At 45.1% G+C, this 461,373-nt stretch carries 358 protein-coding genes, 3 tRNA genes and 1 riboswitch (2 of these 362 running past the window's edge); of the genes, 175 read left to right on the top strand and 186 right to left on the bottom strand.

The window, feature by feature from the left end:
* Together L0659_RS17805 and L0659_RS17800 are read left to right on the top strand one after the other, a co-directional pair.
* Positions 1 to 2,359, top strand: partial view of a TonB-dependent receptor gene (locus L0659_RS17805; RefSeq protein WP_235127973.1) — the 3' portion only. 116 nt of this gene lie to the left of the window's left edge; only the last 2,359 of its 2,475 coding nucleotides appear in the window; its start codon lies beyond the left edge, outside the window; its stop codon occupies positions 2,357 to 2,359.
* 27 nt (positions 2,360 to 2,386) lie between these two features.
* Entirely contained in the window at positions 2,387 to 3,559 is a 1,173-nt protein-coding gene (locus L0659_RS17800) for a PepSY domain-containing protein (protein WP_235127972.1), read from the top strand.
* Between the two features lie 682 nt (positions 3,560 to 4,241).
* Here the strand turns inward: L0659_RS17800 and L0659_RS17795 are convergent.
* The 3 genes from L0659_RS17795 to L0659_RS17785 all read right to left on the bottom strand — a co-directional run bounded on the left by L0659_RS17795 (position 4,242) and on the right by L0659_RS17785 (position 7,617).
* Positions 4,242 to 5,687 carry a glycoside hydrolase family 125 protein gene (locus tag L0659_RS17795; protein ID WP_235127971.1) on the bottom strand — a complete coding sequence of 482 codons (1,446 nt, stop codon included), beginning with the start codon at positions 5,685 to 5,687 and terminating at the stop codon, positions 4,242 to 4,244.
* Between the two features lie 77 nt (positions 5,688 to 5,764).
* Entirely contained in the window at positions 5,765 to 7,036 is a 1,272-nt protein-coding gene (locus L0659_RS17790) for an acyltransferase family protein (RefSeq protein WP_235127970.1), read from the bottom strand.
* Between the two features lie 23 nt (positions 7,037 to 7,059).
* Positions 7,060 to 7,617, bottom strand: a complete 558-nt coding sequence (locus L0659_RS17785) for a GNAT family N-acetyltransferase (RefSeq protein ID WP_235127969.1) — start codon at positions 7,615 to 7,617, stop codon at positions 7,060 to 7,062.
* 161 nt (positions 7,618 to 7,778) lie between these two features.
* Here L0659_RS17785 and L0659_RS17780 point away from each other — a divergent pair, with 161 nt between their 5' ends.
* The 9 genes from L0659_RS17780 to L0659_RS17740 all read left to right on the top strand — a co-directional run bounded on the left by L0659_RS17780 (position 7,779) and on the right by L0659_RS17740 (position 29,728).
* On the top strand, positions 7,779 to 8,906 hold the full coding sequence (locus tag L0659_RS17780; RefSeq protein WP_235127968.1) for a Gfo/Idh/MocA family protein: 1,128 nt from the start codon (positions 7,779 to 7,781) through the stop codon (positions 8,904 to 8,906).
* A gap of 208 nt (positions 8,907 to 9,114) precedes the next feature.
* Entirely contained in the window at positions 9,115 to 12,879 is a 3,765-nt protein-coding gene (locus L0659_RS17775) for a PVC-type heme-binding CxxCH protein (RefSeq protein WP_235127967.1), read from the top strand.
* 126 nt (positions 12,880 to 13,005) lie between these two features.
* Positions 13,006 to 13,884, top strand: coding sequence for an AraC family transcriptional regulator (locus L0659_RS17770; RefSeq protein ID WP_235127966.1), 879 nt, complete (start codon positions 13,006 to 13,008; stop codon positions 13,882 to 13,884).
* Positions 13,885 to 13,957: 73 nt separating this feature from the next.
* Positions 13,958 to 17,776, top strand: a complete 3,819-nt coding sequence (locus tag L0659_RS17765; RefSeq protein ID WP_235127965.1) for a hydantoinase B/oxoprolinase family protein — start codon at positions 13,958 to 13,960, stop codon at positions 17,774 to 17,776.
* An 11-nt stretch (positions 17,777 to 17,787) separates the two neighbouring features.
* Positions 17,788 to 18,951, top strand: coding sequence for an NRAMP family divalent metal transporter (locus L0659_RS17760; RefSeq protein ID WP_235127964.1), 1,164 nt, complete (start codon positions 17,788 to 17,790; stop codon positions 18,949 to 18,951).
* 201 nt (positions 18,952 to 19,152) lie between these two features.
* On the top strand, positions 19,153 to 21,474 hold the full coding sequence (locus L0659_RS17755) for a S9 family peptidase (protein ID WP_235127963.1): 2,322 nt from the start codon (positions 19,153 to 19,155) through the stop codon (positions 21,472 to 21,474).
* Between the two features lie 84 nt (positions 21,475 to 21,558).
* The gene (locus L0659_RS17750; protein ID WP_235127962.1) at positions 21,559 to 25,089 is read left to right on the top strand and encodes a PVC-type heme-binding CxxCH protein; all 3,531 of its coding nucleotides are present in this window, start codon (positions 21,559 to 21,561) and stop codon (positions 25,087 to 25,089) included.
* Between the two features lie 41 nt (positions 25,090 to 25,130).
* Positions 25,131 to 28,121 (top strand): SusC/RagA family TonB-linked outer membrane protein, encoded by a 2,991-nt coding sequence (locus tag L0659_RS17745; protein WP_235127961.1) that lies wholly within the window; start codon positions 25,131 to 25,133, stop codon positions 28,119 to 28,121.
* A 23-nt stretch (positions 28,122 to 28,144) separates the two neighbouring features.
* Entirely contained in the window at positions 28,145 to 29,728 is a 1,584-nt protein-coding gene (locus tag L0659_RS17740; RefSeq protein WP_235127960.1) for a RagB/SusD family nutrient uptake outer membrane protein, read from the top strand.
* A gap of 170 nt (positions 29,729 to 29,898) precedes the next feature.
* Here L0659_RS17740 and L0659_RS17735 read toward each other — a convergent pair whose 3' ends face one another.
* A complete protein-coding gene (locus L0659_RS17735) occupies positions 29,899 to 30,720 on the bottom strand; it encodes a DUF3800 domain-containing protein (RefSeq protein ID WP_235127959.1) in 822 nt (273 codons plus the stop codon).
* 101 nt (positions 30,721 to 30,821) lie between these two features.
* Between L0659_RS17735 and L0659_RS17730 the strand changes: the two genes are divergently transcribed.
* The 5 genes from L0659_RS17730 to L0659_RS17710 all read left to right on the top strand — a co-directional run bounded on the left by L0659_RS17730 (position 30,822) and on the right by L0659_RS17710 (position 34,273).
* The gene (locus L0659_RS17730; protein WP_235127958.1) at positions 30,822 to 32,207 is read left to right on the top strand and encodes an aminopeptidase P family protein; all 1,386 of its coding nucleotides are present in this window, start codon (positions 30,822 to 30,824) and stop codon (positions 32,205 to 32,207) included.
* Positions 32,208 to 32,248: 41 nt separating this feature from the next.
* Positions 32,249 to 32,476, top strand: coding sequence for a hypothetical protein (locus tag L0659_RS17725; protein ID WP_235127957.1), 228 nt, complete (start codon positions 32,249 to 32,251; stop codon positions 32,474 to 32,476).
* The gene (locus L0659_RS17720) at positions 32,458 to 32,850 is read left to right on the top strand and encodes a type II toxin-antitoxin system VapC family toxin (RefSeq protein ID WP_235127956.1); all 393 of its coding nucleotides are present in this window, start codon (positions 32,458 to 32,460) and stop codon (positions 32,848 to 32,850) included. The genes L0659_RS17725 and L0659_RS17720 overlap by 19 nt, the downstream gene beginning before the upstream one ends.
* A 642-nt stretch (positions 32,851 to 33,492) precedes the next feature.
* The gene (locus L0659_RS17715) at positions 33,493 to 33,801 is read left to right on the top strand and encodes a DUF1778 domain-containing protein (protein WP_235127955.1); all 309 of its coding nucleotides are present in this window, start codon (positions 33,493 to 33,495) and stop codon (positions 33,799 to 33,801) included.
* Entirely contained in the window at positions 33,770 to 34,273 is a 504-nt protein-coding gene (locus L0659_RS17710) for a GNAT family N-acetyltransferase (RefSeq protein WP_235127954.1), read from the top strand. The genes L0659_RS17715 and L0659_RS17710 overlap by 32 nt, the downstream gene beginning before the upstream one ends.
* 141 nt (positions 34,274 to 34,414) lie before the next feature.
* Here the strand turns inward: L0659_RS17710 and L0659_RS17705 are convergent, their stop codons facing one another.
* The 9 genes from L0659_RS17705 to L0659_RS17665 all read right to left on the bottom strand — a co-directional run bounded on the left by L0659_RS17705 (position 34,415) and on the right by L0659_RS17665 (position 48,266).
* Complete coding sequence (locus L0659_RS17705; protein WP_235127953.1) at positions 34,415 to 35,965, bottom strand: M20/M25/M40 family metallo-hydrolase; 1,551 nt, start codon at positions 35,963 to 35,965, stop codon at positions 34,415 to 34,417.
* 106 nt (positions 35,966 to 36,071) lie between these two features.
* Positions 36,072 to 37,499 (bottom strand): APC family permease, encoded by a 1,428-nt coding sequence (locus L0659_RS17700; RefSeq protein WP_235127952.1) that lies wholly within the window; start codon positions 37,497 to 37,499, stop codon positions 36,072 to 36,074.
* A 50-nt stretch (positions 37,500 to 37,549) separates the two neighbouring features.
* Positions 37,550 to 39,334, bottom strand: a complete 1,785-nt coding sequence (locus L0659_RS17695) for a DUF885 family protein (protein WP_235127951.1) — start codon at positions 39,332 to 39,334, stop codon at positions 37,550 to 37,552.
* Positions 39,335 to 39,433: 99 nt separating this feature from the next.
* Positions 39,434 to 40,696 (bottom strand): FAD-binding oxidoreductase, encoded by a 1,263-nt coding sequence (locus L0659_RS17690; RefSeq protein WP_235127950.1) that lies wholly within the window; start codon positions 40,694 to 40,696, stop codon positions 39,434 to 39,436.
* Positions 40,697 to 40,704: 8 nt separating this feature from the next.
* Positions 40,705 to 41,706: a 4-hydroxyproline epimerase gene (locus L0659_RS17685; protein WP_235127949.1), complete on the bottom strand. Its 1,002-nt coding sequence runs from the start codon at positions 41,704 to 41,706 to the stop codon at positions 40,705 to 40,707.
* Positions 41,706 to 43,181 carry an aldehyde dehydrogenase (NADP(+)) gene (locus L0659_RS17680; RefSeq protein ID WP_235127948.1) on the bottom strand — a complete coding sequence of 492 codons (1,476 nt, stop codon included), beginning with the start codon at positions 43,179 to 43,181 and terminating at the stop codon, positions 41,706 to 41,708. The genes L0659_RS17685 and L0659_RS17680 overlap by 1 nt, the downstream gene beginning before the upstream one ends.
* A 90-nt stretch (positions 43,182 to 43,271) precedes the next feature.
* The gene (locus L0659_RS17675) at positions 43,272 to 44,210 is read right to left on the bottom strand and encodes a dihydrodipicolinate synthase family protein (RefSeq protein WP_235127947.1); all 939 of its coding nucleotides are present in this window, start codon (positions 44,208 to 44,210) and stop codon (positions 43,272 to 43,274) included.
* 123 nt (positions 44,211 to 44,333) lie between these two features.
* Entirely contained in the window at positions 44,334 to 46,262 is a 1,929-nt protein-coding gene (locus L0659_RS17670) for a DUF3857 and transglutaminase domain-containing protein (RefSeq protein ID WP_235127946.1), read from the bottom strand.
* Between the two features lie 9 nt (positions 46,263 to 46,271).
* A complete protein-coding gene (locus L0659_RS17665) occupies positions 46,272 to 48,266 on the bottom strand; it encodes a DUF3857 domain-containing protein (RefSeq protein ID WP_235127945.1) in 1,995 nt (664 codons plus the stop codon).
* A 261-nt stretch (positions 48,267 to 48,527) separates the two neighbouring features.
* Here L0659_RS17665 and L0659_RS17660 point away from each other — a divergent pair, with 261 nt between their 5' ends.
* The 4 genes from L0659_RS17660 to L0659_RS17645 all read left to right on the top strand — a co-directional run bounded on the left by L0659_RS17660 (position 48,528) and on the right by L0659_RS17645 (position 57,228).
* Positions 48,528 to 49,619: a Gfo/Idh/MocA family protein gene (locus tag L0659_RS17660; RefSeq protein WP_235127944.1), complete on the top strand. Its 1,092-nt coding sequence runs from the start codon at positions 48,528 to 48,530 to the stop codon at positions 49,617 to 49,619.
* A 584-nt stretch (positions 49,620 to 50,203) separates the two neighbouring features.
* Positions 50,204 to 53,440: a TonB-dependent receptor gene (locus tag L0659_RS17655; RefSeq protein ID WP_235127943.1), complete on the top strand. Its 3,237-nt coding sequence runs from the start codon at positions 50,204 to 50,206 to the stop codon at positions 53,438 to 53,440.
* 36 nt (positions 53,441 to 53,476) lie between these two features.
* Positions 53,477 to 55,045 (top strand): RagB/SusD family nutrient uptake outer membrane protein, encoded by a 1,569-nt coding sequence (locus L0659_RS17650; protein ID WP_235127942.1) that lies wholly within the window; start codon positions 53,477 to 53,479, stop codon positions 55,043 to 55,045.
* 125 nt (positions 55,046 to 55,170) lie between these two features.
* A complete protein-coding gene (locus L0659_RS17645; protein ID WP_235127941.1) occupies positions 55,171 to 57,228 on the top strand; it encodes a sialate O-acetylesterase in 2,058 nt (685 codons plus the stop codon).
* Between the two features lie 544 nt (positions 57,229 to 57,772).
* Here the strand turns inward: L0659_RS17645 and L0659_RS17640 are convergent.
* The 9 genes from L0659_RS17640 to L0659_RS17600 all read right to left on the bottom strand — a co-directional run bounded on the left by L0659_RS17640 (position 57,773) and on the right by L0659_RS17600 (position 66,251).
* A complete protein-coding gene (locus L0659_RS17640; RefSeq protein ID WP_235127940.1) occupies positions 57,773 to 58,552 on the bottom strand; it encodes a TIGR00266 family protein in 780 nt (259 codons plus the stop codon).
* Between the two features lie 51 nt (positions 58,553 to 58,603).
* On the bottom strand, positions 58,604 to 58,858 hold the full coding sequence (locus L0659_RS17635) for a hypothetical protein (protein ID WP_235127939.1): 255 nt from the start codon (positions 58,856 to 58,858) through the stop codon (positions 58,604 to 58,606).
* A 102-nt stretch (positions 58,859 to 58,960) separates the two neighbouring features.
* The gene (gltX, locus tag L0659_RS17630; protein ID WP_235127938.1) at positions 58,961 to 60,511 is read right to left on the bottom strand and encodes a glutamate--tRNA ligase; all 1,551 of its coding nucleotides are present in this window, start codon (positions 60,509 to 60,511) and stop codon (positions 58,961 to 58,963) included.
* A 38-nt stretch (positions 60,512 to 60,549) separates the two neighbouring features.
* Entirely contained in the window at positions 60,550 to 60,918 is a 369-nt protein-coding gene (locus L0659_RS17625; RefSeq protein ID WP_235127937.1) for a Rid family detoxifying hydrolase, read from the bottom strand.
* Between the two features lie 54 nt (positions 60,919 to 60,972).
* Positions 60,973 to 61,491: an acyl-CoA thioesterase gene (locus tag L0659_RS17620; RefSeq protein WP_235127936.1), complete on the bottom strand. Its 519-nt coding sequence runs from the start codon at positions 61,489 to 61,491 to the stop codon at positions 60,973 to 60,975.
* Between the two features lie 18 nt (positions 61,492 to 61,509).
* Positions 61,510 to 62,364, bottom strand: a complete 855-nt coding sequence (locus L0659_RS17615; protein WP_235127935.1) for an outer membrane beta-barrel protein — start codon at positions 62,362 to 62,364, stop codon at positions 61,510 to 61,512.
* Positions 62,365 to 62,522: 158 nt separating this feature from the next.
* Positions 62,523 to 63,218: a head GIN domain-containing protein gene (locus L0659_RS17610; RefSeq protein ID WP_235127934.1), complete on the bottom strand. Its 696-nt coding sequence runs from the start codon at positions 63,216 to 63,218 to the stop codon at positions 62,523 to 62,525.
* 67 nt (positions 63,219 to 63,285) lie between these two features.
* A complete protein-coding gene (locus L0659_RS17605; RefSeq protein ID WP_235127933.1) occupies positions 63,286 to 65,847 on the bottom strand; it encodes a PspC domain-containing protein in 2,562 nt (853 codons plus the stop codon).
* A 29-nt stretch (positions 65,848 to 65,876) separates the two neighbouring features.
* Positions 65,877 to 66,251, bottom strand: a complete 375-nt coding sequence (locus tag L0659_RS17600) for a PadR family transcriptional regulator (RefSeq protein ID WP_026631159.1) — start codon at positions 66,249 to 66,251, stop codon at positions 65,877 to 65,879.
* A 234-nt stretch (positions 66,252 to 66,485) separates the two neighbouring features.
* Between L0659_RS17600 and L0659_RS17595 the strand changes: the two genes are divergently transcribed.
* The 4 genes from L0659_RS17595 to murA all read left to right on the top strand — a co-directional run bounded on the left by L0659_RS17595 (position 66,486) and on the right by murA (position 71,636).
* Positions 66,486 to 66,995: a dihydrofolate reductase gene (locus tag L0659_RS17595; protein WP_235127932.1), complete on the top strand. Its 510-nt coding sequence runs from the start codon at positions 66,486 to 66,488 to the stop codon at positions 66,993 to 66,995.
* 33 nt (positions 66,996 to 67,028) lie between these two features.
* Entirely contained in the window at positions 67,029 to 69,467 is a 2,439-nt protein-coding gene (locus L0659_RS17590) for a C25 family cysteine peptidase (RefSeq protein WP_235127931.1), read from the top strand.
* 118 nt (positions 69,468 to 69,585) lie between these two features.
* Complete coding sequence (locus tag L0659_RS17585) at positions 69,586 to 70,284, top strand: DUF4290 domain-containing protein (protein WP_235127930.1); 699 nt, start codon at positions 69,586 to 69,588, stop codon at positions 70,282 to 70,284.
* Between the two features lie 44 nt (positions 70,285 to 70,328).
* Complete coding sequence (gene murA / locus L0659_RS17580) at positions 70,329 to 71,636, top strand: UDP-N-acetylglucosamine 1-carboxyvinyltransferase (protein WP_235127929.1); 1,308 nt, start codon at positions 70,329 to 70,331, stop codon at positions 71,634 to 71,636.
* Between the two features lie 175 nt (positions 71,637 to 71,811).
* Here murA and L0659_RS17575 read toward each other — a convergent pair whose 3' ends face one another.
* A complete protein-coding gene (locus L0659_RS17575) occupies positions 71,812 to 72,666 on the bottom strand; it encodes a DUF1080 domain-containing protein (RefSeq protein ID WP_235127928.1) in 855 nt (284 codons plus the stop codon).
* 131 nt (positions 72,667 to 72,797) lie between these two features.
* On the opposite strand from L0659_RS17575, the gene L0659_RS17570 reads away from it, so the two are divergent.
* Positions 72,798 to 74,120, top strand: coding sequence for a deoxyribodipyrimidine photo-lyase (locus tag L0659_RS17570; protein ID WP_235127927.1), 1,323 nt, complete (start codon positions 72,798 to 72,800; stop codon positions 74,118 to 74,120).
* Here L0659_RS17570 and L0659_RS17565 read toward each other — a convergent pair whose 3' ends face one another.
* The 13 genes from L0659_RS17565 to hisH all read right to left on the bottom strand — a co-directional run bounded on the left by L0659_RS17565 (position 74,121) and on the right by hisH (position 85,984).
* A complete protein-coding gene (locus L0659_RS17565; protein WP_235127926.1) occupies positions 74,121 to 75,401 on the bottom strand; it encodes a pitrilysin family protein in 1,281 nt (426 codons plus the stop codon).
* Between the two features lie 80 nt (positions 75,402 to 75,481).
* The gene (gene porV / locus L0659_RS17560; protein ID WP_235127925.1) at positions 75,482 to 76,642 is read right to left on the bottom strand and encodes a type IX secretion system outer membrane channel protein PorV; all 1,161 of its coding nucleotides are present in this window, start codon (positions 76,640 to 76,642) and stop codon (positions 75,482 to 75,484) included.
* 104 nt (positions 76,643 to 76,746) lie between these two features.
* On the bottom strand, positions 76,747 to 80,079 hold the full coding sequence (porU, locus tag L0659_RS17555) for a type IX secretion system sortase PorU (RefSeq protein ID WP_235127924.1): 3,333 nt from the start codon (positions 80,077 to 80,079) through the stop codon (positions 76,747 to 76,749).
* A gap of 37 nt (positions 80,080 to 80,116) precedes the next feature.
* Complete coding sequence (locus tag L0659_RS17550; RefSeq protein WP_235127923.1) at positions 80,117 to 80,731, bottom strand: hypothetical protein; 615 nt, start codon at positions 80,729 to 80,731, stop codon at positions 80,117 to 80,119.
* A gap of 68 nt (positions 80,732 to 80,799) precedes the next feature.
* A complete protein-coding gene (locus tag L0659_RS17545; protein ID WP_235127922.1) occupies positions 80,800 to 80,979 on the bottom strand; it encodes a hypothetical protein in 180 nt (59 codons plus the stop codon).
* 151 nt (positions 80,980 to 81,130) lie between these two features.
* Positions 81,131 to 81,904, bottom strand: coding sequence for a geranylgeranylglyceryl/heptaprenylglyceryl phosphate synthase (locus L0659_RS17540; protein ID WP_235127921.1), 774 nt, complete (start codon positions 81,902 to 81,904; stop codon positions 81,131 to 81,133).
* Positions 81,901 to 82,323: a hypothetical protein gene (locus L0659_RS17535; protein WP_235127920.1), complete on the bottom strand. Its 423-nt coding sequence runs from the start codon at positions 82,321 to 82,323 to the stop codon at positions 81,901 to 81,903. Before L0659_RS17535 ends, L0659_RS17540 begins: the two co-directional genes overlap by 4 nt.
* Before the next feature lie 99 nt (positions 82,324 to 82,422).
* Positions 82,423 to 82,761, bottom strand: coding sequence for a phage holin family protein (locus L0659_RS17530; RefSeq protein WP_235127919.1), 339 nt, complete (start codon positions 82,759 to 82,761; stop codon positions 82,423 to 82,425).
* A gap of 59 nt (positions 82,762 to 82,820) precedes the next feature.
* Positions 82,821 to 83,156: a phage holin family protein gene (locus tag L0659_RS17525; RefSeq protein WP_235127918.1), complete on the bottom strand. Its 336-nt coding sequence runs from the start codon at positions 83,154 to 83,156 to the stop codon at positions 82,821 to 82,823.
* A gap of 13 nt (positions 83,157 to 83,169) precedes the next feature.
* A complete protein-coding gene (gene hisIE, locus L0659_RS17520) occupies positions 83,170 to 83,799 on the bottom strand; it encodes a bifunctional phosphoribosyl-AMP cyclohydrolase/phosphoribosyl-ATP diphosphatase HisIE (RefSeq protein WP_235127917.1) in 630 nt (209 codons plus the stop codon).
* 84 nt (positions 83,800 to 83,883) lie between these two features.
* Positions 83,884 to 84,657, bottom strand: coding sequence for an imidazole glycerol phosphate synthase subunit HisF (hisF, locus tag L0659_RS17515; RefSeq protein ID WP_235127916.1), 774 nt, complete (start codon positions 84,655 to 84,657; stop codon positions 83,884 to 83,886).
* 3 nt (positions 84,658 to 84,660) lie between these two features.
* Entirely contained in the window at positions 84,661 to 85,383 is a 723-nt protein-coding gene (gene hisA, locus L0659_RS17510; RefSeq protein WP_235127915.1) for a 1-(5-phosphoribosyl)-5-[(5-phosphoribosylamino)methylideneamino]imidazole-4-carboxamide isomerase, read from the bottom strand.
* Positions 85,384 to 85,393: 10 nt separating this feature from the next.
* Positions 85,394 to 85,984: an imidazole glycerol phosphate synthase subunit HisH gene (gene hisH, locus L0659_RS17505; RefSeq protein WP_235127914.1), complete on the bottom strand. Its 591-nt coding sequence runs from the start codon at positions 85,982 to 85,984 to the stop codon at positions 85,394 to 85,396.
* Between the two features lie 281 nt (positions 85,985 to 86,265).
* On the opposite strand from hisH, the gene L0659_RS17500 reads away from it, so the two are divergent.
* From L0659_RS17500 to L0659_RS17475, 6 genes are all read left to right on the top strand, one after another.
* Positions 86,266 to 87,756, top strand: coding sequence for a M14 family zinc carboxypeptidase (locus tag L0659_RS17500; RefSeq protein WP_255727428.1), 1,491 nt, complete (start codon positions 86,266 to 86,268; stop codon positions 87,754 to 87,756).
* 117 nt (positions 87,757 to 87,873) lie between these two features.
* On the top strand, positions 87,874 to 90,690 hold the full coding sequence (locus tag L0659_RS17495) for a TonB-dependent receptor (RefSeq protein WP_235127912.1): 2,817 nt from the start codon (positions 87,874 to 87,876) through the stop codon (positions 90,688 to 90,690).
* 62 nt (positions 90,691 to 90,752) lie between these two features.
* A complete protein-coding gene (locus L0659_RS17490; RefSeq protein WP_235127911.1) occupies positions 90,753 to 92,102 on the top strand; it encodes a T9SS C-terminal target domain-containing protein in 1,350 nt (449 codons plus the stop codon).
* A 120-nt stretch (positions 92,103 to 92,222) separates the two neighbouring features.
* Positions 92,223 to 92,834, top strand: coding sequence for a HupE/UreJ family protein (locus L0659_RS17485; protein WP_235127910.1), 612 nt, complete (start codon positions 92,223 to 92,225; stop codon positions 92,832 to 92,834).
* Positions 92,835 to 92,869: 35 nt separating this feature from the next.
* The gene (locus tag L0659_RS17480) at positions 92,870 to 95,251 is read left to right on the top strand and encodes a M1 family metallopeptidase (protein WP_235127909.1); all 2,382 of its coding nucleotides are present in this window, start codon (positions 92,870 to 92,872) and stop codon (positions 95,249 to 95,251) included.
* Between the two features lie 126 nt (positions 95,252 to 95,377).
* Complete coding sequence (locus tag L0659_RS17475; protein ID WP_235127908.1) at positions 95,378 to 96,325, top strand: D-2-hydroxyacid dehydrogenase; 948 nt, start codon at positions 95,378 to 95,380, stop codon at positions 96,323 to 96,325.
* A 2-nt stretch (positions 96,326 to 96,327) separates the two neighbouring features.
* On the opposite strand, the gene L0659_RS17470 is transcribed toward L0659_RS17475, so the two are convergent.
* Both L0659_RS17470 and L0659_RS17465 read right to left on the bottom strand, forming a co-directional pair.
* Entirely contained in the window at positions 96,328 to 96,540 is a 213-nt protein-coding gene (locus L0659_RS17470; RefSeq protein WP_235127907.1) for a hypothetical protein, read from the bottom strand.
* Between the two features lie 129 nt (positions 96,541 to 96,669).
* Positions 96,670 to 97,059: a LytTR family DNA-binding domain-containing protein gene (locus tag L0659_RS17465; protein WP_235127906.1), complete on the bottom strand. Its 390-nt coding sequence runs from the start codon at positions 97,057 to 97,059 to the stop codon at positions 96,670 to 96,672.
* Between the two features lie 327 nt (positions 97,060 to 97,386).
* Here L0659_RS17465 and L0659_RS17460 point away from each other — a divergent pair, with 327 nt between their 5' ends.
* Positions 97,387 to 98,514 (top strand): DUF4249 domain-containing protein, encoded by a 1,128-nt coding sequence (locus L0659_RS17460; RefSeq protein ID WP_235127905.1) that lies wholly within the window; start codon positions 97,387 to 97,389, stop codon positions 98,512 to 98,514.
* Positions 98,515 to 98,544: 30 nt separating this feature from the next.
* On the opposite strand, the gene L0659_RS17455 is transcribed toward L0659_RS17460, so the two are convergent.
* Positions 98,545 to 100,797: an excinuclease ABC subunit UvrA gene (locus L0659_RS17455; protein WP_235127904.1), complete on the bottom strand. Its 2,253-nt coding sequence runs from the start codon at positions 100,795 to 100,797 to the stop codon at positions 98,545 to 98,547.
* 146 nt (positions 100,798 to 100,943) lie between these two features.
* Here L0659_RS17455 and L0659_RS17450 point away from each other — a divergent pair, with 146 nt between their 5' ends.
* Together L0659_RS17450 and L0659_RS17445 are read left to right on the top strand one after the other, a co-directional pair.
* A complete protein-coding gene (locus L0659_RS17450) occupies positions 100,944 to 101,768 on the top strand; it encodes an SDR family NAD(P)-dependent oxidoreductase (protein WP_235127903.1) in 825 nt (274 codons plus the stop codon).
* A 64-nt stretch (positions 101,769 to 101,832) separates the two neighbouring features.
* Positions 101,833 to 102,723 carry an AraC family transcriptional regulator gene (locus tag L0659_RS17445; RefSeq protein ID WP_235127902.1) on the top strand — a complete coding sequence of 297 codons (891 nt, stop codon included), beginning with the start codon at positions 101,833 to 101,835 and terminating at the stop codon, positions 102,721 to 102,723.
* A 122-nt stretch (positions 102,724 to 102,845) separates the two neighbouring features.
* On the opposite strand, the gene L0659_RS17440 is transcribed toward L0659_RS17445, so the two are convergent.
* From L0659_RS17440 to L0659_RS17420, 5 genes are all read right to left on the bottom strand, one after another.
* Complete coding sequence (locus L0659_RS17440) at positions 102,846 to 103,001, bottom strand: hypothetical protein (RefSeq protein ID WP_235127901.1); 156 nt, start codon at positions 102,999 to 103,001, stop codon at positions 102,846 to 102,848.
* Between the two features lie 138 nt (positions 103,002 to 103,139).
* A complete protein-coding gene (locus tag L0659_RS17435; RefSeq protein ID WP_235127900.1) occupies positions 103,140 to 103,514 on the bottom strand; it encodes a DUF4180 domain-containing protein in 375 nt (124 codons plus the stop codon).
* Between the two features lie 102 nt (positions 103,515 to 103,616).
* Complete coding sequence (locus L0659_RS17430; RefSeq protein ID WP_235127899.1) at positions 103,617 to 104,573, bottom strand: DUF4249 domain-containing protein; 957 nt, start codon at positions 104,571 to 104,573, stop codon at positions 103,617 to 103,619.
* Positions 104,574 to 104,576: 3 nt separating this feature from the next.
* Positions 104,577 to 106,982, bottom strand: a complete 2,406-nt coding sequence (locus L0659_RS17425) for a TonB-dependent receptor (protein ID WP_235127898.1) — start codon at positions 106,980 to 106,982, stop codon at positions 104,577 to 104,579.
* Positions 106,983 to 107,156: 174 nt separating this feature from the next.
* Positions 107,157 to 107,564: a hypothetical protein gene (locus L0659_RS17420; protein WP_235127897.1), complete on the bottom strand. Its 408-nt coding sequence runs from the start codon at positions 107,562 to 107,564 to the stop codon at positions 107,157 to 107,159.
* A gap of 291 nt (positions 107,565 to 107,855) precedes the next feature.
* Here L0659_RS17420 and L0659_RS17415 point away from each other — a divergent pair, with 291 nt between their 5' ends.
* The gene (locus L0659_RS17415) at positions 107,856 to 109,661 is read left to right on the top strand and encodes a glycoside hydrolase family 15 protein (protein WP_235127896.1); all 1,806 of its coding nucleotides are present in this window, start codon (positions 107,856 to 107,858) and stop codon (positions 109,659 to 109,661) included.
* 39 nt (positions 109,662 to 109,700) lie between these two features.
* Here L0659_RS17415 and L0659_RS17410 read toward each other — a convergent pair whose 3' ends face one another.
* From L0659_RS17410 to L0659_RS17390, 5 genes are all read right to left on the bottom strand, one after another.
* Entirely contained in the window at positions 109,701 to 111,947 is a 2,247-nt protein-coding gene (locus L0659_RS17410) for a xanthine dehydrogenase family protein molybdopterin-binding subunit (protein ID WP_235127895.1), read from the bottom strand.
* Between the two features lie 24 nt (positions 111,948 to 111,971).
* Positions 111,972 to 112,955: a xanthine dehydrogenase family protein subunit M gene (locus L0659_RS17405; RefSeq protein WP_235127894.1), complete on the bottom strand. Its 984-nt coding sequence runs from the start codon at positions 112,953 to 112,955 to the stop codon at positions 111,972 to 111,974.
* A complete protein-coding gene (locus L0659_RS17400) occupies positions 112,952 to 113,590 on the bottom strand; it encodes a (2Fe-2S)-binding protein (protein ID WP_235127893.1) in 639 nt (212 codons plus the stop codon). Before L0659_RS17400 ends, L0659_RS17405 begins: the two co-directional genes overlap by 4 nt.
* Before the next feature lie 24 nt (positions 113,591 to 113,614).
* Positions 113,615 to 114,676, bottom strand: coding sequence for an NAD(P)-dependent alcohol dehydrogenase (locus tag L0659_RS17395; protein ID WP_235127892.1), 1,062 nt, complete (start codon positions 114,674 to 114,676; stop codon positions 113,615 to 113,617).
* Between the two features lie 154 nt (positions 114,677 to 114,830).
* Complete coding sequence (locus L0659_RS17390; RefSeq protein WP_235127891.1) at positions 114,831 to 115,277, bottom strand: putative quinol monooxygenase; 447 nt, start codon at positions 115,275 to 115,277, stop codon at positions 114,831 to 114,833.
* A gap of 176 nt (positions 115,278 to 115,453) precedes the next feature.
* Here L0659_RS17390 and L0659_RS17385 point away from each other — a divergent pair, with 176 nt between their 5' ends.
* Entirely contained in the window at positions 115,454 to 116,350 is an 897-nt protein-coding gene (locus L0659_RS17385) for an AraC family transcriptional regulator (RefSeq protein WP_235127890.1), read from the top strand.
* Between the two features lie 291 nt (positions 116,351 to 116,641).
* Positions 116,642 to 117,547 carry an alpha/beta fold hydrolase gene (locus L0659_RS17380; RefSeq protein ID WP_235127889.1) on the top strand — a complete coding sequence of 302 codons (906 nt, stop codon included), beginning with the start codon at positions 116,642 to 116,644 and terminating at the stop codon, positions 117,545 to 117,547.
* 97 nt (positions 117,548 to 117,644) lie between these two features.
* Here the strand turns inward: L0659_RS17380 and L0659_RS17375 are convergent, their stop codons facing one another.
* Both L0659_RS17375 and L0659_RS17370 read right to left on the bottom strand, forming a co-directional pair.
* Positions 117,645 to 119,360, bottom strand: a complete 1,716-nt coding sequence (locus tag L0659_RS17375; protein ID WP_235127888.1) for a GMC family oxidoreductase — start codon at positions 119,358 to 119,360, stop codon at positions 117,645 to 117,647.
* A 14-nt stretch (positions 119,361 to 119,374) separates the two neighbouring features.
* On the bottom strand, positions 119,375 to 119,983 hold the full coding sequence (locus tag L0659_RS17370) for a gluconate 2-dehydrogenase subunit 3 family protein (protein ID WP_235127887.1): 609 nt from the start codon (positions 119,981 to 119,983) through the stop codon (positions 119,375 to 119,377).
* 156 nt (positions 119,984 to 120,139) lie between these two features.
* On the opposite strand from L0659_RS17370, the gene L0659_RS17365 reads away from it, so the two are divergent.
* Positions 120,140 to 120,595, top strand: coding sequence for a hypothetical protein (locus L0659_RS17365; protein WP_235127886.1), 456 nt, complete (start codon positions 120,140 to 120,142; stop codon positions 120,593 to 120,595).
* 176 nt (positions 120,596 to 120,771) lie between these two features.
* On the opposite strand, the gene L0659_RS17360 is transcribed toward L0659_RS17365, so the two are convergent.
* On the bottom strand, positions 120,772 to 121,014 hold the full coding sequence (locus L0659_RS17360; protein WP_235127885.1) for a hypothetical protein: 243 nt from the start codon (positions 121,012 to 121,014) through the stop codon (positions 120,772 to 120,774).
* A 480-nt stretch (positions 121,015 to 121,494) separates the two neighbouring features.
* Here L0659_RS17360 and L0659_RS17355 point away from each other — a divergent pair, with 480 nt between their 5' ends.
* Together L0659_RS17355 and L0659_RS17350 are read left to right on the top strand one after the other, a co-directional pair.
* Positions 121,495 to 122,598, top strand: a complete 1,104-nt coding sequence (locus L0659_RS17355) for an ImmA/IrrE family metallo-endopeptidase (RefSeq protein ID WP_235127884.1) — start codon at positions 121,495 to 121,497, stop codon at positions 122,596 to 122,598.
* Entirely contained in the window at positions 122,595 to 123,170 is a 576-nt protein-coding gene (locus L0659_RS17350; protein WP_235127883.1) for a DUF4411 family protein, read from the top strand. Before L0659_RS17355 ends, L0659_RS17350 begins: the two co-directional genes overlap by 4 nt.
* Positions 123,171 to 123,218: 48 nt before the next feature.
* On the opposite strand, the gene L0659_RS17345 is transcribed toward L0659_RS17350, so the two are convergent.
* On the bottom strand, positions 123,219 to 123,800 hold the full coding sequence (locus L0659_RS17345; protein WP_235127882.1) for a Crp/Fnr family transcriptional regulator: 582 nt from the start codon (positions 123,798 to 123,800) through the stop codon (positions 123,219 to 123,221).
* A 138-nt stretch (positions 123,801 to 123,938) separates the two neighbouring features.
* On the opposite strand from L0659_RS17345, the gene L0659_RS17340 reads away from it, so the two are divergent.
* A complete protein-coding gene (locus L0659_RS17340; RefSeq protein WP_235127881.1) occupies positions 123,939 to 125,006 on the top strand; it encodes an SDR family oxidoreductase in 1,068 nt (355 codons plus the stop codon).
* 189 nt (positions 125,007 to 125,195) lie between these two features.
* Positions 125,196 to 126,443 carry a hypothetical protein gene (locus L0659_RS17335; RefSeq protein WP_235127880.1) on the top strand — a complete coding sequence of 416 codons (1,248 nt, stop codon included), beginning with the start codon at positions 125,196 to 125,198 and terminating at the stop codon, positions 126,441 to 126,443.
* Between the two features lie 83 nt (positions 126,444 to 126,526).
* Here the strand turns inward: L0659_RS17335 and L0659_RS17330 are convergent, their stop codons facing one another.
* The 4 genes from L0659_RS17330 to L0659_RS17315 all read right to left on the bottom strand — a co-directional run bounded on the left by L0659_RS17330 (position 126,527) and on the right by L0659_RS17315 (position 131,038).
* Positions 126,527 to 127,348, bottom strand: a complete 822-nt coding sequence (locus L0659_RS17330) for an alpha/beta fold hydrolase (RefSeq protein WP_235127879.1) — start codon at positions 127,346 to 127,348, stop codon at positions 126,527 to 126,529.
* Between the two features lie 97 nt (positions 127,349 to 127,445).
* Positions 127,446 to 129,098: an NAD(P)/FAD-dependent oxidoreductase gene (locus L0659_RS17325; RefSeq protein ID WP_235127878.1), complete on the bottom strand. Its 1,653-nt coding sequence runs from the start codon at positions 129,096 to 129,098 to the stop codon at positions 127,446 to 127,448.
* A gap of 164 nt (positions 129,099 to 129,262) precedes the next feature.
* Entirely contained in the window at positions 129,263 to 130,048 is a 786-nt protein-coding gene (locus L0659_RS26420; protein ID WP_235127877.1) for an AraC family transcriptional regulator, read from the bottom strand.
* Positions 130,049 to 130,081: 33 nt separating this feature from the next.
* Complete coding sequence (locus L0659_RS17315) at positions 130,082 to 131,038, bottom strand: aldehyde reductase (protein ID WP_235127876.1); 957 nt, start codon at positions 131,036 to 131,038, stop codon at positions 130,082 to 130,084.
* Positions 131,039 to 131,376: 338 nt separating this feature from the next.
* Here L0659_RS17315 and L0659_RS17310 point away from each other — a divergent pair, with 338 nt between their 5' ends.
* The gene (locus L0659_RS17310; protein WP_235127875.1) at positions 131,377 to 132,042 is read left to right on the top strand and encodes a hypothetical protein; all 666 of its coding nucleotides are present in this window, start codon (positions 131,377 to 131,379) and stop codon (positions 132,040 to 132,042) included.
* Positions 132,043 to 132,224: 182 nt separating this feature from the next.
* Positions 132,225 to 133,094, top strand: a complete 870-nt coding sequence (locus L0659_RS17305; protein WP_235127874.1) for an alpha/beta hydrolase — start codon at positions 132,225 to 132,227, stop codon at positions 133,092 to 133,094.
* Between the two features lie 368 nt (positions 133,095 to 133,462).
* On the opposite strand, the gene L0659_RS17300 is transcribed toward L0659_RS17305, so the two are convergent.
* From L0659_RS17300 to L0659_RS17285, 4 genes are all read right to left on the bottom strand, one after another.
* Positions 133,463 to 134,908, bottom strand: a complete 1,446-nt coding sequence (locus L0659_RS17300) for an ATP-binding protein (RefSeq protein WP_235127873.1) — start codon at positions 134,906 to 134,908, stop codon at positions 133,463 to 133,465.
* Positions 134,909 to 135,107: 199 nt separating this feature from the next.
* Positions 135,108 to 135,181, bottom strand: a tRNA-Arg gene (locus L0659_RS17295).
* Positions 135,182 to 135,271: 90 nt separating this feature from the next.
* A complete protein-coding gene (locus tag L0659_RS17290; protein WP_235127872.1) occupies positions 135,272 to 136,051 on the bottom strand; it encodes an enoyl-CoA hydratase/isomerase family protein in 780 nt (259 codons plus the stop codon).
* 19 nt (positions 136,052 to 136,070) lie between these two features.
* Positions 136,071 to 136,709, bottom strand: a complete 639-nt coding sequence (locus tag L0659_RS17285) for a hypothetical protein (RefSeq protein ID WP_235127871.1) — start codon at positions 136,707 to 136,709, stop codon at positions 136,071 to 136,073.
* Positions 136,710 to 136,900: 191 nt separating this feature from the next.
* Between L0659_RS17285 and asnS the strand changes: the two genes are divergently transcribed.
* From asnS to L0659_RS17260, 5 genes are all read left to right on the top strand, one after another.
* Positions 136,901 to 138,337 (top strand): asparagine--tRNA ligase, encoded by a 1,437-nt coding sequence (gene asnS / locus L0659_RS17280; protein WP_235127870.1) that lies wholly within the window; start codon positions 136,901 to 136,903, stop codon positions 138,335 to 138,337.
* An 83-nt stretch (positions 138,338 to 138,420) separates the two neighbouring features.
* Positions 138,421 to 139,554: a hypothetical protein gene (locus L0659_RS17275; protein ID WP_235127869.1), complete on the top strand. Its 1,134-nt coding sequence runs from the start codon at positions 138,421 to 138,423 to the stop codon at positions 139,552 to 139,554.
* A gap of 75 nt (positions 139,555 to 139,629) precedes the next feature.
* Positions 139,630 to 140,865, top strand: coding sequence for a serine hydrolase (locus tag L0659_RS17270; protein WP_235127868.1), 1,236 nt, complete (start codon positions 139,630 to 139,632; stop codon positions 140,863 to 140,865).
* A 61-nt stretch (positions 140,866 to 140,926) separates the two neighbouring features.
* A complete protein-coding gene (nuoL, locus tag L0659_RS17265) occupies positions 140,927 to 142,885 on the top strand; it encodes an NADH-quinone oxidoreductase subunit L (RefSeq protein ID WP_235127867.1) in 1,959 nt (652 codons plus the stop codon).
* A 41-nt stretch (positions 142,886 to 142,926) separates the two neighbouring features.
* Positions 142,927 to 144,594: a NuoM family protein gene (locus L0659_RS17260; RefSeq protein ID WP_235127866.1), complete on the top strand. Its 1,668-nt coding sequence runs from the start codon at positions 142,927 to 142,929 to the stop codon at positions 144,592 to 144,594.
* Between the two features lies 1 nt (position 144,595).
* Here L0659_RS17260 and L0659_RS17255 read toward each other — a convergent pair whose 3' ends face one another.
* Positions 144,596 to 145,006 (bottom strand): hypothetical protein, encoded by a 411-nt coding sequence (locus L0659_RS17255; protein WP_235127865.1) that lies wholly within the window; start codon positions 145,004 to 145,006, stop codon positions 144,596 to 144,598.
* Between the two features lie 220 nt (positions 145,007 to 145,226).
* On the opposite strand from L0659_RS17255, the gene L0659_RS17250 reads away from it, so the two are divergent.
* The 10 genes from L0659_RS17250 (at position 145,227) to L0659_RS17205 (ending at position 159,320) form a co-directional block, all read left to right on the top strand.
* On the top strand, positions 145,227 to 146,342 hold the full coding sequence (locus L0659_RS17250) for an acyltransferase family protein (RefSeq protein WP_235127864.1): 1,116 nt from the start codon (positions 145,227 to 145,229) through the stop codon (positions 146,340 to 146,342).
* A gap of 11 nt (positions 146,343 to 146,353) precedes the next feature.
* Entirely contained in the window at positions 146,354 to 147,061 is a 708-nt protein-coding gene (locus L0659_RS17245) for an ATP-binding cassette domain-containing protein (protein ID WP_235127863.1), read from the top strand.
* 187 nt (positions 147,062 to 147,248) lie between these two features.
* Positions 147,249 to 150,305, top strand: coding sequence for a glycoside hydrolase family 3 N-terminal domain-containing protein (locus L0659_RS17240; protein WP_235127862.1), 3,057 nt, complete (start codon positions 147,249 to 147,251; stop codon positions 150,303 to 150,305).
* A gap of 79 nt (positions 150,306 to 150,384) precedes the next feature.
* Positions 150,385 to 154,290: a T9SS type A sorting domain-containing protein gene (locus L0659_RS17235; protein WP_235127861.1), complete on the top strand. Its 3,906-nt coding sequence runs from the start codon at positions 150,385 to 150,387 to the stop codon at positions 154,288 to 154,290.
* Between the two features lie 117 nt (positions 154,291 to 154,407).
* Positions 154,408 to 154,824, top strand: coding sequence for a nucleoside deaminase (locus tag L0659_RS17230; protein ID WP_235128052.1), 417 nt, complete (start codon positions 154,408 to 154,410; stop codon positions 154,822 to 154,824).
* A 63-nt stretch (positions 154,825 to 154,887) separates the two neighbouring features.
* On the top strand, positions 154,888 to 155,490 hold the full coding sequence (locus L0659_RS17225) for a superoxide dismutase (protein WP_235127860.1): 603 nt from the start codon (positions 154,888 to 154,890) through the stop codon (positions 155,488 to 155,490).
* A 119-nt stretch (positions 155,491 to 155,609) separates the two neighbouring features.
* Positions 155,610 to 155,685: transfer RNA gene (locus L0659_RS17220), tRNA-His, on the top strand.
* Positions 155,686 to 155,933: 248 nt separating this feature from the next.
* Positions 155,934 to 157,154 carry a site-specific integrase gene (locus L0659_RS17215; RefSeq protein ID WP_235127859.1) on the top strand — a complete coding sequence of 407 codons (1,221 nt, stop codon included), beginning with the start codon at positions 155,934 to 155,936 and terminating at the stop codon, positions 157,152 to 157,154.
* A gap of 389 nt (positions 157,155 to 157,543) precedes the next feature.
* Positions 157,544 to 158,350: a triacylglycerol lipase gene (locus L0659_RS17210; protein WP_235127858.1), complete on the top strand. Its 807-nt coding sequence runs from the start codon at positions 157,544 to 157,546 to the stop codon at positions 158,348 to 158,350.
* Entirely contained in the window at positions 158,343 to 159,320 is a 978-nt protein-coding gene (locus L0659_RS17205) for a hypothetical protein (protein ID WP_235127857.1), read from the top strand. Before L0659_RS17210 ends, L0659_RS17205 begins: the two co-directional genes overlap by 8 nt.
* Positions 159,321 to 160,110: 790 nt before the next feature.
* Here the strand turns inward: L0659_RS17205 and L0659_RS17200 are convergent.
* Entirely contained in the window at positions 160,111 to 164,682 is a 4,572-nt protein-coding gene (locus tag L0659_RS17200; protein WP_235127856.1) for a hypothetical protein, read from the bottom strand.
* A 378-nt stretch (positions 164,683 to 165,060) separates the two neighbouring features.
* On the opposite strand from L0659_RS17200, the gene L0659_RS17195 reads away from it, so the two are divergent.
* Together L0659_RS17195 and L0659_RS17190 are read left to right on the top strand one after the other, a co-directional pair.
* On the top strand, positions 165,061 to 165,477 hold the full coding sequence (locus tag L0659_RS17195; RefSeq protein ID WP_235127855.1) for a plasmid mobilization protein: 417 nt from the start codon (positions 165,061 to 165,063) through the stop codon (positions 165,475 to 165,477).
* On the top strand, positions 165,465 to 166,739 hold the full coding sequence (locus L0659_RS17190) for a relaxase/mobilization nuclease domain-containing protein (RefSeq protein ID WP_235127854.1): 1,275 nt from the start codon (positions 165,465 to 165,467) through the stop codon (positions 166,737 to 166,739). The genes L0659_RS17195 and L0659_RS17190 overlap by 13 nt, the downstream gene beginning before the upstream one ends.
* A gap of 494 nt (positions 166,740 to 167,233) precedes the next feature.
* Here L0659_RS17190 and L0659_RS17185 read toward each other — a convergent pair whose 3' ends face one another.
* The 6 genes from L0659_RS17185 to L0659_RS17160 form a co-directional block, all read right to left on the bottom strand.
* Positions 167,234 to 168,097 (bottom strand): hypothetical protein, encoded by an 864-nt coding sequence (locus L0659_RS17185; protein WP_235127853.1) that lies wholly within the window; start codon positions 168,095 to 168,097, stop codon positions 167,234 to 167,236.
* An 87-nt stretch (positions 168,098 to 168,184) separates the two neighbouring features.
* Positions 168,185 to 169,123, bottom strand: coding sequence for a hypothetical protein (locus tag L0659_RS17180; RefSeq protein WP_235127852.1), 939 nt, complete (start codon positions 169,121 to 169,123; stop codon positions 168,185 to 168,187).
* A gap of 20 nt (positions 169,124 to 169,143) precedes the next feature.
* Positions 169,144 to 169,950 (bottom strand): abortive infection family protein, encoded by an 807-nt coding sequence (locus tag L0659_RS17175; protein WP_235127851.1) that lies wholly within the window; start codon positions 169,948 to 169,950, stop codon positions 169,144 to 169,146.
* Between the two features lie 292 nt (positions 169,951 to 170,242).
* Positions 170,243 to 170,854: a hypothetical protein gene (locus tag L0659_RS17170; RefSeq protein WP_235127850.1), complete on the bottom strand. Its 612-nt coding sequence runs from the start codon at positions 170,852 to 170,854 to the stop codon at positions 170,243 to 170,245.
* 157 nt (positions 170,855 to 171,011) lie between these two features.
* Positions 171,012 to 171,842 (bottom strand): DUF3427 domain-containing protein, encoded by an 831-nt coding sequence (locus L0659_RS17165; RefSeq protein ID WP_235127849.1) that lies wholly within the window; start codon positions 171,840 to 171,842, stop codon positions 171,012 to 171,014.
* 4 nt (positions 171,843 to 171,846) lie between these two features.
* The gene (locus tag L0659_RS17160) at positions 171,847 to 172,215 is read right to left on the bottom strand and encodes a hypothetical protein (RefSeq protein WP_235127848.1); all 369 of its coding nucleotides are present in this window, start codon (positions 172,213 to 172,215) and stop codon (positions 171,847 to 171,849) included.
* A 217-nt stretch (positions 172,216 to 172,432) separates the two neighbouring features.
* Here L0659_RS17160 and L0659_RS17155 point away from each other — a divergent pair, with 217 nt between their 5' ends.
* Both L0659_RS17155 and L0659_RS17150 read left to right on the top strand, forming a co-directional pair.
* Complete coding sequence (locus tag L0659_RS17155) at positions 172,433 to 172,657, top strand: helix-turn-helix transcriptional regulator (protein WP_235127847.1); 225 nt, start codon at positions 172,433 to 172,435, stop codon at positions 172,655 to 172,657.
* 526 nt (positions 172,658 to 173,183) lie between these two features.
* Positions 173,184 to 173,720 (top strand): antibiotic biosynthesis monooxygenase, encoded by a 537-nt coding sequence (locus tag L0659_RS17150; protein WP_235127846.1) that lies wholly within the window; start codon positions 173,184 to 173,186, stop codon positions 173,718 to 173,720.
* Positions 173,721 to 173,759: 39 nt separating this feature from the next.
* On the opposite strand, the gene L0659_RS17145 is transcribed toward L0659_RS17150, so the two are convergent.
* The 6 genes from L0659_RS17145 to L0659_RS17120 form a co-directional block, all read right to left on the bottom strand.
* Positions 173,760 to 174,521: a LytTR family DNA-binding domain-containing protein gene (locus L0659_RS17145; protein ID WP_235127845.1), complete on the bottom strand. Its 762-nt coding sequence runs from the start codon at positions 174,519 to 174,521 to the stop codon at positions 173,760 to 173,762.
* Complete coding sequence (locus L0659_RS17140; RefSeq protein WP_235127844.1) at positions 174,502 to 175,524, bottom strand: sensor histidine kinase; 1,023 nt, start codon at positions 175,522 to 175,524, stop codon at positions 174,502 to 174,504. Before L0659_RS17140 ends, L0659_RS17145 begins: the two co-directional genes overlap by 20 nt.
* Before the next feature lie 36 nt (positions 175,525 to 175,560).
* Positions 175,561 to 176,022: a hypothetical protein gene (locus L0659_RS17135; protein WP_235127843.1), complete on the bottom strand. Its 462-nt coding sequence runs from the start codon at positions 176,020 to 176,022 to the stop codon at positions 175,561 to 175,563.
* An 11-nt stretch (positions 176,023 to 176,033) separates the two neighbouring features.
* The gene (locus tag L0659_RS17130) at positions 176,034 to 176,966 is read right to left on the bottom strand and encodes a heme-binding domain-containing protein (protein WP_235127842.1); all 933 of its coding nucleotides are present in this window, start codon (positions 176,964 to 176,966) and stop codon (positions 176,034 to 176,036) included.
* Between the two features lie 145 nt (positions 176,967 to 177,111).
* On the bottom strand, positions 177,112 to 177,495 hold the full coding sequence (locus L0659_RS17125; protein WP_235127841.1) for a helix-turn-helix domain-containing protein: 384 nt from the start codon (positions 177,493 to 177,495) through the stop codon (positions 177,112 to 177,114).
* Positions 177,496 to 177,601: 106 nt separating this feature from the next.
* A complete protein-coding gene (locus L0659_RS17120; protein WP_235127840.1) occupies positions 177,602 to 178,342 on the bottom strand; it encodes an SDR family oxidoreductase in 741 nt (246 codons plus the stop codon).
* A 258-nt stretch (positions 178,343 to 178,600) separates the two neighbouring features.
* Between L0659_RS17120 and L0659_RS17115 the strand changes: the two genes are divergently transcribed.
* Positions 178,601 to 180,196 carry an ABC-F family ATP-binding cassette domain-containing protein gene (locus L0659_RS17115; protein WP_235127839.1) on the top strand — a complete coding sequence of 532 codons (1,596 nt, stop codon included), beginning with the start codon at positions 178,601 to 178,603 and terminating at the stop codon, positions 180,194 to 180,196.
* A 32-nt stretch (positions 180,197 to 180,228) separates the two neighbouring features.
* Here L0659_RS17115 and L0659_RS17110 read toward each other — a convergent pair whose 3' ends face one another.
* Entirely contained in the window at positions 180,229 to 181,389 is a 1,161-nt protein-coding gene (locus L0659_RS17110; RefSeq protein WP_235127838.1) for a hypothetical protein, read from the bottom strand.
* 185 nt (positions 181,390 to 181,574) lie between these two features.
* Positions 181,575 to 181,865 carry a hypothetical protein gene (locus L0659_RS17105; protein WP_235127837.1) on the bottom strand — a complete coding sequence of 97 codons (291 nt, stop codon included), beginning with the start codon at positions 181,863 to 181,865 and terminating at the stop codon, positions 181,575 to 181,577.
* Positions 181,866 to 182,082: 217 nt separating this feature from the next.
* Between L0659_RS17105 and L0659_RS17100 the strand changes: the two genes are divergently transcribed.
* Together L0659_RS17100 and L0659_RS17095 are read left to right on the top strand one after the other, a co-directional pair.
* Positions 182,083 to 182,598, top strand: coding sequence for a DUF6934 family protein (locus tag L0659_RS17100; protein ID WP_235127836.1), 516 nt, complete (start codon positions 182,083 to 182,085; stop codon positions 182,596 to 182,598).
* A 30-nt stretch (positions 182,599 to 182,628) separates the two neighbouring features.
* Positions 182,629 to 182,895, top strand: coding sequence for a hypothetical protein (locus tag L0659_RS17095; protein ID WP_235127835.1), 267 nt, complete (start codon positions 182,629 to 182,631; stop codon positions 182,893 to 182,895).
* 130 nt (positions 182,896 to 183,025) lie between these two features.
* Here the strand turns inward: L0659_RS17095 and L0659_RS17090 are convergent, their stop codons facing one another.
* The 3 genes from L0659_RS17090 to L0659_RS17080 form a co-directional block, all read right to left on the bottom strand.
* Positions 183,026 to 184,015, bottom strand: coding sequence for a nucleotidyl transferase AbiEii/AbiGii toxin family protein (locus L0659_RS17090; RefSeq protein ID WP_235127834.1), 990 nt, complete (start codon positions 184,013 to 184,015; stop codon positions 183,026 to 183,028).
* A gap of 13 nt (positions 184,016 to 184,028) precedes the next feature.
* Positions 184,029 to 184,619, bottom strand: a complete 591-nt coding sequence (locus tag L0659_RS17085) for a DUF6088 family protein (RefSeq protein ID WP_235127833.1) — start codon at positions 184,617 to 184,619, stop codon at positions 184,029 to 184,031.
* Positions 184,620 to 184,731: 112 nt separating this feature from the next.
* Positions 184,732 to 186,369 (bottom strand): ABC-F family ATP-binding cassette domain-containing protein, encoded by a 1,638-nt coding sequence (locus L0659_RS17080; RefSeq protein WP_235127832.1) that lies wholly within the window; start codon positions 186,367 to 186,369, stop codon positions 184,732 to 184,734.
* 143 nt (positions 186,370 to 186,512) lie between these two features.
* Between L0659_RS17080 and L0659_RS17075 the strand changes: the two genes are divergently transcribed.
* The 3 genes from L0659_RS17075 (at position 186,513) to L0659_RS17065 (ending at position 187,385) form a co-directional block, all read left to right on the top strand.
* Positions 186,513 to 186,761 (top strand): hypothetical protein, encoded by a 249-nt coding sequence (locus tag L0659_RS17075; RefSeq protein ID WP_235127831.1) that lies wholly within the window; start codon positions 186,513 to 186,515, stop codon positions 186,759 to 186,761.
* A gap of 92 nt (positions 186,762 to 186,853) precedes the next feature.
* A complete protein-coding gene (locus L0659_RS17070) occupies positions 186,854 to 187,150 on the top strand; it encodes a hypothetical protein (RefSeq protein WP_235127830.1) in 297 nt (98 codons plus the stop codon).
* Entirely contained in the window at positions 187,086 to 187,385 is a 300-nt protein-coding gene (locus tag L0659_RS17065; protein ID WP_235127829.1) for a hypothetical protein, read from the top strand. The genes L0659_RS17070 and L0659_RS17065 overlap by 65 nt, the downstream gene beginning before the upstream one ends.
* Positions 187,386 to 187,440: 55 nt before the next feature.
* On the opposite strand, the gene L0659_RS17060 is transcribed toward L0659_RS17065, so the two are convergent.
* Positions 187,441 to 187,920 (bottom strand): tol-pal system YbgF family protein, encoded by a 480-nt coding sequence (locus L0659_RS17060; RefSeq protein WP_235127828.1) that lies wholly within the window; start codon positions 187,918 to 187,920, stop codon positions 187,441 to 187,443.
* A 238-nt stretch (positions 187,921 to 188,158) separates the two neighbouring features.
* On the opposite strand from L0659_RS17060, the gene L0659_RS17055 reads away from it, so the two are divergent.
* The 3 genes from L0659_RS17055 (at position 188,159) to L0659_RS17045 (ending at position 192,620) form a co-directional block, all read left to right on the top strand.
* The gene (locus L0659_RS17055; protein ID WP_235127827.1) at positions 188,159 to 188,917 is read left to right on the top strand and encodes a LytTR family DNA-binding domain-containing protein; all 759 of its coding nucleotides are present in this window, start codon (positions 188,159 to 188,161) and stop codon (positions 188,915 to 188,917) included.
* Between the two features lie 9 nt (positions 188,918 to 188,926).
* Complete coding sequence (locus tag L0659_RS17050; RefSeq protein ID WP_235127826.1) at positions 188,927 to 190,075, top strand: sensor histidine kinase; 1,149 nt, start codon at positions 188,927 to 188,929, stop codon at positions 190,073 to 190,075.
* Between the two features lie 151 nt (positions 190,076 to 190,226).
* Positions 190,227 to 192,620, top strand: coding sequence for an outer membrane beta-barrel family protein (locus L0659_RS17045; RefSeq protein ID WP_235127825.1), 2,394 nt, complete (start codon positions 190,227 to 190,229; stop codon positions 192,618 to 192,620).
* Between the two features lie 22 nt (positions 192,621 to 192,642).
* Here the strand turns inward: L0659_RS17045 and L0659_RS17040 are convergent, their stop codons facing one another.
* The 4 genes from L0659_RS17040 to L0659_RS17025 form a co-directional block, all read right to left on the bottom strand.
* Entirely contained in the window at positions 192,643 to 193,161 is a 519-nt protein-coding gene (locus L0659_RS17040) for a GNAT family N-acetyltransferase (protein ID WP_235127824.1), read from the bottom strand.
* Positions 193,162 to 193,181: 20 nt separating this feature from the next.
* A complete protein-coding gene (locus L0659_RS17035; protein WP_235127823.1) occupies positions 193,182 to 193,493 on the bottom strand; it encodes a multidrug efflux SMR transporter in 312 nt (103 codons plus the stop codon).
* Between the two features lie 135 nt (positions 193,494 to 193,628).
* On the bottom strand, positions 193,629 to 194,969 hold the full coding sequence (locus L0659_RS17030) for a PQQ-binding-like beta-propeller repeat protein (protein WP_235127822.1): 1,341 nt from the start codon (positions 194,967 to 194,969) through the stop codon (positions 193,629 to 193,631).
* A 124-nt stretch (positions 194,970 to 195,093) separates the two neighbouring features.
* The gene (locus L0659_RS17025) at positions 195,094 to 196,743 is read right to left on the bottom strand and encodes a hypothetical protein (protein ID WP_235127821.1); all 1,650 of its coding nucleotides are present in this window, start codon (positions 196,741 to 196,743) and stop codon (positions 195,094 to 195,096) included.
* A gap of 159 nt (positions 196,744 to 196,902) precedes the next feature.
* Here L0659_RS17025 and L0659_RS17020 point away from each other — a divergent pair, with 159 nt between their 5' ends.
* The 6 genes from L0659_RS17020 to L0659_RS16995 all read left to right on the top strand — a co-directional run bounded on the left by L0659_RS17020 (position 196,903) and on the right by L0659_RS16995 (position 215,321).
* Positions 196,903 to 201,147: a T9SS type A sorting domain-containing protein gene (locus L0659_RS17020; protein WP_235127820.1), complete on the top strand. Its 4,245-nt coding sequence runs from the start codon at positions 196,903 to 196,905 to the stop codon at positions 201,145 to 201,147.
* A 142-nt stretch (positions 201,148 to 201,289) separates the two neighbouring features.
* The gene (locus L0659_RS17015; protein ID WP_235127819.1) at positions 201,290 to 202,981 is read left to right on the top strand and encodes a hypothetical protein; all 1,692 of its coding nucleotides are present in this window, start codon (positions 201,290 to 201,292) and stop codon (positions 202,979 to 202,981) included.
* A complete protein-coding gene (locus L0659_RS17010; protein WP_235127818.1) occupies positions 202,965 to 210,554 on the top strand; it encodes a hypothetical protein in 7,590 nt (2,529 codons plus the stop codon). The genes L0659_RS17015 and L0659_RS17010 overlap by 17 nt, the downstream gene beginning before the upstream one ends.
* 12 nt (positions 210,555 to 210,566) lie before the next feature.
* Positions 210,567 to 212,564 (top strand): hypothetical protein, encoded by a 1,998-nt coding sequence (locus L0659_RS17005; protein WP_235127817.1) that lies wholly within the window; start codon positions 210,567 to 210,569, stop codon positions 212,562 to 212,564.
* 28 nt (positions 212,565 to 212,592) lie between these two features.
* Positions 212,593 to 214,887 (top strand): fibronectin type III domain-containing protein, encoded by a 2,295-nt coding sequence (locus L0659_RS17000; protein WP_235127816.1) that lies wholly within the window; start codon positions 212,593 to 212,595, stop codon positions 214,885 to 214,887.
* A 2-nt stretch (positions 214,888 to 214,889) separates the two neighbouring features.
* Positions 214,890 to 215,321, top strand: coding sequence for a hypothetical protein (locus L0659_RS16995; protein ID WP_235127815.1), 432 nt, complete (start codon positions 214,890 to 214,892; stop codon positions 215,319 to 215,321).
* 24 nt (positions 215,322 to 215,345) lie between these two features.
* Here the strand turns inward: L0659_RS16995 and L0659_RS16990 are convergent, their stop codons facing one another.
* The 4 genes from L0659_RS16990 to L0659_RS16975 form a co-directional block, all read right to left on the bottom strand.
* A complete protein-coding gene (locus L0659_RS16990; protein ID WP_235127814.1) occupies positions 215,346 to 216,500 on the bottom strand; it encodes a hypothetical protein in 1,155 nt (384 codons plus the stop codon).
* Between the two features lie 74 nt (positions 216,501 to 216,574).
* On the bottom strand, positions 216,575 to 217,090 hold the full coding sequence (locus tag L0659_RS16985; RefSeq protein WP_235127813.1) for a hypothetical protein: 516 nt from the start codon (positions 217,088 to 217,090) through the stop codon (positions 216,575 to 216,577).
* A complete protein-coding gene (locus tag L0659_RS16980) occupies positions 217,048 to 220,314 on the bottom strand; it encodes a DUF6443 domain-containing protein (protein WP_235127812.1) in 3,267 nt (1,088 codons plus the stop codon). Before L0659_RS16980 ends, L0659_RS16985 begins: the two co-directional genes overlap by 43 nt.
* A 27-nt stretch (positions 220,315 to 220,341) precedes the next feature.
* Positions 220,342 to 224,034, bottom strand: a complete 3,693-nt coding sequence (locus L0659_RS16975) for a T9SS type A sorting domain-containing protein (RefSeq protein WP_235127811.1) — start codon at positions 224,032 to 224,034, stop codon at positions 220,342 to 220,344.
* A 309-nt stretch (positions 224,035 to 224,343) separates the two neighbouring features.
* On the opposite strand from L0659_RS16975, the gene L0659_RS16970 reads away from it, so the two are divergent.
* Positions 224,344 to 226,767 (top strand): TonB-dependent receptor, encoded by a 2,424-nt coding sequence (locus L0659_RS16970; RefSeq protein WP_235127810.1) that lies wholly within the window; start codon positions 224,344 to 224,346, stop codon positions 226,765 to 226,767.
* An 88-nt stretch (positions 226,768 to 226,855) separates the two neighbouring features.
* Here the strand turns inward: L0659_RS16970 and L0659_RS16965 are convergent, their stop codons facing one another.
* The 3 genes from L0659_RS16965 to L0659_RS16955 form a co-directional block, all read right to left on the bottom strand.
* Entirely contained in the window at positions 226,856 to 227,227 is a 372-nt protein-coding gene (locus L0659_RS16965; RefSeq protein WP_235127809.1) for a hypothetical protein, read from the bottom strand.
* 75 nt (positions 227,228 to 227,302) lie between these two features.
* On the bottom strand, positions 227,303 to 229,930 hold the full coding sequence (ppsA, locus tag L0659_RS16960; protein WP_235127808.1) for a phosphoenolpyruvate synthase: 2,628 nt from the start codon (positions 229,928 to 229,930) through the stop codon (positions 227,303 to 227,305).
* A 15-nt stretch (positions 229,931 to 229,945) separates the two neighbouring features.
* Complete coding sequence (locus tag L0659_RS16955) at positions 229,946 to 230,401, bottom strand: MarR family winged helix-turn-helix transcriptional regulator (protein ID WP_235127807.1); 456 nt, start codon at positions 230,399 to 230,401, stop codon at positions 229,946 to 229,948.
* Between the two features lie 226 nt (positions 230,402 to 230,627).
* Between L0659_RS16955 and L0659_RS16950 the strand changes: the two genes are divergently transcribed.
* Positions 230,628 to 233,018 (top strand): TonB-dependent receptor, encoded by a 2,391-nt coding sequence (locus tag L0659_RS16950; protein ID WP_235127806.1) that lies wholly within the window; start codon positions 230,628 to 230,630, stop codon positions 233,016 to 233,018.
* 6 nt (positions 233,019 to 233,024) lie between these two features.
* Positions 233,025 to 233,990, top strand: a complete 966-nt coding sequence (locus L0659_RS16945; protein ID WP_235127805.1) for a DUF4249 domain-containing protein — start codon at positions 233,025 to 233,027, stop codon at positions 233,988 to 233,990.
* Between the two features lie 74 nt (positions 233,991 to 234,064).
* On the opposite strand, the gene L0659_RS16940 is transcribed toward L0659_RS16945, so the two are convergent.
* From L0659_RS16940 to L0659_RS16920, 5 genes are all read right to left on the bottom strand, one after another.
* A complete protein-coding gene (locus tag L0659_RS16940; protein ID WP_235127804.1) occupies positions 234,065 to 235,105 on the bottom strand; it encodes an SGNH/GDSL hydrolase family protein in 1,041 nt (346 codons plus the stop codon).
* A 302-nt stretch (positions 235,106 to 235,407) separates the two neighbouring features.
* The gene (locus L0659_RS16935; RefSeq protein ID WP_235127803.1) at positions 235,408 to 236,910 is read right to left on the bottom strand and encodes a hypothetical protein; all 1,503 of its coding nucleotides are present in this window, start codon (positions 236,908 to 236,910) and stop codon (positions 235,408 to 235,410) included.
* Entirely contained in the window at positions 236,894 to 237,427 is a 534-nt protein-coding gene (locus L0659_RS16930) for an RNA polymerase sigma factor (RefSeq protein WP_235127802.1), read from the bottom strand. Before L0659_RS16930 ends, L0659_RS16935 begins: the two co-directional genes overlap by 17 nt.
* Before the next feature lie 69 nt (positions 237,428 to 237,496).
* On the bottom strand, positions 237,497 to 238,105 hold the full coding sequence (locus L0659_RS16925; protein WP_235127801.1) for a hypothetical protein: 609 nt from the start codon (positions 238,103 to 238,105) through the stop codon (positions 237,497 to 237,499).
* Between the two features lie 90 nt (positions 238,106 to 238,195).
* The gene (locus L0659_RS16920) at positions 238,196 to 238,768 is read right to left on the bottom strand and encodes a hypothetical protein (RefSeq protein ID WP_235127800.1); all 573 of its coding nucleotides are present in this window, start codon (positions 238,766 to 238,768) and stop codon (positions 238,196 to 238,198) included.
* Positions 238,769 to 238,899: 131 nt separating this feature from the next.
* Between L0659_RS16920 and L0659_RS16915 the strand changes: the two genes are divergently transcribed.
* Positions 238,900 to 239,502, top strand: coding sequence for a Crp/Fnr family transcriptional regulator (locus L0659_RS16915; protein ID WP_235127799.1), 603 nt, complete (start codon positions 238,900 to 238,902; stop codon positions 239,500 to 239,502).
* 116 nt (positions 239,503 to 239,618) lie between these two features.
* On the opposite strand, the gene L0659_RS16910 is transcribed toward L0659_RS16915, so the two are convergent.
* The 3 genes from L0659_RS16910 to L0659_RS16900 form a co-directional block, all read right to left on the bottom strand.
* Positions 239,619 to 240,089, bottom strand: coding sequence for a hypothetical protein (locus tag L0659_RS16910; RefSeq protein ID WP_235127798.1), 471 nt, complete (start codon positions 240,087 to 240,089; stop codon positions 239,619 to 239,621).
* A 179-nt stretch (positions 240,090 to 240,268) separates the two neighbouring features.
* Positions 240,269 to 241,192, bottom strand: coding sequence for a DUF6268 family outer membrane beta-barrel protein (locus L0659_RS16905; RefSeq protein ID WP_235127797.1), 924 nt, complete (start codon positions 241,190 to 241,192; stop codon positions 240,269 to 240,271).
* Positions 241,193 to 241,265: 73 nt separating this feature from the next.
* Complete coding sequence (locus L0659_RS16900; protein ID WP_235127796.1) at positions 241,266 to 242,114, bottom strand: neutral zinc metallopeptidase; 849 nt, start codon at positions 242,112 to 242,114, stop codon at positions 241,266 to 241,268.
* Positions 242,115 to 242,216: 102 nt separating this feature from the next.
* Between L0659_RS16900 and L0659_RS16895 the strand changes: the two genes are divergently transcribed.
* Positions 242,217 to 242,795 (top strand): O-methyltransferase, encoded by a 579-nt coding sequence (locus tag L0659_RS16895; RefSeq protein ID WP_235127795.1) that lies wholly within the window; start codon positions 242,217 to 242,219, stop codon positions 242,793 to 242,795.
* A gap of 62 nt (positions 242,796 to 242,857) precedes the next feature.
* Here the strand turns inward: L0659_RS16895 and L0659_RS16890 are convergent, their stop codons facing one another.
* The 4 genes from L0659_RS16890 to tnpA all read right to left on the bottom strand — a co-directional run bounded on the left by L0659_RS16890 (position 242,858) and on the right by tnpA (position 250,951).
* On the bottom strand, positions 242,858 to 247,177 hold the full coding sequence (locus L0659_RS16890) for an FG-GAP-like repeat-containing protein (protein ID WP_235127794.1): 4,320 nt from the start codon (positions 247,175 to 247,177) through the stop codon (positions 242,858 to 242,860).
* A 151-nt stretch (positions 247,178 to 247,328) separates the two neighbouring features.
* Positions 247,329 to 249,038 (bottom strand): PQQ-dependent sugar dehydrogenase, encoded by a 1,710-nt coding sequence (locus L0659_RS16885; protein WP_235127793.1) that lies wholly within the window; start codon positions 249,036 to 249,038, stop codon positions 247,329 to 247,331.
* A gap of 150 nt (positions 249,039 to 249,188) precedes the next feature.
* The gene (locus L0659_RS16880; RefSeq protein ID WP_235127792.1) at positions 249,189 to 250,361 is read right to left on the bottom strand and encodes an AIR synthase related protein; all 1,173 of its coding nucleotides are present in this window, start codon (positions 250,359 to 250,361) and stop codon (positions 249,189 to 249,191) included.
* 119 nt (positions 250,362 to 250,480) lie between these two features.
* Positions 250,481 to 250,951, bottom strand: a complete 471-nt coding sequence (gene tnpA, locus L0659_RS16875; RefSeq protein WP_235127791.1) for an IS200/IS605 family transposase — start codon at positions 250,949 to 250,951, stop codon at positions 250,481 to 250,483.
* A gap of 159 nt (positions 250,952 to 251,110) precedes the next feature.
* Between tnpA and argH the strand changes: the two genes are divergently transcribed.
* Both argH and L0659_RS16865 read left to right on the top strand, forming a co-directional pair.
* Complete coding sequence (gene argH, locus L0659_RS16870) at positions 251,111 to 252,451, top strand: argininosuccinate lyase (RefSeq protein WP_235127790.1); 1,341 nt, start codon at positions 251,111 to 251,113, stop codon at positions 252,449 to 252,451.
* A 12-nt stretch (positions 252,452 to 252,463) separates the two neighbouring features.
* A complete protein-coding gene (locus tag L0659_RS16865; RefSeq protein ID WP_235127789.1) occupies positions 252,464 to 253,003 on the top strand; it encodes a redoxin domain-containing protein in 540 nt (179 codons plus the stop codon).
* 88 nt (positions 253,004 to 253,091) lie between these two features.
* Here the strand turns inward: L0659_RS16865 and L0659_RS16860 are convergent, their stop codons facing one another.
* The 7 genes from L0659_RS16860 to argB form a co-directional block, all read right to left on the bottom strand.
* The gene (locus L0659_RS16860; protein WP_235127788.1) at positions 253,092 to 254,786 is read right to left on the bottom strand and encodes a SusD/RagB family nutrient-binding outer membrane lipoprotein; all 1,695 of its coding nucleotides are present in this window, start codon (positions 254,784 to 254,786) and stop codon (positions 253,092 to 253,094) included.
* A 38-nt stretch (positions 254,787 to 254,824) separates the two neighbouring features.
* The gene (locus L0659_RS16855) at positions 254,825 to 258,169 is read right to left on the bottom strand and encodes a SusC/RagA family TonB-linked outer membrane protein (protein ID WP_235127787.1); all 3,345 of its coding nucleotides are present in this window, start codon (positions 258,167 to 258,169) and stop codon (positions 254,825 to 254,827) included.
* 204 nt (positions 258,170 to 258,373) lie between these two features.
* Positions 258,374 to 259,684, bottom strand: coding sequence for a vanadium-dependent haloperoxidase (locus L0659_RS16850; RefSeq protein ID WP_235127786.1), 1,311 nt, complete (start codon positions 259,682 to 259,684; stop codon positions 258,374 to 258,376).
* Complete coding sequence (locus tag L0659_RS16845; RefSeq protein WP_235127785.1) at positions 259,681 to 263,046, bottom strand: VCBS repeat-containing protein; 3,366 nt, start codon at positions 263,044 to 263,046, stop codon at positions 259,681 to 259,683. Before L0659_RS16845 ends, L0659_RS16850 begins: the two co-directional genes overlap by 4 nt.
* Before the next feature lie 24 nt (positions 263,047 to 263,070).
* Complete coding sequence (locus L0659_RS16840; RefSeq protein WP_235127784.1) at positions 263,071 to 264,399, bottom strand: cytochrome c; 1,329 nt, start codon at positions 264,397 to 264,399, stop codon at positions 263,071 to 263,073.
* A gap of 78 nt (positions 264,400 to 264,477) precedes the next feature.
* Entirely contained in the window at positions 264,478 to 265,629 is a 1,152-nt protein-coding gene (locus L0659_RS16835) for an ATP-binding protein (RefSeq protein ID WP_235127783.1), read from the bottom strand.
* Between the two features lie 67 nt (positions 265,630 to 265,696).
* Positions 265,697 to 266,482 carry an acetylglutamate kinase gene (gene argB, locus L0659_RS16830; protein ID WP_235127782.1) on the bottom strand — a complete coding sequence of 262 codons (786 nt, stop codon included), beginning with the start codon at positions 266,480 to 266,482 and terminating at the stop codon, positions 265,697 to 265,699.
* Positions 266,483 to 266,611: 129 nt separating this feature from the next.
* Here argB and L0659_RS16825 point away from each other — a divergent pair, with 129 nt between their 5' ends.
* Positions 266,612 to 268,717 carry a cytochrome c biogenesis protein CcdA gene (locus L0659_RS16825; protein ID WP_235127781.1) on the top strand — a complete coding sequence of 702 codons (2,106 nt, stop codon included), beginning with the start codon at positions 266,612 to 266,614 and terminating at the stop codon, positions 268,715 to 268,717.
* A 69-nt stretch (positions 268,718 to 268,786) separates the two neighbouring features.
* Positions 268,787 to 271,273, top strand: coding sequence for a glutaminase family protein (locus L0659_RS16820; RefSeq protein WP_235127780.1), 2,487 nt, complete (start codon positions 268,787 to 268,789; stop codon positions 271,271 to 271,273).
* A 66-nt stretch (positions 271,274 to 271,339) separates the two neighbouring features.
* Here L0659_RS16820 and L0659_RS16815 read toward each other — a convergent pair whose 3' ends face one another.
* Positions 271,340 to 272,113 carry a hypothetical protein gene (locus tag L0659_RS16815; protein ID WP_235127779.1) on the bottom strand — a complete coding sequence of 258 codons (774 nt, stop codon included), beginning with the start codon at positions 272,111 to 272,113 and terminating at the stop codon, positions 271,340 to 271,342.
* Positions 272,114 to 272,600: 487 nt separating this feature from the next.
* Between L0659_RS16815 and L0659_RS16810 the strand changes: the two genes are divergently transcribed.
* Both L0659_RS16810 and L0659_RS16805 read left to right on the top strand, forming a co-directional pair.
* Complete coding sequence (locus tag L0659_RS16810) at positions 272,601 to 272,846, top strand: hypothetical protein (RefSeq protein ID WP_235127778.1); 246 nt, start codon at positions 272,601 to 272,603, stop codon at positions 272,844 to 272,846.
* A 121-nt stretch (positions 272,847 to 272,967) separates the two neighbouring features.
* A complete protein-coding gene (locus tag L0659_RS16805; RefSeq protein WP_235127777.1) occupies positions 272,968 to 273,309 on the top strand; it encodes a GIY-YIG nuclease family protein in 342 nt (113 codons plus the stop codon).
* A 288-nt stretch (positions 273,310 to 273,597) separates the two neighbouring features.
* On the opposite strand, the gene L0659_RS16800 is transcribed toward L0659_RS16805, so the two are convergent.
* From L0659_RS16800 to L0659_RS16780, 5 genes are all read right to left on the bottom strand, one after another.
* Entirely contained in the window at positions 273,598 to 276,726 is a 3,129-nt protein-coding gene (locus L0659_RS16800; RefSeq protein WP_235127776.1) for an efflux RND transporter permease subunit, read from the bottom strand.
* A gap of 25 nt (positions 276,727 to 276,751) precedes the next feature.
* Entirely contained in the window at positions 276,752 to 277,804 is a 1,053-nt protein-coding gene (locus L0659_RS16795) for an efflux RND transporter periplasmic adaptor subunit (RefSeq protein WP_235127775.1), read from the bottom strand.
* Between the two features lie 101 nt (positions 277,805 to 277,905).
* Positions 277,906 to 279,234 carry a TolC family protein gene (locus L0659_RS16790; protein ID WP_235127774.1) on the bottom strand — a complete coding sequence of 443 codons (1,329 nt, stop codon included), beginning with the start codon at positions 279,232 to 279,234 and terminating at the stop codon, positions 277,906 to 277,908.
* Positions 279,235 to 279,318: 84 nt separating this feature from the next.
* The gene (locus tag L0659_RS16785; protein WP_235127773.1) at positions 279,319 to 279,789 is read right to left on the bottom strand and encodes a MarR family winged helix-turn-helix transcriptional regulator; all 471 of its coding nucleotides are present in this window, start codon (positions 279,787 to 279,789) and stop codon (positions 279,319 to 279,321) included.
* 513 nt (positions 279,790 to 280,302) lie between these two features.
* Positions 280,303 to 281,772: a M48 family metalloprotease gene (locus L0659_RS16780; protein WP_235127772.1), complete on the bottom strand. Its 1,470-nt coding sequence runs from the start codon at positions 281,770 to 281,772 to the stop codon at positions 280,303 to 280,305.
* 228 nt (positions 281,773 to 282,000) lie between these two features.
* Between L0659_RS16780 and L0659_RS16775 the strand changes: the two genes are divergently transcribed.
* A complete protein-coding gene (locus L0659_RS16775; RefSeq protein WP_235127771.1) occupies positions 282,001 to 282,819 on the top strand; it encodes a 1-acyl-sn-glycerol-3-phosphate acyltransferase in 819 nt (272 codons plus the stop codon).
* Positions 282,820 to 282,874: 55 nt separating this feature from the next.
* The gene (locus L0659_RS16770) at positions 282,875 to 283,789 is read left to right on the top strand and encodes a TIGR01777 family oxidoreductase (RefSeq protein WP_235127770.1); all 915 of its coding nucleotides are present in this window, start codon (positions 282,875 to 282,877) and stop codon (positions 283,787 to 283,789) included.
* A 15-nt stretch (positions 283,790 to 283,804) separates the two neighbouring features.
* On the opposite strand, the gene L0659_RS16765 is transcribed toward L0659_RS16770, so the two are convergent.
* Positions 283,805 to 285,286, bottom strand: coding sequence for a M61 family metallopeptidase (locus L0659_RS16765; protein WP_235127769.1), 1,482 nt, complete (start codon positions 285,284 to 285,286; stop codon positions 283,805 to 283,807).
* A 108-nt stretch (positions 285,287 to 285,394) separates the two neighbouring features.
* On the opposite strand from L0659_RS16765, the gene L0659_RS16760 reads away from it, so the two are divergent.
* From L0659_RS16760 to L0659_RS16715, 10 genes are all read left to right on the top strand, one after another.
* Complete coding sequence (locus L0659_RS16760; RefSeq protein ID WP_235127768.1) at positions 285,395 to 286,042, top strand: hypothetical protein; 648 nt, start codon at positions 285,395 to 285,397, stop codon at positions 286,040 to 286,042.
* Positions 286,043 to 286,157: 115 nt separating this feature from the next.
* Positions 286,158 to 286,790, top strand: coding sequence for an acetyltransferase (locus L0659_RS16755; protein WP_235127767.1), 633 nt, complete (start codon positions 286,158 to 286,160; stop codon positions 286,788 to 286,790).
* Between the two features lie 74 nt (positions 286,791 to 286,864).
* Complete coding sequence (locus tag L0659_RS16750) at positions 286,865 to 287,416, top strand: DUF177 domain-containing protein (protein WP_235127766.1); 552 nt, start codon at positions 286,865 to 286,867, stop codon at positions 287,414 to 287,416.
* A gap of 106 nt (positions 287,417 to 287,522) precedes the next feature.
* On the top strand, positions 287,523 to 287,717 hold the full coding sequence (gene rpmF / locus L0659_RS16745) for a 50S ribosomal protein L32 (RefSeq protein WP_084439466.1): 195 nt from the start codon (positions 287,523 to 287,525) through the stop codon (positions 287,715 to 287,717).
* A 132-nt stretch (positions 287,718 to 287,849) separates the two neighbouring features.
* A complete protein-coding gene (gene plsX / locus L0659_RS16740) occupies positions 287,850 to 288,788 on the top strand; it encodes a phosphate acyltransferase PlsX (RefSeq protein ID WP_235127765.1) in 939 nt (312 codons plus the stop codon).
* Positions 288,789 to 288,876: 88 nt separating this feature from the next.
* Entirely contained in the window at positions 288,877 to 289,872 is a 996-nt protein-coding gene (locus L0659_RS16735) for a beta-ketoacyl-ACP synthase III (protein ID WP_235127764.1), read from the top strand.
* A 27-nt stretch (positions 289,873 to 289,899) separates the two neighbouring features.
* Entirely contained in the window at positions 289,900 to 290,466 is a 567-nt protein-coding gene (efp, locus tag L0659_RS16730; RefSeq protein WP_234603011.1) for an elongation factor P, read from the top strand.
* A 37-nt stretch (positions 290,467 to 290,503) separates the two neighbouring features.
* Positions 290,504 to 290,989, top strand: a complete 486-nt coding sequence (accB, locus tag L0659_RS16725; protein ID WP_235127763.1) for an acetyl-CoA carboxylase biotin carboxyl carrier protein — start codon at positions 290,504 to 290,506, stop codon at positions 290,987 to 290,989.
* Between the two features lie 35 nt (positions 290,990 to 291,024).
* Positions 291,025 to 292,368 carry an acetyl-CoA carboxylase biotin carboxylase subunit gene (gene accC / locus L0659_RS16720; protein WP_235127762.1) on the top strand — a complete coding sequence of 448 codons (1,344 nt, stop codon included), beginning with the start codon at positions 291,025 to 291,027 and terminating at the stop codon, positions 292,366 to 292,368.
* 127 nt (positions 292,369 to 292,495) lie between these two features.
* Positions 292,496 to 293,095, top strand: a complete 600-nt coding sequence (locus L0659_RS16715; protein ID WP_235127761.1) for a Uma2 family endonuclease — start codon at positions 292,496 to 292,498, stop codon at positions 293,093 to 293,095.
* A gap of 16 nt (positions 293,096 to 293,111) precedes the next feature.
* Here L0659_RS16715 and L0659_RS16710 read toward each other — a convergent pair whose 3' ends face one another.
* From L0659_RS16710 to L0659_RS16695, 4 genes are all read right to left on the bottom strand, one after another.
* Positions 293,112 to 293,561: a type II toxin-antitoxin system HigA family antitoxin gene (locus tag L0659_RS16710; RefSeq protein ID WP_235127760.1), complete on the bottom strand. Its 450-nt coding sequence runs from the start codon at positions 293,559 to 293,561 to the stop codon at positions 293,112 to 293,114.
* Position 293,562: 1 nt separating this feature from the next.
* Positions 293,563 to 293,850: a type II toxin-antitoxin system HigB family toxin gene (locus L0659_RS16705; protein ID WP_235128051.1), complete on the bottom strand. Its 288-nt coding sequence runs from the start codon at positions 293,848 to 293,850 to the stop codon at positions 293,563 to 293,565.
* A gap of 176 nt (positions 293,851 to 294,026) precedes the next feature.
* Positions 294,027 to 295,349 (bottom strand): Nramp family divalent metal transporter, encoded by a 1,323-nt coding sequence (locus L0659_RS16700; RefSeq protein WP_235127759.1) that lies wholly within the window; start codon positions 295,347 to 295,349, stop codon positions 294,027 to 294,029.
* A gap of 67 nt (positions 295,350 to 295,416) precedes the next feature.
* Positions 295,417 to 296,877 (bottom strand): TonB-dependent receptor, encoded by a 1,461-nt coding sequence (locus L0659_RS16695; protein WP_235127758.1) that lies wholly within the window; start codon positions 296,875 to 296,877, stop codon positions 295,417 to 295,419.
* 148 nt (positions 296,878 to 297,025) lie between these two features.
* Here L0659_RS16695 and L0659_RS16690 point away from each other — a divergent pair, with 148 nt between their 5' ends.
* Complete coding sequence (locus L0659_RS16690; RefSeq protein ID WP_235127757.1) at positions 297,026 to 297,430, top strand: gamma-glutamylcyclotransferase; 405 nt, start codon at positions 297,026 to 297,028, stop codon at positions 297,428 to 297,430.
* Here the strand turns inward: L0659_RS16690 and L0659_RS16685 are convergent.
* On the bottom strand, positions 297,414 to 298,187 hold the full coding sequence (locus tag L0659_RS16685) for a type III pantothenate kinase (protein WP_235127756.1): 774 nt from the start codon (positions 298,185 to 298,187) through the stop codon (positions 297,414 to 297,416). The two genes, L0659_RS16690 and L0659_RS16685, sit on opposite strands and share 17 nt — an antisense overlap.
* A 123-nt stretch (positions 298,188 to 298,310) precedes the next feature.
* Here L0659_RS16685 and L0659_RS16680 point away from each other — a divergent pair, with 123 nt between their 5' ends.
* A complete protein-coding gene (locus tag L0659_RS16680) occupies positions 298,311 to 301,484 on the top strand; it encodes a glycoside hydrolase family 2 TIM barrel-domain containing protein (RefSeq protein ID WP_235127755.1) in 3,174 nt (1,057 codons plus the stop codon).
* 4 nt (positions 301,485 to 301,488) lie between these two features.
* Here L0659_RS16680 and L0659_RS16675 read toward each other — a convergent pair whose 3' ends face one another.
* Genes L0659_RS16675 through L0659_RS16655 form a run of 5 tightly spaced genes read right to left on the bottom strand, consistent with a single transcriptional unit; the run spans position 301,489 to position 305,361 of the window.
* Positions 301,489 to 302,049, bottom strand: coding sequence for a YceI family protein (locus L0659_RS16675; protein WP_235127754.1), 561 nt, complete (start codon positions 302,047 to 302,049; stop codon positions 301,489 to 301,491).
* Between the two features lie 14 nt (positions 302,050 to 302,063).
* The gene (locus L0659_RS16670) at positions 302,064 to 302,951 is read right to left on the bottom strand and encodes a DUF5777 family beta-barrel protein (protein WP_235127753.1); all 888 of its coding nucleotides are present in this window, start codon (positions 302,949 to 302,951) and stop codon (positions 302,064 to 302,066) included.
* A gap of 14 nt (positions 302,952 to 302,965) precedes the next feature.
* Complete coding sequence (locus tag L0659_RS16665) at positions 302,966 to 303,469, bottom strand: ubiquinol-cytochrome c reductase iron-sulfur subunit (RefSeq protein ID WP_235127752.1); 504 nt, start codon at positions 303,467 to 303,469, stop codon at positions 302,966 to 302,968.
* Positions 303,470 to 303,512: 43 nt separating this feature from the next.
* Entirely contained in the window at positions 303,513 to 304,811 is a 1,299-nt protein-coding gene (locus L0659_RS16660) for a porin family protein (protein WP_235127751.1), read from the bottom strand.
* Positions 304,792 to 305,361 carry an RNA polymerase sigma factor gene (locus L0659_RS16655; RefSeq protein ID WP_235127750.1) on the bottom strand — a complete coding sequence of 190 codons (570 nt, stop codon included), beginning with the start codon at positions 305,359 to 305,361 and terminating at the stop codon, positions 304,792 to 304,794. Before L0659_RS16655 ends, L0659_RS16660 begins: the two co-directional genes overlap by 20 nt.
* A gap of 227 nt (positions 305,362 to 305,588) precedes the next feature.
* On the opposite strand from L0659_RS16655, the gene L0659_RS16650 reads away from it, so the two are divergent.
* From L0659_RS16650 to L0659_RS16615, 8 genes are all read left to right on the top strand, one after another.
* Positions 305,589 to 306,671, top strand: a complete 1,083-nt coding sequence (locus L0659_RS16650; RefSeq protein WP_235127749.1) for an acyltransferase — start codon at positions 305,589 to 305,591, stop codon at positions 306,669 to 306,671.
* A 93-nt stretch (positions 306,672 to 306,764) separates the two neighbouring features.
* Complete coding sequence (locus tag L0659_RS16645; protein WP_235127748.1) at positions 306,765 to 308,576, top strand: ABC transporter ATP-binding protein; 1,812 nt, start codon at positions 306,765 to 306,767, stop codon at positions 308,574 to 308,576.
* Positions 308,576 to 310,384, top strand: coding sequence for a MutS-related protein (locus L0659_RS16640; protein WP_235127747.1), 1,809 nt, complete (start codon positions 308,576 to 308,578; stop codon positions 310,382 to 310,384). The genes L0659_RS16645 and L0659_RS16640 overlap by 1 nt, the downstream gene beginning before the upstream one ends.
* 128 nt (positions 310,385 to 310,512) lie before the next feature.
* Positions 310,513 to 311,829, top strand: a complete 1,317-nt coding sequence (rseP, locus tag L0659_RS16635) for an RIP metalloprotease RseP (RefSeq protein WP_235127746.1) — start codon at positions 310,513 to 310,515, stop codon at positions 311,827 to 311,829.
* Positions 311,804 to 312,364: a DUF6702 family protein gene (locus L0659_RS16630; RefSeq protein WP_310590708.1), complete on the top strand. Its 561-nt coding sequence runs from the start codon at positions 311,804 to 311,806 to the stop codon at positions 312,362 to 312,364. The genes rseP and L0659_RS16630 overlap by 26 nt, the downstream gene beginning before the upstream one ends.
* Before the next feature lie 132 nt (positions 312,365 to 312,496).
* A complete protein-coding gene (gene lon / locus L0659_RS16625; RefSeq protein WP_235127744.1) occupies positions 312,497 to 315,013 on the top strand; it encodes an endopeptidase La in 2,517 nt (838 codons plus the stop codon).
* 119 nt (positions 315,014 to 315,132) lie between these two features.
* The gene (locus tag L0659_RS16620; RefSeq protein WP_235127743.1) at positions 315,133 to 316,659 is read left to right on the top strand and encodes a tagaturonate reductase; all 1,527 of its coding nucleotides are present in this window, start codon (positions 315,133 to 315,135) and stop codon (positions 316,657 to 316,659) included.
* 206 nt (positions 316,660 to 316,865) lie between these two features.
* Entirely contained in the window at positions 316,866 to 318,017 is a 1,152-nt protein-coding gene (locus tag L0659_RS16615; RefSeq protein WP_235127742.1) for a DUF748 domain-containing protein, read from the top strand.
* A 34-nt stretch (positions 318,018 to 318,051) separates the two neighbouring features.
* Here L0659_RS16615 and L0659_RS16610 read toward each other — a convergent pair whose 3' ends face one another.
* The 5 genes from L0659_RS16610 to L0659_RS16590 are packed head-to-tail and all read right to left on the bottom strand — an operon-like array spanning position 318,052 to position 322,992.
* On the bottom strand, positions 318,052 to 318,717 hold the full coding sequence (locus L0659_RS16610; RefSeq protein ID WP_235127741.1) for a bifunctional 4-hydroxy-2-oxoglutarate aldolase/2-dehydro-3-deoxy-phosphogluconate aldolase: 666 nt from the start codon (positions 318,715 to 318,717) through the stop codon (positions 318,052 to 318,054).
* Positions 318,718 to 318,741: 24 nt separating this feature from the next.
* A complete protein-coding gene (locus tag L0659_RS16605; RefSeq protein WP_235127740.1) occupies positions 318,742 to 319,737 on the bottom strand; it encodes a sugar kinase in 996 nt (331 codons plus the stop codon).
* Between the two features lie 14 nt (positions 319,738 to 319,751).
* On the bottom strand, positions 319,752 to 321,176 hold the full coding sequence (gene uxaC / locus L0659_RS16600; RefSeq protein WP_235127739.1) for a glucuronate isomerase: 1,425 nt from the start codon (positions 321,174 to 321,176) through the stop codon (positions 319,752 to 319,754).
* Position 321,177: 1 nt separating this feature from the next.
* A complete protein-coding gene (gene uxuA / locus L0659_RS16595; protein ID WP_235127738.1) occupies positions 321,178 to 322,371 on the bottom strand; it encodes a mannonate dehydratase in 1,194 nt (397 codons plus the stop codon).
* 9 nt (positions 322,372 to 322,380) lie between these two features.
* Positions 322,381 to 322,992, bottom strand: coding sequence for an RNA polymerase sigma-70 factor (locus L0659_RS16590; RefSeq protein ID WP_235127737.1), 612 nt, complete (start codon positions 322,990 to 322,992; stop codon positions 322,381 to 322,383).
* Positions 322,993 to 323,269: 277 nt separating this feature from the next.
* Between L0659_RS16590 and L0659_RS16585 the strand changes: the two genes are divergently transcribed.
* The gene (locus L0659_RS16585) at positions 323,270 to 324,298 is read left to right on the top strand and encodes a LacI family DNA-binding transcriptional regulator (protein WP_235127736.1); all 1,029 of its coding nucleotides are present in this window, start codon (positions 323,270 to 323,272) and stop codon (positions 324,296 to 324,298) included.
* Positions 324,299 to 324,315: 17 nt separating this feature from the next.
* Here L0659_RS16585 and L0659_RS16580 read toward each other — a convergent pair whose 3' ends face one another.
* Entirely contained in the window at positions 324,316 to 325,596 is a 1,281-nt protein-coding gene (locus tag L0659_RS16580; protein ID WP_235127735.1) for a DUF349 domain-containing protein, read from the bottom strand.
* 70 nt (positions 325,597 to 325,666) lie between these two features.
* Here L0659_RS16580 and ettA point away from each other — a divergent pair, with 70 nt between their 5' ends.
* Genes ettA through L0659_RS16560 form a run of 4 tightly spaced genes read left to right on the top strand, consistent with a single transcriptional unit; the run spans position 325,667 to position 330,967 of the window.
* Complete coding sequence (gene ettA, locus L0659_RS16575) at positions 325,667 to 327,334, top strand: energy-dependent translational throttle protein EttA (protein WP_235127734.1); 1,668 nt, start codon at positions 325,667 to 325,669, stop codon at positions 327,332 to 327,334.
* A 25-nt stretch (positions 327,335 to 327,359) separates the two neighbouring features.
* Positions 327,360 to 328,742 (top strand): UDP-N-acetylmuramate--L-alanine ligase, encoded by a 1,383-nt coding sequence (gene murC / locus L0659_RS16570; protein ID WP_235127733.1) that lies wholly within the window; start codon positions 327,360 to 327,362, stop codon positions 328,740 to 328,742.
* 38 nt (positions 328,743 to 328,780) lie between these two features.
* Positions 328,781 to 329,377: a TIGR00730 family Rossman fold protein gene (locus L0659_RS16565; protein WP_235128050.1), complete on the top strand. Its 597-nt coding sequence runs from the start codon at positions 328,781 to 328,783 to the stop codon at positions 329,375 to 329,377.
* Positions 329,378 to 329,395: 18 nt separating this feature from the next.
* On the top strand, positions 329,396 to 330,967 hold the full coding sequence (locus L0659_RS16560) for an OmpA family protein (RefSeq protein ID WP_235128049.1): 1,572 nt from the start codon (positions 329,396 to 329,398) through the stop codon (positions 330,965 to 330,967).
* Here the strand turns inward: L0659_RS16560 and L0659_RS16555 are convergent.
* Together L0659_RS16555 and L0659_RS16550 are read right to left on the bottom strand one after the other, a co-directional pair.
* Positions 330,948 to 332,144 (bottom strand): acyltransferase, encoded by a 1,197-nt coding sequence (locus L0659_RS16555; RefSeq protein ID WP_235127732.1) that lies wholly within the window; start codon positions 332,142 to 332,144, stop codon positions 330,948 to 330,950. The genes L0659_RS16560 and L0659_RS16555 overlap by 20 nt on opposite strands.
* 108 nt (positions 332,145 to 332,252) lie before the next feature.
* Positions 332,253 to 333,419: an AraC family transcriptional regulator gene (locus L0659_RS16550; protein WP_235127731.1), complete on the bottom strand. Its 1,167-nt coding sequence runs from the start codon at positions 333,417 to 333,419 to the stop codon at positions 332,253 to 332,255.
* Positions 333,420 to 333,522: 103 nt separating this feature from the next.
* On the opposite strand from L0659_RS16550, the gene L0659_RS16545 reads away from it, so the two are divergent.
* On the top strand, positions 333,523 to 334,734 hold the full coding sequence (locus L0659_RS16545) for a TCR/Tet family MFS transporter (protein ID WP_235127730.1): 1,212 nt from the start codon (positions 333,523 to 333,525) through the stop codon (positions 334,732 to 334,734).
* A 27-nt stretch (positions 334,735 to 334,761) separates the two neighbouring features.
* Here L0659_RS16545 and L0659_RS16540 read toward each other — a convergent pair whose 3' ends face one another.
* The 3 genes from L0659_RS16540 to L0659_RS16530 all read right to left on the bottom strand — a co-directional run bounded on the left by L0659_RS16540 (position 334,762) and on the right by L0659_RS16530 (position 337,739).
* On the bottom strand, positions 334,762 to 335,373 hold the full coding sequence (locus tag L0659_RS16540) for a heme-copper oxidase subunit III (protein WP_235127729.1): 612 nt from the start codon (positions 335,371 to 335,373) through the stop codon (positions 334,762 to 334,764).
* 83 nt (positions 335,374 to 335,456) lie between these two features.
* Positions 335,457 to 336,266 (bottom strand): 4-(cytidine 5'-diphospho)-2-C-methyl-D-erythritol kinase, encoded by an 810-nt coding sequence (ispE, locus tag L0659_RS16535; protein WP_235127728.1) that lies wholly within the window; start codon positions 336,264 to 336,266, stop codon positions 335,457 to 335,459.
* A gap of 9 nt (positions 336,267 to 336,275) precedes the next feature.
* Positions 336,276 to 337,739, bottom strand: a complete 1,464-nt coding sequence (locus L0659_RS16530; RefSeq protein WP_235127727.1) for a M28 family peptidase — start codon at positions 337,737 to 337,739, stop codon at positions 336,276 to 336,278.
* 318 nt (positions 337,740 to 338,057) lie between these two features.
* Here L0659_RS16530 and L0659_RS16525 point away from each other — a divergent pair, with 318 nt between their 5' ends.
* Positions 338,058 to 339,542 (top strand): xylulokinase, encoded by a 1,485-nt coding sequence (locus tag L0659_RS16525; protein ID WP_235127726.1) that lies wholly within the window; start codon positions 338,058 to 338,060, stop codon positions 339,540 to 339,542.
* A 74-nt stretch (positions 339,543 to 339,616) separates the two neighbouring features.
* On the opposite strand, the gene L0659_RS16520 is transcribed toward L0659_RS16525, so the two are convergent.
* Entirely contained in the window at positions 339,617 to 339,958 is a 342-nt protein-coding gene (locus L0659_RS16520; RefSeq protein ID WP_235127725.1) for a single-stranded DNA-binding protein, read from the bottom strand.
* Positions 339,959 to 340,215: 257 nt separating this feature from the next.
* Here L0659_RS16520 and L0659_RS16515 point away from each other — a divergent pair, with 257 nt between their 5' ends.
* Both L0659_RS16515 and L0659_RS16510 read left to right on the top strand, forming a co-directional pair.
* The gene (locus L0659_RS16515) at positions 340,216 to 340,572 is read left to right on the top strand and encodes a hypothetical protein (RefSeq protein WP_235127724.1); all 357 of its coding nucleotides are present in this window, start codon (positions 340,216 to 340,218) and stop codon (positions 340,570 to 340,572) included.
* A gap of 33 nt (positions 340,573 to 340,605) precedes the next feature.
* A complete protein-coding gene (locus L0659_RS16510; protein ID WP_235127723.1) occupies positions 340,606 to 341,481 on the top strand; it encodes an aldo/keto reductase family oxidoreductase in 876 nt (291 codons plus the stop codon).
* 19 nt (positions 341,482 to 341,500) lie between these two features.
* Here L0659_RS16510 and L0659_RS16505 read toward each other — a convergent pair whose 3' ends face one another.
* The gene (locus tag L0659_RS16505) at positions 341,501 to 342,481 is read right to left on the bottom strand and encodes an S-adenosyl-l-methionine hydroxide adenosyltransferase family protein (RefSeq protein ID WP_235127722.1); all 981 of its coding nucleotides are present in this window, start codon (positions 342,479 to 342,481) and stop codon (positions 341,501 to 341,503) included.
* Positions 342,482 to 342,540: 59 nt separating this feature from the next.
* On the opposite strand from L0659_RS16505, the gene L0659_RS16500 reads away from it, so the two are divergent.
* Positions 342,541 to 344,061 carry a GH3 auxin-responsive promoter family protein gene (locus tag L0659_RS16500; RefSeq protein WP_235127721.1) on the top strand — a complete coding sequence of 507 codons (1,521 nt, stop codon included), beginning with the start codon at positions 342,541 to 342,543 and terminating at the stop codon, positions 344,059 to 344,061.
* Here L0659_RS16500 and L0659_RS16495 read toward each other — a convergent pair.
* Both L0659_RS16495 and L0659_RS16490 read right to left on the bottom strand, forming a co-directional pair.
* Positions 344,058 to 344,636 carry a hypothetical protein gene (locus tag L0659_RS16495; RefSeq protein ID WP_235127720.1) on the bottom strand — a complete coding sequence of 193 codons (579 nt, stop codon included), beginning with the start codon at positions 344,634 to 344,636 and terminating at the stop codon, positions 344,058 to 344,060. The two genes, L0659_RS16500 and L0659_RS16495, sit on opposite strands and share 4 nt — an antisense overlap.
* Positions 344,637 to 344,701: 65 nt before the next feature.
* Positions 344,702 to 345,283 carry a hypothetical protein gene (locus L0659_RS16490; protein WP_235127719.1) on the bottom strand — a complete coding sequence of 194 codons (582 nt, stop codon included), beginning with the start codon at positions 345,281 to 345,283 and terminating at the stop codon, positions 344,702 to 344,704.
* A 139-nt stretch (positions 345,284 to 345,422) separates the two neighbouring features.
* On the opposite strand from L0659_RS16490, the gene prfA reads away from it, so the two are divergent.
* Positions 345,423 to 346,496 carry a peptide chain release factor 1 gene (gene prfA / locus L0659_RS16485; RefSeq protein ID WP_235127718.1) on the top strand — a complete coding sequence of 358 codons (1,074 nt, stop codon included), beginning with the start codon at positions 345,423 to 345,425 and terminating at the stop codon, positions 346,494 to 346,496.
* Positions 346,497 to 346,510: 14 nt separating this feature from the next.
* On the opposite strand, the gene L0659_RS16480 is transcribed toward prfA, so the two are convergent.
* Together L0659_RS16480 and L0659_RS16475 are read right to left on the bottom strand one after the other, a co-directional pair.
* Positions 346,511 to 347,068 carry a DUF255 domain-containing protein gene (locus tag L0659_RS16480; protein WP_235127717.1) on the bottom strand — a complete coding sequence of 186 codons (558 nt, stop codon included), beginning with the start codon at positions 347,066 to 347,068 and terminating at the stop codon, positions 346,511 to 346,513.
* Positions 347,069 to 347,133: 65 nt separating this feature from the next.
* Complete coding sequence (locus L0659_RS16475; protein WP_235127716.1) at positions 347,134 to 348,072, bottom strand: DMT family transporter; 939 nt, start codon at positions 348,070 to 348,072, stop codon at positions 347,134 to 347,136.
* Between the two features lie 62 nt (positions 348,073 to 348,134).
* A riboswitch (cobalamin riboswitch) is annotated at positions 348,135 to 348,333 on the top strand.
* A 77-nt stretch (positions 348,334 to 348,410) separates the two neighbouring features.
* On the opposite strand from L0659_RS16475, the gene L0659_RS16470 reads away from it, so the two are divergent.
* Positions 348,411 to 350,303: a TonB-dependent siderophore receptor gene (locus tag L0659_RS16470; RefSeq protein ID WP_235127715.1), complete on the top strand. Its 1,893-nt coding sequence runs from the start codon at positions 348,411 to 348,413 to the stop codon at positions 350,301 to 350,303.
* Between the two features lie 50 nt (positions 350,304 to 350,353).
* Positions 350,354 to 351,436 carry a YncE family protein gene (locus L0659_RS16465; RefSeq protein ID WP_235127714.1) on the top strand — a complete coding sequence of 361 codons (1,083 nt, stop codon included), beginning with the start codon at positions 350,354 to 350,356 and terminating at the stop codon, positions 351,434 to 351,436.
* 69 nt (positions 351,437 to 351,505) lie between these two features.
* On the opposite strand, the gene L0659_RS16460 is transcribed toward L0659_RS16465, so the two are convergent.
* The 4 genes from L0659_RS16460 to L0659_RS16445 all read right to left on the bottom strand — a co-directional run bounded on the left by L0659_RS16460 (position 351,506) and on the right by L0659_RS16445 (position 358,224).
* The gene (locus L0659_RS16460; RefSeq protein ID WP_235127713.1) at positions 351,506 to 352,246 is read right to left on the bottom strand and encodes a M48 family metallopeptidase; all 741 of its coding nucleotides are present in this window, start codon (positions 352,244 to 352,246) and stop codon (positions 351,506 to 351,508) included.
* A gap of 70 nt (positions 352,247 to 352,316) precedes the next feature.
* Entirely contained in the window at positions 352,317 to 353,654 is a 1,338-nt protein-coding gene (locus L0659_RS16455) for a DEAD/DEAH box helicase (RefSeq protein ID WP_235127712.1), read from the bottom strand.
* A 24-nt stretch (positions 353,655 to 353,678) separates the two neighbouring features.
* The gene (locus L0659_RS16450; protein ID WP_235127711.1) at positions 353,679 to 356,321 is read right to left on the bottom strand and encodes a valine--tRNA ligase; all 2,643 of its coding nucleotides are present in this window, start codon (positions 356,319 to 356,321) and stop codon (positions 353,679 to 353,681) included.
* Between the two features lie 76 nt (positions 356,322 to 356,397).
* The gene (locus tag L0659_RS16445; RefSeq protein ID WP_235127710.1) at positions 356,398 to 358,224 is read right to left on the bottom strand and encodes a sensor histidine kinase KdpD; all 1,827 of its coding nucleotides are present in this window, start codon (positions 358,222 to 358,224) and stop codon (positions 356,398 to 356,400) included.
* 484 nt (positions 358,225 to 358,708) lie between these two features.
* Here L0659_RS16445 and L0659_RS16440 point away from each other — a divergent pair, with 484 nt between their 5' ends.
* The 15 genes from L0659_RS16440 to L0659_RS16370 all read left to right on the top strand — a co-directional run bounded on the left by L0659_RS16440 (position 358,709) and on the right by L0659_RS16370 (position 375,571).
* Positions 358,709 to 359,290 (top strand): adenylate kinase, encoded by a 582-nt coding sequence (locus L0659_RS16440; RefSeq protein WP_235127709.1) that lies wholly within the window; start codon positions 358,709 to 358,711, stop codon positions 359,288 to 359,290.
* Positions 359,291 to 359,311: 21 nt separating this feature from the next.
* Positions 359,312 to 360,319, top strand: coding sequence for a GTPase ObgE (gene obgE, locus L0659_RS16435; protein WP_235127708.1), 1,008 nt, complete (start codon positions 359,312 to 359,314; stop codon positions 360,317 to 360,319).
* A gap of 74 nt (positions 360,320 to 360,393) precedes the next feature.
* Complete coding sequence (locus L0659_RS16430; RefSeq protein ID WP_235127707.1) at positions 360,394 to 363,555, top strand: sialate O-acetylesterase; 3,162 nt, start codon at positions 360,394 to 360,396, stop codon at positions 363,553 to 363,555.
* 159 nt (positions 363,556 to 363,714) lie between these two features.
* Positions 363,715 to 365,865, top strand: coding sequence for a sialate O-acetylesterase (locus tag L0659_RS16425; protein ID WP_235127706.1), 2,151 nt, complete (start codon positions 363,715 to 363,717; stop codon positions 365,863 to 365,865).
* 197 nt (positions 365,866 to 366,062) lie between these two features.
* Positions 366,063 to 366,437 carry an NADH-quinone oxidoreductase subunit A gene (locus tag L0659_RS16420; RefSeq protein WP_235127705.1) on the top strand — a complete coding sequence of 125 codons (375 nt, stop codon included), beginning with the start codon at positions 366,063 to 366,065 and terminating at the stop codon, positions 366,435 to 366,437.
* A 27-nt stretch (positions 366,438 to 366,464) separates the two neighbouring features.
* Positions 366,465 to 367,007, top strand: a complete 543-nt coding sequence (locus tag L0659_RS16415; protein ID WP_233794856.1) for an NADH-quinone oxidoreductase subunit B — start codon at positions 366,465 to 366,467, stop codon at positions 367,005 to 367,007.
* Positions 367,008 to 367,013: 6 nt separating this feature from the next.
* Complete coding sequence (locus L0659_RS16410) at positions 367,014 to 367,514, top strand: NADH-quinone oxidoreductase subunit C (protein ID WP_235127704.1); 501 nt, start codon at positions 367,014 to 367,016, stop codon at positions 367,512 to 367,514.
* Between the two features lie 18 nt (positions 367,515 to 367,532).
* The gene (nuoD, locus tag L0659_RS16405; protein ID WP_235127703.1) at positions 367,533 to 368,759 is read left to right on the top strand and encodes an NADH dehydrogenase (quinone) subunit D; all 1,227 of its coding nucleotides are present in this window, start codon (positions 367,533 to 367,535) and stop codon (positions 368,757 to 368,759) included.
* 13 nt (positions 368,760 to 368,772) lie between these two features.
* The gene (nuoE, locus tag L0659_RS16400; protein ID WP_235127702.1) at positions 368,773 to 369,270 is read left to right on the top strand and encodes an NADH-quinone oxidoreductase subunit NuoE; all 498 of its coding nucleotides are present in this window, start codon (positions 368,773 to 368,775) and stop codon (positions 369,268 to 369,270) included.
* A gap of 23 nt (positions 369,271 to 369,293) precedes the next feature.
* Positions 369,294 to 370,634, top strand: a complete 1,341-nt coding sequence (nuoF, locus tag L0659_RS16395; protein WP_235127701.1) for an NADH-quinone oxidoreductase subunit NuoF — start codon at positions 369,294 to 369,296, stop codon at positions 370,632 to 370,634.
* A complete protein-coding gene (locus L0659_RS16390; protein WP_235127700.1) occupies positions 370,634 to 372,151 on the top strand; it encodes a hypothetical protein in 1,518 nt (505 codons plus the stop codon). The genes nuoF and L0659_RS16390 overlap by 1 nt, the downstream gene beginning before the upstream one ends.
* 21 nt (positions 372,152 to 372,172) lie before the next feature.
* The gene (locus L0659_RS16385; RefSeq protein ID WP_235127699.1) at positions 372,173 to 373,288 is read left to right on the top strand and encodes a 2Fe-2S iron-sulfur cluster-binding protein; all 1,116 of its coding nucleotides are present in this window, start codon (positions 372,173 to 372,175) and stop codon (positions 373,286 to 373,288) included.
* Positions 373,289 to 373,330: 42 nt separating this feature from the next.
* Positions 373,331 to 374,410: an NADH-quinone oxidoreductase subunit NuoH gene (gene nuoH / locus L0659_RS16380; protein WP_235127698.1), complete on the top strand. Its 1,080-nt coding sequence runs from the start codon at positions 373,331 to 373,333 to the stop codon at positions 374,408 to 374,410.
* A gap of 14 nt (positions 374,411 to 374,424) precedes the next feature.
* Positions 374,425 to 375,018 carry an NADH-quinone oxidoreductase subunit I gene (locus L0659_RS16375; protein ID WP_235127697.1) on the top strand — a complete coding sequence of 198 codons (594 nt, stop codon included), beginning with the start codon at positions 374,425 to 374,427 and terminating at the stop codon, positions 375,016 to 375,018.
* A gap of 34 nt (positions 375,019 to 375,052) precedes the next feature.
* Positions 375,053 to 375,571: an NADH-quinone oxidoreductase subunit J gene (locus L0659_RS16370; RefSeq protein ID WP_235127696.1), complete on the top strand. Its 519-nt coding sequence runs from the start codon at positions 375,053 to 375,055 to the stop codon at positions 375,569 to 375,571.
* A gap of 210 nt (positions 375,572 to 375,781) precedes the next feature.
* On the opposite strand, the gene gcvP is transcribed toward L0659_RS16370, so the two are convergent.
* The 3 genes from gcvP to L0659_RS16355 all read right to left on the bottom strand — a co-directional run bounded on the left by gcvP (position 375,782) and on the right by L0659_RS16355 (position 380,366).
* Complete coding sequence (gene gcvP, locus L0659_RS16365; protein ID WP_235127695.1) at positions 375,782 to 378,676, bottom strand: aminomethyl-transferring glycine dehydrogenase; 2,895 nt, start codon at positions 378,674 to 378,676, stop codon at positions 375,782 to 375,784.
* 132 nt (positions 378,677 to 378,808) lie between these two features.
* On the bottom strand, positions 378,809 to 379,015 hold the full coding sequence (locus L0659_RS16360) for a hypothetical protein (RefSeq protein ID WP_235127694.1): 207 nt from the start codon (positions 379,013 to 379,015) through the stop codon (positions 378,809 to 378,811).
* 94 nt (positions 379,016 to 379,109) lie between these two features.
* Positions 379,110 to 380,366, bottom strand: a complete 1,257-nt coding sequence (locus L0659_RS16355; protein WP_235127693.1) for a metallophosphoesterase — start codon at positions 380,364 to 380,366, stop codon at positions 379,110 to 379,112.
* Between the two features lie 83 nt (positions 380,367 to 380,449).
* Here L0659_RS16355 and L0659_RS16350 point away from each other — a divergent pair, with 83 nt between their 5' ends.
* A complete protein-coding gene (locus tag L0659_RS16350; protein ID WP_235127692.1) occupies positions 380,450 to 380,683 on the top strand; it encodes a hypothetical protein in 234 nt (77 codons plus the stop codon).
* Between the two features lie 12 nt (positions 380,684 to 380,695).
* On the opposite strand, the gene L0659_RS16345 is transcribed toward L0659_RS16350, so the two are convergent.
* On the bottom strand, positions 380,696 to 381,256 hold the full coding sequence (locus L0659_RS16345) for a YqgE/AlgH family protein (protein ID WP_235127691.1): 561 nt from the start codon (positions 381,254 to 381,256) through the stop codon (positions 380,696 to 380,698).
* 122 nt (positions 381,257 to 381,378) lie between these two features.
* On the opposite strand from L0659_RS16345, the gene L0659_RS16340 reads away from it, so the two are divergent.
* The gene (locus L0659_RS16340; RefSeq protein WP_235127690.1) at positions 381,379 to 381,903 is read left to right on the top strand and encodes a gamma carbonic anhydrase family protein; all 525 of its coding nucleotides are present in this window, start codon (positions 381,379 to 381,381) and stop codon (positions 381,901 to 381,903) included.
* Between the two features lie 3 nt (positions 381,904 to 381,906).
* Here L0659_RS16340 and L0659_RS16335 read toward each other — a convergent pair whose 3' ends face one another.
* Together L0659_RS16335 and L0659_RS16330 are read right to left on the bottom strand one after the other, a co-directional pair.
* On the bottom strand, positions 381,907 to 382,536 hold the full coding sequence (locus tag L0659_RS16335; protein ID WP_235127689.1) for a DedA family protein: 630 nt from the start codon (positions 382,534 to 382,536) through the stop codon (positions 381,907 to 381,909).
* A gap of 52 nt (positions 382,537 to 382,588) precedes the next feature.
* The gene (locus L0659_RS16330; protein WP_235127688.1) at positions 382,589 to 384,505 is read right to left on the bottom strand and encodes an ABC-F family ATP-binding cassette domain-containing protein; all 1,917 of its coding nucleotides are present in this window, start codon (positions 384,503 to 384,505) and stop codon (positions 382,589 to 382,591) included.
* A 138-nt stretch (positions 384,506 to 384,643) separates the two neighbouring features.
* Here L0659_RS16330 and L0659_RS16325 point away from each other — a divergent pair, with 138 nt between their 5' ends.
* From L0659_RS16325 to L0659_RS16315, 3 genes are all read left to right on the top strand, one after another.
* On the top strand, positions 384,644 to 385,630 hold the full coding sequence (locus tag L0659_RS16325) for a formylglycine-generating enzyme family protein (RefSeq protein ID WP_235127687.1): 987 nt from the start codon (positions 384,644 to 384,646) through the stop codon (positions 385,628 to 385,630).
* A gap of 30 nt (positions 385,631 to 385,660) precedes the next feature.
* The gene (locus L0659_RS16320; protein WP_235127686.1) at positions 385,661 to 387,007 is read left to right on the top strand and encodes a Gfo/Idh/MocA family protein; all 1,347 of its coding nucleotides are present in this window, start codon (positions 385,661 to 385,663) and stop codon (positions 387,005 to 387,007) included.
* A gap of 126 nt (positions 387,008 to 387,133) precedes the next feature.
* Entirely contained in the window at positions 387,134 to 387,328 is a 195-nt protein-coding gene (locus tag L0659_RS16315) for a hypothetical protein (RefSeq protein WP_235127685.1), read from the top strand.
* Here the strand turns inward: L0659_RS16315 and aroC are convergent.
* Both aroC and L0659_RS16305 read right to left on the bottom strand, forming a co-directional pair.
* On the bottom strand, positions 387,325 to 388,404 hold the full coding sequence (gene aroC, locus L0659_RS16310) for a chorismate synthase (protein WP_235127684.1): 1,080 nt from the start codon (positions 388,402 to 388,404) through the stop codon (positions 387,325 to 387,327). The two genes, L0659_RS16315 and aroC, sit on opposite strands and share 4 nt — an antisense overlap.
* Positions 388,405 to 388,410: 6 nt before the next feature.
* The gene (locus L0659_RS16305; RefSeq protein ID WP_235127683.1) at positions 388,411 to 389,706 is read right to left on the bottom strand and encodes a BatD family protein; all 1,296 of its coding nucleotides are present in this window, start codon (positions 389,704 to 389,706) and stop codon (positions 388,411 to 388,413) included.
* 213 nt (positions 389,707 to 389,919) lie between these two features.
* On the opposite strand from L0659_RS16305, the gene L0659_RS16300 reads away from it, so the two are divergent.
* On the top strand, positions 389,920 to 390,126 hold the full coding sequence (locus L0659_RS16300; RefSeq protein WP_082217338.1) for a hypothetical protein: 207 nt from the start codon (positions 389,920 to 389,922) through the stop codon (positions 390,124 to 390,126).
* Positions 390,127 to 390,202: 76 nt separating this feature from the next.
* Here the strand turns inward: L0659_RS16300 and L0659_RS16295 are convergent, their stop codons facing one another.
* The 6 genes from L0659_RS16295 to L0659_RS16270 form a co-directional block, all read right to left on the bottom strand.
* A complete protein-coding gene (locus L0659_RS16295) occupies positions 390,203 to 391,960 on the bottom strand; it encodes a tetratricopeptide repeat protein (protein ID WP_235127682.1) in 1,758 nt (585 codons plus the stop codon).
* A gap of 96 nt (positions 391,961 to 392,056) precedes the next feature.
* Positions 392,057 to 393,013: a substrate-binding domain-containing protein gene (locus L0659_RS16290; RefSeq protein WP_235127681.1), complete on the bottom strand. Its 957-nt coding sequence runs from the start codon at positions 393,011 to 393,013 to the stop codon at positions 392,057 to 392,059.
* A 221-nt stretch (positions 393,014 to 393,234) separates the two neighbouring features.
* Positions 393,235 to 394,059, bottom strand: coding sequence for an energy transducer TonB (locus tag L0659_RS16285; RefSeq protein ID WP_235127680.1), 825 nt, complete (start codon positions 394,057 to 394,059; stop codon positions 393,235 to 393,237).
* A gap of 29 nt (positions 394,060 to 394,088) precedes the next feature.
* Positions 394,089 to 394,670, bottom strand: coding sequence for a biopolymer transporter ExbD (locus L0659_RS16280; RefSeq protein WP_235127679.1), 582 nt, complete (start codon positions 394,668 to 394,670; stop codon positions 394,089 to 394,091).
* A 36-nt stretch (positions 394,671 to 394,706) separates the two neighbouring features.
* The gene (locus L0659_RS16275) at positions 394,707 to 395,321 is read right to left on the bottom strand and encodes a biopolymer transporter ExbD (protein ID WP_082217344.1); all 615 of its coding nucleotides are present in this window, start codon (positions 395,319 to 395,321) and stop codon (positions 394,707 to 394,709) included.
* 61 nt (positions 395,322 to 395,382) lie between these two features.
* Positions 395,383 to 396,222, bottom strand: a complete 840-nt coding sequence (locus L0659_RS16270; protein ID WP_234611055.1) for a MotA/TolQ/ExbB proton channel family protein — start codon at positions 396,220 to 396,222, stop codon at positions 395,383 to 395,385.
* A 618-nt stretch (positions 396,223 to 396,840) separates the two neighbouring features.
* Here L0659_RS16270 and gatC point away from each other — a divergent pair.
* Positions 396,841 to 397,128 carry an Asp-tRNA(Asn)/Glu-tRNA(Gln) amidotransferase subunit GatC gene (gene gatC, locus L0659_RS16265; RefSeq protein ID WP_235127678.1) on the top strand — a complete coding sequence of 96 codons (288 nt, stop codon included), beginning with the start codon at positions 396,841 to 396,843 and terminating at the stop codon, positions 397,126 to 397,128.
* A gap of 25 nt (positions 397,129 to 397,153) precedes the next feature.
* Here the strand turns inward: gatC and L0659_RS16260 are convergent, their stop codons facing one another.
* The 3 genes from L0659_RS16260 to ruvX form a co-directional block, all read right to left on the bottom strand.
* Positions 397,154 to 397,951: an amidohydrolase gene (locus L0659_RS16260; RefSeq protein WP_235127677.1), complete on the bottom strand. Its 798-nt coding sequence runs from the start codon at positions 397,949 to 397,951 to the stop codon at positions 397,154 to 397,156.
* A gap of 102 nt (positions 397,952 to 398,053) precedes the next feature.
* Complete coding sequence (def, locus tag L0659_RS16255) at positions 398,054 to 398,638, bottom strand: peptide deformylase (protein WP_235127676.1); 585 nt, start codon at positions 398,636 to 398,638, stop codon at positions 398,054 to 398,056.
* Positions 398,639 to 398,689: 51 nt separating this feature from the next.
* Entirely contained in the window at positions 398,690 to 399,103 is a 414-nt protein-coding gene (gene ruvX, locus L0659_RS16250; RefSeq protein WP_235127675.1) for a Holliday junction resolvase RuvX, read from the bottom strand.
* Between the two features lie 119 nt (positions 399,104 to 399,222).
* Here ruvX and recJ point away from each other — a divergent pair, with 119 nt between their 5' ends.
* Together recJ and lptB are read left to right on the top strand one after the other, a co-directional pair.
* Positions 399,223 to 400,935, top strand: a complete 1,713-nt coding sequence (gene recJ, locus L0659_RS16245; RefSeq protein WP_235127674.1) for a single-stranded-DNA-specific exonuclease RecJ — start codon at positions 399,223 to 399,225, stop codon at positions 400,933 to 400,935.
* 39 nt (positions 400,936 to 400,974) lie between these two features.
* Entirely contained in the window at positions 400,975 to 401,706 is a 732-nt protein-coding gene (gene lptB / locus L0659_RS16240) for an LPS export ABC transporter ATP-binding protein (protein ID WP_235127673.1), read from the top strand.
* 366 nt (positions 401,707 to 402,072) lie between these two features.
* Here lptB and L0659_RS16235 read toward each other — a convergent pair whose 3' ends face one another.
* Entirely contained in the window at positions 402,073 to 402,774 is a 702-nt protein-coding gene (locus tag L0659_RS16235) for a hypothetical protein (RefSeq protein ID WP_235127672.1), read from the bottom strand.
* Between the two features lie 68 nt (positions 402,775 to 402,842).
* Positions 402,843 to 403,538, bottom strand: a complete 696-nt coding sequence (recO, locus tag L0659_RS16230) for a DNA repair protein RecO (protein ID WP_235127671.1) — start codon at positions 403,536 to 403,538, stop codon at positions 402,843 to 402,845.
* Between the two features lie 227 nt (positions 403,539 to 403,765).
* Between recO and L0659_RS16225 the strand changes: the two genes are divergently transcribed.
* Positions 403,766 to 405,658, top strand: coding sequence for an amidophosphoribosyltransferase (locus L0659_RS16225; protein WP_235127670.1), 1,893 nt, complete (start codon positions 403,766 to 403,768; stop codon positions 405,656 to 405,658).
* A gap of 131 nt (positions 405,659 to 405,789) precedes the next feature.
* A complete protein-coding gene (locus L0659_RS16220; RefSeq protein WP_235127669.1) occupies positions 405,790 to 406,308 on the top strand; it encodes a DUF6265 family protein in 519 nt (172 codons plus the stop codon).
* Positions 406,309 to 406,358: 50 nt separating this feature from the next.
* On the opposite strand, the gene L0659_RS16215 is transcribed toward L0659_RS16220, so the two are convergent.
* The 8 genes from L0659_RS16215 to L0659_RS16180 form a co-directional block, all read right to left on the bottom strand.
* Positions 406,359 to 406,805, bottom strand: a complete 447-nt coding sequence (locus L0659_RS16215) for a DMT family transporter (protein ID WP_235127668.1) — start codon at positions 406,803 to 406,805, stop codon at positions 406,359 to 406,361.
* Positions 406,806 to 406,829: 24 nt separating this feature from the next.
* Complete coding sequence (gene nuoK, locus L0659_RS16210) at positions 406,830 to 407,141, bottom strand: NADH-quinone oxidoreductase subunit NuoK (protein ID WP_235127667.1); 312 nt, start codon at positions 407,139 to 407,141, stop codon at positions 406,830 to 406,832.
* Positions 407,138 to 407,668, bottom strand: a complete 531-nt coding sequence (locus L0659_RS16205) for an NADH-quinone oxidoreductase subunit J (RefSeq protein ID WP_235127666.1) — start codon at positions 407,666 to 407,668, stop codon at positions 407,138 to 407,140. The genes nuoK and L0659_RS16205 overlap by 4 nt, the downstream gene beginning before the upstream one ends.
* A gap of 29 nt (positions 407,669 to 407,697) precedes the next feature.
* Entirely contained in the window at positions 407,698 to 408,783 is a 1,086-nt protein-coding gene (locus L0659_RS16200; RefSeq protein WP_235127665.1) for a 4Fe-4S binding protein, read from the bottom strand.
* 123 nt (positions 408,784 to 408,906) lie between these two features.
* Positions 408,907 to 409,527 carry a thioredoxin family protein gene (locus tag L0659_RS16195; RefSeq protein WP_235127664.1) on the bottom strand — a complete coding sequence of 207 codons (621 nt, stop codon included), beginning with the start codon at positions 409,525 to 409,527 and terminating at the stop codon, positions 408,907 to 408,909.
* A 46-nt stretch (positions 409,528 to 409,573) separates the two neighbouring features.
* Positions 409,574 to 410,839 (bottom strand): glycosyltransferase family 4 protein, encoded by a 1,266-nt coding sequence (locus L0659_RS16190; RefSeq protein ID WP_235127663.1) that lies wholly within the window; start codon positions 410,837 to 410,839, stop codon positions 409,574 to 409,576.
* A complete protein-coding gene (locus L0659_RS16185; protein WP_235127662.1) occupies positions 410,836 to 412,713 on the bottom strand; it encodes an alginate lyase family protein in 1,878 nt (625 codons plus the stop codon). The genes L0659_RS16190 and L0659_RS16185 overlap by 4 nt, the downstream gene beginning before the upstream one ends.
* On the bottom strand, positions 412,710 to 414,833 hold the full coding sequence (locus tag L0659_RS16180) for a bi-domain-containing oxidoreductase (protein ID WP_235127661.1): 2,124 nt from the start codon (positions 414,831 to 414,833) through the stop codon (positions 412,710 to 412,712). The genes L0659_RS16185 and L0659_RS16180 overlap by 4 nt, the downstream gene beginning before the upstream one ends.
* 116 nt (positions 414,834 to 414,949) lie before the next feature.
* Here L0659_RS16180 and L0659_RS16175 point away from each other — a divergent pair, with 116 nt between their 5' ends.
* The 3 genes from L0659_RS16175 to L0659_RS16165 all read left to right on the top strand — a co-directional run bounded on the left by L0659_RS16175 (position 414,950) and on the right by L0659_RS16165 (position 419,891).
* Complete coding sequence (locus L0659_RS16175) at positions 414,950 to 416,107, top strand: Gfo/Idh/MocA family protein (protein WP_235127660.1); 1,158 nt, start codon at positions 414,950 to 414,952, stop codon at positions 416,105 to 416,107.
* 201 nt (positions 416,108 to 416,308) lie between these two features.
* Positions 416,309 to 416,764, top strand: a complete 456-nt coding sequence (locus tag L0659_RS16170) for a hypothetical protein (RefSeq protein ID WP_235127659.1) — start codon at positions 416,309 to 416,311, stop codon at positions 416,762 to 416,764.
* Between the two features lie 28 nt (positions 416,765 to 416,792).
* Positions 416,793 to 419,891, top strand: coding sequence for a T9SS type A sorting domain-containing protein (locus L0659_RS16165; RefSeq protein ID WP_235127658.1), 3,099 nt, complete (start codon positions 416,793 to 416,795; stop codon positions 419,889 to 419,891).
* A 158-nt stretch (positions 419,892 to 420,049) separates the two neighbouring features.
* Here the strand turns inward: L0659_RS16165 and L0659_RS16160 are convergent.
* From L0659_RS16160 to ubiE, 3 genes are all read right to left on the bottom strand, one after another.
* Positions 420,050 to 420,124 (bottom strand) — tRNA-Val (locus L0659_RS16160).
* Positions 420,125 to 420,235: 111 nt separating this feature from the next.
* Positions 420,236 to 420,889, bottom strand: a complete 654-nt coding sequence (locus tag L0659_RS16155; RefSeq protein WP_235128048.1) for a porin family protein — start codon at positions 420,887 to 420,889, stop codon at positions 420,236 to 420,238.
* A gap of 23 nt (positions 420,890 to 420,912) precedes the next feature.
* The gene (gene ubiE / locus L0659_RS16150; RefSeq protein WP_235127657.1) at positions 420,913 to 421,635 is read right to left on the bottom strand and encodes a bifunctional demethylmenaquinone methyltransferase/2-methoxy-6-polyprenyl-1,4-benzoquinol methylase UbiE; all 723 of its coding nucleotides are present in this window, start codon (positions 421,633 to 421,635) and stop codon (positions 420,913 to 420,915) included.
* Positions 421,636 to 421,796: 161 nt separating this feature from the next.
* Here ubiE and L0659_RS16145 point away from each other — a divergent pair, with 161 nt between their 5' ends.
* From L0659_RS16145 to L0659_RS16110, 8 genes are all read left to right on the top strand, one after another.
* A complete protein-coding gene (locus L0659_RS16145) occupies positions 421,797 to 422,579 on the top strand; it encodes an outer membrane beta-barrel protein (protein ID WP_235127656.1) in 783 nt (260 codons plus the stop codon).
* Between the two features lie 14 nt (positions 422,580 to 422,593).
* Positions 422,594 to 423,175 carry a hypothetical protein gene (locus L0659_RS16140; protein ID WP_235127655.1) on the top strand — a complete coding sequence of 194 codons (582 nt, stop codon included), beginning with the start codon at positions 422,594 to 422,596 and terminating at the stop codon, positions 423,173 to 423,175.
* A gap of 122 nt (positions 423,176 to 423,297) precedes the next feature.
* Positions 423,298 to 423,930, top strand: coding sequence for an RNA polymerase sigma factor (locus L0659_RS16135; RefSeq protein WP_235127654.1), 633 nt, complete (start codon positions 423,298 to 423,300; stop codon positions 423,928 to 423,930).
* Positions 423,931 to 423,990: 60 nt separating this feature from the next.
* On the top strand, positions 423,991 to 425,127 hold the full coding sequence (locus L0659_RS16130; protein ID WP_235127651.1) for a FecR family protein: 1,137 nt from the start codon (positions 423,991 to 423,993) through the stop codon (positions 425,125 to 425,127).
* Between the two features lie 210 nt (positions 425,128 to 425,337).
* The gene (locus tag L0659_RS16125; RefSeq protein ID WP_235127650.1) at positions 425,338 to 428,724 is read left to right on the top strand and encodes a TonB-dependent receptor; all 3,387 of its coding nucleotides are present in this window, start codon (positions 425,338 to 425,340) and stop codon (positions 428,722 to 428,724) included.
* Positions 428,725 to 428,743: 19 nt separating this feature from the next.
* The gene (locus L0659_RS16120) at positions 428,744 to 430,357 is read left to right on the top strand and encodes a RagB/SusD family nutrient uptake outer membrane protein (RefSeq protein WP_235127649.1); all 1,614 of its coding nucleotides are present in this window, start codon (positions 428,744 to 428,746) and stop codon (positions 430,355 to 430,357) included.
* A 33-nt stretch (positions 430,358 to 430,390) separates the two neighbouring features.
* Entirely contained in the window at positions 430,391 to 434,305 is a 3,915-nt protein-coding gene (locus tag L0659_RS16115; RefSeq protein WP_235127648.1) for a PVC-type heme-binding CxxCH protein, read from the top strand.
* 1 nt (position 434,306) lies between these two features.
* Positions 434,307 to 435,218, top strand: coding sequence for an alpha/beta hydrolase (locus tag L0659_RS16110; RefSeq protein WP_235127647.1), 912 nt, complete (start codon positions 434,307 to 434,309; stop codon positions 435,216 to 435,218).
* Positions 435,219 to 435,284: 66 nt separating this feature from the next.
* Here the strand turns inward: L0659_RS16110 and L0659_RS16105 are convergent, their stop codons facing one another.
* The 3 genes from L0659_RS16105 to L0659_RS16095 form a co-directional block, all read right to left on the bottom strand.
* Positions 435,285 to 436,967, bottom strand: a complete 1,683-nt coding sequence (locus L0659_RS16105; RefSeq protein WP_235127646.1) for a RagB/SusD family nutrient uptake outer membrane protein — start codon at positions 436,965 to 436,967, stop codon at positions 435,285 to 435,287.
* 19 nt (positions 436,968 to 436,986) lie between these two features.
* Positions 436,987 to 440,028 carry a TonB-dependent receptor gene (locus L0659_RS16100; RefSeq protein ID WP_235127645.1) on the bottom strand — a complete coding sequence of 1,014 codons (3,042 nt, stop codon included), beginning with the start codon at positions 440,026 to 440,028 and terminating at the stop codon, positions 436,987 to 436,989.
* A 370-nt stretch (positions 440,029 to 440,398) separates the two neighbouring features.
* Entirely contained in the window at positions 440,399 to 440,668 is a 270-nt protein-coding gene (locus L0659_RS16095) for a hypothetical protein (protein ID WP_235127644.1), read from the bottom strand.
* A gap of 117 nt (positions 440,669 to 440,785) precedes the next feature.
* On the opposite strand from L0659_RS16095, the gene L0659_RS16090 reads away from it, so the two are divergent.
* From L0659_RS16090 to rhuM, 9 genes are all read left to right on the top strand, one after another.
* The gene (locus L0659_RS16090; protein WP_235127643.1) at positions 440,786 to 441,004 is read left to right on the top strand and encodes a helix-turn-helix transcriptional regulator; all 219 of its coding nucleotides are present in this window, start codon (positions 440,786 to 440,788) and stop codon (positions 441,002 to 441,004) included.
* A gap of 222 nt (positions 441,005 to 441,226) precedes the next feature.
* Positions 441,227 to 442,768 carry a DUF6973 domain-containing protein gene (locus L0659_RS16085; protein WP_235127642.1) on the top strand — a complete coding sequence of 514 codons (1,542 nt, stop codon included), beginning with the start codon at positions 441,227 to 441,229 and terminating at the stop codon, positions 442,766 to 442,768.
* Positions 442,769 to 442,997: 229 nt separating this feature from the next.
* A complete protein-coding gene (locus L0659_RS16080; protein WP_235127641.1) occupies positions 442,998 to 443,363 on the top strand; it encodes a hypothetical protein in 366 nt (121 codons plus the stop codon).
* A 61-nt stretch (positions 443,364 to 443,424) separates the two neighbouring features.
* On the top strand, positions 443,425 to 444,012 hold the full coding sequence (locus tag L0659_RS16075; RefSeq protein WP_235127640.1) for a hypothetical protein: 588 nt from the start codon (positions 443,425 to 443,427) through the stop codon (positions 444,010 to 444,012).
* A 270-nt stretch (positions 444,013 to 444,282) separates the two neighbouring features.
* Positions 444,283 to 444,738, top strand: coding sequence for a hypothetical protein (locus L0659_RS16070; protein ID WP_235127639.1), 456 nt, complete (start codon positions 444,283 to 444,285; stop codon positions 444,736 to 444,738).
* 194 nt (positions 444,739 to 444,932) lie between these two features.
* Entirely contained in the window at positions 444,933 to 445,277 is a 345-nt protein-coding gene (locus tag L0659_RS16065) for a hypothetical protein (protein WP_235127638.1), read from the top strand.
* A gap of 318 nt (positions 445,278 to 445,595) precedes the next feature.
* The gene (locus L0659_RS16060) at positions 445,596 to 446,864 is read left to right on the top strand and encodes a site-specific integrase (RefSeq protein ID WP_235127637.1); all 1,269 of its coding nucleotides are present in this window, start codon (positions 445,596 to 445,598) and stop codon (positions 446,862 to 446,864) included.
* 2 nt (positions 446,865 to 446,866) lie between these two features.
* Positions 446,867 to 447,559, top strand: coding sequence for a hypothetical protein (locus L0659_RS16055; protein WP_235127636.1), 693 nt, complete (start codon positions 446,867 to 446,869; stop codon positions 447,557 to 447,559).
* Between the two features lie 10 nt (positions 447,560 to 447,569).
* Entirely contained in the window at positions 447,570 to 448,541 is a 972-nt protein-coding gene (gene rhuM, locus L0659_RS16050) for a RhuM family protein (protein WP_235127634.1), read from the top strand.
* A 222-nt stretch (positions 448,542 to 448,763) separates the two neighbouring features.
* Here rhuM and L0659_RS16045 read toward each other — a convergent pair whose 3' ends face one another.
* The gene (locus tag L0659_RS16045) at positions 448,764 to 449,780 is read right to left on the bottom strand and encodes a hypothetical protein (protein WP_235127632.1); all 1,017 of its coding nucleotides are present in this window, start codon (positions 449,778 to 449,780) and stop codon (positions 448,764 to 448,766) included.
* A 145-nt stretch (positions 449,781 to 449,925) separates the two neighbouring features.
* Here L0659_RS16045 and L0659_RS16040 point away from each other — a divergent pair, with 145 nt between their 5' ends.
* The 5 genes from L0659_RS16040 to hsdR all read left to right on the top strand — a co-directional run bounded on the left by L0659_RS16040 (position 449,926) and on the right by hsdR (position 457,469).
* Positions 449,926 to 450,582 (top strand): hypothetical protein, encoded by a 657-nt coding sequence (locus L0659_RS16040; protein WP_235127630.1) that lies wholly within the window; start codon positions 449,926 to 449,928, stop codon positions 450,580 to 450,582.
* 193 nt (positions 450,583 to 450,775) lie between these two features.
* Positions 450,776 to 452,227, top strand: a complete 1,452-nt coding sequence (locus L0659_RS16035) for a class I SAM-dependent DNA methyltransferase (protein WP_235127628.1) — start codon at positions 450,776 to 450,778, stop codon at positions 452,225 to 452,227.
* Positions 452,224 to 453,381, top strand: coding sequence for a restriction endonuclease subunit S (locus L0659_RS16030; protein WP_235127626.1), 1,158 nt, complete (start codon positions 452,224 to 452,226; stop codon positions 453,379 to 453,381). The genes L0659_RS16035 and L0659_RS16030 overlap by 4 nt, the downstream gene beginning before the upstream one ends.
* A 21-nt stretch (positions 453,382 to 453,402) precedes the next feature.
* Positions 453,403 to 455,061 (top strand): ATP-binding protein, encoded by a 1,659-nt coding sequence (locus L0659_RS16025; protein WP_235127615.1) that lies wholly within the window; start codon positions 453,403 to 453,405, stop codon positions 455,059 to 455,061.
* 74 nt (positions 455,062 to 455,135) lie between these two features.
* A complete protein-coding gene (gene hsdR / locus L0659_RS16020) occupies positions 455,136 to 457,469 on the top strand; it encodes an EcoAI/FtnUII family type I restriction enzme subunit R (protein ID WP_235127613.1) in 2,334 nt (777 codons plus the stop codon).
* Between the two features lie 95 nt (positions 457,470 to 457,564).
* On the opposite strand, the gene L0659_RS16015 is transcribed toward hsdR, so the two are convergent.
* The 3 genes from L0659_RS16015 to L0659_RS16005 form a co-directional block, all read right to left on the bottom strand.
* Positions 457,565 to 460,045, bottom strand: a complete 2,481-nt coding sequence (locus tag L0659_RS16015) for a UvrD-helicase domain-containing protein (RefSeq protein WP_235127611.1) — start codon at positions 460,043 to 460,045, stop codon at positions 457,565 to 457,567.
* Between the two features lie 6 nt (positions 460,046 to 460,051).
* Positions 460,052 to 460,915, bottom strand: a complete 864-nt coding sequence (locus L0659_RS16010; protein WP_235127609.1) for a radical SAM protein — start codon at positions 460,913 to 460,915, stop codon at positions 460,052 to 460,054.
* A gap of 406 nt (positions 460,916 to 461,321) precedes the next feature.
* Positions 461,322 to 461,373, bottom strand: partial view of a relaxase/mobilization nuclease domain-containing protein gene (locus L0659_RS16005; protein ID WP_235127600.1) — the final stretch only. Its footprint extends 734 nt past the window's final position; the window shows 52 of its 786 coding nt (coding positions 735-786); its start codon lies beyond the right edge, outside the window; its stop codon occupies positions 461,322 to 461,324.

The raw sequence follows: 461,373 nt of genomic DNA, 5'->3' as shown, positions 1-461,373 counted from the left end.
CATTATTTTAAAAGGAACAGGCAAAGGAACCGTCACAGCTGCTGACGGTTCCTTTGAATTTTCAGGGCTTAACGAAGGCAATTACCAGCTGATCGGCACAGGCGTTGGTTTCAAGCGCATTGACAAAAATGTTTCTGTTAAATCCGGCGAAACGGCGACATTGGAATTGACCGCAACCGAAGACGCGCAGGAATTGCAAACCGTGGAAATCACGGGTCGCAAGGAAACGACTTACAAAAACGATCTCTCCTTCATCGCCAGCAAAACTGCCACACCAATCAAAGAAGTGCCGCAGGCGATCAGCTACATTACCAAGGAAGTGATGCGTGATCAGGGCACATTCCTGATGGGCGATGCTGTCAAAAACATGAGCGGCGTGAATCAGTTTACATTTTACGATGACCTTACCATTCGTGGTTTCCGTATGAATGGAGGCTCTACAACGCAACTGGTAAACGGATTAAGAACATTTTCAGGATTCTGGAAACAGCCTCCGGTGAATTATCTGGAAAGAGTAGAAGTGATCAAAGGCGCTGCCTCAGCATTATACGGAAATACTTCACCAGGGGGAACGATCAATCGCGTGACCAAAAAACCATTGACCACGCCACAAAAATCGCTGACGTTTACAACCGGAAGTTTCAACACATTACGCACATTAGCCGACTTTACAGGCCCGATGAACGAGAGCAAAACATTGCTTTACCGTCTGAACCTGGGTTATGTTAATGCGCAGGGCTTCCGGAATTTGCAATTTGACAAAAACATTATCGTTGCCCCGTCCGTATCATTCCTGCCGACCGACAAAACCCGCATCAACTTTGACCTCGTATACAACCGCTCGAACAGCCGCCTCGATCGTGGGCAGTCTGTAAAAGGCAATGATCTTTATTCAAGCTCAATCAAAACTTCGCTGAATGCGGTCAATGATTATTTGAATGAGGAAACTTATCTTATAACTACTTCATTGAACCATCAATTTACCCAAAACACCTCTTTTAACGTCGCTTACTTGCGCACGGGTTATTCCGAGGATCTTTTGGAACACAGAAGCAGCAACACCAATGGCGTGGATTCGGCTGGGAAAGTAATTGATAACCTCGTGGCCAGACAAGTTTTTGTTAGGAAAACGAAGTCATTTATGGACAATGTTTCGCTGTTCCTAAACCATAATTTCAACACCGGAATCGCTGAGCATAAGCTGGTTGTGGGTTATGATTACATTCAATCCGTTACACCAAAAGGTTCAGGGCAGCAAACGGCGAGCGGCTATTTGCTGAAATCGGGCGGCGCAGGGGCCTATAACGCCAAAACACCTGAGAAATACGTTTTCTACGATTACACAGAAAACGGTGTAACCCGCAGCATTCCGAAACCAAACATTTCGCACTATGACCTGGCAGTGCAGAACAACAACATGGAAGATCCTTCCAAATACATTTATAATGTTGTTGCCAACGCTTCCACAACGCCTGTTTTCTACAAACTGCATGGCCTTTATTTGCAAGAACAATTGAAGATCAATCGCCTGCAAATCCTGCTTGGCCTGCGTTACGACTCTTATATTGATAAAAAAGGTTACACAACCAGCAATGAAACCGATATAACGCAACACGCCTTACTACCCCGTATCGGAGCTGTATATACGCTGACCAACAACATTAATGTGTACGGAACTTACACGAAAGGCTATAACCCCCAAGATGCCACCGTGCAAAGCGATCCGCTATCCGGCGGCCCGTTCGACCCAATCCGTAGCAGCCTTTATGAAGCTGGTTTCAAAACCGAATGGCTTGACGGACGCCTTACAGCCAATGCGTCGGTTTACCAGATCGAGCAAAACAACACATTATATTCAGCCAACGCGGCTGAAAATCCAAACTTAATGCAGCAGATCGGCGGAGAAATTGCAAAAGGCGTTGAGTTTGACGTTACCGGAAACATTCTGCCAAACTGGAACCTGATCGTCGCTTACAGTTATAACGATGCAAAAATCACCGATGCCGGCTCGCGTGCCGCAGATCAGATCCTGGTAAACAGGCAAAAACCGAATGCGCCTAAGAATCAGGGAAGCATCTGGACCAAATACACATTTGTTAATGAGGCACTAAGCGGGTTCGGGATCGGTTTAGGCGGAAATTTCGTGACTGAGCGGAATGTGTCCATCAACAACACCCAGACATTGCCGGGTTACGAGTTGCTGAATGCGGCCATTTATTACAAGATCGACAAGTTCCAGTTCCAGGTGAACCTGAACAATTTGGCTAACAAAACATATTGGGTTGGCGGCTACGACTATCTGCGTCTGTTCCCCGGAGCACCGAGAAATTTCATGGCAACCATTTCCTACACCTTTTAAAATGTACTATTCCTAAATCAAAAACTTGTGAAAGGAACATTGAAGAAGATTGCGTCACAACTGCATTTATGGCTGGGGGTTTCCTCCGGCCTTGTGGTTTTTATAGTCGCCCTAACCGGCTCGCTGCTTGTTTTCGAAGATGAGCTCGAACCGGTTATTGATAAGCAGTTTCACATCGCTGCCACCCACCAAGGAAAACAGCGACTGCCGCTCGACGTGCTGCAATCGAATGTTTCCAATGCTTTCCCCGGCAAAAAACCCGTTAGAATAACCATCGAAAAGGAAGCCAATCGCAATGTTATTTTTGGTTTGAAAAATGGTATAAAAGAGAAAGACATCTTGTCCGTGGCTGTCGATCCTTACACAGGAATCATCGCAGCGTCCAGAATCGAGCAGGATGCGTTTTTCAGCGTTGTGCTGAGGTTACACCGCTATTTATGCCTGGAAGAAACGGGAAAAATCATCACTGGAATTTCCTGCGTGATGTTTCTTGTGATCATGATCACCGGACTTGTCCTATGGTGGCCAAACAGAAAAAACCGCAAACAACGCTTCACCATCAAGTGGAATGCCAAATTCAAGCGCCTCAACTGGGATCTCCACGCCGTTTTCGGCTTTTATGTACTGCCTTTCGTCTTCGTAATAGCCCTCACTGGCTTGGTATGGAGCTACAAATGGGTCAATAACATCATTTTTATGACCTTCGACGGCAAGCCCCAGCAAAAGCGCGAAGCTCCGGCCAACCTGTCAACATTCAAAACACCAATTTCCGGCACCCTCGAAAAAATATACAAAGCCACCAACCAGACATTACCCGCTCCCGGCAAAATCCTCGTAACCCTCCCCGAGTCCGACAGCCTATCCATCACCATCTCCAAAGCCGACGACAACGCCCCCATCGCCAACATCGTCAATTTCCTATATTTCGACAAAAACAACGGAAACCTGGTAAAAACCCGCCTCTACGCAGACGAAACCAAAGGCATGCAGGTCAGAAGACTCATCTACCCGATTCACACTGGAAGCCTACTCGGCTGGCCGACTAAGATTATCGCATTTATTGTCGCGCTTATTGCTGCGAGTTTGCCGGTTACTGGTGTTGTGATTTGGCTTGGGAGGAAGTTTAAGAAGCCAAAAGAGAATGTCCGGAATGCTGCTGGTAAGAGAAATAAGCGGGTAAAACCGGTAGTTGTCAATTAATGTTGGTGGGTAGTTTCATGGGAAATAGGTGTCTGTTATTACGGGTTGAACTTTGATTTGGTGATATTGTCCTCGAATGGTTGCACCATTTGGGGTGATGGCGTTATCCCGGGTTTCAACCCGCTGTCACCTCATCATCCCGGGTTGAAACCCGGTCTGCGAAATCCGTCGAGCCTAAGGCTCTTTTTTGGCGATCATGCGCTTTCCTCGAGAGAGCCAGAGGCTCGTACCATTTTCTACCAGCGGGTTTCAACCCGCTGTCACCTCATCATCCCGGGTTGAAACCCGGTCTTCGAAATCCGTCGAGCCTAAGGCTCTTTTTTGGCGATCATGCGCTTTCCTCGAGAGAGCCGTAGGCTTGTACCATTTTTTACCAGCGGGTTTCAACCCGCTGTCACCTCATCATCCCGGGTTGAAACCCGGTCTGCGAAATCGGTCGAGCCTACAGCTCTTTATGGGCGATCATGCGCTTACCTCGTGAGAGCCATAGGCTCGGACCATTTTTTACCAGCGGGTTTCAACCCGCTGTCACCTCATCATCCCGGGTTGAAACCCGGTCTGCGAAATCCGTCGAGCCTACGGCTCTTTTTCGGCTATCATGCGCTTTCCTCGAGAGAGCCAGAGGCTCGGACCATTTTTTACCAGCGGGTTTCAACCCGCTGTTCACCCAACAAAGCCCGCCTCAATAAACCTTCGCCAGCAAATGCGGCTTCTCCTTTTCCAACTTCAAAATCAACTCCCCAAACAACGTATTCACCCAAGCAAACCACTTCCTCGTAAACTTCGACTGGTCGTCTTTGTCGAAGGACTCGTGCATGAAGCCAGTGTTATTATGCGTAGTTTTCAATAGTTTCAGCTGCGCTTCAATTTCCTTGTCATCGGTGGAAGTTATAGCTCTCGCAATGATGCCCATAGGCCAGATTTGATTGACCAATGTGTGCGGGCTGCCTAGACCTTCGCCTGCTTTTCCTTTGAAGAAATAAGGATTAGAATCGCTTAGGACGAACTTTCTGGTGTTAATGTAGATCGGATCTTTCACCGACATGGCGCCCAGATAGGGCATGCTGATCAATCCTGGAATCCCGGCGTCGTCCATGAGCAGATAATTTCCAAAACCATCCACTTCAAATGCATAGATCTTGCCGAATTCCGGGTGATTATAAACAGCGTATTTTTTCAATGCAGTTTCGACTTCGGTGGCCAATGCTTTGAAATCGCCTGCCAGCTTCGCGCCTTCGCCGCCTACTTTCTCTAACATTTCAGCAACCTCGCGGAAAGAAACCACGGCAAAGAAATTGGAAGGAACAAAAAACGGATACATAGCCGCATCATCCGAAGGACGGAATGTGCTTGCTATCAAGCCATTTGGCTTGATTGGATTGCCATAACCATTGCCGGGAACCGTGTCCGTAGACCATGAAGTGACGCGACCGAATTTGTATGGGCCGGGGCCGTCTTTGCGTTGTTGTTCTTTGCAGGTTTTCAGGATTAATCCCATTGCCTTCGTCCAATCGGCGTCGAATGGGGTTGTGTCCCCAGTTATTTTCCAATAATTATAAGCAAGGCGAATGGTGTAGCAGAGCGAATCCAACTCCCATTTGCGTTCGTGGAGCATGGGTTTCATGTCCGTCACGTCCTTGGTCCATTCGCTTTCTTTGGGCCGGTCGTAAAATGCGTTGGCGTATGGATCGATGATGATGCATTTCGTCTGACGGTTGATGAGGCCGGCGACCATATCCTTTAATTTGGTGTCTTCTTTGAGTAATGGCAAATACGGCCACACCTGCGCTGTGCTATCGCGGAGCCACATGGCGTCGATGTCGCCGGTAATGACGAATGTGTCGGGCTTGCCGTCGATGGGTTTGTAATGAACGGTTGTATCAATGGTGTTAGGAAAGCAATTTTCGAAAAGCCACGCTAATTCCGGGTCCTTAATCACCTTTTTCATGCGGATGATTGTCGCTTCCACGGCCGGACTGGTAAAACTGCGCTTGTCAGCAGGGATACGAACAACTGGAAATTCAGCAGCGTTTTTGGCAAATGACCAATTTGAAACAGCCATTCCGGCAACAGCCATTGCGCTGACTTTTATAAATGTTCTCCGTTGAGAACTGCTCGGTTGAGACATGGATTCAGGTAAATAGGATTTATTAAAATATTTTAAAGAAGCAATTTAGGCAAAAATCCGTCACTTCTTTATCCATTTTAAACCTTAAACACCAGCCTGTTCCTGTAAAGCAGCCACAAAATCACAAACCACAACGCCAGATAAAGGAGTGCATAGGCCAGTGAAGCATTCATAGGATTGGCGAAAACGGGCACGATCTGATATTTGTACAAATAAGGAACAAGATCCATTTGCCCCGAGGCCGGATCAGCAGGGTTATCTATCTTAACAGCATTCAAAACCCTGAAAATCATTCCCGAAAAGAAAAACACGACCATTGGATTAACCCCAAAAATGACAAGGAATGTGGTCCAGCCGGCGTAACCTTTTACATCAATTACAAAATATAAAATTGCAAGACATACAAGCGCCCAGCCTGCCGCGTACAAAACAAAGGAGCTGGTCCAAAGCGCCTTATTAAGCGGAAACACGAAACTCCAACCCCAGCCTACAACAATGGCGGCGATGCCTCCGATGAGCAGATAAGTCGCTTTTTGGTTTCTGTCAAAATTAGTTCTTAACAATGTTCCGGTTAATAATCCTGCAATGCCAGTCCCTATGGCTGGTAATGTGCTCAAAATGCCTTCCGGGTCCCAGGTTTTGGAAGTGGCCCACAAATGGCCTGGCAAAAGCAAATTGTCCAGCCAAGCCGCCAGGTTAGTGCCTTTTTCCAAATTAGCTTCACCAACCTCCGGAACAGGAATCAGCGTCATAAAAGCCCAGTAAACTAATAAAATGACACCGCCTACAACTGCCTGCGTAACCCAGCCGGTTCTCAGATAAAGCAAAGACGCGATTAAATAAACAACTGCAATCCGCTGCAAAACGCCGGGAATGCGAACGGTGTTGAATGGCTCAAAACCACCAAAAGCCAGGATCATCATCACCAGAAAGATGAAAAACGCGACCAGAAACTGCCAGTTTTTATCATAATCTGCAAAAAGCGCCATGACAATAATCGCTGTAATGACCAACCTGACGACTAACAAAGGCAGCCCATCCAAACCGAACATTTGAATGCGAATGAAGAATCCTGAAAACAAACCCAGACAGAATATGCGCAAAGCTCGCGTCACGATTCTTTGCAACACGGTCACATTCCAGGTTTTCTGAGGTGTTGCCAGCACAATAGAGACGCCTACAATGAACAAGAATGTTGGAAAAACGAGATCCGTGGGTGTGCAGCCGTGCCATTCTGCATGCAGGAGCGGCGCATATACATTGCCCCAGTCACCCGGATTATTCACGATCGTCATCAGGATTATGGTAAGCCCGCGCAGGACGTCCAGCGAAACCAGCCGTTGTTTCATCGATTTTTTAAAATTTGATTTAATTAAAATGAAATCTCCCGCACCATATGATCATACGTGTGCCCTAGAAAATCCTTTTCGCCTGCCACCTGAAAACCTACTTTTTCATAGACCTTCCTAGCATCCGGATTCACATGATCCACGATCAATCCGACGCGATTGAAGTGCTTTGCAGCCGCCAGTTCGCAGAATGCTTGAAGCAACTTCTTACCAATTCCCTTACCCTGATGCGCCGGATCGACATTCACACAATCGACATAATATTCGCCGGCTTCCGTTTCGTCCCCGGGTGAAAAATCAGGATCAGATTCCCGAATGACCTTTAAAACAGGTGCGCGAAGTTCATGCAAACGCGCGCCGTCATAGCCAACAATGGAGCCGATTACGCCGTCTTGATCTTCATAAACCAATGTATTTTCGTAACTATATTGATTGCCTTTGCTCCCAATAAATCTTTCCATGAGCGGAATGGCGTCTTCTGGATCGTCGGATTTGGCGAATATGCAGGCAATGTGCCCTAGGGCTAAAATAATGAGGGGAGCGAGGTCAGGAGCGTCCTCAGCGGTGGCTGGTCTGATCATAAATTTCACAATTTCTATCTATATTTTGCAAGAAATTAACGCTGCGCCAAAAAGCAGGTCAAAATCGAGTCAGTACTAATCAAAAGACGTAAAGTTTTTAGCACTATTTTGTTTTAAAATTGTATTGCCTAAAACCAGATCATTAACCTACCAAAATAAATATGTCTCAAAAAATTAATGTTGCAATCGTGGGTCTTGGCTTCGGAGCCGAATTTATCCCCATTTACCAGCAACATCCCAATGCAAATATGTACGCAATTTGCCAGCGTACAGAGTCGAAACTGAATAAAGTTGGCGACCAATATGGCATCGAAGTGCGCTACACAAGTTACGACGACCTTTTGAATGATCCGAATGTAGATGCAGTGCACATTAACTCCCCGATCCCTAATCACGCCGAGCAAACGTTGAAGGCATTGCGCGCTGGCAAGCATGTGGCCTGCACGGTGCCGATGGCGACGAGCGTGGAGGATTGCATTGAAATCGTAAAAGCGACCAAAGAATCGGGCAAAAAATACATGATGATGGAAACCGTGGTTTATGCGCGGGAATTCCTTTTTGTAAAAGAATTATATGAAAAAGGCGAGCTGGGAAAAGTTCAGTTCCTGAAGGCAAGCCATCAGCAGGACATGGAAGGCTGGCCTGATTACTGGCCCGGATTGCCTCCTATGCATTATGCGACACATTGCGTCGGCCCGGTTGCTGGACTTTTGAAGCTTGAAGCGGAGTATGTTTCCTGCTTTGGCTCAGGAACGATCAGCGAAGATCTGGCAAAAATCCACAACTCTCCTTTTGCCGTTGAATCTGCGCATATTAAATTTAAGGACAGCGATTTATCAGCTTATGTATATCGCTCGTTATTTGACGTGGCGCGTCAGTACAGAGAAAGTTTTGAGGTTTACGGAAGCAAAAAATCTTTCGAATGGCCATTGATCGAAGGCGAAGATCCTGTGATTCACACGGCCAAAAAGCCGGAACACGAAATCGCTGAGAAAGTGGCAACACCAGATTACGCACATTATCTGCCAGAAGAAATCCGTCATTTCACTGGAAAAGGCGTTTATAACCTGGATGAAAACGCGCATTTGTCATTTGTACAAGGCGGCGGTCACGGCGGCTCACACCCGCATTTGGCCCACGAGTTCATCAGCGCATTAATCGAAGACCGCGAGCCATTCCCGAATGCATGGCAATCGGCAAACTGGACAAGCGTTGGGATCCTGGCGCACGAGTCGGCATTGCAAGGCGGGGCGTTGATTCAGCTGCCCGATTTTAAGGAGCTGGCGTAACTCTTCGGCTCCGCTCAGAGTGACAGGCTAGGTTCGCTTGCGAGTCTGAGCGACTGCCCTGTCAGCCTGAGCGGACCGGGCCGCCGGGCGGTCGAAGGCACGTGCAGGACGCCGTTGACAAGCGCGTTACCAAGCCAGTAGCGAGCCTTCGACTCCGCTCAGGCTGACAAAGAAAAAGCATAAAACAAATAAGAGAACATAGAACTCAATGAAAACCAAAGCGTTATCCTTTATCCTTGGTATTGTCCTGCTGGGCTGTGCCTCTCAGCCTTCATCGCAGAACGCGTCGGTGAAGAGCTCCTCGGCCAAGAGTGAGGCCGGAAAGGCGCGGCGTCTGGAAATCCTGTTTTTGGGAGACAACGGACACCATAAGCCTGCTGAACGCGTGCCGCAGATCATGGCTGCATTAGGCCCGAAAGGTTTCAACTTTACCTACACGGATAACCTGAACGACCTTAATCCTGAGACACTTAACAAATACGATGCCCTGATGCTTTATGCAAATTGGGATTCCATCGCGCCGCAGCAAGCGAAAGCATTGCTGGATTACGTGGCGAGCGGAAAGGGCTTTATTCCCATTCACTGCGCTTCTTATTGTTTCCGCAACAACCCGGAAGTGGTGAAGCTGATCGGTGGCCAATTCTGGAGACATACCTGGGACACGATTCAGCCTGTCTGGACCAAACCTGATCACCCTGCGATTGCTGGTGTGAAGGAGTTTAAAACGGTAGATGAAACCTATTTGCACGAAAAACTACAACCTGATAACATCGTCCTGACGGAACGTTTGATCCAAAAAGATCAGGAAAAAGACAGACCGGGTCAGCAAAAAGAACCTTACACCTGGGTGAGAACGCACGGAAAAGGCCGCATTTTTTACACGGCTTATGGCCACGACGAACGCACCTGGTCGGTTCCTGGATTTCAGGATATGATTGAAAAAGGGATTCTTTGGGCGGTGAATGATGACGCGAGAAAATCATTGGCAGCTTTGGCACCAAAACCATTTGAATATCGCGCAGCAAAACTTCCTAACTACGAGCAGCGCCCTGGCCCGCAAATGCAGCAATTGCCTTTGTCGCCGGAGGAATCTGTTAAGCACATTCAGATCCCGGTTGACTTCACACTGGACGTTTTCGCGCATGAGCCAGACGTAATGCACCCGATCGCAATGACCTGGGATGAGCGTGGAAGATTGTTTGTTCTGATCACAAAAGATTATCCAAACGAGCGGAAGGACACAGGTGGAAGCGATTACATTTTGATTTGCGAAGACACTAATAAGGATGGCAAGGCCGATAAATTCACGAAATTCTCTGACGATCTGAGCATTCCAACAGGTCTTGTTTTTGCTAACGGCGGGATCATCGTTTCGCAAGCACCGCACATGTTGTTTTTGCAGGATACAAATGGCGATGACAAAGCTGATGTAAAAAAGATCCTTTTCTCAGGGTTTGGAACGGGTGATACGCACGCCGGACCGTCTAACCTGCATTACGGATTTGACAACTGGATTTACGGATCAGTTGGTTATTCAGGTTTCAAAGGCAAATTCGGAAGCGCCGATTCATTGAACTTCGGCCAAGCGCTTTTCCGCTTCAAGCCGGATGGAACGGATATGGAAATTGTTGCTAAAACTTCTAACAACACCTGGGGACTTGGTTTCAACGAAGCGGGCGATCTTTTTGGCTCAACGGCCAACAACTCGCACGGCTGGTATAGCGCCATTCCAAACCGTTATTTTGGTAAAAGCAAAGTGGATAACGGAAGCCGCAGCACGGATACGCATAAGGATATGCAGCCTATCACACCAAAAGTGCGTCAGGTGGATGTTTTTGGCGGATTTACTGCCGCAGCCGGACATAACTTTTATACAGCAAGAGCATTTCCGAAGAAATATTGGAACAATGTTGCCTTCGTTTCTGAGCCTACTGGCCATATTTTGCACCAAAATATCATGAAGCCGAAAGGAACCGATTTTGAAGATGCATTAGGTTTCAACTTGCTGGCTGGTGCGGACGAATGGGTTGCGCCTGTGTTTGCGGAAGTTGGACCGGATGGCGCGGTTTGGGTGGCTGACTGGTATAGCTACATTATTCAGCATAACCCGACGCCAAAAGGATCTGAAAACGGAAAAGGAAATGCATATGAGACTGATTTGCGTGATTTTACACACGGTCGTTTGTACCGCATTGGCTGGAAAGATGCTCCGAAATACACGCCGATCGTTTTGAGCAAAGACCGCCCGGACGAGCTGGTTGCCACATTGAAAAACACCAACATGCTATGGCGCCGTCACGCGCAACGCCTTTTGGTGGAACGCGGAAACAAGGATGTTGTAGGTAAATTGGTTGAGCTGGTTAAAGACAAAAGCGTTGACGAAGTTGGCCTGAACACTGCTGCGATTCATGCATTATGGACATTGCACGGTCTGAACGCCATCGAAGATCCGCAAGTTTTGGCTGCTGTAACCGAAGCATTGAAACACCCATCAGCTGACGTTCGCAAAACGGCCGTTCAGGTGTTGCCACGCAATCCTGCAACCGCCCAGACATTATTGACCGCCGATGCATTGCACGACAAAGCGCCGCTTGTGGTTTTGAACTCACTGCTTGCATTCTCTGAAATCCCTTACACGCCGGAAGTTGAAACTGCGGTTTTGGGATTAATGGACACTTATGCAATGCCAGAAGATCGCTGGATGCCGGATGCTTTTGCAGCCGTATTGAATGCACAAGATGGCAAATTGCGTGAAAAATATCTGGCACAACGCGTAAGCAAATCTTCTGCAACTGCCGCTTCTACGCAAAAAGCGAATGCAGATAAAGCGATGGATCACAGCAACATGGATCACAGCGCACACACTGCTGCTGCGAAGCCAACCGTAGAAGGCAGCGCTGAACTCGCGATAACGAACATTAGCATTGAGCCAAAAACTCCTTACGTTCGTGAATATGCGCGTGTGGTGATTGAAATTACGAACCAAGGTTCAGTTGCGGTTCCGAAAGAGCTTGTTCCGGTTGTAAATGTAGGCATCAGAAGCCGTTCGTTGAACACCAATTACATCAGCCGCCAGCTTAACAGCGGCATCGCGCCGGGTGAAACGGTGAAACTGACTGAAGGAAATAACGGTCCCTGGAAATCAGGTTTCGGCTTTACTTCTGACGAGTCTGGAAAAGTGAACATTACGGCGACCGTAGACGTGGACAATGTTGTTCCTGAAAAAGACGAGAACAAAAACAACACCATGAGCAAAACCTTCGAAGTGAAGCGCATGGATAAGCTTTCTGACTTTGCTTTGGAACGTGCGACACGCGGTTACACATCCTCCGCGAGCGGTGACGATGTTTTGAAATTGATGAAAACAGCGCAAACGCTTGATCCGCAAGGACGCAATGCGATCTTCAAAGGGATCGTTGGCGCATGGAACCCAAAACGCAAAGAAACCGCAAACGACGAAGGCAAAACATTGCTTGCTTCGATCAAAGGCGACATTCCGGACGATTTGAGCACACGTTTTACCACATTGATGGAATCGTACGGAATGAAGGAAGATGTTGCAGTTGACCCAAATGTGCAGGTGGTTCAGATCAAAGCGATCCGCGAGGAGATGAAGTTTAGCTTAACCGAATTCACTGCCGTTGCAGGAAAAACGATTGAGCTGGTTTTCGAAAATCCGGATGCGATGCAGCACAATGTGGTGGTTGGAAAACCAAAATCGACCGAGATTATCGGTGCAGCCGCTGACAAAATGATCACGGCCAAAGATGGCGCTGAGAAAAACTACGTTCCGAACATTCCACAAGTTTTGGCTGCAACGCCACTTGTAAACCCGGGACAAACTTTCCGCCTGAAATTCGTCGTGCCTGATGTAGTTGGCGATTATCCATACGTCTGCACATTCCCAGGTCACTGGAGATTGATGAAAGGCAACATGAAGGTCATCAAAGAGCAGGCCGTTTTAAGTAAATAATTCAAGAATTCGAGGCATAATGCCTTTAAATACGATCCTGGGTGCAACTTTTTCTGCACCCAGGATTCTTTGTTTTAATCAAAACCGCTATCATTACATTGCAGGCATCGCCCGCACCTTACTTCAATGAAAGTCGTTCAATTCACCATTCCCGTTTCCAAGGAGCACACCATTGTGGTGCAGGAAGACGTGTTGCCACATTATTACAATCATTTACATCGGCACCGGGAAGTTCAGATTGAGTGGGTCGTGGAAGGTTCCGGCATCCTCATCGCCGGCAATTATATGCAAAGGTTTGAATCCGGCGAAGTTTACATTATCGGCGCCAATCAATCGCACATTTTCAAAAACGACGAAAGCTATTTCAACCCTGAAGAAAAAAAACAAGTCCATTCCGTCTCCATTTTCTTCAACCCAACCCAACTCCACCAGAACATCCTAAGCCTGCCCGAAATGGCAAGTATTAAAAAATTTGTAGACGGCCTGCACAACGGTTACCAAATCCCGGAATCAGCATTGCCCCTTGTCCAGAAAACGATTTCAGAATTAAAACAAAACAGGGATAGCCTGCGCGTAGCATCATTCATTTCGCTCCTGCATTTGTTTTCCACCATCCGCGACATCAAGCCGCTGGCCACCAACAACAGCGAGCAAATCATTTCCGAAGTCGAAGGAATCCGCATGGACCAGATTTTCCAATATTTGGTTACCAACTACAAAAGGCACATTTCCCTCGCCGAAATCTCCGAAATCTCCAACCTCACGCCACAAGCATTCTGCCGTTATTTCAAAAAGCACACCGACAAAACCTTCATCAGCTTCCTAAACGAAGTCCGCGTAAACGAAGCCTGCAAAATCATTATCTCAGGGAAATTTGATAGCTTTTCAGACGTCAGTTATCAGACTGGCTTTGACAATGTGACCAATTTCAATCGGGTTTTCAAGAAGATCATGGGGAAAAGTCCTAGAGAGTTTCATAAGGATTTCCGCGAGCGGGTTGGGTAACCATAGGTTTTATTCCCAATAGCAACTATTTTGGAGCTTCACATCACTTTTTGGTTTGTCTGTTTTGGAAAAAATGAAGGCTTCTCTTTGGAAGATTTGGGTTGATACGGGTGGGACTTTTACCGATTGCCTGGCTGTTGATCTTGAAGGAAATAAAACTAGGTTGAAAGTGTTGAGCTCGGGCTGCGTGCGGGGGCGGATTATTGGGAAAATTGCTAAAAACACTTTTCAATATGCCGCTTCCTGGTCATTTGATGCAGACTTGCTCGAAGGTTATACATTGCGCTTGCTGGAAAATGGCTTGACTAGCAAAGTCATTTCAATTGATGCTTCCAATAAAACATTCAAGCTGAAAAACGACCTTCCATTTTCTCAAAACACCGATTTTGAAATTTTCAGTGGTGAAGAAGCGCCTGTTTTAGCGGCAAGATTACTAACCAAAACAAAGTTAAATGAAACATTGCCGCCACTGGAAATGCGTCTTGGAACAACAAAAGGAACTAATGCATTACTCGAACGAAAGGGTGCAAAAACGCTTTTAGTCGTAACAAAAGGTTTTAAAGACTTGCTTTACATTGGCAACCAGCAACGCCCTTCCCTTTTTCAGCTCGACATTCCGGAACCGAGATTACTTTATTCCGAAGTTTTAGAAATTGATGAGCGATTGGATGCTTCGGGAAATGTGATTCATGATTTGAATGTCACAGATTTAACAACATTTGCTTCTGCAAAAAACGCAGATTCCATTGCCGTTTCGCTGCTTCACTCCTATCAAAATAACGCACATGAGTTTTCGGTAGAAAAAGCATTCAGAGAAAATGGAGCCAAATACATTTCGGTTTCCTCCAAGCTTTTCCCCTTCTCACATTATCTGCGCCGAACGCAAACTGCGGTCGTAAATGCTTATCTCGATCCGGTTTTAGATCAATATTTGACTAACATTAAAAACTCGTTGGGCGGCAATCCGCTGGGCGGCACCCCGCTTGGTAACGGCAGCCTGAAAGTCATGACCAGCACGGGCAGCCTTTCGGAAGTAAACGGCTTCCGAGCCAAAGACAGCTTACTCAGCGGCCCAGCCGGTGGAATGGTGGCGGCGGCTAATGCTGGAAAGCGCCTCGGATTTCCCAAAGCCATCACATTCGATATGGGCGGGACGAGCACGGATACGGCACTGATTGATGGGCGGCCGGAGCTGAAATACATTACCGAAATTGACGGCATTGAATTCCATAACCCAACATTGGCGATCGAAACGGTTGCTGCGGGGGGCGGTTCCATTTGCTGGTTTGATGGATTTTCACTGCAAGTGGGGCCGGAAAGTGCTGGGGCTTCGCCGGGGCCGGCATGTTATGGAGCGGGCGGGCCGCTTACGATTACGGATGTAAATTTGCTGTTGGGGAAATTGGATGCTTCTAAATTTGGCATTCCTTTTCGGGCGGATGCTGCTATGGCTGCGCTTACCGCTTTGCAAAAAAGCATTGAAACGCGAACTGGGAATTTGCTGGCATTTCAACAGTTACTAACCGGCCTTGAAAGGATTGCCAATGAGAAAATGGCCGATGCAATTAGAAAAATCTCCGTTGAAAAAGGTATTAATCCAGCCGATTTTGCGCTGATCACTTTTGGCGGCGCGGGTGGTTTGCATAGTTGCCAGCTGGCCGATTTGCTGGATATTCAAACTGTAATCATTCCCTACGACGCCGGACTTTTCAGTGCATTAGGAATGGGCGAGGCGCTGGTCAGCACCATTGTTTCGAAACAGATCCTGCTTCCCTGGCGGGAATCGGAAGTAAAAATTGAGCTTTGGAAAAACGAGCTTTTGCAAGAAGGTGCTGAAAAGCTGCAAAATCAAGGCGTTAATGCATTTGAAACCGCGTTTTGCTATGTATATCTACGTTTTGCCGGACAGGAAAATACAATTGAGGTGAGTTATGAAGGCGCAGAAACATTAAATGTTTTTGAACAACTTTACACAGCGCAGTTTGGCTACTGTCCTGCGAATCTGACGGTTGAATTGGAGAGTTTGAAATTAATGGTTCAAGAAAAAGCTGCTGCGATTAAGCCAGAAACGATCATTAATGAAGGAGTTTTAGCAAATGCATTGAGAACCGTTAATCCTTTATTTGAGATTAATGAAATCGACTCAAAACAAACTGATTTTACAAAAACTGACTCCTATAATGCTGCCCACCTCTACGAATGGGATCAGCTTAATGCAGGCGACCAACTTATCGGTCCGGCGATCCTTTTGAATAACACTTCCACGGCTTACATCCCAAATGGCTGGAAACTGATTATTCAAAACAGCAAAGACGCTATCGCTTTCAAAACTTCGGAAACGCAAGTTATTGCCAAAAAACAAAGCGAGGAAGTGGCATTGCAGCTTTTTACGAATCGTTTCAAATCCATTGCGGATGAAATGGGCGTTCAACTTCAACGAACGGCATTCTCGGTGAATGTGAAAGAGCGGCTGGATTTTTCGTGTGCGTTGCTGGATCAGGATGGCGAGTTGCTGGTGAATGCGCAGCACATTCCGGTGCATTTGGGCAGCATGGGCATTTGCGGGCGGTTGGTTAAGGAGGCGATTGAGATTGGGCCGGGGGATGTGATTATTACCAATCATCCGAAATATGGCGGCTCTCATTTGCCTGATATTACGCTGATTTCAGGCATTTTCACGGAAGACAACATTTGCATTGGTTATGTGATCAACCGTGCGCACCATGCCGAAGTTGGTGGCAAAACGCCAGGCTCTATGCCGCCGGATGCGACTTGTCTGGTTGAGGAAGGCGTCGTTATTTTGCCTCAATATCTGATCAAAAACAATGTATTTCAATGGGACACCATCCGCAGCCTGTTTACGGAAGGCCCCTATCCTACCCGGCACTTCCTTTCCAATGAAGCTGATATCATTGCGGCTTTGTCTGCATTAAGAAAAGGCAGCGAGCAAATGTTGCGTTTGGTCGATTTGCACGGCTTGGAAACGGTGCAGAAATATATGCGGTTACTGAAAGAAAATGCTGTTGCCCAGCTGGAAACTGCATTAACACCGCTTCACGGCCAAACTTTTGAGGCAACAGAACTTCTGGATGATGGTCACCGCATTCAGGTTTCGGTTTCGATATCTGCTGAGAAACAAGTTTTTGATTTCACAGGAACATCAAATGTCCATCCCAACAACCTAAATGCTAACATTTCGATCCTGTACAGCGCCATTTTATATGTACTTAGGCTGTTGGTCAACAAGGAAATTCCTCTGAACGATGGCTTGATGAAAAACGTGGACATTATCCTGCCCGACAACAGCTTTCTACATCCTGACTTCTCTGACGATCCATTTGAATGTCCTGCCGTGGTCGGTGGCAACACGGAAGTGAGCCAGCGGTTGGTAGATACATTGCTTAAGGCGTTCGGATTGGCGGCGTGCAGTCAGGGGACGATGAACAATTTTCTTTTTGGTGACGAGCAATTTGGCTATTATGAAACCATTGGCGGCGGAACGGGCGCTGGGCCGGGATTTCATGGTCGCTCTGCCGTGCACCAGCACATGACCAACACGCGCATTACCGATCCCGAACAACTGGAACGCAAATATCCGGTGCGCTTACTGGAATTCTGCATCAGGAAAAATTCGGGTGGAAAAGGAGCATTCAACGGCGGCGATGGCATTGTGCGGAAAATTGAATTTCTGAAACCATTGCAAGTGACTTTGATGGGACAACACAGAAAATACGCACCTTACGGATTGAACGGCGGCGAGAATGGAAAATGCGGCGTTCACACATTGATTAGCGAAGATAAAACGTCGGTTCTAACCGGCATATGCAGTCTGGAAGTTCAACAGGGCGATATACTGATTATCGAAACGCCTGGCGGCGGTGGATTTGGTTAAAATTTAAAATAATGGCAAAAACGAAATCCTCCAAAGCATTACTCGGCGCAGCATTCCTGATGGCCACCTCCGCGGTTGGCCCGGGTTTTCTGACGCAGACGACCGTTTTTACGCAGCAACTGGCTACGAGTTTCGGCTTCATTATCCTGCTCACTGTCCTCATTGACCTTTGTGCGCAATTTAACATCTGGCAAATCATCACTGTTTCCGGCAAGCGTGCGCAAGAATTGGCCAATGCATTGTTTCCCGGACTGGGTCATATGCTGGCTTTCTTGATTGTGATAGGCGGTTTTGCATTCAACATTGGCAATGTGGCTGGGGCTGGTTTGGGATTGGAAGCTATGACGGGCATGAATGTGAAAGTTGGAGCCGTGCTGAGTGCAGGCATCGCAATTGGGATTTTCTTGTTCAAAGAAGCTGGAAAAGCGATGGACATTTTCAGCCGCGTTTTAGGGATGCTAATGATTATTTTAATCCTATACATTGCCTTCACGTCACATCCACCGCTGGTTTCAGCTTTGCAACATACGATTCTGCCTCAAAAATTTGATGCGATGTCGGCGGTAACATTGGTGGGCGGGACGGTCGGCGGATACATTTCATTTGCGGGTGCGCATCGGTTGCTGGATAGCGGCATTAGTGGTGAGGCTTCGCTGCCGCAAGTCAACCGCAGCGCGGCAACGGGCATTTTGATTACAACCGTCATTCGGTATTTACTATTCCTTGCATCTTTGGGCGTAATCATGGCTGGCGCGACCATTAACCCTGAAAATCCAACGGCCTCCATTTTCGAGCAAGCCGCGGGATCGGCTGGGAGGCAGATTTTCGGGTTGGTCATTTGGAGCGCGGCCATCACTTCTGTGGTTGGGGCGGCTTACACTTCTATTTCGTTTGTTCGCTCGTTTCATCCTTTGCTGGAAAAATATCACGCGGCGCTAACCATTATTTTTATTACGATTTCCACTGCTGTCTTTGCGATTATTGGCAAACCGGTGAAAGTGTTGGTCTTCGTAGGCACTTTAAATGGCTTTGTGCTGCCTGTTGCGCTGGCTATTTTGCTGATTGCGAGCGGGAAATCGCGGTTGATGGGGACTTATAAACATTCGCGCATTTTGCTTGCGATGGGCTGGCTAGTGGTTTTTGTCATGGCAGCATTGGCATTTGGGATCTATTAACCTAATCTATGAGTCGCGTCGCCGTCGTTTATTCTACGCTTCTGTGCTTATCCCGAATTAAATCTTCTCTTTTAACCCAATTGCAAAATCAAAGACTGAAATAAGTTAATATCGGTAAAAAAGCCGCTAATTACAACGAAGTTTATTGCAACCCAGAAAGGTAATTTTACCCATACGAAATTGAAGTTAATCTCTCTTAGTATGGTGCGTTTTACCAGTCAAAAGCTTCGTATACTGACCTTTTTTGTCGGCGCCACGGTGACAATGTTTTCTCAAAAAAGCATTGCACAGCAATCAACATTGGCTCCTTATCATCCCGATGCGGCTGAAATTACTGCCTCCTACAAGCATATGGAGCTGATGGATTCACTGACCAAAGGAACAATTCTAAAAGCAACCATTCAGCCGACCTGGCAACCCGACGGCCATTCTTTTTATTATAGAAATGTATTAAAAGACAGCTTGACCGAATATGTTTTTGTCAATCCAACGACCGGAAAAAAGACCAGTCCATTAGACAAAAAAGAACTCGCGATTGCCATTTCCAAAACGCTCGATTCAACATTAACGGCTGATAAATTACTGCTCAGCGAAATTTATTCAGACCCGAAAAATCAAACGCTTTTTGTACAAACAACAGGCAAATGGTTTGCATTTAATACAAAAACCAAAACTGCTAAAAAGCTTGACAAACTGCCCATTGACCGTCCCAAAGAAATAGGCTGGACGCGGGCAAGAAGTCGGTGGAGACCATTCCGGGCGGATAGCACTTCGCCGGACAAGAAGTTGACCGCTATCATTAGAAATGGCAATATTTATTTAACCAAAAAAGAAGAAAAAGACGCTCAGCAGCTCACATTCGAGGGAAATCCGCTGAAACCCTTTGGCGAGCTCAGCTGGTCGCCGGATGGAAAATATCTGGTTGCCTACCGCATTACGCCGCATGAAGAGCGGCAGATCAGCATCATTATGTCTTCCCTGCCGAACACAACGCGCGGTGAGGTGAAAACGCGCGGTTATGCGCAGCCGGGCGATGAATTTACGTCTTATGAAATGTTTGTAGTGAATGTCGAGACAAAGGCTTTGATCAAAGTAAAATCGGACATTATAGACTTTTTCGAAGCGCCGATCATTCGATGGAGACATGGGGATAACACGCATTTTACTTACGAAAAAGTGGATCGCGGGCACCAGCGTTTTCGAGTGATCGATGTGGATGCGGCAACAGGTGAAACGCGGAATGTGATTGATGAAAAAACGGAGACATTTATTTACCAAAATTTGATTTACACGCATTACCAACCTGAAAAACACGAGATCATCTGGTCATCCGAAAAAGACGGCTGGCGGCATTTGTATCTGGTGGATGAGCTTTCGGGAAAAATCAAAAATCCGATCACAAAAGGCAATTGGGTGGTTCGTGACATTGACAGCATTGACACGCAAAAACGCGAAGTCTGGTTTCGGGCGAGCGGCATGAATGCGGATGAAGATCCTTATCACATTCATTATTATAGAATCAAATTTGATGGCAGCGGACTCGTAAAGTTGACGGATCACGCGAAAGCCACGCACCAGCTCACTTTTTCGCCCGACCGCACTTATTACATTGACACTTACTCAACGATGATGAGCCCGCCGGTTTCTGAGCTTCGGAAAACGGCAGACGGCTCATTAGTGACCAAGCTGGAAGAGGCGGACATTTCGCAATATCTGTCGCTGGGCTTCCAGTTGCCCGAGATTTTCAAAGCCAAAGGACGCGATGGCGAAACGGACATTTGGGGCATCGTGTATCGTCCGAGCAAGTTTGACGCGACCAAAAAATATCCGATCATCGAGAACATTTACGCCGGCCCGCATGATTCATTTGTACCCAAAGCATTCCGTTCTTATGGTGAAATGCAGAGCATGGCGGAGCTTGGATTTATCGTCGTGCAAATGGACGGCATGGGAACAGCCAATCGCTCGAAAGCTTTTCACGATATGTGCTGGAAAAACCTGGCCGACGCTGGTTTTCCTGATCGCATTGCCTGGATGAAGGCATTGGCTTCGAAATATGCCTATGTGGATTCGAGTCGGGTGGGCGTTTATGGGACTTCTGCTGGTGGTCAAAATTCATTGGGCGCATTGCTTTTTCACTCTAGTTTTTACGATGCCGCGGTTTCGGCTTGCGGATGCCATGACAATCGTGTGGACAAGCAATGGTGGAATGAGCAATGGATGGGTTACCCAATCGGCAAGCATTACGACGAGCAATCCAACATTACCAATGCCGCCAAATTGCAGGGCGACTTGCTGCTGATCGTAGGCGAAGCGGACACGAATGTGCCGCCGGAATCGACTTACCGCGTTGCGGATGCATTGATCAAATCGAACAAGGATTTTGAATTGCTGGTGGTGCCGGGCATGGGCCACAGCGACGGCGGAACTTACGGAAGAAGGAAAAAGCGGGATTTTTTTGTAAACAAACTATTGGGGGTTACGCCTCCGAATAGGAATAAAACAGACCTAACACCACAGTAAAAATAGACCAGAAGTCGCCCGGAAACGGTGTAATGGATTGCAAAAATTGCAAACATCCAAACAGGAAAACTTTGCCCTTTGAAAATGAAAAATTTACTACTCATACTGACCTGCTTACTCTTCATCAACAGCTGCACACGCAAATCTGGAACGGCCGTTCAAGTAAAGTCCAGCGAAGGGCGGCGCATTGAAATCTTGTTCCTGGGCCACGACAGCAAGCATCATTATTCGGAAAAATTCTTCCCGATGCTCGCGCATCCGTTGTTTCAAAAGGGCATTAACCTCACTTACACTTCGGACCTGAATGCATTGAATGCCGAAAATCTGGCGAAATACGATGGTTTGATGATCTATGCCAACCATAATGTGATCTCACCGGCGCAGGAAACGGCGGTGAAGGATTTTGTGGAAGGTGGCAAAGCATTGATCCCTTTACACGCAGCTTCATTCTGTTTTCAAAATTCTGATTGGTATATCAAAGCCGTCGGCGCGCAATTCAGCACGCATAAATATGGCACATTCACGGCGCCGATCACGAAGCCAAATCATCCGGTGATGGCCGGTTTGAAGGAGTTTGAAACCTGGGATGAAACTTACGTGCATGCGAAGATCAATCCGGACATTAATATCTTGCAGGAACGTGTCGAAGGCACGCATCACGAGCCTTGGACCTGGGTGCGGACGCAGGGAAAAGGCCGCGTGTTTTACACCGCATACGGCCACGACGAGCGCACCTGGAAGCAAAAAGGATTTCACGATCTGGTGCTGAATGGTGTTTTATGGGCTATAAACGATGATGCAAAAGCAGCCTATGCAAGCCTGAAATTGCCCACACCAGAATTCAAAGACGCCGACGTTCCTAATTACGAAAAACGCGATCCGGCTCCCAAATTCCAGCTTCCGCTTTCGCCTGCTGAATCAGCAAGACTGATCCAGGTTCCGGTTGATTTTGATTTACAATTATTTGCCTCCGAACCCGACATTGTGAAACCTATCGCCATGGCCTGGGACGAAAAAGGCCGTTTGTGGATCATTGAAACGGAAGATTATCCAAACGAGATCAGAACGGAAGACGGAACCGGAAAAGACCGCATCAAGATTTGCGAGGACACGAACAACGACGGCAAAGCCGATAAGTTTACCGTTTTTGCAGACGGCCTCAACATTCCTACCAGCCTTACATTTGCCAACGGCGGCATCATTGTAGCGCAAGCCCCGCATTTCATTTTCCTCAAAGACACCAACGGCGACGACAAAGCAGACATTCGCGAAAACATCATCAGCGGCTGGGGCAAAAGCGATACGCACGCCGGACCGTCGAATCTGAAATATGGACTGGATAACAAGATCTGGGGCGTGTTGGGTTATGCGGGTTACCGCGGCATGGTGAATGATAAGCCGGTGAATTTCAGTCAGGGCATTTATACATTTGATGTGGATGGCAAAAATCTGGAATACATTGGCCGGACGTCGAATAACACCTGGGGATTGGGTTTTTCGGAGGATTTTGAAGTGTTTATTTCAACAGCCAATGGCAATTACAGCGGACATTTCGCGATGCCATTGGAATATGTAAAACGTTCTGTTGCCGACGGTTCGGGCAACACGGTTTACAAGTTGGATTCGCATTATGATATGAACTACATGACGCCTGCATTACGCCAGGTGGATTTTCATGGAGGCTTCACAGCTGCGGCGGGGCATAACCTTTACACGGCGAGGAATTTCCCAAAACATTATTGGAACGCAACTGCATTTGTCTGCGAACCGACGGGGCGATTGCTTTACCAGGCGATGCTGAAACCCAAAGGCGCGGGTTATAAGGAGAAAAACGGTTTCAATTTGCTGGCCAGTTCGGACGAATGGTTTTCGCCCGTGCATGCGGAAGTTGGGCCGGATGGAGCCGTTTGGGTGGCGGATTGGTATAGTTTCATCATTCAGCATAACCCCACGCCGCGTGGTTTCGAGAATGGAAAAGGCAATGCATATATCAATCCGCTGCGGGATAACAAGCATGGACGTATATACAGGGTCGTTTATAAAAATGCCAAACCTTATCAACCGGTAAAACTGGATAAAAATGACCCCGCCGGACTTTTAGCAGCATTAAAAAATGACAACATGTTCTGGCGCACAACAGCGCAAAGATTGATCGTAGAAGCGCAGCACAACACATTGGTTCCTGAGCTGATTAAAATGCTTAATGATCAGTCTGTGGATGAAATCGGCTTGAACAGTCCTGCCGTGCATGCGCTTTGGACATTGCAGGGATTGGGTGCGCTGGATGGCTCGAATGAGGAGGCTTACCACGCGTTAGTTCGTGCAGTGCGCCATCCGGCTGCGGGCGTTCGCAAGAATGCGGTGAAACTTCTGCCCAGAAACGACAAAACGCTTTCTGCATTGAAATGGACGAATTCTTTGAATGATCCTGATTTGAAAGTGCGACTCGCTGCGATTCAAGCGCTTACAGATTTGCCGGCTTCTGATGAAATTGGAAAAATGCTTTATCTGGCCGGTCAGGATTCGGAGAATGCCTCGGATGAATATTTGCAGCAGGCCATTTTTTCAGGCGTGATCAAGCATGAAGCAGGGTTTAAGAATGCAGCCGCAAAGCTGAAAGATTCCACTTTAACTGCCCGCATTGAGCGCGGATTGGTGCAGGAAACTTATGTGCTGAACCTTTGGTCGCCACCGATTTTCCCGCCGGACATTACCAACAAAGAAATCACTATTAAGGCCATTATTACCAAAGCCGACGAAGCATTATCGGGCGTTGTGGCCTCCCAAGGCAACAAAGAGAATGGTTACAGCCTTTATATGAACGAGGGAAAATTGCATTGGTTGATCAAACAGGATGGCAAAACTTATGACATTTATTCCAACCAAACATTGCCTGCTGAGCGCTTCAATGCCGTTGCAACATTATCCGAAGGCGGTGAAATGACATTGGCGATTGAAGATGAAACACCCATTAAGGGCAAAGCAGCATCGCTTTTTACCAAACCATTTAACCCCGACGATATCCGCCTCGGCCGCGACTTACGTGATGAAAACCGGGTGGGCGATTATCCTGAAAATTTCAGGTTAAAAGGCTGGCTGGATGTGAAAAGCACAATGCAATTGAACCAGGTTTCAAAAGATAAATCAGAGAAAAAAGTGGCCGCAGCAGCGCCGGTTAGCAAGCCGGAAGCAATTGGAAAAGGCAAAGGAACGCCGGTGACGATCAACCTGAAAGTGATTGAGCATGAAATGAAATTTGATAAAAAGACATTTACCGTAAAACCTGGTCAAAAAGTCTCGATCCGCTTTACCAACCCGGATTTTATGCAGCATAACCTGCTCATTGCGTCACCGGGAAGTCTGGAAAAAGTGGGTGCAGCTGCGGATCTGCTGGCGCGTGAAAGCAATGCTATCGAACTGAATTACATTCCAAAAATGCCCGAAATCATTCATTCCACCGAGTTGATCAGTCCTGAGGGAAGCACAACGCTTGTTTTCATTGCCCCCGAAAAACCCGGCGATTATCCTTTCCTGTGCACCGTCCCGGGCCATTGGCGGATTATGAATGGAATTATGAAAGTTGAGTCGAACCCGTCTAATAAAGAAGCCAAGTAACCCAGCTAACTAAAATTTTATCACCATCTAACTTTTGACACATGAATAAACAATTATCCAGACTTATTCAGGAAGTGGCCTGTTACCTGCTTTGCAGTGTCGCCGTGCTGCTTGTCCTGCCAGGAAATGCACAGGCAGCCGATCGCCAGATTACCGGAACCGTGGTTTCAGCGGAAGACAAAAATCCGCTGCCGGGCGTGACCATTATTGTGAAAGGAAATAATGCGATAGGAACTGCAACGGACACTGAAGGAAAGTTTAAAATGACCGTTCCCGAGGATGCAACATTGATTTTGAGCTACATTGGTTACACCAGTCAGGAGTTGGTTGTCGGAACCCAAAGCGAATTCAACATTGAAATGGCTTCGGATCAGAAGCAGCTTTCTGAGGTGGTCGTGATCGGTTATGGAACGCAGAAAAAGGGTGACATTACGAGTTCGGTTGCGAGCATTAAGCGCGAGGATTTTATCAAAGGAACCGTTCGTGATGCTGCGCAATTGATCCAGGGAAAAGTGGCTGGTTTGCGCATTACAACGCCCAGCGGCTCCCCTACTGCCAACACGCAGATTAACCTCCGCGGGATCAACTCCATCAACGGAACATCCGACCCGCTGATCCTCATCGATGGGATTCCGGGTGGGTTGAATACGGTTGCTCCGGAAGACATTGAGTCTGTGGACGTTTTGAAAGATGGCTCTGCCGCTGCAATCTACGGAACACGCGCAACTGGCGGTGTAATCCTGATCACCACGCGTAAAAACCGCAACACGTCATCGCGTTCTTCGGTGGAATATTCCAATTATGTGAATATTCAGACCATTGCACGCAGACCGAAGTTGCTCACGGGTGACGATTATCGTCAGAAAATCGGTGAAGGCATTGATTACACCGATTACGGCGGCAACACCGACTGGCTCAAAGAAATCACGCAAAACCCTGTAAGTCATAACCATAACCTAACGTTTTTTGGTGGAAACAGCACAACCAACTTTACAGGTTCTGTGAATTACCGCAACTGGGAAGGGATCTTTTTGAGATCAGGTCAAAACCGCTTTACCGGCCGCGCCGACCTAAACCACGCAATGTTTGATAATAAATTGAAAACAAACATTCAGATCTTCAACCGCATTACTTCATCCAACGGAGCGGTTTCGCCTGCCAATAATGATGCAGCTTATGGCTACGCTTATCGCCAGGCCATGATCCGCAACCCGACGGACAATGTGAGAACTGAAACCGGCGCTTGGCAGGAAAGGGACGGTTATTTTTACGAAAACCCGGTTTCGTTACTGAATGAATCCAATTACGAAGCGAAGTTTAAAGAAATGCGGATGAGCGGAAGTTTGGACTACGCACCGATTGCTGATTTGAACTTCAAATTATTGGTTTCCAATGTGCAAAACAGCAATTTGGAAGGTGGTTCGACAACATTCAACCACACGGCAACGCGCCTTAGCAACCAAAACGCAACGGCATTCAGAAGCACTTACGCGAACAACGAAAACCTGTTGGAATTCACCGGAAATTATGCCAAAACATTTGGCAAACACCGTTTCACATTGCTGGGCGGATATAGCTGGCAGGATGCAACGTATGAAGCATTCAGCGCAAACAACTGGGATTTCCCAACGGACGCTTACGATTGGAACAACCTCGGCGCGGGTGGCGCTTTGCAAAAAGGCCAGGCTGGAATGTCAAGCACGAAGAACAAATGGCAGCTTGCCGGTTTCTTCGGTCGTTTGACTTATAGCGTGGACGAGAAATATCTGTTCATGGCCAGCGTGCGTCGTGAAGGCTCTTCCCGTTTTGGGATTAACAATCAATGGGGAACGTTTCCTGCGGCGTCCGTGGGATGGAGAATTAGCAAAGAGCGCTTTATGGAGGGCCTTTCGGGCGTTTCAGAGATTAAGCTTAGAGCCGGGATTGGCATAACAGGAACCATTGCTAGTGACCCTTATCTGTCACAGATCAGCTATAATTTCAGTCGTGAAGACGGGGCGTTTATTGGTGGAAAATGGGTTCCGGGCTTCATTCCGGCCCGAAACTTCAACCCCGATTTGCGCTGGGAGAAAAAAGAAGAAGTTAATGCGGGTGTCGATTTCGGTTTCCTGAAAAACAGGGTAAACGGCTCGATTGACTTTTATAGCCGCAAGGTGAAAGATCTGCTTTATGATTTCCCTGTTCCAGTGCCTCCTTACCTGATCGGTTCGATGTTAATTAACGCTGGAACGATGAAGAACGAGGGAATGGAAGTGCTTTTGAATATTGTGCCGGTTCAAACTGCTAATTTTCAGTGGAACACCGGATTTACTTATTCAACCAACCGGAATAAATTGGTAAGTCTTTCCAACGACCAGTTTGAAGCTGCTAACGACTTCTTCGACGCTGGCTACACAGGTGAGCCGATCCAGGTTTCTACGCACCGCGTAAAAGTGGGCGAGCCAATCGGACGGTTTTTTGTTTGGAAAAGTGTAGGCGTTGATGAAAAAGGCTCGTGGCTGGTTGAAAACAAAGACGGCGAGGTGATTCCTATTGCTAATGCGACGCCGGAAGATCGCCAGTATTATGGAAATGGTATTCCAAAGCACAATGTAGGCTGGAACAACTCGGTTCGTTACAAAAACTTTGACCTGGCTGTAAACATGCGCGGCGCTTTCGGATTCGACATTCTGAACTTCCAGAGCATGTTCTATAACAACCCAAGAAACAAGGCTTACAACATGCTGAAAACGGCTTACGACCCGATTGATGGCAAGGTGTTGAACAATGAGCTTGTTTATGTTTCCAATTACATTGAGAAAGGTGATTACTGGAAAATCGACAATGTTACGTTTGGCTACACGCTGCCTAACCTGAAAGGCTTGAAAAACGCTCGCATCTTCGTTTCCGGCTTGAACTTAGCGACCATTACAGGCTACACCGGCATTGACCCGGAAGGCGTAGACATGACCGGCTTCTTCCCGGGAAGCGACCAGCGCGACAAATATCCGACAACCCGGACCTTCACAGCAGGTCTTAGTGTAACATTCTGATCCACAGCAAACTTTTTGAAACAATGATTAATAAAAGTAAAATACATATCGTCCTCGCATCCATGATGGGTGCGGCCACGCTCTACTCCTGCACTGACCTGGAAGAACAGGTTTATTCGGAAGTTTTGGCGAGCACTTACCAGCCAACAGCCAAGGACCTTCCTGCGATCGTAGCGCCCGTTTATTCATCTCTTCGCGCATTAATGTTAGGCTGGCAGGGCTATTTTGACTTACAAGAAGAAGCAGCCGACGCAATCGTTACGCCCGTTCGCCCGAATGGCTGGGACGATGGCGGAACCTATCGCCGGATGCACCAGCACACCTGGACTTCCCTGCAATGGCAACCCGAAAATGCATGGCAAAGCTCATTCCGCAGCATTACCACGGCAAACAGGGTTTTATCTCAGATTGCAGAAGGTGAAATTCCTTTGACAACGGGCAAAGTGGAAGTGGAAGCCGAGTTGAGAGCAGTGCGTGCATTGGCTTACTATCTTTTGCTGGATAATCACGGCAATGTGCCTATTGTGACGGATTTCAAGGACATTAATTTACCAAAACAGAACACGCGCAAAGAAGTGTATGATTTTGTGGTAAAAGAATTGCTGGAAGTCATGCCGAACCTCAGCGAAAACGCGTCCACAACTTACGGACAGCTGAACAAGTGGGGTGCGAAAGCGCTTTTGGCAAAAATATATTTGAACGCGCAAGTTTACACGGGCACGCCGGAATGGGAAAAAGCCATTCAGCAAGCAGATGATGTGATCAAAAGCGGCAAATATGTGCTGGATGCCAATTATTCCGATGTTTTCACTTGGACCAATTTCAATTCCAAAGAGATCATTTTCGCGATCCCTTACGATGAAATTTACGGAACCGGCAACCAGATCCATATGAAAACACTCGATCCATTGAGCCGCACCGTTTATCCGATGAACGCCGGTCCATGGGGCGGGAACTGCGCCGTGCCACAATTTATCGACACCTACGACGCCGAAGACAGCCGCCTGGCCGACACCTGGATCATGGGCCCACAGAAAAACGCCACAACCGGCGCAGTGGTCATCACTTATTCCAAAACCGTCCCGGGCATCGATAAAACAGCGTCAACCGACGGTTACCGCATTGGAAAATACAAAATCAAACCTAACGCAACCGGCAGTTTGGACAACGACTTCCCATTGCTCCGATACGCTGACGTCATGATGATCAAAGCAGAAGCACTTCTCCGCACCGGCAAAGCCGCCGACGCAGCGACCATCGTCACGGAAGTCCGCAAACGCGCATTCAAAACCAATCCTGCAAAAGCAACTGTAACGGCAGCAGACCTCGCAAAAGGCAGTCGATATAACTACGGTTACCAGGCAACCAACGGCACAATCACTGAGCGCCAAGGCGGGGAAGACATTAAATTCGGACGCTTCCTGGACGAACTGGGCTGGGAATTCGCAGCGGAAGCACACCGCCGCCAGGATTTGATACGGTTTGGTGTATACGAAACCAAAAAATGGTTCAACCACCGCCCGCAAGCCCAGCAACGTGCCTTGTTCCCGATCCCGCAAACGGAACTGGACAAAAACACAAACCTGAAACAAAACCCAGGTTATTAAGAACGTCTTTCATAAGGTTAGGTAATAAGCTCCTGCTCCCGGCAATGTTGGTGAGCAGGATTTTTTTGTATTCTGTAATTATATTTCCATCTTTGTATCAGCCTGTTATGCATGAAGGTCGGCTCCACGCCGTTGAAGGGTATCCTTCTTAGTGCACTTACGGGCTTTTTTTATGGGATGAAATTCAGTTTCGTGAGTTTATTTTTCCGACCATAGTAATTTCCTGCCTTGCCGTCATCAAGCCGGTACTTTTCAAAATCATACAAGTCTATTACTAAGCCAATTTGGTCGCTAATGTAGTCGTAATAGCGTGTCTCGCCTTTTTCGAAAACACGCTGAACAGCCCAGCAGAAGTAATCTGCAATGTTGAGTAGCGGTTCCGTTGTAGGATGCTGCACATTGAAAACAACCCGGCAATCACTTGATTTGTCAGGAGATTTTGTTTTTGATCGTTCAATTGATTTATCTAGTCCTTTCTGCAAATTGACATGCGTGGTGCATTGTGATCGGTGTGCAATGTTAAGGACAAGATTTTCGTACTTGTTCAGTTTGTTTTTAAGTAAATGAGACAATAAGTCGGCATAGAATTCTGCTTCCTTACCATTGTGTTTGTTTTGATAAACACTATATATCTTCCTGGCCACAATTGCTTCAAAACTGCAATCTACGCTCTTTATAAAATCAAATGCTAGTTTTCTGACTTCTGGTATGTCGTCTTTCGCGTGAAAATAAAAATTCTTCGTGTTGATTCTTTTCTGAATGCTAGGAATGCATGTAAAGTAAGAGTCATTGCCCACTTGAATCTGTAAATCAATTATTTTTTTCCTAATTATATTGAGCGGTTCGTTGATCTTTAACATTCCGAGGATGAAGCATTTTGAAACGCCATCGTTCCCGACAATTGGAGTGTTACCTTTACCGTAAAAAGCGGCATCACCAGCCTCGTCAAGAAAACGATGTTGATTAAGCAGAGTCACTTGTACTGTTTTCATGATGCAAAAATTATAGTGTGTTAAATTGAAGCCAAACTAAGCGATTTTATTCTAATCTGACAACCCGACATTTACATTGAATTTTTAGCACTCAAAAAATTATGTTCTCAAAAGAAACTTACAAACAACGCCGCCGGACATTAAAACAGAAAGTTGGAAGCGGGCTTATTCTCTTTCTCGGCAATGAGGAGTCGGGGATGAATTATCGGGATAATGTTTATCCATTTCGTCAAGACAGCACTTTTCTGTACTATTTCGGTTTGGATATGGCTTCAATTCATGCCGTTATAGACATTGATAACGATCAGGAAATCATCTTTGCCGATGAACTGACGATTGACGACATTGTCTGGACGGGTTACCAGGAGCCGCTTGTTGAAAAAGCTGCCAAAGTGGGCGTTACGCAAGTAAAATCGCTTTCGGCGCTCGCTGGATATTTGCGGGACATACAAAGCAAGAAACAAGAAGTGCATTTTTTGCCTCCTTACCGCGCTGAGCATACATTGCAGTTGCAGGAATGGCTGCAAGTTTCACCATCTGAAGCGTCGCAACGTGCTTCGGTGAAGCTGATCAAGGCCGTCGTTTCTATGCGTTCCTATAAAACCGAAGAAGAAATCACAGAGATTGAAAAGGCCGTCAACACGTCCATTGACATGCATCTGGATTTCATACGCACAACCCGGCCAGGCATGACGGAAAAGGCAATAGCAGGGAAATTACAAAGCATAGCCATCGCCCAAGGCGGCGACATTTCCTACCCTATCATCCTGACCGTCAACGGAGAAACATTGCACACCCACGCCCGAGACCGCGTCATCCGGGACGGCCAAATGGCATTATGCGACGCAGGAGCAGAAACCGCCATGCATTACTGCGGCGACCTCACCCGCACGATCCCAGCCGGCAAGCAATTCAGCAGCATTCAAAAAGAAATGTATGAAATCGTGCTCAATGCGCAAGTCTCGGCGATTGAAGCCTGCAAGCCAGGCGTTTTGTTCAAAGACATCCACGCATTAGCATCCACGAAGTTACTCGAAGGCCTAAGATCCGTAGGCATCATCAAAGGCGATCCACACGAAGCACTCGCAAACGACGTCCACACCCTCTTCTTCCAATGCGGCCTCGGCCACATGATGGGCCTGGACGTCCACGACATGGAAAACCTCGGCGAACAATACGTAGGCTACACCGAAGACCTCATCAAAAGCACCACCTTCGGCTGGAAATCCCTCCGCCTAGGCCGCGCTCTCGAACCCGGCTTCGTGCTAACCGTCGAGCCTGGACTTTACTTTATTCCAACTTTAATTGATCGCTGGAAGGCTGAAAACAAGCTTTCGCAGTTTATTGATTATGGGAAATTGGAGCAGTTCAGGGATTTTACGGGGATAAGGGTAGAGGATAATTTGGTGATTACGGAGGACGGGAATCGGGTGTTGGGGAAGGAATTGGTGAAGGATGTTGGGGGGATTGAGGCGTTGCGCGGGTGATGGGGAATTTCATTTTAGCAGAAATTCATTAAATTTGATTTATGCAAGTACAAGTGGATATATCGTTCGACCAGCTATTAAGAGCAGTGAAAACATTGCCTGCGAGGCAGCTGAAGCAGCTCAAAGCTGAAATTGAGAAAGAAGGAAAAGAAAAGTCTCAAAACAACTTGGAGTCGCTTCTTTTGAACGGCCCTACCGCAACCGAAGAAGAAATCAAAACCATTGAAAATAACAGAAAAGCAATCAACCAATGGCGGAAAAAATTGTGATGGTTGATACTTCTATTCTCATAGATTTTTATCGCAAAACAGATAAGAGCAATTCAATTTGGATCAAATTAGTTAGGGAAGGTTACGCTTTTACAATCTCGGCGATAACAAAGTATGAGATTTATTCAGGAGCGAATGCGAGTCAAACGGCATTTTGGGATAATGTTTTCAGACAAATTGAAATCATTTCACTTGATGAGGATTGTATCGACACGGCTGTTCACATTAATATTGAATTGAAGAAAAAAAGCAAGCAAATTGCCTTAGCCGACTTACTGATTGCAGCAAGTGCCGTTGCCAACGAAATGCCTCTCGCTACATTAAATAGGAAGCATTTCGAACGCATCGATCCCTTGACATTGATTGCCGTGTAATTAAAAATTTGAAAAATTGTAAAGAAGCCGTTGCCAGATAAGTTGACGACGGCTTTTTTAATTCAACTTCGCTTACCATAATCCCCAATCTCCTTCAACAATCGCGTAATCACCTCACTCGTATCCAACGCAAGCAGCGCATACTTACGACTAAGGTTCCATTCATCGGTAGGTCGGAGATAATGACGGAGCATTTCGTTGTGCATCCGTTCAATTTCAATCAGGTCGACATCTTGGTTTAGATAGTTACTTAGCAGCTCCTAGGCTGCGCTTTGGCGGGATTCTTGACCTTTTGATGTGTGCATTTTTGGATAATTTGGACATTTTGTGAAGCAAAACACGGTGCCGCACTTGCCGTTGTCCAAACCTTCCCAGGTTAATGGTGTTCAAACCATTACGGTAGTTACGACACCGTACTTTATGTATGGTGCAATACGGTATCGAAGCAAAATAATGCCGACAAACTGATTTGCCAACAACATTGCCTGGGAAAACTTGGACGCCGTAAACTTACTGGGTTTGATGGAAAAAGCAAAAAAGTATCTTTTCGCTAATCCAGAGATTTAGATTATGGCAATAACACTTGCATGTGTACGTACAATTCCCGTACATTTACAGCACTATACTCAATGACCTCACGAAATGAAAACTCCCATTAAAGATCGAATTGATGTGCGAATTAGTAAAGAACATAAGGAATTGATCAAATACGCTTCTGAATTAAGCGGGTTTAAAAGCTTGTCTGAGTTTATCGTATTTTGTGTAAAGACAGAAGCGAACAAAATCATTATGGAAAACAACCAAATTCTTCGAACTATTGAGGATAAGAAGATTTTTGTCAATGCCATACTGAATCCTCCGGCGCCCAATGCAAACCTGATAAAAGCGATGCAGAATTATCAAAAATTCATAAATGATAATGAGATATCTGATCACCAGGTTGCTGAATGAGCATATAAAGAAAGATTTTAACAGTGGAAATCCGCTTCTCGATAATTATCTAAAAACGCAAGCAAAGCAAGATGTAAATAGGGATTTGTCTGCGTGTTTTGTTCTGATTGATGATAACAATGTGGTTAAAGGCTTTTATACACTATCAGCAAGCTCAGTAAACAAAGAAATGCTCCCCGTAGAGTTAGCAAAAAAGCTGCCTCCATCTTACCAAACGCTGCCGACGATTTTATTAGGAAGATTAGCTTGCGACAATAGTATCAAGGGTCAGGGCTATGGTGAAGCTTTGTTGATGAATGCACTTAGAAGAAGTATTGAAACCTGTGAATCAGTTGGTTCACTGGCCTTGGTTGTAGATCCGATTGACGATCAATCAAAAAGTTTTTATAAGCGATACGGATTTATCCTGCTTTCCGGCACTGGCAAAATGCTGCTACCAATGAAGACGATCAAATCCTCCTATATGAATTAGATTTCCTATCTATTCTAAAGTCCTGCCCTGCTCCACCCTTCAAACACCTTTTTTTGCAACTTGATAGGATTTTCCATCTGCGTGATGTTGAATGTCGAACAATAGCAAATTAGAATTTTCATCAGTAAAATCTTGAAAGGGTTATTTTCTTACTTCGGCTGCGTTTTTTGGCTTAGGAAGTTCTTTTCTTGGGATTTTTTGATCCAGTTGCGCTGTGTTGTAAACGAAACTGGCAACCACCACGGCCATTTGTTTTAAATCATCCATAACCAAGCGCTCATATGTGTCCGCATTGGTATGATGCGTGCGGGAGCCGTATTCAATTCCGTCCTGGATGAACTGGAAACCAGGAAGTCCTAGCGCATCGAAACTTTGATGATCAGTGCCGCCGGTGTTTCTGGATGTGATGGTTGGATGATCGATAATGTCGCTAAAAGGCGCAAGCCATTTCTCGAAAATCGCGCGTGGGCCTTCGTCGCCTTGCAGATAAATTCCACGGATGCGGCCTGTGCCGTTATCAATGTTATAATATGCAGATAATTTTTCGTGCGCTGGCAACAGCTTCATTGTCTGCGGATCGCCAAATGTGTTTTTCACATAATTGCGTGATCCATGCAGCCCTTGCTCCTCGCCAGACCAAAGCGCGATGCGTATGGTTCTTCTAGGTTTCAAGCCGGATGCCTGCAAAATTCTTACTGCTTCTAACATGACCGTGCAACCGGCAGCATTATCAGTCGCACCTGTTGCGCTGTGCCAGGAATCTAGGTGGCCACCTAGCATCACTATTTCATCTTTCAGCTTGGGATCGGTGCCGGGAATTTCGGCGATTACGTTGCCTGTGGTGAGTTTTTTGTCGAAAAATGAGGTTTGTGATTCGGCTTCTAGTGTTACGGGAATGCCGCTTTCGATTAGGCGGGCGACTAGTCCGGCGTGCTCGGGGGCCATTTCAAATGCCGGGCCGGCTAATGGTGCATCGCCTTTGTAGGATGCCCCGTTGCTGGTGAAGAATGTGCCGTGTTTACCTGCCCTACCTGCGAGTTCCAGACTGATTTTCTGCGCTTTCATGGTGCTGTCGACGCGGCTGCGGAAGCTGCGCATGGTGCGCATGCGTTCAGCTTGTTCGGGGGTGAAGTTGCTTTGGCCGAATGGCTGGGAATTTGTCATTTTGTCCAAATCCTCCGTTGTGTAACGCACGGCGTCGGGCTTGAATGTCGGATCGGTGTCGGCGGGGCCGTTTACCAAAACGATTTTCCCTGTCAGCTTTCCGTCTGCATATTTTTTAAGGTCTTCCTCATTCTGAATATTCACGACCACCACTTCGCCTTTGATCGGCCCCGAAGTTCCGGAAGTCCAGGCTTTTGGAATGGCGATAAATGGCATATAATAAGGCTTGGTCATTGCCAGATAGCTTTTTTCAACCTGCCAGCCTTTTCCAAATTCACCCCAATCTTCAATGCGCGAATTTTGCAAACCCCACTTTTTCAGCTCGCTTACCGACCATTCCGCTGCTCTTTGGAAGCCCGGCGAATTGGTAAGGCGGGGGCCAGAAACGTCCGTCAGTTGATGGGCGATTTCTTTCACTTTGGAATTTTCCATTCCTTCTTTCCGGATTTTGGCAAGGGCAGCTTGGTCGATCTCCTGAGCCAGCAACAGCCCTGGACAAAACAGCATTAAACAGAATATCTTTTTCATAAATCAAATAAATTCCTTTGCCGTCGGCTTAAGCCGACGGCAATTGAGATGATTGAGAGAGCTGATATTTTTTTATTTTATTTTTATCAATGATGCAAGATGAATTTTATGCTTTGATCTCTTTTTTAGCAATGATATAATAGACTGGGATGCCCAATAGCACAATGATCAATCCTGGCCAGGTGTATTCTGGCTTGTAAATAATAAGCAGTATGCAGAATGCCAGCCCCATAACAATGTAAATGATTGGCAGAAATGGATAGCCGAATGCTTTGTAAGGTCTATCCGCATTGGGTCTCTTTTTTCTTAGAATAAAAATCCCGACAATGGTAAGCATGTAAAACACAACCACCACAAACGAAATCATATCCAGCAGGTTACCGTATTTTCCGCTCAGTGCCCAGAGTGACGCAATGACACATTGAATCCAAAGACCAAATTCAGGAACCGAGTTCTTGTTCAGCTGTCCTACTTTGCTGAAAAACAGACCGTCTTTCGCCATCGAATAATAAACCCGCGCGCCTGACATGATCAGACCGTTGTTACAGCCGAATGTTGAAATCATGATCATCACCGCAATAATGATCGTTCCCGAAGTGCCGAAAATGACGTGGGAAGCGGTTACGGCCACGCGATCTTTGTCGGAAGCTGCAATTTCTTGCAAAGACAAAACGCCAGTGTACATAACATTGGTTAGCAAATAAATAACCGTTACAATGATAGTCCCTAATGCAAGGCTAAGTCCAATGTTACGCTGTGGATTCTTGATTTCTCCTGCGATGAAAGTTACATTATTCCAGGAATCGCTGCTGAAAATTGAACCGACCATCGACGCTGCGATAGCGCCAAAAGCAGCGATCGTTGTATAGGAGGCAATGCTTCCATCTACATTTAATTTATGCATATCCCACATGGTTGCAGAATCCCAGTTGGCTGCCCAGATCTCCGGTTTCATAAAAAGCAGACCGAAAACGATCAAACCCAGCAAGCTCAAAAGCTTTGTTAATGTGAATGTAGTCTGGATAATTTTGCCACTGTTGACGCCGCGTGTATTGATGAACGTTAACAGCACAATGACGACAATAGAAAGTAACTGGGCGGGCGTTATTTGTAAAAATCCGAGATCGAGCGCGACGATGTCTTCGCTAAATTGGGGTAACAAATAAGCTGTAAACTTGGCAAAAGCTACGGCCACGGCTGCAATGGTGGCGGTTTGGATTACGGTGAAAAAGCTCCAACCATATAGGAAGCTGATCAGCGGATTATAGGCTTCTTTGAGATAAATATACTGGCCTCCGGCTTTGGGAAACATGGCACTTAACTCGCCGTAACTCAATGCTGCCGTAAGCGTCATAAAACCGGTGATCAACCACACAAACATGAGCCAGCCAACGCTCCCGGTGTTACGCGTTATGTCCGCGCTTACAATGAAAATTCCCGATCCGATCATACTGCCGGCAACGAGCATCGTTGCGTCTACAAGACCTAATGAGGGTTTAAATGCGGTTTTCTCCGGGACGGTTTCTACTGACATAAAAGATTTTTGGGTTAGAAAAGGCAGGTTTCAACTCTTAAAGTACGCTTTTATTTGAAACTATAAAATTTCCACTTTGTTTTAAAATCGCGCGTCACCGGCTGATTGATCAATGTGGCCCTTACCATTTCAATGGGCATATTATTTTCCTTCATAATGGCATCGTGGAATTCTTTGTATGTCATTTTTCCGCTGTCGACCAATTCATTTTTCAGGCTCAGGATCTGCAAGCCGCCGATGAGGTAAGCCACCTGGTAAAGCGGGCTATAACTGCCTTCGAACGACCGGCGCACTTCGCCTTCTGCATTGGCACGCTCATGACCCACCCTATCCACCAGAAAATCAATGCATTGCTGCGGGCCCCATTTGCCTAAATGATAATTGAGCGAGAAAATAATCCGTGCGCAACGGTGCATCCGCCAGAATAACATTCCGATCCGTTCCTCAGGCGTTTTGGCAAAACCTTTGTCATACAGCAGCAATTCCCAGTAAAGCGACCAACCCTCGGTCCAGAACGGCGTCCGGAATTCGCTGCGGTAAGCTTTATAGCGGCTGTTCATATAATATTGCAAATGATGCCCCGGCACAAGCTCGTGATGCACGGTCGCCCTTGAAAAATAAGGATTGTTGCCGCGCATGCTCATGAGCTTGTCTTCGTGCTGCATGGTGTTGGTTGGGTAGGAAATGATAATGTCGCGGCCACCCAGGAAGAAAGGGTTAATGAGCTGGCGCTCAGGCGTCATCATTTGCATACCCCAGGTTTCGTCGGCGATTTCCGGGTAATCAATCAGATTGTTGGCGGTAATGAAAGTTTTAGCATCGTCGTAGAGTTTCAGGATCAATTCGGGCTGTGTTCCTGCTTTTACATAGCTGTTTTTGACCTTTTCCTGCGCCTTTTTCCAGTCATTCCCGAAACCCATTTCCTGCGAGGCTTTCAGCAATTCCTTATCACACCATGCAAATTCTTTGTTGGCAAGCTCAATCAATTCGTCCGGCGTGTAACTGATCATTTCTGCATCCAGCTGGCGGATCAGCTCATCGCGACCGATGGGGACACCCTTAATGCCGCTTTTGTCGTCTTTTTGGGTTGTGGTCAGCTTGCCTTTGCTTTTAATTGTTTTGGCATAAGCGGTTAAGGCGCTGTCCAATGCTTCGTAAGGCTCAGGAACCCACCAGGAAAACATAGGATCGTAACCTTTATAAAACTCGTAAGTGCTTTTCAATCTGGACTTTAATCCGCTTACTGCATCTTCGCCGCGTTCAGCGAGGGGCATTTCAATGCTTTCTGTTTTCTTGAACGCATCTGAGGCCGTTTTTACTTCTTTTAAAATATCATTTAACTGACCTGCAATAGCCTGTCCGTCAACCGTTGCACCGCGTCTGCGGCCTTTTTCCAATGCGTAAATTTTATCTGCAAAAGGGAAATAGGTTTTCACAGCATTGTATTCCTTTTCCTCTTTGCCCAATGTCAGCAAATCGTCCTCAATGCTTCTTTTGAGCAAAATGTAATCCACTTTTCCATAAATGCTCATCGCTTCAAAATCGAGCTTAGCGAGCTTATCCAGATAGTTTTGATCCACTGCACGAAGGCGCTTACGCTGCTCAGGTGCATTTAAAACACTGCTAGGCGCTCCAAAACCGCCTCTTCCGCGCTCCATCGGTGAGTAAAAAGAACGGATCGCACGCGTATCCTGGCCATATTGAATGATGAGCCCGGCGGTTTCGCTGGTTTGTTCGTAGAGGTTAAATTTGCTTTGGGCAAAAGTTTTAGGAAGAAATGTGGCGCTTATCAGGAAAATAAGGCACAAGAAAGTTCTGTGGTTGAAAAGTTTCATCCAGGTCTGGTTTAGGTTTATACTTCGGCCGCCCGGCGGCCCGGTCCGCTCAGTATGACAAGTCTCTTATTGCAACAAAAAAACCCGGACAGTTCCGGGTTAATTATATCGTTCAGGATTGTAAAGTTTGATGTCCGCCGACAATGCAGACTCGTTGGCAAGCTCCGCCACCATTTTGCCTGTTGCCGGTCCGAGACTGATGCCCATCATGCCATGGCCGCCGGCGACAATCAGGTTTTTCAATTTTTTGCTGTAACCCAGGTAAGGCAACCCATCCGGTGAACATGGCCGGAATCCATACCAGATCCGCTCTTTGGCCGGAACGCTCACATTCAGTTCAGGATAAAATTGCGGAATGGAGTTTACAATGCCTTCCACGCGGTTCATATTAATGTTGTCATTCACCGCCGCAAGTTCCATCGTGCCGCCAAATCGAACTTTACCGTTCATTGGTGTAACTGCAACACGTGCTTCAATCAGCAATGCTGGATGTTCAATTTTATGCTCGGAATTAGGCTCCATGAAGGAGTAACCCTTTCCTGGCATCACAGGAATTGATAAGCCGGCCAGTTTCGAAAGCTCAGGAAGCCAAGTGCCGCCAGTCATGATGACGAGGTCGCCTTCCACCGTTTTGGTTTCGGTTTGAACGCCTTTTATTTCTCCATTTTTTATATCAAAACCTTTGACCTTAGCATTCAAAATCACTTCCGCGCCTTGTGATTTGATGTATTTCAAAAGTTGCGAAAACAAAGCGGTTGGATAAAGATGTGCGTCGCAGTGATAATGCACTGCGCCCATTACATCCAGCTTAATGTTGGGTTCAATGGCCTGAACTTGCTCCTTAGTAAGCATTTCAATATCCAAACCAAGTTTTTGACCGTCCTTAGCCACGTGGATTTCTTCTTCTCCGGCCTTCTCCGTTTTGTAAAGCATGAGAATGCCTTTCTCTTCCAGACCAAAATCAAAACCCTCTTCTTTGGCCAAATCTTCGTAAAGTTGCTTGCTTAGCAAATGATAATCGCGCAAATACGGCGCGGCGCGCTCTACATTCGCAGGCGTGGCGCTTTTCATGAATTTCAAACCCCATGAAACCAGCGACCAGTCCAGCGAAGGTTTTACATAAAATGGGCTTCTGCTGTCGAACATCCATTTGATGCCTTTGGAAATCATGCCGGGAGCGGCCAGCGGAATAAAATGACTTGGAACGATCATTCCAGCATTGCCCTGCGAGCAATTATCCGCCAGATCGCCCTTATCGATCAACGTCACTTTCCAGCCACTTTTTAACAAATAGTAAGCCGAAGTCAACCCCATAATCCCGCCGCCAATGATGGTGGCTTTTCCCTTATTCGTCACGTTCATATTTGCTGTTACAAAACCTGGAATCCAAATGCGTATGGATCTTCCTCGTCGTCGATGATGATTGTATTATAACCCGTTACAACCGCCCAGCCTTCGATGCCGGGGATGATCGCGGGCTTGTCTCCTATGGTCACTTCGTCCTCTACGGTTCCGGTGAATTTGGAACCGATAATGCTTTCATGAATGAATTTGTCGCCTTTTTTGAGTTTTCCTTTGGCATGCCATTGTGCCATCCGCGCCGAAGTTCCGGTTCCGCAGGGTGATCTGTCAATGGCTTTGTCGCCGTAGAAAACTGCATTGCGCGCAGTGGAAGTCTCATCTAAAACGGCACCAGCCCATAGGAAATGGCTTAATCCGTTGATATGCTCGTTTTCGGGATGGACGAACTTGTATTTTTCATTCATCCGCTTGCGGCAAACACGGCTCCAACTGATCAGCTGATCGGCGGTGTAATGTTCGATGCCCTTGAAATTTTCCTGCGGGTCCACAATGGCGTAAAAATTGCCGCCGTAGGATACATCCACTTTCAATGTGCCCAGTTCAGGACATTCCACTTCCAGGTTTTCGGATGCTAAAAATGATTTTATATTGATCAATTTAACCGATTTTACTCTTTTGCCTTCCTGCACATATTCCACGAGAACCAAACCGGCAGGCGTTTCGAGGCGCAGCTTACCGGGCACTTTTGGGATTACTAACCCTTCCTGAATCGCAATGGTAACGGTTCCAATGGTTCCGTGCCCGCACATCGGCAGGCAGCCGCTGGTTTCAATGTAAAGCACGCCAATGTCATTTTCGGGATCGATGGGCGGATATAAAATGCTTCCGCTCATCATGTCGTGGCCGCGTGGCTCAAACATTAATCCTTTTCTGATCCAGTCAAATTCTTTCAAAAAGTGAAGCCTGCGCTCCATCATGCTATTGCCCTGCAAAAGCGGGCCGCCACCGGCCACCACACGAACGGGATTCCCGCAAGTATGCGCGTCGATGCAGAAAAACGTTTTTCTCATTACAAAGCCTCCTTCGTTAGCTCATTATTAACCGTCCGCCAGATTCCTAACGGGTTGGCATTTTTCAATTCTTCTGGTAGAAATTCATCCGGCCAGTTCTGAAAGCTCATCGGGCGCACAAAACGCTTGATCGCGTCCGAACCTACAGAAGTAAACTGGCTGTTGCTCGACGACGGAAATGGCCCGCCGTGATGCATGGATTTGCAAACTTCAACACCTGTCGGAAAGTTGTTGAATAAAATCCGGCCGCATTTGTCGGTTACCAGGCCGATCAGCTCTTCATTTTCTGCCAGATCTTCGTTGGTTGCCAGCAATGTGGCTGTCAATTGTCCGTGCAGTTTTCCGCCCACAGAAATTACCTCGTCAATGCTCTCACATTTGATAATCAATGCAAATGGCCCGAAAACTTCTTCCTGCAATGCATCATTGTTCAGGAATGTCTGCGCGCTTACCGTGGCAACCGTCGCGCCGCCTTGTCCTTCCAAAACTTCCGTTTCGGTTACAGCAAGGATTTCAACACCTGGTTGTGTGGTTAGTTTTTTGCAACCTTTTTCATAGCTTTCTGCAATGCCTGCGTGCAGCATATGTGAAGGGGCAATCTTTGTAATTTCTTCTTCCAATGCATTTTCGAAAGCTTCCAATGCAGGACTTTCAATCGCAATCACAATGCCAGGATTTGTACAAAATTGACCTACGCCCAATGTTAATGAGCCTGCATATTGTTTTGCCAATTCAGCAGCGGAAGCTTCTAATTTATTTGGCAACAAAAAAACAGGGTTAACACTGCCCATTTCAGCAAAAACCGGAATAGGATTGGGTCGTTTTGCTGAAATCTCGGCCAATGCAGTTCCAGCACGGTAAGAACCTGTAAAACCAACCGCCTTAATGATCGGGTGGCTTACCAGAAACTGCGATTCCTCATTCGTTTCGAAATAAACGTGTGAGAAAGTGCCTTCCGGGAAATTACTTTTGGCAACCGCGCGGCTAATGGCATCGGCAATGATCTGCGAAGTTTCGGGATGGCCGGGATGCGCTTTCACTACAACCGGACAACCGGCTGCAATGGCGCTGGCCGTGTCGCCGCCCGCTGTCGAGAATGCAAATGGAAAATTGCTCGCACCGAAAACGGCAACAGGTCCCAGCGGAATGCTCGTTTTACGAATATCCGGCTTGGGAGGCGTTCTTTCGGCATTTGCTGTGTCAATGCTGGCGTCCAATGGAGCGCCTTTTTCCAATGCATCGGCATAACTTCTCCATTGAAAAATCGTCCGGCCTTTTTCGCCTGTTAAGCGTGCTTCGGGCAGGTTAGATTCTGCTTTGGCAGTTGCAATGAGTTCAGGACCAATGGCTTCAATCTCGTCTGCAACCGTGCGCATGAGCGCAACACGCTTTGCAATTGAATATTTTTTCATGATCACAAAAGCCTCGAGAGACTTTTGCAAAATGGCTTCTAATGCTTCTTTTGAAGTTGTCATGGGTTGGTCAGGATAATTTCTGTTTATAAAAAGTCGCGATATGTTGCGAATCCAGCTTCAAATAAAGCCGGATTACGCCATGCGACAATGTTATGCAACAGAAACTTCCGAAGACAAATTCAAATAATCCGGCAATGCAGGCTGCGTCGAAATCGCTTGATCAATGATCGCCAGCACATTTTCGCGCTCTGCGCCTTCCAGAACCAATCTCGGTGCACGAACATATTCCGAGCCTATGCCTGCTTTTGTAGCTGCAAGTTTGATGTTTTGAACCAGTTTCGGATGAATGTCCAGTTCGAGCAAAGGAAGATACCAACGGTAAACGGCCAAGGCTTCTTTGTATAATCCGGCTTTTACGAGGTTGAAAATCGCAACGGTTTCTTTCGGGAAAGCATCTACCAAACCGCCAACAACGCCGTCGCAACCCAGCATCACTTCTTCCATGATCAATGTATCCACACCGCAGAAAACTTTGAAACGGTCGCCGAAACGGTTGTAAAGGCGGGTAACATTGCTTACGTCTCTTGTTGATTCTTTGATGGCATGCACATTAGGAACCTTTGCAAGTTCTTCGAACATTGCCAGTGTTACTTCGATCTTATAATCCACCGGATTGTTGTAGATCATTAATGGCAATGCGGTGCTTTGCGCAATGGTTTTGAAATAAACAACCGTTTCGTGGTCATCTGCTTTGTAACGCATCGGCGGCAACACCATTAGTCCGTCTGCACCCGCAGCTTCGGCTTCTTTGGCAAGGCTTACCGCTTCGGCAGTCGATTGCTCGGCGATGCAGACCACGATCGGGAAATCCTGGGCAACAATGCTTTTTGCATATTTTACCAATTCCACTTTTTCCGCTTGTGTCAATGTGCTTGCTTCGCCCAATGAGCCTGAAACGATCGCGCCAGTCACGCCTGCTTCGATCTGCACTTCAAGATTTTTACGGAAAAGATCAAAATCAATGCTGTCGTCTGATTTGAAAGGCGTTAGCAACGCCGGAAATACACCTTGCCAGGATTCCTTGTTCATATATTGGTTATGATTAGATATGAAAGTTCTGAATTTTTGTCAAAGTTAATTGTTCGGTAACCGACAAACATTTCAGGTATTAATCAATAATATACGAATTTTAACATAAAATAAAATCCTGCTTCAAGGTTTGTTTTCTACAAATACGACTTGCGCGCGGTCGGCTTTTCTGACCTTTTTCAGGAAGTCGATCCAGGCAGGGAAATCCTTGGCATTATAGCGCCCGCCGTTCATAACGACCTTCCGGGAGCACAGAAGCTTATTGTTTTCCAAAGTTGTTTTGGATTCATACGTCCCAAAAACCGAGTTTATCTGAAAAGAAGGCAATGTTGTTTCCAGTTTATAATTCGCTGGAATCGCGTAGGAGACCGTGTCAGAATCGGTAAAGTCGTAGACAGAGCCGGGTAAATAAAAGTCCGTTGTGCGCTCCGTAGTTGCGGGCAATTCAAAGCCGCGGCTTAATAATGTTGGTTTGATAAAAAGTCGTGAGCCTGTTTTGGTGGCGCAGTTACGGACATTCAGGGAGAGTTTTTCTGTGATCGTCGGCTCGGTTTCCCGGCCTTCCAGGAGTTCAAAACGCTGCAAATCCAGGCTTGGCAGGTTAATGTGGTTCATCAGCCACTTCTTTTGTTCTTCTTTATTCCCATTATGAAAAACGCTGTTCCTTGACTCCTGCTGCAAGCCTGCATATAATGTATGCACTTCCACTTGTCCGTTTCCGCCTTCATCCAGGTTCACATTCGCGCGACTTTTCCGCGTGTTTTGATGTGATTTATAAACAGGCGTCTGCACCAGTTTCCCGCCTTCGGGCGTGACAAGCAATGCATAGCGGCTTCCTGTGAATGTGCCCATGAAGTTGGGCGTCGTGGTCTGGCTGGTGCATTCGAGCCACATCGTATCTTTTGCAATTACGGCACAGGCAATTACGTGGTTGAATTGGCTGCTCGGAAAGTCAGGTTTCATCATGGCTTCACTGCCCGCTTTAATCAAGGCAACATAAGCAGGAATTCCGGCCTGGCGCAATGCGGCTACGGTAAAATTGCTCAGCGCCTTGCAATCGCCATAACCTTTGTTGGCAACAGTCATGGCATCAATCGTCTGCCAGCCACCGATTCCCAGCTGAATGCTTACATAACGCGAGCGTGTCTGCATCCATTTGTATATTTTTTCAACTTTCTCCCGATCCGTTTTTGCATCCTTGATAACGGATTTTATTTCAGTAATCGTAGCAGGCGGAAGCACGTCACGCCCTGCGTTCAATGTGTGATAAAATGTACCAAAATCTTCCCAGGTGTTGAAATTTCCCTGATAATCCTGCACTTCAAAATCGGAAGGCGCAGCCATTACCAGCGGCATATAGTCGATTGTGGGAAGCGGGTAAAAATCGGTTGTTTTGGAAACGGCGTGATTTGTTACAATCCAGGTGTAAAGGTCCGATCCGCCTTCACCTTTGGTTTTCATCACCGGTTTTACACCATTGTATTCTTTATAGCGGAACTTGAAATCGGCTGGCGTCTTAATGGTGAATTGTGCGCGCTCAACGGCCGTTTTTTCATCAGCAAACGGCATCCAGCGCGGATAAAACATCATGTTCTTTTCTTTGGTCTCGTAATTGAACTCAATCGTGTACGGATAAGTATAGCTCTTTTTACCAAAATCTGCCAGTTTGACCCTTGCGTCAGTAATATTGTCTCCGCCGCCGCCATAACCATAATCCGTAATGTCTGCGTTTTTAAGCTTTTTCTGGATTTTTCCGCCAGCGTCATAAAGGATGCCGCTGATATCAATGATCCTGGTGAATTTGTCATAGCCAACAAAGAGCTGACCATATTCATTTTCACCCTTTTCATTCAGAATCGTTACAACCGTTCGCTTCTTGTGCCGCGCTTCGGCTTTTGAGATAATTTCAAAAAAATCTTCATCCAACCGCACAACAGCATTGGCCCCGGCATTGAGTTCCTGGGTTATTTTGCTGATGTCAAATTCACTTTGCGCTTGAACCCGACAAAGCATTGTGCAGGCAAAAAATATAAATGATAGTAAAAATCGCATTGTGAAATGTCAGTTAGACTTTTTCTTGATTACCAGTGGTTGCCCATGTTTTTGAACCACACGTTCGAAAAACTCTTTCAGGTCGTGATATTCGTCGGCTACAAAATTTGTTTTTGAAAGCACGATGATGCTGCTCACCTGAATCATATCACCTGACTGTCGCACCTGATAAACAAATTTCCCGGCTTTTTCAGGCAGGCTTACGATCTCTGCCTTTGGCATTTCTTCCAAAACATACCCTGCCGGAAGCTTATAATTGCCAATAAATGACTCCGACATTCCGCTGGTAAAGTCAAGCGGATAGATCCTTTCTTTCGATTTCAGCGGATTGCTTTCCCAGCGACCGGCCAGGATGGGATTGAAATAAAACAAATCGGGTGAAGCATTCTCATCTTCCAGCTCAAAATCACAGGCGACATTGACCGCCGCTTTCAAATCCTCGTTTTTATTCTTCACTGCAATGTTACTGATCTTCCACTCCGGCGACCGCTTTTTAAGCGCTTCGTGATAAATGTCATCCGATTCTTTTACATACTTATCGCGCCAGCGCAAAGCTTCATAACCTGCATATGAAATGCTGTAAGTGCCTTTAATGCTGCCGTCTTCGGGTAAAATGTTTGCATTTACCATTTCCAGCTTAGTCTGCAAGTCCAGCGGTTTTATATCCAAAAAACGCCCCGACCCTTTTTTGGGAATGAGCCTGCCATAACCGTTCAATGTATGCTCAGGAAGTAAGCCGAGCTTGGCATAAGGCTGTGTGGCGTCCAAAAAGTATTCTTTTCCGGCAACCTCAACATGGCTGATCACATAATTGCAGCTTTCCAGAAGCGGGATTTCTTTCAGGAACCGGCCATTGGAGCGCGTGCTCAGGATTACCGGATCCGCATTAAGATCCAGTTCGCGAAGCAGTGAGGTCAGAATCAGATTCACCTCAGTCGCATTGCCAGCCTTATTTTCGTACGCTTTTTTAACCCCCTCTCTGGAACCCAGATAAGACGAACCGTCCCACTTCATGTGGCTTTGCAAATGCCGGTAAGCCAGCTCCATTTTTTCCTCCGGCGTCTTGGCGGTTTGCATAATTTCGTCGCGCTTGGCTTTAAGGAATGACGATTTGCGCAACTCTACGCCAAACCAGCTTGCCTCGTTCAATGTCTTTTCCACATCACCCCAAGTGTTGGAAAAATGCTTCGATATTTCACCGGGGACTTGAATGACAGAAAGCTCAAAATTCACCTTTGATAGATAGTCGCCCTCCGTCGTTATATAAGGTTCGTTGACAAAAGCAGGCGCATCCTTCACGACAAAACGATACGCGACACCGCGTCCGTTCAGCTTGGACGAGCCTACATGCACATCCGTAGGCTCCTGTTCGCTGATATACAGGGGCAAGTAACCGCTCATGGTTGTTTTATATTCCAGAAAAAACGGGATCGTAATGCGGAATTCACTCCAGTTACTCGGCACTGATGCCTGAAAAGACCAGGGACTGGGTTTATCGCGGACAGTCAATGGTGTTGTGCGCCTGTAAGAGTATTCAATCACGGATCCCTTCCGGGCGTTGGCGAGATTGAATTTGTAAGTATAATATTTGCCCGTCGCTTTTTCCCGCTTGATCGACTTTCGGTCCATCGCCGTTCGCACAACCTGTCCGTTTTCCATATTATAGGTGAAGCCCTGAATATCGTCCATCAATTCCTGGTTCTCGGGCCCGCTGCCTTCGTAAGTATTGATCGCAACGGAAGCCCTGTCAAGGGCTGACTCTTTGAGGATTTTGATCCTTATCCAGGATTCCATGACCATTACCAGCCCACGGATGTCATCGTAGCGATAGGTAACTTCGCCAAAATCATAGAGGTAAACGGCAGCGGCAGAACTGTCACCGGGGAAAGCCGTCATCTCCACAGCTGCACGATCCACAACCCCGAACTTGGGCTTGAAATCATCCTGGGCGACGGCATTAAAAGAGAAAAAGGTAAGAAAGGAAAAGGCATAAACCTTCCACAAGACAACGCAGGACAGTCTGCACTGAAGTAAAAAATGAGTCATGCAACGAACAAATGAAGAGGTAGAAATTATTATGCATAATTGCAGCATTAATTTGATTTTCGCAAAGATTTTGTAACTCTTCGTAGATTTTTTTTCACTCAAATTCTGCCAACTGCAAAAACGGATTTTAATGCCTAATTTTGAGACAAAACAGAGCACGGCTTTGTTGCTATTTTTACCTATTCCTGCTAACCCGGAACATTAACTTTTAACATGATTATGTCATCTTTCGAAAATGGAAGTCCACTTCGCGTACTCGTAGTAGGTTGTGGCAATATGGGCGCCTCCCATGCATTTGCGTATCATTCGCTGGACGGTTTTGAAATTTGCGGAATCGTTTCGACCGGCAAAAGCAAAGAGGTTTTGAATGAAAAACTGGGCGGCGGTTATGCCCTTTTCAGCGATTATGAAACTGCGTTAAAGGAAACAAAACCGGATGCAGTCTGCATTTCTACTTACCCGGACACGCATGAGGACTTTGCTGTAAAAGCATTGGAAGCCGGCGCGCATGTTTTCATCGAAAAACCGCTTGCTGACACGGTTGAAGGCGCGAAGCGCGTTGTGGAAGCTGCAAAAACGGCTGGTAAGAAAGTAGTTGTAGGCTACATTCTCCGCGTGCACCCGTCGTGGGAACGCTTTGTAACAGAAGCGCAAAACCTGGGCAAGCCGCTTGTCATGCGCATGAACCTGAACCAGCAGAGCCACGGCTATATGTGGGGTGTTCATAGAAATTTGATGAAAAGCCTGAGCCCCATAGTGGATTGTGGTGTACATTATATAGATGTAATGTGTCAGATGACGCGCTCGAAACCTTTGCGTGTGAATGCGATCGGCGCGCGGTTGACGGAAGATATTCCTGCTGGAAATTACAATTATGGACAATTGCAGATCTGGTTTGAGGATGGTTCTGTGGGCTGGTATGAAGCGGGCTGGGGACCAATGATCAGTGAAACTGCGTTTTTTGTGAAAGATGTGATCGGACCGAAAGGCAGCGTTTCCATCGTTGCGAAAGACGCAGGTGGCAGCGGGAAATCCTCGTCCGTAGAAGCACATACGAAAACAGAATCCATCCGCGTGCACCATGCGGATCTGAATGATCAGGATGAATTTGTGAAGGAAGATTCCTGGATCAACCTGGAAGACGAGCCGGACCACCAGGAGCTTTGTAACCGCGAGCAACGTTATTTCCTAAAAGCGGTGCAGGAAAATCTGGATCTTACTGACCACTTGCAGGATGCTGTTACGAGCCTGCAAATTGCATTTGCCTGCGACGAGTCGGTGAAGACCGGACGCACAGTAGACCTGGTTTAACGCCCAATCCTAAATGAAAGCCTTGCTACTGATCGGTTACATATCGAAATAGTAGCAAGGCTTTTTTTGATGTATACAAGTGGTTAACTAATTGATTCCGAGTGAAAATTGATCAAAATCGAGTGGATTTATGCAAACGTTTGCACAGAAAATTCTATTTTTTCTATTACAGCCATTCGAAATTTATTGTTATTTATTATAATATTGCAACGTCTTTTTAAGACTTTTAAAAATCCCCGGTCTAAGCATGATGGTGCGACATCTTTTCATTGACTTAGAAAATGACTCGAAAATTGAAAGAATCGCGTTTCTGACACCTGCTATTAAAGATTATTACATTTTAATTTTCAAAATCAAAAAATCATTTAACTGTAATGTTTAAGGCATATGAAACTGTCAAAGCCATCATTATGTATTTTTCACAAATTGAATTAATTAAATAATAAGCATAAGATTACAAATACAAGTTTTCCTCACCTTTTAAACAATTTTTCACAATGAACAACAGGCTGCTATGCTAAAAATGAAAGTTGATAATAGTTATCCAATACCTAGCTCTATGACAAACGTTTAACAAAAAACAAATGAAAAATACCGATACTAACCAATGGATGTTTCGGATGAGGAATCTCCGAAATGCCCTTGTCCTAATCCCGGCTCTCTCGAGCCCCATGCTGGCGGTCGCCAATACGAATGTGGCGCTCGGGACCGTAGCGAACATTAAACTTGACAAGACTTTAAAAGGAAAAGTTACTGATAAAGACAACAACGAAGGCCTTCCTGGCGTGAACGTTGTTTTGAAAGGGACCAGCACGGGAACGACTACGGACGGATCAGGAAATTACACACTTTCTATTCCTGATGCAGGCGGCACCCTGGTTTTCAGCTTTGTTGGGTATGTCGGACAAGAAGTGGAAGTGGGTAACCGCACCACCATTGACCTGGCTATGCAATCCGATTCAAAAGCACTTAGCGAAGTAGTCGTTATCGGTTACGGTACAGCTAAGAAATCCGATTTGACGGGTTCTGTGGGTTCTGTTAAAGAAGAGCAGTTGAGAGAAAGACCTGCTCCTTCATTGAACCAGGCATTGCAAGGAAAAATTTCGGGTGTGCAGGTGAACGTAAACTCGGGTCGTCCGGGCGGTCGTTCCAATGTTCGTATCCGTGGTTTCAGTTCTATTAACTCTTCCAACAACCCATTGTATGTTGTGGACGGAGTAATGTTGCCACAAGGTAACCAGAACCAGCAAAGCCAGGCGATCGACTTTATTAACCCTAACGATATCGTATCTGTTGAGGTTTTGAAAGATGCATCGTCTACTGCGATTTATGGAGCGAGAGGTGCCAATGGTGTAATTATGATCACTACCAGAAGAGGTAAGTCTGGCGAAGGTGTTATCACTTACGGATTGGACCTGAGCGTACCAACAGCAGGACCAAAAAGAGCTAAGGTTTTGAACGCCAAAGAATACATGGCGGTAGAAGACCTGGCTTACAGAAATATGGAGAAATTTGACCCTGCTGGCTGGGCATCGGGAAAATACAAAACACATGATCCGCTTGTGCGCCGCGGGCAATTGGCTGCTGCTCACCCGGACGTTTTCACAAAGAATGCAGACGGAACATTCTCTCCTAACTATGATACCGACTGGTTCAAAGAATCTACGCAAAGCCGTGTTTCTCAAAATCACCAGCTTGGTTTCAGCGGCGGTAACAACAAAACGACTTATTCTTTGTCGCTTAACTACCGTGATGACCAGGGTTTGATCAAAACATCTTACCTGAAACGTTATTCAACACGTTTCAGCATTGATGACCAGGTTAAAAAATGGCTTCGCATTGGTGGAACATTGAGCTACAACAACCAGGCTGAAAACCTTGTTGATATCAACGACGCTGTTCCCCGCCAGATGGTGGAAGATTTCCCTTTCATGCCTGTAAAATATCCTGACGGAACTTACGCCAACAACCGTGATTACCCGGGTGCAGAAGGCGCATTCAGTTCAGTTCACCGCCTTTACGGACGTAAATACAACCTTAAAACCCAAACTACACTGGGTAGCCTTTACGGAAACGTAACGCTTGCAAAAGGACTGGATTTCCGCTCTGTATTGGGTATCAACATTATCGATCAGGAAGTGAACCAGTCTCAGACGCGTTCATTGACGCCTAACGAGCTTGGAACTGCAAGAAAAGAAACAAGAAAAGAGCTTTTCTGGTCATGGGAGAACTTGCTGACTTACAACAAAACGTTTGGTATCCATTCGCTTAACTTCCTGGCTGGTATTTCTTGGCAGGAAACGAATATCAGCACAACCGGTGTAGGTTCACAAAACTTCTCAACTGATTATTTCGGTTTTGATAACATTGGTGCTGGTTCGGTATTGCCATCTTCTAACCCTTATGTTTCGGGTGCACAGCGTTTTGCATTTAACTCTTACTTCGGTCGTGTAAACTATACATTACTGGATAAGTATCTTTTCACAGTAACGGGTCGTGCGGATGGTTCTTCCAAATTCGGGGATAACCACAAATTTGCATTCTTCCCATCTGCTGCATTTGCGTGGAAAGTATCTGACGAAGAGTTCCTGAAAGGCAACACATTGATTTCCAACTTGAAACTGCGTACGAGCTATGGTTTGACAGGTAACTCTGAAATTCCTCCATACTCGTCACTTCCTTTGCTGAGATCAAACTATGCAGCTGTTTACAGCGATACGCGTATCAGCGGAACTGGTATCAACAGATTGGCTAACAAGGATTTGAGATGGGAAAAAACAGCGCAAACGGATGCTGGTCTGGAAATCTCTTTCCTAAAAGGAAGAATCTCGTTCGAGGCTGACTACTACTATCGTAAAACCACCGACATGCTTTTGGATGCACCGGTTCCACGTACAAGTGGCTACGCGACCATCAGAAAAAACATCGGTTCTATGGAAAACAAAGGTTTTGAATTTGCTTTGAACACAGTGAACGTTGAGACTGCGAATTTCTCATGGAACACCAACTTCAATATCTCATTCAACAGAAATAAAGTATTGTCGCTGGCAACACCTTCGGATATCTTCGGAGTGGGTGGTCCTTCTATCACCAACCAAACGAGCATTATCCGTATCGGAGAGCCTGTGGGCGCATTCTGGGGACTTACACGCCTTGGAACATGGAGCGAAGCTGAAAGAGACGAAGCTGCGAAATTCACCAGCTACCGTGGTAACCTGAAAATGCTTCCTGGTGACGTGAAATATCTTGATGTAAACAAGGACAATGCAATCACTGATGCGGACCGTATGATCATCGGTAATGGTAGCCCAAAAGGCTGGGGAACACTTTCAAACTCCCTGCGTTTAGGAAACTTCGACATGACGCTTGATCTGCAATTCTCGTACGGAAACGACCTGATGGACATGAACCTGCACGCCAGCGAAGACCGTCAGGCACTTGCTAACAGCTACGCAACCGTTCTCGATGCATGGACACCGGAAAATCAGAATACAATGATTGCCCAGATCCGTGATACAAAAGCTGGTTATGTAACAAACGTGGATACCCGCTGGATCTTTGATGGTTCTTTCCTACGTGGCCGTAACTTGCTACTGGGTTATAACTTCCCATCTGAAATTGCTAGCAAACTAAAAATGAGCCGTTTGAGACTATATGTATCAGCTCAAAACTTCTTCTTGCTTAGCAAATACCCACATGGCGACCCAGAGCAGACACCTATCCGCGGTGGTGATTCGGACAACGTTTTCTCACAAGGTATGATCTGGCACAGCTATCCTCGGCCAACCACTTACATGGGCGGTATCCAGGTATCATTCTAACAACCAGATTGGGTAATATTAAAAATGACATTCAGTATGAAACTACATAAAATAACGATTTCCAAGCTCTTGCTCCTCGGGGCAGTACTTTTGGGCCCGACAAGCTGCTCCGACTTTCTGGACGAGCAGGACCCATCAAACCTTCAACCGGATGTATTTTACACGCTTCCGGATCACGCCGAAGCTGCGGTGGCTGCTACTTATGCAGAAACACGTTTCTATGGTGAAGGTGCTGGTATTTTCTCTGCCAACTGGCAAATGCTGGAAGCAGTTACCGGAACCGCTACAACAGAAACCGGCCAGAATTCAGATTTGAACAACCTGTATGCACTTATTTATGATGGTAATACAGGCCATATTGCCAACTTCTGGAACGGACTTTACCGTGTGATCGCGAATGCCAACCTGGCTATCGAAAAAATCCCTGGTATCACTTTCCCTGCTGCTAACGAAGCTCAGAAAACAAGGCTGATCGGAGAAGCGAAATTCCTTCGTGCATGGGCTTACTTCTATGTGGTTAGACTTTGGGGTGATGCGCCATTGATCACTTTGCCGCAGGTTGTTGAATCGGAAGATTTCTTCCCATCGAGGTCATCTCAGGAAGATATTTACAATCTGATTGTTGCGGATCTTGCAGATGCAGAAGCTGCTGGTCTGGCAGATTTCAATACGAGTGGCCGCGTTTCGAAAATTGCCGTTAAGTCGCTTTTGTCAAAAGTCTATTTGACAATGGCTGGCTTCCCATTGGGCAAAGGAGCATCGCACTATAAGCTGGCTGCGGACAAAGCTTTGGAAGTGATCAACTTCTCAAAAGCGAATCCTGCAACCCTGAACCTGTTCCCTACTTACAGGGAATTGCACCAGGAAAACCTGAAAAATAGGGTTGAGCACATTTTCCAGATCCAGTACAACACCGTTGTTGCAGGTTTCCCGTTGAACGACTATTTCCCGAACTTCAAGGCGGTGACTTACGCAGGCCCAAGTGGAACAGGAAGTACGGTGCCTACGCTTTCATTCTATAATTCTTACGAAGAAGGTGACCTTCGTACGAAAGATCAGGAAGGCTGGTTCTATACTTCGTACTATGAAAATGGTACGGGTGCTAAATTTGAACTTGGTGCTCCGTATGTGTTTAAGTTTTTCAACATTAATGCTTTGGGTGGCCCTGGTATCACACCAACCAGGCTTAACAACCTGAATGTTAATCAGATCCGTTACGCAGAAGTACTTTTGACTTACGCAGAAGCACAGAACGAAGTAGGCGGTGTTAACAAAGAAGCTTATGACGCATACAAACGCATCCGCGACCGTGCACAATTGAAAACACCTGCTCAGGCCTCATTTACCGCTGCTACTTTCAAAGAAGCAGTTTGGAAAGAACGTTGGTATGAATTCGCTTACGAAGGAATTACCTGGTTTGATATGGTTCGTCTTCGCAAAGTGTTCAACGAAACCACAAAAGGCTTCGATAACTTCGTTGGCCACCGTAACCTGAATGTTTCCGGCGGTGCTCCTTTGTTGGAAAAACACTTGCTATTCCCAATTCCAATTCAGGAAATGAGAAACAGCCCTAACCTGAAACCACAGAACCCAGGTTATAATTAATATTCAGATTTTTGTTTACGAGAGCCGGTCCATTTTTGGACCGGCTCTTTTTTTATGCAATAAGGAAGGCACAGCAGCGTAATTTAAGTAAATTGAAAATCTGCAACAGATCTCGAAAAAGGCATATGAAGAGGATTTTACTGACAGCTTGTATGCATACCAAATGTTCCCGATCCGTTACAGGTCTATTTTTTGCCTTCTTACAAATACTTTCTTTCTCCTCCAATGCACAAATAACCTTAACCGCTCCAACCAACAACCAGATCGTCCAGCGCGATCTTGCCGGAGTCGCTTCGATCGCGATTACGGCGTATGCTTTTCAGCCTTACGCCCGCATTGAAGGCCGCCTAACCCCTATTTCAGGGAATTTGAATAAAGAAAAAATCTGGACTTTTGATGAAGAGCAGGCCCGTCAGGGGTTCCTTACAGCTTCGGTGAATGCGGAGACCGGTTGGTATAGGCTTAAAATTTCAGCTACAACGGAGAATGGAGCGGTTGATTCAGTTTCATTGCCGAGAGTTGGCGTGGGTGAAGTGTTTCTGGTAGCAGGAAATTCCAATGCGATGGGGTTGCCGGGACTTGGCGCTAAAAATGCGTCTGATCAGGTCGTCTCCTATAATGCAGTCAATAAAGCGCTCAATGCTGAAAACATCACCGTCGCTCCAAACGAGCCAATGCGTAGGCCTGTGTTTGATGTTTTGGGAAAAGATCATTACATTTTCCCTTCCGGAGAAACGGCCTGGTACTGGGGAGAATTGGGTGATTTGATCTCGAAAAGGTTAAAAACGCCGGTGCTATTCCTGAATGCGGCCTGGGCTGCTGCGAATTCCGACAGTTATTACGACGCTGCAACTGGGAAAGATGCTTTTAATCCTTATGTTGGAAAAAATTGGCCAAACCGGCAGCCCTACTCGAACATTGTAAACACAATCAGGCACTTGAACTCATGGCTCGGCCTCCGCGCAGTGCTTTGGTCACACGGCGAGAATGACGCGCAGTTGAAATTCACCGAACAAAATTATTTCAACAACATTCAAACATTGATCACGAATGCACGAGCGGATGCAGGTTACAATGTGCCTTGGATTATCGCCAGAAATTCGGCCAGCAACATTATCAAAGATCCTTATTTGCCGGTTATCAATGCGCAAAACAGACTTTCTGCCCTAAAAAACTTTAACACATTTCCCGGTCCAAACCTCGACACCATCCAAATTCCCCGACCCGCTTCCGAGCATTTCGAAAATGTCCCCGGCGGCATTCAGGGCTTAACATTAGCTGCCGCTGCCTGGAACCGCGCGTTAACAGACTCTTTGTTTAAAAAGATAGTCCCTATACAACCAACCAACTCCATACACACAGGCATTGTGCCCTCCGCGGCTTTCCCGGGTGCATCTTTTTACATTAATTACAGGATTTATGGAAAAAATGAAGATGGGCTTTCCTTACGTGCAGAATTATTTGATCAAAACGGTGCATTTGTTGATACAGTCGGCACAGGAAACGGAAACCCAATGCTAGTCAAGCTCCCGAATAATCTTACCAATGGTCAATACAATATCAGGCTGGCCGCGACATCGCCCGATCTTGCCGGCAGCACTTCTTCATTGTTCTACGTCAACAATGCTTACAGATCAGTGCAAGTTGTGAACATGATCAGCGCGGTTAAGACCAATCAGGTCGTCGATTTAAAATGGCTTGTCGCAGCCAACCCCGGCATGCAAAGGATGGTTTTGGAAAAGACTACAAACGGCGAAATTTACACCGACTTGCAGCAATTTAACGTGCCCGACCATGGCAAAAGCTCAGGCCTATACACCCATACAGACACCGATACAGACCAGAAGATCATTTTCTACCGCGTAAGAATGGAATACGCAGACGGCAGCACCACCTACTCCCCCGCCGTCACCATTCTGGAACCCGGCGCACTGCCAAGGCTTATAGCATTTCCGAATCCGGTTACAAGGCAGGTTTTTTATCTGGAAACAGACGATACAAGTCCCATACCACAGCTTTCTCTGTTCGACGTCGCCGGACGCGAGCATCCTGTATTTGTGTCAGATCGAGAAATCATCGGTTTGCTCGCTGTGAGGCCGGCTAATGACTTGCCTGCGGGTGTTTATATTTTAAGGATTGTGTCGGACGGCGGGAGTAGCACGCAGCGGATGTTGTTTCGGTAGAAGTGGGTTGTAGGTTGGGTTGTGCTAGCACTTCGAGCGCCCGGCGACCCGGTCTGCTCAGTGTGACAGTTCTGGTAAATGACGTTGTGCTAGCACTTCTAACATTATACAGATATGCTGGCAAGTGACATTGTGCTTGCACTTCGACTCCGCTCAGTGTGACAGAGCAGTGCTTGACGCAACGAACTAACCGAGTTGCCAAGCGGCCTTGCTATTCGGAAGCTACTTACCAGAACTGTTAAACAGATATGATAGTATATGACGCTGTACTAGCACTTCGACTCCGCTCAGTGTGACAGTGCATTGCTCTTGGAGAATGTATCAAGCGAGGCGGTCGCAGTGCTAGCCAATGCTACTCACTAGAACTGTCACCCTGAGCGGAGTCGAAGGGCTACCCCAATGCTACTCACTAGAACTCTCATACTTAGCGTACCGGGCCGCCGGGCGGTCGAAGGGCTACCCCAAAGCTACTCACAAGAACTCTCACACTGAGCGTACCGGGCCGCCGGCCTGCCGAAGTGCTACCACAATGCCTCCAGAAGTATCAACCTTCAAACATTCTTCCTAATCCCCCGATAACCGAACCGCTTTCCTTATTGGCATTGGGGCCGCCGACAGCCAGGCGCTGAATTAGTTTAGAGATTGGCATGGATTGGATCCAGCAGCGGCCTGTTCCGCGTAATGTGGCCAGAAACATGCCTTCGCCGCCGAAAACCATGGATTTTAATCCGCCTGAACGCTGAATGTCGAAGCTTAATGATTGTTCAAATGCAACCACACAACCTGTATCCACGCGAATCGTTTCATTATTAAGCTGACGCTCCATTACCACGCCGCCCGCGTGCACGAACGCCATTCCGTCGCCTTTGATTTTTTGTAAAATAAAACCTTCGCCACCGAATAAGCCTGATCCGAAACGCTGGTTGAAATGGATCTTCATGCTCGTGCCCATGGCAGCGCACAAGAAGCCATCTTTCTGAACAATGAGCTCGTTTCCATAGATTTTGGAAAGATCAATCGGCATCACGGTTCCCGGATACGGCGCCGCAAATGCCACTTTTTTCTTACCGTAACCCCTGTTTGTAAAATGGGTCATGAAAAGCGATTCTCCTGTGATCAGACGCGTTCCAGCCTGGAAGATCTTGCCCATAATGCTCTGGTTGGCTTCCGAGCCATCGCCCATTTTGGTTTCAAACTGGATGCCGTCTTCCATGAAAAGCATAGCACCGGCTTCTGCGATCACCGTTTCGTTCGGATCCAGCTCAATTTCCACGACCTGGATATCGTCGCCAATAATTTTGTAATCGATTTCGTGTGAGATCATCTTTGCGTAAAAGGTTTATTTGTTAGTAAGTTGAACTGCAATGACCACTTGCTACTCTTCTTCTTCCTCCTCTTCCTCGCTTGTCTTCTTCTTTTTGCGGGTTTTCCGGCCGGGAATGTCCTCCCGGTCGCGGAGCTTTTTGTCGTCCACATTTTTGTTCAAAAATTCATTGATACGGTCCATATCAAAGCTCGTGGTGATCTCACCAAATGAATTGATCTGAATATCAAAACCATCCAGGTCCTTATGAACCCTTGGCTTTTCCGCAGCTGGTTTGGTCGTATCGTTTTGTTTTTTCTTAGCCATGTGTTTGAAAATTCGCCGCAAAGCGGTCATTTCGATTGATTACTAAATTATGGAACCTGCTTCTGGACGCCAACTCAATTTGATCCAACGGTCATATCACAATTATGCCAGGCGAATTTGGGCCGGTAAGCGGGTTAATGCATTATCCAGTCGTTTTACAACTTCGTTTTTTCCCAGTATTTCCATGGTTACCATCAAGTCAGGGCCGTGTCCTTCGCCGGTAAGCGCGAGACGGAGCGCCTGCATGATCTTACCCATTTTTATCCCAAGCGTTTCCATCGTTGCCGCCAGGTTTTCCTTAATGTTGTGTGCTGTAAAATCACCTTCAAAAGCCACCAGAGCATCTTTAAAGCCGGAAATAGCAGTAACAGCCTGCTCATCCCATTTTTTCAAAACCAATTCCTGATCGTATATCTCCGGTGTGTTGAATAAAAAGCTGGATTCGCTCACAATCTCCTTCACGAAATGCACGCGGTCTTTGAGCAAGAATACAATTTGTGCGATCTGATGATCGTCAACATTGATATTTTGTGCCTCAAAAAGCGGTTTTGCCCGCTCGATGAGCGTTGCGTCGTCCAGGTTTTTAAGATATTGCTGGTTGAACCAATTCGCCTTCTGAATGTCAAATCTCGCCCCAGCTTTGTGCACACGTTCAAAACTGAATGCGGCAATCAGCTCTTCCATATTGAAAAGCTCTTGCTCGGTTCCTGCATTCCAGCCTAGTAAGGCAAGGAAATTAGCCGTTGCGTCTGCAAAATAACCTTCTTCACGGAAACCTTTGGCTTTATCACCTGTGTTCGGATCAGTCCATTCTAGTGGGAAAATGGGGAAGCCTCCCAGATCTGCGTCGCGCTTGGATAATTTGCCATTTCCATCAGGTTTTAGCAAAAGCGGAAGGTGCGCGAATTGCGGCATGGTGCTTTCCCAGCCCAGATACCTGTATAGTAAAACGTGCAAGGGGGCCGATGGAAGCCATTCTTCGCCACGGATCACATGCGTAATGCCCATCAAATGATCATCCACAATGTTGGCCAAATGGTAAGTCGGCATGCCGTCTGATTTTAAAAGAACTTTATCATCGATCTGCGATGAATGCACAACTACCCAGCCGCGGATCAGGTCATTGAAACGAATGTCTTCCTTCGGTGAAATCTTCATCCGGATTACGTAAGCTTCGCCGCTTTCGAGCCTTGCTTTGGTTTCGTCTGCGGATAATGTCAATGAGTTTGTCATTTCCATCCGCGTGATCGCATTGTATTGCGCAGCCGCAACTTTGGCTGCCTCCAGCCGTTTCCGCATCTCGTCCAACTCCTCAGATGTATCGAAAGCATAATAAGCTTTTCCCTCAGCAACAAGCCTTTCTGCATATTCGCGATACATTTCTTTCCTTTCCGACTGGCGGTAAGGGGCGTGTGGGCCGCCTTGCTGCGGGCCTTCGTCAATGGTTATTCCAAGCCATTGCAATGCTTCCAAAATATATTCTTCCGCTCCCGGAACGTAGCGGTTCTGGTCTGTATCTTCAATGCGAAGCAACATTTGGCCACCCTGCTGGCGTGCAAACAAATAGTTATACAAAGCAGTGCGAACGCCGCCTGCATGCAGCGGGCCGGTCGGGCTGGGGGCAAATCTTACCCGGACAGGTGTATTATTCATTATATTAATCTAAAATTTACTGGATGATTTTGTGCGTCCTACTCGACCGCAACGACAGATATTTCAACATTAACGTCCTTAGGAAGACGTGCGACCTGAACCGTTTCCCTTGCAGGCGGTTCTTTGGTAAAAAAGCTGCCATAAACCTCATTCACAGCCGCAAAGTCGTTCATATCTTTCAGGAAAATCGTCGATTTCACTACATGCTGGAAGCCTAGCTTTGCAGCGCCGAGAATGTGCCCGATGTTCTGCATTACAATACCAGCCTCCGCTTTAATATCGCCGGATTGGGCGAGCTCAGCGGCGATCTGGCCGGAGACATAAAGGGTCCCGTTTATTTTGACAGCCTGGCTGTAAGGTCCGATCGGAGCAGGCGCTTTATCTGAAAATATGATCTCTTTTGGCATAAGTTGAATGTATTTATGCCGTAAAAATACCAAAAATATAGCAGTAAGCCCGACTTATGTTACCTGAAAAAGTGCTTTCAGTTCGGTTGCATCCGAGGCGCTCATGCGACCCGCCAGGACAAGGCGCAGCTGACGGCGACGTAGGGCGCTTAAATACAATTCGTTTTCCTCGGGCGTCTCTGGTTCTAGCGGCGGAACTTCAATAGGGCGGCCGTTTTGGTCCACGGCTACGAAAGTATAAAATGCGCGGTTTGTGCTCACACGGTGCCCGGCAGGGATATCCTCAGCCCACACTTCCAGAAACACCTCCATAGAAGAGTTGAATGCCCGGGTTACTTTGGCCTGCATCGTCACAATGTTACCCAACTTAATAGGCTCAGTAAAAGACACATTATCCACGGAAGCGGTTACCACAATACGGTTTGAATGCTTTTGTGCGGCAATCGCAGCGCAAATGTCCATCCAATGTAAAAGCCTGCCTCCCATCAGATTATTCAACGTATTCGTATCATTGGGAAGCACCATTTCGGTCATGGTAACTTCTGACTGATGCGGGTGTTTTGGCTTTAACATATATAAAAATTGATTTTATTAAAATTTAGGACAACGGGTTTTCCTGCGCTCCAATGCCTGCATTCTGTTGCCAATGGAATAAGTTGCACGGACTTGTAAAAACAGATAACTGTCCTTACTCTTGGCACTTCCGCGGTTCCAGCCGGGCTGTCGCGGCTCCAAGCCAATCTCCGGCGAGCGGTCGGATAATCTTCTGGCTAAGTCGCTCGGTAACTGGTCGGGATTGGGGTAAACGGTGCTGACGTCGTCCAGATAATCGGAGTTCATGAAGTTGTTGCAGAGTTCAACGCCTAAGCTCAGTTTCTCTGTTGTCTTCATTGAAACACCAATTCCGCCAGTGAAAACCAATGGTAACCGGCTGTATTTCACGCCTTCTGTCTGCAATGGCGCCAGACTATGCCATTCTCCATCCAGTTTTGCTTTTGGATTTAATAATGTAAAACCCATGCCTCCAAAAAGATATGGATTAACAGTCGCCTGCCGATTGAAAGAGAACAGATCCGCTTGTATTCCCAGGTTAATGTCAGGATTGAATGTCTTGAAAGAAAGATTATTCTGCGCGTTTTTAGAATATTTCTGATCGGCTGAAACCTGATAAAACCTCAGTTCACCGCGTGCGCTGACATGTTCTGTAAGCCTGTAAAGTCCACCTAGTGAAATGGATGGCCCCAATCCCAAATGCTTCATATTCACCCCGTCCGACAGATCGCCCATATAATAGGCTACGCCTACACCGGCAGTTACGCTCATGACGCCAAAGGGATTGACATATTTGCCGGATCGGTTCTGCGCAGCTGCATCCTCTGCAACCATAAAAAGGATCAGGATAAATGCATATAAAACAGCATATTTCAGGTAATGCTCACTTCTCATTTTCCTCAGGTAAAAGTTTTTGATCGTAGATTGTAGAGAAGGTAAAGTCCGTAAATATATTACTCTTAACCTAATTTGTTGCTTTTTTCGCTGATCTTGCAAAAACAAAAAGCCGGACAAAGCCGGCTTTCTGGTCAAAATATATTGAGGTATTTGTACTAATCTCTTTTTACCGAACTCGCACCGGAAGAGCTGGAATGAATGTCTTTCGCCGTTCCTGAATAACGGATGCTGCTGGCGCCGCTTGCATCTGCATGCACTGCGCTGCTGGCCATAACCGCCGCGCTGCTGGCTCCCGACGCATCAATGTTCACAGTTTTTGACGCAAAATCACGGCCTCTAAATGATGAGGCACCTGAAACTTCGCCGTTCACAACATCGCCCTTGCCAACCAGGACCAGCGAAGAAGCTCCGGACAAGTCAAATGTTACTCTGGGTGCAGACAATTCCATATTCACCTGCGAGGCGCCGGAAATATCTATTTCCATACTTCTTACGCCGGAAAATGAAGCCACATGAGCCTTACACGCGCCCGAAAAATCAACGGCTTCCAAAGAAGGCATCGTAATGTTAACGCTAACCGTCTTCCTGTTCTTATTCCATTTTTTGTCCTTGTAGCCCAAATGAAGCGCATCACCTTTCACCGTCGCTTCCAGATCATCGAGATCTTCAGCGCGTCCACTTGTGGAAATGCTGTATTTGCTTCCTTGCTTCACTTCAATCCGGAAAGCACTGCCCATGGAAAGTTTATCAAAACCGGATAAGTTGAAGTTACGGGTTTCCTGCGCGCTCGCAGTCAGGGTTAAAAAGAGCATTAGCAAAGCTGCTACTGAAAATAAAGGGGTCTTTTTCATAATATTAATTAATTAGATGGCTTTTTGAAAAGATGTGCGGTGCTAGTAAAAAGTTGCATCACACAAACTATTCCTGAACATTAATCTTGCTCGCACCACTCGTGTGGCGTTTGATACTTGGAATTCTTCCCAACTCAATTTTAGACGCCCCGGAAGCGTCAACATCGGCATTTTGAATGTTTATTCCAACAGCATCCAGCTTGCAAGCGCCGGAAGCATCCAGATTTACCGACCTGGCTGATCCTTTCAACGTTGCCTTGGACGCGCCTGAGATGCTTACATCCAACTGATCCGTTTCAACATTGATTTCCGATTTCGAAGCGCCGGATATGTCTACCGATAATTTATCAAGACCTGTAAAGCCGGTTACCAATGTTTTGTTGGCGCCTGAAAGTGACAGATTTTCGATCTTCGGCATTGTGATCACCAATCCAATCCGTTTCCATTTTTCAGAATCAAAAAGACTGAATTCCTTATTTCTTGTCACACGCAAGGTGCCGTTTTCCACATACACTTTAATATCATCCACATCTGCCGGCTCTTCGCTGTCGGCGGTTACATTGTACTCGCTTCCCTGGCGGATGATGATCGAATAAGCGCCGCCTATATCGATTTTGTTAAAATCCCCTACTGGAAATTGCTTGCTGTAATTACCACGATCGCCTAGTTCGAGATCGCTGGTATCCTCATAATCAAATGAATAGCCTTCGTTTTCACTATTCTCTTCTGTTTCACTTTTCAGAAATTTCGCGGGCAGATTTACGCAAACCAACCCTGAATCCTGGCGCATTTCCCATGTTAGTGTTTTGAAATCAACGTCATTGTTATCAAGATCATAGCGCTCCGTATTTTTCTGGTCCCAGCGATTCATAGAAAAATAAAAATCGCGCTTCATCACAAATGGTTTGTTAAAAGGGATGTGTAAAGCAAGATCGATCCTCTGATCGCGAAATGGGCCATGGGCGGCGAGTATGGGGCCTTCTTTAAAAATAAAGACTGAATCTTTCACGTCTATATCATAAACCAAACCACTCGCATTCTTCTCCGCATCCTGACGGCTGCGACCTCTCGCATATAATGTTTTATCCAATCTGATGCTGTCCGTAGTCGATGTGTATCCAATCAGTCGGATATCTATATCCACATTCTCCTCGTCATTGATATAGTCGTAATCCAGGGTCAACATCCCGGAAGGGACGGCATATGAAACGGATTGCACCACTTCGCCTCTTTTTGCAAAATTTCTTTGGTATGAAATCCCACCAATTGTAGCGCCGATAATTCCAACGATCCAAAGCCCAAGCAATGTCAGCCAAACCGAACCTCCAACGATTCTTTTATTCGAAATAAGGGTCAGACCCAGCAAAAGGAATGTAATCAAGGGAATTGCAGACACAAGAATCCCCGACAAAATCAAAACGCTTGGCAACTCTTGAAAAATCAGGAATGGAAGCGGCAAATTGTCAAAAGCTGCAGAGCTCGTCACACCCAAGGCCACGCCGCCGGCAATAACCAAACCTAATAAACCAAGCACCGCAGTGGCGATCAAAAATGCGCCGATTAATATGCGGATAATAGGACCCAATCCTTTCAACATTTTCCCTAATGCTCCGATAACCAATGCAATTGCACGAAAAGGGAAAAGTAAAATTTTGGTTAAAATATGCTCTTCGCCGGTTTTTTCTTCTAAGTTCAGGCCGTGTTTAATGTTTGATTCAATGTTGGATAAAGTGATGGGTTCACCTTGCATTTCCATTTTTTCTGTAAGCGTGTTTGCAACGGGTGCTATTACCCAAAGGATAATGTAAACGACCACGCCGGTTCCGAAAAGCAGGATCGATATAACCCAAAGAAACCGCACAACACCCAAATCAACCCCAAAGTAAGAAGCCACACCGGCTGCAACGCCACCCACGACTTTGCGGTCTGGATCGCGATAGAATTTTTTGATTTTTGTATCTTCTTCCAATGTCGTAGAACCCGGAAACGCCACCCACATTGCAATGTAAACCAGCACCATAAAGCCCGAAAGCGGCCCGAATTCATCCTCCATATTTAGGTTCATCATGCCCGAACTAGCCGGTAAACCAATCACCATGAACAGAAATGCAAGTCTAACCCAAAGCGGGTCAATGGTAAAGTAATGCGCAAGTCCTGCGGCAACGCCTCCCAAAAGCTTTCTTTTCATATCGCGGACCAGCTTTTTCGGCCCGGTAAATGGTGGTATAGGTTCAGTTTTTGGCGCGCTGTAAGAGGATGATGAGGAAGAAGAGGCTGACGAAGCATTAGTGGGCTCCTTGGGTGCATAACCTTTCGAAGCAGCGGATTCCAGCGGATCGGCAAGAATGTCTTCTGCCTGTTCAATGGCCTCAAAGTCAGCAACCGTTCCCATGGCGGCGATCAGCTCGTCTACGTCGGAAAGGGAAATAACCTGCTTTGCTTCTGCTTTTTGTTTGTTCAAAAACCGCTCTGCGATCCTGCCTTCAATGTCAGATAAAATCTCTTTGCTATCTGCAAAAGAAGAGAAGTATTTCTGGATGGAAGAAAGGTAGCCTTTCAGTTTTTCATAACCGTCTTCCTCAATATGGAAGATGATGCCGCCTATATTTATGCTGATTGTCTTTTTCATGATTGTAAAAATCGAATGTCTCTATATGATCAGTTAGGTTCGGGAAGATTGGAAGAGGCTGTTTTGCTCAATTCCTCTGTGCGGTGAATAACAGTCTGCACAGACTCCGCCAGTTCAAACCAGGTGGCTTGCATTGCATCCAAGAATATTTTCCCCTCATCAGTCAAAACATAATATTTTCTTGGCGGGCCCGAGGAGGACTCCACCCATTTATAATCCAGCCATCCAGAATTTTTTAACCTGGTAAGAAGCGGATAAAGCGTGCCTTCCACAACCATTATGCGTGCAGAAGTCAGCTCATCCAACATATCCGAGGCGTATACTTCGCCCCTGGATATGATGTGCAGGATGCAGAATTCCAAAATTCCCTTCCGCATCTGCACTTGGGCATTTTCAATATTCATGTGGTTTCATGTGTTAATTATATGTAACAGTTCATGGCTAACAGATAGGATTTGCCTTCTGGTATTACAAAGGTATACACAGGTACTTTGTGATGCAAGGTACCATGTTAAAAAGATTTGTCGGTTAGGATGAATGGTTGATTTAGAATGCTGACCGGCTCAAATTATATTTGGTGGATCTGGCGTTATTATTTTAAGATATATTTCCTAAAACCGATTTCAAAATATACTGCGTTGGCAACACAAACTCAGCTTTATATCATCGCCGCCATGAGCGAAAACCGGGTCATTGGCAAGAACAATAGCTTACCATGGCATTTGCCGGATGAGTGGAAACATTTTCGGAAGGTCACGGATGGGAAAGCATTCATAACGGGCCGTAAGAGCTTTGAAGCGCCAGATGCGCTGCATTCCACTTACAAAAACGTGATCTTATCTTCCAGTCAGCCGGAGGAAAGCAAGGCGGGCAACATCTATGTCAAAGATATTTCTTCTGCATTGGCGTTACTTTCTGGCGAAGACGCCGTATTTGTATTGGGCGGGGCTTCTGTTTTTTTAGAAATGCTGCCGCTCGCGCAAAGATTATATCTAACCATTGTACACGCACAGGTTGAGGGCGACGCATATTTTCCGGTTGTGAACCAGGATGATTGGAATTTGATCAGTTCTGAATTTCATGAAAAAGACGAGCAGCACGCCTACTCGTTTTCCATGAATGTTTATGAAAGGAAAAACACCGGTTAAGGTCGTACACAGCCTGTTCATCTGAATTTTCTTATGAACAAATTTTCTATACACACGCTGATTTTCTTGTTTTCGACAGTGCTGCCCGCGTCACTTTTAGCTCAAAAGCCATTTGGCAACGAATGGATTGTCGTTTCACAAACCTATTTACGCATTCCGGTTGTTGAAAATGGTTTTTATAAAATCACGAACGCTGACTTTCAACAATCGGGCTTTCCTGTTGATAGCGGCCAGTTTGCTTCGTTTCAAATGTTCTGGCATGGGAAAGAAGTTCCGATCCAGATAAGCGCGGACGATAGCAACAGAACTGAGATCATTTTCCATGGGAAAGGGAACGATGGCGCCTTGGATAGCGCGCTTTATATCAGCCCTAATGCATTCCCACATTCACATTACAGCCTTTATTCCGACACCAGCGCCTATTTCCTGACGCACAATGCGGACGGAGTTCTTGGTAAGCGGGTGAATTTCAATGTTCCCGCCGCACAGGACTCGCTTGATTATTATTTCACAGAAGTTGAAAAGCGATTCACATCCCACTATGCGCCTGGAAAGTTTTACCCGCCGGAAACCGGTTTCAACGACGGCTCGGCGCTTTCTGCGTATGACGTAGGCGAAGGCTGGACTGGTCCTGAGATCAGGGATAACGCTTCTTATTCCTTTTCATTCAACATTAGCAATGCAGTTATCGACAAATTTTCGAATGCAGAAATTGAGCTCGTTCTGATTGGAAGATCGGCCGGAAACCATGCTTATGCCCTTTGGTCGGCTGGTCCATCAGGTTTGAATAGGAAAATAAGATCATTTAGTCTTACCGATTTTGAATCAATAATATTAAAAGCACTTTTAGATTCAGCGGATGTAATCTGTGAAAGTGAGCTCGGCTTTTTCCTGGTTCCGGCTGAAAATGAAGGTTCTATTTCGTTGTCTTATGCCAAAGTCCGCTATCCGCAAAGGATTTTAAGTGAGAATATCAATCCGGTGAAGCCGATGAACATTCTCAAACCGCGGCTGGTCAGGTTCAGTGATTTTGATCCACAAGCATTTAATTATCTGATCATTACGCATCCGGCTGTTCGGACTCCCGTTGCAAATATTGATCCCGTTGCGGCCTATGCTGCCTATCGCGCTAGTAAGGAAGGAGGCGGTTATAAGCCATTGATTTTGCATAGCGAGGACATTTATGATCAGTTTTATTATGGCGAACCAGGACCGGCTGGCATAAGAAATATCATTTCATGGATGGCGGAAGCGGAAAATTTGAAATTTGTATTCCTGATCGGACGATCTGTCGATCCGCAAACTGCGCGAAAATCGGTTAATGCAAGAACATTGGATATGGTCCCTAATGCTGGCTGGCCGGGGTCAGACATCGCGCTCGTGATGGGGACGGATCCCACATCGGGGTTGAACCCTATCGTGCCCATTGGACGGCTGAATGCATTAAACTCGCAACAGGTTTATGATTATTTACTGAAAGTTAAGGCCGTAGAATCGGAGCCGCCATCGGCAAAATGGCATAAAAATATTCTTCATTTAAGCGGAGGACGGACCGCCGATGAGATCGCTGTTTTTTCTGATTATGTCAGATCATTTGAGGAAAAACTGAACCATTCAACACTAGGAGCCCATTTTGAAACAATATCAAAGACGACAACCGAACCGGTCGAAAAAATTGCAACTCACATTCCTGTTAACAAGGGTGTTGGACTAATCACCATATTCGGACATTCCAGCCTGGATGTGACGGACATTGACATTGGATTAGCGAGCGATTCAGAAGCGCAAATCAACAATCATCCCCGTTATCCGGCGATTATTGTGAATGGCTGTGCCGCGGGAAGTATTTTTTATTCTACCAAAACCCTGAGCAGCGACTGGATCCTGACGCCTAACAAAGGTGCTGTTCTGTTCCTGGCACATACATTCAATGGACTATCGACTGATTTAAAGCAATATACTAACAGCTTTTATGAAGTCCTGGCCGATTCGAATTTCACCAACGAGGCTTTCGGCATTATCCAAAATGAAGCCATCCGGAGAAATTTGATCAAACACAAAAACATAACCGCCATGATCACTGCCCAGCAAATGGTGCTTCACGGTGATCCAGCGATCCGTATCTTTCCAAGAGATTCAACATTGCTGCCCGACAAAACGCAGAACGCATTACCGGATATCATGGCCATCAATGTTTCGCCAAACCCATCCAATCACTGGTTTCGGTTTTTTATTGAATTTGAATGGCTGAATTCTTCCGAAAAAGTGAGTTTGTTCGTTTATGATTTGTGGGGAAGAAAAGTGAAGGAAACCTCGTTTGAAGCACATTTCGGAAAAAACGAATGGTTTTGGCATCCCGAAAACCTGCCGTCCGGCGTTTATATATACAAACTGAAATTGAATCTTGAAAACAGAACAATTTCGCCAGCCGCCCAAAACGCATTGCAAGGAAAATTGATTTGGCTCCATTAACCGCAGTCATCCTTTTCTTTCCGTAAAAACTTCTTATTTTTGTCGATTATAAAAATGACTTATCCACTTGAAAGAATACGGTAGTAACGTACAAAAACTTGCTGATCACATCGTTAAGATGGAAGATCGGACAAAACGCAACCTTTATGCGCACATTCTGGTTGAGCTCATGCGTCAGATCCATCCGAACATGAGGGATAACCAGGATTACACCAATAAACTGTGGGACGACCTGTACATTATTTCCGGATTTGAATTGGACGTTGACAGTCCATTCCCGCCGCCTTCACCAGAAGCATTAGGCAAAAAACCACTTACGGTAGGCTATAATCAGCAAAATTTAATGTATCGCCATTACGGCCGCAACATTGACCTGCTTCTTGAAAAAGCGATTAACACCGAAAGTAAAGAAGATAAACTTGCCTTTGTCTCGTATATTTTCCGTCTGATGCGCTCCTTTTTCAATACCTGGAACAAGGATAATCCGGAAGACCATGTTTTATTGGGCCAGCTGGAACAACTCAGCAAAGGGCATTTAAAAGAAGAAATCGATTACATCCGTGCTAACGGTCCTATTGAGGCAGCACCGAAAGACCGCAATAACAGCAGCCAGGAACGCAATCGCGGAAACAGCCATCAGGGCAACGGCGGCGGAGGTTTCAAAGCGCAGTCTGGCAATTCCGAAAGACAGGGAGGCAACAACAACCAGGGCAACTCCAACAATCGAAACAGGCCTAATAACAAGTTCTCGGGCCGGAACAACAGCGGTAACAACAATAATAACAACCGGAATAACCGTAAAAAACCTGGAATCTAACATCCAGGTTTCATTTTATCCAGTCAATTGCCCCACATTCAAATATGGCTTCATTTAAAATAACCGGAGATAGACGGCTTAAAGGATCTATTGTTCCCCAAGGCGCAAAAAACGAAGCATTGCAGATCCTATGCGCTGTGCTTTTGACCAAAGAACCGGTAACAATTCATAACATTCCTAATATCCGGGACGTAAATCAGCTTATCAATCTCCTTGCAGACCTGGGTGTCCGTCAGACAAAATTGAGTGAGTCATCGATTCGCTTCGAAGCAACTGATATCAATCTGGATCACCTGGAATCGGAATCTTACAAGCAGAAAGCAGCCGCATTACGCGGATCGGTCATGTTGCTTGGCCCTATGCTCGCGCGTTTCCGCAAAGGTAGGATTCCCCGTCCGGGTGGCGATAAAATAGGCCGCCGCAGGCTGGATACGCATTTTTTAGGTTTTGAAAAACTGGGTGCGCAATTCAGTTACGACGAAGAAGATGGTGGTTTTTATAAAGTCGACGCGACTAATTTGAAAGGCGCTTACATGCTGCTTGACGAAGCGTCTGTTACCGGAACAGCCAATGTTCTGATGGCAGCCGTGATGGCGGAAGGCACAACCACCATTTACAATGCCGCCTGCGAACCCTACTTACAGCAGTTATGTAAAATGCTGAACAGAATGGGCGCCAAAATTTCAGGAATTGCTTCCAATCTGCTTGTTGTAGAAGGCGTTAGCCAGCTCAACGGAACGGAACATACGATGCTTCCTGATATGATCGAAATCGGCAGCTTCATCGGGTTAGCAGCCATGACGCAATCTGAAATTACGATCAAAGACTGTCAGATCGCACAATTAGGCATTATCCCTGATGTTTTTCAAAGGCTCGGGATCAAGATGGAGTTTCAGGGAGACGATATTTTCATCCCTGCACAGGAACATTACCGCATTGAAAACTTTCTGGACGGCTCGACCATGTCCGTTGCGGATGCTCCCTGGCCAGGATTTACGCCGGACTTGCTTAGCATTATCCTGGTAACAGCCACACAAGCGCAGGGAACGGTGCTCATCCATCAGAAAATGTTTGAAAGCCGTCTGTTTTTTGTAGATAAATTAATCGAAATGGGCGCGCAAATCATCCTCTGCGATCCGCACCGCGCCACCGTAATAGGACATAACCGCGAAACCCAACTCCGCGGCATCCGCATGACCTCTCCCGATATCCGCGCCGGAGTAGCCCTCCTCATCGCAGCACTATCCGCAAAAGGCGTCAGCATTATCGACAACATCGAACAGATTGACCGTGGCTATCAAAATATTGATGGAAGGTTAAATGCTATTGGAGCTGAGATTATTAGGCTGTAGTAAGCTCTGAGCCGTTCAGCCGTTAATGCTCCCTGTCAGCCTGAGCGGAGGCGACGGCGCGCTACTCCTTGGTAACGCGCCTTCGACTCCGCTCAGGCTGACAAGGCTATTAACGGCTCAGGCTGACAGGGCTAGGTCGCCAGGCGGCCGGCCCGCTGGGCCCTACTACAACCCGCTACTTCTTCCCGTAACTACACTTACTATTATCCGCCTTCACATAGTAGGACTTATAATTAACCGCCTTCGGGTCCATGCAGCCTTTTAGATCCAGGATTTCCACTTTCCTGAATTCCACGGGATGGCTTTCGCTTTGGAGGGAGATGGAGCCGTGATCCAGTAATTTTCCGGCTATCATCAATGAGGGGTCATGGCCGCTTACATTGCCTCCGCCTATTTGCGGTTTGTTGTATTCCAAAACCATTTCTCCATTGGCAAAATGCTGGATCAGCGAATCGCCGAGAACGAGCACTTCTGCTTTCACCCATTGATCGCCGTTGTAAGTCTGTGACTTGGAATTCACGCAATGTTGTGTGATCAGTTTTCCGTCCATCACCACATTGGTTCCTGGCGTGCACAGGTTGCAAGTCGTGCGGGTTTTATCATTTCCACCGAGCAGCTGCACTTCAATGGAGGCCGGGAAATCTTGGTCTTTCCCCATTGTTGCGGCGGGCTGGCCGTGCACCATGATGCCGCTGTTGCGCCATGCCCAGCCTTCGCCTTTCGGGGCCTGCTCGCCTACGAAGCGATATTCTACCGAAATCCGATAGTATGAAAAATCGCCTTTGTAGAAAATGTGACCATATTTTTGCTTAAAGTCGTCATACTTGTCGTAACGCACAACCATTTTGCCATCTTCCACGCGGAAGGTGTTCAGATAGTTGTCGTTCAGTTCGTAACCGCGTATTTTAATGTCCCAGCCGTCGAGGTTCTTGCCATTGAAAAGCTGCTTCCATTCCTGTTTGTCCGCGTTTTTCTGACCGAAAACAATGAAGCCCATCATGCTGAAAAGTAGTGTAAGTTGTAATTTCATGGATTAAGGATTAATGAGACCACAAAGTAAACAGACGATTGTTACAAATCCGGGGCATCCAAAAAATTCTTTCCTCCGTATTTATACCAGGCCTTTATCCGTTTGGCATACTATTCTTGCAATTGTAAATCATGAGCTTAAAAACGAAAGAAAAGATCACACTATTTTGGTTTCGCCGTGACCTGAGGCTGCACGACAATGCAGGTTTATACTATGCATTGCGTGGTGAGCATCCGGTCGTTCCTTTGTTCATATTTGACAAAACAATCCTGGATGACCTTGATAATAAGCACGATAAGAGGTTAATGTTCATACATCAGACCGTTTTGGACTTGCAGAAGGAATTGCGTGAACTTGGATCTGACATTCTGGTATTTTATGGTCATCCGACCGATGTCTGGAAAGAATTAAGTGAACAATATGACATTGCTGAGGCCGTTACCAACACAGATTATGAGCCTTATGCCACCGAACGAGACACAGCGGTCAACAAAATTCTTCAAGCAAAAAATGCACAGCTGAAAGCGTACAAGGATCAGGTTATTTTTGAAAAGAAAGAGATCCTTACTGGTCAAAATACGCCATACACTGTCTTCACGCCTTATAGCCGGATGTGGAGACAGAAATGCAACGACTTTTATTTATCTTCCTACCCCAATAAAAAGTATTTCAAAAACTTTTTCAAATGTAAAGGCAGTGAAATTCCTAAGCTTGAAGAAATGGGCTTTCAACCGACAGACAACGAGTTTCCATCCAGCAAAATCCCGGCTGACCTGCTCGAAAACTATGAGAAAGGAAGGGATTTCCCTGCCATGGAGGCAACAAGCCGAATTGGCATACATTTAAGATTCGGCACTGTAAGCATCCGTGAACTGACCCGATTTGCGAAAGATCATAGCAATTTGTATCTCAACGAACTGATCTGGAGGGAGTTTTATCAGCAAATACTCTTCAATTTCCCGCATGTAGGGAAAGGCAAGGCATTCCGGGCTGCATATGACGACATTGACTGGGGTTATGACAAAGAAGCTTTCCAGAAATGGTGCGACGGCAAAACCGGTTATCCGCTCGTGGATGCAGGCATGCGGCAGATGAATGCGATTGGGTTTATGCACAACCGCGTCAGAATGGTTACTGCGAGCTTTTTGGCCAAACATCTACTGCTCAACTGGCGATTGGGAGAAGCCTATTTTGCTGAAAAATTGCTGGATTACGATCTTGCAGCTAACAACGGTGGATGGCAATGGGCGGTCGGCTCGGGAACAGATGCGGCACCCTACTTCCGGATTTTTAACCCCGAAGCGCAGGCAAAAAAGTTTGATCCAAAAGGAGAGTACATTAAAAAATGGGTTCCGGAATTCGGCACTGACGCATATCCGGAACCGATGGTGGATCATAAGGAAGCAAGGGAACGATGCCTCAAAGCTTATAAAAAAGCCTTGGACAAATCTTAATTATTTCCCGCCTGCAATAACAGTAACCATATCTTCCGGCCGCAGATATTGGCTTGCCATAGCAAGCACATCTTCCGCCGTAGTCGCGTGGATCTGGTCAATGTAATGTTTGAAAAAATCTGTCGGCAGGCCATCCAGAAGCAAGATTTTCTGACGATCTGCCACTTCAAATGCAGTGTTCAAGGATCCGGCAAATTCCCCTGCCATGAAATTTTTCACAGTTTGCAGCTCCTCCTCGCCTACCGGTTCAGTTTGCAATTTGTATATCTCTTTCTTGATTTCGTCGATGGTTTGCTGGGTAAATTCCTTTTTCACATCCGTCCCGATCATATAGTAACCTTCCTTGCGCAAGGTGACCAAATGCGAGGAAATGCCATAAGTCAACCCCTTTTCTTCCCGGATATTTTTCATTAACCTGGATCCGAAATAACCTCCTAATATCTCATTGGTAACCAGCATTTTGAAATAATCCGGATGATGCCGGTTAAACAGTTTCCGCCCCATTCTGATTGATGATTGCACACTCTCCGGCCTTTCTACAACCACTTCTGCATTCACGTAAACAGATTGTTCAAAATTCTTTAACGGTGGAACCGAAGCCTCAGTTTGGTTTTTTCCAAGCTGTTCATTCACCACTTTGATATCATTGACCCCAACCTGACCGGCTAAAACGACCGTAAATTTTCCGTTTTTGATATATTGCTGATAATGTTCTTTAACCGCCTCAATGGAAATTGCGGCAATGTTCTCCTCTTCCTGGCTCTGGCCGTAAGGATGGTTGCCGCCAAACAACTTTGCACGAAATGCAGTAGTCGCCAGGTAAGCATTCTTCTCTTTATTAACCCGAAGATTTTGGATATTAATATTCCGAAGGTCTTGAAACTCCTTTTCAGGAAAAACAGCGTCGCGGATCAGCTCACTTACCAATGGCAAAACCTCCGGCAAAAACCGCGAAAGTGCATAAACGACGATTCCTATACGGTCGGCAGTATGCGTCATTTCGGTAAATGCGCCGATCCGGTCAAAAGCCTCGCTGATTTCCGCAGAAGCTTTCGAACGCGTTCCTTCGGAAAGCATTTTGATCGCAAAAAAAGCAGCGCCAATTTCATTTTCATACCAATTCCCCGCTTCAAAAATCACTTCAAGCCTGATCACCGGCTGGTCTCCAATGTTGATTACATGCAGGGAAGTCCCATTATCAAGGGTATATGTTTGCGGATCTGGTAGGTTTACAGCATTTATAACTCTGAATTCGGGGGCGATAGTACGGTCAATGGTCATGTGGAATGGTTGAGTAATAAAAAACGAATGACGTTACAATTACGCCATTCGTTCTGAAAAAAGTAAATTTCCGGATTCTGTTAGTTCTCTGTATCGCTTACATCCAGTTTCTCCGACTTGTTCAGGCCAAGAGAAAGTGTAATTCTAAGTGTTTGTGCCAATGGGCTTCCTTGTGTTACCGGGAATAAATAGGCAAAATCAACAGAATATCTGTCCATGAAATGAGCTCCTGCGCCTGCTGTGAAATATTTCAGGTCGCCTTTGTTCTTATGTTCCGAGTTGTAACCGGCGCGAAGTGCGAAGATGTTGTTGTACCAATATTCAGCACCAACTGCCAATCCGACTTCCTGCAATTCCTCTTTAAATCCGTCCGGGGCATCAGAGAATGATCCGAATACTCCATTAAGAAGCGGGCGGGAATTAATGTTGGTTCCGTCCGGAGTTGGCACCATTAGTTTTCTGGCGTCAACCACGAAGTTAAAACGGTTACGTCCGTCTCCAGTGAATGAAATTCCACCACCCAGTTTAAGATTTGTTGGGATAAAGTTCTCAGTATCAGTTCCTGCACCATAATTAACCTTACCGCCCAGGTTAGAAAGCACGGCGCCAAGTGACCAGGTAAATTCGCCACCAGTTTCTTCATTTCTGATTTGCTTGCGATAGTATGCGCTGATATCACCCGCTGCTACACGAGCCGGATTCAGTGAAATCTGATCGATAACTGCTTTTCCTGCAAGGTTTGAGGAAATGTATTTCAATGTTAAACCCAATGAGAAGTTTTTGCCTAACTGACGTGCGTAAGTTCCGCTGATCGCAAGTTCCCTGGAAGTGAAATATCCGTTTTGAGCACCTGTAGAAGTTCTCAGATCCAGTTCACCATTGTTGAAATAGTTAACGGATAGTGCAACCGCCTGTTTGTCACCCAATTTCTTATATCCCGTCAGGTAACCCAGCCACATATCGTCAACAAGGTTTCTCAGCCACGGTGTATATGAAGCAGAAACTCCTATGTCCTTTGTGTTGTAAGGCAACTTGGCAGCATTCCAGTATGTGGCATTGGCATCGGGACTAAGTGCAACCCCTGCTTCTCCCATGGCAGCGCTTCTGGCGTCAGGGGCAAATGTTAAAAATGAAAGCGGGGAATGAGGAATCCTTTGTGTGCTTGATGGTGTGGTTTGGGCCAAAATTGCACCCGTTGATAGAATAAAGAGAGAAGATAAACTAACAAAAAATAGTCTCATAGAAATTGGATTTGCGATAGGAAGTGCTTTGAATCAGCTTCTTTAAAGGGTCAAAAATACAATGAAAGATAGTTATTACTAAAAAAATGATAAGTTTTATTAATCTATGGAGAACGGACCAACTTTCCTGATCGCTGATCCCTGGAATTATCCTTTAACGACCTGATGCTTAACTGGTAAATAAGTGAAGTAAGCTTCGGTATCCAATATCCTGTCTGAGTGGCGTCGAAAGTTTCCTTGACGGTTGACTCGATGTTGAAATATTGTCTGCGGAAATGCCCCAGAGACTGCCCATTGTTTAATAATACATTAAAAACTATTTCGATATCGTCATTTGCCCTGTTATGTGTCAGCTCAAATGACAGATCTTTATCGAATGGGTTTGGATATACTTTCAGCGTGTTGAGTTTGATGCCCTTGAATGCACCTACTTGAAAACCGAACGCAATTTCGGAAAAGTTAGTATACGTATCCCAGACTTTTACTCGAATTACATATTTACCGGTTGGTAAATTTTCAAACGGATACTTGATGACACCTTTGCGGTAATCACCGATATCCGCTGTGTAATATTCATTAAGTATAATGGACGTTGTATCATTAATCGCCATCGTAATGTCATGCCCGATGCCTGCATTAGAAATGCTGATCCCATTCTCGTCGCTTGCTGAAATATATAATGTTCCTGACGGCTCGATAACATCGCCGTCCTTGAACGACTGGTCGTTCACGTAAGCTGTAAGTTGCGGCGGCGTATTGTCATTTCCGGGGCTTGCGCTGCCGCCGATGGTTACACTCAGCTGCGCGCTGGCGTCCCCAAGACTGTCTGACTGAACAGCATAGACGTTTGCCCTTCCTATTCCCATGCGGTAATCGATATCCTTTGGCATTACAAACTCACAAATAAATTCCCCTCCTATCACCTTTACACTTCCATCGAACAATTTGCTGCGAAACTCTGAATAAGTTTCAGATCTGCCTTCATTACCCAGCGTTTTGAATGTGGTTTGCTTATCGTACAAAACAATCCGCGCAATGCCCTCGAACTTACTGTCTTTCAATGTTGTAACGGCATCAATAATCTGCCCTTTCAGCCTTACTTTTTGCAATGCGCGCAATGTATCCGGCTTTTCGGCCCATTGAATGCTTTTTTGCGCTCTTGCGAGTTTCATCGACGGGTCTGCAAGCAAAGTGAAATTCCGGTTCAGACTGCCTACCAGCGCTTTATTTTTAGTTTCTTTGAAAAGATCGCCTAGTCTTTGGTTCGGATCTTTATTAACCAAAGCTTCGTAAAATGCTTTGCTAAGTGTAAAATTTGTGCTGGAATAAACCGGCCGGGTTGTGCTGATTGCGCCAATGGCCGCGCCTCTCGGACTCAAAACCATTAATTCTGCACCCGAAACCAAGCCAGGATCATCGTAACGGCCAAAATCGCACGTGGCGGTAAACAGCAAAGGCAGATTATCCATCCCGCGCGCCGACTGCATATCTGCCAATGTCAGCACTTGTTCCTCCGCCCAGCCGCTCACGCCTCCGTGACCTGTGTAATTCAGGATTAATGTCCCCTGGTTGATCTTTTTGTTAATCACCTGATTTACAGCCGGCGCCTTTTGCCCTTCCGCACCCGTGTTTTGTGGAAATGCATCAATAAAAATCCTTGAAGGCATAAAATCATTTTCCAGCAGGGTAGCCAGCTCGTCCGCGTGACGCTGGTGAATGTTACCGTCGCCATCGTCTGCTACAAACTGGACCTCGTTCCGCCAGTTTCCAAAACCACGCCCGGAAGGACCATACCGGATCAATTTATCCACAATGAGCTCTGCCTCAGACAATGTTTTGGCCGGCAGCCGCCCTATGCCAATGTCAACAGTATGATCACCCGAAGCAGATTCCTGCCATAAACCCTCATTATCCTTCATGAAACCAAAATAGTCATCCGAGGAATATGTGTAAACAGGGTTTAACGACTCCCTGCTTTCATAAACCGGCACCCAAAGTCCCTGTTGTGACGCTGATTGGTTTTTTAAAAGATTTTTGTAATCAAAAGTTGCATCGCCGAACAAAAGGAGATATTTCAACTTCCCGGGTTCCTGATCATTAAGGTATTTCGCAAAGTCCCTGATCGCTGTCAAATCAGGTTTTCCACCACCGAATTCATTGTAAATTTCCTCCGTTGAGACCACCAGCGTTTCCAGTTTGTCATTGCTTTCCCGGAATGCAGCCAATCTTTCCGCCGCCTGCCTGAAAGCAGGAGGTGTTATGATCAAAAAATCCGGCGTAGCATTGCCAATAATGTTTTGCGGATCAATTCTTTTTGCCAAAACCGGCTCAATCGCCTGGCTTGAAGTAAATCCTATATATTGCCGGCCAGTTTTCCCGCCTCTTGTTGTAAATGATGAAGTGTTATTCTGGATATTCTGATTGACGACAGAAGGAACCTGGGCATTACTCACATTCCAAAGCTGCCATTCGGAATTCGCATTACCGAATTCATAGGTAACCGTGTCGGAAGGTTCTGGCAAAAATCTGTAAACCTGCTGATTGTCGTACCGGCTCAATTTTCGCTTCACTTGCAAAGCCACATAATTTAAATATCCCTGTGCAGAATTCTGTCCGTTTCGATCGCAGGTAACGGCAATGGTTAGCGCATCGGCTGGTGAATTTTCGGCTTTTAAGGTAAATGTTGCATCGGATCGCAATGCTTTGATGTCGTAAGTTCCTGTGCTAACGGTTCCGATAGGCGACTCCCCTACTTGCCTTCCGTTCAACTGCCATAGGAATTTGGTGGCGATCTGGGCGGCGCCTATTGCGGACGTGCGAAGCTTTATTTCTGAGGCCGGAACAATGCCGGGAATGTTTGCTGTGAGCGTAAGGGCAGCATTATTCAAATATTCGCCCCACCATTCCCTGCCTGATTTCAGCAAATTATATTGCTCTGTTTCATGAAACCAATAATCATCAAACTGATTTACAATTTTCCCATTTGCAGAAGCTATTGTTACCAATGGCTTCACCCTTAATCCATTTTGCTTTCCGTAAGTCAGGAAATAATAACTGGAATCTGTGTATGTGTTGATCTGATGTTTTAACGCTGCGTTCACGGAATCGTAGGAAACTTCATGCGGGCTTTCTGCATAAAAATAAACAGCGTCATTGCCATCAAATTTACCATCGTCCTCACCCGAAACCCAGATCGAATTTTCCTGCAATGCATTGGATTTCAATGCATTGTTGGCCTGCGGCAGCATACCCGCTCGCTGGGTGTAAATCTGAACCTGTCTGGGATCGATCTCGGAAGCACTAACCCCCAGCTTTTTGAAAAAGGAAGGATTTATGCGATGAACGCCCGTCTCAGTAACAGCCAGTTTGAACCAGTTGCCACTGGAAAGAACTGATTTTTCCTGCGCCTGGGAAGAAAATGAAATGAGTATTCCCAAACAGCAGAGCACTGAATGGATTAAGCGATTACGCACATTAACATGCTTCAACCAATGCATGGGCTGGAATGGTGTAAAGACGCTGGGAAGCTTTGTCCGTGCAAAGCACACGTGTCCTCCTGAGCGACCCACGGACGAATAACCTGTTCTGAAACACGAAGTTACTTCCTTCATGAAGCTGAAACAATGCTATCCTTGATGCGTTCAGCTCCTGACTGTCGTATTTCCGGATCGTATTGTACAGAATCTGGTCGCCGCCGGTTGACGCCTTTGGGTTCTTAGCATAACGTATTAATGCTTCCAGAATATCTGCCGGAAAATGATTTTCGTTGAGAACGGGTTGTAATAATTTGCTAAACTCCCGCTTCCATTCAATTCCATGCGGCGCAACACGCTTCCGAAGCCTCACTTTGTAATTCAAATGCACCACGCAATGCGCAACTTCATGTAAATAGGTGATCAGAAAATTGTATGGATTCAGATTAACATTTACCGTTATTCTGGGAGTGCAGCGGGGACGGACGGTAAAGTCGCCCAGTCTGGTGCGTCGCGGACGCGAAAGGAAGAAATCAAACTTGTATTCTTGGTGTAACTCCTCGCAATATGCGATTGCCGCCTGTGGAACATGGAGGCCGAAGGATATGTTTTTCATTCCTTAAATAAAAAAAGAAAAGCGCTATTTTCATAGCGCTTTTCACGAATTTCGACTTGTACGTCTAATTACTTAACTGAATCAGCAGCAGCTGTATCAGTAGCCATTGTATCAACCATTGCAGTATCAACAGCAGGAGTTTCAACAGTTACAGCAGTAGTATCAGCAGATTCGTCAGCTGGTTTGCTAGTACAAGCAGCGAAAGTTACCATCCCGGCAACGAACGCAAGTGCAAATATTTTTTTCATTTCTTGGGTGTAATTAAGGTTCGATACAAATGTAGCAGGATTAAATCGAATGTTCCTAACGTTTGCTATTGTATTTTTCCAAGAACTTAAAATTTCCTTAGAAAACACCCAAATCCCTTTATTTTGTACAATAAAATCTCCTATTGTTCTCTTAAACGCTTTCTGTTTTTCTATTGAAAGCCTTTACGCACGCCGCGACTTCGGGAAGCAGATCCGGGTTGTGTTCTATTCCGTTACCCACCACAATTACGTCCGCTCCTGCACCAAGCGCTGCATCGGCTTTCTCGTATGAATCGATTCCGCCACCTACGATAATAGGCGTGTCCACGGTTTCGCGCACCGCCCTGATGGTTTCGGATGTAACAGGAAATTGTGCGCCGCTTCCGGCATCCAGGAACATAAGTTTAAGCCCCAGAAATTCACCTGCTAGCGCAGTGCATGCGACGATGCCGGGCTTGTCCCTTGGTAATGGTGTCGTATTACTGATGTAGGAAACTGTGGTCAGCTTTCCGCTTTCAATGAGCAGATAACCTGTTGGCAAAACTTCAATTCCGCTTCTCTTCAATAATGGTGCGGCAATAACGTGCTGACCGATCAGAAGTTCCGGATTTCGGCCTGAAATGAGGGAGAGAAAAAGGACCGCGTCTGCGGAAGGGTCAATGTGAAGGCTGCTTCCGGGAAAAAGGATAGCAGGAATGTTGGTGTGCTCGTGTATAGCGGCAATCAGTTGGTCAATAGCGTAATTGGTAATGAGGCTACCTCCTACGAAAAAAAAGTCAACGCCATGCTCAACCGCAAATTCCAGGAATTTCGGAAATGTTGAAAAATTAATTTTGTCAGGATCCAAGAGAACAGCAAACGATTTCCTTTTCTCTATTTTTCTTGCTGAAAGGAGGTCTGCGATTTTATGATTCGCTGTTTTCATTCGATTTTTCTATCATCTGCAATTAAATGTTTTAGCTTCTGGCGCGCCCACCCCACAGCCAACGTCCAGGCTAAACTTTGAACGGCTGCTCCAACCGCAAATTTGCTCTTCTGTTTCGCTTCACCAGCCTTGAACGCCTGAGCTCGCTCAAATGCCTCAGCCTCTTCCTCTGCCGCCCTTATATCCTTTTTGTTTTTTGGTAAAATCGCATTCATTACAACATATGTGGTTGCTACCACGCCGCCGATGATCAATGCTTTTTTTCCATATTCCGTTGCATCCGTTTTCAGACCGCTCCATTGCAATTCAAGCTTGTCTTTATATAGATCCGCATCAAGCAATAAGTCTTGCTTATCCTTATCCGTATCGGATGAGAATGGTTTGGTGATCTTAACGGAAGAATCAATTGAAGCACTCATTTCATTTTTTTAGTTTAATGATGACCTGAGAAATTTTCAAAAGGAACCCAAAAATAGCAATTTGAGTGAATTTTTCCCCAAAATACTATTTCAAAAGTGTTAATCCTCTTTTATTTTGACAAAACGAACGATAATTCCACGGATAAACTGGATGAGCTTTTCTCTGAACACAATCCAGATTACCAGTTTTAAAATGAATACGCCTAATAGAATCAGGTAGCCCAGATAATCGCTGTCAAGCCATTTGTTCAGGAAAGTCCCGAGTAGAATTACGATCAATATAAGCACTGTAAGCGCGATACAAAGCAGAATGGCGCCGTAAAGCCCCATTACAACCGCACGTTCGATCTTGTCCCGCGTTTCAATTTTAAAAAGGTCGATACGGGTCTCGAAGTACTTAAAAAGCGTGTCCTTAATTTCCTCTAGTTGACTAAGCATAAGCAGTAGTTTTCATTCATGTGTATCAATTTAAGGCTCTTACGGAGCTGGACTTGTCACTAATCCAAAAACATACCAAGAATACCCGAAATGATAGAAACGACAAAACCGAAAAGCAATGCGGGGATGAACCCGTCGATGGAAAATCCGGAAACGAGATAGGTAGCGATGTAAATGATAAAGACGTTCACAACAAAATAGAATAGCCCAAGTGTCATGATCGTGATCGGCAGCGCAAGGATCTGCAGCACCGGTTTCAGAAAGGTGTTGAGAATTCCCAGCACGATGGCCACAATAATGGCCGTGGTTGTGCTCGCAACAACAACTCCCGGAATTAAATTAGCAGCAAGCAAAATTGCTAACGTACTGATTAGCAGGCGTATTATTAATCTCATAAGCAGTTAATTTTTATTGATGACGGCTGCGAAGTACGCCAATTACCTCATCTAAGTCAATGTTTTTTTGCTCCAAAAGGACCAGAAGGTGAAAAAGCAAATCAGACACTTCATTTTTGAAAAGATCAGCATCATCATCTTTGGATTCTATCACAACTTCCACCGCCTCTTCTCCGACCTTCTGCGCAATTTTATTGATTCCCTTACGGAACAGGCTGCTGGTGTAGGACTCGTCCAGGGGGTTTAATTTTCTTTCCCGGATCACTTCCTTTTGCAGGTAGTTGAGAAAAGATGCTTCCCCGATTCGGGTATCCTGACTATTTTTTTCCCCAAAGCATGTATCCGCTCCGGTATGGCAGGTCGGGCCAGCCGGAGTTGCTTTTATGAGGATCGTATCCCCATCACAATCAGCGGCTATCTCGTTCACAAAAAGGAAGTTGCCGGAAGTTTCGCCCTTTGTCCAGAGCCTTTGTTTGCTGCGGCTGAAAAACGTCACGGTCCCGAGTTCCTTCGTTTTTTCCAGCGCTTCCTGGCTCATATAGCCGAGCATCAGCACTTTGCCGGTGTTGATATCCTGAATAATAGCCGGTATAAGCCCGTCCGGTGATTTATTGAAATCAATTGTTGAAAAAGTATCGCTCATTGTAGTTTAGTCATTTGGACAAAGTTGCATTCTTTCCGGCTATTTTAAAGAATGTTGCCGGGAATAGTTAACAAACCTCCCGCCTCAGCGCGTCATGCGCATAGGAAGGTTTTTGTCGTGAAGATATTTTTTCAGATCCGGAATGTCAATTTCCCGGAAGTGGAAAATGCTCGCTGCAAGGCCCGCATCAGCTTTTCCGGTGGTAAACACATCATAAAAATGCTCCATATTCCCAGCTCCGCCCGAAGCGATCACCGGAATGTTTGCGTTACCACTTATGGTTGCCGTAAGTTCCAGCGCAAAACCGGCCTTCGTTCCATCGGTGTCCATCGAGGTTAGTAAAATTTCGCCTGCACCACGGTCTTCCACCTCTTTCGCCCAGGGAATTGTCCTGAGCTCGGTTGGTTTGCGTCCGCCATGCGTATGCAGAATGTGCTCGCGGCCATTTTCGGTTTCGATGTAACGCGTGTCAATGGCCACAACAATGCACTGACTTCCAAATTCGAGTGACAGTTCATTGATCAGATCCGGATTTTTCACCGCAGCCGAGTTGATGGAAACCTTATCCGCCCCGGCATGCAGCAGCGCAGAAACATCGGCTATTGAGGAAATCCCGCCGCCTACCGTAAATGGAATGTTAATGGTATGCGCCACTTTTCTGACCAGGTCAATAAATGTAGAACGACCGTCAACGGTGGCTGTAATATCCAGATACACAAGCTCATCCGCGCCATGTGCTGCGTACAATGCGCCCAATTCGACCGCATCGCCCGCATCGCGCAGATTTACAAAATTGACTCCTTTAACAGTCCGCCCGTCCTTCACGTCAAGGCATGGAATGATTCGTTTTGTTAGCATATTTTAATTCAAAAAACGCTGTAATTCGCTCAGTTTGATCCGGTTTTCATAAATCGCTTTCCCGATGATCACGCCGTAAATGTTCATTTCAGCCAGCTTTTCCACATCTTCCAAACCGCTGATTCCACCGCTGGCAATGATTTTCAGGTCAGGGCATTTGTCCTGCAAATTTTTATATAGGTCAAACGATGGGCCTTGCAGCAAACCATCCTTCGCCACATCCGTGCTGATGGTGTATTTTACACCCTTATCAACATAATTTTCTACAAAATCATAAACCCAGATCTCCGTCCCCTCTTCCCAGCCGCTTACTGCCACTTTTTCTTTCTTCGCATCGGCTCCGAGAATGATCTTTTCTCCCCCATAAACGGAAATCCAGTTCAGAAACAGCTCCGGATTCTTTACGGCAATGCTTCCGCCGGTAACTTGTTTGGCGCCACTTTCAAAAACCGCTTTCAGATCATCATCGGACTGAACGCCTCCGCCAAAATCAACGTGCAGCGTAGTTTTAGAAGCAATTTTCTCCAAAACCTTCCAGTTCACCACTTTCTTCGCTTTCGCCCCATCCAGATCCACCAGGTGTAACCGTTTCAATCCGGCATCCTGAAACTGCATCGCTACTTCGAGCGGGTTTTCATTGTAAATGGTTTTTTGCCCGTAATCACCCTGGGTAAGGCGCACGCACTTTCCCTCGATTAGGTCAATGGCTGGTATTATTTCAATCATTTCAAAGGGTTTAAACAATGTCTAAAAAGTTTTTCAGGATCTGCTGTCCGGCGTCACCGCTGATTTCGCAATGAAACTGGGCTGCATAAAAATTATCCTTATGCAATATTGCGCTGAACGGCAGCACATATTCGCAGCTTGCCACAGTGTACTCGCAAACCGGCGCGGCGTAACTATGCACGAAGTAAACATAAGCATTATCCGGCAAACCGGTGGTTAGCGCCGTCTGATAGCCGGTAATGTTATTCCAGCCCATATGCGGCACTTTTAGGCCGGGCGTTGCAGGAAAACGTTTCACGTCCACATCAAAAATCCCCATGCATTCGGTGTTATTTTCCTCCGAAAACCGGCACATCAGCTGCATACCAATGCATGTGCCTAAGAAAGGTTGTTTTAATGTTGGGATGACTTTGTCGAGCCCCACTTTGCGAAGGTAATTCATCGTCGTGCTGGCCTCTCCTACGCCCGGAAAAATGACTTTGTCCGCCGAACGGATTTCTTCCTCGTCGTCCGTGTACAGGTAACTTGCGCCAATGCGGTCGAGGGCGTACATGACCGACTGTACATTGCCTGCGTTGTATTTTATAATGACTGTTTTCATCCAATGTGGTTTGAGACAAAACAAAAAAAGCCCGATTTTAAAAATCGGGCTTCTGGGATACTATGTATTCAACCTTATTACAACACTACTTGCAAAAACACATCACCCAAGACGTCCGAAAGCCAGATGGCCTTGATGAAAATGATGATTTGTTTCAGCTTTAAACATGCACAAATGTAAGTATTATTTGCAAGAAGTAGAAAGCATGCGAACAAATATTACATTAAAATTTGCTTAGAAAATTCTTGTACATTGCGATTACAAAACGGCTTTGTATGATCATGAGAATTTTCATTTCACAACTATTTTTCTTCTTAATTACCTTGACCACCGTTACATCCCAGGCACAGTCTGACGAGCTGCCCAACCGGCTTTATAAAGTTCACGACACTTACCGCGAGACCACATTAACGCAGCGCCGCTTCAAACAAAAAGACATTCTTCCGCTCATTGCCAAACGCCAGGGCAACCCGCTTTACAAGATCGAAACCGTAGGCGAATCCTTTGAAGGCAGGACATTACAGATGATCAAAGTCGGAACGGGCAAGAAAAAAGTGCTCCTGTGGACCCAAATGCATGGCGATGAGCCTACTGCAACCATGGCGAGCTTTGATATATTCAATTTCCTGGAAGGAAAGAATGACGGCTTCGACGATTTTCGCAAAGAGCTGCTCGAAAACACAACATTATATTTCGTCCCAATGCTCAACCCTGACGGTGCCGAACGTTACCAGCGCCGAACCATGCAGGGCATTGATATGAATCGGGATGCGGCTTCCCGCCAGACACCCGAAGCGGTTGTGCTGAAAGGTTTGGTGGACAAATTAAAACCCGATTACGGCTTTAACCTCCACGACCAGAGTCCCCGCTATTCCGCTGGCAGAAGTGCCAAAGTGGCAACGATTTCTTTCCTGGCGACTTCCTATGATTACGAGCTGAATATCAACCCTGTGCGCGAGCGTTCCATGCAGCTGATCGTGGGCATGAATAAGGTTTTGCAAAAATACATTCCGGGTCAGGTGGCGCGCTATGCCGATGATCATGAGCCGCGCGGATTTGGTGATAATGTGCAGAAATGGGGCACAACATTGGTCCTGATCGAATCGGGTGGTTATGTAGGCGATCCTGAAAAACAATACATCAGGAAGCTCAATTTCATGGCAATCCTTTCTGCGCTGGACAAAATTGCTGACAATTCCCTAACCAAAGAAAAACGCGACGATTATTACAAAATCCCTGAAAACGGCAGGTGGGTTTATGATCTCGTGGTGCGCAATGCAACAGTTAAGCAATCCGGAAAGTCGTTTCTGGCCGACCTGGGCATTAACCGCAACGAAGTAAGCTATTCCAATGCAACCAAGTTTTTTTATTACAGCAAAATAGAAGACTTCGGCGACCTGCACCCGCAATTCGGCAGTGAAGAAATTGACGCGAAGGGACTAACCATTGAAAAAGGAAAGGTTTACCCCACAACATATAAGAATGTAAGCGAAGTCAGCAAACTCAATGCATTAAGCCTGCTCAAACAAGGTTACACCTACGTGCGCCTTGCATCCGACAGCAACACCCGCGCCCTCGGTCTTTACTTTACAACAACGCCATTGCATGTGCTCAGAAGCGGACAAGCCGCCCCCTCCGGCACGCCGGGACTAGGAAATACAGCCACATTTATCCTCAAAAAAGGCGCTGTGGTGAAGTATGCAGTCATTAACGGATTCGTTTACGACCTGGATAACTTTGAAGCGGGTAAAGGAAACGGGATTATAGAGTAAGTGCTTGATTTTAAACAAAAAACCACATTCCGAAATAACTGAGCCATAACATGGGGGTAACATTGAGGTAATATTGGGAGTCTACTTTTGTGTCAGAAAATAATTCTGACACAAGACATGAACTTAAAAATTACCTCTCTCTTATTTTTCCTCTTCACTACCACACTGGTATATGCCCAAACGGGTTCGATTAAGGGAAACATTGTTGATTACAAAACCAAAGAAGCTGTCATCGGGGCCAGCATTGTTTTAAAAGGCTCCACTCCACCAATCGGTACAGCAACAGATGTTGAAGGAAACTTCGACATTCAAAATATTCCCACAGGAAAACAAACGGTTATCGTAAGCTACGTTTCTTACAAGCCGAAAGAAATTGCGGTTGAAGTTTATCCAAACCAGGCTGTCCTCATTAATACAACCATTGAGGAAGATGTAGCAAACCTGGAAGAAGTGAAAATCGTAGGACAACGTCAATCCTTCACCGACGTTTCCGTTATCACCGAAATCAAGCAGGCTGAGCAAATCGCCGTGGGTATTTCTGCCCAGCAAATCCAGAAATCGCAGGACCGCGATGCTTCGCAAGTTGTTCGCCGCGTCCCGGGCGTTTCTATCCAGGATGACCGTTTTGTGATTATCCGCGGTTTGAACGAGCGCTATAACACGGTAATGTTGAACGATGCAATCACGCCATCAACAGAGGTTGACGTTAAGTCCTTCTCATTTGACTTGATCCCCAGCACGGCCATTGACCGGATGATGATCTACAAATCCGGCGCGCCTGAGCTTCCAGGTGAATTTGCAGGTGGGATTATCAAGATTTATACAAAAACAATCCCTGACGACAACGGATTTACATTCAGCCTGACGGGCGGTTACCGCGGAAACACCACATTTAAGAATGTTCTTGACTACGCAGGTTCCTCAATGGACTGGACGGGTTTTGGTGCCCCGGACAGAGCGCTGCCCAATGGCTTCCCATCTACAAAAAGATTGCAAAGCGAAAGTTCTCCATCTGATGCATCATTAAATGCATTTCGTAACCTCCCTGAATTTTATGATTTGAAATCAAAATCGGTGACGCCTGATTTACGCGCTTCACTGGGTTACAACTATAAGTTTGAATTAGGAAATATGAAGTTGACAACATTCAATAATGTCAATTATTCATCTACAAATCAATTTTTGCCAACAACACAATTCCGTTACCTGAGCTTTGACAAGGTAAAGCAGAAATCAGACATTCAAAGCTCCTACCAGGATGAGTTGTATCAAAACAATGTCCGCCTGGGTGTGATGTCCAACTGGGCTTTGATCATCAATCCGAATCACAAAATCGAATTCAGAAACCTGTTCAACCAGCTTTCTAACAAAGAGACCAACTTCCGCCAGGGATACAATACGGACAATGATGTAGAAGTTCAAAACTACGCATTCCGTTACGAGTCGAAAAGCATTTACTCAGGTCAGCTAGGCGGGACACACGAGCTGGGCGCACATACAACATTGAAATGGCTGGGTGCATTGGGAACAACATTCCGCAGCGAACCGGATTACCGCCGCTTTATTTCAACCCGCTCCATGGGGACCACTGGCCCTTTCCAGGTGGAACTTGTTCCGGGAAGCAACGCCAGCTTGACAAGAGGTGCGCGGTTTTATTCCAAACTAACCGAATATACCAGCTCATTCCGCGCCGATCTTGAACACCGCATCGAACGCAGCGGCTACGAAGACGACGAAAGCATGCAGATCAAATTGCGTGCAGGTGCTTATGGCGAGCTTAAAGACAGGGCTTTCAAAGCAAGATGGTTTAACCTGACCAACTCCGGCAATGCTTCTCAGGAATTGCTAGGCCAGGCGCCAGCGCAGCTTTTTGATTCACAGAACATTGCTGCTGACAAACTTTATTATGCTGAAAGAACAAACACAGATGATAAGTATACTGCGCAAAACACATTAATGGCAGGTTATCTGGGTTCTTATATTCCTTTTACCAAAAAATTCAATGTTTCGGTTGGTCTGCGTGTTGAAAACAACATTCAGAAACTACAAAGCAGGCAGCGCGGAAGCGGCGAACGTATCCGTGTAAACAACCCGATCTTCCGTTTCCTTCCGTCAGCGAACTTAGCTTACAACTTTACCGAAAAATCGCTGGTACGACTAGCCTACTCGGTTTCTGTAAACCGTCCTGAATTCCGCGAGCTGGCGCCATTCACTTACTATGACTTCAACTTCGACGTTTCCCGCGTGGGTAACCCCAACCTGAAAACGCCTTCGATCCAGAACGTTGACCTTCGTTACGAGTTTTATCCGAAGGATGGTGAAATGATCTCGGTTGCGGCATTCTACAAACATTTTATTAACCCGATCGAAACGCGTATCCGCTACGCAGGTTCAGGTGTGTCATTCTACGTGGACAATGCTAAATCTGCCTACACAGCCGGCGCTGAGATCGAGCTCCGCAAATCACTTAAAAACCTTACTGTATCTCCATTCGTGGATAACCTGAGCGTAATGCTGAATGCTTCTGTCATCCATAGTAATGTATTAACGGGCTTTGCCGGACAGGAAAACGACCGCCAGTTGCAGGGACAATCTCCTTACCTGATCAATGCAGGGCTTTACTACAACGACGTAAACCGCGGATGGCAGGTGAATGCACTTTACAATGTCGTGGGTCGCAGGATCTTCCTGGTAGGCGATAAGGATTTGCAGCCAACAGTTTACGAGATGCCCCGGAATATCATTGACCTGAATATTGTGAAAGCATTAGGAGAACATCTTGAAATTAAACTGGGAATCCAGGACTTGCTTAACCAGCGATTCCGCCTGATCCAGGATAGCAACCAAGACCAGAACATTACAAATGTGGATGAGACATACCAAAGCTTCAAAAGAGGAAGCTACTCTACCCTTGGCGTTACTTACAAATTTTAATTAAGTCCAGAACCTGCTCTTTTATCACAAAAACTTTAAACAGAAAAACAAACAATTGAATTATGAAAAACACAGGTAAACTTTTAAGCTTGCTGATGTTGGGGCTTACCATTTTCGGATCTATCTCTTGCACAAATGACGACGATGATGACGATGATGATATCATTGTAACACCGGTGGGTGAAATAAAAACCGTTACAGGCAAAATCACTGCCAATACTACATGGTCTGCTTCGAACCAATACTTGCTTTCAGGATTTGTATATGTTGAATCTGGCGCGATATTGACTATTGAGCCGGGAACGATCATCAAAGGTGATGGAAACCAGAAAGGCTCTCTGATCATTAAGCCAGGTGGAAAGATTGTTGCCGTAGGAACTGCTGATAAGCCTATCATTTTTACATCAAGCAAGCCAGCAGGCCAACGTAAACCGGGTGACTGGGGAGGTTTGATCTTACTTGGAAAAGCTCCGGTTAACAAGCCAGATGCAGTAATCGAAGGTGAAAACCAATCGACATTCGGCGGAACTGACGCAGCTGACAACTCAGGACAACTGAAATATGTTCGTATCGAGTTTGCTGGTATTGCTTACGAAACTGACAAAGAAATCAACGGACTTACGTTCGGTGGCGTTGGTTCAGGAACTGAGATTGATTACGTACAAGTGTCTTATTCGGGTGACGATTCATACGAATGGTTTGGCGGAGCAGTAAATGCAAAACACTTGATCGCTTACCGTGGTCTGGATGATGATTTTGATACGGACAATGGTTTTTCAGGAAACGTACAATACGGTTTTATCCTGCGTGACCCGGCAGTAGCTGACCTTGCAGGTGATTCAAATGGTTTCGAGTCGGATAATGACAATGCCGGATCAGAAAAAACCCCACAGACTTCTGCGAAATTTGCTAACGTAACAATCGCTATGGCAGAAGGAACACCTAATGCCAAATTCGCCTCAGCGATACGCATCAGAAAAAATTCGGCTATCTCGGTTTACAATACTTTGGTGACGGGCGCTTGGCCACGTTCAGCTGTAAGAATTGAAGGCGCACCATCTGTTGATAACTTCACAACTGGCAAAATTAAAATGGACGGCAATGCAGTGGCAATCACTGGAACGCCTGCACAAGGTGTTATTGAAGGAATTACAGAAGCACTTTTCGCTCCTGCTGCAAGCAAAAATAAAGTGGGCGCGGTTGCTGATCTGAAATTGGCTACTGGCTATAACTCAATCACTGCGAAACCAGGTCTTCTTCCACAAACAGGTTCTGCTCTGTTGACTGGCGGCGCGACATTGCCAGCAGGATTTGAAGCAAACACAGTTGTAGGTGCATTCGGTACAACCGACTGGACAGACAAATGGGCGAACTGGGATCCACAGAATGCCAACTACGAAATTCAGAAATAATTAATAGTCTTATATAATTGGTGTCAGAATTTCGAAAGGCCGGGGGCAGATGCTCCCGGCCTTTTTTTTGTGACACGAATAGAATATATTCGAATTCTTTTTTTGTCTTGACAAGTATCTATGTCCGAATTCCAGGCTTACCTACAATTAGGTTTTAACCACATTACCGATTCCCTTGGCTACGACCATATCCTTTTTATCATGGCGCTTTGCACGGTTTACACGCTTATCGACTGGAAAAAAGTAATCGTCCTCGTCACCGCTTTTACGATCGGACATTCTATTACGCTTGCGCTTTCCACATTGGGATTTGTGAATGTGAACCCGGATTGGATTGAGCTGCTGATCCCGGTGACCATTGTCATTACCGCTGTTTTAAACTTCTTTTATAAAGTCCCGAAAGGCTCTTTCAACCAAAATGAAAATTCGTCCAGGGTCCGTTATCCGCTCGCATTGTTTTTCGGTCTGATCCACGGCTTAGGGTTTTCCAATTATCTGAGGACATTATTAGGTAAAGAAGCAGACATTGTGAATCCATTGCTGGGCTTCAATATCGGGCTGGAACTTGGGCAGCTGATCATTGTATTCATTATTCTTTCAATTGCTTTTGTAATGATTGAACTGCTTCGCGTTCAGCGCCTTAGCTGGATCCATATTTTATCCGGCATTATCGTCGGCATGTCGCTTTCACTGATCATTAACAACGAATTTCTCCAAAGTCTTCTGGCCTGATTATACATTGCATTATTCCCAACAACCTGCTAATTATGAAAAAAGCACTTCTATCGTTACTAATCCTGCTGATCGCGCTGCCATCCATGGCTCAGCAGCTTCCTGTCAACCCCAATTACAAAGCCAATGACCGCTTTGAACAACTGGGAACAACATTACCAACGCCAAACTCCACCCGTGCCGCATCCGGTGCGCCGGGACGTGAATACTGGCAGCAGCGTGCTGATTACGACATTAAAGTGGAACTCGATGATGACAACCGTCAGATTATTGGCTCCGAAACCATCACCTTTTTTAACAATTCCCCGGATGACCTGAAATACATCTGGCTGCAACTGGACCAGAACCTTTTCAAAAAAGACGGCATAGGCGCCACTTCCAGGACTGGCGCGGTCAACGAAAAAGGCATGAGCCCCGCGCAGCTGGCCGCATTGAACAACGGCAGAGGCTCATCGCTGGACCCAAAAACAGAATATGGTTATAAAATTGGCGCGGTGAAGGACAAAGCTGGAAAAGCATTGCCTTACACGATCAACGGCACGATGATGCGCATTGATTTGCCCGCAACAATGAAGCCAGGAACAAGCTTCGTTTTTGGCGTGAACTGGACTTATAACATTACTGAATACTACGGCCGGAGCGGATATGAGTTTTTTCCAAAAGACGGCAATGCCAATTATTTCATCGCGCACTGGTTCCCGCGCCTTGCGCCTTATGACGACATTAACGGCTGGAACCACAAGCAATTTCTGGGGCAAGGCGAGTTTGCATTGATCTTTGGTAATTATAAAGTAGCCATCACCGCTCCCGCCGACCACGTGGTGGCAGCCAGCGGCGAATGCCAGAACTACGCACAAGTGCTTACCGCAACGCAAAAGCAGCGTTTGAAACAAGCTGAAACTTCCAAAACACCTGTTCTGATCGTTACGCAAGCAGAAGCTGAGAAAGCTGAGAAGCGGGAAAATAAAAATCCGGGTAAGAAAACATGGATTTACAAAGCGGATAATGTGCGTGATTTTGCGTTTGCAAGCAGCCGGAAATTCATTTGGGATGCCATGCAAAGTGATGTTTACAAAAGCGGCCGCAAGATCTGGTGCATGTCTATTTATCCAAAAGAAGGAAATCCGCTTTGGGAGCAATATTCAACCCGTGCCGTTGCCCATACATTGAAATCTTACGGCGCACGCACATTTGAGTATCCTTATCCGGTTGCAATCTCTTGCCATTCAGTGGCCGGCGGAGGAATGGAATATCCGATGATCAGCTTCAATGGCGGACGTCCGGAAGAAGACGGGACATACAGCGAAGCTGTAAAATATGGCATGATCGGCGTGATTATCCATGAAGTAGGGCACAATTTCTTTCCTATGATCGTCAATTCCGATGAACGGCAATGGGCTTGGATGGACGAAGGTTTGAACACATTCTGTCAATATCTGGCCGAAAAAGAGTGGGATTACAACTTCCCTACCCGCCGCGGCGAGCCTAACCAGATCACGGATTATATGTCATCTGACAAATCGGTGCTAACGCCGATTATGGCTTCCGCAGAAAACGTGATAGGCCTGGGACCAAATGCTTATGCAAAACCTGCCACCGCATTGAACATCCTCCGTGAAACCGTTATGGGGCGCGAGCTGTTCGACCATGCATTCAAAGAATATGCAACGCGCTGGATGTTCAAAAGCCCATCCCCGGCCGACTTTTTCCGCACCATGGAAGATGCGTCAGGCGTGGATCTGGACTGGTTCTGGAAAGGTTGGTTTTATGGAACCGAGCCTGTGGATCAGGATCTTTTGAGCGTGGACTGGTTCAGCATTGATACGCAGAATCCGGAGATTGAAAAGGAAATCGCGCGTAAAGAAGCAGCCCGCAAGCAGCAGACAATGAGCAAAATGCAGGATGCGAAGACCAAGGGCGAAACCGTGGTTGCACAGGATTCCACCATGGCCGACTTCTACAACCGCTACGATCCATTCAAAGTTACCGAAGCCGACAAGCAGAAATACGACCAATATCTGGCTTCACTTTCGGAAAATGAAAAATCACTGATCCAGGAAAACAGCAATTTTTACACGCTTTCCATTAAAAACAAAGGAGGGTTACCCATGCCGGTGATAGTGAAAATGGGCTTCGAAGACGGGACCGATTCTGTGGCTGTATTCCCCGCAGAAATCTGGCGCTTCAATGACGCACAGGTTAACAAGGTGATTTCGACCAAAAAGAAAGTCGTGCAATGGACATTGGATCCATACCAGCAAATCGCAGACATTGACACGGAAAACAACGCCTTCCCGCGCGTAGCTGCGCCAACAAGATTCCAGATCTTCAAGCAGCAGCAACTAAAAAAGACCCCAAACCCCATGCAAATGCAAGGAGCCGGCGCAGGGAAAATTACCACCGATCCGAAGAATTAAAGCTTTTTTAATAAAAAACGAAACCTCCCCGAGCCTTGTTTCGGGGAGGTTTTTTTATGTAATTTCAAAATGGAAGTTATGTAATTTCAAAATTCATCGATTAAGTATTTACAAATCAATAAGTTAATGAACATCGTAATTTTAGACGGCTACACCTTGAATCCGGGTGACCTGGATTGGGCGCCGATCCATAAACTGGGGCATGCCGAAATTTATGAGCGCTCAAATGCGGAGGAAATTGTGGAACGGGCGAAGGATGCGGAAGTGCTTTTGGTAAACAAAGTGGTGCTAACCGAGGCGATTTTAGATCAGTTGCCGAAGTTGCAATACATTGGTGTGATGGCGACCGGGTTTAATAACATTGATATAAATGCTGCCAGAAAACACAACATTACAGTTACTAATGTGAAGGCATATGGTCCTGCTTCTGTGGCGCAGCAGACATTTGCATTGCTGCTGGCGGTTGTTAACCATGCCGAGCTGCATAGCCAAAGCGTTTTTGCAGGGGAATGGGTTGCATCGCCGGATTTTTGTTATTGGAAAACACCATTAACCGAGCTCGCAGGGAAAACAATGGGGCTCATTGGGCTCGGAGACATTGGGTCACAAGTTGCGAAAATTGCGCTGGCATTCGGGATGAAAGTAGTTGCGTATAGAAAGCATCCAACGCCAACCGAGGGAGTCGAAATGGTTTCTCTGGAAGAAGTGTTTGAAAGTAGCGACGTGGTCAGCCTGCATTGTCCGTTAACCGATGAAACGAAAGAGCTCGTCAACAAAGAACGTCTCGCCCGTATGAAGCGAAACGCCATCATCCTCAACACCGGCCGCGGCCCGCTCATCCAGGAACACGACCTTGCCGAAGCATTAAAAATCGGCACCATCGCCGGAGCCGGACTGGACGTCCTATCCACAGAACCGCCAAAACCGGACAACCCCCTACTTTCCGCACCCAACTGCATCATCACCCCCCACGTAGCCTGGGCCACATTCGAAGCCAGAAAACGCCTGCTCCAAATGGTCGCCGACAACCTGGAAAGTTTCATGCACGGGGAAGCGTTGAATGTTGTGTCGTAAGATTACTTCCTCGTCTTCTTCCCCTTACCCCAGTTCTTTTTCATCTTGGTATAAGACTTTTTACTGACGGTTTTTTTGCTTTTTGGGCGGGAGGTGCCTTTTTTCTTGCGGGCGTTGATGTTGTTGACGAGGGAGTTTTTAACGCCTAATTTGTTCTTTTTCTTGCCGCTGGTCTTTGCTTTCGTCGCTGCTTTTTTCTTCGCTTTCTTAGCCATAACTGATGCCGTGTTAAGTGGTTTTCGCCAGGACCTTAAATATCCGTGCCCGTTGACAACAAAACAAAAAAGCCCCGGACCTTTGCGGATCCGGGGCTTAGCCTTAATGGTTATATTGCTCTATAATCCTTATGCTGCCAGATATTCGCCCGCCAGCATTTCGTGGATTTCACGCATTCTTCTTCTGGCGATAGGCACTTTCCGTCCGCAGCTGAGCAAAAGCGTATCGGGCTCGATTTGCGCAGTAATGTACATCGGGTTAACAATGTACGATTTATGTATCCGGATAAAATCTACATTCAAAATTTCCACCACCACTTTCAACGTCTTGGAAACGAGATATTTTTTTCCCTGGCGTGTGTGAATGTACGTATAATTCCCCTCGCCTTCCAGATACGTGATCTCCCGCGCCGACACCCACAGGATCTTACCGTGCATGTGAACTGCGATGAGATTAGCATTGTCAATGTTTGCTGGATTGGCGGTCCAGGAGAATGGGTTCGTTAAAGTTGCTTTCATGGCTCAATAGATAAAAGTTGAATAAATTTTAGGTAACACCCTGGCTATTAGAATGACACAATATTCGCTCGGGATCGTTGCGGTAGGAAACAGATATTATCCGTACTGTCAGATTTGGTATCTGTAGTACACTTTTTGGCGGATGATCTGTATATAATCCCCCATTTCCCTAAATATTTATACGATTATCTGGGCAGGCAGTTTGGCAGAAGATCCGCGACAAGTTCTAGATGCCTTCTAGCACCATAAGTAACCATCCGATGATAAATTTTGCGCTATTGTTTCTCGTTTTACTGACAATTTCAGAACTTAGTAAGAAAAGTGGCTATGAAAATTCGTTTACTGAGGTTTATTTCTTTTGTCTTGCTGTTTTTTATGGACAGCTGCATTGAGCCGTTCTCTCCGCCAGAGGTCAATTCCGTTGAAAATCACCTGGTTGTGGATGGATTTCTGAATGTAGGAAATGACACAAGCAGGATAGAACTCAGGAGAACGCAAAATGTAAATCAAACGGCCGGCCCAACGATCGAATCCCAGGCAGCGGTCTCCGTTGAATCGGAATCGGGGGAAGTGAATGCATTTACTGAGGCACGTGCGGGCATGTATGAGCTTCCGCCGCGACAGTATAACACCGCCGACAAATATCGGATCCGCATCAAAACGCAGGATGGAAACGAATATTTGTCCGATTATGTGACAGTTAGCATTACGCCAGCCATCGACAGTGTAACCACCAAGTTTGACAGCTTCCAGGATGCAATGGTATTTTATGTCAATGCGCACGATGCACAGGGAAAGACGCAATTCTACCGCTGGAAATTTGAAGAAACCTGGGAATACCGCGCGGCTTACCAGACGGGTCTCGAAGTAATTGATAAAAAATACGTTTCCCGGACAAAAGACATCAACCAATGCTGGGGAAATATGCGATCGGGAAGCATTCTGCTGGGGACAACGGTAAAACTTTCCAGCGACATTATCAAAGACCTGCCACTGTTCAAAGTCCCTGTTTCAACCAATAAACTTTACATAAAATACAGCGTCCTTGTACGGCAATATGGCCTTTCCAGGCCGGCATTCGAATATTGGACGGCACTTTCCAAAACCACACAAGGCACAGGAAGTCTCTTTGATCCCCAGCCTTCGCAGGTGACCGGAAATATCAAGAACATTACCGACGGAAAAGAACTCGTGTTCGGCTATTTCAGCGCGTCAACCGAAGAAACGAAAAGGCTCACGATCACGCCAAAGCTCGGAAGATTCCCGAGCTGTATGATGCCTGATACATTTGATGTCGTATGCAACCCGCTCAGTAGCAGGCAATGCGGGCTTGAAACTACATCCCTGTTATTGTCTTTTGCCGGCTTGCGGGGAGAATTTGTCCTGGGATCGCCTGCAAGTTGTACTGACTGCCGGGAACAGGGCGGCACATTAGAAAAGCCAAAATTCTGGTGATCCGTAAGGCGACAACCGCAACGGCCTTGATCAGGCCGTTGCGGTTTTGAGATATAAACTGGTGATGGATCCTTCGGCGGTAAGGAGCTGCAACGGTGTGCCCTCGAAAACGACTTTCCCGCCTTTTGTTCCGCCATCCGGCCCCATATCAATGATCCAGTCCGCGTTTTTGATCACATCCAGGTTATGCTCGATGACGATCATTGTGTTCCCTGCGTCTACAAGCCGGTTCATAATGGAAAGCAAATGCGTAATATCGGACATATGCAGGCCCGTTGTAGGTTCGTCGAGGACATAAATGCTGCCTTTTTTATGCAACTCACTGGCCAGCTTGATGCGCTGACATTCCCCACCCGACAATGTACTGAGCGGCTGGCCAAGTGTGAGATAATCGAGGCCCACATCGCTCATAGCCTGTAATTTATTTAAAATGTCTTTTTGTGTAAAATAATCCAATGCCTGCAAAACGGTCATTTCCAGGATATCGGAAATAGACTTTCCATCCAGCTTATAAGCCAGCACTTCTTCCTTAAAACGCTTCCCTTCACAAATTTCACAAGGCGTTTTAATGCCGTCCATGAAGGCAAGATCAGTGTAAATCACGCCCAGTCCCTGGCAAGCGGGACAAGCACCCTGCGAATTAAAGCTGAATAATGACGCACTAACACCATTCTCCTTCGCAAAAGCCTTGCGCACATCATCCATCACACCCGTATATGTAGCCGGGTTCGACCGCGTGGAAGTGCCTACGGCCGACTGATCAATGACGATTGCTTTGGGGTGTTGTTTCAAAAACACATGGTTGATAAGTGAGCTTTTGCCGGAGCCAGCCACGCCTGTAACCACCGTCAGAACGCCGCTAGGAATGTCGACGCTTACATTATGCAGGTTGTTGATCTTTGCATCTTTCACAGAAAGCTTACCCGAAGCTTTGCGTGATTTTTCTTTAAGTGGCAATGATTGCTTGATATGGCGGCCTGTAAGTGTATCTGCCTTAACCAGCTCGGCATACGTTCCTTCGAAAACAATGTTTCCGCCTTTGCTTCCTGCGTGCGGCCCCACGTCCACAATATGGTCTGCAACTTTTATTACATCCGGATCATGTTCAACCACGATCACTGTATTCCCTTTATCACGCAACTTTCCGAGCAATTCGTTCAGCCTGTGCACATCCCGCGGATGCAGGCCAACGCTAGGTTCATCGAAAATATACATCACATCAATAAGACTGCTGCTCAGGTGCTTAACCATCTTCACGCGCTGTGATTCACCGCCCGACAGCGTGGTTGTTTCGCGATCCAGGCTCAGATATTCCAGACCAATGTCCGCCAAATGCTGCAACCTTTCCGATAATGTAGCCACCATGGATGTAGCCAGCGGATCATTGATTTTGCTGATCAGGGCAACCAGTTCGGAAACTTCCATGGCCGACATTTCTGCGATGTTCTTGCCGTCGATTTTGCAGCTTAACGCCGCCTGGCTCAGCCTTGCGCCTTTGCACGATGGGCATGGACCGAGCGCGATGAAGGGCGCCACCGCCTTTTGCGTGCGTTCGGATAAGGTCTTAACGTCCCTTCTGATATATGCTTTTTCGAATTTTTCAATAACGCCCAGGTAACTTGCATTCATGCTCCCGCCGCCGACTTGCAGCTTGAATTTCAAATCCTTACCATATAGCAGCAGCTCCATTTCTTCATCTGTAAAATCAGACAGCTTTTTATCATTATCAAAAAACCCGGAGCTGGCGTAGCTGCTTTTTTCCCAGGTCGCAAACACCGGAACCTGCACCGCGCCCTCATTCAGCGACTTGCTCATATCCAGGAACGAATCCGCCACAACGCCCATTTTCTTCCCTATCCCATTACATTCCAGGCACATTCCCTGCGGATCATTAAAGGAAAACGCATTGGAATTCCCGATATGCGGATGCCCGATCCTGGAAAACAAAAGCCTCAGAACGGGCGAAATGTCCGTAATCGTACCCAATGTTGAATGTGAGTTCCCACCCAGTCTGCGCTGGTCTACCACAATGGCCATGCTAAGATTTTCAATAGCGTCGGCGTGTGGCTGGGCGTATTTGGGGAGAAAATTCCGGATAAACATGCTGAAATTTTCATTCAGCTGGCGTTGCGCCTCCGTGGCGATCGTGTCAAACACAATGGACGATTTTCCCGAACCCGACACGCCGGTGAAGATGGTGATCTTACGCTTTGGAATGCGCAGTGATACATTTTTCAGATTGTTCTCACGGGCACCCCGGATTTCAATAAATTCCTGATACATGGCTTTCTGATTTTATAATTCATGGCTGGCAACAGAACGTAGTAATTCTGTGCTATTCTTCCGCTCAAATGAGCTATTTATCCGCTGGCATACGCGCCAACTTTGTGTCATCAAAATAAACATTAAAAACACAAAAAAATAAGATCATGTCAAAAGCCATTTTTATTACCGGCGCATCCAGAGGATTTGGAAAATTGTGGGCAGAAGCACTGCTGAAACGTGGCGATAAAGTTGCCGCCAGCGCAAGAAACATCTCAGCATTAGATGATTTGGTTGCCACTTATGGCAACAACATTCTGCCTGTTCAGCTTGATGTCAACGACAAAAACGCCGTAACCAAAGCCGTATTACAGGTGAAAGAACATTTCGGAAGCATTGATATCCTCATTAACAATGCCGGATACGGCGTATTTGGAACCGTGGAAGAAACAACGGAAGAGCAGGCAAGGGCGCAAATGGAAACCAACTTCTTCGGTTTGCTTTGGGTTACACAGGCTGTGCTTCCTGTGATGAGAGCGCAAAAATCAGGGCATATCATTCAGGTTTCCAGCTTTTTGGGACTGACAACATTGCCGATGCTGGGGTTATATAATGCATCAAAATTTGCGGTAGAAGGTCTAAGCGAAACCATTGCTAGCGAAGTGGCACATCTTGGAATTAAATTCACACTCATTGAGCCCAATGGATATGCAACAGAATGGGCTGGAAATTCCGCAGTTCAGACCACATCGGACATTGAGGATTATGCCCCCGTGCGAGCTGCATTCGCCGAATCGGGAGACAAACCAGAAACCTGGGGCAAGCCCGAAGCGACTGTGGATGCTATCCTGAAAGTTATCGACAGCCCGAATCCTCCGCTAAGATTATTATTGGGAAAAATCGCCTACCACGGAATGAACGACGTATATACCGAACGATTGAAAGACATTCAGACCTGGAAGGATGTCAGCATTGCAGCGCACGGACATTGAGTTAGCCGAATTATAAAAACAGCTTAATTGTTAACTATGAACAATTCGTTTTTTCGCAATAAAAATGAAACATTATAAAACGATAAGCGAGATCCATAAGGGCAATGGCTGGCCGCCACCGGAAAATCCTTTGTTCAGCATCAATGCTTGCAACAATGCTTGCACGCTAGGCAACCGGGAGTTCACCAGTGACGCCTACATGATCGGTTTCAAGAAGTTACGATCCGGCATTATCCGTTATGGCCGAACAGAATATGACCACAGCGAAGGCTCGATGATGTTTGTCAAACCACGTCAGATCATTGAAATCAAGGACATTGAATTTGAAGAAAAGGGATTTATGATCCTGATTCACGAAGATTTCCTTGCCGGCCACGAACACCACCATGCCATTCAGAAATACGGTTATTTTGACTACGAAGTGAACGAAGCACTGCACCTTTCCCCAAAAGAAGAGGCGGTGATCTGGGAATTGCACGACAAAGTGAAGGCGGAATACCAAAATAATCCGGACGAATATAGCCGTGAGATCATTCTGAGCCACATCGCATCGATTTTAATGTATGCGCAGCGATTTTACAAAAGGCAGTTTCTCAATCGGACAGACATGTCGGGCAAAACCGTAACCAAATTCAATGATGCGCTGGTAGCCTATTACGGGCATGGATATCTGCAAACGAAGGGGTTACCAAGTGTAAACTCCATCGCCGAGCAGCTCAATGTCTCGTCGCGTTATCTCAGCGACTTGCTCAGACAGGAAACGGGCAAAACCGCCATGGACCTCATTCACATATCATTAATTTCAGAAGCAAAAAATCTGTTAAGAGAAGGCAGCCAGGGCGTTGCAGAAATTGCTTACGGGCTAGGTTTCGAAAACAGCTCCTACTTCACGCGTTTGTTCAAAAAGCAAACCGGAATGAAACCGCTGGAATTCAAGAAGATGAGTCTGAACTAAAAATTTAACGGAAATAAAAATAGAAAGGCCTGGTGGGTTGATATGTATCTCAACTTCCAGGCCATATTTTTTGATAGTGTGTCTAATGCTGTGAATAGCGGTGTTGATACTGCCTTTGACCATTATGACAAGCGAACCGAATAAAGCGGCTTCATAATCCTTGGTCTCTTTCCCGACTTCTGCATGCTGGCCGAAGCACTTTCACGCTGAAATGGATTGGTGTTTTCAAATATGTTTTGATCTTCGAATAACTCCTGATTTTTTGCTGACGATTTCATGTTTTTTAGCTTGTTGATGAATTGTAATGTGGGTAGATAAAAATCTGTGCCAGCAGTGACAAAATTAAGCCAGGCAATCCAAACAAGGCTTACCTGGCTTAATTAGGAGATTTAAACATTCAGTGCAAAGGAGTCCGCTCATTCAGCGCAACGGCGCCCGCTCATTCTCTCCAATGCCTCAGAAACACTACTCAGAAAGTTAATCCTCCCACCCCGGTTACTTTCCCTAATGAAATCCTGAATACTCTTTCCAGGATATTTGTCAAAGTCGCCGATGATGGCCAGGCGCATTCGGTAGTTTGAGAATTTTTGAAGGATCTCTCCGGCAATTCCGGTTTTTAGGTCAAAAAAGGAGGGCGTAATGTTCGCTTCGTGAATGATAATGCTGTCAAATCCCTGGTAATAAAGGTTCCCGAGAAGGTCCAGCCCATCTTCGGTTGTTTCAATAATCAGCTTGTCAGATGTGACTTCACCAACCTGAACATCTCCCATTGGATGCGATATAATATTCATCAATGTAAAATTGAATTAATTGAGACAAGCAAATTTTCTGCTTTTGAACCAATTAACAAAATGTCCATTCATTCAGGCTCGCTGGTCACAAGTAGCAACCAGCTAAAACACCACCTTTACCTGCGCTGCGTTGTAAGCAGCGAAACATCCCAGCCCGCCATGAATGTTGGAGTATAGCGGCGCGGGTTCAGAAAATGGCGTGTCTGAGTTTTCTTTAATCTCGATTGAACGCATGTATTTATAATAATTGACATCGAGATTTAAAACTTGCAGCAAAACCGCTAAGACTTTGCTTTTTGGGAAATAGGTGACCAGTTTCCCATCTTTCATAGTTAATTGCCGGGGACCAAAAAAATTGAATTTCCCAAGAAGCGAACTTATGTTCTTGCCGTCAATATATCTATCAGTCATAAATTCACTTTTTCCTTCCTGTCCCTGCCAGTAGAAATGGAAATTTCCAGTCAATGTTTCCTCGCTAAGTCCAGTCTCATCTGTCCATTTAGCAACAGAATATTGATAATCGATACCTGCATCAACTTTGTAATAGTTTGTGTCACCCGGAACGTCTTGCCAGCTCATTTGTAATGTCAGAACAGTATCTTTCATATCCACATTGTCGACAAGGAGCGTGTCAATCTCGTATGATTTGATCACCGGTTTTTTGCCGGGAACCGTACATTTAGAAGTAACGCTTCTGGTTTTGTCTGACACAGATAAATAGTACGTTTTTGAATCTTTAATCGGGAATTTGGACAGTGAAATGGTGTAAATTCTGTTTTCCTCATCATATGGAATGTTGATCTCGTTCACACCATCAGAAATCTTGACAGTTGCGTTTTCCACACGTCTTTCTGTCGCTTCCGTTTTTGTAAACAACGGGACCGACTCCGTGACCAGAACATTGATGTAGGGCAACTGGGGCGAAATGATGGAATTAACAACCAGCTTGGATTCCGTCTGCGGCAATTTCGAAGGTGGAATATTGGTTAAAGGCGTTTCACACGCGAAAAAAATAATGCATAACAGCGCAATGCTGAAAATGGATCTGATCAGGTTCATGGCTCAAAATTTAAAATTGTAACTGAATGAAGGTAAGACAGGAAACAGGGAATATTTTTTCAGCACCGTTTTCCACTCCCCATTTGCGGTCTCTTCTTCCGAACGATCGTAGAAAAATGGATTTTTGCGATTGTAAGCATTATAAACACTGAATTCCCAAGTCCGTTCATGGCGTTTCTTTTTCTTATGAAACTGTATTGAAAGGTCCATCCTGTGAAACGCTTCTGCACGGAAACTGTTCTTTGTGGGAAATTCAGATGCCCTAAATTCTCTGTAATTGCTGTTAAGTATTTTGTCTGCGGGGTCAAATCGATTGAAAAAGTTATCGCTAACAGGATAATATGTAGCACTGGGTACTGTCAGGGCATTTCCAGTCCCATAAACCCAGCTTGCAGACATGGTAATGCGTTTACTGAATTCGTAAATTCCCACAATAGAAAGGTCATGTCGACGGTCATAGCGCGGATTGAATGTCTGCCCGTTGTTGAGTTCTGGGAATTTCCAGTAAATCCAGGACAATGTGTACCCTACCCAGCCGGAAAGCTTTCCACTTTTCTTTTGGACTAAAAATTCAGAACCGTACGACCAGCCTTTTCCTGTTGTAACATTGTCCTGCCAGTCTACATCAGTAGCATTTTCTCCGCTTATATTGATAAAACTGGCACCTTCCCGGTAACTTAGGATTCGGTTCATACCTTTATAAAATCCTTCCAATGTCAGCGTTAAGCCACGTTCCTGCAGATCTTTCGCAAATCCGAATGCAACCTGGCTCGACTGCTGCGGCGCAATCCGATCTGTGCTGGTCACCCACAAATCGGTTGGCAAGCCAAGGCCCGTGTTAGACAATAAATGCACATACTGGTTCATCCGGGCATAGGAAGCTTTTGCGGAGAAGTCGGGTGCCAGCCTTAATGCTGCAGAAAACCTAGGCTCCGGATTAATGTACTGTTTTTTGCCTGCTTTGAAATAACTTAACCGAAAGCCCAAATTCATTTTTAATGCATCGAACGGCTGCCATGTGTCTTCAAAGTAAGCACCGCCTTCCATTGAATAAACCGGCTTTTCAACCGGATCAACGGTTTCTTCTGGCGTAGATCCCGACAGCGCGAGTGCCGACGGCGTAGATTTGTGCCGCGTAGCCTGCAAGCCAAACTTGATAGCATGTGACGCATTGGGATAAAAATCAAAATCACTTTTAAAACTCAAATCCTGAATACGCGAATCATAACGGAGCCTCGACTCGGTCATTTCATCGCTATTGCCAACGGCTTCCCTAAAATAACTCGTTGTAGTGAAATTGAAACTCGTAAAAACGAAAGCAGTATTGGCAAAAAGCTTACGGTTGAAAACATGGTTCCAGCGCATGGTGCCGGTTGCATTCCCCCAATCCAAGCCAGCTTTCATTTTGAATGCGCCATGTTCTTCTTTGACGGAAAATTTATCTTTGCCCAGATAGCCGCTGACATAAAGCTTGTTTTTTGGATCAAGATCATAATTGATCTTGGCATTCAAATCATAAAAATAGTAACCCGGCTTGAACCCGTTCTGACCTTTTTTCTTCTGCGTATATGCTATCACTGGAGCAGCCAGGACATCGATATACGTCCGTCGCCCGGAAATAAGAAACGAGGATTTGCCTTTTGCTATCGGCCCTTCCAAAGTCAGCCGCGAAGCAATAAGCCCGATCCCGCCTTCTCCGTGCAGTTTTTCCTTGCTCCCTTCTTTCATATCCATTTCTACAACCGAAGAAAGCCGCCCGCCGTAACGCGCCGGAAATCCGCCTTTTGTCAACTCAACCCGCTTGATCGCATCGCTGTTAAAAACTGAAAAGAAGCCAAATAAATGGCTCGCATTATACACGACGGCATCGTCCAGAATGATCAGGTTTTGATCCGGTCCGCCTCCGCGTACATACAACCCTGTCTGGCCCTCCGTGCCTTTCTGGACGCCGGGCATCAATTGCAGCCCGCGTAAAACATCCTTCTCTCCTAGTAGCGAAGGAATTTTCTTGATCTGTTCAATCGGAATTTCCACCACACTCATTTGAGCCGATCCGCTGACATTGTCTTCCTGCTTCCAGGCAGAAATAGTAACTTCATCGAGTTGGCGGATCGAGGGCAACGCCAGGTTTAACTCCATATCTCTTAGCGCTGAAATGGTCTGGTTTAATGTCTCATAACCGACTAATGAACAAGTAATGGTAACAGAATCCGAGGCAGGGATCGTAAGTGAATAGAACCCATAATTATTAGTTGCAGCTCCGGTTGCTGTGCGTGTAATATACACATTAGCACCAGTCAACAATTCCTGGCTACCCTTCTCCTTTACAAAACCGCTTATGGTTATACGTTTTTGCCCGAAAACATGCATGGATGCAAGGCATAGGGCTATTAAGATGGTTATTTTCATAGATTTTTAAGCTAATGACATTCATGGGCACATTGCTTTTTTAGTTCAGGCATACCGGATTCCCTGTCCGGCATTGCCTGAACACACGATAATGTTTACACTGAATGCGCGATGAAGAATATAATTTAACTGTTAGAGCTGTTTGAAAAGTGCTACCCAGGAAATCAGACAATCTCAAATTTTAGTATCAATCATTTTAAAAGGAACTTCCTCTTCCGTAATGGTGCCATCTTCGAAAAATACCAATATTCGCAAAAGCACATCGGTTGACTGATTAACATCATACTCAATTGACTCTTTAACATTTATTCGCTTCTCTCCTTTGCAATCGCACTTGATCTCTTTGTCGAAAATCTTGCGTGCATCATGATCCAGGAGCATTACATAGTAACTCATCACCGACTTATCTTTCGGTTCAATGATTGCCTCAACATTGAATGCGGTGATGTCTTTTACATCCTGGTTACGCGTGGGGGAAACGACTGTAATCAAAGGAGAGTCTTTTGTAATGTCCTTCATCTTACAAGAGCCCAGCATTGTTATTAAAGCGGCTATGACGAAAATTAATCTGTTCGTTTTCATGTGTGTTTTGATTTAAGTGAAAAAATGGTAACTAAACTTTCAAACACAACATCGAATCCTATGCCCTAGCACGTCTAAAACGGTTCGCGCTTTCCCTGCGGCGGGGCTGGTTGATTGAACGGTAAAGTGATCGGGTGAGCTTGGCTTTGATATTGTCCGGAAGCCGGAAATTGGGGATTTTATTCGCGAAACGGCCCTTCCACCGAAACGAATCCTGCATAGCAACGCGGTGAGGGCGTTCCCTGGCGTGATAATTTACACACACAACTTCTCACACTCACAACAAAACAAATGCCCAGAAAGAACCCTGAACATGCGCGGATTGAGGATTATGGATTGATTGGAAATCTCAAAACTGTTGCCCTTGTGTCCGTGGAAGCCTCTATCGATTTCATGTGTTACCCGGCTTTCGATTCCCCTACTGTCTTTTCCAAATTACTGGATAACAAAAACGGTGGGAGCTTCGGTATTTATCCGCAAATGGATGGCTATAATACCAAACAACTTTACCTGCCCGCAACAGCTGTGCTGCTTACCCGGTTCTTCTCAGAGTATGGCATCGCGGAAGTGACTGACTATATGCCGGTTGACGACCAGATGGACAAATCGAATGCAATCGTGCGACAGGTGAAAACGGTGCGTGGCAATATCACTTTTCAGGCGAAATGTGAGCCTGCGTTTGATTACGCGGGCGCGTCGCATATTTGCGAAATTCGTGATGAGGGTGTCTATTTCAAGGCAAATGATAAAGATGGAACGGTTATGCGCCTCATAGCGGACGTTCCATTGCAGATTAAGAAAAATGCGGGTTATGCCGAGTTTACACTGGAACAGGGAAAGACGGCCTATCTGGTGTTGGAATGTGGCAAAACACAGGTGGACGATGAAAACCCGATTGAGGCTTATAAAAAAGATACTTACCAGGATACGGTTGATTTCTGGCGAAACTGGTCCAAAAAATCCACATACAAAGGTCGCTGGACTGGCGCTGTGAACCGCTCGGCCATAACACTGAAACTGCTTACTTCCCGCGAACAGGGTTCTATGGTGGCAGCGCCGACATTCAGTTTACCGGAAGTCATCGGCGGTGGCCGGAACTGGGATTACCGCTTTATGTGGATCAGGGACGCTGCATTTACGATGTATGCATTCCTGCGGCTTGGTTATACGGACGAAGCGACGGCGTTTCTGGAATGGATCCACGATCGTGCCCAGGAAGATAAGCTTTACCTCATGTATACGATCGATGGCGGGCATGATATGGAGGAAAAAGAACTGGAACATTTGAGCGGTTATCAAAACTCAAAGCCTGTTCGGATCGGCAATGGTGCGCAGGACCAGTATCAGCTCGACATTTACGGAGAACTGATCGACACCATTTACATTTACAATAAACAGCATTCGGCGATTACGTTTGAGTTTTGGGAAACCATTGTGAAACAGGTGAATGTGGTTACCAAAAAGTGGAAAACAGCCGATCACGGGATCTGGGAAATACGGAATACAGAAAAACATTTCCTGCACAGCCGGCTGATGTGCTGGGTGGCGATGGACCGCGCGATCAAAATCGGGCAGCACCGCTCGTTTCCTTTTCCGGAGCAGGATTGGAAAAAAGTGCGTGATGACATTTATACAGACATTTACGAAAATTTCTGGAACGATGAAATTGGTGCATGGGTGCAGCATAAAGGCGCGAAAACCGTGGACGCCAGCGTATTGCTCATGTCGCTGATGCATTTCATCTCACCTTACGAACCGCGCTGGTTATCTACATTAAAAGTGGTGGAAGAGCAGCTTGGGGTGGACGTGCTTTTATATCGATACAAAAACGGCGAAACATCATTTGACGGCCTTGAAGGTGAAGAAGGAACATTCAATATGTGCTCCTTCTGGTATATCGAGTCCCTGGCCAAAAGCGGCGAAGTCTCAAAGGCGCTTGATAGTTTTGAGAAAATGATAGGCTATGCCAATCACCTGGGATTATTTAGTGAACAGATCGGCCACAAAGCCGAACACCTGGGCAACTTTCCGCAAGCATTTACCCACCTGGCCTTAATCAGTGCTGCATTGGAAATTGATAAGCAGCTGGACAGGTAGTAGTAGTTGCCAATGCATTGCGAAGATCACAGCCCAAACTCAAATCAGCTTGTCCGGAGTGATCGGCAGCTCCCGGATTCGTTTACCTGTTGCATTGAAAACTGCATTCGCAATTGCGGGCGCTACGCCTATGATCGCGATTTCGCCCAGCCCTTTACTACCCACAGGATCGGCCAGCAAATCAGGTTTGTTTACAAAATAAACATCAATATCCGGCACGTCGGCGTGAACCGGCATGTGGTAATCCGCCAGGTCTTTGGTCACATAACGGCCAAAACGGTGGTCCATCACCGCATCTTCTGTCAATGCCATGCCAATGCCGCCCGTGGCGCCGCCGATCATCTGGCTGGCTGCGGTTTTCGGACTTACGATCGTGCCTGCATCCGCGCAGCAAACAATCTTTTTGACCCGTACCTGACCTGTGAACGGATGCACATGGACTTTGGCAAAGTGCATCGAGAATGCATACATGGAATATTTAGTGCGGTTTTCGTCGGGTTTGGACTCTTTGGTGGTCTCTATTTTTTCAATGTTATTTTGTTTAAATAAATCGGCGAGCGTCGTTTTTGCAGACTTACCACCGAGCTGCAATTCATTTTTATCAAACATCAGATCATCAGCCTTTGCAGAATTGAATGCTGCATTTCCTTTGGCCGCTGCCATGGTAATGAGCTGTTCTTTCAATGCATTGCAGGCCGACAGCACCGCTGGCCCTACACTATTTACAGTAGAAGAACCACCTTGCAAACCCGCATTCGGGAATTCGGAACTTCCGAGGTGAAATGTTATTTTTTCGGTTGGGATGCCCGTTGCATTTGATGCGATCTGCACCATGGCGGTTCCGGTTCCGGGGCCAATGTCAGTGATCGCGCAATGCATAATGAGGTTGCCTTCCTTATTCAGTTCTGCGTGTACGGTGGCCGAACTGCGGTTTGCGCCAAATGTCCCCGTGCCCATTCCATAACCTACAAGCCATTCTCCATCGCGCACTTCGCCTGGTTTCAGTTTCCGGTTTTCCCAGCCAATGCGCTTTTTACCCTCTTCATAGCATTCCCGCATATATTTGGTAGACCACGGCATTTTCTTGTCCGGATCAGACTCGGTATAGTTGGCAAGCCGGAAATCGATCGGGTCCATGCCAATGACATGCGCCATTTCATCCATAGCAGATTCCAACCCAAAAGCACCTGTGGCTTCCCCCGGCCCGCGCATCCAGATCGGCGTGGCGACATTGAGTGGCAGGATCCGGTAACGCGTGCTTACGTTCGGTGAAGCATACATCATCCGCGTTTGCTGTAAAGTCGATTCGGTAAATTCCTCATAGGTGGATGTCTGCCCGATAGACTCGTGGTTGATGGCAACCAGTTTTCCGTCCTGGGTGGCCCCCATCTGGATTTTTTGCCAGGTTCGCGGCCGGTACCCCACCATCGTGAACATTTGCTCGCGTGTCAAAACCAGCTTAACAGGTCTTTTCACCTGTTTTGCAGCAATGATCGCAGCTGTTTCGTGCGGCCAGTTGTGCAGCCCGTTCCCAAATGCACCGCCAACAAACGTGGTAATGCACTTCACATTTTCCTCAGGCAAATTCCATTCTTTCGCAAAATTCTTCTGCGTCATTTTTGTGCCTTGCACCTTATCATACACCGTAAGTTTATCGTCGGCTTCCCAGTGTGCGATGATAGCCTGCAACTCCATCGGATTATGCATTTCGGTAGGCAACACATATTCCGCCTCAATTTTTACAGCGGAATTTTCAAATGCGTCTTTTTGTCCGCGGTCATAATCGGCAGTTGGAGATTTCGGGTTTTTCTTGGCAGCTTCCGGCAGTTTTGCTGCTTTGGCGTTTGCTTCCAGGTCTGTCTGATGCTGCTCCTTGTTGTATTGGACCTTCACCAGCGAAGCTCCATGCTGCGCTTTTTCCAAACTGACTGCAACCACCGCTACAATGGGCTGATCATTGGAATATATCTTATTATCAAAAAATACACGAAGCGGCTGACCATTGGTAGACGGCTCGGAAGGATGTTCGCCCTTGGGCTGGTAACCCGGCACTTTGATCGCATTCATGTGTGATATAACCGCCAGCACACCAGGTGCACGTTCGGCTGCTTTGGTATCAATGCTCTTAATGGTGCCCTTTGCGATCCGGCTGCCAACGAGCACGGCATAGGCCATATTCGGTAATGGATATTCTGCTGAATATTGCGCTGCGCCGGTAACTTTCAGGCGCCCATCCACCCTGTCGAGCGGCTTGTATTCTTTTTTATCGAAAAATGCTTCGTTCATGATCTTTGAAATTCAGGGTTAGGATTAAACCAGGTCAGCGGCATTTTTCAATGCTTCAACAATTACATTAGGCCCGAGTTTCAGTTTAAATGCATTGTATTTGTAAGCCTTCGCGCCTTGCATGGCGATTTCGGCAGCTTGTCTGAAAGTCTCTTCCGAGGCTGTTTTGCCGATCAATGCTTTTTCTGCCTCTTTCAAGCGCCAGGGCTTATGCGCAACGCCGCCCATAGCAAGCCTCGCTTCCTTGATGATCTTCCCATCCATGTTCAAAGCCGCCGCCACCGACACCAATGCAAAGGCATAAGAAGCGCGGTCGCGGACCTTCATATAGTGACTGTTTTTGCTGAATGCATTATCCGGGATCTCGACTGAAACGATCATTTCGTTATTTTGGAGCGTGTTGTCCTTTTCTGGCTGCTTGCCCGGAAGCCTGTGAAATTCTTCAAAAGGGATTCTTCTTTCGCCTTTCGGACCTGCTACCAACACCGTTGCATCCAGTGCTACAAGCGCTACACACATGTCACTCGGGTGCACAGCAATGCATTGTTCACTCGTCCCAAAAACGGCGTGCATCCTGTTCAACCCCTCCAATGCGCCGCAGCCCGAACCGGGCTCGCGTTTATTACAGGGCAGTGCTGTATCGTAAAAATAATGGCATCGCGTTCGCTGCATCATATTTCCGCCAACCGTCGCCATATTCCTGATCTGCGGCGATGCGCCTGCATTTAATGCTTGTGATAGCAGCGGATGTTTTTCAATGATCAGTTTGTGTTCGGCGACGCGGCTGTTTAATGCCAAAGCGCCAATACTGATCTTGCCATTTTGCTGCTGAATATCTTTGAGCGGGACCTGGTTAATGTCCACCAGTTTGGTTGGTGCGGTAATGTTCCGCTTCATCAGATCGACCAGGTTCGTACCGCCGGCGATGAACTTTGCATTGCTGCTATTTACCAATGCGCTGACAGCTGCTTTCGTGGTAGCTGCACGCTCGTATTGAAATTGTATCATGATTTCTGCCCCCCGTTTTTAACTTCCTGAATTGCCTTCACAATGTTGGGATATGCTCCGCAACGGCAGATATTCCCGCTCATGAATTCCCTGATATCGTCTTCGTTATTCGCGTGCCCTTCGTTAATGCAAGCCACCGCCGACATAATTTGTCCCGGCGTGCAGTAACCGCATTGAAAACCGTCGTGCTTGATAAACGCCTGCTGCATCGGGTGCAGCTCTTCGCCTTTTGCCAGTCCTTCAATGGTTGTAATCTCCTCACCCTCATGCATAACGGCCAGGCTCAGACACGATAGCACACGCTGCCCGTTCACATGAACCGTACACGCCCCGCATTGACCATAATCACAGCCTTTTTTGGTTCCTGTCAAATTCAGCTGCTCACGGAGCACGTCCAGGAGTGTTGAACGCGGTTCCAGGTTGAGCTGTTTCTTTACACCATTCACCTTGAAACTCACAGGTGTAGTTTCCAATGCTACACTGATCTTTTCTCCCAGCTCATGCTTTGCTGCTTTCGCGACTGTTGCGGGTGCAACGGCAATGGCGGTCAGGATGGAAGTTGTTTTCAGGAAGTCGCGCCGGGAGTCGCTGCTATGCAGCTTTTCCGGCTTTTCTGATGCGTTGTCTTGGTTCATGGTGAATGTTGATTGGTGCAATACTTACTTCTTGATGGAAGCCAGGTCAATAACGAAACGATATTTCACGTCGCCTTTGATCATGCGTTCATAAGCTTCATTAATTTCCTGAATGTCGATCATTTCAATGTCTGCGACAATGTTATGCTCGCCGCAGAAATCCAGCATTTCCTGTGTTTCTGCAATACCACCGATCATTGAACCGGCAAAGCTTTTACGTCCCTGGATCACGCTGAATGCTGCCACTGGAAGCGGGTGTTCTGGTGCGCCCACCAAAGCGAGGGAACCGTCTACCCTCAGCAGGTTCAGATAGGCATTGATATCGTGTTGTGCAGAAACGGCGTCCAGTATGAAATGCAGCTTTCCTTTGTATGCTGCCATTTGGTTTTCATCTTTAGACATCACTACTTCATCTGCCCCAAGTCGTTTCGCTTCTCCGAATTTCGATTCTGATGTGGTGAAAGCAACAACCTCTGCGCCCATTGCTTTCGCAATCTTGATAGCCATGTGGCCCAGGCCGCCAATGCCCACAACGCCCACTTTTTTACCAGGGCCTACATTCCAGTGACGCAACGGCGAATAGGTTGTAATGCCGGCACACAGCAAGGGAGCAGCCGCAGCCAGGTCCATACTTTCCGGGATCCGCAATACGTAATTTTCATTTACCACAATCTTTTCAGAATAGCCGCCAAATGTCGGCGAACCAGGAAAATGCTTGTCGGGCGCATTATAGGTGCCCGTCATCCCTTCTTCGCAAAACTGTTCCAAATCTTCTTTGCAATATTCACACTCACGACAAGAATCTACCATACAGCCGACGCCTACCATGTCTCCTACTTTGAATTTTTGCACATGATCGCCCACGCTGACGATCTTTCCCACGATCTCGTGGCCGGGAACACAGGGATACATGGAAGGGCCCCATTCGCTGCGTGCAGTGTGCAAGTCGGAATGGCATACCCCGCAGAATAAAATATCTATCTCAACGTCATGGGGAGTCGGTTTTCTCCGGTTGATATTTATTTGGTCCAATGGTGCTTCGGCAGCATCTGTCCCGTAAGCCTTTACATTTGTTGTTTCAGTCATTTTTTTAATATGTAAATTTTTCAATTTCCTCTTTTTATAACCGGATCGTCCGGGCAACAACTTCCGCGAATTTCCCATATTCAGGAGCATCTTTCCGAAGCAGCTCACCGGCCTGTAACCGCGCGAAAATGTCTTTTTCTGTACTCATTGACTGTTATTTCAATTTTTTAAAGATTTCCGGCATCGTCTGTGAATCGATTGCATTCATATCTATCAATTTCAATGCCTTCACCATTTTCAATGTTGTTGTTTTGTAATGCTGGAAATGTGGGGTTTTCAAATGCGACTGGTACGCAGCGCTGTCGGCATAGATCTCCACGATCCGGATCTGGTTGGGCTGCTCTTTGATATACATTGGAAAAATAGCCACTACGCCAGGCTCCTTTTTGACAGACGCTGCGGCTTCTTCCTTCAAAATCGCATTATACTCCGCCAGAAACTCCGGCAGGATCTCAATTTCTGAGATCCGCACCATCATATCGTTTTTAATGATCGCCCCTACTGTATCTGCCTGTGTTTGGCTGAGGGACGTTTTTGTTTGTGAATAAGCCGCGGTCGAAAGCATCGTTCCGAGCAGCAGCGTGTAACTTATTGATTTCATGAGATGTATCATTGTGCTATGATTTTTGTGCCATTGAATATAACAAAGATCGCCCATGCCGGCTGCACAGGTTTTATACAGGTTACTGGAATATTTACCACTTTTACTGATTACGTATTTAAGATGGAATCGGTTTTGCCACAGGTGTTATATTTGATCTTGAAAATTCTCAGATTATGGAGCAGGTAGAAAGAATAGATACGGTAAAGCAATATAACAACTGGATCGGTGTAGAGACGCTGCATCCGCTGGTAAGTGTGATCAATTTCAATGAGATCCCGACCGTGCAGCACTTCCGGCGCTATATGGGCATTTACGCCGTTTTTTTCAAGAATATCAAATGTGGCGACATGATCTATGGTTGCCAGCCTTATGATTACGAGGACGGAACATTGGTTTTCATATCGCCCGGACAAGTATATGGCATTGACAGCAAAGGAGTCGCTACCAAACCGTCCGGTTATGCGTTGGTTTTTCACCCCGATCTGATCGCCGGAACGCATTTGGGAAGAGTTATTAAGGATTACTCCTTCTTTTCCTATGAGGTGAATGAGGCATTGCATTTATCTAAAAAAGAGAAGGAAACGATTGTGGATTGTTTGGAAAAGATCAATGTTGAAATAGACCAAAATATTGACAAGCATAGCAAAACCCTGATCGTTTCTAATATTGAGTTGTTTCTCAATTACTGCATGCGATTTTATGATCGTCAGTTTATTACGCGAAGCAATGTCAATAAAGATATCCTGGTGCGGTTTGAACAATTATTGAATGATTATTTCAAATCAGGCAAATCGCAGACATCGGGCTTGCCAAGCGTAGCTTATTGCGCCGAGGAGCTGAATTTGTCCCCTAATTATTTTGGTGATCTGATTAAGAAAGAAACCGGGCATACGGCGCTGGAATTTATTCAATCCAGGCTGATTGATGAGGCCAAAGTGAAGATGTTTGAGGGCAGTCACTCCCTGAGTGAAATTGCTTACCAGCTCGGGTTTAAATATCAGCAGCATTTTACAAGGCTTTTTAAACAAAAAACCGGCGTCACGCCGAATGAATACCGGAATCTGAATTAACATGATTGCATCAGCACGATGCATTATCCTATCACCCATAGATAACAAGGAATTTGTGCCGCTTCCCAGGGACAAGTTCCCGACCCGCAGGCCGACCTCCTGCGGGAGCGATTGAACCAACTTTCGACGTCTTACAAGCCATAATTTCATCTTCCGGGAAAAATGTACAAGGCGCATGGACTTTTATCCATTCTTCTGCGCCGATTAACCTGCCACCTTTGTAATGTCAAAACGATATGACAATCGGCTAACGGTTAGCAGATTACCCAAACATTCAAACTTACTACTCAGATGAAAACTATTGCCTTGACCATCGCATTCCTGTTCACTTTTATCCAAAGCCAAATCCTATTTGCACAAACACGCAAGCCCGCAGCATTAGGAAGAGAAGAATACATTGAAGTAGAGAAAAATGTAAAACTCCACGTGATCGACCTCGGCGAAGGTCAGCCTGTTGTACTTATCCACGGATGGCCGCTGAACAATGAGATGTACGAATATCAATACCAGTATCTGGTTGAAAAAGGGTTCAGGGTTATCGGGATTTCCCTCCGCGGTTTTGGAAAATCGGACCGGCCTTATGGAAAATATGACTTCGATACTTTTTCCGACGACATTAAAGTGGTCTTGGAAAAACTGAAAATCGAGAACGCAACATTAGGCGGATTTTCAATGGGAAGTGCCGTGGTACTTCATTACATAACCAAATATAATGGTGCGCATATCAAGAAGTTAGCCGTATTCGGCGCAACCGGTCCATCATGGAAACAACGGGAAGGCCATCCTTACGGCATCACCGAGCAGGGCGCAAAAGATCTCATCAAACAGACTAAAGCAAACCGGGAACAATTGGTAGCAGGTTTTGGAAAAGCATTCGAAGGACAGGAAGGCGGACTTTCACCGGAATCGATCAAATGGTTGGAAAACATCAACCTGAATGCATCCCCTTTCGCTACTACTCAGGCTATCAGCGCATTGGGTGACCTGGATCTTCGCCCTGTGCTTGGCAAAATCAAAATGCCGGTTGCGATTTTCCACGGTGTCAATGACAAATTGTGTGACTATGCTCAGGCTGAACAGCTAAACAAAGCCATCAAAGGTTCCTATATCGTGAAATTCGAAAAAGGCGGACACGGGTTGTTTTTAGAAGAAATGGATAAATTCAACTCCGAGCTCGAAAAATTTGCCAGAAACTAATAAGCAATTACCCTGTATCTAAATAAGAAAAAACCCTGTGAAGCGACTGTCTCGCTTCTCAGGGTTTTTTCGGGCGCATTTTTAAGTTAAAACAACATTATAAATTCTGCTTCTTCAATTCTCCCACCGCATAGTCAGCCGCTCGTGCGGTCATCGCCATGTAGGTGATGGACGGGTTCACGCAGGAAGATGACACCATCGCCGCGCCGTCGGTAACGAATACATTTTTGCAGTCGTGGACCTGATTGAATTTATTGAGTACGGAGCTCTTTGGGTCTTTTCCCATGCGTGCGGTGCCCATATCATGTATGCCGAGGCCCGGATGCGTGTCCTGGCGGTTGAATCCGGTGACATCTTTGAAACCTGCGGCTTCGAGCATTTCAACCGCAGAGGCCATCATGTCTTTTCGCATCGTCAATTCATTTTCACCGAAAGCGGCGTCGAAAACGATCATTGGAATGCCCCATTTGTCTTTCTTTTCTTTGTCCAAAAACATGCGGTTCGATGGATCGGGAAGAATTTCTCCGAAGCCGCCAAAACCCATTGTCCACGTGCCGGGACGCGACATATCTTCTTTGAAACTGGCACCAAAACCATTCATCGTGATGCCCCGTTTCCAGTCTGTTTTGCTCGCGCCTCCCTGGTATCCGTATCCGCGAAGAAAATCCTTTTTATCGGTCCCCCAGTTCCGGAAACGCGGGATGTACAATGCATTCGGCCTTTGACCAAAAATATAATCATTCTCAAATCCCTCAACGGTCGCATTCGCGCCCACGCCCAAGTGATGGTCCATAATGTTCCGGCCAACCTGATCGCTGTCATTGCCGAGACCAGCAGGAAAACGATTTGATTTTGAATTCAATAAAAGTGCAGCCGTGTTCATTGAACCGGCATTCAGGAATACGATTTTGGCAAAAAACTCTTCCACAGCCATCGTGTTCTGATTGATCACGCGAACCCCTTTGGCCTTCTTCGTTTTTTCATCGTAAATGATCTCACTCGCAATAGTATCGTGCAGAACCGTCAGTTTATCCGTCTTCCGCGCTGCCGGAATAGACCCTGAAAGCGAGCTGTAATAAGCACCATAGGGACAGCCCCGGGAACATTTACTCCGATACTGGCAAGATGCGCGGCTGAGATCCGTATGCCAGGATTGCGGTTTGGTAAGGTTCGCAACACGCCCGATCGTTACCGGCCGGTTGAGCTTTTTCATCATTGTTTCCTTAAAATAACGCTCGGGAGCGCTCATGGGCATGGCCGGCAGATAATGTCCGTCGGGCAACACGTCCCACCCTTCTGCCTGGCCACTGATTCCCACAAATTTTTCGACATGCGTATACCAGGGTTCGAGATCTTCATAGCGGATGGGCCAGTCGATCGCGATGCCTTCTTTTGCATTCGCCTCAAAATCGTTTTTATTCATCCGGTACGACTGTCGCCCCCAGTGCATGGATTTTCCACCGGTGTGATAGGCCCTGATCCAGTCAAACGGACGCTTTTCTATATATGGATTCTTTTGATCGTCGGTAAAAAACGGCCCGGTTTCCTCATTGGCCAAAGTCCCGAAACGGCTGTTTGCCCAATATTCTTCAGCAGAATGGATTGAAACTTTTCCTCTATGCTCAAATTCCCACGGGCCTTTCATCGCGGTGTCATAATCTTCAATGTGTTTCACTTCCCGTCCCCGCTCGATCATCAACACTTGCAACCCTCTCTCCGTGAGCTCTTTGGCCGCCATTCCGCCCGTCATGCCCGAACCAACCACAATTGCGTCGAACGTATGTGCCTTATCTGCTTTTAAATTTAAGTTCATGGTAAAATTGGCGACTAGTAGGCGAAAGATTTCTGATTAGGCTGCATTTGGATCATTTCCAGCTTTCCGGGAATGGGCACATATTCAAACGACGATTTGATGCCTGCCTCCGATGTAAAATAACCCAGCATCGTCAGTTCCTTCATCAGTCGCCAATACGGCAACCCCTTTTTCTGGGCTGCCATTTGTTCCCGGTCTTCGTTGTCGCCCATTTTGGTTTGCTGCACCTGGTATGCCTTCATTTCCTCAGCCGAATCCGTTTCCACCTGTTTTAACAACGCGGTTTTCTGCTCGTTACTTAATGTCAGGAACTGCTTTTTTTCGAGGTTATTAATCCCTTCCACAAAACTTTTATGCTCCGGGGCCTTATAACAATCCTGCACCATCATTACAATGAACGCCGGAACGCCTGCATCTTTCGCGCCAGGCGTGGTCGTTTTTGGGATGATCATTTCAGCCACTTCTGCGACGATCTGTTTTTGGTTTTCGGTCAAAATCAGCTCAGCCGGAAAATTTTCTAAGGGTAAGCGGTTTTCCCAACGCTGCATGGCCAGCAAAGTCGGGGCCGAAAACGCCCCTCCGAGCAAGGCCGCAACGTGGGTAATGGCAGTTCTTCTGTTCATGGATTTCTGCTGGAATGATAAGTTACAAAGCGCACGATAATGTAATTTATTACATATATTTCAAAACGATTTAAATATTTTGTAACGACCAGCACATGCTATTCATGTGACGCCTGTCATTTTGGTGCGTGAGGTTGTGAAACAAATGAGCCGCGTATGATTTTGCAGCGAAGAGATTTTGGATGGTTTGGGTTTTCGATGTTGCTGTTACTAGGGTTGGCACTGCTCGCGATCACATATGGCATGTACCGCAATGATGCATGGGAAGACAAAATGGCGGAACGCAGCCCGGTGGTTTGCATGAAGATCGTGGAGCGTTTTAAAAGCCTTGGAACTGCCAGATATCCCAGCAAAATTTACGCGCTTTACCAAAACAAGACATACGATTTTGCAATGGGGAATAAATCTTTTCGCCGACTTTCCGGCGTGGATACCATCGCCGTCTATTTCGATGCCGCAACCGGCCGCGCTTTCCTACCCTCAACCGGCAATGTCCGGCACAATGCATTTTTATACATCATGTTTGCAGCAGCTGGCCTGATGATGGTTGGGGGGAGTTATAGCGAGTACAAAAGGCTTATTAAAATTCGCCGGATGAAAAAAGATGCCTGAATTGGAGAAGTTTATAGGCGCTGGCATCAACTTCCAAAAACATTTTACACATTTGCCGCCAATCGGCGTAACCTCTGGAAAATCGACAATCCAACTAGGCAGCCCCTAATGCAAAAAGCCAGGCAATCCGCAAAGGTTGCCTGGCTTTTTGTTGCTACGAATAGCGAATTAAATCCCTACTTTTTCAACTCACCTATCCGCTGGAAAAAGAACAGCAGCTCCTTGAATGAAGTAAAAATGTCCGTCGCGCGAAGGTTGTGCCCAAGCTCCGGCTGCGCGAGCATGTAGCCTGAATAAATGTCCCAAAGGTCATTCACCCAGCTCGCCGCGCTGCTTTGACTGAGCAACTCCGCGACTTCCCGGCCGTAAGCCAAGTGCATCGAATCCAGGGATTCGTTGGTGGTTTGTTGTGTTTGCATAATTTATATGTTTTAGGTTTTAATAAAAAATGCCCTGTCTAAGGTGTCCTAACGTCATATACAACGTTCGGGGGGCTTTCGCCACACCCACACCATAACAGGGCAATGCTCGCAAGATTCTTCATAAGAGTATATATTTATAGGAGGTTGAAGATTCAGAAGAAATTTGGAGAAATGCAAATGTCGGGGAGGGGGAAAATTCGATCTACGACTACTAAATACCGTTCGATAATTGGATATCATTTTTTTGCCGAAGGATAAACAGATTAGTTTTGTTAAAGTAAAATCTCAATATTTAGATACTATAAGATCACCGGCCAATGTCAATGCAACCTTGGCTTATCATCTTAGAATTCAGATTACAGCTCTTTAATTATGTGTATTTTGACTTGTATTGAGGTATTTTTAGATTAAAATCGATCGAACTTGAAAGTAGAGCAGAACATAGCGAGGCTACAATACTTACTGTCATCCTACAAAATGACAATAGATGATCTTTTGCCCATAATTGGTGAAGGATTGAAAAAGAAGATATCAAAAGAGAATATTTTAACAAGTCAAATTGAAATTGGATATTTGAAGCGTATCGATAAGTTTTTTAACAAAGGGATACATTACTATCTTGACCCAAAATCACCTGAAATAAGTCATGACGCAAGTATTTTTTTTAGAAAACAAAAATTTGACATCGACTTAAACATTGGAGCAAAAAAAATCGTAAACCAATTTGAAGAATTCAAAATTTCCTTATCAGCGATTGCTAAATTAGCTGACATTAGAATAGATCGATCTTTGCCGATCTACAAAATCCTTGACAGCCCCAGTCAGATTGCACAAGAAATACGAACTCTGTTGAATCCAACATTTATAAGTGATAAAAAGGATTTCCTCAAAAGCATTATTAGCAAACTTGCCGAGCAAAATATTTTAGTGTTTGAGTTTGTAGAAACGTGGAATAAAAAAGACAAAGCAAACATCGATGGATTTTTCCTTAACCCCAATGTCATTGTTCTCAAAAGGCAACAGACATCGTTTCGAAGAGAAATATTTACCTTAATACATGAACTGGGCCATTATCTACTTAATGAAGAAGAGATAGAGCAAATCGACTATCAAAGTCTGGCAAGGGCAAACCTGAACAAAATAGAAAAGTGGTGTAATGATTTTGCCTACTACTTCCTGATTGGCGATTCAATACAAGAAATGGAATCAATTAATATTGCTAATTCATCTAATGATTATCAATTTGAATTGATCAGAAAGATCTCGAATGACACGCATTTAAGCCAAATTGCCCTTTTTACAAGATTGCTGTTTCAGAAAAAGATGTCTCAAACTGACTACAATGTCGTAAAGGCAGACTTGGAAGAACAATATAGAAAACATGATCATGAACTAAAAAAGCAAAGGGAATTAGACAAAGAAAATGGCCTTCCAGTCGGCGGATCAACACCAAAGCCCATTAATTCTCCATTATTAATTTCTACGATTCAAACAGCATTTTATGAAGGCGTTATCAATGAGTATGAGGTTTGCAAAAGATTGAATATTAAGCCGGACAAGCTTGAAACGGTTCTTCAATGAAAGTAGCTATCGATACAAATTCACTATTATCATTTGTCCGCTACTACTTACCATTTGATGACAAATCGATTTTATTCGATTCTTTCAAGACAAGAATTGAAAAAGGCGAAATATTAATAATTGATAAAATATTGGAAGAATGTGAGTACACCTCAAAAGGTGCTGTGCTGGATTCTCTTAGCTACTTGACGGACAAAGCTTATCTCAAGAAATATAAGATACCAGTAAACACAGAATTCATTCTAGCACCATCACCTGCGAAATTTCTAAGACAAGTTGATAATCAATTCATTAATGCGGTGATTCGAAAGATGCTAACCGACATTGAGTACGAAAACCGGAAAAATGATTTTATGAATTCGGCAGATATGAAACTGATCCTATGCTGTCTCAATTTGAAAAAAGAAAATCCGTTAGAAGAAATTTATCTGGTTACAGAAGAAACTGAGGGATCCAATGATAATAAAACATTCAAAAAGATACCAGCTATTTGCAAATTGTTAGAGCTGGAAACGATCACCTTACCGCAACTTTTGAAAAAATATGAGCAGATAGGGTTGCATTTTAGATAAAGGCCTCAGAATAAGTGATCCGAATGCAACATTCGCACTAGCTGCTTGCTATTTCCTAAACGCCAAATTCTTCTTAATCCGGCTCAGCGTTTCCGGGGCGATGCCCAGGTAGGAGGCGATTAGGTTTTGGGGGACGCGTTCGATCATTTTGGGGTTTGATTCTGCCAGTTTTACGTATTTTTCTTCGGCTGAATGCGTGATGGAGCTCATCAGTCGGCGTTCCTTGGTGACAATGGAGTTTTGGTAAAGGATGCGGAAATAACGGTCCATAATCGGGACGGCTAGCGTTAATGCTTCATAATTTTCCCGCGAGATCAGCAGCAACTCGGAATCTTCAATGGCATCAATGTTGAAAACGGCCGGCTCGCCTGACAAAAAGCTGTTGAAATCAGATAACCACCACCCTTCCCAGCCGAAAACGCTCATGTGTTCGTCGCCCTTGTCGTCCACATTGTAAGTCCGTAGCAAGCCTTTCGCTATAAAAGTCAGGTGCCTGCACACATCACCTTCCTGCAATAAATACTGGCGTTTTCTCAGTTTTTTGGGAATAAAAAAGGTTTTGATGGCCTCCTTATCAAGGTCCGAAAGCGAAACCTTTTCTTGAATGTGCTGAAAAAGTACTTCAATCATAGCTAATCACATTTACACCGGCAAAGATAGGAATGCTTGATTTAGATCAACTGCATTACTTGATGCAGGTCAATGTGCATCGACTTGGCGTGCGGTAATTTTGTAACATTAAATCAAGTGTTGAAAATCCCCGAGTATATGACAAATATTGCATTAGTAGTGGGCGCAACCGGCATCACCGGAAGCAACCTCGCAGAAAAACTGATTGAAAAAGGCTGGATCACTTATGGCCTTTCCCGTAATCCAAATACAGAAATTGCAGGTCTAAAACCCATCGCGGCCGACTTGCTCAATCCCGCTGATCTGGCAGCGAAACTGGCGGATGTAGCGCCTACCCATGTTTTTTTCACAAGCTGGATGCGCAATGATACGGAGGCTGAAAATATCCGCGTCAATAGCGCAATGGTCAGGAATTTATTGGACAGTGTTTCTGCCCGGAAGTCCGTCCGGCATGTTGCGCTGGTTACGGGGCTTAAACATTATCTCGGGCCGTTTGAGGCATATGCAAAGGCAGGCACATTGCCCGAAACGCCCGTTCGCGAAGAACATCCCAGGCTCGATCTGGAAAACTTTTACTATGCCCAGGAAGATGAAGTTTACGCTGGTGCTGCGCGTGATGGCTTTACGTGGAGCATCCACAGGCCGCATTCCGTGGTGGGAAAAGCAGTAGGTAATCTCATGAACATGGGCACTACACTGGCAGTTTACGCAAGCATTTGTAAAGAAACCGGCAGGCCATTCCAATTTCCCGGCTCAGCCGAGCAGTGGAATGGGTTATCAGACGTCACGGATGCAAAACTGCTGGCTAAACACATGATCTGGGCTGCCACCACCGAAGCCGCGCACAATGAAGCATTCAATGTTGCGAATGGCGACCTTTTCCGCTGGAAATGGCTTTGGAAACAAATAGCAGACTGGTTTGCGATCGAGCCAGCCGGTTTTGACGGGCAAATTCGTCCATTGGAACAGGAAATGGCAAACGACGCGCCGGCCTGGAAGGAAATTACTAACAAATACAATTTGAAAGAATCTGATATGAACCGTCTGGCCTCCGCCTGGCATACGGATCTTGATTTGGGCCGCCCTTTGGAGGTTATGACCGATATGTCCAAAAGCCGCAAACTTGGTTTTACCGGCTATCAGGATACGCGCGATTCGTTTTTTGATTTGTTCAAAAGGCTGCGATCGGAAAATTTAATTCCGTGAATTCCATTACACCCAACCCGGTATATAGCTTCGGGTATGATCATGACCAAAATCATTGCAAATAATTTGCGATAAGCCATACAACCTTTTGACCCTGAAAGTGCCTCTTTATGTTTGATGACGGCTGGTTGCTTTAAGCTTATCGTCGACATGTGAGAATGTTGTATTGTTAATGATACTTTTTTGGTCATGAAGAAATTCCTTTACATTTTTCTGTTTTGCCCGCTTCTCTGGCAGGCCGCGACTGCGCAGGACAGCATTCCAGTGACATTCTCACAAGAGCAGGATACGATCACGAAACAGCGCTTTATAGACAGATATGAGAATGTATTTATGACAAAAGTGCCCACCAGGCACATGTTTAAGCTGAGCCTCACATTTGGGCCAAATTATCTGTTCACTGTGGACAACAATGCATTGCAGACCCTGTTTTACGGCTTTGGCTATGAATATAAAATCGCTCCTGCCTTCTCAATTGGAACTGATTTCAAGGTTAACGGTGGATGGGGAGACAAGATCGGTTTCAGCGGCGTGCTGGATGGCAATGTTTACGGACGTTGGTATTATGATATGAAACGCCGGATCAATCAGGGCGTAAGCGTGAATAATTTTACGGGCAACTACGTGGCAATTGTCGGTGGGAACCGTTGGGGAAAATCGGATTTTGATTATCAATTAGCAACAATTGGCGTCGAATTTGGCTTGCAGAGAAGGTTTCTCAACAACGGGCGGATTGAGTTTGCAATCGGAGCATCTTACCAGCGATATTCAAATAACCGTTCTGCACTTCAATCAGAATACACATTGCATAAAGCCAACGACTTTGCCATAGCATCACGAACGAGCATGGGACTGGCCTTTGGCGACTGGAAAAGGAACAGGCATGTGCCAATGTGCGAAGTGCTGCGTTGCGATGAAAACGTGCAGCAGCAGTGGAAGCTTTTTTGGCCAAAAATATATTTATCCTCCCAATTTATCCAAGGTGCGATCGGTCTGGCTTATGAGCGAAAGTTTGGCAGCGGCCCATTGTCACTGAACGGACAAGTCAATGCAGATTACGCGCGAATGGTTTCCAACAGAACCCCGCAGCCTCCCGGCCCGGGAAGCAATGACTTGCAGATATGGCCTGCATTGCAATTACGTTACTATTTTCAGCAAAAAGAGGCGGTTCGAAGAGGTTTAGGCGGGCAGAATCTTTCGGGCATTTACTTCGGGCCACACAGCGATTTTGTTTATTACAAGAGTGAAAACGTTTTTAGTGAAGGAAGACAAAAAAGGCATCTGGGCTTCGGTGCTGCCGCAGGGTTTCAACAAACATTGTTCAGGAAGGCCTACATTGATTTGTCATTTAATGCCAGTCACCATGTCCTCCACCGGCAACCTGGATCGAATCGCATACTGGCTGCGATCAGGACCGGGTTCGGCATTACGTTATAATGTTTGATTGTAAATAAATGCCGGACGGAAATTGATCCGCCCGGCATTTTATTTATCACTTGCGGCAGCAGCGCCAGTTATTATTATTCCTGAATGAATGCCAGAATATCCTTATTAATCGTTTCGGCTTCCGTCGTCGGCATTCCGTGTGGGAATCCTGGATATGTGATCAATTTGCCGTTTTTCAACAGTTTAGCGGCTTTCAATGCTGTGATCTCATAAGGCACGATCTGATCGTCTTCCCCATGCAGCACCAATACGGGGACATCAACGCTTTGCAGATCTTCGGTAAAATCAGTTGCTGAAAATGCCTTTATACATTCATAATGAGCAAGAATGCTTCCCATCATGCCCTGGCGCCACCAGTTATCACGAATGCCTTGCTTTTCAACAGCACCTTCGCGGTTGTAACCGTAAAATGCTTCCGAGAAGTCTTTAAAATACTGCGGTCTTTGCGTAGCGGTCATCTCGCGGATCTCATCAAAAACTTCCATCGGTACTCCATCCGGATTTTTTTCGCACTGTACCATAAGCGGCGTTACAGCACTCACCAGCACCGCTTTGGCTACCCTGCCTTCGCCATGTTTGTTTACATAACGTATCACTTCACCGCCACCTGTCGAGTGACCGACATGTATGGCATCTTTAAGGTCCAGATGTGCAACAAGCTCGGCTACATCCGCAGCGTAAGTATCCATTTCATGACCTTCAAAAGTTTGGGAAGAACGTCCGTGTCCGCGACGATCGTGAGCAATGACGCGGAAGCCTTTTTGAAGAAAAAACATCATTTGATTATCCCAGTCATCGCCGGAAAGTGGCCATCCGTGGTGAAATACGATAGGTTGTCCGGTGCCAAAGTCTTTGTAAAACATTGTGGCCCCATCTCTTAGCTGCAAAGTGCTCATGATTTTGTTTTTTGAGAGTGAAAATTGAGAGGACAATAACGTAACAATCAGGTCACTTTTCAAGCAACGAGCGTGAATGTTGTGTTAATTTGGTTCATTAAGCTGCTTTCACCTTCCGTCTCGTATTCATCTTCGTTTTGATCCACTCAGGATAATGCGTTGCATCCTCGGCTGCGTATACGTGAAGTTGCTGGGACGGATCTGGTTTCAGCAGCGCTGCCTGGGATGTGCCGAGGATCCTTGCGGCTGTTTGCACACCCGAATAACTTGCTCCGGCAACCCCGTTGGCCAGAATGCTCGCGCCGCACAAATACAGATTCTCAATTTCACTTTGCGATTTAAATGCAAAAGCACCTATCTGCCAGAAGCTCTTTTCGGTGCCGTACACACAGCCGTCGGTGGAACCAATGTAATGCTTGTTGGTCAGTGGGGTGCCCATTTCTTTCTGGACAATGCTTTGGCTGATCCCCGGCAAAACCGTTTCGAGGCTTTTGATCATTTTCATGCTCAGGCGCTCTTTAAAATCCAGGTATGCCTGGGAATGCACGCCGGTCTCGCCATCAAACTGGCTGAAAGCGTGATTATTAATGAGCGTAATTACTTCAAGCGTATGGTGAATGCCGTCAAAACTCGTTGGATCTTTCAATGTGCTCGAACTGATAAAGAGGGCTGGAAAGGCAGTTTCCGAAGCAATATCCACATCTGCATGCTGACCGTACGACTCTTCGGCAGCCTCGTCCGGCACCAGCCAGACATTTCCCGAGTCCAAACCCGCTTTGCGGAGATCCATATCAACCGTCAAAAACAGGATCAGCGAGGTGCAGGAATATTTGGTATTTTTTAGTTGATTCAAAAGCTGCTTGCTGAGATTTTGCTCCCCTATCAGGTTTTTATAAGTCGTTCCCGGATCCGCATTGGAAATAACCCTTTTTGCATAAATAAGCGCGCCATTTTCAAGCTCGACACCCACCGCACGCTTCACTTTTTCGCCCTGGATCAAAATGCGCTTCACCTTCTGCCCCGTTCTGCATTGACCGCCGTGTTTTTTAATCACATTGGCCATTGCCTTGACAATCGCCGCACCGCCGCCCATCGGATAAAAGCCGCCTTTTTCATAATGTGCCATCACCGCAGCATGATACGGAAAGCTGGCTTGCGCGGGGGGAAGGCCATGGTTACCCCATTGGATATTCAATATTTTTTTCAAAAGCGGGTCCTTAATATGCCAGTCAATGACCCTTTTCACGCTGAATAAGCCGTATTTTCCCAAATGCCGGGTACGCCAGGGAATGGTCAGGTGATCACGGAAACCGTTCATTTCCGAGATCAGATCCAGCTGGCTGCTGACGTTTTTAACCGCAGTCAGATACTTTTGAATCCCTTTTTTCTCTTCGGGAAATTGTGCAGAAAGCACTTCACAGAGTGCATTGAAATGGGCAGGAATATCAACGCGCTTTTCGCCAATCCAGCAATGTTCATAGGCTGCTGGGTTCATTTCAAAAAAGGTAAGCTCATTAGCAATTCCCAAACCTTCGTACAACATTCGGGTAGACTGCCCCTCGCCCAGCTGACCTATGTAATGCACACCAGGAGAAAATCGCTGTCCGCCGATCCGAAAGCTGTGGCACCAGCCGCCGAGCACATTATGCTGTTCCAAAATGAGCACCGTTTGCCCCTCACGCAGCAGGCAAATCGCTGCCGAAAGCGCACCCATACCCGAGCCAATAATGACATTATCGAATTCAAACATTAAATCCTGCGGTTCAGACGACACAATATGGGCTTGCTATTTGGGAAACTAGGTGTGATTGGAATGAATATAAAAATATTGTTCCTTGGCAAATGCAGAAAAATGAATGTTGTTAAATTTTCAATCAATCTATCCTAGCCGCCTGCTTTGCGCCTAACCAGCCGCTATTGCATCACTTCTGACGGTGTCCTGCCGAATTCTTTTTTAAATACAAATGAAAAATGAGACAGGTCTTCAAAGCCAACTTCGAGATAGACTTCACTGGGCCTGTGTTTTTGCTGGCTGATTTGAAAATAGGCTTCATCGAGCCGTTTCTTTTTAAGCCAGTTTCCCGGGTTTGTGCCGAAAACCTTTTGAAAATCCCGTTTAAATGAGGATAAACTTCTGCCAGTGAGAAAGGCGAAACGTTCCAGGCTAATATTAAAGCGGAAGTTGCGGTTCATATATGCTTCGAGATCGATTTTGGCAGGAATTGCGAAGTTGAAAAACACATTTGCCATGGCAGGATCAGACTTTAATATGATCATCAGCAGCTCTTCCCGTTTTATATCCGCAAAAGTTTCGTCAATCTCCAAATCTCCGTAGTAGTAAGGTTCCAGCGACTGGATATAGTTTTTAATCAGTTTGTTATCTTGTATAAAAAGAAAAGAATCGTTGTTGCTGTCAGCCTGGGCTTGAACCGGATGCCGCTCCAAAAACTTCCTTAGGAATGGCTCATCCAATGTGATGATGATCTTTTCAAATTCATCCTTATCCTTATATTTTGTATAGCGAACCAAATGGTTTTTCCTGGCGATGCAGTAATCGCCAGGAACCATCTCATAATGCTTGTGACCGTCAAAAGCCTTTATTGAACCTTTCAGTAAATACAGGAAGAAATGTTCTGATATAAATTGCTCCGGCGAAATTTCCGGCCCTAAATGACAGGATTGTATGTTATTGACTTTCACTTGTCACGTTTGATTTTGTGAACCCAAATTTACTCATTTATACAAACTGTCGACACTTTCCAGAATAGCGGATTGTCTGCTTTTCGGATCCCAACCCAATGTTTCCACGGCTTTCCTGTTCGACATTTGAATATAAAATGCTTCATCCGTCTGCTGCATCTCAGCAATATCCGCGGCCAGTTCAGGCCGCTCGGTTTTGATTAGTTGGGCCACAGCGTAAAAGCTCATTACGCCCTCAGATGTGGCCAGAAAGCGCTGTCCGTTTGCTTTGGGATGTAGCATTGCTTTTATATGGATGTCAGCAACATCACGCACATCAACAACGCCGAATGTAAATGCCGGGCTTTCGGTCGTCGTGCCGCTGATGATCCCCTTCACGATCGTATCGAGCGAAGCCGACGAAATGTCTCCTAAAACCGGCCCGAAAATCCCAACCGGATTGATAACCGTAAGCTCCATGCTACCGCCTTCTGTTTCAATAAAATGCCAGGCCGCTTTCTCTGCGATGGTTTTAGATTTAATGTATGCCATGATCGGCGCATGCTCATCCGTCCAGTCTGTTTCGGTGAATACGTGATCCTTTGCATTTTTGCTGTAACCAATCGCGGCAAATGACGAGGTAAGTACAACCCGCTTAACGCCTGCATTTTTGGCTGCTTTCAAAACGCGCAGCGCACCGTCACGAGCCGGAATGATGAGCTCGTTCTCATCTTTGGGTGCCTGGGCTGGAAATGGTGATGCAATGTGCAGCACATATTCGCAATCCCTTACAGCTTCCTCCCAGCCTTCATCTGACGTTAGCTCAGCCTGGTAGAAAGAAAGATCAGTAAAATCTTTAATCCCGCCATCTTTCAATGCATCGATTATTTTGTCTTTTTTAGACAAAGAGCGGAGCGTAGTTTTGACCTGATAGCCTTGTTGTAAAAGTTGCAGGATCGTATGGATGGCGACAAATCCGGTTCCGCCTGTGACTAATATGGTACGTTTCATTTTGATTGAATTTAAAAGTGAAATTTGATTTGGGTTGTTGCCTGGCGCAGTCGCGCCATTCATTTCAGGAATTTTAGGCCCTCATATCGTTTTTGTTTTTACACTACAAATTTCCGCAATCCCAGACCAGGCTGCTTTGTTGTGAAGTTCAATTTTTCTTTGTTGTGGGGGTCAATGTGTAGTTACTAATTTCGCCTTTTCTTTAAGCCCAGAAATGGCTCAATTACCGGATGGAATGTAAGAAGTACGGTAAGAAGTTTACCGATAAATAAGTTTAAGAGTATTTACAAACAGTTGATTACTTTGCTTATCAAAACGCTAACCTATTCACAATCACTATGAAAACAACTGCATTGATAAAATCAGCCTGCCTGTCATCGATCTTTTTTTTGGCTATGGCCTTTTCGTGTCAGGACCATAATATTCCGGATCCTGAACCCACGGCTTCGTGTAATCTAGCCGATGGAACACCCCGGGCATTTCCATGTGAATTTGAAATAGTAAAAATCGACTTCATGGAAAAGAATGCAAAAAAAGTGATGAGTACAGCTACCCAGAGTGATTCAAATGTGACATTAAATACAGCACATGCGGCTAGCTTCAGCGTTTATGGGATACAAGGTTATTTTCGCTCTTCTTGGCGGACACGTATTACTTTAAAAAGAATTGCAGCATCTTCTACCCCTGGACCGAACGAGTATATCACAAGGGACATTCGGGCAAATAATGAAATCAACGACCCTATCACCACGCCAGACAGTAATTTCAAGAAGTTATCGTTTAATATCGCGGTGGGCGACACAATCTCCTTTGCATCGACTGTTTTTATTGAAGGAGGTTATCGTGGAGGAGGAAATTATTCTGTAAGTCTAGGCTATCTGGCGACAATACAAAATGTAGCCACCTCTGCCCTATTGCAAAAACCACCTTACAATTACACGTTTATTCAAGATCTTGCGGAAGCGAAGATTAATTATTTCCCAACGATTATTGACCAGTATTAATATTAATAAAAGAGCAGAATAAAAATGGACATAATCTGGTAACCAGATTATGTATTACAATTTAACTGCGACAAAAACAAAGACCTAGCAAATGTTGCTAGGTCTTTGTTTTTAAAATCTTCAACCACAGCAGCAGCACTAGTCAGCAAAAATCCGATGCCCTACTTAATTAAATTATATCGATGAAATTGATAATTTATCCCTTTCGATGGCTGACGAGTCTGTTTTTAATTGTCGCTTTTCAGGCACATTCTCAGAATATACAGGCGTATACGTCTACATCAAGTGAGGTGGTGACGATTCACTCCGAGCTTTTAAACGAAGACCGAAAGGTGTATGTGCATTGCCCCAAAGTAGACTCCGCGGATGTAAACAAACGATTTCCCGTGGTCTACGTCATGGACGGTGATAATCATTTTGAATTGCTTGCTCAGTATGTCGATTATCTAAGTCGGCCGGATGTTTTGGCAATGCCAAAGACAATCGTCATTGGCATCCCAAATACAAAACGAACCAGAGACCTTACCCCAACCAACAGCTTACTTAATTACGAGGGAAAACCAGACAGTAGTTCGTATACAGGCAGCGGCGGGAACGATAAATTTTTACAATTCATCGGGACAGAAATGATACCGATGATCGACAAAAATTATAAAACAGCGCCCTATAAGATATTTGCCGGGCATTCCTTCGGAGGCCTTTCAGCACTTAATTGTCTGCTGACTCATCCGGAACTGTTTGATGCGTATATCGCCGTAAGCCCATCCCTTTGGTGGGACAGGGAGTATATGTTGAGAATGACTGATGAAAAACTAAAAAGGGGTTCAGCCTTTGACAAAACATTTTTTTACAGTGACGGAAACGAAGGGGGGCCTGATTCGTTTTTTCATAAACATTTATTGAAGCTGGATGCAACAATTGCGAAGAAAAAACAAAAAGGATTCAATTATCTCTATAAACATTACCCCACCGAAACCCACATGACAGAACCCATTGTGGCTTATTACGATGCCCTGCGTTTCATTTTTAAAGACTGGGAAAAGGGGCGCTAGATATTCTTACAAACTTCTCATTTTAGAGATATACTTTTAATAAGGGGAATCATTAATTATTCTCACGTTCTGTTTACAAACCCAGCTTTTTGAGCCATTAACATTAACGTCGGGTATGCCGTAAATTATCCGGAAACTTCCCGCCGGGTTGTAGGAGATGGATGAGATGATGGGGCGGTTGGTTGAGGGGCAGTAATACGAATCCGCTCAAACAGTCTGATAGTATCACGCTATCATAGCTGAGAAAGCATCCGCTGTAACCTGCATTTACATTTGTCAGTCAAATAGCAATCAAATAAGAAACTACTGATTATCAGTATATTAATGTCTCAGCAAGCAACTATAATCAAATGACTGTCAAATAAGATTTAAGCCCAGACAGGCAAGTAAGATGGATATTTTCTTGACTTACTTTCAGGATCATCTTTTTTGATTACACCTTCTTCCAGAGAATCCTTGATGATTCGCGAAGCCATGGCTGAATTTTGGTCTGCAATCTTAAAACGTTCTCTAAGAGACTGATTTGTCATCTTTTCGTTTGATACATACTTTAAGCAAGCATGCTGGTAACACGCCCTGACCTTTTCCTTTCTGTCCAAATTAAGTAAAGCTTTGTAGCTGTACATGGTTATTCTTGTCCTGCTTTCGGCCACGACTATATTCAAGGGCGGTAATTGATACAATTCGATATTAAAAATCACTTTATCCAAACCACTTCCTTTCTCTTCACAAAAGCCCATGCGGCGCATGATGTCAGCAAGCCTCTCATTCCTTGACACGTAGGCATCTATAAACCGGTCAGGAGTTACAAGCGGTGTTCCCGGGTTTGATATCTCTATCCTGTCGGAGAAAATTTCGATCATAGGGAAGCCCTTTTCATCCAGACCCTGATGAACTAATGCATTCGCAACCAATTCGCGGATTGCTACCTCCGGGTACATTCTGGATTCCTTTCGCAATGCTTTCCCAATCTCCTCATTGGCCGGAAGCTGACTATTTATCCAAACTACAAGCCCCTCAAAGCCTATTGCATAACCCCGTCCTCCAATTTGCTCGCGTTCGGTCTCAACTTTGTTCTTTCCTTTATACACAATCACACGGATGGACTTTCGGGCAACACTTTCAAAATCTTTGAGCTGCTTGGCAAAGAGTAATGCACCCAATTTGGTAATTGCGTATCCCTTATTTTTGAGCACCAGGCCGTCCTCGATAAATTTATCAATTACACCCTGCTGCGTGGAAGGATAGGGTAATTTCATTAGATCAAAGTACGTTTCTGTACTCAAATATTTGGTAATATCCGCGGCAGATAAATGATCCATTGCAATTTCCTTCTCAAAAGGCACCATATCTTTCTTCCAGATTTTGGCTTGCTTTTCAGGGAACTCATTAAGTTTTCGGGTGATGCTTCCGATCCTGATATATGACTGGTGTTGGAACTCTACTGGCTGGTTTTTGGCAGCAGAGATAACATAGATTGAGATATGGTGGGTTTTAATGTAATCGAATTCATACACACTAAAATCGATCTTTGGATTTAGCCTTGTGGTAAGCCAATGTTCCAGATCCTCACCGCCCTTTTTATGTGACTTTGCTTTGAAAGTGGTTCCTTTAATAATATGAGTCTGGTCTTCGACACCGAAAACCAAATAGCCAAAACTCTGATTGTGAATACACGCCCCGTTGGAAAGCGCTGAAAGACGCTCGCCAATTTCCTCCGGTGAATGAAAATTAAGTTTGAACTCAACCCATTCACTTTCATGAGGTTGCTTAACTAATTCGTTTATTAATTCAATCAGTTGTTGCTCGTTCATCTGCATTCCGTTTGTTCATCAGCATTTGCTAGACATGCTGCTTTATTAAAGAGCCAATAGAAAAATTCTACCGAACCTGGCGGAGTTACCGGACTCACCTTGGGGAAATTACGTCTGAAAATCGCAACAATTTTCATTTAAGCCGCCTGCGTGAACAGCAAACAAAAAAGCGCCGATCTTGCGAAAGGCGCCTTGGTTGTGGTCACGTAGGGATTCGAACCCCAAACCTCCTGATCCGTAGTCAGGTGCTCTATCCAATTGAGCTACGCAACCAATTCCTTAATTGGAGTGCAAAGATAAGAAATGGAGGTGCTTTGAGCAATAGTAGATGCTAAAAATTGTTAAAAACTTTTTTCTATAATCTTATCTCCCTTGAAAATCAGGGCTTTTCTTTTGCAGAAATGAAGCGATTCCTTCCTGGGCATCGTAGGTTTTGAATAATCGTTCCTGGTTTTCAAGCTCGTGTTGCTGCATTTGGGACAAATTTGAGTGGAAGGATTCGTTCATGACGAGCTTCATAGCGCCTATGGCTTGGGTTGGGGCGTTGCGGTAGTAGGCTGCGGCTTTTTCAACTTCCGAATCCAGCTCGCTGGCGGGAACGGATCTGCTGATCAGGCCGATGCTGGCAGCTTCGGGGGCGTAGACTTTCCTGCCGGTTGATGCGATTTCGAAGGCTCGGGCTGCTCCGACTAGCCGCGGCAAAAAGAATGTGGCGCCCGCGTCGGGCATGAGGCCTATTTGAACAAAAAGCAAACTTAAATAAGTGTCGTCCCTCGCAATGACGAGGTCGCAGGCGAGTGCGAGCGAACATCCGGCTCCTACTGCCAGACCATTGAGCCGGCAAATCACGGGCTTGGGAATGGTACGGATGGCCTGGATCATGGGGTTGTAATATTCGCGCAAAATCTCCCCGGCGCCTTCGCCTGAACTTGCGGTTTCCTTCAAATCAGCACCGGAGCAAAATGCCTTTTCGCCCTCGCCGGTGATGATGAGCACGCGCACGGATCCGTCGCTTTCGGCTGCTTTCACGGCGATGGTGATTTCGTTGATCAATGCCGGGCTTAATGCGTGGTAAACGTGTGGCCTGTTGAGCGTGATCCTTGCAATGCCGTTGGAGTTTTCGAAAAGGAGGTGCTGGTACATTGCTGTGAAGTGTTTTTTGTCAAAAGAAAAAATAGACAGTAAGGCTACTCACAAAGACGCCGCAAATGACGCCGACAAGAATTTGTGCGGGTGTGTGGGCATTTAAATGTAGCCTTGCGCTGAGCAGCCAGCCTGCGATCAGGACTGTAAATACCAAAGGAATAAGCAGTTGCGCTTCATCGTGGCGCATGAGCAAGCCAGTCAGTATGCCGATGGAGCCGCCTATGCCGGTTGCATGTGCGCTGATTTTCCAAAATAAACTTACTACGGTGACAATAAGCAAAGAAACGGTGGCACCTCCGAGAATGATCGAAATTTGCGGTGCAAGCTCGCTGATCGGTTGCAGTTTCCAGCCAAACAAATAAGTCGCCAGCCCATATATAATGATGCAGGCGATGTAAGGCAATCTGCGCTCGGCGAGATCATCCACGTGCATAGTGCTGATAATGCCCATTCTTTGGAAATAATAAACGACTAATGTAGGCGCAATGAATGTGTTCAGGAACAAAAGCAGCAGCAAACTGCCCAGCGCCGGAAGTTCAAAAGCGCTTACGCCGACCAGCTCAGGGGAAATGATGAACAGCAATGCAAATAGGTAAGTCGTGAGGATCAGCGGGTGAAAAACTACTGATAATATGAGTGCGATTCGATTGTTCAAGGGAAAATGTCTTTAATCCGGATGTAATTGACAAAATTACGCTGAAAACCAGTCTGCACAAGAGTCACTTCCCACAGAAAAGTAAGTTAGGCGCGTGGAATAGGTTTTCGTAGGGTAATTTGTAATTTTGCGCCTCATTCGGAAAGCCGGATCACAAGCATTCAGTACATTAAGATTGAAACCAAAAGAAAATGGGACCGCTGCAGATTAAAGACATTTTACAGACTTCTCCTGAAAACCAATCCGTTACAGTAAAAGGATGGGTCAGGACAAAACGTGAGAGCAAAAACGCGATTTTCATTGCGTTGAATGACGGTTCCACCATTCATAATATTCAGGCGGTTGCTGAGCCCGGGCAGTTTTCTGCTGAACTGTTAAGCACAGTCACCACGGGTTCTTGCCTTAAAATTACCGGCCAACTTATTGAATCACAGGGTTCTGGCCAGGCTGTTGAGGTTAAAATTGAAGACATTCTGGTTTACGGAACAGCTGATCCTGAGACTTTCCCATTGCAGCCTAAAAAGCATTCGCTGGAATTTTTACGCGAAATAGCGCATTTGCGCCCCCGTACGAACACATTCAGCGCGATCCTCCGCATTCGTCACGCATTGGCGTTTGCGGTGCATCAGTATTTCAACGATGGCGGATTTTTCTACTTGCATACGCCGGTTATTACGGCTTCCGATGCGGAAGGAGCGGGTGAAATGTTCCGGGTTACTACATTGGATCTGAATAAATTACCCAGAACCGAAGAAGGCGCGATCAACTTTAAAGAGGATTTCTTTGGAAGAGAGGCGAATCTGACGGTTTCGGGCCAACTGGAAGGCGAGCTGGGTGCTATGGCACTTTCCAAGATTTATACCTTCGGACCAACATTCCGTGCAGAAAATTCCAATACGACGCGCCATTTGGCCGAATTCTGGATGATTGAGCCTGAAATGGCGTTTTTTGAGCTGGAAGACAATATGGATCTGGCGGAGGATTTTGTCAAAAAAGTGATCACGTATGCCTTGATCCACTGTAAAGATGACCTTGCTTTCCTGCAAAACAGGTTGGCCGAAGAAGAAAAGAACAAGCCGCAAAACGAGCGCTCCATTCCATTGCTTGAGAAACTAAGTTTTGTAGTCGATAATCCGTTCGAGCGCCTGACTTACACGGAGGCCATTGAAATTTTATTGAAATCAAAACCACATAAAGAGAAGAAATTCCAATATCCTGTGGGCTGGGGAATCGACCTTTCCAGTGAGCATGAGCGTTATCTGGTTGAAAAACACTTCAAAAAACCCGTTATCCTGACCAATTATCCGAAGGAGATCAAGTCGTTTTACATGAAACTGGACGACGATGGAAAAACGGTCCGTGCAATGGACGTGCTTTTCCCGGGCATTGGCGAAATTATCGGCGGAAGCCAGCGTGAAGAGGATTATGAGAAACTTTTGGGTCGCGTGAAAGATGTGGGGATTGATCCCGAAAACCTTTGGTGGTATCTGGAAACGCGTAAATTCGGAACAGCCCCGCACTCAGGTTTCGGACTTGGATTTGAGCGTTTGGTGCTATTTGTGACGGGTATGAGCAACATTCGAGACGTCATTCCTTTCCCACGTTATCCGAAAAGCGCAGAATTTTAAAAAAAAATATTTTTTCCCGCGTGACCTTTTTCAGATTTACCGTATCAATAAAGTAAATACTGTAAATCTTAAATGTCACGCACTTGAAAAAGAACTTTCATTCTTTCCGGAACAGCATTATTTTGACCTGGTCAATGATGCTGTTTTTTGTTTTAAATGGCTTTGCACAGGAAGCATTTAAAATCAAATGGTCGATGGATTACACCCTAGGCGGCGTTTCCAATCATGCCAATTTCTCCCCTACTGACGCCGTGCTGGCGGGTGGCGGCAATACGAATGCGCTCAATGGTGGTTATGGGCTTGGCGGCGCCACCGTGGCGGCTTATGTGGTGCGGCCCTGGCCAAATTCCTTTTCAGATGGACGCTATACGGAGTTCAAATTCACCGCCAAATCCTTTAAATACAACATTACCAGCATTTCCCTGAGGCTCAGGCGCTCGCCCGACGGGCCGAAGCAATTCAAAATCCGGACGAGTCTGGACGGGTTCACTTCGGACCTTACGGCATCAACATTGGTGAATCCAAGCCAATTTTACACATTCTCGGTCCCGGCAGGGTTCAATAACCTTTCTGAAAACACATTCACATTTCGGGTTTATAGTTACGGTCCCACGAGCATTTACGGCACATTATGGTTCGACGAAATCATTGTGAATGGTGATGTGGTTGCGATCGTTCTTCCCATTTATCTCACCTATTTCAAAGGCAAATCCAGCGAAGGCAACGCGATACTTTCCTGGGAAATGACCTGGGAAAAGGATAGCAAAGAATTTCTCATCGAACGCCGCGACGAAAATGCATTTACACCCATAGCAACATTGCCTGCAAATGGCGAAACACAGGGCCGAACACGCTATACCTTTACGGATGAAATGCCTGCCGCCGGGGTTAACCATTACAGGCTCCGCATGACGGACCAAAATGATCATATAGTGTTTTCAGCCTTGGCAGACGTTCACGTACAGTCAGAAACCGCTTCATTTTACATTGCACCTAACCCCGCCCCTCCATCGAAGATTTCCGTTTTTGGGCAAAATATAGATCCCGGATCGCTGGAACTGACAAACTGGGCTGGTTTACGTATAGTCATCAAACACGAATTCAATGCGCCGGGATTTGTTGATTTAATTCCTGATCAGGCACTTTTGCCGGGTTTATATTTATTGTCTTACCAAAAAAATGGCCGCAAAGAACATGCGAAAGTATTAGTTCGGTAAAATATTGTGCGCTTAATTTGTAATGCTCAAGTATAAAAATTGCCTGCGATTCATCGTTGGGAAAGCGACGTTCTGATGAAAATAAATGGCTTGAAGCCTATGTTGAAAAAAGTGCAGCCGAAAGTGTGGTGGGCGGCATTAGCTGTCCTGGTTATCCTCGTTGTTTCCTGGGGGTTGGTGCGGAAGAAGAAGCCGGGACCGGAAGAGATTCTGGTCGACGGCAAGATGGTTTCCAAGCTTGATCCCGTTCCTGTTAAAAATCCGGATGCAGCCACGGCGCTGAAAATATCCAAGATCGAAGATATTTTCAGGCGCAAAAAACGTGCTGGTTTTAATGGTAATGTGCTCATTGTCCAAAAAGGGCAAGTGCTTTATCAGGATTCATTTGGTTTTGCCCACCTGAAAAAGAAGGATACATTAACCAGGGATTCGCGTTTTCAGCTTGCATCGCTTTCGAAGCCTTTTACGGCCATTGCTATTCTCAAACTGGTGCAGGAAGGGCGGGTCAGCCTGGACGATTCGATCCAGCGTTTTTTCCCTGATTTTCCTTATCACGGCGTAAAAGTGGATATGCTTTTAAGTCACCGCAGCGGACTTCCCAATTACATTTATTCTTTTGATGACAGCGTGCGCCACGGCAAGAAATATCCTGATAACCTGGATATTATGGACTGGTATGCAAAGGTTGTCCCTACGCCCACGCCTTATAACCGTCCCGGAAGGTCATTTAATTATTGTAACACAAATTATTGCGTGCTGGCAGCGATTGTCGAAAAAGTGTCAGGCGAGCCTTTCGGGACTTTTTTGTTTGATCAAATTTTCGCCCCGCTTGGCATGACAAACTCGTTTTTGGTGACAGACACATCCAGTGCCGCCAGGCAGAACAGAACGGACGGACACCAATTCGGGCGCAAGTTGGATAAGGATTACTACGACGATGTGGTTGGGGACAAGGGTTTATATTCAACGACTGGCGACATTTACAGATTTTATAATGGCCTGACGCAGGGCTTGTTATTAGATAAAAAACTGCTCGACGAAGCATTCAAACCCCGCAGTTTCGAGCGCGCCGGCATCCGGAATTACGGTTATGGCTTCCGTATGCACACCAAAGAAGACAACACGCCGCGCTTCATTTACCACGGTGGCTGGTGGAAAGGTTATAACACCATGCTTTGGGTTTCTCCCGAGGACGAGGCGGTGATTATCGTGTTGGGAAATTCCTATAACCGCTCCACTTACGACCTCAAAGAACTGCTCGAAGTGATCCACGGACCCGGCAAAGTGGAGGAGATTGAGAAAGACATCTAGCTTTATTTGAATTCGGCCGCGAATTCAGGATATTTGCCGAAACAAACGAATTCCCGCATCTATGCCCGATTCTGCATACTTTTTACCTGCTTGTCTGCTGTTGGGATTGCCGTTTTCGGGTTTTCTTTCGCTCTGGCTGGCTGGAAAAGGTTTTAATAAAGCAGCAGGTTGGGCGGGCGCTTTTATTACTGCATCAGGGCTGGCTGTCAGCATTTTGTATGCCGACGCGCAGACATTACACGTAGTCAGTTTTCACTGGCTCACTATCGGCGACACTTCTATTGACATTCCTTTTCGTTTTGATGCATTAACCTGCATGATGCTCGTGATCGTGCATTTTGTGGCATTGCTCGTGCAGCTTTATTCGACTGCTTATCTGCATGGTGATCAAAACCTGCACCGATATTTTGCATTCATTCAGCTTTTCCTTTTCTCTATGATCGGCATTGTGCTTTCGGGCAGCTTGCTGGTCATGTATATTTTCTGGGAACTGGTGGGGCTTTCTTCTTATCTGCTTATTGGTTTTTGGTATTTCAAACCAAGGGCCGTTTGGGCTGCGCAAAAGGCATTTGTACTCAACAGGATCGGTGATGCAGCATTCCTGACCGGGATTTTAATGCTGTTTTACTATATTGGCTCTACCGACTTTGAGGTGCTTGCCTTAAAAATTGACACATTAAATCCTGGAATTCTGACTGCAATCGGACTTTGTCTTTTTGGTGGTTGCATGGGAAAATCGGCCCAATGGCCACTTTCGGGCTGGTTGCCGGATGCGATGGAAGGTCCTACGCCCGTTTCTGCGCTTATTCACGCGGCTACAATGGTTGCTGCCGGGATTTTCTTATTGGCAAGAATTTCATTTTTACTCACATTCGATGCCAGACTGGTCATCACGATCATTGGCACCATTACCATGCTGATCGGGGCTATTAAGGCAACGCAAGTTTGGGATATCAAGCGGGTTTTAGCTTATTCTACCATGTCACAGCTTGGATTAATGGTCATTGCGGTTGGTTTTGGAAGCTGGCAAACTGCCCTTTTTCATCTGGCAACGCATGCATTTTTCAAAGCCGGATTATTCCTTTCAGCTGGTTCCGTCATTCATGCCGTAACACCTTCGGACCTGGGTTCCGATTTTGATTTGCAGGATATGCGCACGATGGGCGGCTTGCGCAAAGCATTGCCGGTCACATTCATTTGTTTTTCAGTTTGCGCCGCGGCATTGGCCGGGTTACCATTCTTTTCAGGATTTTTATCCAAAGACGCGATCATTACCGAAGGATTTCTCTGGGCAGCAGAACTAGGTCCATTGTTTTACATTTTCCCAATTCTCGTTATCCTTTCCGCCGGTTTGACGGCCTATTATATGACGAGGCAAATCTGGCTGGTGTTTTTTGGTCAAAACAGATTCAATGCTGCTTACATTCACCCGCACGAATCACCGGTGATCATGTGGCTTCCAATGGCTGTTTTGGCTGTTTTGTCTGTGTTTATCTGGTTCTCCTGGAACCCGTTTGACGCGGCAGGATGGTTTCTAGCATTCATAGGCCAACATTCAGAAGCGCATTTGGTGTGGGTCCCGATTGTTGCGAGTTTGGTAACTTTTGCTTCGATTTTTCTGGCATACAGAGAAATTAAAACAGAAAACCCATTCGGTATCAATACGGTAAATGCTGCTCATGCTCCGAATGCCTTGCAAAAACTGGTGTGGTTAAGAGATTTTTCCAACACCCAGTATTTTATCATTCCCTTTGCATTCATTACCAAATATTTGAAAATATTCGAAAAGCGGATCATTGACTCGTTCATTGACCGGCTGGCCAAAATGAGCGTTGTCCTCGGTCATCTCATCGGCTGGTTCGACCGGTTCTTTGTAGATGGCGGCGTGAATTTGCTGGTTTTTTCGATTAAATCCGGCGGGCACGCAGTCCGTAATTTACAAAATGGCAAGATCCAATCTTATTTCATTGTGACTGCCATGGGCGTGTTTTTATTGATATTGTGGTTGGTAATCCTGTAAAGCGGCTCAATGCACCGGCCACGATTTTAACTTAATGCTGAATGATTGATCATATACTGACATTACTTATTGCGATTCCCCTGCTTGGCGCAGCCGCTGTGGCTGTGTGGCCGGCCAAAAAACCTGAAAATTTCCGGATCATCGCACTGGTCGCGCTGGCTTTGGAGATGATCATTTCGGTGTTTTTATATATTTCATTTGATAATCAAAACCCTGGTCATCAGCTCAGCGAAGTTACCGACTGGATTACTCTGCCCATCGGCGCGTTGGGCGTGGTTTCTATTGATTATGCCCTGGCGGTGGATGGGATCAGCTTTCCGCTTGTGCTGCTGGCGGTGATTGTGCTTTTTGTGGGTGTGATCAGTTCGTGGAATGTGATTCAGAAGTCGCGGGCCTATTTTGCGCTTTATTTATTGCTTACAGGCAGCGTAATCGGCTGTTTTCTGGCGCAGGACTTTTTCCTTTTCTACCTGTTTTTCGAATTCATGCTGCTGCCGATGTATTTTCTCATTGGCTTATGGGGTGGTCCAAGGCGTGAATATGCTGCATTGAAATTCTTTATTTACACATTCTTCGGCTCGCTGCTCATATTAATAGTCATGATCGCGCTGTACTTGTCGGTGATCGATCCGCTGGAAACGGCCAAAGTCGTCGGCATTTTGGGCATCGAAGATCCAATCCATCCGGACCTTATTTCCCAGGTTCAGCAGTGGCTGATCGATGGTAAGATCGCGCCCGAACAGCTCGTGCACACATTCCGTTTCGCTTATCTGGCCGATCCTAACAATTACATTCCCGGCTCATTGCTAAGCACAGCTTCTGAATATCTGATTGGTAACATTCCTCTAAGATTGCTTGCATTCTGGTTCCTGTTCATTGGATTCGCTGTAAAATTGCCCGTCGTTCCCGTACACACGTGGTTGCCCGACGCGCACGTAGAAGCGCCGACGCCTATTTCGGTTGTGCTGGCAGGGATTCTCTTGAAAATCGGCGGTTATGGTTTCATCCGGATCGTAGATGGCTTTTTCCCATTCGAGGCACAGTATAGCGCAATTCCGCTGGCCGTTTTAGGAATGGTTTCCATTATATACGGCGGATTTAATGCATTGGGGCAGACCGATTTGAAGAAAATGATCGCTTATTCTTCTGTCTCGCACATGGGATTTGTTTTGCTTGGCATAGCCGCATTCACAGCCGAAGGCATCAACGGGGCCATTTACCAAATGGTCAGCCACGGCGTGCTTTCCGCCATGCTCTTCATCCTTACCGGCGTAGTTTACGACCGCACGCACGACCGCCGCATCGACCATTACCACGGCCTCATCGCCGTTATGCCGCAATATACCATCATTACCGGCATCGCCTTTTTCGCATCCTTAGGGCTCCCGGGTTTCTCGGGTTTTGTAGGAGAACTTTTCACATTAATGGGCGCATTCCAGTCCGAAGCATTGCCCGTCTGGATTCCTGCATTATCCACATTAGGCATCGTACTGGCAGCCGCATATTTCCTCTGGACCTACCAACGCATGTTCTTCGGCGCATTCTGGTACAAAAACGGAAGCCTCCACGTCCTCTCCGACCTAACAAAAAGGGAAACAGCCATGCTGCTTCCCCTGGTTGTGCTGACTATTTTGTTGGGATTACTTCCCGGAATGTTATTCGATATGACCGGGCCTACGGTTGAGGCTTGGCTGGATGGGTTGCGGTAATTTACTTCCCAAAAATCTGATCCAGGCTAAACCTCCCCTTTTTAGCCAATGCCTGCAATGTTTGCTGCTGTTCTGGTGTGAGGACTTCGATGATTTCTTGTCTTTTTTCTTCGGCCAGGCGTTTGTGATCGCGGCGTTTGGCTTCGTCGTTTCTGGACAGTTTGCGGTCCATGCGTGCGTAGCGGCGGTCGATTTTTTTTAATTGCTTTTGCTGGCGTTTGCTGAGATTGAGTTCTTCTGCGAAGCGGTCGAGGTTCTTTTCGAGGCGGCGGTTGTTGAGTTTGCTGTTGGTAACGGGCTCTTCATTGCGGTAATCTTCATCGTTATCCGATGTGTTTGCAGTGTTGGATGTGGCGCAGCCGGTGAAAAACAAGGTCACGGCCATCAGGCTCAACATTAATAATTTTTTCATGGGGGTGAATTTGGGGTTAAAAATATTGATGCTTATAACGCAAGGGCCGGGCATTGATATATAATCGTGGGCAAGACTTATATGTATTTTCAAATAAATGTAGTTTTGCCCGAAAGTATAAATAGTATTTTTTGCAATCTTTACAGTAAACACAAATAGCTTTTATTCCAAACTATGTCCTTTTTACCAAATTTTATTTCTCTTTACCCTACTTTATCAAATGAAAGATAGTCCTGCGCCGCAGAGGTTGTTATCGCTGGATACATTGCGTGGTTTTGACATGTTTTGGATCTCAGGAGGCGAAGAAATTTTCGCTGTGCTTGCAAAAGTTACCGGCTGGTCCTGGGCTATTTTTATGGCGCATCAATTCACCCACCCGGATTGGAACGGTTTCCGCGCCTACGACCTGATCTTCCCCACATTCCTGTTTATGGCTGGCGTTTCCGCACCATTTTCGCTGGGCAGCCGCTTGGAAAAGGGCATTCCGCCTTCGGAATTGATCAGAAAAGTGGTTCAGCGTGGGTTAACGCTGGTTTTGCTGGGCGTGATTTATAACAATGGTTTATTTCAAACCGAATGGGAAAACATGCGTTATCCGAGTGTTCTGGCGCGAATTGGATTAGCCGGAATGTTTGCCCAGATCATTTATTTATACACTGAAAAAAGAACACGCTGGATCTGGTTCGCCGCGATCCTGATCGGTTACTATCTGTTCATGAAATTTTATCCGGTCCCGGGCTGCGGCGCTGGCTTGCTGACCATTGAATGTAACCCGGCCAGCTATATTGACAAAATGATCATTCCGGGACGGTTACACTTGACGATACATGATCCGGAAGGGCTGGTTTCTACTATTCCGGCCATTGCAACGGGGTTAATGGGCATTTTTGCAGGTGAGCTTTTGCGGACAAGTGAAGAGGTTATATCAAAAAATAATAAAGTCGTTTACCTGGTTTTTGCGGGCGTTATCAGCCTGCTCGTATGCGTCGTTTGGGATTACTTTTTTCCGATCAACAAGAATCTGTGGACGAGTTCGTTCGTGCTTTGTGCAGGCGGGTTCAGTACATTGTTGCTGGCGCTGTTCTACTGGATCGTAGACGTGCTGAATTACCGGAAATGGACATTGTTCTTCGTAGTGATCGGGATGAATTCCATCGTGATTTATATGGTAGGAAGCTTTATCAACTTTAATTATACAGCCCAGGCACTTTTCGGAGGCATACTCAGTTACTTCCCGCACACCATTGAAGCAGTCGGCGAAGTGATCGCTTATATCATGGTTCAATGGGCGTTTATGTATCTTTTATTTAGGAATAAGCTATTTTTGAAGGTTTAAAATATTAATTAATGTCCATCCAAGTCACCAACCTTACCAAACTCTACGGAACGCAGCGTGCGATTGATGGGATTTCTTTTAGTTTGAAAAAGGGAGAGATCGTTGGGTTTCTGGGTCCGAACGGAGCTGGGAAATCAACGACGATGAAGATACTGACCGGCTATCTTAAAGCTTCGGAAGGATCGGCCAAAGTGTCTGATTATGATGTTACAGATGAGCCAATGCCCGCGCGCAGGACAATAGGATATTTGCCAGAGCATAACCCGCTTTACCTGGATATGTACGTGAGCGAATTTCTCCTTTTTTCGGGAAAATTGTATGGCATGAAGTCAGCCGAATTACGCACCAGAGTGGACGAGGTCATTGCTTTGTGCGGGTTGGAAGTAGAGAAGCGCAAGAAGATCGGGCAGCTTTCCAAAGGTTACCGCCAACGTGTGGGACTTGCGCAGTCGTTTTTGCATAATCCTTCTGTGCTGATCCTGGATGAACCTACTACTGGCCTGGATCCCAATCAGATACAAGAAATCCGGGACGTGATCCGTAATGCGGGAAAAGACAAAACAGTTCTTTTTTCAACACACATTATGCAGGAAGTGGAAGCATTATGTGATCGGGTGATCATTATTAATAAAGGAAAAGTGGTGAGCGACAGCTCATTAGACGAGCTGCGAAAAACGGGAGATTCACTGGAAGAGATTTTCCGGACCCTGACCAAATAGTTTTAAGTTTGAAACTTATTGAAGATCAAATTTCAAAAGCATTAAATATTAGAATTGTATTAAAACAACTTTTTTTCGGATTTATTCCGACCGCAATTTGTTATTATTGTAACTTTTATAAACTCAATTGGGCGGTGCAGAAGTCAGATAACCTAACATTCCCTCGTTAAAATCAGTGGTTCGGAGTATGAAAAATTGGTTCTTAAGCCGGTTTCGTTTAGTTGTAAGTGTAGTCTTCCTGGTCATTCTAACATCAATGGCTTCCGTAGCCTGGAAACGCATCCGGGTTTTCAGTGAACCGGTTGCAACATTGCCGGAAACGGTCAAGCAGCCTGCAAAAAAAGCTAGGAAAAAGCTTGATCCTGTGCTAGTATTGCCTGAAAATGAATGGGTTGACAGCACATTAAAGTCTTTGACCATTGAACAAAAAATCGGCCAGCTCTTCATGGTGGCCACATTCTCCAATCGCGACGAATCACATTATAAATACATTGACCGCCTGATCAGCGACTTTCACATCGGTGGCCTGATATTCTTTCAGGGCGGCCCGGTGGGACAGGCGCAGCTGACCAACCGCTATCAATCGCATTCCAACATTCCTTTATTTATCGGCATTGACGGCGAATGGGGCCTGGGCATGCGCCTCGACAGCACCATATCCTTCCCAAAACAAATGGTGCTCGGCTCCATCCAGGACGACGCGCTCGTTTACAAAATGGGCAGCGACATCGCCAGACAATGCAGCCGTTTGGGCATTCAAATCAATTTTGCACCCGTTTCTGACATTAACAGCAATCCGGGCAATCCGGTGATCGGTATACGTTCATTTGGTGAAGACCGCGACAATGTAACGCGCAAAGCGATTGCCTATATGAAAGGTTTGCAGCACAACAAGATCATTGCAACCGCGAAGCACTTCCCCGGTCACGGCGATACGGATGCGGATTCTCATTTTACATTGCCTGTCCTCACGCATTCCGTGGACCAGCTTACCGAAACGGATCTCTATCCTTACCGGGCCATGATCGCCGACAGCTTAATGGGTGTTTTAAATGGTCATTTGTACATTCCTGCATTGGACAGCACGCCTAACCTGGCCAGTTCTCTCTCCGAAAAAGTGGTTACCGGCCTTTTGCGCAAGGATCTTGGATTCCGCGGATTGGTTTTCACTGATGCCATGAACATGCGCGGTGTTTTGAAAACAGGAAAAGCAGCAGAAGTGAATTTGAAAGCTTTAATCGCCGGAAACGACATTCTCCTGTATCCTGAGAGCATTGCCGAGACGGTTACCAAAATCAAAGACGCCATTGATTCAAAAAGGATCAGCGAAAAGATCATTGATGATAAGGTAAAACGCATTTTGCAGGCTAAATACTGGTCGGGACTGAGCCAGTATAAACCCATTGATACCAATAATCTTTACGCAGACCTCAACACCGAAAAAAGCAAAGAGCTGTATCGCGAACTGTGTGAAGCTTCGGTTACGGTTGTGAAAAATGAAAATGATCTGCTGCCTATCGGGTCGGTTTTAGACGATAAAATGGCTTCTGTGAGCATCGGGGAAGGAAGCAGCGTAGCATTCCAGAAAATGCTGTCGACTTACAAACCGATGCGTTCCTACACATTCTATGAAGGGCCTGCGTCACAAGCGCAGATCGCGGAAATGATGGGTTATTTGGGCAACTACAACACCGTGATCGTGGATGTGCATGGCATCACTTCCAATCCGAAAAGCAATTACGGGGTGACGACGGGCATGGTGGATTTTGTAAACCAATTGAAGCAGCAGAACAAAAAAGTAATCCTTTGCTTGTTTGGAACGCCTTATAGCATTCAATTTTTCCCGGATACGGATGTCTTGATCTGCGCAAGCCAGGACGGGAAGGATCAGCAGGAGATTGTTCCGCAGATTATTTTTGGTGCATTAAAATCGCAGGGCCGCTTGCCGGTTTCGGTGCTTTCCTTCAAAGCAGGCAGCGGCATAACGACCACATCCATCAACCGGATCGGATTTGGAACGCCGGAAAGTGTGGGTATGGACGGCAGTTCGCTGAAACGGATCGATGAGCTGGCAACATCTGCGGTGAATGATCATGTTTTTCCGGGTTGCGAAGTTTTGGTTGCGAGAAAAGGAAAGATCATTTACGACAAACAATTTGGCGGCCTTAATTACCGCACACCGGACCGGGTTACTTCTGAAACCATTTACGACCTGGCTTCCGTCACAAAAGTTTCGGCCACATTGCAGGCCATTATGCTTTTGTACGACCGCAAGCAAATTGATTTAGACCAAAAAGCATCCGCCTATCTCCCTGAACTCGTTGGCACCAACAAACAGAATTTTACGATTAGGGATCTGCTGATGCACCGATCGGGAATGGTTTCATTTTATCCGCCGCTTTGGGAAAAGACCAAAACCAGCGCTGGCGGCTTGCTTCCGGAATATTATAGTTCCAGGGCGGATACAGCTTATTATCTGCAAGTTGCACCGAAGCTTTTTGCCAAAGGTGCTATGCGCGATTCGGTTTGGAAATGGGTTGTGGAGTCGCCTATGAACAACCGCAGAGAACGATCGGGCAGTTACGGTTACCTGTACAGCGATCTTGGTTTTTTAACATTGCAAAAAATCGTTGAAAAAGTAACGGGGCAGCCGCTTGACATTTTCGTGTCTGCCAACATTTACGAGCCATTGGGACTGGCTTACCTGGGTTTTAATCCGCTGCGCCGTTTTTCGGAAAAACAAATTGCGCCTACTGAACAGGATTACCGTTACCGGAACCAGTTGCTTCAAGGGACTGTGCATGATCAGATGTCGGCCATTGTTGGCGGCGTTGCAGGCCATGCAGGGCTTTTCGGAACGGCGCGTGACCTGGCCATTTTGTTTCAAATGAATCTTTGGAAAGGAAATTACGCAGGTCGGAGATATTTTGAAAACGCAACCGTTCCACTTTTTTCACGCGTCTATGACGAATCGCATCACCGCGGATTGGGCTGGGACAAAGCGCCGGTTGACGGAAATAGTTCTTACGTATCTCCACAGGCGTCTGTGAATTCTTTTGGTCACACGGGCTTCACCGGCACCATGGTTTGGATTGATCCCGAAGAAGATCTGTTATTTATTTTTCTTTCGAACCGCGTCAATCCGGATGCAGAAAATACGGCAATTACTACGCAGAGGACGCGTAGGAAAATCCAGGATGTCGTCTACAGTTCACTTATTCAAAGGAAAAGCGAGCTTCCTTAATTGAGTCGAAAGTGTATTTGAAAAATATCTCTAACTTTACCAGACAAACAGGTTAGCGGAAAGATATTAAGACAGATACATGAAAAGAACATCTATTAAAAAGAGTATTTTTACAATCCTTGCCGCGATTTTATGCGTCGCAAATTCATTTGGCCAGACAATTACAACGGATGCTTTGAAGCCAGCGGAGGTTTGTGCCGGCGGAACAGTTTCGGTTGAGTTCACGGCAGAAGACATTCTCTTAGCGCCTACAAATTTTACAGCCCAACTATCAAACGCATCCGGCTCCTTTGCCGCCCCGGTTGATCTCGGATCTTCGGCCACTTCCCCAATTTCGGTAACCATTCCAAACGGAACCGTTGCAGGTTCCGGATATAAAATACGCGTCATTGGCTTCGTATTATTGGTTCCCGCAATCGCAACATCAGAAAGCGCTAACCTGAAAATAAATGCTATTCCTGCAAAGCCAACTGTAATTTCGCCTGTCGCCTATGAAGTAGGAGATAAAGCAGTTGCATTGGACGCAACCGGCACAGCCTTGAAATGGTATAACACCGAAACTAGTGCTGCCGGATCAGCAACCATTCCCACCCCTGACACTGAAACAGAGGGAACACAAACCTTTTTCGTAAGTCAAACAGTAAGCGGCTGCGAAAGTGACCGGTCTCAAATTGTTGTGAATGTTACAAAAACAGCCTGTACGCCACCTGCAAAGCCAGTTGTGACAACGCCTGTTTCATATACAAAAGGCCAGACAGCCGTCGCATTGGAAGCAACAGCATTGACCGGTGCTAAATTGAATTGGTATGGAGCCAACGAAACCGGAGGAACAGCCTCTGCAACCAAGACCATTCCCTCAACTAGTGCGGTTGGAACAATCACTTATTATGTAAGCCAAACTTTGAATGATTGCGAGAGCGAGCGTTCAGCGATTGTTGTGAATGTATCGGCTTGTACGCCACCTGCAAAGCCAGTTGTGACAACGCCGGTTTCATATACCAAAGATCAAACAAATGCCAAGGCACTTCAAGCGACTGCATTAACGGGTGCAACATTGAACTGGTACGGCACCAATGCAACGGGAGGAACAGCTTCCACAACAGCGCCAACGCCATCAACCGGCACCGTTGGAACGACAACTTATTATGTAAGTCAAATATTGAATGATTGTGAAAGTGTTCGTTCGGCAATCGAGGTAACTGTTACTGCATGCGTTCCACCAGCGGCGCCAGGAGTTGCAAATGTTTCTTACTGTTTAAACGAAACCACATCGGCATTAACCGCCACCGGGACAGGCCTTAAATGGTATAATGAATCCGGCACCGCTCTTGGCGCAGCACCAAAACCTTCAAGCGGATCAGCGGGAACGACATCTTATTTTGTGACCCAAACCATTGGTGGATGTGAAAGTGCGAAAGCCGAAATCAAAGTTACTATAAACCAGACTGCTGCTCCGGCAGTTGATGATCTGACTTATTGCCTAAATGCAACTCCACCAACATTAACCGCTACGGGAAGCAATCTGAAATGGTATGCTAATGCAACAGGCGGCACAGGATCGGCTTCTGCTCCTACTCCAACCACCAATGCGATAGGAACAAAAAGTTACTATGTAAGCCAGACAATAGGCGGTTGTGAAAGCGCAAGAGCTGAAATTAAGGTTTCCATCAGAAATTTATCTACTTTACCAACCGTTATTTCGCCAGTTAATTTGTGCCAAAATTCAACAGCAAGTCCGTTGACAGCGACTGGCGCTGCATTGCAATGGTATACTGCTGCAACAGGCGGAAATGGCTCATCTACTGCACCTTCACCAAATACAGCAACCGTTGGCACAACGAGCTATTATGTAAGCCAAACAGCATCCGGACTATGCGAAGGACCGAGGGCAAAAATTGATGTCATTATCAAAGACACACCAGTTGCTCCTACTGTTACTCCAGTCGATTATTGCGCAGGCGTAAAAGCAGTTCCATTAACACCATCAGGAGGCACTTATAAATGGTATAGCACACCCACGGGAGGCACCAGTTACGCTACCACTCCTACTCCCGGAACAGCGACGGCAGGTGTAAATTCATACTATTTGTCACAATCCAACACATACGGAAGCCTGGTTTGCGAAAGTCCACGCGCCAAACTTGACGTGACCGTTAACGCGACGCCAGCAACATTACCAACAGTTTCCGAAGTTGTTTGCCAGGAGCGCACAGACAAAACCTACACATTCCCAACCCAGGCTTCCAGCGGAAATACCATAAACTGGTACACGGCTGCGACAGGTGGAAATGCATCAAAAAATGCGCCTTCTATAAACATCAAAAATGCCGGAGAGACCATATATTACGCAACTCAGATCTCTGCAAAGAACTGCGAAAGCGCAACAAGAATTGCTCAAAAAATCCGCGTAAAACCACTTCCAGGCTTACCGGGAATTGACAATTCACTTGTTGAAATATGCCAGTTCGTTGCAGCGCAGCCATTATCGGCGACGCCGGTGACAAATGGGATCCTGAAATGGTACGGAACAAATGCAACAGGCGGCGATCCTAGTGACAATGCGCCGGTTCCATCCACTGCGGAAGGCGGAACGACTTCTTATTTTGTAGGCCAGTCACTCGAAGGTTGTGTCAGCGACCGTGCCAAGATTGATGTAAAAATCAATACAACACCAAAACCACAAACCACTACGCAACTTGCATACTGCCAGAACGAAGTTGCACCCAGGCTGGACGCAACAGGTTCTATCCTGAAATGGTATCGCAATGCAAATGATACTGATTTCCAAGGTGTTCCATTTACACCATTCACAGAAAAAGTACAGGATTATTCATTCTTCGTGACACAAACAGGCTCAAATGGCTGCGAAAGTCCAAAAGAAGAGATCAAAATCCACATCAAAGCATTACCATCTGCAACGGTATCAGGAAGTTCTACCATTGACCTTGGACAAACGGCAACGATCCGGATCAGATTCACGGGCGACGGACCTTGGATTTATACGCTTTCAGACGGCACTACTGATACAACAGATCAGCAAAATCACGAAATCCAGGTTAAGCCAACCACTACGACCACTTACTTGCTTACCGATGTGGCCAATGCTTGCGGTAAAGGCTTACCCATCGGAAGCGCCTTGGTAACAGTGAAAATCCCTACCATTAATTCGGGTAACCCTTCCGTGGCCGAAGCTTGCGCAGGTAAGACATTCAGTGTGCCATTCCAGCAGTCGGGCGATTTTCCTTCCGAAAATACATTTAAAGTACAGATTGCCACGGAGAATACGGACGCTAAATTTGTCAGTATTCCGTCCGTTGCTTCATCCAATATCATCACAGCCACGTTCCCGGACACAACGCTGGCAGGAAGCTATTATGTGCGTGTCGTGAGTTCGGGCACGAACCCTGAATTTACGGTAAAAGGCAGTGTAAGCTCGATCACCATTACGGCTAGTCCGCTTCCGGTTGCCACAATCACCGGCACACAAACGATCCTGGTGGGCGATAAGGCGGATATGAAAATTGAAACCACAGGAAAAGCACCCTGGACTTTCACATTGAGCAATGGCACAAAGGATTCGCTGATCACCGCATCTGTCACTCCCTATACATTCAAACTGGCACCGAGAACGACGACGACTTACACCATTTCGAAGGTGACCAATGGTTGCGGAACGGGTAAAGGAGCTGGTAGCGCCAGAGTTCAGGTGGATCCGATCCTGGGTGTTGAGCCGGCGGCTTCCGCCGATTGGGTGAAGGTTTATCCAACACTCGTTACAACACAATGCACCGTGGAAATTGACGGTATTATTGCGCCAAGAGAAGCTAGCGCAGAGGTTATTGATCTTACCGGCCGCTCACGCGCTGTGAAAAGCATCAACCAGAAAGTGACTCATGTAGACTTCTCCTCCTACCCTTCAGGACTTTACCTGCTAAGGGTTACAAACGGGAATAAGAATACAGTCTGGCGCATTATGAAGCCTTAATTTGGGTTTAAAAAATAACAAACGGGACATTTATTGCTTAGCGATGAATGTCCCGTTTTCATTCAATAACAACCATTTACATTGAACATTCAGGCAGACATTCTGGACAACTACTTCATGGCAGAAGCCATGCGGCAAGCCGAAAAAGCGTACGAAGAAGGCGAAATTCCGGTGGGCGCTGTGGTGGTAATTGGCGAGCGCATTATTGGTAAAGGTTATAACCAAACCGAAAAACTCAACGATGTGACCGCTCACGCAGAGATGATTGCCATCACCGCGGCGTCAGATAATCTGGGGTCAAAATATCTTCAGGATTGCACATTGTACGTAACGCTCGAACCCTGCGTCATGTGCGCCGGGGCGCTCTATTGGACGCAAATGGACCGCGTGGTATTCGGTGCGGCTGACGAAAAACGGGGATTTTCCAGGCTTGGCAAAGTTATTTTACATCCTAAAACCAGTCTGACAACCGGAATTTTGGCAACCGAATCGCAGGAGCTGCTGCTCAAATTTTTTAGGAGATTAAGAACATAAAGCCTTTTTCTGCTGTTAGCCTACTGATATAGTATATATTTTAAACATTAAACTACACTGAAAATGGCGTTTACACTAGATCCCTTACCTTACGCAAACAATGCATTGGAGCCTCATTTCGACGCATTGACTATGGAGATACATCACGACCGTCACCATCAGGCATATGTTACCAATTTGAATGCAGCGGTAGCAGGCACTGAACTGGAAGGCAAAAGCATAGAAGAGATTGTCGCAAATATCAGCAAAGCACCAGCACCGGTTCGTAACAACGGCGGTGGTCACTGGAACCACGCATTTTTCTGGAAATCACTTTCTCCAAACGGTGGCGGTGAGCCAACTGGCGAGCTAGGAAAAGCGATTACAGCGAAATTCGGATCGTTCCAGGCATTCAAAGACGAGTTCAAAAAAGCGGCAACAGGCCGTTTCGGCTCAGGATGGTCATGGTTGATCAAATCCGGCGACGGCGTAGCCATTACTTCTACCCCAAACCAGGACAACCCATTGATGGACATTGCAGAGGCAAAAGGAACGCCTATCATCGGTTTGGACGTGTGGGAACACGCTTATTACCTGAAATATCAAAACAAGCGCCCGGATTACATCGACGCATATTGGAACGTAGTAGACTGGAAAGCTGCTGACGCTCTTTATGTTGGCGCGTAACAAGGGCTGAAAATATAGATTAAGGTTTGGAGGTTGAAAAAAAAGTGCACAGTTACTCTTGCAACCTTCAAACCTTTTCCTACTTTTGTATCCTCGAAAGGGGTTTTCCCCCTCAGAACGGAGGTTGTAGCTCAGTCGGTTAGAGCGCTAGATTGTGGTTCTAGAGGTCGCGGGTTCGAGACCCGTCTCCCTCCCTTGAAATAAGTTCAAAGTCAAACAAAATGCCTGTAAATCAATGATTTGCGGGCATTTTTGTTTTTCAGATCATATCAAAAAATGCAAAAATTCCCATGTTTTCCAGCGTCATTCGTGTAGTTCAACGCTTGACGAAAAAAGACGCTGGAAAATGCCCGTAAGTTTCTGATTGACAACCTGTTTACGCCGTAAACATCTTGTTTGGAAAGGCCGGTAACGCGATATTTAACCACTTAAATGTTAGCGTTATGTTAGAAAAAACTTTCGGCCTGTTCTTCTATTTGAAACACGCCAAGTACCAAAAGGAGGGTTTACGTTATGTTTACCTCAGAATTACGGTAGACGGCAAGTCTGTCGAAATGTCCACAAAACAGCTTTGGAGCCCTACCAGATGGAATGCAGATGCGGGTAGAGCCACCGGCCAAAAAGAAGAAACCCGCACGCTCAATGCCTATCTGGACATGCTGAGCTCAAAAGTTTTTCAGGCGAAGAAGATTCTGATCGAGGATGACAAGGAATTGACAGCGGAAGCATTGAAGAATGTTCTGCTTGGTAAGAGCAATGAGACTCGCACTATCCTTGAAGTCTTCCAGCGCCATAATGAACAGATGGAAGCGCTTGTCGACCAAGAGTTCGCCCCGCTCACCTTGAAGCGGTACAAAACCGCCAAGGAGCATACCGCTTCCTTTATCAAGTGGAAATACAAGAAGGATGATATGGCGATCAGGGATTTGAATTATGAATTTATTACTGAATTCAATTTCTGGCTGCGTAGTGCGCGAGGTTGCAACCATAACTCTGCGATCAAATACATGAGCAATCTGAAAAAGGTTGTTCTGATCTGCGTCAATAACAAATGGTTGAAGAAGGATCCATTTCAAGGTTTTAAGCTGACCAAAAAGGAGGTTGTAAAGAATCCGCTATCCAGGGACGAACTGAAACGGTTAACTGAGAAAGTATTTGAAGTTGAAAGGATCAGCCAAGTACGTGACATCTTTTTGTTCTGCTGCTACACCGGACTTGCTTATGTGGATGTGAAGCAATTGAAAACTACGGATATTGTCATCGGCATGGACGGCGAACCTTGGATCGACACAACCCGCCAGAAAACGGATGCGCCTACACGTATTCCGCTGCTGGATACAGCGCTGGAAATTATTGAGAAATATAAAGATCACCCACAGTGCTGCGCTGCTGGTGTTGTGTTGCCGGTTCTGAGTAATCAGAAGATGAATGCTTATTTGAAAGAGATTGCTAACCTGTGCGGGATTTCCAAGACGCTGACTTTTCATATTGCGCGGCATACGTTTGCTACTACGGTGACGCTGAGCAATAAGGTGCCGATTGAGACGGTTTCGAAAATGCTGGGGCATCGGTCTTTGAAGCAGACTATGATTTATGCTAAGATTTTGGATGTGAAGATTAGTGAGGATATGAAGGGGTTGCGGGAGCGGTTGAAGGGTGGTTGAAGATCAGAGCGTAGTACTGAGGCGATAACTACAGTTCGCCTCAGTAATTCATTAGCTTTCCTAGTTCTAATCAGATTAACTGGAAAAAATTCCAAGTCACTTTGAAAATTACACCGTAGAGAGTTTGGGCTTTCTTAGTGTGTATTTGCTATCGCACCAAGCTGAATTGAGAGCACTGTATGATTTCATTGTATCGTGGGTACCAACATTTTCTTAGTAGATATAATTTTAAAGTCGATGTTCTAAAAAAAAATCCGTCTTCACTTATCAAATTCGTGTTCAGCCACAGGCACATGGTCTAATACATTCTGCTGGTCTAATCAATACTGATTGTTTCGTAAGAGCATTGAATATGTCGTATCTTTAAGTCAATTAAGCTGGTGTCAAAAATGAATTCAAACCATACAACTTCTTGCGCTATTGCTCATGGATTAAACACTCAAGGCTTTTTTAGCTACGAAGTGCCTAGCAATATTATAATATTTGTCCATGGTTTTGGTGGCAGCGCCACAGGCACATGGAATAACTTTCTATCGATGATCCTTTTTGACGATCATTTTAAGAAAACTGATGTAATTTTTTATGGCTACGACACCTTAAAGGGACAAGCAAGCGATCATTCCGCTCAATTGTACAACTTCTTAAATTTATTAGAAAGTCCAGGTCGAAATCACATATTGCCACCACTACAAAATCTTCCGGAGAGGAGCTATCAGTCAATTCTTTTGGTTGCCCATTCACTTGGTGCAGTTCTTGTACGTCAGGCTCAACTTTTGGCTTCAATTGCAGACAAACAATGGGTAGATAAGTCAAAATTAGCGCTATTTGCACCAGCGCATAACGGGGCACAAATTGTCTTGCTAGCGTTGGAGTCATTACCTGGGTTGCTTACATTGCTTGGGGTCATTGCAAAATTTAAATACCCGATTCTTAGCGACTTAACTCCTGGTGAAGGATTATTGAAAAATATAAAAGAGCATACGAAAGATTTACAGAATCAAGGAAAAGGCGACTTCTCAAAAGCGCAGCTTGTAATACATGCGAAAGGTGATAAGGTAATTAGAAACCATCAATACCTACTTGATAGCCCTGCACGAGTTATTGAGAATTCTAATCATACAAAAGTTTGTAAGCCAACGCAAGTTTATTCTGAGCCACTTGAGTATATCAAATCAATCGTGAAGATTAATGGATAGCTATAATAAAAAAAATTTAACCTCGCTGCTTGCCGAGTTTCATGATAAGGGCGAAGCAAAAAAAGGTATACTTAATCTCATCAACAATTACTTCCTTAATGATAATCAAAGCGGTCTCGCCCATTTGTTGAGATTTCATCGACCAGTTCCAGTCGATGGAAGTGAATTGAAGCTTCGATATCAAGTAGATGCCCTCCTAGACTGTTATGGCATTTTAGCGATTGCCATTTTTTCAGGATATATACCTAATAAATTGGATAAAGAATTGACTGATGAAATTTTGTTAGTTCTAGACAATCAAGCGATAAAAGAATATTATACCATTCACTACCCCAATCCTATTGTGTTCTATCTCTGTCAATATGTAAAGGAAAATCGAACATTCCAGCAAGAGGCAAATACGGACACAATTGGTGCATTTACTGAATTTGTATCTTTGTTTCGATTCCTAAAACAAGATAAAGATATTTGTCGATTTATGGAGATGCTCGATTTTGTTTGGTATGACGGCGAGACAATTAGTGAAGTAACTCGAATTTTATCATCCTTTGAAGAATTAAACAAGGCTTTTACTTCAAGAGATAGCTCACCAGCGACGCGGAGCGTTAAAGGATTTATAAAGTATACTGCCTTCCTAAGTCAACTTAGAACGCTTATAGAAGCAACGGTCCAATATCCCATTTTACAGTCCTCACTTTGGACGTTTCATAGCTATTATTTTGACCAAATTGACTTAAAGATGGCCGACCTCCTTGACAGATCCTTTAGTAACATTGAGCAAGCTTTTCGTTCACCACAGCTTTTTGCTAAAATTGCTGACGGTTTGGTAATTGACAAAAATACCAGTCTATTGGATGAAAGTAAGCTGAGTTTGTTTGCATCCTTAGCGATTCACCAGGCACGAGAGGATGCTGACTTTGTTTTAGATAAGAAATGGGGAGATGCCTTAATAAAATATTTCTCTTCATAAAACTCTTAACAGGCTAGTTATCTGTATAAAGCAATTTCTAAGGATAATATCTGCGTAGGTTCTCACAAGCCAAGGAAAGTCAGAAAGTGTTAATCGATTAAATTACCATAGCAGGCTCCTGTATTACAGGAACTTGAATAGTAGACAAAAATGCTTGCGATAAAATTAAAAAACTAGAACCGCGTTGTATCTTTTTGATAAGATCACATTTGGTGATCAGTCTGTCATTTTAACGATTGCTTAATCAAGCCTATGGATATTTCACTTTTTCAGCCTGGAACTGCCGTTTGGAGTAAGCTAGACGGCAAGCGCTATGAATATCGATATAGCAATTTATACCACAAGCACGGTGTATTCAAGGTTCGTAGTGATGGAAGTATAATCTGCGAGCAACATTTCGATCTTAACTCTTTTACTGACAAGAATCCCTTTTTAGGAAAGAATGAATCTGTATTTGCAATAGGTGACCAGGTCCGGCTTGGTGAGGATGGCTTCACTTGGGTCGTGACTTATTCTGACAAAGATGTGACAATATGTACCTTCATATATGGTAACCATGGCTCGAGAGCTTTTCCAACTTCAGCGCTACAGTTTGTTAAGTAACACTTGATTGTTACACTGAATCCATATTTTCAATTAGGCTTTGCATTTGTACAAGTTTATGAGTGTCGTATATCGGACTAAAATTCAGTGTAACGATGTTATTACTTGGAACTGCTGACAAACTATTCTCTCAAAAGACTAATTTCTTTCGACATTTTTCCGACTTATCGTTGACAATTAGAAAGAACTACATTACGTCCTCTAATATCTTCTCCGCATCATTTTTAAAATGGTAATCAGTCAAAACCACATCAAAAGATTTGAGAAGTTTAGCTCTCGCCATTTTGCTCTTCTCGTCCCTATTGTTGACCGTTTTGAATGCTCCAACAATGAACTTGATTGTTGCATCACTCACATCTCTATAAAATTTCTGCTTTGCATTTATGTCTTTACGCTGCATTGCAAGATCAAATAGTTCGATTGCAATCAACGGTGATTGGCGACATTGCAGAGTAAGATAATTGATAAAATACTCATTTACACTGAAATATGGAGAATTGATATACTTCTTGAGGAATTGATAAATGTCATTCAGCTTAATGTGATCAGCGTTCAGAAAATTCCAACTGAATTTTTCATAATCTTCATCCAGCGCCTTAGTAAGGACATAATCAAGTACTTTGTCGTTCTTACTTTTACCGTCGGGAAATAGGTAATAATATTTTATGACTTCATTGACCGCACGTAAACAGCTCTGCTTGTTATTGTCAAGCAATATATAAAGGAGCGAATCTGCTCCTTGTAAATTGTGCATATAAGCTTCATATAGAATGACAAATAATGAGTGACTATCTTCATCTCCTATAATATCAGATATGACCAGTTTGTCATAGACAGGCTTCAAGGTTTCAAAATTGTATCGGCCCATATATTGAAGTGACCAAATGGCAGAAGCGATCACTTGTATGTCCGTTTCCCTGTTAGCCCATGCAGCAAATATTTCGAAAGCCCTATCCCTATCTAAGTTCATTAAATAGGCAAAATTGAATACTGCGGATGCACGGGCTTCACTTGGTCCGAGACGCATCACTCTTTCGACCGTTGAAAAAACTAGATCTTTGAGTTCCGGATTAGTGACATGCATCAAGGCTCTTATTGCTGCTCCATAAGGAGTGTTTACACCTGTTGTAATTAATCCACGAATTGATGTTCTACCATCGTCGGAAAAGTTAACCTTACTATACTGTTCGTCGTATCGAAGAGCAACTTCGGTTATAAATTTAACCACATCTTCACTATCACTATTTACTCCAACAAGATTCGAAGCTATGCTAATCATATCCGAAATATAGGTCTCCGTAGATAGCCCCAATAATTGTTTGAATAGTGGCGTTGCCAACTCAAGATCCGGATTTGCAGCAGCCGTCCAACCTTTAAGACCCACGATTGGATATATAATATCAACCGTCGGATCTCCGATACAATTTTTTATGATATCTAATTTTTCCACCACAGGCTCATCTTTGACAAAACTATGAAATGCACTAGCCAGATCATCGATTCCACCTTTCAGGAAACTGTCCCCATAGCGATCTCTATCCTTATGATACTTTCGAAAAGCCCTAATCCAATCCCTATTCTTCATACGTTTATGAGCAGAATCGGGCACTGGGCTGGAAATGTACCCTGCCATACCGGAGCTACTTCTGCCGATATCTTGATACCTAGGAAATCTTCGTTTCAATTCTAAGAAGTGGCGCTTAATGGAGATATCGCCATTTATGAAATCTAATGGTAATCGCATCAGCCATTGGTATTTTGTTAAACCCCAACACGACCTAATTCGTGACATGTTCGGATCAGAGTGTGTGCTATAATATACCTCATTTGGTACCACAATGCACATTATCACTTCTGCCATTGATGATGCCTGATCCTTAGCAAAATAAGGAATTGCTTTGCCTAAAACGACACGGAGTTCATACGAAACTCTGGAATCAATCATATCTTGACGTGTTTCTATGAACCACTTACTCAATTTATAGATCTCATCAGAGTACATCTTTTCATTGCCATTGAGAGAATAAATCAGTAACCTAAGTACTGAATCGAGTTTAGACACTCTGTTTGCCTTGTAGAATGAAGAGAAACTATGTGCCTTGCGTTCGGCAGCAAGGCGTAAGCATTGTGCCAAAAGCTTGTACAGAAACTCCGATCCTTCTAAATGCTCGTCATGAACCAGGTCGACGGTTCTAAATCTGTAATCCCTGGTCAGATATTCGTCTTGTTCATTGCCATTCTCGATATCCGCCTCGATAATCCTAAATAAAATTGGAAATAACTTCTCTGGGACACTACTAGCCAATTCTTTAAGAACCTCTCTTTCATCATATTCCCGTTTACGTTTAGCGCTCCCATAATGCTGTGGCAGCAAGATTTCAAGCCGTTCCAAGGCAAATTCGGGATTAGCTTTTGCTATATTGGACAGCACATGATAATAGGCAAAGGGATCCCTTGACTCAAAATCAGTGCACAGGTTAAAAATTTCATATTGTATCGGTTCAGCCCATTTTCTGGCGGAATACAATACGTTCTCCCAGATGGATTGATCTTCAATTGTTCTCACAAACTCCCAAACATCTCGATCATCACCTTCATCAAGAAAACGTCTTACAAAAGCCAGACAGATGTGGCGCAAATAGCCAATATCTTGCTCAGATGCATGGCCCCATGTGTCAAATAGAAGACTTGGGTCAATAATCCTAAGAGCGTTAAGTAATGAGTGTTCTCTACTTACATCAAACCACACTTTTGCCCAAGCTTGTTCAAAGAACAGGTTAGCAAAAAGCATTGAATGCTGGAAAGATTTCAAAACAGTTCTGATTTCCTGGTCAGTAGGCACCTCCTGTGAATGAATAATCGATAATGCAACATGTTTGATATGGAAAAATATTTCCTTGTTCCATAAGATCCCTTCAATCGTCTCTATGTATTGATGATGATCATAGTCTCGGAGGTAGCCAAGCATCATCTTTACAGCCGAACGAATTTGAATAGATTGTTCAGCTTCGATAATATACTTTACTAGATCCTTTCCATTTTCAACAAATTCTTTTGCAAAGACAAAATCGTAAAATGATTGATGGAAGAATTGCAATTGTTTTGCTTCGTTCGTCAATATTAATTCGCTCTCAAGATAGCGGAGTTCCGGCGCAAAATCCTCAAAAGGGTATTCCGAGACAACTATCCTTTGAAGTTCAAACATCTTTTCAGAAACTTTATATAGCAGCTGCTTTACTCGGGTAGGCTCGACCGGGATCCCTTTGGATATATGAGTTACCTTCGTTGCCCACAGTTCGAAATACAGGTCTTGAACTGAGGTCGCTTGGAAGCTGTTTTTACTATTCAAGGCAATTCTAGAAAAAACGTTGAAATGGCTAGGAGTTCTAAGCAATTCCAATAACTTTTTCGGAATCTGATGAGGCAGGATACCAATCTTGGCTAATTGCTCCAACACTTGAGCTTCATTCAAAATCTTAGTCTTAACGGTCTTCACGCCATTATAAACTCTGAGGCTTGGATCATAGTTTAAGTCGCTAGTTCTCACCGAGATTACGATCTTAATATTTTCCTTTTTAGCAAGATTGTCTATAAGAGATTTGTATACATTCAAATAGCGTCTATCAGATGACATTGATTGGGATAAAGCATCTATTTGATCGACTAATACCACTGTTAAGGGAAAGTGCTTACCGCAAGCTTCAAAAAAATCATAAATAGGAAGTGATAAGCCAAGGTTGTCTTGAAGATCTAAAATTGTGTAGTGATACAACTTATCCACTTTAAGACCTAAAACGGGAATATTCAATTTGCATACATCATCATACAAATCCTTCAATATGATCGTTTTTCCATGACCAGCTTGTCCAGCTAGCAGGCATATGTTAAGAGGTTTGCCATGCTCGTCTCTTTGTGAATCAGCCAAAATCCATTGAAGCAATTCTCCCGTTTCTTCTCTGACAATGTGAGACCCTGGGATGCCTTCAAATTCATTTCGCTCTACATTCAATCCAACTGAACCACGACTAAGTTGACTTAGAATATCGCTCGACGATAACTCTGGTTTCAGAGCTTTCAACAGAGCTTCAACTTTGCTGTTATCTGTTACAGTTCGTATTCCAAAAAACAGCGGCGTTAACATTGAAATTTTCTCGTCGCTCAGAAATGTATCAAGATCTGCTGGGATAAACTTCCTGACTTTAATGGAGCTGAGAATGCTGCGTACCTCTTCCGTGCGTTCTTGTAATCGCAAAGGAGCGAGGGTTGGAGCAGCTAGATTTTTCGTCACCCATCGGTCGAGCCTCGGTTCGTTTATTATATTACCAGAGAAGTCGTCGATGAAATCTGAGCATTCCCCAGAAAAGCCAGATGAGGCTACTATGAAATATGTAAAACTTTCCTTGCTGTGAATCAGCCTCTCATGTAGCAAACTGTACAAAGCAAATTTTGTAATTTCTAAACCAAAATCTTCTTTCGTGTAATTTTCCTTGTATTGCTTACACTGTATTAGTCCATGCGCCTTGCCTTCTATAAATAAAGCACAGTCTCGACCTTTATCCCTTACACCCGACATCAAGCTAATAGTATCAAAATTTTCGAAGTCTCCAATAGAAATCTTCTCTCTGAAAATGCTGTAAATAAGTTCTTCGAAGCGGCGCGGATTCGCGATTTGATTGTAAGGATATGATTGACCTTCAATAGGGAGTGGGAGATCTGGTTCCTGACGGATTTCGGGTTCCTCGAAACTAATGTTTATCATAAGATTATTGTTCTCAGCTTGTTTCTTTTGCGAGGATTTTGAATTTGACCGATTATCGAGAATAGCAAACTTTTACCACCATTCCAAATATGATGAGACTAATTCTGAAGCAAATAAGATAGAGAAATTGGCTACTCTTTATCTGCGTTTCATATTCACTTATCCTAAGGCAAATTTACACAGGATAGGCAAATTCCATTTCAATAAACTAGATTCACAAATCGGCTCAATACTTGGTTTCGAAGACTTCGAAATCCAAATGAGCCGCCTGCTTTGCGCGTCTGGCCAGATGTACGATTGTAATACAATCGCCGGTTGCTGCGCACCCGATCTGGCCTTCCCCTCCAAAGTCGGTCCAGGTTTTTGAAGGAGTTTTTAATGTTTGAAAGTGTAGATAGGATCGTGATGAAAGAAGAAAAATCGAACAAGACAAAGCTTGTAATCTTCCGGCTAACACCCAAAGAATACGCCAAGCTGGAAGCCAAACGCAGCCACACCACCTGTCGGAAATTAAGCGAATTCTTGCGGCTCTTGATCTTCAACCGACCGGTAACCGTGATCGAAAGGAACGGTTCGCAAGATCAGATGATTGTTGAATTGTCAGAGCTGCGGGAAGAGCTTAACCGGCTTGGCAACAATTTCAACCAGGCGACCAAACGCCTTAATGCCGTGAACCAAATTTCAGAGTTCAGACATTGGATCGCCAGCTACGAAGCTGAAAAGACATTTCTGTTTTCAGTACTGGACAAGATCAAATCGCAAACAGATAAACTGGCAGATCGATGGTTGCAGTAATCCACACTAGCAGCAGACTTCGGTCAGTGCTGCATTACAATGAAAACAAGCGGGAACAGGGATGTGCGGAATGCATTTCGGCTATCAATTATCCGAAGGATGCGGATGCGCTGAGTTTTGATCAGAAACTGAACCGGATACAGAGGCAGTTGGCTTTGAATAAAAGGACAAAGGTGAATACGGTTCACGTGTCTTTGAACTTTGATCCGTCAGAAAAGCTAAGCAAAGAACAGCTTGCGGAGATTTCGAAAGCCTATTTAAAAGGTATTGGATTTGAGAAGCAACCCGCCCTCGTATATGAGCACCGGGACGCCGGTCACCCACATGTGCATATTGTGACGACCAATATCAAAGCAGATGGTAGCCGGATCTCACTGCACAACCTGGGCAAAAACCAATCGGAAAAAACCAGGAAAGAGATTGAGATAGATTTTGGTTTGGTGAAGGCACAAGATCGAAAAGCACAGGAGTTTACTTTGAAGCCAGTTGGCATTAAAGCTACGTATGGAAAGTCAGAAACCAAGAAGGCCATTGCCAATGTGCTCGACAAAGTTCTGAACGAATACAAGTTCACTACGATGGGAGAATTGAATGCGGTGCTTAACCAATATAATGTTGCGGCGGACATTGGCTCAGAGGGTTCGAGGATCAGAAAGAACAATGGCATCTTATACCGCGTGCTGGATAAAGATGGCAATCGGGTTGGGGTGCCCATTAAAGCAAGCGACTTTCATTTCAAACCAACACATAGAAATCTGAAAGTGCGTTTTCTGTACAATGAGATGAATCCGAACCGTACGAAGGATTCGTTACGTGTTAAGAACAGTATAGATTTTACTTTGTATGGTAAACAAAACGTGTCATTGCCCAGACTGATGAACATTCTTCAAAAAGACGGGATCGATACGGTAATCCGAAAAAATGAGGAAGGCAAGCTGTACGGGATCACATATTTAGACCATCGTACAAAATGTGTTTTTAACGGGAGTGCATTGGGTAAGAAGTATAGCGCGAATGGCATTGCCGAGCGATGCATCGAGGATCCTTTTTCTCTTCATCAGCAAAAGTCTCAAGGGATAGGAATGGATGTGGGCCAGGCTGCTATTGCTGGTAATGTTAACAATGCCGGAAATGTTAGCTCGTTGGAGAATGATAAGTCTCTTGATTCTTTGTTGTCTCCTGTTAAGGATGGTGAGTATGTGCCGCATCAGTTGAAGAAGCCGAAACGGAAGAAGCAGAAAGGGTTTTCGATGGGATTTTAATTTTTGGAGAATTGCGCTCGCACCACAGCGAAACGAAAGGTACAAAGCAAAAAGTGACGACTTCAAATCCATGAGGCTATTTACCGCGGCTAGGCGCCCCCGGCTCTCGCCGCTCCTTAAACCGCCTCCTTGATTTGCAGCCAAGGGGTAAACCCCGTCCCTTTTTGCTTTGAGTAAGAATGGGCGATTGCGCTCTGGTGAAAAAAGTATTTGTTTAAAAGCAGTGTTCGTTTGGAGCGAAAAAAAATCGTTCAGGCCTATACTGGTGAATGCATTTTGGGTCACTGCCAGCTGTTTTTCTGAGCTACAATAAAAGGACTGTCGCCAACAGTCCTCCAATCTCTACGCTTTCGGTCCCATTTGTTCGAGCCCTTCCCAAAGGACTTTCAGGTCAAAAAGAGCTGACTTTTCAGCTTGATCAAACGCGATATCCGAGTGATAACGAGCCAGATCATGGATCATTTGAGCGATTGGGGTAATTCCCGACAGCCCTATTATTTTTTTCCAAATTTTCTGAACGCCTGAATAAATTGGTATATCATAAAGCTTCCCCAGATTTTCCCCAATGCGTCCAAGAACCTCGAAGCATTTGTTACCTGCAGGTTGACTGTGTCTGGAATATAGTCTGCTTTATGAATTGGAAAAACAAATTCTGGAAACAAAGACATCAATTCTTTGAAATTATTAACTTCGCATTGCACCCAGAAAGAGCCCATTCTATATCCAATTGCTCGATTATGAAATGTAAATAGAATGAGCATTGGGATGATTAACATTAAAAGGGCAACTATCCAACTGGTACCAAAATCATTTGTGTATTTACTAACTCGAAGTGTCCAGAAGTCTCCCAATTGCAATAATGTTCTCTTTCGAAGAAGGTTTTCCTTATGTAAGGCTTCGTAATGAGACTTCAATTCTTTTCGAAGATATTCCTGGCTTGCTACTGAATCACCTCTGTTTTCATAGACTTTTTTTAGCTGCCCATATCCAATTTGCTGACTAGTAGCATCTCCGATTAACTCTTTTGGCATTTCAGTTCCTGCAAGGAAGATTTCTACAATCTTAGATGCTTTGAAACGTAGTTCCATTGCGGCGAAGTCACACGATATAAAGCTTATTTTGCCAAGATCTGAATTATATATTTCGAACGTCCGCTCTTTAAATTTATGGAGAGCTTCACGCAGGAACTCCTTGCGGTCGTGAGTCGCTGCAATTTCTGGTGGAGTGACTGGTTCTTTCCATAATTTGGGAATATCAATTACATGTGCTTTCATATCATATACCTGAGAAATAAAGATATTGCCCTGGTTGATAAATGAACTAAAACGGATATGCGAGACAGAGAACGTTTGTAACATTAGAACAGATGTTTGGCCACCCGGACCTTTGTTGAATAATCCATCACGTAGTACAATTTGATTAATAGTCAAAGAATTATCGTGACCTCATACAGTCATTTGGTCGAATCGGAACCAGCCAATATCAATATTGAATTTATCTATATGGCGACATTGAATGTATACATTTTTGGCACTTCCATGCAAGAGGTTCAAATTATTCACAACGCTTACACCATCGATTCGAAGACTCTGAATTTGCGCGTTATTCACTATCGAAAGCTCGTTTATGGTCGAGTCAACTACATCTAGGGCAGCATCGTCACCTGGGGCGTCATTTTGACCCGAGGTATGTATTCGGATCAATCCTAACCTTGATTTTGTTACGGATACATACCCAGATAGAGGATGTAGTTGAAATGTGGATATCGAACAACCATCCTGAATCCAGATTGATCCACTCTCTACTGGTTGGCATGTGAAATTTTCGATAATACTGGACTTGATAAAGGTAAAGGCACTTACTAAGAGGATGTCTAATGTCTTTACTTTGAGATTTTCAAGTTCGTATCTGGGAATTCCAATGCTTTGACCCTCCGAGTAATTACCGTTGAGCTGCAAAAGTTTGATTTCAGGCAATTCCAAGGATCTGTTCCGTATAGATAGATGGTTAAGTGTTTCATTCACATGAAGCACGTCAAGACGGGTGTCATTTACTGTCAGTGACATTCGTTTATCGCCTTCAATGTAGAGCTCTTTAATAAAACACCTCGTAAATCGAAACTCTACATCGTCCAATAGCTTAATCTTCGAAAATTCAATTCTTTCCAGTGTACAGCCGACAAAATTTATGGATTTGAATATCTGGTCAGCATGTATACTGAAAACATCTTCTATGCATGTTATTCCTGTAATCTCGAGGCAATGTGTAGTTTCGTCGAAGACAATGTTTTCTTTTTCAATCCGCCCAGTTGGTTTTGATTCTAGAAATGATCTGAGGGTTATCTCGTCGATTGCAAGGCTGTCTCCATTTTTTTTAGTTGTCATAGCAAGTATAGACTATATTCTTAAAATGGGAGTTCGAAGTTTTCGTCAGTATCGATTGTTGGCCATTCCTCTTTTTGTTTTGGGTGAAGAATCCGATAGTACGAGCTTAAAAAAAGCCCAACCGTAGCAACTGAGTTTAATACTAGATATGTGTAAATGCTATTGTCGATAACGACATCGTCGGCGGTCTTGCCATGAAAATTGGTTTTTTCACTTCTTAACTTTTCAACTGACTGACAAACGGCTGTCAGAGACCTGATGATTGTCTTTATCTCTGAAGGAAGCTCGTCATTCGATAGTTTAAACTCTTTAATAATGATGTTAATTAGTGTGTAAAGTGTTTCGCCTCCATTAAGGTTTCTTACTATGTTTTGATCTTTCAAAATGTGCTTCACGATACTCTCCAGTGCTGAATTTGACAATCCGATTGCAAGGCTTGGATCATTTTCGATTTGTCTGTAAGCTTTTTCAAAGGTATTGTATGCCGTTGCGTAATCTGACTTAAGTTCATTCCTGAATGTGGGAATTGAAGGAATAAAGTCCGGGGTTTCGATGCCGAGATCGATTGCAATTTTTAGTAAAATTTCCGAGTCCATTGCATGGAGTGTACCTACCAGATCAATTTTATTTTGGTCCTTTTTGATACTAAAATTTTCCCAATAATCATTATTGAATCCGCGCGGTTCATAGTTATCTATATGCCATTTTTCAATATAATATGTTATCTGTTCGTCTGATATGTATTCAGCATTAAGTGCCTGTGCGACATTGTCGACAAGTTTCATGTGGTATTTCGGAGAGATTATCTGTGCCATCAATTTTTCCATAAATTAATTCTTTTATTGAAGTCAAAGATTTGCCTTCCACTAAAATAATAAAGAGCACATCCTTACCCTTGGTAGCATATGACCGATTTTAAATGCTGCCATTGTTATTCAATCCCCTTTCCAAACAGCTGATCAATGAACATAGGAACTGCAGGCGATTTTTGGTATCGATGAGCTCCTGAGATTCTTTCTAACAATTTTTCATGCGAAGAGTACAATTTACTGAATGTGAAAATTTGTTATGTATGACATTGTCCGTACAGGTTGGGATGGATATCCGTTTACTAGAGGCTTAAAATCTCTTTAATGTGTAAGTGTCTGTTATGAGGAAAAGCATCACTTCCAAAAAAGTTTTGCTAAGGCGAGTAGACGTGAACTTGATCGACGCATTTGTACTGAACTTTATATCAGCTTCGCTAAGGCTTTTGACTCCCTCTGTTTTGTTAATTAGCAAGGTTATATTATAAACGTCGTTTCTGTTGAACGGCATTAACTTTGCATCTATCTCAGACTTTGGATTGTGGATATTAACATCTGTCTCCTGCTGAACAATGTGATGTCGGTCGGAAGATTGTCCAACGAAGTTGATGATCTGGCTATTATCAGGGAGAGTGACTCCAAACGCAAAGTCTTGATAGTCTTTGTTTCCATTATTTTCCATTCGAATATCTAAAATATCCAAATTAGTAAAATCAGCGATTTTCGATTCACCTTTCAAAGCAAGAGATAAGTCCATATTAGGGAACTTTGTGTTCTCAAAAAAAGGAATCACGCGGACTGATCTGAAGATTGGCTGGACTCTCGAGCGGTAGGCGATAACAATATTTGTAATTACAGCTCCGATGGCACCTCCTCCAAGAAGGCTCGCGCCGATTTTAATAATTTCAGTAATCTCGGAAGTCATATGGACTTAATTTTGTATCTCAATGTAAGTTACTGAATAGCTAGGATTAGAAAAGCAGGAAAGATTTATTTCCCAGGGTCATCCATCTTGACAAGGCCATCGGCTTGGAATATGATGTCAATATGTTCTATTATATCGATGAATGGATAGCCGTAAATCACCCAACCGGCATCTTCGCCATATCCTTCCAGATATAATGCAGAGCTGACTCGCGCAATGCCCAATTGATACTCATCGGCTTTGCACCATAATGGTTGATATAATCCGCCAGGCCTAGAAAGACATAAGCAATCGTATTATTGAATTCATCATTGTTCTTCTCCCGCACAAAGATGAATTGATTTTCCCGTTTGCTTTGCTTTACATATGACAGCCCCTTGCCAGTTTCAGGCCGGGCAGTGTTCTGAGACTGCCAATGAAAAATCTTTTCACTGACTGCGTAATCGTTATATAATGTGGTCGGAGAGTAGTTTGCTTCGGTCTTTTCAAGCGTTATGAGCTGCAGCTTGGCATTTTTTGCTTCCAAGTTTACGACGCCTTCCCGGTTACTGGACTTCCTTTCAAATGTGTTTTCTCCGAAAGCAGCCAAGATCTGTTCTCTCGTATATCGGCTATGTACTTTGAGTGGTTGAACGAAAGGTAGAGGTTGAACCACTTGCCAGTCCGGCACCAGGTAGTATCGCAACAGTTCTACGCGAATTTCCTCGTTGACCAGACGGCCGAGAAAGGCAGCAAACGGCTCAATGTTCTGTTCCACACAGGCTTTTTCCAATGAGTATATATATTCGTCGCGGCTTTCAACAGGTATTACCGTCCATGGATATCCCCCCGAAGCCAGCATCGCATTCATTAGAAATTGCCCCATAGGTCCATTGCCATCCATATAAGGATGAATGAACACGAATATGAAATGTCGCAATACTGCCCTTACGGATGCTTCGGGCTCTTCTTGCAGAAACTCTAACAATATGAGCATAGCGTCTCTCACGGCATCAACGTTGAGCGGTACGTGTCTGGAATTGCCGATACAAACCTGATGATTCCTGTATCCGGCAAGATTCGCGGCCTTTCAGAATACCTGCTGCTACACTTGGATCAAACATTTCCCTGTACCATTTCGAGTGGTCTTTATCAGCGAGCGCTCCTGCATTTTCACCGTGAAGTATGGCTTTGATACTTTCAGTTACAGACTGAAAAGCCTGGTAGTATCCTCTGGCAGCCATTGCGTCGCGTTGTTTACGACCTTCTTCATCTTCGTTAGGATCCCACGCTCTCGAACTTACTTTGGCAATCAGTTCGGACGTGACCCGGTAACGCGCAATGGAAAGTAAATGATAGGCATCCGGGTGTTGTCGTATCAATTTATCAAATCAGGCTGTTGTTAATCTATTGAATATTGATGTCTTAATACTATTAAATCATGTTGTGACATTTCTATTAAACCATGTTGTGACAATTTTACTAGATGAGGAAAATCACAACAACCATGCGGAATAAATATGTCGGATAGCTAAGCTATACCTGATCTGGTATAATCCAGCTGAATTAGTTATCTTTATACCTTACCGGGTATATAATATGTCTACGTTTTCATCATTCCTAAAAGAGAGGCGTAAGGCAGTTGGCCTTACACAGGAAGAACTCGCTTTCAAAGCAGGAGTTGGTCTACGCTTTGTTCGTGATTTGGAACAAGGCAAAAAAACGCTTCGACTTGATAAGGTCAATCAAGTTCTGTGGCTATTTGGAAAGGAAGTTGGTGTAGTTGATCTCAAACAGGAATTAAAAAAGGAAAAAGACAAATAGATTCCTTTAATTATTAAAAATGTCGCTTCGCAAACTTTCGGCAACAAATCCTTATTACTGCCGAAAGTTTGCTTTTGTATCGCTTTCTTACTGCAACAGAACTACAGACTTTTACAAAAATTCGTATTTTTACCCCAGCAAATTCACAGTTACCACTGCCAAAGACCACAGGCATTTTCCAAACTTTGAACACTAAAAACGACCCGAAAACTCACCCAAAACCGGCGAAAATCATCCCTAAAAATCTCAATTTTCGCTAAAAGAATTATACATAACAAATATACTGTTGTACTATATGTATAAAAAATAGTGAGTCTTTCGTGTAGTATACTTCAAATAAAGGAGACAAAACCTTGATTACGAGCCGATTAAAGGCAAAGTTCGAGACCCGTCTCCCTCCTGCATGGTTGCCTCCCTTGAAATAACTTCAAAGTCGAATAAAATGCTTGTAATCTAATGCGTGACTAAAAAACGCACATTTCGTATATTTACGCTCACTCCTATCCAAAACTGCGATAACACGCCTATGCCCATTCATGTAGCTATCACCCGTAAAGTACTTCCTGGAAAAGAGGAGGAATTCAAAGAAGCGTTGCGACATTTTTTGGGAGATTCTTTTCTGCATGGCGGCGTTCATGGTGCGGCGATGATGACGGCTTTACCGGGGAGCGAGAGCCGCGAAATAGGCATTTTGAGGACTTTTGCCAATCAGGCTGAGCGTGATGCTTTTTATAATTCAAAGCTTTTTAAAGATTGGGAAGCCTATGCATCGACATTGACGGAAGATCCTGTCTATCGGGAGCTTACCGGCCTGGAAGCGTGGTTCCGTTCTCCTGCTCCGCCCCCGAGGTGGAAAATGGCTGCGGCAACACTTTGCGGAGTGTATCCTACGAGCCTGTTCCTGACGTATGTACTTGGGCCGTTCATTCATGAGCTTCATCCCGCGTTAAGGACTTTGGTTGTGGCCGCATGTATGGTGGGCTTGCTTACCTGGGTCGTGATGCCGCAGGTGACGAAGTTGCTGAAACCGTGGCTTTCGGGGAGCTTGAAAAGTAGCAAATGATGTTAGTAGTAGCCCGCCCGTGCTTGAAACGATTCTTTGTCAACGATTCTCCATCCACAAAAGAAACGACGGCGCTTTTTCTTTGTTGATCAGCAACTGCTCAGGCGTTTCTATGACCAGCTTAACATGCAGCTTCCGCATAAAATAATGCTCGATTTCCTTGATCGCGGAAAAATTTACCAGATACTGTCGGTTGATCCGGAAAAATTGCTTCTGGCTCACAGACGCTGCGATCTGATCGAGGGATTGGCTCAGTGAAAATTCCTGCCCATCGAAACACATGATCATCGAAGTCTCATTACGGATGTAGAAAAAGGCGATCTGCGCGGTTTGGACTGTCGTGTATTTTTGGTGTTTAAATACCAAAAAACTGGTTTTATCGGCTTGGGGAGCCATTCTGCTTAGTAACTCGCTCAGGTCGGGAATCGCTTTTTGCTGGAAAAAGTTTTTCAAGTCGTCGACTTTGCCGAGGGCGCCTGCAATGTCTTCTTTTGAGAATGGTTTCAGGACGTAGTCCACGCCGTTACGCTTGAAGGCTTCCAGTGAATATTCGTCAAAGGCTGTGCAAAAAATGACCGGACAAACGATCTCGACTGATTTGAAAATCTCAAAACTCAGCCCGTCGGCCAGCTGAATGTCCATGAAAATCAGGTCTGGCTGTGGTCCCGTGGAAAGTGCTTCAACAGATTCTTCGACACTCTGATATGGACCGGTGATTTTGGCTGCGGGACGCAGTTGCCGGAGCATATTTTCAAGGGATCTGGCTGTTTTTAGCTCGTCCTCAATGATTACGATGTTCATAAATGATAGGAAGTCTAACCTGAAACAGGTCTTGGCCGTTGATTACCTCCACCTTTTTGTTTAACAAATGACTGTATTTGAGCTCAATGTTTGTTAACCCCACGCCCAGGGAATCTTCCTGGTTCTTTCTGAGCTGGACCTGATTTTCAACAACAATGCTTTCGCCTTCCATGAAAATGCGGATCTGCAAAGGCCGGTTTAATGACACAATGTTGTGTTTGAGACAGTTTTCAACCAATAATTGCAATGTAAATGGAGGGATTAATGTATCTAGAACGCCATCATCAAGTTTGTTTTGGAAAATAAATCCATCTTCAAACCTGGCCTTTTGCAGAAAAAGATATGCATTCAAAATCTCCATTTCTTCTTTCAAAGGAATCAGATCCAGCTTGCGGCTTTCCAGCGTATAGCGGTAAAAGTTGGCGAGTTTCAGTATAAAATCCACCGATTGCTGATCGCCGGTTTCGACCATTGCTTTAAGCGTATTTAGGCTATTAAACAAAAAATGCGGATTCACCTGCTGTTTTAAAAGGTCATATTGCGCACTCAGATTATCGTTCCGAAACCGTTCCAGTTCCATACTCACATGCTGATTTTCATAATTCTGTTGCAGCATATTCAGGAACATATAAAAGACAAGGTTGATCAAAATCCCACGCACTTCCACCATCAGCATGGCAGGGCCGAAATCAATGTGCGACAATATAAGCTGCTGAATGTAAGCCAGTCCAAACATCAGGACTAGACCAAACGCAAGTGAATTGAGCAATTTGGCATACGATATCTGCGGTCCCTGCGACCGGTTGCTTTTTTGCGAAAGCATGTAAATATTGAAATACCACATAATCACTGCAAACGCAGCTGTAATGCCCGCATTCACAGCTGCCTCCAATGGCACAAACTTGTGTGAAGCCAGCTGCGGCACCGAGGAAAGCAAACCGATCACAATGGAGCTCGTCCAAATGATTTTGTTTGAGACTTTGAAAGCTGCTTTTGTTACCATATCAAATAAGTCGATCCATGTGTGATTCCAGTTTCATTAAGGAAAAACGGCAGCGCGTTGGGAAGTTATAAAGTCGATCCGCTGTTTCTCTTCCGGCCGACTGTCGCCAGGCTTATAACCTTTTCCGGTCTGAAAATCATAGTCAAAAGCAAATCGCGTCTCATTTCTTTGCACAACTTTCAAGTGCTCTATGGAATAAATTTGTCCGTTCATTTTGGTGCCGTACCATTGCGGCATTGGCTTCTGTTTCCAGGTTACCAATGTATAATGTGCGCCAAAATTTGGTTTCGAAAGGGAATCAGAGGCACTTTGCAGCGCAAGATTATTTCCGTAAAGCATTGCAATGGTGCCCTTTTTGTTATTAATGATGGATTTGATCACCTTCTGGTTTCCGGCATCGTACAAATATTCTGGTGCAAGAGTAGCAGTATTACGATCGTCGCAGGACAGCATTACAAGTGCCAGCCCGATTATATATATTGAAATGGTGGATTTCATTTTGGTGGAATTTACTTGGTGGGAACGTTGAATACAAAATCATTTTCAGGAGCCAGCAGCCGGTGACAATTGGCGCAAGTTTGCTCGAAGAGGATCGTTTTGCCTGCCGGTTTTAAATCAAGTCCATCAAATTTCGCAAATCCCCAGCCTTCGGTTGTGCTGTATTTTTTGCTGTCTTTGATCATGAATTGTGCATTTTGGAAGTTGCCAGGCAGCACATTGCCTTCTTTATCCTCGGCCTGTTTTCCCCAAACAACTTTCACTATCCTTGCGCCATCAGGAAAAGGAAGCTGGCGCTTTTCAATGGCCTTCACCATAATGTCATTTCCATAAACGATCCGCATGCTGCCACCGTCGAATTTGTCCGTGACGCTGATGATCTTCCAGTTTTTGTAGTCCGCAGAATAGGGAATTCCATTTAAGGAAACGGGCGTCTTTGGAGTGGAAACTTTTTGAATTGAAGAAGTTTGCGCAACGATCCTGGCTGTATCGACCTTATGCCGTCCGGGAAGCGTGTTAACATATTGTTTCAAAACTGCCAGCTCAGATTCAGACACTTTGCCACCCGGATGCGCCAGCTGGTAACGTTTCAAAGGCATCTTCCCCTGATCGATCGCATTCACCATTTCCCAAAGCAGCAACTCCTGCACACCCGCCGGATTCTTGTCCCATTCCGAAAAATTAAACCGTGACCGCGCCTCATTAACATCATGCGCCACCAGGAAAGACGCCGGGGCGATCTTATCAAACCATTCCACCTTCGCTTCATTGGAATGACAATCATAACAAGCCCGCTCCAATATCTGCTTCACATCCGCAGGAACCGCAATCTCGCTCGTCACCGGCGGATTTTCAATGGAAGGTGAGCTTACTTGCAGTCCCACAAAAATCACAATGACTATGATCGCTGCAACCTTATAAAATGTTAACCCTGGCTTTTTCATTCTAGCGTAATTATCTGATTACTAACAATCAAATGTATATCCAGATACAAAATTCCACCACCAATTAAGCCCCGATTCAGACAAACATACCTTTGAAATAGACATAACCAAAGGTGAGTTAGACAGCAATTGATTGCTTTTGCGTTTAGTCGCCCTGATCTTTCATTATTTTATCCCGGTGCTGTTTCCCCCAGCTGATCATTTCCAGAATAATTCCGCCAAACGACATGCAGTAATCCGTCTCCGTATACTCGACCAAAACGGGCGTGTCGGGCGTGACCGTACGTTTGATCAGCTGATTGGCTTCCATATCCTTTAATTCCCTGGACAACATCCGCGTCGTAATGCCGGGAATGCTTCTTTGGATGTCGCGAAAACGCCTGTTACCATTGCATATTGAATTGATAATCAAGAGCCTCCATTTTCCACCAATAACATACATGGTGTCCTGCAATGCCTGAACTTCCTGCTTCTGATTTCTCGGATCGGACAGGATTTCTCCCGCTTTCCTGATCTGTTCTTCATTCATCGTGCTGCTATCTTTCAATGTCAACTAATGCCTTAAACGTGCAAAAAAGCACAGGTGTTTCGCACCTGCGCTTGCTTCAAATGCTGCGCTAAGTTAAGCCAAATGGTCAAAGACTCATCCCGCCATCCATAACGATTTCTGCGCCTGTAATAAAGCTCGAAGCATCTCCGGAAAAGTAGGTTACCATCCTGGCCACATCGTCGGCACTTCCGATTTTTTTCAGCGGAATGCGCTCGATCATCCAGTCGTCCAATGCCAGGCGGGCTGCCGGATCAAGGCCCATTTTATTCAAAATTTCAGTCTGAGTAGGGCCGGGACTGATCGCGTTCACCCGGATCTTCCTCGGTGCCAGTTCAATCGCCGCAATTTTCATGACCGCATTCAACGCCGCCTTGCTAGAAGTGTACATGGAAGAATTAGCACCATTCATGCCGACAACATTGGACGACAAAAACACGACCGAAGCGCCATCATTCAGGATTGGGATAAATCTGCTGAGCGTAAAATAGGCCCCCTTAAAATTCACATCAATCACATAATCAAAATCACTTTCCGTCGCTGTCTCAATTCCCGCGCCGCCTAATACGCCTGCATTGATAAATAAAATATCAAGCTTACCAAATTGCTCGCTAACCTGTTTTGCCAGCGCTTCGATATCTGCGACTTTACTCTGATCGCTCACAAAACCAGTTACGCCAAGTTCTGCTGCGGCTTCCTGGATTACATTTTCGCGTCGGCCCGTAATGATGACTTCCGCGCCTTGTGCTTTCAATTCTTTTGCAGCCGCATAACCAATGCCGCTATTCCCGCCTGTGACCAGGGCATTTTTGCCTTTTAAATTTTCCATTTGTCTCTTGAATTATTTTTTGACAAAGGTAAATAGCATTTGGTATCAATATTATACCAGTATACTGTGTGATACCAGACATCATATGTGTGCTTTTCAAATTTCCTGGTCGACGAGGCATTCTTCCAAATGAGTTTTTAACTTTGTCTTTCAAAACCAAAACAAGCTTCATGTAAGAGCATTTTTCTTTTTAGGACAAAAAGCAGAGCTAAAAACTTGGCTTACTGCCATTATGTAAACTTCTAATAGAAAGAAATCATGCTTTTTCTTCAAGATGTCGCGTATGCGCATCCTAACAGGGACACTTTGTTCTCTGACATCAATCTAGTCATAAACAAACAAGATAAAACTGCACTTATTGGCCATAATGGCGCCGGAAAATCTATACTTTTGAGAATTTTGGCAGGAGAGATTGCGCCTACGGCAGGAATGGTTAAAACCAATTCAAAGCCTTACTACATACCACAGCTTTTTGGGCAGTTCAACGAGATCACCATAGCGCAGGCGCTTGGTGTTTCTGAAAAAATCAATGCCCTGAAAGACATATTGAACGGCGAGGCAACCGAAGCAAACCTGACTATGCTCAATGATGACTGGTCTATTGATGAGCGCTGCCAGTTGGCTTTATCTCATTGGAATCTTCCCGATTTGGACCTGAATGTAAAGATGGGAATGTTGAGTGGCGGGCAAAAAACAAAGGTTTTTCTGGCAGGAATTATGATCCATAACCCTGAAATCGTGCTGCTGGACGAACCCAGCAACCACCTTGACACGCTTGGCAGAAGCATATTATATGACTACATCCAGACTACGGCACACACACTGCTGGTGGTCAGTCACGATCGCACTTTACTAAACCTTCTGTCAACTGTTTTGGAATTGAGCCAGCGAGGGATAACAGCCTATGGAGGGAATTTCGATTTTTATTTAGCCCAGAAAACAATCGAAAATGATGCGCTGAACCAAGATCTTAAAAGTAAAGAAAAGGCACTTAGAAAAGCGAAAGATACTGAACGCGAAACAATGGAGCGGCAACAAAAACTCGATTCACGGGGAAAGAAAAAACAGGAAAAGGCTGGCTTGCCAACGATTTTGATGAACACATTGAAAAACAATGCAGAAAGAAGCACTTCTAAAATCAAAGGTGTCCATGCGGAAAAAATAGAAAGCATATCAAAGGATCTGAGTCAGCTAAGAAGCGAAATTTCTGATATAGGTAAAATGAAACTGGATCTGGATAATTCTGCATTGCATGTAGGGAAAATCCTGGTTACTGCTGAGAATTTAACTGTGGGGGTCAACAGGCAACTCTGGCGCAAACCGCTTGATTTCCAAATCATGAGTGGGGAGCGGATCGTGATAAAAGGGGCGAATGGTTCTGGAAAAACCACGTTAATCAGGATCATTTTGGGAGATTTGCTGCCCAGCAAAGGAAATCTGCAACGCGCCGAATTCAAAGCAACTTACATTGATCAGGATTATTCTTTTATTGATAATCATCTGAGCGTTTCTCAGCAGGCACAACGCTTTAACACCGGCATGTTGCAAGAGCATGAGGTTAAAACGAGGCTGAACCGATTCCTATTTACAAGGGAATATTGGGACAAACCTTGCGCCGCGCTTAGTGGCGGGGAAAAAATGCGGCTAATGCTCTGCTCATTAACCATCGGCAACCAGGCGCCGGACATGATTATCCTGGATGAACCGACCAATAATCTGGACATCCACAACATTGAAATCCTGACTAATGCCATCAATGAATATCAAGGCACATTGCTGGTCGTCTCGCATGATGCTTATTTTTTGCAACGGGTGCAGGTCGCAAGGGAAATAGATCTTTCCAAGTTTAGTTAGATGTGTAGAAGTTAGCCTATGAGATGTAAAGCTCACATCCTCACCTTACCATTTACCAACACAACCTCCCCGCTAAAAATATAATCAGCATCCCTGCGATCCGCGTAAGACTTTTGAATGAGCTCCTTACTGCGGGTTACTTTCCCTTTAAAGAGCACTTTGCCATTTTGGCGGATGGTGATTTGCTTGTCCAAATTCATCATTTTGTCATTCAGGTGAATGTATAACGTATCATTATCATTTCTCTGAATGTCAATTTCCTGACCTTGGTAAGATGCAAAAACTGTATGGCCCTTTACCGCAGAACTCTGGGGAACAGAGAGCCAATAGAAATGCTTCCGCACCACATCGTCCTGAATCCAGTTAACCTTTTGAGGATATGGATTGCGTTTGAATTTCGCCATCCAGGCCACACTAATTGTATCCTGCTGTTTCATCCAGTGCGGCATACCGGCCATTAAATGTACATCATGAACGAAACCGCCTTTATCGGTTGATTGCAGCGAGTCGAGCCTGTTGGACCATTCGGTTAGCAATGCATTTCTGTTATATGCGGCATCTTTTTCGCCTACGGCAAGAAAAAACGGCAGGTTTCGGAGGTTCAGAATGGCTGCGTCGCCGGGATGTCCGGCCATCATCGCGGCTGCTGCCCAATGATCCGCCATCCGCGGGGCGAGCTGATACACGCCATCACCCCCTGCAGAATATCCCATTATATACACTTTGTTTGGATTGACACCTTCCATAATGACGGCCTCCAGAATGGCTCGTTCGAGCAGACCATCCACCGGCTCCTGGTGCCACATATTCCAGGTGTTCGATGGCGATCGGGGCACGAAATAAACGCCCTCGGCAGGTTTATATAACCTTTGCTGATTTTTGTATTGCTGATCATTCATCGATGCCGGGCCACTGCCACCACCGTGCATAGAAATAAACATGCTGCGGCCATCACTTGGTTTTTCACCAAAAATCTTAACAGTGAACAGCAGACTGTCGCTCCCAATCTGGATTTTCCCCTTTTCCCAATCTGCTTTGCTGGTTGGCAGGTGCTTCTCTTTATAATCCGAAATTACCTTTTCTGTCTCGTTAACAGCTTGTTTTGCGGTAATGCTTTTATTAGAGGGCTGTGCGAATGTGACTGAAACAAGCAGATAGAATAGATAAAATGGGGCTGCTTTAAAAAGGAACATATTGGAGTGAAATGTTGGATTTTGATAGAAAACCGTATGAATTGACAAATAAACAAAAAAGCATTGTCGCCAACAGCCCTCAAATCTCTAAACTTTCTGCATTGCTGTTGCTCGCAACGCATCAATGAATATCTGCATGAAGCATTAACCACAAAAAAGGACTGTCGCCAACAGTCCTCGAATTCCTAAACTTTTGCCCCCATCTTCTCAAAACCTTCCCAAAGCACCTTCACATCAAAAAGCGCCGATTTTTCAGCCGTATCAAACGGAATATCCGAATGGTAAAGCGCCAGATCGTGCACCATTCGAAGCGACCGCGCCAGCTCATTGCAGCCTTGACATTCGACGAGATACCAAAATTCGGCTTGGGACTTTGTTAGCGGTGCGCTGGTGTTTGATGCGTGACGTGCATCGTTCGTTGGGTTGACTGAATTTGCATTCAAGTCGATTCCTTCTTCATTCGTTAAAGTTTGCATTTGACCTTGAAAAAGAGTGAGAAAAAAGGAGAGGTCACCGCAAACTTTAACGAATGAAACTACATCGGTCAGGTCTCGGGACTTGCACCCGTATGCCTCTCCAGGACCATTTTGGTCTGACATTTGAAAATAGCTTCATGATAAATTTATTAAAGTTTGCGAGGCAAATATAGGGGAAAGTTTTTTCATAGCTTTGCGCTCTATACACACCTAACGCATGAACCTTCCGAGTTACGATACTGTCGCCTATGCCGAAAATGCCTTCCAGTTTTATAGTAAAGGCAATCACAATATGCTGATCGCTATTGTGAAGCTACCCAACAGTGACAATGAGTACAATCTTGGCTTCGGAGTTTGGAATGGTGAGACCAATATGATCGATGACAAAATATCGGTCAATAATGGTGACCGAGACCAGATCCTAGCGACGGTTGGAAAAACGGCACTCGAATACATTAATAACCATCCTGAAATAAGGCTCTTAGCCACTGGTTCAGTTAGTAAGAAGGAAGGTTCTGATGAATTCGAAATGCGTCTAAGAACGCGCTTATATCAGATGGGCATTAACCAACACTACGATTATCTGGTACAGCGATATAATATCGAAGGCTTCAAAGCTGTCAAAAACCAGAAAGGTGAAATAGAAGGAGATTGGCCAAATTGGAAGGGCGAATGGGTTCCGTTCACAAAAGGCACCAATTATGATGCATTTTCGTTAAATTTGAAGAGATGATTACATTGATAATCAACAAGAGAGGATAATATGGCAACTCAAACTACACAAAAACAAAAAGTGAGACAAAGAAAAGCTGTTGAGTTCTTGATTGGGAATAAAGAATTTATTTTCCCTATCAAGCCAGTAGTTTTTAGCAGTGCAAGGCCTATTGTGTTTGCTTCTGAGTATACGGATGCCAAGGTAGCGAGTCAAAAATCTTACGTTAAGCCTTTTGTGATGCCTGATTCATTTTTAAAACAGGCAGAAGATATGGCTAATTTTTTGGATAAAAACCCACTTCCACAGAGAGACTAATGGGTTGCCAATTTCTGTCTGTCGGCAAGATCTATCGTAGTATTGATAGCTTCCCTCCCCAGAAGTGATGAACCCTGCATATGTTCTTTTTTTAACCTCAAAAAGCATCTGCTATCTTATTGATTCTAATTTACAAAACCGTCAATGTTTCAATAAGCACTTTAAAACTCGATACTTCTCCAAAAATCATATTTTCCCGCATTTGCTTGTAATCAGCTTCCCACGCCGCAAGCAGATCGTGAGGCGGCACAAACACAATTTTGTCGGGACTATGATTATTGTAATCTACTTCTGCAAGTGCAGTAAACATCTTGCGGTGGTCGACGATTGTTCGATATAGATCTGCGTCCGACAAAGCAATTGCTGCAAACTCTGTCTGACCTAGCTTTTCAATGTCATACAAATGCCTGCTTAACCTGTCAACCCGTATTTTTTCTGGTGTTTTTTGAAATTCCTCGTGGAGGAGGAATATCTTTTCGAGGAATGTTCGTTCCGGATTTACAATAGGAATTGTAATTGGACTGTCGGCAAACGGCCGATCACTAAAATTTTCAGCTACCAATGTTGAAAATGTTCTTTGAGTCGTCGGCTCTCTAAGTGAGCGGCAACCAACTTCCACTAAAACACCAGGTTTGAGATAAATTTCCTTCTCGGTGAGTTTGGGATAATAAACTTCAATAATCATTGGATCCTGATCTGATTGACCAGTGTCGCTATAACGAATATTAACATCCTGAAAACCAGCCGCAGCGAAACGCTCGGTAAGTTCTTTAATGAAGGTTGTAGTCATAAAGGCATAGGATGCCTTTCTTAACTTCTTGATTTGCTGACGGTTCAAATCACCCGGGAAACCCAGATACTCCCGGTCAATGGCCAAATCTATATCTTCGGAAAACCTTTGGATCAAATTCCAGCCTTTACTTAATGATGTCCCTCCTTTAAAAATGAGTGCAGGTGCACATTCCATAGAAAAAATCATGGCCAGAGTATGAACCACCCACCAGTCTTTTTCTATCGCCATTGCGGGCAAGCCAATTTTGCGCCCTGTTTCAGTATAGATATTTAGTTTGGTTGCATCAGAAAGTTGCAACCATGATCTTAAACTAAGTAAATCAATCATTGCTATGTGTGTGTTAAAGTGTCCGCATTACTTGCCTGATCCATTCGGGCGCCACCTTGATATCATGTTGGAGATGATATGGCTTTTCGTATCTAAGTCTTTCTTTTATTATCCTCAACTCCTCATCCGTGATGTTGCCTTTACCAATCGTGCGAAGGGCCTGGATAACGAGTTTACTGATTTCGCCGATTGCTGAAACGTTGCGGGCACTTGCTTTTTTGAAGGTGATTGTCTGCTTTCCGATCTTTACTTGTCGGGAGGATGAGTCTGTGTAGTAAACAATGTTCATCGGGATTTGTGTAGTTAGTCCCAATTTGTAAAGCGCATAACTACCTGATGGGACTGCCCGAGCTTTGTCGCGCTTTATTATTGCCTTTGCAATTTCTTCAATTCCAGGAAGCATTATGCCAATCACCTCGTCTTCTACCGGACGTAGGTAAATTCCCGTAGCAGCGCGATACAGCTTACCTGCTTGAACGAGCCTTTCCAGAACTTTTGATACTGTTTTTGCATTTGAAATACTTAAAAAACTATCTGGGAAGAACAAAGCACCCCTCGGAGAACGGTATATTTTTTCAAGTATTTGATCATCAGCACTTTCCATGGTGATTTAAGTATACGTTTTGTCGCAAATTTAGCGAATATTTGCGACAAATGGATAGCGATTTGTGAGACTTGTTGCTCACAGTCCGATAACTAGACAATACTCTAACCTCCTACTTCGCCAGCTGCAAATCCGCAATACTCTTAATCCGATTCCTTTCCAAAAATGCATCAATCGTCTCAAAATGCTCGATCACCCGCTTATCCTTAAACTCAAAAACTTTCTGTGACAAACCTTGCAAGAAATCCCTATCATGAGAAACTAGCACCAATGTTCCGTCAAAGTTTCTAAGTGCTTCTTTCAAAACATCCTTCGACTTCAAATCTAAATGGTTCGTAGGCTCATCGAGGATTAGCAGGTTTACTGGTTCCAGAAGTAGTTTTACCATGGCGAGGCGGGTTTTTTCTCCGCCGGATAATACGCTTACTTTCTTGTCGATGTCTTCGCCCTGGAACATGAAGGCGCCTAAAATGTTTTTGATCTGGGTTCTTACGTCACCTTCTGCGACTTCGTCTACCGTTTGGAAAATCGTGAGATTTGGGTCTAGTAATGATGCCTGGTTTTGGGCAAAATAGCCGACTTTGACATTGTGGCCCAGCTGGCAGGTTCCGTCGACATCGATTTGACCCATGATGGCTTTGATCATCGTGGACTTACCTTCGCCGTTCCGGCCCACAAACGAAACTTTTTCACCTCTGGAAATGGTCATGCTGGCATTTTTAAACACAACCTGATCGCCGTAGGATTTTGAAACGTCCTTCACAGTAACCGGATAGTCTCCTGACCTCGGCGAAGGTGGAAAACGGAGTTTTAGGGCTGAGTTGTCGATTTCATCGATTTCAATGATTTCCAATTTTTCCAGCATGCGCTCGCGCGAGGAAACCTGGTTGGTTTTGGAATATGTTCCGCGGAAGCGTTCGATAAATTGCATGTTATCTGCAATCATTTTCTGCTGTTCCTGATATGCCTTGATCTGATGCGACCTGCGCTCCTCGCGTAGCACGAGGTAATGTGAATAGTTGGCTTTATAGTCGAAAATCCGTCCCATAGTTACTTCAATGGTGCGGTTGGTAATGTTGTCGATGAAGGCACGGTCGTGGGAAATGACCATTACGGCATTGGATTTGTTTACCAAAAAATCTTCCAGCCACATCACGGATTCAATGTCAATGTGGTTGGTTGGCTCATCGAGCAAAATGAGGTCTGGCTTTTGCAATAGTATTTTGGCGAGCTCAATGCGCATGCGCCATCCGCCACTGAATTCCTTGGTTTGGCGCTGGAAATCTTCCGGCCTAAATCCTAATCCTTTCAGAGCTTTCTCAACTTCGGCGTCATAATTGACTTCTTCGAGTTGGTAATATTTTTCGCCTATTTCGGTAACCTGCTCGATGATGGCCATATATTCATCGCTCTCGTAATCTGTGCGGGTTTCGAGCGCGTGATTTAGTTTTTCCATTTCAGCGCGCATTTCAAAAACCTGCTTGAATGCTTTGGCCGCTTCTTCAAAAACGGTGCAGTTATCCTCGGTAAGCAAATGTTGCGGCAAATATGCGATCACGGCGTCTTTGGGTGCACGTACATGCCCGCGATTGGCTTTTTGTTCACCAGCAATGATTTTCATCATGGTGGATTTTCCCGCTCCATTCTTACCCATCAGGGCAATTTTATCCGTAGGATTAATAGCAAAAGAAACCTCACTAAAAAGCGCTGATCCATTAAATTCAACGGCCAAATTTTCAACTGTAATCATTGTCTCATTTTTTGAAGCCGCAAAGGTACGATGATACAATTATTGACCAACAATGTTGAATCAATTGTTAATCAGAAGCGTTTTTAAATAAGGATACTACGTCCTGCTTAAATATTTTAAAAGTAGATAATCAACTAAAATATATGGACTTACGCACAACATTGTCAGTAAATGAGAGCTTTATGGAAATGCTGACAGATATCAAAAACCGTGGAGCAAAAGCAGAAATGATTCTGGATATCAACGGACTGGAAAGGGCCGAAGGAATTATCAAGGAAATACACGCCGACGATCCAAAACCTTACATTGAACTGCAAGACGGCAGAATGATTGAGGAAAAAACAATCGCCGCCCTCAACGGACTTTTCCGGCCGGAGTATTCGGGATGTTAATAGTTGCATGGGTGCTTTGCTTGGCGATGATATTGATTACTTTACAAGCAAATTCCAAATTTTTATCACGCGGAACACCCACCCATTCATCTATGCAAAAAATATGCTTCCTGCTATTCATCAGCCTTGCGCTTTTTATATCCTGTAAAAAGAAGTCTGAGCCGGAACCAGGGCCTGAAATTGTGGAGAATAAAGGGGATACGTGCCGGATAAGCAAGGCTTCTTACGGGCCTAATCAAAATATCGTTTACGAATATGCGGGCGATCGGGTTACCAAGGTTGTCCTTCAAATGGATGGATTTGAATATCCCGGCGTGCTTGAATATGACAGCGCAATCCCCTACATTTACCCGGACTGTGTATTTATATCAATACGACAAACTCAATAATCCATTCTATGGACACCCGGGGATTTACGACATCAAAACCTATTTCGGAGCAGATTCCGGGAATGGTGTGTTGACATTTTCAAAACATAATGTCGTAAAAGTGACGATCAATTCAACAAGCGAAAATATCGTTTATTCATATAGCCCCACAAATTACCCGCTGACTGCTTACAATGTTCATTGGCAGGACAACCTTTTCCCTGACCTAAGCTTCGAATATGTGAATTGTAAATGATTTCAGGCAAATAAACATCTACGGCTGCCAACTTCCTGACCTCGTCTTTAACACCTCACCTATCACTTTTAAAAGCATCAATAAAATTCAATGCCGTTTCAGCCAGGTCACTGTTTGGGAATTCTGTTAGCATTTTATTGTAATATAAGATGGCCTGGTCTCCTTCTCCGATTTGGGCGTGCGAAAAGGCGATATTGTTTAATGCCATTTCGCGGAATGAGAGTTTCGATGAGCTTAGCAGCGTCATGTATCGGTATTTATCAATCCACGGATAGGTGCTCAGGAAATCGTAGCTGGATTGGAAACCGCGAATAGCGCTCCGAAAATCTTCTGCTTTGACAAATTTAACCGCTCTGTTGTGATGCTTTAAGACTAAAAAGCGAGCCAAATTCGACATCATAAGATAAGTAAGAGCTGAAAAAAGTATGGCGTGCTTAACGCCCAGGATATAATAAAGCCCTGTTAAGATTGCTAATAACCCTAATTGCGGCACAAGCGAAATCCAGGCAATTTTTTTGACGACAGGAAGGCTCATTGGCTCAGTGAATGTATGATGGTATAATACTTAAAATTATTAAAACGGGCCTAAAACTTGCGCTTCTATGGGTTATTAATATGTTAACCTCAGCCTGCCAAATGTAATTTTTACTGTGAAAATTTATAAATTATACCGAACATTGTAACATGTCACCGCATGTTATATAGGGGCTACTCCTGTTTTCAATGTGTTAATTCACCTGGGCGTGCTTGTTCCAATGGGAAAATAAAAATCAATGAGCGATACTACTATAAGGAAAATAAAGTGCCTCATCATTGATGATGAAGAACCTGCTCATGAAGTGCTTAAATTTCTGATTGCGAAAGTGCCGTGGCTTTTGTTAGAGGGAAGTTGCTATAATGCCGTGGAGGCCATCGGGATGATTCCGGCACGGAAGCCCGACATTATTTTCCTGGACGTGAACATGCCCGAGCTCTCGGGCCTCGACCTGCTGAACATTATCCAATCGCCCGACCTGCATGTGATCATGACCACCGCTTACCCAGAATATGCTGTGGACGGATTTACATTTGACGTTACGGCTTTCCTGCTGAAACCCATCGGGTTCGACCGTTTCCTGAAAGCGGTCACCAAAGTGCGAAAACTCATTACCGGCGGACAGATTTCCGAAATGCCGGCAGCTTTGCCCGAAGTCAGACAGGAATCGTCGGCAAATGACGAATATGTATGGATCCGGGCTGATCGTAAGCTGTATTGTGTCTGGTTTAAAGATATTTTCCTGATCGAGGGCTTGAAGGATTACATTAAAGTGCATCATTCCGGCGGCGTGCTGGTGACATTAATGTCGATGTCGGCCATGATGGAAAAGCTGCCTTTTCCACCTTTTGTGCGCACGCACCGTTCCTACATTGTCAACCGGAATGCCATCAGAATGATTGAGGGAAATACGATTACGCTGCAAAATGGCAAAGAGGTTGCGATTGCCGTTTCGCCTACACGGGATGAAATTTTCAGGCAGCTGACAGAAAATTAAGGACAGGGGATGAACAGCATCAAAACGGATTATTCATTTCTCGAAACAATCATTTTCCCACCCACACTAGGCGTACGCATCCTTCATCACGTCTGTTTCTGGATAATTTTTGTTGCACTGCACTTCGGTTATTCTCTCCCAACACTGACTGAGGTAATATCCGACCCACGCTTCACACTCGTCGGAGTCATTTATTTCTTCAAGTTTCTCCCAAATTATTACCTCTGTGTCGCCTTATACTATTTTCTCAGCAGGCATTTCAGGGGTTTTGCACTTGGACTGGCAATGTTTGTCTGCACGATTCTGTTGCTGCATACTTTCAATACGCTGCTTTTCATTTTTGTTGATATGACCTTTGGCCTGGAAACGATGCCGGAACGGTTCAGGATGATAGGAGAATTGCATCTGAAACTGCTTCGTTTCGAAGATCCGTTGACATGGACAGTATTCGCTTACGACTTGTCAGAACTTGAATTGCTGCTCCTTCCTGCTACATTGAAAGTCGGAAAATATGCAGCCAGGCAAACCCTTTTGCGGCAGAAGCTGCAAAATGAAGCATTAAGCATGGAGCTGAAAGTCCTGAAGACGCAGATCAATCCACATTTTGTTTTTAATGTGTTAAACGCTGCTTACGCGAAGATCCTGCCCATTTCGGAAGAGGCTGCTGAGTATCTGCAAAAGTCCTCGGAAATAATCCGTTTCGCTTTGTATGAGGCAAATGAAGAATTTATCAAACTGGAAAAAGAGATTGCCTACCTGAATCAATATGTGGAGCTGGAATCGGTTCGCAATACGCGCCGCTGTATGGTAAGCTTCATTCAGGAAGGAATGATCAGGGATTCGCACGAAATCCCGACGCTCTTGCTGATCACGCTCGTCGAAAATGCATTTAAGCACGGTGTACACGCGTCGCGGCATCCTTCTTTTGTTGCAATAAAAATATTTGTCCATCCCGAAAAACTGGAATGCAGCATCCTCAACAGCGTTCCCGAGCGATCTCCGGAAGAGCAGGCAATGGCCGGGCAAGGCACCGGCCTGGGGCTTGCAAACCTGAGAAAGCGATTGGAAATCTATTATCCTGGCCGCTATCAATTTGAAACCGTTTTACAGGACCAAACATTTAAAGTAACCCTCGCCCTGCCACTTACTGCCGCCTGACCGATCGACGAAACCTGCTCTCACATCGACGAAATGCGGGCCGTTCATTTCGTCTAGTTTCTGGCACGCTTGATCTAAGAAAATTTCACTTCTGCTGCCTTCGGGATTGTTTTGTATAGTTGAAAAACCGCTACAAGCTAATCCTGATACTATGAGCAAATTCTCCGCCTTGCTGATTTGCATGCTCCTCACTGCAAGCATGATACGCGCGCAATATATTGTAAAAGGGAAGGTTATCGATAAAAATAAGGCAGGCGCCGCCTATGCCACGGTAGCACTTCTAGCCGCAGCAGATTCCGGCATTGTAAAAGGTGGATTAACCGATGAACACGGTGATTTTCAGATACATTATGCCGTCAAAGGCCAGTATCGGATCAGCATTCAATACATGGGATTTACAAAAGCATTTACGCCCCGATTTACACTGAATGACACGAACCGGATCCAGGAATTCTCTCAGATTACCCTAGCGGATGAGGCTGCGAACCTCGACGAAGTTACTGTAAAGGGTCAGCGTAGTTTGGTTGAAAATAAAGGAGACAGAATGGTCCTGAATGTGGCTAACAGTGTCATATCCAAGGGAAACAAAGTAGAGGATCTCTTGAAATATGCCCCGTTGGTACAATCGTCGCCGCTGGGGATCAAAGTCGGAAATAAAAGCAATGTGCTGATCCTGGTGGACGGCCGGCAGACCAGCCAGACTTCCCTGACCAATTTTCTGCAAAGTTTCTCCGCGGAAGATGTATTGAAGATTGAAGTGATCCCAAATCCATCTGCAAAATACGACGCGAGTTTTGGGGCTGTTATTAATATAATTACAAAAAAGAGTCTGGAACGAGGGTTCAACGGAAGAGTAAGTATGATCTATTCCAAGGGAAAATACGGACGCTTTTATCCGGATGCGTCCATCAATTTTAGGTCTGAAAAATGGACCGTTTTCACATCCGTTAATGGAACATTTGAAAATATCGGGTCGGAAGATGCATTGATCCGGAAATTTCCGGGCGGATTTATGGACACCAAAGCTTTGACCAATTATAAAACGGACGGAATCTCTACTTTCAGCGGCATTGATTATGCTGTAAACAAAAATAATACAATGGGAATCCGGTTCAACAGCGGTTCCCGGAACAGCGACTATACGACCAATATGAACACCGGCTTCAAGTCCTATCCCGCCACGCTGGACTCATTGCTGGACGTAAACCGGGTAACAACAGATAATAACCGCAACTACGATGTGAATTTCAATTATACCGGAAAGCTGGACAGTGCGGGAAAAGAACTATCCTTCAATGTTACGCAAAGCCATTTTGATAAGAAAAATACACAGCATTTGATTTACCAGAAACAAAGTGTTGAGGGCATTTTGCTGGGCGATCCCACGAGGGCCAGGATTCGCAATCCAAAAGACGAAAACAACCTCATTGCGCAAGCTGATTTAGCATTACCCACGAAAAGCGGCCGCTGGGAAACGGGAATGAAATACATTTTAATCGGAAACAACAATACGCTCACGCAGGAAAATGAAACCAACGGCCAGTATGTGATCGATCCTTCTTTCAGTGTATCAGGCATTTACAAAGAACATTCTTATGCCGCCTACCTGGGTTACAACAACTCCTTCAAAAGCGGGTGGACTTTGCAATCGGGCTTGCGGTATGAAAAAACGGCTCAGCAATTAACCGGGTCCAATGTAAGCAGGCAATATGCCGGGCTCTTTCCAAGTCTGGGATTGAACAAAAGTTTGAAAAACGGGGATATGGTCAACATTTCCTACGCGCGTAAGATTTCCAGACCATCATTAACATACCTCATCCCCTATCGCTGGCTTTCCGATCCTTACCTCGTTTCAGTAGGAAACCCCAATCTGAAACCATCCTATGAGCATACCATTGATGCCGGATACACCAAAGGCGGACTTTCGTTATTTGTAAATTACACGCGGACAAGAGATTACATTTCCGACGTCATTTATGCCGATCCCGACACCAGGTTATATGTCAGTATCCCCGAAAATTTGAAGCATGTAAAAAGTGCATACGCAGGCCTTTCGTGGAACAAGGAATTGTTTAAATGGTGGTATACCAATTGTTCCGTAGTACTCAATGCATCTCAGACCAAAACGCCCGTTGCCAACATTCCAGGCGTAAATTTCAGTGGATTCGGGGTGAATTCTTATAGCAATAATACATTTACCTTACCAAAAGGATACAAAGCGGAAGTGCTGCTGATCTACAACTCGCCTTATCGGTTCGCGATCATGCAAAGCAGGCAGGTGTATTTTTTATGGCTGAGTTTCAACAAAGCAGTCTTAAAAAACGGCAATGTAAAAATCTCCATCCAGGACGTGTTCCGCACGCAAACTTATCGTTACATTACATCCTACGGGCCAGTTTACACATCTACACAATCCTACGCCGACAACCAACGCATAAGGCTCGCATTCAACTACAGCTTCGGCAAAAAGACCGTAAAACAAGCAAAAAACAGAAGCCTGGGAAACGAAGCCGAAAAAAACCGGATGGGTGGTGGGGTAAGGTGACGACGCGATCAGTCTGGCGATCTCAAACCACCTTCCTCATCATCACATCCACTTGCTCATCCGCTCCCACTTTAAAAATATGCCTGTCAAAAGCCACGAACCCGTTCTTTTCGTAAAAGCGGATGGCTTTGGGGTTTTCTTCCCAGACGCCTAGCCAGAGATATGATTTTTGTTCGTGCTTTGCGGTTTCAAGGGCTTTGTCGTATAGAAGCTGCCCTACTTTTTGGCCATGATATTGGCTTTTGACGTAAATGCGCTCGATTTCGAGGGAAGATGCGTCTTGCAGCTCGGTCTGAGCTTTTCCTGTGTTTAATTTCATGTAACCTATGGCGTTATCATCCAGCCAGGCGATATAAAATTGCGACTCGGGATTAGTGAGTTCCGCTGTTATTTTGGCATCACTAAAATTTTCGGCCAGATAATGTTTCATATCGGCCTCGGTGTTGGCTTCTGCAAATGTTTCGAAAAATGTTTCCTTACCAATTTGCTGAACCGTAGTCAAATCGTCGGCGGTAGCCTTAACAATCGTAATTTGATCCATTTTATTGATTTAATGTTGTTTCAGGAAAGTTTCATTAATACCAGCCCTATGATAATGAACGATGCAGCGGCAATGCGCATGGCATTAGCAGGCTCGCCCAGCAGAAAAGTGCCTACAATAAATGCCCCCACTGCCCCAATGCCCGTCCAAACGGTGTAAGCCGTGCTAAGTGGCAATGTTCGCATGGCCACAGCAAGCAAGGCGAAGCTTGCGATCATTGTGACAATGGTAATTGAGGTGGGAATAAGCCGGGTAAAACCTTCCGACTGCTTCATGAAATAAGCCCAGACAACCTCCAAGAGGCCGGCAGCAACCAAATAAATCCAAGACATGACATTGACCTTTTTAGGCCGGGCCGTCCCGATTCGGTTCCCATTACGGGGGAGGTCGTCCTCCTGCGTTTCCACTCTGTAAGTGAGCAGCGGAACAAAAATACCGTTTTATCAAAAATTTCACAAACCTTCCCGCTACAACGCTGCCTCAAAACAGTATACATTGTAATTCGTGGATGCGAAAATTCTACCTTTCTTTCCATCTTTCCCAGGTAAACCCGTAACGAAGCCGGTAAACCAGGAGTCGTGCCGCTTTTCGAGTTTAATGTCTGGGGAGGGCATATCCCAAAGCAGCTTTCCTGTGTTAATGTCCACAGCGAGCAGCGACTTGGTGTAAATGTAATATACTACGCCATGCTGGTGGTAAAGGTCACTGGTTAATGCACTGGCCTTCTGGGTCCAGCGCGGTGATCCGGTGTTGGCATCGACACAATAAAGTGTCGCATTGTCTCCATTGAGCAAAAGTTTGTCCTCGACAAGGATGAAGTCATTGAAACCCGTAAACATGTCCGACAGGCTTCGCCTCCATATTTCTTTGCCTGTCATCAGTTCAAAGCATCCAACCGTTGTTAGCGAGGTTACGTAGACTTTATCCCCATTCACAATGGGCTTCAGGCAAGCCGAAGCACCACCTTTATCGGGCCGGATGGCTATTCTTTCGTAAACCCATTTCTTCGCATTGAGATTATACAGGCCAAAATAACCGCGCGTGTGATTGTACTGATCCTTCGGGCCAGGTTCCGTAAATGGCACCACCAGATAATCAACGCCATTCCGGCTAAAAGCTTCCATATTCAGCATTGAACCCCGGTAATACAGGGAATCTGAGTCTATATACGCATATTCATCACGCATAGCAGGTTTCACAATTTCTTTAAGCGCACCAGTCCTCACATCGCCTGCAAAAATTGTTGGTTCGATCCGACGCTTTTTCTGCGATTCCAAGGTCTTGCCAGGCATAAAATATCGCTCTCCCAAAAACGCCGGATATGGTCTCAATGATAATTCCGGGTTTCTGGTTTTCCAGATGGTTTTGCCTGTCAGCGTGTTAATACAATAGGTCGTGCTGGCGTCATGGAGCAGCATACTTCCGGGATAAAGTCCGATGCTTTGCCGCAGGGTGCCGATGGATTTATTTTCAAATTCGTCCCAAACCCACAAGTTTTCGCCCGTTTCCAGGTTTTTCAGTTGCAAGAAATGCTCTCCCACAACTTTTTGGGCCGATTTACGAATGCCCACAGCCAACACTCCGCGATCTTCTACAATGTATCCCCTATGCAGGCCGAAAGAACGCGGACCATTGGAAGTCGATGATTTCCAGATGTGAGGCTGCTGGGTTATCACACCATCTTTGTCTATTTGGGTTGTGATCTCTTCGGGAGCGCAGGCGAGCAGTTCAATGAGAAGAAAAATGGCTAATGACCAGCCGTTTGTGATAGAATTCACTCCTATTCTGGCTAATGCGATCCTGTTCATAGCTCCCATGATTGATTGTTCAATACAAAGAAACGATATGCGGAAAATTAGCTTCTTGTCCCCCGACATAGATTCACGTTGTTGTAGAACAAGATTCTTTCACGCTAAGCATTAATTATGCTGCTTACCGGTCGGTGCTCACCTTTACATCCTTAAACATAAAAGCGTTATCACTAACCCTTAGCTTTTTCCCGCTGGCAGTGGTCACATTTTTAAGGATAACCTCTTTGGTTTTAACAAATGGGAATTTCTCCTGGTAAGAATCACTTGTCATTTCGGGATTAAAATTGGCGAAAATGGCCGGGCCTTCGTAAGATTCGGGATGTTTGGAATCGTCGATGCGCAGGTTTTCAATGGTAATTTTTTCAGGCATGTAACAGGTGTAGCCAAAATCATGCTGACCCGAATTGGATCCTCCTATGAGGCTGGCGCTGAATGGTTTGCCGTCCGCCGGAACGAAAACACAATTGCGGATGACCAGTTCGCCTTGCCAGGTGCTGCCGTAGTCGGAACGCAGGTTGACTATGGTTTTGCCGCGGATAGTCGAATTTTCCACTAATAACAGTCCGGTTCCGATGGCATTGATGCCCATATGCCCCAAAGTTGAGTTACGGATGGTGGCGTTGGCAACGCCCTGGTGTGCATCAAACCGGGAAAGCGTGCAATGGTCGTAAAGCAGGTTTTTGCAAAAATTAGAACCCAAAATGCCCCAGTATTTGCTGTCGTTTATATCATTGGTCTGCGTACAATTAACAAAAGAAACATTCAGCGCACGGTTCACAACAAGGTCGTAACTGCCCATGGACACGGGTTTACCGGCTGTTCCAATGGTGCTGTAAGTCTTGTGTCCGGTCAGGATGGTGTTTTTTACGGTAATATAGGAACAGTCATTCACGCTGATAAAACCATTATAAGGCGCGCCTTGATCCCCTTCACCTTTAATGTGATGTGCCAGTCCTTCAACCGTCACATGCGAACGCCTGATGGCAATGTTCCGGCTGTAATAGGTGTATTTTGATTCAGCTTTGTTAGCAATGGTCGTGAAACGCCCGCCACTGATTTTCAGTGGTTTTTCGTCGATAGGAAGTGCGGTAATCTCGGTGATCTGATCAAAATCCCAGATAATGGGCGCATTCATATCCACGTTGCCGTTTTTGTCCACAACAAAAATATCCGTCTGGGATGAACCATTATTTTGGTTGAGCCCGTATCGAATGTATTGCTTCACATTTGCATTTGTAACCGTGATCAGGCAGGGGCCGGGCAAGGCAGCATTGATCTTCTTTTGGTTTCTTTTTAGCGATGTTATCTTTTCCGGTTTGAAGGGTTTAAGCCCGGAGCTGACCATGAAGACAGACCCATCGCGTTTTTCGGCCTCGGTGTCGTCAATGATAAAAGCCGCTTTGCCAAAATCAGTTTCTGTCTGGATCATGGCCGTGCGGTGTTTTCCGCCAATGTAATAAGTGGCGCCATCATCCGCTTTTACGTGCAGGCCGTGTAAATTGGCAAATGCATGCGTCGCCGCAATCACGTCTATGTCGTCGGTTTTGCCATCGCCTTTGGCCCCAAAATCACTGTAATGCACGACCCGGGCGGCTTTCAATCTGGCCACGTCCTTCGGGTTTACATTCAAATGCAGTTTGCCGTTTTCACCATCCGAAACCTGGGTTTTCCCATTTTCAGAAGTGATCATTACATTTTCCGATTGCCCTTGTCGCTGCGCCCGGGCCATCAATGTGTAGAAAATGAGCGATAGTAATAGTGTGTATTTCATTTCAAAAATCATTTTATGTGATGAATAGCAAAGAAGTTTAAAAGGCAACCTTACCCTTGTTCAGTTTCTGAATTTTATGCAAAAAATATGTTGGAAACCAACATGTGGCAGTTCGGTTACATTTGTTATTTTTGAACAAAAATTTATCCTCTATCCTGAATGCAAAGAATTTTACTCCCGATTCTCTTAGTCTTCTTGTGCCTTGTTAAAGCCTACGCCCAGGCTCCGTCGATCCTCATCAATGGCGCGGAAATGAAGTGGCAGACTTGCACCGACGTGCCTTTCCAAATTTCAGTGACCATTTCGGGACGTTTTGATCCGGGTAATGAGTTCAAAGTACAGGTCCGGTCTGCTTACACTTCCAAGATAATTACGGAGCTGCCCGCAAAGCTTATCGGCAATTTTTTAGAAATCACTTTTAAAGATGCGAAGCTCTACGAATCGCCCGTTGTGCAAATGCGCATTGTTGCCTCAGCGCCCAAGACAGAAGGTTTTTGGTTAGAACAGTCTTTTTTGGTGTATAGCAAAGGCAATGTCAGCCTCAGCCAGGCGGCATTTTCAGATTCGATCAATATTTATGAAGACTATAAAATCAGGGTTTCGGGCTATTCAACGAGCGGCGGCTGGGCCACGCTGAATGACAGTTCGAAGATCCAGATTCCTTCGGTAGGAACATTTACAATGCTGCAACAGCTTGTCATTTCACAAGAAGGGCCCTTGACCATTGTTCATGCACACAATGAATGTGGCGCTATGACAACTTCGGGAACTGTGAGGCCGGTCGTGAACAAAACATCGATCAAAACATTGTCTGTGGATCCGCAGATGACCTGTGAAGGGGCAGAAGTGAAAATCGGGTTTTCGGTGGCGGGAGCAGCATTGCCGGCACAAACCCGGTATCGGATACGGTTTTCAGATATCAATTCAAATGATGCCAAACCCAATTCAGTGGATGTTGCCGCGCAGTTGAAGGATGGTTATCTTGTGGCGCGTTTTCCCGAAAACTTCAATATTCCTTACTCCCAGGAGTTTATGGCACAGGTCGTTACAGACAATGCTGTGGCTTCCCTGTCCAACCGTTTTGTAGTGCGCGCAAAACCCACTGCCAAATTCACTTCCCAAAGCGAAACGATCGATCTGGGCGCATCCAGGTACATTAATTTGAACGTTACCGGCCTGCCGCCATTGAAAGTAGAGCTCAGCGACGGATCTACCAGCGTGAGTGAGCAGGGACAGGTGTCAATCACCGTGCGGCCTGATAAAACGACTTCCTATACGATTAAATCCATGTCTTCGGCATGCAGCAATGAAGCGTCACTGAGCAAAAGTGTGCTGGAAATTAAGGTTAACCCCGGCATCAGGTTCGCCAATGAAACGGACAGGCAGGTTTTTTGCGGCGGAAGCAAGGCATCGGTCAAATTTATTTCAAATGCTGCACTCAATGACGCCACGCAGTTCTGGATCTCGGCGCAAAACCTGTATAACAGCACCGACAAATTCCTGATATCAGCCACGCGTTCAGGTGATCAGCTCACTTTCGACGTGCCTCAGCGCGAGCTGGGATATTCAGGTTTTGGTTATCAGATCGTCACTGCCAGTCCTTCGCTGGCATCATCGCTCAACCAGCTGATCGAAATCCAGACGATGCCTGGAATGGAGTTCCGGAATTATAACATTTACGATTACCAGATCCCGTCCAATGTCCAGTTCTATTATGTGCTGCGCGGCGGACCGCAATATGTGTTGGAAACGATGGAGGGCGAGAAGTTTACAATGGACTCAAACGGCGAGTATGGATATGGTTTTTATCTTAAACAAAACCGCGAATTCCGGTTCAAATCCATTTCAAACGGCTGCTTTAAAAACGAAAACCTGCCTTCCAAAACCTTCCGCGTTCTTGGCAGCGGTAACAAAGTGGCCATTTCGCTCGAACCGGTCAAAAAACAGATCTGCGCCAACGACAGTATTGAAGTGACATTTCAGAAGTTCGGGAATTTTAATGCGGAAAATGAGTTCCAGATCCAGGGAATGGCCGATTGCTGCGATTATAAAACCCTCGCAACCGTATCCGGCCCGGGAAAATACAAAGTAAAACTTCCGGCTGACCGGTTCCTGAGTGTAGCCAACATCCGCATTGCTTCCACTTCGCCGATCCTGTTCAGCGATCCCCAGTCATTCAGCATACAGCTGCTTCCCGAGCAGATCCGGCTTTCTGTGGAGGGCACCCCCGAAAATCCCCTGCAATCATATCCTTATCAGAATTATTTGGACATCGGCGTTTACACAGAGAAGGGCATCCCCACACGCATTGCCTACACACAAAACGGAGAAGAAAAAGTCTTTGAAAACCGGAACGATCAGACACCCTACATTCCGTTTACGCTGGTTCCCGGCAAGGTTAATGAGTTTGTTATGAAGTCGGCAAGCAACCTTTGCGGAACAGTGCCGGTTGACCTGAAAGCCTACATTTACTCCATTCCCTACCGGATTATGATCCAGCCAACGGGCTACGAAGGCATATACTGCATCGGCGGGCCTATCACCATTCCATTTGGTGTAGTTGATCCGATGAGCAAACCCGCCACCTTCTCCCTGCAGATCGCCGCAGAAGGTTCTACGGACTTTACGACCATTGGGACTGCTGAAACCGGAAATATGATTTTTGGAAAAATACCTGAAAATGCGAAAACGGGCAACAACAGGATGCGCATCATCTCATCAGACGGCGTTGCTACGAACGAGCAGACGATCAGAATAGGCACCAAACCGACCGCGACATTAGGTTCCGGCGTTGAATCCGAGCCGATTGTTTCTGATCCCTGGCAAAATACGTCTGTGAAAGTGGCACTGACGGGCGGGCCGCATTGGACCGTTGTATATGAGGATAATTCGAGATTCACTTATTTTTATCCGGAAGAAACGCGGAATTTAAATCCCATACGCGGAGGCAAGTTTTTCATAAAATCTGTTTCCAATGTGTGCGGTTACGGCACGACTTCGGGTTCGGTGGCTGTTAAAGTTAATCCCGGTCTGCAGGTAAATTCCAATGCTTTCAATGCCTGCGAGGGCGGCACCTTTCCCATCACTTATACTGTGCTGGGCGACGCCGATCTATCGGATGATTACGTTCGTTTTGAATTGACAAATTATGCAACAGGCACTGTCATTGTCCTTGATTCTACCAAAGCATTATCGGGAACACAGTTAGTAAAAATGCCTGATATCGTGTCTACCGAGCGATTTGAGATCCGGGTGACAATCAGAAAATATAACCTCAGATCATCGCTGAATGCTGGTTTTGCACGCAAGCCAGCCGCCGTCCTCAGTGGCAATACGACCATTAACAGCGGCGAAACAACTTACATTCTTGCCCAGACTATCAAAGACACCAACGACGGCACGGATATAACGCTCTCCGACGGCACCAAAAGCCGCATTTACGGACAAACAGGCGATTATTCTTACATTGAAGTCAGCCCGAAACAAACGACAACCTACACCATTGCAACTATCAAAAACGGCTGCGGGACGGGTGTCGCCAGCGGATCGGCCACGGTGGTCGTGAATCCCGAAACAGGTAAAAGCGTTGCCGTTACCAATATCCATACAGACCTGGGCGCAGGCACGTGCGCAGGCAGTGAGATCAATGTTTTTTATGCCGCAAAAGGCAGCCTTTCCGCCGGTAACAGAATGACCGTTCAAATATCGGATTCTACGGGGCAGAATTTTACAAATATGCAAACCACCGGAACCAGCAGTCCATTAAAAGCAGTTATTCCGCTGAGCACGCCCGACGGACGACGTTACAGGATCAGGGTGATGGCTTCCGATGCAGGCGTGAGCAGCAGCGCATTCAGGGAAACATATACGATAACCCAAAAATCCGCTGCACGCTTTTCCACTGCATCCGTGGCTTTTGATGGCGTGACGGCACCGCGTGTGCAGGTGCTGCTGCAAGGCGGCGCACCGTGGACATTCCGGTACGGCACAGACTTTGCGAATTACCTGGTCACCACAAGCAACCCCAGTTACGAGATCCAACTGCTTAATGCTTCCCCGAACCAGATCTACAAACTCTTTGGCGTGAGCAATGCCTGCGGCGCAGGAGACATTGGCATACCTGAAACCGTGCGCATAGAAGTGATTACCGGCACGAATGAGCCTGCATTCAAAGAAAGCATCCGCATTTATCCGAACCCTACACAAGATGTGATCACCCTGGAATTTCACCAGCCGGCAAGGCGCAACATTGAGCTCCTCAACATAGCAGGACATAGCGTTGAAAAAGTGGTTTCCAGTATGCAGGAAGAGCATTTAAACATCAGTAAGCTTCCAGCCGGAATATATGTGATTGAGGTTAGTGAAGGCGCAAAAAAGGCTTCATACCGGATCGTCAAGCAATGATATACGGCAGTCGAAAATCCTTCATCGATTTTTGATTGTCGTTCATCGATTATAAAAAGAGCAGCGGGGGTTGAGCAGATACCTTTCGGGAAAATCGGTTAAGTCTAAACCGGTTTAACTCAACTCCAAAACTGTTCTGCAAATGCGACGCTCGGGTTTGTTACTGATTGGCCTCTGTTTCTGCTGCTGTGCCCATTTGCGGGCGCAGGACAGCCCCAAAAACAAGCAGGTTCAGCTTTCGGGAGGGCTTAATGCCTATGCCGGGCTGTACACGTCCAGCGGCATCGCCGGGCGCAACCAACCTAATCCGTTTGGACTGAGCGGGGCCGTAACATTAACGCTTCCGGGCGGCATTTCTTTGCCGTTTTCGGCTGTGCTGGGCAACCAGGGCACGAGTTTCCGTCAGCCTTTCAACCAGTTTGGGGTAAGCCCTACTTATAAATGGGCCACAGCGCATGCCGGTTACCGCAATGTGTCGTTCTCACCGTTCACGCTTGCAGGTCATACATTTCTGGGTGGGGGCGTCGAGCTGAATCCCGGAATGTTACGAATAGGCGCTGTATACGGGCGTTTTAACAAAGCCATTTCTTCGACACTTTCCGATCCCGATATTATTCCTTCGTTCAAACGCACGGGTTATGCGGTGAAAGTGGGTTATGGCAAGCCAGGCAACTATGTGGACCTCGTTATGCTCCGGGCTCGGGACGACACCAATTCCATCGACCGGGTACAGATGTCTCCCGAAAAGTACACCACCCCAGCCGAAAACATGGTGATCGGCCTTACTTCAAGGCTGCTTTTGATTAAACACATTCTCGTTGAAGCGGACCTGGCGGCGAGTTCCTATACACGTGACCTGTCTGCGTCTGAGGTTGCGGCTGAGGGTAAAAATCCGATGTTCCGGCTTGTTGGCAAGCTTATCACGCCCAGGCTTTCTACCCAGCTCACGCAGGCGACGCAGGCGGCTTTGGGTTACCAGAGCAAATGGGGATCAGTCAAATTTCAATACAAACGCATTGATCCCAACTTCCAGACCATGGGCGCTTATTATTTTCAAAGTGATATCCAAAGCTATACGGGCAATGTAACATTGAATTTGCTGAAAGGAAAAGCCAGGCTGGCGGGCAGTTTTGGCAAGCAGTTTGACAATTTAGCCCAAAATAAAAACGCGCGTACAGGCCGCTCCGTAGGTTCCATGATGGTTTCCTTAAACCCCGACCCTACCCTCGGTTTCGACCTTTCCCTTTCCAATTACGGACTGAGCCAGCGTGCGGGAATCCGGCCGCTGATTGATACGCTCCGCATTGCGCAAAACAATTTGTCAGCAACTGCTAATGTCCGTTACTCCATTTTTGACAAAGATTTTTCCCACATTTTCACCCTTACCGGCTCCCATCAGCAGCTGTCCGACCTGAATGCTAATACGGCCGTGCAAACTGAAAACAATAGTCAGAATGCCAATCTGGGCTATTTCCTGCAAGCCAGTCAAAGCGGTTTTGGGGCGAATCTGATGCTTTCCTACACGCAGACGAGCCTGCCGCAAACATTACCCGGAGCCGCCGAGCAGAAGGTTAAATTCTACGGCCCCACACTTGGGACGAATTATAGTTTTCTAAAAAAGAAACTCAGCACTTCGCTCAACTTTTCCTATTTGTTCAACCAGCAGTTTGGCGAAACAGGAAAAGTATTAACTGCCTCCATGAATGCAGGTTACCAGCTTGCAAAAAGACAAAGCCTGAACATTATGTTCAATTATCTCAATTCGAACACGGGCATTCAAACAGAAAAATTCAACGAACTCAGAGGAAATATCGGCTATGGAATTTCATTCTAAAAAATATAGCGCTTTCACAGAAAGGAGCATTCGCTTCGGGATGATGCTATTCCTTTGTCTGGCATTTCATGCCGGTTTTGGTCAAAATCAGATCCGCATTACCACCAATGTTCTGCCACCTTACAGTCCTTACATTCAGGATTATCCGGGCACGGGCAACCGCGTTCAGGTGTTTATTTCCAATCTCTCGGGCCGGGCATTGTCGGTACGGCTTTTGGGAAAACTGGAAGGCGATAATGGTGTGGTCATCCGTACGTCGCAGAATTACCGCCCTTTGCGTCCGCTGGAACTGCGGCCAACGGATGTGAACAGAATGATCACGAGGGCTGAACTGGAAGGACTTTTTGACCTGAATCAAATTGAAGTGCAAGGGTTGAACAAAGATCAGCTTTACCGGGGCTTACCGCTTCCGGAAGGCAACTATCAGCTTTGCGTTCAGGCATTTGACAATGCGACCACCCGCCCGTTGTCCGCCGAATTCCCTATGGGTTGCAGCGGATTGATCCCCGTTCGCATCATTGAGCCGCCCATATTAATCTCGCCGATGGCCGATGAAGAAATCGCCGTTAAAATACCGCAAACACAACTTTTTACATGGTCGGCGCCGGTAGGAATATTGCCCAACCAAGTGGAATACAGCATCCGGATCGTGGAACTGCCCGAAACCAATGTTGATCCTAACGTATATATAGATGCGATGGTGTTGCCGAGGTCTGGCGTGGAGGTGAACAATCTCCGAACAACGACATTTTTATACAGTCCGCAGCAACCGCCTTTGCAAAAAGGAAAGCGTTACGCATGGCGCGTGCAAGCTAAACCAATCGGACAAAGGTTCAATTTCCTGAACGACGGAAAAAGCCCGGTTCAATCATTCACTTACGGGCAGCAAATGCCGCTGGGGCTTGATTTGGAATACATTACCATTACCAGTCCGGCGGCGAAACGCAATCCAAGCATCGAAGTGGGCAGTAATAATCCGTTTCTGGTCACCTGGAAGCTGGATGACGAATTTGAAAAAACACTGAGAAAAGCATTTGAAGCCCAGCCCAAAAAGACCATTGTAGAGCAGTTTCCAGAACTTAATTATCGCGTAGTGATCAAAACGGACGAGAAAAGGGGACAAGGCACCGTGGTTCTGGACCGGCTTGTAAGGGGCGAACAACTTAGCCTGGAAAAATCGGAACTGCCGGCAAACATGCCGACCGGAAAAAATTATCAGGTGCAGGTTGAATTGCAGGGCATGTCGGATGTGAGAAGAAAACGCGCACAGCTGGGTGAAGCGCTTTTGATCTCAAAACCAAGGTCTTTTGCATTGATTGAAAAGAACATAGGAAATGAAGCAGATAGCCTCACGATCCGGGGAGTACTGGCTTACCGTTTCCCGGGAGAAAGCGGCACGCCGCACATTCTTCCGAATACACAGGTTATGCTCATGAAAATTTTCCCGAACAGGTTCCGGGCCACAGTTGCTTACGGAAAATCCGATGCTTTGGGAAACTATACTATCAAAATCCTGAAAACCTCGATCCAGGGCCTGGGCGACTCAACTGTTTACACACGCTTTATGGTCGATCCGGTCAACCCGTTTATTCAGCGGCTTGCTGAGCCGGGATACTATCAAACCAAGAATGATCACACATTCGAGGTGTCCAGCGCCGAGCAAAAAGGCTATGAGGTTCAGGGAATTACCTGGCTGGCAACCGGCTACAACCTGGACGTGACGGCGAAGATTTCTTATAAAAACTGGCCAGGCATCCCGGGCATAAACCTGGAAGGAAAACACCTCGTCATTTACAGACAACCAGGTATTGCCAAGGATTTTGACAAATACAGGCTGCCATTTGAAGGCACGGGGTACAAAAAGTCGCAGGAGGCCACAGTTACAACGGTGCAGGCCGGGACAAACAGCGGTTACCAGCCCATCGGTGGCATCAGTAATCAGTTGAATCCGAATATAAGTGCTTTGGCAGACGGACCAGGAGGCTCCGGAAACGCTAAATCGGGTGAAGCTGCGTTGCGTTTACAGGTGATGGCTGACCTCGAAAAAAAGGGTTATCAGTTCATCAGCATGGTCGCATTGAACAAGAAGGATACGGAATACGGCGCAATGATCGACAACCTCGTTTATGGCGGCGTTTCCTATGATGCCTACCAGATCTATTGCCCGGATTGTGGCCTCTCGCCTGATGACGCCGATCCTATTATCAAAACAAAACCTTACGAAAACCTGCCAGAAACGCCTGCGCGCATTGAAAAATACACTTATAACATTCAAACTGACGAAGCTCCTACCATGACTTTCACCGGAAAGCTTACTTACAAGTTTGCAGACGCGGGTAAGGAAGGCGCACAAGTGAAGGCATTGCCCAACACGCAGGTTCGTTTGCAAGTGGTGTACAAAGCAGCAGGTTCGGATAAAACTACATTCGGCGCCAGCTACGGCAATTATGCCGAGTTCTCGGAATTCCATCACGATTTCAGCCAGACCCTCGATACCAAAGTGACGGGCTCCGACGGTTCTTTCACATTCACTGTAAAGATGACCAAACCCATGGAATTGGGAGTGCTTCCTCCTACAACAGAAACTGGCCAGGGAGAATTCAAGATGCCGTCCGTAACCTACATCCGAGGCATCCGCGTCGTGGTGGACAATCCCTATTATGCAAGCCCGACGGAAACATTTGGCATTCAAAAAGAGCAGGTTATGAAACCACAGGGGTCCTATGATTTCGGGCCCGTAACAGCAGTGGCCAGAAGCTATACACTTATTGCCCAAGCCAAATCGGATACCACCGGGGTATCAAAGGTGAAAGAACAAAAAGCAGGCATCCAAAATAACCTGTCTGGCATTAAGGTGTCTGTGCTGCGCCTGGCCAAAGACACCGAAAAACTACCCGGCCCCGACCGCCGGCCACCGGCAGATGAAGGGGAAGGCGCAAAAACGACTAAAATTTTGAAAATGAAGAAATTTAAGGTGATCGCAACGACCGAGACCAATGCAGAAGGAATCGCCAGGTTCCCGAGAATGGTCATGTCAAACGGCGAGGCCGATGCTTATTTTCTTTCAACCGAAGCGTCCGTGGACGGAATAAATAACTATCAGCTGGTTTCGCTCAAACGGATTACCGTCAGCGAAAAATGGGGATCAACATTCTCTCCGTATGCCACGCAGGAGGAAATACAGCGGTCGGAAAAAGCAGGTAAAACGGAGTACAATGGCACCAAGATCGATTGTAAAACGGTTTGGGAATTGTCACACATGGACAACCCCAATTTCCCCACAACCTGGACCCCTTACGGCAGTTACAGCAATGAAGACTATGAAAAAATGGTTGTTACCCAGCATTCGCCGGAATACCGCTGGGTGAGCCACCTCGCTGATTGTAAAACGGTTAACAATTACTGGCTCGGCGAGAAGCTGCATGATGTAAAAGTAAATGACAAGGTGCTGCTCCCCCAATCCTACTACGATCCCGTATTTGCAGACCAGTACAAAACATTCGAATCAGACCCGGTCATCCGCCACCTGAATCCCGGCAACCCCACTGTGAATGTGCGGGTTGTGGACCAATCAAATCCAACGCAGGGTATCAAAAACGCAGTTGTGGATTTGTTTTATTTCGAAAAAGGAAAAAACGTTACAACACAGCATACGCAGTTTACTGGTGAAGATGGCTGGATCCTGACGCCATTTATGCTCAAACCAGGCAACAGCGCAATCATGCGCATCAAAGCAGAAGGTTACGTTTACATTTCCGGGACAAAAACGGCGAAGGATGCAAATGTGATCTATATCGGCGACGTGCTATTAGGCCAGAACAGTTACTACGACCGCGTCTTAATGGAGCCCAATACAGTCATTACCGGCAGGGCAATCGACATTGATGCCATTCAAAAATCAACCGTGGATGTGTCCGGCAATGTGACTGTGGACGTGAAAGATGCTGCCACTAAGACGACAACAGCAAAAACGACTGTTGGTAAAAATGCCGCAAGTGGCAACATCAGTTCCGTACCGGTACAAACGCAGCCTTACAACCAGATCGTCGGCAGCTCAGACCCGTCGCTGGAAGCATATGCCCAGGCCGACGATGGCAATATGGTGAAGACAAAATTTGAGGACGGCACCTGGAAATATTCGCTCAAAACTCCTTCCACTGCTTCTCAACTGAAAATTTTCCCCGTCAACATCAGCTATTTTGGTGAGGAGCGAAACATTAAGACGCAGCTTCCCAAACCAGTCCTACAATCAAACAAGTACACCATCAACGCAGGCGACATTAACATTTATGAACGGGATCACCGCATCATATTCAAGCTGCAGGATGAAACAACCAAAAAGGGAGTTCCCAATGCATATGTGCGGCTTTTTGGTAAAAAATCGAAAGGTTTTGAATTTGGTGCAAGTGAAGCCGATGGCATCGTGGAAACGCGATTCAAAAACGTTTCGATTGACAATCTGTTTGTAGAGATCGCTGCGCCGGGTTATGTGACCAGGACAGTGGCTGTCAATAATAGTGAATCCAAAACAGCCGAAACCAAAGTCATCGTGCTGCAACCGGCCAGGACGGTCAATGGAGTTGTAGTGGTCAACACAGGCAAGGGAACGGAAATCCCGTTGGAAGGAGCCGAAGTGTATGTTGCGTCGGGTGGCAATGCGCCCGTGAAATACAGCACGGTCACGGGTAAAGACGGTTCGTTTTCAATGGATGTAGCCAAAAGCCTGGATGGCAGCTCTATCTATATTGAAGCAATTTTTAACCCAAAAAATGCCGCCAATCCGCCATTGCCTGCGGGCACTACATACGTGGGAGCGGGAAGCAAATTGCTTATGCCGCAGCAATCCGGCCAGTCATTGAAACTTACTGTAACGGCTTTTGATAAATTCAAAATCGCATCGCTATGGGGCTTTCCGGTCACTATCGAAAAAATTGATCCGAAAACGATGGCGGTTACGGGAGAAATTGACTTGTCGGACAGTGGTTTAGGGCCATTTGCCATTATCGATAAAAATGTACGGGTGCGTTTTGAGAATGTGGCTTTCAAGGCTGATCCTCAAAATCCAGGTGTTGGCATTCCGGTTGAAGAAACCGTAGCACTTGAAACGAATGTACTAAACAATCTTCTTTACCATACGACCCCGGAAGTTGACATTAAAAAGACCAAGTATAACATTAAACTTTCCTCCCCGGAAGGGCTGCTTTTCAAACTCAAAATCGTAAGGACGCCCGGCACGTCAACCGGCAAGATCATGGCCAAAGCACAGGTGCTCGACAACTCCTTCAACTTCTCGTCCAACCTGCTGTATTACGACAAAGGCCAGTTCTTCCTCTACGACCCTGAGGTTTCGGGACAGCCAGCGAACAAGCCGATGGTTACTGCATTCGACGCGGCGAAAAGTAACATTAAATGGACGAATTTCGGGATCTGCCAGTCAAACGGAAAACCCATGACATTGAGGCTGCTTGACTTTCAAGCAGTAAGCAAGCTGGAAGGCTCGCGTCTGATCGGCGACGAAATCCACCTCAATCCCGTCATGACCTGTCCTATTAAAAATGCCCAACCGGAAAAACTGGAAGTAACGATCGGCGACTTGGTTTTGAAAAACAACACCGTGGATGTAAAAACGGGCGAAACGCCGCTCACTTTCCCGCTGGCCGGCAAATGGAGCGTAGAGATCCGCGACTGGAAGCTGGATTACAAGAAGGGTGGGTTTTATTCCAAATCAGGCGTTGTAAAAACCGGAAAGGTGGATATTCCGATTACGGAGTTCAACTTACGAAGCGATTTTTATCACCTGCTTGTAAATCCAAATGGCAATTTCGACCTGGCGGGCGTGGCCAAAATGAACCTGATAGGCGAGCCGTATTTTGCATTTGATCCGCAAACGGGGTCGGATATGAAAGGGCATTGGGCTATGGTAGTGGTGCCAAAGGACGGTAAGCCAGCCGCTCAGCTTCCTGCGGGTGCTGTTCCGGGCCTTTCAAAGGAAATGGATTTTGAAACATTATCCCTCCTGGACAATGGTGAAGATGTGGTTTCATTTGGCTCAGGCAGCAAGGCGTTCCGGTTTTTTAACATCATCGACGTGCGCCCAACCACCATTGAAACCGGCGCCGATTACTTTGCATTCGATGCGGGGATGTCCAATGCTATTCCAAATGCGCCGCAGGATGTTTCAATGCGATTTATTTATTCCAAACCACAGGGCACTGTGAAACTGAAAACCGTTGTCCCTGGCGGATACAAGCTGCAAACCAAAGGTTACCTCAATTTTGAGGCTGGCCAGCATATTGCTGCGGACAAAAGCCAGTCCACTGCCATCTTCTTCGGAGAAGGTGTGATCGCCATGCGGGGTAAGGTAGAGGAACCAGATAAGCTAAAACTGGATAATGTTCTTTTGGTACACAACAAAAATGAAACGCACATTACCCACGGCCGCAACATAGATCTGACCGATCCGGCCACATTGACTAAATGGAGCGAAAACCTCTCCGACCTCACGGATCCGGCAAAAGATGAAGTGAATTATAATGAAGGTGGTGATTTCAAAAGGCTCAGTGTAGGGCTTGGCGGCAATAACCTTAGTAAAGTGTTTGTTCACCAATCTGTAACCAACAAGCAATGGGAGCTGCTCAAATTTTCCGGATTGCCGCAGGGTTTTTCCAAAATGCTGGGAGAAGATGAGAAAAACCGTCTTGCGTTTACTGCCTATGGTGAGATCAAAGCCGAAGGTCAAAAGATCAAGCTCGATGGGATTGATACGGGCCTCGGCGGGCTGAGCCTGGTGTATGATCACGAGAAAAAACGGTTAACAGGCTCTATGCAGCTTTCGAACATTCCGGTTCCACCTACCATGACTTTCATGAATGGCATGGCGCAGGTAAGGCTGGACGGCAACGGATTTTACCTGGTTGCAACCGGCGAATTGCAGAATGTGCCGCTCATCGTGCTGGTTACCATGCGTGCCGGGTTAATGCTGGGCGTGTACAACAGCAATGATCTTGGGGAAGCGCAGCAGGTGCTTTTCACAAACAGCCACCGCAAAGCGTTACCCTGCTCGTTCGACGGTTTCAAAGGGATTTATGCGATCGGCGAAGTGCCTGTTCCTTTGATCAAATCCTTTAATTACGAGATGTCCTTACCAGGCGTAGGCGGTTACAAAGTGGGAATGGATGCCTTCGTGGACGGTTATGTGTTTAGTAATTACAGCAATGGCGCATTCACAACAGGCACAGGATTGGGCATTGGCGCACATGCTTATGCATATGGAAGCATACTTTCCCTGAGCGCGGGCGGTGAAATTCACGTCAGTGGCGGTGTGGACGGCACATTAACCGTCGACCCGGGAGCGAAAAGTGTTTCGGTTGAAATGAATTCAAGAATCGGTGCCGGATTTTCAGTGACATTAACGGAAGACCTGACCGGTGCTACAACCGGCACATCCGCTGATTTCTGTCTGACATTGGCAGGCAAGGCTCAATATAAAATTGGAAGCAGTCCCGATCTCTCCATCACACCCGGCTGCATGTTTACAGCGTGCACAGGCGGCTGCACAGTAACAGAACAATAATCAATTTCTGATATGAAAAATATATTATACAAAGCGCTGATAATGATTTGCTTGTACCCAGTTGCATTGCAAGCGCAAAAACCGCAAGCCGCTGCTGGTCCGTACGGAGTGTTTATCCAGATTGACAAATTGTTGCATGGACCGCAATATGTGGTGGAGCGGCTGGAAACCGGCAAAGCAACGGCCAAACCGGATTGGCAACCCGTATGCACCACCGACAAAGGCCCGATCAGCGCAAGAGACCTTGTTGCCCGGCTTACATTGCTTTCTGCTAAAAACCCCATGTATGAAATTCCGGACGATTCACTTACCGCATTGCTATATACGCGCTATCGGAATGCCTCACATGTAGATTCTTTGGGTGCGTACGGCGAAAATCCGCAGTATCTGGAAGCATTAGGGCTCGGTTTCCTGGATACGGATGTAATGCAGGGCAAGCGTTATGATTACCGGGTCCGCGCATTGGAATCGCGGGAAGGGGTTTTTTATAATCCAGGGACAGTTTCAGTGCCTGGTTCAAAACTCGCTACAACTGCCATGGCTGTCAGTCAAAATGCGAATGGGCAGGTTGTTAACATTCAATATTTACTAAAAAAACCCAATCCTTACATTGCCGGCGCGCGCGTTTTGCGGGCAACTTACGGTCAGACCGATTTTGCGGAATGCGGTGCGGAATGGGGTTTTAGAAAAGGGAAAAAAGATTCGCTTTTCCTCGTTGTTACCGATCCGAATGTGCGCCGGAAGATGCTTTATTCTTATGTTGTTTATCTCAAAGATTTTTTGGGGAACGAAAGCGGCGCGTCGGACACGGTTACCATTGCCAATCTTCGCCCGCAAGAAGAAATCCCTGTTATTCATTACATTAACACTGTTTCCCATGAGGCCGAAAATGCCATTGCCGTTTCCTGGAAGCTTTCTTCGACCAAAGATCTTCGTTCGGTTGAGATCTGGCGCAGCGAAAAATTTGATGTGGGTTTTCAACAAATCGGCATAGCAACTCCTACCGATACGGTTTATTATGACAACCGTGTGGAGCCGGTGCAGGGATATTATTACCAAATCCGGCTGAATGGGACTTACGAAACTTCCGGAGAGTCGGTCAAAGTTTCGGGAATGCTGAAAGCGAGTCGGCCAGCATTAGTGGCGCCTACCCATTTTCAGCTGAAAACATCCAGTGACACGCTCACATTCCGCTGGCAACCGGCTGATTTTGATACACATGGCTATTACATTTATTTCGCCGCTGGGCAAACCGATTCGTTGCAACGCTATTCGGACATTATTCTGGCTGGTAAGGATCTAAAATATCAGGTTCCTGTTAAGAAGCTCGCTTTGGGCACCGGTTACCGGTGGGCTGTCGTGGCTGTTAACACAAGCTACAATATGGGACCCATGAGCGAGATCCTCTATTCGCAACCCCTATTTCCCGAGCGTCTCGCCACACCCATTAACCCCGAAATGATTCCTCAGTATGACCGCGCGTTGCTGGTTTGGGAAAATATGAGATCCATTGACCCCTACATTTTAGGTTATATCATTGAAAGAAAGGCGGCTAATGAAAAAGCATTCAAAGAAATTTACCGGCAAAAAGATGAAGATAACAACCGTAACAACTTCGCAGACAGCACGGTAAAACAAGGTGTTCGATACATTTATCGCATTAAGGCTTACGGTCTGAATGAAAAATTAAGCGGCCCCAGCACCGAAATCGAATATTTCAAACCCCTGGACGCGGTGCTGCCCGTTTACGGTCTGAATGTGCTCTCAACAGACAAAGGCGTGCGGGTAAGCTGGGATGCTCCACTAAAAAACCCGGAGAAATTTTTGATTTACCGCTTCACAGAAAAAACCGAAAAGCCAAGGCTGATCGCATCAGCATTAGGAACGCAAAATGCGTTCATCGATCGCGAGGCGGCACCGGGCGTCGGCTACTATTATCATGTGGTAGCCGTAGAAGCCGATAACCGTGAAAGTGCCGCAACGGACCCGGTAAAAGTTGATTGGAAATAAAAACTGGCACTATCTCACTTCCTGAACAATGAAAAATCGAACATTATATCATCCTTTTTTACTTCTCGTGCTTTGCATCAGCAATGTGCTGCTTCTGCCAAAAACCAGCCTTGCGCAGCGCGCTATGTTACGGGCCGATGTGGTTTCGTATCAGCAGGTGGACCTGTCCTGGGACCGGCTTCCTTCCTCGGTAGAAGTGTTTGTGGTTGAGCGCAAAGAAGATGGTTTTGGCCAGCGCTTTACTGCGATTTCAGGTAATTTATCCGGAACCACATTCTCGTATCAGGACAAAACCGTGCAAGAAAACCGGACTTACGTTTACCGGGTAACGGCCACATGCGATAAATCCTGCGGCGGTGAGCTGAATGAAGTCCGTGTCACAACGCCTATTGCCCCGCCCGCAACCCCGGGCAACCTTGAAGCATTCTACATTTCGGGCCGCGGAATAGCCATAACCTGGCAGGGAAATAACAGCGACGGCGTTACTTTTCTGCTGGAACGCTCTGAGAATGGCGGTGGATTTAATTTACTGACGCGGGTTCCGTACAGCAGGTCACTCAGCCACAATGACGGAACCACAACCGCAGGCAACAACTATTGTTATCGGGTAAAAGCGGTAAATGCTGGTGGAGAATCGGGTTACTCGAATGAGAGCTGCGTAACCCGGGCCGTTCCCAAACCAGCAGCGCCATCGAGACTTGCCGCAACGGTTGCCAATGCCCGGCAAATCAATCTGACATGGTCGGATAATGCTGATAATGAGGCTGGATTTGAGATTGAGCGTTCGCAGGATGGCAGTAATTTCTCCAAGATCAGTGATGCGGGCGCAAATGCGACGTCTTACGAGGATAATGGCGTCAATCCCAAAACAAAATATTGGTATCGGGTTTTAGCGAGGAATGGCGGCGGAACTTCGGATTATTCCAATGTGGCCGATGCTACAACGCCCGACATTGCACCCAATGCGCCACAAAGACTGAGCGCTACACCGGTTTCTAATACACAAATTGACCTTACTTGGGGAGATGTTTCTGAAAACGAGACAGAATTTGAGTTGCAGCGGTCATCGGACGGAAACAATTTCAGCAAGCTGACAGACTTACCTGCTAACACGACGAGCTATTCCAATACGGGCCTTCCCACATTAACCAAATTTTGGTACAGGATTCTGGCCAAAAATGCGATCGGGAGCTCGGGATTTTCGAATGTGGCTGAAGCAACTACATTTGATGTTCCGCCCGGCGCACCTACCAGTCTGAGTGCCAAAACCATTTCCAGCAGCCAGATTAACCTTGCCTGGAAAGACCAGGCAACGAATGAAGCCAGATTTGAGTTGGAACGTTCAACAGACGGCACGAGCTTCTCCAAAATCGCTGATATTAACGCAAATACTACCACCTACGAAAATATCGGACTCCAACCGGCGACCCGATACTGGTATCGCGTGCGGTCGGTGAATGGCTCAGGCCCGTCCATTTTTTCCAATATTGCGGATGCTACCACATTGGATGTTACGCCAAATGCACCGGGAAGGCTGAGCGCCACAACGATCAGTTACGACCAGATCAATCTGGAATGGGAAGATGTTTCGGGTAATGAAACGGGTTTTCAGCTCGAACGCTCAACTAATGGCACAACATTCACCAAAATTGCCGACCTGGGTGCGAATGTGAAGAGTTATCAGAACAAAGATCTCAGCTCGGAGACCAAATACTATTTCAGGATCCGGGCCGTGAATGCTATCGGGCCTTCTGGATACAGCAATGTTGCGGATGCAACCACGCGCAAAGCACCGATTCCCGATAAGCCCAAAAACCTCACGGCAACGCCCGTTGACTACGATCTCGTGCAGCTGAAATGGGCCACGTTATCCTCCAATGCAACAACTGTTATCATTGAGCGCTCCCGAAAACCCAATGCCGATTTCAAACAGATTGGCAGCCAGGCAGCCAACACAACCCAGTTCCCCGACCGTGAGATTTTGGATGTGTACGATTATTATTATCGGATTAAAGCAGTCAACAGCGCAGGCGCCTCACCTTATAGCGACGTTGTGAAAGTGGCTGCCAGTCAAATCATTACGGGCACCGAGCCGCAAGCGCAGGAAAATCTGATTTATATACACGAAAAGACCTTGCACGTAACATTAAAGCACCCGGTTTCAGGGAAGATGACCTTGTATAACACCCGCGGCGCGGCAGTAAAAACAGCAAGTTTGACCCAAAACATGACCTTAGACCTATCCTTGCTCCCCGTGGGCATTTATATCGCCGTCCTGGATGCTGAAAAGACATTGATCAAACAAAAAGTATTGCTCTATTAAACATGAAAAAGAACCTGTATCTGATCGCATTATTGCTTTTTGCTGCCTGCCAGCCCAAAAAAGTAGAACCGGCCGACATTGGGCGGATCTGGAAGGCGAAATCTGTAAAGGAAAATGGCGCAGCGGTTTTTACGGAAGGAAATGCCGGAAACACCAAACCCGGCTACGCCCGCTTCCGCCTAGACCTGACAAGTAAGGAACAGGTCCGTTTTACAGACGTCGATGGCCGCACATTATCCGGACAATGGTCCCTTTCCCCCGACAACAACCGCCTCATCCTCGAAAACCTCTCCCCACCCCCAACCGGATCAGCCGGTAACATTGAATTTTACATCACCGAAAAACCCACGCAGGACAGGCTGTTACTAAAACGGACGAATGAAAGCCGGAAGACCGGGAATACGGTAAATGAGTATGAGCTTGTTCCGGAGTGAATGTGGCCGGTTTCTCAACGGTCGTTATGCTCTGAACCGCTTGAAATTTAAATCAAAAAAGTAATGTAAAGCGACTCTTGGGCGTGTTAAAAAACCTGTTGCCGTAAATACTGAATTAAGATTTATAAAGTGCGCTATATCCAGACAAATTCTGCGCTTAAAACTAATTCCTCCCTGAAAACCGAGAAAATCTGATCGGTAACCGTGAGATACGCCGCTGTAATGAAAACCGATGTATGGGCGCAATGTGCCTGCCCCGAAATGACTTCCTACGGCCACTTCCAATGTTCTTAGCACGACTTGCTTATAGGCATTAAAATCGTATCTAACCAGTAGATTAGGCGTCAGGAACAAATTAACCTTAATATATCTATTCTGAAATTTGCGTGGAAAATTTATCCTCACTCCCAGACCATAGCTAAATTTATTGTTTAATGTAATGCCTGATTCTTTCCAGTTTTCCAAACCGGCATTGATGTCCAGATCGTAAGTTATTGGCATTTCACGAGATAGAGACACGTTACTATTATCTGAAATAACATGATCTAATTTTTCAATATATTCCTTCAAATGTTTTTCCTGGTAAAGAGGAAGGAGCTCGTTGAAATTGTCCAGGCCGGACGTGAATGTAAGGAGCTGATTCCGATACTCATCAATCAAAAGAAGGTGCAGTTTATTGTCAATCACTTTATGATAATCATAATTAATAAGCTCTTTCAACTGCCCATTCCACTCTATAAAGTAATGTGATTGTTCGAGAGAATTTAAGAAAAGGTAAAGTGAAGCACTTTTCCCCTTTACAACCTCTTTTAAAAACAACTGAACTGAATCAACCGCTTCCAGCGATGGCGTTACCACATAACGTCTGGTAGAGCTAATGTTTAGAAGACCAATCTTTTTGCTCTTGTAAATTTCGTTTGTTTCAACAATATTAAAACCCTGTAAATCAGCAGCTGAAAAATTCTGTAATGAACCGCTAACAGCCTTGAATTTAATCGTCTGGGGGCTTTCCGCCCAATCTTCATTCTTGATCACACCACGAATCGTATCGCCTTGAATAGTAATCAAATAACCCTCTGAGAACTTCCCCTGAGCCACAGACATTGCGTGGGTTGAAAGTAATAAAACAATTAAAATATTTGAGAAAAGTTGAGTAGTGCGTGTGATTTGCTTTTTCATAGTAATGTGATTTGAATTGTTAGAAATGATTTATTTGTGGTTAGTTATTTGATATTTGTTCTTACTGTTACCAGCTACTGAAATTTTTTTCCGTTTTTATCCCTTCCATAATTTTCTTTAATGTCTAAATCAATATAATCAATATGAGCTTTAACATCTCTAAACTTCCGAGCATTTCGTTCGTAAAATACTGATCGATTATCCTCCGAGTATCCGCTTAATTTCCAATCTCCATAAGGATAAATAATGATTTTAATCTCTCGTTTCCCAGTAATGTTTCCCTGATTTCGAACAACAATGCTTTTTGGATAATTATCATTAAAATACAATGTCAAATATTGAGTGTTGGATGTTTCAATATGACTGAGTGATGGAGTAAATATTCCGTAATACTTATCCGGAATAATATAACAATTATTCCCCATACGTTTCCATACAGTTACACACTGTCCGTTCGGTAAGCAGTAAAATGTCCGAGTTTGATCACGACATATCAAAAAAATCGCAAATATTGCAAAACAAATCCCTACCATTTTCAATAACACTTTTACCATTTCCCATGTGGTAATGGGTTGATCGCTCTTTGCCATTCTCTTTTAAATTTAAGTTTTTGAAAAACCGAAGAACCTTCGCTAAATCCAATCTTTTGTGCGTGTTGTGTTGGTTCACCCTCTCTTGTAAACGCACTTTGCTGGTAACTTTCCAACGCGTCAAAACCCAATCTCGCAATGCTCCATCCAAGACCATTTCGCCCTGCAATATAGCCAGCTCCAAAATTTCCTATATCGCGTGCGGAAGCGACTTTTCCTTTGTAGCTCATTCCCCTGTAAGCATACTGTGTCCGGCTCATATCATCTCGATTCTCGTTCATTCCCCTTGTTTTGAAATCGTATTTTTCGCCACCAGTAGCGTTAATCATATATTGAAATAGATTAGGATTATCTCTAATAATTTCTTCATTAAGAAAGTTGCTTCCTGACTTATCCTTAGGATCAATTACTGCACCGATAATAGCATTACCGTTATTGCTATGAAACGAATATTGTGTAAGCATTTCACCAACGATTTTACCAGTTCGATTTCCATTTCCATCTACTAAATAAATATTCATGTCTGCATTAGCCTGGCCTCCAACAACTGTATAAGTGCCATCCCTATTTTGTTCAACATCAACGTGAGCCTGTCCATCCGGGTCAACAAACCTGAGCGGATTATTCTTAAATGCGGAATATGGTGACTCATCAGAGAATTCTTCTCCCAAAGGATCAGTCATTCCCCATCTTCCAACCTCAGGCATATACATCCTGGCTCCGAAATCCAGATAGCCGCTGCCGGCTTGCAGTTCCTTGCTGTTGTACAGGAAACGGTTGACGTTGTTTCTGGTCGCTGGTGTTGTAGCGGCATCATCACCGCTGATGGACAACCCAAAAGGATAATAGTCAGTCTTTTGCTTGACCTGCCCTAACTCGTCAAAAACGACCCGGATATTTCCTAAATGATCTTTAAGATAATATTCTCGTATTATTTTTCCTTTGTCAATCTTTGCCTGACCCTCCTGTAATGCAATTCTGTATAGCACATTGTTCGCGCCGATCTGACGGTATTCAAATGGACCTTCATATTTCAAAATGAGTGTATCGGCGGCATATTTATGTTTCACGCCACTAGCGTCATAATCATAAACCTGAGTTTTGGCATTCATTGTAACCGTTCTAGGATGGTTGAGATAGTTGTAGGTAATGGTTGCACCTCTGTTTCCGTCAGAAATCATATTTCCGTTGCCGTCATAGGTGTAATTACTTGCGCCTTTTTTTACGCCCAGGTTACTGGCAGAAGCATCCGTGACTACTGAAAGCTTATTACCCTGGTAATTATATGAAAGGTTATCTGTGGCTGAGCCAGCCCTCACGAGTGTCTTTAAGTTTCCATTTTTGTCGTAAGTAATGCCTGCCTCAGTGTTGGTGTAACCATTCAAACCAGATGAGCCTGTCAGCCGGTCGGCCCCGTCGTAAGTAAAGCTTAGCCCTTTGGAGTAGGCCGATGCATCCTTTTCCATCCATTGTGTTTGACTGATATTGCCATTCGTATAACTGTTCCCGTTTGCATAGACCAAACCAAATCCGAAGAATGAAATATCAGGCCCGTTTTTCTGCTTTTTATAAACTGATTTTCCCTCATGTAACCAGCCCCGTATGTTGTATATATAATCTGTCCGGATACGGAATTGGTTGGTCGCCACATTGTGGAACCACTTGCTCTGCATGCTGCCCAATGCATTGTAACGGTAAGAGGCTGACAGACCATCGGCATTGTCCACAGGGGTTTGAATTTCTTCTTTTATTCCGAGAAGCCGGTCGGCATGGTCATATTCAAAAGTCCGGATTAGTCCATAAGCCTGGCTTGCGGTATGCCAGTGAATAATGTGTTCCGAAGACAAAACGGGCGCCAGATCATACTTATAGATTTTAGTATGGCGCTCATATCTGCCTGCACCAAGGTCATATAAGTCGCGCGTATTCTGGATTGGACGATACTCTACGTCATAGTAAACCACATTTGTTAAAAAACCACCTTGCGCCCCATTTCCAGGAAGCATCCGTGAACGTGCACCTGTGACCTGACCTTTGACATTGGCATTAAAAGAAGAGACAATCGAATTATCAAACGTGAAATGACTGGCTTTCAAAAAGGCATAATCGTCATAGAATGTAACATTAAGAATATTGGCCTCAGCGGCATTCTTAGGTGCAGTTTTATTTAGCGTATATCCGGCGACGGCGCCATTATTCCGGTCCTCGTGATGCTGGGTTGCAGCATCGACAATTACAGACCAATCTGCCCGCGAAGAGGCAGACGTAATTTCGCCGGTAATGATGGGCCGGTTTAGCGCATCGAATTTGGTAAAGGCCCAAACGCCCCGTTGCAACTGGTTCGCATCGCGGGAAAGGGCCTGCCGGTCGTACTGATCGTACACATATTCGGTTTTACCACCTCCTGGAACATTCCTCGCAATCATCCGGCCGCGGTCGTCATAGTCATAAGAGAAGGCATGATCTGTCAGCGAAGCTGCATCCTGATAATTGGGTTGCAAAATGGCACGCAAAAGTCCCAAATCATCATAAACATAGTACGTGGAAAGTGTGGCCTGACCAGAAGCGACGATCTGCTTGCAGATCATTTGGCCTAACATATCCGTGTATTCGCTGGACACATTGCCTTGCTCATCTATATGCTGCGTGCGCAGAAGTGCACCGGCTGCATAATTACCGACCAAGGCAATGGTGTTATTTGCCGGATTATAGTCGTACCGTTTAACTTCGGCAGCAGCGTTAACTTTGTATTTTATTGTCGAGTTTGCACTCTTATTCCCGGATGCCCGCTCATTGGAAACGCGGCTCAGCGGGGACGGCTCATAAATTGTTTCATAAAACGGTCTTCCCAAATCACTTGCCGCAAGGCCGGAACTATTAGCAATGTACCAGCTCGTAGCGGCTGAAAATGCACTGGACTGATAAGCACCATTACCAGCAGAAACATATGGCAAATATTTTTTCTGAATTCTCCCGGCTGCATCATACTCAACGGGTTCAACGAAATCCTGGCCTGCGGGGCTTTGACCCACAGTTACAGTTTGAATGGCCTTACCCAAGCCATCGAAATATGCAACTTGTGTGACCACCTTACCTACATCGTCCGAATTCGCACCGGATTGTTTGTAGGTTTTTGTGATCACGTAGTTGCGTGTATTCGTTTGCTGGGCGTGTGCATATGCGCAGAGAAAGCATAGCAAGGTTGCCAAAAGCTTATTTTTCATCTTAATTATAGTTAGTGTGGATAATGTTTACTGTTTTACAATGCGGTGGCTGCTCACACTGCCGTCCGTGTAGGTGATCTGCAACAAGTACAAGCCTGCGGACATTGATTTGATGTCGATACTGGGCTTCCAGGATGTCTGCAACATCTGTTTCCCATTGACATCATAAATGAAAATGCCGGCGATTTTTTCAGGAGCACCCGTTTCAATGCTGAGTGCATCGGTTACAGTGAGCGGATTAGGGTATAATGTAACTTGTGATTCCTCTCCAAAAACTACATTACGAATTCGGCTGAATGTGAATGTGCCGTCCATATCAATCATCTTTAACCTGTAAAGATTTTCTCCGGACAATGGATACAAATCAACGAACGAGTAGCTCTGCTGCTCACTGCTTTCTCGGTGCGAAGGCACAGAGCCTATCAGCTGCCAATGTCCACCATCTGAACTGCGTTCAATATCAAAGCGCTCGCTGTTGGTTTCGGCTGTGGTCATCCATGTTAAGTCCGCTTGTTTTTCGTGTGCGGTTGCCAAAAATTCAACCAGCGTTACCGGCAGAGCCGATTCGGCGATGAGCACCAGCGCTGGCGCAGCGACCGCCCCGGTGACATTAATATTTGGACAATCCACGACCTGCCCCGCATGATTATAACAATATGAAACCCGTGTAGGACCCGCAGCATTGCCGGATCGCTGATTTTTGAGCCGGTTGAAAAGATCATATTCGTAAGCAACCACCTTGCCATTTGCATCCTGCATACTTTCTACACCAATAGCAGCCTTGTAATTGTACATTGCCGACTGACTGATGGTCGCACCGTCCGCAACCGTGCTCTTTTTTAGCATATCCGCTTTTCCCACATCCGCAGGGCCGTAATATTCGAGCTTATTGACCAGGCCGTTTTGTTGCTTGTAAGTAAGCAGATTACCTCGCGCGTCATAGGTCAAAAATTCAATATCAGTATTAAAAGCTGCGGCATTGAATAGTTTCGTCTGCACTTTTTGCGGCCGGTAAAACCCCGAGAATAGGTCATACGTCACAGCGGTTTTTTTGATCGGCATAGGCGCCGCCTCCATTCCTGTGTATTTAAATGTTTCCAGGACTGGCCCGATGATATTCTTTGAAACCATTTCCAGGCTAACCGCATCTGCAAAATTTGCAGGATACTTATACCAGGTCTTGATAGTCCTTCCCTTGCTGTCGCTTTGTCCTGAAATATATAATTGCCCGTTGGGCCAGTAAGTAAAGCTCTGCAGTGCGGGTGCTCCTGTTCCATTTTCCTGATCATAATAATAATTAGCAACCTCGGCAGGCAAAAATTTCCGGCAATCAATGACATAGGCAGTTCCTTCAAAAACGGAATTACTGGTGTTGCAGAGGACAGTAAATTGCGTTTTGACTGACCTCGCCGTGTAATCTGTTACTGCACCAACCAGACTATAGAGGTTAGTGGTTTTTGATGCAACGCTTCCATTTTGAAAATACCGTTCTTCTGAAAGTGGCTTGCCTCTCATAAAAGCCTTGCTGTTGTAAGGTTGATAGGGCGTTGTGCTGGGTTGCAGGAAACCCAGTGGTGCCTCGTCACGGTAGCCGTTGTCGAAGTTTGAGAATTGATGAACAATCCATCCCTCGGTAGAAGAACGCTCAATGACCCTGGAATACCCTATGTGCGAACCCATCGAGTTTTCTGAAGCGGGCAGCACGGACTGCGTAGAAAAAATTTCTTCCTCTACCGAAATCCCTGAATTATCAGGGAGCGGTTTGTAATTGGGCCAATAGTATTGCGCTTTCCCGCCCAGCACGCCACTGGATAGTGCACTTGCCGATGTGTCCGGGCTTGCAGGATCGAATGCGGACAGATAATAATATTTTTTGACAACAGATGGGATCGGCAATGTAGGGTCATAGGAATGAATTTCCTTAATCCGCAAGCCGCCAGCAACCTGATTTACTCCAAAAGCATCTTCGCCTTCCCAGCGTTTCAGCTTAACTTCTTTTGAAAACCTGTGCGGCTCAAAACGGAACTTTGTTATTCCACCGGTTGGATATTTAATTTGCATTAATGATCCGACGCGATGAAGATCATCATCGACCGCAGGAATACGGAATGTGGTTCCATAAGCTGCCATGGCATTAAAATCGTTGGGAGCATTAATTAATTTTCCATTATTATATCCCCAATGATCTGTATGGGATTTACCATATCCAGGCAATGTGAAACCCTTGGTAAAATAAGTGAACTCATAAGGAGGAAGCTTGGCAGCACTGTATCCGGATTTTTCCTGCACCTTTTGCAACATTAGCCTTTCGGTGATAATGTTGTTATAAGTAAATTCAAATTCTTTGATTGTCGCACCACTTCCATTTTGAACCTGTATCTTGTCCAATTTGCGCCATTTGAGCTTTGTGAGAAGCTGTGTTAATGTAGGACTGCCGCAACCATTCGGATAATTGGCCGGACTGGGATAGTAACAATCGAAAAGAAAAGTGAGATAGTCGAGCTTTGTGTACCCATCAAGCGTTTTCTTGGTTTCAAAAGACGTAAATATGTCATTGGTATACCGTAGCTCTGTGCTTTCGCTTGACTGAAACTTGATCTTAAAATTATCACCCGATATTTCTTTGGGATAAATTGGAGAAATCAGCTTGCCGGTGTAGGGGCCGTACTGGCCAATCAGAGAAGACCAGTTGTCACAGGCAAACCACCAGCCACCGTCTATCCGCGATTTTTTGTTGTATACTGAAAAATACATCTGGTTTACAAAATCACCTCGCTCGTAAGTGAAATGGATCGTCTGTCCGGTGTGCCGGACAATGGATTTTAAATACCACGCATTACAGATCCAGGTATCCTTGCCTTGTTCAAAGAAGTCGATACTGTATTCCATATACGCCATATCACTTCCCCCGAAAATGTATTGGGTGCCATATTCATCCGTCACTGTGAAGCCCTGGAAGTGTTCCATGTATCTGCCTTGATTTTGAGCCGACCATGGGTTTCCGTCCTTAATGCTTGCCGGCGCGGTAAATGGTGTGTACAAATGAACATTAGGAGCTGCAATCGTTTCGACCTTAACTGGCCGGTCACACTGGACTTTCCACTTTCCGTCACTTCCGCGGTAAAATTTTCCCGACAATCCCGGCGCATTAAAACTGTATTCGTCAGGCTCGGTGTCGACGAATGTGTTGGTTTGCTGAGAGATTACTAATGCGGTCTGTTTGATTTTCGCCGGAGTTGCCCAGTCGTTTCCGTTAATAACTGATCCGGTATTCATAAATCCAAGCTGATCCGGGATTCCCGGGACGGGGATGTATTCATCGTAACCGTCTTTAACCGTGCGGGTGATTGAATAGTTGGTAGATAACCCAAAGTTCAGCCCTACCCAGCCCGGGTGAACATCCGGACGAACACCCGTGGCATCATAATGCAATGTTACCGGAATTTCCACATTGCCATCCGTGATGGAATATAAATCAATGGAAATGTTCGCTTTCCCCGTATAAGGCGATACGGCAATTTCGCCATACGAGCCCAATGTTGCTGCGTTTGGACTTTGTACCGTTTTGGGCGGTTGAGGAATGTGCTCTTGTGACGTCAGCGAAAGCACAGGGTTGCCAATGGACTTGACACTATCAACGGGTGTGTACTTGATTTGAGCAATGCAATGGACAGTGAGCTGGATTGCGACTACTGTTAAACCTGCTAAAAATTTCTTCATCGGGCATTGGTTATGTTAGGATATGGAATTAATATCCTGACCAAGGCGATTTAAGCTGTAAAGGAAATGAGCATGTACACCCTTTTTTTGAGGGGTCGAGGTTCCTGCCAGGGACTAAGCTGCGGAAGTATTTTTAAAAAATAGGAACGAGAGGTTGTAGCAAACTATTTGGCGGCAAGTTAAAACTAAATTTAAATGCAGCAAAAGCGAAACTCACCCTTACCAAAATAGTACAATTCACTTGGAAGTGAACTTTGGGAGGAATACATTTGCAGCTTGATTTAAATTATAAATAGTCTAAATAAGCAAATGAAAACCTTTCTATCAGTTTCATTATTTCTACTCATAACGAGCCTTTCCTACGGTCAGTCAGGTAAATTGAAGGGAGTTGTGCTGGACAACTCGAAAAAGAGCATCCCGGGGGTTACTATCCTGGTCAAAGACACGAAAATCGGGACGCAGACCGGCAGTGATGGCGTCTTTGAATTATCCAATCTTAATGATGGAAATTATGTTTTATCCATTTCTTCTATTGGTTTCAAAACCAAGGAATTAACTTTTACCATCGCACAAAATGAAGTGGACCTGAACACGATCACTTTGTACGAGGGTGACGAAATCTTGCGGGAAGTGCTCGTGCAGGGCGAAAGCGAGAACAAATTTTCGAGAAACCAAACGGCCTATGTTGCCAAGTTGCCATTGCGCGATTTTGAAAACACACAGGTTTACAGCACCATTACCAATTACCTGCTACAATCGCAGATCGTTACAAATTTTGACGACGCATTGAAAAATGCAGCGGGTGTGGATAATCTCTGGACATCAACCGGTCGTGGCGGTGACGGAGCGGGATATTACTCGCTGCGTGGATTTTCGGTCCAGCCTAAACTTGTGAACGGTTTACCCGGGCTAACCAACGGAACCATTAACCCGGCCAACATTGAGCGCATTGAAGTTTTGAAAGGACCTTCCGCCACGCTTTTCGGCAATGCGGTGAGCTCTTACGGCGGGCTTATTAATGTGGTTACCAAAAAGCCTTACGTAGGAACGGGTGGCGAGCTTTCATTTACAACCGGCTCCTTCGGATTGAACCAGGTGACGGGCGATTTCAACACAGCATTAAGCAAGGAAAAGGGCATTTATTTCAGACTAAACACCTCCTATGCGACGGAAAGGAGCTTTCAGGATGCTGGTTTCAGGAAGAACTTCTTCGTTGCACCATCCCTATCTTATAAAGTGAACAACAATTTATCGTTTTCTTTTTACGGAGAGATCACACAGGCTGAGCAAACCAACCCCATGTTCCTGTTCCTGAACCGCACTGCGCCTACGGAGTCGAAAAACATGAAAGAGCTGAATTATAATTACAAACTCTCTTTCACCAGCAACGACCTGACATTACAAAACCCAACGCAGAATTACAGGGTTGAGATGGATTACAAACTTTCCGACACCTGGCAGTCGCAGACATTGGTTTCCAAAAGCGCCACTTCTACAAAGGGCTATTATTCCTATTTATTTGACTACGGCATTTTGGGAAATGACACCTTCTCGCGCTTCCTGAACAAGCAAAATGAATACACGGGAACATCCGATATCCAGCAAAATTTCATCGGCGATTTCAAGTTAGGCTCGCTAAGGAACCGGGTTGTGCTTGGCCTTGATTATTTCTCGGCCATATCCACGAGCAACGGCACGGGTTATGCATTTTATGGCAATGTGACTCCGGAAGGCGGTTCGAGCGGCGATGATCCGTTTACACCAAAAGTGGTCGAAACCACTGCTTACCCGCTTTCGACGGCTGCTGTGGATGCAGTGCTGGCGCGTCAGGGCGTGAGCAATGCAAAATCGAAATATAACATTTACAGCGCTTACGCGTCTGATGTGCTGAATCTTACGAATAACTTATCTGTAATGGTAGGTTTGCGCCTGGATCATTTTGATAATCAGGGTGATATAGCGACAGGGGAAGATAATTACAATCAAACCACATTGTCCCCAAAATTCGGGATCTTGTTTGAGCCGGTTACTGATAAGGTTTCTGTCTTTGCCAATTATCAGAATGGTTTTACCAATGTAGCGCCCGCACTCGTAGGCAACCCGGAGGACGGCCCGCAAACGATCAAGACTTTCAGACCTGAGCAGGCCAACCAGATTGAGTTTGGTTTTAAAACCAACATTATCAAAAACAAGCTGAATGCAACCGTAAGCTATTATGATATCCGTGTGAAAGACCAGGTTATGACGGATCCTGCGTCACCGTTTAACAAGATCCAGGACGGTGAAATTTACAGCAAAGGTTTTGAAATTGAATTAAACGCGAACCCTGCAAAAGGCCTGAACATCAGGGCCGGATACAGCAATAACGACAGCAAAACCACTAAAACGGACTACACAGACATTCTGAACAAGCGGCCACTGGGAGCCGGGCCAAAAACGCTTTATAATTTCTGGGCAAACTACGAAGCGCCAGGGGGAAAGCTGAAAGGTTTTGGCCTTGGACTGGGCTTCAACGGAGCCAGCGAGCGTTACGCGATTAATTATGTATCGACCGGCGATTTTATGCTGCCAGCTTACACCGTTGCCAACGCCTCCCTCTTTTTCCAGGCAGAGCATTATCGCATCGGCCTTAAATTAAATAATGCATTTAACAAGGAATATTACAAAGGCTGGTCGACCATCGCGCCACAAACTCCGCGGGCCTTGCTGGCAAACTTTACTTATACTTTTTAGGGATTTGACCTGATAAATGAAAAGCCTGCAAATCGATGATTTGCAGGCTTTTTTTGCTTTGCACAAAATTTAAAATCTATACAAAACATTACTTTTTGGCTTCCTTAACCGCCTTAATAGGGAAATCTCCATATTGTGATGAGATCATTCCGGTGAGTGTATCGCCTTTTTGTGCCAAATTATATTTGAAAACACCATGCTCGGATTCTGTCGAGAATGTAACTTTATCCGGAGCGACGGTCAGCTCCTTCATTTCCTGCTTTTGCGTGTCGCCTACGTAGCCAACAGTCTTATTGTCTTTTTGCTCAAATGTAAAAAAACCCGATTCATATTCAGGCGGAACATCACTGATCTGATATTTCCAGGTGCCCAGTATATCGTCTGCCGTGATTGATTTTTGCGCCGCAATGGAGAAAATCCCAAGTGCGATAACCAGCATGAAGTACAACTTTGTTTTCATCTTGACCAAAAGTTTGAAAGTTTGAAAAATAATATATGGTCATCAATTAACACAAATTTGTATACAGTTCAAAATTTACAGCAATTCAACATATCCATCTGTCCCATTCACCCGGATCCGCTGCCCGTCTCTGATCAGTTTTGTAGCATTTTCAACGCCAACAACGGCTGGCAGCCCATATTCCCGTGCAATGACTGCTCCGTGGGTCATTAATCCGCCGACTTCGGTGACGAGACCCCTTATTGAGACAAACAATGGTGTCCAGCTGGGGTCGGTAAATGCGGTGATCAGAATGTCGCCGTCTTCCAGCTCAGCGTGTTCCATACTAAGGATCACACGCGCCCTTCCCTCTATAATTCCGGACGAAACGGCAAGGCCGGCAATGGCGCCATCGGGGAGATTTTCCTTATTGTAGGAACCCGTAACAACCTCACCCTCAGACGTCATCACGCGGGGCGGTGTTAGTTTTTCATAGCTTTTAAATGCTTCCTTTCGTTGCAGTACCATGTCATTATCCAACTTCTTTGTGCGGACGACTTCACACAGCTCGTCGAAAGTGAGATAATAAATGGCTTCCTTTTCACCGATCACATTAGCTTCGACAAGTTTTTCGGCTTCCTTCAATAACGCTTGCCTATATACGAAGAAGCGGCTCACCATTCCATATTTGGGATATTCACGGTAACCTGTAAAATTCCGGATCAGGTCGATCATGCGTTTTGTTTCTCTGGCTTTGGTCTCACCATCGGGCAGTTGCTCCAATCTGCTTAATAAATCCTTCTCTTTTTCCAATGCCTGCCGCCGCCCCTCCTCAAATTTCCTTTGACTGGCGCCGGGTTCGAAATTCTTAATGTTACCAAGAATAACAGGGATAAGCGTGGCGGGCTTTTCAATCCATCGCGGCCGGGTAATGTCAATTTCACCTGCACAGCGGACTCCGTATTTTTCAAGAAAAGCATTGATCGCAGCCCAGGCTTCTTTCCCACCTTCCAGAAGAACCAGCTGATCCAGAAACTGATCGTCTTTCTCATGTTGCAGATAGTCAATTACTTCCGGAGAGGGTCGGATCACATCTGCGACATCCAGTAATGCCAATCCCATTTCTGAGGTCACATTATTGGGAACGGATTGAGTAAGCGTGTCTGCCGCATTTTTCTCGCCCAACCATTCATTCATTTTATAATTGATCCACGCCAAAGCATCAAAAGTAGACATGATTGTCTTCGTGCTCAAAGAATCAAACATGCTTTTCTTCCACTGTTGAATGTCCTCGCGGATGAAATCGAGCAAATCGCTGCCTGACTTTTCCAGGATTTCACTTTTTAGCCTGGCAAGCGATGTTTCACTTTGCCTGATCAGATCTGTCACAACGTTCGGATCGTCAATGAACGACGGTGGAGCCGCAGGCTTCGGTGTGGAATTGGAATGAACAGCCTGATCTTCCGGCAAAAATTGGATAAAATCTTTCCTCTCCAAAATATTCAGCAGCGCATCCTTGATGAGCGGATCTGACTTTCCCAGTGTTTTATTTAATACAATATCCCTCAGCGCGGGCGAAGCCAGGTTTGGTGCGACGTCTACAAACAACCTTCCCGCGGCGGTGCGCATTTTGGCCGGGGTTAGCAACAGGAAAACCGACAGCCCCAACGGTTTCATCGCATCCGTCATCATTTGTTGGTGGCCGACAGACACATAAACGGCCTTAATGTCTTCACTATGAACCTGATCGCCGATCTGAGGAATCGGGAACAGAGTAGTAATCGGGCGGCTTTGAACAATATAAAATGTGTTACCAGACAGGCACCATTCAATATCCTGCGGGCTGCCGAAATGTGCTTCGATCGTTCTGCCAAGGTCCGAAAGCTGTAAAATTTGCTCATCTGTCAGCGTTTGCAATTCCTGTTTTTCAGGATCAATTTCCTGTTCCTCCGTGCCGCCACTCGCTAATGCATGGATAGCCAGCTTCTTTCCGCCGATTTTCTTTTCGACAATGTTGCCATCACGGACTTTATAATGATCCGCATTGACAATGCCCGAAACCAGCGCCTCGCCTAGGCCGAAGCTGGCATCGATGGATGTGACTTTCCGGTTGCCATTCACCGGATCGGCAGTGAACAAAACGCCGGCCGCATCAGGAAAAACCATCTTCTGGACCACCACCGACAGCTGGACTTTGCGATGATCAAATCCGTTTTGAATGCGATAAGTTACCGCACGGTCGGTGAACAGGGAAGCCCAGCACTTGCTGATATGTGCGAGGATAGTCTCCTTTCCGATGACATTCAAGTAAGTATCCTGCTGGCCTGCGAACGATGCCGTTGGCAGATCTTCCGCTGTGGCGCTGGACCGGACGGCATACGCATTGTTTTGACCAAAATGTTTGATCTGACTGTCAATTGCTGCCCTAATCAACGCTGGAATCGCTGTTTTTTCGATCAAACTGCGGATTTCGGCACTCGTTTCGCTGATCGCTTTTCTATCATTCACGTCAAGCAATGCCAGCTGATCCAGAAGCGAATCAATATCGGGGCTATCCGCAATTATTTCCTTAAAAGCATTGGTAGTGACGCAAAAACCATCCGGCACCCGCACGCCTGAAATCTTCGACAACTCGCCCAAATTGGCACCTTTACCCCCGACTAGGACTGTTTTTGTTTGATCAATGTCCTGAAATTCAATTACAAAATGATTTTTATTTTTCATGGCTAATAGTAATGATTATTGCTTGTTGAGCTGATCCGTCGTTTCTTTTGCTATTTTAATGGCTTTAAGAAAATAGGCTTCAATGATTTTGCTATCCGCCTCGGAGAATGATGCCAGCATTTCTTCTGTTTTGCTTCTGAATTCCTTGTATAATGGCGCAAGGAGCGCCATGATATTTTCGGTGTTCGCTACAATGATCACTTTCCGTCTGTCTTCCGGCGCAAAACGTCTTTTCACCAGATCTTTCTTTTCAAACCTATCAATCAAGCCCGTTACTGCGCCCGTGGTGAGGCCCGTCAGGTTCGAAAGTTCACCAGCCGTCATTTCGCCTTTTTCAAGGAAAAATCCCAGATACTTGTGATCTGTCCCGGCCAGCCCTGCCTTTCTGGCTACCGTTTCATGCATTTGAAGTGAAACATATGCGTATTGCTGGCCCAGTCGCCGTACCATCTTTACAGCCTCGTCATCCATATTTTATCTTGTTGAATAATTATCTTAGCCACAAAGATAAATGTACAGAAGTGAGACGTCCAAATTATTGGGGAAAAATAAAGTCCACCCTTTTGCGTCACTAGCCCCGTTTCCCCTCGTATTCCGTAACAACATCGTTCAGAAAGTTCTTGAAATGGTTAAATTATTTTTCTGACATACCATAAAATGTAACCGAGCGTTAACGAATTTTAACGCGACTCTAAGTATGCCCAAAACCCTCTACCAGTTACTAATTCTTGTTGCCATTTCCTTCCGCGCCTTTGGCCAGGAGCAGATTACCATCAGCGGTTTTGTGCGTGAAAAAGGGAGCCTGGAACTATTGCCCGGAGTGAATGTATACCTCGAAAATTCTACGATCGGGACTGTCACCAACACGTACGGCTTCTATTCACTTACCATCCCGAAATCGGATTCCGTCACAGTTTCCTTTTCTTTTGTGGGTTACGAAAGACAGGAAGTGCTTGTGCAAAATGCGGTGAGTCAGCAAATTGACATTGCATTGAGAACAGCGAACCAGCTTGAAGAAGTCATTATTTCGGGAAGACGGCAGGACGAAAAAGTGAGCGAATCGGTGCAGATGAGCCAGATAGAGATTCCGATTTCACAAATCAAAAAAATCCCCGCATTTTTTGGCGAAAAAGACGTGATACGTGTGCTGCAACTCATGCCGGGCGTCCAAAAAGGAACCGAAGGACAAACAGGCTTATACGTCCGCGGCGGCGGGCCCGACCAGAACCTGATCATCCTGGACGATGCGGTGGTCTACAATGCGAGCCATCTTTTCGGCTTCTTTTCGGTCTTTAACAGCGATGCCCTCAAAAGTGTCGAACTTACAAAAGGCGGATTTCCGGCGCGGTATGGCGGTCGGCTTTCTTCGGTTGTTGAGATGAATATGAAAGAAGGCAGCAAAGAAAAACTGCACGGCGAAGGAGGGATCGGACTTATTTCATCCCGGCTGACGCTGGAAGGCCCATTGGCCAAAAAGAAGTCGTCTTTCCTGATTTCCGCGCGACGTACATACATCGACGTGCTCGCTCAGCCGCTGATCGCACAGCAGCAGACTGGCTTCGACAGCAAGGTTAAGCCAGGTTATTTCTTTTATGATCTGAATGCAAAAGTGAACTATGATTTCGGCGCAAAAAACAAGCTTTACGTCAGCGGATATTTTGGGCGGGATAAGTTCAACATCAGGGAAAAGAGCTCGAATAGTCAGAACAGGTCCGGGTTAAACTGGGGGAATGCAACGGCGACATTACGCTGGAACCATTTGATCAACCAAAAGCTTTTCGTAAACACTTCGCTGATTTACAGCCATTTCAATTTCAATATTTTTGCCAACGATAAGCAGTTTGATAAGGGTGTTCTGACGAATGAATTCAGTTTGAAATACAATAGCCTGATCCGGGATTACAGCCTGAAAACGGATTTTGATTATTATCTCAATGCCAAACACAGCGTAAAATTCGGTGCGCAGCTTACTTCGCATCGCTTTGTTCCTTCGGCCCTGGCGCTGGAAGGTGATTTTTCTGACGATGACATCGATCTGCAAGCCAAGCCCATTAATACCATCGAAGCGGGCGCTTACATTGAGGACACATGGCAGCCTTTTACGGCATTAAAGGTGAATGGAGGTTTCCGATTGAGCTTTTTTCAAACAAAAACCAGATTATATGTGCGACCGGAGCCAAGGATTTCGGCAGCATTGAAACTGGCAAAGGATTTTTCCGTCAAAGCTTCTTTTGCTAAAATGAACCAATACGTGCATTTGCTGAGCAACACCGGACTTGGTTTGCCCACGGATCTCTGGGTTCCTACTACGGATAAAGTCGCGCCGCAACAGTCGAGCCAGGTTGCGTTCGGGTTTGCAAAAGATCTTGAAAAGCCGGGTCTGGCGCTGACCCTGGAAGGTTACTATAAGAAAATGGACAACATTATCAGTTATAAGGAAGGCTCATCTTTTATCAGTTTAAATGGTGATAATGCCAATGAGCTCAACTGGGAAGACAATGTTACCACTGGCAAGGGCTGGTCCTATGGCGCTGAATTTATGGTGCAGAAGAAAACCGGAAAGCTCTCAGGCTGGGTAGGTTACACATTGTCCTGGACTAAATGGAAATTTCCGGAGCTAAATTTTGGTAAAACATTTTATCCCCGCTACGACCGCCGCAATGACCTTTCCATCGTGGGAATTTATGAACTGAGCAAACGCATCACCTTGTCTGCAACCTGGGTTTACGGAACCGGCAATGCCCTCACGATCCCAATTTCGAAATTTACCACCTATGGCAACCATTTCGTGCCAAATTACTGGAATGTCACCACCGGGCAGACTACCACTGAATACGGAGAAAAAAACAGTTATCGTGCGGAGCCTTATCACCGCATGGACGTTGCGATACAGTTTCACAAAAAGAAAAAACGCCACGAACGGACCTGGGAATTTGGTCTTTACAATGCTTACAGTCGCAGAAACCCATTTTTTTATAACATCAATAACAAACAAGACCCCACTGATCCCAACAAACGGGTCAATGTCCTGACACGCTATTCGCTATTTCCGGTGCTTCCGTCATTTAGTTATAATTTTAAATTCTGACCCAAAATGCGCATCATTAACGCCATAAAATATATTCATACACCTGTATCAATTCTGCTGCTGATGTGCATAGGTTTGTTGTTCAGCTGCGAAAGTCTGGTTAATGATCTGGATCAGGACAAGCTTCCGAAAGTGGAGGCTAAATTGGTTATATCCTGTTACATATCACCACAAAGCCCTCGTTTTGAAGCCATTATCACTGAGTCGCAACCCCTTTTCGGACCCGCAACATATGATCCCATCATTGTCGAAAATGCAGAAGTTATCTTGTCCGACGATGTAAGCCAGGTCCGGTTACTGTTTGATGATTCGCTGAGCACTTATCTGGCAGACAAAAGTGCACTGAAAATCGTAGCCGGGAAAACTTATACGTTGACGGTCAACGATGGAAAAAGGTTTGTGAAAGCGAAATGCACGGTGCCAGTTAACCGGGTGAAAGTCATGGAGCTGTCCGTTGATAAAGAATGGGTTGGGTATGAAACCGATTCGACCGCCTGGTTCAACTTTTCCTGGGAAGACGTGAAAGGCGAAAGCAATTATTATGCACTTCGCGGCTCCTATATCCAGGAACAGACTTTACCCCGTGCCGATCCCGAGACAGGCAAGATTGCTCCCTTTCGCTATTCGTCCATCACGGAAATGATTGCTTTTGAAAGAGGGGTTTACAATGATGTCAACCTGGATGGAATCAAGTTCATCAGCCCCAGAACCGGGGCTCACATTCCTTCAAACAAGACAATTACTTATCAGGACGAAACGGGTGCCGACAAATCGCTGGAAATAAATCCCCTCGTGAAGGACGTGAGAATAGAAGTGATGTGCATTGACGAACATTACTACAAGTTCAGACGCTCATTGGAAAACAATAACGATAACCCGTTTGTAGAACCGACATTGGTTTATACCAATGTAGAAGGTGGCCTGGGCTGTTTTGCGTCCTTTAATGCAGTTGGAAAAACCGTTAATCCTTAAAATGTCCTAACATAGAAACGGTGACCAAAGCTTCTGCCTGGTCACCGTTCAAATATTCAAATAAGTGTGTAAAATCAGTATTTAAGCTCTTTAATCTTTGCTATAACCCTGTTAGCGATGATTTGGTAACCCTTATCGTTCAAATGGATCTCATCCGTGCCGACGTCCGCCCGCAGCCCCCTGGGGAAGTTAAGATTTTCCAGGTCTGAAATATCATCCGGGGAAGGACTGTAACTGATTTCTGCCAGCTCAGCATCGGTTGGCGGTGTCATTTCAACAAAAGATTTTCCGTATTTCGATGCCAGTTTCTCATTAATGGAGGCAACCTGCTCAAAGTTTTCCGTTCCTTTCCGATCCGATTGCGCCAGCAGAACGCCGAGGACAATGTAGCGTGCAGGCGCCGCGATATAGGCAATGGAACTGTCCAAAGCCGCAAGAATTTCTTCTTCCGCATTGGGTTTTCCAATATTATTCCGACCGTACCACAAGATTTGCGTGGCGGTTTTCAGCCTGGAAGCATCATCCAGCAGAAATACCGAATCCGCAGGAACATCAAGCACACTTACAGCTGTAGGTGTAATTGTATAATTTTCGCCGAGTTCGGCATTCGCAGTCCGTCTGATGGTGCATCTTACCCCGCCGACGGAGCCTGTTCTGCTGTATTCGTCGTTATTGGTGGGTGTGGACAAAAACTGATTGCTCAATTTTGTGATCCTGACCGGCTTGATGCCATTCAGCTTGTCGCCCTCGATGGAAATGGTCAGCGGCGTTCCGCCTTGTCTTACGGCAATGCGCGAGGCAACCTGCCCTACGATCCCGTCGCTCAGGACCGGCCTGCCGGCCAGTGCCGCCGCAACAATGCTTCCATACGGAGCAGTCCCGCCTGCCCCGATGGTCAGGCTGTCGCCAAAAAATGCCAGCGTTTTGTCCAGGTCCGGTTGCTTTTCTTCATCCTCTTTATCGCTTTTTGGGAAAATATCTTCGATAATTCCGCTGCACGATGAGAGCAATGTTGTTGTAAAAATGGCCGCCCCAGATTGGAGGAAAAAACGCCTGCGGCTTAGTGAACTGTCTGGATTCTTAATGTGCGGTTCAGTATTCTGATCTTCAATCATTTTTTTGGAAGAGATGTGGGGTTATGCTTACCTCTTCCCAACAATAATCATTCCAACCGCAGGCTCATTGTTTTGCCGGTGAATCATTAATATTTGTTGCATTTTTCCACGCTATGTTCCTTTGTGAAAAATCACATGGCCATGGAACAACTATTCTTACAACTTGCAGGTTTAATTGAAGCAGTATTAGTTTTAGTGATGCTTTTCATCGGATTCAAGATCATTCAAAACATAGAAGTAACGTCCTCCAAGAAGTAGAACAATTCTGGGATTGCCGATTAGGTTAAAATCATATAAAACGGTTACAAAATCCGGAATCTCACGAAAAGCTGGCCATTGATTGCGCGGATAGGATATTGAGGTGAACCAGTAATGTTACCAAGCGGAGCTGAAATGTTAATTCCTGTTTGAAAACGTCCGGTTTCATACGAAAGCCCTGCTTTAAAATAGAAAATATTCTGATGCAGATAGCGTCCGATCTGTTCTGAACCTTTCAATGTGACCAATTTCGGATGTAACGGTTCACCCCTATCATTAAAAATCTGCTCTTGCACCAATGCTCCATAAATGCGGCTATAAGCAACACCCGCCCCGATTTTAAAGTGATTTACAAACTCATACTGATATTGCAAAGCCAGATTAATGCCCGCCGTTTTCACCAAAGTTGTCCTGAGCGAAACCAACGAAGAATCTGGCACCGAAAGGGAATCCGGGTCCTGAGCCAGCTTCCCATTATTGCCAAAATAGGGCTGATAACCGGAGAGGCTTAATGTTAGAGCATGCTTTTCATGGAAAGATTTAGTCGCATAAATGCCCGGGATTAGCAACAATGCTGGTTTTTTAATGCTATCAATGTCCGTAAAGAGATAATCGGTTTGCTTCAATGGCGAATTTAAACTCCATTCAAGTCCTACTTCGAAGGACTTTTTGCGTGGTTCTTTCGGAATGTTCTTTGTAATGACTTTACTGGATTGCGCGCTGACTTTTACTTTGGCTGAAAAACCGGGCTCATAGGAAGCAGGTTTAAAGGGCAAAGATTTGATTTGAAATAACGAGGCAACTTCCAAACGTTTATAGCCTTGCGTCGTGGCATTCATGTTGCCGGAATGTTTACTGGCAGCGGTTTTTGATCCATTCCTGTTTGATTCCGGGCTTGGCTTGGAAGCAGTCGAAATATTATCGGGCGCTTTTGTAACTACATTATTTCTACCCAAATACTTGGCTAATGTTTCCCTCCTTTCTGTTTTATAAGCTCTTTTTGTTTTTACAATTGTTTCCGTTGTTTCCCTTTTCCCAGGTTCATTGCTTTCTGGGGTTTTAACACCTGTTTTCTTTTCAACATCAGTTTCTGCTTTAACAGATCTTTCGGTTTCAACATCACCTTTGGTTTCAACATCTGTTTCCTTTTTAACACCTCTTTCTGATTCAACACCTCTTTCCGTTTCAATGCCTTCCACAGTTATGTCAGCTTTTCCAACTTTTTCTACTGCCCTATTGTGCTGATCCACACCAGAAATGGCCTTTCCGGCTGACTTTTCATTTTTAATAGAAACTTCTTTTTTATTGTTCTTCAAAAACAAAACCACTCCAACGCTAACAATCCCAACCAGGATCAGCATTGAAAGCAGCTTGAATGTGCTCCCCCAAAAAATTTGCTGCAATTTTCCGGCAGCCGGAGTTGCAGGAAGCATATCGCTCATTTTCCCCCACGCATCGTCGGTCGGAATTTCCGGATCCGGCAACTTTTCGGAGAAAAATTTGTCGATATTTTTGTTCTTATTTTTCACATTAAAAGATCTTTTCAAAAATTACTTTTAGCTTTTTGCGGCCTTCACTCAAATGCCATTTCACAGTGCCGTCGGAAATATCCAGCGACTCCCCGATCTCTTTAATGCTAAACCCATCCACATAAAACAATCCGCAAACCCGGCGAGTGGCCAGAGGTAACGCATTCAGATAAACGATGACATCCGATGCGCTCAGTTTATCGAACGGATTTTCAGCGGATTCGAAACCCATTTTATCATCAATTTCGTCGTAATCAAATTGCTGTGTTTTCTGATCCCTTAGCTGTGTAAGGGCTGCATTTCTGACTGTGGTGTAAAGCCAGCTGAAGAATGCTCCTTTTTGATCGTCGAACTGATCTATATTTTTAAAAACCTTCAACATTCCATTATTAACGGCTGTCAGGATCTCGTGTTTGTCGTCGAAAAATTTGCGGCACAATGCAAAAAGCACAGGATAAAACTGGCGGTACAGCTTCTCCTGGGCTTGGCGCTCCTGACGCCTGCAACCCGCTAATATTTCTTCTAAATGATCCAATCCGGAATGTTAGGAACCGCCAGGCTTAATATTCCCGGCGGTTAAAAATTCGTAATCGCTTTCCCTGAATTATATTGATTTCTTTGTAAAAATAATCCCGCTTTCATAAGGCCAGGTGATCGCATATCCAGTCCCGGACTTTTTAAGCGAGCCATTATATTGCTTTCCGCTGGCAGTTATTTGAAGTTGATACGTAGAATCCGGACTAATGTTGTTTCGATTGAAGTAGATAGTCGCTTTGGAAGGAGAAGTACCGGTTTCGCAAGGCCCTAATGCCGTAATTTCCTCCAGCCTGACGTCGATCTTCCCAAAGACGTTCACTGCCGCGTACCGAATGTAGTTTTCTTTACATGAATAATGTTTTTTAGTCACAACTTCCAGCCGCAGGTAAGCCAGCGAATCCGCCAGGATTGCCGGGGTGATCAAAAACTCATCCCCTGCTTTTATGGGCTGCCGGCTCACCGTGTCAACATTAGGCAGGCTGTCGGTCCAGTCAACCAACGTATCAGGTTTATAAATGCTGTCTGGGGGCAGGGAATCTCCCGGATATTGACCGAGAGAATCAGCGGCTTCTCTAAGCGAATTAGGTCCCGGATCATTGATTTTACCTCGCTCGCAGGCGGCAAGTTGGATCAGTCCAAGGAAAATGGCGAAAATAATCAGCTTTTCTACTTTCATGACTTTGTAGTTTAAATGATAAATGACAAGTGGTTTGCAGCCTGTCAATAAAATAAACTACGCGGGTTTGCCCAAAGGTTGGGTAACCAATCAAAATCTTATACTCAGCCCGCCGTTGACCATTCCTTTGAAACCATATCCCAGCTCAACAAAACCTGCTACGCCTTTTCCAACGCGCACACCGATGGGTGAGTAATGTAGTGTTGGCAGGATCTGGGTTTCATCGGAAATTCCGTCATAAGCCTTTTTTGAGGAAGCAAAAAAACCGCCAGCCATTGAAGCGTACAAATTAACTTTGGGCCTTTTCAGGTAAAAGAAATTACTTTCAACAGCGAACGAGACTGTTTTAGGGCGAGGATCATAATCAGACCAATTTAAAAATCTGGTTTCATGGGCAGCCGCGTTGTATGCGACGCTCGCTCCCAATGCGAATCGCTCGGTAAGATGATATTTGTACGTCAAAGCGAATGCCCTGTCGTCAAAATTTTTCTCCGGTAGCCGGCCAGCCATTGTTAACAAGGCGGTCATGAAAAACTCTGAAAGGATGTCTTCTGTTGGCATAATGCCGAAACTCATAGCAAGCTCACTTTTTCCTTTATCCTGTGCAATGCATGGAATAATGGTGCAACTCAAAAATGCGATTTGTAAAATTAGCGTTCTCATGGTCAGGTTTTGTTTAAGGATGAAAAGGGCAATCGGATCATCGTTTATGTCCTGATCAAAGTAACTTGAATGATATTAATTTATATCTTGTCCTGCGACACAGTTATACGTTGTTCTACGACAAGATTTTCATGAAAACCGGAGAAGAAATAAAGCCCCTGGACCGCATACTCGAGGCCTCGCAATTCATGGTGTCCGAAGAAGTGAAGGAACGTTTCACTAAAAATCTGAAACGTTTTATCATTCCCAAAGGGCGGATTCTGGTGGATCTCGGACAGGTCAGCCCAAATCTTTACCTGATCGAAAAAGGGGTTATGCGCACATATTATCTGCGCGGTTCCGAGGACATTACTTCTCTGCTCGTTTCAGATGGCGACATTGTTTGCATTGCCGAGAGTTTTTTGTTACAAAAACTATCAAATGAAGTGCTGGAAACGCTGGAAGATACGATCGTATATGCCATAGGGTACGACGCCTACAGGAAGCTTGTGGAAGAGGATGCGTATATGGCAGGCCTGGCTGTAAAATTGCTCGAACAGCATTTAATTAATTTCACAGACCGGGTAAAAGTTTTTAAATATCTGTCTGTTGAACAGCGCATTGAACATTATGTAAATCAGCCTTCGTCCTTATTCCGGCGTATTCCCGATCATTATATTGCCACCTATCTAGGCACAACTCCGGCAACATTCAGCCGGTGCCTTAAGAGCATTAATTTTGATAAAAGCCGTTGACATGATGTGATAACAGGTTACATTTAAATTAAAATACAATTAAAAAAAGCCGTAACCAATCCTGCGATCAATTACGGCTTTTTTAATATAATAACTTGAAAAATAGACAGGTTATTTTATCCTTCCTGCTCAACAGCTTTTGGCTTACGGCCACGAGGCTTTCCGGTGTAAGCCGGCTTTGGTTCAGAACTTGCCAATGCCAATTCGTAACCTACAACGCCATCTTCATAATTGAATGGCGTGGCTGTAAATGTGTATTTTGTTGTGTCAAAAGCTACGCCTCCCTGCTTCAAAATAATAGCCAAAGGAATTACATATCCTCTGCCACTTTTTACCAATTCGAATGTATCTGTATTTTCGGTAGAAGGGATCAGATATACAGTATTGATCTTTCTTTTTCCCTGATCCGTTCCGATTTTGAAGCGTGTAGAATCAGCTTCTATTCCCAATTCTTCAAGAGCAGCAACCGGAAGAACGATCTTACCTGTTGCAGAAATGTAGCCGGCCGGTTTAGCCTTTGATTTGGTCACCTCACCTTTTGGAAGATTTTCCTGAGGTGAAAAAAACTTAATTGATTTAGCTTTCATAAAATTATGAATTAAAATTAGCAGTTATGTCGGGCGAAATTAATCATAATAACTTCTATAAAAAATTCAGGCTATATAAACCTCCAGATTTCACCTGCATCAATATCAACCCAATTAATTAATCCTTGATATAAATAACCGATAATATCAATTAAGTAACCGAAAATTACGCAATGGCTTTATTTCCTTCTTTTAAATTTAGGAGGCTGAACGTAAAGCTCAATGGTGCCTGCAAATCCCGAAGTTTGTACAGGAACAGCACCTTCAATTAATCGGTTGGAAATGTTTTGTCGATAACCTGCAAACAGCTCAACCCCGGCATAATTGCCGATCTTGCGGTTATACGACATGCCTAAATCAATGTCTACACGACGGCAAACGCCCAATGCATCGCTATTGAACTCATGCAGATAATAGGTCCGGCTCACCGCTTCCGATTTCAGGTAAATGATATCAGAAGGCGAAAGGTTTTTCCTGAAAGCGATCTTTTTGGGAAGCATCATTTCCAGTCCGGAATTGTCAGAAAAATTGTAGTTAAAAATAAATACAGGAAGCACCGTAACCCTGAAACTCTTGTTCATCATGACACCAAATCCAACTTCTTTATTAGCGCTTTTCTTACGCAGGAACGAAGCGGATAATGTATAGTTAATAGGAATTTCCGACCAGAACAATCGCCCGAAATCACCGCTTTTATTCATATGCGAAGTAAAAATAAACCAAGAACTGCTATCCAGTTTGACAACAGAATTAAGGTCCAGCGCAAATGTCCGCAGGTTCCAGCCTTCCATATGGCTTATCGGATTTTCACCCGTACTTTTAAATTCAAGCTGTTCTGTGCGGTAATTGGGGCCAAGCAGCACAGCCATTTTTTTATTATGAACGAGCGGGACCCAGGCACGCATGAAGTATTCTTCCTGCGAAAATCTTTTGGTATCCGTTCCATTAAAACGATACGTTTTGCCCGGCGCATGCGTATTTCGGATCGTCAACCATTTCGACGGCGCCATTCCTTCAAGTCCGGGTTTAAGCGACTGGCACATGGCGTGCGCGCTCAGCAATGTGAGTATAACAAAAAATGGCCGGGAACCGCGAAACTGCATAAAATACTAGTTATGAGCTGGTAACGAAAATGGATTTCCAATAAGTTCCGTTGCAAGATCGCGGTTAGTTCCCTTACCTGATATCCTCGTATTTCCCCTGATTTAAGTCTCCGGTTTCAAAACCTTTTTTAAACCAATACATTCTTTGTTTTGAACTTCCATGCGTAAACGCATCGGGAACCACATAACCCTGCGATTCCTTCTGAAGCTTATCGTCCCCGATCGCATTGGCTGCGGTTAATGCTGCTTCCAGGTCGCCCGGTTCGAGGATCTTCTCCATTTGTTGTGCATGATTGGCCCAAACACCTGCAAAGAAATCCGCCTGAAGCTCTAATTTCACTGACAGCTTATTGTATTCTTCTTTACTGATCCTACCGCGCTGTTCCTGAAGCTGGCTTGAAACTCCCATCAAATTCTGCACATGGTGTCCTACTTCGTGGGCCACAACATAGGCCACGGCGAAGTCTCCCGGTGCTTTAAACCTGTCGCGCAATTCGTTACAAAAATCAAGATCAATGTATACTTTCTGATCGGCAGGGCAGTAAAACGGCCCCATAGCAGAAGATGCGCCGCCGCACGCGCTTTGGGTTGCATCTTCGAACATTTGCAGGGTTGGCTGCTCGTATTGCGCATCATTTGCTTTGTAAATTTCACCCCAAACATCTTCTGTACTACCCAGAACAGCAGAGACGAAATCGGCAGTTTTATCATCCGGAAGTGGTCCGGGTGGACGTGTCTGAGCGGGTTGCTGGGTTTCCGTCCCTTGCAGGTTCCCTAAAATTTCGCCAGGATCCTGACCGGTTAAGAGTCCAATTGCCAGCACAATGATCATTCCGATCCCGCCGATCGCAACTTTTCCGCCACCGGACATTCCACGGCGGTCTTCAACATTTCCACTTCTTCGTAAATCCTGCCAACGCATATTTTCAGATGTTTAGATGCTATCAAGTCAATAAAAACCATGCCAATATACGTCAGTGATAATTATTGCATAAGTTTAGCACATAAAACAAATAAGCCGACAATGAACCAGGAAATCAATCACCCATTACCCAAAGCTTACACCGCAATCGACAATGCCACAAAAGCATCCGGCTTCACCATGGCATCCGACATTCAGACTTGTTCTTTGCTCAAAACCTTAGCAGCGTCAAAACCAGCGGGCAAATTCCTGGAACTCGGCACAGGCACCGGATTATCCACCGCCTGGATCCTCGACGGCATGGACGCTGCCTCTACCTTAGTTTCGATTGACAATGAAGCCGGATTTCTGGCCATTGCCCAGGATCATCTGGGCGCAGATCCCAGGCTTACCTTAACATTAAGCGACGGCGGCGAATGGGTTGAAAACAACCTCACACAAAAATACGACTACATTTTCGCCGACACCTGGCACGGCAAATACCTGATGCTCGACGAAGTGCTGGACATGCTAAACAAAGGCGGCTACTACATCATCGACGACATGCTCCCCCAACCCAACTGGCCCGAAGGCCACGATCTAAAAGCCATCAAACTGATCGAAGACCTCGAGAAAAGAACAGACCTGGTTTTAACGAAACAGGTTTGGGCAACGGGGATTGTGATTGCGGTGAAGATATAAAAAATGTATATCCCCGGTTCTGGGGTGTTTCGGAACCGGGGATATGCACTGAATGTTGTATTTTATTTTTTGATCATGTGAAAGGATTTATTCCCAAGCTTAATCAAATAACCGCCGGGCGTTAATCGACTCACATCGACACTTTTGATACCCTTTTCATTCTTATGAGACATTATTTCTTTTCCTGAAACATCGTAGATTACAACTTCAGTATTTGGGATTTCAGATTCAATGTTCAACGTGGTCGACACCGGATTTGGGAATACTTTTGTCTGCTTTCCTTCAACCGTGACAGCTTTGATAGAACTGTACGCAAAAGTTTTATCACGGTCCACCATTTTCATACGATAGTAGTTCAAACCAATCTGAGGTTTGAAATCCACGAAGCTGTATGTATTCGGTTTCTTGCTGTCACCAGCAGAATAGACCATTCCGATTTGCTCCCATTCTTTACCATCTTCGCTGCGTTGCAGCTCAAAATAGTCGCTGTTCACTTCCGTCGCCGTTTCCCAGGTCAGATTCACCTGCTTCTCAACAGCTTTCGCATCAAACCGGATTAATTCCACCGGCAAAACACTCGGATCTGCAAGAATAGAAGAATTTTCATATCGCCACGGCCCATACACCTGACCGGTAATCGCCAATACCGGACTGAATTTAACACGTGCTCTTATTTTATTCAAGAAGGCCGTTTTAGTCACCAGACTTTTAAGCTCTGTTGCTGCTGTCGCCTGCAAATCCGTTAAATTTCCCTGACCGGTGAATTGCGTACTGTTCGTGATCGGGCTGGCATGTGAGAAAGTCTCTCCCTGCCCAATAATCTCCCAAACCAACTTTCCCTTATTTCGACCGAGGAATGATTTCGCAAATAACCCCAAACCAAAATCGTCTTTCCCGAGATTGTCTTTATTAAGGTTAGTGGTCAGGTCGCTGTTGTATAATTTGAGGTTTGCTATCGCTAAACCGTAGTTGAAGTTGGTGCCGATGCCAGGCCCGTTTCCATGATAAACAAAACCACGACCAGCAGCATTAAACTTTGGAGCCCCAACAATAACATCTTCAAAACCGTCGCCGTTTACGTCACCCGCACCAGACAGCGAATAGCCAAACTGCACGCCCGGCTCATCTACCTCAATCATCGCTGCTGGACTTGTAACAAGACCAGTTTCAGATCCATGGTATACAAATACGGCACCTTCCTTGCTTTGGCCCGAAGTATATCCACTTGCTCCAACCAAAACGTCCTTGTAGCCATCTCCATTTACATCAGCTGCACTCACTGACGATCCCATTAACGCGTCTGTTTGATTGCCTTCCAGAATTATTGGATTAAGGGTTTTTATTCCAGTTGCATCTCCATAGAATATTGCGGCCGCACCTTCATTACTTTGTCCATTATTAAAATATAATGAGCCAATTACTACATCCGCGAAGCCGTCCCCATTGATATCTCCCGCACCGGCAACATCCCAACCCGTCCAAGATTTAGTTTTGTTATTAAGCTCCAATAAAGTTGGTGCCGATTGAAGTCCATAAAGGTTGCCATAATAAACAAAGGCAGCTCCTTCCTCAGGCGTATTAGGATTGTTACTAAATTTATATGCACCGACAACCACATCATCGTAACCATCACCATTAATGTCGCCTGCAGAAGAAACCGAGTTACCCATTTCTTCGCCGGTCTGATTTCCTTCGAAAACCACCCCGGGCCCACTTTTGATGCCATTTTTTGACCCGTAAGAGATCAAAAAGGCTCCTTCATTAAATTGAACGCCATCATCATAAAATGGTACACCTACAATTACATCATCAAAACCATCTGCATTTACATCACCCGCACTACTAACAGACTTTCCAGCATGAGCACTTGCCTTTGGAAGATAAACCACATTCGTAATTGCGAGAGACAACCCTGATGGTGATCCATAATAAACGAAACCAGCACCGGTATCACTAAGCCCGGCCATGTTGTATTGATGGGCACCAATGATTACATCGTCATATCCATCTGCATTCACATCACCTGCAGCCGCAACAGAATAACCAAAATTTGCCAAAGCCTGACCCATGGATACGATCAACATTGTACCTAAGTCCACGCCATTTTCGTCTGAATAATAGACAAATGCCGCACCTTCATCGTTAGCACTATTACCATATAAAGGAGCTCCAACGATGACATCGTCAAATCCATCACCATTCACGTCCCCGGCCTTAGAGACTGAAAAACCCATATCCGCACCAGCATTGAGTATTACCATGCTGGCATTTACCTCCAAACTCGCAGATGAACCATGAAATACCAGTGCAATTCCATCATCAGTTACATTCTTGTCATATAATGGCGCTCCAACGATGACATCGCTAAATCCATCGCCATTTACATCACCTGCACTAGCAACCGAATTTCCCAGTTCTGCGCCGGCCTGGCTGCTACTAATAATAGATTTTAGATTCAAATTTTCAGAAAACGAACCGAAATACACGATGGCGCGGCCTTCTTTTAGGTTTGCACCATTATCTCTTAACGGCTCACCCACAATTACATCGCTAAATCCATCACCATTCACATCTCCGGCGCATGCAACTGATCTGCCAAATGCCCCACCTGACTGACCGCCCTCAATTAGCACCTTTGCTGTTTTTGAAATTCCTAATCCTCCAAATGATGCCATATAAACACTTACTGCTCCTTCTCCATTCTGCCCATTGGTGTAATTAGGTGATCCAATGATCACATCGCTATATCCATCACCATTCAAATCACCAGCAGTGCTTACGGCATATCCGAATTGTGCGCTTTGTTGTTGCCCCAATAATATTACTGCTGGTGTAGAGGGCATTCCGGATGCTGAACCCATGTAGATGAAAGCTGCGCCAAGGTCTGTTTCAACAGCATTATCATATTTGTAAGCCCCCACAACAACATCACTAAAACCATCTCCATTGATATCTCCAGCACTCGCCACTGAGGAGCCGTAATCGGAAAGGCTTTGGTTTGATTCAAGTACATAAGATGCAAGCGAGGAGATTCCAGTTTGAGAGCCCAAATAAATGTAGGCTCCCCCCTCCCTGTTCTCACCATTACTAAATCCAGGAGCTCCTATAATGACATCACTAAAACCATCTCCATTAATGTCTCCAGCACTAGCCACAGATTTACCAAACCTTGCGATAAAAAGGTCCGACTCGATTTTAGTTCCCGTTAGATTTATTCCTGCCTGTGAACCATAAAAAATGTACGCCGCTCCTTCTTCAAAATCTTGATTAGAATAACCCCACGATCCAACCACCACGTCGCTAAATCCATCTCCATTAACGTCACCTGCCCCTGACAAAGCACTTCCAAAATATGCATCGGCTACCTTATTGTCACCAGTGACTAAAATACCATTGGTATTAAGACCGGATGAAGCTCCAAAATATATAAAAAAGGCGCCCTGATTAGGCTTGCTTGAATCGAACAATGGTGCGCCTACGATTACATCGCTGTATCCATCACCATTTACATCACCTGCACTGGCGACGGCGAATCCTGACTGAGCTTCCTGCTGTTTCCCTACCAATTGCGCATTGGCATTTGCCGGATTGCCACTCGTTACAATCGGATCGATAGTTATAGGGTAAGTTGCTGATGTCGTATTTACCGCTATTTGTACCAATCCTTCCTTATAAGAAAGTGTTGCAGGAAGTTCCTTTCCGTTTGCATCCCAGCATTTTAAGCCATCATAAGTAAGCTTTTCAACTGCGTCTTCCACGTCATTTGCTGAGTAGAATTGTAATTGATTCCTATGTAAATCTTTTACCTGCAAGCCTTCCGGCCGCAATCTTATTTCAAGGTTTTTCGTGCCCGTCGGTGCTTCACTTACAATGAAGTTCTGCCTTACACCTGCCTCGTTGTTGATATATTCCTCGGTCAGAATTCCCTGTTTTAGTTGGACCTTATTCTCAGAAATGGTTGTGGAAATGTCTGTTTTTGAGATAAATAGCTTTTCACTATCCGCGTAAACGCCCTCGGTTTTTAGTGTCAAATGGAAATTATGACCTGCTGAATCGACCCGATTTTTAACAGTAAATGTTCCCGGCTTGTAGTATGCCCGCAAGTTTTGTTTCCTGTTGGGACTTTGAGGAATTCCTGTTGCAGGATCTTTGGTAACATGGTATTCTCTGGCCGCAATGCTGCTATATATGGTTGCCAGCGCACTATCCGGAACACTCTTATTTTCAGATAGTTTTCCCGTTTTTAAGTCAGCATTACTAAAACGATTTTTTGGTAATGCTGACTTTTTAAACAAGTCTCCTTTCGTCCATTGATGTTGCAGCGTGAGGCCGCAAGCAATCAGTAACAGCATTAAGGTGCCGTACAAGTAATTTTTTTTCATTCCGCCTGATATTAAAAGTTTTAGCAAATCTGTTATCCACAAAGGCGCGAAGACCTCAGTTTGTCACAATTTTAAGATTTGCATCATTCTTTTAACATTTGATTGAATAACCGGCGGATACTGATTTTTTAGTGGTAAAACGATGGTCCTTTCATCGCAAAACCAGCACTTTCTGCTGCAACACCTTATTCCTTCCGGTAAGCCTTACTATGTAAATACCGGTGCTTGTGGCTTGAATGGGGATGCTGAAGTGGCCGGTTTTTCCGGTGATTTCCTGGGACATGTAGATCTGGCCGTTTGTACTGACGAGCTCCATTTTTTCAAAAGAATCGCTGAGGACCATGTCGATCGTGGCGTTGCTGATGAGTGAGGGCCTTACGAAATTGGCGGGTACGTCGTTTTCTGCATTTACAACGATGATTTTAGAATGCGTAAAACTGTTATCCTTATCAATCATTTTCAGCCGGTAATAATGATTTCCGGTAAAATTGACGGCGTGGGAAAATGCATATTGAGCGCCTGAAACGGAATTCTCTCCGCTTACTGTTCCTATTTTTTCAAAATGCGCTGCATTATAGCTTTGCTCTATTTCGAAATCTTTGAAATCTGTTTCGCTGGATGTTGACCACGATAATTTTACACCTTCATTGCCGCGTGTGCCTGAAAAATCGACCAACGTTACGGGCAATGCAGTGCCGGAGAAAATCCGGTAAACCGCGCTGCCTGTTACTGCATAAATTTCGCCGCGCTGATCTTCGCCGATATCCGTAATGTAGATTACCGTAGAAGTCTGGTATGTTTTAGTGTTTTCATTAGCGGAAATTTTGTGGATATCCCCGGAAAAATAGTCGGTTCCGATGTACCAGCCATACATCTGCGGGTAAAGCGACCCTCTGTAAACAACTCCTCCAATAACCGATTGCCCTCTTTCACCATTGACATAGGCATACGCAGGCGCTACATAAGGACCGCCGGTATCACAACCAGTCCTGTCGACCACGGGCGTGGCGATGTCGCCTTCAAAACAACGCCACCCAAAATTAGCATTCGCAAGCTGAGCCGGCGTTCTGTGGTTGATTTCTTCGCGGGCGCCTTGTCCCACATCGCCTATCCAGGCATCGCCGGTGAGCCTGTCGAAGCTCCATCGATATGGATTTCTTAAACCCAATGCATAAACCGCATTGCCATAAGGATTACCGTTTGGGACCGCGTATTTTACAGGATTAGTATCGGGCACATTTACATCCATTCGTAAAATTTTACCCAGGAAAACATTTGGATTTCTAGCATTCTGATTCGGATCGTTGCTTGCGCCGCCATCGCCAACCGATAAATACAAAAACCCATCCTTACCAAAATGCATTTCTCCTCCATTGTGGTTTGCGTTGGTAGGATGCGGGATTTTCAGGACTTCCAGCTTGGTGTCGGGGTTAACCACACTATTACTGGCCGGGCTGGCAGCCGTGTACCGGGCCACCACGAGATCACCCTGCGTATTGGAATAATAAGTATAAAAGTATCCGTTGGTTTCAAAGTTTGGATGAAAAGCAATGCTTAGCAAACCATCCTCACCGCCCGTACGCACAACCTGACCATTCTGGTTCATATTCAGAAAAACGGTGGGCGTAGCAGCCGGGCTTGGTGCCAGCACCTTGATAGTACCGGTGCGTTCGGCGATGAAAATGCGGTTGGAGTTGTCATCGGCATGCACAAGCTGCATGGCAGATGTCAGCCCTGTAACAACCGGAGCCTCCGTGTCAATGCCAACTTCTGGCGTTTGGGCGAATGTCAGGCTGGGACCTAGCATTCCCGGGATTGCGAGGCAAAATTTCAGAAGAGATTTAAAGTTGAAGTTTTTCATATGCTCAGTAGGTTTTTAGTAATATTTCGACATTACATATTATAATTCTACTACAACATTTATGCCTGGTTATTTAATCAAACTCCTGAATGCAAAAAGCCGCCTGATGTTAGATCAGACGGCCTTCCTATTTGAGTGCTTTATAAAATGCTAGTTGTAATAGAATTCCCCGAATTCGCTCTTAATGGTCAGTTTTTTAGTATCCGAAGCTTCTACCCTGCCTACGATCTGCGCATCAATGCCAAATGATTTCGAGATCTCGATAACCCGCTCTGCATGCTCTTGTGACAGGTAAATTTCCAGCCTGTGCCCCATATTGAACACTTTATACATTTCCTGCCACTCTGTTCCGCTTTCTTCCCGGATCATTCGGAACAATGGAGGAACCGGAAGGAGGTTATCCTTGATAATGTGAAGGTTATCAACAAAATGTAGAATTTTTGTCTGGGCGCCGCCGCTGCAATGCACCATGCCATGAATTTCCAAGCGCATTTCGTCTAATAATGCTTTGGCAACGGGCGCGTATGTCCTTGTGGGTGAAAGCACAAGCTGGCCCACATTCAATGGTGTTCCCTCAACCGGATCGGTTAATTTTTTTGTTCCGCTGTAAATCAGGTCGGTATTTACTTCCGGGTCGAAGCTTTCCGGATATTTTTCTGCGAGATATTTACCTAAAACGTCATGGCGCGCCGAAGTAAGACCATTACTGCCCATTCCACCATTGTAAACGTCCTCATAAGTTGCTTGTCCGCAGGATGCCAGGCCGACGATCACATCACCAGCCACAATGTTCGCATTATCAACCACTTCCGACCGCTTCATTCTTGCGATCACCGTGCTGTTAACCGTAACGGTTCGCACCAGGTCGCCCACGTCCGCAGTTTCGCCGCCTGTGCTGTAAATCTCAACCCCATAGCTTCGCAACATTTCCAAAACCTCCTCTGCACCATTAATAACCTCAGCGATGACTTCTCCGGGAATGCGGTTTTTATTGCGGTCGATGGTCGACGAATAAAGCATTGGGCCTGTTGCTCCAACGCACAAAAGATCGTCCGTATTCATCACAATCGCATCCTGCGCAATGCCCTTCCAAACTGAAATATCGCCTGTTTCTTTCCAATACAGATAAGCAAGAGATGTTTTCGTACCGGCGCCATCGGCATGCATAATGGTGCAATATTCGGGATCACCAGCCAATGTATCCGGAACGATTTTGCAAAAAGCTTTCGGAAAAAGCCCCTTATCTATCTTTTCAATGGCCTTATGTACATCTTCTTTGGAAGCCGAGACACCGCGTTGCAGATAACGGTCGGTAGTTTTCATTTGAATCTATTTTATTTATTTCTCACAAAAATAGGAAAAAACCCCTCCCGAATGATTTTCCGTTCTATTTCCAAACGATTTCGAAATCTCAAACGATTTCCGTTCACTTAAGTGAACGGCTAACGGCTATTGGGGCGATTGGGGCTATTGGATGATCCGGGATTGGTTGGTTCCCATCCGTATTTCTTCATGAATCGGTCATTTTCTTGCTTGAATGATTTGGTTCGATGATGCGATTCTTGTTTTCTGATATAATTTCTTACAATTTCAACATGCCTTTCGCTTACGCTAACCGCCCAATAATCGTCCTGCCACGTAAATTTTCTGGTGGTCAATTTGTTTTTATTAATCCAAAAAGACGATTCACCTTTAATCAATTGCGCCACTTTGCTGATGGTTTGCTCCCTTTCAAGCGCAACTAAGCAATGAGCATGATCCGTCCACCCATTCACGGAATCAAGGAAAATCCCCTTTTCTCTGGCATTTTCGTACATATGCTCGAAAACTTTCCATCTGATTGAATCATTTAAAACCGGGCGTCTATACTTGGTTGCAAAAACCATATGAACCCAAACTCTCGTCCAACTCATATCAATATTGGTTAATATAAATACCCATTAGACGGAACATCGACATTTCAGTCACACTAAAAAATTTTACCCGATATTTCAAATGCCAGTTTCTCCTCAATTGATCTTAAATTTGTCATGTAATCCGATCTTTTCTCAATTCAAATACATTCTTACATTTTGAAACTCTGGCAAAAAGAAAATACTGTTACTTCTGAAAAAATAGAAAAATTTACTGTTGGGCGGGACCGGGAAATGGACCTGAATCTGGCAGAATATGATGTATTAGGCAACCTGGCGCATGCTAAAATGCTTGAAACAATTGGGTTACTGACTTCTGATGACTTAATAGCACTGGAACAAGAGCTCAAATTGATCCATTCGCAGATCCGGCAGGGCGAGTTTGTGATTGAAGAAGGCGTGGAAGATGTGCATTCCCAAGTAGAACTCCAACTAACCCGCAAACTGGGGGATACAGGCAAGAAAATCCATAGCGGACGGTCGCGGAATGATCAGGTGCTGGTGGACATGAAGTTGTACACGCGTGCACGTTTGTTTGAAGTGGTGCAGGCTACGGAAAAGCTTTTTAATGTGCTGGTTACCCGTTCCGAGGAGCATAAAAATGACCTTTTACCCGGCTATACCCATTTGCAGATCGCTATGCCGTCGTCCTTTGGCCTTTGGTTTGGTGCTTATGCGGAAGGGTTGATCGATGATGTCATCCAGTTAAATGCTGCTTATCGCCTCGCTAACCGCAATCCCTTGGGCTCCGGAGCCGGTTACGGCTCTTCTTTTCCTCTAAACAGAACATTAACGACTGAACTTCTAGGCTTCGAGGGCATGCACCACAATGTTGTGTATGCGCAAATGAGCCGCGGGCGCACGGAACAGGCTGCATTAACGGCTATCGCTTCACTGGCTGCAACCGTTTCCAGGTTAGCGATGGATGTGTGCCTTTATAACAGCCAGAATTTCAGCTTTATCGTTTTGCCCGACGACCTTACAACCGGCAGCAGCATTATGCCGCATAAAAAGAATCCGGACGTGGCGGAATTGCTTCGGGCTAAGACCAACCGGATGAAGGCTTTGCCGATGGAAGTGACAATAGTTCTGAGCAATCTTCCGTCTGGTTATCACAGGGATATGCAGTTGTTGAAAGAAATTTTAATGCCTGCTTTTGATGAAATCCTGGATTGCCTGGACATTGCCGCATTTATGCTGGAACATATGAAAGTGAAGCAAAATCTGCTGGATGATGTCAAATATGACCTTCTTTTCAGTGTGGAACGGGTGAATGAGCTGGTGATCAATGGGGTGCCTTTCCGGGATGCTTACCGCCAGGTTGGAGCGGAAATCGGCGATGGAAGTTACGCTGCGCCACGCGAGTTGAAGCACACGCACGAAGGAAGCATCGGCAACTTGCAAACGGCTGAAATTCAGGAACGTATGAAGCAGGAAATTGCAGCTTTCGGCTATGATAAGGTGACAAGAGCATTGGAAAAATTACTGCAGAACGGATAATCGGACAAAGGAATGTGGCGAAAGATGAATGTGTTGTTCCTGGCTTGCATGCTAATCTCTTTTGGCAAAACCGAAAGCCGATCCATCCGTGAAATTTTACCAGCGGGACCATTGAAAGTGATCCTTTTCCTGGATCCCGAATGTCCGGTTACGAATGCTTATATGAAGGAGATCAAAAGCATTTATGCCGATTACAGTGCCAAAGGTGTGGCGTTCGAAGCGTACTTTCCCATGGAAACTGTTACTGAAAAGGATATTAAAGTTTTTTTGAAAAAATACAATGCAACTTTCCCCGGCTTTACCGATCCCGGATTGCGTAAAGCAACACGTTACAAAGCGACCGTGATGCCGGAAGTGGTTCTGCTCAATGCAAATGGGCTTGTCATTTATCAGGGCGCGATTGATAACTGGTTTTATGCATTGGGAAAAAGCAGGCCGAAAGCGACCGAGCTTTATCTGAGAAATGCGCTGGAAGCAACATTAAATGACAATCCGGTTATGCAAAGCAAAACGCAAGCCATTGGTTGCCTGATCAATATGAAGCTCGATTAACGAAACGGGTAACCTATCAGACCATAAAAAAAGAGGCAGGCCAAGCGGCCCGCCTCTTTTCATTATAACTAAATCTAAAAATATAAAATCAAGGTCTATCCCACCAAACACGGCCTGCTGCGCTGGTCAGGTCACCGAAACCAGGCATCGCTGCCATGGCGTCGTAGGCTGCTTTTTTGTTTGCGTAGTTCGGATCTGATTGCGAAGGCAATGTGATCGGCGCCCGGCGCGGAACTACCAGCGGAACATTCAGATAGGTCAGTTTTGGCAGAGGCACGATGGAAGTTTCGTTAGGGAATCCCGTACGTTTGTAAAGTGCCCAACCTTCCTGTGGCTGTTTCATGAAGTTCAGATAGCTCTGGCTCGCGATCTGGTCCATTGCTTTTGCTGTTTCGAAAGCGATGCCCGGCTTTGCAAGATATGCAGTGATCTCATCTGACGTTGTTGGCGTGTAGTCCGTCAATTTTGAATTAACACCTACCTGATTATACCATTCCAAAGAGCTTTTCACACCTGCTTCGTACCACGTTTTTGCTGCCGCTGCGCCTGTTGTTTTCAATGCAATTTCAGCACGCATAAAGCAATATTCAGCATATGTGATCACAGGAAGATAGGACTGTCCAGTTCCTGCATTTCCGGCTGCATCTGCTTTTCCAGTGCTGAACAAGCGAGGCTGGATCAACGACAATGTATCTATATTCTCTTTATTGGAAGTAATCACTTTTTGCGTGTAATAACGCTGAATGATAGCCGTTTGTCTTGCCTCGTCCGGGCTTGTGAAGCTTCCCACATAACGTCTTCCCGCTGTTGTACCGGCTGGAAGTTTTTTCTCTGCAATGAGCAGGTTAATGTTAGCCTGCGAATATTCGTTTGGCGTAAAGAATGCGTCGATACGGGGATCGCTTTTTTCCCACATGAAATCCACCATTGGTTTCGGCGCTCTCAACTCATCCGTATTCCAGTTACCGCCGCCGGCGTCGCCTGTGAATGTTGCGTTTCCGATGAAAATCCATGCATCCGAATTATCCGCCATCAAATCGCTTGCAGGCTGTGCCAAAACTTCCGTAATGATCGCATTTCCAGCCGCCGCGTCTGCTTTCTGAACGCGCATAGCCATTCTCAAACGAAGTGCATTCGCCGCTTTGATCCATTTCAGCGGATCACCTTTGTAATATTGATCGTAAGCTCCCAGAGAATATTGAGGAACTGCGGGAGAAACTTTTAATGCAGCAACGGCAGCTTTGATCTCTCCGTCCAGACGTGCGAACAATTCTGGCTGGGTATCGTATTTAGGCTGAAGTGTTCCGCCATAACGTCCCTGAAATGCTTCCGAATAAGGAATGCTTCCATAGATATCCGATACATAAAATGCATAGTAAGCTCTCAGGATGCGGGCTATCTGGATCATCTGATCATAGCGTGGCTGCTCTTCCGGTTCCAGTTTCGCAACAAGTTGTTCCAGGTCGTACAATCTGTCCCCAACACCATTGTAAAGCCTTCCGTAACGGTTGGCGAAGTTGTCGAAGTTCAACGTGAACGATCCCTGGTTACCATTCAGCAACGTGTTGTACTGCATCCAGGGCATAATACGACGGTATAAGTCATAAAATGCTTCGAAATCCTGTCCGTGAATACCAGTCGTTGCATTCAGAAACTGGTTCTGAGGCGGAATTTCAGTAAGGGCATCCGGGTTTTTGTTAATGTCCACAAATGCATCCTTTTCGCAGGAGGAAAGAAATCCAACGGCGGCTAACAAGAATATCTTACTACTTCTAAATTTCATAACAAATTTTATTTTGAATGGGCTGTAACAACTCAGGATCACAATCCTACACTCACAGAAACACCTAGGTTACGTGAGAACGGAAGACCACCATATTCCATAAATTCACCCGCTTTGTTGCTGTACAAACCTTCCGGGTTGATACCGTCTTTCGCTGTGCGATACAAATAGCCTAGGTTACGTCCAACCAAACTCACACGCAGGGACTGAATCTTTGCTTTTCCAAGCAGGGAAGCAGGAACATTATATCCTACCGAAACTTCACGAAGTGAAACCCATGAGTTTTCGAATGTAGAATATTCGCGGATACCCGATGACCATTGCGTAAGGTTCATATAATAAGCGTAAGCTGGGATTGGCTTCACATAACCCGCCGTAACGGCATCTGCATATGACATTCCTCCCAAATCTTTCGGAGCGCCGTCCACCACAACCTGGAATCCATTGGCCAGAACGCCCTCAGGAATGATACCATCTGTTCTTACAGTGCCTTGCGCATCTGTAAATGTTACGCCGCCCAATTCCGGATTACGACCTGGAAGTGTGAATGCAAATGATCCCAATGAAGAACCGTACTGGTGCGTTGCAGATGACATCAAACCGCCGATCTTCGCATCAGCCTGAACCGTGGCAGTGAAGTTTTTGTAACGAATGCTGTTCACGTTGCTGGCCAGGAATTTCTCCATCACAGACCCTAATTCTTTATCCGCTTTCGATCCGTATGAACCATTGCGCACGTAACCGATTCCACCTTCACCAGAAATGGCACCGATTACTTTTTGACCATTAGCTGGGTTGTTTGCATCAGCAGATTCGTAGATCGCGAAACCGTAAGGGGTAATGATCGTTCCGTAATCTTTTCCAACTCTCGCTACCGACTTAATGTCAGCACCAAAACCCAGGTTCAACTCGTAAGTATCTGTTCCCTGAACCAGTTCCAAAACTTTGTTGCGGTTACGGGAGAAGTTAATGCTTGTATTCCATTCGAAATCAGCCTTTTTAATCGGCGTAGCCGTAAGCAAAATCTCAACCCCTTTGTTCTGGATCCTACCAGCATTTACAATTCTGCTGCTTACACCCGATTCAGTGGTTGTGTTTAAGCTAAGGATCTCGTTCTTCGTGATTTTGTTGTAATAGGTCGCGTCAATTCCCAAACGGTTGTTGAAGAAACGAACGTCAGCACCAAATTCAACTTCTCTTGCCAGACGGTTTTTCAAACCATAGTTAGGAAGCGTGTTAGGATCTCTGAAACCCGACAAGTTTACCTGGCTTCCGTCTGCCTGTGTATAAGCAGGTTTTGGCTCATAAACACCTGTTTGGTTGGTTGACCATGCTTCTGTATCACCACCTGTGTAACCCAAGCTGGCTCTTACTTTACCAAATGACAACCATGATGGGAGGTCCTTCAATGATTCAGTTGCGATCCAGGAAAGTCCTACTGAGGGATAAGAGTAAATATAGTCACCGCTTCCGTTTGCATAGGTCAATGTTGAAGACCAGTCTGTACGATAGCTGGCGCTCAATGTTAACGCGTCTTTGAACGTCAGGTCACCATAAGCATAAAGCGCGTCGATCCTTTTCGAAGGCGTAAGCGCAATGCTTTCTGTTTTCAGAATATTGATACTGTTTGACAAAGAGTAAACATCAGGAACGCGAAGACCGCCATCTGTTCTCATATCAAACTTACGACCACCGATCAGACGGTTTGTTTCTCCACCCGCCGAAAGGCTGAAATTGAAGTTGTCACCAATCTGGCGCGTTGCTGTAACCAATCCCTGGAAACGTGTCTGGGTTTTGTTTTCAGAATACTCACGATATTCCCCGCCGGAGAAGTTCACATTGTCTCCCCTGTTTTGGTTGTTACCCGTGTACAATTCGTTCTGAACGTTACCACGAACCAGGAAGCTCAACCAGTCTGTAATGTTACCAGTCAAATCAACATTTCCCCTGAACACTTTTTCGTTACGGAATTGTCTGTATTCAAATGTCTGGAACATGAACTCCGTAATATTGTAAGGGTCAGCCGAAGCACCTCTGCGGCGGCCACCAGCAACTGGATCAAGGTAATTTTTCGACCAGTAATCAATGTCCATGTTACGCGGACGGTTGTATACAAAACGGAAAACCGGGTTATAGTTACCGCCCTGACGGATCGGGTTCACCATGTCGTTATCTGTATAATCCGCACTTACGTCCAGATTAAGCACTTTCCCGATTTTCTGGGTTCCGCGGATGTTGAAGTTGTTTCTTTTCAATTCCGTTCCGGCAGCCATGATAGACGTATTTTTCAAAGTCGAGAACGATGCACGGAATGTGCTGCGTTCGTTACCGCCTTCAATTGCCAGGTTATGGTTGATGTATTTTCCAGTCTGGAAGAAACTCAAAGGATCATTGGCTTTCCATTCTACCATACGGCCATCCAGGTCGCGCACTTGCTGGCCTTCAAATTTAGGACCATAAGAGAACGGGAAGTTTGCACGGTCCACCTCAGGAACACCGTCAGCGCCGGGTGCAAATGTTGAGCTCAAACCTGCACCATATTCATTTTGCAGGTCAAGGAAACGATATGCATTCTCAAAAGTTGAAGTGTGATTATAAGTAACACCCAACCCTTTATCCTGACGGCCTTTTTTGGTTTGTACAACCACAACACCATTTAAAGCCTCAGAACCGTAAAGCGAACTTGCAGCAGAACCTTTTAACACGGTCATAGACTCGATGTTGTCCGGGTTGATGTTTTTCATAATGTTACCAAAATCCTGCGCAGCTCCCCATGAATCGGCTCCTGATGTTCCCGGGCGGATAAGCACACCGTCCACAACGAAAAGAGGCTGAGTATTAGGGCTTAAAGATGCGTTACCGCGGATACGGATACGCGAAGAGGACATTGGACCACCCGTTCCCTGGTTGATCATCACCCCTGCCACTTTACCCTGAAGCGCGTTCACCATGTTGGCGTTGGCTGTTCTGGTAATGTCATTTCCCTGCACAGATTGTACAGAGTAAGCAAGCTTTCTCGCTTCCGTAGACATACCAAAACCGGTAACAACTACTTCATTCAGTGTTTTGTTGTCTTCTTCCAGACTCACTGAAAGCTGGCTTGCATTGCCCACTGTCACTTCTTTGCTGATGTAGCCAATTGAAGAGAAAACAATGACGGAAGTAGCGGAAGGCGCGTTCACGCTAAATTGTCCATTGGCATCCGTAGCACCGCCAATATTGGTTCCTTTCACAAGGTAGGAAACGCCAGGCAAAGGGTTTTGATCCTTGTCCAGCACCGTTCCATTAACGGTTTTTCTGTCCTGGGCCATGCTCCATGTGCTCCCGACAAGCAGGAGAAGCAAGGTTACCAGACGTGTTAAAGTCGTAAACTTTTGTCTCATGGTAAACTTTAGTGGTTAAATAAAGGTGGCTTGATTCCCATACCTATGACCTGCCCTAAAAAGATTTTCAAAGTGAATAGCCTAATTGTTAACAGCATAAGTATTGATGGATCAAAATAAATATAAATATTAACAAAAACATAACATTTATTAAAAAAAATTAATAATAAGCATACAAACTAAGTAGACTGTTTGGCCAATTCGTTATTCGACCTTTATTTTAGACAGTAAATGCCGGCCAACCAACTCGCCCTGCTGCTGTCCATTGACGATGGAAGACCTGTAATGTATCCCTCCATAAAACCTGCTGATGCCCGCTTCTTCGGCAGCGGCATGAAATGACTTAAAAGCACGCACAGGCAATCCATAGTCCGTTTCTGTATGGTCCTCGAAAGGAAAAACGTCTCCCAGAATTGAGGTTAATACGACTGCCGCTGCTGCGGAAATTACGCTATGACCGCTGGTATACTCCGGAAAAGGCGGTGTTTGCAGCATAGGACGCCATTTTTCATCTATATAAGCATTAATAACAGTTTCGGGCCGGATAAACTGGCTTCTGTATTTTTCATCCCAGCAACTGATGAATGCATCGAATAAGGCCATGGAAGTCAGCATGTAAGCGGCTGTCGTCTCGTGCCAGTTTTTGGCTTTGCTTTCCATCGCTTGTCCCGCAATGGATATCCAGTGACCGCCGGGAGACAATTTTTTTGTGGCAAAATTAAGATGGCCTTGTGTGTTGAGATAAAATGGATTACAGTCCCAAAAGCTTGCAATCAGGACCTGTTCTTTGCCTAGTTTTTGGGTAACATTGTAAACCTCCCGAACCTCTTTCATAAAAATACTCGCCGTATCCGTGCTGAATGCCGGTGGCGGCACAGGTTTGAACTGACCGGCAGAATCCAGGCTAACTGGCCTAATCTGAGACCAGTAAGGCTCCACGGCATCAATGAAGCCGGGCGGTGTTGGCGTCCATTTGCCCTTTTGCTTGCTGTAAGCATACCGACGCTTTGCCCGCGTTTTCGCATAATTATCTCGCGCAGACCAGGTTAATATGCTGTCCGCCACCGCCTGCCCCAATCTCATGGAATTATTATAGACCAATGTATCCTTCTCACGGAAGTCGCTCAGGATCACACGGATGCTGTCAGCTAGTAAATGCTCCGAGAACACCAGGCTGCCTCCTGTTTTGAAGAATGCATAGACCGCTGCGAGTTCATAGTTGATCTTTTTGTCACTTTTCAAACCTTGCAGATTGGGAAAATCCGGGATTTGGCCGTGCATGGTGCGGGAGCTTTTATCCTGCATCACCAGCGTTTCATAAGCAGCGACATTGGCATATAAATAGATCCTGCTGGCAACGGGAGGCGAAAATATATCATACACAATCACCCTTGTAAGGTTTTTTTCAGCCCGATGCAAAAGCCTGGGCGACGGGCCTGTTGTGGCGGCAATGCTTGCCAAGCGCCCCGCCAGAAGCAATGTCAACAGCACATAACATGTAAACTTTCCCCTCATTTCTTACCCGTTTGTTCAAATATCACTGGCTCGCCATTATTAACGGACAACACTATACGCTTACCATCCACCGCAACGCCGCTACGGACTTCCCCACCCGCCCAGAAACCGGATTTTGCGGGATTTATTGTTTCGTATTGAAATGGTGCAACTTGCCGCAATGTTACGCCCACCGATGCATCGCAAGGGCCTAGCTGAACACGATATGGCGAAAAGTTACCTGCTAAAAGTAAATCGGTTTTGTTGTCGCTGTCGATATCCATCGGAATGATGGCGCTCACCCGGGAAATTTGCGCTTCCTGGGGAAGTTCGTGTTTTTTGAATTCGAAGTTGCCTTTGTTTTCGAGGATAATGCTGTTTAATTGTTTGCAATAGACCTTGCTACTTTTTTCAATGGCCTCATTGCCAAATACATCTGCCACAGCTGCGTCTGCATAGAGCGCATAGCTCGTATATTTTCGTTTCAAGGCAGGCATTTGATCCAGCATTTCATCACGGGAAAACATTGGGTAACTTTTGTCACCAATAAAATAAGTACAAACAGGATCTACGACGCCGTTTTTGTCAAAATCATCATAATAAATCGTCACAGGCTTCTCCGCAGATGCTTTGTATTGATTGTTCAGGCCGCCGTTTCCCAGAACGAAATCCAAGTCGCCGTCATTGTCAAGATCTATGGGCATAATTGCAGCCCACATGCCGTCGCTGTCTTTCAGTTCTAACGAAGGTTTTTCATTGAATGCATTTCCTGTGTTTTGATAAACTTTAACAGGCATCCAATCGCCAGCCAGCAGCAGGTCGGGCTTTTTATCATTGTCAAAATCATTAAAAACGGCGCTTGTAACCATTCCCGGATTGAGCAAATCTTTTGACCAGTCAGCAGTAACATCCGTAAATTTCACATGGCTTCCCTCGCTGTCATTTCTTAAAATATAACTTCTCGCGGCCTTTGGAAAAGAGCCTGGAATGGCCCGTCCGCCTACGAAAAGGTCCATATCGCCATCCCCGTCAATGTCTGCATTAACGGCGCATTGCTTAGGATTTTTCATCGATGGCAATGCAAGGACTTCTTCGTGAAAAATGCCTTTCCCATCATTGATATACAAATGATCCCGATATTCAGGCGACTGGTCCTCGAACTCATTGCCGCCGCTGACGATATATAAATCCTGGTCGCCATCCCGGTCTGCATCAAAAAACAATGCATTCACTTCCTCGCAAGCCGCATTCTGCCGCCAGGGCTGGGCATTAGCGCCTTCAAACTTCCCATCTGGTTTTTGTAAATACAGGACGCCAAACTGATTGGAAGCGCCGCCAAAAAACAAATCCGCCAGACCGTCCCCATTCACATCCGCCTCCGCCAACGCCGGACCGAACTTGGATAGCTGATAAGGCAAAAGCACTTCCACCTTAAAGTCAACGAATTCATTTTCATTGTGAACAAAGTCAATTCCAATACTCTGAGCCGCAACTTTTTGCAATGTTGCTTTTGAAATAGATGCTTCCTGATTTTTTGTGGCTTCACTTGCGTCCGATTCTTTCAAAGTCAGGACTTTTGCGGCCGGATTCATTAACATTGTCACTTTCCCGGAAGGCCAAATCACTTTCAGCGAATCAATCCTTTCTGTTTTCCCCAAACCAAAATGCAGGTCGGCTGTTACAGTCGCCTGGTAACCCCGCACCGGATAAAGCTCTGCGTATTGCGTGATGCCATTGGCATAAACCCAAACTTTGCTCCCCAAAGCCTGTGTATTTTGCCCCGCGCCGGAAAGCCTGATTGTCAGTCCTTTTTGGTCACTGTTATTTTGATAAATCGAAACAGGCTCATTCACATTGGATATCACAATGTCCAGATCGCCGTCGCCGTCAAAATCTGCATAAGCTGCTGCATTGGAAACCGCGTTTTCATTAAAGCCCCAATTTTTGGAAACATCTTCAAACGCAAATTGCTTCGAGCTGTCAGCTGTGTTGCGGAATAAATAATTTCGCAGCTTATTGGAAGGCATTTTCCGGACCAGACTGTATGTCTTGAAATTCAGGTTCCCCTTCCCTACTTCCTTCATTTGCTCGTCCGCGACCGTGTATTTCAGGAAATCCATATTGGTAAAATCGCGCAGATAGCCATTGGTAATGAGCAGATCTTTCCAACCATCATTGTCCAGATCGGCCATTAATCCTGCCCAGCTCCAATCCGTGTTGGAAACACCCGCCATTTGTCCGATTTCGCTGAATTTAACATTGCCGTCAGCATCCGTGCCGCGGTTCAGATGCAGCATATTACGCATATTCTGATGATAGTAACCGCTGTCGAGCAGCAAATGATATTGGTCGTACACGTCGGGGCCTTTGAGCAATTTCTGTCTGTGATTGTCCTCCGGGAGCATGTCCAATGTGAGCACGTCTGGTTTACCGTCATTATTAAAATCACTCACGTCCGCGCCCATGGAAAATTTGGAAACGTGTGTAAATGACTTTTTCAGCGATTCTGTAAATGTCCCGTTTTTGTTGTTGACATAATAACAATCCACTTCCGTGTAATCGCTCGTCGTGTAAAGATCCGGCCAGCCGTCCTGGTTCATGTCGGCCACAATCACGCTCAGACCAAAATTCAATGCATTGTTGATAATGCCTGCTGCTTTGGTAACATCTTTGAATTTCAGTTTGCCCTGCTCGCTAATGTTCTCAAAAAGCCTGTTTCCATAATAGGGATTGGGCGTTGCACGCATTGCGCGGGTGTTCAGGAACGGGTTAACCGTATGATTGGAGTGGTTCAAAAGGAACATATCCAGGTCGCCATCCTTATCATAATCAAAAAAAGCAGCCTGCGTAGATTGCGAACCAATGGCATTCAAACCAGACTCAACCGCCATTTCCTTAAAAACCGGAACGCCGTTTTTGATCCCCTGATTAATAAAAAGCTCATTATTACGGTCGGAAAGCTTCCTGAAAAATCCGGAATGGCAGACGTAAATGTCCAGCAGCCCATCACCATTCACATCCGCGACGCTCACGCCCGTTGACCAGGTTCCGTTGCCTTCTATTTTTGCTTTTTTACTAATGTCCTCAAAGCCGATTTTCCCGTTTGCCGACTTATTGATATATAACTTATTAGCAACCGTATTTCCTGAGATAAAAAGATCCGGCGCACCATCATTATTGAAATCGCCGATTCCGATGCCGTTGCCATTGTAGAGATATTCGTAACGGAAAATGTGCAGCGAATCATTCTCCTCGATCTTGTTGATAAAATTTACTTTTGTGTCTTTGGGTGACAAAAGTGTGAAGAGGCTTTGCGTCTGGCCCGGCGTAGCGATGCCGAGAAGGGAAATCAGAAAAATGAGAAAAACGTATAGTTTACCCACGTATCAATGTTTACCCGTTGAAATTCAATTCCATTTAAAGACCAGATTTTCATCTCCGGCCTCACGCTCTACATACATTAAAATCAAAGTCATCATTTCCTGGTCACTCCGCATATTCCCTGTTGACATCACCAGTTCCGGTGGGCTGTGCGGGTTGGCGGGATTGGCAGCCGTGTTGTCATAAGTGCCTTCTACATGCACCACAGCGCCTTTTGGTAATAATAATGGCTTTTTGTATTTATAAATTTCCTGCCAGCGAAAGTCCCACGCAGGAACATGCACCAGCTTCACCGTATCTCCCGCTGCCGTAGTCGCATAGGCTTTAAATTCCTTGCCCAGGTAATGCATATGCGGCCAGGCATACAGCAACGAAACGTCGGGCTGATTATTGGCGATCCGCAAACGGAAGCTTTTGACCTCATCCGCAAAAATCATGAACGGCGGGCTAATGTCCTTCTCCCCGATCCCGCCGGAGCCCAGGCTGATCACTTTCACTTTCCGCTTGATGGGTGTTTTTTTGAAGAAAATATTCACGCCGTCAATGCTTTCCGCATCCAGGGAAGAGGGTCCGAAATGCACGGTTACGAGCACGACGCCACGTTTTGGCATCACCCAACCCATGTCTTCCGGGTAAGTTTCGACGGTGGTTCCGGGAATCCAGCCGCCATAGTAAGTCATTTCTTTTTTGTATTTGACCCACTCATAATATTTGTCACCGGAAGGCCCGCTAAGGTCTACAAAATCCACTGTGTTAGTAAGATCAATAGCAGGATCGCTAACCGGGTGGATCGCGAAATTGGCATGGTGAATAAGTTTTTTATTATTAGAAGTAAATTCAATGGCCTCAACATTAGCCTCTTGCGCCATTTCGAAAGGAATCTTGAACATTACAAAACGCTCTGCCGCATCGCCCTTCACCATAAACGGCTCCTGCATTTTCAAAGAAAGATCTGGCTTGCGCTTATAAGCTGTCCCCGCATTGACCCGCGCCTGCAAATCCTGCTCCGCTTTCAGATTCTGCTTTCCTTTGGGCGCGCCGCCATCGATCCAGCTTACAATGGTTTTAATGTCCTTGTCGCTCAGCGAGCGGTCATTGGCAAAGGAATTATAATGGTTATCCGCTTTCCAGGGCGGCATATAGCGCGAACTTACGACCTCCTTTATGAACTTGGATCGCTTCGTTACGTCTTCAAAAGTAATGAGGGAAAATGGCGCCGCTTCGCCAGCCCGGTGGCACGGCACGCAATTGGCATGAATGATGGGCTGGACATCCTTATAAAACTCCGGAACCTGGCCTGCACAAAAATCACACAACAACAAAAGCACAAACAAAAGGCCTTTTCGGAACGGCATGGTACTGAGTGGGTTTACGCCACGCAATTTAATAATAGAAAATTGATTTTAAAATAATTTAAGAAAGGGTTGGTGAACTTATATCTTGTCTAAATCACTAATAGGCAATACGAGAACTTCACTTCTTTTTTGGAATTCTTTTCCTCCATAAATTAAGTTGAGGTTCGCGTTATCAGCTATTTTTTTGAAATGGTTTAACCCATTGAAGAAGTCGCTTTGAATGGTTTTGCCAGATTTGATTTCAACAGCTTTCAACGCTATCCCGTCCTGAATCAATAAGTCGATTTCATTTTGGCTATAATCACGCCAAAAATAAAAATGCGGCTGTTTTCCTTGATTTAATACATTCTTCTGGAGCTCATTGATTACCAGGTTTTCATATAAAGCGCCCTTCGCGAAATGTAAGTTCAATTGCTCTAAACTGCTTATTCCAAGCAAATGTGCAGCCAGCCCGACATCATAAAAATAAACCTTAGGCGTGCTCACAATACGCTTGCTGAAATTTTGGTAATAAGGTTGAAGACGAAATGCGATAAAGGACGTTTCGAGGACTGACAGCCATGCATTGACTGTTTTATTATCAAGCCCCAGTTCAACGCCTAAGCTTTGCTGATTGAATAATTGCCCGATTCTGCCAGCCAAAAGCTGGATAAAGCGCTGAAAAAGCCCAAGGTCGAGTATATTTTTAACCTGCCTCACGTCACGTTCGATATAAGTCCTCAGATAATTATCATAGAATGTCGGGGCATCGCTTTCATCAACGAGCTTGCGCGGATAAGAGCCAGACAAGATATATTCTTCCCAGCTTTCGGGCTGATAGGCTGTATTTTTCAACTCACTCAGGGAAAATGGAAGCAGATAAAAGATGGCAACCCTGCCCGCCAGAGATTGCGTAATCTGTTCCAGCATCAGAAAATTCTGCGAGCCGGTGAGAATGTACTCACCCTTTCGCTTGCGTTCATCTGTATAAACCTGAAGATAAGAAAATAGCTCAGGGACATATTGAGCTTCGTCAATAATGACGCCATTTTGATAAGTTTCCAAAAATCCTACGGGATCATCCTTAGCAAATGCCCGGGCGCTCAGGTTTTCCAGATTTACATATTGATAATCTGGTCTGACCATTTTCGCGAGCGTCGTTTTGCCAGATTGCCTGGGTCCGGTAATACTGATAACGGGATACTTATCCAGCATCTCGCTAAGTTTTGTAATGAGCTCTCTTTGAATCATTTGTAAATTTAGGAATTCAATTCCTAAATTTACAAATGATTATTTTAGGATTTGATATTTGTGAGAATTATATCGTAATCACTGTCCCTGCCGCCGACCTCGCAGCTTCCAGCAAATCATCCGCATGGCAAATGGTAACCTGCTTAACGCCTTCATTTAAGGCTTCGAATGCACTTTCCAGTTTTGGGATCATGCCTTTGTTGATGATGCCGGATGATTTGTAGTCGGCATAGGAAGCTGGGTTGAGGTTGGAAATGACGGCATTGTCATCGTCCGGATCGGATAGGACGCCTTTTTTCTCGAAACAGTAAATCAGGTTTACTTCGAATAGTTCTGCCATGGCGACGGCCGTTGCGGAGGCTATGGTGTCGGCATTGGTGTTGAGGAGTAATCCTTCTGAGCTGTACGTCAGCGGGGCGATGACGGGAATGAGGTTGCTGGCCAGTAATGCATTCACTTGCATTGCATTTACTTCTTCAATATCTCCCACAAAGCCATAATCAATGGTTTTCACAGGTCTTTTGACCGAACGTATGATGCCGCCGTCAGCGCCGGTAAGCCCGATGGCGTTGCAGCTCAATGCTTGCAGCTGTGCAACAAGATTTTTATTGACCAATCCACCGTAAACCATTGTTACAACGTCCAGCATGGCTTTATCCGTGATCCTGCGGCCCTCTACCATCTGCGTTTCGATCTGCAATTTGGCGGCCATCTGCGTCGCTACTTTTCCGCCGCCGTGGACGAGGATTTTAGGAGCATCGAGTTTAGCAAAGTCTTTCAGGAAACGTGTGCAGGCTTCGGGGTTGTCGATTACATTACCGCCGATTTTAACGACATAAAGGGCTTGGGACATTGTAGTGGGATTTTATGCTGTGTTTGAGCCGCAAAGTTAGCAGAAACGGACAGCGTTGGAAGTGGAATTTTAATTGATGAATTTTTTTGGCAAAATTACGTTGACTAAGCAAAGCAGAATTAAAACATTATGAAACGCCGCCTTCTCATTTCCCTTGTTCTTTGCCTATTTTTTACGCAATCCGTATTTTCCCAGCTTCAAAAAGCAAAAGCACACTGGACCTATTCATTTTCAAAGCCGGAAGTAAAAAAAGGCGAGACTGTCGATCTGATTTTCACGGCCATTGTGAACAAGGACTGGTACATTTATTCCAGCGATTTCGACCCGGACCTGGGGCCTATGCTAACGACTTTTAATTTTGAAAAAAACAATACATTCGAAGTTGTAGGTAAGCTGAAACCGCAAAATCCAAAAGAGAAATTTGAAGAAGTCTGGGGCGGAAAGGTTCGTTATTTTGAAGGGAAAGGCGTTTTTAAGCAAACTATAAAAGTACTTGCGGATCATCCGGTCATCAAAGGAGCTTCCGAATACCAGACTTGCAGCCATGTAACGGGACTCTGCATTCCCGGCAATGATGATTTTGAGTTCAAGGGACTGAAAGTTGTGGCAGGCGCAGCAACAAATGACCCTCAACCGACCGTCGGAGCTGCTACACCGGAAGCAGGAACGGCAGTTTCAACAAGCGAGGCCGCGGCGTCCAATGCAAATGTTGATTCTGCAACACAAACAGGCACCAGTTCCGTTACAAGCACTGCCGTAGCGCCGCAGGCCAATACAGCTGTGGAGCAAGCATTAACAGCGGAAGACCCTGAAACGGACACTTCGCTCTGGGGTTTTGCCTTGGCGGCATTCTTATCCGGGCTGGTTGCATTGCTCACGCCCTGCGTTTTCCCGATTATCCCGATGACCGTGAGTTACTTCACCAATCAGGAAAAAGGAAAATTAAAAGCACTGATCTACGGCATTTCCATCGTGCTGATCTATACATTAATAGGAACTGTGGTTTCACGGTTAAATGGCCCGGCATTCGCCAATTTCCTAAGCACGCACTGGATTCCTAACCTGCTGTTTTTTGCCATTTTCTTTGTTTTTGGATTATCATTTTTGGGACTTTTTGAAATTGTCCTGCCTAGTGGTTTTGTCAATAAAATGGATCAAAAGGCCGATCAGGGCGGTTATGCGGGTGTTTTCTTTATGGCATTTACATTGGTTTTGGTCTCCTTTTCCTGCACCGGACCGATTGTAGGAAGCTTGCTTGTCGCTTCTGCGGGAGGCGAAGTTGTGAAGCCGATCATTGGTATGGCGTCATTTTCGGCGGCGTTTGCGATCCCATTCACATTGTTTGCGCTTTTCCCGCAATGGTTAAAATCTTTACCCAAATCCGGTGGCTGGCTGAATACCGTAAAGGTCGTTTTGGGCTTCCTGGAACTGGCATTAGCATTGAAATTTCTCAGCATTGCCGATCAGGTTTATCACTGGCGACTGCTGGACAGGGAAATATATCTTGCATTCTGGATCGTGATTTTCGGCTTGTTAGGGTTTTATCTTTTGGGCAAAATCAGAACGCCGCATGATTCCCCGCTTGAAAAAGTGAGCGTGCCCCGGTTGCTTTTATCCATCATTACATTCACATTCGTCGTATACATGATCCCGGGCATGTGGGGCGCGCCTTTGAAAGCATTGGCGGGTTACCTGCCGCCGCAATCGACATTGGATTTTGATTTAAATAAAAGAACTGCCGGTGCCGCTTCAACCATTGCGCCCGGCGAAACGCGGAAATACGCCGATCTTTTCCATCTTCCCCACGAACTGGAAGGTTTCTTTGATTATAAAGACGCATTAGCCTATGCAAAAAAGGTTAACAAGCCCGTTTTCATCGACTTCACCGGTCACGGCTGCGTCAATTGCCGTGAAATGGAAGCGCGGGTTTGGGTTGATCCGGCGGTTCAGCAACGTCTTCGCAATGACTACGTGATCGTGGCGCTTTATGTAGACGATAAAACAGAACTCCCCGAATCGGCCTGGTACACTTCCACCTATGACAACAAGATCAAAAAAACCATCGGCGCCCAAAATGCTGATTTGCAGATTGTAAAATACAACAACAACGCCCAGCCACATTACTGTCTGGTGGATCACGAAGGAAATCTGCTGGTAAAGCCAAAGAATTACGATTTGAATCCTGCCAATTTCGCAGCATTTCTGGATAGCGGAAAGGCGGCGTTTCGGAAATAAGGAGCCCGGGGTTCAATCTCATTTCTTGTCTAAATTTAGTATAATCCTTTCCTGAAACCACATCCTTTTATGACGAAGTACTGGTCCTTTTTGCTACTTCTTTTCACTCCGTTCTTCCTTTTTGCCCAAACTTTACGGCCGCCTGCGGTTCCTCTGATTACTATTGACCCTTATACCAGCGTTTGGTCATTCGGCAATGAGCTAAATGGCTCCATCACAAAGCATTGGACGGGCAAGCCGCATCCGATGGACGGATTAATCCGAGTTGACGGGAAGACTTACCGCTTCATGGGCGCGCCTGCACCGGTTATGAAAACGATTTTGCCAACCGCCAAACAAGCCGCATATACAGCAAAGTTTACTACCGTAAAACCCGATCCAAACTGGTGGTATAAAGAGGGTTATAATGTTAGCACCTGGAAACAAGGCCCGGCACCGTTTGGCACCAAAGACCGGAATGATGCTATGCTGAAAGGCGGCACGGAGTTTCCGCAGGAAATTTGGTATCGCCGTGAATTCACATTAACCGCCGCTGATTTTGAAAAACCAACCCTGAACATTTTCCACGACGATGACGTGCAGGTTTTCATTAATGGTGTTCCTGCATTTGATTGTTCTCCTTGCTATACAGGCGATTACGAATTCAAACCCATTAGTGCATCAGCAAGAAAAGCACTGAAAAAAGGCAAAAATATTCTGGCCGCTTATTGTAAAAACGGCGCTGGCCCGGGCTATATCGACATTGGACTTGCAGATGAAATCGCGCTGAAAGGCGCTAATGTGGTCCAGCCGGCAAAACAGGTTGCTTTTGAAATGACGGCTACGCAAACGGTTTATACTTTCCAGGCCGGCCCAATCCAGTTGAAAGCCCGCTTTGTTGCTCCCCTTATTTTAAAGGACTTAAATTTAATTTCCCGACCTGTTAACTATGTTGTTTACGACGTAGAATCTACGGACAAACAGACGCACGACGTTGAGATATTGAATGCTGTTTCCGGACTTTGGGCAGTTAATGATGCCAGCCAGCAGGTCGTTGGAAAGCGGGAAGCACGGGACGATTTCTTTTTGCTGTCGCTTACCAATGCCGAACAGAAAGTACTGGGCCGCAAAGGGGATGATGTCCGCATTGACTGGGGCCGCGCTTTTTTGTCAGCTCCGCATAAGTTTGTCAAAAGCTCAGGATTTGGCCCTTCGAGTGAGCTGATTGAGATGTTTTCTAAAAGCGGCTCTGTAACTGCAAATCAGCGCGATGCCGCCAATGCAGACAGCAGGTCAATGGCCTATGTGCTTGCATTTGACAACAAGATCGGTCCGGAAAGCAAATCTCTTCATGCTATTTTAGGATATGACGATGTGTATTCCGTTCAATATTTTGGTCAAAACCTGCGGCCCTGGTGGAATAAAGATGGCAATAAAACCATCGAACGTGAGCTCGCCAATGCCGAAAAGGACTTTGACAAAGTGATGAAAGAATGTGAGGCAACTGACGAAATGATCTATCAGGATGCGCTTAAAGCGGGTGGAAAGCAATATGCAGAGCTTTGCGTTTTGGCTTACCGTCAGGCGATTTCGGCACATAAGTTGGTCGCTGATCCTTCGGGCATACCTTTGTTTTTATCCAAAGAAAATTTCAGCAATGGTTCTATCGGAACGGTTGATATCACTTATCCGTCGGCGCCATTATTCCTGCTCTACAATCCAGCATTGTTGAAAGGAATGATGGAACCGATTTTTTATTATTCTGAAAGCGGCAAATGGACCAAACCTTTCGCCGCGCATGACGTTGGCACTTACCCGCTCGCAAATGGCCAGACTTACGGCGAAGACATGCCCGTTGAAGAATCCGGCAACATGCTAACGCTGACTTACGCTATTTGCAAAGCCGAAAACAACATTGAGTTTGCCAAGAAACATTGGAAAGTGCTGAGTATCTGGGCCAATTACCTGAAAAAAGAAGGTTTCGATCCAGCCAACCAGCTTTGCACCGACGATTTCGCCGGCCACCTCGCCCGCAATGCGAACTTGTCGATCAAGGCCATTATGGGATTGGCTTCGTACGCAAAAATGGCTGAGCAGCTCGGCGACACCAAGGAAGCAGCCGAAGTAAATGCATTGGTAAAAGATTTCGCCAAAAAGTGGATGCAACTAGCCGACACCGGCGACCATTACGCCCTCACTTTCGACAATAAAGACTCATGGAGCCAGAAATACAACCTAGTTTGGGACCAACTCCTGAACCTCAACGTTTTCCCAAAAACCGTCGCAGAAAAAGAGATCAAATATTACCTAACCAAACAAAAACCCTTCGGCCTCCCACTAGACAGCCGCAAAACCTACACAAAATCCGACTGGATCATCTGGACCGCCACATTAGCCAGCAACCAACAGGATTTCGAAGCGCTGGTAAAGCCGGTTTACAAATATGCCATGGAAACTCCTGATCGTATTCCGCTTTCGGATTGGCATGAGACGGTGGATGGGAAGTCGGTTGGATTCCGTGCGCGGTCGGTTGTGGGTGGGTATTGGATGAAGGTTTTGGAGGAGCGGTGGAAGTGATTTGATTGCAAATAATAAAGGCGGCCCGGATGTTTCCGTGGCCGCCATCGTTGATTTTAATTTTACTTAAAAAGGCGAATCCAAAGGCTCCACCTCTTTTATTGACTTATGATCTACAAAAATGTGCGCGTATCCAAAAGTGCTTTCTGATTCTGTAAATGCTGTAAAGTTTAAAACTTGGTCTTTTTCGTTCGCTTCGAATGTTATGGTTTGTTTGTTCCAAGTTCCTTCCCAATTTTTCAAACTCATTGTCAAAGCACTCTTTTTTGTACCATTTGAATAGATCCAATCTACTACAACTGCTGACGCATACGCCGGCGTAAGATTATTTTGTTTCACTGCACACACAGAACTTGTTGTATAGTAGGTCAATTCATACATTTTACCTGGTGTCAGATTTTTGACGATAGTTTCAACTGAAGACCGCTTACCTGTTGAAGCTCCATCCTCTGTCCAAGTCTTCTTCGCCTTTGTGCTTATAGTCAGGAAAGAACTTGCATTTGGTACATCTTGAATGGGAGATATGGGATTCACCCATGGCCATGCCGGATTCCCAAACAAATGGGTAAAATTTGAGGAACCAGTCGGATACCCAATTAAATTACTCGAAGTCGAGCTGCCTCTTTGCCATCCATTTGGATAGACATTTGAACCGAGCGGTCCAAATGTTGCGTGGAAGATGGGAAGAATTTTAATATATCCTCCATCATCCCGCATACTCGCATCCGTCCTCTCACTCTTCAAAGGCTCCAGAGTTTGCACATCCTCCTTCGAGCAACTACTCATCATCATTAAGCATGCTAGTCCTAAACCAATCGGTAATTGTTTTACTAAATTCATTTTTGTTGTTTTTGTAGTTAAACATTTATTTCTGTTACTGGCTACAAAACAAGCTATTGCGTGGTGAGGAAAGCGTTCAAAATGAATGTGTGGTGAGTTCCGGTTATTTGTCGGTAAAAAGCAGTTTGAGCAAACCGATTGACACTAATCGAATAGTAGTTATTACCAACTTTGGGTTCGATTTACTTGTAGTTATTGCGATGGTATTTCGTAAAGTGATCTACACGCTTATGCATTTTTACCTAAATAATGTTTTTTATTAAGAGGTCAACTTTATCGGATTAAATACCCGACTCTAATTTGCATTTCTCCCAACAAAATTTTCATATTCGCATTCCCAATAAAACTTGCGTAAATATGAAAAAGCTAACAAGCATTGCCCTGTTATGGTGTGGATCAAGTGAAAACTCCTGGGCGCCTTTACGTGGGCGCGGGACACCTAAGACAGGGCATTTTTAATTTTTTCCCATCCCAATCTTACACGTAAATGAACACAAAAACACACTCTACCGAATCTCCGGATTCGATGTTCGTGGCTTATGGCCAGCAAGTGCAGCAGTTATTTGAACTCAACACGCCTGCCGAAATGGTGGAGCATCTCTGGGAGATTTATAGCGGTTTCCAAAATTTTGATCAGGAAACAGGCTTCAATCCCCGTAAACTCAACATCTTCTATACTTTTCGAGATTTGCTGCTTTTTTGTCAGAAGATTGAGGCGATGAAGGCGGCGTAGGATATAATAATGTGTTTATTTTTTAAATGGTCAGCGGGATTCCCCTGGCCATTTTTGTTGCTAATGCGTGACTTTCATTCAATGTCGGCGTCTAAGATAAAAATCTAAACACGCTTTGACTATGAAAATTTACTATGTGTATATTTTAAAATGCTGTGATGCGAGTTATTATACTGGCGTAACGAATTGCCTGGAACGGCGATTTGCAGAACATGTGAATGGGCGTAATGAGATTTGTTATACGTTCACGAGACGGCCTGTGGAGTTGGTGTTTTTTCGTGAGTTTAGATATGTGAATGATGCAATTGCTTTTGAGAAGCAGGTGAAAGGTTGGAGTAGGAAGAAGAAGGAGGCAGTTATAATACGTGATTGGGAGGGATTGAGGCCCTTGGCGGAGTGTCACAATGGAACGCATTCGAGAAACAAAGACGCTGATGATATGAAAGGATTTGGATTGAAGTAAGCTATCCCCCTGTCACCCTGAGCGGAGTCGAAGGGGCGCTACTACTTGGCAGTAACGCCCTTCGGCTCCGCTCAGGGTGACAGGGGGAGTAGCGTTGCGGTCCTTCCCTTCGACTACGCTCAGGGTGACAGGGGGAGGGACGTCATGCAAGGGCGTTACTGCCAAGTAGTAGCGCCCTTCGGCCGCCCGGCGGCCCGGTCCGCTCAGGGTGACAATGGAGGTAGCGTTGTGGTCCTTCCCTTCGGCCGCCCAGCGGCCCGGCCTGCTCAGGGTGACCAGTCAACACCCCTACCCCTCCAAAACCAACTCCTCTCTTCTCCGTTGCTTCTTCTCCTTCCGCTTTGCGAAACGTTCCTTAACCCTGTCAACCACATAATACACACTTGGTACCAGGAAGATTGTTAGCAGTAGGGAGCTGGTTAGGCCGCCTATGATTACCCAGGCCATGCCGTTTTTTACTTCGGCGCCGTCGCCGGAAGCCAGGGCGATGGGGAGCATACCGGCGATCATGGCGATGGTGGTCATCAGGATCGGGCGGAGACGTTCTTTGCCGGCTTCTATTAATGCGTCCTTTAAGGCGTGGCCTTCTTCTTTCAGCTGGTTGGTGAAATCGACGATCAGGATGGCGTTTTTGGCTACCAGACCGAGGAGCATGATCATACCTACGATCGAGAAGATGGTTAAGCTTTCCATGGTCAGCGCCAATGCTGTTAATGCGCCTACGAGTGCAACCGGGATTGAGAATAACACTACGAATGGGTAAATGGTGCTTTCGTAAAGTGCTACCATAATCAGGTAAATGAGCACAATGCCGAGTACAAGCGCTAACCCTAAGCTTCCAAATGCGTCGGCCTGGTTTTTCAGGTCACCGCGATATTCGATGAACACGCCTTCTGGAAGTTTTACGGTTGCCATTTTAGCCTGAATGTCGGCTCCGATAGAACCGGAAGGACGGCCTACGACTTGTGAATTAATGGTGATGGATGACAGACGGTCGATGCGTTGCAGCACGCTTTCGCCGATTCCTTCTCTTACGGTTGCAAATTGAGACAATTCAAATGCTTGTCCTGAGCTGTTGACAAAACTCAGTCGGCGGATGTCATCGGCTTTGGAACGGTTGAATTGGTCCAGCGTCACCATAATGTCGTATTCCTTTCCATTTTCCTTGAACTTCGAACGGTCGTCGCCGCGGAATGCGGTTTGCAATGCTGCGCCTACTTCGGCTGCATTGATGCCTAATTGTGACATTTTCTCGCGATCCAGCTGCACGCCTACTTCCGGCTTCGGATCATCTACGGAATAATCAACGTTCGCGGTGCCCGGAATCGAGGCTACTACTGCTTTCACTTGTGCCGCAGTTTTACGGATCACGGCCATATCGGTTCCTTTAACCGCAACCTGGATCGGCGCCTGGTTTGCGTTACCAGTGATGGAAGTTGGAGCAACGGTTACTTTTACGCCTGGGATTTGCAAAATTTGTTTTTGAATCTCCGTTCCAAAATCATCAGAGGATAATGTACGTTCCTTTTTATCAACCAATTGAACAGTCAGATCGGCAATGTTACCATTGGAAGTTGTTCCTAAACCATTGCTGCTGTAACCTACATTCGTGAAGACCTTGGTCACTTCTTTTCTTTTCAATAATAACTTTTCAACGCGTTGCGCTACCTGATTTGTTTGATAAATAGATGCAGTTGGCGCCAGCTCAATGGACACATTCAATTCGCCGCGATCGCTCTGCTGCATGAATGCCGCGCCAATGAAACCTCCCGGAACAAGCGCAATAGAACCAATAATCAATGCTAGCGACGCAAGGAAAACATATCTTTTATGACCCAGAACCCAGGTTAGCATCCGGCCGTATTCTTCTTTGATCCGGTCCAGAAAATTTTCAAAACCAATGTTCAATTTGCCCCAAAGCGTGTTTTTGTCCAATATTTCTATTTTACCAAAACGCGAAGCCAAAAGCGGGGTCAATGTAAAGGAGACGAACAGACTCATCAATGTCGAGAACACGACTACAAGCGAGAATTCCCTCAGAATGTTACCGATCAGACCGGATGTCATCGCAAGCGGCACGAAAACCACAACGTCTACCAATGTGATTGCCAGGGCTGTGAAGCCGATTTCCGCCCGTCCGTCCAATGCGGCCTGCCATCTGTTTTTACCCATTTCCATGTGGCGGTTGATGTTTTCCAAAACCACGATGGAGTCATCGACCAGGATACCAACCACGAGCGAAAGGGCCATTAATGTCATCAAATTGAGTGAAAAACCTAAAAGGCTCATCAAAATGAAGGTTGGGATCATTGAGGATGGCAATGCCACGAGAATGAACATGGAACTGCGGAAACTGTGCAGGAACATTAACATCACAATGGATACGATCAAAACCGCAAGTCCAAGGTCAAAAACCACGGCGTCCGCAGAGGCTAATGTATAAATGGATTGGTCGGAAGCAATGTTGAATTTCAGTCCGGCGGAAGCATATTGTTTTTCCAAAGTCGTCAGGCGCTCACGCGTCAACTTACTCACGTCCACTGCATTGGCATCGGATTGTTTCTGGATCTGCAAAGCTACGGAAGGCTTGCCATTGATGTGGTTCACGGCCGTCGCGTCGGCTGTTCCGTCAAATACTTCGGCAATGTCTTTCAAAAACACCTGTCCGCCTGTCGCATTACGACCTACGATCACATTTCTCAGGTTTTCAACAGTTGTCAGTTTCGCATCAAAACGAATCGAAAGCTGATCTTCCTGCGTTTTCACCTGACCGGCTGGGAATGAAGTATTTGCATTGTTAATGGCCGCAGAAACCTGCGCAATCGACAAGCGATATGCTTTTAATTTATCCTGACTAATATTAACCTGGATCTGACGCTCGGTTCCACCGATGATCGTCACCTGGCCTACGCCGGTCACGTTGGAAAGTTGCGGTTTCAGCTTGTCGTCGATCAGGTCATATAATGCTGAGGGCGACATATTTGCAGTCACACCCATTCTCAAAACCGGGATTTCATCGGTTGAGAATTTGTTGATTACGGGACGGTCCGCATCGTCGGGCAAGAGAGAAATCACCTGCTCTACTTTACGCTGCGCTTCCTGCTGCGCCAGATCGACGCTGATGCCTTGTTTTAATTGGATTACCACAGACGAAACACCTTCCTGAGAAGTGGAATTGATCTGGTCCAGCCCTTCGATCGCCGAAACGGCGTCTTCAATGTGCTTCGTAACATTGGTTTCAACTTCGTCCGCAGCGGCGCCGCGATAGGTCGTCATGACACTTACAACGTTGGCCTCGAATTTAGGCAACAAGTTGTAAGACAATTGTTTATAGCTGATCACACCAAATAGTATCAACACCGTGAATACTACTATGATGAAGAGCGGTCTCTTTACTGCTACTTCGGTGATTGACATTTTTTAATTCGTTTACTGATGAAAATTACTTAGTAACATTAACCGCGGCACCGTCAATCAGGTTGATCTGGCCGGTTGTGATCACCGTTTCGCCTGATTTCAAGCCGCCCAAAACCTCAATGTTATCGCCCAATTCGCGGCCTACTTCAATTTTGCGTTGTTTTGCCAAACCATTTTCAACAGTATAGACATATGGGTTACGCACACTTTCCACCAATGCACTCCTTGGGATAAGCAATGCCTGCTGGCTGCTTTTTTGCTTAAATTCCACAGAAACGAATGTACCGGCGCGCAACTGGTTTGCGTTTTTGATCACAATCTCCACCGGATAATTGTGAGATTCGTCGCCCTGCGGTGCAATGTAGGAGATCACGCCGTCAATTTTTTTATCAGGAAAAATGCTCGTTCCTACTGATACATGCTGGCCTTCTTTCAATTTATAAACATCATTTTCAGAGATCATAACCTGCACTTTCAGGCGCGACATGTCGAGGATAGTTCCCAGCGAAGTGCCTACATTCACAAATTCACCCGGTTCAATGTTCTTTTTGATCACACGGCCGCTGATCGGGGCTGCAACAACGGCATCATTGATCTGCTGTTTGATCTGCTCAGCCTGGTTCAATGCATTTTCGTAGTTGTATTTCGTATCATTTACCTGCACTTCGGTTGCGGCATTTCCGGCCAGAAGCTTGTTGTAACGATCCGTATCTTTTTTCAATTTATTAATGTTCAATTCCGTTGCTTGCAATGAAAGCTCTTTCAGCTTACTGTCCACTTTTACAAGCGTTGCGCCTTGGGAAACGTAGCTTCCGAGGTCATATTTAACGGACAAAACTTTACCCGCAGAAGTCGCCATAATCTCGGCTTCCTTGAAAGGGATCAGACTCCCGGTGCGGACAAGCTGCTGATCGGTGCTGCCTTCTTTTACTGATACTGCCGTCACCGGAATGGTAACGTTTTTGTTATCCGGCATAACTTTCTTGGCGTCCATTTTGGACTTATTGGCTACCAGACGGAACCCGATAAGGAGTCCGATTACTAGTATTGAGCTGATGATGATTATTTTTCGTTTCACAGGGATTTATTTTGAATGACTGACCGGGTTGCCGGTGCGAATGAGTGAATGAGTGAATTAGTGAATGTTCTTATGGGATGACTGTCTCGCAGCTTACTACTTTACGGTAATCCCGTGTAGAACGCGTTAAGACTTCCTTGTGATTGCTCTATGCCTAGTTTCGCTTGGTAATAGCTTAGCATTGAGTTGATATAGTTGCTTTGCGCTTCCTTGTAAGATGTTTCTGCGTTGAGCAGATCTGATAATGTTACCGTTCCTTCTTTATATTGAAGTGTAGTGACATCGTAAACTTCCTTGGCGAGCGTCACGTTGCTTTCGTCATTTCCCAAATTCAGCTTGGCTTTTTGGAGTTGCGTGGTTGCATTGTGATTTTGCAGTTCGTAGTTCTGAACATTCAGTTTCAATTCTTCTTGTTGTGTCAAAAGATTCAGGTCCGCTTGTTTGTACTGCGCGTCTCTTCTGAAACTGTCAAAGATCGGAATGGATAATTTCACGCCAATAGCGCCGAAACTAAACCAGTTACCCCACGACTCGCCCAGGTTCTGTCCCAATGACTGCATACCATATCTTCCATAAACAGATAGTTTAGGCAGATAACCCGCTTTGATCCGCTCTTTTTCAAGTGATTGCAATTGCATATTCACATTCTGGATTTTAAAATCGGTTAAGCTGGCAACGTCGAATTTATCTGGCTCTACTAATTTAAATGGCTGGTTCAATGGATTGTCCGTCAGTTCAAGCTGCTCGCTCAGTGGCATGCCCATTTGGAATTTCAGCTGGTTTTGAGAAAGTACAAGGTTGCTTTCTGCCAGGGTAAGCTGCGATTTGATGTTATTCAAACTCACCTGCGTGCGGTCAAAATCCACTTTCTTAATCACACCATTATCCAGTTGCAACTGCAATGTGCCCAGGATCTGCTGGGTTTTTTCGAGGTTATCCCTTAGCAGATCGATTTGCGCTTGCGTTACGAAAACCTGGTAATAAGCGTCGGTAACATTAAAAATGATCGTTTCCTCGGTTCTGCGTGCATTTAATGCTGCGTTTTCGAGGTTTGGCTTGTTGGCCTTGATGCCCACGAGCAACGCCTGGTCAAAAATCACCTGATCGGCCTGGGCAGAAACGTTGGTCGAATATTTGGTCCCCAATGCAACACGCCTGTCTTCACCACCAAAAAGTGCGCCCGGCAAAACAGTGGATTGCAGCTTAATGTTATCATCGAGCGCCCCATTTCCCGCAACTTGCGGCAGATAACCGGCCAGTGCTTCCCTACCCTGCTGCACGGCAATGCTTTCCTTGTATTGCGCGATCTTGATGTTTCCGTTATTCTTGATTCCATATGCAATGCAATCCTTCAAGGTAAGCCGGGTCTGCGCCCAAGCCGGAAGTGAGGTTGCGATTGCGAGGATTGCGATAATCCATTTACTTTTCATTCGTTCTTTTCAATAATAGTGGCTAAAACTCGATTTTAGTTGACCCGTCTACTGGTGACCTATCAACTATTTATATAAATTTTTTTATTTTTCAACAACAGCGGCAACCTTGTCCAGATACCCAACGAATGTCTTCCATTCAGATTCAGAAAAATGTTCCATAACCTGGTTATCGAACGCGATTACCAATGCCTGAATGCGTTCGCAGACAAACTTTCCGCTCGCTGTCAAGGTTACCAGATTCTTTCTTTTGTCCTCTATATCACTTTCTATTTTAAGAAAACCATCTTTATACAATGTTTGCACCGAACGCTGAATGCCTGCTTTATCCTTTTGTAAAAGATTAGCAATGTCTTGCTGCGTCATCGGTTGTTCCTGAAAATATACAACCATCAAGATCGGCAATTGCTCAGCCAGGACCGGAATGCCTTCCTGCACCAACTGCGCATTCATTTTCTTAAAGACAATCTTCGTCACAACGCCCAGCTTGAATTGCAGGGAGTTCTTCATGTCTTCTTTGATGTTCATAAAGAACTTAGGATGTGTCGCGTTCATAATACAAATGTATAATACGTTGACATGTCAACCAAATGTTTTTTGGAAAAGTTTCTGTCTTTCCCTGGATTGAAATCCAGGGGTGGGAGATTTGGCACCCCTGACGGGGTTTTGAGGGGAGGTTAAGTGACGTCAGTCACGGCCGATTTTAGAACCTGGGGCTTGGAACATGTGCCACCTCTGACGGAGTTTCTGGCCGGAGGCTAAGTGACGTCAGTCACGACAGATTTGAGAACCTGGGGCTTGAGCCCCAGGGTAGAACATGGGCCACTCCTGACGGAGTTTCTGGCCGGAGGCTAAGTGACGTCAGTCACGACCGATTTGAGAACCTGGGGCTTGAGCCCCAGGGTAGAACATGGGCCACCCCTGACGGAGTTTCTGGCCGGAGGTTAAGTGACGTCAGTCACGACCGATTTGAGACCCTGGGGCTTGAGCCCCAGGGTAGAACATGTGCCACTCCTGACGGAGTTTCTGGCCGGAGGCTAAGTGACGCCAGGAAGTCAAAGTGCTATCTTACTTACTAAGCGTTTTAATCAGCATCCCTTTCGTCACCTTATCTGAAAGCGACATACCATTGATTATCGCCAGTTCATCCATCTGCTTATCCTGCTGATTGAAATCCTTTAACGCATCCTTCAACGAACCATCACGCCCAACGGTTTTGATCCTGATACGGTCCGGCTTGCGGTTGAGAATGCTTCCATCTGTAACCGATTTGAATCCTTGCGCAACCGATTTGAACTGACCGACATTACCTGCAAAATTCGCAGCCTGCGCCACGCCATGAATCGCATAAATGTTACCGCCGTACTGGATCAGCCACGTAGCAACCTGGATAGAATTCGCAGTTGCCGCCGCTGGCTGACCAGATTGAGTTTGAGCAGCTTGCGTAGAAATCATTGCGATCGCAGGATTTCCGTTGATTGTAGTTTTATTATTTTCCGAAACCTGCAAGCTGTAATTTTTGATCACTGCCGCACTTGCTTCTTCCAGGCTTTTGCCCGGAGCAAGCATAAAAAGCATCATAGATTTGCCATCCTTTGCAGCCATCTGGAATTGCGCCGGTGAATTTTCATACTGCCAGCCACTTGGAACAGGCAACTGGAATTTCAGCTCAGGATGATAGAACTGGCCGTTTTCCACAAACCCTTGTTTAGGATCCGTTCCGTAAATGATGCCTTCAATTTTACGCAAGTAAGCGTCGCGGTTTACATTATATTTAGCTGGATTTGCTTTCTGATATTCTGTCGCCAGCTTTTCAACCTTTGTTTGTCTGCCTCCCGGATCCGGGTGGGTCGATTGGAAGGTAGGAATGCTCTGACCCGCTTTTTCACTTATTTTTTTCAATGTGCCAAAGAAATCAGCCATCTCGTGCGCATCGTAGCCAATCTTGCTGGAATATTCCACACCAATTTTATCCGACTCCGTTTCATGCTCGCGACTATAACTCAACAGTAATAAGCCCAAAGCCTGCTGCGTCTGATCTGCAAGCCCGCGCACCGTTTCGGAAAGCACCATTCCAGCCATTAATCCTACCTGACCAAAGATCTGGGAAGTTTGCTGACGTGCGGAATGTCGCGCTGTAATGTGGCCGATTTCGTGACCTAACACACCCGCAAATTCGGCTTCATTATTAAAATGCGCCATGATCCCCCTTGTAAAGTATACGTAACCGCCAGGCACAGCAAATGCATTCACAACCGGTGAGTCAACTATGAAAAATTGATACGGTAAATCGGGCCTGTGTGAGATGTTGGCCATCGCTTTTCCCTTCTCATTAATGAAGGCATTCAGGTTTTTATCGTCATAAATGCCCATTGTAGCAACAATCGACGGGTGGGATTCGGCGCCAAGCGCTATTTCCTTTTCCTTCGACATAAAGATAATTTCCTTCTTTCCGGTAACCGGATTTTTGGAACAGCCGGACAGGAAACCTGCACCCACGAGGCACAGAACAATGTGAAATTGAAATTTCATTTTCATACAATTAAAAAAGAAAGACAAACGAGAGCGTTATTCAAAAAATTAAATGTCTATGGACCGATCGAAAGAATCATGCCAATGTTAAACGGCAAAAAAACCGGATGGTGTGCAAACTAAATATATTTTATATTAACTGTGCTAATTATCTAAATTACGCCAAATTGGTACAAAATTTTCAATAAGGGCAGACGCCGGTTCAGCAAGGACAACTGAAAATACAATTACACTATGCATCCGAAAAAAAGTACTTTCAGCCTGTTGCCTGCGTGGTTGGTGCGATTTGACTTTATGGGTATTTTCGAGCAGGATCCTTTTGGTAATTATCTGATTTTCAAACGCATTATCATTTTCATCATCGGATGGTTTACCTATTACCGATATACGGCTGTTAATAAAATAGAAATCATCGGCAGCGACCAGCTCATTGAACTTCCCGATAATGGCGTGCTTTTTCTATCCAATCATCAAACCTACTTCGCGGATGTAATTGCTTTTTACCATATTTTTTGTGCAACCAAATGGGGTTATAAAGACACCATTTCGCCGCCGTTCTATTTATTTTCTCCCCGCGCAAGATGCTATTATGTGGCCGCTTCGGAGACTATGAAAGAAGGGATTTTACCCAAATTATTCAGCATAGGCGGCGCCATCACCATTGAACGTTCCTGGCGCGCGAATGGCGAGAATGTGAAGCGGGAATTGGATAATGGTGCCCAGGACAAAATCGGAATGGGCCTGAAACATGGCTGGGTTGTGAGCTTTCCACAAGGCACTACAAAGCCTTATGCACCCGTGCGTAAAGGGACGGCACATTTGATCAAAGACCATCAACCTATTGTGATCCCGGTCGTTATCAATGGATTCAGAAGGGCATTTGATAAAAAAGGCTTACGATTTAAGAAAAGAAATACAAAGCTGACGGTGCATTTCAAACCACCTATGCATTTTCTGCCCGACGAATCGCTCGAAAGTATGATCGAGCGTGTCACGAAAGCGATTGAACAGGAACCACCGAAGGACGGCTCAGCCGCGATTCCCCAAGCCTGACATCCGAAAACGTATTCCCCGCGTAAATAAAGTCTCCCCATCCCACTGAACTCCAATGAAAGGCAAAAAAGTATTAATCACCGGAGGAACGGGCCTCATCGGCAAAAGACTGACCCAGCTCCTGCTCACAAAGGGTTATGAAGTGGCGTATCTGAGCCGGAAGAAGACAAATATTCCATCGGTCCAGGTTTTTGAATGGGATGTTGAGAAAGGTTATATTGAAGAAAACGCGCTTGAAAACACAGATTACCTGATCCACCTGGCGGGTGCAGGTGTGGCGGAGGGCCGCTGGACGGAAGAGCGTAAAAAAACGATCATTACCAGCCGCACGGAAACGATCGGATTGATCCGCAAAAAGTTAGTTGAAAAGAACATTCGTCCTGCCGCATTCATTTCCGCTTCGGGAAGCAGTTATTATGGTGAAGATACGGGCAATATCCATAACACAGAAAACACGCCTCCTAACAATGATTTTCTCTCACACGTAACCATCGTTTGGGAAAAAGCTGCCGACGACATTGCGGCATTAGGGATCAGGACCGTAAAGTTGAGGACCGGAATTGTGCTCAGCAACGAAGGCGGCGCGATCCCAAAAATGGCCGCTCCGGCAAAACTAGGCTTTGGCGCACCATTAGGCTCCGGAAAACAATGGGTTTCCTGGATCCACATCGACGACATTTGTCAAATGTATATTGATGCCATGGAAAAAGAATCCTGGGAAGGTGCTTACAATGCGATTACAGGCCAGCCCGTTACCAATGAGGATCTTACCAAACAAATTTGCATTGCATTAGGCAAGCCGCAATGGTTGCCCAATGTTCCGGCATTTGGCTTAAAGCTCGTTTTTGGGGAAATGGCCAGCGTTGTGCTGGGAAGCAGCTATTTGGTCAATGAAAGAATTGCAAAGGAAACAGACTTTCAGTATCAATATGACGACCTCGGTAAAGCGCTGAAAGACATCTTAAAGTAGTCTTCCGTCAGGGCATTATTCTTCTTCCTCTTCCAGCTCATCCTGCGTTAACGGCTCCACGGTTTCAAGCCATTTGTCACGTTGAAGCTTGGCTTTAAAATTGTCCATCACATTTAATTGAATGTTGCCGTTACTGAACGTCGACATTTGTAAGCCTACAAAAGCAAGCGCTTCATTTAATCGTGCTTCAAGCGGCGTGCTTGTGAAGATGCAGTCATGCCAATACCATTCAAGCGGTTCGCCGGCAACTTCCTCGACGATATCAATGTAATCCTGTAATGTATATCCGATAAAAGGTTTTCCAAAACGCTTCCATAGCAGTTGCATCACCGTATCCAGCGACTGCCCATGATCAGTTTTCTTCCTTAAATACAGATCGAGTATTAGCGCCGCCAATGCTCCTTTGTGGTAAACGGATACTTTTCGGTTAGGGATTCCTTTTTCGTAGCCGTCCAGCCAAAGATCAAAAGACGAGTCTGCCAGCGACTGGGTGGCGTGGGAGCTGCTTTCGAAATGCCTTTTCATATAAACCTGCAATTCCTTAATGTAATTTTCATCCGTGAAAACATCGGCGCGTTTCAGGAAAAGATCGCCATAGTAAGTCGTACAACCCTCTGCGACGAAGCAGGTGCGGAAATAGTTTTCTTTGGTAAAATCATAAGGCAGCAATTCTGCCGGCCGGATGCGTATAATGTTCCAGGCATGAAACAATTCGTGCGAACTCACGCCCAGCAAATCCGAATAAAGTCCTTCTCCTTCATCGTCCGGCCCTAGAACGATCATGGTCGAGTTATGATGTTCAACGCCGTGATAAAATGCAGTGGGCAGGATCAGATTGAGGAAATGATAGTCATTTTCAGGAAACTCGCCCATTGTAATGATCTGCTCACGGGAGAAACGGCGGAAGTCACGGACGATTCTGCGCCAGTTTGGCTGCAAATTTCCATGCATCCAGATATTGAATTCCACGCCACGCGCCTGATAATGCCGTCTTTGCAAACTCTCAGAAGCCAGTAGCGGGCTGTCTACCAGTTGATAAAAATCCTTTGCCTTTAAAACATTTCCCTCTGACGGTAATCCGCAAGCAATCTGGTAACCTTCCGGCAGTTCCAGGTGGATCGTGTATGGTTCACCAATGCGCCCCTCGGTATACATGCAGAAATTGATAAAATTGAGATACCACAACTCCTCATCCACATAACTGCTGCCCGCATTTTGAATGGCTGCATAGAACGTATAGCGAATCCTGACCTCTTTTTCACCGGCCGTTGCAACCTGCCAGCGGTCTTTCGTTACCTTATGAATAGAGAGTTTCTGATCGGTCGCTGAGATCGCTTCAATAAATTGAATATTTTTGGCGAAATTTTGTATTTCGTATCGTCCGGGCCTCCACGCAGGCAACTGAATTTCGATAACCTCTGCATCAATTTCAGGTATCGTGTAAGTAATGTTGATTAAGTGGGACTGCGGATCGGATACGTAAATATTATAATGCATAGATAAAGAAAGGTAATTTGAGGAGTGGGTAGCACTAGTTTAGGCGTAAACCAAAATCCGGGATTTCTACGTTACCAGTTACAATATTATAAAATAAACGATTTTAAGATGAAAAGTAAAATCCTCCTCCTATGCACGGTCCTGTTTGGTATTTTAATCAGTCCAACATTAATGGCCCAAGATGACGAATATTACCGGCCTGACTCATTGCGGAAAGAGAATGTGGAAGAGGTGGAAAGACCGCCCGTTGAACAGAAACAGATGGTTGAAAAAAAACCATTAGCCGAATTCAAAGACCGTCCATTTATTGACAGATTAAGATTGGGGGGCAGTTTTGGGCTAAGCCTGGGAACGGTTACCAACATCAACCTGTCTCCCATGGCGGGTTACGAGCTTACAGAAAAACTCGTTGGCGGCGTGGGTGTGACCGGGATGTATTTCAGATACAAATATTATGATATCAATACGCTTTATTATGGTGGGCGAGCCTTCTTGATGTATTCGGTTGTTCCGGTGGTCAATATTATTGCAGAAGCTGAAGTGCTGAATGTAGAAGGTTCTTACCAAAAGCGGCAGTGGCTGACCTCGCCACTTGTTGGCGCAGCCTACTCACAGCCCACCGGCGGCCGGTTTATCAAAGCTGTACATTTCACAGCCTTATTTAATTTGAACTACAATAATCAGATTGATAAATACAGCGGCCAGAACCTTTCGCCTTACGGCAGCCCGTTCGTTTTCCGGGTAACATTCCTTTAGGGATTCCTAATTATACCATACATAATGAACCACTGTGTCACCGCAGTGGTTTGATTTTTTACCACCAATAAGTAAGCTTGCTATCCGGCATGCTGCATTTTAATAACCTACTACTATGGAAAATCCCGTTTTGATTTTTGGTGCCGGCGACTTGGGCGTTCAGGCATTGGATATATTTAAAAGAAATAATGTGCTCGTTTATGGATTGCTGGACGATCATAAGGAGCTGCACGGCAAGGAATTTGGGGATGTGAGTGTGCTTGGAAATACGGACGACACCGGGTTTCTGAGCATTCTTGGCAGTAAATGTGAAGCATTTGTAGCCATTGGCGAGCGCTCGGTACGCGAACGCCTCGTGGAAACACTAACCGAAGAATACAAAACAATGCCGATCAATGCGATCCACGACAGCGCATTGATCTCCGAAATGGCCACAATAGGGCATGGTAACCTGATCGGCGCGCGCGTTACGGTAGGCGCGAAGTCAAAAATCGGGCAGCATTGCCTGGTGCAGACGGCCGCAGTTGTGGATACGTGGGTGCAGGTCGGTGATTATGTGACGATCGGTGCGGGAGCGATCATTAACGACCGCGCGAAGATTGGCGATGGCGTTTTCATTGGTTCCGGGGCGATAATCGTGGCTGGGATTGAAATAGGCAAGAATGCACGGATCGGCGCCGGATCGGTTGTGGTTGAAAATGTGCCGGCAAAAGCCACTTATTTCGGCAATCCGGCGCGCAAGATCTGACGGCAATAAAATTTAGCCATAGTTTTTTTATTAAATCGAAAGACATTACCTTTGCAGTCCTTTTGACAGAAAAAGTGAAAGAGCTAAGTAAATACAACATAGACATTTACGGTTTGGAAGACAAACAGTATGCCTATGAAATGGAGTCGGGAGATGCATTTTTCCAGGAACTTGAACAGGATCTGATCGAGTTTGGCCATTTCAAAACGCATGTTGTGCTCAACAAGTCGGCCACTATGATCCAGCTTAATTTTCACACAGTTGGAAGCGTAACGCTGACTTGTGACCGTAGCCTGGAACCGTTTGAGGAACCAATTGAACAGGATGATCGCATTATTTTAAAGTTTGGCGATCATAATGAGGAGCTGACGGACGAGATTGAGATCATAAACCGCAATACGAACAGGATCAACATTGCCCGTTACATTTTTGACTTCATAGCATTAGCGCTTCCTGTCAAAAAGATCCATCCTGACCTGCGTGGCGAAGAGGAGGAAATTGATCCGCTAGATGAAGCCGACGGCATTTTGGTTTATTCATCAGAAGCCGCGGAACGTGACGAAACAGAAGAAGAAGAAAAAATAGACCCCCGCTGGGAAGCATTAAAAAAGCTGAAGGGCGAATAACGATACCCAATACCCGTTGGCTTAAGCCAACGGAAAAATTAAATGACCGACGGTTTCAACCGACGGATAATAAACCAAAAACAAAACATACAGAACATAAAGCATCATGGCACATCCTAAGCGGAGACATTCCACAAGCCGTCGCGATTCGCGCAGAGCACATGATTTCCTTACAGGAAAACAATTAGGCACTGATTCTTCGACAGGAGAAATTCACCAATTCCACCGTGCACACGTTCACGAAGGCAACTTGGTTTATAGAGGTAAAGTTGTAGTTGAAAACTATTCAAAAACAGTCTAGTTTCAGTCGATGAGTATACTGATTTCGCAGCAGCCGTATAAAAGTTGTTGCGAAATTCTTTTTTACTACGGCACATCTGCTAAATTTACACCTTCGATTTCTAACTTATTAGTCTAAAATAACAGCGTGTAAATGAAAATTGCGGTAGATGCCATGGGGGGAGATTTGGCTCCACAGGCAATTGTTGAAGGGGTTATTCAGGCCGCTTCTGAACTACCATCCGAGGCGAGAATCGTTTTAATTGGCCGTGAAAGTGTAATTTGGGACATTTTTAACCAAAACAATTTCACTCCTACTAATGTTGACGTCGTTCACGCAGAAGATGTTATTGAGATGGGGGAACATCCAACCAAAGCCCTTTCTCAAAAACCGAATTCCAGCATCGGCATCGGTTTCAAGCTTCTGAAAGAAAAAGAAGTCGACATATTTTGTAGTGCCGGCAACACCGGAGCTATGCACGTAGGAGCGCTTTTTAGCATTAAGGCGATCGAAGGAATTATAAGACCAGCTATTGCAGGATTTGTGCCACAGGTTGGTGGCGGATATTCGATTATGCTGGATATTGGCGCTAATGCCGACTGCAAGCCAGAGGTGCTTGCGCAATTTGGAGAAATAGGCTCTATTTTTGCCCAATATACATTTCAGATAGAAAAGCCCCGGGTGGCCCTTATGAACATAGGGGAAGAGGAACAAAAAGGTTCTCTTACTTCTCAGGCCACTTATCCCCTGCTCAAACAAAACAAGCGAATAAACTTTATAGGAAATATTGAAGGTAAAGACCTCTTTACCAATAAAGCTGACGTAATTGTAACAGATGGCTTTACAGGCAATATTTTGTTCAAATTGGGCGAGTCGCTGTATGAAATTTCAAAAGAAAGAGGCTTCAGTGATGAATTCATAGACAAGACCAACTATGAATCCATTGGCGGAAGTTCCATCATCGGAGTAAACGGAAATGTCATGATCGCTCATGGGATATCATCTCCGCTGGCAATAAAAAATATGATCGGCTGGGCTTATAAACAGGTTAAGTCAAAAGCATATTTGCATATAGCGCAGGCATTGAATTAATTTCCATTGCTGACAACCACGAAATGAATAAATTGATTCTGTTCTTTTTTACAAAAACCTATTCGGATTTTGAATAGTTAAATTTATCATGACCCATATAAAAGCCTCTATAACAGGAATACAAGGGTATGTGCCTGATTATATTTTGACAAATGCCGAACTTGAAACAATGGTTGCGACAAATGACGAGTGGATCGTCAGCCGCACCGGCATCAAAGAAAGGCATATCCTCAAAGGCGAAGGTTTAGGAAGTTCTCATATGGGTGCCGAAGCTGTGAAAGGATTGCTTGCCAAAACCAACACCCTCCCCAGCGAAATTGACCTCCTGATTTGCGCTACGACAACCCCCGACTTTATTTTTCCCTGCACCGCTAATCTTATTTGCGACATGGTAGGGATCAAAAATGTAGGAAGCTTTGACATTCAGGCGGCTTGTTCAGGTTTTGTTTATGCACTTACCCTTGGCTCTCAGTTCATTGAGACAGGAAAATATAAAAAGATCGTCATCGTAGGCGCAGATAAAATGTCCGCGATCGTCGATTACACCGACCGGAAAACTTGCATTCTTTTCGGCGATGGCGCAGGCGCTGTTTTGCTTGAACCGGACACCGAAGGAAATGGGATCATTGATTCTATCATAAAATCAGACGGCGCAGGTTATCCTTACCTGAACCAAAAAGCAGGAGGAAGCCGCTACCCGCCCACACATGAAACTATTGACGCCCGTTTGCATCACGTATATCAGGATGGTGCTCAGGTATTTAAGTTTGCTGTGACCAATATGGCTGATATTTCGGCCGAGATCATGGAGAAAAATGGCCTTAGCGGTGATGATGTGGCGTGGCTTGTTCCGCACCAGGCAAACAGGAGGATCATTGAAGCGACGGCGCACCGCATGGGTGTGGGAATGGATAAAGTAATGGTGAACATCCAGAAATATGGAAACACAACCTCCGCAACCATTCCACTATGTCTTTGGGATTATGAATCACAATTAAAAAAAGGTGATAATCTCGTTCTGGCTGCCTTTGGGGGCGGATTTACGTGGGGTTCCATTTATTTGAAATGGGCCTACGGCGAATAAAGTATTAATACTAATTTTTGAATTAAAATGGCAACTACCGCAGATTTGCGTAACGGATTAGTGATCAACTTTAATCACGATCTTTTTCAAGTAATTGAATTTCAGCATGTAAAGCCTGGAAAAGGCAATGCATTCGTTCGTACCAAGCTGAAAAGCCTTACTTCCGGCAAAGTTTTGGATAACACATTCTCATCCGGCGCCGGAATCATCCCGGTTCGTGTAGAAAGACATAAATTCCAGTTTCTCTATAAGGATGAAATGGGTTTCAATTTCATGAACGCCGAGACATTCGACCAGGTTTCGATCGATGAGAAACTAATTACCAATGCGGATCTGATGAAGGAAGGCCAGGAAGTTGAAATCCTGATCAACACAGAAACGGACGCTGCGCTTCTTTGCGAATTGCCTCCATTTGTAGAGCTTACGGTAACTTATTCGGAGCCGGGCTTAAAAGGTGATACAGCTAACTCCCCCAAGAAAGCGATCGAGGTGGAAACCGGTGCGAGGATCATGGTTCCTTTGTTCATTGAAGAAGGCCAGAAGATCAAAGTGGATACCCGCACTTACGATTACGTAGAAAGAGTAAAATCATAGCTCAACGATCATCACCCACAGTTTTAATTTTGACTAAATGGAAACCAAAGAAATCCAAAAATTGATTGACTTCATTGCCCAGTCGGGACTTGATGAAGTGAACATTGAAACAACTGATTTGAAAATAAAGGTGAAGCGTTACGGTTCTGCACCAACAGCATCATTGTCTTCATCACAAGCGGCACCGGCACCTTCGTACGCACCTGTAACGCCTACGACAGCTGTTACGCATTCAGCTCCTTCTGAGCCTACGGTTTCCTCAGAATCAGCAGCATCTTCTAATCTGATTACCATAAAATCGCCGATGATCGGCACATTCTATCGCGCTTCAAGCCCTGAAACGCCTGCTTTTGCTAACATTGGCGACGAAATAAAGCCTGGCAAAGTGGTTTGTGTGATCGAAGCGATGAAGCTTTTCAACGAGATAGAGTCTGAAATTTCAGGAAAAATTGTAAAAGTATTGGTTGAAAACGCCACTCCGGTAGAATTTGATCAGCCGTTGTTCCTGGTAGAGCCTGTTTAAGGCAATGGACGATCTGTAAAACTTAATTGATTTTCATGTTTAAAAAGATACTCATTGCCAACCGGGGCGAGATCGCCTTGCGTGTTATCAGGACCTGTCGTGAAATGGGCATCAAAACGGTTGCCGTGTATTCCACAGCCGACCGCGATAGTCTCCACGTTCGCTTCGCAGATGAAGCCGTTTGTATCGGTCCGCCGCCAAGCCGCCTGTCTTACCTAAGCATTCAAAATATTATTTCAGCAGCCGAGGTTACCGGCGCAGATGCGATTCATCCGGGTTACGGATTTTTGTCTGAAAATGCTGAATTCTCCCAAATATGTGCCGATTACGGCATTAAATTCATCGGTGCAACTGCCGCCCAGATCAATGGTATGGGCGATAAAGCCACTGCAAAAGCAACCATGATCGCTGCCGGCGTTCCGGTCGTTCCGGGTTCAGAAGGACTCTTGGAATCGATTGAACAAGGCAAAATGCTGGCAGAAGGCATCGGTTATCCTGTGATCGTGAAAGCAACTGCCGGTGGCGGTGGCCGCGGCATGCGGATCATTAACAAGCCCGATGAATTCGAAAAAGCATGGAATGATGCCCGTACGGAATCAGCAGCAGCATTCGGCAACGATGGATTATATCTGGAAAAATTCGTAGAAGAGCCGCGTCACATTGAGATCCAGATCATTGGAGACCAATTCGGTAAGGTTTGCCATTTGTCAGAACGCGATTGCTCTATCCAGCGTCGTCATCAGAAATTGGTTGAAGAAACACCTTCGCCGATCATTACGGATGAACTTCGTGAAAGAATGGGCGCAGCCGCCATCAAAGGCGCGCAGGCGATCGGTTACGAAGGAGCAGGGACCATTGAATTCCTTGTTGACAAGCACGGAGAGTTCTTCTTTATGGAAATGAACACCCGTATCCAGGTTGAACACCCAATCACAGAGGAAGTGACTGATTTTGACCTCATTAAGGAACAAATTAAAGTTGCTGCGGGAGAACCGATCTCAGGCATTAACTACACGCCAAAGCTTTTCGCTATGGAGTGCCGCATTAATGCAGAAGATCCGGCCAACAACTTCCGTCCGGCTCCGGGTAAGATCACCAATTTGCACTTCCCAGGCGGACACGGCGTTCGGATTGACAGCCACGTATATAGCGGCTACACCATTCCCCCGAATTACGATTCCATGATTGCCAAGCTGATTGTCAGCGGCCAGTCACGCGAAGAAGTACTCACCCGCATGAAGCGCGCATTGCAGGAGTTCGTCATAGAAGGCATCAAAACAACGATTCCATTCCACATTAAATTAATGGACGACCCCGGCTTCAAATCCGGAAATTTCACAACGAAATATCTGGAAACGTTTGATTTTTCGACGTTGTAATAACTGTAATACTTCAAACAGAAATGGCTGCTAGTGCAAAACTGGCAGCCATTTCTGTTTTTATCCTAGTTAGCTGACGACTTGTGCTCGTTATCTGAAATTTGTAGCTTTACCTGAAACGAAACTTATGCCAGCATTAATAACAAATATTAGCCAGCTAGATCCGAATGGGACTTTCACCTATGCGGACTACATTCTGTGGCGTATTGAAGAAAGGATCGAACTGATTAAGGGCAAAATTTTCAAGATGTCGCCCGCCCCTAATTTGACGCATCAGCGCATCTCTACCCAGCTGCAAGGGGCAATCTTTAACTTCTTGGGTAACCAGTCTTGTGATCTTTTCAGCGCGCCATTTGATGTGAGGCTACATAGTTTGAGCAAATCAATAGTTGCTAACAGTGACATTTATACAGTGGTTCAGCCGGATCTTTGTGTTGTTTGTGATAAAAGCAAACTCGATGAAAGGGGCTGCTTAGGAGCACCGGATTTAGTGATTGAGATTTTGTCGCCAGGGAATTCAAGAAAGGAAATGGATGACAAGTTCGAGTTATATCAAGAGTCTGGCGTCCGCGAATATTGGCTCGTTGAACCAGTAGAATGCGCTGTTTTCGTGTATGTGCGTAATGATACAGGAGAATTTATCGGCCTGAAACCAGCAACCAAATCTGTTCAATCCAGCATATTCCCGGATCTTGTGATTGACTTAGATAAGGCATTTGGGAAGTGAAGATTAATGAAACGAATCAATTTCCGGATAATCCATGCGTGCGTAATTGTCTATTTAAATGATTTCTGCTTGGTACAAGTGGCAGCGAAGCAAGCTCATAAGGCCGGTTAAAAGCCTTTTGATTTACTTTGAACCGGTCTGCTACTTTTCTGATTACTTCTTTGGACATTCCCTTGCGATAATGCAGAATATCAGATACATAACCTTTGCTAACATTGAGGAGCAATACCAAATCCTTCGCTTTCATCCGGTGTTCCTGCATTAATGATTGCAGGAGAACAACCGGATCAGATTGCTCAAATGTATTCGTTTCAGAGTCATACTTCTCAATCAAAACAGTCAGGAGTTCTACCTCATCCAAATGCGCCTCAGGTTCTGAGTGACTCAGCAACTCTCCCAGCTCTTTGCAATATTTATCATACTGCTTTTTGTCCTTGATTACTTTGTATTTGAGTGTCTCTACCATCTCAATATGCATTTACTATATACTGTTTCTGCGCTTTACATAATGTTGTATATGCAGCATGCGTTCCAATCCAGCAAACAAACAAATGGATTTGACTGCTGCCAAAAACATACTTGCATATCATGCGGTAACTATTTCCGGCAATATCAAAAACTACTCTACTCGTACTATTCCCAAGCAAATCAGCAGATCTAAATGTGCTTTTAATGTCATCTGGCCTTTCCCAATCTGCATATTTCAATTTTGTTAACCAATCGGCAAATGCGGCCCTGCATTGTGCATGCGACATTACAAAAGACTCAATGCTACCTTTTTTGATCAGGTGAACTCTCATGAAATAGTGTGTAAATGTACTTAAAAAGTTAGCAAAAAGAGAACTTTTCCAGATAATGAGGCGGCTATCACCAGTCTGCTTTATAAGAATCCTTCACTGACTATACCATATTTTTATCATTTAATACCACCTCAAACCAACTGAATCACCCCATAAGCACTTACAACCAAAATCGATACTACGCTGATCCAGAAAAAGATGTCGTAAGTCAGTGTGGGCTTTAAGGACGAGGGGAGTTCTTTGAAACGGAAAACGAGGGAGACGTAGACGATGAGCAGCAGCAATATGGAAGTGGCAATGCCGCCCAGAATAACCATTAGAACGGGCGATTGGATAAATAAAAAGAGGATACACCAGACAGCAGGCAAAACCCAGGACAGGATGGCAATGCTTTTTCGCTGATTTGCTGCGGTGTCGAATTTCATCCAGCCGAGCTCCCCGAATGCATCGCCCCAAACCCGGGCCCAGCTTGCCGTGGCCGTAAAAAGAGTGGAGTATAGCACGAAAAATGCCCCGACCAGGAAGAGGTTTTTAGCCCAGGGCCCTAACGTTTCCGTGAAAATCCTGGAAAGCACTTCTATCATCTCATAACCTTCCGGAACAGCTCCGCCACGATGCAAAACGGCCGCGCCCAACAAATAAAACGCCGCCGTCACCACCGTGTAAACGACCATAGATAAAACCGCGTCCAGATACATAACATTAAACCAGCCTTTTGCCCGCTCCGCCCATTCGGGTGTGCCGTCATTAGCACCGGTGTAGGCGGCATAACCCTTTTCTATGCACCAATAATTGTAATACATGATCTCATCTCCGCCCACGCCTGTGATCCCAAATGCACCAAAGGCGATCGCTACCAAACTTGTCGGCAAGGAAAATTGAAGGCCTGACTTGATCTGCTCCCAATGAATAGCATATTTCGTGCCTTGCAGCAAAATCAATGACACCAGAATAACGCCGGTAAAGAGAATGATCATCACCAGTGAGCCTTTCTCGACCGGTCCGTAATGACCGCGGTAAACCAGAAATGATGTGATTAATACAGAAAATATAGCCCAGACATTCACCGGAATGGTTGGCCACGCCATGTTCAAAACGATGGCAACACCGCCGACAATCCCCCCAACCTGCAACAATTTTAACCCCTGTAATGAAAGCCACAACCAAATGCTCCAATGCGCCCTCCCCCATTTACGGCCTGGTAACCGATTGAAATTATGCATCATGAATGTGCCCGTGTAAATGGCGTTTTTGCCAAATTCCAGCTGCAACGCCACCTTTACCAGACAACTTACAATAATGACCCAGAAAGTGATAAATCCAGCCTTAGCGCCGAGCGCAGTGGTGGCAATAAGCTCACCCGAGCCCACAATTGCTGCGGAAAGGATAAAGCCGGGGCCGAGATACTTGAGTCTTCCCGCAAATGTGGAAGGAGGAGAAAGAATCCTGCTCATCTTAAAGCTTTCTTCTGAAAAGCAACACGATGCGCAGGACTACTTTTATTTGTTAATCAACTATGGATCAAAGGTTACCAACAGCCTGATGGATCTGCTTGACGGTGTCCTGGTAATTATCCTCGTTGGGTAACCCAAACAATGATTTTTCTTTAATGATCTTGGCAACATTCTCCGGAACAAGTTGCTCCCAGCCCGGCTCGCCTCTTTTGATCTTTTCAAGCACACTATCGGTCGTAATGTGCATGTGTTCCTTATTGTAATTGACGATGTCCTCGATCTTATCATTGATGACCAGATACTGAAACAATGGCCTCAAATGGTCTGGAACAACGAAATTGGCACAGCTGTAAACTGATCCGTCGGGTTGTAATGTTGGGTAAATAAAGAGCTTCACCTTCCTGCTGAACAGCGTCGCGAATGATTCCAGAATGCCTCCCGGAAGCGATTGGTAATGTTTTTCTTCAAAAATATCCTGCAAACTCGGACTTCCTAACAATAATCCCGCTTTTAGTTTGGTAAGGCGGGACAGATAGGCAACCAGCCGGAAATATTCGTGGTGATTGGAGATCATTACCATATGTCCCAGCGAACAAAGAATGTCCACGCGGTCCAGAAAGTCCTTTTCGTCAATATCGCGGTCGCCGCTTTTGAGGTTATGCAATGTAAGTTCGGAGATCAGCACCACCTTCGACTCATCCACATCTTCCTCATCCAGAAATTGCTTTTGCCCATTGCTGATCAGGTCAACATGCACATTGGTAATGGGCCTCAACCGGCCTCGCATCATCAGAATGTGCTTTTTATACAATGCTTCCGAAGGCTGCAAAACACCGCCATCGCTGCCGAACAATGCTGCGTCGGTAAAGCCGTTTTTCACAAGCCTGAGGCTCATTAAGCGGTTATCCACTTTGGCAAAATCCGGCCCGCTAAAACGCACCATATCAATTTCAATGCGATCCGTTGTCAGATCGTCCATCAATGATAGCAGCAGTGTTTCGGGAGATTTATAATAGAAAAAACAGCCATACATGAGATTAACCCCGATGATTCCTAAAGCCTGTTGCTGCAAGACATTCTCGTCATCCCGCATCCGCACGTGTATCACGACGTAATTCGTCGGGCCCATGGGCGAAAGTTGAAACTGCAAGCCTATCCAGCCGTGCGACTCATTGGTTTTCTGAAAGTTAAGGGCAACAACGGTGTTGGCAAATGCAAAAAACTGGCTCTCTTCGCCCCGTTTCTCCGAAAGACGCTTTTCGACGAGATTGTATTCACGGTTCAGCATTTTCATCAGGCGGGATTCCACCACATACCGGCCACCCTCCTCTGTCCCATATATTGCATCACTGAAAGTCATATCGTAAGCAGACATTGTCTTCGCTACCGTTCCTGACGCCCCGCCTGCCTTGAAAAAATAAGCAGCTGTTTCCTGTCCTGCCCCTATTTCTGCAAAAGACCCATAAATCCTGCGATCCAGGTTGATCCTTAACGCTTTTTGTTTTGTACCAAGGTTCTTTTCGTACATAACTGTATATTAGTAAGATGAAAAGCAATATGTGTAAATATAAGAAAAATACAGTTAACAGTCGATTATGGCTGACTGACTTGACTTACTAAAAAGGAAAAGTTCTATAATTTATTGTACTTGCCGGTGGCACAAGTTCAGCATCGCTATGGATCAGCACGCAACATATTTATTCACATATGGCACCCTGATGCAGGGTTTTGACAATCCCTTTGCCGAGAACCTTCGTGCAAACTCGGTGTATGAAGGAAAGGGATATTTCCCTGGATTGCTCTATCTCATTTCCTGGTATCCGGGAGCGGTCTTTAATGCAAATGCCCCCTTAAGAGTGCATGGAGAAATTTACAAGCTAATGTACCCAAAAGCGCTGATTGCCGAGCTGGACGATTATGAGGATGTTTTTGAAGGCGAAAAAAGCAGTCTATACTTGCGTAAAACGGTTCCTGTTACTACTGAAAATAATGACAGCATTCATTGCTGGGTATATCTCTACAATCAATCAGTGGCCGGACTGTCATTGATTGAAGATGGACGTTTCAAGCATTTGGCCTGAGGCGCTCGCCGATGATCCGAAGACCGTCCAATGTTAAATTAGTGTCAATTTCTACGAATTCGTCCTGCAATGTTTCTATAATGGATGAAAGTCCGCCGGTGGCAACGGCAATGCATTCGCCGCCCATTTCCTGCCTGATCCTTTGCAAAAGTGATTTCACAAGTCCTTCATAACCCAATAAAATACCCGCCTGAATGGCTTCTGTTGTATTTTTACCAATGGCTGTTTTGGGCAAAACCAGCGGCACTTCCGGCAATTGGGCTGTGTTTGCAAAAAGCGCCTTCACTGCTGTCATCAAACCGGGAAGAATCGCCACACCCAGGATTTTCCTGTCTTTCGAAACCGTTGTGAATGTTAATGCTGTCCCAAAATCCACCACTACGCAGTTTTCCTGGTAGCGCGTCATCACGGCCACTGAATTGGCGATCAGATCGGCGCCGATTTCGTGCGGATGGTTAATGGCAATGGATAGTTCAGGATAAATGTCCGGGCCTACAACGATGACTTCATCACCGAACATGGAACGCAGCACTTTTTGGATAATGGGTGTCATGGCCGGCACAACGCTGCTGAGCACCACCGTATCCACATCGCCAAACCATAGCCCGGCTTCCAGAAAATGCAGCCGTAAGCGGGATTCGTAATGTGATTCATTTTCCTGGACCAGCGAACGCATGCGCCAGATATATTCCCACTCATCCGATTGGTAAAGCCCAAAAACAGTGTCGGTGTTACCCACATCAACGGCTAAAAGCATAGCAAAGAATTTACAGTTGCGGACAAATTAAAGGCATTAATCTATAATTTTAGCAAAAAATATACACCACGCCCCCGGGCCGCTTTTGTTTTTTCTATCGAAATATCCGTTACCCAAAGTTATATGCACCGCTTCTATCGTTACTGGTTAGGCTTACTGACTGCTTTTTTACTTTTCAATACATTCGAATCCCACGCGCAGGCCGTCCCCGAATGGCAGGACCCGCAGGTTTTCAGCGTGAATACAGAAAAACCCCGCGCCGATTTCATTCCTTTCTCCGACGAAAAAAGTGCGTTGTTAATGGACAAAAAAGCATCCTCGGTGCGTTCGTTGAACGGAACGTGGAAATTCAAATGGGCGCCGCATCCTTCCAAAGCCATCCCCAATTTTTTTGACCCAAACATGCAGAATGCGGGCTGGGACAACATTCCCGTCCCTTCCAACTGGCAGGTGACCGGAGCGCAGGAAAGCCGTAAATACGACCGCCCCGTTTCCAACAGCAAACAACCTTTCAAAGCAACACCGCCGCGGATCAATGCGGATACCAATGCTGTGGGCATGTACAGGACCACATTTACGGTCTCGGATGATATAAAAAGCAAGGAAATATTTCTGCAATTCGCGGGCGTGCAATCCGCTTGTTATGTGTGGCTGAATGGCGTTGCGATCGGTTATCACGAGGATGGCACGACGCCTTTTGAATTTGATATTTCAGAAGACGTAAAATCAGGATTGAACCATCTGGCTGTTCAGGTAATCAACTGGTCGGACGGGAGTTATCTTGAAAAACAGGATTACTGGCGGTTATCGGGGATTTTCAGGGACGTAAACTTGCTGGTTCGCCCGAAAGTGATCCTGACCGATTTTTCTGTCAGAACGCTTCTGGACGCGAATCAGGAAAATGCGACATTGAAACTCAGCGCTTTTGTAAAAAACTTCACCGAGCAGGCCGTTCACGCACATCAGGTTTTATTCACATTATATGATGCCAATAAATCCGTAGTCGTAACGCCGGTCAGCCAAATGGTGGGCACGCTCGATCCGGCAAAGGAAGGCGCCGTGCGTGTGGACATTCCCATCCCGAATCCTGTCAAATGGACGGCAGAAACGCCTTATTTGTACACATTATCAGTCCAGCTGATGAATTCGGATGGAAAAGTGATTGAAGCCACAAGCCAGCGGGTGGGTTTCCGGGAGGTTAAAATCAAGAATGGCCAGTTGCTTGTAAATGGCAAAGTGATCGCGGTTAAGGGGGTTAACCGGCAGGAATTTGACGCTGAGATGGGTCAGGCCATTGCCCGCGAAACGATGATCAAGGACATTACATTGATGAAACAGCATAACATTAATGCTGTGAGGACATCACATTACCCCAGTGCTTCCGGGTGGTACGAATTATGCGACCAGTATGGCCTGTATGTGATTGACGAAGCCAACATGCATAGCCACGACCTTTCGGGCCAGAACATGAACCTGGCCGATATGCCGCAATGGCGTTCTGCTTTTCTGGAACGTGGCAAAGCGATGATTGAGCGGGATAAAAATCATCCTTCGGTCATTGTCTGGTCATTGGGAAATGATTCGGAGAAGGGTAAAAATTTTAAGGATATGGCCGATTACATCAACCTCGCCGATCCTACCCGACCAATCGAAAAGCACCCCGCGAAGCAAATAAACTTTACATTGGGTTGGGTCAATAAAGCATTAAGACTCAAAAAACCGGACGGGACGTCCTATTGGGAATTTCCTAATGTAACCGACAGCACGCACGCAGGCGATCTCATCAATCCTGATCGCACGCCGCAGCCCGGGCTGAATGAGGTTAAAAAGATTTACCAATACGTAAAATTTGAATCCCCGGACACCATGCGTGCGGGCGAAAAGACGGTCAGTCTCCTCAATAACTATGATTTCCTGCCATTGAATGTTTTGGAACTCGCCTGGTCTGTTCAGGAAAATGGTAAGGTTATTGGAAAGCCGGGCGTCATTAGCAATCTGAATGCAGCATCCAAGCAGCGCCAACAGGTTTCTATTCCTTATGAGTTGCCGGCAGTGCAAAAACCAGGTGCTGAATATTTCCTGAACATCAGCATACGCCTCAAAGACAGCACTTCCTGGGCTCCGAAAGGACATGAAGTTGCATGGCACCAGATCGCTATTGTTAAGCCACAGGAAGCCGCGCCTGTGCTCAGCCTTTATAATGAAAAACCGTTGCGCGTAGCACAGATCAGCTCAGCCCGCGTTGCTATTACCGGGCAGGATTTTGCTGTGACATTTGATAAAAAAGAAGGGATTATTTCTTTCAAAAATAAAAAAGAAGAAATGCTTCAAACAGGCCCGTACGCGAACTTCTGGCGTGTCCCAACGCATAACGATGAAGTTGGCGGCGCAAAAAGTTACGCTTCACAATGGCGTGTAGCCGGATTGGATACGCTGGAAGTTTCAGATTCGCAGATTAAAACCCAGCGGCTGACCTCAACGGTTTACAAAGTCACCATTGCAAGAACATTAAAAAGCAAAACGGGAGACGCGGACGTAACCAACGAGTTTATCGTTTATGCAACCGGTGATATTTATGTCAAAAATACATTCAGCCCGACCGGGCAGTGGCCTTCGCTGGCGAAAGTAGGCACGCAGTTCCGGATGCCGACCACATTTAACAAAACACAATGGTATGGCAATGGCCCGCACCCCACTTACGCCGACCAGAAAACAAGCGGGAGAATAGGGATCTACGGCGGCAGCGTTGCCGATCAGCATTTCGACTATTTAATGCCTCAGGAGAATGGAAACAAAACAAATGTCCGCTGGGCGACCGTTACCAATGCAGAAGGGATCGGGTTTTTAGCCGTTAGTGATTCGGTTTTAAACTTTAACGTTCATGACTATACGGATCAGCAATTATCGGCATCGAAAAAACGTGGCGCAACGCTTGCCCGTGGTTTAGAAACCGTCGTAAACATTGACCTTGCGCAAATGGGCTTAGGCACTGATGACGGTTCACCTGTGCCCCCGGCCTATTTGCTTCCTGCGAAAAATTATAGTTATGCTTTCCGATTGAGGCCAATTGACAACACGTCCAACATCGAGCAGATCGCTGCTTACACATTGCCTTACACTGGCCGGGAAGCGGGTTCAGAGCTTGCTACTGCGAACGCCGTCATTGACCCGGATGCGGAAGAAGATGTTGCTGAGGAGGAGATCGTTGAGCCGGTTAAGAAGCCCGTTGTACGAAAGGCCCCGGTTAAGAGAAAACCTGCTCAAAGGCGGAAATCTTCGCGCCGCAGACGCAGGTAGGCTTTTACTTCGGAGCAAGCACATATTGCGCTTTTACACTGATAACCTGGGCTATTTTTACAAAGACAACCTGCGGAACTTCAATGTTATGATCGGTTAGCGGCACTTCAAAATCAGAATTGATCGTGATCCTGCCTCCTTCAATCTTCATTTTGCCTTTGATCGTCCGCTCCTTGGTCACACCATGAACTGTGAATTTTCCGGTTGCTGAAACGTCATATTGGCCGTCTTTCGAGTAATCCGGCGCATTGGTTACCTTTCCGCTGAATGTTGCCGTCGGATATTTGGCCGACTCGATGTAGTTTTCATTGAAATGTTCCTGCATCAGTTTATTAGGAAAAACAAATTCCCGCATATTCATCCGGATCGCTATTTCACCGTTGGCTGTGTTGAGGATAACCTGACTTTTCTTATTCTCCGCATTCACATTTTCGAGCGGTGTTACAGAGGAAAATTTTGTATTTCCGGCAGAGGTTGCAAACATTCCCTGCGCCAAAAGAGGTCGGAAAGGCAAAGCGGAGGTGAGCATGGTTGCGAAAACCATGGCTAACAGGTGCGTTTTCATAAGTTGTTTTTCGGTCAGTTGGCTAGCTTTTTGTTCTTCTTGTCAAAACTGAATGTGCGGGAAATGTTGAACCCGTAATGAATGTCGCCCTTGCCCCAGTTGCCGGCAGTTTCTCCTATAAACTGCTTCTCGATCATACCCAGTGAGTTGGTAAAATGCAACTGGAAAACGTGCCCGCCCGTTTCAATGTCGACCCCGAATGACATCGAATCATGGTATGGAGCCGTGACGGTGTTTTTTTCACGCGCTGTATAAAAATACTCTCCGTTCAAAGAAACGCGTTTCGATAATTTAAAACGTCCGCCGATGCCCATTGCCAGCAACACTTTCTCATCTCCTAAAACCTCGGGCTTATTCCGGTGCAGGAATGTAGGGGAAAGCTGCAAGGACAGTCTTTCCCCAAATTTGCGCGCGATGAGTACTTGGGCGGAGTAATACAATTTATCCTGAAATTCAAGCTCCTTATTGATCGTTGCGACGCCGGTTCCGCCAAAAAGCGTTACTGACACGGGAATGTTCCTGGCACCTTCGCTTTGTTTCAGCACTTTTAGTTTACCAAAAAAATCATAAACCTTTTGCGAAGTGCTCCTCCCTACCCCGATCATGAAATCGTCCGTCACACCATACTCAAAACCCATCCGCATTGTCGCCTGATCAAGTCCGAAAAACTGGTAAGCGCCTGAATTGAGCCGGCCGAAACGGTGCGAAATGCGAAAATCCAGGTGCTTCTTTTTCATCGTTTCAATGGAATGTCCATTAACGACGCGCGTGGATTTGAATGTGGCAGAAACAGGCACGGTAACCATGCTATCTTGCTTGGAAAGTTCACTAAGCAGATCATCCTGGGCATAGAGAACCGTTGTTGAACAAGTCAACATCATCATTAAGCGGAGTAATTTCATTGTTGTTTGCGCAGTTAGGCTGTAACTGTTAAAGTGTTGCCATCAGTGGAAAGCGAAGTTTTGTAAGCTTTTAGCGGAGAAGTGGCCGGGCCTTTTTCCACTGCACCTGTAAGCGAGAATTCTGATTGGTGTGTTGGGCATCTAATGTCGTTCTGGTCTTTTCGGTAACCAACTGTGCTTCCTTCGTGCGTGCAAATTCTGGATAAGGCCACATATTGACTATCGGTGGTAAACGCAACCAGCACATCACCAAAGACTTTTCCTGTACCAGCGGTTTTGAGATCTTTTGCATTGTTGTGGGTGAGATCCAATGTAAAGTTGATCGCATTGCCCGTTGTGGTTCCGGTCACGCCGTTTACCGCGCCGCCGCCGGGAGTTGGCTCAGGATCGTCGTCGCTGGATCCGCAGGCCGTCATTGTTGTTCCAATGCAATAGAATGCCATGAGCGTGGAAGTGCTTAGTCCGAGACTTCTCAGGAATTCACCTCGTTTCATTTTGTCTGCTTTAACATTTTCCATAGTGAATAATTAAATTAGTAGATACAATTCGGGTAATGCGGCTCTATTTAAAAGCGGGTGTATAGCGCAGTGATATCCACATTCCTACTGTTGTGAGGTTTACTTTTCCATAGCCCACACCTTTTACCGGGATTCGGATGTACGGTTCGGCCACTAGTGATAGTTTCTTTGTGATTGTGCGTTCGTAGCCTACGGATGCGTTGATATGGCTTAGTAAGAACCATCCTGTTTTACCTTGCCAGTACGGTTTTTGACCATGAATATAATCTTTATAATTATAGTCGTAACGCTCTTTTTGGGCGTAATAAGAAGACACCCCGGTTCCAACAAACCATTTAGACTGCTCATTACGAACAACATTATATCGCAGCCCCACAGGGATTTCAAACATTGTGCAACTGCCGTCAACATCATAAGGTGTATTGATGTCTGTCACATATTTTGGCAATTTATACTCGCCTGCATTCGCAGTATAATCCTTTACACTTCGAACAACACCTGCTTGCAAATAAAGCCTTGACGATAGACCGTATTCGACTAAAAGCGAAAATGCTGTCCCTGGTTTTGTATAGTTTTTGAATCCAACTGTTGACAAATCAGGCGAGTAACCCAGTCTTACAGCCCATTTGGCATAGTCCACTTCTGCTTTTTCCGGCTTGGGCGCTTCCGAAACGGCTGGCGGTGTGAATGTTACCATCGGAATTTCCGGCTGGTTTTCCCAGTTCAATGTTCTGCTTGCTAATGCTGTCGCTGAAATCAGTAACCTGGCCTGATCTTCGCTGATTTCTTGTTCTGCACTATCCTCATTTACAGCATTGTTCGCCATAACAGACTTTGCTGATTTGCTTTTGGCAATGTTGTTAATGGAAAAAGCCCCGTCGCCTCCTTCCCCTTTTGAGCGGTTAGGCTCTAAGTACACTCCGCCTGCCTTAGACTGGCTCCGGGGCAATGTTTTTCTAACTCGGTTATCGGTAATGATGTCTTTCACATTGTTTTCAACCACATTGCTTTTATCTTCTTCTTTTGCATTGCTTTTTTTCTCCATACCGCTCCTCACATCCCTGCCCGTCCTTAAATCTCTGCCCGCAACCTCTCTTTTAATGGGTAGAGCCTCTGGCTCTGGGGATTTTGATGTGTAGTGTATGGTTAGCGCAATGGGGATCAGGAGTGCCATTAATGCTAGTGGCCACCATTTTTTTAGCCAGCCGCCTGCGACTTTGCCGTCGTTTGCGTCCAACCGTTTGCTCAAACTATTCCAATCCTCCGGGTCAAATTGTGGATCAAGCTCTTCTGATGACTTTCTGAAGAGCTTATCCAGTTCGTCATCTGGTAACTCTGTCATAATCGCCAATATTTATTTTTGATAACATTTCTCTTAATTTTTCTCTTGCACGCGACAAATTTGACTTCGACGCCCCTACTGAAATATTCAGCTGGTCTGCAATCTCTTCGTGTGTATAGCCGTCTATAACCGATAAACTGAACACAACTCTGTAAGCCGGGGTCAGTTTCTGGATCAGCTCCATGAGTTCTTCGTGCGCAAGCTTGCTGATAACCGTTTCATCAATCGCCACATTGTCCGCAACTTCCACATCATCAAAAACGTCCCGCCGTATTTCCTGTCTGTAATGGTCAAGGGCTGTGTTAATCATAATCCTGCTCAACCAGGTTTTAAATGAACGGCTGGAATCGAATGTATCCAGCTTTGTAAAAACCTTAAAAAATCCGTCGTTGAGTATTTCTTTCGCCTCTTCCCGGCTGCGTGTATAGCGCAGACAAATGCTCATAGCATATCCGTAAAACTGTTTATACAACAGCTCCTGACTGCGGCGGTTTTTCTGTAAACAGCCGTCGAGTAGTTCAATAAGAACTGCGGAGGTATACTCGGGCATGCTATTTGCTCTTTTAACACTAGTACGGTGAACCGAAAGCTAGGGTTGCGTACAAGTTTGCAATTTTTTGGTGATTTTTATAACTATTTGATTATGTTATAATTAAGTCACCGCTTGGTGCAAAACTTTATCCTATTTCAGTGTGTAAACTGGGGATTTTTTTCCAAATTAATAAGCATAGTACCATTACTCAACGATATTTTTCCTGATCACTCAGGGGCTATTGAATGACTGAAAAACGTCCTCATCTTAACATTATCGAGTCGCGCTTTCTCGAACTCGATGCATTGCGCGGGCTGGCTGCATTGCTTGTTGTCCTGTTTCATTTTACGATCAATTCCAATAGCTCGCTCCTGGGATGGGAATTCCGGTATGGCGCTACGGGCGTTGATATATTCTTTATCATCAGCGGGTTTGTCATTTTTCTTACAATTTCGAGGGTTAAAAAATGGCCTGATTTCATCGTTTCCCGATTTGCCCGACTCTATCCCGCATTCTGGTGCTGCCTGCTCCTGACGACTATGGTCATGATGCTCTTCGAACCTGAGACTGTCAGCCTGCAAAGATTGCTGGCTAATACGACCATGATGCCGATCTTTTTTAACCAGGAAAATATGGACCAGTCTTACTGGACATTATTGGTTGAGCTTATATTTTATTTCTGGATCTTCGTGCTACTGGTTACCGGAAATATCAGGAACATTGTAAGCGCGGGCTTTGTGTTTACTGCATTCATCATTGCTTTTCATGCGTTTTCGCCGCTATATGCTGGTTTTCATGAGTTTGCAGCCCGCAAGATCGAATTGTTAAATCATTTTCCGCTTTTTTTCTCAGGCATTCTTTTCTATCTCGTCAGAAATGGGAATGATGTCCGAAAAAATGCTGCATTGATCCTGTTCTGCCTTGTATCCGCATGTTATTTGCACAACCAGGGCGGCCGGTCGCAGTATCATGTAACGCCTTATGAACATTATGCGATCCTGACATTCTTCCATGTAATTTTTGCGCTGGCGATATTTGGCAAACTGAGCTTTTTAAACAATGCGCCGCTGCTTTTTTTGGGCAAAATATCCTATTGCCTGTATCTGATCCATCAGTATGTTGGTCTGCGTTTGCTGGCAGTCCTAACCGATATCTGGCAGGTAAATATTTACCTCAGCTTGGTCATTACCGTTGCTGCCGTTACTGCGATCGCCTGGCTGATCAATAAATTTGTAGAAATCCCGGCTAATCTTTTGATCCGCAACTGGTATAAAAACCGGAACCAGAAAGGCTCACCGGCCCGCGCCGGGGAAATTGCCATGCAATAGTTTCCTGATGTTACTTACTTTTGCAGCCTAACTACGCATATTTGAATAATATTTTCAAATCATGTGTTACCATATGCACTATACTGATTTTTAATGGCCAAAAGTGAAACCACTCCTGAACAACCATCGCCATTCGCGGTGCGTAAATTAAGCTGGCAAGGGCTTAAAACAACGCTCGACCTGCTCAGATATTTAAGACCCTACCGGCTCACATTCTTTATCGGGCTCATTTTTCTTGTGCTGTCCACAGCTACATCTCTGGCTTTCCCGAAGCTGGTCGGAAGCATTATTGAAGTGATTGAGGGCAAATCGCCCTACACCATTAACCAGATCACGCTTTTCCTGTTCTTTATACTGATATGCCAGGCGGTTTTCTCGTTTTTCCGGGTGTATTTGTTTACAAAAGTGAGTGAACTGGCGATGACCAATATCCGGTCGGATGTTTTTACCAAAATCATCACATTACCCATCTCATTTCTTGAACAGCGCCGTGTCGGCGAACTCACGAGCCGCATTACTTCCGACGTTTCCCAGTTGCAGGGATTGCTTTCCTTCACATTAGCAGAGATTTTCAGGCAAGTTGCCACATTGATCGTGGGTGTTTCCATCCTTTTTTATACTTCCTGGAAACTCACGCTTTTCATGCTGGCAACATTCCCTGTCCTGGTTGTCGCTTCTGTGTTTTTTGGCCGGCACCAGCGCAGGCTTGCGCGGAAAGTGCAGGATGAACTTGCTGCTGCCAATGTGGTTGTTGAGGAAACATTGCAGTCTGTGAATGTTGTCAAAGCATTTACGAACGAACCGCTTGAAGTGAACCGTTACCAGGAGATTTTGAAACGCGTAGTGGACTTGTCGCTTTATGCGGCAGCATTCCGGGGGGGATTTGTTTCCTTCATCATTTTTGCACTTTTTGGTGGCATTGTCGGGGTGGTCTGGTATGGCGCGGGATTGGTGCAGGCGGGCGAGTTCGGGCTTTCGGATCTGTTCACATTTATCCTTTACACCACATTCATAGGCGCTTCCATCAGCGGAATGGGCGATTTGTATGCACAGATCAACAGGGTTATCGGCGCTTCCGAACGGATATTTGAAATACTGGAAGAAGAACCAGAATTAGATCTCGAAACGGCGAAGAATGCAGTCGCAAGCCCTATTCAGGGCCACATTGCGTATCAGGATGTTCATTTCTCCTATCCATCGCGGGCGGATCTGCCGGTTTTGAAAGGTATTTCATTTGAGATAAAAGCAGGAGAAAAAATTGCCTTGGTCGGTTACAGCGGCGCTGGAAAATCAACGATCGTCCAATTGCTCATGCGTTTTTACGATCATCAGACGGGCAACATTCTCGTTGATGGTCAGGCGGTTAAATCTTACGGTCTCACCGAGCTAAGGAAGAACATTGCCATTGTGCCGCAGGAAGTAATGTTGTTTGGCGGGACAATTTACGAGAACATTGCCTACGGAAAACCCAATGCTACCCGGGAAGAAATTTACGATGCTGCCCGACGCGCTCACGCCAGGGAATTCATCGATACATTCCCTGAAAAGTTTGACACAGTAGTTGGCGAACGCGGCATCAAGCTTTCCGGCGGACAACGCCAGCGCATTGCCATTGCACGCGCCATTCTGAAAGATCCCAAAATCCTGATCCTCGACGAGGCCACCAGTTCGCTCGACGCAGAGTCAGAAAAGCTGGTGCAGATTGCGCTGGATGAATTGATGAAAAACCGCACTACGATCGTTATAGCGCACCGTTTGGCGACGATCCGGAAGGTGGACATGATTTACGTTATCCGGGAAGGCCGCATTGCGGAATCGGGAACGCATCAGCAATTAACACTTATGGACAATGGTTTGTACGCAAATCTGATCAAATTGCAGTTTGAAACCGCAGAAAGCAATTGATGGAAACAAGCAGCACAACCCAGAAATCTCCCAAAGAATTTTTTGAAACTGAAAAAAACAAAGCAGCCATTGCCGAGGCCGCTGCATTGCAGAACTTCAACCAGTTGGCCATTGCGCGGTTACTCGTGTTTTTTGCCATGATTTTCTTCCTATGGCTCTGGAATAATCAAAACCAGCCCCTTTGGGGATTGGTAGCACTGGGATTGCTCGTGATCTTCCTGATTTCCATGCGCCGCCAGCAAGCGGCCCGAAAACTCCGCGATTTCCAGCATAACCTCGTCATCATCAACATTGATGAGCTCAACCGGCTTACATTCCGCTTCAACAGAGAAGATTCCGGCGTGCAGTTTCAGGAAAAAGAACACGCATTCGGGAGCGATATGGACATTTTTGGTGAGTATTCTTTATATAAGCTCCTCAACAGGACCCGCACCGCGGAAGGCAGCCAGCGTTTTGCAAACTGGCTTAAAAATCATGCTGATGTCAAAGAGATCAGGCTCCGGCAGGAAGCAGCGGCGGAATTCAGCAAGCATCCGGAACTGGTCCAGGCGCTGGAAGCAACCGCTTTACTGCATGAACACGCCGCACAGCAACTGGGCGATTTCCGGAAATGGTCTACGGAATTTATGGACAAAGACCTGGCACGCCTGCTGAATTTTCGCTGGTTTAGTGTCATTACCGTGGTTGTTGCCATTCTTTTTTTATTTTCTATCCTGCCTGCATGGCCTTTGCTGTTGTGCATTGCTGTTAATGCTGTCCTGATCGCTCGTTTTAGAGCATACATTGAATCCGTTACAAACCGTACCGCCGAATTGGGGAAAACATTGGTTTCTTATGGAGAAATCCTTGAAATCGCACAATCGTTTCCTTACCAGGCGCCCTGGTGGCTCGATCGCAAGAACCGCATTGAAGGTTCGGCGGATGCGTTGAAACAGGTCGGTGTGCTTTTCGAAAGATTGGATTACAGAAACAATATATTTTTCTCGCTGTTTGTGGGCATCCCAACGCTCTGGGACATTTTTTGCCTCGCAGGACTTGAAAAATGGAAACACAAATATCACGACAATTTAGCCGACTGGCTGGAAGTCCTGGCCGACGCCGAAGCCATGAACAGTCTGGCTGGCCACGCATTTGCCAATCCGGCCTACATTGCGCCCGAGATCATCGATTCACCTGAATTTCAGATTCATACCATTGAAATGGGCCATCCGCTTATCCCCCAGGACCGAAGGATCAGCAATGATTTCAGTGTATCGGGAACAGGGCATACTGTGCTTGTAACGGGCTCCAATATGTCAGGGAAAAGCACGTTTCTCCGTACGATCGGGTTAAATTTTGTATTGGCTCAAATAGGCGCCGTAGTAAGTGCAAAAGCATTCAAATGTGCGCCAGTTCGCGTTTTCAGCAGCATGCGCACGCAGGATTCGCTGGAAGAAAGCACTTCGTCTTTTTATGCGGAATTGAAAAGATTGAAAAAGCTGCTGGAACTGTCCGATGAAAACAATGCTGCCCCTGTATTTTATTTATTGGACGAAATCCTGAAAGGCACGAATTCTTCCGACCGCCATCGCGGAGCCGAAGCATTGATCAGACAATTGCACATGAAAAAAGCCTCAGGTTTGGTTTCAACCCACGATCTCGAACTAGGCGAATGGGGCGCTTCTGAAAATTACGTTCACAATTTCCATTTCAGGTCTGATGTGGAAAACGGTGAATTGCTGTTTGATTACAAGCTGCACGATGGAATTTGCAAGAGCTTCAATGCTTCGGAATTGATGCGTATGATGGGTATTGACATTGAAAAATAATGTTATGCCCGGATTTGCGTAACTTTACAGGGCACAATTACGTTTCTTAGTTCTGAGCGTGGATTAAGGATTTTAATCATTAGATTTAGTACATTAATTAATAACAAATAACGATTACTGAAACCTGAATGGAAGTATTAATAATGGCAGGGCAGCTCATTCTGGGCTTATCAATTTTGGTAGGGCTGCATGAATGGGGGCATATGTTTGCTGCAAAAATGTTTGGGATGCGAGTTGAAAAATACTTCATTGGTTTTCCGCCGAAGATATTCAGCTTTAAAAAAGGAGAAACAGAATATGGCATTGGCGCGATCCCGTTAGGAGGTTTTGTCAAAATATCAGGCATGATCGACGAATCTATGGATACAGAGGCAATGAATAAGGAGCCTCAGCCTTACGAATTTCGTTCGAAACCAGCCTGGCAGCGTTTAATTGTAATGCTTGGCGGCATTATCGTCAATGTGATCGTTGGGATTTTCATATTTATTGTCATTGCGTATAATGATGGCGATAAGTATCTATCCAGCACCGAGGTTAATAAATATGGCATTGTAGCAGGCGACCTGGCCAAAGAAATCGGCTTGCAAACGGGCGACAAAATCGTAAAAGTGAATGGTAAGCCGTTCACTAGTTTCGATGAACTGGGAAGCTCGGAAGTGTTGCTGGGAAGTAATAGTTCTTACACTGTAAATCGTGCAGGAAAAGAAGTTGAGATCGACATTCCGAATAATTTCATCGAAAGATTATCCGATCCGGAAGAAAAAAGAAGCTTCATACGTCCTTTGGAGCCCTTCAAGATTGGTGAAGTTGTGCCTGCGTCTCCCGCGCAAAAGGCAGGTTTGCAAACCGGTGATAAAGTCGTTTCCATCAATGGTCAGCCTATTCAGTTCTTCCACGAGCTGCAAGGCCAGCTGCAAAATCTGAAAGGTAAAAAAGCAGAGCTTCTTGTTCAGCGCGGTGCGGAAAACAAAAAGCTTAACGCCACTGTGGATGAAGACGGAACCCTGGGTTTTTATCCTCAAAGTCTGTTAAACTATACGGCTGTAAAGTACACATTAGGACAGGCCATTTCGGTGGGTACGAATGATGCTTTTGCTGTCGTTTATAACAACATTAAAGGTTTTGGCAAAATATTCAGAGGCGAAGTTTCCGCTTCAAAAGCATTGAGCGGACCGATCGGCATTGCCCGTATGTTCGGGGGCGTTTGGGATTGGAGCCGTTTCTGGTATCTGACCGGTTTGCTTTCAATGGTGCTTGCGTTTATGAATGCATTGCCCATTCCGGCGTTAGATGGCGGCCACGCTGTGATCCTTTCGTACGAGATCATTTCGGGACGTAAACCATCCGATCGCTTTTTGGAAAATGCGCAGAAAGTCGGCATGGTGCTCTTACTTGGCCTGATGGCTTTTGCAATATTCAATGATGTCTGGAAAGCAGTATTTTAAAATATTTTTGGTCGAAAATAAGGAAAGGACAAAGCGCTTAATCCGCTTTCCTTTCCTTATTTTTTTCATTTTGACTCTGTCGTCGTCGGTGCATGATTATCATGTTAGCGTCACACAGATGCAGTATAATCCTGCGCTCAAAACATTCGAAGTGAGTATACGTATGTTCACGGACGATCTTGAGCGCGCGTTATCACAGCGAGGGCTGATCCAAGGAAACGACAAGCAGCGCGTTGTTATCAGTAACAATGACAAAAATGATCCGCTGGTCGAGCGATATGTTCTGAAATCGTTCGTATTGATGGATAGCCAGAAGAAACCGGTTGCTGCCAAATACGTAGGGAAAGAACAAGAGGAGGATGCAACATGGGTTTATCTCGAAATTCCATTCAATGGTCCTCTGAATGGCTTCAAACTACAAAACAGCACACTGATGGAGGTTTTTGACGATCAGGTCAATATGACGAACATTAAAAACGCTTCTGAAAAACGGACATTTTTGTTTAAAAAGGGACAATCTGTACACATTCTTTAGCCGCATTCCGGTTGTTAAAAAGCCTGACACAGCCGTTGGTGGCATGGCTATTTTGTTTTATTATTCCCTTTCTTTTGAAAGTCATTATTTATATATTGGGAAAAGATTATCTGTCATTTTGACAGAATGCCTATGAAATTTGAACCTTCTGACTTATATAGTCGGCTGCTTATGTCCGATTCGGATATGGATAGCCTTGAAATTGTTCCTCTTGGTGGCCCTGATGGCTCCGACGAGCCTTTTGAACTCCCCGAAGAACTTGCCATACTGCCGATCAGGCAAACAGTACTTTTCCCAGGAATGGTTATTCCCGTGACCGTTGTGCGCCAGAAGGCCATTCGTTTAGTCAAGAAGATTTACAGGAATTCGGATATAAATCAACGCATACTCGGAGCAGTAACACAGGCCATTCCTAACAAGGAGGACCCTACTGCTGAGGACCTTTACAATGTAGGAACGGTTGCCCAGATCCTGAAAATGATCACCTTACCGGATGGAAATGTGACCATTATCGTGCAGGGAAGACAGCGTTTTGAGATTAAAACCATTCTGCACGAAGAACCTTATCTGACTGCGCAGGTTAAAGCGATTGACGATTCTTTTGTTGGCCCGACCAAAAAAGAATCCAAAGCACTTTTGCAATCACTGCGAGACGGCGCGCACAAGATCATGCGCCTGAACCCGGAGATTCCCCAGGAAGCCCGGATCGCGCTGGATAACATTGAAAGCCCCATTTTCCTGATCCATTTTCTTTCTTCAAATATTAATGTAGAAGTTGCGGATAAGCAAAAGCTGCTCGAAGAAAGGAATGGACACAAGCAGGCAACATTGCTGCTTCAATATATGATGCGGGAAATTGAAATGCTGGAATTGAAGCGGGAAATCCAGACCAAAGCCAGCTCCGACATTGACCAGCAGCAACGCGATTATTTCCTCAGACAACAGATAAAAGTCCTGCACGACGAGCTCGGCATGGACAGCCCGGAGCGAGATCTGGATGAGATCCGTTTGAAAGCAAGCCAGAAAAAATGGTCCGACTCTGTTCGCAGCCATTTTGAAAAAGAACTCACCAAACTACAACGGATTAACCCCATGGCGCCCGAATATCCGGTGACCATGAATTACCTGGAAATGCTGGTTGACTTGCCTTGGGGACAATATACCAAAGACAATTTTGACCTCGTCCGTGCACAGAAAGTGCTGGATGCAGATCACTTTGGTTTAGAAAAAGTAAAAGAGCGTATCATTGAATATCTCGCTGTTTTGAAGCTGAAAGGCAATTTGAAAGCACCTATTCTTTGCTTATACGGTCCTCCGGGAGTTGGTAAAACTTCGCTGGGAAGATCCATAGCCAAAGCATTAAACCGCGAATACATCAGAATGGCGCTCGGTGGCGTGCATGATGAGGCTGAAATCCGTGGTCATAGAAAAACATATATCGGGGCTATGCCGGGAAAAATCATTCAGAACATTAAAAAAGCAGGTTATGCCAATCCTGTGTTCATTCTGGATGAAATTGATAAAGTAAGCTCCGATTACCGTGGCGATCCTTCTTCTGCATTATTGGAAGTGCTCGATCCGGAACAAAACTCTTCATTCACAGACAATTACCTGGAAGTTGAATACGATCTTTCGAAAGTTTTGTTCGTAGCAACCGCCAATGCACTGGATACCATTCACCCCGCCCTGCGCGACCGGATGGAGATCATCGAAATGACGGGTTATACGATTGAAGAGAAATTGCAGATCGCAAAACGTTACCTCGTTCCCAAGCAACGCAAAGATCACGGCCTGAAATCGACCGACATTAAGATCGATGATTTGGCATTAACCAAAATTATCGAAGGTTATACCCGGGAATCAGGTGTCCGGAATCTGGAACAGAAAATTGGTTCGGTTGTCCGTAAGATTGCGAAATCGGTTGCGATGGAGCAGGAATATCCTAAAACCATTAAGGCGGAGCAGATTGAAAAATATCTTGGCGCAGAGATTTTTGACAAAGATCTGTATCAGGATAATGATTTTGCAGGTGTAGTAACGGGCTTGGCATGGACTTCTGTCGGTGGAGAAATTCTGTTCATTGAAACCAGCCTGAGCCGCGGCAAAGGAAACCTTACATTGTCCGGTCAGCTGGGTGATGTGATGAAGGAATCGGCAGTGGCTGCATTATCGTATTTGAAAGCCAACGCAGACCGGCTAGGCATCGATTACAGGATCTTTAACCATTATGACCTTCACGTACACGTGCCTGCAGGCGCTGTGCCCAAGGACGGGCCTTCTGCGGGTGTGACGATGGTGACTTCTATGGCTTCGATCTTTACGCAGCGCCGGGTGAAACCGTTCATTGCGATGACGGGTGAGATCACATTAAGAGGAAAAGTGTTACCAGTCGGCGGTGTGAAGGAGAAGATCCTTGCGGCGCGTCGGGCTGGTGTGAAGGAAATTATTCTTTGTGTAAAAAACCGCAAAGATGTGGAAGAGGTGCCAGCCAATTATATCAAAGATCTGTCGTTCCATTATGTGGATCAGATCGACGAGGTGCTGGAATATGCATTACTGCCTGAGAAAGTGAAGAATGCGACCCATTTTATTTTCCCGGAAGAGAAGAAAGAAAAAGAAGAAAGCGGTTACGCAACATTGGACGTTTAGCAGCTGTTTTCAAAAAAATAATAAATTTTGAGTTCAAAAGACGCCTTCGGGCGTCTTTTTTGCTTAGGGGTTTGTAATTCAAAAACACGTCCTGTTATCAACAACTATTCATTATTAAAATGTCCCTACCGCAGCTTTCTCCCGAATTGCTGGATCAGCGTCCAGACCTTTTGCCAAACCACCATAACCTCCTTGCGCTGCCTGAAAAGATCATTCAGTTTGGCACAGGCGTACTGCTGCGCGGCTTACCCGATTATTTTGTAAATCAGGCTAATCAGCAGGGGATTTTCAATGGCAGGATCGTGGTTGTGAAGTCTACGAACAGCGGCGGGACCGATGCGTTTGCTACGCAGCAAAATGTATTCTCACACAGCATCCGCGGCATTGAGGACGGGAATCAGGTTGATAAACTGGTGATCAACAGTGCGATAAGCCGAACCATTTCAGCAAACAGCAACTGGGCGGAGATTCTCGAATGCGCGCACAATCCTGAATTAAAGATCGTTGTTTCCAATACGACGGAAGTTGGGATACAACTCACCGACGATGATATTTTCGCCAGTCCGCCAACGTCCTATCCCGGAAAACTGACGGCTTACTTGTATGAGCGTTTCAAAGCATTTAACGGAAGTGCAGCATCCGGAATGGTGATCGTTCCTACTGAGCTGATCGTTAACAGCGGGCAGAAATTACGCGACATTGTTATTGAACAAGCCAAACGGCACAATTTGGATGAAGCATTCACCCAATGGCTGGAAGAACACAATCATTTTTGCAGTTCGCTCGTCGACCGCATTGTCCCGGGCAAGCCGGATGCTGAAACTGTGGAGCTTATTTCTGGCCAGCAGGGTTATCAGGATGATTTACTGATCGTTTCAGAGGTTTACCGATTGTGGGCTATTGAAGGAAGTGAGCATGTAAAATCGGTTTTGAGCTTTGCCGAGGCAGATAAAGGCGTCGTTATCGAACCCAACATTGATCTTTACCGGGAGCTGAAACTGCGCTTGCTGAATGGCACGCATACGCTTGCTTGCGGCCTCTGTTTCCTGAATGGCCTGGATACGGTCCGCGAAAGCATGGAACATCCGGAAACTGCTTCATTTATCGCCGATCTAATGTTGAAAGAACTTGCTCCGGCAATCCCATATGCAGTGGATGAGGCGCGTGTGCAGGAATTTGGCAACCAGGTTTTAGACCGTTTCCGCAATCCGTTCATCCGTCACCAGCTGATCGACATTACTGTGCAATACACGGCCAAAATGAGAATGCGGAATATTCCCACATTGCTAAGCCACTATAAAAAGTCAGATCAGGCGCCGGCGCTCTTTGCCGAAGGGTTTGCTGCCTTCCTGAAATTCATGAAGCCGGTTGTTCACAAAGATGGTGCTTACTATGGCGACCGCGATGGACAGCCTTATTCCATCCGCTGCGATGCCGCTCCTTATTTCGATGAAATGTGGAAAACAGCCGCTTCACCGCTTGATCTTGCTGAGAAAGTTTTGGCCGATGAATCGCTTTGGGATACGGATTTGACGCAGCTTCCCGGATTTCTGGATGCTGTGAAGTCGTATATGGCCGAGCCGGCAGCATTGGATACATTGCGCATTGTTCCCGGCGCCGATGCACCTAAAATTGATCTGAATTAATCATAATAAGGCTCATAAGAAGCGACCAGATTTAAAGCATTCACATATCCGATCCGTTTTTGTTGTAACATACAAAAACGGATTTTTTTATTTCATATAGCTACTCGATGCCCGCATTTGAAGTCAGAAATCCCTTTGGCATCATTTTTGACTTTGTGACACCCTGAAAGTCAAAAACTGGTTAACACGATTTTTAATATATAACTGTGAAAAGATCTGTAAAAATACTGATAGGAATAGTGGTCATTCTGATCATCGCCCGCCTGCTGCTGCCCTATTTCGTGGTGAAATATGTGAACAAAGTCCTGGCCGATATGGACGGTTATACGGGGCATATTGATGATGTGGATATTCACCTGATCCGCGGCGCTTACCAGATCGATGGGATGAACATTCGCAAGGTGAATGGTAAAATTAAAGAGCCATTTATTCTTATCCCCAAAATGGACCTCTCGGTTCAGTGGGAGTCGTTGCTGAAAGGGAAACTTGTAAGCGAGGTGGAATGCCATAATCCTGAGATCAACTTTGCATTCAGCAGCAGTGAAGAAGCAAGCCAGACGGGTGCAGAAAACGACTGGACAAAGGTGATTAAAGATCTTTTACCCATTGAAATAAACCGTTTTCAAATTATTAACGGAAAGGTGGACCTTACAAGCATTGTAAGCCAGCCCAAAACCGACCTGACCCTCAAAAATTTCAACCTCGAAATCGCAAACATCCGAAACGTCGAAGAAAAAGGTAAAAATTTGCCCTCTCCCGTAAAAGCTACCGGCGATTTGCCCGGTTTTGGAGGAACAATGCTATTTACAGCCAATATGATGCTGTTAAAGAAAATTCCGGATTTTGATTACAACCTCAGTTTGAAAGATCTGCAACTGGTAAAACTCAACAGTCTGGCGAAGCAGTATGGGAATCTGGATTTTGAACAAGGCACCATGAGCTTGTTAAGTGAGATGAAAATGGTCGACGGCAAGCTGGAAGGCTATTTAAAGCCACTTACCAAGGACATGAAAATTTTTAAAATGAAGGAGGAAAACCGCAATGCAAGTCAATTCTTCCGCGAATTGCTGGCGGAAGGCGGTGCTTTTATTCTGGAAAATAAAAAGAAAGACCAGGTAGCAACCCGTATCCCGTTGAAAGGAACTGTGGGTGAGATTTCCACTGACTTCTGGCCAATCATTATCAATGTGTTGAGAAATGCTTATGTGGAAGCGTTTAAAGCTGAGTATGACTCTTCTATGAGTGTGAAAGACACCATTAAGGAAGTGCGAAAAGAGCGGAAAGAGAAGCGTAAAGATAGACGCGCGGAACGCAAAGCGAAGCGTGAACGTAAAAAAGCGGAACGTAAAAAAGATTAGGTCCCGCTTTCAGTATATCTTAATAATTAAAACATTAACCTGCGTCCCGGAATTTGGTAACCAAGGCAATGCTTTCAGCGACTTTCTGTTCAATCCAGGAATAGTTGCCGGCTTCGATAATCTCTTTTGGAAATAAATTGGATCCCAAACCAACCGCATATGCGCCTGCGCCAAACCATTCATTAATGCTCTCGGCTGTGGGCTGCACGCCGCCAGTGACCATAATTTTAACGTTAGGCATAGGCCCGCGGATCGCTTTAATGAATTTGGATCCCACAACATCACCGGGAAAAAGCTTCACAACTTCGGCGCCTGCCTGTTGTGCGTTGTAAATCTCCGTTAATGTGGAAACGCCCGGAATCCAGGGAATGTTGGCTTTCGCACAAGCATAACCTACGGCCGGATTGAGGCAAGGTGTTACTATGAAATCTGTTCCTGCATCAATAAATTTTTGTGCAGTTTCGGCATCATAAATAGTCCCTATGCCCATCGATAAGCCTGGCAAACTCTCTTTTGTGTAGGCAACCAGCTCGGTAAATACGGTAAATGCGTTTTCGCCGCGGTTTGTGAATTCAAATGCCCGCGCACCTCCACGGTAACTGGCATTGATCACCTCTTTGGCAATTTCTATGTCACTATGATAAAACAGCGGCAAAACACCGACCTGATTTAATAGCGTTAACGTTGTCTCTTTGTCCATATCATTTGTTTTTTGAAACAGCAATCAGCGCTTGATCCTGCCGGAAGTTTCTCCCTGCCGGATCGCCTCCACTTCCTGAATGGTGGAAATTAGTGCGTCCCCTTCGATTGTATGTTTCAATGCCGAAGCTGCAACGCCGAATTCAAGTGCCTTTTGCTGATCATTAAATGTAATCAATCCGTGTATCAAACCAGCAATGAATGCGTCTCCGCCGCCAACTCTGTCGATAATCGGGTTGATTTCCGTATCAGCTGTTTCCAAAAGCTCTTTTCCGTTCCAGAGATAAGCCCGCAAAAGGTTGTGTGAAGCGCTGATGGAAGTCCGTTTTGTATCGACCAATGTTTTCACTTGCGGATAAGCCCTCTGTAAATTGACGCAGGAGTCTACAAAATCGTTTCCGTCAATGCCAAAAATCTCCTTAATGTTTTCGCTATTTGCGATCACAATGTCGGTTCCGGCAGTTATTTCGGGGAGAATGTCAGAAGGCTTCTTACCATATTTCCATAGGTTTGCCCTGTAAAAAATATCGCCTGAAACGGTTAATCCGTATTTCCTGGCTGTTTTGATCCCATCCAGAAGCGCGTCGGCTGCTCCCTGCGAAAGCGCAGGCGTAATGCCAGCCCAGTGAAACCATTTGGCATCTTTCAGAATGCTGTCCCAATCAATTTCCTTCGGATCTATCTCAGCCAATGATGAGTTGGCGCGGTCATAAACGATCTGGCTGCCGCGCAATGCCGCACCCATTTCCAGAAAATAAACGGCCATTCTCGGGCCTCCATAAATGATATGAGAAATATCAACACCGTGAAAATGAAGATATTGCGCTGCCGCCCTGCCGATTGGCGAGTCGGGAAAGCGCGTTACATGCGCCGTGTGATGTCCCCAATATGCCAATGCCGTAGAAACATTCGCTTCTCCGCCGGCATAAGTGACATTTAGTTGACGTGCTTGTTCAAAACGGGAAAAACCAGGTGTAGAAAGTCGCATAAGGACTTCTCCGAAAGAAACTATTTGAGCCATAGTTGCAAACCTACCTAAAATCCGAAATAATTGCTTGCATTGCGATAAGAAATGTCCTGAACCAGCTTTCCAAGCCATTGGATATCATTGGGAAGCTCGCCATTTTCGACATCATTACCGATCATATTGCAAAGGATCCTGCGGAAATATTCATGGCGCGGGTAAGACAGAAAGCTCCGGGAATCGGTCAGCATTCCTACGAAACGGCTCAATAATCCCATGTTGGAAAGCGCATTCATCTGGCGCTCCATACCATCTTTCTGGTCCAGATACCACCAGCCTGAGCCAAATTGCATTTTACCTGCAATGGTGCCATCATTATAATTACCCGTCATCGTCGCCAGCACTTCGTTATCCGCCGGATTCAGGTTATAAAGGATCGTTTTGGTAAGCTGATTTGTTGAATCCAGTTTATTGAAAAATTTAGACATAGGCGTCGCCTGGCTGTAATCGCCGATAGAATCCCAGCCTGTGTCCGGGCCCAGCTCGCGAAGCATGCGTGCATTATTGTTACGCAATGCGCCCAAGTGGAATTGTTGCGTCCAGGATTTTGCATGATCCATTTTTGCCGTTTCAAAAAGCACCATGGATTTGAATGCTTCGCGCTGTGCATCACCTGGAAGCTGCCCGTTACGTGCCGCTGTAAATGCCGCTTTCGCAGCTTCCTCATCAAACGAAGCATAAATATGCTCTAATCCATGATCTGAAAGCTTGCCGCCCATGGATGCAAAAAAGTCGTGGCGGTTCTGTAATGCAACCAGAAGATCTTCATAGGAGTTAATTTCTCCTAAACCGGAGGCCTCTCCTAATTTGGTAAGATATTGGTTAAACTCCTCCGGCGAATCGATCAGCAACATGGCTTTATCAGGACGGAAAGTAGGCAGCACTTTCAGGTCAAAACCGCTGTCTCTGATCGCTTTGTGGTCCGAAAGCGAGTCCGTAGGATCGTCCGTTGTACAAACGATCTTTACATTCATCCTTTTAAGAAGATTCCTGACCGAGAAATCCGGCTGCTTTAATTTCGCCGAACATTCATCATAAATCTCTCTTGCCGAATCTTTATTTAACAAAATATCAATGTCAAAATAACGCAGCAACTCCAAATGTGTCCAGTGATACAGCGGGTTACGCATGGTATAAGGCACGGTGACCGCCCATTGTTCAAACTTTTCCCAGTCGCTGGCATCACCCGTACAATAGCGCTCATTAATCCCATTCGCACGCATCGCCCGCCACTTATAATGATCACCATATAACCAGATCTGCGTCATATTCTCAAACTGCTTATCCGCCGCAATCTGGTCGGGAGGAAGGTGGCAGTGGTAATCAATGATGGGCATTTCTTTGGCATAATCATGATAAAGAATGCGCGCAGTCTCCGAACGAAGCAGAAAATCGTCGGATATGAATGTCTTTTGTGCAGTAGCGAATGTTGTCATATTATAATTTGTTTGACCTTTCAATAGCATATTCCAGCCCCCTCAGCTCAGCCAGCCCCCGCAACCTTCCGATAGCAGTATAACCAGGATTTGTCCGCTTAGTCCCTGAAAGGTCATCGAGCATTCTATGGCCGTGATCGGGACGGAATGGCATTCTTAAATCTGTCCTTCCGGCTTCAATGCGACTTTTTTGCTCGGTGAGCAATGCTTTCATGACGCTGTACATATCCACGTCACCGTCCAAATGGTCGGCTTCGTAAAAACTTCCGTCGTGTTCCCTTTTTGTGGCACGTAAATGGATGAAATGGATGCGGTTACCCAGCCTGTCAACCATTCCGCTAAGATCATTATCTGGTCTTACACCATAAGAACCTGTGCAAAAGCAAATGCCATTGGCCTCATGATCATAGGCTTCGAGTAACAGCATCGCGTCGTTTTCGGTGCTGACCACCCTTGGAAGTCCTAAGATCGGATAAGGAGGATCATCCGGATGGATTGCCAGTTTAACGCCAGCCTCATGCGCAACAGGCCCAATAGCCTGGATGAACTGGTATAAATGTGTCCTCAATTCCAGGTCACCCACATGCGCATATGCGCTCAATGCAGTCCGGAATTCTTCAATCGTGAAGCTTTCCTCGGAACCTGGCAAACCTGCTATAATGTTCCTGACGAGCTTGTTAACCGCTGTTTCCGAAGCATTATCCAACCAGTTTTTGGCTTTTTGCTTTTGCTCGTCCGTGTAATCTTCTTCCGCTTCCGGTCTTTTCAACAGATAAAGATCAAAAGCTGCAAATTGAGCCGCGTCAAAGCGCAAACCGGTCGAACCGTCCTTCATAGGCGCGTCCAGATCAGTCCTTGTCCAGTCCAGAATGGGCATGAAGTTGTAGCAAACGGTGTCTATTCCGCATGCACCCAGATTCAATAAGGTCTGCTGGTAATTTTTAATATATAGTTCAAAATCGCCTGTCCGGGTCTTGATCGCCTCGTGCACAGGAACACTTTCTACAACCGACCATGTTAAGCCGGCCTGTTCAATCAGTTCTTTTCGGGCCTGTATTTCAGCAACTTCCCACACTTCACCATTACGGATGTGGTGCAAAGCCGTAACAATTCCTGTTGCCCCGGCCTGGCGGATGTCCTGCAATGTGACAGGATCATTGGGCCCAAACCAACGCCATGTTTGTTCTAATGCCATATTTTAATTTTATGCTACTAACCGATGTTCCGGAACGCGTTCGCGCAAGACTTTCAAAGCCCGGCTCATTTGTGTTTCCACTGTTTTAACTGAAATTTCAAGCTTTTCAGCAATGTCGCGGTAACGAAGGCCTTCTTCGCGGCTAAGCCTGAAAATCAATTGACATTGCCTTGGCAAAGCCTTGATACAGCCTTCCACGTGATCAAAAAACTCATTGAATGTCAGTTCTTCAACCGGGGAAAAATGGTCCGCATGCGTCAGGTTCCATTGCACAGAATCCAGTGATTCACGCTCATTCTGACGGTGGATCCTGAGTTTAAGATAATCCAGCGCCTGATTTCTTACCGCTCTGTAAATGTAAGCCTGAAACGAAGTATGCACTTCAATCTGCTCACGATTTTTCCAAAGTTTCACAAACACATCTGAAACCACTTCCTCTGCGATTTCCCGCGTAATCACCACCCGCATGGCATAATTACAAAGCGATCGGTAATGATGTGTGAACAATTCACGAAAAGCATGGTAATCTCCGGTTGCCACCACTTTTCCAAATAAATTTTCCAGCGCGCTTTTCTGGGAATTAGCGGATGACAGGGTGTTGGTAAATGATTTTGCTTCCATTAATGAGCTAGGTTAATTATAGAAAATTTCCTGGATTCGTAGTGGTAAAAGGCATGCTTGCCTCGTCAACAGTGAACCTAGTTTAACGATTGGTTCGTTGATACACAAAATTTAATCTTGAAAAAAATCAATAAATCTACGCAACCGTTCCCGGAACCGTTCCCGTTTTCGTAATTTTTCCCGGAACTTGGTGCACTATTTGTAATTTGTGCAACAAATCGAGGTTAGTGCATTTTTTATACAAATTGTTGCAATTGTATTATTCCCATACATCTCCATGAAGAAAGTCTCCATCACCATTAAGGAAATTGCGCGGCAGCTTAACATTTCCAAATCGACCGTGTCGCGAGCCCTTCGAGACAGCAGTGAAATCAGTGAGGAGACAAAAAATAAGGTCATTGAGCTGGCAGAAAAGCTCAATTATTATCCCAATCCAATTGCCATCAGTTTGCTTAAAAACCGCACGCAGACCATTGGTGTGATCGTGCCTGACATTGCGAACCGCTTTTATTCATCGGCCATTGGCGGTGTGGAAGACATTGCTTATAGCCGCGGTTACCACACCATGATTTACCAGAGCCACGAATTGCTGGAAAGAGAGCGCTCCGCGTCCCGGCACATTGCTTCAAGGCGTGTCGATGGGCTTGTTGTGGCCATTTCAAGCCAGTCGGAGAACATTGATCATTTTGTGTCTTTGCAGGAACAAGGCATTCCCGTGGTATTTTTTGATCGCGTAAGTGATGCCATGCAAACGCATAAGGTGCGTGTTGACGACTATAAAGGCGCTTTTGAAGCAACAGAACATTTGATCAAACGCGGTTGCAAGCGCATTGCCCACATTGCCGGACCAAAACCCGTGTCCATTACACGGTTTCGTTTGGAAGGTTATAAGGACGCATTAAGGAAACACGACATTGATTTCAAAGAAGAATGGGTGCTGCACAGCGAAATCACGCAATCGGGCGGAACCGAACGCACTTATCAGCTGATGGCCTTACGCGAACGCCCGGATGCGATTTTCGGCGCCAGCGACCGGATCACCATGGGAATCCACTGGGCATTGCGGCAACTTGGTTACCGCATGCCCGACGATGTTGCAGTGGTTGGCTTTTGTGACCTGGCCATGTCATCATTGCTCGACCCGCCGGTAAGCTCGGTTACGCAGCCATCATTTGAAATGGGCCAGCAGGCCACATCACTGCTTTTGGATCTGATAGAAAGCAAAAATACCCCGGCCGAATATGAGACCAGGGTATTGCCTTCCAATCTTGTTATTAATCAGTCTTCGATGCGGGTTACTAAATGATTGTTACCCGGTGAGCGTTACCCGGTAATCGTTTTCAATTTTCTTTCGAATTCTGAAAGGATTTTTTCTTTCATCTGCACTTTCCGCTTTTGAATGTTGATGCGGCCTGCTGCCTGCTTATCCTGCTCAGGATCACCTGTTGCCGTCCTGTCAAATTCAAGAATAGCAAATTCAAGATCGCTTTTCTCGCGTTTGGCAAGCCATTCAAGTTCCCTGTATTTTGTTCTGAGCTGCTCTTCCGGGCTTTTCAGTTCGAATGCAGGATATTTACGGCTGATGACGCGGGCCAGATAACTCAGCTCAAATATCTTGTCGCACACCATTCTGAAACGCTCTGCAAGTTCCTTATCGGCCATTTTGAAAGGAATTTTGATCTCTTTCCATTTGCTCAAAAGGACTTTTGCTTCCTGTGACGCTTCAATAATGTCTGGTGCGCGAAGCAAAACTTCTGCTTGTTGCAGCAATTTCTGCTGTTCAACAATCCGTGGGTCAACCCGAACTTTCGGCTCGATGCCTTTGGCCAGATTGTACTTGTCGTAAAACAATTTCAAAAAGTGCCTGTAAGCCTTGTTAACCTTGAAAAAGCGCTTTGGCGGCACTTCACCAATGTTGTTCCAGGCATTCCGCACTTCCCTTGCTTTCTGATAAGCGTCATCCAGATCCCGCGAATAACTCAGCGTTTTGGTGATCTTGATCAGCTTTTCATATTCCTCTATACGGAACTGGTTAATTTTATTCTGCTCGTCGAAATAATCCCTGCGGCGTTGGAAGAAATCATCCAGAATGGTTTGAAATGTTGTCTCAACTTCTTCCTGATATTCCTTTTCAACAGGACCTGTGCGGATCCATTTGGCTTTGATCTCCTGGATCTGGTCCGTTGCCGCGGTGTAATCTTCAATAGCCGCCGCAACCTTCACATCTTCGATCAAAGCCCGCTTGATTTCCAGGTTTTTAAGCTGGTTAACCTCGATCAAACCTTTCAGATATTCCTCTTTCTCTTCCAGTCTCTGCAACAATGGAACAAAGTCCCCGAGTGCATCAAAACCTTTAAGCTTACGTTGAAGCTGGATTAGCTTGGTAAGATAAGATCCTTTGTTAAGTGCCTCATCTATTTCTTGTTCCAACTGCTCCACTTTGTTCAGAACGATGTTAAAACGATTTTTAAAGTAATCAATCGCTTCCTGCTCAGTTCTCTTTACTTCTCCAATTTGCCGGTCGGGGAATTCCAAATACCCCTTTAAAAATACTTTGCTGTCTTTAACATAGCCGTATTCATCATTCAATGTGGCATTTTCCATTCTTTCAATTTTTTATCTGCTAAGTGTAGGGATAATAACGATATTTGTTATCGCACAAATTAAACAAAAAATGAGTAACGAAACCATTATTTTCTCAATGTCGGGGGTTAACAAAATCATTCCTCCAAACCGGCATATCATTAAAAACATCTATTTATCCTTTTTCTATGGTGCTAAAATCGGGGTTTTAGGTTTAAACGGATCAGGTAAATCAACGCTTTTGCGCGTTATAGCAGGAATTGATAAGGACATCCAGGGAGACGTGGTTTTCTCTCCCGGTTACTCCGTTGGAATGCTTGAACAGGAGCCAAAACTGGATCCCACAAAGACTGTAAGAGAAGTTGTGGAAGAGGGAGTTCAGGAAATAGTAGACCTTTTAAAAGAATTTGAGCAGATCAACGAAGCATTCGGAGAAGAGGATGCAGACTTTGATAAACTGCTTGAACGCCAGGGCGAAGTGCAGGAAAAACTGGATACGACAGACGCCTGGAATCTGGATAACCGACTTGAAATTGCGATGGACGCGCTGCGTTGCCCGCCTTCGGATGCACTGGTCTCCACACTTTCTGGTGGTGAAAAACGCCGGGTTGCATTATGCCGCCTGCTGCTTCGCCAGCCTGATGTATTGCTGCTGGATGAGCCTACCAACCACTTGGATGCGGAATCTGTGCTTTGGTTGGAAGAGCATTTGAGACAATATAAAGGAACGGTTATCGCCGTAACCCACGATCGTTACTTCCTGGATAATGTGGCTGGCTGGATCCTGGAACTGGATCGCGGCGAAGGCATTCCGTGGAAAGGAAATTACACTTCCTGGCTTGAACAAAAGCAGGAACGACTGAAAAAAGAAGAGAAAACAGAATCCAAACGCCAGAAAACATTGCAGCGTGAGCTGGAATGGGTGCGCATGGGCGCGAAAGGCCGCCAGGCAAAATCCAAAGCCCGTTTGGGTGCTTACGAGCGCTTGTTAGGCGAAGAGGGCCGCGAAAAAGAAGAAAAATTGGAGATCTTTATCCCGGCGGGACCTCGTCTCGGGAGTAAGGTTATCGAAGCGCATAATGTTTCTATGGGCTTCGGCGACAGGCTTTTATACGAAAACCTCAGCTTTGCATTGCCTCCGAATGGAATTGTAGGGATCATCGGACCCAATGGTGCTGGTAAAACAACACTTTTCAAATTGATTACAGGCCAGTTGAAGCCGTTAAGCGGACATTTTGATGTCGGTGACACGGTGGAATTGGCTTACGTAGATCAGGAACACGATAACCTGGATCCTGTTAAAACGGTTTACCAAAGCATTGCAGATGGCAACGACTGGATTATGATCGCGGGCAAGCAATCGAATGCCCGGGCCTATGTAAGCCGTTTCAACTTCGGCGGCGGCGACCAGGAAAAGAAAGTCGGCAATCTGTCGGGTGGAGAGCGAAATCGGGTGCATTTGGCTATGACATTGAAAGAGGGCGGCAACTTGCTTTTGCTCGATGAGCCTACCAATGACTTGGACATCAACACATTACGCGCTCTGGAAGAAGGTCTTGAAAACTTTGCAGGTTGTGCCGTGATCATCTCCCACGACAGGTGGTTCCTGGACCGCGTCGCTACGCACATTCTTGCTTTTGAAGGTGATTCGCAGGTTTATTGGTTTGAAGGAAATTTCTCGGAATATGAGGAGAACCGCAAGAAACGAATGGGGTCTGACCTCACGCCGAAAAGGATTAAATATAAAAAATTAGCCTAGTTTAGAGAACAGTTAATCATTATCAATGAGTCAGATTTCATCTTTGGATAAAATACATTTTATATCGATTGGTGGCAGCGTCATGCACAACCTTGCCATTGCGCTGCATTTAAAAGGATTTGTAGTAACCGGTTCGGACGACGAAATTTATGAACCTTCGGCCAGCCGGCTCACCAAATACGACTTGCTCCCAGCCGTAACAGGCTGGTTTCCAGAGAAAATAACAGCCGATCTTTCGGCTGTTATTTTGGGTATGCATGCCCGGCAGGACAATCCCGAGCTGGCAAAGGCCAAGGAACTGGGTATTAAGGTCTATTCATATCCTGAATACATTTTTGAGCAAAGCCAGAACAAACAACGCGTGGTCATTGCCGGAAGTCATGGTAAAACAACCATTACGTCCATGATCCTGCATGTTTTGAATTACAATAAGCGTGTTTTCAACTATCTGGTAGGCGCGCAGATCGAAGGGTTTGACAACATGGTGAAGCTTTCGGAAGAAGCGCCGCTGATCGTGATCGAGGGCGACGAATATTTCACTTCACCATTGGACCCAACTCCAAAATTCATGCATTACCAGCCGCATATCGCATTGATCAGCGGCATTGCTTGGGACCATTTCAATGTGTTCCCAACCTGGGAATCCTATGTGAAGCAGTTCGAATTGCTCGCAGATTCACTGCCGAAAGCAGGTGGGATTATCTTTGATGAAACGGACGATATGCTGGATGTGATTGGTCAAAAAGAGCGCACAGACGTTGTGAGCACTCCTTATCATGCGCATCCATATAAGATTGAGAATGGCAAAACGATCCTGACAACGCCGGACGGCAAAGAAGTTCCTGTGCTGGTTTTTGGTAACCATAACATGAAAAATATCAGCGGTGCTTACGCGGTTTGCGAACGCCTGGGCATTACGGACGATCAGTTCTATGAAGCCATTCAGAGTTTCAAAGGCGCATCCAAACGCCTCGAATTGCTGGGCAAAAGCGAAACCGTTAATATTTACCGTGATTTCGCGCACGCGCCTTCGAAAGTAGAAGCCACAACAGCTGCATTGAAAGAGCAATATCCGGAGCGCACATTGGTTGCTTGCGCCGAGCTGCACACATTCAGCAGTCTTAATAAGGCATTTCTGAGCCAATATCGCAGGAAGTTGAAAGCAGCTGATATTGCGGTTGTTTATTACAACCCACAAACGGTGGAGCACAAGCGCCTGGAACCGATCTCGGAAGATGACATTCGCACGGCTTTCAAGCGGGACGATCTTAAAGTCTTTACCGATTCTGGGGAAATGGTCAATTTTTTAAAATCTTTAACCTGGGAAAACGCCAATTTGCTGCTGATGAGCTCAGGCACTTACGGCGACCTCGACCTGAAAGCACTCGCAACAGAATTGCTTGATTAAAAGAAACATACATGAGCACTATATTTAAGCTTGAATTTATGCAATCCATAGTAGTTTACTGCGGCTCCAATCCCGGCAAAAAAACGATCTACGCGGAAACAGCCTACACATTAGGCGCGGAATTGGCAAAAAGAAATATCAGACTTATTTACGGCGGCGGCAACATGGGCTTAATGGGCCGCGTGGCCGACGGAGCCATGGAAAATAACGGTTCTGTGACGGGCATAATCCCCAATTTTCTCGCAAAACTGGAAGTAGCCCACAAAACCCTGACTGAAATTCATTTCACGGAAACCATGCACGAGCGTAAGGCCAAAATGGTTTCGCTAACGGACGGCGTTATTGCGCTTCCGGGCGGTTATGGCACTTTCGACGAGCTTTTTGAGATCCTTACCTGGTCGCAGCTGAAAATTTTCAAGGGGCCTGTCGGGCTGTTGAATGTCAACGGATTTTATGATCTGCTGCTTTTGCAATTGGATAAAATGGTGGAAGAAGGATTTTTACACCCTGATAATCAGAAGCTTTTGGTTGTATCCGACAATGCTCCGGACCTTTTGGAAAAGATGGAAGCGCTTCGTGTCCAAAACGTAGAAAATAAGCCTTTGGATAAGTCGTTATATGTAGATAATAACTAAGTTACCCTTCCAAAAATGATGCGTTTTTCAACACTGGCTGTGCTGTTTTTTTTCATTTCCCTTTGCGCCCATGCGCAACTGGAAAATCTTGGAAAAACAGTTAACACTGAATACAATGAAATTAACCCCATTATTTCGCCCGATGGCAAGACCATTTACTTTTCAAGGGTCAGCCATCCGCAAAATACACATGGCGCGAAGGGCAGTCAGGATATCTGGTTTTCGGAATTGAAAAACGACAAGTGGACGCAGGCGAGGAGGCTTCCGCAGCCTTTGAACAAAGAGGATTACAACAGTCTTTACAGCATTACGCCCGATGGTAACACCGTGCTGATCAAAGGTTCATACAAAAATGGGGTGTACGAAACCCGCGGATTTTCGACCAGCAAAAAGACCGCCCGCGGATGGGGTGCTCCTAATAAGATAGAAATTCCCGGTTATTCCAAAATCAGCAAAGGACAGTTTGACTGCGGTTATCTATCGACGGATGGGAAAACATTGGTCATGTCGTTCAGCGAAAAAAAGAACAGCAAGGTGGACGACATTTATGTGAGTTTCAAGGCAAAAGACGGCTCCTGGTCGAAGCCGCTGAACCTGGGTAATGAAATCAATTCAGAGGAATTTACAGAAACAACGCCATTCCTCGCTCCTGATGGGGTCACATTGTATTTTTCAAGCGACCGCAAAGGCGGGCAAGGCAGCAACGACATTTATTACAGCAAGCGCATCGACAAAACCTGGAAGCGTTGGAGCCGCCCTGTGAATCTCGGCCCGGCCATTAATACGGATGGTTATGACGCCTATTACACCATTTCTGCATTGGGTGATTATTCCTATATGGTTTCATTCAAAGGCACGGAAGGCAAAGGCGATGTGGTCCGTTATAATCTGAAACCCAAAGAAGTTCCGGGTGATACAAGTGAAGCGCCGATTGCCAATGTGCCCGTTTCTGATCCTGTGGTGATGATTAGCGGCAAAGTAATTGACTCCAAAACCGGAAAACCTGTTGAGGCGACGATCATTTATGAAAGCCTGGCCGATGGCGAAGAAGTAGGAACTGCTACAACCAATCCGACAACCGGCGAATACAAAATAATCCTTCCATATGGTCAGAAATACAGCATGCGCGCCGTTGCGCCGGACTTTATTGCCGAAGGCGAGAACATTGACCTGAGTGATTCCACCGCTACCAAGGGTTTTAAAGAGATTACCAACAAATCTTTGAAACTGATCCCGATCGAAGAAGGCCAGATTGTGCGGCTTAACAATATTTTCTTCGCCACAGGCAAGTCGGCACTGAGCCCGGAATCTTTCCCTGAACTGAATAGAATTGCCATTTCAATGACCGAAAACAAGACGCTTGCCATTGAATTGGGCGGACATACAGACAACACCGGTAGCGCCGAATTCAACATTAAGCTGTCACAAGACCGGGCCGATTCCGTCAGGGAATATCTGATTGGAAAGGGAATCGAGCCGGACCGTGTGGGCAGCAAAGGTTATGGAGAAACGGTGCCGGTTGCTAAAAATGACACGCCCGAAGGCCAGCAGCAAAACCGCCGCGTTGAATTCAAGATCTTAAAGAAATAACGGGTTCTTCCTGACTGGTAACCACTCTTCTTTTCTTGCTTTTTAGTCCAAAAACAATTCGCAGAACATGGAATTGTTTTATTAGAAAATGATAGAGCACGAAGCAAATCAGAAAAGTAGCGACTGACAAGTAAATGAACTTCACAATCCAGGGTAGCGGACTGTTTATAATAGGATAAGCCAGGCAAATAATAACCGTTTGATGTAAGATATAAAACGGATAAACCGCTTCATTGGCATATCTCAAAAAGCGGTTTGAGAATTGCAGATGAACATATGCATAGCCGAAAATGGTCAGCAGAATGCACCATGCATTCAATGTTTTAAGTGTATTGTAAAACACAATCTCCCCACCTTCAAGCTCGGCCCTCGGAATCCAGTAAAATGCATAAAGAATGGTGGTAACCACCAGCCAGATCGCCAGATTAAGCTTCCTGTACTTTTTCAGTGTTTCCCAAAATCCAGTTTGTGTACACAAAACAAAGCCTGTCACGAAAAGCGTAAAATCATGAAAATGCTCATTCCAGTCCCTGGTAAGGTTATGCGTGGAAGGATAGTGGCCCAGCAGTACATTTCCTATCATGTGCCAGAGCACTGGAACAAGTATTAATGTGAAAGGATTACCGAAAAAACGCGCCCAGCTTGCTGTCAGTTGCGTATTCCGACGAATGAACAGCAGCAGCGGCAAGCCAATGATCGAATAGATGAAGATGTAGGCAAGATACCAGAGATGATGCCAGCTGAAACTCCCCGTGGGATAGGAAATGAATTCAAATACGGTTTTGTAAAATTCTGCATAGGAATAAGTTTCGCCCTGGGTGAGGCGTTCAAAATAGATCTGCGGCGGCACGATCACGAACATCCCAAAAGCCAGCGGAATGAATATCCTTACAAACCTTTCGCCCAAAAATGCCTTCGGTCCCCGACTCCCCAGTGCGAAATACATTCCGGCACCGGAGATCATGAATAAAAGCGACATCCGCCACTGGCTGGGAAATCGCATGGGCAATTCAATGGTGTGTGTGATGACATCGTTCTTAATGTGCCATTCCCAAAAATTGAAAAACATCCCGACGTGAAAAAAGATCAGTATGCTAAATGCGAGGACGCGGAGCCAGTCCAGATCGTAGCGGCGGTTTGTCAGGGAAGTTTCTTGCAGAATTTCTTGATTTTTCATGGTCGGATTATTTTTGTTACCTGGACAAAAGTATCCGCACCGGAAGGCGAAAAACGACCGTGATTATCAGTTAGGAGTTCTTCCCGATAATTTAGAACATGCAAAAAGCTATTTTACAGCATTCTTTTTGAATTCGGAAGGCGTGTATCCTGTGATTTTTCGAAAAGAGGTGTTGAAGGCAGATTTGGAGTTGTAACCCACCATTTGCGAAATTTCTTCAATTTTAATGTAACTGCTTCCCTCATCCCGCAGTAACTTCTGAGCCTCATTAATCCTGTAAGTGGCAACAAAATCAAAAAAACTCTGACCCAATTCTTCATTCAAGATCTGGGACAAATGATGGGTTGAAATGCCCAGGCGCTTTGCCAGAATAGGCAGCGAAAATCCTGGATCGAGAAATGCTTTTTCCTTCGCCATCACATCCTCTAATTTTCTAAGAGTCGTCGATTGAATTTCGTGTGTCAGGGAAGATTTTTCATATTTTTTAGCAGCACGGACATTGGTATCCTGAAAGAAAAGTGACCTGCGCAGCACCGTAAAACTGGTTGCGTAAATGATAAATGCAATGAATGCGGCGATAATGTGATCGCCCAGATCGTGCGGAAACGAAAGCCGGACGAATAGAAATATAATCACCAGCACCGTTAATTGAAGATAAATGTTCCTATACCAGGACAATGGGCTTTTTTCCCGCGCAAAAAAAGACAGGCTTTCTTTCCTGAACGCATTGCTCAGGAAATAAAGCCCTGCCAGATTGTAGATCACCATGCTGAAACCGGTGAAATCGGTAATGTGGTTTTTAGGAAAAAACATCCAGTCGTTGCCGTAACGGTTGGAAACCAGCATTTCCATTTCGGGATGGAAAGCCGAAATGTTGCAATTGTATTTGTAAGCGTTTCCCTGCGGATAAAAGAGGATGCACATGTATAAAAAATAAATTATCGCAGGCAGCAAATGCACCCAGTAACCTTTTTCCGGCTTTTGTGTAATGCCTGATTTAATGTACAAATAGGCCAGCGGCGCCAAAATGAGATTGATTGGTTCGGAAAAGTCCACCAGCCATAACACCTCGAACATGTAATTTGTATAACCCAGCCAGACGTCACTCAGTAAAATGGACATGCCCAGAATGAGCCCGCCCAAAAACAAGTTGGGCTGCTTATCTCCTTTGGAATGTGATAGAAAAAAATAGGCGAGTATAAGCCCCTGAACAAATCCCAGCAGAATAAAAATGGAAAACAGGTCGGTCCGGATCGGCAGGGTTGCAGGAGTCATAAAAGTATTGATGTATTCAAATATACAAAATCAAAAATGTATGTAAGCGGATATTCCGGCACCAAGATTATAGCGTACTTTTGAATTCCAACACCACTTTCTCATGAATGCCAAACGGTCTCCTGCACTTGGTTTTATTTTCGTCACCTTACTTATTGATGTAATCGGGCTCGGCATTATTATTCCCGTAATGCCGAAACTGATCAGCGAACTCACCGGCGACAGCATCAGCGCTGCATCCCGCGACGGTGGCTGGCTCCTGTTTGCTTATGCGTCGATGCAGTTTCTTTGTGCGCCTATTATCGGCGGGATCAGCGACCGGTTCGGGCGGCGTCCTGTGCTGCTGGCTTCATTATTTGGTTTTGGTGTTGACTATATTTTCCTTGCCTTTGCACCTACGCTTGCTTGGCTGTATGTTGGGCGCATCATTGCGGGGATCATGGGCGCGAGCTTTACAACAGGTGCAGCATACATTGCTGATATCAGCACGCCCGAAAAACGCGCACAGAATTTCGGGCTTTTAGGCGCTGCTTTTGGGTTAGGCTTCATTATTGGTCCGGTTGTTGGAGGTTTGCTGGGCCAGTATGGAACCCGCGTTCCCTTCATCGCTGCCGCAGTTTTTTCATTGCTGAACTGCTTATACGGCTATTTTATTTTACCAGAATCATTGTCAGCCGAGCACCGCAGAAAATTTGAATGGTCACGCGCAAACCCGATCGGCTCACTCCAAAACCTGAAACGTTACCCCGTCATTTACGGGCTGATTTTCTCGCTTGGGCTCCTTTATGTGGCGTTACATGCGGTGCAGAGCAACTGGTCATTTTATGTGATTGAAAAATTCGGTTGGGACGAGGCACACATTGGCTATTCATTGGGTGCCGTGGGTGTGTTGAGTGCATTTGTGCAAGGCTATTTAATAAGGCTTATTTTGCCAAAACTGGGACAGAAACGAGGTGTTTATATTGGTCTGCTGTTGTATGCGGTTGGTTTTATCTTATACGCATTTGCCACGCAAGGCTGGATGATGTATGCATTTATGGTTCCTTACATTTTAGGAAGCATTGCGGGGCCAGCATTACAAGGCATTATTTCAACCCAGGTTCAGCCCAATGAGCAAGGCGAGATTCAGGGCGCATTAACGAGCTTGCAAAGTCTGACTTCCATCATCGGACCGCCGCTTATGACCAACTTATTTTCCTTTTTCACGCAACCATCTGCACCTGTATATTTACCAGGCGCGCCTATGATTATGGCGGCTGTTCTCACATTACTGAGCACATTTCTAGCCAGGAGAAGCCTCAAACGTAATTTTTAGGAAGCGTTAGTAAGGAAAAATCAGAATTTAATAAAGAACAATCAGGAAGAGAAACACAACCAGCCAGAGCGCGCCGGTGAAGTGCCAGTATCGGGTCAGCAACTTGATTCTCAACCGATTCGGAGGATTCACGCTGTAAACAAACGAGTCTACATAAGTCCGGTTTTTGAGGGCCTTTTGGAAAAGAATGCTGAGATAAATGACTCCTGCAAGTATGTGCACAAGATGCAGACCGGTAAGGAGATAAACCAGTCCGCTGGACGTGGTAACACCTTCAAATAAGCCTGAATTGAGCATTTCGGCCCATCCACCTACCTGTAATAAGATAAATGTGATGCCTAGTACGAGCGTTGCGCCGAGGAAGACACGGTAATGCAAAAAACGCTCACTGGCAAAGGCGAGGTTCGCTTCATGCAATGTTATGCTGCTAAACAGAATCACCAATGTGCTCAGCCAGAACATATCCGGCAGGACCATCATATGCCCCGTTTCCCTTTGCACCCTGAATAGAAAAATAATGAAGATGGAAGTAAAGAGCAAAGAGCTTCCGACCACACCTAGCCAAAGCATGAAACCCAGAGGTTCCCGCCGCTTGGTGAAAGGGTTTTCCTTTAATTTGGTTGTTGGTTTGGCGCTCATTTTCAACTCTTTTCGCTAGTGCTTTTCAAGCGGGAGGTGAATATAGTTACTATTTCCCGCGTTTTGTACCCTGATATTAATTTTTAATCCAGCGGTCCCTGCCAGACTGTGTAACCGGTAAAATGCTTTTCTAAATCCTTTTCCTGCTCAAAAATCCCAAACAAGGTTGACCCCGAACCGCTCATTGCAGCATATGAAGCTCCTTGTTCGTATAACGCTTCTTTGATTTCTGCTAAAAGAGGATATTTCGGAAAAAGCGTTGCTTCAAAATCGTTTTTTACCTGAAACTTCCAATTCGCAATTGGCTCTTTCAATACATGACGCAAATCATGCCCGCCGTGTTTCGGGACAATGCCTGAATATGCTTCAACGGTTGAAATATGTAAGCCAGGATTAACCAGAACAATCCATTTCCCCTTCAAATTCAGCTCAATGTCTTCAAAAAGGTCTCCCTTCTCAAAACAATAGGCGGGTTTATTCGGAATAAAAAAAGCGCAATCACTTCCTAATCTACGTGCGTAAGCAAGCTGTTTTTCAAAAGATATTTTCAGATCAAACTGCTCGTTGAGCGCCTTGATCGCGAAAGCCGCATCCGCAGAACCTCCGCCAAGTCCGGCACCGATTGGAATGCTTTTCAATAAATGCATTTTCACGGGCGGCAACGGATAATCTGCTGCGATCATTTGATATGCCTTCGTGCACAGGTTGTCCGATACACTCCCGGGGATCGCTATGCCATCGCTTTCGAAGGAAAAACGCTCTTCCAAAGTAATTTCCAGCGCATCGGACCAGCCAACGGGATAAAAACAAGACTCAATGTTATGATAGCCGTCAGGACGTTTCTCAACGATATTCAGGCCGATATTAATTTTCGCGTTTGGAAATACAAGCATTACTCAATGTTATTGTTCCCATCGCCATTCCTGCCCGATTACCAGCTCTTCCTTCAATCCCTGCGAGATCAGATAATCACGGGTTTTGGTGTCGGAAAGCTTGGAAACAGCAATGGTTTCGGTGTTTGCGAGCGCATATAAATACATGGATGCAATGCGCACGGTGTTCTCGAACTGATCTTTATTTACAAGACTAAAATCATCACAGTCAGCATGGTAACATTGCAAAACATTCGGATCTAAATGCCCTGATAATCCTGCAATGGGAACGCCTTCAAGCATAAACGGTTGGTGGTCACTATGTAAGCCAGCCCGGTTTGACGATTCATTTTTAAAGGTTTGGTCCACACGCTGGATGGCGCTGCCTACCCCCGCAAAAAATTCAGTCATTTCATCCCTTCCAAAAGCATTAACGCCTTTCGGGTCGTTGGTCATATCCAGGTTCATCATATAACTCACCTTATTGATCTCACCTGACTTTTTCAATTCTCCCACAAAATGCTTCGAACCCAAAAGTCCCTGCTCCTCGCCCATGAACAACACAAACTGGATCGTACGCTCGGGCCTCACTTTCAATGCTTTGAACGCTCTGGCAATGTCCATCACCGCAAAAGATCCAATGCCATTATCAATCGCACCGGTTGCAAGGTCCCAGGAATCCAGGTGACCGCCGATGATAACCTTTTCATCTGTCTTGCCTTTTAATGTTGCAATCACATTTCTTGCCTTGATCGGTTTTGAAATGTTGTGCATATCAATGTGTGCTTCCAGCGGGCCTTCCTCTTTCAGCCATTTCCTAAGCTCACCACCGCTCTCGTTCGAAATGCAGACTGCCGGGATTGAGATGATAGCGCCCGTAACCGAAGCCGTTCCCGTAAGCAGGATCTTTCCCGGTGCTCCATTGACCATGATCACACCAGTTGCGCCATATTTGATCGCCAAAGCCGTTTTTTCTGAACGGTGCAAGTTTTTCTTACCCGACGATCCTACCAGATTGATATTAGCGAGTGCTACTTTGCCTTTTACACGCTCCTTAATCGCTTCAAAATCCTCTTCCAGACCATTCCCAACATCCACAATTTCACCTTGAAGTTTGGATTCAACAGGCGAATGTGCCAGCGAAACAACCGGAACCTCTCTGAAATTATCGCTGCTGCCAGGTGCAATAGACAATGTTACGGTATCCCGCATCCATGCTTCAACTTCGAAGGGCTGAAATGCTACATCCGTAAATCCATAACTTTTCAGTAGCTGAAATGCATATTCTTCGGCTTTTTCCCCATTCACACTGCCGGTTAGCCTATGCCCGATCGTCTTCGTTGCCTCACCAAGCGTTTGATATGCTTTGCTGTTCTTTCTTACCTCACTATCCAGCCGGGAGAACGGTTTTTCCCACTTTTTATCGATGGGGCGGAATCCGGCGAACATTACAATAAAGCCACCAATTAAAAACACTTGTACAATTTTTTTCATAATACCCATTGAAGGATGCTCCGTTTTCTTAAAATTTACACCTTGAAATTAACAATCAGCTATTTGGTGCTTTGCATCGATAACACAAATAAGACTACAAATAGATTCAAATTGTTTCAATATCTTCATTAAAATAGTGAATTTTTCCGGCACTGGATATCTTTTTTGTTTTTCGTGGTAAAAGAGGTTTAGCGGCAAGAAATTAAATAAGTGTAATATTTACACTTAACAGTTTGTTTTTTCAAAACCGAGGGAACATTTTTGTATTTTTTTCGGCTTATATTTAAATATTACAGCAATTTTAATCATAACAGCACAATGTATTTCCTGGGATTCGATTTAGGCAGTTCGTCCGTAAAAGCATGTTTGATCCACGCAGACTCGGGGGCAGTGGCTGCCGCTGCATTTTATCCTGAACGGGAAATGACGATCGCCGCACCCAAGCCTGGCTTTGCAGAACAACAGCCTGAAATGTGGTGGCAAAATGCATGTCTGGCTTCAAAAGCAGTGATCCAGAAAGCTGGTATTTCTCCGGAAGAAGTTGGCGCAATCGGAATCTCATATCAAATGCATGGTTTGGTGGTTGTGGATAAGGACATGAATGTGTTACGCCCATCCATCATCTGGTGCGACAGCCGCGCGGTTGAGGTTGGAAATAAGGCAATGGAAGCATTGGGAGAAGAATATGTGCTCCCGCATCTGCTGAATTCTCCTGGTAATTTCACGGCATCCAAGTTAGGTTGGGTTAAAGAAAACGAACCTGATGTGTATGCAAAGGTTTATAAATTCATGCTTCCCGGCGATTACCTGGCTGCGCGCATGACCGGCGACATTGTTACTACGCCATCTGGCTTATCCGAAGGCATTTTCTGGGATTTCGTCAACGATCGTCCGGCCGATTTCCTGTTTGACTACTTTGGCTTCAATCACGAAATCATGCCGGAGGTTTTACCAACATTCTCCGAACAAGGAAAAGTAACTGCATCCGCAGCAGAAGCATTGGGACTTCGTGCTGGCATTCCGGTGACATATCGCGCGGGAGATCAGCCTAATAATGCATTCTCGCTGAATGTCCTCGAACCAGGCGAAGTTGCAGCAACCGCCGGCACTTCGGGCGTAGTTTACGGCGTAAGTGATCAGGTAAAATTTGACGCAAAATCACGCGTGAACACATTCCTGCATGTAAATCCAATATCAAAAGCATCCCGTTACGGTGTACTGCTTTGCGTAAACGGCACCGGCAGCCTCAATGGCTGGCTGCGCAATTCACTATTCCAGGGCAATGTTTCATATCCCGAAATGAATGCGCTTGCTGCGCAGGCTCCCGTTGGTGCCGATGGGCTGTTCTGCCTCCCTTTTGGAAATGGTGCTGAGCGGATGCTTGAAAATCAGGATCCCGGAAGCACATTCAAAGGCTTGCAATTCAGCCGGCACGGTTTGAACCATTACACACGTGCTGCTCAGGAAGGCATTGTTTTCGCCTTGTATTACGGCATGGAAATCATGGAAACGGTGGGAGTATCCCTGAAAAACATCCGTGCAGGAGAAGCCAATATGTTCCTGAGTCCCGTTTTCCGCGAAACTTTTGCAAACGTATCCGGCGCAACTGTTGAACTCTACAACACAGATGGCGCCCAGGGCGCTGCCCGCGCGGCAGGGTTTGGATTAGGTTATTACAAAAACCGGTCTGAGGCTTTTGTAGGCCTGTCTGCGCTTAGCACTATTGAACCTGATACAGCATTGACGGAAGCCACCAAAGAGGCTTACGGCAACTGGAAAGAAGCTTTGGAAAACAGTCTATAAGTTATTTCTGTTGTTCATAAATTCCCTGGTCTTAATTACTTCAATGTTGTTAAGACCAGGTTTTTTTGTTCATGTTATGCATCTGCTTCCCGCGGCTGATTCCTGGTGATCTCTTCTACTTTAAAAGCTACAATTTCCACCGTCCGCACTTGTTGGTTATCCTTATTTACGTATTGGCGATAACTTAATCTGCCCTCCACAGAAACCATTTTCCCTTTTTCAAGCATTTCCTCACAGCGTTGCGCCAGCGGCCCCCAGGCAATGACCGAATGCCAGGAAGTGGATTTGACCTCCTCTTTATTCTTATTAATATAGTTCTCGTCCGTAGCCAACGAAAAGGTTACCGCCCTTCCGCCTTCAAATTCCTTCACATTGATTTCCCGGCCTACATTACCAATCAATTTTACTGAGTTCATGATTTCTGTTTGTTTTAGAATGTATGATTAATCTGACAAATCGATCTTCATCAATCGACCATGCAAATGTGCTGGATCATTGTGACGCGATTCGGGTATTAACTATTTACAGTCATGTACAAGCATTTGCAGCCGTTTGCAAACGGGAAAATCCGTTTGTTTATCGCCAAAAAAGTAATTTTGCTATATTGCAAGACTGGATTATATATGCACACTTACCGGATTCCGTAAAGCGGATCTGGCTAAATATTGAAGAAATGAAGAATTGCCTGGAATGCGGGAAACCACTGATGGGAAGAGTAGACAAGAAGTTCTGCTTGGATATGTGCCGGAACAGCTACAATAACCGGTTAAATTCAGATTCTTATAACATTGTCAGGACGATGAACAACCAGCTTCGGAAAAACCGCCGGATCCTGCAAGACGTCTGCCCAGAAGACAAGATTAAAACAACAAAAAGCCTGCTCCTGGGCAAGGGATTTGACTTCAATCTCATCACCAGCATCCGCCCGACGCTGAAAGGAAACATCTACCATTTCGTCTACGATTATGGTTATCTCGAACTGGAAAACGATATTTATCTGATCGTAAAAGATAAACGTTTGGATAAATAGATATTTTTGCACCAGCATTCAAACATCCGCCTTATGAAAAAAGTTAGTTTAAGCGACTCTGGTCCAAAAGTATCCGAAGCAATTTATGGCTTCTGGAGATGGACAGACGAAGGTGCCCAAACCACGTCTCAAATTGAGAAAACTGTCAATCTCTGTCTGGAATTGGGTATCAATACTTTTGATCATGCCGATGTTTATGGAGATACTGCGATTGAAGAGCATTTTGGGAAAGTGGTCCAGAACAAATCTTTCAAGAGAGATGATATCGTTTTGTTTGGCAAATGCGGGATCAGAAAATCCAGTGATAAAAATCTGACCTATTATGACACGTCCCGGGATCACATTGTCAATAGCATTAACGGGTCGTTAAAACGTCTGAAAACTGATTATCTGGATATTTTCCTTTTGCATCAAAGTGACTTTCTGGCTGACCCGGAAGAAACCGCGACTGCGCTTGCAGAAATTGTTAAATCGGGAAAAACGAAGCATATCGGCGTAGCCAACTTCACTGTTTTCCAGCACCAGTTACTGGCTTCCTATCTTAGAATCCCAATCGTTACGAATCACATTGAGTTGAATTTGATGAATACGACGGCCATTGAAGACGGCCGGATCGACTTTATCAAGCAAAGTTTCAGCAAACCGCTTGCATGGGCACCGCTCGCAGGTGGTAAAATTTTGAACGGGACGGAAGAAAAAGCTGTGAAGTTAAGGGCGAAACTTGATGAAGTTGGTAAAAAATATGATGCTAACATTGAGCAAACCGCGGTTGCGTGGCTGATGAGATTGGGCACTTTACCCATCATTGGCTCCCTTTCTGAAACACGCATCAGAAATGGCGCAAGCGCTTCGGATATAAAGTTGAGCCACGAAGACTGGTATGAAATCTACCACGTCGTAAGCAAGTAATGATTTTCGGCGGGTTGTTTTATTTGGTTAAAACAACTCGCCACTCCCCTCCGCTTGACACCTTATATTTTTCAGAAAAGCTTCCCATATTAATTCCGAGAGAGAAATTCAGCAGGCTGTTGAAGTAACCCACATCCGCTCCTTCTTTCACTTCCCCGAACGTGTTCACATAGCGAACTTTGCCTTCGTAAATCTTCTCATTTTTATTAAAAACCTGCACACGGACGTCCTCGCCTAGTTTTACGTTCAGTCTGTTGAACAGCTTTTTATTAATGTTGGTCCAAACATTCCCATATTGGACATCTAAAATAGAAATGCTGCCCCTAAGCTGCCCGTTTTCAAAAACCGCCTTTTGATACGGAATGGAAACCACTTGATTATCAAGCTTCTTACCTACCTGATCCATCGTAATGACGTTCGCAGCCAAACGTGCAGCTGTAAACGCGTACACATCCCTGCCATGAAATGTATAGGATTCATTTGAATCTTTCCGCCGGTTGACCGCTTCATCAATTTCCCTAACTTCCTGAATGCCAAGCTGTTCAGCAACCAATGTTAATGTTCCATTATCGGGTGTTACGAAATAATGTCCTGATCTGGATTTCATGACCACGGATTTCCGATCAGTTCCCACTCCCGGATCCACAACCGACACAAAAACGGTCCCTGCTGGCCAGTAAGGAGCAGTTTGAACCAATCGGTAAGACGCCTCCCAAATGTTAAAGGCGGGGATTTCGTGGGTTACATCGTACATTTTCAGGTTTGGCGACACGCTAGTAGCAACACCTTTCATAGCTGAAACCGCTCCGTCCTTTAAACCAAAATCCGACTGAAAAACCAGGATGTTATTTTGAGCGAAAGCCACAGGATTCAACCCGAATATGAGCATAAACAATGCGAGTATGCCCTTAAAAATTAGATAGCACGAAGTTTTGACCTCTTTCAATGTCTTCATAGACATGCTGATATGTTTTGGAAAATCAAATTTATGAAGTGGCATGGGTTTTTAAAATCCTTATTTTATCAAATGATTTTGTTCAATTAAAGCATCATATACGCATGGCGGTAATCGGAGAACTGATTAAAAAGGCAATTGATTTCACAGGAATGCTTACCAGTGATCCTGATCCCGTTAAAGCACAGGAGAAAGTTTTACGAAACCTGCTAGGAACAGCCCGATTAACGGCTTTTGGAAAAGCGTATGACTTTTCGGAGCTCCTGAAAGCGGATGATGTTGTTACTGCTTTTCAAAACAAAGTGCCGGTTCACGATTACGATAAAATGTACGAAGAATGGTGGCATTATTTGCTGGAAGGCCATCAGAATGTGACCTGGCCGGGCGGACAGCAGTATTTTGCGCTGAGCAGCGGAACTACGAGTGCGAGCAAATACATTCCCGTAACAGATGATATGCTGAATGTGATCAGAAAAGCGGGCATTTCAGAAATTACAAATATTCATGCATTCGATTTGCCTGGTGATTTTTTTACCAAACAAATATTAATGCTCGGCAGCAGCACTTCACTGATCCAGAAAGACGACCATCAGGAAGGTGAGATCAGCGGGATCAGTGCCAGTAACCTGCCGACTTGGTTTGGCGGATTTTACAAGCCGGGGAGAGAAATTGCAGATATAGCCGACTGGGACGAGCGCGTAAAGAGAATCGCAGAAGAAGCCCCAAAATGGGATATCGGGTGTATTTCAGGCATTCCGGCCTGGGTTGAATTAATGCTGAAAGAGATCATTAGCCACAACAAACTGAACAACATTCACGAGATATGGCCCAATCTGATGGTTTATACAACGGGAGGGGTTGCATTTGAGCCTTACCGGAAAAGCCTTGAACAGTTATTTGCGCACCCGCTCATTTACATTGACACTTACCTGGCTTCCGAAGGCTTCATTGCTATTCAAAAACGCCCCGATACGGCCTCCATGGCGCTTTTTCCGGATAATGGCATCTTCTACGAATTCGTGCCTTTCGATGGTGACCATGTCGATGAGAACGGCCTGGTTAAACCTGGATCAACGGTCTTATCTCTCGCTAATGCAGAGGAAAATGTAGAATATGTGCTGCTAATATCCACAGTATCAGGCGCGTGGCGTTACATGATCGGTGATACGGTTCAAATTACGGACAAATCAAAAGCTGAGATTAAAATCACAGGCCGTACCAAGCATTTTTTGAATGTAGTTGGTTCGCAACTTTCTGTAAATCAAATGAATGCCGCGCTGCGGGTTGTTGAGCAGGAATATGATGTGGTGATCAAAGAATTTATCGTCGCAGCAGTTCACCGGGGCGAAGATTACATTCACAAATGGTTTTTAAGTTGTGATAAATTTCCGGATTGCGAAAAAGTCGCAGAGTCGCTGGATAAGACACTTCGGGAGAATAATAAGAACTACAATGTTGCGCGAGGGCGCGCTTTAACGGGTATAGAAACAGAACTGATCCCGGAAGAAATTTTCTACAAATGGAGCGAAGACACTAAAAAACTGGGCGGACAGGTCAAAATCCCACGCGTTATGAAGGAAGAAGATTTTCTGAAATTTGAATATTATGTCAGAAACAACTCTTAGTTCTCCTGATTCTCATCATCCAGTTGAGCTATTTCAAGCTTCCTAACCTGCTCCATAATGTCGTCCGGCGAAAGATACAGCCGGGCGATTTTGTTTTTATATTTCTCCGACAAACTCGCGTGATTAAGGATAAAGTGCTTTGTTTTAACGATATAGCTTCCTAATCCATGGTTTACGGCATAAGTATCCGCAACCCTTTCCGCCTGCCGTATATATTTGGTTGAAAACAGATAACCAATCCCAAACCGCATCATCCCCAGAACATCCCTGTTTTCATAATCCATCACGTGCCCTAGTTCGTGCCCAATCCAGCCGACCATAATGTCCGGCGGGATCTGGTGAATGGGAATCGCAGAAGTTGTCAACCGGAAAAGCGCGCTAATGTTGATGTTATAGCCCCGTTTTGCCCCAAACATCGTCCCAATTTTGGGCTGCGCCTGCATGACAGACCGCTTGATGTTCTTTTTAAATACAAAATCAATGCGCGTCTCCTGTAACTCCGGATAAAAAGACAAAGCCTTTAAAACCTCATTCTCAATAACTTTCGGAATCGTTTTATTAACAGGAGCCTGCATAAGGAGTGAAATGAAGTGGTAGTTTTTACTCCTGGTCTTTAAAAAAGCGTTCCTTAGAGACAAAATCAATCCTTCAACTGCTTTGCATCTAGCTTTCGGATGATGTCCTTTTTGTTAAACAGAAGTCTCCAAACGGCGAAGGGGGTTTCGTCTTTGGGCAGGCATGATTTGCAGATGATGCTTTCGGTAGGGACGGGAACGTTGTAGACGAGTAATGTGTCGCTGAGCTGCTGTAAGTTGTCGCTGGCGGCGGATTTGCTTTTGGCGCTGTAAAGGTATGCGTCAAGCAATTCCCGCTCTTTCGGCGCGAGGTCCGGGTTTTTGAGATCAGTCAGATCCAGGAGCTCAACTTTGACACCATATTCTTTTTGCAATGCTGCTATGACCGGAATTTCGCCAAGGTTTTTACAAACTTCCCCGGCTTTGTCGGGATGCTTCTCCAATTCGTTACCCAGGGCCTTTTCAGCAATTTTTGCAATCTTTTTTCCCCAGGCATCGGCAGAATAAATGAGCTGTGTATTGGTAACGCGCTTAATTTTCGACGCATTTATTTCATTGGAAAGTTCTTTGGTGTTTTCAACGCGGTTTCCCGTATCGCAGCCTGCCATAACCATGATCAACGCCGCAAAAACCAGTATTTTTTTCATTTCAATGCACATTATAAATTGGTAACAGTATTCCAAAGCATCTAATTCATAAGCCCGCCGATATCTCAGAAAACCTTCATTTATCTAAAATGCGTATCTTTGTGCCCCGAATGCGTGGTGCCAAAGATATTCAATAAAGATGATCGATAAATTAGAAGCCATAAAAGAACGTTTCGAAGAAGTTTCGCAACAAATTATACAACCTGAAATCGTTTCCGACTCAGCCCGTTATTCCAAGATAAGCAAGGAATATAAGGATCTGGGAAAGATCGTGGAGCAGTACGCACTTTATTTGAAACTTCAAAAAGATATTGCCGGAACCAAAGAACTCATCACAACTGAGAAAGATGAGGAGCTGCGCGAGATGGCCAAGGAAGAACTGGACGACCTGACCCCAAAATTGGAACAGCTCGAACAAGCTATTAAAGAGCTACTTATTCCAAAAGATCCTAACGATAGCCGCAACATTATCCTCGAAGTCCGCGGCGGAACCGGTGGTGATGAAGCTGCGATATTCGCGGGTGACATGTTCAGAATGTATCAGCGGTTTTTTGAGAAAATGGGCTGGCGTTCTTCAATCATGGATTTTACCGAAGGTACAAACGGCGGATATAAAGAGATTATCTGTAAAGTTGAAGGCGAGGACGTTTACGGGAAAATGAAATTTGAGTCAGGCGTACACCGTGTGCAACGCGTTCCGCAAACTGAATCGCAGGGTCGCATTCACACATCGGCTGCATCCGTAGCAGTGTTGCCGGAAGCTGAGGAGGTGGACGTTCAGATCAATATGAATGATGTGCGTGTGGATACTTTTCAATCGTCAGGCGCTGGTGGACAGTCGGTTAACACGACTTATTCGGCGGTTCGTTTAACACACATACCTTCGGGATTGGTGGTGAGCTGCCAGGATGAACGTTCTCAATTGAAAAACAAAGACCGGGCGTTGAGCGTGTTGCGCTCGAGACTTTACGAGATCAAATTGAAAGAGCATAATGATGCCATCAGCTCTCAAAGGAAATCAATGGTAGGAAGCGGCGACCGATCCGACAAGATCCGCACATACAATTATCCTCAAAGCCGCATTACCGATCACCGCATCGGCTACACAGTTTACAATCTTCCCGCCGTTATGGAAGGCGACATCGGAGAATTCATCGAAAGACTACGCATCGCAGAAAACGCAGAGCGCATGCAGGAAGGCGAGACGGTTTAGGGAGCTTAACAAGCCTACTTACCCGCAAACAACGAACTATAAGTCTTCGCTTTATAGTCTTCGAATGCTTCTTTTTTGTGGTAATCTTCGCCTATGAAGGTGATAACCTGGTGGAATTCTTTGGGTTTCATGTAGCCGGGTAGTGGCTGGATCATGTTGAATTTATCGTCCAGGAAAACGGTGGTTGGATAGCTTGGCTGGTTGTTGGTTAATGCCAATGCAAGCTGATGTACGCCGCGGCCGCCTTCGGCAAGGAATTCAAATTTTTTATCGCCTAATGTGATGGCTTTTTTCTGTTCAGCGTCGAGTTTGACCGCGTAGTATTTGCGGTTGACGTATTCAACCACGGCTTTGTTTTTGAAAGTTTCGCGGTCCATTACTTTGCACCAGCCACACCAATCCGTATAAACATCAATCATAACCTTTCGTGGCTCCTGCTGAATTTTGGCGTAAGCTTCTTCAATTGTCAGCCATTGAATGCCTTCCGCAGGCCGATTCCCATCGGATTTGGAGCCCGTTGCGACGGTAAGCATGACAAAAAACAGAAAAAGAGATGTAGCTGATCGTTTCATAACTTCATTTGATTTCAATAAGTTAACATTTTTCAATGCGGAATAATTGTTCAGAATGACCGACTTTATTCCAAATCACTGGAAACCGCAGGTTTTCTTTTGGCCAGCGAAACCATAATCCCTCCCGCCACAATCAGCAACATGCCGGTTAGCATGGAAAGTGAAGGAATGGCTTCGCCCATGAAAAATCCGATTAAAACTGAAAATAAAATGTTGGAATAACCAATCGCGGCGACGCGTCCTGCTTTGTCGAATGTAAAAGACTGCGTCAGCATTCGTTGGCCCATTAATGCTGTTAATCCAAGTGCCAGAAATCCCAGCCATTGTGAAATGTTGGCTGGCCAGGTGAATGTACCGATCAGGAAATCGAGATTTTCCATGGGATAATAAGTCCCTACGAGCATGGAGATAACAGGCATGATAATGCCGCTCAGCATGAACGAAAGAATGATCGCCCGCGTGTCATAAACAATGCCTAACTGCCTGATAGATAAATAAGAAATGGCGGTTAGCAATGCATTACCAAGCCCCAAGGCATTATCCCGGAACGAAATCGAAAGGTCCGGCCGAAAAACGAACATGATGCCGGTGAAACCAACAAAAATAGCCGCCCACTCACGCGCATTCAGCGTTTCACCGATCAGCAGCCAGGATAACAATGCTAAGAAAATAGGATATGTGTATTGGTAAGTGGAAGCGCGGCCTAATCCCAATGTTTGAATAGCATAAAAAAGCATGTATAGCGATAATGTACCCACAACACCCCGAAAAATAAGCAAGCCGAGTTTGCCTCCCTGCTGCCGGATCGGGCGGCGCCAAATGCTGGTCACCACAAAGACCACGCCCACAATGTTCCTGAAAAATACCAGTTGCACAATGTGAAAATCACGGCCCAGCCATTTGGAAATGGCCGATGTGAGGGAAAAGAAAAACGCAGCGCCCAGCATCAGGTATATGCCTTTTTGCGAAGAAGTTACGGTTAAGTTTTGAGCGGGAGCAGCCAAAAATGATCAGGATTTTGGCCAAAGATAAAGCATATCGTACAGAGTCGGAAATCCGGCCAATTTCCTACCTTTGCACCTTTGGCGCCATAAGCTGCTTCAATGCGGCAATAAGGCTTAATAGGGAATTCCGTTGAACCGGAAGCTGTCCCCGCAACTGTGAGTCTGTAAAAATGATCCATCCCCCATGCCACTGTTCCACGAACGGGAAGGCCATGGATCAAGAGACAAGCCAGGAGACCTGCCAAAGAATGAATTCATCAAATTTGTTTTCGGAGGAAAAGCGAAGCTGATCGTGCTACATATTTGACACCAGGGTGATTATTGACCGGAAGTTTTTCTTGGCTTTGACCATTGCCACATGCCTTTTCTTCCCGGAAATGCTTGTTGCGCAACGAGATAGCATTCGCCTTGAACCTGTTATCGTCAAAGGTTTTGTTCCTGAAAAATTCATGAGCGGGCTCAAAATTCAAAAGTTCGATTCAACTTCCCTGAATGTTTTCCGCTTTCAGAATATCAGCGACCTGCTTTCGCTTTACACTCCGATCGCATTTAAAAATTACGGGCCGGGACAATTAAATACGGCTTCCTTCCGTGGAACATCGGCTAATCATACCGCTGTGTTATGGAATGGGCTGAACATTAACTCACCTATCCTGGGCCAAACTGATTTTTCAACGATTCCTGTAACCGGTTTTGACCAGCTTTCTGTTCAATATGGCTCTGCTGCGAGCATTGTCGGGAGCGATGCGGTGGGTGGAAGCATTTTGCTGGGAAGTGCGCCTTCAACTCGGCCTTTGCAGCTTTCTGTTGGCCGTCAGCACGAAAGTTTTAACAATCATCAGACGCAGGTTACAGCCCGTTATGCAGCTGTGATCAATGATCAGTGGAGCTTTTCGGGGAAAACCAATGTGTATGACGGTCGTATGAACAACGATTTCCCTTATTCAGAACGGAATCAGTATACAGTCTTGCCATCGTCTTCCTTGCAGAGCGGCCTCGTACAGGATCTGTTTTTCAATTCAAAAAATGATCACCAGATTTCGGCGCATGTGTGGCTGACCCGCAACCGGCTTACATTAACACCTGAGGACAAAGCGGGCCGTGAGCTGACATTAACAGAGGCTTACCGAACCATGCTGCGCTATAATTACAAGGATTTTACAATCCGGACTTCCTGGGTAAGGGACATTATAGATTATGCGAAAGGCGATTACCGCCAATTGGACCATGCAGTAACCGACAAATTTTCAAACCGCATTGAACGCGATTTTCAATTCAATCAGTTTCAAATCAAGGCGGGTGGCGAATGGGCACATTACCGCGCGCATGTTGCGGGATATGATAAAGCATTGGTTACCGAAAACAGAGGCGACCTTTTCCTGCTTACCCGCTGGCAAGCAACTGCGCGCCTGGTCGTTTCCGCAAACCTGCGGCAAGCATTTGTAACCAAATTCGATCCGCCATTCACGCCTTCGCTGGGTGCAGAATATGTTTTAGCCCAAAAAGAAGGTTACAATTTGAAAGCAAAGGGTTCGGTAGGAAGAAGTTACCGCGTGCCTACATTGAATGAGCGTTTTTGGAAAGACCTGGGAAATCCGGATATCAGGCCCGAAAATGGCTGGAATAAAGAAATCGGGCTGGAACAAAACATTGCTACGCCTTTAAACCATGGATTTTCTGCATCATTAACGGCTTATCACAACCGCATTAAGGACTGGACTTACTGGAATCCCACCAAAAGTTACCACGTAGAAAACTTGCAGCAAGTGCTGGCACGCGGAATTGAGCTGCAGGCTGGCTGGCGATATGATGTAAATGACTGGAAATCGGGTATTAATCTTGGGTATGCACGCAACAACAGTTCTCAGGAAAGGGCTTATGACGCCTATTCGTCTGATATTATTGGCAAGCAGCTTGTGTTTGTGCCCATGCATTCCGGAAATTTGAATGCATTTATCCAATATAGAAATACAAGGCTGACCGGTCAGGCGCAGACGATTAGCAAACGCTTCAGCACTTTTGACAACTTACAATTTTTAGAAGGATATACGCTCACAAATTTGCTGGCGGAACATACTTTTGTTTGGGATAAAGTAAAAATGCGCTTGCAGGGACAGATCAATAATCTTGCAAACACGTTCTATTTAAATGTAAGGAACAATGCAATGCCCGGAAGGAGTTTTGCACTGAGTTTAATTTTAATTTATGATCCGCCACATTCCGCAAAATGATTTTTCAGTCGGTTACATGGCAAAAGTTTTTACAATTAATAAAACAGAAAATGAAAAAACAGTTATTCAGAGTAACAGCATTTACATCTTTATCCCTTTTCGCATGGTCGTGTAACCAAAGCGACCCTGCTCCGAAGGGCGATTATATCCAGGGCGTATTTGTGGTGAATGAAGGCAATTTCTCCCAAAATAACGGAGCGATCTCATTCTTCACCAGAGAACAAACCACTGCGCAGATTGACATTTATGATGCAGCAAACGGGACAACATTAAAAGGCGGCGTGCAGGATTATGTAGCGCAGGACGCGACCGGGATCATTTTGGTGGATAATATGTCTGCCGGGCAGGACAAGGTCGAGATCGTAAACAGCAACACTTTTCAGAAAATAGCGACCATTGGTGCGCCGGAAATTGAAAACCCTCGGGAAGTGGTTTTTGGGGCTAATAATAAAGCATATGTTTCTTGCTGGGGAGCTAACGCAGATTTCAAATTCACAACCGGCTATGTAGCTGTTATTGACCTGCTTACCAATAAAGTGGTTAACCAGATTGACATTACATCGGGCGGCCCTGAAAACCTGGTTTTCAATAACGGCAAGTTGTTTGCAGGAACAGTTTCCTATGGCGGCGGCACAACATTGACGGTGATTAACACGAGCACAAATGCAATTGAAAGATCACTTCCTTTTGAAAGTGCGCCGAACCCGATCGGACTGGATGCGGATGGGAAACTTTGGGTAAATGATGGCATTAAGGTCATCAAAATGAACCCTGATTCTTACAATGCGGACGCTACATTGTCATTAGGCAGCGACGCCACCAAAAGCGCATACAACTTTGCGTTTAGCTCGGATCGCAGAACCGTTTTCTTTGTCCTGTCCTCTTTTGACGCTGTTGGCGAGCACGGAGCAACTTATAAATTCGGCATTAGCGATGCACAGGTTAATGTTACTACGCCATTAATCAAACGCATTTTCACAGGCCTGGCAGTGGATCCTACGCAAGGACTTCTTTACGCAGGCGTGACGCCTTCATACGCGCAGGCGGGTTATGCGGTGCGTTACCGCGCAGACGGGTCGCTTGTTGATTCTATCAAAGTGAATGTTGCTCCAACCGGATTTTTCTTCAAGTAAAAGTTATTGCAGCAAACGAAAAAAGTCTCCTTCACGGGAGACTTTTTTTATGTATATCAAAATCGAATGCTATTTAAAGAACCCTAGCGGATCAGGCTTTTTAGCTTTTAGCAGTTCCACAAAATCAAGGTTCATCTGGTTAAAGTCAAGAGTCCGGCCTTTGTGTAAATGTTCCCAGGACTTATCCAGATCATTGAGATTATAATGCAGCAACGCCAGGTTATATTGGCCCAATGCATAAGTCGAATCTAATGCAGTGGCCCGGTTGAGCAATTCGGCGGCCTCATCGAGTTCTTCCTTTCGGCTTGTGATCGCGTAAAGTTTTAGATCAACTGTTGATAAATCAACGAGTAACGGGACATTCTCGCCCTGCAAACCGATTCCTCGGCTTAACATTCTCTTAGCGTCAACCCAGTTTTCGCGCTGGTAGGAAATTACCCCCAGCCCCCAATAGGCTTCCACATTTTTATCATTCAGTAAATGTGCAAGGTTGAAACGATAGCAGGCTGTATCCAATGATCCTTCCTGCAAATATTCCCAGGCGCGTGCTGTAAAAAAGCTGCTTGCCTCGGTACGGCTCGTAAATGACTTATCACATTCACTCAGAAAACGGATTTCCTCGTCAATCTGCTCAGAGGTTTTGCTTACTTCCCCGAACAGCGGAAGCACACGTCTTTCTTTTAATTCTAAGGGCTTTTTTTGAGCAAGGTTCGTATCTGTATTTGGTCCGGCGCTCGCGAGATGGGTGTTTTGTGCAAGGCCAAATACTGGAATAAGAATAGCAAGCCAAATAACAACGGACTCTTTCATAGGTAACTTATAATAGAGAAACAGGTTTTCTATTGTCCAAGTTAAACGGTTTTATCCGAATTGTATTGCATTATTTCCGTTTACTTCTTCCGGATGAATTGCGCCGGTTTGACCCTCCTTTACCGGGTTGTTTCTGCGCCGGGCGATAGGTTTTTTTCTTCTCATGGAAGGCTCCCAAAAACGTTGGATCTTCTCTTCTTTTCTGGTTATCGATCTCACGAAGCATGTCCTGGCGCTCTGTAACGGGCGTTGACGCAATTTCCAGATCGTCAGGCAACTGCATTCTGGGGATCTCCATCCGGATCATTTTTTCGATTTTCTGGATGTGGTATTCGTCGGCCATCGTCATGAACGTAATGGCCTGCCCAATGCGGTTTGCACGTCCCGTCCGCCCGATCCGGTGGACGTAATCTTCATAGATCAACGGCACATCAAAGTTGATCACGTGGCCCACATCCGTAATGTCAATGCCCCTGGCAACCACGTCTGTAGCCACCATTACGCGGACAGAACCTTCCTTGAATGCTTCCATCGCATTGGTCCGGGTGTTTTGTCCTTTGTTGGCGTGGATTACTTTTAATTCATCTTCACGAACCACTACATCCAAAAGATTCTGGTGCACCAATCCCGCAACCTCGCGGCTCCTGGTAAAGATCAGGACGCGGTTGAATGCTTCCCTGTCTTTCAGCAAATGAGTCAAAAGATTGACCTTCGTGCGGAAATTGGGCAGCTCGTACAGTGACTGCGTGACCATCTCGGCCGTTGTGGCCTGCGGCGTCACTTCTATTCGTGTAGGGAATTCTAAAAATTCGAAGGAAAGCTTCTCCACCTTATCCGAGAATGTGGCTGAGAAAAGCATGTTCTGGCGTTTTCTTGGAATGATTTCGAGCAGCTTCCGAATTTGCGGCATGAAGCCCATATCCATCATTTTGTCCGCCTCGTCCAGGATCATGACATTCAAATGCTTCACAATAACCTCTTCCTGAAAATAAAGGTCCATGAACCGGCCCGGGGTAGCAACGATAATGTCAACGCCTTTCCGGATCGCTTCAATCTGTGATTTGGCTCCTACCCCACCGAAAAGAACGACAGTCCGGATGTCTGTGTATTTGCTCAGTTGCGTGATCGCCTCTGAAATTTGCATCGCCAGCTCGCGCGTAGGGGCCATAATTAATGCCCGGGCGTGCTCGCCCTGGGCATATTTGATGCGCATCAATAATGGTAATGTATAGGCGGCGGTTTTGCCTGTGCCTGTTTGGGCTATGCCCAGAATGTCCTGTCCGGATAAAGCGAGCGGGATGGCTTGTTCCTGGATCGGTGTCGGCTCGGTATATCCCGCATCTTCAATGGCATTGAGTAATTGACGGTTAAGCTTGAATTGCTCAAATTTGTTTTGCGTAGTCTGCATGCCGCAAAGGTACGAAAACTCACACTAACCTAATCTTGCAAGCGCTTCTTTCAATGTTTCCAGCTTCGCTTCCGCATCCGCCTGCTTCTGGCGCTCCTTCTCTACAATGTCGCCTTTTGCATTCTGCACGAAGCGTTCGTTAGACAATTTTTTGATCACGGAGTCCAGAAAACCTTGCGTGTATTCCAATTCGCGTTGCAGATTTTCCTTTTCAGTTTCTACGTCCAGCTCATCCGCCAGATTCACAAAAAACTCATCCGATTTTACCCTGAATGCTGTTCCTTCACCTTCGCCGGTCACATAACCAATGCTTTCTACATTAGCCAGTTTTAAAATCAACGGTTCCAACGCCGCGTAACGCGCTTCACTATCCGTGCGAATGGCAAGCGGAAGCGCAATTTTTGGACTGATATTCTTTGCATTCCTTAAATTCCTGATCGCAGAAATAACCTCAAATAGTATTTCAAAATCATTCAGAAGCGACTGATCAATGTTTGCGCCTTGCGGGAATGGTGCAATGCAAATGGAATCTTTGTCTTTTCTTTCAATAATATTTTGCCAGATTTCTTCCGAAATAAATGGCATGAACGGATGCAAAAGGCGCATTAACCGGTCGAAGAATTCTAATGTGGCCTCGAAGGTTTGCTTGTCGATCGGTTGCTCGAAGCCGGGCTTGATCATTTCCAGATATTGCGCGCAGAAATCGTCCCAAATCAGTTTGTAAACCGAGTTAAGCGCATCGGAAATGCGGAATTTGGAGAAATGGTCCTGAACTTCCAGAATGGTTTGGTTTAATTTACTTTCAAACCATTGTATAGCAAGTTGCGAACCTTCCGGAGATGACAAATCATCAGAAACCTGGAAACCTTTCACCAGGCGGAAAGCATTCCAGATCTTGTTTCCAAAATTCCTTCCCTGCTCTACCAATTTATCATCATAAGGAAGGTCATTTCCTGCCTGCGAGCTAAAAAGCATGCCCGTACGAATACTATCCGCACCATACTGATTGATGAGATCAATCGGATCGGGCGAGTTACCAAGCGATTTGGACATTTTTCTGCCCTGCTTATCCCGCACAATTCCGGTCAAATAAACGTTCTTGAATGGATATTGTCCTTTGTATTCATAACCGGCAATAATCATACGCGCCACCCAGAAAAAAAGGATTTCAGGGGCCGTAACCAGGTCATTCGTAGGGTAATAGTAATTAATGTCTTCGTTATCAGGTTCCTTAATGCCATTAAAAACAGTGATCGGCCATAACCAGGATGAAAACCACGTATCCAGCACGTCCGGATCCTGCTCAATGTCCTCTTCGGTCAACGCAAAAAGCTGGTAATCCATCTGAGCTTTGCGCAACGCTTCTCTTTTGGATTTGGCAATGATCGTGGTGCCGTCTTTCAGATAATAAGCCGGAATGCGGTGGCCCCACCAAAGCTGGCGGCTAATGTTCCAGTCGCGGACATTCTCCATCCAGTGGCGATATGTATTTTTAAATTTCGCAGGAATCAGCTGCACCGTGTCATTCATCACATTCTCGAATGCCGGCTTGCTGATTTTCTCCATTTTCAAAAACCATTGCTCCGAAAGCCGCGGCTCGATGACCGAGTTCGTCCGTTCGGAATGGCCGACGTTGGATTTATATTCTTCTGTTTTAACCAGGTTACCCGATTCTTCCAGCAGCTTAATGATCTTTTTACGCGCAACAAAACGGTCTTCGCCGATTAGGATCTGCGCCTTGTCATTCAATGTGCCATCTTCGTTCAGCAGATCGATAACAGGCAGATCGTGTCTTTTGCCCAATACATAATCGTTCGCATCATGCGCAGGAGTCACTTTCAGACAGCCCGTTCCGAATTCCATCTCCACATATTCATCCGCAATGATCGGGATCGCACGATTGATTAATGGAATGGAAACTTGTCTGCCGATCAAATGCTGGTAACGCTCGTCATGCGGATTTACACAAATCGCCACATCGGCCATGATCGTCTCGGGCCGCGTGGTGGCAATGATGATCGCCTCATCTGTAAGTGCCTCGCCGATTTCGTCAACCAAAGGATATTTTAAGTAAACCAACTTTTGATTTACCTCTTTCATGATCACTTCTTCATCCGAAACCGTCGTGCGCGCCTGCGGGTCCCAGTTTACCATGCGGTGGCCGCGGTAAATGTCCCCTTTATTATACAGGTCAATAAAAACGTCGATCACTGAATCGTACAAATCGGGCTCCATGGTGAAACGCGTGCGGTCCCAGTCGCAGGAAGCACCCAATTTACGCAATTGTTGAAGGATAATGCCACCGTATTTGTGCGTCCATTCCCAGCAATATTCCAGAAATTCATCACGGGTAAGGTCGCGTTTGCTGATGCCGCGTTCTTTGAGCATCGCAACTACTTTTGCCTCTGTGGCAATAGAAGCATGATCCGTTCCCGGAACCCAGCAAGCTTCCTTGCCTTCCATGCGCGCCTTCCGAATCAGAATGTCCTGGATTGTATTATTAAGCATATGCCCCATATGCAGCACACCCGTGACGTTTGGGGGAGGAATAACAATGGAGTAAGGTTCCTTGTCGGGATTTGGTTTTGAACTGAAAAACTTGTTTTCAATCCAGTAGGAATACCATTTATCCTCTATTTCCTGGGGGGCATATGTTTTGGAAATCATTGTACAGTCAGAAATTGCTGCAAATCGCAGCTGGTCATCTAAAAAGATGGCAAGTTAGGCGTTGCAGACGAAATTTCTAAACTAATTGTTCCTCTTTGCTAATGGGCAGCCAGACGGTAAATGTGCTGCCTTCACCCGGTTTGCTCTCCACCTGAACGGTTCCTTCGTGCGCTTCGACCATTTTTTTGACATAACTCAATCCCAGCCCGAAACCTTTCACATCATGCACATTACCCGTTGGAATGCGATAGAATGTGTCGAAAATGCGGTGCTGCTGCTCGCGGTTCATGCCAATTCCACTGTCGGAAATTGAAATGTTGATGCCGTTGTTCTCATTCCAGGTCCTGATCCTGATGTGCAATTTTTCAGGTGAGTATTTAATGGCATTGTCTATGAGGTTATTAAGCACATTTGAAATATGGATTTCATCCCCTGAAACCACCTCATGCGTCGCCTCAAAATCCAGATCCACTTCTCCATCCCGCTGCTCGATCTGCACGCTCTGCGCATTTAAAGCCTTGCCGATCAGGTCGTGGACCTCGGCTTCGCTGATCTTTAATTTCACATGGCCTTTATCCAGAAGCGCCATTTGCAGCACTTTTTCGACATGCGTTCCCAGCCGCTTGTTTTCTTCCTTAATAATGCCCAGATAACGGTCGAGTCTCGAACCGATCGCTGCTTGCGAAATCGAAGCTGAGTTCTCCTGCGCCATTTCCGCAGCCAGTGCAATGGTTGAAATGGGTGTTTTGAACTCGTGGGTCATGTTGTTGATAAAATCATTTTTAATGTCGGAAAGCTTCTTCTGGCGCAAAATGGTGGTTACAGCCATGTAAAAGCAAGCCATAATGACGATAATCAAAATGCCGGAGCCACCGAACATGACACCCATATTGCTCAGAATGTATTTCTGCTGATCAGGAAAGTATACATATAAAGAATTAGGTGCATTAATTGTTTCGCTGGGGAATAGTGATGCCTTGTAAGACTTTTCTTCCCATTCCCGAGGCCGCAGACTCGCCGTAGAAAAGATCAGACTGTTATCCGACCGGCCCCTGACGGCGAATTCATAAGGCAACGCAATGCCATTTTCTACAAATTCCTTTTTTAATAATGTATCCAGCAGGAAACGGTTCACGCGCTGTTCGATAGGCCTTTTGGTATAAATAAAATCTTTCATAACCTCTTTCAGCAACGACGCCCGGTCGGGTTCCGCATCGCTGATGGAGACGTTGGTGCTTTTGCCATTCTTTCTGGACTCCGGAATGGCCACCTGGCGGTTCGCGATCTTCCTTTGAGCAGAATCAGGATGCATTCCGTTGCCTGTCTGGTATTTTTTACTATCACTTTCCTGCATTCCTCTGAATGCGTTTCCTAAGCGCCTTTCGTCGTCCAGCCTTCTGCGCATGAATTCATCGATGCCGGCCGCGCCATATTGCTGCGCCTGGAAAAATTCTTCCATGATCTGCTGCTGATGCTCCACCATCACCCGGAAATTCGGGCTGAGCACATCGGTTGGAACGGCTTCTGTAATGATCTGATAATGTATTTCTTCGCCATTAGGACCGATCGCGATTTCCATGCGGGGCTGTGTGCGCTGGGCTAGCTCGCGGGCAGGTTTGCTTTTGGTGACCTGCGTTTTCCTGACCGGCGTGTTCCGCAGCTGGGTAATGCGGTTCAGCTTGCTTTTTTGTTGTTCTGTTTCGATCCTGCGTTGCAGCAGATACATCATTTCCTGCTTTTCGAGGCGGTGCACCACTTCCTGCACGGATTCCGAAACCTTTTGATTGAACTGCTCATTGCGGATCGCAATGGCCTCACGGATCCAATACCATTGAAATCCAATAAGACCAATGAGCGCAATGCACATTAAGCCGACTATTATCTGAATTTTCCTCTTCGTCATAAATTTAAATTCTCCGGTGCAACGCGGCGTCCGGATTCACCAACATTCTTGCTGAGAACAAATTTAAAGCATCCGCCCGGGCCAATCTTGTTTTTAACAAAATTTAACACCCGTTAAAAAATGCTTCTGATAATTTTGTAAACCATTCATACACATAACCTAATCTCACTTATGAGGACTTCTTGAAACCTGCAAGTGTGCGTTCGCTGGCTGCTTATACAAATAATCCTGATAATGATGTGCTAAACCTCAAATTCGAGTTTCCGCAGAAAGGCGATGTAAGTGTGATCGTTACAGATAGGCGGTCAAACGCGTCGTAATTCCCTGATTTATTCAAAAAAATATTCTATGTCCTCCTGATTTTAAGCCATCAGGAGGATTTTTTATTGTAAAAATACTACTAACTATTAGGCTGGCATTTATTTAGAATTGTAAATTTGCCGAAAAACACCATTCCACCGCGACATCAATTTTTTTTGCAACTATGCTGAATCTTATACTGTTTGGCCCTCCGGGTGCAGGTAAAGGCACTCAAAGTGAAAATATTATTGCTAAATACAAACTCATACACCTCTCGACAGGTGATCTGCTGCGATCAGAAATCCAGGCAGGATCAGAATTGGGCCTTAAAGCAAAAACATTGATGGATCAGGGCATTTTGGTGCCTGATGAGGTGGTGATCGGCATGATCGACAATAAGTTAAAAGAACACAGGAATGCTGCCGGCTTCATCTTCGACGGATTCCCGCGGACTGTAAAGCAATCGGAGGCGCTTGACCAGCTTTTGGCCAGCTATGATGAAAGTATTTCCGTAATGATTGCGTTGGTTGTAGACGATAATGAGTTGCTTGCTCGTTTGCTTAACCGTGGAAAGACTTCTGGTCGCCCGGACGATCAGAATGAAGAGCTGATCAGCAAACGTATCCAGGAATACAACAGCAAAACCAAACCGGTTGCTGACTATTACCAGGAACAAGGAAAATTTGTTGCAATCGACGGAATTGGTGAGATTGATTTCATTTTTGAAGAAATTAATAAGGCCATTTCGCAGGTTACTGTTAAATAATTTTACTCATTCACTATACACATGGCTTCCTCCAATTTTATTGATTACGTCAAAATTAATGTGCGCTCCGGTTCTGGCGGTGCAGGTTCACTGCATTTCAGAAGGGAAAAACACGTTGAAAAAGGCGGTCCGGACGGCGGTGACGGCGGACGCGGCGGTCACGTGATCCTAAAAGGGAACAGCCAGCTATGGACATTGCTCCACCTGAAATATACCAAGCACATCAAAGCCTTTGATGGAAAAGGCGGTGAAGGCGGGCGACGTTCAGGCGCAATCGGTAAGGACATTATTTTGGAAGTGCCGCTGGGAACAATCGCTAAAAATGCGGAAACCGGAGAACAACTTTTTGAGATCACAGAAGACGGCCAGGAAGTGATTCTGCTGAAAGGCGGTCGCGGCGGAATGGGAAATGACCATTTCAAATCGGCTACGAACCAAACACCGCAGCACGCGCAGACAGGAGAAGCAGGGCTTGAAGCCTGGATCATCCTGGAATTGAAGGTGTTAGCGGACGTGGGCCTGGTTGGTTTCCCTAATGCAGGCAAGTCCACATTGCTTTCCGTGGTTTCAGCAGCACGCCCGGAAATTGCGGATTATCCCTTTACCACATTGGTGCCCAATTTGGGCGTAGTTTCTTACAGGGACTACAAATCTTTCGTTATGGCCGACATTCCCGGCATTATAGAAGGCGCATCTCAGGGAAAAGGCCTGGGCTTACGCTTTTTGCGTCATATAGAAAGGAATTCCATCCTGCTGTTCATGGTTCCTGCTGACAGTGAGGACATTAATGCTGAATACGAAACATTGCTCCAAGAGCTAAGAATATACAATCCTTCCCTTCTCGATAAGAATCGCATTCTCGCGATCTCGAAAATTGACGTGCTTTCCGAAGAAGAACGCGCTGATTTAAAAACGCAAGTTCCAGCATCCATACCCAGTATTTTAATTTCTGCAATTACCCAAGAAGGAATTGAACAATTGAAAGATCAGATATGGAATCTCATCAATTCGCCGTTGTCCGTAAAATAAATTTTCTTGAAACAGGCAACCAATTGATGCAATTTGTGTGTCCAAGGAGTTAATCTAATGAATTTTTATTCCTCATGAAGCACTATCTACCATACTTGTTCTGGGTAGGATTAATCTTGTTTTCGTTCACCTCTTCCGCGCAAGTAAGCATTGATTTTCCTACGGACCGTGCAGTATTTCAACGGGATAAGGGCAATCGCGCTAACATTTACATTTCAGGCACTTACACAAAAATCACTACAAGAATTGAAGCGAGGCTGGAAGCTATTAACGGCCAGGGCCGCAATACTGAATGGAAAGATCTTGATATTGGCGGTGGCTTTTACACCGGGAGCCTTAGTACAGATGGCGGCTGGTATTCACTCCAGGTGCGTGCTTACAACGGAGATCAGCACATAGGAGATGCGCGGATAGACCATGTTGGCATAGGGGAAGTATTTATCATCGCCGGACAATCCAATGCGGAAGGTTTTAAAGATGTGGGCGCACAAGGTGCGCAGGATGACCGTGTAAGCACTATTAATAAGCTTTACAACGAGTCTTTCCCACAAACTTACGACATACACCCGTCTTTTAGCCACCTGGATGGAGAGACAAAGATATCACCAAGAGGAAACTCTGCATGGAGCTGGGGAAGGCTTGGCGATCAGCTCGTTAACAAGCTTGGCGTCCCGGTATTGTTTTACAATGTTGCCTGGACAGGGACCGCGATCAGAAACTGGAAAGAAAGTATCAATGGTGAAACGCAATCTGTGTACGCACCGGTGAACTTCCAGCCATTCGGAATGCCTTACGGAAATATGCGTAATGTGATTCAACGCCTAACACCGATTACCGGGTTACGGGGCATTATCTGGCAGCAAGGGGAGTCTGATCATGTCAGACCCATAAGCTCTGAGGCGTATTTCAATGATTTAAAGACGGTTATCGAAACGAGCAGAAATGATGCAGGCGAAAATATTTCCTGGATTGTTTCCATTACTTCTTACGACAACCGGCTAGGACCATCGTCGAACGTAACGAATGGACAGCAACAGGTTATTAATAATGTTCCGAACGTTTTTCAGGGACCAAATACCGATGTGATCCAAATTCCCCGTATAGACGGCGAAGGGGTCCATTTCAGAGATGATGGCATCAGGCAGCTGAGCGATGCATGGGCACAGCAACTGAATGATAATTTCTTTGCCAATTCTAATCCCTATCAGGGCGTGAGACCATTGAAAGTCACAGCTGCATGTGCTGGAAATGGTAATCTGAACTTAACTGCCGATAATGATGGCCTCTCACAGTTTAACTGGAGCAATGGGTCAAATTCCAATACAGCACAAGTTGGAAACGGCACTTATCAGGTTAGCGCACGTGATGGAAAAGGTCGTTATATCTTCTCCCCGGATATCAGGGTTAACGAAAACATTCAACCCAATAGACCAACGATTCAGCTTGAAGGAAGCAACCCGGTTTGCTTGGGTAACACTGCAACATTGATATCAAGCATTTCCGAAAACGTGCGATGGAGCAACGGGTCCACGAGCGACCGGATAGGCATCACTACGGGTGGCGAATATTCAGTAACTACCAGGAACGTGTATGGTTGTGAGTCAACGTCAGATAAAATCACAATGACGGTTTCTACCGCACCTTTGCCACCAAAGCCAAAAATCGCTGCTTCGGGCGTTCTTGAATTTTGTGATGGCGGAGAAGTAAGCCTTACCTCCGACTCACAATTGACAAACGCCTGGTCAAACGGCGGCAACACGGCAACCATCGTCGTGAAGTCTTCTGGTGAATACAAGGTAAGAGCAGTGGATAATGTCGGATGCTACTCACCTGATTCCGATCCTGTTAATGTGAAGGTTAATGCATTACCACAAAAACCTGTGGTGGCATTAAGCGGGAACACTACTTTCTGCCAGGGTGAGAACGTGACCATGACTTCCAACTACGATAGTGGAAATATATGGAACACGGCAGCTACTTCAAAAGCAATAACAGTTACAACCTCAGGCACATTCTCGCTGAAACAACGCGATTCAAATGGCTGTGAAGCGACTTCGGACGAGATAGCTGTGAGAGTAAATGCGCTTCCGGCAACACCGGCCATTACCGCATTGCGCCCAACAACATTCTGCCTTCGTGATTATACGACATTAAGAAGCAGTGAAGCATTTTCTTACCAATGGAGCAATGGCGAAACCGGCAGAGAAATCGAGATTCGCAATTCCGGTAATTTTACAATTGCTGCCAAGGATGAAAACGGATGTGTATCTCCTGTTTCGCCGGTTGTAAGGGTTGTTGCGAATGTCCTTCCCGAAACACCCACGATCCGCGCTGATGGCCCGACGGTTTTCTGTGCCGATCTGAGCGTTAATCTGCAATCTTCGGCAGCCGCTGCGTTCCTTTGGAGCAATGGCGCTTCGACTCAATCATTAAAAGTTACCACGCCAGGAACATTCTCCGTGCAGACGATCAACGAATTCCAATGCTTTTCTGACCCTAGTAACCAGATTACCACAGAGACGCTTGCCCTGCCGCCAGCACCCAATGTCGCTGCGGAAGGCGACACGACTTTCTGTGATGGTGACTTCGTTGTACTGAAAGCAACATTGGGAAATACATTTTTTTGGAGCACCCTGGAAGAAGGTGAAAGCATTCAGGCAGATACATCGGGTAACTACGCAGCGAGGGTGCGGGATGAAAAGGGCTGTTATTCACCATTTTCGAGATTCATCAAAGTGGATGTAAAGCCTACGCCAACCCGGCCGACGATCAAACAAATCGGGGTGTTTACATTGCTGGCAGAAAATAATTTAAATTCAGGAGATCACGTCTGGAAGCTCAACGGGCAGGAGCTGACCGAGAATGGAACGACATTGAAAGCGATCCGGTCGGGAAGTTATGTAGTGAACAATACAGTGGTTTACAGCCCGACGTTAACTTGTTTTTCAGATTTCTCTGATCCATTCAACTTCATTGCTGATACCCAGAATCCAGGTTTTGTTACTTATCCAAACCCGGTTGTTGACGGTAAGATCACTATTGAAACATTACAAAACTTGAATAACGCGGAAGTACAGATCATTGACAGCCGCGGGGTTATCCACCGAACCTTCCGGGTGAACAGATTTGACAGTCAGCAATTCTTTAATATCCAGGGCTTATCAAGTGGTTTGTATGTGGTACGGATCGTTTCGGTGGCGTTTACGGCATCCCAAAAGCTGATTATTGTTCAGTAAACGGTCATAGCACCTGTGATGTAATCAAAAAAACGGAATAGTGATATTTTAGCAAAAATAATCATTTACATTTGTGACCGTTTTGTGATGCGCACACGCCCATGTCGAAAATCCAACATCTGTCAGATATACAAATTTTTACCCTGTTTAAGAATTCCAATGCGTTATAGAATTATTCTCCCGGTTGTGGCAAAGGCATTGCTGTTAATCAGTATTATATCTTCAACTGCTTTCTCGCAAATCCGAATCACTTCACCAGCTTTCCAGGCTGTATATCAGCAAAATATCAGGGGACAGAGAGAAATAACCGTTACGGGAACATTTACTGTCCCGATGGACAAAATTGAAGCCCGCGCGGTGCCTGTGGTACAGGGTCAGGGCTTTGAAACACCTTGGAAATCTTTGCAGGAGGCTCCTAAGGGCGGCGTTTTTAAAGGTGATATCACATTAACAGGCGGCTGGTATTCTCTCGAAGTCCGCGGACTTTCAGACGGAAAGGTCGTTGGCAGGGACATTCTTTCCAGGCTGGGTGTTGGCGAAGTTTTTATTATCGCAGGACAGTCCAATGCGCAGGGGTTAAAGAAGTATCCAGGACCTTCGGCTCAGGATGATCGTGTAATGTATGTTTCCAACTACAATAATGATGACGTCGATCGCTTAACGGACCCTGTTCCGCCGGCATTCTCTAAAATATCAAGAGATCTTGGAATTATGTCTCCGAGAGGCCAGTCGGCATGGTGCTGGGGTGTATTGGGTGATTTATTGGTTGCAAAATTAAATGTTCCTGTATTGTTCATCAATGCGGCCTGGGAAGGCACTTCCATTGAGAACTGGGCGAGCAGCGCAAAAGGCCTGACCACAAAAAATAAATACGGCGGCTTCGTATATCCTCCTGAAATGCCATTTGCCAATCTGAGGATCGCCGCTAGAAATTACGGTAACCAATATGGCCTCAGGGCGGTGTTGTGGATGCAGGGAGAAACAGATGCATTATTTAAAACTCCTGCTGCCTCTTACCGGGACGATCTTCAGTTCATTATGAACAGATTAGGGGCTGAAACGGGAGATAAGCGGATTACCTGGGTAATTGCAAGGACTTCCAGAACATCTGCCGGGGATAAAATCCCGTCTTCATTAAATCCTGAGATCATTGCTGCCCAGAATGCCGTTTTAGATACAAGGTTTAATCCTACCTATCCCGGACCCGAGACCGATCCTTTGGTTCCGAATCGCGGCGATAATACGCACTTTGTTGGAAAGGACATAACGGATTTTGAAGGCACTAACCAGGCCCTTACAATTCTGGCGAATGCCTGGAATGAGAGCCTTGACGCAAACTTTTTCTCCACAGCAACGCCTACGAATCCTGCACCGATCCCTGATATCGAGGCAGCTTGTGTGACGGAGAATAATGCTGTTACCATCACTTTGCCGACCGGTTTTGCTTCCTACTTGTGGAACAACGGCGCTACCGGAAACTCCATTACGGTTTCTGACGCCGGCACTTACCGCGCCACGGTGAAGGACAATGCAGGAAATTCTATCTTGACTTCGGTCGTTGTGCTGGATAACGGCGCAAAACCAAATCAGCCAACCATTCAGCAACAAGGCGATCAACAGGCTTGTTTTGATTCTGCTTTTCAATTCTCCGTTGCCGACGGCACGGACATTTACAGCTGGTATAAGCAAGGATCGAACGACGTGATAGCGACGGGAGCAACTGCGCAGATTGCGGAAAGCGGTAATTACTATGTGAAGGGCAGGAATATTTTTGGCTGCGTTTCTGAGAATTCTGCTGTTTCTTCGCTGATCATCAGACCCGAAATTTCCAAACCGGTTATTGAACCGTCAGGCCCGTTCAGCATTATGGCCAGCATAACTGAGGATCTGGATGCAAAATTCATTTGGCGCAGACCTGGAATAGAGTCGGATACGACAGCTAACCTGATCAAAATCCTGAAAACAGGTGAGTACTCGACGAGAGCGCAGGTTGTATTTCAACTTGGCGATGATTTGCTGACTTGTTATTCCGATACAGCGACCCGCGAGTTCAAGACCAATGAGCAAAATGAAGTTGTTATTTACCCGAACCCAAGCGAGGGTAATTTCGTATACATCGAGTCGAGAGATAACATTCGCGATGCGGCGGTAACGATCTTCGACATTTATGGAAGGGTTATCAGAACGACAACACCAAGGCTGCTGGATAGCCGCGTTGAAATAGACATCAGATATCTGCCGACGGGAAAATATATTATCCGGGTAACCGGCGAAGGTCAGAGCCTTACGAAGCAGATTGTGATCCGATAAGCTTCAATCATCATTTTTTTTGTTCATAAGCCCCGGCCATCCGGGGCTTATTTAGTATCATACTAATTAGGCAAAAGATAAAGTAAAGAATTTGATTGATAAATTTGCAAAGGCTAATTTTGAGAAACCAGAAAGAAAGTCACCGCTGACAACATTTTCACGTTGATTTCGTAGATAGTAACTGAATAACTGACTCAATGAACAATTCATATTTCCCTTCTGATTACCTGCCGATATTGGTTCAATTCATCCTCGCTGCCGGCTTTATTGGTGGCACAATGATTGTAACGCACCTAATTGGCCCAAGCAGGAAGAGCAAGTTAAAAGACGATCCGTTTGAATGTGGTATTGAATCCGTGGGCGATGCGCGCACGCCGATATCCGTAAAATATTTTCTTGTTGCCATCCTATTCGTCCTTTTTGATGTTGAGGTGATATTTATGTATCCCTGGGCAGTTAATTTTAAGGATTTAGGAATGTTTGGGTTTGTAGAAATGTTATTATTCATGGCATTGCTTCTTTCCGGGTTTTACTATGTGATCCGCAAAGGAGTTTTGAACTGGGAAGAGTAATCAACAAACTTGGATAACAGAGAAATTATGAAAGAAGTAACGATTGTGGAGGCTCCGCAAGGACATAGCGGATCTGGTTTTTTTGCAACTTCATTTGATGAAGCCATAGGGTTGGCGAGAAGTTATTCGCTCTGGCCACTTCCTTTTGCAACCTCTTGCTGTGGAATTGAATTCATGGCAACAATGGGAGCACATTACGATATATCCCGTTTCGGATCCGAAAGACCAAGTTTTTCGCCCCGCCAGGCCGATTTGCTGATGGTTATGGGAACGATCGCCAAGAAAATGGCGCCCGTTGTAAAGCAGGTTTATTTGCAAATGTCTGAGCCCCGTTGGGTTATGGCAGTTGGTGCGTGCGCTTCAAGCGGCGGAATTTTTGACACTTACAGCGTTCTGCAGGGAATTGACCGTATCATTCCGGTAGACGTGTATGTGCCCGGCTGTCCGCCACGTCCGGAGCAGATCATCGACGGCCTGATGCACATTCAGCATCTGGCGCAGAATGAGAAACTTCGTCGCAGGAACACCGACGAGTATTCTGAATTATTAGCATCATATAATATTCAATAATCCCCTATGCTAAGTAACCAGGAGGTAGCCGAAGCGCTTTTGGAAAAATTTGGTGATCAGGTTTTTGACTTTGAAGAACCTTACGGATTGCTGACGCTTTCAACCTCTCGTGAGGAAATTATCCCGCTTTTAGAATTTTTGCACAAGCATAAAACTTACCAGTTTATCTTTTTAACAGATATTACCGGCATCCACTATCCTGATAATGCAGGAAAGGAGTTTATGGTTGTGTATCATATGCACAGTTTCGTGCACAATTTCCGTGTTCGCATCAAGGTGAGCATTGCCGAAGCGGACATTCACATTCCGACGGCAACGGGCTTATTTGCTTCCGCCAACTGGATGGAACGCGAGACTTACGATTTTTTTGGGATCATGTTTGACGGACACCCCAATTTGAAGCGCATTCTGAACATTGAGGAGATGGATTACTTCCCGATGAGACGGGAGTTTCCGATGGAAGATGCAACGCGCGAAGACAAAACAGATGCCCTTTTTGGCCGATGACCCTATACTGAGTAAGATATGGCAGATATTGAATTATTACCACATAATGTTCCCGCAAACGCCGATCTACCTGAGCTGGTTGAAGAACTGACCACGCTTAACCTCGGTCCTACTCACCCTGCAACGCATGGTATTTTCCAGAATATCCTGAAAATGGATGGGGAAAAAATCGTTTCCGGCGAACAGACCATTGGATATATACACCGTGCATTTGAGAAAATTGCTGAAAGAAGGCCATTTTACCAGATCACAACCCTTACAGACCGTATGAACTACTGCTCCTCCCCGATCAACAATCTGGGATGGCATATGACGGTTGAAAAACTACTGAGCGTAGAAGTTCCCAAAAGAGCGCAATACATTCGCGTGATTATGATGGAACTGGCACGGATTACGGATCACCTGATTTGCAACAGTATTTTGGGTGTGGATACGGGTGCTTTTACCGGTTTCCTTTACGTAATGCAGAAACGTGAGGAAGTTTACGAAATCTACGAAGAGGTTTGCGGTGCGCGTCTGACGACCAATATGGGCCGTTTGGGCGGAATGGAGAGAGATCTTTCTACCACGGCGATCCGCAAGATCCATGAGTTTATAAAATCCTTCCCACCTGTTCTGAAAGAGTTTGAAAAGCTGCTCAATCGCAACAGGATTTTCATGGACAGGACCATTAATGTAGGTGGTATCTCTTTGGAACGCGCATTATCTTATGGTTTCACAGGTCCTAATCTTCGTGCAGCCGGTCTGGATTATGATGTAAGGGTGATGAATCCTTATTCGTCTTATGAAGATTTTGAGTTTGATATTCCTGTCGGTCAGCATGGCGACACGTATGACCGTTATATGGTTCGGAATGAGGAAATGTGGCAAAGTCTGAAGATCATAGAACAAGCCATTAATAACCTTCCGGAAGGACCTTATTATGCCGATGCGCCTGAATATTACTTACCTCCCAAAAAAGAGGTTTACAGGAGCATGGAAGCCCTTATTTATCATTTTAAAATTGTCATGGGAGAAATTGATGCTCCTATCGGCGAAGTTTACCATGCAGTGGAAGGCGGCAATGGCGAGTTGGGCTTTTACCTGATCAGCGATGGCGGCCGGGCTCCTTACAGGCTGCATTTCCGTAGACCAAGCTTTATTTATTACCAGGCATATCCCGAAATGTGCAAAGGAAGCACGCTTTCCGATGCAATCCTGACCATGAGTAGCCTGAATGTAATTGCAGGTGAGCTGGACGCCTAAAAATATTCAAGAAATGACTGAATCATTAAATCCGGTTGCATTTACACCGGAAAGACAGGAAAAAGTAAAAGAGATCATAGCACGTTATCCTGAGGGCCGTCAGAAATCGGCTCTTTTGCCTGTTTTACACGTAGCCCAAGAACAATGGGGCTGGTTAAGCAGCGAAGTGATGGACCATGTTGCCAGCTTATTAAGCCTGGAACCTGTTGAGGTTTACGAAGTTGCGACTTTTTACACCATGTATCACCTGGATCCTGTCGGGAAACATGTCATTGAATATTGCCGCACTGGCCCATGCTGCCTGATGGGCGGAGAGGATGTTTATGGTTATTTGAAACAAAAACTGGGCATCGACGCCGGACAAACAACTGTCGACGGCAATTTCACATTGAAAGAAGTAGAATGTCTGGCAGCATGTGGCTGGGGACCTGTTTTTCAGATTCGTGAGAAATATTACATGAACCTGACAAATGAGAAAGTGGATGAAATTATTGAAGAGTTGAGTAAATAGCGTAAGCAGAAATTGATCCTCAAATGGCTATAAAAATCTTAACGGAACATATTAATACACCGGGCATCGAAACCTTCGACGTTTATCGTCAAAAGGGAGGATATACGGCCGTTGAAAAAGCAATAAAAACCATGACCCCGGAAGAGGTTGTGGAAGAAGCGAAAAAATCCGGTGTGCGCGGACGTGGCGGTGCGGGTTTTCCAATGGGCATGAAATGGGGCTTTTTGGCTAAGCCGGAAGGCGTTCCCCGTTATTTGGTGTGTAATGCGGATGAGTCCGAACCCGGAACATTCAAAGACCACCATTTGATGAAATGCATTCCGCATTTGCTGATCGAAGGAATGATCATTTCAAGCTTTGCCCTTGGTGCGAACAAGTCGTTTATCTACGTTCGCGGCGAGTTAATGTATGTGATCCGGATTTTGGAGCAGGCCATTGAGGAAGCAAAAGCGAAGGGATTTCTTGGAAAAAATATATTGGGAAGCGGTTACGATCTTGAACTGATCGTTCAGCCGGGCGGTGGCGCCTACATTTGCGGCGAAGAAACCGCACTTTTGGAATCACTTGAAGGAAAAAGAGGAAATCCAAGGAATAAACCGCCATTCCCTGCGGTAAAAGGTTTATATCAAAGTCCAACTGTGGTGAATAATGTGGAATCAATCTCCAACATGCCGTGGATCATTAACAATGGTGGTGATGCGTATGCAGCCATCGGCGTAGGCCGCAGCACGGGAACGAAGCTTATTTCTGCTTCGGGACACATTAACAAGCCCGGCGTTTATGAAATAGAGTTGGGTGTAAGTGTTGAAGAATTCCTGAATTCCGACGAATACTGCGGTGGCGTCAGAAAAGGGCACCATTTGAAGGCATTGGTTGCCGGAGGTTCTTCTGTTCCCATTTTGCCGGCTCATTTGATTATGAAAACCGCCAATGGCGAAGATCGTTTGATGAGCTATGAATCATTGTCGGACGGTGGATTTGCGACGGGAACCATGTTAGGTTCAGGTGGTTTTATTGTTTTTGATGAAACAGCTTGTATCGTTCGTAACACCTGGAATTTCTCCCGTTTTTATCACCACGAATCTTGCGGACAATGCAGCCCTTGCCGCGAAGGAACAGGCTGGATGGAAAAAGTGCTTCACCGCATTGAACACGGCCACGGAAGTATGCACGACATTGATCTGCTGGTTGATATATCCAAAAAAATAGAAGGTAACACCATTTGTCCATTGGGAGACGCCGCTGCCTGGCCAGTTGCCAGCGCGATCCGGCATTTCAGGGATGAATTCATGTGGCACATTACCAATCCACACGAAGCATCGCAGCCCGGCGCAGTTTATCAGGGCGAAATGGCATTAGTATAATGGAAATCAATAAATCGCTGATTTGGATCAGAGACAAGTCCTTCATGATCGCCTTGATCTTTGGACTGATCAGCGCATTCATACTGCTAATTATCAAATTTCAGGCATCCATCAGTTACCATCCCGACATTTCGGGGAGCGAAGGCAGCACAATTTTACCCATTCAGCTTCTGGTGTCCGGTAATGCATTGTATCTTGACCCTGAGGCGGCTCCGTTCCGGCTTTCTCAGTACACGCCGCTTTACTTTTCTATCGTTGCATTTTTTTGTAAAATCGTAGACTGGTCGGCTTTGGAAGTGCATAAAATGTATCTGGCGAGCCGCCTGTTTTCGAATATGTTTACGCTTGCAGCTGTGAGCACAGCAGGGATCTTTCTGTATAGGGCTACAAAAAAGCCCGTTGCAGCGCTCCTGGCGAGCATCTATATCTTTCACATTCTTAGTTTCTGGTTTCTGACTACATCCCGGCCAGACAGTTTGCTGATCCTGTTAACCTCTCTTTTTATCGTTTCGGTTTATAATGCATTAAAGGATACGGAAAACAGACTTTGGTGGTTTATAGCCATATTCATCGCCGTATCAGCATTTTTTGTCAAGCAAAGCGGCGCTATTCTTTCCATTTCACTCGGCCTTTTCTGGATCATTCGGCGGGAGTGGAAAACCTTGCTTATACTGACTGGCTTCGGAATAGCCGTTTTTGGGGCATATCTGCTGATTCTTCCTATCAACACAATTGAATTATTTTTTACCAACATTATAGGCGGTGTTGCCAATTCAGCGAGCTGGGGCTGGTTTTATGATTGGACATTACAACATTGGCTTCTGCAATTTGCGCCTTTGATCATAGCCAATGTAGTGGTAAGCGCTTATGTCATTTACTATCGGCCATCCGATTTTCAACTTTTTATAACCCTTTGCAGCTTCCTTGTTTTTCTGTTTTCAACGTCCACCGCTTTTAAGATTGGCGCAGGTGTAGGCTATTATCAGGATTATTTGCTCCTGGCGGTCGTCCAGATCACGTTGTTTTTCAGTGATCCGATCAATGCGAATCGATTTGACAGCGGCTTCCTGAGAGCGGCAGTTCCGATGTATCTGGTAATGGCGTTTATGCATTGCACACTGTTTGTTTTTATGAAATACAAATCAGTGATCCATTCCGGCTTTGAGCGTGCTTACATTGATGAGCGTAATGTCTCGGAATATTTATATAAAGAGAAAAACTTGAAACCGAAGGAGTGGGTTTATATTTGCGGCGGCAATCACATGGAAGGATATTTTCTGAATCATTTTTTTGTCAACAATGCGTTAATCCCTTTTCCGGACCTTGTTTATTTGGCAGATCTGAACGGAACCTTTCGCTTTGACAAATTTAAGAGCATGGTTAGGAGAAAGGATATTAAATATGTAATTTCATTGAAAGGGATTGTGCCCGTTAACATTCTCAATGTTGATTTTACAAACACTTTAAAATATAGCTCAACCGTGGGCCCGTATGACATTTACGAGGCCGACAAATAGCATAATGATATAATTTTTGGCATGGAAGAGACCAAACCTCAGTTAGTAAAAATTACATTCGACGGCATTGAAGTCGAGGTGGAACCGGGAACGACGATTATGCAGGCTGCGCGTAAGATTGCAGAAGCCGATGAAAGTCAGGCTGCGCTCGTGCCTCCTGCCATGTGTTTCTATAAGCCATTGACTGCATCTGGCGGTAAGTGTCGGGCATGTCTGGTGCGTGTGGCCCAAGGTTCTGCAAAAGATCCGAGGCCAATGCCGAAGCTCGTTCCCTCCTGCATCACCCAGGTCCAGGAAGGAATGGTTGTTGAAAATACAACAAATCAGGCCGTGCTGGATACGCGCAAAAGCATCGTTGAATTCCTGCTGATCAATCACCCGCTCGACTGCCCTATTTGCGATCAGGCCGGCGAATGTCATTTGCAGGATTTTGCATTTGAGCATGGCTCGGTAAAAACGCGTTATGAGGAAGACAGAAGGACTTTTGACAAAATAGACATTGGTCCATATGTGCAGCTGCACATGACACGCTGCATCCTTTGCTATCGTTGCGTTTACACGGCTGATCAGATTACCAACAAGCGTGTACACGGTGTAATGAACCGCGGCGATGCTTCTGAAATCAGCACTTACATTGAAAAAGCGATCGATAATGATTTCTCAGGAAATGTGATTGACGTGTGCCCGGTGGGAGCGCTTACCGACAAAACTTTCCGTTTCAAAAACCGTGTATGGTTTACCAAACCAGAAGACGCGCACCGCGATTGCGACAAATGCTGCGGTAAAACGACGGTTTGGTACAGAGGCGATGAAATTATCCGTGTTACAGCCCGCAAAAATACCTGGGGAGAAGTGAATGACTTCATTTGCAACACCTGCCGTTTTGAGAAGAAAAAAACAAGCGACTGGGTGCTGGAAGGCCCTACCAAAGTGAAACGCAGCTCTGTCATTTCAGCCAACAAATACCGCGCCAATCTTGTGAAGACACCTGATTTTGCCATAAAACTGGCGGACAGTTCTTACAAAAAAATTGATGATACGCGTCCGTTTGTGACTGACGAAGAAACGATCCGTCACCAAAGCATTGAAAACAACGACAAAGCAAATCACCGCTCATTGTTGGCAAAAAATAACTAGTTCAGCGGCATAACAGCCTGTTTTTAACCTTGTTTACAAAAAATGGATTTAACGGAGTTTCTCATTAAAACCGCAACAATATTCGTTGTTTTTGTTCTTACGCTGGTCATTGCCATGTACTCAACCTGGGGCGAGCGTAAAGTTGCCGGCTTTATCCAGGACAGGATGGGCCCTAACCGCGCAGGACCGGGCGGACTGTTACAACCGCTTGCTGACGCGGGTAAGATGTTTTTCAAAGAAGATTTTATTCCTGCGCTTGCTAACAAATGGCTTTTCATTGCAGGACCAAGTTTGGCGATGCTTACGGCTTTGCTTGCCAGCGCGGTTATTCCTTTTGGTAGCACTTTCCGGATCAATGGTCATGAAGTTGCTTTGCAAGGCGTCGAATCAAACATTGGTATTCTTTACGTTTTTGGTGTTGTGGCATTAGGCGTTTACGGCATTATGGTCGGCGGCTGGGCGTCCAATAACAAATTTTCGCTGCTTGGCGCGATCCGTGCGGCTTCGCAAAACATTAGTTATGAGGTTGCCATGGGACTTTCGCTGATTGCTATTCTGATGATGAGCAGCTCGCTTTCATTGGGTGAGATCGTGGCGCAGCAGCATGGTGGAAACTGGAATATTTTTTACCAGCCATTAGGCTTTATTATTTTCATCACCTGCTCATTCGCAGAGTGTAACCGTGTGCCTTTCGACCTTCCTGAGTGCGAAACTGAGCTTGTAGGCGGTTATCACACCGAGTATGGAAGTATGAAACTCGGCTTTTATTTGTTTGCCGAATACATTAACATGTTCATTTCTTCGGCCATTATCTCGGTTCTGTATTTTGGCGGATATAATTATCCCGGAATGGACTGGGTTTATTCGCAGCTTACGCAGGCTTTCGGAACCGAAACCGGGCATAATGCTGCCACGTTGATCGGAACGGCGGTATTTTTCGGAAAAGCATTGTTCTTCATCTTCTTTTACATGTGGGTACGTTGGACAATTCCAAGGTTCCGTTATGATCAGCTGATGAACCTGGGCTGGAAAAAACTGATCCCGCTTGCTATCTTTAATATTATAATCACCGGTGCTGCCGTGCTTTTCCTTAAGCCGCTGGTAACCGCGTGGTTGAATTAATAAAACACATTGCCATGCAACTGACAAATCGCTCTAAGCAAGTAAGCAATAAAGAAATGACGCTGATGGAACGCGCCTACTTGCCTGCTATTGCAACGGGTTTAGCGATCACCATTAAGCACTTTTTTGCGAAAAAAGTAACCATTCAATATCCGGAGGTTAAGCGTTATCTAGGCCCTGTTTTCCGTGGAAGACACATTCTCAAAAGGGACGAAGATGGTCGGGAACGCTGCACCGCTTGCGGTTTATGCGCCGTTGCTTGTCCGGCAGAAGCGATCCAGATTGTAGCGGCTGAGCGGGAAAAAGGCGAAGAAACGCTTTATCGCGAAGAGAAATATGCGGCAGTTTACGAAGTGAACATGCTCAGATGCATTTTCTGCGGACTTTGTGAAGAAGCCTGCCCAAAACAAGCCGTTTACTTACGTCACGACGAGTTCGTTCCTGTGTTTGCGGAACGTGATCAGGTGATTTGGGGAAAGGATCTTTTGGTGGAAGACATGAACAACAGATATACCCGCGAAGCCTGGACCAAGGAAGAAGCCCGCGCACTGGATCTGAAAAGGGCCAGCGGTGAAGTTACCAATGTTGTTCCGAGAGCCATTCCCTGAACACATTCATTGAGCATATCAGCTATTTAATTTTATGAATTCAGCTATTTCGTTTTTCTATTTCCTATCGTTCCTGACTGTCCTCAGCGCAGTAATGGTGGTTGTTTCACGCAACCCGATCCACAGTGTCCTTTATCTGATCCTGACATTCTTTACACTTTCAGGACATTATATTTTGTTGAATGCGCAGTTTCTGGCAGCGGTTAACATTATCGTTTACGCGGGTGCTATTATGGTTCTTTTCCTCTTTGTGATCATGTTCTTGAATATGAAGCAGGATAATGAGGAATCAAAAACCAATCTGACCAAAATTGCGGCCACTATTGTCGGCGGAACTGTATTTGTGATCTTGTTTGGCGCTTACCGCAAAAGCATTATCCCTGCATTTGATCCGCAGCAATTTGACTCTCAAATCGGGATGATTGAAAACCTGGGACACTTGCTGTTCCGTGATTATTTGCTTCCTTTTGAGCTGGTTTCAATCCTGCTTTTAGTAGCGATGGTGGGTGCAGTAATGCTGGGAAAAAGAGAGATTGGAGAGCGGCATTTTTAAGATCTTTGTTTTTTAATACATAAGAAAGGGAGATGCTCGATCGAGCATCTCCCTTTCTTCTTTTTAAGATCCCCAGGATAAATCCTGGGGCCAAGATATCTATCGCCGCTACGCGGCTTACTGGCAAGATGCCAGCCGGGTCACCGGCGACCCATATTTTTGCCCAGGATTTTAATCCTGGGAAAAGGGCTAGCTATTATCTATCGCTTCTTAATTAGCTTCAACTTCCGCATAAGCCTCGACCGGGATGCATGAGCAGATCAGGTTTCTGTCGCCGTAAGCGCTGTCAACGCGGCTTACGCTTGGCCAGAACTTATTGAAACGCAAATGCGGCAATGGGAACGCAGCTTTCTCGCGGCTGTAAGATCTGTTCCAGTTTTCGCTTAACAGTATTCTCGACGTATGTGGCGCATTTTTAAGCACATTATCCGTGCGGTCTGCTGTGCCATCCTGAATCTCCCGAATTTCATTTCTGATCGCGATCATTGTATCACAAAAACGATCCAGTTCCGCCTTCGATTCCGATTCCGTAGGTTCGATCATCAATGTTCCTGCAACAGGGAATGACAATGTAGGCGCGTGAAATCCATAATCCATCAAACGTTTCGCAAGATCTTCGGCTTCAACACCGGCCGCTTTAAACGATCGGCAATCCAGGATCATTTCGTGTGCGCAACGGCCGTTCGTGCCGGTGTAAAGCACATCATAATGTCCGCTCAGGCGTTCTTTAATATAGTTGGCATTCAGGATCGCGTATTTCGTTGCATTGGTGAGCCCAGCTTCTCCCATCATCGCAATGTATGCGTAGGAAATCGTCAGGATGCTGGCACTTCCATAAGGTGCGGCGGAAACGGCTCCTGCTTCACCAGTTGGCAAATGCTCCGGCTGCGTGCTGAAATTAACGTGACCAGGAAGGAAAGGCATCAAATGTTCCGCCACACCGATCGGGCCAACCCCTGGTCCGCCACCGCCATGAGGAATGCAGAACGTTTTGTGCAAATTCAAGTGACAAACGTCCGCGCCAATAGTTGCCGGACTGGTAAGCCCAACTTGTGCATTCATATTGGCACCATCCATATAAACCTGTCCGCCAAATGAGTGGATCATTTCGCAGATCTCAATAATGCTCTCCTCATACACGCCGTGCGTAGATGGATAAGTCACCATTAAGCAAGACAATTCATCTTTATATTGCTCTGCTTTGGCTCTCAGATCGGCTACATCAATGTTACCTCTTTCATCACATTTGGTAACCACCACTTTCATGCCCGCCATGACAGCCGATGCAGGGTTGGTTCCGTGGGCGGATGAAGGGATTAACGCAACATTCCGATGCACATCACCACGACTTTCATGATAAGCGCGGATCGCCATAAGACCTGCATATTCGCCCTGTGCACCTGAATTGGGTTGGAATGACATCGCTGCAAATCCGGTAATTTCACAAAGCCAGATATTAAGCTCACTCACAAGCTGTGCATAACCTCCTACCTGATTGGTGGGAGCGAACGGGTGGATCGCGCCGAACTCCGGCCAGGTCAACGGGATCATTTCAGCGGTTGCATTCAGTTTCATTGTGCAACTGCCCAGTGAAATCATGGAATGAACCAATGATAAGTCTTTGTTTTCCAGCGATTTCAGATAACGCAGCATTTCGTGCTCAGTATGGTGCGTGTTGAAAACGGGATGTGTCAGATATTCGGATGTGCGGGCAAGGTTTGACGGAAGATCCAGTTCAAGTTCTTCATCAATCACCATTTCACCCTGGAAGCCGGAAACTTCTGCAAACACATTCAAGAGTGAGATTACATCATCAAAAGTTTTCGCCTCATCGAATGAAACCGAAACACTTTCTTCACCATTGTATTTGAGGTTAATGCCCCATTTAACAGCAGTTTCTCTCAGCTTTCTGGTCAGGCCGGTTTTAACTGTCACCGTATCAAAGTAATGCTCCGTTACGACCTCGTAATGGAACTGTTTGATTGTGTCAACAAAAAGCTTGGTAAGCCCGTGAACGCGTGCGGCAATGTTCTTAATGCCTTCGGGTCCGTGATAAACAGAGTAAGCACCTGCAATAACTGCCAGAAGAACCTGCGCAGTACAAATGTTAGAGGTTGCTTTTTCCCTGCGGATATGTTGCTCCCGAGTCTGCAAGGCCATGCGCAATGCACGATTGCCCTCCGTATCCACCGAAACACCGATAATCCTGCCCGGGATATTTCTTTTAAATGAATCTTTTGTTGCAAAATAAGCCGCGTGCGGGCCGCCGTAACCCATAGGAACGCCAAATCGCTGCGAAGAACCCACAACCACATCGGCTCCCATTTCACCGGGCGATTTCAACAATGTTAATGCCAGCAGATCAGCAGCCACAGCCACAGAAAGGCCTTGCTCATGTGCAGAAGCGATAAAATCTGTATAATCAATGACTTCTCCGTTGGTCGCAGGATATTGAACCAGCACACCATAAAGATTTTCATCCGTAAGATCCACGGTTGCGTGGTTTCCTACTATGATGTCAATGCCGATAGGCTTCGCCCTGGTGTGAACGAGATCAATGGTTTGCGGATGACAAAGCTCCGAGACGAAGAATGTGTTCGCTTTTTTCCTGGAAGATGGACGCAGGCTGTAAAGCATGGTCATGGCCTCAGCCGCAGCCGTTGCCTCATCCAGCAAAGAAGCATTTGCAATCTGCATGCCCGTCAGGTCTGTAATGACGGTTTGGAAATTAAGCAGCATTTCAAGTCTGCCCTGCGCGATCTCGGCTTGGTAAGGCGTGTAAGCTGTGTACCAGGCCGGGTTTTCCAGAATATTCCGGAGAATCACATTCGGCGTAATGGTGTCGTAATATCCTGTTCCAATGTATGATTTCAGAACAGCATTTTTACTTGCTATTTTCCGGATGCCCTGCAAAAATTCCTGCTCGGTTTTCGGTCTTGGCAAGTTCAATGGCTTCTGCAATCTGATGGCCGGGGGAAGTGTCTGGTCAATCAATTCATCCAGTGATGCGGCTCCGATCGTGCTCAGCATTTCCTGCAATTCCTGCGCATCTTTACCGTGGTGACGGTTTTCAAATTTATCCTGGTTCCGAAGATTAATTTTCATTCAACTTGGGCTGACAATGTCAATATTAGATGGTTTTTAAAGGACAAAAGTAAGCAAATCCAATCGAATCTTTTAGAGAATGATGGCCCTGCTTACTCTTGATTATATGCAAATTTTGATGCAATTCGAATGTCAGTGATTGGGACAGCCGCAATCTGTTTTCCGCTTGAATATTCCGAGGAATTTCTTGGATTTCGGCTTTTTGTAACCCTTAAATTTCTTCTTTTTCCCGAAGAGCTCTTTCTTCACATGCTCCGGTTTTGCACTAGCCGTGTTTACACCAGATATTCCGCAAATCAATGCGAGCACGAGAAATAGGGAAGCAAATTTTGTCATCATATTCATTTTTTAGGATTACAGAACCTTATATACTCAACGTATTTGGGCTGTTATCCTGTATAACTGATCCAACCCAATTACAAGTTCCCTAATCTTACGCCCTAACCAACTCAATGATAGCGATTTCAGGCAAAATACCCACACGGCCCGGATAACCCAGATAACCAAAACCCCGATTTACATACAAATGCTGGTCATTTTCAGTGTATAATCCTGCCCATTGCTTGTATCTGTATTGTACCGGGCTCCATTTTAATCCTGCGATCTCCACACCAAACTGCATTCCGTGCGTATGACCGGCCAAGGCAAGGTCGATGTCCTTATATTTTGGTAATACCTGCGCCTGCCAATGGCTGGGATCGTGCGAAAGCAATATTTTTACAGGGAAATCCTCCGTATGCTGGTAAGCTTTTTCAAGGTTTCCATATTTTGCAAAATTCCCTGCGCCCCAATTCTGAATGCCGATTAGCCCGATTTCCTCGCCATCGACACGGATCGCCCGGTTTTCATCCAGCATCAAATTCCAGCCGAGCAATTGATGTGCTTTTCTCAGGTCCGCCAGATTGCTTTGCTTGGCATCAATGCTTGGCCACTGGAAATAATCTCCATAATCGTGATTACCTAAAACCGAATGCACACCCAGCGGAGCTTTTACTTTATTAAAAATATCAATGTACTCACGCACTTCCAGCGCACGGTCATTCACAAGGTCGCCGGTGAAAAATGCGATATCCGGCTTTTCCTTCATCAACATTTCAACACCTCCTTTTACAGCCGTTTTATTAAAAAAGCTTCCTGAATGTATATCAGATAATTGCGCGATTTTGATCCCGTCAAATGCTTTGGGAAGATTTTTTAGCGGAATGCGGACGCGGCGGATGCGGTAATCGTGTGCTCCCGAAATGATTCCGTAAGCAAATGTTCCCATAAGCCCGGCTCCCGCCACCATGGCCGTGGTTGCCAGAAATTGGGAACGCGGAATGGCCGGCTCGCCTGTTGCCGGTGAAACTGGTGCTGCGGATCGAAAGAAAAAACTTGCTACCCATTGCAAAAAGCGCCGAATGTCGTCCAGGAACAAAAGGAAAACAGCCAGCAGCTTGGATAAATAGGGAATTGCAATGAAGGCAACAATGAATGTGCGCGTGGTGCTTTTGAGCGAATCAGGCGGAAGGAGCTGCATAATAATGTATGCTCCTAATGTTAATGCAGTGAAAACCCAGTAAACCGAGCCGATCCAGCGTTGTGTCAGCGGCGTTAAATTCCGGATCGCAAAGCGCAATCCCTGCCACACGTACCAATCAATTGCAAAGAGAACGACGGTTAGAAATATAAAAAAGAATGTCCTGTTCATTTGGGGTGATAATGATCATATTTCTCGTAACACCGCGCAGGATTTTCTCGTTCGACCACATTTCGTAATTTTGAAACAACTAAATGAAACAAATTATGCCGGAATTCGATTTTAAGCGATTTCACATCCGTTCCATGAATGCAGGCTCGGACGAGGAGCGAGCGCAGCTCAACCAGGAATTGAAAGATTTGTATGCTTCTCTTTCTGAGGAAGATAAATTAACATTCAACGAACAATTGCAGAAATTCCTGGCCCGGGAAGTCAGCAGGATCAAGTCGGATTACGAATCCGTCCACGGGCTCGACCGGCCCAACTGATCAATTTCGGGCTTAGTTAAGGCGCGGATCGATAGGATAATGGGCGATGGACCGGTATTCGCCGCCCATATTACGCAGGATCTCGCGCCAGAAATTTTCTGGTGGAGTTGTAAAAAGAAATTCAGAATCAGTGCTTGAGACGATCCATGAATCCTGCTTCAATTCCTCATCTAGCTGACCGCCGCTCCATCCGGAGTAACCGATAAAGAACCGGATATCATCTGGATGAAAAGTATTAAGGTTCAAAAGCATTTTTACCTTATCAAAATCACCGCCCCAAAAGACGTTCGGCATGATTTCCGCCCCGCCAGAAACCAGGTCGGGACGCCTGTGAATGAAATGCAGTGTGTTCTTCTCCACAGGACCGCCCAGATGCAAAGCAATGTCCTGATAAATGGTCTCGTCGAGCACATCGCCCAGGAAGAGATCCGTAATCTGGTTCAAAACAAAGCCAAAACTGCCCTGCTCGTTGTGTTCGCACATCAAAATGACACCTCTTTCAAAATTGGGATCTCCCAAGAACGGTTTGGCAATTAACAGACTTCCTTTTGAAATTTTCATGGCTGATGGCATAGTGAGTTATGGCTTTAATGATCAAAAACGTAATATATTTAATTTTTAGCAACAATTTTGTGGCATTTAACAAAAGGAATTAATCGTTTACCTATTTTAGACCAAATCGAAAAAAGAAAGATATGCCGTATATAAAATCTGTGCGAGGCTTTAATCCAGCATTTGGGGAAAATTGCTGGCTTGCCGAAAACGCAACTGTTGTCGGGGATGTGGTGATGGGCAGTAATTGTACGGTTTGGTTCAATGCTGTGGTCCGGGGTGATGTGAACAGCATTCGCATTGGCAATTATTCCAATATCCAGGATGGAGCTGTGATTCACTGCACTTATCAGCGTTTTGCGACAACAATTGGCAGTTATGTGTCCGTTGCCCACAACGCAATTGTACACGGTTGCACCATTGAAGATCACGTGCTCATTGGCATGGGCGCTATTGTAATGGATGGGGCGGTGATTGGGACAGGATCCATTGTTGCTGCCGGCGCCATTGTTACGCAGGGGACAAAAGTCCCACCGGGGACTATTTACGCGGGTAACCCGGCAAAATACCTGAAAGACGTTTCAACAGAACTAAACGCCGCCATAGACCGGACGGCCAATAATTACATTACTTACTCGGGCTGGTTTCGGGAAGAGGAAGAAAAATGAGCATTAACCCATTTCCTTTCTGGCATTCAGATATCCTTTAATTACGGTGAATGTGGTGATAGCCAGGAAGAAAAGAATGATGTATTGCACGTAATCGACAATCCACGGAAAACGTTCGCCGAACAAAAAACCTCCGCCGGTTAATGTGCCGATCCAGATGGCGCCGCCTGCAACATTGTTGATCATAAATGCAGGAAGCGTCATTTTGACAAGGCCAGCCAGAATAGGCGCAAATGTGCGGACGATCGGCAGGAACCGACTGATAATCAATGTCCTACTGCCATATTTATCAAAGTATTTACGCGTAGTTTCAATGTGTTTCTTCTTAAAAAAGAAAGAATCCGGCCGGTTCTCGAACATATCACCAAAGTATTTTCCAAAAATATATCCGACCAGCGAGCCCACTACTGCGGCTGTAAACAAACACAACAGCAAAATTCCGATCGGAACAGTCAGTATGCCGGTCCCACAGAAAACGCCGGCCAGGAAAACCAGGTAATCGCCGGGCAGGAAAAACGCAAAGAACAGCCCGTTTTCAGCAAACACAATAAACGTAATGACCAGCAGACCGCCTGTGCGGATCAGTTCTTCGGAATTAAGGATATATTGAAAAAACTCGGTGATTGAATTCATAATGCGGATTTAAACGGGCTAATCGGAACAGAGGATCACAATGCTGCCAAATTTAAGCATTTTCAGATAGTTCAAGCCAGCGCATCTCCTTATCCGCCTGACTTTCGGTCAATTCCTCGATTTGCTTAGACCATTGTGCTAATTCTGCATGCGAGCCGCCATCGTGCAGCTTGGTAACCAGAACGGCCTTTTGTTCTTCCATCTTGGCAATGTCAGTTTCCAACTGTTCCATTTCCTTCTGCTCCTTATAACTCAGCTTGCGCTTCGGCGCGGCCGGCGCAACGGGAGCTGTCACAACCGGAGTGGCCGTTTCCTTTACCGGCTGGATCACGTGCGTTGTGTTGCTTTTGCCCGCATTAGCATTGTTTCCGGAGGCTTTTTTCTCTGCTTCCTGCTCGTCCTGATATTCGCGCAGCTCTGTATAATTTCCTGGAAAATCACTGATCTTACCTTCGCCTTCAAATACAAAAATGTGTTGTACCAGCCTGTCAAGGAAGTATCTATCGTGGGAAACAATCACCAAACACCCTGGGAAATTCAATAAGAACTCTTCCAGCACATTCAAACTCGCAATGTCCAGGTCATTTGTTGGCTCATCGAGGATCAGGAAGTTGGGTTGTTTGATCAATATTAGAAGCAGCTGCAACCTCCTCTTCTCGCCACCGCTCAGTTTGGAAATGAAATCATATTGTTTGGAAGGTGAAAACAGGAAAGCCTGCAACAAATGTCCCACAGTAACCGTCTCGCCGGTTCCCAATTGAACAACTTCTGCCACATCCTTAACAATGTCAATTACCCTTTGATTTTCATTAAAAACAAGGTCAGACTGCTTATAGTAACCAAACTGAACCGTTTCACCTTTCACGATCTGGCCTTTATCCGGCATTAATTCGCCCGTGATCATGTTCAGGAGCGTCGACTTGCCCATCCCATTCTGACCAACGATTCCAATGCGGTCACCTTTCCGGAATGTATATTCGAAGTTTTTGATCAATTGTCTCTCACCAAAACCTTTGCTCACATTTTCCAGCTCAATGATCTTGCTGCCCAGCCTTGAAGTGCGGACATTCAGTTCCATTTGTGTATCGAACTTCTTCTGGCTTGCCTTTTCCTTCAATTCTTCAAATGCATCCACACGATATTTCGCCTTGGTCCCACGCGCTTTGGGCTGACGTCGGATCCAGTCAAGTTCCTTGCGCATTAAGTTGCGCGCCTTATCAATGCCCGCAGCCTCCATTTCTTCTCTTTCCGCCTTTTTTTCGAGAAAGTAAGTGTAGTTTCCTTTATATGGATATGCTGAGCCGTGATCCAGTTCGAGCATTTGATTACAAACCGTGTCCAGGAAATACCGGTCATGGGTTACAACCAGCAATGTTGTATTGGATGTGTTCAGGTAATTTTCCAACCATTCCACCGTATCCAGATCCAAATGGTTGGTAGGCTCATCCAGGATTAATAAATCCGGATCTTCCAGCAAAACTTTGGCCATTGCCACGCGTTTGCGCTGCCCGCCGGATAATGTTCCGAAAAGATTCTCCGTATGATGAATGCCAAGCCGTCCCAGGATTTCCTTGGTCCGATATTCAAAATCCCAGGCATTGAACTTGTCCATATCCTCCATCACTTCGGCAAGCTCGTCGTGGTTGTCGGTTTCAATGGCATGCTCGTAGCGCTTAACAACTTGCGCCACAGGATTGTTGGAAGAAAAAATCACGTCAATCACCGAAAGGCTTTCATCAAAAGCCGGGCTTTGATCCAGGTAACCCACCCGAATGTCTTTCCGAATGCTTACTTCTCCTTCATCTGCCGGAATTTTACCCGTCAGAATGTTTAGAAAAGTGGTCTTTCCTGTTCCGTTCGTTCCGATGAGCGCAACCTTATCGCCCCTGCTGATTCCGAAATTGATGTTTTTAAAAAGCCACTGATCGCCAAATGACTTTGCTATATTTTCTGCTGAAAGGTAATTCATGATCCAAAGTAAAATTCAATTCCTACAAAGGTAGGACAGATCTCAAACAACAAAGAAAAAATTCGTTTTGAAAGGGTAAATAGCATAATATTGCTCTTTATATTTAGTTATATGGTTCCATAGAACACATTTTAAATCATGTCCAAGCAATTTTTATTCCTATTCTCAACCGTTCTCATTTGTTTTAACGCAGCAGCACAAGACGCCAATTTTAAGAATTACACCCAAAAAATAGGAGGCAGCCCGCAAGTTTATGATATGGTCGCAATTCCCGGCGGCGAGTTCCTGATGGGAAGCCCTGATTCTGAAAAAGGCCGCAGACCAGATGAAGGCCCTCAGCACAAAGTGAAGATCGAGCCCTTCTGGATGGGCAAAACCGAAGTGAATTGGGATATATATGATCTTTACGCTTTTAAAAATATGGAAAAGGAAATGGCAGCACGCCACCCTGATCCTGACAAAAGCGTTCAGAAAACAGATGCCAGCACCCGTCCAAGCCCTCCTTATGTAGATATGTCTTTTGGTATGGGAAGATCGGGTTATCCTGCGATCAACATGACACAATATGCAGCCATTCATTTTTGCAAATGGCTTTATGAGAAAACCGGTATTTTTTACAGGTTACCCACTGAGGCTGAATGGGAATACGCCTGCCGCGCAGGTTCCAAAACAGCGTATTCATTTGGCGCCGACGAATCAAAATTAGATGAATATGCATGGCACCGTAAGAACAGTGATGCAGCTTATAAAAAGATTGGCTTGAAGAAACCGAATGCATTCGGTTTGCACGATATGCATGGAAATGTGATGGAATGGACACTGGATCAGTACATTCCGGATTATTATGCCAAACAGCCTGCCGGAGAAAAATTTGCACCGGTTACTGAGCTTTATCCAACGGCCGTTCGTGGCGGATCGTGGGACGATGAGCCTGCCGACTTGCGCAGCGCTGCCCGCACGCCTTCAAAACCGGAATGGAAAGTTCTGGATCCGCAGCTTCCGAAAAGCGAATGGTGGATGACCAGTGCATCATTTGTTGGTTTCAGGGTGGTTAGGCCGGTTAAACAACCTTCTCAGGAAGAAATTAATGCGTATTACAACCCAAAATTGATTGAAGATTATTGAGATCATATTAAACTCTTAACATAAAAAGTAATGGAACAAAATAGACGTGATTTTCTAAAAGCAACCGGCCTATTTGCAGCCGGCGGTGCAATGCTGAATCCGGTTCGCGGATATGGCTTTAACAGTGCTGTGGATGAGACGATTAAAGTCGCTCTGATTGGTTGTGGCGGAAGAGGAACAGGTGCAGCGGCACAAGCATTGAGCACAACGCAGAATGTGCAGATCGTTGCGATGGCAGATGCTTTTAAGGACCGTCTGGATGAATCATACAAAAACCTGACTGCCAAAAAATACAAGAACGCGGCCGGAACGGTGGTGGACACAAAAATGAAAGTGGATGTGCCGGATGATCGCAAGTTCGTAGGCTTTGATGCATTCAAAAAAGCCATTGCATTGAAAGATGTGGATGTGGTGATTTTGGCAACGCCTCCCGGGTTCCGTCCTTCACATTTTGAAGAGGCTGTAAAAAATAACAAGCATATTTTCATGGAAAAACCGGTTGCAACCGATGCGCCCGGAATTCGTAAAGTGCTTGAAATTGCAGAAGAAGCTAAGAAAAAGAAATTGAATGTGGTTGTGGGTCTGCAACGTCACTATCAGGCAAATTATCTGGCTGCGATCAAACGCATTCATGATGGAGCCATTGGTGATATCGTTGGTGGACAGGTTTACTGGGTTGGAAGCAGCCCGTGGATGAAAGAACGCCAGCCAAACCAAACTGAAATGGAATACCAAATGAGAAACTGGTATTATTTCAACTGGCTTTGCGGTGACCACATTTCGGAGCAGCACGTGCATAACATTGACGTGGCTAACTGGGTGAAAAAAGGCTATCCTGTTTCAATCCAGGGAACCGGCGGTCGTGAAGTAAGAACCGGAAAAGCATATGGAGAGATTTTCGATCACCATACATTGGATCTGGTTTATGCAGATGGAACCGTTATTTCAAGCCAATGCCGTCAGTTTGAAGGCACATGGAATAAGGTTGATGAGGCTTTTGTAGGAACCAAAGGACGCATCGACAGTTTCGATGGCAAGAAAACCATTTTGAAAGATTACAAAGGCGGCGTGATTTATCAGCACGACGATAAAGGCGATAAAAACCCATATCAGGTTGAACACGACGAATTGTTTGCTGCCATCGCGAAAGGCGAATATAAATTTGCTGACGCAGAAAACGGCGCAAAAAGTACAATGACTGCCATTATGGGCCGTATGGCGACTTATTCGGGCAAGATGATCAAGTGGGACGAGGCGTTCAATTCAGATATCAATTTGTTCCCGGACAAACTGGCCTGGGATGCTTCTCCAAAAATCCTTCCGGGTCCTGACGGACTTTATCCGGTCGCGGTTCCTGGTAAGACGCAGGTTATTTAAGTTAATATGCAGTAAAAAAGGGCTCCTAGGAGCCCTTTTTTGTTTGTAAGTTGTGATAGAATTTCTAAATTGGAGTAGGAATGCCCATTTTGATGGAATTCTAATGTTGTACCAACGATATCATCAGTGAAACTTAGCCTGAGAAACGCTGTGCTCATTCTGCTAACCGGCATGTTTTTGCTTGCGGTTGGTGCTTCACTTAGATCAGATCAACCCAAATTCAGCAACCCCGTTATCCTTACCGCCCTGGCCATCGAATTCCTGGGAACAATCTGGCTCGTTTTAAGCCTGAATCAAAGGCGTAAACGCAACAAAATCTAAACTTTGCTGGACCGGTTACGAAGGTAAAAGTCGGCCAGAACCAGCGCAGCCATCGCCTCTACAATAGGAACGGCCCGCGGGACAACACAAGGATCATGACGCCCTTTCCCCTGCACAATTGCAACGTCCCCATGCTGATCAATGCTCTCCTGATCCTGCATAATCGTTGCCACCGGCTTGAATGCTACGCGGAAATAAATGTCTTCGCCATTTGAAATCCCTCCCTGCACACCACCAGAATGGTTTGTACGCGTATGTACTTTTTCTTCGTCATCTATATAAAACGCATCATTATGCTGCGAGCCGAGCAATGCCACACCGTCAAAACCGCTGCCATACTCGAACCCTTTTACTGCATTAATGCTTAGCATGGCCTTTCCCATTTCAGCATGCAGCTTGTCAAATACAGGCTCGCCCCAGCCAGCCGGAACGCCTGTAATGACGCAGTTCACCACGCCACCCACAGAATCTCCCTGCTTTCTTACTGAGTCAATATAATCAAACATATGCTGCGCCATTTCCGGATCCGGACAGCGCACAGCATTGCTTTCAGTCAATGATAGATCAAGCTCCTGATAAGATTTTTCAAGCTTCAATGTTCCAACCTGTGAAACGTAAGATTGAATGTTCACGCCCAGATCGGCTAAAAGCAGCTTCGCCAATGCGCCGGCAGCAACTCTTGCAGCTGTCTCCCGTGCCGAACTTCGTCCGCCGCCCCGGTAATCGCGAACGCCATATTTTACCTGATAAGTGTAATCCGCATGTGAGGGACGGAACTGGGCAGCAATGTGTGAATAATCCTTGCTGCGCTGATCTTCGTTCCTGATGATCAATGCAATGGGTGTTCCTGTTGTTTTGCCTTCAAAAACCCCTGATAGCACTTCGAATTCGTCTGCTTCCTTGCGTTGCGTTGTGATCCTCGACTGGCCTGGCTTACGCCTTGTCAATTCGCTTTGAATGAAATCAGAGTCGAAATTTACGCCCGCCGGGCATCCTTCTATAATCACACCGATTCCGGCTCCGTGCGATTCACCAAATGTGGCTATTTTGAAAATCTTACCGTATGTACTTCCCATCAAATTTTACTTTCTGAATACCCAGACCATTGCAATCAGCAAAAGAATGACAATGCCGTTGGTGGTGTCTTTGAAAATTTTCTTATAATTTATTGAATCCTTGCTGCTGTCCAGGCTTTCCAGGTTATCGTATAAGCCAGAAGAAGCACTTAATGATAAATTGGCCAACTTATAGTCTTCCCCTTTAACTGAAAGCATTTTTGTTGAACGCAGCGTGTCATATTTTGATTTTCCTGAATTGAAATACACCCATTGAAAATACCTTCCTAAAGGAAACTCACCATCTTTTCTGGGCACAACAAAGTAATCGAAAGTTTTCTCCCCAACCACACTTTGATAACTTCTTTTAATGATCTGACTGACTTCCGGCGGATAAATATCAAATGTTGAATTAGATTGAATTGTTGGTGCAGGAATGGCTGCAATGTTGCCGACACCTTCTACCTTAAACATATAACGCACACTCTCACCGGGATAAACCAGGCTGCTGGATAAATTTTCCTTCAAAGCATACTGCCCAACTGCGACCTGATCCCGAAGCGGATGGTCCGGCAATTGTCGCACATTAATCGTTGCTTTGTTTGACCTGAATGCTCTGATCACTTTTCGCTCCACATTCACGGCCTTGCTGTTGTCAATTACAAGCATTTGAAGCGCAATGGATGGAAAAATGATGTCTTCCGTGGTGATCGGAAACAAACGCGCCTGATACATGTTATATTCCGTATAACGACGGCCTCTTATGTTGATACGGCGTTTGACAATTTCCTCAATGCCCACATTCTCCTCCCAGCAGTTCGCCGGCCGCAATTGTTTCAGGATGGATTGGAGTTGTTCATTGAACCGGTAAAATTCCATTTGCACCGGCGCATTTTCAGCAATGTATAGTGAAATGCGTAATGCAAAACCCTCCCGGATGAAGACTGCCTTTTTATCGGTCTGCACGGACAGGAAAATGCCATCGCCCGTATCTTCCACATCTGTTTCAAAAGTCGGGCTTACACCCACAGAAACGGCCCCTCCCGAGCTTGCTGACTGCGAAAAGACAACCATTGTCTCTTCGGATTTCAGTTTCAGGCTATTTACTGTAATGAAAAATTCCGGGATGAGGTAATTTCCAGGCTTGGCAGCAAAATATTCCTGTGTAATGGTTTGTATCACCACTTTCTTCCCATCGACCGTACTAATGGCGCTGGTTGCCGACTTGCTTCTTTTTTCCAAACCATTGATCTCAGGAAAAATCACGGCGGGACGCGTTTCTGCATCGCGTAATACAACAGATATGAGGAAGGGTTGATCCAATGATAAATTTTTGGATCCTAGTTCGATAGTAGAGGCGTCATTAATGCTCTGGGCCAGAAGCGTACCAGAAAAACACAAAATAATATTTAATAACGCATATAATTTCATTAATTATTTTCGTTAACTTTATTAGGAATTGCCGCTCTCAGATGTGTTAAGCTTGATTCTGATACCAATTATTCACGTCCCTAAACCACAAAACTACATAATACTATGGCCTCGATGCTTGAATACATAAAAATTATTCTGCAAAAAGTTAGCTTCGACCGCAGATTGTTTGAAAAAGAACTTCGAAAAGCAATCCGTATGTTGATGCCCGCTGAGGTGAGAAGGTTAAGACAATGGTGTTACGATAACTACGGAACGATACATTTACCAGTACTTAATACTTGCTTTGCACGCCTATCTTCATTAGGCTAGATCTTTTTTGAATTTTTATAACGAAAGAAGCCGCCTGGATATCCAGGCGGCTTCTTTCGTTATGACACCAACCCAATTATTTTTTCTTCGGTGTGGCAGCAGTCTTTGTTTTAGCACCAGCTTTCGCGCCAGCCGCAGGCTGTGTTTCCGCTGTTGGTGTCGCAAGACCCAATGCTTCTTTGGCCGATACGTTATCCGGATCCACCTTCAACAGCTTCTCCCAATATTCCTTCGATTTTGCTTCATCTTTCAATGTAGTCTGCGCATGGAATGCCAGGTAACCATAAGCTAATTTCAGGTAAGACTTGTATTTGCTTGGATCTGGATCCTTTTCAGCAAGTTCAGTCAATTTCAAATAGTATGGCTGAGAAATTCCTTTGTCAACGTTTTCCTGTCTGTCATATGCATTGTAAAGCGTACTTGCTCTCCAATAGTATCCATATGGCCATTCTGGAAGCTTTTGAGTCACTGTTGCAAATATTGAATCTGCTTTCAGGAACAAAGCACGTCTTTCCATAGAGATCTGCGCGCTGTCTGCATAATTAGAGTCTGCCGCAGTTGGAAGCACTTTTGCAGTTGCCATCTGGAAATTAGACAATCCAGTGTAGTAGTAGTCGTTAGCACTTGCTTTTGCAGTATCCAATGCGATACCTTTTTCAAAAGTCGCAGCTGCATTAGGGAAATCCTTTGCAGCATAGTACAATGCAGCTACCTCTTTGTAAGCTGTTGCAGCTTCGGCTTTGCTTGTATCCATGTCAGCACCTTTCAAGATGTAAGCAACACCAGTTGAATCATATCCTGATCCGTCGGCTACTTTCTGATTGTAAGCACGACCAAGATATTTGTAATCGTCACCAATCACTTTATCAGGAGCAATTTTGATGAATTCTGTCAAATTCTGGATAGCTTCGTCAGGCTTGTTGGTCTTGAAGTTAGACCAGCCATACATACGCAACGTGATCGGGTTATTTATTTTCCCTTTGATCTCGTCAAGCAATTGCAGCGACTTTGCATAATCATCTGCTGTAAATGCAAACTGAGCAGCACGCAATTTCATTTCAGGATCGGTAGTTCCGCTTTTCTGAATAAACATGTCGAAGTTCTCAGCAGCTTGTTTGTATTTCTGAGCTAAGAAGTATAATTCCGCAAGGTCTTTATAAGCAGGGGCGAAGTTAGGATCTGCCTCGATCGCCTTCTTATAGTTTTCAAGCGCCAGGTTATAGTTTTTACCACGCAGATAAATCTGACCAATGGCATTGTGAGCAGTTGCGTAGTTTGGTTTAGCTGTTAAAGCATACTCATATGCAGTTACAGCGGCACCACCTTCGTTACGTAACATTAATGCATCGCCTTTTGCAAGATAAGCGTCAGCAAGATTTTTGTCTCTCTTAACCGCTTCGTCCAACAATCTGATCGCCTCAGCTGGATCGTTGTTCTTCTCAAAAAGCGTGTAAGCCTCTCCTATTCTGAAAAGCACTTCAGCATCTTTCTTCTTTTTCTTTTCAGCTTCGTCGAACAGTTCCTTCGCTTTTGCTTTTTCTCCTTTTGCAAGAGCCACTGTTCCTTGTCCTACTTTGTTCAAATAGGATTTATCGTCCAGTGTCAAACCTTTATCAAACGCCTTTTGCGCTTCGTCAAGTTGATTGGTTTTTATATAATAATAACCAAGGTAATATTGGTTATCAGCAGAAGGCGTGGTCTCTGCGAGTTTTTTGAATAAGTCGCCCGCTTCATTGTAACGTTCCCCGTTGATCAATGCCAAGCCGTCCTGCGTCGTTTGTGCGTGTAAATTAACAAACGCTAATAAACCAATTACCAGTGCTACTAATTTCATTCTCATGTTTCTGTTCATTTTTTACCCGGTTAAAATAATGATAAAAAATTTGGCTTTCCAATAACAAGTCCCAAATCTTAAGTTGTATTACACTAATTAAAAATTCTTTCCAGTGGTTATTTCAAGTTCCCTTGGATAGGGTACAGTTGGCAATAAACCCATTTTCTGAATAATTAATCCTCCTACATCCCGTGCGATATAGGTCATTAGTCCACCTCCCAATCCCGAATATCCTTCACGGCTGATGATATACAAATCACGGTGGAGGGGATATCTTTTAAATTCAAGTCCGCCCTGAAAAGGCTGAATGTAATTTGACAACGAATCTGGATTAGCCTTTTGAGCAACACCCAATACATTGATTCCTTTTGACAATTCCCTTGTTGCTAATGAATGCCCTTCGCTGATCCAACTTACGCCTATAAAACCCAAATGAAGCGGGTTAGACCTGATATCTTTGATTACATTCTCGTTAGAACCAGCTGATGTAATACGCAAACGTTGAATGTCCTTGATCCCGAATTTATTAAGAATGAAATTCAAGTTGCTTGCATTGGCATTGTCAAACACCAATGTTATAGGCCCTTTTTGATTTCCATCCTTCAACTGAGACCAATCCGTAATTTTCCCTTCCAGTATTGCCTTGATTTCTGGCATTGTTATTAAGCTGTCCGTATTGGATTTGCTTACAACCAACGCCAGCCCATCAGTTGCAATGTGCTGAAACTTATGGGATCCTTTCTGCTTCTTAATAAGCTCTGTCTCCTTCTCGCTTAACTGCCTTGTCGAGAAAATGATCCGGGCACTGTCGTTAAGCAATTGACGAATCGCCTCTTGCTCTGGCTTATACTCTAGCTTAAAATGCGTATTCGGGTAAATTCCCTCATATGCATTGGTTAGCGCATTAACAATTGGCTTGAATGATTCGTCTGAGGCAACAGTAATTGTTCCCTGCCGTGGGTTATCAAGATTACCATTAGAACCACCGCAACCTAGCAAGCTCAGCAACGCTACTGATGTGCCGAGCATTATTCCGGCTGACCAAAATTTCATAGTTCTTTTTGATTTCTTCTTCTCCAAACCCTGTATCCTCTGTAAGCTCCGTACAAAATAAGTGTGCCAGCAAAAGCATTCCTTGCCAGACTACCAACTGGTAACAACCTAAAAGACAAGGAGGAGAGGACTAAAAAGACCCCTCCTCCTATGTATGTCAGAGCCATTAACACAGAGGTTAGATCACCGATCTTCTCATGCAATGGTTTTTCCCTCATGAGTTACTCCAGCTGGAAATTGATTGGCAAGTTGTACTTAACACGAACTGCACGTCCTGATTGCTTTCCTGGCTTCCACTTCGGCATTGCTTTCACAACACGGATAGCTTCTTCATCGCAACCAAAACCAAGTCCTTTTAATACAGCCACATCTTGGATACTACCATCCGTATTTACAACGAATGACATAAACACCCTTCCTGAAACGTTGGCACGTGAAGCTGCACTTGGGTATTTGATATTTTTACCTAAATACTTGTACATTTCAGCCGTACCACCTGGAAACTCAGGCTGCTGCTCAACAACGGTAAAAACCTTTTCCGGTTCTGGTGCTGCTTCTACAACTGTTCCTTTGCTTGGTGCCGCAACTGCTTCCGGAGCCACAATGATTTCGTTGGCATTAGGATCTCCTTCAATTGTTTTATCCGCAACAACAGCTTCTTTAATTTCTTCTACTGTTGGTGGTGGCACCTCTTCAGGCACTTCTTCATCCTTTTTTACCTCAGGAGGCAAGAACTTCACCGTGTTCACCTTTGGTTGTTCAACCGGGGGTGGTGGTGGCGGTGGTGGTTCTGCCGGATCTATTGGCGGCGGTGGTATTTTCATTAAATCCACTTCAACCATTGCCACTTCTTCTTCCTCGCCTGCCGACAGTCTATTAATAATTGACGGTGTAAACATTGCAAGAACAAAGAGAGCCGCTCCGATCAAGGTAGCCTTCGTCACATCGGCACGATAGCCCCGACGAAGTGAAAATGCTCCGTACGCCTTATTACGATCAGCAAACACTATATCATCCAGTGTAGCATTCGGGCCTATTTCTGCCATGGCGCTTTGAATTTGATTTGATTAAATTATTATTTTTCCTCGATCTTGTCACCTAAGAGCTTTTTCTCCGAATCCGTCAGAGTCTCTACAAGTGCATATCTTTTTGATTTAGTAATGGCCATTTCGTCCAGTACGTCAACCATATTTTTATAGGTTGAAACAGGCGTTGGCTTAATTACCACAACAAAAGGATCGTTTCCTTTTTCATCTTTAGGATTCGCAGCATTAATGCGTTTTGCAGAGGCAAAAATCACGCTTCTCAAATCGAACCCGTAGCGGGTTGTTTTCAAAGATGCTTCTGCTTTATCGTCATCCGCAGCTACTCCGTCAAGATAATATACATCGTCGTTGGATCCCATAAACAGGGTCAACACTTTCGACGCTTTTAACGGTTCGGTTTTTTCCTGGTCTTTCTCATCAGTCTTGTCAGGCACAGCCAACGTCATGGATGTCGGTTTCGACATTGTCGTTGCTAGCATGAAAAACGTGATAAGCAAGAATCCCAAGTCCACCATTGGCGTCATGTCCACACGGGTGGACATCTTTTTGCCCCGAACCTTACCGTCGCCTTTGCCATGCCCACCACCACCGGATTCTTCAATTGCTGCCATTTTCTCTTCTTATTAAAATGATCCCTTTTGTTAAAACTAATCGTTCGTGTAGCCGGCAGGCGCTTGTTCGCTACCTGTGATCAGGTTGAACTTGTTGATGTTCTGCGACTGAAGGTTAGACAACACATCTTTGAAAACCGGGAACTTCGAAAGGTTGTCACCCTTCAAAGCAATTCTCAATTGGTTGTTAGCCTTACGAGCTGCATAAACCCAGTCCGCCAGTTCACTTGCTCCTGTTGAGTCAACCGGAATTCCTGGTTGCTTCACATTAGGCATTTGTTCTTTCGACATGTTCAACCACGGTTTCAACTGAGCCAATGGAAATCCGAAGCTTGATTGCAATGCAAATTTTGCTTTTTCAGTCTCAGTGAACGTGATCCCTTTTGATTGACCAATGTTTTCAAGCATTGCTGCTCTTACCGGTTTTGCATCCACTCCAAAGAACACCTTGCCCGCTTTGTCAATACTAATGACCATAATGTCATCATCAGGAACTTTAATCTGCGAAATGGAAGAGGGGGTTGTAATCTCCGCTTCATTCGACTTAAAAGTTGCCGTCATGATAAAGAACGTCAGTAGTAAGAACGCTACGTCAGTCATCGCTGTCATATCCGTATGCGGCGCGTGCTTCTTAGGTCTTACCTTTCCCATAGCAAATATATAAGTTTTTTGTATATTAACGAAACTTTCATATTAATAGTTCAAAAAACTATTAATAATGTGTAGCAAAGTTTGATTGAAGGCTCAAGCCGATTTCATCAATGCTATAAGTAAGGTCGTCAACACGGCTGTTTAGGTAAGCGTATGAGATCGTTGCGATCGCAGAAGTACCGATACCAAGTGCCGTATTAATAAGGGCCTCAGAGATACCTGTCGCAAGTGCAGCGGAGTCAGGAGAACCTGATGTACCAAGTGCCGCGAACGCTTTAATCATACCGATTACCGTTCCAAGAAGTGCCAAAAGTGTAGATGCACCCGCAAGTGTTGCGATAATCGTAAGGTTTTTCTGAAGCATTGGAAGTTCAAGCGTAGTAGCTTCTTCGATTTCTTTCTGAAGCGCTGCAAGCTTCTGCTCTTTGTCAAGGGCAGTCTCAGTAGTCAATTGCTTATATTTCAAAAGACCTGCTTTGATAACGTTACCAACAGATCCTTTTTGTCTGTCACACTCTTTAATTGCTTCTTCAATTTGGTTTTTGTCAAGAAGGCCTCTCAGCTTAACAACGAATGAATCGATGCTTCCTGAACCTTGAGCTTTGTTCAAAGTGATCAAACGCTCGATTGTAAATGTTAACACGATCAGGAAACAAGTCATCAAAATTGGTACGATAGGACCTCCTTTGTAAACGATTCCGTAGTAATCACCATCGATTGGGCCTTTTGCGTGATCGCCATCTTTAAAGTGTTCGGGAGCTCCCAGAACAAAAATGTAAACTGCCAATGCAATTGCAAATAGTAGAGGGATTACCAATGCCGGGTTCAAACCGCCTTTGCCTTTTGTTGCTGCCGCAGCAGGCTTTGGAGCTGGTGCCGGACTTGTAGCTTTCTTTTCCATCAGACTTACTTTTAAAGGTTAAATTGAGATTTTGGTTGTGAATTAAATAAAACTTTTGGTTAAAACTGGATTTGGTAAAATAAAATTTTGATCGCGTTTTAGATATTAGCCTTCTACAAAAGTATGAGTTTTCCTTTTAAAAAAAAGCAAGCATTTCGTCAGTTTTTTTCGCGAAATTTTTGACATAGCACGTACAAATTGCATAATTTAAAGAAACCCGTACGCTCAATTTTCTAAGTTATTCTCGATTTTGTGCTGATTAAGAACTATATGCAATCAAAATTCAAACTTATACATAATTGTACTCTTTACAACGTTCACTGCGAACATGTTTTTCAAAGGCCCGCATTGTCGTTCAAAATATTTCAACATTCTCGTAGAAAAGCAAATATTATTTTTCTCCTACTATTAGTTAAACAACAATTTTAAATTTCGGATGAGCTATAATTTACGCTTGTTAGCAAATTTTACTAAAACAACAGAAGCAAGACGCCGGTTTCATCATCATTGCTCACGGTTCCTGAATAATTTACCCGCCCGGAAAACAGAATCGCAAAAATCAGGTAATTTTGACATCCGTTTCAATCCCCAGCGGTAACTTAACAAATTGATCACATCATGAAAATTGACAAGGAGTCTCTTAAAAAAATAGCCCACCTGGCCCGTTTGGAGATAAAACCTGAGGAGGAAGAAGGCATTTTAAAGAGTATGGACTCGGTATTGACGTGGATGGAGCAATTGAATGAGGTGGATACCGAAGGCGTGGAACCTCTGACTCATATCCTTAGCGAAGTCAACAACTGGCGTGAAGATATTGGCGTCAATACAATGAGCCGGGAAGACGCACTTGCAAATGCGCCTGCTAAAAACGCTTCCTATATAATGGTCCCGAAGGTGATTGAGTAACTTATAGGACACTTTGTCCGTGTGCTCACCAATTTATCTGAAACTCGTCCGCATCATCCAATGCTGGAAAAGCAACCCGATAGGCAAAAAGATCGGCTTTGTTGAAACTTACAATCTTCTCCGTTTCTGCATTGGCCAGCATACTCAGCGGCTCTCCAAGATAATCGAGCGCAACCGAATCTCCCTGGTAAGTTAGCCCGTTCGCATCCGAGCCGACGCGGTTCACGCCTACCACATAGCTTTGGTTTTCAATAGCGCGGGCTTTTAATAATGTATTCCAGGCATGTGCACGTTTGGCCGGCCAATTCGCTACATATATAAGGATGTCGTAAGGATCGGTAGCCACATTACGGCTCCAGACGGGAAACCGGAGATCGTAGCAAACCAATGGGCAAATTTTCCAGCCCTTGTGATTAATAATCAGCCTGGATTGCCCGGATGTATAGGTAAGATGCTCATTTCCAAAACTGAAAAGATGCTTCTTATCATTAAAAACATGAGAACCATCCGGATCAACGCACATTAAGCGGTTGTAATATTTGCCTTCCTCCTTGACAGCGAAACTTCCTATGATTAGCGCCTTTGTTTGAGCAGCCATTTGCTTCATCCAACGCGTGGTGGTGAAGTTCATGGGCTCGGCTGCTGCGGTGTTCATTGTAAAACCGGAGTTGAACATTTCCGGAAGCACAATGATATCCGCAGGCCCCGACAGCGTCGCTATTTTTTCTTCAAGCGTTGCCAGGTTAGCAGTCGTGTTTTCCCAAAACAGGTCGGTTTGAATCAAAGCGACCGACAATGTTTTTGTAGACTGTTCTGCTATCATGGTGGATGCTTTAATGAGTGAATGAGTGAATGAGTAAGTGAGTGAGCAATGACTTCATTGCTATTGTTTTATTCAGTCATTCACTCATTCACTCATTAAAAATTATCTCCTTCCCGGAAAACGCATGCGGTAATCTGAGTCTACATTGCCTTTTGTAATGTCGGCGAGTTTCCTTTTGATCAACTGCTTTTTCAATGTTGGCAGATAATCTACGAAAAGCTTTCCTAACAAATGGTCATATTCGTGCTGAATGATCCTGGCGGCCATTCCTGTGTATTCTTCTGTGTATTCATTCCAATCCATGTCGCGATAACGGATTTTCACGCGCTCCGGACGATAAACATCACCGCGGATGCCGGGAATGCTCAGACAGCCTTCTTCAAAAGCCCACTCCTTTCCATCCTCTTCCAGGATTTCAGGGTTAATGAATGTTTTTTTGAAATCAACCAATGAAAGATCCGGCTCGTCGTCATCGTCATCATCCTTCTCACTGAACGGCGTTGCGTCCACCACAAAAACACGGATATTCATGCCGATCTGCGGCGCAGCCAATCCTACCCCATTTGCACCATGCATGGTCTCAAACATATCTTCTGAAAGTTTTTTCAGATCAAGCTGGTCTTTTTCAATGAATTGGGTTGGTTTCCTAAGGATTGGATCTCCGTATGCTACGATGGGATAAATCATTGTAATGCGACTTTATTCGTTTTAATATAATGTAACCTAATATTATGATGCTCAGCGTTTGCTCTCCATATAAGACTGGAGAATGATCGTAGCGCTAATTTTATCAATGTTGCCTTTCTCACGCCGGTCGCTTTTTTTAGAGCCTGATGCGATCATGGATTGCAAAGCCATGGACGAAGTGAATCTTTCATCGTGTGTGTGGACTGGGATTTCGGGAAACGTTTTTTTCAAGACTTTAATAAATGAGGTTACCCGGGCTGCATTTTCACTTTCCGTATTGTCGAGCCTTTTGGGCATCCCTACTATAAATGCTTCGATCGGCTCGGTGGCTGCGTATTTTTTCAAAAACTCCAACAGGTCATGCGTCCTGACCGTATCGAGGGCAGTGGCGATGATCTGTAAAGGATCTGTGACAGCTATACCAGTGCGTTTGGCACCATAATCAATCGCCAGAAGACGCGGCATTTATCTTAAAGAATGTTAATTGCTTGCAAAGATAAGACCTTTCAATTAGCTTTTCCTGATAGTGCGGGCTCAATATAGATTTTGATACGCGCATCACAGAATCCGATTATCTTTGTTTCATGATTGAAAAGCGCTGGATACACAACCCTGAATTTACTTCTGAACAAACACACATTGTCCTGGAACTGGCTGAATCGTTAAAAGTAAGCCCGTCGCTGGCTACGCTTTTGGTGCAGCGCGGTGTCCTTGATTTTGAACAATCCCGAACCTTTTTTCGCCCTGACCTTTCGCATTTACATGATCCGTTTTTAATGCAGGACATGTACGCAGCAGTAAGCAGGCTGAATGATGCCATCAGAAATGGTGAGAAAATATTGGTTTACGGAGATTACGATGTGGACGGCACCACTTCCGTGGCATTGTTCTACGGTTTTTTGAAGAAAATCTACCCAAATCTCGATTACTACATTCCCGACCGCTACGAAGAAGGCTACGGCGTTTCCTGGCAAAGCATTGACTGGGCGCACGAAAACGGCTTTTCACTGATTGTAACATTGGATTGCGGGGTTAAATCGGTGGATAAAGTCACGGCCGCCAAAGAAAGAGGAATTGACTTCATCATCTGTGATCACCACCGGCCGGGTTCTGAGCTGCCGCCGGCTGTTGCAGTTTTAGACCCTAAAAGAGACGATTGCCCATATCCTTATAAAGAACTAACCGGCTGCGGTGTTGGATTTAAATTGCTGCAAGCCTTTTGTATAGATAATGAAATAGATCCTGCGGGCTTGTTCGACCACCTGGATCTGCTGGTGATCAGCATTGCCTCGGACATTGTGCCTATTACAGGCGAAAACCGGATTTTGGCATATTATGGTTTGCAAAGATTGAATGCTGCGCCAAGATGTGGCGTCAAGGCATTGATCCAGATCGCAGGATTGAATGGTGTGCTGGACATTACTAATGTTGTGTTCGGATTGGGCCCGAGAATTAACGCGGCCGGGCGGATCAAGCATGCAAAGGAAGCAGTAAGGCTTTTACTATGCGAAGAGCATGAAGAAGCAGCTGACTTTGCACAGGAGATTAACAAGCACAACAGCGAGCGAAGAACTTTCGATACGAGCATTACGGAACAGGCGCTTTTCATGATTGAAAACGACGACTGGTTTACGACTGCAAAAAGTACCGTATTATATAAGGAAGACTGGCACAAAGGCGTGATCGGAATTGTGGCGAGCCGATGCATTGAAAAATACCATCGCCCTACCATTATATTAACGCAATCGCACGGAAAAGCTGCTGGTTCTGCACGGTCGGTTCCAGGATTTGATGTGTATGAGGCCATTGAGGAATGTGCAGATCTTCTGGAACAATACGGCGGGCACACTTTCGCAGCCGGACTTACATTGCCCCTGCAAAATGTGGAAGCATTCAAAACGCGTTTCAATGACATTGTAAGCAGCCGCATCCTGCCCGACCAGCTGATTCCGATGATCAATATTGATATGCTGCTGGAACTGGAAGTGATCACGCCGAAGTTTTATAACATTCTCCGCCAAATGGGCCCATTTGGTCCCGGTAACATGACCCCGATCTTTGAATCGCGTAATGTTTCGCTTGCGGGAAGGCCCACGATCATGAAGGAGAAGCATCTTAAATTTGATGTGAAGCAGAATAATTCGGGAATATTTACAGCCATCGGGTTTGGTATGGCTCACTTTTATCCTGATCTGGTCAACGGAACGCCGTTCTCGATTGCCTACTGCCTCGAAGAAAATAACTTTCGTGATAAAAAAACGTTACAACTGTCTTTGAAAGACATTAAACTGCTGTGAGCGGATTTTCCGCTCGGCGATTGAAATAGATCTATAACAATGATATTAAGAACCGAAAACCTTGTAAAAAAATACGGGGTTCGTCTTGTTAACAATAATGTAAGCTATCAGGTTGAACAGGGCGAAATTGTAGGTTTGCTGGGGCCGAATGGTGCCGGCAAAACGACCTCCTTTTACATGGCCGTAGGATTGGTAAAACCCAATAGCGGAAAAGTTTTTCTGGACGATAAGGACATTACAAGCCTTCCTATGTACAAGCGTGCGCGCCTGGGCCTGGGTTATCTGGCGCAGGAAGCATCGGTTTTCCGGTCATTAACTGTTGAGGAGAATATTCGTGCGGTGCTGGAAATGACTGATTTGTCCCGTGCTGATCAGAAGCAGAAAGTGGAAGAGCTGCTCGAAGAATTTCACCTCACCCACGTCCGCAAAAGTAAGGGAATGGTGCTTTCCGGAGGAGAACGTCGCCGGACCGAGATTGCGAGATCCCTGGCGGTGGATCCAAAATTTATCTTGCTTGACGAACCTTTCGCTGGTGTTGACCCGATTGCGGTGGAAGACATTCAGAGCATTGTGGCCAAATTGAAACACAAAAACATTGGCATCCTCATCACCGATCACAATGTAAATGAGACACTTTCGATTACAGACCGTGCTTATTTATTATTTGAAGGAAAAATCTTAAAACAGGGAAGTGCCGAAGAATTGGCTGAGGACGAAGTGGTTAGGCGCGTTTACCTGGGCCAGAACTTCGAGTTAAAACGCAAAGTTTAGAAGCAATAAACAGAGAAAAGGGAACGCTTCGCGGCATTCCCTCTCTTACAATTATTCACCATGAACTGTTTGGGCTCTTTTCAGATCCCGCAGTTATTATTTTTTAGGGCACTTTTTACAGTGTTTACCTTTCTTTTTATATTTTTCACAGCACTTTTTGAACACACATTCGGTATTCTCGCTGAATGATTTCATCCAGGTTACTTCTCCAACTGCACAGTCCGCAGGATCATTCAATGTAAAAGCGCTCATCGTTTACTATTAATCTGCAACAAATGTAATCGCTATTTAGAATGATTCAAACAAATGCAAAAAATTATTTTGAATAAATCTAAATTGAATTCAGAAGTAACTCCTTAACAGCGCCTACTGAATCTTTTCCCAGATCTCATGAATCTGTTTTCCATCGCTGCTTTTGCCACTATGATCCCAACGGCCATTTTCAAGCTTATGGTCAAATGTCAGCGACGAGCCTACGCGATTGTTGTCCTTTGAGAAAAACTGGATTTTTTCAGTGTATTTTCCATTTTTCACCGTGTAAGTGCCGCCGCCCGTCGCGTAGAAACCTTTCACAGCCGGATCAATAGCAAACCATTGAAAACGGGTTGCCGACAATAATTTCAATGTTTTGCGTGTGCCTTCCTGATGAATTTTCACCAATGCGCCCTGATCGCCTGCCTTCTCTGTAATGTGCCATGCGCCAGCCATCGGTGCAGATGCTGCATCATCCACGCGCATCCAAACCATGGCCTCTTCATATTTTAAAGTGAGGATATCGTCTTTTACAGTTACCGTAAAAACAATCGGAATGCCTATTTTCAACGAATCCGCAGAATTAAATTCAGGCGTGTATGTCATCTGGTCGCCGTTCATTGTGAACGGGCCGCCTTCTGTTCTTTCAAAATATTTATTACCAATACTATAGGAAGCAATCGCGAGGTAATTATCAGCGACAATGAGCGTGGATGCGCTCCCGGTAGGTTCCTGGGATTTCCACGCACCTTTCGGGACTTGGGCAAATCCGATGAGGGAAGCAAGAACAAATGTGGCTGTCAGTAAATGTCTCATGGGTTGTGTAGATTTTTGATATGCAATATACGTTATCAAAATTATGCCACTCATCCCGGCGGCGTCCCCTATTTCAAAACCTCTCGCAAAACTTCCAGGGATTTGATTTCCCCCAATGCTTCCATGTGTATTTTGAAAAAGAAGATGAGCTTTTCCAAAATCAAGATCCGCCGTTTCCGGTCCAGTGGCACATTTGCGCCATACGGATCGCGCACAAAACGTAATGTTGCATCTCGCTCAATAGCATCCGGCATGTGCGGAAAATGGTTGTTTTTCAGCTCACTTTCCAGATCTTCCACAGTCTCTATCCCAAATCCCAGAAACGACGCAAGCTGGATCAGGAACTGAATGTGAAAATTTTCAAATGTATTTTCAGCTTCGTCAAGGAACATGACGGATTCCTCTATAAAGTGGAAAAGCATGGGGTTACTTTCCTCTTCTTTTAAAGTTTTTCCCAACATTTCCGTGACAAAAAGCGCAAGACTCGATTTGATCACATCATAAGGCAGCGTCTGGAAAGGCATGTAACATTTCATCTCCGAAATCCGATGCATGGTATCCTCCTTATTCTTATGATAAACCACCATATCCAGCAACGTAAGCGGCTGAAACAAGGCAATCCGGTTGTTGCGCGATTTACTGCTCCTGACCCCGTTTACTATATATGTCTGAATCCCAAAGCTTTCCGTGTAAATCTTCGCAATGATGGAAGATTCGCGGTAACGGATATAACTCAGGGCGACACCTCGCGTTTTATGTAACATATAAATTAGCTGGCCTTTTGGTCAAAAATAGTTATCTTTCCATTAAAGAATTGCACACAAAAACCGGCTTGTAAAATTCGGAGAAATTTGAAGTTTTTTAAGCCAAAGGATTTGTACCTTTGCGACGCATAACGAACTATTTTAGAATATAAATTCGTTAAGTTATTATTCAGGGAATACAATTTGCATACAGCAAATAATAATATTTCTAACGCATAACTCTTCATATGAGCGACGCCATTAAGCATGAGTGCGGCATAGCACTTATCCGTCTTAGAAAGCCTTATCAATACTACATCGACAAGTACGAGACACCGCTATACGCAGTCCACAAGCTTTCGGTCATGATGGAAAAGCAGGTAAACCGGGGACAAGATGGAGCCGGAGTTGCCAACATTAAGATAGATGTCCCACCCGGGAAACGATACATCAGCAGATACAGATCCGTAGAGCCTCAACCACTTACGGATATTTTTTCCAAAATCCACAAGAAATTCCGCAAGGGTTTAAAGAACCACAGAGACCGTGCCAATGATGGCAAATGGTTGCAGGAAAACCTTGCTTTTACAGGCGAAGTTTGGCTGGGTCACTTGCGTTATGGAACGCACGGTTCCAATGAAGTTGAGAACTGCCACCCTATGCTGCGCCAGAGCAACTGGAGAAGCCGCAACCTGGTCATGGCGGGGAATTTCAACATGACCAATGTAGACGAACTCTTTGGAAAACTTGTCTCACTCGGGCAGCATCCAAAAGAAAAAGTGGATACTGTGACGGTGATGGAGAAAATAGGACATTTCCTGGATGAAGAGAACCAGAGAGTGTTCGAACGCTTTAAAGGAATCTACGAAAATCCGACACTTTCCGACGTTATAGAGGAGAATATTGACCTGCCACGCCTGCTTTACAGATCGTGCCGGGACTTTGACGGAGGCTATGCCATGTGCGGATTAACTGGCTATGGCGCATCCTTCGTGATCCGCGATCCGGCTGGAATTCGTCCTGCATTCTATTATGCAGATGATGAAGTGGTTGTGGTTGCATCTGAAAAACAGGCGATTAAGGCTGCTTTCAATGTTGATTATAATCAAATCCAGGAAATCACACCGGGCTCAGCATTAATTGTTGATAAAAATGGTGAATACAATGAATTTCCGATCTTACCGCAGCTTGAAAAGCGCTCTTGCAGCTTCGAAAGGATCTATTTCTCCCGCGGAACCGATCCGGATATTTACAACGAACGCAAGCAATTAGGCAAGCTTTTAATCCCGCAAATTCTCAAAGAGGTCAATTATGATCTTGAAAATACAATCTTCTCTTACATTCCGAATACAGCGGAAACTGCGTTCTTGGGAATGATTGAAGGTTTGGAAGAATATCTTGCCAAAAAACGCAAGCAAGCGATTATGGAAGGCATTTTATTCGAAGCCGACCTTGAAAAAGTGCTTTCGTTCCGACCGAGAATCGAGAAACTGGTTACCAAAGACGTAAAATCACGGACATTCATTACCGCCGATGCTTTGCGTGACGATATGGTTTCCAGCGTTTATGATACAACTTTCGAGGTTGTGCGTAAAAATGTAGATACAGTTGTTATTATCGACGATTCTATTGTTCGCGGAACCACTCTTGAAAAGAGCATTCTGACCATGCTGGACAGGTTAAGTCCTAAGAAAATCGTTGTGGCATCATCAGCTCCGCAAATCCGTTTCCCGGATTGCTATGGCATTGATATGTCGAAAATGAAGGACTTTGTTGCTTTCCGTGCGGTGCTGAAATTACTTGAAGAACGTGATCTGGAATATTTGCTGGAAGATACTTACATGCACAGTGTCACTTCTATTGCAACTAAAAATCCATATCATACCAACTTCGTGAAAGCATTATATGAGCCTTTTACGGATCAGGAAATTTCGAACAAAATTGCTGAGATCATTCGTCCGAAAGATTTAAATGCCGAGCTTTCCGTTGTGTTCCAGACGGTTGACAATTTGCATAAGGCTTGTCCGCAACATTTGGGAGACTGGTATTTCACAGGAAATTACCCAACATTAGGAGGAAATAAAGTGGTTAATAAAGCGTTCGCCAATTCCCACGAAGGAAAATTGGAAAGAGCCTATTAACATCAAAGTATAAATTTGAAGAGAGCCGTTGCACATTTGCAGCGGCTCTTTTTTTGTATTTCAGCCAAATTTATGGAAATTGGCACGTTCGGCAAACATTGATTTGCCACTTATTTAAACCTAAATCCCTGATGATGCAATTTACTAAACCGACATTGTTGAAAGCGTGCTCCCTGTTTTTTGCCTTTTGCGTGCTTACAAATTTTGCCAAAGCACAAACCACAGCAACCGGAAGCCTTAATGACCTTAGTTTTCTCGAAGGTCATTGGAAAGGAACTTATAATGGTGGACCCATTGAAGCCGGCTGGACAGCGCCCGAAGGAAACAACATTATGGGCTACATCCGGATGATCAAGGATGACAAACCTGCTCTGTATGAAGTGTTTGCGTTTGAACCAGGTGAAAAAGGACCTATCGCAAGAGTGAAACATTTCAAACCAGGACTCATTGCATTGGAAGAAAAAAACGTTTCCGACACTTACAATTTCATTGAAGCCAAGAAAAATCAGGCATTGTTTGAAAAGGACGACGTTTCTGTGCGGATCATTTACGAGAGACGTTCGCAAAACCAGCTCGTTATTCAGCGCGGGAAAATGGAGGATAACAAGTGGGTTTTTATGGACCTTTTTGTTTTTACAAGAGTCCCTTGATTACTTAATAAAAGACATTTGACAAAGCGATTCGGAAACGGGTCGCTTTTTTAGTTTTTCAAAATCAGGTAAACACTGGCGACGAGTAAAATCGCGCCCGCAATGCGTGGCAAAGTAATCTGATGCACCGCAAACCCTTGCAGACCATAATGATCAATGGTAATCGCTGCAATCATCTGGCCGGCCACAACCAGGCAGATCATATTGGCAGGACCTATATTTCTCACAATAAAAACTACGGTAAGCACATAGAACGCTCCCAGAACGCCTCCCATAAACCTCGTCCACGAAATTTGCTTAATATCTGAAATGCTGGGAATCGGGTTTTGATTAAAACAGGCGAAGGCAATCAAAAGAATGACGAAACCAACAAAAAACGATGTTAATGCTGCTAGAATAGGGTTGTTGAACGACTCCCGCAACTGCACATTCACGCCGGACTGAACCGCGTTGCTAATGCCAATCAAGAAAGCTAAAAAGAGGAAAATCCAATGCATGCAACAAATGTTTCAATACCAAACTTACTTCTTCAATTGATCAACTTCGTCTGGGTCAACCGTCTGATAATGACCATAAACACGCAGAATTATGGCAAGCGCAATGGTAACCTCCGCCGCGGCTACGACAATGACAAAAAGCGCAAAAAGCTGCCCGCTCAAACGCTCCGGATCATACTGACTGAATGCGACCAGATTAATATTCACTGCATTTAACATCAACTCAATCCCAAGCAGAATTCCAATAAAGTGTCGTTTCGTGATCGTAATAGCCAGACCAATGCAGAAAAGTGCTGCGGCAACCACAAGAAAATGTTGTAAAGGGATAGAAGTCATGGCGCAGGATTACGGTTCATGGCGAGATATGCTGCGCCAACCAAGGCAACCAGTAATAAAATGGCAGCAATTTCAAATGGCAACAAGTGGCTGGTCATCAATTCAACACCAATCGTCTTAATGGTAGACCGGCTGCTGATTGAATCACCGATCATCTTGAAATTTGCAGATGAAATGATTTTAAAAAGCGCCACAAAAATCCCTACACCAAGTAAAAAGCCCCAAACTTCACGGCTAAGCAAGATTTCGACACGGTTATGGTGCTGCGAATCGTCGTTTTTCTTTTTTTGCGTAAGCATGATGCCGAAGATCAATAAAACCAGGATCCCGCCAACGTAAATCATAATTTGCGTTACGCCAAGAAAATCTGCGCCAGCCAAAATATACAATGCCGCTACTCCTAAGAAAGCCAAAAACAACGCAAAAGCACCGTAAATAAGGTTTTTTGAAAACAGTATAAAAAGCGCAGCCACAATTGCGAGAAGTGAAAATCCGTAAAATGCTGCAAGTTCCATGTTAGTGTTCAAAATATAAAGTTGTAAGTCGAAACCAAAGGCTATTCCTTCGGCTTAGGCTTCATGGTTGGTCTAAACGCAGGCTTGGGCTTCGGCTCAACTTCGGGCGCTTTCTCTGCAATGGGCAATTCTATTTCCGGCGTTATAGCCTGCACTTCGGCTTGTGATTCCTCTACTGTTTTCGCTTCGCCAATAACCGGCGGCTTCATTTTTGGCTTAAAGATCGGCCTTGCAGGTGCTGGTTTTGCGGGTTCGACAGGCGGAATTTCCTCATCAACAGGAACTTCCGGCTTTTGTTCCGAAATGACCTTCGGCTTCATGGAAGGTTTAAAAGGCAGTTTTGGAGCCGGTTTCGGGGCTTCTTCTGTGTTCGCTTCGGAAATCTCTTCTGCTTTTACATCCGACGTTTCTTCCTTTGCAACAACAGGAGCTGGTTTTTTTGGTATGAAAACAGGCCGTGCTGGTTTCGTTACGGGAGTTTCTTCCTTGATCTCTTCTTTCGATTCAATATCCGGTTTGCTCTCAGCTTCCTCCACTTTTGGCTTCATACCAGGCTTAAATACAGGCCTGGCAGGACTTGCCGCTGGCTGTTCAGCATTAATAGCTGGTTTTGGAGCTGCTTTTAATGCTTCTTTTTCTTTCTGGAATTGTTCGAGCAGTCGGCGTTTCTCATCTGCTTCCTCGGGCGTGAGATTGGTGTAATTGTAAACCATATCCCGCACATCCAACTCACTGTAATCGAACGTCTTAGTCATTGTCAGACATTCCGTCGGACACACTGTTGTGCAAAGTCCGCAGTAACAGCATTTGGCCATATCAATGTCAAACTTCGCTGCATACAAGCGGATCGACGACCCATCGGATGCTTTTCCAATCTCTTCAATCGCCTTAATCGGCTCAATGTAAATGCAATCGACCGGGCAGACTTTCACACATTTGTCACAGACAATGCAATCGTCTATTTCATTGTGTAAGCGATAACGGCCATTATCGGGAATTGGGATAGTTTCCTGTGGATATTGAATGGTAACCATTCCCTCTTGTCCGCCAAAAAAATCATCGGAACGGATATCCACCATCCTGCGACGCTTCCTAGCATTCCACAAATGCCTCAAAGTCAGTCGCATACCTGTTACAGTCGTGCTGATTCCTTCCGATATATTTTTAAAATAACTCGACAAACCCCGTTGTATGATTTTAATTAGCTCATTCTGCCTATCGCAAATATAGACTAAACTGGTTTTTAAAACTTACTTTTCAACCAAAACACCTTCCAATAAAGCCCGCAATTCCCTTTGCAAGCTCAGCGACTTGTCTGCAATGTACCAGCGCTGCATTTCTTCCGAGAACTCCTGATAACTTTTCACGGGATTGGCCTTGTAAGCATTCAACATTGCCTGTCCTTCCACCGGCCTCGGTCCCCATGTAAAAAGCTCGTTGAAATCTTCGTCTACGGCAATCAATTTGGGAATGGATTTGCCGCCATTGGTAAGATAAGCATCCATAACCGCCGGATTTTCATCGCGCAATAAAATTTTGACCGTGATCATCGGATTTGACAATGTGGCCGCAACAATGGGTGGGATATTTTGGGAAGCATCGCCGCACCATGCTTCGGTCAGGATATACCAGGTCTGCGGGACCGTGATCTGGTTAATGGTTTCCTTTAATTCCTCCGTCACAATCACCGTCTTGTTCAGGCGCTGCATCCGGGCCAGGTTCAGCCGTGTATAATGGTTAAGATCTTCCGATTGTTTTTCGCCCGTTGTGCGTTTTTCCAGGACAACTTTCTCCATTAAGCGCATATAATCGGCGTACGAATAGGCATTTTCGGTGACCGCCAATGGAAATAAATCTGCTACGTTTTTCATGTGATTTCTTTATTAAAAAACCCTTTGAAAGTGCTTTCGGTTCCGGTTATGGGCTTGTCTGAGACTGCTTTTTAAGCATATTTTGAATGTATTGCAAGTATTTCATTGCCAGAACTTCACGATCAAAAAATTGTCTTGCATAAGCATGACCATTACGACCATGAAACTGCGCGAGTGTCGGATTTTTGAGATATATCAAAACTTTTTCCGCATAATCGGCCGGATTTTCCGGTTCAATGTAAAGTCCTGCATTGGCATCCTCAATCAGCTTTCTGGATACTCCGTCGATGGCGAGCAAAACGGGTTTCTGGCAGGCGAAATAATCGAAAGTTTTGTTGCTGTAAACTGTTTTAAAGATTTCAGTTCTTTTCAAAACGGAAGTGCCGGCATCGGCTGCGAGAATGTATTTGAAAATGTCCGACTTGGAAACTGTATCTATAAATGTAACATTATCCAAATTCCGGCGCTTTGCTTCTGCCGTCAGCTTCCCCTTTTCCGGACCGTCGCCAATGAGCAGAAAATGCGCCAAACTATCCTTTAACATTTCGGCCGCGTCGATCAGTTGTATCAGATGATTGGCAATGCCGTGCGCGCCGACGTAAATAATGATGAAACGATCGTCCAATCCAAGCGACTTTCTGAATGCGATCCTGTTAAAATCGGAGTACAGCTTATCTAAAATTGTAAAATCAGCCGCATTGGGAATAAGCCAAATATTTTCCGGTCGTACATTTTTTTGATTTGTTAAAACGGCTTTAAATGCTGGCGTCAGCACAGTAATCGCTTTTGCACGATCATATAAAAGCTCTTCCAGCCAAAACGCTGCCCTTATTAATAATTTGTTTCTTAAAACACCCGTCTCCACCGCAGACTCCGGCCATAAGTCCCTGATTTCTAAGATAAATTTGGCCTTTTTTATCTTTGAAATGAGCAAACCGGCAATGCCCACAAACAGCGGCGGCGATGTAGCAAGCACAATGTCGTATTTTCCCTTTAAACGAAAAACCCCACCCCAAATAGCCGAAAAAGCAAACGAAAACTGCATCAAAAGCCTTTCTATGAAGCTGTTACCAGAAGATTTAACAACATGACAGCGAATAACTTTTACCCCATTCTGATTTGTCTGCGCCACAAAACTTTTCCGACCCGAAGAGGACAAATTCCCATTCATATAATGCGTAGTCCCAGCCAGGACTGTCACCTGATGCCCCGCTTCGACCCAAATCCGGCTCATCTCATTCCAACGCGACCCGCCGCCGTCATTGTCTTCCAGAAAATACTGATGGATCAAAAGAATGTGCATCGGCTTCATATTGGACTTTTTGCTTGAATTACCGTGCGGATGTAGTTTCCGAAAGAAGCAAAAACGAGTCTGCCGCACGCAACTTTTTTGCCATAAGTTTCAGAATGCCAGCCTTCTGTTTTTTCAAGTTTGATCTCGTTACCGTGATTATCCTCTGCCGTTATCACATAATGTTGAAAAAAATCGGGGTGCGGGTGCCAGATTTGGTGCATAGGAAGGTAATCTGGGCGATTTTCAATGTGATCTTCGATGATCCAATGTCGCTTTTCTTTCAATTTAGTAACGCTTCTTTGGTGTTTAATGCCTTTGCCCAATTGCTGAAAACCTTCAAATTCTCCATGGATATAAAATGAATCAATGTCTTCATCTACAAATGCTTTCGCTCTTTTTATCCAGTTGAACCACATGAAGCGCGGGCCCTTTCTCATCTGATCAAAATCACCCAGCATAACCGTATTGTGCGAGGCAGTTCCAGCAAAATATCGTAACCACTTTTCATCCGTGTTATAGGAATAGGAACCTGCGTCACGCAGAATATTTACGCCATTAGCCCAAATGTCCAAATGCATGTTATCCGCCTGGAATGGTCTGTTTTTGTAAGCGCCGCAACGCAGAAAAGTCAATGTTTGGGTCTCTCGGATCATATAGTAACCGCCTTGCTCAAAACTAGTTACAGGTTTTGGCTGAAAGGTTTCGTGAGTGCCCCGATGAAAATTTAAGTTAAACCATGCCGCTTCTTCAATCCAGGGACCTTTTTCATAACCCAGCTTTAAATTCAAAATATTCGCTAACGCTTGCAACTGGGGCCGGAAATCACGGAAATGGCATTCTGTCAGCGGGAAAAACAATGCCCCATCATTATTGCCGTAATTCGGAAGCCAGCCCGTGGCCTCATCCTGACAACTGCGCAAAAAGTGAAGCGATTTCTTTGCCCGATCGTACACAATGTCAGCCCATTTGTCTCCATTCTGCTTGGCAATGCTGATGGCGAAAGTTAGTAACTGCACCACAACCCGATGGTAATTCATGGAAAATTGCAGAAATGTCCCGTCCTCATACACCTGAAATCCGATCTCCTCCTCAAACCATTTTTTCCCGTCCCGCTTCCACTCCCCACTTTCAGGAAAATGCGGAAAAAACGTGCCTATCACATACAATGCCAATGTTTCGGTAAGCGCATGGTTGTTTCTGACGGCAGTCCGTGAGAAAGGAATGTGCTTTGCAACACGCCGCATTTGTTCGTAAATGCTTTGGACAATTTTGTTGAAAAGTGCGGATGAAAGCGTTTCTGAATTTTTGTAATAATGTATCGCGAAAGTCCAGTTTAGGGCCCGTAGCGAAATTTCCTGCCCGCAACACCAGTTAGGCCCGCGGTTTACGGGATTCTGGTCGATCCAATCACTAATGAATGCAAAAACAACCCTGGAATGATCATTTTTAAAATGAAAATCATAGCGTAAAAGATCAAACAGGAAGCAAAACCGCGATTTTTCCCAAACATATTTAATGTCCCCTGCCTGCTTCGAAAGCGTGGGGATCTTGCTCCAATGTGTGTTTTTTTCATAAATAAATCCATTTTCAGGATTCGTATGCCAATCGGAAACCGTTCGCCATTGGTCGTGGAAATAAAGAAATTTGTTTTGCCGGAGTTGCGCTGCTCTTTCTTGTAAGCGCGATAATGAAGGATCTTTTTTCAAGTTCAAATCTGCGGGATCAAACACAAATTGAATCTTCTGATCCAGCCATTTCTCTCTGGAAAAACTAGGCAAATGCTTTTTATCAACCGGAAACCGAAGCGTTAGCAGCCCGGTTCGAACCTGGATTTCATGCCAGATGCGAAAAATTGCATATCGTATGCCCATATCTTCCAAAAACCGGATCATATGTTAATCCAGGCTTTCTGTTTCAAACTTTCCAATGCAGCCAGGCTTGCCGCTGCCGAATTGACAATCTCATGGAAAGGAATCACAGACTCTCCCCCATTTTTAACAGCATGCATTAATGCTGCAAATGCTTCCTTATGACCTTTGTTTTGCGCACTTTTTGATTTACTAAATCCTTTAAAACCGAATCCGGTCAGTGTTTTGAAATCATCTAAAATCAATGTTCTGCCAAGCGAATACACTTCAATGCGCTCTTTTGGATAAGCTGAATGCCCGTTTGAAAAATAATTGACTACGCCTGTCGAGCCATTCGCACATTTGATTAAAATGCTCGCATTATCGGTCGTTTCCGAAGGATCAAGGTCCATGGCATTCAAACAAACGGCCGTAATAAGGCTTCCCGTCAGGTAAATGATCAGGTCCATCAAGTGACAGCCTTCTCCCAGGATCCTTCCCCCTCCTATTGCCCTGTCATGAATCCAGGCGCTTTTTGGTACAAAACCAGCGTTAACTGTGATCACCACATTCATCACGCTTTGGCCTAGCAGGGCTTTCATCTTTTGAGCGTGGGGGGACTGCCGTCGGTTGAAACCGACGGTTAGGGTTGGGGTTTGGGTTTTGGTTTTTTTTGTTTGCTGATGTAAGGTGTTGATTAGGTGGGTTAGGTCTTGTTGGTTCAGGGTTATTGGTTTTTCTACGAAAACATGTTTGCCGGCTTCAAGCGCCTGGATTGTAATTGATGCATGCAGATCATGCCTTGTGGTGATCATCACCAGATCCACCTCAGGGTCATCCAGAATGGTTTGGTAATCTGTTGTGGCAAAAGGAATTCCGTGTTTTCTTGCCAGGTGCGTGGAGGACAATCCCTTTGCACTGGCAATGCATTTAATACATTGATCTTTCAGCAAAGGCAACATCGTCATGGCTGTAAAATGACCCGCGCCTATAATGCCGATCACGCCTTTGCTTCCCGTGAACGATTTGCTAAGCATTTGCACCGAACGCGACGTCGACGGTTTGACGGCATAATAGAGCAAAATCGCGATGGTTTCGGAAGCTTGCAGCTTGGCATAAGCTGTTTTGTAATCTTCCAGATCAACCCTGTCGCTTATCAAGTAAGTGGGGTCCAAAACGCCCGACGAAAGCAATTGAAGGATTGCCTGAAAATTGCGGTTTTCCGTCCAGCGAACATAAGGAAGGGGATAATCCATGCCATGTTGCTCATACTGTGCATCATAACGACCGGGACCGTAGGATGAGGCAACCTGGAAAGTCAGTTCTTTATGATAGAAAGCGGCCCGGTCCAACTGCAAGTCAGCCGTTCCGATCAAAACGATCTTCCCACGCTTTCTCGACATGGCCGCCGCCTGCGCGACCACCTGGTGAGATTGCGATGTGCTGGCAATGATGACGGCATCCGCACCGATTTCGCTTGTTATCTGGGCAATGTATTTTTCCGGATCAACAGTTTCCGGATCAATTGAAATGAAACCTTTCGCAGCGGCAATGGCTCGCCTGTTATCATCAGGGTCAATGCCAATGACCTGACAACCATTGATTTTAAGTAAATCAGCCGTCATTAAGCCGACTAAACCAAGCCCCATCACCACAACCGTTTCACCAAGTCCCGGTGATATCAACCTGACTGCATTCAAAGCCACGGCCCCGATCACTGTAAATACAGCAGCTTCGTCAAATACATTTTCAGGCACTTTCGCCACGAGGTTCCGGGGAACGCAGATGATTTCGGCATGCGGACCATTGCTTACAACACGGTCGCCCACCTGAATATCATGCACGCCATCGCCGACTTCCAGCACATGGCCCACATTGCAATATCCGAGCGGAAGCAGCTGGTCGAGCTTGTGGTAAATTTTTTGAATGGTTGGGAAAAAGCCGTTGGAGCGGATTTTATCAATGGCCTGTTTCACTTGTGCGGGTTGTAACCTCGCCTTTTGCAGCAAACTGGCCTTGCCGAAGTTCAGGAGCATTCTTTCAGTCCCGGAAGAGATCAGACTTTTGTGCGTTTGAATGAGCACACAGCCCTTTCGGACCATTGGAGCGGGCACTTCCAGTAACAGAGTTTCCCCTGTCCGGAGGTTTTGGACAAGCTGTTTCATGAAATATAGTGTGTTATTGAGTGCCGGAAATTACAATCTTAAAAGCAATTACAAAATTTTAATATTTTTGAACATTACAATTCAAGTACAAAAAGCAAATCCAGCTTCATAAAAGCATGAAAAAACTGAATATAGGGATCGTAGGTTACAAATTCATGGGCCGCGCGCACAGCAATGCCTGGAAAAAAGCACCGCAATTTTTTGACATGCCCGCAACGCCTGTGCTCAAAGCAGCCTGCGGAAGGCATGAAAGCGCAGTGAAAGAATTTGCCGATAAATGGGGTTGGGAAGAGACCGAAACAGATTGGAAAAAGCTCGTTTCCAGGCCGGATATTGATATTATCGACGTTGCATTGCCGCAAGATCTGCATTATGACGTCGCCATTGCCGCAGCGAAAGAAGGGAAACATATCTTCTGTGAAAAACCGCTTTCCATGAATAGCAAACAGGCCGAGGAAATGTTGAAAGTGTGTGAGGATAACAAGGTCAAACATTACCTGAACCACAATTACAGGAGAACGCCCGCGGTTTCTTTTGCAAAAAAAATGATCGAAGACGGCAAAATCGGACGCATCTTCCACTGGCGCTGCGCCTACCAGCAAGACTGGATCATAGACCCGGACTTCCCCTTAACCTGGCAATTACAAAAAGAATTCGCCCAAGCCGGGCCGCAATGGGACCTCAATTCACATGCAGTCGATCTGGCGCATTACCTTGTTGGCGACATTGCCAGCGTTTCTTCCTTAACAGCCAATTTTATCAAAAACCGCCCTATCGTTGAAGGCGGCGAAACGACCGGAAATTTGACAGCAGGCAAAGCCGGCTCCGAAATGGGCGAAGTAACTGTTGAAGACGCTGCTTTAATGATGGTCATGTTCAAAAATGGCGCAATAGGATCGTTTGAAGCCACCCGTTTTGCGGCAGGAAGAAAAAACCGCTTGTCTTTTGAGATTTACGGAAGCAAAGGAAGTTTGTGCTTCGACCTGGAAAGAATGAACGAGCTGCAATATTTCTCACGCGAGGACGAAAGCGGGCAGCAAGGTTTCCGGACCATCCTCGCAACCGAAGCCGCACACCCTTATGCAGGAAACTGGTGGCCAGCAGGGCACATTATCGGCTATGAACATTCGTTCGTGCACGCTGTGGTCGATTTCGTAAACGCCATCGAAAACGATACGGAAATTAAACCTGATTTTTCAGACGGATTGAAGATCATCCAGGTTCTTGAAGCCGGATTAGAGTCTGCGGCATCCAGGTGCCAGGTTGATCTATAACATTTTCCAGGCCACCTTTAACACTTCAGTACTCAACTACGATTACGTATATCAATGTTCGTTCGTTAAAGGTGGCCTATAAAATTCCGTATTAACTTTACCGGTCTTTCTCTCACACCGACCGGCGGCTCACTGGAAAATACTTTCGAGGCAATTATTTCTACCTTCCTCGCAAGTATTTTCACCTAAGCCCGAGAGCCTATGTTTTATTTATGCAAAAGAAGATTTTCCCTCACTAGAAGTACCGGCTACCCAGGCATTAGGCTCCTTGCCTTCGCTGCAATTTTAGCAACCACACTACTTTCAAGCTGCTTCCTCAAACAAGACCGCACAACAACGGTTTATGGGACGATCACGGATCAGAATGGTGTGCCGGTTGATAGCATTTTAGTAATTATCTCCGGACTCAAATTCCATTACTCGACAGATTTATCAAAAGTATACTCCGATGGAAATGGCAATTACAACGTCCTGGTCGATGTCCCTAAAAATTTCACAGCTGTTGACGTCATCATTCCTTCCTTATCAGAAAATGCCAAGTTTATGAAAATTTTCAGCGGTTACCGGATTAAAAAAGATGATAATATAACAAATAACTGCTGCACAGCTTCCATTGGTAGAAAAACTAAGTACGACTTTCAACTAATCCCCAAGTAATCTATTTTTAACTTAATCATACACTAAAATGAATCACTTTGCATCTTCTGCAAGGGGAGGACGCTGCTGTCTTCTTCCAGCCCTTCTGTTTGTCTTTTCCATTACGTTTGCGCAAGATTACAACCAACTTCGACAGCAAAAGCTCAATAGCCTGGACCTGTCTGGCCTTGGGCAAATGCTTTTCCTGAATGCTGGCTTAACCAATCAAAGTGAGATTAATCACTTCAAAAATTTAAACACACAAAAGGGCAAAATTCCAGAGCCGGTGTCCTCCGAGGAATGGCAAAATTTATATGAAAGACTTTTTGACACAGACCTGAGGCCTACCGAGGATCGGCTACCGGAACTGGAGAAACTAGTTGAAACTAATGCCTCAAAACTTACCAAAAACAATGTGATTCCGATTGCATTCATCAATCTCGAAGGCATTTATCTATCTAATGATGAGCTTTTCGAAAACGAAGCCTTTAAAAAAGCTGGGAAAGCAGTTGTCTTTGCGAAATACGAAAAGGTAAAGATCGTATCCGCGGCGGTTATGCAAGAAGATTTGTATCAGTCCGATGTTTTTTTTCAACTGGATGAAGCGTTAAACATCGACAACCATGCTGGAAAAATCACTTCTGTGGAGATTGATTTCAATGACGGGCGAGGATCTACCAGTTATCCAATAACAAAAAAATTAATTCCATATCATTTTAATTCGATCGGCGAGCATGGCATTAGGATTCGTTTTGCCATCGGAAATATCATTTATCTCTTTGAAACGAAAGTAAATGTAAGGCAAATGGAACGCCTTAAACCTTACAAAGAAATGGAAGTAACTGCAAAGCCGTTTCAATCCGTCACCTCAGATTCATCTGCCAGAACTACACTGGTGGGAGGCACGATTCGAATTATTAAAGGATGTGACCAAATATTTGATAAACCGATCATTATTGCAGAAGGTTTTGACATGGGACAGGATGTAAATTTGGACGCCATTGAAACAAATTACAGAATTCCGCTCAACCAGTTTTTAATTGAAGGTTACGATTTGGTGCTGCTAGATTACAACGACGGAAGAGCCGCCATACAAGATAATGCACAGGTTTTGAGAGCGGTCATCGAACTTGTGAACACGCAAAAGACCGGCAACATTGAATCCATCGTTATCGGAGAAAGTATGAGTGGACTGGTTGCCAGATGGGCATTGCGGGAGATGGAAAATGCGGGACAAGCGCACCACGCAAAGCTGATGCTTTGTTACGATACGCCGCATCAGGGCGCGAATGTGCCAGTGGGGCTAACACAGCTAGCATATGAGGCGCACCCAACATTGCTTACAAACATCATCCTAAAATTTTTTGCGAAACGTTGGCGAAACTATTACAAAGCATTTGGGACACCAGCTGCAAAGCAACTATTGCTACATCAGGCAGGACATCCGAATCTGGGTATGAAGCACGCCGATTTTGATAGTTTTCGCACGCAACTCACCGCGCTAGGAAATGGCGGCTATCCTGCGACTTGCCGCAATATCGCAGTAATCCATGGCAGTATGGATGCGGGCGACCGTACACTATTTAATGATTATAACTATGGCAGCAGATTGCTACTTAGCTGGACACCACTAGGCCTGCAAAACACCAATATTGATATTCATACAAATGATATTACCAAGAATAGTAGTGTGTTCAAATTTGCTTCATGGGGAATGCTGTGGAATAGAAAAGCTGTCAATAGAACTTACCTAAGCCCTTTAAACGATGATTTTCTTCCTGGTGGTCGCACACAATCGGCTGTCCCAAATAAGTTGATCGGTAAGAAGACCCACTTTGAATTTTGTTTTGTACCAACATTCAGTTCAATAGATTATCAGGGGCCAAAGTCAACACAAGTTCAACGAGAGCTACTTAATCTAACAACTTTCAACTCATCTGACTCTCCATTCGATGCATTTTACGGAAGTCAAAACCCTAATGACAACACAATCCATGTATCTACAAGGAGAATTAACTGGACAGCAATCGGCCTCGCCGAAGGCCTTCTAACCGGCACTGCCGCATGCCCGGCCCTCCCGGTCCCGCCAATCCCAACGGTCGTACAATTTAACACATGCTATCCTTTCAGCCAGAAGCGCACTACACAGGATAACACTGCAAATATCACAGTCTCACTGAAAAATGCTTCTAACGGCCTTTATGTACACAACTGGACTGTTTTGCCTTCCAATCAATACTTCACTACAACGGGCGATCAGATCACTTTCCAGGCGGAGCGTGCGGATCATTATGAGGTTACTTGTGTTCGCACTTACCCGAACCGCAGGGATTTGAGCTCGACGTCTACGGCGACGATCTGGGTTTATGATTGCGATAATGTTCCTGCGAAGCCGGATGAAAATCAATTGGTGTTTGCAGACGCGGCGGACGTTTGGGAAGGTGATTTTTTATTGACTACTGCTGTGGATTCGCTTGCGGTGTTTGCACATTACCACCCAGTTTCCAAACTTCTATATTCATCGCTACAAAACGGGACATTCATACCAAGAAGCAAGCTGAAAGCGAGCGGCATGTTTGATGAGTTTGCAAATCTGTTTGCAGAAACCGACCCAGACAATCCGCTACCGGTCCATTTGGTAAAATTCGAAGCAAAAAGCGAGGGCCAAAATGCGTTGTTGAGCTGGATAACTTCTAGCGAAATCAATAGTGAAAAGTTTGTGGTGGAGCGCAGCGCATCCGGAAAGGAATGGATTGAAATTGGCTATGTTAAGGCACAGAAGATCAGCACACAACAAGAGGCGTATGTATTTCAAGATTCAAATGTCGGTCTGAAAGCCATCTATTATCGCTTAAAAATGGTGGATTCTGATGGCACTTTCGCGTATAGTAAAATTGAAAGCGTAAGATTTGGCGAAACGCAAGCTGCAATATTTCCGAATCCAATTGGTAATGATGGATTACTACATTTGGCAGACGGTGCTGACGCTGTTAACATTGCGATTTTCGATATTTCCGGACTGAAAGTGTTTGAAAAGAATGGCGCAGCGACGCAGATTAATGTTGAGAAACTTCCGCCAGGAAATTATATCGTTCGTATTCGATTGAAAAACGGAACTGAGACAAGTCGGTTGGTTGTGAAGAAATAAGGAGATAGGTATCAAACAAATAGAGCTCCGATTTCTCGATGCTCTTTTTATGTGGGAGTTGAGGGATTCGAACCGCGCGGCGAACCGTCCCCGACCCTCTGCTTGTGAAGCAAGCATAAACAAAAAAAAGCATCGATTGCTCGATGCTTTTCCTTCCGTGGGAGTTGAGGGATTCGAACCCCCGACCCTCTGCTTGTAAGGCAGATGCTCTGAACCAACTGAGCTAAACTCCCTTTTTCCCCGTCGTTTGGGAGTGCAAATATGTAGGACGAAAATCTTCTCTGCAACTTTTTTGATGAAAAAAATTTAAAAAAATTGCAATTCATTGAAGATCAAGGCACATTTTATTCAAAATTTAAATACAATGTGACGGTGTGGGTAGACAATTTATTAATCCCGGTGCCTAATGAATTTTTGGAAGGATTAAAAACATTGGTTAACCCGTGGGAAAAGCGCAACTCCGGCGCAAATTTGAAGAACTCGAAAAACTGCTCATAACCAATGCCATAATCCAGCGAAAAATCACTCGATTTTGTATCCAGCTGACCACCGCCCCGGTTTCTTTTTACATTGGTTTCCAAACCCAAAGTAAAACCCGCAATCATATACATTCTCGAATTTACCCGACGCAAGGATTTGTATTTCAGCAACAAAGGAATCTCAATCCAGGTCGATTCACGCTTTTCTGTCTTTTCGACTCCATTCGGATAAGTATACTTAACATTCCGGTCGTAAAGTGAAACGGATGGCGTGGTGCGGATATCGAAATGGTCGGTAAGGAATGCATTGACAATGAAGCCCATGCGAAATGCTGCATTGGTCGGAGACTGGATTACAAATGCAGAATCTTTGGACACAAAATCGTTGCTGTGCTTGATATTGAAACGCGTAAAGGGCACACCGAAAAGGATACCATAATGGATAGGCTTGTCATCATAAAATTCCAGGTGACGACGCCTGTAACCAATGCCCTGTGATTTCACTTCCTGGGCCGCCATCAGCAGCACAAGAATGCCTAATATTATTTTTGCCCTATGTAAATCGAACAAATCCCGAAGGTAAGTGTAATGCATTTGGTATTGATAAAACCTGCTTTTTTATAGATTTCAAGGAATGCTTCTCCATCCGGAAACGCCTGAACAGACTCGGGCAGGTAAGTATACGCCGAACTGTCTTTGGAAACGCTTCTTCCTATCAATGGCAATATATATTTGAAATAAAAATTATAAAACTGCTTGAAAGGGAAGCTGCGCGGCTTGGAAAATTCTACCACGACACAAGTCCCGTTTGGCTTCATCACGCGGTTCATCTCGCTCAGCCCGGTCAGCAAATTCTGGAAATTGCGTACTCCAAACGAAACGATGATGGCGTCAAAATAATTGCTTTCAAAAGACAAGTTTTCAGAATCACCGCTTTGCAGCGTAATAATGTCCTGCTTGCCCAGTTTTGCAATTTTTTCGCGCCCCACAGCCAGCATTCCTTCCGAAATGTCAACGCCGATAATCTTCTCAGGCTTCAATGCAAGCGCTTCTATGGCAAAATCGCCCGTGCCCGTGGCAATGTCGAGGATCACTTTTGGTGACTGTTTTTTCAGGAGCTTAATGGCCCTTTTGCGCCAGTAAATGTCCACGCCTGCGCTCAAAAGATGGTTCAGCAGGTCGTATTTTGGTGAAATATTATCAAACATTTCCGCGACCTGCTCTCTTTTGCTGCCTTCTTTATCTTTATATGGAACTACACTCATTTTGCTTTATTGTTAATACAACAATTAAACAAAACTAACAGATAAATGTTGTTATTCTGATTACGCGGATGATGTAATTGAAATGGGGTGATGACCAAAACCGGAAACCTGCGTCTAAACGGAGAATCTTCTTAGGACCAACAGCTAACCGGTTGTCAATCATGCATCAATATTTACTTGGAACACTCCTGATCCTCGCAACTTTCGCGGCAAATGCACAAAAGCATCGCACAGCCTCATCGAATGGCATCAGCCAGAAAAAAAGTTATGACCGGAATGATTATCAGCCTTTTACACTAAGCGTAAAGACCGGTTTAACGCAATTTTTTGGAGAACTGAATGAGCAGGATATGCGTGGCGTTTCGGGTGTGAGTATCGGGCGGGCTTTCAATAAAAATGTTTCCCTGCATCTGGACTACCATTCAGGAAAGCTTGGCGGCCAGAAAACCGCATTTTTCAATTCCTGGTTTGTGAATGCTTATAACAATGTTGAGCTCACGGTAAAATGGAACCTGACCGAACAATTTAAGGATTTCGAGCCGGGCAGTGCAAGTTTCAGCATTTATGGTGGCTTAGGAATTATTCATTTCAATGCCAATGCTTATGACTTGGATCACAATCAGTTGCTAAGATTTACAAACAGTAAGCTGAGCGCGCGAAACCCGCATTTCTTGCGTTGGGGAAGGCCGAAAAGTTTGGCGAACATTCAAAAGACACGCGAAGGGCTTCTGCCGTTAGGCACTTCTCTGGATTACAAATTGTTGAAACATTGGAAGCTCGGCCTTGATTATCGCTTCTATTTTGTGAGAACAGACAAGCTGGACGCGACTTCGGGCAAGCGGCTGATCAATCCCGAAGAAAGTGAATCATACAGTGACACGCCCAATGATAAATTTAGTTTTATTGCCGTAACATTGGCCTATCGTTTCCATTTAAAACATTAGCAGGACTTCTAAACATGTTCTCAAACACCGTAAAATACAAGCTTTATCCCACCCTCCTCAATCGTTTTGACCGGTTTGAAAAGGGTTATATCAACGAAACTGAGCTTCTCAACAGCGTTAACCGCCTGCCAGTCCCGCAAACGGAGGCACAGCGGAAAGGCGTTTCCTTCGAGGAAGCGGTGATCAAAGGCATTGATGAGGAAGAATTTGACCCGGAGATCCTTTCCCGTGTGCGTGCGTTGCTCCCTCGCCCGATGCTCAAAACGCAGGTTTATTGTGAATATCAAATCGAGGATGTGCTCCTCTATGGCTACGTGGATGTGCTCGGGAAAATGGTTGCTGTCGACATTAAGACCACAAGCAATTATCAGCCAGGATGTTATGCAGTAAGCCACCAAAATTTTTATCTCCCCGCATTACGCGGCAAAGGAATCCGAAGCTTAAAATATGTGATCACAGATTTCAAAGATGTGTACCAGGAAGAGTACGACCATTCCATGGATTTTTCTGCTCAGATGAGCCAGATCAAGGCTTTTTGTGAATTTCTGGAAACGCACCGGGGTGAGATCACCGACTTACGTGTTTTTGGCAGTTAATGTAAATAATTACTTCCGATTGGATCTTCTGTCAATCAAAAAGCAGGATGGTACAGGATAGCAATTTGCGCTAATAATGAGAATATTGAAAGTAAAAATATCATATTTTCAACAGCGCTCAAATGAGGAAGCCTGCACCTGTTCCCGAGGATGAGCCGCATTTGGGCGAGCTGTGGAACCGTTTTCGCCAAAATGATGAGCAGGCTTTTGACGAACTCGCCAAGCGCCGCTACCGGCTGCTGTTTAATTACGCTACAAAATTCACCAAAGACACAGAGCTGATCAAAGACTGTATTCAGGACTTGTTTTTGGAATTATGGTATCGCAGGACCAGACTTACCGACACTTCCTACGTCACCGTTTACCTCATTTGCGCTTTGCGAAACAACCTTTTGCGGAAATTGAAAGTGAATACGCGACTTGATGATTCTGCCGACATCGCCGCCAGCTGCGAAGGTTTCACGGATAATCTCACGGTGGAAACCATGCTGATCAGCTCCGAATCTATGTCGCAAAAAGAGCGTGAGATCCGCAATGCGATCAACCGGCTTCCTAAGCGCCAACAGGAAGTCATTTTCCTCAAATTTTACGAAGGTTTGTCTAATGACGAGATTGCCAAAGTGATGGAGATCGAACGGCAAACCGTTTCCAACTTCATTTACAGAGCCATAGCCCAGCTCAAAACCGACCTTCCTTCTTTCTCCAATGTCATCCCTCAAATTATTTTATCATTTTTTCTAAAATTTTTATCATAAAAAGGGTATCCGTTTCCAGGACTGTACTATTTCAATGTATACAGTCCATAAAAACGGAAAATGCAGGATTACGCACGATACGACATTAAAGATTTCCTTGCCGACGAGGCGTTTTGCAGTTGGGTGCTTCATCAAAAGCCTGCCGACAATGCTTTCTGGGAAAACTGGATCCGCAATAACCCCGATCGTGCAGGCATTGTAACAGCTGCAAAAGACCTGATCTCAGAAATTCATCACGCACAAAATTATCTCAGCGAAGACGAGCTCCAACATGAATTGCAACGCTTGTCGGCCGCGAGGAAATCGGCTACGGAAGAATTGGAATATGCCGAATCTTTGGATAATCGATCTGAACAGAACTGGTTTGCAAAAAACTGGATGCCCCGCTTTTCTCTGACATTAGGCGTCTTAACCTGCTTCGTTGTCCTGTTTTATTTTTATACAAATTCTAACCTCAAAACAGGTCAGTCGGAGATCAGCCAGAAATCATTAAAAGATGAAAAAAATGAGAATTGGATTGAAGCAACTAATAATAAAGCAACTACAAAATACATTACATTGCCCGATGGCAGCTCTGTGAGACTTTCGCCTGAAAGCAAGCTCAGTTATCCGGCCACATTTGTGCAGCATGAGCGTGAAGTTTTGCTGAATGGTGAGGCGTTTTTTAATGTGACCAAAAATCCGGAAAGTCCATTTAAAGTCTACACCAGCGATGTGGTTACCACGGTTTTGGGCACCAGTTTCACAGTAAAAGCATTTGATGGGGATAAAGATGTGCGCGTCGTGGTCAAAACGGGACGAGTAACCGTTGCTGCCAATGCGCCGCAAAATAAAACGCAGGAACCAGAGAAGAACGAGCTCGTTTTGTTACCCAACCAGCAGGTCGTTTACCATCGCGATGACCAGAAAATGAAGCGATCGCTCATTGAAAATCCTGTACAGGTAGGCCCTGCAGACATTACAAGCCAAAACCTGGTTTTTGAAGATGCGCCTGTTGCAAAAGTCTTTGAATCACTCCAAAAACGATACGAAGTCCAGATCATTTACGACGCCGATTTAATGGCCGGTTGCGAGCTCACAGCAGAACTCGGCCAGGAGCCACTATTTGAAAAACTTAGCATGATCTGCAAGGCCATTCAAGCACGCTATGAAGTGATCGACGGGCAGATAGTGATCCACGGAAGTTCGTGTAGATAACATTAAAATACTTTCCTAAGCCTTAAAATATACATTTATGAGTCAGTCCTGCCATCCGCCCTGATGTAAAAACAAACAAGCCGACGATGCTGTAACATCCCCGGCTTGTCTTTTCCCCCATCTTAATTCCTCACTAATAATCCGGTTCGCTAAAACCGGAACAGGGGAGTTTTGTATCTCATTTTTCCAAAAAAGCATACATACAAATCTATGAAAATTAGTACGAAACCGATCAGGATTTTACTCAAAATCATGCGCATTTCAATATATCAGCTGATCCTGTCTGCCCTATGCACGTCGTTGGTCCTGGCCCATGACAGCCGGGCGCAGGAGTTACTGAACCGTCGGATTTCACTGGATCTGGATGATCAGAAAATAAGCGTCGCGCTCCGGCAGATCAGCCGTCAGACGTCCGTGCGGTTCATGTATAGCCCGCAGGTGATCCCTGTTGAGAATAAAGTAACGCTACATGTTCGTAATGAACCGCTTAATGTGGTTCTCGAGTCACTTTTCAAGCCGCTGAACATTGGTTATGAAGTCTCGGGCGACCAGCTGGTGCTCAGCATTATTTCTGATCTGAAACCATTAAACCCTCAGTCGGCGGAAGAACAAAAACCGGTGGACAGGAACATTAAAGGTTCTGTAAAAGATGAAAAAGGCGCACCATTGCCCGGTGTGAGCATTGTGGTAAAAGGAACGCAGCGCGGCTCACTGAGCGATACGGATGGAAATTTCGATGTGAGCATTCCCGATGGAGAGCACACGATCATTTTCTCTTTTGTGGGTTACCTGAGCCAGGAAATTCCGGTGGGCAGCCAGAGCACGATGGACATTGTTATGAAAGATGATTTGAAAGCATTGCAGGAAGTGGTCGTGGTAGGTTATGGAACGCAGAAAAAGGTCAACCTGACCGGTTCGGTGGCTTCCGTGGAAGGTGAAGAACTTTTGAAAACACCAGCCACCAACATTACAAACTCGCTCGTAGGACGGCTTCCCGGCCTGATCGCGGTGAATGGGAACGGAAAGCCTGGTGCAGGATCGTCCATCTCCATCCGCGGCGCCAGCACATTCGGCGATAACAGTGCATTGATCGTCGTGGACGGCATTATCCGAACTTTCGACCAGATCGACCCCAATGAAGTGGAAAGCATTTCTATATTAAAAGACGCTTCGGCAACAGCGGTTTACGGTTCAAGAGCGGCCAATGGTGTTATTTTGGTTACTACAAAACGCGGCGCGACTGGTAAGCCAACATTCAATTACAACGGTTTCGCAGGATTTCAGCAGCCGACGCAATATCCAAAAGTGCTGAGTGCCTATGAATATGCAATTACGAAAAATAAGGCTGTGCAAAATCTCGGCAAACCCATTCAATATTCAGATCAGCAATTGGAAGACATTCGCACGGGTGTGCTGCCGGAATATGACTGGTATGGCAACACTTTGAAAAAACAATCTTTTCAAACCCAACAAAACCTGAGCGTTAGCGGCGGCTCGGATGCAATCCGCTATTTTCTTTCGCTGGGTTATCTGGATCAGGATGGAATGTACGACCGCATTAACTTCCAGCGCTATTCCATCCGGACCAATGTGGATGCGAAAATCAATAAAAACCTGACCATATCCGCAGACATTGACGCCAGCGCCAGAAACACCAACCAAAGTGCCTACGCCCCCGAATCCATTTTCGACGACATTGTAGCCGCCTATCCGCTGGATAAGGCTTACAATCCCGACGGAACCATTTTTTACACCCGCGAGCAACATCCTGTTGAAGAGATCAAAACCGGCTATAACCGCATGCGGAACAACATTCTGCAAGCCACATTGACAGTGAAGCATGAATTACCATTCATTAAAGGCTTATCGGTTTTGGGACGCGCTTCTTTCGGGCGGGAATATGCCAATAACAAGCATTATAATGTGCCCATCTTCATGAACCGCCAGGATGCGGACGGTAACACGCTGGAAATTTATCCCTACGGCGGCTGGAATGGCAAAACAGCATTGACGCAATCATTCAGCGAGTACAATACGACCACATTGAATGCTTCGCTAAACTATTCGCGCACCTTCGGCGCACATGAATTTGGCGGCTTACTCCTTTTCGAACAGCTCGATGCGAAAGGAAACAACTTTTACGGTTTCCGCACTAATTTCCCTGCGCAGGGACTGGATGAATTTTTCTACGGCGGCGAAAGTCAGAAAGATGCCAATGGCGGATCGTTCACAGACGGTCGCCGAGGTGCTATTGCGCGGGTGAATTACAGTTTTCAGCAGCGTTATTTGTTTGAAGCATCATTCAGAAGGGACGGTTCCGTGGCTTTTCCGGCTTCCAAGAAATACGGTTTTTTCCCGGCTGTGTCAGCAGGATGGCGGATTATTGAAGAACCTTTTCTTAAAAACAGCGCGGCCCTTTCATTCCTGGATAACTTAAAACTGCGCGCTTCCTATGGTGTGGTAGGTAACGATCGCAATGTGTACACGGGCTATCTATTGCGGAATCCAACATTCCAGTATTCTCAGGTTTACAATCCGTCGGGAACCATTGTATCAGGCACAGAAGGCCTTTCCACCATTGCACCGGGCATTTTGCCCAATCCGGATGTGACCTGGGAAACGGCGTCGGTTTCGGATGTAGGGCTGGAAGGTTCGTTATGGAAAGGAAAATTGCAGTTTGAAATTGACCTTTTCTACAAAAGAACTTCCAACATCCTGCGCACACGTATCCGCTCCATTCCGGGCACATTGGGCGCACAGTTGCCCGCAGAAAATTATGCCAAAGTGGATAACAAAGGGATTGAATTCATGCTGAGCCATCAGAATAGTTTCCAGGCTTTGAAATACTTTATCAAACTCAACGGAAGCTTCTCGCAAAGCAAAGTGATCACCCTCGACGAACCTGCTAACACGCCGGATTATCTGCTGCAAACCGGCCGTCCGCTGGGTTTTATTACCGGTTATAAAGCGGAGGGCTTTTTCCAGACAGACGAGGAAGTGGCTACTTATTTACCCCAATTTAACGGAGGACAAAAAGCAGGTGACGTGAAATATGCAGACATTAACGGCGATGGAAAAGTGGACGCTAATGACCTGACCATCATCTCCATGGACAATAATGTTCCAAAAGTGATCGGCGGTTTATCATTCGGAGGTTCACTCAAGGGTTTTGATCTGAATGTGCTATTCCAGGCAGCGGGACGTGTTCGGCAAGTGCTATATGGCGCTGCAAGGGACTTTTTCCAGGGCGGATCGCGGAATACATATGTGGATTTGCTGGATCACTGGTCGCCTGAAAATCCAAATGCATTGTATCCGAGACCGTGGGAAGGCCCTAACCCAAATAACTCGCTCACTTCCAGCCTATATCTCAGGAATGCCAGCTATGTCCGGTTAAGGTCCATAGACTTTGGATACACATTGCCTTCTGAGCTGATCAAGAAAATTGGTGTGCGCAATGTGCGGGTTTATTTCTCGGGAGCCAATCTTTTTGTTTGGTCCAAGATGAAAATGTTTGACCCTGAGATTGAGAACACTACGGGCACTTACTATCCGCAGCAGCGCACGCTGAACCTCGGCCTGAACCTTACTTTTTAATCAGTTAATGTTTACTGTCATGACAAAAATATTTGCCAAAACACTGCTGGTTGTAATGATCCTTATGACCACCGCCTGCAACGAAGACTTCCTCGAACGCCAGGCCACCGACTCCATTCCCGAGGAAAATATCTTCGCAGATCCTGCGCTGATTCAGCTTTTTGTAAACAATATGTATCTGGATGTGCCAGGGTTCGATCACAGCTTGTATGATAACATTACCGACGAATCGCGCAGTTACTGGGGCGGCGGACCGCGGAATGTTGTTCAGGGTCAATGGTTTCCGGATAATAATCCAATGGAATATTGGGCTTATGGGCCGGTAAGAAAGACCAACATGTTCCTGAGCAAGATAGATGCCGCCGATGTGGACGAAGAGCAAAAAACAAATTTCAAAGGACAGGTAAAATTCCTGCGTGCAATGCTCTATTTCAATATGATCAAACGCTACGGCGGCGTGCCCATCATTACTGAGCCACAAGGACTTGACGATGACCTTTTTGTAGCCAGGCAAACGACGGACGAAAGCTTTGACTTTGTCATTAAAGAACTCGAAGAAGCCATTCCACTTTTGCCCGAAACGCACGGAACGCGTGCCGTGGATGTGGGAAAAGCCAACAGGCATTCTGCAAAGGCATTTTTGGGGCGTGTGCTGACTTATTATGCAAGTGCTTTATTCAATCCGGCAGGTGATGTTGCACGCTGGCAAAAAGCGGCATTGATCAACAAAGAAGTGATGGATGCGGGCATTTACAAGCTGCATGGCAATTTCCGCAACATTATGCTCGATAAGAATAATGAGGAAGAGATTTTCAGTGTGCAATATCAGAAGCCGTTCCGTGAGCATGGCTGGGATTCGTGGGGCCAACCCGATTCGCAATCCAAGCAGGATGCGGTTGAGCGCAGTCCTGTGCAGGAATTTGTGGATGCATTTGAAATGAAAAACGGGAAAGCGATCAATGAAACGGGTTCAGGTTATGACCCTGCTAATCCTTACAAAAACCGCGATCCCAGGTTCGACGCGACAGTGCTTTACAATGGTGCCACATTTTTCGGCGCAACCATTTATATGTATGAAGGTGCGCCCATTGATGGCATTAACCTGCCTTATGCGACCATTACAGGTTATTTGATCCGAAAAGGCATGAACGAAAGCAATAAGGACTATTACGGTAGCTCCGGCAGCGACCAAAACTGGATCGAGCTGCGTTATGCCGAAGTGCTTTTGAATTATGCCGAGGCAAAAAACGAAGCATTGACAACGCCTGATGCATCCGTTTATGCAGCCATTGAAGCCATTCGTCAGCGTGCCGGATTGGTTCCTTACCAGCTTCCGACCGGACTTTCCAAGGTTCAAATGCGTGAAAAAATCCGTCACGAACGCTTTATAGAATTAAGTTTTGAAGGCAAGCGCTATTGGGATTTACGACGCTGGAAAATAGCTTCCCAAGTGCTGAATGGCAAGCAGTTCAATGCCATGTACATTACTAAAAACGCAAACGGAACCTACACTTACAAAGCCAAACCGGTGGACGGTGTGCCTTATGTTTTTCAGGACAAAATGTATTTCATGCCTATTCCGCAGCGCGAGATCGAGAAAAATCCTAACCTGAAACAAAACACCGGCTGGTAACAACCTGCCGATTACTGACTTAGCTTATTTCCTATGAAGTCCAAATTTCAGCATATCCTTCTGGCCATCGTTTTTTTGTCAGTCACATTTGTAAAACCGGCAAATGCGCAAGCGCCTAATCCCGGATTTACACCCAAAAATGGCGACCATATCATCCTGCTCGGTAATACATTTGCGGACCGGATGCGTCATTACGGCTACTTTGAAACATTACTCCAGAAAAATTTCCCCGGCAAACAACTTACCATGCGCAACATGGGATGGAGCGCGGACGAAGTCGGTTTACAGCCCCGCCCGCTCAATTTTCCGGGTTTCGGAGAAAAAACAACAAGGCTAACCGAGGGCCAGAAGGAGGTGAAATTTCAAGGTTTTACGCACGAAGGCGAGCGCATTATTATGCCCGTTGCGCTCAATTTCGAAGGTTTGAACCAGGATCTTTACGACCAGAAAGCGGACGTGATCTTCCTGTGCTTTGGAATGAATGAAGCATTTAAAGGCCCGGCTGGTTTGCCGCAATTTGAACAAGACCTCAATGCATTCATTCAAAACCTGCAAAAAAATCAATACAACGGCCGTTCCGCTCCTGCGCTCGTGCTGGTTTCCCCGATCGCGCATGAGGAGTTAGGTGTCAACTTTCCAAATCCTGCGGAGCACAACAAAAATCTGGAATTGTATACCAAAGCCATGCAGAAAACAGCTTCCGCAAAAGGGCTATTTTTCGTAGATCTGTTCACGCCTTCACTGGCTAAAATGAAGCAGAAAGGGCAGGAAGAGCTGACGATCAATGGCATCCACCTCACCGGCAATGGCTATAAGTTGGCTGCCGAATGGATGGGCCAATCATTGGGTTTTGGTAAAATGCCTGATCTGAACTCGGACAACAGCAAGAAACTTCTGGCGGTGATAAAAATGAAAGATGACCATTTCTTTTACCGCTGGCGGGCTGTGAATGGCGAGTACATTTATGGTCGCAGAAGAGAGCCGTTTGGGGTGATCGCATTTCCTCCAGAGCTTCGGAAAATCAATCAAATGACCGCTTCGCTGGATTCCGTGATCTGGGAAATGGGCAAAAGCAATGGTGCCGAAGCTTATAAAAAAGCAGTTGAAATCATCGATAGGCGCGGAAAACCGGTCGATCCCATGCTTATGCCCGACATTCCGATGACTGGACGCCAAGGCGAAGCCGCGAAAGCTGCCGCGCATGCACATCATGAGAAAATGTGGCCTGCCACAACTGATAAATTCAAGCTGCCGGAAGGTTACGAGATTAATCTTTTTGCTTCAGAAAAGGATTTTCCGATTGAAAAACCGGTGGCCATGAATTTCGATGCGCGTGGCAGGCTTTGGGTGGCGACGATGCCCACCTATCCGCAATACTTTCCCGGCATTCCGGTTCATGACAAAATTGTGATCCTGGAAGACACCGACGCGGATGGCAAAGCCGATAAGCACACTGTTTTCGCCGATGACCTTTATCTTCCGCTGGGTTTTGAATTTGGCGATGGCGGCGTTTATGTGTCCCAGGAGCCGGATATTGTGTTTTTGAAAGACACCGACGGCGATGACAAAGCCGATCACCGCGAAGTGGTCCTAACCGGTTTTGGTTCGGAAGACAGTCATCACGCTACGCACGCATTCACATTCGGGCAGGACGGCGCATTGTATTTCAACGAAGGCACATTCCTGAATTCGCAAGTGGAAACGCCTTACGGCCCGATCCGCTCTTACGCCGGCGCGACTTACCGTTACGAGCCACGCACTGCGAAACTCACGCATTATATTTCCTATCCTTACTACAATCCGTGGGGCAGTGTTTTTGACAAATGGGGCATGCATTTGATCGGCGACGCGTCCGATGGCTCCAATTATTTCGCCCCGCCCATGACCGGCAAAGTCACTTATCCTGATAAGCATCCACGCATTGAAATGTTCACCGAAACGCGTGTAAGGCCCACTGCCGGCATTGAAATCGTTTCCAGCAGACAGTTTCCCGATGAAGTTCAAGGTGACTTTTTGGTTAATAATAACATTGGTTTCCAAGGCACGAAGCAGCACCGGATCATTCCGCGCGGCTCGGGCATTGGCAGTAAGGAAGTGGAAGCAATTTTGCAATCCGAAGATCCAAACTTCCGCCCTATCGACATTGAATTCGGCCCGGATGGCGGCTTATACATTGTAGACTGGTATAACCCGCTGATCTCGCACGGAGAAAATCCCCCGCGCGATCCCGCCCGCGACAAATCACACGGCCGCGTTTGGCGAATCACTTACAAAGGCAAACCAGCGCTGAAAGTAACCGACGTTTCCAAGCAAAGCATTCCTGAATTACTTAATAATCTGAAAGTGCATGAAGACCGTTTCCGCTATCGTTCGCGGGCGCAGATCAGGGAAAAGAAATCAGCGGAAGTTTTGCCTGAATTGAAAAAATGGACTGCTGCATTGGATAAAAATGATCCGCAATACGAGCATAATCTGCTGGAAGGATTATGGCTTTACCAGGATTTCAATGTAGTTGAACCCAATATTCTAAAAACATTACTGAACGCAAAAGAGCCTCAGGCACGCGCCGCGGCCACAAAACTGCTCCTATACTGGCATGCCCGCATTCCCGGTTCGCTAGAATTGATGCGCGCCCGAGTTAATGATGAATCGGCCCGTGTGCGGATAGAGGCCGTTGTCGCATTGAGTTACTTCAATTCAGAACAGGCCGTAACCGCAGCGACGGATATTTTCAAATATCCAACCGATTACTATATGGATTATGCTGTGCATGAAACATTTAGATTTTTGAAGCCTATCTGGCTGGCAGGCATGAAGCAAGGCAAAAGTTTTGATAAAAAAGCGGCACATTATCTGTTAAAACTGGCCAATGCAAAAGAACTCGCTACATTAACACAAACGCCGGAAGTGCTGACTGCCATGCTGACCCGGCCCGATGTTGACGCTTCGAAAAAACAGGAAGCAGTCACCCAGCTTGCCAAAGAGCAAAAAACCGGCAAAGTAAATGTGCTGCTCGCGGCGATCAGGGACGAAGAAAAAAGCAGATTGCCCAATACGCAAAGCACAGCCCAACAGGAGCTTATCAAATTGTTGTTAAGTGTCGAGCCTGCTCAATTAAAACAAAACCAGGCCGAACTGGCCAAACTCATCAGCGCGGACACCAGTCAGGTAATGCAGGCAACCGGGTTTGCGGCCTTAATTACTGCCGGGCAGTCGGATCCTTCTTTTCAAAAAGTGATTCAGGAGAAACCTGCGGCTTACTTGAGTGGCATTTCCATGTTGACCAATGCAGATCTGAGGGCTTCCTTTTTCACAGATGTTAAAGAACTGGCAGCCAAGGCCCCCGCTGCAGCCTATCCGTTACTGATGAGAATGACTATTGAAAAACCGGCTAAAACGCAAATTACCAAGGACTTCATAGCATCATTGAGCAGCACACCTGAGTCCGTTCAGAACTCCAAGGCATTTGCTACGGCCATTACGACGATGAAAAATCTGGTCTATTACATGCCGGAAAAAGACAAAAAGGATGTGCTTTCGATGCTGGAAAATATGGGAACCATTGAAATTAAGCTCGTTGCAATTGAAGCCAAAATGGCTTTTGACAAAAAAGCATTGACAGTTCCTGCCGGAAGAGCAGTAACATTAGTCTTTGAGAATCCCGATTTGATGCCGCATAATGTAGTGATTGTCAAGCCCGGAACAACCGAAAAAGTGGGTGAAGCAGCAGATGCAATGGCAAGTTTGAAAGATGGTTTTGAAAAGAATTTCGTGCCGTCGACGCCGGATGTGCTGTTCGCAACACCATTGGTAAACTCAGGGAAAAGCTTCCGGCTGGAATTTAAGGCACCAGCTCAACCCGGCGAATATCCGTTTATTTGTTCATTCCCAGGACATTGGCGGGTTATGCAGGGAATTTTGACGGTTACAGATTCCAAAGTGCCGTAATATGTTAAAACTGAAACGTTTTCTCCTGGCTGCCGGAATTCTGCTGACAAGCATAGAAAGCATCGCGCAAACCTACATAAACCTCTATCCCGGAACGGTCCCGAATTTAATTTCGGGGCCGGATCAGGAAACCCATACAGCCAATGCATCCGTGGATTCCCTCACATCCAAAGTCTCCATTCCGGGCCTGACTATCTTTTTACCAACCGCAGAAAAGGCAACCGGAACGGCGGTAATCATCTGCCCGGGAGGCGGTTACGGCACATTGCTAACCAAACGCGAAGGCAGCGACGTCGCCCGCGCATTCAACAAATTAGGCATAGCCGCATTCATCGTAAAATATAGATTACCCGACCCTAAGATCATGAAAGATCAATCCATCGGACCGATCCAGGACGCACAGCAAGCGATCAAGATTATTAGGGAACGCGCAAAAGAATTTAGGATAAATCCTGCGAAAATAGGCATTATGGGATATTCCGCAGGCGGCCACCTCGCCTCCACCGCCGGAACGCATTTCGAAACGCGTTACATTGACGAAGCTGGAAAAACCAGCTTGCGGCCGGATTTTATGATATTGATCAATCCCGTTGTCAGTTTCAATGATAGCACGGGGCATATCGGCTCGCGGGATAATTTATTGGGCAAAAATGCAAGCCTTGAAAAGATTCGCTTGTTCTCCAATGAACTTCAAGTTACCAAAGCAACACCACCAACATTTCTGGTCCATTCCGGCGCAGACGTGGTTGTTCCGGTTTCTAATAGCATTGAGTTTTACAAGGCATTAAATAAGAATGGAATTCCGGCCGCCATGCACATTTATTCCAAAGGTGAGCATGGGTTTTTGTCTTACCCTTCGTTTGAAGAATGGTTTGGGCGGGTTGTAGCTTGGTTGAAGGTTAGTGGATTTTGATTTGATATAAAAAAAATCCCAGAACAGGCTAACCATTCCGGGATTTAGTAATGTACTCAAAACCGATCAATTATAACCTGGATTCTGCTTAAACTCATCCTTGTTCGTAATTGCATCCAACTGAACTTGCGGGATGGGACGAACATTGTGCGTTTCCTTAATGTTTGCTTTCGCATCCATATTGTATTTCTGCACATAGCTTACCAGTTTTCCCGTCCGTTTCAGGTCGTACCAGCGGAAAAGTTCTCCTGCCAGCTCGCGGGCGCGTTCGTCCAGGATGAAATCAATATTCAGATCTTTCGCAGCGACAACCATACTGGCTTCTTTGCCTGGGATCGCGCGTTTTTTGCGCAGATCATTGATATAAGTAAGCGCCTCGGCGGGATTTGTCTTCATTAATGCTTCTGCCGCGATGAGATACAATTCTGCAATGCGGATCACGAAACCATCGCGGGAACTCCATTCCTGGTTGGCGGTGAGGCGCGTTGGGTCCATTAACTTGCTCATTTGGATAAATTGCGACCGGAGCAGAAGCGATCCGTCTTCCATATACATCGTGTTGCGGTCGAAGATTTTGTAGCGGCCGGCTGCATTGGCAACTTGTGCAGGCGTTGCAACGGTTTTCATGAAAACCATGGATGTGTCTCCGAATGCCATCTTTGGATAGCCATTGACGGTTCCGGCTTTCAGGTTAGGAACGTTTGCAAGCCAAACGGTTTGAAAAGTGCCCGCATAGCGCTGATCAGCCTTTTCATTAAACAAATCGAGCAAATGCAATGTCGGCACATAACGCTGATAAGGACGGCCGTAAGCAACCGAACGCTCCATGCCGGGCTGTTTGTCATAGACCATAATGAAATGCAAATGGCTGTTATTGCCCTTTCCTGCCGCAGGATCGTAATCCCCGTTCATGGTGTCGTCATTGGTGTAATTCACATAATAAACCACTTCCGAATTTGCGCCGCCTTCGGAATTTTTCATGTCCCAAAGCGATTTGAAATCGGAAAACAATGTATAGCGGCCGGATGCGATCACTTCCTTGGCCAATGTTGCTGCTGTCGCATACATTTCGGCATTGTTAGTAGAACTGGCGCGGGTTAAGGCCATTCTGGCTTTGAATGCTTTTGCAACATCCTGTGTGATCCGGCCATTTGTGGATTTTGCAGGAGCCAGATTGGCGATCGCAATGTCCAGATCAGCGAAAATCACTTTGTAAAAATCCTCCACGCTGGATCTTTTGGCAGTGGTTACTGCACCGGCAGTTGGCTCTGTTTGGAGCACCACATCGCCCCAGGTTTCGGTGATCAGCCACAAGTAATGTGCCCGCAAAAACCGCACTTCGCCTTCATATTGCTTGTTCATCGCTTCTGACAAAATGGGCGCGGGAAGCAGCTTTAATGCTGTGTTACAAGTGTTTATGGCTTTGTATAAATGTGCCCAGTAATCCTTCAAGTTCGTTTGTGCACCATTCAAATCGACTGTATAATCCGAGATCTGGTTGGCTTTGTTGTCGCCGCCGCGAAGGAAAAGGTCTGTTCCGGTTTCGGCGAATGCGGATGGAAATTCTTTGCCGTACCAAAGTCTTGTTCCTGAATAAGAAGCATTTACAGCTGCTGTGATTCCCAGTTCGGTTTGGAAAAATGGGTCCTGGGTTAAGCCGCTTTTATTGGTTTCTGAGAGATAATCCTCGCAGGATGTAAGCCCGGCGAGCGAAAATGCCACTAGTAAGGCTGTTATTTTAATTTTCATCGGAATGTCTGTTTTTGAATTAAAAATCAATGTTTACACCAAAGATCATCTGCTTCACAAGCGGGAAGTCCAAAGCGCCACCACGTTCCGGATCGTAATCTTTGATCTTGCTGAAAGTGAAATAATTTTGCAGCGTTCCATAAACCCGCACGCGGCCCACACCGATCTTTTTGGTCAAAGGCGAAGGAATGTTGTAACCCAACGAGACGTCCCGGATCTTCACGAATGACCCTTTGACATAACCCAATGTGGATTGATACAAATAATTTGTGGTTGAGTATGAGCTGTTTGGCCTTGGAAATGCATTCGTTGGATTTTCTGGCGTCCAGTAATCTACATTTGAGGAATTTTCCAGCGCGCTCGGCTTGTAGGCGCCCGCATTGTATTCGTAATTGATATAATGTCCGATGCGGCCGTATACAAACACGCTCAGGTCAAAGTTTTTGTATTCAAAATGATTATTAACCCCAAATGAGAATTTTGGAACACTCGAAAAAGTCGTGCGATCGCCCGGATCAACCACGCCGTTTCCGTTCATATCGGCGACTTTCACGTCGCCCGGTTTATTTTTTCCAAAATCCAAAGCGGCTTCTTCTTCGCCTAACTGCCAGATCCCGATCTTTTTATAATCAAAAAACACTTTCGTAGGCTCGCCGACAAACCAGCTGTTGGCCTCGTTGCGCGTCACACCATTGTTCAATGCGATGATTTTTTCACGGTTCAAAGTAAATGTCCAGTCTGTGGACCAGTTGAATGCTTTTCCAGTGATATTCTGGGTCGTAATAGCGAGCTCAACTCCCTTGTTTTCAACCTGACCAATGTTTTCAAGGATTTCGCTATAACCCGTGTGCGTCGGCAGCAAGCTTGGCAATAACAGATCCTTCGTCCTCGACCGGTAAACATCGATCGTTCCTGAAATCCTGTTCCCTATCAAACCAAAATCCAAACCTGCATTCCACGTGCCCGTTGTTTCCCAGGTCAACGCAGGATTCGGGATTACGCTTGGCCAGTAACCATAGGCAGCGCTGGTTCCGAAAGCATACGCAGACAGTCCCAAACCGCCTTTTGTAGCATAAGGATCGATTGTAGAGTTACCCGACCTACCCCAGCTAACGCGTAATTTCAGATCATTAAAAACTTTGCTATCCTGTAAAAACGGCTCTTCGATCACGCGCCATGCTCCTGAAACGGAAGGGAAATAGCCCCATTTGTTTCCGGCAGCCAACACAGACGATCCGTCAGCCCGCAGGGAAGCCTGGAAAATGTATTTGTTGCTCAGCTTATAATTGATCCGTCCAAAAAACGAAGCAATGGTCGTTTCCCGCAACCGGCTGCCGATTGCTTTTGAAATGGTGTTGGAATTCAGGTCATGAAAAGATGTGATTGGCGAGGCCTGGTTGTTACCCGATGACGTGTATTCCTCAAATTTTGTCCCCAAAGAACTCGTCCCCAAAAGCCCCTGAATCTGGTGATTACCAATGCTTTTGTTGTAATTCAATGTGTTTTCCCAGGTGTAATTGAAGTAATTATTGATCTCCACACCGGAATTGGAGTTACGCCCGGCATTCGCGACCGTGTTGTAACCTTTGTAATAACCACGCCGGAAATCCCTGAAATCCAAACCAATGGTCGATTTCAAAAACAGCTCATTCGTAATTTTTACATCCAGATATGCCGATGAGAACAAGCGTTTGTCTACAATGTTGTTTACAAAAACGCCGGGCTGCTCGTCCGCCAGAGGCGTGAATTGCGCGCTGTAACCGGGCGCCGGATTGAGGATCAATGTTCCGTCATCATTGAAAGCCTTCGCGATCGGAAGGATTTTGTTGGCCATATTCAGCGGATTATCACGCTTATCCTGGTTTTTGTAAGAATAAATCGCGCTTAACCCTACCCGAAAACGATCATTGAGCTTGTGATCCACACTGATTTTGCCGTTCAGCCTGCGATAGACATCATTCAGCAGCAAACCTTTGTCTTTTTGATAACCAAATGACGTTGAGAATGTCGTTTTTTCGCTTCCGCCCGTGAGGTTGATCTCGTAATTCTGCATCAAACCATTGTGGAAAATATAGCTCTGCCAGTCTTCAAATTGCTTATCCTTAATGTATTGCAATTCTGTAACCTGGAAAATGTCCTCGTCCTTCCGGTAAACATCACCATTCGTGGTCCGGTAAGCCTCGCGTTTTTGCTGCGCATACTCCTCACCGTTCATCATGCGCGGATACAGCGCCTTCTTGTTCATCGACACATAAGAATTGAACGAAAGCGTGGATTTGCCTGACGAGCCTTTTTTCGTGGTAATGATGATCACCCCGTTCGCTCCGCGCGTTCCGTAAATCGCCGTTGACGCAACGTCTTTCAGCACTTCAATCGAGGCAATGTCTGTCGGGTTAATGTCGATGAAAGAGCCGTAAGGAATTCCATCCACCAACACAAGCGGCTTATTATCAGCCCGTAACGATCTGTTGCCTCGTAAAACAATGTTGATATCCGCTCCCGGCTGGCCAGAGCTTTGGGTAATGTCGATCCCCGAAACTTTTCCCTGCAATGACCTCAACGCATTCGTCGTCGGAATCGCCGTGATATCCTTGGCTTTCACCGATGTGATGGCCCCGGTCACATCGCTTTTCTTCATCGTTCCATAACCCACAACCACGATCTCTTCCAGCGCCTTGGTATCCGCCAAAAGCTTCACATCGATCACCGAGCGGTTATTGACCTCAATTTCCTGGCTGATATAGCCCACGTAAGAAAAAACCAGCGTCGCACTTCCCGCCGGAATGGTCAATTTGTACAAACCATTTGCGTCCGAAGTCGCGCCGGTCGTAGTTCCTTTCAATAGAATGCTCACACCCGGCAACTCCTCACCATTATCGCCCGTCACTTTTCCCGAGATATCCAAAACAGCATTCAGCCTGTTTTCTCCATCCGCCGACACAACTGGGTGCGCCGTGAAATTCAAATGACTTCCGGCATAAACCTTCTGATTACCAACCGGTAAGATTCCATACATGAGCATCAGCCCCAGGGCCGACGCACTTTGTAGTTTTCTAAACATACATCATAACAGTTTATATTATTCTATTTATTAATGCAAAAATCACATTCAAAAACGGTCGTAATCTTGCCGGGATGCATTGGCAAAGCGCGTTTTGAAATGAATGTTCAGATGATGTTCAAAGCAGCTCAGAATATTAATAATCGAAGAAAATATTGATTATCTTTTTCACTGACGCCGCGTTCGATGAAAGGAAGGTTAGCGATTAGCAAGAAACGCCAAAGAATTTACCCGAATATTTTTATGCAATCGATATCGGGAACGTAGCCAAAATAGAATTGATCCGTTTTTTTGTTGGATAATTCGTGATTATTTAATGTAGATTTAATTCGAAGAAACTAAATGTGACCGGAGGTAAATTGGATTAAATTTATAAGGAGCTGCTGGGCACCGCAATTTTATCTTCGTCCAAACACTCCTCTAAAAACCCTTTCGCAGACTCCTCCGAGTAATCGGCCACAAAACGCCTCGCCGATCCCGCATCCGCAAATTGCGCAAGAGTTTCTAACATCAACTCCCGCCCTTCCGATTCGACAATGAACGCTGTAATGCGAACAATTTCCTGATTTTCCTCGCTGCGATCACGGTGCAGGCAGATTTTGGTTTGTGATTTGGTAAGGGTTATGATTTTGAAGTTCATGTGTGCTGCTTGGTTAGAGTGAAGGCATTTTTTATTAAACAAATGTAAATATATTCAACAGAATACAACGTATCCGTTGTGTAAAATGTTTTTGTTTAATGTGTCCTTTAACATTATATGGAAAAGGATGTGGAATTAAAGAAGCTTGGTCTAAGAATAAAGGAATTGCGTAAGATGAAAAACATCACGCAGGAAGAGCTCGCGCATGCAATCGACAAGGATCAGCAGTCAATCCAACGTCTTGAAACAGGAAAGATTAACCCGTCATTTTTATATCTCCAACAAATCGCAAAGGGCCTGAACGTGCCACTAAGCGAGATTTTTGATATACCATAAATTTCTGCGGTGAATAAGCCCCATAATCCCCGCAAAAGATGCGGTGAATAGTCTATTTAATCTCCGCATATCTTGCGGTGAATAAAGAAAACCAAAACATTTTCACCGAAGAATAACCGGACCTAACCGCTTGTTCATTTCCGCCATACAGGCTTGTAAAGGATCGAATCTTAAATCGTAATCTCACAATCGATTTACTTTTTCATCCTTCACAAACTATTTATGCAAAAATTCTCTCCTTTCAGACGCATCGCGTCGTGCATTTCATTTCTTCTCGTTTTTGTGTTTGCGTTTTCAAACCAGTCCTGCCGTGAAGACCTCGATCCTAAAAGTTCTCCTGAAAATAGCCCGGCTGAGAAAGTCATGGCAACAGAAGACAGAATGCTCACCTATGATCAGTTTTTGGAGCAGGTCAGGGGATTCAAAGACAAAGAAATGTACGACCATTTCAGGTCAAGCGCCGAAAAAAGCCTTCGGTCCAGCGAGAAAATCATATTCCCTTTTCCAACCCTTCCGAGCACAACCGACAGCGTCCGAAAACTCACCATTAACAACCATACGACTTACACCATTCCTGTTTACCGCAGATCCCACACCTGCCCTGTTTTCAGAAACATCATCATAGACTCGACAGACACGGGTGTAAAAGCATATTTGGCCTGGTATTTCCCGGACAAGAAGTGGATTCAGGAATATAAGAAGGATCGCAAGCGGAGCTTCTACGGAACCGTGATCATGAACAATTACGACGGTCTGCCGTCCAGCGGAAGACCCGAAGGGCGCACCAATCTGGTTCCCGTTTGCGCATCTGTAATGGTGCTTTCCGGCATTGTGGAGCATTTATGCTGCCATAACTCGCAGCATACATCATGTGGTTGCCCGACCGGAACCAAATACTACTTTGAATATCAATACAACACCGTAACGACCTGCATTGACTCATATATCGACGCATTTGGCGGCTATGGAGGTTCGGGAGGCGGAACCGGAGGAGGCTCAGGGGGAGGAACCGTCCCGAATCCTGGGGGTGGTTATGATCCTTGCCAACAACCTAAAACTGGGACTGGAAAAACACCTTGTACGCCAAATACGCCTGATCCCGGGCCGGTTGTTGTGCCGAATGCGAATGTTGTACCATTAGTTAGCATCGCGTCAGCTAAGGGTGTCAGCTTTAATTCTACTGAGATGTCAATGCTAAATTCGCTGAGTTTGACTACGATAAATAGAATTAAGAACTTAATTTCCAAGTTCGGTGGTATGGTGGAAGGCGATTACGACAACTTGATGACAGCAATAACCGGAGACGATCTATCCGATTTGGAAAACGGAATGTTGGATATTCTTGGTGATGGATTTGCAGACAGTATCTTCATTGTCAGACTAATATATGCGGCTAATGCTTATGCAGCACAAACTTATACAGCCGTGAAATATAATATCTGCGGTTCAACATGTTCCGGCTGTAAGGCTAATGCATTCAAGCACGCACTCTTTTTAATATTTAATGCTGAGTTGTTCACTATAAAAGCTGCAAGTGCCTTAGCATCCGCACATGAAGATGGCCAAGTGAGCAAAGAGGCTCAAATGGACAGAGTAAATAACGCAACAGGGCAGAAAATTTATGAGAAATTTCTAGGCAGTGGAACCCCAAATCAGTGGGCAGATAGGGTAAAAATTGCTGCTGATAACGCGGACTTTGGAATGACATTCCTAAAATCAGATGCATTTGTGAGCACGAAAACAGCTGATAATACTTGTTTATGATTAAACCCAATTGTACCTAGAAAATCTCGTAGCGATGAAAATTTGGATTCTTATAACATTCGGCTTATTGATTTCATGCTCAGACAGGCGGTTTGGGACTTGCGACGCGCCTGAACACGTAACATTCAGGGAAGTATCATTTAGTTTTCCAATCAGCGCTCACGATGCGTTAAGGTTTTCAGATAAGATTTCATACAATCGAAGTGAATGGATCCGAACGGATTCTATCATGAAAAACACATCGGCTATCTGGTTTTTTGAATCTCACGATAACAAATTTTACGCGATAGACTCTGTCAACTATATGAAAGATGCGCTGATATATGGAGTCACATTCGTATTGCAGGCGGAAATACATAAAACCGATGCTCAGCTTCTCAAAGAATTACAAAAAAACTTTCCTGGTCATTATGAATATGTAGATCAATATGGAAGTCAGTATTACATCAATCGGCGTGGATGTATCACTATCATCCTAAAAAGAGAATGGCACTTTGAGAAACCGTATCCTTCTGTTTCCTTTTGCTATGGGTTAAGCAAGAATCAAGGGGCATATTATGGCCATAAAACCGGAAACAAGTCAGGATTTGACTGACCATGCCTATATCACAGCTCATGAAAAAGCATATCTTTTTTTCAAAAGCACTTCACATATCATGAAAATATTGCTAGTCTTTTTGATGACCGTGATCCTGATTCTTTACTTAGCTACTAAGCCCTGGCGAACGGATGGGACCTGTGATCAGGTAGCGAAGGTAGAATTCAGGGGAGTTAATTTTCAATTTCCATTAAAGATTAAAAGCGCATTGAACCCTAAAATTCATGCATTTGTCCGAAACTCATCGTGGCTACAAACTGATTACTTTGGCAGTAATCAAATCTCAACTAAATGGTTTTTTAATTGGGATAATGACTGGAACGGTCATCAAGAAATAAATGATGCATTGAAAGAGAAAAGGATCTATGGGGTTGCCTTCGAACTTCATAAGGATAGTTGTAAGACGGATCAGGAGATCGTTGCGGAAATTCAAAAGATTTATCCGGGTAATTACCGGTATGTTGAAAACCATGGAAATACATCTTACATATGGGAGCGTGATTGCTTAACGGTTTTTGTAAAAAGGGCAAATCAGTATCCAGCAAAATACAGCATACCTGAGATTTCATTTTGCTATGGACTGGATGATGACCAAATAAAAATTTACGCAACCTATACCGGGTACATCAACCATTATCCTGATTAATCTACCCAATCTTCACTTATGATACGCAACAATTGCGTACTACGAAAAACAACTGAGCACCAGTTACCGTCTAGCAAGGCTCTGAACCGTTGAATAACTCAAAGCCAACCGGATCCAAAATTTTATAAGCCGCTCGTGAAAAAAGCCATTCTATATACTACGGCCGTCCTTGTCGTAATTCACATATTACTTACCGAAAACCGTAAAATTGATGGGACCTGCGACCAGATAGTCCCCGTGCATTTTAGAGGAATTAATTTTCAGTTTCCTATGAAAGTCCAAGGCGCTCTAAAAACACCAAGGAGCGGCCTATCCCAAGGTCAAAAATTTATGCAAACAGACTCTATTGGAGGAAAAAATATTTCCGGCAAATGGTTTTTTGGCTTTGACTCAAAATGGGATGGAAAGGAACTTACCCTCAAAACGGTCAAGGACAACCTAATTTATGCAGTTGCATTCGAGCTGTGTGCAGATAGCTGCAAAACAAATCACGAGATCGTTGCAGAAATTCAGAGTTTGTACCCGGGAGATTTCAGATACTCTTGCAAAAATGGGTTTTCAAGTTACATATGGGAGCGGGATTGTCTCACTATTTTTTTAAAGAGGGCATATATATATGGAAAAGGTTATAGCGTACCGGAGATTTCTTTTTGCTATGGAATAAGCTCCTCAGAAATAGACCTCTATCAAATGCATACCGGCTTTATCAGTGGGCAAGCTGACTAATGTATTATTGCCATAAGACAGGAAACAAGTCAGGATTTGACTGACAATGCCCATCATCACAGCTCATGAGAAAGTTTCTAAATATTACAAAAAAACTCCTTTACATCCTGGATCGGGTTTTATCCATTTTGGGTAAAATCATTGTTGCTTCCTTGATCGGGGTTTTTGTCATCTATCTATCATTTCAAAACAAGATGGAGGAAAAAAAATATGAGAAAGATGCAAAGGTAAATTTCCGGGGGATCAAGTTTCAGTTTCCTATGAAGGTGCATGGCGTGCTAAAAACTCGGATGAGCAGCTTTTCCAGAAACTATATGTGGATAAAAACGGACTCCATAGGCGGTAAAAATATCTCTGCCAAGTGGTTTTTTGATTTTGATAATCAATGGAAAAAGCCTGACGAAATATCAGACGAATTAAAACAAACATTAACGTACGGTGTTATGGGAGCGCAACGACCTCACCATCTTTGTCAAGAGAGCTTATCAATACCCAGCGGGATACAGCATACCAGAGGTTTCATTTTGTTACTCGCTTGACGATGAGCAGAAAGAAATTTACGCAACCTATACTGGGTACATTGACAATTATCCTGATTGACCAGAAACCGATACGCTACCAACAAAAAAACCGCTGCGATTGCTCGTAGCGGCTTTAAGTTGTGGTGATGGACGGAATCGAACCTTTGAACTTCATCATTGTTGTATTTAATCTAAATTATTGCCTTTCAGGCTTATTAGGAACAAATATATTAAATAGGATTAAATTAAATATAACCTTTATCAACATTTTACTGTAAACCAGTTTGTAAACCAGCATGCATACAATATTTTTGTCTAAACAAAGTAAAGTATCTCATGGCAACTGTAAAATACTACTTGAAGAAACCAAACCCAAATGGGATCTGCTTGATTTCCCTGTACTTTCGGTACGGTAGTGAGCAAGTTGTCATATCGACAAATCTATTCACCAAGCCCAAGTTCTGGGATTCTAAAAACCAAAAGTTAAAGTCAGGTCATGAAGGATATTCAGAGCTAAATGCCAACTTGGAAAAATGGCGAAATGAAGTTCAGAAGATATATCAGCAACGTTTATACCAAAGGCTTCCTATTACTCCTGCCGATTTAAAGCCGCTTTTTGAGCGTGAAATCAGGATCGACAGATACGAAGCTGCTCCATTGAAAGAGAAATCCGGACTGACGGAATTCATTGCCAAATACATTCAATCCGTAGTAGCATTCAAAAATCCCAATACGATTAAAACGTATCACTCACACTTAAAGATGCTCTTAGAGTTCCAGGTAGATTCAAAAAAGAAAAGCATCAGTTTTAATGACATTACGCTCGACTTCTATCATGATCTCAAAAGTTTTATGGTAGAGATTAAGAAGTACAATGAAAACACACAGAACAAACACACTGGCCTTTTAAAGTTTTTCCTTAACGAGGCAACTGAACGTAAAGAAAATGAAAACCTGGAATTCAAGAGCCGACGGTTTTCAACGCCACGGAAAGCTGTGGATTCAATCTATCTAGATGAAGAAGAGATAAAGTTGCTAATGAAGCTCGACCTATCTGCTGAACCAAGACTAGAAAAAGTACGGGATCTTTTTATTGTCGGTTGCTTTACGGGTCTACGGTTTTCCGACCTTACTACTTTACAAGCCGAGAATATCTCACCCGATTTCAAATATTTAAAAACCAAGGCCGTCAAAACTGATGAGTACCTTGAAATTCCTATTCACCCGATTGTCAGGAAGGTTATGGAGAAATACAAGGATCGGACGCCGAACCATTTACCACCGGCAATATCCAATCAAAAGATGAACGAATATCTGAAGGAAATCGGTGAAAAAGCCAATCTGAGCGAGGATGTGGCATTATTTGAAAAGAAAGGAAAAGTTCGGACTCAGAAAAAGGTGAGTAAGTTTTCTTTAATTACATCACATACCGCCCGGCGATCCTTTGCAACCAACGAATATCTTGCAGGCACACCGACTTACGCTATTATGGCAATTACTGGCCACAGAACAGAGAAGGCGTTTTTAACTTATATCAAGGTTACTAAAAAACAATATGCACGTCAACTTTCTGAAATTTGGAAAGAACGATTTAAAGATGAGTGATTATGGAAAATAATAACATAATTTATGTATCCAAGTATTCTGTCTGGAAAAGGATTCTTCAAGTTTTTTTTGGAGTCAAGAATGACGATTTGCCGCTAACACCATATTTCAAATATGAGCTTAGGGTTCGTCACCATCAAAACAACTTGTGCTTTGACAAAGAACCATCAAGACTTCTTTACGAAAACAGTATCTTCGGACTCCTCTCAAATTTCAATTCCATCACCGGTGCCATTAGCTGTCTTAAATATCACTTTGCTCTATATGATGCAAAACATGAATATTTAGACTTTTTCAGATACGAGCTCCCGGCACGAATTAAATCATCAAGTAGTAAGTCCTCCAAAATCATATTTGAGGGGTGCCTAGATTGGGTCACCGAACAGATAAGAGAGTATCATATGGAGCCCATTTATCTTGGTTCAAGAGCCGAGCTTCAAGGCACAGACCCCGAAAAAATAATGCGTTTGTTTACGTTTCTTTTTAATGACATCAGCGACCCAAACGGTTCAGAAGTTGCAATGAAAGGAACAAACTTGGGAGGAGCTATTGTCTTGTATCAATTCTCATGTTTTAAAGATGTAGCCCTTTCCACCTTACAGAAGGATTTTGCCACAATGAAAAGCAAAAACAACATTCCCCCCAAGCTACAACATGAATTAAGAACTTTTTTCTATGGTCAGGCAGACAAATGACAATTTAAACATGGATAACAAAATCGAAATCTATCAAAGTAGCGATGGACAGACCCGGATAGCGGTGGTGTTTGAAGAAAATAATGTTTGGCTTAGTCAGCAGCAACTGGCTGAGCTGTTTGGACAGACCAAACAAAATATCAGTCTGCACGTCGCTAACATATTCAAAGAGAAGGAGTTGGAAAAAGAGGCAACTGTCAAGGATTACTTGACAGTTCAAACAGAAGGCGGAAGAACAGTTAATAGAAGAATCAGTTTTTATAGTCTCGACGTAATAATTTCTGTTGGATATCGAGTAAAATCTTCTCAGGGAACAAAATTTAGGATCTGGGCAACTCAGCGATTGAAAGACTATTTAATCCAAGGTTATGCCATTAACGAGCAGCGACTTGCAGAGAAACAGCAGGAGGTCCAAACACTCAAAGACGGCATTCGTATATTAAGCAGAGCAATAGAAAGCAAAAACAATGATACAGATTTTGCATGGCTCGGCCAATTTGCTAAAGGATTGACGTTGCTTGACGATTACGACCATGAACAATTAGACCGAAAAGGAATCACTACCAAGCCTGCAGTGTATCCGGAGATATCAGATTACTACCGAGTCGTTGAAATCATGAAGGCAGATTTCGATTCCGATGTTTTTGGAAAGGAAAAAGATGAAAGTTTCCAGAGCGCACTGGTACAGATCGGCAAAGGTTTTGGTGACATTGACTTTTATCCGTCCATAGAAGAAAAGGCGGCTACTTTACTATATCTGATTATCAAAAATCATGGCTTTGTGGATGGCAATAAGCGTATTGCGGCCTCATGCTTTTTATTATTCCTTGAGAGCAACGGCCTATTAAAGTCCATATCTGGAGATTCTATCATCAGCAATGAAGCACTTGCTAGCCTAACTCTGTTTGCAGCGGCTAGTATGCCGGAAGAGATGGAGACAGTAAAGAGATTAGTAGTCAGTGTTTTGAATAGGAACCAGTAAATGGCAAGATGAAAGCAAAGCTGTTATACTTTTTGGCCACGAAGTGCTAGTGTATCCCGACTTAAAGACCCAAAGTCAAAGTATAAGCTTACTATACGCAGATGAAAATCAAAGTACTCCCTTACGATAGCAAGTAAATACTTGAAAATCAATGAAGTGTTATGACGGACAGGAGATTTTCGTCATACCTCTCAAAAGAGAACCCATCAGAATCTGAGTAAATTAGTCAAACGAATTACCCGTTAAGCCGCTTACTACCGACTGAAATGGGGTATGTTGATTAAAAGAAAGGTTAGGGATATATGATTTCAAATCGAAATATCTTCTTCCCCGCATTCCACCAGATGATCTTTTTAAGAAATTTACTTCTTCAAATTTCTCAACGATGTAAAAGCGGTGGTCAACATTTTGTAGATCAAAATATGGCGAAGCAACTATTAAATCATTAACCCTTTTAACATCGTCATTGGTTATAGTTCCACTTTCTTTTTCAAGTGCAAGTTTACCGGACGAATGGCTCCAAATGCCATATCCACGTATCTTACCTACATGAGATACGGCCTTGTTCTTATAAAGACCAATAAGTGAGCAACTTAGGAGATTTGATCTACCTGCTGGATGATAATAGATTCCAAATTCTACATTTTGATCTCTTGATGAGCTGCAAGGAAATACAACCATTCTGCTAAACGCATTCATAAACAAGCCCTCAGAACTGAGAAACCGAGAATAATCTTCAATTATCTCTTTTAGATCCGTTTCGTACTCAGAACACAATTTTTCAAGTTCATTAGCAAGTTGGGCATATGTAATTCCTATAAACACAACGCCATCTCTTGCAGCCATACTCTGAAACTTACTCTCGTCCATTTCCGAAAGATCTTCCTTGGTGAGACCCAGCAAAAAAACGGATCCATTTGGATGAGATTTATTCCTTAGACTGTCTAGATGCCTACCTATTTGCTCTTCATAAAGCCTGCCGTCCACTTTCGCCTCTATGTAAAGGTTGAATGGCATTTGGCTAATATATGCATCAGGAACACTATGTGACTCTCGCGTCTGTTGCTTAAAGCTTAGTCCAATCGGGATTTTCGAATTTTCATCTGACACTAATGAATGTAACAAAGCTTCAAACTTTGCTGGTGAATTACGGTACACATAGCGAAATACTAACAATGTGTTGTTTGTCACATAGTTCTCTGGTTGAGAGAATTTTTGAAAATAGGATATATCGGACATTAAATTAGGGTTTTGGTAAAGGTAGAAGAAAGTTCATCAACAATTAAGTTCAGGCCTTTTAAAGAAATGGATGAAAAGAATAGAAATTGTGGACAACTTTAAGGAAATTCTAAAAAGTGATACATAACCTATTTTTTATAATATTATGCCCAAATCTTCGGTAATATTTCAAATTCAGCCGATTGCCAAGCAGATCGCTAAGGATGGCCAAAAAATCGTAGACAACATTAAGTATGAGAGTGTTGATGTTTACAAATTTTTACAGCAAGCTTACCAGGACACTGATATTACAACAAATTACCTATTTCAATTTTTATTTAGGAAGTATTACAATTTAGAAGAAGCTCGGCTATCCGATGATTTTCATTCCGAATACTTCAAAATACTTCAAGATTTAAAAAATAATAGCCAAGATTGGAATTATGAAAGTGTCATTGAGCACCTTTACCAGATACCAAGAGCCAAAGGTGATAATGCTATACAATGCTCGTTTGTGTCAAAAATGTTTCATACTCTTGACCCGAACAATGTAGTGTACGATAGCAAAGTGGCCAAAATGTTCCGATTTAAAAGTTTAAGTACACTTTCCACTGATCAAAAAATAGGGAAATTCAAGCAGCAAATAGGAACTATTTCATCAAGCTATAATGAAATAATCACAAAGAGACTTCTTGATGATGTGATTATAATGTTCGACGCCAGATTCGAAAACCACGACTTGCATCCAAGAAAAGTGCTCGATTTTATATTCTGGTCAGCAGGTAGAACGATATACTCAAAACAGAAGGATGTCTTGGAATAGAGCACTTCGCATAAACGTGATCCCCTGATAACTTTTCGTTGAGAAACGTATCAATGTGAACATGGCAAATCAACTTTCCTTACTGCAAAATGGCAATCTTTTTGTTTCTTAAACCTAAATTTACAAAATCCGGATCACTTTGGCTTATGCCCCCTATTAGTCCTGTTAGGGCGTTAAATTTATAGTACAAAACATGTTTGAACAAACTTTTAAGAATATAGATGATATCCTGCACAAAGATGCAGGTTGTGGTAGTGAATTGGATTATGTAGAGCAAACCTCTTGGGTGTTGTTTTTAAAGTACCTGGATGATTTGGAAAGCGACAAGAAAACAGCGGCTGAGCTTACTGGCCAGCCATACAAAAATATTATCGCACCTGAGTTCCAATGGACGGTTTGGGCTGCTCCGAAAGCTGAAAACGGTAAGCTTGATCATCATAAAGCACTCACAGGAGATGATCTGAAAGATTTTGTTGACCTTCACTTGTTTCCTTATCTCAAAAAATTTAAGGTTGATGCGGAAAGTGCGGATACGATTGAGTACAAGATAGGTGAGATTTTTAGTGAGCTGAAAAATCGGATGCAAAGCGGGTACAATTTGCGTGAAGTAATTAACCGCATTGATGAGCTTCGTTTCAGGACGCATGCTGAGAAGCATGAAATGAGCCACCTGTATGAGGATAAAATCAAAAACATGGGCAATGCAGGGCGGAACGGCGGTGAATATTACACGCCTAGACCGCTCATTAAAACCATTGTAAAAGTAGTAGCCCCCGAAATTGGAGACAAAATTTATGATGGCGCAGTAGGAAGCGCGGGTTTTCTGGTGGAGGCTTACGATTATCTGAGACATAGTAAAAACCTGACTACCAAAGACGTTGAAACGTTACAAAAGCGTTCGTTTTACGGTAAGGAGAAAAAATCATTGGCCTATATTATTGGTACGATGAACATGATCCTGCACGGCGTGGAAGCTCCTAACATAGTGCATACAAACACGCTGGCGGAAAACATTGCGGACATACAGGAAAAGGATCGATATGATGTCGTTTTAGCCAATCCGCCATTTGGAGGAAAAGAACGTGTGGAAGTACAGCAGAATTTTCCGATTAAAACCGGAGAAACTGCCTCCCTCTTTTTACAGCATTTTATCAAAATATTGAAAGCCGGAGGAAAAGCGGGTATTGTGATCAAAAACACTTTTTTGAGCAATACAGACAATGCTTCTGTGAGTATAAGAAAGTTGCTGCTGGAAAGCTGCAACCTGCATACGGTACTGGATTTACCGGGAGGAACATTTACAGGAGCCGGTGTAAAAACGGTTGTGCTGTTCTTTGAAAAAGGTGCCCCAACCAGTAAGGTCTGGTTTTACCAGCTGAACCTGGACAGAAACCTGGGCAAGACCAACGCATTAAACGAAAAAGACCTGGCTGATTTTGTTGAGCTCCAAAAGACAAAAGCTGAAAGTGAGAATTCCTGGATCATAGACGTAACTTCTATGGACGGGACTTATGATTTGAGTGCTAAAAATCCTAACAAAAAGGAAGAGGCCGCATTACGCAGACCACAAGATATTCTAGAAGAAATGAGATTACTGGATGAAAAAAGTGCTGATATTTTAAACACAATTTTGGAATTAATATGAAGCAAGATTGGGAAACAAAAAGGCTTGATGATGTTTGTAATGTTGAATATGGAACAAGAGTAGTAAGCAAGAGAGATGGAGGAACTGTCTATCCAGTTTATGGCGGAGGCGGTGCAACATTTTTTAAGGATACATTTAATAGAGAAGACTGTTTTATTGTTGCAAGATTTGCAATGTCACAACAATGTACACGATTCGTACAAGGAAAATTTTTTCTTAATGATAGTGGTTTAAGTGTAAAACCAAAAAATCAAAAAGAAATTTTGCAAGAGTTTTTGAACTTACAGTTACTTTATCTAAACGATAATATTTATTCACTTGCAAGAGGAACTGCCCAGAAAAATCTTGACCTTTCTGCATTTAGAAATATTAAAATTTATTACCCAAAATCTCTATCTGAACAACTACGCATCGTTTCTATCTTAGATGAAGCCTTTGCCGCAATAACCCAGGCAAAAGCCAATGCTGAACAAAACCTTAAAAATACTAAGGAGCTTTTTGAGAGTTATTTGCAGGGGGTGTTTGAGGAAAAGGGTGAGGGTTGGGAGGAAAAGACGCTGAAAGAAATATCATTAGAATTTGCAAGAGGCAAGTCTAAGCATCGGCCAAGAGGTGATGCATCTTTACTCGATGGTGAATATCCTTTAATACAAACAGGAGATGTCAGCAATTCAGACCATTGGATAAATTCCTATTCTCAGACTTATAATGAAAAAGGACTGGCCCAAAGTAAGCTTTGGCCAAAAGGAACAGTCTGCATAGCTATTGTCGGATCTAATGTGGCTGAAACAGCAATACTAAATTTCGAGGCCTGTTTTCCAGACAGTGTTATAGGAATTGTGGTGAATCCTAAAAAGGCCAATAATGAATATGTTGATTATCTTTTGCAATTTTTCAAAGCCTATTTAAAAGAGAAAGGAAAAGGTACTGCCAGGGATAATATCAATTTGGCAACATTCGAATTTCAAAAATTTCCCTTCCCAAATGTTGAAACTCAAATCCAAATAGTTAGTAGATTTCATTTACTTTCAACCGAAACAAAAAGACTAGAATCAATTTATAAAAAGAAAATTGCAGATTTGGAGGATTTAAAAAAGAGTTTGCTTGAGAAAGCTTTTAAAGGAGAGCTAGTTCTAGAAACTGAGTCTGTTTAATTATTTACTACCCTGTTCATAATGCAAGAACATAAGAGTTTAGATAAAAAATCATCACGTTTTTTGAAAGGCAAACAAACCAATTGGGATGAGCTTGTTAAGGATTCTGTTGCTTTTGCAAATGCACAAGGTGGAGAGATTTTAATTGGAATCGAAGATGATTGTGATGCACCGCCACCTAATTATAAGGTCTTAGACAAACATATTGTCGAAATTATACAGAAAAACATAGTCCAGCGGACTATCAATGTAGGAGTAGCAGTTACTATAAAAACGGCTTCAAATGGTGGCGAATACATTGAAGTGCAGGTTTTCAGGAATGCACAAACCATTGCTTCCACTACTGACGGAAAGTATTACATAAGGATTTCTGATGAATGTAAACCTATTCCTCCGGACGAAATGGCGCGCTTGGCTGCTGAAAAGAATGCATTTGTTTGGGAAGAGCAAACGACCAAACGAATAGAAACTTTCCATGCAGATAGTAGTAAAAGGACAACGTTTTTAAAAGACATAAGGTCATCGGGCAGGGTAAGTAATTTTGTCAAAGAAATGTCTGATGATGAAATACTGGAATATTACTTTTTTCAAAAGGGTGATTATCTGACTAATCTGGGGATTTTATGGATTGGGCATAGGGCTTCCAGGGCTTCTTTGCTTTATCCTCCTGCCATTCAGATAATCAGATATGACGAGAACGATGAAAAAGTATGGAAACTTCTTTTAGATGATTACTTTCTAAATCCGAAAGAATTGTTAGAAAAGGTTTTACTAGATGTTCCCGATTGGCAGGAAAGTATAGAGATTTCAGAAGGTATGTTTAGAAAAAACATACCCTTTTTTCCACTAGAAGTTGTTCGTGAGTTGGTGGTAAATGCCTTGGTTCATCGCACTTATACTACCAGAGGCGATATTTTTATCAACATTTTCCAGGATAGATTAGAAATACATAGCCCTGGCCGACTTCCTTATGGTGTAACCCCAAGTAATATTCTTAGCCAGTCTATCAGAAGAAACGATCATCTATCGAAAGTATTTTACGATCTGGGGCTAATGGAAAAAGAAGGAAGTGGGTATGATATCGTTTATGCGAAGCTACTAGGATCAGGAAAGCCTATACCCATAGTGAAAGAAACGGATGAGAGAGTTACTGTAATTGTTAGAAAACAGTTTATCAGTAAAGAAATTGTCCGTTTGATGGATAAAGCAAGTTCAGAATTTGCTTTAAAGCAGAAGGAAGTAATATCTCTTGGGCTTATAGCGCAGCATCAGTCACTAAGTGCCATCGAAATTTCTCGTTTATTAAATCAGAAGGAAGAGCAGGGATTAAGGAATTGGATTGGAAAACTTGCAGATTATGATTTGATCAAGAAGAGCGGTAATGGAAAAGGTACCCAGTATGCCGTAAATCCTGAGTTTATCCGGAAAATAAATTTCACAGGAAAAACCACATTAAAAAATATTGAAGATCACAGGTTAGAGGAATTATTATATAAAGATATCAAAGCATACCCATCAAGTGCATTTGGTGAGATCCATAAACGTATCGGAGAAGAAATCAACATGCACAAAGTGAGGAGATTATTAAAAGAAATGGTTAGTAGTAAGAAGATTTTTGTAGAAGGAACAAATAGATGGACAAGGTACTCTATTGAGCAAAATGCGCGAGAAAACGTATAAAAACTCAATAGAAACTCAATAGAAACTCAATAGACGTTATTTAAAACGCGTAAGATCCCCTCAAACTCAATAATATGAACGAAGCAGAAACCAGAGCTGAGCTTATTGATCCTAAACTAAAGGCTTGTGGCTGGGGTGTGGTAGAAGGCTCAAAAGTGCTTCGTGAAAGAAATGCACAGATCACAGCCGGAAAAATCCAGACTGGGGGTGGCAGGACCAAGCCAATGATAGCTGATTACATATTAGTGTACAAGGGCATTAAACTGGCAGTCATTGAGGCAAAAAGTGATGAGTTATCTGTTGGAGAAGGTGTAGCACAAGCCAAACTTTATGCAGAAAAGTTAAATCTGGAAACGACTTATTCCACCAATGGAAGAGAAATTTACAGCATGTGCCTAAAATCGGGCGTCGAGGGGTTGGTTGAGAACTATCTTACTCCAGATGAACTTTGGAATAAGACGTTTCCAATCGAAAACGTATGGAGAGACAAGTTTAATGACATTCCATTTGAAGATGTCGGTGGTACAAAAGGAGCAAGATATTATCAGGAAATTGCTGTTAATAATACGTTAGAAGCTGTCGCCAATAGTGAAGACAGGATTCTGCTAACCTTGGCCACAGGTACGGGAAAGACATTTATATCCTTTGAAATTGCTTGGAAGCTATTTCAAACACGCTGGAATCTAAAGAGAGACGGCAGCCGGAGGCCGAGAATTTTATTTTTAGCAGATCGTAACATTTTGGCAAATCAGGCATTTAATGCATTTTCGGCCTTTCCCGAAGATGCACTAGTTCGCATTAGCCCAAAGGAAATCAGTAAAAAAGGTAGTGTACCCACTAACGGCAGCATCTTCTTTACCATTTTCCAAACCTTCATGAGCGGTACGGACAAGGAAGGAAAGCCTGCACCCTACTTTGGTGCATATCCATCAGACTATTTTGATTTTATCATTATAGATGAGTGTCACCGCGGTGGAGCAAATGATGAAGGAAACTGGCGTGCAATTCTCGAATATTTTTCGCCAGCTGTTCAGTTGGGTCTAACAGCAACCCCAAAACGGAAAGATAACGTTGATACCTACAAATATTTCGGAGAACCTGTTTACATCTATTCCTTAAAAGAAGGAATTAATGATGGCTTTTTAACACCCTTTAAAGTAAAACGAGTACAGACTACCCTTGACGATTATCTATATACAAGTGACGACCAGGTCATTGAAGGTGAAATTGAGGAAGGGAAAATATACAAAGAGCCTGATTTCAATAAAATCATTGAGATAAAAGAAAGAGAAGAAAAGCGGGTTCGTGTTTACATGGACGAAGCCAATCAGAAAGAGAAAGCAATTATATTTTGTGCTACGCAGGAACACGCTGCGGCAGTTCGGGACTTGGTTAATCAGTATAAGAAAAGTAAAGATCCACACTATTGCGTCCGGGTTACTGCAAACGACGGTGAAACTGGAGAGCAGTTTTTAAGAGAATTTCAGGATAATGAAAAGACTATCCCGACAATTCTTACTACTTCTCAGAAACTTTCAACCGGAGTAGACGCAAGAAATATTCGTAATATCGTTCTGATGCGTCCGGTCAATTCTATGATTGAGTTTAAACAAATTGTTGGACGTGGAACACGCTTATTTGACGGGAAAGAGTTTTTCACTATTTACGATTTTGTAAACGCTTATCAACACTTCGCAGATCCGGAATGGGACGGCGAGCCATTGGAACCTGAACCGCCAAGAGAAAAGCCCATAACACCGCCTGTTGATCCTGACGAGAAAAAAGAGGATGATGAAGAGAAGTCCAGAGAGAAACGTCAAAAGGTAAAAGTTAAATTGAAAGACGGAAAAGAAAGAGAAATTCAACACATGATCGCGACTTCGTTCTGGAATGCGGACGGACGCCCTATTTCATCAGAAGAATTTTTAAATAATTTATTTGGAGCTTTACCAGATTTCTTTCAAAACGAAGCTGAGTTACGAACAATATGGAGTAATCCCCTGACAAGAAAAACACTACTTGAAAAATTAGAAGAAGCCGGATTCGGTAAAGAGGAACTTTCAACTCTACAAAAATTAATAGACGCCGAGAAAAGCGATTTGTTCGATGTTTTAGAATATGTCTTCAATAGCGAGATCAAACCTATGACCAGGGAAGCAAGAGTAGCAGCAACACACGCAACAATTTTCGCATTGCTGAATGACAAGCAAAGGGAGTTCATTGAATTTGTATTGAGCAAATACGTAGAAAGCGGATTTGAAGAGCTAGCCCAAGAAAAGTTACCCATCTTATTGACCAACAAATATCAATCTTTGGAAGATGCCAAGGCTATGTTAGGGGATGTCGCCAATATTAGTTCTTTGTTTGTTGAGTTTCAGAGGCATTTGTACGGGAAGAAGGTGGCGTAGTCTACATGGAGTGAAAAAATTTTATGGCAGCTATTGCTTTGAGGGTTCATCGAACACGATTAGCAACTCATTTTTAGGAAGAGTCTATATATATCCTAAGCAGCGTCCTCGTCAACTATTGTCTCAGGGGCGTACTCTTCGCATAAAGAGCCAAACTTGTCCGCCGTTACTTGATCCCACATTATCAAACGTTCGATATCGAGCAGGCCAAGAATTTTCTTATAGATATTTTGGGTAGTGTCTGTAAGCGCTATTATTAAGGTACAAGAAGTTCTTGTTACGATGGTATAAGTAAACTCAAACACCTCCTTTTCAAATTCTAAAGGTATCCTTGTAGACCAAAGTACGCATTCCTTTTCGAGTCCCTTTAAGCTGAGAATTGTATCCGTTTCACAGGAAATTCCTTGCTTGACAATTTCATTTTGCAGTTCAATATCTTTCTCAAGAATAGTTATTCTTTCAAGATCATATATCTTGTAATGATTAAAAACTTGCTTCACCTTCTCTGCGACCTCAATGTGGCCTTGGCCATAGATGACAATTGGTCTGGACCCAGGTGGAGAGCTTTTATATGGTGTAATGTCTGTTACTCCTTCATCATTCCCAAAGCGTGCAACAATTGCAGCTGAAAGCCTTTTGATACACTCACTAATCCTAACTGGCAAGCGATACGAGCCATCTAACCGATAAAATCTTCGCCTATCCATCCGGTTATCTCTCGGAATTCGTGCCGCCGTTCCTAAATGAATTGACTGAGCTAAATCACCAGCGATTGTCAAGTTATTCGGGTTTTTAATCATGGAGTAAAATATTTCAAAATCAGCTTCCGTACAATCTTGAAATTCATCAACCATAATATAATCGTAATTGAGCTTCAGTTCACCCATTTTCAACTTTGAAAACAAATATTGCCGCCGCAAAGTGAAACTCTGAATACCTTCTTTATGCATTCGCTGAGCATACTCAGTCAAACATTTCCAAGCTAACTGCCTTCGATAACTATTTTTTGGTAATGATGGATTATTACCTCTACCTTTTCTTGTTATATTCAAGTAGGTTTCCTCGCCCTGTGCGATGCCTACTTGTAAACCGTAGATAACACGGTGATATTCCTCAAACAAAAAGTCTGAATTTAGAATATTATCAAATCTATCGCTGAAAATCTTCTCTTCCCGCTTTACCCTGAGTATAATTTCTTTCAATAGCGTGTAATGCTGTTCGAGGTTAACTAGTCCTTTATATTTAACACCTCCAAGCATTTTAGGCAACATATCAAAATGTAATAATCGAACATTTGTTTGCTTAGAATTTTTAAAAGTTATGTGGCTAGATTTATCACTGTATCCGTAAAAGTTTATATCATGCGATAATGTATATCTGTTGCTGTCAAGTAAATCCCTGAGCCACTCAGCTAATTTCGCAATTAGCCCCTTATTAAATGTCGTTACCAATATTTTTAAGTCAGTTGAATATCCAGATTCTTCAACTATATTTTTTATCTTCTCCGTTATTACAATGCTTTTGCCACACCCAGCTGGGCCAACAATAATTGACGGTCTGTCGGAATTTCTTGCTGCTCTCCTTTGGTCGTCATTTAAGACGACATCTCTTCGAACAGTAATAGGCGAATTAAAGATGTCTAATGATGGAATGTTTCTCTTTTTATAAGAAAATACTATCTCTGACTGCGGTTTTTGAAGAACAACACCATAATGGCTGCTATCTGTCCAAAATGACTGTCTGCTTAATTCCGAAATCCCGAATTTATTCCCAAGAGCAACTCTTACTTCATTTATTTTTTTTAGCTCTCCGCGAAACAACAGGCTTGTATCAGACACTGTTTGCGCATCAAATCCTAACTGACTAAACTCCTTGACAACAGAATCGACAAATGGTATTTTTTCTGCTTGGTTAGAGGTCAAGAGTAATACAGTATTAGGTTTGTATTTGGTTACCAGCTCTCTGAAATCATTCGCTATTTCTAATTTGTTATCTGACGCGTCAAAAAGATAGCTTGCCGCTAAAATAGGGTTCGATGTTTCTAAATTTTTGTCATTAGTCCAGGAATTGACCCGATATTCAGTAATAAAATTTTCCTTTGTTTCGGGGTAAATTTTAACAAATTCGTTCCATAGGTAATCCTTGCTATAACTGAGCATAAATGGACTAGTATCTATATTTATTACTGTGATCTTCGGTGGACTTTCACCAAGCCTTCTTAACCCTGCGCAGATCAAACCCAATCCCCATTGTATCGCCCCTGCTCCTGCCCCTAAGTCAAATACTTCTAAATGCTGCCCTTGCTGATCTAATATCTTTTGCAAAAAGAATGAGAGAAATGTGTTAATTCTGCGAGGGTGATACCAAAGAGAGTAAGCGAATGCTGTATTAGGTCTGTCATAACATAAATCTTTCCCTTTAACTAAATTAAAGCTTTCGATATGACATTGCTTCAAATCATAGCGGAAATTAGCCTCTGACTTGTGCTCGTGGTAGTACCTAATTGAAGCATCGGCAACTGCCTTATCAATATTACCCTGTTCAGACTTCAACCATAATTTAAGCTTCTCTTTCATCCTAAGTTAAATTGGTGCAAATCCTTGCTTGCCTTCACCTAGCCAAGGAAGCTCTTTCTTGAATATTTCTACTACCTCTAAATAATTATTATTGTTCCAGTTCATTTTCTTCATTTGCTGCAATGCTGCTTCTCTGGTACTTGCCACAAATTTGCCTTTGTCAGGATGGAAAGGTTGAACAATAAACTTTTCAACTCCAGTATTTAATAGTTCTTGTGTAAAACTCTTTGCATCTTGAATTGGCAAAAGAGGTGTCATTGTAATACAAGTTTGAATTCCTGCTTCTGTCACTTCCTTTATAGCCTTTAAGCGTGATGAATTCGAAGGGCAATATGGCTCGAATGCCTTTCTTACATCTTCACTATCGGTTGTTACTGTCATATTTACCTGTACTGCGTCAAACTGCTGCAATAAATCAATATCTCTGGTAACTAACTGACTTCTAGTTTGAATTACTATTCTTGGCCTATGATAATTTAACAGCTCTTTTAAAATGCCTCTAGTTAGTTCCAGATGCTTTTCAATCGGCTGATATGGATCTGTCACACTGCTGATATAGATTGTTTTATTGATTAGGGGCTTTCTCCTCCATTTCATTAAAAGTTGCAAAGCATTTTCTTTCACTTTTAGCCAAGCGCCCCAACTTTCTCTTTCTTCAGGCGACCGAGAAAAAAAAGCTGCGTAACAATAATTACAACCAAATGAACAGCCCGAATAGGGATTAAGTGTGAAGTCATACGCTTCCATGAAGCCTTTTGCCTCCGTAAGAATACTTGCTGACGAAATGTACTGAATATTGGTCTGTCCAATTTTATTTTTTTGGTTATCGTCTTTCTCGTGATCTAAGTTGTTAAACAGGTCAAGTGTCATTTTTATGATATGGTCATATTGTGTTATAGATGAAGTGTCATTTCAATGTTCCTGCTATATATTCAAGTCATGCCTCAAATATATCTGGCATACTAAGTTATATCTTCCGTTTCTTTTTTCCGCAAATTGTCTTGTGGACTAGAGAGGCGCGTCAAGGTTTAAGTTATTAACTGTTCACCGATTCAGGCGGTCCTCCGAAGTGGTCGATCAGTTTTACAATAGTATTCTTTCGGTTACAAACAGACTCAACGATTATTGCACAAGCCCAACTGATGACATGCCGTTCGACAGTCTGCCAGAAATCGGAATTTAAGTATAATTTTTGATTAGTGACTATTAGTAAGCCCCACAGATGCAATCACTTGACCAGCCAAAATGAAGTGTGAACGGTCAGTTAAAAACTGTATTATCGTTTCAAATGAATCTCAGGTTTCTTTAACTTTTGTAATTCCGTCTGA

The organism is Dyadobacter sp. CY347 (genome assembly GCF_021502655.1).
Classification (GTDB): domain Bacteria; phylum Bacteroidota; class Bacteroidia; order Cytophagales; family Spirosomataceae; genus Dyadobacter.
The sequence above is the reverse complement of the archived record's forward strand: the minus strand, read 5'-3'. Positions and strand labels throughout refer to the sequence as shown.

Excerpts from the sequence above, each read along its gene's own strand:
- L0659_RS17795 (WP_235127971.1), bottom strand. The coding sequence starts at position 5,687 with ATGTCTCAACCGAGCAGTTCTCAACGGAGAACATTTATAAAAGTCAGC.
- L0659_RS17790 (WP_235127970.1), bottom strand. The coding sequence starts at position 7,036 with ATGAAACAACGGCTGGTTTCGCTGGACGTCCTGCGCGGGCTTACCATA.
- L0659_RS17785 (WP_235127969.1), bottom strand. The coding sequence starts at position 7,617 with ATGATCAGACCAGCCACCGCTGAGGACGCTCCTGACCTCGCTCCCCTC.
- L0659_RS17780 (WP_235127968.1), top strand. The coding sequence starts at position 7,779 with ATGTCTCAAAAAATTAATGTTGCAATCGTGGGTCTTGGCTTCGGAGCC.
- L0659_RS17775 (WP_235127967.1), top strand. The coding sequence starts at position 9,115 with ATGAAAACCAAAGCGTTATCCTTTATCCTTGGTATTGTCCTGCTGGGC.
- L0659_RS17770 (WP_235127966.1), top strand. The coding sequence starts at position 13,006 with ATGAAAGTCGTTCAATTCACCATTCCCGTTTCCAAGGAGCACACCATT.
- L0659_RS17765 (WP_235127965.1), top strand. The coding sequence starts at position 13,958 with ATGAAGGCTTCTCTTTGGAAGATTTGGGTTGATACGGGTGGGACTTTT.
- L0659_RS17760 (WP_235127964.1), top strand. The coding sequence starts at position 17,788 with ATGGCAAAAACGAAATCCTCCAAAGCATTACTCGGCGCAGCATTCCTG.
- L0659_RS17755 (WP_235127963.1), top strand. The coding sequence starts at position 19,153 with ATGGTGCGTTTTACCAGTCAAAAGCTTCGTATACTGACCTTTTTTGTC.
- L0659_RS17750 (WP_235127962.1), top strand. The coding sequence starts at position 21,559 with ATGAAAAATTTACTACTCATACTGACCTGCTTACTCTTCATCAACAGC.
- L0659_RS17745 (WP_235127961.1), top strand. The coding sequence starts at position 25,131 with ATGAATAAACAATTATCCAGACTTATTCAGGAAGTGGCCTGTTACCTG.
- L0659_RS17740 (WP_235127960.1), top strand. The coding sequence starts at position 28,145 with ATGATTAATAAAAGTAAAATACATATCGTCCTCGCATCCATGATGGGT.
- L0659_RS17735 (WP_235127959.1), bottom strand. The coding sequence starts at position 30,720 with ATGAAAACAGTACAAGTGACTCTGCTTAATCAACATCGTTTTCTTGAC.
- L0659_RS17730 (WP_235127958.1), top strand. The coding sequence starts at position 30,822 with ATGTTCTCAAAAGAAACTTACAAACAACGCCGCCGGACATTAAAACAG.
- L0659_RS17725 (WP_235127957.1), top strand. The coding sequence starts at position 32,249 with ATGCAAGTACAAGTGGATATATCGTTCGACCAGCTATTAAGAGCAGTG.
- L0659_RS17720 (WP_235127956.1), top strand. The coding sequence starts at position 32,458 with ATGGCGGAAAAAATTGTGATGGTTGATACTTCTATTCTCATAGATTTT.
- L0659_RS17715 (WP_235127955.1), top strand. The coding sequence starts at position 33,493 with ATGAAAACTCCCATTAAAGATCGAATTGATGTGCGAATTAGTAAAGAA.
- L0659_RS17710 (WP_235127954.1), top strand. The coding sequence starts at position 33,770 with ATGAGATATCTGATCACCAGGTTGCTGAATGAGCATATAAAGAAAGAT.
- L0659_RS17705 (WP_235127953.1), bottom strand. The coding sequence starts at position 35,965 with ATGAAAAAGATATTCTGTTTAATGCTGTTTTGTCCAGGGCTGTTGCTG.
- L0659_RS17700 (WP_235127952.1), bottom strand. The coding sequence starts at position 37,499 with ATGTCAGTAGAAACCGTCCCGGAGAAAACCGCATTTAAACCCTCATTA.
- L0659_RS17695 (WP_235127951.1), bottom strand. The coding sequence starts at position 39,334 with ATGAAACTTTTCAACCACAGAACTTTCTTGTGCCTTATTTTCCTGATA.
- L0659_RS17690 (WP_235127950.1), bottom strand. The coding sequence starts at position 40,696 with ATGAACGTGACGAATAAGGGAAAAGCCACCATCATTGGCGGCGGGATT.
- L0659_RS17685 (WP_235127949.1), bottom strand. The coding sequence starts at position 41,706 with ATGAGAAAAACGTTTTTCTGCATCGACGCGCATACTTGCGGGAATCCC.
- L0659_RS17680 (WP_235127948.1), bottom strand. The coding sequence starts at position 43,181 with ATGACAACTTCAAAAGAAGCATTAGAAGCCATTTTGCAAAAGTCTCTC.
- L0659_RS17675 (WP_235127947.1), bottom strand. The coding sequence starts at position 44,210 with ATGAACAAGGAATCCTGGCAAGGTGTATTTCCGGCGTTGCTAACGCCT.
- L0659_RS17670 (WP_235127946.1), bottom strand. The coding sequence starts at position 46,262 with ATGCGATTTTTACTATCATTTATATTTTTTGCCTGCACAATGCTTTGT.
- L0659_RS17660 (WP_235127944.1), top strand. The coding sequence starts at position 48,528 with ATGTCATCTTTCGAAAATGGAAGTCCACTTCGCGTACTCGTAGTAGGT.
- L0659_RS17655 (WP_235127943.1), top strand. The coding sequence starts at position 50,204 with ATGAAAAATACCGATACTAACCAATGGATGTTTCGGATGAGGAATCTC.
- L0659_RS17650 (WP_235127942.1), top strand. The coding sequence starts at position 53,477 with ATGAAACTACATAAAATAACGATTTCCAAGCTCTTGCTCCTCGGGGCA.
- L0659_RS17645 (WP_235127941.1), top strand. The coding sequence starts at position 55,171 with ATGAAGAGGATTTTACTGACAGCTTGTATGCATACCAAATGTTCCCGA.
- L0659_RS17640 (WP_235127940.1), bottom strand. The coding sequence starts at position 58,552 with ATGATCTCACACGAAATCGATTACAAAATTATTGGCGACGATATCCAG.
- L0659_RS17635 (WP_235127939.1), bottom strand. The coding sequence starts at position 58,858 with ATGGCTAAGAAAAAACAAAACGATACGACCAAACCAGCTGCGGAAAAG.
- gltX (WP_235127938.1), bottom strand. The coding sequence starts at position 60,511 with ATGAATAATACACCTGTCCGGGTAAGATTTGCCCCCAGCCCGACCGGC.
- L0659_RS17625 (WP_235127937.1), bottom strand. The coding sequence starts at position 60,918 with ATGCCAAAAGAGATCATATTTTCAGATAAAGCGCCTGCTCCGATCGGA.
- L0659_RS17620 (WP_235127936.1), bottom strand. The coding sequence starts at position 61,491 with ATGTTAAAGCCAAAACACCCGCATCAGTCAGAAGTTACCATGACCGAA.
- L0659_RS17615 (WP_235127935.1), bottom strand. The coding sequence starts at position 62,364 with ATGAGAAGTGAGCATTACCTGAAATATGCTGTTTTATATGCATTTATC.
- L0659_RS17610 (WP_235127934.1), bottom strand. The coding sequence starts at position 63,218 with ATGAAAAAGACCCCTTTATTTTCAGTAGCAGCTTTGCTAATGCTCTTT.
- L0659_RS17605 (WP_235127933.1), bottom strand. The coding sequence starts at position 65,847 with ATGAAAAAGACAATCAGCATAAATATAGGCGGCATCATCTTCCATATT.
- L0659_RS17600 (WP_026631159.1), bottom strand. The coding sequence starts at position 66,251 with ATGAATATTGAAAATGCCCAAGTGCAGATGCGGAAGGGAATTTTGGAA.
- L0659_RS17590 (WP_235127931.1), top strand. The coding sequence starts at position 67,029 with ATGAACAAATTTTCTATACACACGCTGATTTTCTTGTTTTCGACAGTG.
- L0659_RS17585 (WP_235127930.1), top strand. The coding sequence starts at position 69,586 with ATGGAAGATCGGACAAAACGCAACCTTTATGCGCACATTCTGGTTGAG.
- murA (WP_235127929.1), top strand. The coding sequence starts at position 70,329 with ATGGCTTCATTTAAAATAACCGGAGATAGACGGCTTAAAGGATCTATT.
- L0659_RS17575 (WP_235127928.1), bottom strand. The coding sequence starts at position 72,666 with ATGAAATTACAACTTACACTACTTTTCAGCATGATGGGCTTCATTGTT.
- L0659_RS17570 (WP_235127927.1), top strand. The coding sequence starts at position 72,798 with ATGAGCTTAAAAACGAAAGAAAAGATCACACTATTTTGGTTTCGCCGT.
- L0659_RS17565 (WP_235127926.1), bottom strand. The coding sequence starts at position 75,401 with ATGACCATTGACCGTACTATCGCCCCCGAATTCAGAGTTATAAATGCT.
- porV (WP_235127925.1), bottom strand. The coding sequence starts at position 76,642 with ATGAGACTATTTTTTGTTAGTTTATCTTCTCTCTTTATTCTATCAACG.
- L0659_RS17550 (WP_235127923.1), bottom strand. The coding sequence starts at position 80,731 with ATGAAAAACATATCCTTCGGCCTCCATGTTCCACAGGCGGCAATCGCA.
- L0659_RS17545 (WP_235127922.1), bottom strand. The coding sequence starts at position 80,979 with ATGAAAAAAATATTTGCACTTGCGTTCGTTGCCGGGATGGTAACTTTC.
- L0659_RS17540 (WP_235127921.1), bottom strand. The coding sequence starts at position 81,904 with ATGAAAACAGCGAATCATAAAATCGCAGACCTCCTTTCAGCAAGAAAA.
- L0659_RS17535 (WP_235127920.1), bottom strand. The coding sequence starts at position 82,323 with ATGAGTGCTTCAATTGATTCTTCCGTTAAGATCACCAAACCATTCTCA.
- L0659_RS17530 (WP_235127919.1), bottom strand. The coding sequence starts at position 82,761 with ATGCTTAGTCAACTAGAGGAAATTAAGGACACGCTTTTTAAGTACTTC.
- L0659_RS17525 (WP_235127918.1), bottom strand. The coding sequence starts at position 83,156 with ATGAGATTAATAATACGCCTGCTAATCAGTACGTTAGCAATTTTGCTT.
- hisIE (WP_235127917.1), bottom strand. The coding sequence starts at position 83,799 with ATGAGCGATACTTTTTCAACAATTGATTTCAATAAATCACCGGACGGG.
- hisF (WP_235127916.1), bottom strand. The coding sequence starts at position 84,657 with ATGCTAACAAAACGAATCATTCCATGCCTTGACGTGAAGGACGGGCGG.
- hisA (WP_235127915.1), bottom strand. The coding sequence starts at position 85,383 with ATGATTGAAATAATACCAGCCATTGACCTAATCGAGGGAAAGTGCGTG.
- hisH (WP_235127914.1), bottom strand. The coding sequence starts at position 85,984 with ATGAAAACAGTCATTATAAAATACAACGCAGGCAATGTACAGTCGGTC.
- L0659_RS17500 (WP_255727428.1), top strand. The coding sequence starts at position 86,266 with ATGAGAATTTTCATTTCACAACTATTTTTCTTCTTAATTACCTTGACC.
- L0659_RS17495 (WP_235127912.1), top strand. The coding sequence starts at position 87,874 with ATGAACTTAAAAATTACCTCTCTCTTATTTTTCCTCTTCACTACCACA.
- L0659_RS17490 (WP_235127911.1), top strand. The coding sequence starts at position 90,753 with ATGAAAAACACAGGTAAACTTTTAAGCTTGCTGATGTTGGGGCTTACC.
- L0659_RS17485 (WP_235127910.1), top strand. The coding sequence starts at position 92,223 with ATGTCCGAATTCCAGGCTTACCTACAATTAGGTTTTAACCACATTACC.
- L0659_RS17480 (WP_235127909.1), top strand. The coding sequence starts at position 92,870 with ATGAAAAAAGCACTTCTATCGTTACTAATCCTGCTGATCGCGCTGCCA.
- L0659_RS17475 (WP_235127908.1), top strand. The coding sequence starts at position 95,378 with ATGAACATCGTAATTTTAGACGGCTACACCTTGAATCCGGGTGACCTG.
- L0659_RS17470 (WP_235127907.1), bottom strand. The coding sequence starts at position 96,540 with ATGGCTAAGAAAGCGAAGAAAAAAGCAGCGACGAAAGCAAAGACCAGC.
- L0659_RS17465 (WP_235127906.1), bottom strand. The coding sequence starts at position 97,059 with ATGAAAGCAACTTTAACGAACCCATTCTCCTGGACCGCCAATCCAGCA.
- L0659_RS17460 (WP_235127905.1), top strand. The coding sequence starts at position 97,387 with ATGAAAATTCGTTTACTGAGGTTTATTTCTTTTGTCTTGCTGTTTTTT.
- L0659_RS17455 (WP_235127904.1), bottom strand. The coding sequence starts at position 100,797 with ATGTATCAGGAATTTATTGAAATCCGGGGTGCCCGTGAGAACAATCTG.
- L0659_RS17450 (WP_235127903.1), top strand. The coding sequence starts at position 100,944 with ATGTCAAAAGCCATTTTTATTACCGGCGCATCCAGAGGATTTGGAAAA.
- L0659_RS17445 (WP_235127902.1), top strand. The coding sequence starts at position 101,833 with ATGAAACATTATAAAACGATAAGCGAGATCCATAAGGGCAATGGCTGG.
- L0659_RS17440 (WP_235127901.1), bottom strand. The coding sequence starts at position 103,001 with ATGAAATCGTCAGCAAAAAATCAGGAGTTATTCGAAGATCAAAACATA.
- L0659_RS17435 (WP_235127900.1), bottom strand. The coding sequence starts at position 103,514 with ATGAATATTATATCGCATCCAATGGGAGATGTTCAGGTTGGTGAAGTC.
- L0659_RS17430 (WP_235127899.1), bottom strand. The coding sequence starts at position 104,573 with ATGAACCTGATCAGATCCATTTTCAGCATTGCGCTGTTATGCATTATT.
- L0659_RS17425 (WP_235127898.1), bottom strand. The coding sequence starts at position 106,982 with ATGAAAATAACCATCTTAATAGCCCTATGCCTTGCATCCATGCATGTT.
- L0659_RS17420 (WP_235127897.1), bottom strand. The coding sequence starts at position 107,564 with ATGAAAACGAACAGATTAATTTTCGTCATAGCCGCTTTAATAACAATG.
- L0659_RS17415 (WP_235127896.1), top strand. The coding sequence starts at position 107,856 with ATGCCCAGAAAGAACCCTGAACATGCGCGGATTGAGGATTATGGATTG.
- L0659_RS17410 (WP_235127895.1), bottom strand. The coding sequence starts at position 111,947 with ATGAACGAAGCATTTTTCGATAAAAAAGAATACAAGCCGCTCGACAGG.
- L0659_RS17405 (WP_235127894.1), bottom strand. The coding sequence starts at position 112,955 with ATGATACAATTTCAATACGAGCGTGCAGCTACCACGAAAGCAGCTGTC.
- L0659_RS17400 (WP_235127893.1), bottom strand. The coding sequence starts at position 113,590 with ATGAACCAAGACAACGCATCAGAAAAGCCGGAAAAGCTGCATAGCAGC.
- L0659_RS17395 (WP_235127892.1), bottom strand. The coding sequence starts at position 114,676 with ATGACTGAAACAACAAATGTAAAGGCTTACGGGACAGATGCTGCCGAA.
- L0659_RS17390 (WP_235127891.1), bottom strand. The coding sequence starts at position 115,277 with ATGAAATCAATAAGTTACACGCTGCTGCTCGGAACGATGCTTTCGACC.
- L0659_RS17385 (WP_235127890.1), top strand. The coding sequence starts at position 115,454 with ATGGAGCAGGTAGAAAGAATAGATACGGTAAAGCAATATAACAACTGG.
- L0659_RS17380 (WP_235127889.1), top strand. The coding sequence starts at position 116,642 with ATGAAAACTATTGCCTTGACCATCGCATTCCTGTTCACTTTTATCCAA.
- L0659_RS17375 (WP_235127888.1), bottom strand. The coding sequence starts at position 119,360 with ATGAACTTAAATTTAAAAGCAGATAAGGCACATACGTTCGACGCAATT.
- L0659_RS17370 (WP_235127887.1), bottom strand. The coding sequence starts at position 119,983 with ATGAACAGAAGAACTGCCATTACCCACGTTGCGGCCTTGCTCGGAGGG.
- L0659_RS17365 (WP_235127886.1), top strand. The coding sequence starts at position 120,140 with ATGATTTTGCAGCGAAGAGATTTTGGATGGTTTGGGTTTTCGATGTTG.
- L0659_RS17360 (WP_235127885.1), bottom strand. The coding sequence starts at position 121,014 with ATGCAAACACAACAAACCACCAACGAATCCCTGGATTCGATGCACTTG.
- L0659_RS17355 (WP_235127884.1), top strand. The coding sequence starts at position 121,495 with ATGACAATAGATGATCTTTTGCCCATAATTGGTGAAGGATTGAAAAAG.
- L0659_RS17350 (WP_235127883.1), top strand. The coding sequence starts at position 122,595 with ATGAAAGTAGCTATCGATACAAATTCACTATTATCATTTGTCCGCTAC.
- L0659_RS17345 (WP_235127882.1), bottom strand. The coding sequence starts at position 123,800 with ATGATTGAAGTACTTTTTCAGCACATTCAAGAAAAGGTTTCGCTTTCG.
- L0659_RS17340 (WP_235127881.1), top strand. The coding sequence starts at position 123,939 with ATGACAAATATTGCATTAGTAGTGGGCGCAACCGGCATCACCGGAAGC.
- L0659_RS17335 (WP_235127880.1), top strand. The coding sequence starts at position 125,196 with ATGAAGAAATTCCTTTACATTTTTCTGTTTTGCCCGCTTCTCTGGCAG.
- L0659_RS17330 (WP_235127879.1), bottom strand. The coding sequence starts at position 127,348 with ATGAGCACTTTGCAGCTAAGAGATGGGGCCACAATGTTTTACAAAGAC.
- L0659_RS17325 (WP_235127878.1), bottom strand. The coding sequence starts at position 129,098 with ATGTTTGAATTCGATAATGTCATTATTGGCTCGGGTATGGGTGCGCTT.
- L0659_RS17315 (WP_235127876.1), bottom strand. The coding sequence starts at position 131,038 with ATGAAACGTACCATATTAGTCACAGGCGGAACCGGATTTGTCGCCATC.
- L0659_RS17310 (WP_235127875.1), top strand. The coding sequence starts at position 131,377 with ATGAAAACAACTGCATTGATAAAATCAGCCTGCCTGTCATCGATCTTT.
- L0659_RS17305 (WP_235127874.1), top strand. The coding sequence starts at position 132,225 with ATGAAATTGATAATTTATCCCTTTCGATGGCTGACGAGTCTGTTTTTA.
- L0659_RS17300 (WP_235127873.1), bottom strand. The coding sequence starts at position 134,908 with ATGAACGAGCAACAACTGATTGAATTAATAAACGAATTAGTTAAGCAA.
- L0659_RS17290 (WP_235127872.1), bottom strand. The coding sequence starts at position 136,051 with ATGTACCAGCACCTCCTTTTCGAAAACTCCAACGGCATTGCAAGGATC.
- asnS (WP_235127870.1), top strand. The coding sequence starts at position 136,901 with ATGGGACCGCTGCAGATTAAAGACATTTTACAGACTTCTCCTGAAAAC.
- L0659_RS17270 (WP_235127868.1), top strand. The coding sequence starts at position 139,630 with ATGAAAATAAATGGCTTGAAGCCTATGTTGAAAAAAGTGCAGCCGAAA.
- nuoL (WP_235127867.1), top strand. The coding sequence starts at position 140,927 with ATGCCCGATTCTGCATACTTTTTACCTGCTTGTCTGCTGTTGGGATTG.
- L0659_RS17260 (WP_235127866.1), top strand. The coding sequence starts at position 142,927 with ATGATTGATCATATACTGACATTACTTATTGCGATTCCCCTGCTTGGC.
- L0659_RS17255 (WP_235127865.1), bottom strand. The coding sequence starts at position 145,006 with ATGAAAAAATTATTAATGTTGAGCCTGATGGCCGTGACCTTGTTTTTC.
- L0659_RS17250 (WP_235127864.1), top strand. The coding sequence starts at position 145,227 with ATGAAAGATAGTCCTGCGCCGCAGAGGTTGTTATCGCTGGATACATTG.
- L0659_RS17245 (WP_235127863.1), top strand. The coding sequence starts at position 146,354 with ATGTCCATCCAAGTCACCAACCTTACCAAACTCTACGGAACGCAGCGT.
- L0659_RS17240 (WP_235127862.1), top strand. The coding sequence starts at position 147,249 with ATGAAAAATTGGTTCTTAAGCCGGTTTCGTTTAGTTGTAAGTGTAGTC.
- L0659_RS17235 (WP_235127861.1), top strand. The coding sequence starts at position 150,385 with ATGAAAAGAACATCTATTAAAAAGAGTATTTTTACAATCCTTGCCGCG.
- L0659_RS17230 (WP_235128052.1), top strand. The coding sequence starts at position 154,408 with ATGGCAGAAGCCATGCGGCAAGCCGAAAAAGCGTACGAAGAAGGCGAA.
- L0659_RS17225 (WP_235127860.1), top strand. The coding sequence starts at position 154,888 with ATGGCGTTTACACTAGATCCCTTACCTTACGCAAACAATGCATTGGAG.
- L0659_RS17215 (WP_235127859.1), top strand. The coding sequence starts at position 155,934 with ATGTTAGAAAAAACTTTCGGCCTGTTCTTCTATTTGAAACACGCCAAG.
- L0659_RS17210 (WP_235127858.1), top strand. The coding sequence starts at position 157,544 with ATGAATTCAAACCATACAACTTCTTGCGCTATTGCTCATGGATTAAAC.
- L0659_RS17205 (WP_235127857.1), top strand. The coding sequence starts at position 158,343 with ATGGATAGCTATAATAAAAAAAATTTAACCTCGCTGCTTGCCGAGTTT.
- L0659_RS17200 (WP_235127856.1), bottom strand. The coding sequence starts at position 164,682 with ATGATAAACATTAGTTTCGAGGAACCCGAAATCCGTCAGGAACCAGAT.
- L0659_RS17195 (WP_235127855.1), top strand. The coding sequence starts at position 165,061 with ATGTTTGAAAGTGTAGATAGGATCGTGATGAAAGAAGAAAAATCGAAC.
- L0659_RS17190 (WP_235127854.1), top strand. The coding sequence starts at position 165,465 with ATGGTTGCAGTAATCCACACTAGCAGCAGACTTCGGTCAGTGCTGCAT.
- L0659_RS17185 (WP_235127853.1), bottom strand. The coding sequence starts at position 168,097 with ATGTTACAAACGTTCTCTGTCTCGCATATCCGTTTTAGTTCATTTATC.
- L0659_RS17180 (WP_235127852.1), bottom strand. The coding sequence starts at position 169,123 with ATGACAACTAAAAAAAATGGAGACAGCCTTGCAATCGACGAGATAACC.
- L0659_RS17175 (WP_235127851.1), bottom strand. The coding sequence starts at position 169,950 with ATGGAAAAATTGATGGCACAGATAATCTCTCCGAAATACCACATGAAA.
- L0659_RS17170 (WP_235127850.1), bottom strand. The coding sequence starts at position 170,854 with ATGACTTCCGAGATTACTGAAATTATTAAAATCGGCGCGAGCCTTCTT.
- L0659_RS17155 (WP_235127847.1), top strand. The coding sequence starts at position 172,433 with ATGTCTACGTTTTCATCATTCCTAAAAGAGAGGCGTAAGGCAGTTGGC.
- L0659_RS17150 (WP_235127846.1), top strand. The coding sequence starts at position 173,184 with ATGCCCATTCATGTAGCTATCACCCGTAAAGTACTTCCTGGAAAAGAG.
- L0659_RS17145 (WP_235127845.1), bottom strand. The coding sequence starts at position 174,521 with ATGAACATCGTAATCATTGAGGACGAGCTAAAAACAGCCAGATCCCTT.
- L0659_RS17140 (WP_235127844.1), bottom strand. The coding sequence starts at position 175,524 with ATGGTAACAAAAGCAGCTTTCAAAGTCTCAAACAAAATCATTTGGACG.
- L0659_RS17135 (WP_235127843.1), bottom strand. The coding sequence starts at position 176,022 with ATGAAATCCACCATTTCAATATATATAATCGGGCTGGCACTTGTAATG.
- L0659_RS17130 (WP_235127842.1), bottom strand. The coding sequence starts at position 176,966 with ATGAAAAAGCCAGGGTTAACATTTTATAAGGTTGCAGCGATCATAGTC.
- L0659_RS17125 (WP_235127841.1), bottom strand. The coding sequence starts at position 177,495 with ATGAATGAAGAACAGATCAGGAAAGCGGGAGAAATCCTGTCCGATCCG.
- L0659_RS17120 (WP_235127840.1), bottom strand. The coding sequence starts at position 178,342 with ATGGAAAATTTAAAAGGCAAAAATGCCCTGGTCACAGGCGGGAATAGC.
- L0659_RS17115 (WP_235127839.1), top strand. The coding sequence starts at position 178,601 with ATGCTTTTTCTTCAAGATGTCGCGTATGCGCATCCTAACAGGGACACT.
- L0659_RS17110 (WP_235127838.1), bottom strand. The coding sequence starts at position 181,389 with ATGTTCCTTTTTAAAGCAGCCCCATTTTATCTATTCTATCTGCTTGTT.
- L0659_RS17105 (WP_235127837.1), bottom strand. The coding sequence starts at position 181,865 with ATGCAAACTTTAACGAATGAAGAAGGAATCGACTTGAATGCAAATTCA.
- L0659_RS17100 (WP_235127836.1), top strand. The coding sequence starts at position 182,083 with ATGAACCTTCCGAGTTACGATACTGTCGCCTATGCCGAAAATGCCTTC.
- L0659_RS17095 (WP_235127835.1), top strand. The coding sequence starts at position 182,629 with ATGGCAACTCAAACTACACAAAAACAAAAAGTGAGACAAAGAAAAGCT.
- L0659_RS17090 (WP_235127834.1), bottom strand. The coding sequence starts at position 184,015 with ATGATTGATTTACTTAGTTTAAGATCATGGTTGCAACTTTCTGATGCA.
- L0659_RS17085 (WP_235127833.1), bottom strand. The coding sequence starts at position 184,619 with ATGGAAAGTGCTGATGATCAAATACTTGAAAAAATATACCGTTCTCCG.
- L0659_RS17080 (WP_235127832.1), bottom strand. The coding sequence starts at position 186,369 with ATGATTACAGTTGAAAATTTGGCCGTTGAATTTAATGGATCAGCGCTT.
- L0659_RS17075 (WP_235127831.1), top strand. The coding sequence starts at position 186,513 with ATGGACTTACGCACAACATTGTCAGTAAATGAGAGCTTTATGGAAATG.
- L0659_RS17070 (WP_235127830.1), top strand. The coding sequence starts at position 186,854 with ATGCAAAAAATATGCTTCCTGCTATTCATCAGCCTTGCGCTTTTTATA.
- L0659_RS17065 (WP_235127829.1), top strand. The coding sequence starts at position 187,086 with ATGACAGCGCAATCCCCTACATTTACCCGGACTGTGTATTTATATCAA.
- L0659_RS17060 (WP_235127828.1), bottom strand. The coding sequence starts at position 187,920 with ATGAGCCTTCCTGTCGTCAAAAAAATTGCCTGGATTTCGCTTGTGCCG.
- L0659_RS17055 (WP_235127827.1), top strand. The coding sequence starts at position 188,159 with ATGAGCGATACTACTATAAGGAAAATAAAGTGCCTCATCATTGATGAT.
- L0659_RS17050 (WP_235127826.1), top strand. The coding sequence starts at position 188,927 with ATGAACAGCATCAAAACGGATTATTCATTTCTCGAAACAATCATTTTC.
- L0659_RS17045 (WP_235127825.1), top strand. The coding sequence starts at position 190,227 with ATGAGCAAATTCTCCGCCTTGCTGATTTGCATGCTCCTCACTGCAAGC.
- L0659_RS17040 (WP_235127824.1), bottom strand. The coding sequence starts at position 193,161 with ATGGATCAAATTACGATTGTTAAGGCTACCGCCGACGATTTGACTACG.
- L0659_RS17035 (WP_235127823.1), bottom strand. The coding sequence starts at position 193,493 with ATGTCTTGGATTTATTTGGTTGCTGCCGGCCTCTTGGAGGTTGTCTGG.
- L0659_RS17030 (WP_235127822.1), bottom strand. The coding sequence starts at position 194,969 with ATGAACAGGATCGCATTAGCCAGAATAGGAGTGAATTCTATCACAAAC.
- L0659_RS17025 (WP_235127821.1), bottom strand. The coding sequence starts at position 196,743 with ATGAAATACACACTATTACTATCGCTCATTTTCTACACATTGATGGCC.
- L0659_RS17020 (WP_235127820.1), top strand. The coding sequence starts at position 196,903 with ATGCAAAGAATTTTACTCCCGATTCTCTTAGTCTTCTTGTGCCTTGTT.
- L0659_RS17015 (WP_235127819.1), top strand. The coding sequence starts at position 201,290 with ATGCGACGCTCGGGTTTGTTACTGATTGGCCTCTGTTTCTGCTGCTGT.
- L0659_RS17010 (WP_235127818.1), top strand. The coding sequence starts at position 202,965 with ATGGAATTTCATTCTAAAAAATATAGCGCTTTCACAGAAAGGAGCATT.
- L0659_RS17005 (WP_235127817.1), top strand. The coding sequence starts at position 210,567 with ATGAAAAATATATTATACAAAGCGCTGATAATGATTTGCTTGTACCCA.
- L0659_RS17000 (WP_235127816.1), top strand. The coding sequence starts at position 212,593 with ATGAAAAATCGAACATTATATCATCCTTTTTTACTTCTCGTGCTTTGC.
- L0659_RS16995 (WP_235127815.1), top strand. The coding sequence starts at position 214,890 with ATGAAAAAGAACCTGTATCTGATCGCATTATTGCTTTTTGCTGCCTGC.
- L0659_RS16990 (WP_235127814.1), bottom strand. The coding sequence starts at position 216,500 with ATGAAAAAGCAAATCACACGCACTACTCAACTTTTCTCAAATATTTTA.
- L0659_RS16985 (WP_235127813.1), bottom strand. The coding sequence starts at position 217,090 with ATGGCAAAGAGCGATCAACCCATTACCACATGGGAAATGGTAAAAGTG.
- L0659_RS16980 (WP_235127812.1), bottom strand. The coding sequence starts at position 220,314 with ATGAAAAATAAGCTTTTGGCAACCTTGCTATGCTTTCTCTGCGCATAT.
- L0659_RS16975 (WP_235127811.1), bottom strand. The coding sequence starts at position 224,034 with ATGAAGAAATTTTTAGCAGGTTTAACAGTAGTCGCAATCCAGCTCACT.
- L0659_RS16970 (WP_235127810.1), top strand. The coding sequence starts at position 224,344 with ATGAAAACCTTTCTATCAGTTTCATTATTTCTACTCATAACGAGCCTT.
- L0659_RS16965 (WP_235127809.1), bottom strand. The coding sequence starts at position 227,227 with ATGAAAACAAAGTTGTACTTCATGCTGGTTATCGCACTTGGGATTTTC.
- ppsA (WP_235127808.1), bottom strand. The coding sequence starts at position 229,930 with ATGAAAAATAAAAATCATTTTGTAATTGAATTTCAGGACATTGATCAA.
- L0659_RS16955 (WP_235127807.1), bottom strand. The coding sequence starts at position 230,401 with ATGGATGACGAGGCTGTAAAGATGGTACGGCGACTGGGCCAGCAATAC.
- L0659_RS16950 (WP_235127806.1), top strand. The coding sequence starts at position 230,628 with ATGCCCAAAACCCTCTACCAGTTACTAATTCTTGTTGCCATTTCCTTC.
- L0659_RS16945 (WP_235127805.1), top strand. The coding sequence starts at position 233,025 with ATGCGCATCATTAACGCCATAAAATATATTCATACACCTGTATCAATT.
- L0659_RS16940 (WP_235127804.1), bottom strand. The coding sequence starts at position 235,105 with ATGATTGAAGATCAGAATACTGAACCGCACATTAAGAATCCAGACAGT.
- L0659_RS16925 (WP_235127801.1), bottom strand. The coding sequence starts at position 238,105 with ATGAAAGTAGAAAAGCTGATTATTTTCGCCATTTTCCTTGGACTGATC.
- L0659_RS16920 (WP_235127800.1), bottom strand. The coding sequence starts at position 238,768 with ATGAGAACGCTAATTTTACAAATCGCATTTTTGAGTTGCACCATTATT.
- L0659_RS16915 (WP_235127799.1), top strand. The coding sequence starts at position 238,900 with ATGAAAACCGGAGAAGAAATAAAGCCCCTGGACCGCATACTCGAGGCC.
- L0659_RS16910 (WP_235127798.1), bottom strand. The coding sequence starts at position 240,089 with ATGAAAGCTAAATCAATTAAGTTTTTTTCACCTCAGGAAAATCTTCCA.
- L0659_RS16905 (WP_235127797.1), bottom strand. The coding sequence starts at position 241,192 with ATGCAGTTTCGCGGTTCCCGGCCATTTTTTGTTATACTCACATTGCTG.
- L0659_RS16900 (WP_235127796.1), bottom strand. The coding sequence starts at position 242,114 with ATGCGTTGGCAGGATTTACGAAGAAGTGGAAATGTTGAAGACCGCCGT.
- L0659_RS16895 (WP_235127795.1), top strand. The coding sequence starts at position 242,217 with ATGAACCAGGAAATCAATCACCCATTACCCAAAGCTTACACCGCAATC.
- L0659_RS16890 (WP_235127794.1), bottom strand. The coding sequence starts at position 247,177 with ATGAAAAAAAATTACTTGTACGGCACCTTAATGCTGTTACTGATTGCT.
- L0659_RS16885 (WP_235127793.1), bottom strand. The coding sequence starts at position 249,038 with ATGAAAAACTTCAACTTTAAATCTCTTCTGAAATTTTGCCTCGCAATC.
- L0659_RS16880 (WP_235127792.1), bottom strand. The coding sequence starts at position 250,361 with ATGAAAACTACCGACCGTTATCTGCAACGCGGTGTCTCGGCTTCCAAA.
- tnpA (WP_235127791.1), bottom strand. The coding sequence starts at position 250,951 with ATGAGTTGGACGAGAGTTTGGGTTCATATGGTTTTTGCAACCAAGTAT.
- L0659_RS16865 (WP_235127789.1), top strand. The coding sequence starts at position 252,464 with ATGTGGCGAAAGATGAATGTGTTGTTCCTGGCTTGCATGCTAATCTCT.
- L0659_RS16860 (WP_235127788.1), bottom strand. The coding sequence starts at position 254,786 with ATGAAATTTAGAAGTAGTAAGATATTCTTGTTAGCCGCCGTTGGATTT.
- L0659_RS16855 (WP_235127787.1), bottom strand. The coding sequence starts at position 258,169 with ATGAGACAAAAGTTTACGACTTTAACACGTCTGGTAACCTTGCTTCTC.
- L0659_RS16850 (WP_235127786.1), bottom strand. The coding sequence starts at position 259,684 with ATGAGGGGAAAGTTTACATGTTATGTGCTGTTGACATTGCTTCTGGCG.
- L0659_RS16840 (WP_235127784.1), bottom strand. The coding sequence starts at position 264,399 with ATGCCGTTCCGAAAAGGCCTTTTGTTTGTGCTTTTGTTGTTGTGTGAT.
- L0659_RS16835 (WP_235127783.1), bottom strand. The coding sequence starts at position 265,629 with ATGATTCAAAGAGAGCTCATTACAAAACTTAGCGAGATGCTGGATAAG.
- argB (WP_235127782.1), bottom strand. The coding sequence starts at position 266,482 with ATGTCCCAAGCCCTTTATGTCGTTAAAATCGGCGGTAATGTAATCGAC.
- L0659_RS16825 (WP_235127781.1), top strand. The coding sequence starts at position 266,612 with ATGAAACGCCGCCTTCTCATTTCCCTTGTTCTTTGCCTATTTTTTACG.
- L0659_RS16820 (WP_235127780.1), top strand. The coding sequence starts at position 268,787 with ATGACGAAGTACTGGTCCTTTTTGCTACTTCTTTTCACTCCGTTCTTC.
- L0659_RS16815 (WP_235127779.1), bottom strand. The coding sequence starts at position 272,113 with ATGAATTTAGTAAAACAATTACCGATTGGTTTAGGACTAGCATGCTTA.
- L0659_RS16810 (WP_235127778.1), top strand. The coding sequence starts at position 272,601 with ATGAACACAAAAACACACTCTACCGAATCTCCGGATTCGATGTTCGTG.
- L0659_RS16805 (WP_235127777.1), top strand. The coding sequence starts at position 272,968 with ATGAAAATTTACTATGTGTATATTTTAAAATGCTGTGATGCGAGTTAT.
- L0659_RS16800 (WP_235127776.1), bottom strand. The coding sequence starts at position 276,726 with ATGTCAATCACCGAAGTAGCAGTAAAGAGACCGCTCTTCATCATAGTA.
- L0659_RS16790 (WP_235127774.1), bottom strand. The coding sequence starts at position 279,234 with ATGAAAAGTAAATGGATTATCGCAATCCTCGCAATCGCAACCTCACTT.
- L0659_RS16785 (WP_235127773.1), bottom strand. The coding sequence starts at position 279,789 with ATGAACGCGACACATCCTAAGTTCTTTATGAACATCAAAGAAGACATG.
- L0659_RS16780 (WP_235127772.1), bottom strand. The coding sequence starts at position 281,772 with ATGAAAATGAAATTTCAATTTCACATTGTTCTGTGCCTCGTGGGTGCA.
- L0659_RS16775 (WP_235127771.1), top strand. The coding sequence starts at position 282,001 with ATGCATCCGAAAAAAAGTACTTTCAGCCTGTTGCCTGCGTGGTTGGTG.
- L0659_RS16770 (WP_235127770.1), top strand. The coding sequence starts at position 282,875 with ATGAAAGGCAAAAAAGTATTAATCACCGGAGGAACGGGCCTCATCGGC.
- L0659_RS16765 (WP_235127769.1), bottom strand. The coding sequence starts at position 285,286 with ATGCATTATAATATTTACGTATCCGATCCGCAGTCCCACTTAATCAAC.
- L0659_RS16760 (WP_235127768.1), top strand. The coding sequence starts at position 285,395 with ATGAAAAGTAAAATCCTCCTCCTATGCACGGTCCTGTTTGGTATTTTA.
- L0659_RS16755 (WP_235127767.1), top strand. The coding sequence starts at position 286,158 with ATGGAAAATCCCGTTTTGATTTTTGGTGCCGGCGACTTGGGCGTTCAG.
- rpmF (WP_084439466.1), top strand. The coding sequence starts at position 287,523 with ATGGCACATCCTAAGCGGAGACATTCCACAAGCCGTCGCGATTCGCGC.
- plsX (WP_235127765.1), top strand. The coding sequence starts at position 287,850 with ATGAAAATTGCGGTAGATGCCATGGGGGGAGATTTGGCTCCACAGGCA.
- L0659_RS16735 (WP_235127764.1), top strand. The coding sequence starts at position 288,877 with ATGACCCATATAAAAGCCTCTATAACAGGAATACAAGGGTATGTGCCT.
- efp (WP_234603011.1), top strand. The coding sequence starts at position 289,900 with ATGGCAACTACCGCAGATTTGCGTAACGGATTAGTGATCAACTTTAAT.
- accB (WP_235127763.1), top strand. The coding sequence starts at position 290,504 with ATGGAAACCAAAGAAATCCAAAAATTGATTGACTTCATTGCCCAGTCG.
- accC (WP_235127762.1), top strand. The coding sequence starts at position 291,025 with ATGTTTAAAAAGATACTCATTGCCAACCGGGGCGAGATCGCCTTGCGT.
- L0659_RS16715 (WP_235127761.1), top strand. The coding sequence starts at position 292,496 with ATGCCAGCATTAATAACAAATATTAGCCAGCTAGATCCGAATGGGACT.
- L0659_RS16710 (WP_235127760.1), bottom strand. The coding sequence starts at position 293,561 with ATGGTAGAGACACTCAAATACAAAGTAATCAAGGACAAAAAGCAGTAT.
- L0659_RS16705 (WP_235128051.1), bottom strand. The coding sequence starts at position 293,850 with ATGTCGCATGCACAATGCAGGGCCGCATTTGCCGATTGGTTAACAAAA.
- L0659_RS16700 (WP_235127759.1), bottom strand. The coding sequence starts at position 295,349 with ATGAGCAGGATTCTTTCTCCTCCTTCCACATTTGCGGGAAGACTCAAG.
- L0659_RS16695 (WP_235127758.1), bottom strand. The coding sequence starts at position 296,877 with ATGTACGAAAAGAACCTTGGTACAAAACAAAAAGCGTTAAGGATCAAC.
- L0659_RS16690 (WP_235127757.1), top strand. The coding sequence starts at position 297,026 with ATGGATCAGCACGCAACATATTTATTCACATATGGCACCCTGATGCAG.
- L0659_RS16685 (WP_235127756.1), bottom strand. The coding sequence starts at position 298,187 with ATGCTTTTAGCCGTTGATGTGGGTAACACCGACACTGTTTTTGGGCTT.
- L0659_RS16680 (WP_235127755.1), top strand. The coding sequence starts at position 298,311 with ATGCACCGCTTCTATCGTTACTGGTTAGGCTTACTGACTGCTTTTTTA.
- L0659_RS16675 (WP_235127754.1), bottom strand. The coding sequence starts at position 302,049 with ATGAAAACGCACCTGTTAGCCATGGTTTTCGCAACCATGCTCACCTCC.
- L0659_RS16670 (WP_235127753.1), bottom strand. The coding sequence starts at position 302,951 with ATGAAATTACTCCGCTTAATGATGATGTTGACTTGTTCAACAACGGTT.
- L0659_RS16665 (WP_235127752.1), bottom strand. The coding sequence starts at position 303,469 with ATGGAAAATGTTAAAGCAGACAAAATGAAACGAGGTGAATTCCTGAGA.
- L0659_RS16660 (WP_235127751.1), bottom strand. The coding sequence starts at position 304,811 with ATGACAGAGTTACCAGATGACGAACTGGATAAGCTCTTCAGAAAGTCA.
- L0659_RS16655 (WP_235127750.1), bottom strand. The coding sequence starts at position 305,361 with ATGCCCGAGTATACCTCCGCAGTTCTTATTGAACTACTCGACGGCTGT.
- L0659_RS16650 (WP_235127749.1), top strand. The coding sequence starts at position 305,589 with ATGACTGAAAAACGTCCTCATCTTAACATTATCGAGTCGCGCTTTCTC.
- L0659_RS16645 (WP_235127748.1), top strand. The coding sequence starts at position 306,765 with ATGGCCAAAAGTGAAACCACTCCTGAACAACCATCGCCATTCGCGGTG.
- L0659_RS16640 (WP_235127747.1), top strand. The coding sequence starts at position 308,576 with ATGGAAACAAGCAGCACAACCCAGAAATCTCCCAAAGAATTTTTTGAA.
- rseP (WP_235127746.1), top strand. The coding sequence starts at position 310,513 with ATGGAAGTATTAATAATGGCAGGGCAGCTCATTCTGGGCTTATCAATT.
- L0659_RS16630 (WP_310590708.1), top strand. The coding sequence starts at position 311,804 with ATGATGTCTGGAAAGCAGTATTTTAAAATATTTTTGGTCGAAAATAAG.
- lon (WP_235127744.1), top strand. The coding sequence starts at position 312,497 with ATGAAATTTGAACCTTCTGACTTATATAGTCGGCTGCTTATGTCCGAT.
- L0659_RS16620 (WP_235127743.1), top strand. The coding sequence starts at position 315,133 with ATGTCCCTACCGCAGCTTTCTCCCGAATTGCTGGATCAGCGTCCAGAC.
- L0659_RS16610 (WP_235127741.1), bottom strand. The coding sequence starts at position 318,717 with ATGGACAAAGAGACAACGTTAACGCTATTAAATCAGGTCGGTGTTTTG.
- L0659_RS16605 (WP_235127740.1), bottom strand. The coding sequence starts at position 319,737 with ATGGCTCAAATAGTTTCTTTCGGAGAAGTCCTTATGCGACTTTCTACA.
- uxaC (WP_235127739.1), bottom strand. The coding sequence starts at position 321,176 with ATGACAACATTCGCTACTGCACAAAAGACATTCATATCCGACGATTTT.
- uxuA (WP_235127738.1), bottom strand. The coding sequence starts at position 322,371 with ATGGCATTAGAACAAACATGGCGTTGGTTTGGGCCCAATGATCCTGTC.
- L0659_RS16590 (WP_235127737.1), bottom strand. The coding sequence starts at position 322,992 with ATGGAAGCAAAATCATTTACCAACACCCTGTCATCCGCTAATTCCCAG.
- L0659_RS16585 (WP_235127736.1), top strand. The coding sequence starts at position 323,270 with ATGAAGAAAGTCTCCATCACCATTAAGGAAATTGCGCGGCAGCTTAAC.
- L0659_RS16580 (WP_235127735.1), bottom strand. The coding sequence starts at position 325,596 with ATGGAAAATGCCACATTGAATGATGAATACGGCTATGTTAAAGACAGC.
- ettA (WP_235127734.1), top strand. The coding sequence starts at position 325,667 with ATGAGTAACGAAACCATTATTTTCTCAATGTCGGGGGTTAACAAAATC.
- murC (WP_235127733.1), top strand. The coding sequence starts at position 327,360 with ATGAGTCAGATTTCATCTTTGGATAAAATACATTTTATATCGATTGGT.
- L0659_RS16565 (WP_235128050.1), top strand. The coding sequence starts at position 328,781 with ATGCAATCCATAGTAGTTTACTGCGGCTCCAATCCCGGCAAAAAAACG.
- L0659_RS16560 (WP_235128049.1), top strand. The coding sequence starts at position 329,396 with ATGCGTTTTTCAACACTGGCTGTGCTGTTTTTTTTCATTTCCCTTTGC.
- L0659_RS16555 (WP_235127732.1), bottom strand. The coding sequence starts at position 332,144 with ATGAAAAATCAAGAAATTCTGCAAGAAACTTCCCTGACAAACCGCCGC.
- L0659_RS16550 (WP_235127731.1), bottom strand. The coding sequence starts at position 333,419 with ATGACTCCTGCAACCCTGCCGATCCGGACCGACCTGTTTTCCATTTTT.
- L0659_RS16545 (WP_235127730.1), top strand. The coding sequence starts at position 333,523 with ATGAATGCCAAACGGTCTCCTGCACTTGGTTTTATTTTCGTCACCTTA.
- L0659_RS16540 (WP_235127729.1), bottom strand. The coding sequence starts at position 335,373 with ATGAGCGCCAAACCAACAACCAAATTAAAGGAAAACCCTTTCACCAAG.
- ispE (WP_235127728.1), bottom strand. The coding sequence starts at position 336,266 with ATGCTTGTATTTCCAAACGCGAAAATTAATATCGGCCTGAATATCGTT.
- L0659_RS16530 (WP_235127727.1), bottom strand. The coding sequence starts at position 337,739 with ATGAAAAAAATTGTACAAGTGTTTTTAATTGGTGGCTTTATTGTAATG.
- L0659_RS16525 (WP_235127726.1), top strand. The coding sequence starts at position 338,058 with ATGTATTTCCTGGGATTCGATTTAGGCAGTTCGTCCGTAAAAGCATGT.
- L0659_RS16520 (WP_235127725.1), bottom strand. The coding sequence starts at position 339,958 with ATGAACTCAGTAAAATTGATTGGTAATGTAGGCCGGGAAATCAATGTG.
- L0659_RS16515 (WP_235127724.1), top strand. The coding sequence starts at position 340,216 with ATGAAGAATTGCCTGGAATGCGGGAAACCACTGATGGGAAGAGTAGAC.
- L0659_RS16510 (WP_235127723.1), top strand. The coding sequence starts at position 340,606 with ATGAAAAAAGTTAGTTTAAGCGACTCTGGTCCAAAAGTATCCGAAGCA.
- L0659_RS16505 (WP_235127722.1), bottom strand. The coding sequence starts at position 342,481 with ATGCCACTTCATAAATTTGATTTTCCAAAACATATCAGCATGTCTATG.
- L0659_RS16500 (WP_235127721.1), top strand. The coding sequence starts at position 342,541 with ATGGCGGTAATCGGAGAACTGATTAAAAAGGCAATTGATTTCACAGGA.
- L0659_RS16495 (WP_235127720.1), bottom strand. The coding sequence starts at position 344,636 with ATGCAGGCTCCTGTTAATAAAACGATTCCGAAAGTTATTGAGAATGAG.
- L0659_RS16490 (WP_235127719.1), bottom strand. The coding sequence starts at position 345,283 with ATGAAAAAAATACTGGTTTTTGCGGCGTTGATCATGGTTATGGCAGGC.
- prfA (WP_235127718.1), top strand. The coding sequence starts at position 345,423 with ATGATCGATAAATTAGAAGCCATAAAAGAACGTTTCGAAGAAGTTTCG.
- L0659_RS16480 (WP_235127717.1), bottom strand. The coding sequence starts at position 347,068 with ATGAAACGATCAGCTACATCTCTTTTTCTGTTTTTTGTCATGCTTACC.
- L0659_RS16465 (WP_235127714.1), top strand. The coding sequence starts at position 350,354 with ATGAAAAAACAGTTATTCAGAGTAACAGCATTTACATCTTTATCCCTT.
- L0659_RS16460 (WP_235127713.1), bottom strand. The coding sequence starts at position 352,246 with ATGAAAGAGTCCGTTGTTATTTGGCTTGCTATTCTTATTCCAGTATTT.
- L0659_RS16455 (WP_235127712.1), bottom strand. The coding sequence starts at position 353,654 with ATGCAGACTACGCAAAACAAATTTGAGCAATTCAAGCTTAACCGTCAA.
- L0659_RS16450 (WP_235127711.1), bottom strand. The coding sequence starts at position 356,321 with ATGATTTCCAAAACATATGCCCCCCAGGAAATAGAGGATAAATGGTAT.
- L0659_RS16445 (WP_235127710.1), bottom strand. The coding sequence starts at position 358,224 with ATGACGAAGAGGAAAATTCAGATAATAGTCGGCTTAATGTGCATTGCG.
- L0659_RS16440 (WP_235127709.1), top strand. The coding sequence starts at position 358,709 with ATGCTGAATCTTATACTGTTTGGCCCTCCGGGTGCAGGTAAAGGCACT.
- obgE (WP_235127708.1), top strand. The coding sequence starts at position 359,312 with ATGGCTTCCTCCAATTTTATTGATTACGTCAAAATTAATGTGCGCTCC.
- L0659_RS16430 (WP_235127707.1), top strand. The coding sequence starts at position 360,394 with ATGAAGCACTATCTACCATACTTGTTCTGGGTAGGATTAATCTTGTTT.
- L0659_RS16425 (WP_235127706.1), top strand. The coding sequence starts at position 363,715 with ATGCGTTATAGAATTATTCTCCCGGTTGTGGCAAAGGCATTGCTGTTA.
- L0659_RS16420 (WP_235127705.1), top strand. The coding sequence starts at position 366,063 with ATGAACAATTCATATTTCCCTTCTGATTACCTGCCGATATTGGTTCAA.
- L0659_RS16415 (WP_233794856.1), top strand. The coding sequence starts at position 366,465 with ATGAAAGAAGTAACGATTGTGGAGGCTCCGCAAGGACATAGCGGATCT.
- L0659_RS16410 (WP_235127704.1), top strand. The coding sequence starts at position 367,014 with ATGCTAAGTAACCAGGAGGTAGCCGAAGCGCTTTTGGAAAAATTTGGT.
- nuoD (WP_235127703.1), top strand. The coding sequence starts at position 367,533 with ATGGCAGATATTGAATTATTACCACATAATGTTCCCGCAAACGCCGAT.
- nuoE (WP_235127702.1), top strand. The coding sequence starts at position 368,773 with ATGACTGAATCATTAAATCCGGTTGCATTTACACCGGAAAGACAGGAA.
- nuoF (WP_235127701.1), top strand. The coding sequence starts at position 369,294 with ATGGCTATAAAAATCTTAACGGAACATATTAATACACCGGGCATCGAA.
- L0659_RS16390 (WP_235127700.1), top strand. The coding sequence starts at position 370,634 with ATGGAAATCAATAAATCGCTGATTTGGATCAGAGACAAGTCCTTCATG.
- L0659_RS16385 (WP_235127699.1), top strand. The coding sequence starts at position 372,173 with ATGGAAGAGACCAAACCTCAGTTAGTAAAAATTACATTCGACGGCATT.
- nuoH (WP_235127698.1), top strand. The coding sequence starts at position 373,331 with ATGGATTTAACGGAGTTTCTCATTAAAACCGCAACAATATTCGTTGTT.
- L0659_RS16375 (WP_235127697.1), top strand. The coding sequence starts at position 374,425 with ATGCAACTGACAAATCGCTCTAAGCAAGTAAGCAATAAAGAAATGACG.
- L0659_RS16370 (WP_235127696.1), top strand. The coding sequence starts at position 375,053 with ATGAATTCAGCTATTTCGTTTTTCTATTTCCTATCGTTCCTGACTGTC.
- gcvP (WP_235127695.1), bottom strand. The coding sequence starts at position 378,676 with ATGAAAATTAATCTTCGGAACCAGGATAAATTTGAAAACCGTCACCAC.
- L0659_RS16360 (WP_235127694.1), bottom strand. The coding sequence starts at position 379,015 with ATGATGACAAAATTTGCTTCCCTATTTCTCGTGCTCGCATTGATTTGC.
- L0659_RS16355 (WP_235127693.1), bottom strand. The coding sequence starts at position 380,366 with ATGAACAGGACATTCTTTTTTATATTTCTAACCGTCGTTCTCTTTGCA.
- L0659_RS16350 (WP_235127692.1), top strand. The coding sequence starts at position 380,450 with ATGAAACAAATTATGCCGGAATTCGATTTTAAGCGATTTCACATCCGT.
- L0659_RS16345 (WP_235127691.1), bottom strand. The coding sequence starts at position 381,256 with ATGCCATCAGCCATGAAAATTTCAAAAGGAAGTCTGTTAATTGCCAAA.
- L0659_RS16340 (WP_235127690.1), top strand. The coding sequence starts at position 381,379 with ATGCCGTATATAAAATCTGTGCGAGGCTTTAATCCAGCATTTGGGGAA.
- L0659_RS16335 (WP_235127689.1), bottom strand. The coding sequence starts at position 382,536 with ATGAATTCAATCACCGAGTTTTTTCAATATATCCTTAATTCCGAAGAA.
- L0659_RS16330 (WP_235127688.1), bottom strand. The coding sequence starts at position 384,505 with ATGAATTACCTTTCAGCAGAAAATATAGCAAAGTCATTTGGCGATCAG.
- L0659_RS16325 (WP_235127687.1), top strand. The coding sequence starts at position 384,644 with ATGTCCAAGCAATTTTTATTCCTATTCTCAACCGTTCTCATTTGTTTT.
- L0659_RS16320 (WP_235127686.1), top strand. The coding sequence starts at position 385,661 with ATGGAACAAAATAGACGTGATTTTCTAAAAGCAACCGGCCTATTTGCA.
- aroC (WP_235127684.1), bottom strand. The coding sequence starts at position 388,404 with ATGGGAAGTACATACGGTAAGATTTTCAAAATAGCCACATTTGGTGAA.
- L0659_RS16300 (WP_082217338.1), top strand. The coding sequence starts at position 389,920 with ATGGCCTCGATGCTTGAATACATAAAAATTATTCTGCAAAAAGTTAGC.
- L0659_RS16295 (WP_235127682.1), bottom strand. The coding sequence starts at position 391,960 with ATGAAATTAGTAGCACTGGTAATTGGTTTATTAGCGTTTGTTAATTTA.
- L0659_RS16290 (WP_235127681.1), bottom strand. The coding sequence starts at position 393,013 with ATGAAATTTTGGTCAGCCGGAATAATGCTCGGCACATCAGTAGCGTTG.
- L0659_RS16285 (WP_235127680.1), bottom strand. The coding sequence starts at position 394,059 with ATGGCAGAAATAGGCCCGAATGCTACACTGGATGATATAGTGTTTGCT.
- L0659_RS16280 (WP_235127679.1), bottom strand. The coding sequence starts at position 394,670 with ATGGCAGCAATTGAAGAATCCGGTGGTGGTGGGCATGGCAAAGGCGAC.
- L0659_RS16275 (WP_082217344.1), bottom strand. The coding sequence starts at position 395,321 with ATGGGAAAGGTAAGACCTAAGAAGCACGCGCCGCATACGGATATGACA.
- L0659_RS16270 (WP_234611055.1), bottom strand. The coding sequence starts at position 396,222 with ATGGAAAAGAAAGCTACAAGTCCGGCACCAGCTCCAAAGCCTGCTGCG.
- gatC (WP_235127678.1), top strand. The coding sequence starts at position 396,841 with ATGAAAATTGACAAGGAGTCTCTTAAAAAAATAGCCCACCTGGCCCGT.
- L0659_RS16260 (WP_235127677.1), bottom strand. The coding sequence starts at position 397,951 with ATGATAGCAGAACAGTCTACAAAAACATTGTCGGTCGCTTTGATTCAA.
- def (WP_235127676.1), bottom strand. The coding sequence starts at position 398,638 with ATGATTTATCCCATCGTAGCATACGGAGATCCAATCCTTAGGAAACCA.
- ruvX (WP_235127675.1), bottom strand. The coding sequence starts at position 399,103 with ATGCCGCGTCTTCTGGCGATTGATTATGGTGCCAAACGCACTGGTATA.
- recJ (WP_235127674.1), top strand. The coding sequence starts at position 399,223 with ATGATTGAAAAGCGCTGGATACACAACCCTGAATTTACTTCTGAACAA.
- lptB (WP_235127673.1), top strand. The coding sequence starts at position 400,975 with ATGATATTAAGAACCGAAAACCTTGTAAAAAAATACGGGGTTCGTCTT.
- L0659_RS16235 (WP_235127672.1), bottom strand. The coding sequence starts at position 402,774 with ATGAGACATTTACTGACAGCCACATTTGTTCTTGCTTCCCTCATCGGA.
- recO (WP_235127671.1), bottom strand. The coding sequence starts at position 403,538 with ATGTTACATAAAACGCGAGGTGTCGCCCTGAGTTATATCCGTTACCGC.
- L0659_RS16225 (WP_235127670.1), top strand. The coding sequence starts at position 403,766 with ATGAGCGACGCCATTAAGCATGAGTGCGGCATAGCACTTATCCGTCTT.
- L0659_RS16220 (WP_235127669.1), top strand. The coding sequence starts at position 405,790 with ATGATGCAATTTACTAAACCGACATTGTTGAAAGCGTGCTCCCTGTTT.
- L0659_RS16215 (WP_235127668.1), bottom strand. The coding sequence starts at position 406,805 with ATGCATTGGATTTTCCTCTTTTTAGCTTTCTTGATTGGCATTAGCAAC.
- nuoK (WP_235127667.1), bottom strand. The coding sequence starts at position 407,141 with ATGACTTCTATCCCTTTACAACATTTTCTTGTGGTTGCCGCAGCACTT.
- L0659_RS16200 (WP_235127665.1), bottom strand. The coding sequence starts at position 408,783 with ATGCGACTGACTTTGAGGCATTTGTGGAATGCTAGGAAGCGTCGCAGG.
- L0659_RS16195 (WP_235127664.1), bottom strand. The coding sequence starts at position 409,527 with ATGAAAAACGTAGCAGATTTATTTCCATTGGCGGTCACCGAAAATGCC.
- L0659_RS16190 (WP_235127663.1), bottom strand. The coding sequence starts at position 410,839 with ATGAAGCCGATGCACATTCTTTTGATCCATCAGTATTTTCTGGAAGAC.
- L0659_RS16185 (WP_235127662.1), bottom strand. The coding sequence starts at position 412,713 with ATGATCCGGTTTTTGGAAGATATGGGCATACGATATGCAATTTTTCGC.
- L0659_RS16180 (WP_235127661.1), bottom strand. The coding sequence starts at position 414,833 with ATGAAACAGCTTGTCCAAAACCTCCGGACAGGGGAAACTCTGTTACTG.
- L0659_RS16175 (WP_235127660.1), top strand. The coding sequence starts at position 414,950 with ATGAAAAAACTGAATATAGGGATCGTAGGTTACAAATTCATGGGCCGC.
- L0659_RS16170 (WP_235127659.1), top strand. The coding sequence starts at position 416,309 with ATGTTTTATTTATGCAAAAGAAGATTTTCCCTCACTAGAAGTACCGGC.
- L0659_RS16165 (WP_235127658.1), top strand. The coding sequence starts at position 416,793 with ATGAATCACTTTGCATCTTCTGCAAGGGGAGGACGCTGCTGTCTTCTT.
- L0659_RS16155 (WP_235128048.1), bottom strand. The coding sequence starts at position 420,889 with ATGGCGGCCCAGGAAGTGAAATCACAGGGCATTGGTTACAGGCGTCGT.
- ubiE (WP_235127657.1), bottom strand. The coding sequence starts at position 421,635 with ATGAGTGTAGTTCCATATAAAGATAAAGAAGGCAGCAAAAGAGAGCAG.
- L0659_RS16145 (WP_235127656.1), top strand. The coding sequence starts at position 421,797 with ATGCATCAATATTTACTTGGAACACTCCTGATCCTCGCAACTTTCGCG.
- L0659_RS16140 (WP_235127655.1), top strand. The coding sequence starts at position 422,594 with ATGTTCTCAAACACCGTAAAATACAAGCTTTATCCCACCCTCCTCAAT.
- L0659_RS16135 (WP_235127654.1), top strand. The coding sequence starts at position 423,298 with ATGAGGAAGCCTGCACCTGTTCCCGAGGATGAGCCGCATTTGGGCGAG.
- L0659_RS16130 (WP_235127651.1), top strand. The coding sequence starts at position 423,991 with ATGCAGGATTACGCACGATACGACATTAAAGATTTCCTTGCCGACGAG.
- L0659_RS16125 (WP_235127650.1), top strand. The coding sequence starts at position 425,338 with ATGAAAATTAGTACGAAACCGATCAGGATTTTACTCAAAATCATGCGC.
- L0659_RS16120 (WP_235127649.1), top strand. The coding sequence starts at position 428,744 with ATGACAAAAATATTTGCCAAAACACTGCTGGTTGTAATGATCCTTATG.
- L0659_RS16115 (WP_235127648.1), top strand. The coding sequence starts at position 430,391 with ATGAAGTCCAAATTTCAGCATATCCTTCTGGCCATCGTTTTTTTGTCA.
- L0659_RS16110 (WP_235127647.1), top strand. The coding sequence starts at position 434,307 with ATGTTAAAACTGAAACGTTTTCTCCTGGCTGCCGGAATTCTGCTGACA.
- L0659_RS16105 (WP_235127646.1), bottom strand. The coding sequence starts at position 436,967 with ATGAAAATTAAAATAACAGCCTTACTAGTGGCATTTTCGCTCGCCGGG.
- L0659_RS16100 (WP_235127645.1), bottom strand. The coding sequence starts at position 440,028 with ATGTTTAGAAAACTACAAAGTGCGTCGGCCCTGGGGCTGATGCTCATG.
- L0659_RS16095 (WP_235127644.1), bottom strand. The coding sequence starts at position 440,668 with ATGAACTTCAAAATCATAACCCTTACCAAATCACAAACCAAAATCTGC.
- L0659_RS16090 (WP_235127643.1), top strand. The coding sequence starts at position 440,786 with ATGGAAAAGGATGTGGAATTAAAGAAGCTTGGTCTAAGAATAAAGGAA.
- L0659_RS16085 (WP_235127642.1), top strand. The coding sequence starts at position 441,227 with ATGCAAAAATTCTCTCCTTTCAGACGCATCGCGTCGTGCATTTCATTT.
- L0659_RS16080 (WP_235127641.1), top strand. The coding sequence starts at position 442,998 with ATGAAAAACACATCGGCTATCTGGTTTTTTGAATCTCACGATAACAAA.
- L0659_RS16075 (WP_235127640.1), top strand. The coding sequence starts at position 443,425 with ATGAAAATATTGCTAGTCTTTTTGATGACCGTGATCCTGATTCTTTAC.
- L0659_RS16070 (WP_235127639.1), top strand. The coding sequence starts at position 444,283 with ATGAAAGTCCAAGGCGCTCTAAAAACACCAAGGAGCGGCCTATCCCAA.
- L0659_RS16065 (WP_235127638.1), top strand. The coding sequence starts at position 444,933 with ATGGAGGAAAAAAAATATGAGAAAGATGCAAAGGTAAATTTCCGGGGG.
- L0659_RS16060 (WP_235127637.1), top strand. The coding sequence starts at position 445,596 with ATGGCAACTGTAAAATACTACTTGAAGAAACCAAACCCAAATGGGATC.
- L0659_RS16055 (WP_235127636.1), top strand. The coding sequence starts at position 446,867 with ATGGAAAATAATAACATAATTTATGTATCCAAGTATTCTGTCTGGAAA.
- rhuM (WP_235127634.1), top strand. The coding sequence starts at position 447,570 with ATGGATAACAAAATCGAAATCTATCAAAGTAGCGATGGACAGACCCGG.
- L0659_RS16045 (WP_235127632.1), bottom strand. The coding sequence starts at position 449,780 with ATGTCCGATATATCCTATTTTCAAAAATTCTCTCAACCAGAGAACTAT.
- L0659_RS16040 (WP_235127630.1), top strand. The coding sequence starts at position 449,926 with ATGCCCAAATCTTCGGTAATATTTCAAATTCAGCCGATTGCCAAGCAG.
- L0659_RS16035 (WP_235127628.1), top strand. The coding sequence starts at position 450,776 with ATGTTTGAACAAACTTTTAAGAATATAGATGATATCCTGCACAAAGAT.
- L0659_RS16030 (WP_235127626.1), top strand. The coding sequence starts at position 452,224 with ATGAAGCAAGATTGGGAAACAAAAAGGCTTGATGATGTTTGTAATGTT.
- L0659_RS16025 (WP_235127615.1), top strand. The coding sequence starts at position 453,403 with ATGCAAGAACATAAGAGTTTAGATAAAAAATCATCACGTTTTTTGAAA.
- hsdR (WP_235127613.1), top strand. The coding sequence starts at position 455,136 with ATGAACGAAGCAGAAACCAGAGCTGAGCTTATTGATCCTAAACTAAAG.
- L0659_RS16015 (WP_235127611.1), bottom strand. The coding sequence starts at position 460,045 with ATGAAAGAGAAGCTTAAATTATGGTTGAAGTCTGAACAGGGTAATATT.
- L0659_RS16010 (WP_235127609.1), bottom strand. The coding sequence starts at position 460,915 with ATGACACTTGACCTGTTTAACAACTTAGATCACGAGAAAGACGATAAC.